Here is a 461,373-nt window from a genome sequence, read left to right on the forward strand (position 1 = left end):
GTGGTCGTTGGCATAACCGGAGATAAACGGCTTCTCGCTGCCGTCAGCGAGGTACACCGCGCGCTTCACCGCACCGATGTTGCCTCCGTACACGTGAATGCTGATGGAGGTGCGGTCGGCGAAGGCGTTGCGCACCTGATGGATATCGCCAATGCGCGGCGACACGGCTTCCACCTGGCCGGGCGCCAAGCGCTGCGCCGGGCCGCTGGGCTGCAAGGCGCCGCTGCTGTCGCGGGTGAAACCTTGCGCCTCTTCAGCGCCGCGCAACAGGCCGATCAGGCCCCACACGCGGTGGTCGTGCACCGGTGTTTCCTGGCCTGGCCCCCAGACAAAGCTGACCACGCTAAAGCGCTGCGCCGAATCCACGTGCAACACGTATTGCTGGTATCGCTCGGGGCTGGGCTGGGCGTACTCCGCTGGCAGCCAGTCGTCGACGCTCACCAGCTCGCCGAGCAACTGCGCGCCGCGTTCGATCAGCGCCGGCTCCTCGAGATGCGCGGCGAACAGCTCGGCAAAGCTGCCGACGAACCGCCGCAAGCGAGCAATATTGCTGTTTTGTGCCATGGTTCCCTCCGTGTCGATAAATCCATTGGGGATGAAGCTATCCCCGTCGAGGCGAAAGGTATTATTCTTATCTGGTATTTTTCCACTACTTTATTATGTGAAAAAAGAATGAAGATAGACGATATTGATGCCTTCGTGGCCGTCATCCGCAGTCAGTCCATCAGCCAGGCCGCCGAAACCCTACAACTTACCCAGCCGGCAATAACCCGGCGCGTGCAGAACTTCGAAGACGACTTGGGCGCCAATTTGCTCGACCGCAACACCAAGCCACTGAAACCGACCTCGTTGGGCATGCGCGTGTATGAGCAGTGCTTGAACGTGCAACGGGAAATGGGCGCCCTGCGCGAGCTGGTACTGAGCGACGCGGCACCCACCGGCACCTTGCGCCTGGGCGTGCCGCAAACCATCGGCGACGTGGTGTTGCTCGATGCGTTAAGCCAACTGAAAACCCTGTACCCCGACCTGCAAGCGCAGGTGTCCACCGGCTGGGGCAGCCATCTGCTGGGCAAGATTGAAAATGGCGAACTCGACGCCGTGGCGGCATTGTTTCCTGCCGGCAAAGTGTTCCCGGAAGGGATGGTCGGCCGATCGCTGGCGCGCATGAACCTGGTGGTGGTCGCCGCCAAAGGCGACGTGCGCAAACGCAGCTACAAACTCGCTGACTGCTACCAGCGCGGCTGGGTGCTTAACCCTGACGGCTGCGGCTTTCGCGCCGGCCTGCAACGGGCGCTGAGCGCGGAGGGGTTGTCACTGAAAGTGAACCTGGAAACCTTCGGCACGGAACTGCAACTGGGCTTGATCGCCAACGGCCTCGGCTACGGCCTGGTGCCGATGCCGCTATTGGAAAACAGCAGCCATCGGCAACGCCTGGAAATTGTGCCCGTGAGCGATTTCAAGCCGGTGATCGACCTGTGGCTGGTGCACCCGCGGTTTCTCGGGAATTTGCAGGGGCCGGTGGGGGAGTTTGGGGAGATGGTGGCTAAGCGGGTGGGGGCGTAGGGCGGGCAAGTCGAGCCTTTAACCTGAGCGGGTAGTTTTAGGTGGCGAAACCTGATGGAGTCATGCCGATGCACCCATAAGCTCTGCGCCACGTTGCATGGGCAGAGCATTACGGTTCGTACTCCAAGCAAGCGTTACAGGGCACTGTCCCAAATAACGGTGACATTTCCGCGGTAACGGCCACCACCGTTATTAATCATTTGTTCCACGCCTTGTTTGTCAACTTCAAAATGCAAAGCAGCACGCTGGTTATCCACATAGCGGCTGGGCTGGAAAACGCTTTCTGTCTTATTGCTCAGCAGGTAGCGATTAACGGGGTTTTTACTGTCGTCTTGTATGCCTGCAGGCAAAGTGGTGAGCGTTTGCACAGCCACTTGCTTGTCACCCGCGTCGTTTTGCAAACCACAGTCGTTGCCCATGGTGTATTGACACTGTAGCTGCATTTTGAATCGTGTTGATGAAGATAGTTGGAAGGGCAGGTTGGCAAATAACTTTTGCGGACGAAAATTGTCACCGTTGATTAACCATTGCTGCCAGCCGCCTTGCGGTGAAAGCGATTGGATTGTTGAGTTGATAGGGAGATCGACGCGCAGTGAGTGTTGCACGGTGAGTGTGAAGTTAAGCGTCACCACGGAGACGCTTGATGATTTATCACTAACCTTTATATCGCCATTCGGGCCGATGCTATAACTAATGCTGCCTTCATACGTGCCCATGCTCATCTTTAAAGGATTTGGAGTTTGCAGTTCGTACATAAAGTCGATGTTTTCAAAATATACCGTCCCCACATCGACTATCGAATTTTTTGCGCACTCGTTCTCGCTGTGGAACATCCAAAAAAAATAATACACGCCGGGCGAATAACCGGGGAGTGGAATCGCCGTACAGCCGGCAGGAGCATTATCCCACTTACCGCCTTCCCAAAGTAATGAATGGTCGCCTTTTGTAAAGTCAATAGCTGCAGTATTTAGAATATAGGTGGCGGCCAAGGCTGTTATTCGAATTTTCACGATTTGTTTTGAACCATCGGTATGCGTCACCTCCAACTCTTTCCAAGCGTACGGGGCACGCAGACCAATTGATTTATTTACAGCCAGTGTTGTGCGCTCGGTTGATATTCTTGGTATGCGAATACTGTAACTGCCGTTGGGACATTTAGCAGGGTAGTTTTTACACAGGCCTGTGTTGGGCGTGGTGTTTACGAACGTGTTGACATTTGGATTGCTGCTATCCGGATCAAACTGCGCAGTGACGTTGACCACTGCTGCTGTTGCAGGCGTTGCTGCGAAGATGAGTAACGATAAGCCAGCGGCTTTGAATGCGCAGCTGCTTAAAGCGTGAAACTGGGTGAGCCAAGAGGGTGAACTCATTTGCCCACCTCGACTCGTTTGGATTTTTCGCCTTCCTCTAATTTAAAGCTATATGAACGGCCTGGATCTTTAACAAAACTAAAGTTTTTGCCCGGGCGAACATGATGCTTTTGCTCTGCAAGGCAATCAGCTGGGGTTTTCGCGGAGCAGTCTTTAAACTCACTGAGCACCACAGTGCTATTGCCCTCGTTATTCACCACATACTCGCTGGCGCCGTTCTGCAGTTTCGTATCGAAACGCGTGCTTTCAGGGCGCACAAAAAATATAGTGCCATAACCGGCCAAAATATTTATCCCTGCGGACATTGATTCCTTATATTCGCTGCGCTCTGCATCCGACACTTCGAAATTATCTTCTCGCTCGGGCATTACCGGAACGAAACGAACGCGGTAATACCGTTCCACATCACGACTGCCGCGGTACAGCAAACGAGTAGCTTGCATGCCCTTGGGAGGCACAATCAAGCGAGCTGGACTGGCGATCAGGCCGGTTCGCGCTCTGCTGTCTTGATCGATAGTGTCAAGCGAGGTTTCTATCGTTTTATCGTCGGCGTCGAAGCTGATTTCAAATAAGTTTATACGAACGAATGCAGTGGATTCGCCCCCGTTGAATACTCGCTTTAGATAAGTGCTTTTTTCACCTTCCAAATAATCGTAAACAGTTCCAACGTTAATCATCGGGCCGCCTTGAGCGGCCGCGGTTATGCACAGTGCGAGTGCGGGAATTAACTTTTTCATTGGTGATAACCTCTTTAGCGCGCCGCGTCGCGACGTGTTGTCTGTGGAGTCGGGAACTAATCGCTTGAATGATTCTTTGAAGGCGCTTCCGTGTGGCCGCCTTGTATGCATGGCAAGTCGCCAGTCATCAGCACATCGCCTTCACGTGAAAGGGTCTGCGGGTCGAGAACCAGATGGCAGAGAACGGTGTCGCCTCGTATAACCTCCATGGTGGGTGTCTTGGCACTTAGCTCCATGGAGAAAAATCCGTCGGCCTCAGTCACACCGCGACTCGCGTGGTTTACAACATGAACCCCTTTGAGAGGGCGTCCTTTTTCATCGACCAAGCGGCCAAACACGGTGAGCGTCTTCATAAGGCGAACCTGTTGGTACGCCACGCCGCCTCTGTTGAGGTGATAGCTGGCGCGCGCCGGCTGGATAGTGGCTGCGGGGGCGTTAACATCCTGAAAGTCGAACTGCACCGTGCCGCGTTGGTAAGCGCTGACGGGTACGATATTTCGACCCGGTCGTAACACTGCGCCATGGCCGCTCAGGTCATCAGCACGGAGTTCGATGTCGTCGATATCGGACTCCAAGTCGACGATCATGCCGGCTTCGCTACTCAGAAAATCGCCGCTCATGGCAACCTTGCGGGCGCCAACCGCAAGGGTGCTGTCCATGTTGAGGTTGCCGGACAGTTTTCCGTTGTAAGAAGAGCGTTGGACCATTACATCGCCACGGGTCAGCGCAGTTTCGAACTGGGCCGAGCCGTTTACGCCTACTCCATAGGAGTCGGTGGTGACGGCAGCATTAACCTGGCGCACGGGTCCTGAATCGATATCTTGCTGATAGCCAACGCTGGCGTTGCGATCGCTTGTGCCATCACGGGAAGTGCTTGAGCCGATGTTTGCGGTGAGCCTTTTGCCAGGACCGCCAATGGCCAGGTTGAGGCTTAATTCAACCCCTCTGTTGCGGTCGTCTTCGTCGCGGCGTGTGCCGGGACGGTCAAATGCGGCGACACGCCAGTTAGCGTTGCTGCCAAATAGTTGGCTGGAACGTGACCAGCCTATGTCGATTCCAGTGCCCTTGGTCTGGCCTTGGCTGTGGGAGATTCGGGCGTTCACACTGTTGTGTTGGCCCAGGCGGTGGTTGATGCCGAGCGAGGTAGTGCTGGCGTTGCCGTTATAGCTTTGACGTTGACGTACGCGGCTGCCGTCCGGCAGGGTTTCCCACGTATTGCGCGTGTCCAGCCAGGTGCGGTTGTGGCTGAGAACAATGTTGCCGTTGTCGTAACTGTGCATGGCCTGGAGGTCGGTTCCGGTGCCATGGTCCTGGGTTTGGTAAACGTTAGCGTACATGCTCGATCGGTCCCCTACGGTAAGATCCAGGGAGGCGCCAAATTGGTTTTGATCGTTGATCTGCCGGGCAGACACACCTGCCACCGCGTTAGGGTGAATCAGGTAGTTGGCAGAGATGCCGGCGGCCAGCGCACCGTGTGAGCGGCTTGGATCACTGCTCAGGGCGCTGCTGTCGCTGCCCACGAACGCGTTGTAGCGCCAGCGCTGATCGGGTTTGGTCCAGTTGCGCGGCTTGTAAACCAACTCCTCGGTGGTCGATGTCACGATGCCGTCTTCAACGATGCGAAGCTCGACGTCGTAAACCCCACCAGGTAACGGGCGGGTGTCCACCGTTTGTAAGCCGGCCTCTACCTGCTGGCTGTTAATCAGCGTGCCATTGCGATAAATCTCGACGGTTGCGTTGCGGTTAGCGGTGACATAAATGGGGTACATCGCCGGCCGCGGTCCGTCTTTTGTGAGGCTGTCCGAACTGCCAAGCATTACGCCCATTGCCGTATCCGGGTGATTGCCAAAGGTACGGATTTGACGGCTTAAGCCGCTGGAGTCTGGAGTGAAATAGCCGAGGCGCAGAAAATGGTCATTCCACTCTTTTTGCGTATGCAGCTCGGTGACCTGAAATTGCGTGTCTTGCTCTGGGTTGTCATTTCTGGACACCTGCCCACTATAGGTTTGGGTCCAGTTGCCTATGCTCGTCAGCCCTTGTAACGCGACGCGCCCGTAGGAGTCTTGCTGCTGTCCCCCAGCGAGGTTTACCTGATTACGTAGCATCAGACCGGTGCTGCCGTCCTCCGGTTGCTGAAGGTAGTCGCTTACCGCGGTATTGCGCTCGGCGCCATTGGTTAGCAGAGACAGCTCGGAGTTTTCCAGACTGTAATGCGCGGCAACCAGTCCGTTTGCGCAGTGCTCTTGGCAAGGGCCAAGGGCGATGCCCTGCTGGAGTACAGCCTGCCACTCGCTGACTTCAGCGCTGCTTATCTCGCTATCACGCGTATCGGTGAACTCCACCAGGGTGATTCGTTCGTCCTGAGACAGGGTGATCATGGCTTCGCCCAGTGTCTGGCGGTTCAGAACGACTTTCACGGCCAATGGCACGTCGAAAAAGTGCGCTTGAAACTCTTCAGGTAAGCCTTCCGCCTGCGTCATCAAACTTAGATGCGTCAATGGCGCCGCCAGAGTCGGGACGGATGTGCCGACGGATACTACGAAGGCGACAGCGGCGGCTAACTGAGTAAACCGAGACATGGGACACCAGATTTTGTGCGAAGCGATGCGTCCTGCTCGCGCATAGCGCCAGCGGGAGAAATTGATTGGTACTGGAGAAGAGAAGCGGCGCGCTTACCGCATTTGATGCGGCAAGCGCGCGGGCTTAATTACAGAACTGCGTCAAAGGCCAACTGAACGTTGCCGGTGTAGTCGCCTGGCGTGAAATCGCCACTGCGCACGGCGGAGATTTCAAGGTTGACGCTGGACGCTGTTGCGGCAGCGGCTTTGGTAACGACAGGAGCGTCGGTGGTGGTCAGTACTACGTTGTTGAACTTGACGGCCAACGGAATGCTGGCGGTGCCGCTGCTCAGCGCGGCTGGCGAAAGCAATTTGGCGTTAATGGCGCCGCCGGTGTGTTTAACGTCGAATTGTTTGGTCAGGCTGCCCAGATCACCGGTGTAAGGGTTGTACGAGAGCACTTGGGTTTGGGTGATCCACGAAGAGTCTTTTGGCAGAACATAGAAATCGCTGGATGGAACGCTAGCTTCGAGGGTAACGGTATGCGAAATGGGAGCGGCAACAGCTTGCAGGGAACCGACAGCTACGGCAGCGAACAGAACAGATTTCAGAAAGGTCATTTGAATTGAGTCCAATAGGGTTAGGTTAAGAAATGTCCTCCTCGGTACGGCGGTTTTGAGTTTCGCCAGTCACGTTGGAGTGGCGCTAATTTAGGCAACTGCCTGGCGGTGGGCTGTAGGGGTTATCCATTTCAGCGCGTGGGGCAGGTCTTAGGTTTGTAGGTCGAAGGAATCGGAATTTTCTTCGGCGATGGGGGCTATAGGTGGCGTTAGGATCGTGGAATCTACAATAACGCTAGACTAATCAGCTGCTTAATGGCTTGCCGACCTAAGCCGATCCACCTCTTGGAATCAGCGAAGACCCGCGTAATGAGCGCGATCCTAGGAGATACGCCACAGAATCATCGGACCTTGTCTGTCCGCTAGCTGGGGATAGAGGATTTAACCGGCTAACTCGCGTAAGTGATTTCTACGCGGAAAAAAGCCCCCGCCATTGCAGCGGGGACGTCGATATCTTCGTTACGCGGCTAGAGGCTGGCGACGCGCCAAACTACGCAAATAATCCGCAAACCCACCCACCATCCGCACTTCCAACCGCGCGCTGGTGGTCACTTGTGGCAGTGCCGACCAGGCGATGCTGGCGCCGGTTTGCTGGAAGCGCTCCACCAACGCCACGTCTTCATTGACTGCCAACGGCTCAAAGCCACCGGCGCGCGTATAGGCCAGCGCCGTAAACCCCATGTTCGCGCCATGGATATGCCGATGCCCGTCGCCGTCGTGGTAACGGTCGCGGTACCGCGCTTGGGCCTCGTCGGGGATGTCGCCCCAGTCGGCGATCCGAACGGTGCCGCACACCACATCCGTGCCCTGATGCAGTTGCGCCACCAGCCAGTCTTCGGCCACTTCGCTGTCGGCGTCGGTGCAGGCCAGCCAGCGGGCGCCTTGGTCGAGCATCAAGCGTATGCCTTGCAGGCGCGCTTCGCCGACGTTGCGGGCATCCACTGCCAGGGTCGCTACGTCGTATTGCAAAGCAATGTGCGCCGAGGCGTCGGTGCAGCTGTCGAGTACCACCAGAACGTGCACCGTTTCGCCGTGCAGGTCCGGGTGCGCGGCGGCGCGTTGCACGGCTTGCAGGCAATTGCCCAGCAGGCGCTCTTCGTTGTGTACCGGGATGATTACTCCAATCATGTCTCTCTCCTGATCAGGCCTTCTTGCTCAGCAACGGAGGCGGGGTTTTCGCTCCACACCTCCATCAAAAAATCCGTTTCCTGGTGCCAGACCAGGCGCGGCATGCGCAGCAGTTTGTGTAATTCGTGATGGACTTCATCGCCCGTGTGCGGGCAGCCGTCGATGGGGTGTCGCCAGTGGCAGGCGAGCAGCGTGCCGCCCGGTGCCAGGGCGTAGCGCATGGTGAAAATCAGTTGGGTGAGGTCGGTGCTGTCGAGGTAGTAACCGAGCTCGCTAAAAACGATCAGATCAAATTTGCCGGGCGGCCATTCTTTGGGCAACCGCCCTTGCCAGAACTGCACGTTGTGGCGCTGGCCAAGGCGAGCCTGGGCAATTTGCAGGGCGGTTGCCGAGGTGTCGCAGCACAGCAGTTGGCCGCTGCGGTTGGCCAGGCGGGCGCTGAGTTCGCCGTTGGCGCAGCCCAGTTCCAACACGCTGCGGTAATGGGGGTGCGGCAAGGCCGACAGGGCGAGGTTGCGTTTTCGCCGTTCGTACCAGCGTGTGCGCATGGCCCACGGGTCGGCGTCGGCACTGAAAAGGCCTTCGAAGTAGCTATCCGCCACGCTCATAACGCGCCCCTCAGACAAAGATCAACTCGAACGGCTGCTGCAAACGCTCAACAGCGCAGGCAGGCAATACGGGTGGCAAGTCAGCCTGCGGGTCGGCGTGAATCTGACTGGCGAAGGCTTGAATGGCGTGGCGTTTGCGCGCTTGCGTCCAGGTGTCGAGGTGCAGCTTGCGGGCGCGTTCCCAGGGAATGCGCGCGTCTTCGGGATGGGCCCAGTGCCAGGCCCAAATCGGAATCTCGTTCACCGGCACGCCAAGGGTTTCGCACGCCGCCAGGCAGGCAGCAGCGGTGGCTTCGTGGTCGCTGTGGCCGTCTTCGCGCCAGGTGGTAAACAGCACGTCGGTGGGCAGCAGGTAGCTGAGTAGAAACTGGGTGAGGTCTTGTTGGAACAGGTTCACTTGCGTGTCTGGCAACCCGGCATGCAGCCATTTGTATTGGCTTTGGTCCAGGCCGAGGCGACGCAGGGCCTGCGCACTTTCCAGCGGACGGGCGATGCTCAGTCGCTGCGGTGTCCAGTAGTGCGAGCCCAGGTTGCTCGCGGTGCCAGCGGTAACGGAAACCAGCAGCACCGGAATATGCCGCGCGGCCAGCAGCTGCAACAGGCCGCCGCAGCCCAGCACTTCGTCGTCCGGGTGGGGCGCCACAATAACGGCGCGCGACCCGGCGGGCATCAGTTCGTCGATGCTGACAGGCGCGACATCCGCAAGGCGCCGGGACTGGTTCCAGGCGTGTAAGGGCGTACCGATAAGCTGGCTATTGATCAGGTTGGGCTTCATATCATCCAGCTTCCTTCTGGTTCATCTGCAACCCGCTCACCCTGAGCGGCGAGGTCGCGTTCTGCATGGCTTTGTCTTAGATAGACAGGCAGGTCTGCCAGCAGTTGGGCAAATTTTTCATCCAAACAATAAGGCGCCGCGCCGAGTGCCCGGCCGACGTGTTCAAGCGCCTGGTTGGCGGCGAATTCGCACAGGCTGCGCAAGCGCCGCGCCAGGTGTTCGGCGCTGGCATACGGGTTAGCGTCAACCCACTTCGCGCCGGCCCGCAGGCTGTCGGCGGCGGCGCTCAGGGCGGTGTCCAAGGCGCCCAAGTGAGCCAGCGCATGGGGTTCGGGGTGAGCGCGGCAATGGGCGCGTAAGGCTTCACCCACAGCCTGCGCCGCGCCAAACCAGCAGGCGGCAATGCCCGCGCCGCCTTGCCAGAAACCCGGGCGCTGCAAATAAGCGCCCGGTGGGCCGATGCAGTGCCCGCGCGCTTGCTCCAAGTTCACCGCCACGCTGGCGGTGGCCGCCATGCCGACGGCGTGCCAACCCTCGTCCAGCACCGTGACGCCTGGCTGTTGCAGGGAAACGGCGACTAGCTGCTGTTGGCCTTCTTCGTCCCAGCACGTGAGCAACGCGTGGCTAATTTGCCTGGCGCCAGAGCACCAGGCTTTGCGCCCGTCCAGGCGAACATCCTGGGCTGAGGTGCGCGAGTTGATATGCACTTTGGCGTGCGGTGGTTCAGCGGCCCACATGCCCCACGTGCTGTCGGCGGGCATGGCGTACCGGGCGGCTTCGTCCACGCAGTCGACCTCGGCCAGAATAGCCAAGGCGTCGGTGTGTCCTTCGTAGAGTTTGCACAGGCTAAGATCAGTCGCCGCGACGCTGGCCAAACCGCGCCAGCGGTGCAACGTGGCACCGCTGGCGGGATAGGGAAGACGGTCGAGGCCTTCGTTCACCAGCTGTTTGAGGACCTTGCCCGGTTGGCGAACCGGGCAGGTGAGGGCGGCGAGAAACGCCTGCAGGTCGGCGTCGCTGTAATGACGTTCCATGCGGCGGGTCTCCCTCGAGCGCCAGCGTTACGCGTTGGCGTCGCGCTGCAGTTCGAACAACAACAGTGAACGGCTGGTGACGGTGAACTCGTCGCCAAACTCGAACATTTCATTGCTATGGTCTTCGGGGCGGTTGCTGTCCAGCAGGCATTTCCAGCTCGCGCCCTGGGCCACTTCGGGCAGGGTGAAGTTGACCACGTCATGGTGCGAGTTAAGCACCAACAGCAAGGTGGCGTCGGCGCCTTTACGGCGAATGCCGGTGGGTTGCGCGCGTCCATCCATCAACATGCCCAGGCAGCGGGCATGCGGATCTTGCCACTGCTCCTCGGTCATCTCGTTGCCGCACGGCGACAGCCAGGTGACGTCCTTGACCCCGAGTTCCTCGTTGTACTGGCCAACCAGGAAGCGGCCACGACGCAGGATTGGGAAGGCTTTGCGCAGGCTGATGACCCGACGTGTGAACTCCATCAGGCTGCGGCCTTCGTCGTCCAGCTCCCAATCCACCCAGCCGATTTCGTTGTCTTGGCAATACACGTTGTTGTTGCCGCCCTGGGTGCGGCTGAACTCATCGCCGGCCACCAGCATCGGTGTGCCTTGGGACAGCAGCAACGTCGCCAACATGTTGCGCATCTGGCGCAGGCGCAGGGTACGGATTTGCGGGTCGTCGGTCGGGCCTTCGGCGCCGTGGTTCCAGGAGATGTTGTTGTCGCTGCCGTCGCGGTTGTCTTCACCGTTGGCGTCGTTGTGTTTGTGGTCGTAAGACACCACGTCGCGCAGGGTAAAGCCGTCGTGGGCGGTGATGAAATTCACCGAGGCGAACGGGCGGCGGCCGCGTTGGTTGAACAAGTCGCCGGACGCTGTCAGGCGGCTTGCCAGTTCGGCGACTTGGCCCTCGTCGCCGCGCCAGAACGCGCGCACGTTGTCACGGAAGCGGTCGTTCCACTCGGCCCAGCCCGGCGGGAAGCCGCCGACCTGATAGCCACCGGGGCCGCAGTCCCACGGCTCGGCGATGAGTTTGGTTTTGCTCAGCACCGGGTCTTGGCGACAGGCAACCAGGAAGCTGTGGCGCTCGTCGAAGCCATCGGCGTAGCGGCCGAGAATGGTCGCCAGGTCGAAGCGGAAGCCGTCTACGCGCATTTCCGTGGCCCAGTAGCGCAGCGAGTCGGTGACCATTTGCAGCACGCACGGATGGCTCAGGTCCAGCGTGTTGCCGGTGCCGGAGTCGTTGATGTAGTGGCGTTTATCGCTGGGCAGCAGGCGGTAGTAACTGGCGTTGTCGATGCCGCGCATGCTCAGGGTCGGGCCCATCTCGTTGCCCTCGGCGGTGTGGTTGTAAACCACGTCGAGCAGCACTTCCAAACCCGCGTCGTGCAGGTGGGCAACCATCTCTTTGAATTCGTTGATATGCCCGCTCGCCGAGTAGCCGGCATGGGGCGCAAAGAAGGCGATGGTGTTGTAGCCCCAGTAGTTATTCATGCCTTTTTCGAGCAGGTGTTTGTCGTCGACAAAGCCATGCACGGGCAGCAGCTCAATGGTGGAAACGCCGAGCTTTTTAATGTGCTGCAGCAGGTCCGGGTTCATCAGCCCGGCGTAAGTGCCACGCAGGTTTTCGGCCACGGCGGGGTGACGCATGCTGGTGCCACGCACGTGGGCTTCGTAAATGATGGTGCTGTCCCACGGCACGCGCACATGGGGACGCTCGCCCCAGGTGAACGCCGGGTCGATGACTTTGCTTTTCGGCACGAATTTGGCGCTGTCGCGCTTATCGAAACTGAGGTCGGCGTCTTTGTGGCCGATGGTGTAGCCGAACAGCGCTTCAGACCATTTCAGCTTGCCGACCAACTGTTTGGCGTAGGGGTCAATCAACAGCTTGTTGGGGTTGAAACGGTGCCCGGCCGAAGGCTCGTACGGGCCGTATACGCGGTACCCGTAAATTTGCCCGGGGTGCGCGTCGGGCAGGTAGCCGTGCCAGATTTCGTCGGTGTATTCAGGCAGCACGATGCGTTCGAGTTCGGTTTCACCGGTGCTGTCGAACAGGCACAGCTCCACCTTTGTGGCATGGGCGGAGAACAGCGCAAAGTTGACGCCGAGGCCATCCCAGGTTGCGCCCAGGGGGAACGGATGGCCTTCAGAAATGCGCGATTGCCGCACGACTTGCGGCGCCCCAGTGGGCGATTTATGCGGCTTGGTCATTGGTGACGATTCCTTCGATTCAACATTGAATTCCGATAACGATCACTTCACGCCGACAAGCCTGTGATTCAGGCCTTAGGCGGTTTGGCGGCCGGTTTTTTTGCAGCGGCTGGTTTGCTGGCAGCCGGCTTAGCAGGCTTGCTGTCAGTAGATTTGGCTGGCGCAGCGGCTTTCGGTTCAGGTGTTTTTTCTGCGCTTTTTTTGGCGGCAGGTTTTGCCGGCTTGGCTTCCAGCAACGCTGGTTTTTCAGCCTTGGCGGCCGGCTTTTTCGCCGCCGGAATAGCCGGGTTCGGCGCTGGCAGGGTTTTGCCTTTTACGCTTTTGTTGGCGGCCGGCACGCCCGCTTCCGAGGCCGCCAGCTTCAGCGCCATTTGCCAATGGCGCTCGGCTTGGCCTTCGGGTTTGCCTTCCGATTCCCAGATTTGGAATGCGAATTCACTAACGCGTTTTTCGTCGATGCTCATGGCCGAGGCTCCTGAAAGGGGTGAAGCAAAGTGACCGGGAAATCCCGCAGGAGGTGGGCGACGTCGAGGCGACCGTCCACCGGGGTGTGGCTGCTGGCAGTAAAAGCGCTGATCAGCGTGTGGTGGCTGAGTTCGGGTGGAAGCACCAGGTGCGTGTCGCCCCAGGCACTGTCAGAAATCAACGGCGTGGCGCCGTCGCCGAGCAGGTGCGCGGCCAGGCGCGGCACCAGCACGATCACGAACTGTTCGTCGTCGACATACCGGGCAAACGCCAATACACGCTCGGCCTGGCTGCCGCTGACTGTCAGCGGCCGGTAGCTGCCGGCAGCAAAAACGTGTGGATGGGCAGCGCGCAGGTTCAACGTGTGGCGAATCAGGCTCTGTTTTAGCGCCCCCGTCGCCCAGTTTGAAAGTTGCTCGCTGACCGCTTTCGGTTGACGAAGCGCCGCCTCGCGCGCGGCGAAGTCCACCGGGCGGCGGTTGTCCGGGTCTACCAGGCTGAAGTCCCAGAATTCGGCGCCTTGGTAAAGGTCGGGCACGCCGGGCGTGGTCATGCGCAGCAGCGTTTGTACCAGGCCATTCAGGGCGCCAGCGGGTGCCAGGGAGGCGGCTGCGTTGGCGATCTCTTTGCGCAGCTCCAGGGCTTCGGGGCTTTGCAGCAGTTGCTGCAAGAAGCTGCGGCACGCGCCTTCATAGGCTTCGTTGTTGGCGCTCCAACTGCTGCGCAACTTGGCTTCGCGCAGGGCTTTTTCCTGCCAGCCAACCAGGCGCTGGAAGTAGGCGTCCAGGCCGGTTTGGTCGTCACCGGCCAGGCCCAGAGGCCAACTGCCGAGCAGGGTTTGGTAGAGCATCATTTCGTCGCCGGCACTCGGCGCCATGCCGTCGGTGAGTTCTTGGCGCAGCGGCGCCGCCATCGGCCACCAGCGGTCGATGTGCTCCACCAGCCAGGTTGAGCGCTCACTGATGGCCGCCAAGCGCGCGCGGGTGTCTTCGCCACGTTTGTGGTCGTGGGTGGCGGTGGTCAGCAGGTTGTTGGGCAGGTGCTCGGCGCGGCGTTGCCAGCTGGCTTCGATCTCGGCCACCGGCGCGCTGAAGTGCTGCGGGTCGAAGCCCACATCGTTGCGCGACAGCAACACGGCGCTGCGGTAGCAGGCGGTGTCTTCCACGGCTTTGGCGGCAGCGGGCGAGGTGAGTTGTTGAAAGCGCGTGAGCATTTTCTGCCGCTGCCGGCGCGCCGGGCCTGGGGGCAACTGGCGCAGTGCTTCGCCACCCAGCCAGCGGTCGAGGTAGTCGAGAATCGGCCAGTCGGCTTCGCTGAGGTTGTTGCGCGCGGCTTCCAGGGCTTGGGCGAAGAACAACTGATCCTGCTCGGAACGGCCATGCCCTCCGGCATAGGTGCGGTACACCGGGAAGTGCACGATCAACTCCAGCAGCGCGCGGCGGATAGAGCCGAGCGTTAGGTCGCGGGTATAAACGTCATCGCGCGCGACCAACAACAGGCCTTGCGCCAGCGCTTCAAGGTCGCCAGCCAGGGTGCCGTGGAGCACCAGGTTTCGCGCCTCGCGCACCTCGTCCATAAAGTTCGCGGTGCGGCCGCTGCGGGTTTCCCACAGGTCAGCCAATTGCAGTTGGCCGATGGGGTCGTGCTGCAGCAGCGACACCTCGTTCATAAATTCGTAGCCGGTGGTGCCATCCACCGCCCAGTTGGTGGGCAACTGCTCGCCGGCGCCGATGATTTTCTCCACGTAGATCGGGAACGGCAGCGCCTTGCCCTGGGCGTCGCGCAGCTCGCTCGGGCGTTTGCTCAGCAAGCCGTTCACCCGCCGGCGCAGCTTGCGGCAGTAGCTACCGGGGTTGGCCAGGCCATCGACGTGGTCAATGCGCAGCCCGTCCACCAAGCCGCGCTGAATCAGCTCGAAAATCTTCGCGTGGGTGGCTTCGAACACGCGGTTGCGTTCAACCCGCAGGCCGCCCAGTTCGTTGATGTCGAAGAAGCGCCGCCAATTGATGTCGTCGGCCGCTGTTCGCCAGCTAGCCAGGCGATAGTGCTGGCGCTCTAGCAGGCGGTGCAGGTTGTCGAAGGCGTATTGGTCGATGCTGTGGCTGTCGTCGATTTTGCCGCTCACCACCTCGAAGTGGCTGACGGCCTCGGCTAGCGCCAAGCCCACATCCGGCACCTGCACCGCCTCGGCAAGATCCGCGCGAATTTGTCGGGCGCTGTGCCAGGCCATGGGGTCGACGTCGAGGCTTTCGAAGCGGGCGGCGAGGGCTTGCAGGGTCGCGTCTTCGCTGGTCTTCAGCACGTCGGCGTAGGTGGGAGGGCAGAGCGGGAAGCGGTGTTCGTAGTGCTGGGCATACAAGCTGCCGGTTTCGGCTTCGAACTTCAGTTCGATTTCCCCGGCGCCGAGCACTTCGCCGTAATCGGTGCGCAGGAAGGGCACCAGCAATTGGCCGACCATCAGCGGGTCATGGGAGCGCCACTGAATGTCGAAGAAATTCGCGTAGGGGCTGGTCGGGCCCCATTCGAGTACGTCGAGCCACCACGGGTTGGCGTCGCCGCCCACGGCCATGTGGTTGGACACGATGTCCAGCAGCAGGCCCATGCCATGGGCACGCAGCTGCGCCACCAGGCGCAGCAGCGCTTCTTCTCCGCCTAATTCCGGATTGATACGGGTCGGGTCGACCACGTCGTAGCCGTGGGTGGAGCCGGGCCGCGCGGTGAGAATGGGCGAGGCGTAGAGGTGGCTGATGCCCAGGTCGGCGAAATAGCGAACCAGCGGCACGGCGTCGTCGAGGGTGAAGTCTTTATGAAATTGCAGACGGACTGTGGCCGTCAGTGGACGTAGTGGCTTAGTCATTGCGGTGTCTCGATGGCGCTAGGTGGTCACGGGCGCGGCGCGCTTGGTCGAGGCGTTCCAGACGTTGGCTCGGTTCGAGGCGGTCGAGCATGTCGGCGGCGTTCATGCTCCAGCGGCGCCGCCAATTGGGGTGCGTATCGCCGGGGCCGGGCAGGTTGGGTTGCTCGAATTCGCCCATGGCGTCTTCCAGCGGCAGCAGCACCAACGGCGCCGGCGTGCTGCCCAGAAACGAGACGCTGGCGTCCAGTTGCTCGGTAATGCTGTTGTCGCGAATCGGCAGCAGTGCGCAGTCCTGAAACGCTTTGTGCAGGTTGTGCTTTTCCCAGTGGCGATGGCTGCGGTCGTCGACGCTCTGTTCAGGCGTCGATTGACCAGCCATCTCCCGCCATTCGATATCACGGCCTTGCATCCAGCCGTGCAGGGTGGGCAGGTCGTGGGTGGTGGTGGTCGCCAAAGCATCGTCCGGCCACTGCGGTGCGGGAATAAAAGCACCGTCCTTTTGCTCGAACAGCAGCACGCGCATGCCGAGCAGGCGGCTTCGCCCGAGTTCTTCACGCAGACCGTCGGGCACGGTGCCGAGGTCTTCGCCGATCACCAGCGCGCGATTGCGCCACGACTCCAGCGCCACCAGGCGCAGCAAATCTTTGAGCGGATAGTTCAGGTACGCGCCGGCTTGCGGCGGCGCGCCCTGCGGGATCACCCACAGGCGTTGCAAACCCATCACATGGTCGATGCGCACGCCGCCGACGTGGGCGAGGTTGGCCTGCAGCATTTCAATAAAGGCGCGGTAACCGTTGCGGCGCAGGCCGTCCGGCGAAAACGCAGAAATGCCCCAGCTCTGGCCCTGGCGGTTGAGGATGTCGGGCGGGGCGCCGACGGTGAGGCTTTGCAGCAGTTCGTCCTGACGCGACCAGGCCTGGCTGCCGGCGCCATCGGCACCCACGGCGAGGTCGGCAATGAGGCCGATCTTCATGCCAGCATTCAACGCAGCGGCCTGAGCGCGGCCCATGCTGCGCGCCATCAGCCATTGGCAGAAGGCGTGGAAGCCCACTTCCTGGGCGTGGTCGGCGGCGAACAGGTCGACGTTGGCGTGGTGCGGGTCGCGGTAGTGTTCCGGCCACGTGCGCCAGTCGCCGGACATGTCGTGGCGCACCATAAAACCTTGCAAGGCTTCGAAGCGGCAGTGCTGCAACAGCGCATCGCCCCCGCAGAGCAGGAACTTGTCGAAGTCCGGCGTCAGGGCGTTGTGCTGGTCGCGGAAGGTTTGATAGAGCTGGCGCAACAGGCGCTGGCGGCTATCGGTCACGCCGGGCCAGTCGACGAGGTCGAGGCTTTCGAGCTGTTTGCGATTGTCATGCAGGCCACAGATTTGCAGCGCGTCGTTCACCGCCGCGTCACCGAGAATCATGTCCGGCGCGGCATGCAAAGCATTGAACAGCAAGCGGCTGGAGGGCGAGTACGGGCTGTACTGGCCCGGCCAGGCGCTGAACATTGCGTGCACAGGGCTGATGGCCAGCGCGTCGGCGCCATGGTGGGCAGCGCTGCGGGCCAGGTCGGCAAGCGCCTGCATATCGCCGAGCCCGCCGTCGTTGTTGCGCCGCAGCGAATACACCTGTGCGGTCAGGCCCCAAATGTGCCGGCGCTGGCCGTCGGTCAACTCCTCCACGCTCAGGCAGGCGGGCGGGGCAACGGCGACGGTGATCAGCCGCTCGCCGATTTGCAGGCGGTGATAACCGTAGTCGGCGATGGCCGGCAGGCAGCCGTGGCCATCGAGACGCCCGTCCACCCGGCGGCCGTTTTCCAAATGCAGGCTGAAGGGCGTGTTGGCGCCGAACTCGCTGGCCAGTGACAGCGGCTTGTGCATCTCGTGGGTCAGCAGCGGGTCGAGTTCGCGCCGTTGCTGTTGCTGTTCAAGGTGCGCAAGGCTGGCCGCGATTTGTTGCGGGCTTTGGGCCGCGTAACCCAGGGCTTCGACCAAGGCCCGCTGGGCGTCTGGGTCTACGCGTTGCGGCCGGCCGTTGGCGTCTACCCAGTCGACGCTCAGTCCTGCTGCGGTAGACAGGCTGGCCAGTTGCTCGTCGCTCATGCGCTTTCCTCTAATGATGCCAATGCGCTAAATGGGCCGCGCAAGCCTTGTTGCGCGGCGTGCAAGTCGATGCGGTTGCCGAAGATGACGCGTGCCGCCGGCCCCAGCGGCGGGGCGCTGACGGGCTGGCTGCTGAGGTTGAGGTCAATGCGCAGCTTGCTGCCGTCGCCCAGCGTCCAGTTGGCGCTCACGGCTTTGTCGCCGAGCACCTGCACATGGCCGGCGCGGCTGCCGGGAAGCAGCGGCACGATCAGCTGCTGACGCAGCTCCAACAACTTGCGGTAGTAAATGCGCCAGGCTTGGTGGCTGGGCTCGATGTCCGGCGCGTAGTCGGGCAGCGAGGCGTTAAAAGTGCCGAGTTTGTTCGGGTCGGGAATGCTGTCGCGAATGGCAGCGTCCTGGAAAACGGCGAAGTCTTTAAACTCGTTGCGGCGGCCATCGCGCACGGCGATGGCCAACTCGTCATGGTGGTCGGTAAAAAACAGAAACGACTGCCGCGAGCCCCATTCTTCGCCCATGAACAGCAGCGGAATCATCGGCGATAGCAGCAACAGGACCGTGGCGGCCTTCAAGGCGTCCGGGTCGCAGAGGGTGCTTAGCCGGTCGCCAAAGGCGCGGTTGCCCACTTGGTCGTGGTTCTGCAAAAACAGCACGAAGGCGGTGGGCGGCAGGTGGCCGCTGGGCTCGCCACGGGTGTGCCCGTGACGATTTTCCTGGCCCTGATAGACGAAGCCTTCTTGCAGGCAGCGGGCGAGTTTCTCGGTCGGCTGCTGGCAATAATCTTGGTAGTAGCCCTCGTGCTCGTCGGTGAGCAGCACGTGCAAGGTGTTATGGCCGTCGTCGTTCCATTGCGCATCAAAGCCGGCTTGCAGCAGCTCGGCGCTGTTGTGCTCGTTTTCCAGCACCAGGTGCAGGTGACGATCCAGCGGCACCGAGGCGCGCAGGCGCTGGGCCATTTCGATCAGAAAGTCTTTCTCGCTGATGGCATGCACGGCGTCGAAGCGCAGGCCGTCGACGCGGTAGTCGTGCACCCACATCAGCGCGTTTTCGATAAAAAAGTCACGGACCTGGGCGCGGCGGAAGTCGATAGACGGGCCCCAAGGCGTGGTGATGTCTTCGCGAAAGAAATCCTTGGCGTACAGGCCGAGGTAATTGCCGTCTGGCCCGAAGTGGTTGTAGACCACGTCGACAAACACCATTAGGCCCAGGCCATGGGCGGTGTCGATCAGATGGCGCAGCTCATCGGGGCTGCCATAGTTGTGCTGCGGCGCAAACGGCAGCACGCCGTCGTAACCCCAGTTACGTTCGCCGGGGAACTGGTTTATCGGCATCAGTTCGATGGCGGTGACGCCCAGTTCGCGTAAATCGGCAAGCCGCTGTTCAACACCGGCAAAACCGCCCAGCAACCCCACATGCACTTCGTACAACACCGTTTCGTGCCATGGCCGACCGCGCCAGTCGGCTTGTTGCCAGGCGTAAGCGCTGGGGTCGGTTACCAGGCTGAAGCCGTGCACGGTGTCTTGCTGGGCGCGAGAGGCGGGGTCGGGTACTTGTTGACCGCCGTCGATGCGGTAGGCGTACGCGCCTCCAATCGGGCAAGGCAGCTCGGCGCGAAACCAGCCCTCAGTCTCTTTCTGCAAGGGCTGTGCGCTGCCATCGGCAAACACCACGTCAACCGTGTTGGCTTGCGGTGCCCAGAGCGCGAAGCGGGTGAGTCCCTCCGCTACGGGGAGGGCGCCGTGTGCCGGCCGGGTGGTCGGCGCTGACATCACCATTGCCCTCGCGCTCGGGCGGCTTTTTGTTGCAGCAGGTCTTTGTACAGACGGTCGTAGGGTTCAACCGACTGCTTCCAGAACAGCGGCGAGGCCATGGCGCGGCAGCGCATGGCGTTCAGCAGCTCGGGGTATTGGAAAACCGTGAGGGCGCGCTGCACCGCGTCTTTGTAGCTCTCGGCGGTGGCGTCGCGGAACAGGAAACCGGTGACGCCATCTTCAATGGTATCGGCCAGGCCGCCGGTTTTGCGCGCGATCGGTAGTGAACCGAAGCGCTGGGCGTACATCTGGCTCAGGCCGCACGGCTCGAAGCGCGACGGCATGAGCAGGAAGTCACTGCCGGCAAACATGCGGCGGGCGTCGGTTTCGTTAAAGCCGACTTTCACACCAACGCGGCCGGGGTAGCGCTTGGCCATTTCGGTGAGAGCCTGTTCCAGCTCCGGCTCGCCGCGACCAATGACCGCCAGGCGACCGCCGCCTTGCACGATGGTGTCCACCACTTCCAGTGTTAGGTCGATGCCTTTTTGCTGCACCAAACGCGAGACCACGGCGAACAGCGGGCCGTTATCGGCATCTAGGCCAAACAGCTGCTCGACGTATTCGGCGTTTTGTTTCTTCCCACCGAGGTTGTGCATGCTGAAGTTGGCAACCAGGTGGGTGTCGGTGCGCGGGTCCCAGCTTTCGTCGATGCCATTGGTGATGCCGCTAAGGCTGCCTTCGTTGGTCTTCAGCTGGAGCATGCCTTGCATACCGCAGCCGAACGCCTCGGTGGTAATTTCCTGCGCATAGGTATGGCTGACGGTGGTGATGTGGTCGGCGTAGGTGATGCCGGCTTTAAGCAGCGACAGCTTGCCGTAAAACTCCATGCCTTCCGGGCCGCAGGCTTCCGGCGGCAAGGCGAGTTCTGGGCTGCAGTGCATGTCGATCATGCCTTGGTAGGCCAGGTTGTGAATGGTGAACACGCAAGGCGTGTCTTGCTCTTGCCACTTCATGTAGGCGGGCGTGAGGGCGGTCGGCCAGTCGTTCGCGTGCACCAGGTCCGGGCACCAGCTGATGCAGGCGGTGCCGGCGGCGATGTCGGCAGCGGCCATGCCCAGGCGGGCGAAGCGAATATGGTTGTCTGGCCAGTCGCGGCTGTTGACGTCGCCGTACGGCGTGCCTTCGCGCTCGTAGAGTTCGGGGCTGATCAGCACATAAACGATCAGGCCGTCGGGTAGGTCCATGCGGCCGATCTTGCATGAAGGCAGCGCGGCATGGCCTTTAACTTCGCCGATCATGCGCAGCGGGTGGCCGCTTTCCAGCACTTGCGGGTAGCCGGGAATCAGCACGCGGATGTCGTGTTGGCCGGAGAGGGCGCGGGGCAGGGCGGCAGACACATCGCCCAAACCGCCGACCTTGATCAGGTCAGCCAGCTCGGAGGTCACGAAGAGGATTTTTTTCTTATTGGGATACAGCGTTTTTGGCTTGGTGCTTTCAACCGGAGGTTGAGCCTTGGGGGCGACAATCGAAGCGAAATCGTCTAACCGTTCCATCGCTAGTGCAGTTCCCATGTGTTCCTCCCGTGGCGCCGGTCGTTCACGAGCCGGCGCTCATTTCGCTAAGTCGACCGCGCAAAAAAAGATTGTCAGTCGCGTAAAAAAACGCCCCGCATTGGCTACGCCAATACGAATTCGAATAAGTGTGTTGGAGTGGTTTGGCCCTGTCGGAACAGGTCTTGCCCCTACGTAAGTGCTGACTGGCCGGTCCGCGAAAAAGTTTCTACTTTTTTTCCCAGTCAACCGCTCGTCGGGCGCAGCGGCGGCAAGGCGCGCTGGCCGATTACACGGGGGGTTGGCGTTCCGGTTCGGCAATCGGCTCGTGCACGTGTGGATCCACCACGTGGTGGGTCGGACTGCTTTGAAACGCAGCGCGCAATTGCGGCAGGCAATTAGGGTGTTTGTGGCTGATGAAATTGATCAGGTTCTCGCGGATATAGCAGCGCAAATCCCAGCCGCTGGACGAGTCGCGCGAGCTCACCAAAACGCGCAGTTGTATGGCGCGGTCGGACGTGTCGACCACCTGCAGCACGCTGACACGGCCGTCCCACAACTGCGGAACTTGCTTAAGCAGGCGTTCGAGTTCTTTACGCAGCGGTTCCAATGGAATGGCGTAATCGACCCAGAACATAACGGCGCCTGTTAGCGAGGACGAGGAGCGGGTCCAGTTCTGGAACGGGTTCTCTATAAACCATTGCAGCGGCACGATGAGGCGGCGGTCATCCCAGATTCGCACCACCACGTAGGTGCCGGTGATCTCTTCGATGCGGCCCCACTCGTTTTCGACAATCACCACGTCGTCCAGGCGAATGGGTTGGGTCATGGCAATTTGCAGGCCCGCGATCAGGTTGCCCAGCACCGGCTTGGCCGCAAAGCCCACCGCCAGCCCGGCCACGCCGGCCGAAGCGAGCAGGCTGCCGCCAAATTGGCGGGCGCTGGGGAAGGTCATCAGCATGGCGGCCAGGCCGAACAGCAGAACGAAGAAACTCAGGGTGCGTACCAGCACGCGGGTTTGCGTTTGAATGCGACGGGCACGCAGGTTGTCGGCGATGTCCACCGGGTTGTGGATCAGGATCATTTCCTGCACCGCTGCCACCGCTCGCAGGCCCAGCCAAGTGAAGGCGCCAATGATGGCCAAGGTGGTGACGTGGCGCAGCGGGCCGATCAGGCGAAAGCTGTCGTCGGCTGCGGTCCACACGGTTTGCAGCCCGAGCAGGGGCAACAGCACGCAGACCGGGTCGCGTAGTTGCCTCACCAGTTCACGAGGGAACGCGAAGGGTTTGGCCAGGCGGGCAAGCACCCGGGTTACCAGCCGGGCGGCGAGCATTAGCGCCAAGACGGTGATGGCAGCGGCGAGCACTGTTTTCAATTCGGCGATGGGAAACTGGAGTTGCAAATCCTCAAGCATTAGAAGGGCCCTGTTGGCTAAGCGTGTTTTAGTGACCGGGGCAGGGCGAGGGGGTTCAGGCGGCTTGAGGATGCAATTTGCATGATGGCCAACCGGGTGCTTCGTGCAGATTGCCTGCGCAAGCGGTGGGCGCTGTTTTATAAGTCATTGAAATGCAAGCGTAAAAATAGTTTTTCGAGGTTGGCGTTCATCTTGCAATTTCACTCCTGAGAACACATTTTCTTCAGGAGCACGTCATGCAACCTCTTACCGATCTTTATGTATCTGCCTTCCCAAGCCATGACGTGTCGTTGCAACCACGCCCGGACGGCAGCTTTGTGCTGGCCTTAAAAAGCGCCAACAACGAAGCGCTGATCAAAGTGATCGCCGGTAAAACTGTCTACAGCCAGGCCGCAGCGAACGATGAAATTCTCAGCATCAAACGCGAAGTGCTGATCCGCGATAACGCGTTGAGCGGCACCAGCGCCCACTGCACCGCACATAAATTACCCACCTACAGCGGCCAGGAACTGAGCCTTCGCGCCATGCAGACCCTGTTCAACCGCCGTCGTATTTCTTTCTAAGCACTTTTTAACCCCGTGGTTTAACAAGCAGGAGGCGACCATGAACGCATCGACAAAAGTATTGGAAAGTTTCTTTAGCGACCGTCTGGCTGGCGAAGAGTTTGTGGTGCGCCTGCCCGAGCTGTACGCCCAAGTGCCAGACGAAACCCCGCCGGAAGTACCGGACGACGTGCCGCCAGAGCTGCCGCGTGGCGAGCCGGGCGAAAACCCCGAGCTGCCGCAACCGCAAGATGCGCGCTACGCCTGACAGTAAGAAAGCCGCAAAGAATGAACGCTTGTCATCGGAACCGGTCGGTTGTTTAGGTCGTGACGAACTGTCGTTACGGGCACCGAACGAAAACAAGGAGAAGGTTATGGTCGCTTTTGAAGCGTTGGCCCGCGAACTTGAGGCCCACCCGCAAAATGTTCATGGCTGGGAACGCGCAATGTGCATCACCAGCGGTGCCGCCATGGTTGGCACCGGCCTGCGCCGCGGTGGCGTGATAGGCAGTGTGCGCGCTGCCTTGGGCAGCATAATGTTGCTGCGCGGTCTGACCGGTCGTTGCCCGGCGAAGCGAGTGATCGTTGAGCGTCAGGATGAACTGCTGGCAATCAAGGCCAGGTTGCAGTCCGCCTCGGACCAACTGACTGCACTTCACGCAGCCAGCGCGAAAAAAACAAAATAATACCGAGCTGTCTAACCACTGCGCCGACGCCACCACTTATGGGGCGTCGGCGTTCTGCGTTATACCGCCGACAAACGCGCACATTGCCAGGCTCCCGCCCTGGCTTAAGGAATCTCTGCCATGTACTCCAAGTGTGTGGTTTCGCTGCTTCTGCTTATTGCTGTACTGCCCGCAAACGCTGATTGGCTGGAAATACCCGACGGCCGAAGGGTCAACGGCCAAGACACCATTGAAGTAATCAACCTGCTCGACGGCACCCTCAAATTCGCCCTCACCGCAGCCGGGCGCGACGACCTCACCTGCCGCATGCGCGGCGTCGCCAAAAAACAGAGCCCTGGGGTTTACAGCTACCAAGAGTCGACCAGCCAATGCGTGCTGCGAGTCTCTGCCCAAGCCGACCGTTTGGTTGCTGAAGACCTCGGCGACAACTGCCGCGCCGTCTACTGCCCACAGAAAGCCAGCATTGGTGTACGCAGCTTCAAACTGGGCGAGCAGATGCCATTGACGGAGCAGATTAGTGGGGCGTGGTAGGGCGCAACAAAGCCCAATTAAGCAGTTTGCCACCATGCGCCGTCATCGCGGCGAAAGCGGGCAGGTGGTCCTTGCGTAGAGAGCCGCGCTCGACCGTGATCGGTCGGGCGCTTTCATAAAAACGCGAAATGCTTCGCGCTGGCCTAGGCGCGAGCCGCCATTACTCCTTCTTTAGCAAGACCCTTCCCAAACCCAACTCCAATGAGCCCTGCAGGCAAGCCGCGCAGCGCTTGGCATGCTGGTTCGGCTGATAAATGGATTATCAGCTTTATCGTTAGGTAACACATAGGTTACTATTCGCATGCCAAGAGTCGTTGAGTATTTACGCAAGGATGAGTCCAGCCCCTATAAGCGATGGTTCGATTCGCTGTCTATTCAGGCAGCTACGAAGGTGTCTATTGCGCTGGTCCGGATGGAGTTGGGCAATACGTCAGCCATCAAGTGGTTCAGTGGTATTGGCGAGTATCGAATCGATTGGGGGCCGGGTTATCGCATTTACCTGGCAAAGGAACGCGACACGTTGATCGTCTTGTTCGGCGGCGGCACCAAAGCCACTCAGCCCGCCGACATCCACAAGGCACAAGCGTTGTTCGCAGAATACAAAGCACGTAAAGCCGAGCTGATTGCCAGCGGAGCCGGCATAGAGGAGACGCCATCATGGCGCTAACCCGCGATTTCAAACAAACCATCGTCGACCGCGTTGAACGCGAACCGGCGTTCGCCCAATCACTGCTTCATGAAGCCGCCACACTTTTCCTTAATGGCGAACCCGACGTAGCGCGTCTGGTGCTGCGCGATCTGGTGAACGCCACCATCGGCTTCGAACAGCTCGCGGTTGAAACGCAGAAGCCGAGCAAAAGCCTGCACCGCATGTTGTCGCCCACCGGCAATCCCAACATGGATAACCTGGCCGCCATCTTCAATGCGCTGAGAACCGCCTTGCGCTTGCAAATTGAAGTGCACACCGTGCCGGTGAGCTGAAGCGTTCAGTTCCACGGCAGCCATAGCCGCGCCGACAGCCCGCCTTCGGCGCGGTTGGCCACGTGCAGTTCGCCGCCATGTTCGCGCACGATGGCCCGCGCCGCCGACAGGCCCAGGCCGACTCCAGCCGAGTTCGGGTTGCGCGCGCTGTCCAGGCGGAAAAACGGCTCGAACACCTGCTGCAAGGCGTGCTCCGGAATGCCGGGGCCTTTGTCGTTCACTTCAATTTCAATACCGGCATCCGTTGTGCGCAGCGATAGCGCAGGCGAGTGCGCGTATTTGAGGGCGTTGTCCACCAGGTTGGTCATCACGCGCTTCAGCCCCACCGGACGCCCGGTGTACACCAGCTTCGACGGTCCGCTAAAAGGCAGCTCGATGGCCTGGTCGCGGTAGTCGTCGCGCAAGGTTTGCAGCAATTCGGCCAGGTCGAACGGCGTGGCCACTTCCAGCCGGGCATCGTCGCGGAAGAAGTCGAGCGCGGCGTTGATCATGCTTTGCATCTCGTCCACGTCGCGGAACAGTTTGCGCTGCTGCTCGTTGTCCTCAATGAACTCGCCGCGCAGGCGCATGCGGGTGAGCGGGGCGCGAAGGTCGTGGGAAATAGCCGCCAGCATCTGCGAGCGATCTGCCACGAAGTGTTGGATCTGCGCCTGCATGGCGTTAAACGCGAGAATCGCCTGGCGAATTTCCTGCGGCCCGATTGGCTCGATGGGCGGAGCCCGAAAATCACTGCCAAAGCGTCGCGCCGCGTTGGCAAATTGTTGCAGCGGCAAGGCCAGTTGGCGGGTAGCGAACCAGGCGACGGCAATGATGGCGATCAAGCCAAGGCTGACAATAATCGCCAGGCGCACGGCCGGGTCCAGACCCCAGCTGCGATCTGGCGCGGTAAAGGTCAACCAGCTGTGGTCGCGCAATTGCATCACCAGCACGTAAGGCCGGTCGCGATTGGGCGCTGGCCAGTCGTCTGGACTGTAACCTTCAACGCTGATGGCTGCAGGGCCAAGCAGCTCGTGCAACAGCGCGTCACCGTCTTCGTAGTCGTCCACCGTGGCCGGCAGGTCGATCTGTTTGCGCTCGCTAAACCAGTTGACGACAAAGTTCGCTTCACCGCTGGCCCGAGCCAATTCCAGGCGCATGTCAGCAGGCGCGGCTTCGATGATGCGTGCGCTGAGCGCGATCTTCTCCAACAGTCCGCTCTGGGGCAGCGCCGGCTTGGCCCAAACGCCAGCCAATTGGGTAAACACCAGATTCAGCACCAGCGCTGCGGCCATTGCCAAGGCGATGGTCAGGGCGATCCAGCGGGCGATGGTGTCGGTGGGGCGGCGCGGCCAGTTCATCGACGGCTGACGTTAGGGCTGAATTGATAGCCGCCGTTGCGCACGGTGCGAATGATGTCCGGCCGTTTGCTGTCGGGCTCGATCTTGCGGCGCAGGCGGCTTACTTGCACATCAATGCTGCGGTCGAACGCGTCATGGGCGTGACCGTGGCACAGGTCGAGCAACTGTTCGCGGCTCAAAATGCGCCCCGGGTGCTCGACGAATACCAGCAGCAACTCGAATTCGCCGGCCGACAGCGGAATCATCACGCCGTCGGGCGAGCGCAATTCGCGGCGGGTAACGTCCAGTTGCCAATCGGCAAATATCACCACTGGCCGTTCATTGTCGGTGAGGGGTTTGGGCGCCTCGCCCGCGCGGCGTTGCACCGCACGTACCCGGGCCAGTAGCTCGCGGGCATCGAAGGGCTTGCTCAGGTAATCATCGGCGCCCAACTCCAGGCCGATAATGCGGTCGCTCAGTTCGGCCATCGCCGTGAGCATGATCACCGGAATCCGCCACTCACTGTGCAGTCGCTGGCACAGGCTCAGGCCGCTCTGACCGGGCAGCATGACGTCGAGCACAATCACATCCGGACGCTGCCGGGCGATGGCGGCCCACATGGCGTCGCCATCGGTGGCGACCGCCACCTCGTATGAGTGCTGAACGAAAAACTTCTTCAGCAAGGCCAGGATTTCGACGTCGTCGTCCACGATCAGCAGTCGGTTCACAGGTGGTCGGTTCCGGTGGTGGGGCAGGCCGCCATCTAAAACCATTTGCCCCGACCGGTCATATATTTCAATCGTGCAACATTGCTGCCGCGCCGCCATCAAGCAGACATCTTCGCGCAAAAACCACCCGCCAAGCTCGCCGGCATTCAGTCAAAGGAGAGCGTTATGTCGGCAGTAAAAGCGGTTCAGCTTCTGGGCGTATGTGCGGTGCTGGCGCCACTGGTGGGCTGCAGTCATACGGAGCGTCAGGTTGATTGCGCGGCGATTGGTTATGAACTGCGCGACCCGCTAGAGCCGGTCAACCGCAGCGTGTTCGGCTTCAACCGCGTAGCCGATGAATACGTGCTGCAGCCGGTGGCCCGTGGCTACGCCAAATTGCCGCAGCCGGTGCAAGACGGCGTGCATAACTTCGCCGCGAACTTTGCCGAGCCCAAGGTATTTGTGAACGACGTACTGCAAGGCAACGGCCAGCGGGCCATGAACACCGTGGGGCGGTTCACCATAAACACGCTGTTGGGCGTGGCAGGTCTGTTCGACACAGCCGGGCGCATGGGGTTGGTGCATCACAAGGCTGATTTCGGCCAGACTTTTGGCGTGTGGGGCATTGGCGACGGTCCGGTGCTGGAATGGCCACTGCTGGGTTCGGCCAACAGTCGCGACAGCGTCGGGCGGGTGGCCAACTTCCTGTTTTCCCCGTTCGGCGATAACAGCGACACCGTGGCCACCATCGGCACCGCCAACACAGTTGGCTCGACCGTAGATGGCCGCGCCGAAGCGCTGCCGCTCACCGACCAACTGGAAACCGGGCCCGACTACTACAGCGCCTTGCGCGATTACACCGCCGCTGCCCGGGCGCGGTTGGTAGCGGAAGGAAAATTAGGCGCTGTGAACGCGGCCGAGCGTTATCGCGGCTGCGAACTGGAGTAAGCCATGGTTAGTGCCCCGCAACCGGTGCTCGTGGTGCGCCAAGACATCGAACGCCATGACGGCGAATTGCACTACCGCGAGGAGGGCTTGAGCGTTTCCGAGGATGGGCGCGCCCTGGTGCTCAACTGCTATTTCGAAAACTACCGACCAGGGGAGAGTGCGTTGGTGGTGTGCAGTTATCAGGTGTCGCTGGCAGCGTTTACCCACTGGATGATCAATAGCGGCGAACTGAGGATGCGGAGCGGTAAGCGTTGAAGCCGCCCCCACACAACCCCCCACCTGTAGGAGCGGCTTCAGCCGCGATGATTGCCCACATGACCCCGTTCTGACTGTTAATCGCCAGGCGCCTCAACCACGGGCAAACCGAAAAACGCGCGCGCGCAGTCCGTGGTATGCGCCGCCAAATACGCTGGCGTTTCCTGCCGATGCGTCGCCACTTCCTTGAGCACCTCAGGCAAATACGCCGGCTCGTTGCGGCCGTTCTTCGGTTTGGGACGCAATGTGCGCGGCAACAGGTAGGGCGCGTCGCTTTCCAGCATCAGGCGGCCGACCGGAATTTCCTTCACCAGTGGATGCAGATGGGTGCCCCGGCGTTCGTCGCAAATCCAGCCGGTGATGCCGATGTGCAAGTCCAAATCCAAGTAACTAAACAGCGCCCGCTTTTCCCCCGTGAAGCAATGCACCACGGCTGCCGGCAACTGGTCGCGGTAATCGCGCAGTATCTCCAGCAGCCGCTGGTTGGCGTCGCGCTCGTGCAGGAACACCGGCAACTTCAACTCCACGGCCAGCGCCAGCTGCTCTTCCAGCGCTTTTTCCTGCAACGGACGAGGCGAAAAGTCGCGGTTAAAATCCAGCCCGCATTCGCCAACGGCGCGTACGCGGTCTTCTTTTAATAGGGCGCGAAGTTGCCCGGCCGTTGCGCCGGTCCAACTGCTGGCGTCATGAGGGTGGACGCCCGCTGTGCTGAACAACCGCGCGCCGGTTTCGTCGGCGCGGCGGCACAGGTCCAGGGCTTTTTCGCTGCCCTCCAGGCTGGTGCCGGTGAGCAGCAATTGACACACGCCGGCCTCAAAGGCGCGGGCGAGCACTGCTTCATAGTTCTGGGCAAAGCTGTCGTGGGTCAGATTGACGCCAATGTCGATGAGTTGCATCGTGCTACCTCACTGCGGAGCGGTGCAGCTTACCATCTCCCCACGAACATCTATAAAGCTATAAAATACAGCCGTTTATGAGCGCTTGTTAAAGTTGATACACGCTTAGGCTGGCGTCCTGCCGAGCGCTGTGCGACCCTCCGCGCCCCTTGCCGGGGAACCCGCCCCGGTGCCGTCACTGTTAGGCGGCCGATATTGATGGTGCCGCGTCCGCTGGTAGGCGTGACATCTGGAGACTGAATGACCCGAGCGTTGCTGCTTTTACTGTGCCTGGCGCTGCTGCCGTTGCCGGCGGCTGCGCGTTTGGCCGGGCCGCAGGAAGGCTGGCAGCATCCGAGTCAGGTGCGCGACCTCAGTAAAATTCGCAGCAGCGGCGTATTGCGAGTGCTGGTCAACCAAAGCCGTAACAGCTCCGGCGAAGTAAAAGGCCAAGCCATCGGCCTTGAATACCACCGCCTGCGTGCCTTCGAGCAGTACCTCAACCGCAACGCCCGCGACGGCCGCCCGCTTACGCTGAAGATCATCCCCAAAGCCAAAGACCAATTGCTCGGCGCCTTGCAGCGCGGCGAGGGCGATTTGGTGGTGCCCGGCGAGTTGCTTAACGCCCGTAGCGGCCAGGATGTCAGCCCGAGCGTGGCGATTCGCGCCCAAGTGCCGCTGGTGCTCGTTGCTCGCCAAGGCAGCAAACGCTACCAGCGCCTGGATCAACTGGCCGGCCGCAGCCTGGCATTGCCGGCGGGTAGCGCGGCGGCGGAGGCGTTGGAAACCGTCAACCAGCAATTGGCGCTGCGCAAATTGGCGCCCATCGGCATTGAATGGGTCGACCCGAGCCTGGCCGTCGAGGACGTGCTGGAAATGGTCGAGGCCGGGATTTTCCCGTACACCGCCGTCGAGTTGCCGATAGCCGAGCGCTGGCTGAAAGTGATGCCCAAGCTGCGCATCGATCGGCAATTGGTGCTCAGCGAGCAGGGCGACATCAACTGGTTCGTGCGGCCCGACGCGCCCATGTTGCGGGCCGCCATTGACCGCTTTCTCAGCGGCTATAGCACGCCAACCGACCAGGACGTCGCTTTCCAGCGCATTTACCGCCGCATTTATAAAGTGCATGACCCGCTAGCGCGCAGCGACCGGCAGCGCCTGGAGAAAGTGCGCCCGGTGCTGCAACGCTTTGGCGACGAGCAGGACATCGACTGGCTGGCTTTGGCCGCCTTGGCGTTCAAGGAATCAACACTCAACCCGGCGGCCCGCGGTAGCGGCGGCGCCACGGGTTTGATGCAAATAACCCCGGCGGCCGCGCGCAGCGTGGGCATCAGCGACGTCAAAGGGTTGGAGGGCAATGTGCAGGCCAGCGCCAAATACCTGGCGCGCATTCGCCGCAACTTCTTCAACAGCGCGCAAATCAACGAGCGCGAGCGCATGGCCTTCGTGCTCGCCGCCTACAATCTTGGCCCACAGCGCGTGCAAGGTTTTCGCGCGGAAGCCAAGCGGCGTGGCTTGAACCCCAACCAGTGGTTCTTCCAAGTAGAACGGATCGCCATGGAGCAGGTGGGCATGGGCGTGGTCAGCTACGTCAACGCGGTGAACAAGTACTACCTGACGTATGACCGCGAGCGCGAGCGGCTAATCCCCAAAGCGAAAGTGGCGACTACAAAGAAATAACGGGTTCCCACGGCTCCCACGTAGCTGCCAGCTTGCTGGCGAACCCTGAAGCCCTCGCTGCAAGAATCTACATATCTACAAATTAGATATATTTAACGCAAAAATGCCGCTAGTCGTATCGGATAGATTGTTTAGAATGCGGCCACCAACACCTACTTAGCCTCAACAAGGAACGCACCATGAACAAACTGATCAACACCGTACTCGCCACTCGTGCAGGTTTGGGCATCACGATTCTTCGCGTCGTCACCGGTCTGACGTTCGCTTCCCACGGTTCGCAAAAACTCTTCGGTCTTTTCGGCGGCTACGGCCTGGACGGCACCGGGCAGTGGATGGAAAGCATCGGCATCACCCCGGGCTACCTGATGGCCCTGATGGCCGGCAGCGCCGAATTCTTCGGTGGCTTGGCCCTGGTAATCGGTTTGTTGGTTCGCCCAGCGGCCCTGTCGCTGGTAATTGCCATGCTGGTCGCCATTTTCGCCGTGCACATCGGCAACGGCTTCTTTATGGCCACTAACGGCTTCGAATACGCGCTGATTCTGGCCGTTATCAGCGCCACGCTGCTGGTGGAAGGCGCCGGTAAATTCTCGCTGGATCGCAAAATTGCTGGCTGATTAATCGCCACAACGAAAAGCCCGCCTAGTGCGGGCTTTTTTGCGTTTGCGCAGGTCGGCGGTTGGTCTCACCCCAGCGCCTTGGCATGAGCATCAACGGCAAGCGGCGAGCCTGGACGCGCTCTAAAACGGCCGGTCACCCAATATCGTCGCGCGCTGCATCACCCGCCGCTGCGGGCGGTAATCATCCACCGCGTAGTGCTGCGTCACGCGGTTGTCCCAGAAGGCAATGTCGTTTTCCTGCCAGCGCCAGCGCACGAAAAATTCCGGCTTGGTGGCATGGGCGAATAGAAAGTTGAGCAGCGCCTGGCTTTCCGCCGGTTCCAGCTCGTTGATCTTGCTGGTAAAGCCCTCACTGACAAACAGCGCCTTGCGCCCGCTCACCGGATGGGTGCGCACCACGGGGTGCGATTGCGGTGGGTGCTTGCGCCGGGTTTCGTCCCAGCGTTCGTAGTCTTCGGGCGTGCTGCCGTAGCGTTCCAGGGGAAACGAGCGGGTGAAGTCGTGGGTGGCGGTCAGGCCGTTGAGCAGGGTTTGCAGCGGCGCCGACAGCGCGTCATACGCGGCAATACCGCTGGCCCACAGGGTGTCACCGCCTTTGGCCGGCAGCAGCTTGGCGCTCAGTACCGCGCCCATCGCCGGTTCCGGCAAGAAGGTGACGTCGGTGTGCCAGATGGCGTTGTCGCGCACATCGGTCACGGCCGTGTCGAGAATCAGCACTTCGGGCTGTTCCGGCACGTTGGGGTAAATCGGGTGAATGTGCAGGTCGCCGAACTGCGCGGCAAAACGGGCTTGTTGTTGCGGCGTGATGGGCTGGTTGCGGAAGAACAGCACCTGATGATCCAGCAGCGCCTGCTCGATGGCACGGCGGTTGGCGTCGCTCAGCGGCTCGCTGAGGGTAACGCCTTCAACCTGGGCGCCCAGGGCGGAACTCAAGGGGGTGATGTGCAGGCTCATGGTCTTTCTCTTACGTGGCAGTGGTGGTGCAAAAAGGGTGTGCGCACAAGGGCGGGTGCGCGTCGGTCATAGCCGACGCGTCAGTGGCTTTGGCCGTGCCAGGGCACAAGGCGGCGTTGCAGGGCGCGCAGGCTCATTTCCAGGGCAAAGGCGATGATGGCGATTACCAAAATGCCGAGAATCACCACGTCGGTGACCAGAAACTGCGCGGCGGACTGCACCATAAAACCCAGGCCGCTGGTGGCGGCGATCAGCTCGGCAGCCACCAGCGTCGACCAACCGACACCCAGGCCAATGCGCACGCCGGTGAGGATGTCGGGCAGGGCGCTGGGCAAAATCACATGCCGAATCAGTTGCCCGCGCGTGGCACCCAGCGATTGCGCGGCGCGCAGTTTGGCCGGGTCGACGGTGCGCACGCCGGTGGCGGTGGCAATGGCGATGGGGGCAAATATCGCCAGGTAAATCAGCAGCACTTTCGACAACTCGCCAATGCCGCACCAGATCACAATCAGCGGCAGATAGGCCAACGGCGGAATAGGCCGATAAAACTCGATCAGCGGATCGAGAATGCCCTGGGCAATGCGGTTGCGGCCGATGGCGATACCCACGGGAATGGCGGTCAGCACCGCAAGCAACAGGCCCAGGCCAATGCGCCCGAGGCTCGCGCCCAGGTGCTGCCACAGCGTCGATTCCATGTAACCGGTGGTCGCCAGCAGCCAGCCCTTCTGCAGCACGGCCGAAGGCGGCGGCAAAAACAGCGGTTCGATCAGGCCGAAGGCGGTGACGGCCCACCAGAGGGCCAGCAATGCGACCAGGGTCAGCACGCTGATGAGGCGGGTGCTGAGCGCCGGGCGCTGCGGTTTCGACTGGGGCAACACATCCAGCGCGGGGCTGGTTTTGCTGGTGCTCAGGCTGGCTTCGTAGCTGCTCATGGGCGGGCCTGCGCTTGAATGGCCAAACGTTGTGAAAACACCTGCGCCAGCACGTGCTCGCGGGTTTCGATAAAACGCGGGTCCGACTTGATCGCCCGTGCCGGTTCGCCAGCGGCATAGCGCTGGCCGAAATCCAGCTGCAGCCGCTCGACGATCTGCCCAGGATTGGGCGCCAGCAGCACCAGATCGGTGGCCAGGAACACGGCTTCTTCGATGTCGTGGGTAATCAGGAATACCGGCTTGGCGCTGCGTTGCCACACTTGCAGCAGCAGCTCTTGCATCTGTTCGCGGGTAAAGGCGTCGAGCGCGCCGAACGGCTCGTCCATCAGCAACACCCGTGGATCGGCGGCCAGGGCGCGAGCCAGGCCCACGCGCTGTTTCTGTCCGCCCGACAACTGCCAGACCTGGCGCTGCTCGAAGCCGGCGAGATCAACCAAGGCCAGCATCTCCCGCGCTTTGGCTTCCCGCGCCGGCCGCGCCACGCCCGCCAGTTGCAGGCCGAAGGCGACGTTGTCCAACACGTTTTGCCAGGGCAGCAGGGCGTCGTCCTGAAACACCACACCGCGCTCGGCGCTCGGGCCTTGCACCGGCACGCCATCAAGGGTGATGCGGCCACCGCTCGGCGCGACGAAACCGGCAATCAAATTAAGCAGCGAAGTTTTGCCGCTGCCCGAAGGGCCGAGCGCCACCAGCAATTGCTGTGGGCCTAGGGTCAGGGAAATGTCGGCCAGCACCGGTGCGGAACTGCCCGGGTACTGTGCGCAGATGCGCTCCAGTTGGAGTAAGGCCATTTCGGTGTTCTCTCTGTGTTGATAGGGCCGCTGTGGGGGAGGCCTGCCTGGATTGTCGTTTTCAGGAATCGAGGCTGGAGCCTCTCCTACAGGTTCGTGGTAGTTGCTGAACTCACTGCACGAACTGGCTGCTTACATACGGCGAGTAATCGGCCAGCACGCCGTCGGCCTTGCCTTGTTCCTTGAGGAAAACGGCGGTGGCGGCGATGTCTTTGGCGGTTTGGCCGTTGAGCAGGGTTTTCTGCTCGGCGCTTTCCGGGAAGGTGGAACCGGCCAGCAGCTCGGGCACGTCGGCGGCGTTGGCGCCGGTCAGGCGGGCGATTTCCTTTACCTGCTCGGAATCGGCCGTCCATGCCGCCTTGTTGGCGTTGTAGACGGTGTAGGCGTCGATGCTGACCTTGGCGAACTTGGCCAACACCTCAGGATGCTTCTCGGCGAAGTCCTTACGCGCTACCCAGACCTCGAAGGTTGGCGCGCCCCAGGTGCCGACTTCGGCAGCGTCGGTGAGCACCTTGCCGTCTTTCTTGATTTCGCCCAGCGCTGGCGACCAAACGAACGCGCCGTCGATGTCGCCGCGCTTCCACGCGGCGGTGATTTGCGCCGGGTTGAGGTTGACGACCTTGACCTTGGTGGGGTCGATGTTCCAGTGCTTGAGCGCGCCCAACAGGCTGTAGTGCGACGTGGAGACAAACGGCGTGGCGATGGTTTTGCCCACCAGGTCGGCCGGCTTCTGAATATTGCTGGCGTTGCGCACCACCAAGGCTTCGGCCGAATTGATTTGCGCGGCGACCACGAAGGTCACGATTGGCAGACCCCGTGTCGCTGCGGCGGCCAGCGGGCTGGAGCCGAGGTTGCCGATCTGCACATCGCCAGAGGCAATGGCGGTAACCACTTCGGCGCCACTGTTAAAGCGGCGCCAGTCGAGTTTTTCGCCGATGGCTTTTTCATAACCGCCATTGGCTTGCGGCACTTTGCTGGGGTCGATGCCGGTTTGGTAGCCGATGATGATGTCTTGCGCCTGAGCGGAAACGCTCAGGCCGGCGATCACCAGGGTAGCCAGCAGCCGGCGGGAAAAGGACAAGCTCATGGTCGTGCTCCGCAAACAGCCTTGGTCGGCACTGCCGCCAGGGCTGGAATAAAGGTGGGGTCAGTTCTGAATGAACTTGGCGCTGACGTAGGGCGAGTAGTCCGGCAGCACGGCGTCAACCTTGCCTTGCTCCTTGAGGAAGCCTGCGGTGTCGGTGATCGCTTGGGTGGTCGGTGAACCCAAGGCGGTAACCTGATCAGCCGCCAGCGGGAACACGTTGCCTTGCAGCAGCAGGGGAATGTCGTCGGCTTTGGCACCGGAGAGCTTCACCACTTTGGCGATATTGTCTTGGTCGGCGAGCCAGGCTTTGGGGTCTTTGCGGTAATCGGCGTAAGCGTCGAGGGTGACCTTGGCGAACGCCGAAACGATTTCAGGGTGCTGGGCGGCGAAGTCTTTGCGCACGATCCAGGCATCAAACGTCGGCGCGCCGAGCTTGCTCAGTTCGCCCGAAGTTATCAGCACCTTGCCGCTTTCTTTAGCCTTGCCCAGCGCGGGGTCCCAGACGTAGGTGGCGTCGATGTCGCCACGCTGCCAGGCAGCGATGATCGCTGGCGGAGCCAGGTTGACGATTTCCACTTTCTTGGGATCGATGTTCCAGTGCTTGAGTGCCGCCAGCAGGCTGTAGTGGCCGGTGGAAACAAACGGCACGGCGACTTTTTTGCCGACCAGGTCTTGCGGCGAATTAATGCCCGACCCATTACGCGCCACCAGCGCCTCGGCGGCGCCGATCTGGGTGGCGATCAGAAACGTCTGCACCGGCAACTGACGGGTGGCAGCGGCAGCCAGTGGGCTGGAACCGACGTAACCAATCTGCACGTCGCCGGAGGCCACAGCGGTGATCACTTCGGCACCGCTGTCGAACTTGCGCCAGTCAATCTTGCTGTGGCTGGCCTTTTCATAGGCGCCGTCTGCCTGGGCGACTTTGGCTGGGTCGACGGTGGTTTGGTAGGCAACGGTGAAATCGGCAGCGTGGCTGCTTAGCGTAAAACTGGAAATGGCCAGGGCGGCCAGCAGGCGGAGCGGGGTGAGCGCTTTCATTTTTATACTCCTCAACGGGCTCCGCAGCGCTGAGTAGAGCGGGCGGACCACTGGACAATGACTAATAAGGAAGAGAGGTCCGGTGGTCCGGTGACGCAGAGAATAAAGGTTCTAAGAAATAACAAATAAATACTATTTGGTTATTAGCTTAGGTGTGGCGATTTGGTTGCTTATGGGCGCGCGAAAGCTGTCTGCGCAGTCGGATTCGGCCAATCTGAATTATTTGTTGAACCGAAGGAATTTCGCCGATATCTCAGTTGAGCAAGCTAGAGGCCACGGCTGGCGTAGGGCCAGTTGTAAAAATTTGTTTGGCTAGGGTTCGCGGCAGTGGTGTTCTTCTACTACGTTGTCCTAGTCGATAATTTGTATTGGTTTAACTGCGCACAATCTGAATGGGGACTTTACGGATGAAATTGAAAAACACCTTAGGCGTTGTAATCGGTTCGCTGATCGCCGCCAGCTCTTTCCAAGCGTTGGCTCAAGGCCAAGGTGCGGTTGAGATTGAAGGCTTCGCCAAGAAACAGTACTTCGACAGCACCCGTGATTTTGACAATGACGGCAACCTGTTCGGCGGCTCGATTGGCTACTTCCTCACCGACGACGTAGAGCTGCGACTGGGCTACGACGAAGTTCATAACGCCCGTACAGACAGCGGCACCAACGTGAAAGGCGCCAACACCGCGCTGGACGCCCTGTACCACTTCAATGCCCCTGGCGACATGGTGCGTCCTTACCTGTCGGCTGGCTTCTCTGACCAGAGCATCGACCAGAACGCGAGCAACAGCCGCGACCGTTCCACCTTCGCCAACCTGGGCGGCGGTGCGAAGCTGTATTTCACCGAGAACTTCTACGCCCGTGCTGGTGTTGAAGCTCAATACAACATCGACCAAGGCAACACCGAGTGGGCGCCGAGCGTCGGTATCGGTGTGAACTTCGGCGGTGGCAAGAAAGCCGCTGAGCCGGTACCGGCTGCTGCAGCGCCTGCTACCTGCACCGACAGCGACAACGATGGCGTGTGCGACAACGTCGACAAGTGCCCAGACACCGCTGCCAACGTGACCGTCGACGCTGACGGCTGCCCAGCAGTGGCTGAAGTGGTTCGTGTTGAGCTGGACGTGAAATTCGACTTCGACAAATCGAAAGTCAAAGAAGAAAGCTACGGTGACATCAAAAACCTGGCTGACTTCATGCAGCAATACCCAGATACCTCGACCACTGTTGAAGGTCACACTGACTCCGTGGGTACTGATGCCTACAACCAAAAACTGTCCGAGCGTCGTGCCAACGCCGTTCGTGACGTGCTGGTTAATCAGTACGGTGTAGGTGGTGATCGCGTGAATGCTGTGGGTTATGGCGAATCCAAGCCGGTTGCGGATAACGCTACCGATGCAGGTCGCGCTGTGAACCGTCGCGTTGAGGCGGAAGTTGAGGCTCAGGCTAAGTAATTAGTCTGGCTTGATGAAAAAACCCGGCTTCGGCCGGGTTTTTTTATGGGCTGTGGTCCTGATGGGCCATACGCGCGAGTCACCTCGCTTTTTAACGACACTCATCCAAACAACACCGTCATCCTCGCGCACGCGGGGATCCAGAATCTCAAGCCGTATACCGATGTGAAGTGCGTCGGCATTCATTACCGCGTGCGCTGGACGTTTTTGTTTCGCGCCTTACGCGCATTTCAACCAACCCCCCCGTCATCCTCACGCACGCGGGGATCCAGAATCCCAAGCCGTACACCGATGTGATGTGCGTCGGCATTCATTACCGCGTGTGCTGGACGTTTTGTTTCGCGCCTTACGCGCGAGTTTCTTTTTCCAGTCGACGAAAAAGAAACCAAAAAGTCTTGCCCCTACCTTGGCCTTCCGCTGCGCTCCAGGTCCCCTCATTCCATCGCCACTCCGGGGGCACGGACTAGGCGTCCCCGCGAGACGAGCCATCCATGGCCCGACACGCCTTTCGCGGCTCCCGGCCGCTCAACCCCCTACGCGTCGACTCCATTCGGCCTGCGATGAATGGGGCGGATAGATCACAAGCCAGATCACAAGCGCTAAATCAACAGCGCTAAATCAACAGCATCGCGGCTAAAGCCGCTCCCACAGGTTTGCGTGGGTCCTGTGGGAGCGGCTTTAGCCGCGATTCCCTGGAAACGGCGAACCCCAACTCCACCCTAAATCCCCCTCACCATTTTTCGTCCATTGGGTATTGCGGAATCCCCGCTCGCCTTTTCGATTGGACGACTGATGAGCACGATTGAATCTTCCCTGGCCCGCCGTTTCCTTGAGTTACCCGCCCAGAAGCGCCGTTTGTTTTTGGCGGCGCTGCGCGATGAGCGAATCGATTTCAGCAGCTATCCCATCGTCTCGATGCCGGGCCACGCCGAGCGGGATTTTCTGTCGTATGCGCAACAGCGCATGTGGTTCCTTTGGCAGTTGGAGCCGCACAGCGCGGCCTACAACTTGCCCAGTGCGGTGCGGTTGCTGGGCACGTTGAACGTCGAAGCCTTGCAGCGCAGTTTTCAGGCGCTGGTGCAGCGTCATGAAAGCCTGCGCAGCACCTTCGTTCAGCGTGGCGACGTGGCGTTTCAGCAGGTGGCGGAACGAGCCGAGCTAACCGTGCAGTTCACGGATTTAAGCGCGCTGGATGCCGCCGACAAACAGCAGCAAACCCAGCACTGGGTGGCGCAGCAGGCGGGCCAGCCGTTTGATTTGAGCGCCGGCCCGTTGCTGCGGGTGCAGCTGTTGCGCTTGGCGGAGGAGGAGCATGTGTTGCTGCTGACCATGCACCACATCATCGCCGACGGTTGGTCGATGAACATTTTGATTCAGGAGTTCATGGCCAGTTACGACGCCTTCGCCAGCCACCAGCCGTTGCAGTTGCCGGCGCTTGCGGTGCAGTACCGCGACTACGCGTTGTGGCAGCGCAGCTGGTTGGAGGCCGGGGAGCGGGAGCGGCAGTTGGATTATTGGCGCGACCACCTGGGCGATGAGCATCCGCTGCTCGAGTTGCCCACCGATTTCCCGCGCCCGGCCGTGCCCAGCCATGCCGGTGCGCGCTTGGAGCTGCGTGTGGATGCCGATCTGCAACAGGCGCTCAAGGCCCTGGCCAAGCGCAGTGGCGTTAGTGTGTTTGTGGTGCTGCTCGCCAGTTTCAACGTGCTGCTGCATCGCTACAGCGGGCAAGCAGATATCCGCGTTGGCGGCCTGATTGCCAACCGCACGCGCCGTGAAAGCGAAGGGTTGATCGGCTTTTTCGTTAACACCCAGGTGCTGCGCTGCCAGCTCAGCGGTGCGTTGCGGTTCAGTGAGGTGTTGGAGCAGGTGAAACAGGCGAGCACCGCTGCGCAAGCCCATCAGGAACTGCCGTTCGATGCCGTGCTGGAGGCGCTGCAACCGTCGCGCAGCCAGAGCTACAACCCGCTGTTTCAGGTGATGTTCAATCATCAGCCGCTGGTTAGCGACGTCACTGCCATGCAGTTGAGTGGCGGCCTTCAGGTGGCGCTGTTGCAGGCGGAGCAGGGCGCGGCGGGCGGGCGTCAACATGCGGCTGCCAGTGACCTGATGCTCGAAACACGGGAAGAGGGTGATCAGCTACTGGCGGCGTTTACCTACGCCACCGATTTGTTCGAGGCCCGGAGCATTGAGTGGCTGGCTGCGCACTGGTGCCAGGTGCTGCGCGCTGTAACCCAAACCCCCGACGCCGCCATCGGCAACGTGCCGCTGCTGACCGACGACGAGGTGCGCCGCCAGCACGAGCACAACGCTTTCTTGCAGTTGCCGGCCGCCGACACGCCGGTGCACCAGCTGTTCGAGCGGCAAGCCGAGCGCACGCCCGAGGCAATGGCCGTGCAGTTGGCCGGCAGCGAATTAACCCTGACCTACCGCGAGCTCAACAGGCGCGCCAACCGCCTGGCTCATCATCTTCGCGAACTGGGCGTTGGCCCCGGCAGTTTGGTAGCGGTGATGCCGGGCCGCGACCTGAGCCTGCCGGTATCGCTGCTGGCGGTACTGAAAACCGGCGCCGCCTATGTGCCGCTGGATTCCAGCACCCACGCCGAGCGCGTGGCGCAAGTCTGTGCGGCCAGCGGCGCGCAGTGGCTGCTCAGCGATGAGCCGCAGGCCCCTGAACTGCCCGACGTCACCCGCGTGGCTGTGCAGCAACGCGGCAGCGATGACAACCTGAACCTGGCGATTCATCCCCAGCAACTCGCGTATGTCATCTACACCTCCGGCTCCACCGGCCATCCGAAGGGCGTGGCCGTCAGCCACGGCTCGCTCGTCGGGTTTAGCCATCTGGCGGCCGATTACAGCGAACTCCATGCTGCCGACCGCGTGCTGCAATTCGCCACGGTCAGTTTCGATGGCTTCGTCGAGCAGTTTTACCCGCCGTTGCTGCGTGGCGCGGCCGTGGTGCTTCGCGATTCACGCACGTGGGACAGCGAAACCTGGTTGCACACCGTGCAGCAACACGGCGTCACCGTGGCGGATTTGCCCGCCGCGTATTGGCACATGCTGGTCAAGGACTTCGCCCAAGGCCCAGCCCGTTCATTCGGCAATCTGCGCCAGATTCACGTGGGCGGCGAAGCCATGGCGGTGGACGGTTTGCGTTTGTCGCAGCAGGCCGGGCTGGGTGCGGTGCGGCTGCTCAATACCTATGGGCCGACCGAGGCCACAGTGGTGTCGAGCATTCACGACTGCACCGGGCTGGCTGCTAAGCAGGTGAGTTGGCGCGGCATTCCGATTGGTCGACCAGTGCCTGGCACGCGCCTGTTTGTGCTCGACGCCGACCTCAACCTGTGTCCGCAGGGCGCCATCGGCGAGCTGTATATCGGCGGCCCTGGTTTGGCCCAGGGCTACCACGGCCAGCCAACCCTGACGGCGCAGCGTTTCATTGCCGACCCGTTTACGCCCGGCCAGCGCCTGTACCGCAGCGGCGACCGCGTACGCTGCCGTGCCGATGGCGCGCTGGAGTACATCGGCCGCGTCGATCATCAAGTGAAAATCCGTGGCTTCCGCCTTGAGTTGGGTGAAGTCCAAGCGCGTGTGCAGCAGTGCCAAGGCGTGCGCGAGGCGCTGGTGGTGGCGCCTGACCTGGGCAGCGGTGCCACGCTGGTGGCCTATGTGGTGCCTGATCATATCGACCTCAACGATGCCGCCGCGCAGCAAACCTTCCGCCAGCAACTTCGCGCTCAGCTGCAAGCCGTGCTGCCCGATTACATGGTGCCGAGCCACTGGCTGCTGCTGGAAAACATGCCGCTCACCGCCAGCGGCAAGCTCGACCGCAACGCCTTGCCAACCCCCGACCCCAGCCAGTTGCAGCGCCATTACCGCGCGCCGCAAAGCGAGCTGCAAACCCGCCTGGCCGCGATTTGGAGCGAGGTGTTGCAGGTGCCGCGTATCGGTCTGGACGACAGCTTTTTCGACCTCGGCGGCCATTCGTTATTGGCCGCACAAGTGGTCGCGCGCATCAAGCGCGAACTCGGCGTGAGCTTGCCGCTACGCAGCCTGTTCGAGCGGCCGCTGTTGGCTGACTTGGCGCAGGAGTTGGCCGTGCAGCAACCGCACAACGCCCAGGACTGGGACGAGATGGAAGCGTTTATGAATTCCCTGGAAGAGGTTTGAGCATGACCCCGAACACCACCGCCCGCATCGCCGAAAAGTTCATCGGGTTGTCGCTCGAACAACGTCGCCAGTTCCTCGCTAAATTGCAGCACGACGGCAAGGATTTCAGCCTGCTGCCCATCGTCGCCAGCCGTCATCAGCAGCCGCATTTGCCGCTGTCGTACGCGCAACAGCGTTTGCTGTTTCTCTGGCAAATGGAGCCCCACAGCGCCGCCTACAACATGGCCGCCGCCTTGCGTTTGCACGGCGCGCTTGACGAACAACGGCTGCAAACGGCGTTCGACGGTTTGCTGCAACGCCACGAAACCCTGCGCACGGTGTTTCATCTCGAGGGCGAGCAGGCCGAGCAGAAAGTACTGCCGGCGCAGCCCCTCGTGGTGCAGCGCAGCGACGTGAGCCAGGTGCCCGCCGAGCAGCGCGAAGCGCAGGTGCAAGCGCAGGTACAAGCCGACGTCGCGCAGCCGTTCGACTTGCTCAATGGCCCGCTGCTGCGCGCCAGCCTGATCACCCTCGCCAGCGACGAACACGTGCTGCTGGTGTGCATGCACCACATCGTCTCCGACGGTTGGTCGATGGATGTGATGGTCCGAGAGTTTGTGCAGCTCTATCAGCACGGCGCCAGCAGCCTGGCCGAGCTGCCGGTGCAATACGCCGACTACGCGCTGTGGCAGCGGCGCTGGCTGGAGGCGGGCGAGGGCGAGCGGCAGTTGGCGTATTGGCGCGCGCAGTTGGGCGATGAGCAGACCCTGCTAGACGTAGCGCCTGATTTCCCTCGGCCGGCCACACAAAGCTTTGCCGGCGCCACGGTGCGCTTCGACTTTGGCCACGCCCTGTCGCAGCGCATGCATGCGCTGGCCCGTACGCAGGGCAGCACGCTGTTTATGCTGGCCCTGGCCGGTTACGGTTTATTCCTCGCGCGCCACAGCGGCCAGCACGACATCCGCATCGGCGTGCCGAATGCCAATCGCGGCCGGGAAGAAGTGGAAGGCCTGATCGGCTTTTTTATCAACACCCAGGTGCTGCGCTGCCAGATCTACTGGCGCCAAAGCTTCTCCAGTTTGCTGGCACAGGTTCGCGAAACCAGCCTGGCGGCGCAGGCCTATGAGCAGTTGCCGTTCGAGCAAATGGTCGAGGCGTTGCAGCCGCAGCGCAGCCTCGGGCACAACCCGTTGTTTCAGGCCAAGTTCAACCAGAACGTCGGCCTGCAAACGCGCGAAGCCTTGCAGCTGCCGGGGCTGAGCATTAGCGAATACCCGCTGAACAAAGTCGGCACGCACTTTGATCTGGCCCTGGATATCACCGACACCGGCGCCACCGTGCTGGGCGAAATGACCTATGCCAGCGACCTGTACCAGCCCGCCAGCATCGACGGGTTTATTGCCAGCCTGCGCGAGTTGTTCGAACAGGTACTTGCCCAGCCGGACGCGCCGCTGTGCAGTCTGATTAACACGCCGGTGCCGAGCGCACCGGTTAGCCGCGCTGCGCTGCCGTCCGTGCTGGAGCGCTGGAATAACCAGGTGGCCGAGCAGCCGCAGGCGTTGGCGGCGGTGTGCGGCGAGCTTCGCCTGAACTACGCCGAACTGGATGCCCAAGCCAACGCGTTGGCCACCCAGCTGCAACAACGCGGCGTGCGCCCCGGCATGCCGGTGGCGGTGCTGCTCGAACGCTCCGTGCCCTGGCTGGTGACGTTGCTGGCGACCTTGAAAGCCGGCGGCGTGTATATGCCGCTGGATGTGAAAGCGCCGACCGAGCGGTTGGCGGCCATGCTGCAGCGGGCCAACGCTGCGCTGGTGGTGCTGGCCGCTGATGATGCGCGCCGCGAGCACGTGGGCCGCGAGGCACTGACGTACGCCCCCGAGCAATGGCCCGCAAACGCCACGCCGTTTCCGGTGCTGCTGCATACCAACAGCCCGGCTTACGTGATTCACACCTCCGGCTCCACCGGCCAGCCCAAGGGCGTGGTGGTCAACCACGGGGCGCTCGCCAATTATGTTGACGGCGTGCTGGATCGCCTGGCCTTGCCGGCCGGCGCAAGCATGGCGTTGGTGTCCACCATTGCGGCCGACCTCGGTCACACGATGGTGTTTGGCGCGCTGTGTTCCGGGCGACCGCTGCATGTGGTGGAGCCGGAACTGGGCTTCGACCCGGATCGCTTCGCCGCCTACATGGCCGCCGAGCACATCGCCGTGCTGAAAATTGTGCCCAGCCACCTCAATGGCTTGCTGCAAGCGGCGAACGCCAGCGATGTGCTGCCCAGCCACGCCTTGTTGGTCGGCGGCGAGGCGTGCTCCCAGGCGTTGTATCAGCGGGTGCGCCAGCTAAAACCCACGTGCCGGGTTATCAACCACTACGGCCCGAGCGAAACCACGGTTGGCGTGCTCACCCATGAGCAAACCGGCGAACTGCTGGAAGGCAACGTGCCGCTCGGTAGCGCCTTGCCCGGCGTTCAGGTGCAGGTGCTGGATGCTTTTCTGAACCCGCTGCCAGATCGCGTGGCCGGCGAGCTGTATATCGGCGGCGCCAGTGTGGCCGACGGCTACCTGGGCGAGCCGGCGCTGACCGCCGAACGCTTTGTGCCTGACCCCTTTGGCGCGCCCGGTTCACGCGCTTACCGCAGTGGCGACCGGGTGCGCCGCAGCGCCGATGGCGTGCTGCATTTCCTCGGCCGCAGCGACGATCAGGTAAAGATTCGCGGCTACCGCGTCGAGCCCGGTGAAGTGGCAAAAGTGCTGCGCCAACTGCCCGGCATCAGCGACGCCGCCGTACTGGCTCAGCCGGTGCAAGAGCAGCTGCAACTGGTCGCCTATTGCGTGGGCGATGTGTCGGCAGCGGCCGTCAAGGACCAGCTGCAAACCCTGTTGCCGGACTACCTGATTCCCGCCCACATCCTCACCCTGGAGCGCCTGCCGCTCACCGCCAACGGCAAGCTCGACCGCCGTGCGTTACCCAGCCCGCAGGTGCAGCAACTCACCTATGCGGCGCCGCGAAATGAGGTGGAAAGCACCTTGGCAGCGATCTGGCAGGGCGTGCTCAAAGTCGCGCAGGTGGGCGTGCACGACAACTTCTTCGAACTGGGCGGCGACTCGATTCTGAGCCTGCAAATTATCGCCCGCGCCAAACGCCAGGGCCTCAAGCTCACGCCGCGCCAGCTGTTTGAAAAACAGACCGTGGCGCAACTGGCGCAGGTCGCTAAACCGGTGGTGGCCAAAGCGGCCGCAGCCGTCGCCAGCAGCACTGACATTCACCTGCTGCCCGTGCAGCAGCGCTTTTTCGAAATGGCACTCGAGCAACCACAGCATTACAACCAGGCGGTGCTGCTGACCCTGCGTCAGCCACTGGGCGCCGACACACTCGGGCGCGCCTTGAACGGCTTGCTGCAACAGCACGAGGCGCTGCGTTTCAACTTCCATCAGCACCAAGGCCGCTGGCTGGCGCGCACCCGATCGGTGGCCGACAGCGACGTGCTGTGGCAACGCAATGTCGCCATTGCCAGCGAACTCACCGCCATTGCCGAGCAGGCACAACGCAGCCTCGACCTAAGCCAGGGTCCGCTGCTGCGCGCGGTGTTGTTTAGCCTTGCCGATGGCACTCAGCGCCTGTTGCTGGTCATCCATCACCTGGCCGTGGACGGCGTGTCGTGGCGGGTGCTGTTGGAAGATTTACACGCACTGTGCGCCGGGCAAACGCTTGACCCGGCGCCGAGCCAACAGCGCTGGGCCGAGCGCCTGGCGCAATGGACACAGCAACAAGGCGCGGCCTCGGTCACTCACTGGCAACACGCGTTGCAGGGCGTCAGCGCCGCGTTGCCGGCCGCCCGTGCCGACGCCAGCCTGAGCCTGGAACACAGCTGCAGCCTGTATTGCCGCCTGAGCACCGCGCACACGCAGCAACTGCTGCAACAAGCGCCCGCCGCCTACCGCACGCAGGTGAACGATCTGCTGCTGACGGCACTGGCGCGCACCTTGTGCCACTGGACCGGGCAGCCCAGCGCCTTGATTCAGCTCGAAGGCCACGGCCGTGAAGCGCTGTTTGATGACGTCGACCTGTCGCGCAGTGTCGGCTGGTTTACCAGCCTGTTCCCGCTAGCCCTGACCCCGGCCGCCGAGCTGGCGGAGTCGATTCAGACCATCAAAGAACAGCTGCGCGCCGTGCCAGACAACGGCATCGGCTTTGGCGCGCTGCGCTACCTCGGCACGCCTGAGCAGCAAGCGGTGCTGGCGGCATTGCCGCAGCCGCGGGTGACGTTTAATTACCTCGGTCAGTTCGACCAGAGCCTGGCCGTCGACGGCCTGTTTGCGCCGGCTGACGATGCCATCGGTGCTTTGCAAAATCCGGACAACCGCCTCGGCAACTGGCTGAGCATCAACGGCCAGGTGCTCAACGGTGAGCTGGAACTGGGATTCACCTTCAGCCGCGCGATGTTCGCCGAAGCCGACATCGCCGCGCTCGCCGAGCGGTATAGCCAAGAACTGCGCGCGATAATCAGCCATTGCCTAAGTGATGAGGCTGGCGGCGCCACGCCCAGCGATTTCCCCCTGGCCGGGTTTACGCAGCAGCAGTTGCAGCAATTGCCGTTCGACCTGCGCCAGGTCGAGGCCATTTATCCGCTGTCGCCCATGCAGGAAGGCTTGCTGATGCACACCTTGCTCGAGCCCGGTTCCGGCATTTACATGATGCAGTACTGCTACACCGTCGACAGTGCCATCGACCCCGAACGTTTCCGCCGTGCCTGGCAAGCCGTGGCCCAGCGCCACGACGCGCTGCGTACACGGTTTTCCTGGAACGTGGGCGAGCGCATGGTGCAAGTGGTGCAGCGCATCGCCACGCCCGATGTGCAGATTCACGATTGGCGAGCCGTGCCGGCCAACGAACATGAAGGCAAGTTGGTTGCCCTGCTGGCGGACGAACGCCGCGACGGCTTCGACCTGCAAAACGCCGTGCCTTTTCGCCTGCGCCTGATTCAGTTGAGCGCCCAGCGCTTCGGCTTTGTGTTGAGCAATCACCACATTCTGATCGACGCCTGGTGCCGTTCGCTGCTGATGGACGAGTTTTTCGCCGAGTACGCCGCGCTGGCGGAAAACCGCAGCGCCGCCTTGCCGCCGGCTTCGCGCTACGGCGACTTTATCGCGTGGCTGCAGCAGCAAGATCGCCCGGCCTCGGAACGCTTCTGGCGCGAACAACTGGCCGGCTTCGAGCAACCCACGGGCCTGCCGTTCGACCGTCAGCCGCTGCGCGATGCCGGCCATTCGCTGATCGGTGATGTACAAACCCAGCTGAGCCGCGAACAGACCCAGCAGTTGCAAGCCACCGCGCAACGTCTGCAACTCACCGTCAACACCTTGGTGCAGGCGGCGTGGGCGCTGACGCTGCACCGTTACAGCGGCGAGCGCGACGTGCTGTTTGGTGTGACGGTTGCCGGTCGCCCGGTCGATATGCCCGACATGCAGCGCACCGTTGGCCTGTTTATCAACAGCATCGCCCTGCGTGTGCACCTGCCTGAGGCCGGCAGTGCGACAAGCGTGGGCGAATGGCTGCAAGCGCTGTTCGCCCTCAACCTGCGCCTGCGCGAGCATGAACATTTGCCCTTGGTAGACATTCAAGCCTGCAGCGAAATCGGCAAGGGGCAGCCGCTGTTCGACAGCCTGTTTGTATTCGAAAACGCGCCCGTTGAAGACGGCGTAATGGAGCAGGCGCAGAGCCTTAACGTCAGCTCGGACTCCGGCCGCACCCACACCAACTACCCGATGACGGTGGTGATCTACCCCGGCCAGGCGCTCGGTCTGCATTTGTCGTATGACCAGCGCTGGTTCGAGCGCAGCACCGTCGAGCAGCTGTTGACCGACTTCAATTACCTGCTGCTGCAACTGGCCGAGCAGCCGCAACAGCGTTTCGACGCCTTGCCGTTGTTGGCCCAGGACGAACGCCGCCGGTTGCTCGTCGACTTCAACCAGACCGCCCGCGACTACCCGTTGCAGCACGGCTACGCGACCCTGTTCGAGCAGCAAGCGCACCAACACGCGAACCGAGTGGCTGCCCGCTGCGAGGGCGAACAGTGGCAGTACCGCGAGTTGGATAGCGCCGCCAACCGCATGGCCCAGGCGCTGCTGCGCGCGGGCATACAGCCGGACCAACCGGTGGCGCTGCTGGCCGAGCGCGGCTTGCCGCTGCTGGGCATGATCGTCGGCACCCTGAAAGCGGCGGCCGGCTACCTGCCGCTGGATCCGCACCTGCCGGCCGAACGCCTGCGCCAACTCCTTACGCTCAGCCGCGCGCCGGTGCTGGTGTGCACGGCCGAATGCGTGCCGGCGTTGCAGCCGCTACTGGCCGCCGTCGAGGCCAGCCAGCGGCCGCAGCTATTGGTCTGGGAACAGCTGCAACAGACCCGCCACGCCAGCGCGCCAAACCTGCCCATCGGCCCGCGTCACCTGGCCTATGTCATCTACACCTCGGGCTCCACCGGCGAGCCCAAGGGCGTGATGGTCGAGCAGGCCGGCATGCTCAATAACCAGCTGAGCAAGCTGCCGTATTTGCGCCTGAGCCATGACGATGTGATCGCGCAAACCGCCTCGCAGAGTTTCGATATTTCCGTGTGGCAGTTCTTGACCGCTGCGCTGTGCGGCGCGCGGGTGGAAATAGTGGCGGATGCCATCGCCCACGATCCGCAGGCGCTGCTGGCGCACGTGAATGCCGCCGGCATCAGCGTGCTGGAAAGCGTGCCGTCGCTGATTCAAGGCATGTTGGACGGCGAGGCGATTGAATTGCCCAACCTGCGCTGGCTGCTGACCACCGGCGAGGCGATGCCCCCGGAACTGGCGCGGCGCTGGTTGCAGCGCTACCCAAACATTCCGCTGATTAACGCCTACGGCCCGGCCGAGTGCTCGGACGATGTCTCGCTCACGCCTATTACCGAAGCGCACACGGCGAGCAGTTACCTGCCGATTGGTTTACCCACTGACAACAACACGCTGCACGTGCTCGATGCCCAGTTGCAGCTGGTCGGCGTACGCGCCGTCGGCGAGTTGTGCGTGAGCGGCACGGGGGTGGGGCGCGGGTATGTCGGCGACCCGGTTCGTACCGCGCTGGCCTTTGTGCCAGACCCTTACGCCAGCACGCCGGGCCAACGCCTGTACCGCACCGGCGATCTGGCGCGGCGCCGCATTGATGGCGTGTTGGAGTACGTCGGCCGGCGCGATCATCAAGTGAAAATTCGCGGCTTGCGCATCGAGCTCGGCGAAATCGAAGCACGCCTGAACGAGCAGCCCGAGGTGCGCGAGTGCGCCGTGCTCGCCCAGGATCAAGCCAGCGGCCGACATCTGGTGGCGTACGTCACCGCCAACGAGCCCTGCGCCGACGAGGCGCTTCAACGCGCGTTGCGTGATCGCCTCAAGGCGGCGCTCAAGCGCCAGCTGCCGGACTACATGGTGCCGCAGCAATGGGTGGTGCTCGAGACCATGCCGCTGAACGCCAACGGCAAGCTGGACCGCAAGGTGCTGGCGGCGATTGAAAGCCAGGCCGTGTATGGCGATTTCGTCGCCCCCGAGGGCGAGCTGGAAACTCAACTGGCGGCGGTCTGGCAAGAACTGCTGGACGTCGAGCGCGTCGGCCGGCACGACAATTTCTTCGAGCTCGGCGGCCATTCGCTGCTGCTGGTTCGGGTGATTTCGCGGCTGAAAAACCAGCTCGGCGTCGAGCTGCCCATGCAGGACTTCTACCGCGCCAGCAGCGTGGCCGAACTGGCCGCCTTAATTGAACAGAGCAGGGAACAGGGCAGCGTCGAAGACGACTACGACGCCATCTTCGCCACCCTCGACGAACTGGAGGAGGCGTAATGCTCAAGCAGCCCTCGGCACACACCCAAGCACTGGTCGACCGCATCAAAGGGCTGGGCTTTGCCAAGCGCCGTGAACTGTTCCAGAAACTGACGCAGAAGGGCGTCAATGTTGGCCGCCTGCCCATCGTGCCGGCCAGCGAGCGCGACGCCTTGCCGCTGAGTTACGCCCAGCAGCGCCAGTGGTTCCTCTGGCAACTGCAGCCGGACAACAGCGCGTACCACATGCCCACCGCCATTCGCCTGCAAGGCGCGCTGGACCTCGCCGCCCTGCAACATGCCTTCGATGCGCTGGTGGCACGTCACCACAGCTTGCGCACAACGTTTGAGCTGCACGACGGCCAGCCACAACAACGCATCCAACCGGCCGCGGCGGTGGCGATTGAACGTGTACCCATGCCCGGCGCGGCGCTGCCGGCCATCACCGACTCGATCAGCCGCGAGGCGCAGCGGCCGTTTGATTTGGAGCACGGGCCGCTGCTACGCGTGCAACTGCTGGAAATCGCCGACGACGACGCGGTGTTGCTGATCGTGCAGCACCACATCGTGTCCGATGCCTGGTCCATGCAGCTGATGGTGCAAGAGCTGATAGGTCTGTACCAGAACCGTCGCCTGGGCATTGAAGACGCGCTGCCACCGCTGCCGATTCAGTACGCAGACTACGCCGCCTGGCAGCGGCAGTGGATGGAAGCCGGCGAAGGCGCGCGGCAACTGGCGTACTGGCGCGAACAATTGGCCGGCGGCGAAACCCTGCTGGAATTGCCCGGCGACTGGCCGCGCCCCGCCCAACGTTCCGGGCACGGCGGGCGCCTGAGTGTGGAGCTGCCGTTTGCCCTGGCAGCCGCCCTCAAACAACTGGCGCAGCGCGAAGGCTGCACGCCGTTTATGGCGCTGCTGGCCTCGTTCCAGTTGCTGTTGCAGCGCTACAGCGGGCAAACGCACATTCGCGTCGGCGTGCCCTCGGCCAACCGCAACCGGGGCGAAACCGAGCGGCTGCTGGGCTTTTTCGTTAACACCCAGGTGTTGAGCGCAACCGTCGACAACCAGGCCTCCTTTCGCGACCTGCTCAAGCTCGTGCGGCAAACGGCCGTAGACGCCCAAGCCCATCAGGACCTGCCCTTCGAACAACTGGTCGACGCCCTGCAACCCGAGCGCAGCCTCCGCCACAGCCCGTTGTTCCAGGTGCTGTTCAACCATCAGGTAAGCACCGCCGCGGGCGAGGGCATGCACCTGCCGGGCTTGCAAGTCAGCCAAGTGCAATGGGCGATGCCGACCGCGCAGTTCGACCTGAGCCTGGATTGCACCGAGCACCCCGGCGGCATCAGCGCCGACTTTATCTACGCCACCGACCTGTTCGCCGCACCGCGTATTCAACGGATGGCGCAGCACTGGCAGAACCTGCTGCACGCCATCGTCGCCGCGCCGGATGCGCGCTTGGGCGAACTACCGATGCTCAGCGCGCAGGAACGCGAGCAGGCGCTGATCGGCTGGAACCAGACGCAGCGGCGCTATCCGGATGCACCGTTTGTGCACCGTCTGTTTGAAGCACAGGTGACGTTGCAACCGCACGCGCCGGCGCTGGTGTTCGGCGAAACGGTACTGAGCTATGGCGTACTCAACAGCCAGGCCAATCGCTTGGCCCAGCACCTGCAAACGCTGGGCGTTGGCGCCGATGTGCTGGTGGGCATTGCCGCCGAGCGCAGTGCGGAAATGGTGGTGGGGTTGCTAGCCATTCTTAAAGCGGGCGGGGCTTATGTGCCGCTCGATCCGGAGTACCCGCAAGACCGTTTGGCCTACATGTTTGAAGACAGCGGCATCGGCCTGCTGCTGACGCAATCGCACCTGCTCGACGCGCTGCCGATTCCCGTCGGGCTGACGTGTTTGGCGCTGGATACGCCGGACGCCTGGGCGCATCAGTCAAGCGAAAACCCGAACGTTGAGCTACACCCGGAAAACCTCGCCTATGTGATTTACACCTCCGGCTCTACGGGAAAACCCAAAGGCGCTGGCAACCGTCATGTCGCGCTGCACAACCGTTTAGCCTGGATGCAAGAGGCCTACGCGCTGGATGCCAGCGACAGCGTGTTGCAGAAAACACCGTTCAGTTTTGACGTGTCGGTCTGGGAGTTTTTCTGGCCGCTGATGGTTGGCTCGCGTCTCGTGGTTGCCGGCGTTGGCGATCACCGCGACCCGGCAAAATTGGTCGAGCTCATCACCCGCGAGCACATCACCACGCTGCACTTTGTGCCCTCGATGTTGCAGGCCTTTATCACTGATGAGTTGGCCGTTCAGTGCCAGAACCTCACTCGGATTATCTGTAGCGGCGAAGCGCTGCCCGTCGAACTGCAACGGCAAACCATGGCGTTGCTGCCGGGCGCCGGCCTTTACAACTTGTATGGCCCCACCGAAGCCGCCATCGACGTCACCCACTGGACCTGCCGCGAAGAAGGCCGTGATGCCGTGCCCATCGGCCAACCCATCGCCAACCTGCACACCTATGTGCTCGATGCCGAACTCAACCCTGTCAGCCCCGGCGTGATCGGCGAGCTGTACCTGGGCGGCATCGGCTTGGCGCGCGGTTATCACCGTCGCCCGGCGTTAACCGCTGAGCGTTTTGTGGTCGACCCGTTCCGCGCCGGCCAACGCCTGTACCGCACCGGTGACCTGGCGCGCCAGCGTGAAGACGGCGTGATCGAATACGCCGGGCGTATCGACCATCAAGTGAAAATCCGTGGCCTGCGCATTGAACTGGGCGAAATCGAAGCGCGATTGCACGAGCTGCTGGCCGTGCGCGAAGCCGTGGTGGTCGCGGTAGACGGCAAACAACTGCTCGCTTACGTGGTACCGGAGCCGGACACCCTGGCCCGTGCCGAGGCCGAGATACAAGGCGGCTACCTGCACGCGCTCAAGGCCAGTCTGCTCAGCACATTGCCCGACTACATGGTGCCCACGCTCTGGCAGTTGCTGGAACGGATGCCGCTGTCGCCGAACGGCAAGCTCGACCGCAAAGCGCTGCCCAAGCACGAAGCGGCGCCCACACAAACCGCTTACCAGGCGCCACGCAATGAGCTGGAGCATCAGTTGGCCGCCCTCTGGCAAGAGGTGCTGCGCCTGGAACAAGTGGGCGTTGATGACAACTTTTTCGAGCTGGGTGGCGACTCGATTATTTCCATTCAGATCGTCAGCCGCGCCCGCCAGGCCGGCATCCGCTTCGCCCCGCGCGACCTGTTTCAGCACCAGACCGTGCGCCGCCTGGCCGCTGTGGCGCAGCGCAGTGAAGCGTTGCAGGTGGAGCAGGGCCCGGTGACGGGCGAAGCGCCGCTGCTGCCGATTCAACAGGCGTTTTTCGCCACGGCCATTCCCCAGCGTCAGCACTGGAACCAATCGCTGTTACTGGCGCCGGCTGAAGCCTTGGATACCGGTTTGCTGGAGCAGGCGCTAAGCCAGGTGGTGATCCATCACGACGCCTTGCGCCTTCGCTACCGCCAGACGGGCGAGGGTTGGGTGCAGGAACATGCCGCCCTTGATTCCAGCGAGCCGTTGCTGTGGCACACGCACATTGAGGACGTGGCGGAACTGCCGGCGTACTGCAACGACGTACAACGCAGCCTCAACCTGAACGATGGCCCGCTGCTGCGCGCGGCGCTGCTGCACCTGGCCGATGGCACGCAACGGCTGCTGCTGGTGATTCATCACTTGGTGGTGGACGGCGTGTCGTGGCGCATCCTGCTGGAAGACCTGCAAAGCGCCTACCGCCAGGGTCGCCTGCCGGCAAAAACCAGCGCCTACCAAGCCTGGGGCCGGCGCTTGCAGCAGCACGCCGTTAGCGAGGCCATGAGCGGCCAGGTCGCCTATTGGCAGCAGGCACTGGCGCATTCGCCGCATGACCTGCCGGCCGACAACCCTGCCGGTTCGCTGCAGCAACGCCATGCCCGCAGCGTGGCCACTCGGCTGAGCGTCGAGCACACCCGGCAGTTGTTGCAACACGCACCGGCGGCGTATCGCACTCAAGTCAACGACCTGCTGCTGACGGCGCTGGCGCAAGCGGTGTGCACATGGAGCGGGCAACCGTCGGCACTGATTCAACTGGAAGGCCATGGCCGCGAAGAACTGTTTGCCGAGGTTGACCTGTCGCGCACCGTCGGCTGGTTTACCACGCTGTTTCCGCTGTGCCTGCAACCGCTGGCGGACCTGGCGGCGTCCATCAAGCACAGCAAACAAAAGCTACAGAACATTCCCGACAAAGGCCTGGGCTTCGGTCTGCTGCGCTACTGTGCCAGCGCTGAGATTCAGCAGGCGTTAAGTGCCTTGCCGCAGCCGCGCATCACCTTCAACTACCTCGGCCAGTTCGACGCCGACTTCGCCAGAGATGCCCTCTGGACGCCCGCCAACGAAGGCCGTGGCGTCGGGCAGGATGAGGCCGCACCGCTGGGCAACTGGCTAAGCGTGGACGGGCAGGTTTACGGCGGCGAGCTGAGCCTGAACTGGACCTTCAGCAGCGAGATGTTCAGCGAGGCGCGCATTCAGCAACTGGCCGACGCCTATCAGCAGGCGCTGGTGGCGGTAATCGAACATTGCCTGGTCGAGCACAACGCCGGCCTTACGCCGGGCGATGTGCCGATGGCTGAACTGAACCAGGCGCAACTCGATGCTCTGCCGGTGCCCGCGCGGCAGATCGCGACCGTGTACCCGCTGTCGCCCATGCAGCAGGGCATGCTGTTTCACAGCCTGTACAAGCCCAACGGGCCGACCTATATCAACCAGATGCGCGTGGATATTCACGGCCTCGATGTGCCGCGCTTTACCGCCGCCTGGCAACAAGCCGTGGACCGCCATGAACTGTTGCGCGCCGGCTTCGTGTGGGACAACGGCCTGGAAACGCCCCGGCAAATCATCCATCGCCACGCGCCGTTGGAGGTGTCGGTGGTGGCGCAGGGTAGCGATGCCGACGCCGTAGCAGAGACGGAGCTGCAACGCGGCTTCGACCTGGCGCGCCCGCCATTGCTGCGCTTGGCCCTGGTGCCCACGGGCGATCAGCGCTATCACCTGATCTACACCAGTCACCATATTTTGCTGGACGGCTGGAGCAATTCACGTCTGCTCGGCGAAGTGCTGCAAGCCTACGCCGGGCAAGCGGTGGCGGCGCCCGCGCACGATTACGCCGACTACCTCGGCTGGCTACAGCACCAAGACCGCGCCGCCAGCCTGGCCTTTTGGCAAGCGCAACTGGCGCCGCTGGAAGAACCGACGCGCCTGGCGCTGGCCTGCGGTCATCACCCGGACGCCAAGCCAGGGCAAGACGCGCACCTGGTAAACCTCGGCGCGGCGTTCACGCATGCGCTGCAAGCCTTCGCCCGTCAGCAACAAGTGACACTGAACAGCCTGCTGCAAGCGGCCTGGGCGCTGTTGCTGCAACGCTACAGCGGCCAGCGCTGTGTCGCGTTTGGCGCCACCGTGTCTGGCCGGCCGGTGGAGTTGGCTGGCATCGAAGAACAGCTGGGGCTGTTTATCAACACCTTGCCGGTGGTGACGTGCCCGCAGCCGTCGCTTAACGCCGTGCAGTGGGCCCGTGCCGTGCAGGCGCAAAACCTGGCCTTGCGTGAGCACGAACAGATGCCGCTGGCCGAGCTGCAACGCTTGGCCGGGCATAACGGCGAAGCCTTGTTCGACACCTTGCTGGTGTTCGAAAACTACCCGGTGTCCGACGCCTTGGCCGCCGCGCCGGGCGGGCTGAAGTTTGCCAACCTGGCGTACAGCGAACAGAGCGGGTATGCGCTGACGCTGATCGCTCAGGTGGGCGCCGAGCTTGAGCTGGGTTTCCACTTCCTCACCGAGCACTTCAGCGCCCATAGCATCCAGCGCATCGCCGGCCAACTGGTGCACCTGCTCGGGCAGTTTATGCACCAGCCCGAACGCGCCCTCGGCGACGTGCCGTTGCTGGTGGAAGCCGATCACGCCCGTGTGGTGAACAACTGGAACGACACGGCGAAACACTACCCGGACGTGCCGTTTGTGCATCAGCTGTTTGAAGCGCAAACCGCGCGGCAGCCGCACGCGCCGGCATTGGTCTTTGGCGCCACGGCATTGAGCTATGGCGAACTCAACAGCCAGGCCAATCGCCTGGCGCAGCACCTGCAAACGCTGGGCGTTGGCGCCGATGTGCTGGTGGGCATTGCGGCCGAGCGCAGTGTGGAAATGGTGGTGGGTTTGCTCGCCATTCTTAAAGCGGGCGGCGCGTATGTGCCGCTGGACCCGGAGTATCCGCAGGACCGTTGGGCGTACATGTTTGAAGACAGCGGCATCGGCTTGCTGCTGACGCAATCGCACGTGCTCGACGCATTGCCCATTCCTATTGGCCTGACATGTTTAACGCTGGATGCGCCGGACGCCTGGGCGGATCAATCAGGCGAAAACCCGAACGTTGAGCTGCACCCGGAAAACCTCGCTTACGTCATCTACACCTCCGGCTCCACCGGTAAACCCAAAGGCGCTGGCAACCGTCATGTCGCGCTGCACAACCGTTTGGCCTGGATGCAAGAGGCCTACGCGCTGGATGCCAGCGACAGCGTGTTGCAGAAAACACCGTTCAGTTTCGATGTGTCGGTGTGGGAGTTTTTCTGGCCGCTGATGGTTGGCTCGCGTCTCGTGGTTGCCGGCGTTGGCGATCACCGCGACCCGGCGAAACTGGTCGAGCTGATCACCCGCGAGCGCATCACCACGCTGCACTTTGTGCCCTCGATGTTGCAGGCATTTATCAGTGATGAGTTGGCCGTTCAGTGCCAGAACCTCACACGGATTATCTGTAGCGGCGAAGCGCTGCCCGTCGAACTGCAACGGCAAACCATAGCGTTGCTGCCCAACGCCGGGCTCTACAACCTCTATGGCCCAACGGAAGCCGCCATCGACGTCACCCATTGGACCTGCGTCGAAGAAGGCCGCGACGCCGTGCCCATCGGCCAGCCCATCGCCAACCTGCACACCTATGTGCTGGACGGCGAACTAAACCCGGTCAGCCCCGGCGTAACCGGCGAGCTGTACCTGGGCGGCGTCGGCCTGGCGCGCGGTTATCACCGTCGCCCGGCTCTGACCGCCGAGCGTTTTGTGGTCGACCCGTTCCTCGCCGGCCAACGCCTGTACCGCACCGGCGACCTGGCCCGCCAGCGTGAAGACGGCGTGATCGAATACGCCGGGCGTATCGACCATCAAGTGAAAATCCGTGGCCTGCGCATTGAGCTGGGCGAAATCGAAGCGCGGCTGCACGAACAACCCAACGTTCGCGACGCCGTGGTGGTGGCGCACAACGGCAGCCACGGCAACTACCTGGTCGCCTATGTGGTGGCCGAGCAGGGCGCCGAGATTGCCGACTTGAAAACCACGCTGCTAAAGCACCTGCCCGACTACATGGTGCCCACTCAATGGATGCTGCTGGACGCGCTGCCGTTGTCGCCCAACGGCAAGCTCGACCGCAAGGCGCTGCCAGTGCCGGAGCAACACGTGGCGGCACACGCCTATGTGGCGCCGCGCAGCACGGTGGAATGGCAGTTGGCGGCGATTTGGCAAGACGTGCTGCGCATCGAGCAGGTCGGCATCGAAGACAACTTTTTCGAGCTGGGCGGCGACTCGATTATTTCCATCCAAATTGTCAGCCGCGCCCGCCAGGCCGGCATTGCCCTCGGCCCGCGTGATCTGTTCGAACAGCAAACCATCGCCAACCTGGCGGGCATTGCCGGCACAGGTTCAGCCGCGCAACCAGCCGTGCAGCGCATTCAAATCGACCCGATGCAACGCGCCTCGCTGCCGGTGGCTGAAGACGCTATCGAAGACGTGTACCCGCTGTCGCCGATGCAAAAAGGCATGCTCTTTCACACCCTGGAAGACAGCGGCGAGGCGCTGTATATCAACCAGGTGAGCCTGCCGGTGACCGGACTGGACGTGGCGCGCTTTGAAGCGGCGTGGGCGTTTGTCACCGCGCGCCATGGCGTGCTGCGCACCAGTTTCCACTGGCAAGCCGACCTCAGTGAGCCGCTGCAAGTGGTGCACAAACAGGCGCGCATGCCCTTGGAAATTCGCGATTGGCGCCAGCGTGCCGTGAACGACGAGGCACTTGCCGAGCTGGCACAGCAGGAAGCGTTACGCGGTTTTGCGCTTGACCAGGCGCCGCTGCAACGCATGGTGCTGGTGCGGCTGGGCGAGCAGCAATTCCACATGATCTGGACCAGCCACCACATGCTGATGGACGGCTGGAGCAGCTCCAATTTGTTCGCCGAAGTGCTGCAGCACTACGCCGGCCGTCCGCTGCACGACACGCCCGGGCGCTACGGCGACTTTATCGCCTGGCTGCACAGCCAGGACAAAAGCGCGCTGGAACGGTTCTGGCGCGAGCAGTTGGCGAACGTTGAGCCGACGTCCCTGAGCCAGGCCGTGTACCCGCGCCAGGTCACCGACGAAAACGGCCACGCCGCGCTGTATTCCCACTGGAACGAGGCGTGGACTACGCGTCTGCAACAGCATTGCCGGCAGCTGCGCATTACGCCGAACACCTTTATTCAGGGCGCCTGGTTGCTTGTGCTGCAACGCTACACCGGCCAACGCACCGTGAGTTTTGGCGCGACGGTGGCGGGGCGTCCGGAAAGTTTGCCCGGCGCCGACAGCATGCTCGGTCTGTTCATTAACACCTTGCCGGTGATTCAAACCCTGCACGCCGAGCAACCGCTGGACGGATGGCTGCAAGGGTTGCAGGCCTACAACCTGGACATTCGCGCGTACTCCCACGCGCCCCTGGCCGACGTGCAGCGCTGGTCCGGGCTGGGCGGCCAGGCGTTGTTTGACAGCATTATCGTGTTCGAGAACTACCCCATCGACCAACGCCTGCGCGAGGCCGAGCCGGCTGGGCTGAGCTTCGGTGCATCGAAGGATCTGGGCGTGACCAACTTTGCCATGGACCTGGCCGTGCACCTGGGCGACAGCCTGATGATCGAGTACATGTACCTGCGCGCCAGCTTCAGCGAGCAGGGCGTGGCGCAGATTCGTGCGCTCATGGAAGCGACGCTGGAGGCCATGCTGGATGCGCCGCAGGAGCGCCTGGGTAATCTGCAACGGCTGCCCGCCGCGACGCGCAGCGAATTGCAGCAGTGGAGCGCCGCCCCGGCGCCGAGCCATCGTGCGCAGCTGCTGCCGCACCTGATCGTCGAACAGGCCGCGCGAAATCCGCAGGCCCTGGCCGTTGCGTGCGGTGAAGTGCAACTGAGCTACGGCGAACTGGACGCCGCCGCGAACCGTTTCGCGCGGGTGCTGCAAGCCCGAGGCGCGGCACCCGAAGTGGTGGTGGGCGTGGCGTTGCCGCGCTCGGTAGAGATGATCGTGGCGCTGCTGGCGGTGATGAAAACCGGCGCCGCCTATGTGCCGCTAGACCTCGACTACCCGGCCGAACGCCTGGCCTACATGATCGACGACTCGGCCATGGCGCTGCTGATTACCCGCAGCGAGGTGGGCGCCTCGCTGCCCATTGCGGCCGATGTCGGCGTGGTCGCGCTGGACCAGTTGCCCAGCGAGGGCGATAGCCGCGCGCTGCCATCGCCACTGCTGGCCGACAACCTGGCCTATCTCATCTACACCTCTGGTTCCACCGGCCGCCCCAAAGGCGTGGCCGTCACCCATGGGCCGCTGAGCATGCACTGCCAGGCGATTGCCCAGCTGTATGAAATGGACACGCGCACCCGCGAGCTGCTGTTTATGTCGTTCGCCTTTGACGGCGCTCACGAACGCTGGCTAAGCACCTTGGCCAGCGGCGGGGCGCTGGTGATTCGCGATGGCAACCTGTGGACCCCGGAACAGACCTGCGCCGTGCTGCATGAACAGCGCATCAGCATCGCCTGTTTCCCGCCGGCGTATCTCAAGCAACTGGCCGACTACATCCACGCCAGCGCCGTGCCGGCACCGGCGGTACACACCTACTGCTTTGGCGGCGACGCGGTGCCGGAGCAGAGCTTCGAGCAAGTGAAAGCAGCGCTGCGGCCGGCGTACTTCACCAACGGCTACGGCCCGACCGAAACCGTGGTCACGCCCATGCTCTGGCGCGTGCCGCTGAGCGGGCGCTGCGAGGCGGCGTATGCGCCCATCGGCAAAGCGGTGGGGCAGCGTTCGTTGCATGTGCTGGATGCCGACCTCAACCCGTTGCCGGCCGGGTTTGCCGGCGAGCTGTATATCGGCGGCTATGGCTTGGCGCGCGGCTACCACCGGCGGCCTGACATCACCGCCGAACGCTTCGTGCCCGACCCGTTTGGCGAACCGGGCGCGCGCCTGTACCGCACCGGAGACCTGGTGCGCCTGCGTGCCGACGGCGTGCTCGATTACGTGGGGCGCATCGACCATCAAGTGAAAGTGCGCGGCTACCGGATTGAACTGGGCGAAGTGGAAGCCAGCTTGCGCCGCCAGCCGGGCGTGGAAGACGCCCTGGTGATCGCCCGCGATGGCGCCTCGGGCAAACAGCTGATCGGCTATGTAGTCAGCAGCGAACGTGCAAACGGCGAAGCGCTGCGAGCGGCACTGCGTGAGCAACTGCCCGACTATATGGTGCCCGCGCAAGTGCTGGTGATGACCGCATTCCCCGTCACCCCCAACGGCAAACTCGACCGCAAAGCGCTGCCGGAACCGAGCTTCACCAGCAGCGCTTATGTGGCGCCGCGCACTGAACAGGAACGCCTGCTGGCCGAGATCTGGGCCGAGGTGTTGCAGGTGGAGCAGGTTGGGATTACCGACAGCTTCTTTGAACTGGGCGGCGACTCGATTCTCAGCCTGCAAGTGATCTCCCGCGTGCGTAATCACCCAGCCCTGCAACTGCAACTGAAACTGCGCGACCTGATGCGTCAACCGACCATTGTCGGGTTGCTGGGGCAGCCGCAGCCGGCAGTGAGTGAAGCGCCTGTTTTCGCGCCCGTGGACGACCGTAATTTCGCCTTGCTGCCGGTGCAAGCTGCGTTCTTTGCCCGGCATACCCACGAGCCGCAGCACTTCAACCAAAGCCTGCTGCTGCGCGCCACACAGCCGCTGAACCGCGAGGCGCTGCGCAGCGCATTGGCGACGGTAGTGGCGCATCACGACAGCCTGCGCCTGCGCTTTAGCGAAGAGAGCGGGCAGTGGCGTCAGGCATACGGGCCGCTCAATCACGACACGCTGTTGTGGGAGGAAACCGTGGCGAACGAGGCGGCCTTGCTGGCGCTATTCAACCGCGCCCAGCGCAGCCTCGACCTGCAAACGGGCCCGCTGTTACGCGCCGTTCACGCCACCTTGGGGGACGGCAGCGAGCGGCTGTTGTTGGTGGTGCATCACCTGGCCATGGACCTGATCTCCTGGCGTGTACTGAGCGAAGACCTGCTGCAGGCCTACGCCGGCACCCCGCCCGAAAAAACCGCCAGCTACCGCGCCTGGATCGAACATTGGCAGGCGCAAGTGCCGCGTCTGGCTGAAGAACAGCGCGACTTCTGGCGGGAACAGTTAGCGGGCGAGGGCGGTGCCTGGTCCTGCGACAACCCGCGCGGCAGCAACAGCGTGCAGCATCAAGCCACGGTTAGCCGAACGCTTAGCAGCGAAGGCCTGCAAACCCATAAAGCAGCGGTAAACGAACTGCTGCTCACCGCGCTTGCCAGCGCCCTGTGCGAATGGACCGGCCGTGACAGCGTGGCCATCGAACTGGAAACCCATGGCCGCGTAAACGACGACCGTGCGCCGGACGTTAGCCGTACCCTCGGCTGGTTCACCAGCCAGTTTCCCCTGCGCCTGAGCCCGAATCTCGCGGCCGTGCAGCAAGCGCTGAGCGGTGTGCCCGATAACGGCGTTGGCTACGGTTTCTTACGCCATGAGTTCGCTAATACACCGCACGTCAGCTTCAGCTACCTGGGCCACGGCAACGCCAACTTCGGCCCCGCGAGCACTGCGTTTACCGTCGCCAACGAACCGGTTGGCGACGAACACGGTCCGCACGCGCCGCTTGCCAACGAACTGGAAGTGGTGGCGCAGATCAGCGACGGGCATCTGCACTTGCGCTGCAACTACAGCAACCGCCGCTACCGCGCCCAGCGCATCGAACGGCTGATGGACGGCTGCAAGGCCCACCTCATTCACCTGCTGCAACCGGAGGCGTAACGCCATGCCCTTGAACGCCGACATCGACGCCTTTCTCGACCTCGCCGACCGCGCCACCACACGACCGCTGCACCAACTGCCAGTCACCGAAGCCCGTGCGGTATTCGCCGCGACCACCGAACAACTGCGCTGGCCCGCGCCTGCTGGCGTGCAGGCCGAAGCGCTGAGCTGCATCGCCCGTGACGGCTATGAGGTTGGGCTGAGGCTTTACCGGCCGGCGCACAGTGATTCGCCGTTACCCGTATTGGTGTTCCTGCACGGCGGCGGTTTTGTGCTGGGCGACCTGAACTCCCACGACGGCATCTGCCGCGAATTCGCTCAGCGCGCGAGCTGCGCCGTGCTGGCCGTCGACTACCGCCTGGCCCCCGAACACAAATTCCCCATCGCCTTGCACGACGCCGCCGACGCAATCGCCTGGCTGGCCGAACATGCCGCTGCCCATGGGTTGGATAAACAGCGGGTGGTGTTCGGTGGCGACAGCGTCGGCGCCACCTTGGCCACGGTGCTGGCCACGCAAGCCGAGCATGAGCCGGCGGCGGTGGCGCTTAAACCTGTCGGGCAATTGCTGTGTTATCCGGTGACGGATGCGTCGCGTACCAGCGAATCGATGACCCTGTTTGCCGAAGGCTACTTGCTCGAAAGCCAGACGCTGGAGTGGTTTTACCAGCACTACCAGCGTACGGCTGAAGACCGGTTCGACAGTCGCTTTTCTCCGTTGCTGGCGGGCAGTCTGGCGGGGGTTGCGCCGGTTTGTTTGGGCATTGCCGGGTTTGATCCGTTGGTGGATGAGGGGCGGGCGTATGCGCGGCGGTTGGTTGAGGAGGGGGTGGCGGTTGAGGTGGTTGGGTGTGAGGGGCTGACCCATGATCTTTTGCGTATGGGGGCGGTGACGCCGGAGGTTGATGGGGTTTATCGGCGGATGGGGGATTGGCTGGTTTTGCGGTTTTGCGGGTGAACGTGGGTTGCAGGGATCGCGGCTGAAGCCGCTCCCACAGTGGGGCTGCGTTTGCTAGGGGTCGGTCCGACGAGCCGAAATCCACAAACGTGCATGTCGGGCTTTGGGAGGTATTCATTAGCGCGTGTATACCGCGCTCATTATCAAAACCCCCGTCATCCTCGCGAACGCGGGGATCCAGTATTTCAAGCCGTACTCGGTAGATCGGCGAAGGCTTCGTTATCGCGTGCGGGAACGTTTTGGTTCCGCCTTACGCGATTCTAGAACGTCGTTACTGGCCGGAATCCAGAGCTTTGCATCGGGCGCTGTTTTCGTGGCGCTATCAAACCCATCGCGGCTAAAGCCGCTCCTACAGATCGCACACTCTGTAGGAGCGGCTTTAGCCGCGATGCTTTTTGCGAAATATAAGTCCATCAGGTTATGCATTTCTTGCAGCTTGCACGCCGCATAAGATTAAACAATTTAATATTTGCATATGCCTAAAATGTATTTCTCACATTTTGTAACCGTCAGTAGCATGGCCCCCATAGACGAATTTAGCAGCCTAGGCGCATCGGTCTATAACCATGCGCGATATAGGTTGCCAGGCCGGATCGGCCTGTCAAGACGATGGGGAAACAGGGATGCCACTGACCAGACGAGCGCTAATTGCACGGGTTGCCGCCATCGGCGGGTACCGGGCGGCGTATGGCGCGATGGGGGCGCTGGGGTTGTTGAGCCCGGCATTCGCTCAGCCAACCAGCGGCCCGGAAAATTATGCGAGCTTGCCCTCGGCCCAGGTTGGCAAGGGCGCCAGCGTGGTGGTGATCGGCGCCGGCATCGGCGGTTTGGTCAGTGCGTTTGAGCTGCGCAAGGCCGGCTTTAACGTCACGGTGCTCGAGGCGCGGGACCGCGTTGGCGGGCGCAATTGGACGCTGCGCAAGGGCGACCGCGTCGAATACACCGACGGCACGGTGCAGGTGGCCAATTTCGCCGATGGCTTTTATTTCAATGCCGGCCCGGCCCGTTTGCCCAGCCACCATCAGTTGATGCTCGGTTATTGCCGCGAGCTGGGGGTGGAGTTGGAGGTGCTGGTCAATACCAGCCGCAATGCCTTGGTGCGGCCGAATCTCGCCGAGCCGCCGATGCAGATTCGTCAGGCGGTGAATGACAGCCGTGGCCATGTGGCGGAGCTGCTGGCCAAGGCGGTCAATCGTCAGGCGCTAAATGATGAGCTGAATGCCGAGGACCAACGCGCGCTGTTGCAGTTTTTGCGCACGTTTGGCGATTTGTCGGAGAAGCTTGAGTACATCGGTTCTGCCCGTTCGGGTTACAAAGTCTGGCCCGGTGCCGGCGAGCAGGTGGCGCAGAAGAATGAGCCGTTGCCGCTGCGCACGCTGCTCAATCCGGCGCTGGCCAATGCGTTGATGATCGATGAGTACCCGGAATTCTCGCCGACGATGTTTCAGCCGGTCGGCGGCATGGACCGCATTCCCAAAGCCTTCGAAAAACACCTGGGCGGTGCCTTGCGCCTGGGCAGTGAAGTGCGCGCGATTCATAACCAGGACAACGGCGTGCAGGTCGCTTACGTGGAGCGCAAAACCGGGCGCGAGCACACGCTGACGGCGGACTACGCCGTGGTGGCCTTGCCGCTGCCGTTGCTGGCCAAGCTGGACACCAATTTCACCGCGCCGGTGCAGCAGGCGATTGGCGCGGTGCAGTTTGGCTATGCCAACAAGGTGGCGTGGCAGTCGCGGCGGTTTTGGGAGCGTGATTACCAGATTTACGGCGGCCTCTCGTTTGTGAATCAGGAGGCGTCGGGCCTCTGGTATCCAAGCGGTGGGTTCAATCAGGAACAGGGCATTCTGATCGCCGCGTACAACAACGGCGAAACCGCGCGGGTGTTTGGAGAGAAGACCATCGCCGAGCAAATCGCCGCGTCAAAACAGGCGGTGGAGTTGCTGCATCCGGGCCATTCGGCCGAGTTGCGCAATCCACTGGCCGTGGCCTGGAGCCGCATTCCGTACAACCTGGGGCCGTGGATTAACCATGAGGTGGCCGAGCCGGCGTACAGCCTGCTGAACCAGGCCCAGGGCCGCATTCACCTGACCAGCGATGGCCTGGCCCACAGTGGCGTGGGCATTTGGCAGGAAGCCGCTGCCGGCGCCGCACGCCGGGTGGTGCGCAACCTTTTCGAGCGTGTGCAACACACGCCTTACCGGCAAACGGCCTGAACCCGCCGCGCCTTTTTTACCGACCGATAACCATGATGTGCCAGGTAGCGGACCTCCGAGGCTGGCGATAAAAACCTTGGAGTACTGCCATGCCTTTCACACCAAAAGCCCTGCTGGGGTTGGGGATTCTATGCGCGGCCGGTGCCGTTTCCGGCGGCGCTCAGGCCGTCGGTATCGAGCGGGTGCCTTCTACTTATCCGAACTCGCCGATTCTGCAAGCGGTCACGCTGCCGCCGAGCAGCCAGCTCACGTACGTGTCCGGAATTCTGCCGGATCCGGTTGACCCCAAGGCCGGCAAAGACGACCTGCACGCCGCAGGCAGCACCGAGCAACAGACCGTGGCGGTGTTTCGCAAAATCGAAGCGGTGCTCGCGCAACGCGGCCTGACGCTTGGCGATGTGGTGAAGCTGAACGTGTACCTGGTTGCCGACCCGGCCAAGGGCGGACGCCTGGATTTCGACGGCTTGCAGGCCGGCTTCCGGCAGTTCTTCGGCACCGACAAACAACCGCTCAAACCCGCGCGCACCACGGTGCAAGTCGCAGGCTTGGTGCTGCCCGGTGCGTTGATCGAGGTCGAAGCCATCGCCGCCACCGCGCCAGACACCACTCCAACAGCTGCCCCCAAACACTAAATGCCCCAGGCGCTTTAAACAGGAAGTTTTTCAATGCGTAGTGCGTTCAGTAAAACCTTTGCTTTGTCGTCTATCAGTGCTGCCTTGCTGGCGGCGGGCGTGCCGATTACCGCCCTGGCCGATGACCCGACGCTCGATACCGTGCTGGTCACCGGCGTTCGTGGCAGCCAGCCGCGCACCGTCACCGACAGCCCGGCGCCGATTGATGTGATCACGGCGGAGCAGTTGGAAAAAACCGGCCAGAACGGCCTCAAGGACATCCTCACGCGGCTGCTGCCTTCGTTCAACGCGCCAACCATTAACGGCGGCGGCACGGCGTTTCTGGTGCGTGGCATCAGCATGCGCGGGCTGGGTGGCGATCAGGTGCTGATTCTGGTGAACGGCAAGCGCCGGCATAACACGGCAATGATTAACAACAATGCGCGGGTGGGCACGGCGGCGGTGCCGGTGGATCTGGACCTGATTCCGACCGCAGCCATCGAGCGCATCGAGGTATTGCGTGACGGCGCGGCGGCGCAGTATGGGTCGGATGCCATCGCTGGGGTGATCAATATCATCCTCAAGAAAGACAACTCGGGCGTCACCTCCGACAGCTCGTTGGGCCAGTACTACAGCGGCGACGGCACCACCGGGCACGAAGCGGCCAACCTTGGTTTGCCCCTGGGCGATGGCGGCTTTTTCAACCTGTCGTTTGACGCCAAGTCGCAAGAACCCTACGACCGCTCAGGCTCTGTGGTCGGCAACTACGGCACGCTCGCCAATGGCCAACCAGACCCGCGCACCAGCCAGACCCACGGCTGGGGCGAGGAGTACGGACTGGGCCGCGACCGCACGGCCAGCACGGCTTACAACCTTGAGTTGCCGTTGCAAAACGACGTGACGCTGTATTCGTTCTCGACCTTCAGCTACCGCGACGGCAAGAAAGTGCTCGGCCACCGCGCGCCAACCGACATCACCGCGCTCAACGGCGTGGCCGGCGCGCCTTATCCGAAAGGCGGCCAGGCTACTCGCGAGGTAAAGGAAACCGACTACCAATTCGCCGTGGGCGCCAAAGGCCTGTTGGCCGACTGGGATTGGGACCTGTCGACCACCTATGGCCGCGACAAAGCCAAGCTCTACACCGACAACAACCTGAACATTTCCAACGGCCCGGATTTCAGTCAGCAGCGCTTTCACCTGGCCGACGAAATTTTTGATCAATGGACCAACAACCTCGACTTCACCCGCGCGCTGGATATCGGCTGGAGCAGCCCGCTGGAAACCTCGTTCGGCATTGAGTACCGCTGGGAAAAATACGAGCTGGGGGAGGGCGAAGCGAATTCGTATAACTACGGCAACTACGTGATTCCGACCGGGCAGTACGCGGGCCGACGTCCAGACCCAGGCTTGTTCTCAGTGAACGGTACCAACCCGGAAGATGCCGGCGACCAGATTCGCCACAGCGGCGCGGCGTACGTCGATTTTGGTTTGAACGTGACGTCCAACTGGTACGCCGCCTTCGCTTTACGCCAGGAGCAGTACAACCAGGACATCGGCGAAACCACCAGCGGCAAATTCACCACGCGTTATGAATTTCTGCCGGGTTACGCCGTGCGGGCAGCGGTGAGCAATGGCTTCCGTGCGCCGTCGTTGGCGCAGAACGTGTTCTCGTCCACCAGCTCGGTGACCCAGTTCCTCGGCGGTGGCGCCACCACCACAGCGCGGACCAAACAGATGCGGCCCGGTTCGCCGGAAGCCATCGCCTTGGGCGCCGAAACCCTCAAGCCGGAGAAGTCGCGCAATTACAGCCTCGGGTTCACCGCGGAGCCCATCGAGCGCCTGCGTTTTACGGCCGACTTCTACCTGATCGACATCGACGATCGCATTTTGCAAACCGGCATTTTGTCGGGCCCTGCGGTGTCGCAGATTCTGGTCAACGCCGGTCTGGCGCCAAACCTGGCGGGGCAGTATTTCGCCAACGCCGCCGACACGCGCACCAAGGGCATCGACCTGGTGCTCGACTACAGCCAGAACTTCGAGGAGTACGGCCAGGCGAAGTGGAGCGTGGCGTACAACCACAACAAAACCACTATTCGTGACCTGGCCGAAACGCCGGGCGAGCTGTCCAGCCTGGGCAGCGGCTACGTGTTGTTCGACCGTCAGCAGCAAACCGACCTGACCAAGGCCACGCCCAAGGACAAGTGGATTTTCTCGACCAACTACCGGCTCGATGACTGGAACGTGAACCTGGCCGTGAGCCGCTACGGCGAATACACCGAGGGCAATAACAACCCGGCCAACGACCGCACCTACAGCCCGAAATGGATCACCGACATCGACGTGGCGTACGACCTCACGCAGAACGTGACCGTCGCCGTCGGGGCCAACAACCTGTTCGACGAATACCCGGACAGCATCGGCATCGTGCCCTGGGCTGGCACCTATGAGTACGGCATGTTCTCGCCTTATGGCCTGGGCGGCGGTTACTACTACGGCCGCTTGAGCCTGGCGTTCTGATGAAAACCTTGACCGTGCTATTGGCCGCGTTGCTGACCCTGGCCCCGGCTGTTCAGGGTGAGGAGCTGCTGCGGGTTTCAAGCCAGAAAGCCTCGCTGAAAATTCTGCTGGAAGCGGCCGGCGAGCTGAACAACCTGCCGTACCGCATCGAGTTCGCCTCGTTCGGTGCGGCGGCGCCTACTGCCGAAGCGCTGGCCGCTGGCGCGGTGGATATCGGCACGCTGGGCGATGCGCCGTTTGTGTTTGCCGCCGGCGCCGGCGCCCCGCTGAAAACCGTGGGCGTGGTGCGCGTGCAGGTCACGCAAACGGCGGTGGCCATTGTGGTGAATCAGGACTCGCCGCTGCGTGATGCGGCGAGTTTGAAGGGCAAGAAAATCACCACCACACGCGGCTCCATCGGCCATTACCTGGCGCTGGCGGCGCTGCGTGGGGCAGGGCTGACGGGCAAGGATGCCCAGTTCATTTTCCTGCAACCGGCCGAATCCCGAGGCCTGCTGGCCAACGGCGAGGCAGACGCCTGGGCCACGTGGGACCCCTACACCAGCATGAGCCAGATCGAGGGCGGCACGCGGGTGCTGGTCAGTGGCGAAGGCTTGTTTGCCGGCAACATGTTGCTGGTGGCCAACGACACGGCGATTCGCGACAAGCCGGCGCTGTTGGCCGATTTCCTCCAGCGCCTGGCCCGGGCGTACGTGTGGGCCAACGCCAACGAGGCGGAATTCTCCGCCATTCAGGCGCGCCACAGCGGCTTGCCGGTCGAGATTCACAGCCGCTCCAACCGGTACTCGCAACCGCACCGCGTGCCCATCGACGCCGAAGTCATCGCCGACGTGCAACGCACCGCCGACCTGTACCAGGCCGAAGGAATCATCAGCCAGCCGTTCGACGCCAGCGGCTTTTTCGCCCCCCAATTCAACCAGGAGCCGCCCCCATGACCCAAACGCAAACCTGTAGGAGCGGCTTCAGCCGCGATGCTCTTGGCTAAGCACACCGTTTCCAGGCCCGGCCAATCGCGGCTAAAGCCGCTCCTACAGGAAGCCGAGCCGAGTTATCTGCAAGACCTGAGTTGCCCGTGACGCAACCCGCTGTTGGTCGACCATCCATTCCACTCAGGGACGTTCAGGAGTTTGTATGTTCACCACCCTTACTGCCGATCAACTACAGCCGTCGCATATCGCTGACGTGCTGCACAAGCGTTCTTACGGTGTGCGCCTCAAGGGTTTCTGCCCGGCGGACACCGTGCAATTGGCCCGCGAGCGCCTGGCTCGTCATGAGCTGCGCGGCACCTTCACGGAGCAGAAAGAGTTCAATCGCCTGGGCAAGGCTTATATCGAAATTGGCGATGAGCACAGCCGCCAGGAGTATCACGCCCAGGCGCTGACCAATATCCGCAAGATTCGCGACACCTTTCGCCCGCTGGCTTCGCCCATTGATGAGCTGCGTTTGCTGCTCGATGAGGTGTGGCCCAAGGGCGCGCGGCTGCTGGATGTGAACGGCGAAAAATGCTTTGTCGGCATCGCCCGGTTTCAGGGCAGCGGGGTCGACCTTACGCCGCACACCGACAACCTCGAACGCAATGCGCCCAGCGATCACGAGCCGCGTTTGCTCACTCAGCTGTCGACCAACATCTACCTGGAAATTCCGGAGGACGGCGGCGAGTTGGAGATCTGGGGCATCGAGCCCGACGAGGAACAATACGAGCGCCTGCGCGGCACCCGCGCCTATGGCATCGAGCGCGATTTGCTGCCGCCGCCGGATTTTGTGATCAAGCCAGAACCCGGCGACCTGATTCTGCTTAACCCGCGCCTGATTCATGCGGTGCGCCCCTCGGCCACCAGCACGCGCGTCACCCTCGGCGTGTTTATCGGCTATTTCGGCGACGACCAACCTTTGGCCTACTGGAGCTAACGACCATGAGTGATGTGGAAGCGATCAATCTCAAAGCCTATTTCAACAAAGGCGGTGAAGAACTGGATTTCACCGGCAAACGCTGCGTGCTGGCGGTGAGCGTGGGGCAGGAATACCACGAGGAGCAAAAGCTCAGCTCCACCGTGCACCTGATTAACAAGTCCGGTTTCAGCGAAGTGAAAGTGGTGGTGGCCGACACCTTGCAGCGCCATAACAAACACGGCAAATCGCCGGGCCTGGCGCTGTCGGCGTCGATTCGGGATGGCGAGGCGTGGCTTAAGCGCAATCGCAAATACCTCGACGGCCTGGAGGCGAAAGTGACCATCAGCCGCTGGAACGAAGAGTTGGCCTCAGACCGCTACGCCGACCTGCGCTTGCAGGTGAACGAGGTATACGCCCAGCCCGACAGCCGCTTGCGCGCGGCCATCGACACCACCATTGGCGTGTTTATCGAGCGCTTGTTGTTGCGTGATCCGGCGGCGGATACCCACCAGGCCGCCGCGCAGTGCCGCGAATACATTCTGGAAGAAATTCCGATCATTTTGCCGCTGTGGGCCGAGCAGGGTTACGACTTCATCATTTACCCGCAGCAGATGACCCACGCCATGGCCACGGCCCGCGAGCTGTTGATCGAGCCGGTGCACCCGGAGCGCGTGCATTGGCTGCCGCTGAAGTTCAAAAAGCGCGGCATTCCCATTCCGTTCACCCTGCCCGGCGTGGTGCATCCGGCGTGGTCGCACACCGCCATTGCGGTTTAAGCACGGAGCGTTTTCAGGCGGGTGGCCGTGCCGCCCGCGTTATTGACTTTTTGAGGAGTAATCCATGGGCGTTTTTGCGCAACCGCAACGCAAATGGTGGGCCTTGTTTGGCGTGAGCATTGCCAGCTTTCTGGGCTGCGTTGATTTCACCATCGTCAACACCGCCTTGCCGGCGTTGCAGGCCGACCTCGGCACCTCGTTCGAGGCGCTGCAGTGGGTGGTCAACGGCTTCATTCTGGCGTTGTCGAGTTTTATGGTGCTGGTCGGTCGGCTGGCCGATTTGTACGGGCGCAAGCGCGTGCTATTTATCGGCCTGACCGTGTTCGGCGTGGCGTCGTTGGCGGCCGGCGTCGCCACGGGCATCGACCTGCTGATCGCCGCCCGCGTCGCCCAAGGTTTGGCGTGCGCAGTGCTGTACACGGCCTCTGGCGCGATTGTGGCGAATGCCTTCCCGGCCAGTGAACAGGGCCGCGCCTTTGGCGTGCTGTTCAGCGTTAACGGCGTGGGCTTGGCCAGCGGCCCGGTGCTGGGCGGGGTGATTGCCAGTGCGTTGGGCTGGCAATGGATATTTTTGCTTAACGTGCCGTTTGTGCTGCTCAGCCTGGCGATTTGCGCATGGGCGGTGGACGAGTCGCGCGGCGAGGGCCAAGGGCTGGACGGCTGGGGCGCGCTGTTGCTGTTGATCGGCCTGCCCAGCCTGGTGCTGCTGATTGTGCAAGGCGGCGCCTGGGGTTGGACGTCACCAGTGAGCCTTGCCTTGCTGGCCGTGGCGGTGCTGGCACTGGTGGCGTTTATTCAAGTGGAGCGGCGGGTGAGAGCGCCCATTGTCGACCTGACACTGTTCGCCAATCGCCGTTTTGTCGCGGCCGTGGTGGCCAGCTTTGCCCTCGCGGTTTTCTATTGCTTGGCGTTCTTTGTGATGCCGTTGTATCTGGCGCTGATCCGGGGCGACAGCGTGCAAAACAGTGGGCTTTTATTGCTGCCGACGACGCTGGGCGTGGCGGTGCTGTCGCCGGTGGTGGGGCGTTTGGTCGACCGTAAAGGGCCGGCGTTACTCATCCAGGCGGGGCTGGCGCTGTTTGTCGTATCCGCCTTGCTGCAAGCGGGCTTCAACACCCACACCTCGCTGGTTTACCTGCTCGGCGCCTTTGCGCTGATGGGCGTGGGCTGGGCCTGCGTATTGGGACCCTCGACGGTGCTGGGCATGACCTCGGTGCCGGCGAATATCAGCTCGGTAGCCATGGGCTCGCTGATGACCTTGCACAACATTGGCGGCGGGCTGGGTCTGGCGATTGGCGTGGGCGTGTACCGCTACTTCGCGGCCCGCGAATTGGGCGTGGTCAGCGGCAGTCAGGCGGGCTGGGTAAACGCCGCCGTGGCCCAGCCGGAGCAGGGCTTGGCCTTGCTGACGGAGCACCTGAGCCAGGCGCCCGAGGTGCTCAATGGTTGGGTGCAGCAGGCGTTTCTGCATGGTTACCACGCGGTGATGGTGTTTCTTGCCGTGGTGCTGGCGGTGGCGCTGACCGGCGTGTTGCTGTTGCTGCGTCGCCAACCGCAGGCCGTGGAGACGCCGGAGCACGCCCATGGCTAATGCGGACGGACGCTTGCGCCTGGGCGCGTTCTTGTCTGGCAGCGGCGCCCATACCGGCGCCTGGCGCCACCCGCAGGCCGACGCCGATGCCTCGCTGAACATTCAGCGCTACCAGCACTACGCGCAAACCCTGGAGCGCGGGCGCTTCGACGCGCTGTTTCTCAACGACAACGTCAGCGTCGGCGAGCTGGCCCCCGAGGTGCTGGCGCGTGGGCCGTATAGCCTGCGCTGGGACCCGCTGATTCTGCTGCCAGCGCTGGCGATGGTGACCCGTCATATCGGCCTGATCGCCACCGCCAACACCAGCTACAACCAGCCGTACAACCTGGCCCGCAGCTTCGCCTCGCTGGACCAACTGTCCAACGGCCGCGCCGGCTGGAACCTGGTCACAGCGCTGGTCGGCGCCGAGAATTTCAACCATGACCAACCCCTGGCCCATGCCGAACGCTACGAGCGCGCCGAGGAATTTCTCGACGTGGTCACCGGCCTCTGGGACAGCTGGGCCGACGATGCCTTTGTACTGGATAAAGCCAGCGGCACTTGGCTCGACGTGACGCGAATGCAAAGGCTCAACCACCGTGGCCGGCACTTCCAAGTGCAAGGCCCGCTGAACGCGCCGCGCCCGGTGCAAGGCTGGCCGGTGATTGCCCAGGCTGGCTCGTCGGACGCGGGCCGAGAACTGGCGGCCCGCAGCGCCGAGTTGGTGTTTACCGCGCAGCAAACCTTGGGCGAGGCGCAGGCGTTTTATCAGGACTTGCACGCGCGCGCCGCCGGTTATGGACGAACGCCGGATGCGCTGAAAATCTTCCCCGGCGTGTCGCCCATCGTCGGCCGCACCGCCAGCGAGGCTGAGGAAAAACATCAGCAGTTATTGGAGTTGGTCGACCCACGCAGCGCGCTCAAACAACTGAGCTTTCTGCTCGACCTGGGCATTGATCTGGCCGCGTTGCCGCTGGACGCACCTGTACCGATACCGGATCAGCCGCCCATTACCGAGCGACACAAAAGCCGTCAGCAATTGGTGCTCGACCTCATCCGCCGCGAACGGCCCACGGTCGGCCAGTTGCTGCGCACGTTAGGGGCGGGCGGCCATCGCCTGGTGGTCGGCACAGCGGCGCATATCGTCGATGAACTGGCCGCCTGGTACCACGAAGGGGCGGCGGATGGCTTCAATATCCTGTTCACCCATTTGCCCGGCGGCGTGGATGATTTTGTCGATCAGGTGGTGCCGCGGTTGCAGCGCCAAGGGCTGTTTCGCGAGCAGTACGAAGGCGCTACGTTGCGTGAGAACCTGGGCTTGCAGCGCGTGCCCAATCGGCACTTTGCCGGATAATGCCCGGCATCTGATCCGCTTTTTATGGCGTTATCTGCCGCTGTTTTGTAAGGCGGCAGGCACGGCATAGTCCCTGGCATTATTCGGGGGCAGATGCATGTATCAATACGACGATTACGACCAGGCGCTGGTGTTCGAGCGCGTCGAGCAGTTTCGCGACCAGGTGCAGCGCCGGCTCAGCGGTGAACTGAGCGAAGAAGAGTTTCTGCCACTGCGTCTGCAGAACGGCCTGTATCTGCAAAAGCACGCCTACATGCTGCGCGTGGCCATTCCCTACGGCACCCTGAGCGCCACGCAATTGCGCTGCCTGGCGGCCATCGCCCGCGAGTACGACCGTGGTTACGGCCACTTCACCACCCGGCAGAATATTCAGTTCAACTGGATTGAACTGGAGCACGTGCCAGACATTCTGGCGCGCCTGGCTGAGGTGCAGATGCACGCGATTCAGACCTCCGGTAACTGCGTGCGCAACATCACCACCGAGGCGTTTGCCGGTGTAGCGGCAGACGAATTGCTCGACCCGCGCCCGCTGGCAGAAATTCTGCGGCAGTGGTCCACGGTGAACCCGGAATTCCTGTTCCTGCCGCGCAAATTCAAAATCGCCTTGTGCGCGGCGCACGAAGACCGCGCCGCCGTGCAAATGCATGACATCGGGCTTTATCTATACCGCGACGACGGCGGTGAACTGCGGCTGCGGGTAATGGTCGGCGGCGGTTTGGGCCGCACGCCGATCTTGTCGCAGACCATTCGCGACGGCTTGGCCTGGCAGCACGTGTTGTCGTATGTGGAAGCGATTTTGCGTGTGTACAACCGCCACGGCCGGCGCGACAACAAGTACAAGGCGCGGATAAAAATCCTGGTCAAAGCGCTAGGCATCGAGGCGTTCGCCGCCGAGGTGGAACGCGAATGGCAGCACATCAAAGACGGCCCGGCCGAACTGACCGAAGCCGAATACCAGCGCGTAGCCGCCGCGTTTGTGCCGCCGGCCTATGAGCAGCTGCCAACCATCGACCTGGACTTCGGCACGCAGCTGGCCAACAGCAACGCCTTCGCGCAATGGACCGAACGCAACGTGCACGCCCATAAAGTGCCAGGTTATGCCTCGGTGGTGCTCTCGACCAAACCTGGCGCCGCGCTGCCACCAGGAGACGTCACGGCCGAACAGATGGACGCGGTGGCGAATTGGGCCGAGGCATTGGGCTTTGGCGAAATTCGTATTGCCCACGAACAAAACATCGTGCTGCCCGACGTGCGCAAACGCGACCTCTACACCCTGTGGCAAGCCGCGTGCGAGCACGGGCTGGGCACAGCAAATATCGGCCTGCTCACCGACGTGATCGCCTGCCCGGGCGGCGACTACTGCTCGCTGGCGAACGCCAAATCCATCCCCGTGGCGCAAGCGATTCAGGCGCACTTCGACAACCTCGACTACCTACACGACATCGGCGACCTGAGCCTGAACATCTCCGGCTGCATGAACGCCTGCGGCCATCACCATATCGGCAACATCGGCATTTTGGGCGTCGATAAAAACGGCAGCGAGTGGTACCAGATCACCCTGGGCGGCGCGCAGGGGCAGCACGCCGCGCTGGGCAAAGTCATCGGCCCCTCGTTCGCCGCCGAGCAGGTGCCGCAGGTGATTGAACGCATCGTCAACACCTTCACCGACTACCGGGAAGTGCAGGAACGCTTCGTCGACACCGTGCAGCGCATCGGCCTGGAACCGTTTAAACAACGCGTCTATCGGGCGGAGGTGGTGGCATGAGCACCCTGATTCGCTTGATCAATGGCCAGGCCGTGATCGACCGCGCCGACGCCACGCCGATTGTGCCGCTGGGTGCCTGGCAGCCTGGCGACGGCTTGCTGCTGGGGCCGGACGACGACGTGGAACAGCTCGACCTGCCGTTTAGCGACGTGGCCTTGATCGCCATCGACTTTCCCAGCTTTCGCGATGGCCGGGGCTACAGCCAGGCGTATCTGCTGCGCCAGCGCTTGGGCTGGCGAGGCGAATTGCGCGCCGTAGGCGATGTGCTGCGCGATCAGCTTAGCCACATGCGCCAGTGCGGCTTCGACAGCTTTGCCGTGCGGGCGGACAAGTCCGTGGAGGATGCGCTGAAAGGGCTGGCCGGCATGAGCGTGGTTTATGGGCGTTCGGCCATTGAACCACGGCCATTGTTTCGGCGGCGGGTGGGTAAGGAAGGCGAAACGCGGTCCGCTTCCAGTCCCCTCGCCCCTCGGGGAGAGGGTTAGGGTGAGGGGGCTGCGCGCACAATCGCCCATCCATTAACCGAAAAAATTCCCGCCCATCTCCACCCTCCACTGAACCTTTGCCCCGTTACGGCAATCTTTGACGGGACGGTTTTTCCAACGGAGGTGTGTATGTTTTTGCGCTCATTCAGTCTGGCGTTGATGGTCGCGCTCAGCGGCCCGGCATTCGCCGACGATAACGACAGCCCGCTCGCGGCCGACCGTGGCCAGTCGCGGCCGCTGATCGTGATCGCCAACAGCAGCGCCGATCCGGCACTGGTCAAGCTGCTGGCCGCGCTGAAAGAGCCGGCTAATGAAGCCGCGTTCAAAGAGCGCAACATGGTGCTCTACACCGTGGTGAACACCATCGGCCAACGCAACGGCAAAGACCTCGACCCGCAAAGCACCATGGCCCTGATTCGCGCGCTGAAACTGGGCGCCAGTGCCGACGCGAAAGTCATTTTGGTGGGCAAAGACGGCGAGAAGAAGCTGGAACACTCCGGTGCCATCGATCCGAAGCAACTGTTCAGCGCGGTGGATGAGATGCCGATGCGTGAGCGGGAAGCGAGCAAGCCGGCGGACGCTGCGCAACCGGCACCCGCGCCGCTGGACGACTAGCGCTAGGCGTACAACACCACGGCCGCCAGGGCGAGGTAACGGCCGGCTTTGGCGATAATGACCAGCAGCACGAATCGCCACAGCGGTTCGCGCATTACGCCGGCGATCAAGGTCAGCGGGTCGCCCACCAGGGGCAGCCAACTGAGTAGCAATGTCCAGCAGCCGTAACGCTGGTACCAACCTTGGGCGCGTTGCAGCTGCTGTTCGTTGGCGGGGAACCAGCGTCGTTGGCGATAGCGTTCGATTCCACGGCCAAGTGCCCAATTCACCAGCGAGCCCAGTACATTGCCGAGGGTGGCTACGAGTAGTAGCGCTGCGGTTGAGTAGCGGTCTGTGAGGAGCAAGCCGGCTAGCACGGCTTCCGATTGCAGAGGGAGCAGGGTGGCGGCGATGAAGGCGCTGGCGAATAGGCTGAGGTAGGGGATAAGCATGGGGGCGGACTGTATCTATTGGGTCCGTGGTGGTCTAGGCGAATCAAGCGCATTGCGGCTAAAGCGCAATGCCGCCAGGCCGATCCCACAGGGTTGCGTGAATTCTATGGGAGCGGCTTTAGCCGCGAGATTTTGATCTTGCTTCACCGCTTTTGATCTTGCGTGTGATCTACCTCGCGAGGTTTATCGCAGGCCGAGTGGAGTCGTTGCGTAGGGGGTTGAGCGGCCGGGAGCCGCGAAAGGCGTGTCGGGCCATGGATGGCCCGTCTCGCCGTGCCCCCGGAGTAACGACGGAACGAGGGAACCCGCAGTGCAGCGGAGGGCCAAGGTAGGAGCTAGAGTTTTTGGTTACTTTTGGGGCAATGCCAAAAGTGACTCGCGCGTAAGGCGCGAAATAAAATGCCGCGCAAACGTGGTAACGAAGAATTCTTCTGGTTTAAAAGCAAGGTCGAATCTTGAAGTCGGATGCAGGTATTCATCACCGCGTGCGCTGAACGTTTTTGTTTCGCGCCTTACGCGCGAGTCACTTTTAGCATTGCCCTAAAAGTAACCAAAAGGTCTAGCTCCTACCTTGGGTCTACGCTGCGCTCCGACTTCCCTCCTTCCGTCGCCGCTCCGGGGGCACGGCGAGACGGGCCATCCTTGGCCCGACACGCCTTTCGCGGCTCCCGGCCGCTCAACCCCCTACGCAACGACTCCACTCGGCCTGCGATAAACCTCGCGGGGTAGATCAAAATCAAGAGCGGAAGATCACGAGCCAGATCACGAGCCAGATCACGAGCCAGATCACGAGCTGGATCACGAGCCAGATCACGAGCTGGATCACGAGCCAGATCACGCGCCGGATCACGAGCCAGACCACTGGCCAGACCACTGGCCGGATAACGAGCCGACTCTCGCGCTACTCAATCTCGCGCATAAAACCCAACGCCGCCCAGCCCATCCCACGGGCCTCGTGGGTTCTGTAGGAGCGGCTTTAGCCGCGATCCCCGCAAACACCATGGCCCGGCCAATCAATCCATCAAAACCCTGAACTTTTGCTCTAACGCGGCGCTCGGAACTGTACGCCCCCTGTTTCGCCAGGGATGACGAATCCCAACCAGCCGCCTCCCCATCTCCACCCCGGGCGGCGGCTGTTTGCAAAGAAGGAGCCCGATTCGATGTCGCATGCCAGCCCGTTGGCCCCCCTCAATCAGGTTGCTGAACGTCAGGCTGCCACCTTGCAATTGGATGACGCCTTGCAGCTGCCGCGCATTGCCATTGAGGCAGTGACGCCCGTGGTCGAGGCCGGCCGCTTTGCCGCCAAGGGCATCGCCGGTTCTGCCGTGACGGTGAGCGCGGTGATCTTCACCGATGGCCATGACAAGCTCGAAGCGTCGATCCTCTGGCGCGCCGAGTTGGAAGAAAAATGGCACCGCGTGCCGTTGCAGTCTCTAGGTAATGACCTCTGGCAGGGCGAGTTCACCCCCAGCCAGCCCGGCCGCTATCAATTTGCCGTGCAGGCTTGGTGGGATGTGTACGGCACGTTCGCCTATGAATTGTTGAAGAAGTTTTCCGCGGGTGTGCCTATCACCTTGGAGTTGCAAGAGGGTGAGTTACTGCTGCGCCGCGCGGCCGAAAATGCTGGGCCTGAACACGCTGAGCTGATGGCCGAACGCTTGCGCGCGTTGCAAGACACCCAGTCGGTGGATGAGCGCGTGACGTTTTTTCTGTCCGCCGAAACCATCGAGGCCATGCGCCATACCGAGGCCCATCCGCACCGTGTGAACAGCCCGGCGTATCCGTTGGATGTCGAGCGCAAGCTGGCGGAGTTCGCCAGTTGGTATGAGCTGTTTCCCCGCTCGGTGACCGATGATGAAGACCGCCACGGCACGTTTCGCGATGTGATTGAGCGCCTGCCGTATGTGCGCGATATGGGTTTTGATGTGCTGTATTTCCCGCCGATTCATCCTATCGGCAAGGCGCACCGCAAGGGCCGCAATAATTCCTTGCAAGCCCGCGCCAATGATCCGGGCAGCCCCTATGCCATCGGCAGTAAAGACGGCGGCCACGATGCCATTCACCCGCAGCTCGGCAGTTTTGAAGATTTCCGCGCCCTGGTGCAGGCCGCCAAAGAACACGGGCTGGAGATTGCGTTGGATTTCGCGATCCAGTGCTCGCCCGATCACCCGTGGCTGCAAGAACATCCCGGTTGGTTTAGCTGGCGGCCGGACGGCAGCATTCGTCACGCCGAAAACCCGCCAAAGAAATACGAAGACATCGTTAACGTCGATTTCTATTCCAAAGACGCGATGCCGGATTTGTGGTTGGCGCTGCGCGATGTGGTGAAGGGGTGGGTGGAGCAGGGCGTGACGCTGTTTCGCGTGGACAACCCGCACACCAAACCGCTGCCGTTTTGGGAATGGCTGATCGCCGATATCCGCACCACTCACCCTGAGGTGATGTTCCTCGCCGAGGCGTTTACCCGGCCGGCGATGATGGCGCGCCTGGGCAAGGTGGGCTTTAGCCAGAGCTACACCTATTTCACCTGGCGCAATACCAAGGCCGAGCTGGCGGAGTATTTCACCCAGCTGAATCAGGCGCCGTGGCGCGATTGCTACCGGCCGAATTTCTTCGTGAATACGCCGGACATCAACCCGGCCTTTTTGCACAACAATGGCCGCGCCGGTTTTCTCATTCGCGCCGCGCTGGCGACCATGGGTTCCGGGCTCTGGGGGATGTACTCGGGCTTTGAGATCTGTGAGTCGGCGCCGGTGCCGGGCAAAGAGGAATACCTGGATTCGGAGAAGTACCAGATCCGTCCGCGCAATTATCAGCAGCCGGGCAACATTGTCAGCGAAATCGCCCAGCTCAATCGCATTCGCCGGCAAAACCCGGCGCTGCAAACCCACCTCGGGCTGCAGATTTACACCTGCTACAACGACAACATTTTGTTGTTTGGCAAACGCACGGCCGACCTCAGCAATTTCGTGCTGGTGGCCGTCAGCCTCGACCCGCACAACGCTCAGGAAGCCCATTTCGAACTGCCGCTGTGGGAGTTCGGGCTGCCCGACGACGCCAATTTGCATGGCGAAGATTTGATGACCGGCCACACCTGGACTTGGTATGGCAAAACCCAATGGATGCGCATTGAGCCGTGGCACCAGCCATTCGGTATCTGGCGTGTGCGCGTAACCGGCTAAGGGAATACGCAATGAGCGACGCAGCGAATAACGAAAAAGCTCCAACTGGCAGCAAAGCGCCAGTCGACAGACGCAGTAAAAAACGCCGGCCTGCCGCCTTTATCAATGACCCGCTCTGGTACAAGGACGCGGTGATTTATCAGGTGCACGTGAAGTCGTACTTCGACTCGAACAACGACGGCATCGGCGACTTCCCAGGCTTGATTGCCAAGCTCGATTACATTGCCGATCTGGGCGTGAACACCATCTGGCTGCTGCCGTTTTACCCCTCGCCACGGCGCGACGATGGTTACGATATTTCCGAATACCGCGACGTGCATCCCGACTACGGGACCATGGCCGACGCCAAGCGTTTTATCGCCGAGGCGCACCGGCGCGGCATTCGGGTAATCACCGAGTTGGTCATCAACCACACCTCAGACCAACACCCGTGGTTTCAGAAGGCGCGGCGGGCCAAGCCCGGTTCCAAGGCGCGGGATTTTTACGTGTGGTCGGACAGCGACCAGAAATTCCCAGAAACACGGATCATCTTTCTCGACACCGAGAAGTCGAACTGGACCTGGGACCCGGTCGCCGGCCAGTACTTCTGGCACCGCTTTTATTCGCACCAGCCGGACCTGAATTTTGACAATCCGCAGGTGCTCAAAGAAGTGCTGAGCGTGATGCGCTTTTGGCTCGACTTGGGCGTGGATGGTTTGCGCCTGGACGCCATTCCGTACCTGATTGAGCGTGAAGGCACTAACAACGAAAACCTGGCTGAAACCCACGACGTGCTGAAGAAGATTCGCGCAGAGTTGGACGCCACTTACCCGGATCGCATGTTGCTGGCCGAGGCCAATCAGTGGCCGGAAGACACCCAACTGTATTTCGGTGGGGAGAACGGCGGCCCTGGTGACGAGTGCCATATGGCGTTCCACTTCCCGCTGATGCCACGTATGTACATGGCTATCGCCCAGGAAGACCGCTTTCCGATCACCGACATTCTGCGCCAGACCCCGGAGATTCCGGACAATTGCCAGTGGGCGATTTTCCTGCGTAACCACGATGAATTGACGCTGGAGATGGTCACCGACGACGAGCGCGATTACCTGTGGAATTACTACGCCGCCGACCGGCGCGCGCGGATCAATTTGGGTATTCGTCGCCGCCTCGCGCCATTGGTTGAGCGTGATCGTCGGCGTATCGAGTTGCTCAACAGCATGCTGCTGTCGATGCCGGGCACGCCGACGCTGTATTACGGCGACGAAATTGGCATGGGCGACAATATTTTCCTCGGCGACCGCGACGGCGTGCGCACGCCGATGCAGTGGTCGATCGACCGCAACGGCGGCTTTTCCCGCGCCGACCCAGCCAGCCTGGTGTTGCCGCCGATCATGGACCCGCTTTACGGGTTCCAGAGCATCAACGTCGAAACCCAGCAGCGCGATACCCATTCGTTGCTGAACTGGACGCGGCGCATGCTCGCCATTCGTAAACAACAGAAAGCCTTCGGGCGCGGCACCTTGAAAATGCTCGCACCGGCCAACCGCCGCATTCTGGCGTACCTGCGTGAGTACACCGGCGTCGACGGCAAGCGCGAAATTATTTTGTGCGTGGCCAACGTGTCGCGCGCTGCGCAGGCTGCCGAGCTGGAGCTGTCGGCCTACAACGGCATGGTGCCGGTGGAGATGGTCGGCGGTACGTCGTTCCCACCAATCGGCCAGCTCAACTACCTGCTGACGCTGCCGCCCTATGGCTTTTATTGGTTCTTGCTTGCTGAAGAAGCACAGATGCCCGCGTGGCACGTGCCGCCGGTGGACCGTATGCCCGAACTTCCAACTCTGGTTATCAAACGTGACCTCAATGAACTGATGCAGACGCGCTGCAGCACGACCCTGAGCCGCGAATCGTTGCCGGCGTACCTGCCCAAACGTCGCTGGTTCTCGGCGCTGGATGATGCCGCCAACGCCGAATACAAATTGCTGTACGCCGTGCCGTTTGGCGCGTGCAGCGTACTAAGCGAAGTGCAAGTGCGCAGCGGCGAGCATGTTGAGCACTACCAACTGCCGCTCAGTTATGTGGCGGAAAACACCGCCGGCAGCACCGTGCCGCAGCAGTTGGCACTGGCGCGGTTGCGCCGTGGCCGCGAGGTGGGGCTGTTGACCGACGCCTTTACCCTCGGCGAATTCAGCCAGCAGGTGGTGCGTTATCTGCGCGAAAGCCAGACGCTCACCTCCGGCGGCTGCGAGTTGCAATTTCTGCCGACTCCGCAGCTGTTGGCGCTGCCCGACAACCCGGATGAAGAGATCAATCTGGTATCCGCCGAGCAATCCAACAGCTCGGCGCTTATCGGCGAAAGCATGGTGCTCAAGCTGGTGCGCCGTGTGATGCCGGGCATTCACCCGGAAACCGAAATGGGTGGCTACCTCACCGCCCAGGGCTTCGCCAATATTCCGCAGCTGCTGGGCGAAGTGCGTCGGGTGGATAACGAAGGCGTGCCGCACACCTTGATGGTGCTGCAGCAATTCCTTAGTAACCAGGGCGATGCCTGGCTGTGGACGCAGAACACCTTGGAACGGGCCATTCGCGACCAACTGGCCGCGCCTGCGGTCAACGATGCGGACGAGGGCGTGGCCCCGGCCAGCGTCGAATTGGCAGCGTTCTCGCGCATGCTCGGCCGTCGTTTGGGCGAGATGCACAGCGTGCTTGCGCAACCCTCCGACAACCCGGACTTCGGTGGCGTGACCAGCACCGAGGACGACGTGAAAGAGTGGTCGCGCAGCATCGGCGCGCAATTGGAAGAAGCGCTGGATATGGTCGCCGCGAGCAGTAGCGCCAACGCTGACGCGGTGAAATGGCTGGCGGCCAACCGCAAAACGCTGCTGACCGCCGTCGGCAAACTGGCCAAGCAATGCCTCGGCGGCTTGCGTATTCGCGTTCACGGCGACTTGCATTTGGGCCAGGTGTTGGTGGTGCAGGGCGACGCTTACCTGATCGACTTCGAAGGCGAGCCGACCCGCAGCCTGGAAGAGCGCCGCATGCGCCACAGCCCGATGAAAGACGTGGCTGGCATGATCCGCTCGTTCGACTACGCCGCCGCCATGGCCATCCGCAATACGCAAAGCACCGATGCTTCGCCTGAGGCCGAACAGGTGCGCCGTAACGTCGCGGAAAACTATCGCACCCAAGCGCGCACGGCGTTCCAGGAAGCGTACCGCCTGGCTGCCGCCGACCTGCCGCACGCCTGGCATGAGCGCGACGGCGAAGTGGCGGCCATGACGCTGTTCAGTCTGGAAAAAGCCGCCTACGAAATTCTGTATGAAGCCCGCTACCGTCCCGACTGGCTGAACGTGCCGGTGCAGGGCTTGGTGGAACTGGGGCAAAACCTGTTGGGGAGTGCTGCACGATGATTGATTCCAATGTGCTGGCCCCGCGTGGCAGCAGCTTGCCTGACGAGCAAGTGCAGGCGCTGGTACGCGCTGAGCACGCTGATCCGTTTGCGTTTCTCGGCCCGCATCGCGACGAGCAGGGGCCGATTATTCGCGCTTACCTGCCAGGCGCCTTGGGGGTCGATTTAATCGACGCCAACAGCGGCGAAAACCTCGGCGCCATGACCCTGGGCGAAGTGCCCGGCATGTTCACCATTCGCCCGGCCGAGCTGTGCCGCTACCGCTTGCGCATCCGCTGGGGTGCGGGCGAGCAGGAAATCGAAGACCCGTATTCGTTCGGCCCGCAGTTGGGCGACATGGACATTTACCTGTTCAACGAAGGCAACCACCGCGATCTGGGCAAAGCCTTTGGCGCGCAATTGGCCGAGGTGGACGGCATTCCCGGCGTGCGTTTTGCCGTGTGGGCGCCCAATGCGCGGCGCGTATCCGTGGTGGGGCACTTTAACGGCTGGGATGGCCGCCGCCATGTGATGCGCGCCCGGCATCCGTCTGGTGTGTGGGAAATTTTTATCCCGCGTATCGGTCCGGGCGAGGTGTACAAGTACGAAATTCTCGGCAGCCACGGCGTGCTGCCGCTCAAGGCCGACCCTATCGCCCTGGCAACCGAGCACCCGCCGGCTACCGGTTCGGTGGTGGCCCAGCCGCTGGAATTTGTTTGGAACGACCAGCAGTGGATTGAAAACCGCCCGCAGCACCAGGCGCATAACCAACCGCTGTCGATCTACGAGATGCACGTGGGCTCGTGGCGTCACGACGACGGCCGCGTGCTGCAGTGGCCTGAATTGGCCGACCAGCTGATTCCGTATATGCATGAAATGGGCTTTACCCATGTCGAGCTGCTGCCAATCATGGAGCACCCATTTGGCGGCTCGTGGGGCTATCAGCTGCTGTCGCAATTTGCCCCCAGCGCGCGTTACGGCACGCCGGCGCAATTTGCCGCGTTTGTCGACGCCTGCCATTGCGCAGGCATCGGCGTGATTCTCGACTGGGTGCCCGCGCATTTCCCGACTGACAGCCACGGTCTGGCACGCTTCGACGGCACCGCGCTGTACGAATATGCGCACCCGTTCGAGGGCTTCCACCAGGACTGGGACACCTTTATCTACAACCTCGGCCGCAATGAAGTGCACGGCTATATGCTCGCCTCGGCGCTGCATTGGTTGCGGCTGTACCACATCGACGGCCTGCGCGTAGATGCCGTGGCGTCGATGCTGTACCGCGACTATTCGCGCAAACAGGGCGAATGGATTCCCAACCGTCACGGCGGCCGCGAGAACCTCGAAGCCATCGATTTTCTTCGTCATCTCAACGACGTGGTGCACACCGAAGTGCCCGGCGCGCTGGTGATTGCCGAAGAGTCCACCGCCTGGCCAGGCGTGAGCCATGACACCCAAGGCGGCGGCCTGGGCTTCGCCTACAAATGGAACATGGGCTGGATGCACGACAGCCTCAAGTACATTGCCGAAGACCCGATCAACCGTCAGCACCACCACGACCAGCTGACGTTCGGGTTGCTGTACGCGTTTACCGAGCAATTCATCCTGCCGATTTCCCACGACGAAGTGGTCCACGGCAAGCGCTCGTTGCTCGACAAAATGCCCGGCGACCGCTGGCAGAAATTTGCCAACCTGCGCCTGTACCTGAGCTTTATGTGGACCCATCCCGGCAAGAAATTGCTGTTTATGGGCTGCGAGTTCGGCCAGTGGCGCGAGTGGAGCCACGACCATGAACTGGACTGGTATTTGCTCCGTTACGGCGAACACCAAGGCACGCAAAACCTGGTGAAAACCCTTAACCAGCTGTATCGCCAGCACCCGGCCATGCACCAACGCGACGGCCGCGCTGAAGGCTTCCAATGGCTGATTGGCGACGACGCTGCCAACAGCGTGTACGCCTGGCTGCGTCACGGCGACGACGGCGCGCCGCTTTTGGTGGTGCACAACTTCACCCCGGTTCCGCGGGAAAACTACCGCATCGGCGTGCCGCAGGCGGGGGAATGGCAGGTGCTGCTTAACAGCGACGACGAGCAGTTTGCCGGCTCGAACGCAGGGTCTCGCGGCGGCGTGCATACCGACGACGCGCAAGCCCATGGTCAGCCGCAATCGCTGAGCCTCAGCTTGCCGCCGTTGGGGACGTTGGTGTTGAAGCTCTAGACGCGCGTTGGGCGCCAATAAAAATCTCGCGGCTAAAGCCGCTCCCACGGGATCTTCTTTTTCTGTGGGAGCGGCTTCAGCCGCGATGCTCTTTATGCAAAACGTCCCTTTTCGAGGGTCCTGCCTTCTTCTGCGCCAGAGAGGTGTCCGCCTTTTCGCCGCCGTCTCCGGCAGCGCAGAACCGATTCGCGCCGTAACCTTCGCTTTGCCATCACCATATGGCTGCTCACGTTGAATGAGCAGCCGACCGTCCCTATGCTATGTACAGGTTGAACTATGCAGGAGCCCGGTATGGCTACCAAAACGAAGCCCATCAACGCTCATAAAGCGCCGGTTAAACGCAAGGTCTCCAAGGACAAGCTGACTTATGCGGATGTACCAGCGGCTGCGAAAGGCGGGGATGAAGTGTTTGAATACTTTGCCGAGAATGGGAAACTGCCCGTTCGCTAAGTGAGGCACATTGTCTGCCGTAAAAGTCTGTGAGCTGTTCAAGAAGTCAAAGGGGTGGTACGGCTTCTTCGTCGAATTTCACAACTACAAGCTCTGCGGCGAACAACCGGCCATTTTCGGCCGTGACGCGCCGCTAGATCTGCACAACATGCATCACATCCATCTTGCTGGCACGTCTGCCATTCAGGCGGTGTGGGCCGCGCGGTCCAATCCGTATCACCGAACCGTTCCGTTGAGCGAGCCAGAACATGACTACTGGCTCATTTACGCTCATGACGATGTTCGCGATGAGTACCTTCTGCTAACGATCACGGGACCTCACGCACATAGCCGGGCGAAGTGGGGCACCTATCTGCGCACCTTGGAAAACGAGATCGTGGCTCCGTGGATCAGCGGCCGCGTTGTTTATAGTGACCCTGACGATGAGGCGCTGTAGCGCGCCAATCCGGTGATGACAGCTAAAGCGGAGTGTCGCCCAGCCGCTCATACAGGTAACTTTTTACTCTGTGAGAGCGGCTTTAGCCGCAATGCTTTTGGTTAGTCGTCCTGCGAAGTCCGAATGTGCTTGGCGCGCTTTTCCAGTACCAGATAAACGACGACGGCAACCGCCAGCGGGATCAGGAAGTAGATGACCCGATAACCAATCAGCGCCGCCACAATCGAGCCTTTGTCGACCTGGTGTTGCAGCAGGGCGATGAAGACGGCTTCCAGTACCCCAAGGCCGGCAGGGATGTGGGTAATCACGCCGGCGATACTGCTGATGAGCAGAATGCCGAGGATGTCCCAGTACGAGACTTTGTCGGGCAGCAGGATGAAGATCATCGCCGCCATCAAGCCCCAGTTCAGCGTGCCGAGCACCACTTGGGCGCCGGCCATGCGCAGGCTGGGCAATGTGATTTCCTGTTTGCCGAAGTGCCAGTTGCGACGTTTGCTGAATTTGCAGGCGAACAAGTACACCGCCGATGCTGCGAGCAAAGCGAAGCCAATCAGTTGCAGGGTGGATTCGCCGATTTTCCAGTGCTCGGGCAGGTCCACCAATCGCAGCGAAAACACGCCGCCGGCCAGCAATATGTAGCCGAGCCAGTTGGTCAGCAGGCTGATGCTGATGACCTTGGTAATGGTCGGCACGTCCAGCCCCAGCCGCGAGTACAGCCGATAGCGCATGGCGATGCCGCCGACCCAGGAGCTGAGGTTGAGGTTGAAGGCGTAACACACGAAGGTCACCGGAATGGTCTGCCGGGCGGGCAGCTTGTGCTCGGTGTAGTGACTGCCGATCAGGTCGAAGCAGCTGTACACCGCATAACTCACGGCGCTGGCCAGCAGAGCCAGTAACAGCGTTTTCGCGCTGAAGGCGTGCAGCGCCGTTTTCACTTCTTCCCAGTTGAGGTTTTTAATCAGCAGATACAGCAGCACGGGCACCAAGCAGAAGAAGAAAATGTTGAGCAGGCGTTTGCCCCAGATTTTCCAAGCCGGTTGCGGCTTTTCTTGCTCGGCAGTGGCGGTATTGGCGCTCATCGGCTTTCCTCCGCCTTTAGGTTCATGTCGCTTTCTCCTGGTTGTTGCAGCGCCACCGCGTCCTTGACCACCAGCGGTTTCAGGCGCGGCGAGTGGGCGGGCAGCCAGCCGGCAATCGCCGGGAAATGCCGCAAGAAATGGAAGGTGAGAAAGATGATCGGCGCGCGCCACCAGTAGCCGCGCATAACCCGTTCGAGGCTGATGCGTTTGCAACTGGCATTGGCCAGCTCGGTGAGGTGGTCGTGCAATTGCTGGTTGAAGCGGTGGTCGCGGATGATCAAGTTGGCTTCCAGATTGAGCGATAGGCTCAGCGGGTCGAGGTTACTCGAGCCGACCGTTGCCCATTCGTGGTCCACCAACGCGACCTTGCCGTGCAAGGGCCGCTGGCAATATTCATGTATCACCACGCCGTCACGCAGCAGGTAGTTGTAGAGCAGACGTGTGCACAGACGCACCACGGGCATGTCGGGCATGCCTTGCATAATTAGCGTCACTTTCACCCCGCGCCGGGCCGCGTTGCGCAGTTCTCGCAGCAGTCGATAGCCAGGGAAAAAATAGGCGTTGGCGATCACCAGCCGGTAATTGGCCGAGCGAATGGCGCTCATGTACGCCTGTTCGATGTCGTCCTGGTATTGCTCGTTGTCGCGCAGGCTCAGCTGCATGCGCACCGTGCCGCGAAAATGATTGGCGGGCGAGGGCGGTTGTTGGCTAGGGCGTTCGCCACGGCGCCAGGCGAGCAGTTCCAGCGCGGCACGGTGAATGTCGGTAACGATCGGCCCCCGCACTTGCACGGCGTAGTCTTGCTTGGCCATGGGGCCGAAGTCGGCGAGGTGGTCGGCGCAGAAGTTGATGCCGCCAATAAACGCGGTTTCGGCATCGACGACGACGATTTTGCGGTGCAGGCGGCGGAACAGGTTGGTACGCATGCCGAGCACACGCGGGCGCGGGTCGAACATGTTCAACTTCACCCCGGCTTCGGTGAGCGCCGCCACGTAGGGCTTGCCGATGTCGGCGGTGCCGTAGCCATCCACGGTCACCTCGACGTGTACGCCCCGTTTGGCCGCTGCGATCAACACGTCGCGAAGCTCTTCGCCGACCTTGTCTTCATAGATGATGAAGGTCTCCAGCAGCACTTCCTTGCGCGCGGCCTGAATGCTGGCAAACACGCGTGGGTAGAATTCCTCGCCATTAATCAGCAGCTGTACTTCATTCCCTTCACGCCACTCGTACTTCATAGGCGAACCTCCACGGCTAACGGCGCGTGGTCGGACAAATGCGACCACGGCCTTGTCGACAACACTTGCGGCTCATGGCTTTGGGCGTTGCGGATATAAATTCGGTCCAGGCACAACAGCGGCCAGCGCGCCGGAAAACTGCGCGCGGGGGCGCCGTAGTGCTGCATAAACACTTCCTGCATGCCGGCATTGGCCAGCACGGAATCAGCGCGCAGGCGCCAGTCGTTGAAGTCGCCCGCGACAATTACCGGCGCGTCTTTTGGCAGTGCATCGAGCAGCGTGCAGAGCAGCTCCAGCTGCTTTTGCCGATGGCCTTCGCGCAGGCCCAGGTGCACGCAGATGGCGTGCACCTCGCGGTGCCCTGGCACGTCGAGCACGCTGTGCAACAGGCCACGTTGTTCATGCACACCGACGGACACGTCGAGGTTGTCGTGCCGCAGAATCGGAAATTTCGACAGCAGCGCATTGCCGTGGTCGCCGTCCGGGTACACGGCGTTGCGGCCATAGGCAAATTGCGGCCACATGGCGTCGGCGAGAAATTCGTACTGCGGCGTCGGCGGCCAGTTGCTGTAGCGCTTGGCATGGGTTTGGTGGGTGCCGTGCACTTCCTGCAAAAACACCAGATCGGAATCCATGGTGCGCACCGCGTCGCGCAGCTCGGGCAAGATGAAACGGCGGTTGAAGAAGGTGAAACCCTTGTGCATGTTCACGGTGAGAATGCGCACGCTGTGCACGGCGGGCCGCAGCTGATTAGCGGGCAGGGGCACGGAAGTGGCGGTGGTCATAACTCGATTCCTTGTGGTAATTCACCGGGTTTTGTCGCCAGCGCGGCGGCAAGGTCGAACGACTCCAGCAACTTTCGGGCATCAAAGGGCGCGCGCACTTTGATGTCGTTGTCGAAGTAGCAATACACGTCGCGCGCGCCGCGCTTGGCTTTGCTGTCGGGGCTGATCAGGTGAGCGTCAGCGGGTTGTTTGCCGTGGCTCCAGGCGTCGATGCGGTCGTGCCAGCGTTTCAGCGCCGGCGCGGAATAGCCGCTGGCGTAGAGTTTTTTGTCGCCGTGCAGACGCATGTAAACGAAGTCGCTGGTGATGTCTTCGGCGTACGGCCATTTCTTCGCCGCGTCGGCAACCACCAAGGCGACGTTGTATTTGCGCAGCAGGGCGATGTAGTCGTCGTTCACAAAGCTGTCGTGACGAATTTCCATGGCATGACGCATCGGCTGCTTGCCGGGCCAGTCTTGATAACCTTCAACCTGGCGGCGCTCATCGCACCCGCTGGCGATTTTCTTCGCGGCGCGGCGCGTGGTCGGCAACTGCTGGAAAAATTCTTCGATCAACGCGGCGTCAAATTTGAACGTGGGCGGAAACTGCCAGAGCAGCGGGCCGAGTCGGGTATCGAGCTGGCCGAGACCGGACGCGAAAAAATTCGCCATCGGCTGCTCAATATCGCGCAACCGTTTGATGTGGGTAATCAGGCGCGGCGCCTTGATGCTGAAGACGAAGTCGTCCGGCGTATCCGCTGCCCAGCCGCGATAGCGCTCAGGCGTTTGCAGGGCATAAAACGAGCCGTTGACCTCAATGCTGTTTACTGCCCGCGAAGCAAATTTGAGCTCCTTCTTCTGCACCAGCCCCTCTGGGTAGAACTCGCCGCGCCATGGCCCGTAACGCCAGCCGGATATCCCGATTCGAATGGCGGCCATTATTCAGTCCGGGCTGTGCAGCGCGTGGGAGACGGCTGTGTCGCTGATAGTTTCTTCATCGCCGCTGCGCACGCTGTGCTGCTTTTGCGGGTGCAACTCAACCTTGATCCAGCCGCTGGCGCGGCGATCAAACTGCTTGAAGGCTTCGATGGCATCGTTCATGGGCTTGATCTGAGTGAGGATCGCCGCCGGGTCGATGCGCTTGCTGACCACCAGTTCGATCAGCTTGGGGATGTATTTGCGGTGATGGCAGTTGCCCATGTTGATGGTGAGGTTTTTGTTCATCGCCGTGCCAATTGGGAAGCTGTTCATTTGCGGCGGGTAGACGCCAACAATCGACAACGTGCCGGCTTTGGCCAGCGACTCGACGGCCCACTGCAACACTTGGCTGGGCGCGTCGCCGGGGTGCCAGTTGTCGCCGTCAGGGTGGGTGGTGGGGCTTACCGCGGCCATTTCTTCGCGGAACGCGCCTTCTTGCAACGGTGAGCCGTGGTGGCAGCGCGAATGCTCGGCGTCAACGCCGACGGCGTCGATGGCGCGGTCCACGCCAATATCACCGGTAAGGCGAAGCAGGGTGGCGACCGGGTCTTCCTTGTCAAAATTAATGGTTTCGGCACCTTGCTCGCGAGCCATGCGCAGGCGGTCGTCGAGGTGGTCGATGGCAAACACCCGAGCGGCGCCCAACAGCTTGGCGCTGGCAATGGCGAACTGGCCGACCGGGCCACAGCCGAACACCGCCACGGTGTCGCCGGGCGTGATTTCGGCCATTTCGGCACCGAAGTAGCCGGTGGGAAAAATATCGGAAAGCAGAATGGCCTGGTCGTCGCTGACTTCCATCGGCAATTTGATCAGGCCGATGTTGGCGTGAGGAATGCGCGCCTTCTCAGCCTGCAAACCCTGAAACGGGCCTGTCGCCTGCGGGCCGCCAAAGAATGCCGTGCCGGCGGTTTTGCCGTTGGGGTTGGCGACGTCGCACTGGGCGTAATAACCGGCGCGGCAGTATGAACAGTTACCGCAGGCGATGGTGGAGGGCACCACGACCCGGTCGCCAATCTGCAAATTGCGCACGTCGCTGCCCAGTTCCTCGACGATACCCACCGCTTCGTGGCCAAGAATGGTGCCCTTGACCATGCCGCTGAAGGTGCCGCGCACAAAGTGCAGGTCGGTGCCGCAAATGGCCGAAGCGGTGATGCGAATGATGGCGTCGGTAGGCGCTTGAAGGGTCGGCTCGGGAACGTCTTCGAGGCGAATATCGCCGACGTCGTGAAACACCACGGCTTTCATGCTGTCTCCTCGCTGAATGGGGGTGGACGGAGCGGGGCCAGCGCGACAGCTGCGGTCGGGCGGCGTCCAGTACTAGTTCCGACTGGACGGCAGGAGCGGGGTTCAGGTTTTTTGGGCGAAAAAAAAACCGCTTCAAGCGAAGCGGTTTTTGCTGGGCGGGTACGCGGGGTCAGTATTCCCAGCGCAGCGTGGCGGTAACGCTGCGGGGCTCGCCGTACAAGTCGCTGTACACGCTGGTACTGGCGTAATACTCCTTGTCGAAGACGTTATCGACGTTAAGCGTGCCGGTGAAGTGCTCGTCGAATTTGTAGCGCGCGAGCACGTCGACCAGGGCGTAGCTTTCTTGTTTGGCGGTGACGGGGTTGTCTGGACCGAACACCTCAATATTGTCGTAACTGGTTTTGCTTTCCCAGCGCACGCCGCCGCCGAGGGTCAAGCGGTTCAAGTCGCCCTGGAAGTTATAGGTGGAGAACATCTTCACGGTGTTTTTCGGGAAGCCGACGTTTACATCAACGCCAGCGGGGTAGTAGGGGGTTACGTGGCTGTAACCCGCTTGCATCTGCCAGCCCGGCAGAATTTCGCCGGCAATTTCCAGCTCAACGCCTTTGACCTTCAGGTTCGTTGGGTTGACGTAATCGTTGCCGAACTGGTCGCCCAAGCCCGTGGACGCTGGATAGTTATCGAGCTTGGTTTCAAACAGTGCAGCGGTGAGGTTCAGCTTGCCGCCGAAGTACTCCGCTTTACTGCCGATTTCGTAGCTGTCGCCCTCGGCTGGATCGACAAACTTGCCCTCAAGCGTTTGCGAGGTCTGCGGTTTGAAAATCTTCGTGTAGCTGGCATAGACCGAGTAGTTTTCATCCAGGTCGTAAACGATGCCGGCGTAAGGCGTTAACTCTCCGGTTTCCTTGCGCTTGCCGCCTTCCGGTGCGTACTCGACACCGGGGTCGAAATCGTACTGAACTGATTTATCCAGCTTGAAATAGCTCAACCGGGTGCCGAGGATCACCGAGAGATCATCCGTTGGTTTCAGTCGAACCGCGGTATACGCCGCAGTGTTTCGTTGCTCGTACTTGATGTCCCCCTCGCGCTCCATTGGCGGTCGAGCGATGTCGCCATGCCAGTTGTAGACGTTTGGAATAGCAGGGTTCCAACTGCTGCCGCTGTAGTCATACCAAAGCGGGTAAGCACCGGTGTTCATCCGGTACTTGTTGGCGCTCAGCCCCATCATTAATTCATGTTCACGACCAAACAGCATGAAGGGGCCGGTCGCATAAGCGTCAATTGCGTTCTGCTCCGGCTTGCTAGGCCATTTGGCGAAATAAAGGTTCGTACCGTCACCAGTGCCCTGATTCGGATAGCCATAACTGCTGAACCAGCCGTACTCCACATCGTTCTCGTCGCGCGTATTGGTATAGGCCACTTTCGCCAACCAATCGTTATCGAACCGGTGCTCATACGTGGTGAAAATCGAGGTGCGCTTGCGATCGGCATGGCTCCAGTCGGCGGCGGAGTTGTAGTCGCGGTCGAAGTCGGTGCGGTTGCCGTTGCTAAAGAACGCCGGGAAACCGAAGTAGCCGCAGGCGTTGCAGTTTTTTACCTGGTAGTCGATGCCGAAGCTGACGGTATCGCGCTCGGTCAGGTCCGCTTCGAGAATGCCGTACGCCACTTGCCGCTCGGTGCTCAGCCGGTCGGTGAACGAATCGGCGGTTTGGTACGCCGCTACCATGCGGCCGCGCACGTTGCCGGTTTCAGTCAACGGGCCGGAAACATCTACTTCCGTGCGGTAGTTGTCCCACGAGCCGGCGCTGCCCTGAATGGACGCCTGGAATTCGCGAGTAGGCCGTTTGCGAACCATGTTGATGGTGGCCGAGGGATTGCCGGTGCCACTAAGCAAACCGGTTGAGCCGCGCACGATTTCGACCCGGTCATAAACAGCCAGGTCGTTGTCCTGATTTTTCATTTCCGGCTCGAACACGGTCGGGATGCCATCAACCTGAAAATTCTCGATTTTCAGCCCGCGGGAAAAAATACCTACTTCGTCGTCCGAGGAGTTGCTCTTCTTTTTGAACAGCACGCCCGGCGCTTCGGCAATCACGTTTTCCAGACTGATCATGTTCTGGTCACGCATGCGCTGCTGAGTGATCACACTGACCGACTGCGGCGTCTCGCGAATGGACAGCGGCATCTTCGTCGCCGTGCTGGTCGCCGCCGTGGTGTACGAACCGGTGCCCTCAGTCGTTTCGCCCAGGCCATTGGAAACGATGGCGGTGGCGCCCAGCTCCATCGCGCTCTGGTCGCCCTTGAGCAGCGTCACGCTGTTACCGCGAATCTGGTAGCTGATGCCGGTGCCGCGCAGCAAGGCGTCCAGCGCAGTGGCCGGCGCGTAGTTCCCTTTCAGCGCTGCGCTCTTGCGATTGCCGACCAGATCCGGGCTGTAAAGAATTTGCAGATTGCCTTGGCGACCCAGCTCTTGCAGGGCGCTGGAGAGTGACTGTGCTGGAATATCCAGCGCGACGTCCTGGGCCTGCACCATCGCCGCGTACGGGCTGGCGAGGAACAGACCAACGCTGCTGGCCAACAAAGACGGGCGCAAGGTGCGCTGAAGCATCAGCTTCATCCGTGGTGAAAGGTGCTTCGTGGAGGACATCATGATCTTCCGTGCATGTTGTTGAGTTAGGTTCGCATTTATAGGACGAGGCTGGGGGCGGAAACCGGAAAAATAATCTCGCGGTTTCTGAACTTTTTTACTCATGCAGGATGTGGCGCAGGCTGCAGCTGACCGTTTTGCAGGTGCACCACCTGATCGGCGAGGTCGAAATAGCGGTCGTCGTGGGAGATCACGATGATGGTTTTGCCCAGGCGCTTCAGGTCGGGCAGCAGCTCGGTGTAGAAAATCTTGCGAAAGGCCGGGTCTTGGTCGGCGGCCCATTCATCAAACACCAGCACCGGGCGCCCATCGAGCCAGGCGTTCACCAGTGCCAGGCGCTTGCGCTGGCCGGTGGACAGATCGGTGGTGGTGAACGCCCCGTCGCGCACGCTGACCTTGTGAGCGATTTCCAGACGCTGCAAGTATTTGCCGGCATCGGCGGGCAGGGCATGCTCACCTTGAACCAGGTCGTCGAACAGGTAGTAGTCGGCAAAAATGGTGGTGAACAACTGGCGGTAATCGTCCCGCTGCTCGGCCGTGACCGCCTGGCCGTTAAGCAGCACCTCGCCCTGCTGCGGCGCGTACAACCCGAGCAGCAGCTTGATTAGCGTGGTTTTACCGCTGCCGTTGTCGCCGACGATAAACAGAATTTCGCCAGGCTCGACCGCCAGGTTGACCGGCCCAAGACGAAACGCCGACGCGCCTTCCACGGCGGGAAAGGCGTAGGCCACATTGCGCAATTCGATGCCACGCAGCAGCGTGGGCGGGGCGGTTTGCGGGTTGTCCAGCAGCAAGTGCGGCTCCGGCGAGGAGAACAACCGCGACAGCTCGGCGATATGACTGAACGCCACTTGGGCACGGCTGACAACGGGCAAGGTGGCGAGCAGGGTTTCCAGCGGGCCTTTCATATACAGCAGCACTAAAACGAAGCCGCTGATGACCGCTGCATCGTTGTTGAACCACAGGCTTTGCGTGGCAATGGCCAGGGCGATTACTACGAAAAACAGCATGGAACCGAAGGCTTTGGCGGTGACGAAAATGCTGATGGAGCGAATCTGTAAGCGGCAGATATGTTCAGCCGTTGCCTGCAACTGCTGGGTAAACAGGCGCTGGCGGCGCGGCCGGTTGATGCGCAGTTCTTTGGCGCCTTCGGCCACGGCGCGGTAATGCCTTTGTAGGTCGTCTTCGGCCTCGCGCGCTTGGTGAAAACCCTGCAACCCCAGCGACTGCGCAGAGAACTGCGCGGTGCAGCCGATCACGATGGCCACAGCGGTAATCAGGAACATCGGCCATGACAAATAGGCCAGGTAGCCCAGGCAGCCGAGTGTGACGGTAAAGGCAATGGCCAGCGGGGCGAAGGCGAACGCGAAGTCGCTGACGGTATCGACGTCGTGGGTCAGCACCGGAATCAGGCGATGGCTGCGGAAGCGCTCAATCTGCTCGATGGGCGCCGACAGCACCTTGGCGCCGAGGTCTTTACGCAGGCCGGCGATGATGTGTTGGCCGATGTAATTGGTGCCGATATCCGCCGCAATCGAGCTGGCCAGCGCCACCAGACAAAACCCAGCGAATGCGATGACCACGCCTGTGCTCATCCCGTTTTGCGCGTGCAGGCCATTGTTGATCGTTGCCAGTAACGCCGTGATGCTCAAACCGCCGAGCACGCCGAGCACCACACAGGCAGTGGCCAACGGCCAGAACGGCTTGAGCAGCGTGAGCAGTTCGCGAATGGCGCTGGGGGCAGCTGGGGTGGGGGTGGTCATCGGCTTTTCCTGAAAGGGCGCGGGCGTGATCGCCTGAGGAAAAGACGGCTGGGGGCAGGGGAAATTTAGCGGGGAGGGTCGCAAGATTGGTGCTGTAAAAAGAAAGGGCCCCTCTCCCCAACCCTCTCCCGCAAGCGGGCGAGGGAGCTGATTGAAGTTCGTCGCTCAGGTTGCGGTAGCCGCCCAAACGTCACCCCTCGCCCGCGTGCGGGAGAGGGGCTGGGGGAGAGGGGCAGTTGACGTGCGGGGCATGGTGCATAACGCCGCTCATTGCGTTAAAGCTTGCGCGCCACCCGAAACCCCAACCAATCGCCACGCACATACGGCTCGCGATAATTCCTGTTTCCCGACCGCGAAAAAATCGGTGCCTCGGTCCAGTCGTTGCCGCGAATCATGTGGTATTCGCAGCTGGCTTCCATCCACGCGCTGCCGTCGCTCGGCGCGCCGACGTAGCCGTCGTGCATGCAATCGGCCACCCACTCGTACACGTTGCCGTGCATGTCATACACGCCAAAGGCATTGGCTGGATAACTGCCGACGGGCGAGGTGTAGCTGAAGCCATCCGCCGGCCCGTAGGTGTTGGCGTGTTTGCTAATGCCATAGTCCGCACCTTCATCAAAGGGGAACGGAAAGGGCCCGGCGGAACCGGCCCGTGCGGCGTATTCGCGCTCGGCTTCGCTGAGCATGCGGTAGTGCTTGCCGGTCTGTTTCGACAGCCAGGCGACATAGGCTTTTACGTCGTCGTAGCTCATGCACACCGCTGGCTGGTTGGGTGCTTGCGGGTAGCGCGGTTTGCTGGCGACGCACTCGCGGCCAGGGCGCTCGTCGCCGTCGGCGATGCTCACCTTTGCCTGTTTGACATAGGCGTCCCACTCGCCCGCCGTTATCTGGAAATGGCTGATGGCGAACGGTTTGGCGAACGTGATGGGGTGCAGCGGGCCTTCGTCAGGCTGGCGCCCCACTTCGTTTTCCGGGGTGCCCATGGTGAACGTGCCGGCAGGCAGCACGACCATCTGTGGGCAGTCTTTGCAGTCGCGAAATACGCTGCCCACAGTGTCTTTCTCGGCAGCGTTCGCCGGCAGTGCCATCAACATCAGCGCGGCAATAAGTAAGGTTTTCATAAACGGTTTCTCACAGCTGTTTGGTCAGCAAGTTGATCGCGCGGTCGATGTCCGCTTCGGTGTTGAGCAAGCTCGGCGCCATACGCACCACGGGGCCGACGTCGCGGTTAACGGCATCGACAATTACGCCGTTGCGCGTCAGGTAGGCGGCAATGGCGTCTTCATCCACCAGGGTCGTTTTGAAAAAGGTGAAGCCGGAGGAAAACTGCGGGCTTTCAGGGGTGACCAATTGCACGCCCTTGACCGTTTTCAATTGCTGTTTCAGGTAGGTGTTAAGGCCATGAATGCGCGCTTGCACGTCCGCCTTGCCCAATAAAAGGTGCAGCTCGAAGGCTTTGCCCAAGGCCCAGCGGTGTTCAAAGCTGTGATAGCCGCCGGGCGACATCACCGAACCAAAGGTGTCGTCGGCGCGCGAAAAACTGCCGACCGTGGGCGTCATGTTGGCCATGGTCGGCGTGGCCGAGCAGATGATGCCGGTGCCGCGCGGCCCGAACAGCCACTTATGCGTGCCGGCAATCAGGTAGTCGCAATTGAGGTCGGCGAAGGTGACATTTTCGATGCCCAAGCCGTGAACACCATCGACACACAGCAGCAGCCGATCCGCTTCGTCGCGGCCTTGGTTGTGCGCGCGCACCATCTTGCCAATTTCGCCAATCGGCAGTTTCACTCCGCTGCCCGACTGCACCCAGGTCAGCGCCAGCACGCGCGTGTTCGGGCGCAGTTCGCTTTTTAAGCGCTGCACAATCTGCTCAGTTGAAATGCCCTGCGGCTCCTCGAACAAGCGAATTTCACGCATCTGCGTGTTTTCTCGCTGCTTGCGAAAACGCATGGCGGCGTAGGCTGAGCTGTGTTCGTGTTCGGTGGTGAGCAGCTCCTGATCGGGGCGAATGTGAATGCCCGCATAGATCAGCGCCAGGCCTTCGGTGGTGCTGCCTGTGAGGGCAATTTGCGCAGGCGTGACGTTGAGGTAATTGGCTGCCCAGTTGCGCGCGTTGTCCTCGTGTTTCCAGATGGCTTCGCTTTCGTAATCCACGGCAGCGGCGGGGTTGCGGTCCAGCTCGGCACGAAACTGGGCGATGGCGTCGCGCACCGGTTTAGGGTGCGAGGTGAGCAGAAATGTCGAGAAGTGCGCCAAGCTGTAATCGAGTGTGAACAGGGTGCGCAGTTGCTGCCATTTCTCGGCGGCGTTGCTGCTGAAGCTTGGAATCAATGGCCCCTGGTCGGCCAAGGCATCGACGCCTAACGGCAAGGCGGCGGCCAGAAGGGTGGCCTGTTTGAGGAATGTGCGGCGGTCTGTCATGGGGCTTCCGTTTGGCTGGCTGCGTCGGAGTGGCGCGTGGCGCTGGCTTGGGTCTGTTCCCAGACGCGCAGAAAATTGCCGCCCCAGAGCTTGGCGATGTCGGCATCGGAGTAGCCGCGACTGAGCAGTTCGGCCGTGACGTTGCGGGTGTCGCCGACATCGTGCCAGCCGTCCAGGCCGCCGCCGTCGTTGAAGTCCGAGGCGATGCCGACGTGGTCGATGCCGATCTTCTTTACCGTGTAGTCGATGGCATCGCCGTACTCTTTCAGGCCCGCCAGCGGCTCCTCTTCGAGGATTTTGTACAGCGCGCTGGCGTACTCGCCAAAGCGCGCCTCGGGCCAGGTGGCGATCACCGGATCGCCGGGCATCAACGCATTGGCGGGGCCGTCCAGAGGCTGTAAGTCGAATTGCGCGCGCAAGGTGTTGAGCTTCTCTACGGTCGGTTGGCTGAGGGGGCGCAGGTAGGCGGGGAACCCGACAATTTGCACCACGCCGCCGCTGTTTTTGATCAGCTGCAATTCGTGGTCGCTGAGGTTGCGTGGAATGTCGACGAAGGCGCGGGGCACGGAGTGCGAAGCCACCATGGGCGTGCGGCTTAGGCGGGCAACGTCTTCGAGGGCGAGAGTCGACATTTGCGACACGTCGATGATCACCCCCAAGTCGTTCAGTCGCGCCACTGCCTGTTTACCCAAGGGCGACAGGCCGCCGAGGGCGTCGGCGCGGTCGTTGAAGAACGGCAGCGGCCGCGAAGAGTCTGCCCAGCTGTTATTGCCGACGTAGCTAAAGCCAAACATGCGCATGCCGCGCGCGGCCCAGCTGTCGAGCAGGCTGAGGTCGTCGCCCAGCGGGTAAGCGTTGAGCATGCTGATAAAAATCGCGAACTTGCCCTCGTTGGCCAAGCGGCGGTAGTCGGCGGGCGTGTAAGCGATGCCGACCTGATTGGGAAAGTCGCGAACCATGCCGGTGATGATGGTGTAGCGCAGCTCTTGCTGATGGCGCGCTTCATCGACAAAAGCCGGGGTAGGGCGGTGCGGTGCGTTCGGGCCGTTCCAGATTTCCGGCCAGCCGAACACGGTAAGTGCCGCGCCGGACAATCGCCCGCGCGCCGCCTTGATCAGGTCGAAGCGGCCGTCGCCGTCTTTATCCGCTTCGTTGCCTTCGGTGCCGAAATCCACCGGCACGGTGATGTGGCTATCGAACGAAACAATGTGCTCTTGCAGCGCGTTGGCGCGGCGCATGACCTCGGCTGAATACGGCAGTGTGGGACGCAGAAAAAAGTACCAGGCCGCCGCGCCAACCACCGCGAGCACCAGTAAAAACGAGACAGCCAGCAAGGTAAGACGGGGTTTGTTCATGCTCGAACCAACGGCTAAAGGAGTGCTGTTGGGAGGAACGAGCCGGGCGCCGAGAAATTTAACCGGGGCGGTCTGTCTCTCCGCTAAATTTCTTGGCGCAGCACACGTTCTAGCTGGATCAGGTCTGGATTGATGAGTGTGCGATGAGGTTTTCCCGACGAGGCTTTATGGCCGGGCTGGTGGTCACCGGCGCGGCCATTCCGGCTGTGCTTTACGCGCGCCGCGAGCGTGATTTCGACGACCCCTTGCAACCGGGGCAACGTCTGACGCCGGACGAGGCCACGGTGGAGGCGGCCACCGCGCCGCTGGCACGCTTCGCCGATCAGTTGCGGGGCATTTGGGATATCCGCTTTGCCGGTGCTGAGCGTCAGATGCTCGGTTTGGCAGCGGACGTCGAACTGCTGCTCGACGTCGGCCCGAGCGGGCGCGCGGTGCGAGGTTATTTGGGCTTGCCAAGCACCTTGCGCAGCGACAAGCCGGCCGAATTTCGGGTGCAGGGTGACCTTACCGGGATGCCTGAAGGGCAACTGCGTTGGCGCTTGCTGGGAGCGGACGGCGCGCCGCGCTACGAATTCACCGCGCTGTTGGACGAGGTGTGGGGCGGTTGGAGCGATGCCGGCAGTGCGTCGCTGAACGGGTCGATACGCGACTTGCAACGACCGCTGGCCTTGCCGGAACTGGATTGCCAGTTCGTCGCCATCAAACGCGCGTTCCCCGAGGCCCGCGAGCGCACGCCGTTGGCGCCTGCGTTACTCGCCTGGCTGGTGTCGCCGCAGCACCGGCTGTTTCATCAGCTGTGGCATGCGAGCCGCGACAAATGGCGACGCCTGAACGACGACAAACGCAACGCTTTGTGCGGCCTGGGCTGGCAGCCTGGCCCGCGTGACGCTGAGCGGGGCGCCCGAGGCCGGCGTAAGCACCTGAACGGCTCGGGCGAGGATTTTCTGTTTATGCACCGCCATATGCTCGGCCGCGCCCGGGCATTGCAGCCCGACTTACCGACCTGGCAGGAACTGCCACAGCCACCGGTGTTTATCGAGCGCGATCGTCAAGGTTTTATCCGTTACTACGACAACCACGACGGCAACTCGGTACCGCCAGCCTGGGTAGCCAGTGAAGACGAAGAACTCAGTCAGTGGCTCGCGCAGATCAAGGCCCACGACACCCACTACAGCAATTTCCAGGTGTGGGAATCGCAGTACCAGGACCCGCAATACCTCAGTCGCCTGACGCTCGCGCAGTTTGGCTCGGAGGTGGAACTGAATATTCACGACTGGCTGCATATGCGTTGGGCCACGGTGACGCGAGATCCGTCCAACGGCATGCCCATAACCGGGGATCGCGAGCAATCCGATTACGCCCCGCGTTGGTTTCGTGCCGAGAACGATTTTCTCGGCGACCCGTTTTCTTCCCATATCAACCCGGTGTTCTGGCGCTTTCATGCCTGGCTGGATGCGCGGGTTGAAGACTGGTACCAGGCGCATCAGCGCCACCATCCGGGCGAAGTGCTGCGCCAGGAGGTGAACGGCGTGAACTGGTTTGCCCCAGGGCGCTGGGTGGAAGTGGCCGACCCGTGGCTCGGCCCGCTGACCCACGGCTGTGGACCGGCCGAGCAAGGTAGTGCGGCGTTTGCAGGCCCGGCGGCGGCAGAGATGGAGGTGGAAGTGATGAAGCTGGCGCTGCGCATTGCCTTGAGCGGCGACGACGAGGTGCCTCAGCTGCTCAAACGCAGCCCAAGGCGGCCTTGGTATGCGCGGAATTTGAAGGTGGTTTAAAGCGTTTCAGCTCGACCAGCTCTCCTGTAGGAGCGGCTTTAGCCGCGATGATCTTGATGTTTTCGTTTGCAGGAATCGCGGCTAAAGCCGCTCCTACAATTTTGAGCCCCGCCGCTCTCTGCGCATCACTTGTAGGAGCGGCTTCAGCCGCGATGCTTTTGATATTTCCGTAAGCACGAATCGCGGCTAAAGCCGCTCCTACGGTTTTCGTCCGGCCATATGTCGCAGGTAGGCGATCAGCTGCTGCAATGCTTCATCGCTTAGTACTTGCGGCCCAAACCCCGGCATTTTGCCTTGGGGCCAACGCCGCATGCTTTGCGGGTCGCGAATGTAGCGGGCTAGAAAACCGTCGGCGAAATATTCGGTGGGGTTGTGCGGCACGTTCAGGTCTGGCCCGAACTGGGCGTCGCCGGCGCCGTTGAGGCGGTGGCAGGCCAGGCAGTTTTTCTGGAATTGGGCGAACCCGGCTTGCACTTCTGCGCTGGCATCGCTTGCCGGCAAAAGCGCTGGGAAGCGTTCTGCCAGGGCTGGAAAACGACTGATTTTGGCAATCTGAAACGGCCACTGTTCCGGGCCGATGTGGTCCGTTTCAGGTTGGCTCCACACCAGATAAAACGGCCCGGCACTGGGTTTGCCGCTTGCTAGCGGCGGCCACGGCGCTGCCGGATCTTCAATCGCCAACCAGGCGCGACTGCCGGTTTTCTGCAGCAACGGCGCGGCGGGTATCTCGGCAGCAAAGCCATCGAGCGCCACCAACTGCAGGTGGTCGCTGCTCTGCACGCCGGTTAGCAGGGCAGCGAGCGGGATGGCGCGGTAGCGCATGGCGCGCTTGTAAGCCACGTCAGTTTCAATCTCGATGGTCTGCACTTGCGGGTGTTTCAGCAGCTCGGCGGTGCTCAACGTCTGCTCGCCAGCGGGCAGGGCGAAGGTCAGGTCCGCCGCCAGAGCGGGGAGGCCAAGCATTAACAGAAAGCCAACGAGGATCGCGCGCATACCACCGCTCCATTTCCTAAAGCGGCGATTGTAGAAGCTCAATGCGCAACGTGCAGCGCGAGTTTGCAAGAACCCGAAGCACGCAGGCGAGGGCGCGTTAACTGATCAGCCGCGTGAGATTGGGCAGAATCAGTACGACGGCGGTGGCAAAGAGTATCCATCCGGCTTGGCGGATTTTCGGTTGTTTCAACATGGCGGTCGGCCTTTGTTCTTGTTGGCATCGCGCGGCCTGAAAAAGCACCCGCTTGCCTTGGCTGAGTAGAAAAACCGCTCCGGCAAAACCCGGCAGCGGCGCCCTAGCGCTATGAACAGTAGCTCTGTAGACAATAGGGGCCGGGTCACATAGGCCTTAGAAGAGTTGGTATTTAGAACCTCGACCTTTGCGCCCTGCGGTTATGTACGTTCCTGATATCAGTGACCGATGCCTGTTCCAGACACATCCCTGACTGCCTGGCGCATCGTTTAATCAAACAACCGTTCGTCTGAGCAGTGCGGTCAATGGGCCTGAGCATTTCGGTCATTGAGCCTGCGGCCCGTGGCGTTAAGGTGGGGCGGCATACAACAACAGGCTCGTTGCGCCCTGTGCGCGATGCCGATAGCCAGCCCTTCAGCAGAAGGCCAGAGGATGTCATGACCGAAGCATTCATTTTCGACGCGGTGCGCACGCCGCGTGGCAAGGGTAAAAAGGACGGCGCGCTGCACAGCGTCAAACCCGTGAACCTCATCGCCGGGCTGCTCACTGCGCTGCAAACGCGCAACAACCTCGATACCAGTCAGGTGGATGACATCGTGCTGGGCTGCGTAACGCCTGTGGGCGATCAGGGCGCGGACATCGCCAAAACGGCGCCCATGGTGGCTAAGTGGGACGTCAGCGTTTCCGGCGTGCAGATCAACCGGTTCTGCGCTTCGGGTCTGGAAGCGGTAAACCTCGGCGCCATGAAAGTGCGCTCGGGCTATGAAGACCTGGTGGTGGTCGGCGGCGTTGAATCGATGTCGCGCGTGCCCATGGGCTCGGATGGCGGCGCCTGGGTCATGGACCCGGAAACCAACCTCAGCACCAGCTTCGTACCGCAGGGCATCGGTGCCGATTTGATCGCCACCCTGGAAGGCTTCAGCCGCACGGATGTCGACGCGTTTGCCCTGCGCTCGCAACAAAAAGCCGCCCGCGCCAGCGCCGATGGTTCGTTCAAGAAGTCGCTGATTCCGGTCACTGACCAGAACGGCATCGTGCTGTTGGACCACGACGAGTTCATCCGCGGCGACTCGACGCTGGAAGGCCTGGGCGCGCTGAAGCCGAGCTTTGAAATGATGGGCCAGATGGGCTTTGACGCCACGGCCATCCGCCAGTACAGCCATGTGGAACGCATCAACCACGTGCACACGCCGGGCAACAGTTCGGGCATTGTCGACGGCGCCGCGGCGATGTTGATTGGCTCGCAGGCCAAAGGCAAAGAGCTGGGTTTAAAAGCACGGGCGCGCATCGTGGCCACCGCCGTTACCAGCACCGACCCCACCATCATGCTCACCGGCCCGGCGCCGGCTACACGCAAAGTGCTGGCTAAAGCGGGCCTGAGCGTCGACGACATCGACCTGTTTGAAGTCAACGAGGCGTTCGCCTCGGTGGTCATGAAGTTTATGAAAGACATGGGCGTCAGCGAAGAGAAGGTCAACGTCAACGGCGGCTCCATTGCCATGGGCCATCCGCTGGGCGCAACCGGCTGCGCCATTCTCGGCACGCTGTTGGACGAGCTGGAAAAACGCAACTTGCGTTACGGCCTCGCCACCTTGTGTGTCGGCGGCGGCATGGGCATCGCCACGATCATCGAACGCATCTAAGGAGCTTTCAGACGCTATTGCGCGTTCTCAGCCGGCCTTCGACTTGCCTGCTCAGTTCGCTGCGCCTCTGAACGGCTTCCCCACTATCGGGGTAGGAAAAGAAATGACTGACGCCATCCGTTATGAAAAAGGCCAGGACAATATCGTCGTTCTGACCATCGATATGCCCGGCCAAAGTGCCAACACCATGAACGCCGATTACCGTGAGGCCATGGCCGCCACCGTGGCCCGACTGGAAGCCGAGAAGGCGGATATTGCCGGGGTGATCGTTACCTCCGCGAAGAAAACCTTCTTCGCGGGCGGCGACCTGAATGAGCTGGTGAAAGTTACCAAGGCCGACGCTGCATCGTTCTACCAGATGATCCTCAACATTAAAGGCCAACTGCGGCGCCTGGAGACCCTGGGCAAACCGGTGGTGGCGGCCATCAACGGCGCTGCGCTCGGCGGCGGTTGGGAAATTTGCCTGGCCTGTCATCACCGCATCGCGCTGGACAGTAGCAGCGTGCAGTTGGGCCTGCCGGAAGTGACGCTCGGCCTGTTGCCGGGCGGCGGCGGGGTGGTGCGTATGGTGCGCATCCTCGGGCTGGAGAAAGCGCTGCCGTACCTGGCCGAAGGAAAAAAAGTTCGGCCGGCCGAGGCGCTTAAAGCCGGGCTGATTCATGACATCGCCAGCGACCGCGACGACATGCTCGCCAAGGCGCGCGCCTGGATCACCGCCAACCCCAACGCCGTGCAGCCGTGGGACGTGAAGGGCTACAAGATCCCTGGCGGCACGCCGTCGAGCCCCAACGTGGCGCAAATGCTCGCCATCGCGCCCTCGGTGCTGCGCGACAAAACCAAAGGCTGCTTTCCGGCACCGGAGAAAATCATGTGCGCTGCGGTGGAAGGTGCGCAGGTCGATTTCGATACCGCGCAGCTTATCGAAGCCCGCTATTTCACCGAACTGACCACCGGCCAGGTGGCGAAAAACATGATCGGCACGTTCTGGTTTCAGCTCAATGAAATTAACGCGGGCGGCTCGCGGCCCAAGGGGCAGCCGGCGTACGTCACCAAAAAAGTCGGCGTGCTCGGGGCCGGCATGATGGGGGCGGGCATCGCCTATGTGTCCGCGGTGGCGGGCATTGAAGTGGTGCTGAAAGATGTGTCGCTGGAAGCAGCGCAGAAAGGCAAAAGCTACTCGGCCACCTTGCTTGATAAAAAGGTCGGCCGTGGCCAGATGACTGCCGAGAAACGCGACGGCATTCTGGCTCGCATCACACCGTCTGCTGATGAGGCGGATTTCAGTGGCTGCGATTTGATCATCGAAGCCGTGTTCGAAGACCGTGACCTGAAAGCCAAAGTGACGGCCGCCGCTGAACGTCATGCCCTGGCGGATGCTGTGATTGCTTCCAACACATCCACCTTGCCGATCACAGGCCTGGCGAAAGCGGTGGAGAAACAGGACAAATTTATTGGCCTGCATTTCTTCAGCCCGGTCGACAAAATGCCGTTGGTGGAAATCATCAAGGGCGCGCACACCAGCGATGAAACCCTGGCGCGCGGCTTCGACTACGTTATGCAAATCAACAAAACGCCCATCGTGGTTACCGACAGCCGCGGCTTCTTTACCTCGCGGGTGTTTGGCACGTTCACCAACGAAGGCCTGGCCATGCTGGGTGAAGGCGTGAGCGCAGCGATGATCGAAACCGAAGCGCGTAAAGCGGGTATGCCGGTCGGGCCGTTGGCCATCAGCGATGAAGTGTCGATGAGCCTGATGAACCACATTCGCCAACAAACGGTTAAGGATCTGGCAGCTGAAGGCAAGCAGATGCCGGAGCACCCCGCCTTTGCCGTGGTCGACCTGATGCTCAACGAATACAAACGCCCCGGCAAAGCAGCAGGCAGTGGTTTCTATGAGTACCCGGCAGGCGGCAAGAAGTTTCTTTGGCCGGAACTCAAAGCCCGTTTTGAAAAGGCAGACGCGCAAATTTCCCAAGAGGATGTTCGCGACCGCATTTTGTTTATTCAGGCCATCGAAACCGTTCGCTGTGTAGAAGAGGGCGTGTTGCTGTCGACGGCGGATGCCAACATCGGCTCCATCTTCGGCATTGGTTTTGCGGCCTGGACCGGCGGCGCCTTGCAGTTCATCAACCAATACGGGCTGCAGGATTTCGTCGCGCGGGCTCAGTACTTGGCTGAACAGTACGGCGACCGCTTCCTGCCGCCTGCGCTGCTGTTGGAAAAAGCTGCGAACGGGCAAACCTTCTAAAGGCGTCGTTAAAGAGCCTCTCTCGATAGGGTGTCGGGAGAGGTTCTATGTAGAGACGTGCCTGCGCTTGCTCAAGCGTTCAGGCACTTGGCCATCTCCGAGGTGGCACCCCAACCCAACCCTTCATAAACCGGCTTACCCGCTTCGGTCGCATGCAGCACGGCGAAGCTGATACCGCGCCGCGCGAACTCTGCTTCTGCCAGTTGCATCAAGGCCGTAGCCAACCCTTGGCGCCGATAGGCCTGCTCGACGTAAACGTTCAGCACATAGCCGCGCAGTGCCTCGCTCGGGTGCGAGGGATGGGGCGGCCATTCAATGCTCATCAAACCGATAGTGGCAGCGGTCTGCTGGTTATCCGTCAGCACGAACCCGTAATAGCGCCCGTCGTTCAAGCGCGGTTGCAACCACGGGCGAAAATGTTGGGTCATTTCCTGCAACTCGCCGGCATCGCGGCCCGCTTCCAGAAACATGGCTTCGCGGTGAGCGCAAATCAGCTCCAGATCGCTGGGGCCCACTCGCCGCGTCTGTAAGTGGGGAAGCTGAATGTTGGCGCGGATATCGTTCATGCCTGCTCCTGACTCTGGCTTGGCGTGCCGATTGGCGTGCAATCGCAGATCCTAGCGGCTCTGTTGCGCTATCTAAAAGAGTCAGATCGCGGGCAAATTTCCCATACACGTCACGGTCAGCTCATCTGAATGCCGGGCTGGAACCAGTTTCGGGCGCGCAACCGTTTTTGCTCTTTGGCAACGTTAACGTGCATGGCGAGTTGCGATATTTTGACCAGGTCCTGGGCCAGCGCATAAATGCCGCGCGACTGCATCCACGCAAGAATTTCCGATAAATGCCAGATGGACGCAGTGCCTTCACGAATCGGCGCCGGGAACGACTCGGCATTGTTGAGCATCAACTTGCGCATGTTTTGCCGCGACATCCCCATGAGTTCTGCTGCATCGGTGAGGCCGACCATGTCTGGCGTGGCCTCGAGTGGATTTAGGCTTAAGTCGGAACACGCGTTTACGAGCGTTTCTTGGGGATACGTCTTGCACGCCTTTAGGCATGCGCTTATGACCGGACGGGGCGATCTCAGAATGGGCCAATGGTCGCCCACGGATAGGCAATGCTTGCAAGCCAGAATGCTCCTGAACTACTGTATGAATAATCAGTGTTAGGGCGCGAACCATGCAACTCATTGCCAAGCTCGGCATTCTCGCGGATGCCGCCAAGTACGACGCGTCTTGCGCCAGCAGCGGCGCGCCGAAGCGCAGCTCCAAAGACCGCGACGGGCTAGGCGCCACCAATGGCATGGGCATTTGCCACAGCTTCACGCCGGACGGCCGCTGCGTTTCGTTGCTCAAAGTACTACTCACCAATTTCTGTTTATACGACTGCCAGTACTGCGTTAACCGCCGATCCAGCAACGTGCCCAGGGCGCGCTTCACGCCGGAGGAAGTGGTGCGCCTGACCCTGGATTTCTATCGGCGCAACTGCATCAGCGGCCTGTTTCTAAGTTCCGGCATCATTCGCTCGGCTGACTACACCATGGAGCAGCTGATTCGTGTGGCGCGCTTGCTGCGCGAGGAGCATGAGTTTCGCGGCTACATTCACCTCAAAACCATTCCGGATGCTGACCCGCTGTTGATTGAGGAAGCGGGGCGGCTGGCCGATCGCTTGAGCGTGAATATTGAATTGCCCACTGATGCGAGCCTGGAATTGCTGGCCCCGGAAAAACGCGCCAGCACCATTCGTGCTGCCATGGGCACCATTTACCAGGGCCAACAAGCGGTCGCGGGGGAGGCCAGGGCGCCGCGATTCACGCCGGCAGGGCAGAGTACTCAGATGATTGTCGGCGCCGATGCCACCGATGACCGCACGATTCTGCACAACGCCGAGTCGCTGTATCAGGGCTTCGCCCTCAAGCGCGTTTATTACTCAGCTTTTAGCCCGATTCCCGACAGCCCGACCAGCGTGCCCCACGCTGCGCCGCCGCTTTTACGTGAACATCGCCTGTACCAGGCCGATTTTCTAATGCGCGGCTACGGCTACAACGCCGGAGAACTGCTTAAGGAAGGCGGCAATCTGGCCTTGGATATCGACCCGAAATTGGCCTGGGCACTGGCCAATCGTGAGGTGTTCCCCCTGGACGTAAACCGCGCTGAGCCGGCGCTGTTAGCGCGCATTCCCGGCATTGGCCTGCGCAGCGTACAGCGGCTGGTGGCGCTTCGCCGGGAACGACGGATTCGCTACGACGACCTGGTGCAAATGCGTTGCGTGCTGGACAAAGCCCGGCCCTTCATCGTGACCAGCGATTACCGGCCCGCAGACGCTGGCGTGCGCAGCGGGCTGTTGCGCGAACGGCTACGCGAGCCGCAAGCGCCACTGCAAATGGGGCTTTGGGGATGATTGCACTGGATTGCGACAACCACTTCGACACCTGGCGCGAGCAGGCCCGCATGCTGCTCAGCCATAGCGTGGATCCGGCTGAGGTGGTCTGGGCGCAAGGTCTGATGCACGACCTGCTGGCTCAACCGACGCCGTTGCCAGCCGACCGCGGGCCGTTTCGGCCGCGCATTCCGGCGGCGCTGCTGGCGCAACTGGAACAGGCCGGTCGCTATCGCGGCGACCAACGCTGGAGCTTGCTTTATGAGGTGTTGTGGCGCGTGGCCCATGGTGATCGCACCGCCATGCTGGCCGGTGATCGTTTAGGCAGCGAATTGCAGCGGCGTATTCGTCAGGTCAGCCGCGAAGCTCACCATTTGCACGCATTCCTTCGCTTCATTCCGGTGCCGCCGGCGCTGGTTGAGCATTTGCAGTTGGACTGGGTTGCCTTCCATGAACCGGCCCATGACGTACTCGAAAGCGCGAGCGGGCATTTTGCTGATCGCCTCGGGCGCGAACGCTGGTTGATCGCCACGCCTGAAGACGGCATCCGCTACGACGGCCACACGCTGGACTATCGCAAACAGTGTCCCGAGCAATGGCGCCAGTGGGCGCAACACGCTGAAGACCCTGACGCCGAGTTGTGGCGCACCTACTACCGGCACATTTTTAACCCGGCCCGGATAAACCCAACCGTTATGGCCCAGCACATGCCAGGGCGATTCTGGCGACATTTATCCGAAGGGCCACTGATTCCTCAGTTGATCGGCCAGGCGCGCCAAGGTAAGCAGCGCGATGGGCAAGCAGAGGAAGTCAGTCGCCAAGGCGGCAAGCGGATTGTGGGGAAACCCGCTGATCGTGGGACGGCGATCTAGCGCCGATTTGTCGAAACGCCGCGCCACTTGATGCTGTCACTACCCCAACACCCTCAGCCCTCAACGGAGGTCAACCATGGCGTCATTCTCGGGCGGTTGCCTGTGCGGCAACGTGCGGTTTGTAGCGAACGGGCAGCCGTATCGGGTGGGCTTGTGTCATTGCCTGGATTGTCGCAAGTACCACGGTGCGTTGTTCCATGCCTCGGCGATATATGCCCAAGAGGCGGTGACGATTAAAGGCGAAACCGCGAGCTATGGGGAACGGTTTTTCTGCCCGCGTTGTGGCTCTTCCGTGTTCAACCGCAGCGGCGATGAAGTGGAGGTGAACCTGGGGGCGCTGGACGCGCCGGATCAGTTCACGCCCACCTACGAAAGCTGGACCCTGCGTCGCGAAGCGTGGCTGCCACCGTTTAGGTTGGCGCACCACTATGAGCGCGATCGCGAGGGCCAGGGGCGTTCGGAAACGTAGCGAATCAGTGAGCGGCGCGCCATTCGTTGACCAAGTTTTCCACCAATTCTGCCGCCGGCATCGCCCTGGCCAGTGGCGCACCTTGACCCGCCCACTGCACGGCGAAATCGCCATTTCCCTGGGCTGCTGCAGCCGCGACCAGCGCTTTTGCGGCGTCGTAGGCGATGGGGTAATCCGGCGGGGTGCCTTGATCCAACTCAGTGAATAAACGGTTGACCATGCCCCGCGCCGGTCGCCCGGAAATGGCGGCGCTGATGCGTGTCTGGTGGGCGCGTGGGCCGGCCAGCGCTTGGCGGTAGGCGGCGTTTGCAGCTGATTCCGGGCACAGGATAAAGGCGGTGCCCAGCTGCACGCCCTCGGCGCCAAGTGCGAGGGCGGCGGCGATGCCGTTGCCGTCCATAATCCCCCCTGCGGCGATCACCGGAAGTGAGCTGGCGCGAACGATCAGGCAAACCAGTGCAAAGGTGCCGAGCAGGCGATCTTCGCCCGGTTCGAACACGCCCCGATGACCGCCGGCTTCGACCCCTTGGGCAACCAACGCATCAACGCCAGCGGCTTCAGCCAGTTGCGCCTCCGCGGGGCTGGTGACGCAGGCGAGGGTGACGATGCCCGCGTTCCTCAGCGCCGCGATCCATTCGTTTGACGGCAGGCCGAAGTGAAAACTGACTACCGCTGGCCGCTCGCTCAGCAGCACCTGCAGCACGTCTTCGCTGGCCAGAAAGCTGCGGTAACTTTCCTTCAGTTGTTCGGGCGGGGCGGCGTTCAGTTCGTTGAACAACGGCGTCAGCTGTTTGAGCCAGGCAGCTTCGCAGGCCGCGTCGGGCTTGGCCGGGCGGTGGCAGAAAAGATTGACGTTGAACGGTGCAGCCGTGAGCGCGCGCGTATTTTCGATCAGCACGCGCGCTTGGTCGGCGTTGCTCGCGCCCAGGCCAATAGAGCCCAGCGCTCCGGCGTTCGATACAGCGGCCGCCAACTCGGGCGTTGATACGCCGACCATGGGCGCTTGAATGATGGGGTGCTTGATGCCCAGCAAACGCACGATGCGGTCGCTCATGATTCCGACTCCTGATGGCCTACCGGTGAGGTGCCGGATTGTTTCGCTCTTCGGCGCGGCCAGCAAGAGGCACGTGTTGCTAAACGGCGAGCGTCTGATTGCGCAACAGATCGACCACACCGCTCAGGGCTTGCAGCGTGGAGGCGCCGCGTCTCATCGCACTGTGGTAGTGCTGCGCCTGCTCGATGGCGCTAGTGCCCCGGCTGAGCATGCGCTGCGCGTGCGCAAAGGCGTTGTCATCGCCACCCGCGTGGGCGTAGTCGCCGACCATTTCCCAGGTTTTGCTGAGCCATTGTTCAAGGCTGATGCTGCGCTGAGTGCCCGGTTCAATGTAGTCACCCTGAATGCCGTAGCGTTTGGCGCGCCAGCGGTTTTCCTTGAGCAGCTGGCGTTGTAAAGGTGTGTCGCTCGGGCCAGGGGAGGGGTTGTGATGGGCGTAGGTCACCAATGCTCGAAACAGCGCGGCGATGCACAGCGCGTCTTCCAAGTGCGGGCAGGCATCGGTCACGCGCAACTCGAGTGTGGGGAAACGCAGCGCCGGGCGAATGTTCCACCACACATCGCTGCGACCGCGCACGCTGCCGCTTTCCACCAAGGCGTCGACATAGCGTTCATAGTCAACCTGGCTGTCAAAGTGCTCCGGTGAGCCCATGCGCGGCCATTCATCACAGGCCGCTTGCCGGTAGCTGTGCAAGCCGGACAGCCGCCCGCCGAAAAACGGCGAAGAGGCGCTGAGTGCCAACAACAAGGGCAACCAGGGCAGCACGCGGTTCATCACCACGATACGGTCGCCAGGCACGCCCACATGCACATGCAAGCCACACAAAATGCTGCGCTGCGCCACCATTTGCATGTCAGTGAACAAGTCGTCGTAGTGGGGCAGATCAGTGGGCTGCTGCGCCTGCCATTGCGCCAACGGATGCGTGCCCGCTGCAATAATGCCGAGCCCATGTTCTTCGCCCAGCCATGACTGCGTGGTGCGGGCATGGCTCAGGCATTCACGCGCCTCCTGCTGCGTGCTGAGAATGGGCGTGACCACTTCTATCTGCGAGGTGAACATTTCGGCGGTGACCCTATCGGGCAGCGCCTCGCGGCAAGCGGGAAAGTACCCGCTAGCCGGCTCGCGAATCAGCTCGCGGGTGGTCAGGTCGGAGAGGAAATATTCTTCCTCAATGCCGAAATTCAGGGGCTTGATGGCGGCCATGGGGAAGGGGTCCTTGCGGGCAGAATGAGTCACCGTTGCTACAGCAAAAGACGGTCGCGCCGGGTGCCCGGTTCCACCTTTTGTTTGCGCTGGCATGCCCATGGCCCCGACCGTTCAGCGAATAGGTGGAATCTTTATGCGCGGCCCTGGCTCCCACTTCTATGCCTCAGTTGAGGTGCCTGCCAGGAGTATGCAATGTCCATCTTGAGTCTGGTCGATACGGAACATCTCGACTTCGCGACGCTCACCCCCCATCGCGGGCCGGCCCAGGAGCTCTACGTAAAATTATTGAGTCAGCCAGACGAGTATCTGGATAGCGCGCGGCGTTTTCTCGATGCGCAGCTGCAGCACGCGGCCAGCTTGCCGTGTGACCTGCCGGAAAATCCGCAGCAGTTGTTGCACTGGATGCGCGCCAGCACGGCGCGCACGACCGCCGAGTACAACCACTATCTGCACGGTCGGAAACTGGGTGAGCCCCGGCGCTTTTTCACCGGCCGAGCCCATGCGCTGTACTTCCTTCGCGCCGTGGCGCCGACCAAGTTGGTCGACGGCGCCTGGCTCTACGGGGTGTTGCCGCACTGGCGCGACAGCCGCTTGAATTTTCTGGTGCAAACCTACCTGGAAGAACTCGGCGACGGCGTTCCGGCCATGAACCATGTGCTCATGTACCAGCAATTGCTCAGCACCCACGGCTGCGAAGAGCTGGCGACGCTGGGCGACGAAAACTACGTGCAGGGCGCGGTTCAGCTGTCGCTTGGAATGCTGGCCGAGCATTACTTGCCAGAAGTGATCGGCTACAACTTGGGTTATGAACAGTTGCCGTTGCACCTGTTAATTAGCGCCTATGAATTGGACGAGCTGGGCATCGACCCGTACTACTTCAAACTCCACGTGACAATCGATAACGCCGCCTCCGGCCACGCACATAAAGCGGTGCGCACCGTGCTGGACAACATGCCGCAAGTCGGCGACAGCCAGGACTTCTACCGACGCGTCTGCCATGGCTACCTGCTCAATGAGCTTGGCCTTGGCACGAATGCGGTCGTTCAGGCGTTCGACCTGGAGCACGAGCTGCTCACCCTGTTGGAGAGCAAACGCTCGCTGGCCGGCCAGGTGCATTCGGATTACTGCCGCATTGAAGGCCGTACCGTGAACGAATGGCTGAGCGGGCCGGAGCCGATTCGCGGTTTTCTCGACGCCCTGCAATCTCGCGGTTGGATTTGCCGCAACCAGGCCCCTGATAAAAGCCGTTTCTGGCATTTAGTGCAGGGCGAGGGCGCAGCCATGTTTGGTGTGTTCAGCCCCTACGAATTGCAAGTGCTGCACGACTGGATTGCCGGCGACTGGCTGCAAACCCAGGAAGCACTGCCGACCAAGCGCCGCCCAGCGATCAACGCCGACGCGACTCGCCGCATGCGCGCCTCTCACCGTTACGTTGAACCGCAAGCGCTCGGTAGCCAGGTTGAGAGCAGCGACATCGACCGTGAGCAATACGCCCTTGCCCAAGAGCTGGCCACGTTGAGCACCGAAGAGCGTGAACGTCGGTTGCTCAGCCTCGCCGGGCCTGCCACCCATTGCACCCCGGCCGGTTTGATGGCCACCCGAATTCTGTCCACATTGGTTCGCTAGGAGCGCTGCATGACCCAAGGCATTACCCAGCCAAGTGCCGAATCCCACTCGGCGCTTGTGCAGTTGGGCCAGGCGCTAAAGGAGCTTGGCTATCGTTTCACTACCGTTACCCCGCTGACCCACGAACGCGTCAATGCCCGACCCGGCAACGAATTCGCCACTCACCTTCGCGATGTGTTTGGCTGGAGCCGGCCGTTCAAAGGCGACGTGCTCGATACCCGCTTACTGACTTTGCTGCGTGAGGCCAAGTGTCTGGACGAGCGCGCCGAAGGCTCGGAGAGTCGGGTGCGTTGGTCGTCACTGCATGGTCAGCTGTTCGTACACTCGCGCTTTCCCACGCAAGAACAGGACGCCGTGTTTTTTGGCCCCGATAGCTACCGTTTCGTCCAAGCCTTACTCGCCCATCTCCACGACGACGCGCGGCCGACGCTGCGCATCGCCGACATCGGCTGCGGTGCAGGCGTCGGCGCAATTGTGGCCGCGGTTGAACGACCGGATGCCGAGGTCTTAGCGCTGGACATCAACCCACAGGCGCTGCGTTACACCGCTGTAAACGCCGAACTGGCCGGCGCTGATAACGTGCAGGTTGCTCATAGCAATCTGCTGGACCAGGTGCAGGGGCAATTCGACCTCATCATCGCCAACCCGCCGTACATGGCCGACGCCGAAGGCCGCGCCTACCGCGACGGCGGTGGTGAGCACGGTGCAGGTCTGTCGATCGCCATCGTTGATACGGCGCTCCAGCGTCTGGCCCCTGGCGGTACGTTGTTGTTGTACACGGGCGTGGCCATGGTCGAGGGCGACGATCCGTTTGCCGCAAGCATCCGCCCACTGTTGCACGCAGCCGGGTTCGATTGGCAGTACTGGGAAATGGATCCGGATGTGTTCGGCGAGGAATTGTTGGAGCCGGCGTATGCCAATGCTGAGCGCATCGCTGCCGTGGTGTTGCGGGTTACGCGGCCGCGTTAAGGGGAGGGCGGCCAAGCAGAACCGGTGGTGTCTGCTTGGCCAGGTGGTGACGGTTAAGCGGCGCTACGTTGTTGCTGCAGCTCGCTCTTCAGCGAGGTTTTACGCGCTTCCATCTCGGCACCCAGTTCTTTGAGCTGGGCTGCACTCAGCAGTTTTTTCGCTTCCTTGAACATCGACTCTTCCTCTTCCTCGATGTGGTGCTCAAGCAATTCTTTGAGCACTTTGGCGCGGCCGGAAAACTCGACACTGTCCGGCGCTGTGCCTTTCAAGTGTGGGAGCACCAGAGCATCCACAGCGCGGTGTTCTTCGATGGCTTCGAAGTACATTTTCGCTTGTTCTTTTTCGCCGGCTTTTTTGTAGGCCGGGTAGAAAATTTCTTCTTCGATATGGGTATGGACGAACAGCTCCATCTCGATTTTGTTGATCAGCTCAACGCGTTTTTTCACCGCACGTTCGGTGGTGGCGCTGAGTTGTTCCAGCAGATCGAGCACAACCTTGTGGTCGGCTTTGAGCAGGTCAATCGCGTTCATGGTTCACCTCGTAAGCTAATCGGATTTGGCGTGATCTTCGCCGCGCCTTTAATACCGACTGGCCGTGCTGCGAAGTAGTTCGAGCTGTTTCGTTTGTTTGCCGATGAGGTGTTATTGCGCGAGCTGGCGGCGCGGGAAAAAGCCATGGCATAGGGCGCTACGTCTGCGATCACGCCGCGGCCACAGGGTCGGTGGCGGGCACGCCAGCGTCATTCTTCGCGCTGCTGGCCGCTGTAGACCAGGGTGGCTTTGCAGCTGCGGCAGTAATACCGCCGGCCTTTGCGCACCAAGGTGTGGCGTTGCGCCGAGAAGGGGAAGTCGCGGTCCGGGCACGCGCAGCTGTACACGTAGCGGGTGACGCTGCGACGCTGAATTTCGTACGTGTGGCAGCGGTCGGCCGGCAATTCGTACACGCCCTGCATGATCAGCTGCCATTCCTCGCCGTGGGGCTGAATGTGCCGGCCGAACATTTCGCGGGCGATCATGTGCGCGACTTCATGCGCCACGGTTTGCTTTAAAAAGTGTTCCTGGTTTTCGCGATACAGCTGAGGGTTAAAGCGCAGCAGGTTTTCATCAAGGTGAGCCACCCCGGCTTTCTGGCCACGTAATTTGAGGCTGACTTGGGGGCGGGTAAAGCGGCGTCTGAAAAACGCTTCGGCTTGCTGATAACAAGCCTCGACACGAGCATTAAGCAGTTCGGGCATCGAGTTCCTCCGGATAACAGGCGCGATTATGCCCAAGCGCGCCGCTTGCCACTTGCCTAAAACAACGAAACCGCCAAACGGCGGTTTCGTTGTATCAGTGGCTCCGTTTTTCAGCTGGTGTAGACCGGGCCCACGCCCATTTCCCAGAAGATCACCGACATGGCGATCATCGCTACCAGCACGACGAGCCCCACTGCCAGCACAGAGCTGGAAAACAGGAAGCCTTCGTCCTGATGAATGTTCATAAAGGTGGGTATGCCCACATAGAGGAGGTAAACCGTGTAACAGATCGCCGCCGTGCCAACGGCCATGGCGAGCCAGAGGTTGGGATACAGCGCGGCGAGGCCGCCTATAAACAGTGGCGTGGCGGTGTAGGCTGCAAACACGATACAGCGGCCCATGTCCGGGCTGGCGTCGTAAGTGCGCGCCATCCAATTGATAAACGCGCCCATGACCGCCACACCGCCCAGCATTGCCAGGTAGGTCATGGCCGTCATCCACAGCGCACTCGCTTCGGTGAGCATAACGGGCGTACCGTTACCCACCGTCCAGCCAACCTGCGTGGTTCCGATATAGGCAGACACTGCGGGAATCGCGGCAAGGATGAGCACATGGGTGAGATACATGTGACTGATGCTTTCTTCTTCGCCGCGGATCTCTTGCCACTCTTGATCAGGATGCGCGAATAGCCCCCAAACGTGATGGATCATGCGAGATACCTCCTCTTGTTATAACGGTCGCCCCCCAGCGTAGCGCCCGAGGCGCGTGAGTAGCGCTACCGGGTGCAGGGCCGAACCAATGCGACCGTATGTCGCAGTATAGGCAGGGGCTGGAGGCCGCGTGGGGCGTGGTTTTAGAGCAAATCAGTCTCTAAAGGTCAGCGGTAATAGCGAGCAAGAATTTCCATCGCCAAATTGATTGATTGCAGCCGCGCGGTGCTACCGCCACGGTCGGGATGGTGCTGGCTGACGAGCTGGCGGTAACGCTGTTTGACAGTGGCGAGATTGAGCGCCTCGGTGCTGGTGTCCAGTTCAAACAACTCCAGCGCCGCCCGCTTTTCGTCACCGCCTTGCATGCGTTTCCAGAAGCTGGTGAGAAGTTTCTCCACATCGGCCTCGTTGGTCTCGCGCAAATGGCTGATATCGAGGTAATAAGCGCGAAGTGGATCCGCATCGCGGAGCTGCGCTTCGCCCGGCGTGTAGGGCAGCAGCTGAACGCACAACGGATTGATCAATAAATGATCAGTCTGCGCTTGCCACAACTGATCACGCAGACGGTACAGCGCGTTGAACAACAGGAAGTGCGTGCGAAACAGCACGAGTTTGTCGGCCAGATTGAGGTTGGGAATATGCGTGGAGTGGCGTTTTTTCAGCTGCTGAATCAGGTGGTATTCGCTGCAGCCATCGGGCGCCTCGCGCAATAGCGAAAGCACCTGGTCGGCGAGGTCCAGGCTGTTGTCGAGTTCACAGGGTACGGAGGAGGCGGGGTTTGAAGTCATGGCGGCAGCCTAGCACAGCGAAAGCACGGGTTTGTGTGGCGGAACTCGCACGGTTAAGGCCTGTCCCACGCAGCAGACTACGGCCCGTGAAGCCGTGATGGAGAGTTGCCGTATGCGCCGATTGCGCACCCTGTTTGCTGTCGCTTCCTTGTTATTCGCTGGCACGTTGCTTCCCGGTCTCGCCAGCGCTGCGCCATCTGCCGACCCGTGGGAAATCTGGAACGCCAGCGATGAAAGCCGCGCCGCCCATATCGACCACAGCGCCTGGCAGGAACTGCTGACCCGCTACCTGAAAACCAGCCCAACCGATGGCATCGCGCGCTTCGATTACGCCGGCGTCGACAAGGTGCACCGGCGCCTGCTCGATGTGTACATCGACCAGCTCACTGACCTCGACCCACGCCAATTCACCCGCGCCGAGCAGTTCGCCTATTGGGTCAATCTATACAACGCGCTGGTGACCAAACTGGTGCTGAAGAAATACCCGGTGGATTCCATCACCAGCCTCGGCGCCTGGTATCAGTTCGGCCCGTGGGACAAGAAAGTGGTGGAAATAGACGGCTACAAGCTCAGCCTCAGCGACATTCAGCACCGCATCCTGCGCCCCTTCTGGCGCGACCCACGGCTGTTCTACGTACTCAGCTCCGCCAGCCTGGGTTCGCCGAATATGCCGTCGTTCACCCTCAGCGCGAAAAACACCGAACAGCAACTCAGCGACGGCGCCCGCGCTTACATCAACAGCCCGCGCGGCGCGTCATTCAAAGACAAAGAGCTTCGGCTTTCGCGGATCTATGACTGGTATGCCGACGACTTCGGCGGCGAGCAGGGCGTGCGTGCGCACCTGCTGCAATATGCCGAGCCGGCCCTGGCCCAGAAGCTCAAAGGCTTTGATGGGGCAGTGCATTACCGATTTAATTGGGCGTTAAATGACCGCTATTAGTGTGCATGACCGCTAGTGGCAAAAATTCGTGGGTCGTATGAAAACTTATTGAAAGTCACCCTCCATAATTAAGGTGACATCGCCAACAAACGTCTTACCGAAGGTGGCCGGATTTGCTTTAAGGTAGCTCGGATTGATGCCGAACATATAGACGATATTAGCGACTTTGTGAGAAAAGATACCTAGTTGTTCGGTCAAACGTAGCGGCACACCGGGGCGCACTTCTGCGACAAAGCTCGCTGTGTGAAGCCTGTCGGGGCGTATTCCCACTATCATAGGGATCTTTAAATCGCCATCAGATAACGCGCAGCTTCCGTTGAGCTCATATTGGCAGCGAATGGTGGTGGTAACCTTGGGCATGTTAGATTTCATTTGTGTATCAAAATAAACGTATCGGATCTTTTGCTCATCTGGACCTACAGTCATGCTCTGGGTCGGAGCGGAGACTAAAGAGAAATCCAGAAAGGCTTCCAAATTAATAAAGCCAGACATCCGTACACTGTCAAATAGAACCCCTCCCCCAGTCTTTGTGCCGTTCGCGTCAAAGAAGTTGTACTTCACTATATCTTCTACAGTCGTTGTGAACTTTGCCTCGCCGGACGGGACCAGGTTGTAAATATGGGGGTCATAACGAAAATGTAGGGCATTAAAGCTAACAGCCATTCGAGCATCGTCCGGCAGATTCCGCCCATCAAAAGTGACTACACAGCTCGTCCATCTCGGAATGTGCTGAAACTTGTAAACGCGAACTGCCCCGCTCTCATACGGATATGGTTTAAGCGTTTTACTCGGCGCCGAGCCATCACAGGTACTACTAGTCATCGGCATGTCGGCAAAGGTCTGTAGCCTATAGCTTCGCCCCGAGTCTGGCCCATACGTATAGATCTCCATACGGTAGTCCTTCCCTTCTGATGTAACGGCGGCGACGCCATAACCTGTATCCGAATATAGCGATACCTTCACCTCGCTCGTTCCTGCCGGGACGATAAACTGCTGTAGCGGCGCTACAGGCCAGCATAAATAATTCTTCACTTCGCCACACGCTGACCCCCACCAGGGGTACTTAGGATCTTTGTTATTCACTTCGTCGGCTGGAACACCAACGCCGATGGCTGCGCCGGGACGCATTATGCGAAAACCAGTTTCCGCTGGAGCGTGGTATTCCAGGGCGAAACACGTACTTGAGGCCAGGAGCAATAAGGATATCAAAAGTCGCATTGCAGTCTACCTAGATAAATTTCGTTGGAGTTTTTGTCTTGATTTGCCAATACGTTGTGTATTTGTGAACGGCAGTCTTTACCGTTTCTGAGAAGATTGATGGAAGGATTTGATCGACTGACGGCCAGCGAGAAATATCCATTTTTGTCCGTTACTGCTTTTCCTGCGTGATTTATAACTTCCACGCCGGCTTGTGGATGTCCTTTGAACATGACTCGCCCAGTAACAAGGATCTTATCCGTATCGTGGTAGTAATTAATCGTGTGGACGCGATAAGGCTTGACCGCAATGCTTGCGTAAACAGGATCGAGCGCCACGCTATCGGTTTCAGGATACACCGCAAGCGTATCATTTGAAGAAGTGTCCAAGAAATGTAGGCTCGCATTTCGTATATTCTCCGATTGCCCGTTGATGTTCATTTTCGCAGGCTGAGCTCGTGAGTTGTTATCGGCAGTGTTGTTGAAAACCACCGCGCTGTTTGTAGGTGTGCTATGAGAGTACAGGCCGTGACGGGATGCGAAAATGAAGCTATCGCCGTTAATGTATATATTTCGCTCTGTCGAGTCGGTATTAAAATAGCCAAAGTCTGCATTAAAATGATTATTGCTGTACCTTGCACCAGAACCGTATTGGTTGACCTGCCCATCCTTAAGTCGAACTTCCGGACGCACAGAAAAACGATCTGAGACCTGCATGTCGTTAACAATATAACTATCAGTAACACCCGAGCCGGTCTGCGCGCCGATGGTCGGCCGGAACCAGCGAGACTCCGAAGCTGGCGTGTAGGTCACAGAGGCGCCAAGTTGTTTATCTTCACCCAAGTCGCTGCTGACTGAAAATGTGTAGTCGAAAATACCAACCGATGTGTGTTGCCGAGTACGCAAGCGCGACGTAACCCGCTTGTAGTCCGTGACGATTTTTTTGCTATTACGCGCGTCCCGATAATAGTCGTTCTGACGTTGAGGGTCGTAGACGCTGCGAGATTGGTTATAAAAAAGCTCAACACGACTATTATCGAATACCCGCCGTGAAGCCCCAACACTATATGAGGTGTTGTCTCTTGAGCCGAGCTGTTTAGCAGCGCTTGAATAAAACTCATATTCTTTTAGGGAGACGCGATAGCCGCCTGTGAGGCTATGTTCAGTGTCTTTGTCTTTAAAGGTAGACTCAATGCTCGCGCTTAAACCACTTAGGGAAGGCAAGCGCAAACTGGCCGTATACCATCCAATACCGGGTAGCGCGCTAGCCCCGTAGGAGAATCCGCTTAAAGTTTGAGAGTAACGTACATAAGGCTCACTACCGCCTTGGATAGAGCTAAAGTTGTCCTTACGCATTTCTGCCACGCCAGCATCGAGCCTTGACATGCTTGAGGATCGTCCAAATGTGGCGATCGCTCGGTCGTAACTTCCAACTATTTTTCCATCCACAACCTCTTCAATCCTCACAGTATTTCCAGGAGTGGATTGAGGGATATCTAAACGATTTATGCCCTGTGTAACCTGGGTGGTTCTGATGAGTTTCCCAACTTCATCATAAATATTTACTAAGCCGTCATATTTCGCGTCGATGATAAGCGGTTCTGGTTGGCCATCATTCTCGTACGCTCGATCATTTGTATGCTGAAGGCTCATGCCTCGGGTTGTTCCCGCTCCTAGTTTCGATAGGTCGGAAACTGGGCCTTTCTGGACATACCCAGAAACCTGCATTTCGTCGGAGAGGTCATAATTATAAGAGAGCGCTTGTGCCGACAGTGTACCGGCATCAACATCGTAATAAAGATTGGACGACACGTTTGAGTTATCGGTGACTCCGGCGTTCGCATCGCCGCTCCAGTAGCCATGACGGTAGGTACTGTTATCTCCGTGGCTTTCGCTATAAACAACCGATTGCCGTACCGCGACTGCGGGTTCACTTTCAACTGCAAAGCGCTTATTCGCTAGTTCATAAAGGACGTTGAAATGACCGGAATCATAGTCGTAACTCAAGTTAAAAAATTTGTAGCGTTCGCACATAGGAAGTGGAGATAACTCGCAAGAATAACGCAAGTTTCTCGCTGGCCGCAGTGTTTGCAACGCTGAACTTATATCTTTGATTGTTGTGGTTTCTTTGTTGAATACGATCTTGTAGTTTTTGGTAATGTCGAGCCATGCATTTTCGGAAGGTATTTCATTGATGCTTAGTGCTATAGGAAGAAATCTAGGGTCTCCATCGAAGTTTTCATTGCTTTTGAAGGCTACTTGCACGTACTCGCCGCTGGCGGCATGTATTGCCGCTGAAAATCCAAATAGTGCGTAGAGCAAAATTGATTTGGCGTCTTTCATGAGTGGCTACCGGTACAGATATTGAACCGATTGCCCTTCTTGCGAAGGGCAATTGGGCTTGCTATTAGATGTTCGACTCAAAGATGAGGTCGACACTACCAACGTAGTTACCGGCTGCTGGAGTGGCGTTTGGACCAGCAATCACATCACCGTTGCTATCTTTCATGCCGGTGGTGTTAGCTGCAATACTGAGGTCGTAGGTGGTGAAATCACCGGTGGCGTTTTTGGATTTTTCATAAAGTGCGGCTGGCATCATGCTCAGCGTGTTTACGTCGGTGCCTTTAGCAGCATCGTTGGCGGCGATAGAGATGGTGAGCGGGATTTCTTTTTGAGTATCAACCAATACGGCGTTAGATTTCAGAGCCACTGTTACGTCCTGAGCAGACTTAACTTTGAAACCGATTTTGCCTGGGTTGCGGAACGCTTTGCTCGACGAATCCCACGCTACGGCAGACGGAATAACCGGCCAGGTGCCCGATACCGCTTCAACTTGGAACGTGGCGTTTGGATCGGTGATGGTTGCTTGTACGCTGACACTGCGTTCAATCGTACTGGCCATGGAAGCAGCGGAGAAAAGAGTTACGCCGATAGCGCAAGCGGTCAGTTTATAAAAAGTTTTCATGTTGTTTCCTTAGTTAGTTGGGTAAATTACTGGTTAGTGTCAGAAGTCACCGCGTTGAATAGTAATGCTGTGCTCCTGGTTATCTTGAGCCACGAAAGTCGCGCGCTCAAAATTCTCGTTTCCCGTTAGGGAGTTATTCTTTAACGTTTCACTGCTGAACTCTACGGTGGTACTTTTTTTGCCTCTAAGAGCCAAGTCTCCTAGCGAAAGACTCTTAGCGCCGAAATAAACGCGTAGTTTATCTAGCTCCAAGGAGGTGTCGGAGTTATTCGAGACGTTAAACTCGAGTCCGCCGTTTGTTTTCCTTAGTTTTATTTCTAGATTTTTTGGTGCCGCTTTGGATTTGTCCTGAACAATTAGGACTGATCCGCTACCGATGAACAAACGTACGGATCCGTTTGCTGTGTGAGCGTCCTCTAGCTCTTGTTTTTCCAAGGTAGAGAGTGTTTCTAGAAGCTTCGGGTTGTCCTTAAGCGCCGCGTCGGGGGATTTCGGTATAACTCTGATTCGGTAGTACTCTTCAGCTCCATCTTTCTTCGAGTCCCTATCTCGAATCAACCTAATGATTTTTGTCTGTTTTGCGGGGATGGCAAAGGTTTCGGGGAGCACATCGTAATTGAGAACTTTTTTCTCCAGATCGAACTCCACTCTGTTGGAGTTTTCCTTGACATGGCCTTCATATACTTCCACGTCTGCAAAAATCACTTTGCTGCTAGAGTTTTTTGCTTCCACTTCAATTTCATGATCCTTGAAGTCTTGGAAGTAAAAGTCTTTGTCGAGGCGAACTCCGAAACTGTTTGCCTGGGCCATTGGAAGGCAAGCGAACATAACAATTAAAGTGCGGTAGGCAAGGTGCATGAATATCTCCGGCGCTCGATAAATAGCTCGATTAGCAGATTGGTTTCTCGTGAATCGAGATTTTTGATTGCGTAAACTTTGATTTCTGTTACTTGCAGCGGTGTCCTGTTTGTCAACTCAGGCTAATGCTCAATAAGAGGCCAAGTTGTAATCGCTGTATTCTTTTAGTCATTTTTTGGCTAGGTCAGAAAGTGGAGCAAATATATCGACCGGCTCTCGATTGAGCAGCCGTAGTTCCCCTACAGTGATGTAGGGGTTTTCTACGGCGATATCGGGCATATAAAGGTGGGCTATCAGTCCTCGGCGCTGCGATCCAGGATTCTTCGCATTGCTATAGACGTGGTTACTAGACCTGGGTGATCAGAATCAGACCCCGCTGAAGCCTGTCTTAAGCCTTGCGTTGAAATGTCGGGAGCGTCACTACCTGGAGTAGCGCGGGGCCCAGTCAGCTGGGGTTCGGTTTTCATGATTTGTGCGTAAAATGCCGGCTTTCGAACCGCTACATGCGGCCGGCAAACCTCAAGCACTTCCGGACCTTCGCACCATGGGCACCCTTTCGGTAAATCAAAGCAAGCTGCAGAAACGCCTCCGTCGCCAAGCGGGCGAGGCGGTCACCGACTTCAACATGATCGAAGACGGCGACAAGGTGATGGTCTGTCTGTCGGGCGGTAAAGACAGCTACACCATGCTTGATGTGCTGCTGCACCTGCAGAAGGTCGCGCCCATCAAGTTTGAAATCGTCGCGGTGAACATGGACCAGAAGCAGCCGGGCTTTCCCGAGCACGTGCTGCCGCAGTACTTGGAAAGCATCGGCGTGCCGTACCACATCGTCGAGAAAGACACCTACTCGGTGGTGATGGACAAAGTGCCGGAAGGCAAAACCACCTGCTCGCTGTGTTCGCGCCTGCGTCGCGGCACGCTCTATACCTTCGCCGACGAGATCGGCGCCACCAAGATGGCCCTTGGTCACCACCGCGACGACATTCTGGAAACCTTCTTCCTTAATATGTTCTACGGCGGCACGCTCAAAGCCATGCCGCCAAAATTGCGCGCCGACGACGGCCGCAACGTGGTGATTCGCCCGCTGGCGTATTGCAGCGAGAAAGACATCGAGGCGTACTCCGAGCTGCAAGGCTTCCCGATCATTCCGTGCAACCTGTGCGGCTCGCAGGAAAATCTGCAGCGCAAGGTGGTCAAGGAGATGCTGCTGGAGTGGGAGCGCAAAACGCCGGGCCGCACCGAGATCATGTTCCGCGCCTTGCAGAACGTGATGCCGTCGCAACTGGCGGACCGCAAGCTGTTCGACTTCGAGAACCTGCGTATCGACGAGAGCGCCCCGTCGCGCTTTCTCAATGTGATGAACCTGTAAAAGCGCCGGGCTTCACCAGACTTCGCCTCTATATATAGGAAGCCGGATGCGCGACTACAAATGGCTGAACGAGTACTGCCTGAATCGCTTCGGTTCGCAGGCCAAACTCGAGGCTCAATTGCCGAGCGTCAAAACCCCAGCGCAACTGCGCAAAATCAGCGATGACCGTTATTTGTCCTTGATTGCGCTAAGGGTTTTTCGCGCCGGGCTCAAGCACAGCCTGGTCGACGCCAAATGGCCGGCGTTCGAGCAAGTGTTCTTCGGTTTCGACCCGGAGAAGGTCGTGCTGATGGGCGCCGACCACCTTGAACGGCTGATGCAAGACGCCCGAATCATCCGGCACCTGGGCAAGCTGAAAAGCGTGCCGCGTAACGCGCAGTTCATTCTCGACGTTGCCCAGGAGCGTGGCAGTTTTGGTGCGCTGATTGCCGAGTGGCCGGTGACCGATATCGTTGGGCTGTGGAAATACCTAGCCAAGCACGGCAGCCAAATGGGCGGGCTGTCGGCGCCGCGTTTTCTGCGCATGGCGGGCAAAGACACGTTCATTCCCACCAACGACATGGTCGCCGCGCTGCGCGCGCAGGACATCATCGACAAGGTGCCCACCAGCGTCAAAGACCTCGCCACCGTGCAGGCTGCGTTCAATACCTGGCATGAGCAGAGCGGCCGGTCGATGGCGCAGCTGTCGTGGATGCTGGCGCATACCGTGAATCACTAACCACGCTGTGTAGGAGCGCGCTTGCTGGCTCCTACGCAGAACAGGATCGGGGAGGGGAGCGAGATGGATGCACGGGTGATCGAAGCGTTACAGCGCGCCCAGCGCGTGTTGTTCATCACTGGCGCCGGATTGTCAGCCGATTCGGGCTTGCCCACCTATCGTGGCCTGGGCGGCCTGTACAACGGGGAAACGGCCGAAGGCATCCCCATCGAGGCCGCGTTATCCGGTTCCATGCTGCAACGTGATCCAGCGCTGTGCTGGAAATACCTCGCCGAACTCGGCCGCGCCTGCCTGAATGCCAAACCCAACGCCGGTCACTACGCCATCGCTGAAATGCAGCGGCGTCTTCCGGGGTGTTGGGTGCTGACGCAAAACATCGACGGCTATCATCGACAGGCCGGGTGTGATTTAGAGCGTTTGATCGAGATTCACGGCGAACTGGCGCCACTGTATTGCCAGTCGTGCGGAGCGGTGAGCGAGGAATTGGCGGCGCACTTGGACAGGCCGTTGCCGCCAAGGTGCGAACAATGTGCGGGGGTTCTCCGACCGCCGGTCGTTTTATTCGAGGAGATGCTGCCGGAAAAAGCCATCGAAACGCTCTACCACGAGCTTCGCAAGGGCTTTGACCTGGTTGTGGCGGTGGGCACGACGGCCAGCTTTCCCTACATCGCCGAACCGGTGCTGCTCACGCGCCAGGCAGGGGGCTTTACGGTGGAGATAAACCCGCAGGACGGGGCTTTGAGCCCGTATGTGGACGCTCATATTCGCGGGAAAGCGTTAGATGTGTTGCCGATACTACTGAGTCACACTCTGGCCAATTAAATTTGCATATAACCGTTATGGAAGGCATATTCGCGCCTTCATAAATTTTCAGTCCACGGTCGTGCCCATGCTCAAACGCTCTGCACCCCTCGTGCCCCTCGCACTTTCAGTGTTCCTCGTGGCCTGTGCCGGCATGCAGCCAGCCCCGCAAACCACTGAAATTCCTCAGCAAACCATCAGCCAGCAAACGATTGCTGATGACGATTCCGACGACGGCCTCGACCCGTTGCCCGACTTTGCTCAGGACCAGCCTTATCAACTCCCGTCTTTCGCTGACAGCATCCTGGCCCACGGCCTGTCGCTGGTAGGCACCCGTTATCGCTTCGGCGGCACCTCGGCCAACACCGGTTTCGATTGCAGTGGCTTTATCGGCTACTTGTTCAAAGAAGAAGCCGGCATGAGCCTGCCGCGTTCCACCCGGGAAATGATCAACCTGGACGCACCGCTGGTTGCTCGCGGTGACCTGCAACCGGGCGACCTGCTGTTCTTCAGCACCCACGGTCGCGGTCGCGTCAGCCACGCTGGCATTTACCTGGGCGATGACCAGTTTATTCACTCCAGCAGCAGCAAGAGCGGCGGTGTCCGCGTCGACAGCCTTGACGACAAATACTGGAGCCGCACCTTTATCGAAGCCAAACGCGCATTGGCGATGGCATCGGTGAACACCGCTCAAGTCAGCCGCAACCCGCTGCACCCGTAAGCGCCGGTTGTTGAGCAAAACCCCCGTTAACCGGGGGTTTTGTGTTTTTGGGGTTGGCAGTGGTTTGTAAGGGAGGGCGACGCCTTCCAAACGCATCCAGCCCTTGCGCCACGGCCTTCTCAAAGGCAGAGTACGCCGAACCATCTCTGAGCCGCCCCGCTTATGCCTGCTCCGGCCCGTATCCTGCTCGTTTTACTCGCTGCGCTGCTGTCTGCCTGCGCCAGTTCGCCACCCCCTTCAAAACCGATCGTGTACGCACCACCCAGCGCCACGCAGAGCGATGCGGCGGACGACGTGCTGTTTCGCGCCCTGGGCTTGGTCGGCACGCCGTATCGCTACGGCGGCAACACGCCGGACAGCGGCTTCGACTGCAGCGGCCTGATCGGCTATGTGTACCGCGACGCCGCGGGCATCTCGCTGCCGCGCTCCACCCGCGAAATGGTCAGCATGGGGGCCCCCAGCGTAAGGCGTGAAGCCCTCCAGGCCGGCGATCTGGTGTTCTTCGCCACAGCCGGCGGCGGCAAGGTTAGCCATGCGGGCATCTACGTCGGCGAAGGGCGCTTCGTCCACGCGCCCTCCAGCGGCGGAACCGTGCGCCTGGACAGCCTGTCCACCGCCTACTGGCTGAAAAGCTACGTAGACGCCAAACGCGTCTTGAGCCCGGCGCGGTTAGCACGCACGCCCTGAGCCAGCGGCGCCGCTTTCATATTCAGTGACCCTGCCCAGGACGGACTGCATGACCGCTCGAACGCTTGCCCTCGATGACGCGCTCTACAACTACCTGCTCGATGTGTCCCTGCGTGAAACCCCACTGCTAAAACGCCTGCGCGAAGAAACCCAAGCGCTGCCGATGGCGCGCTGGCAGGTGGCGCCGGAGCAGGGCCAGTTCCTCGCGCTGCTGGTGAAACTCACCGGTGCCAAGCGTTTATTGGAAATCGGCACCTTCACCGGCTACAGCGCCCTGAGCATGGCCAGCGCTTTGCCCGAAGACGGCCACCTGCTGTGCTGCGACCTGCCCGGCGACTACAACCACATCGCCCGTCGCTACTGGTTTCAAGCCGAACTGCAAGACCGCATCGAACTGCGCCTGGCGCCCGCGCTGGAAACCTTGGGCCAATTGGAGCGGGAAGGGCGCGGCGAGAGTTTCGACCTGATCTTTATCGACGCCGACAAAGCCAACTACCCGGTTTATCTGGAACACGCCCTGGCCCTGGTGCGCCCCGGTGGCGTAATTCTGTTCGACAACACCTTGTGGAGCGGCCGCGTGCTCGAAGAGTCGCCCGACAGCCCCGACACCCGCGCCATTCAGACCCTCAACCGTCGATTGAAAACCGACCAGCGCGTGGACCTGTCGCTTCTGCCGATCGGCGACGGCCTGACCCTGTGCCGCAAGCGCTGATCAGCCACCCGCGATGCCCGAACCAATCCGCCTTCCGCCCCAGCCCGACCAATGCGAATTGTGCCAGCGCCCCGTGCCGCTCACCCGGCATCACCTGATTCCCAAAGCGCTGCACAACAAGCCCTACGTGCAAAAGCACTTCGCCAAAAGCGAACGCATCACCGCCACGCTGTGGGTGTGCCGGGCGTGCCATAACCAGATTCATCGATTGTTTAGTGAGAAGGAGTTGGCGCTGAGCTACAACAGTCGAGATGCGCTGCTCAGCGATGAGCGCTTGCAGACGTTTGTGAGTTGGCTGGCGACCAAGCCGCCAGGGTTTATGCCTAGGCATTGAGCCGAATGGCAGCTCGCCGCGAAGTCTGTAGGAGCGGCTTCAGCCGCGATGTTTTTGATCTGCAGTTGAAGCAGATGACGTTCACTCGATTCGCGTTGATCTGCTCTTGATCTGCTCTTGATCCAGCTTGTGATCTTCCGCTCTTGATTTTGATCTACCCCGCGAGGTTTATCGCAGGCCGAGTCGCAAGCGCTGAAAAATCTCGCGGCTAAAGCCGCTCCTACAATGGGAACACTCCTTCAATCATCCGGATCAACAATCCCTTCGCGCACGGCATACAACACCAGCCCCGCGACATCATGGATATGCAACCGCTTCATGATCTGCGCCCGGTGCGCCTCCACGGTCTTCACGCTCAACCCCAACCCTTCGGCAATCAGCCGCGTGCTCACCCCCCGGCTAATCAAACGCAAAATCTCAATCTGCCGCTCCGTCAGGCTCTGCGCAACGGGCAACGGCCGTTGCGAGCGTGCCAGCACGCGTTCCATAACAGGTTGGGCAATGGATGAACTGAGATAACGCTGGCCCCGGCCAACCGCATTCAGCGCTTGGTGGAGCTCGTCGATAGCAGCGTCTTTAAGCAAATAGCCGCGCGCGCCTTTTTCCAGGGCGGACACCACCACCTCGGCATCGGCGTGCATCGACAGCATCAGCACGCGCGAGTCGGGCGCGGCGGTTGCCAGTTCTCTCAGGGCTTCAAGGCCGCTGACGCCGTGCATCGAGACGTCGAGCAAGATGATGTCCGGGTGCAGCGCGCGGGCCATGTCGACGGTTTGTCGACCATCCTGCGCTTCGCCAACGACCTCGTAGCCAGGCAGGGTTTCGATCATGGCTCGTACGCCGACGCGAATTAACGCGTGATCGTCGGCCAGCAACAGACGACAGGTCATAGCGGCACGCTGCAGCAGGAGCTATGACGGCAACAGCGTTGCCAGAAGAAAAGGAAGGTAAAACGGCGATCACGCATTGCTTGGACTCCTGTCTCAAACTGCGCCGAACGGGCGCAAGGCGAGGCTCGACACGGCCGCGCTTATAAGCAATGAGTAAGGAGTGTAGCGAAGGTTCGGCTAATTTGATGGGCAAGTGGCCATCATTGTGCACGGCAAAGTGCCTGCAGGCGCTCTACGTTGGGCGCCAAAGCGTTCGTCGGCTGATTTGTTACGGCGCCGGCCGGGCGGTGCCCAGCGATTCGTAGCCCTCCCGATATCGGTAGAGACCACGACGAAGGGCATGAAACCGTATTACAGCTTACTGAGTCAGCGCTGGGCGCCGATGGCCGGATCCTGGCTGGATACGGCGTCCTGCATACGCTGCATATCGAGTTGCAAGTAATCGATCATCTGCTCTGAGCGATCCTGAAGTTGCATCGAGCTAGCGGCGCGGCCATGCAATTCGTTGGAGCAAGAGTCGAGCCGCGGTTGACTGTCCGCGACAATTGGCCGAGGGCGGCAAAACCAGGCGCCTATCAGGTTAATCAACATCCCGGCCGCAATTAACCAGGGCTGGGACACGACCAATCCGGTGCAATTGATGACGAGTCCAAGGTAAAGCGCGTAATAAGCCAGCACGGGAATGTCTCCACCAACGTTCAAGGTGGGGAAATTCTACGTAGGCCTGGTCGCTAGAGAAGTAAGGCGACTTGCTTCGATTGCGTAGGGACTTACTGCAAGAACAAGGGGGCCGTGTGCCCTAGTTGGTGCGGGCGTACTGGATGATGACCTTAGGCAAATTGCCAAGTGATTCGGTGCTTTGGGCAGCATCCAGGCGCAGGGCTTCTTTGGGCATGCCGAACACCACGCAGCTGGCTTCGTCCTGCGCCACGGTGCGCGCGCCGGCTTCACGCATGGTCAGCAGGCCACGGGCGCCGTCGTCGCCCATGCCGGTCATGATGATGCCCAGGGCGTTATGGCCGGCGTGTTTAGCCACCGAGCGAAACAGCACGTCCACCGACGGCTTGTGCCGGTTCACCGGCGGGCCATCAATCACTTCCACGAAGTACTGCGCACCACTGCGTTTGAGCTGCATGTGTTTGCCACCCGGCGCCACGAGGGCCAGGCCGGGGCGCACGCGGTCCATGTGTTTGGCTTCGCGCACGTCGATAGCGCAGAGGCTGTCGAGGCGCTGGGCAAAGGCGGCGGTGAACTTCTCAGGCATGTGCTGAACGATGACGATGCCGGGGCAGCCGGCCGGCAATTGTCGCAGCACCACTTCCAGGGCCTGGGTGCCGCCTGTGGATGTGCCGAGTGCTACCACGCGATCGGTGGTGGTCAGCGACGGCTTTTCTGCGTGCGGCTCCGGCTGGGCAGCAGCGATCACTGTTTTTGCGACAGACGCCCCTGGAGTTGCCTTTGGCATGGCGCGTGGACTACTACGAGCGGCCATTTCAATCTGACGAATCAAATCGCCGGATATCTGCTGCAAGCTGTCTTTGAGCCCGAGCTTGGCTTTGGTGAATACGCCTACAGCGCCTGCCGCCAGGGCGTCGAGGGTGATGGCGGCGCCGGCTTCGGTGAGTGTTGAGCAGATGATTGATGGCGTCGGCCGCTCGGCCATGATTTTGCGCAGGAACGTGATGCCGTCCATGCGCGGCATTTCCACGTCCAGCACCAGAACGTCGGGCCACTGTTTCTGCATTTTTTCCAGTGCAAACAGCGGGTCGGCGGCCTGGCCGATTACGTCGATGGTCGGGTGGCTGTGCAGGCAGGCGGTAAGCACCTGGCGCACCAATGCCGAGTCATCGACGATAAATACTTTGATCCGCGCGTTATGGGGCATCGGCTGGTTCCGTTTCTTAAAGGCGTTCAAACACCGAAGGGCGCAGGGTTCGCAGCGGCAAGTCGAAACCGTGCAGGCTTTCGGCGTGGCCGATAAACAGCAAGCCGCCAGGGTGCAGGCGCTCGACCAAGCGTTGCGTAATGGCGCGCTTTTCGTCCTGGGCGAAGTAGATCAACACGTTGCGCAGGAAAATCACGTCGAACGGCCCGACCCCAGCGGGAATAGGGCGCATCAGGTTGACCTCGGCAAAGTTCACCCGGTGGCGCAATTCCTGGTTCATGCGAAACAAACCCTCGCTGTCTGCCACGCCGCGCAGGCAATAGCGCTTGAGCCAGCCGGCCGGAAAGTTATCGGCCTGCTCCAGCGGATACGTGCCACGGCGCGCGGTATCGAGTACGCGGCGGCTGAGGTCGCTGGCGAATATCGACCAATCACGGCTGGCCGAATGCTCGGCGGCGACCATGGCCATGGTGAACGCTTCCTGCCCCGATGAGCTGGCCGCGCTCCACATGTGAATAGGGCGGCGCTGCTTGCCCAGCCATTCGCCCAGCACCTCGAAGTGCTGCGGCTCGCGGAAGAAGTAGGTTTCGTTAGTGGTCAGCAGGTCGATCACCAGACGCCGTTCTTCCTGTTCGTTCGGGTCGTTGATCAGCTGCATATAGGCGCCGTAGTTAGGCACCCCGCGTTCGCGCAGCCGGCACATCAGCCGGCCTGCCATCAGCGTGCGCTTTTGCTCGGCCATGCGAATGCCCGAGGCCTGCAGCATCATCTGCTGCAGGCTGCGGAAGTCGCTGTCACTCAGTTTTGGCAGGTTTGAGGTGGGCATCAACTGGCCTGACGGGCGAGGCTCAACTGGCGGATATCGTCGAGCGACAGCACCCGCCGTACGTCCAGCACAATGGTGAAGCCGCGCTCATCACGGGCCATGCCGGCAATAAAGTCAGTGTTGATGCCGGCACCAAACGGTGGCGGCGGTTCAACCGTGGAACCGTCGATATCCAGCACGGCGTCCACGGCATCCACGACCAAACCGATGCGCTGCTCCTGATCGTCCAGGTGCAGTTCGATGATCACGATGCAGGTGCGCTTGTTGGCCACGCTCAGCGGCATGCCGAAGCGCGCCGCCAAGTCGAGCACCGGCACCACGTTGCCGCGCAGGTTGATCACGCCGTGGATAAAGCTCGGCATCATCGGCACCGTGGTGATCTGCCCGTATTCGATAATCTCGCGCACCAGCTCGATCGGCAGCGCATAACGCGCGTCGCGAACCCGGAACGACAGGTGCTGCACGCTATCGGGCGTGGCGGCAGCGCTGGCTTGTAGGTGAGGCATGGCTTGGCGTCCCGGTGCTTAGTTGAAGTTCACAAACTGGCCTTCATCCACCAGCCCTTGCCCTGGCTTGCGCGGCTCCTGGCGACGCAACTCGCGCACATTGCTCGGCCCGCGCGGTTGGCTCGGTTTGTGGCTGGCGGCAGCGGCGAAATTGTCGAGGCGGAAGTAGCCGATCAGTTCCTGCAACTGGCTGGCCTGGGCGTTCATTTCTTCGGCCGTGGCGGCCAACTCTTCCGAGGCCGAGGCGTTTTGCTGGGTGATCTGGTTCATCTGGCCCATGGCGATGTTGATCTGCCCGGCGCCGCTGGATTGCTCTTGCGAAGCGGCGGTGATTTCTTGCACCAGGTCGGAGGTTTTCTGAATGTTTGGCACAATTTCGTCGAGCAGTTTGCCGGCCTGTTCGGCGAGGCTGACGCTGTTGCTCGCCACGCCGCCAATTTCCTGCGCGGCCACCTGGCTGCGTTCAGCCAGTTTGCGCACTTCGGCAGCGACCACGGCGAAGCCTTTGCCATGGTCGCCGGCACGGGCGGCTTCAATGGCGGCGTTCAGGGCGAGCAGATTGGTCTGGTAGGCGATGTCATCGATGATGCCGATTTTGGCCGCGATTTGTTTCATCGCCTGCACCATTTCGCGCACGGCCTGGCCGCCTTGAACGGCGTCGCTAGCGGCTTTGCCGGCGATGCCATCGGTGATTTGCGCGCTTTCGGTGTTCTGCGCAATCGAGGCCGACATCTGTTCAACCGACGCAGTGGTTTCTTCGACGCTGGCGGCTTGTTCGGTGGCGGCCTGGCTCAGCGACATGGAGGTGGCGCTGACCTCCTCGGAGGCCGAGGACAACGAATCGGCGGCGCTGCGCACATCGCCCATCACCGAGCGCAGGCGTTCGGTCATGTGTTGCATGGAGGCGAGCAACTTGCCGGTTTCGTCTTTGCTGTCCGAGGTGATGCTCACGCTGAGGTCGCCCTCGGCCAGGCTGTTGGCCACGTCTACCGCACGGTTGAGTGGGCGGGTGATGCTGCGGGTGACCAGAATGCCAATGGCGAAGCCCAGGCCGGCGGCGATCAGAATCAGCACGATCATTTGCGTACGAGAGCCCTCGTAAATCGTGGTGATGGTGTCGTTGGCTTCCCCGGCGCGGTTTTTTTTCTGCTCAACCAACGCGGCAATCGTTTCGTCGGCGGCGTTGCTCTGGGCACGCAGCTCGGGCAGCAAGGCGATCACGTCGTTTGCCTCGGCGAAGCGGCCGCTGGCTTTGTTGATGTCGAGAATACGCAGCGCAGTTTGCTCGTAGGCGTTCAGCTCTTTGGTCAGGGTGGCCAACTGCGCCAACGACTCGGGGCTGCTGAAGCTGGGGCGCGCCTTGTCGAGGTTTTCGTGCATGGCTTTAAGCGCCTCGTGCACCTGGGCAATGGTGCGCTCGCGCTCTTCGGCGTTGGTGCTGAGCAAGCTGCTGCGCAGGTGACGGCCCACGTAGGCGAGGTTGAGGTTGGCCGTTTGCATATAGCTCAGGCCGATCATTTCGCGCTGGTACATCTGGTCGGACAGGTCGTTGACCTTGCCCAAATTAACAATGCCAAGGGCGCCCACCACGGCGGTGAGAATCACCACCAGGGTGAAGCCGGCGATCAGGCGAATGCCGATCTTCAAGTTACGGATAGCGTGCATAAAAGGTCTCCTAGGAGCCGGTGAGGTCCGGTCGCGGTTGGTTAGCGCGCGAGTCGGCCTCGACGCTGTGTTGCAGGGTGTTGAACAGACTGGCGATATCCAGGATCAAGGCGATTTGCCCGGAGCCGAGAATGGTGGAGCCGCTGATGCCTTGCAGGTGTTGGAACAGCAGGCCCAGCGGCTTGATAACGGTTTGCAGCTCGCCGTGCAGGTGGTCGACGATCAACCCGGCCTGCTGGCGGCCAAAATTGACCACCACAATGTTGCGGCGGTTGGTGTGGCTGGCGGGCAAGCCAAAGTGCGCGGCGAGGTCGATGCACGGCAGCGGTTTGCCGCGCAGCTCGATGTAGCCATAGGTGCAGCGCGCCAATTGGGTGGCGTCCAGCTCGATGCATTCGGTGACCAAATCCAGCGGCACCACCAAGTGTTCATCGCCCAGGCTGACCAAAAAGCCATCGATGATTGCCAGGGTCAGCGGCAGGCGAATGCGGAAGGTGGTGCCTTGGCCGAGCACCGAATCGATGTCGATGCTGCCGCGCAGGGCATCGATGGCGCTGCGCACCACGTCCATGCCAACACCACGGCCGGAGAGGTCGGACACCGCGTCGGCGGTGGAGAAACCGGCGGCGAAAATCAGCCGTTGAATATCGTGTTCCGAGAGGTTGGCTTGGGCGTCGATCAAGCCCCGGGCGATGGCTTTTTCGCGGATGCGTGCGGTGTTCAGGCCGTGGCCGTCGTCGCTCACTTCAATCACGATCATGCCCGACTCGTGGTAGGCATTCAGGCGCAGCAAGCCCTGCGCCGATTTGCCGGCCGCCGCGCGTTGTTCGGCGTTTTCGATGCCGTGGTCGATGGCGTTGCGCACCAGGTGGGTGAGCGGGTCGGCCAGTTGGTCGATCACCGATTTATCCAGCTCGGTGTCGGCGCCGCGAATGTCCAGGCGGATGTCTTTGCCCAGTTGCTGGCTGACGTCGCGCACCACGCGGTGGAAGCGGTTGAAGGTGTCGCCAATTTCGATCATGCGCATTTTCAGCGCCGCTTCACGAATTTGCTCGACGTGATGATTCACCGTTTGCGCGCTTTCAATGCATTGGGCGTTGCCGTGCTTTTGCGCGTGCAACTGCGCGCCGGCCGCGCTGATCACCAGTTCGCCGACCAGGTTGATCAGCTCGTCGAGTTTGTGCGCGGCCACGCGAATCGGGCTGTCGTTCACACGTTTATCGCGGGAGGCTTTTTGTTTGGCCAGCGCTGCGTCTACGGCTTTCGGTGCGACCATGCCCTGGCTCACCAGCACTTCGCCAAGCGCGGGTTTTTCATCGGTGGCGCTGGCTTGCAGGTGCAGCCCGGTTTGCAGTTCGTGTTCGGTGAGCAGGCCGGCGGTGACCAGAATCTGGCCAATGCGCGCATCGCTTTCGGGCAACTGCTGAATAAGCTTGAGGTAGTCATCCAGCACGCTGTCGGGCGGCAAGATGTGCAAGGTGCAGAAGTCGCGGATGAACTCGAACACCTCTTCAATTTCGGTTTTGCTGGCCTCGCTTTGCAGGTCAATTTCCAAACCCAGGTAGCAGCTTTCCGGGTCCAGATCGGCAAGGGCTGGCAGCGTGTCGTCGATCAACGCCAGGTGGTTGATATCGCCCAGGCGCGCCAGGTAACGCACAAATGACGCCGGGTCGAAACCGTTGCGCAGCAGGTCGGCGTGAAAGCGCAGGGAAATGTGCCAGGCCGCCGATTTACCCAGCGAGGCCACGACCGGCGCCGCGCTGGCAGGTTCATGGGCAGCCGTTACTGGCATGGCGCCCGGCACGGCCTGCGCATGTTCAGCCAAGGTGGCCAGCAGTTGCGCCTGATGCTCTTCATCCACCGGCAGCTCGCCGCTGTGCGGATCGATCAAGGCGACCATGGAAGCGATTTCATCCAGGCAGCGCAGCAGCACGGAAATCAGCGCCGGGGTCAGGGTGCCGGCGCCGTCGCGCACGGCCATCAGCAGGTTTTCCAGGTGATGGGTAAAGCCCACCAACGGCGTCAGCGAGAACAAACCCGCCGAACCTTTGATGGTGTGCATGGCGCGGAACAGGCCGCTCAGGGCCTCTTCGTCAGTGGGCGACTGGTCCAGTTGCAGCAGGTATTCCTCGGCCTGCTTGGTCAGCTCGCTCGCTTCTTCGATAAAGCCCAGCAGCAGTTGCGTCCACTGTTCGCCGTTCAGCATGGGGTGGCCCTCAGGCCTGGGCTGCCGACAACGGCAGCAAATGAGAGAGGCGCAACAGGGCGAGCAGCTCGAGTACGGCGGCGGCCGGGTTGCAGGTTTCCAACACGATGCCCAGCTGTTGCAGCGACTTGTGCAAGGCCAGCAACAGCTGCACGCCGGCGGTGTCGAGTTCTTCCACCTCGCTCAGGTCCAGGCGCCAGGCCGGCACGTGCGTGTCGCTGTTGAGCACGGCGGCGAGCTCGGTGTGGGCCTGACTCACTTCATAAATGGTCAGGCTGCCGGCAATGGCCAACTGGCCGGGGGCAGGGTGGCTGAGCTGAAACATGTCAGCTGGCCAACTTGTCGACGGCCGACAACAACTGCGCCGGCTGGAACGGTTTGACGATCCAGGCGCGCGCACCCGCTGCCTGGCCTTCGGCCTTTTTGTTTTGCTCGCTTTCGGTGGTCAGCATGACGATGGGGGTGAACTTGTATTCCGGCCGCGCCTTGAGTGCCTTGACCAGGCCGATGCCGTCGAGATTGGGCATGTTCACGTCGCTGATGATCAGGTTGACCTTTTGCCCGGTCAGCTTGGCCAGCGCATCGCGGCCGTCGACGGCCTCAATCACTTGGTGGCCGGCGCCGGTGAGGGTCATTTTCACCAGTTGGCGCATGGACGATGAGTCATCGACGATCAAAATGGTTTTGGCCATGGGGCAGGGCTCCGTCAGGGCAAGGAAAAGGCGTTAGAAAAAGGTGATGTCGTCTTGCGCAGCGCGGCTTTTGCCGGCTGCACGGCGGCCGCCGCGTTCTTCGTCGGTGGTGAATTGGCTGCGCAGTTCACGCAGCCAGCGCTGCGGGTCGCTGATGATCGGGTCCTGGTTTTGCAGCGCGCTTTGCAAGCGCTGCATGTCGCTTTGCAAGTGGTCGAGCATCTGGTCGGAGCGGTCCTGAAACTGCAGGCTGACGACGATTTCCTGAATGTCGCCCTGGGTGACGCGGGTGTCCTGTTGCAGTTCGAGCGAGCTGTGGGTCAGCTCGTCGAGGTTGGCCGACAGGCCCTGCATGATTTCGCCGGCCACCTGATCGAGGTAACGCAGGTTGCTTTCTTCGCTGGTCGACAGCTGATCGGCCGCGCCAACGGTGGACTGGATGGCTTTGTTGATTTCGCCGACTTTCTCGACCATGCGCTGGCCGGTTTCGGCCGACAGGCTGGACAGCTTGCGCACCTCATCGGCCACTACCGAGAAGCCGCGGCCGTACTCGCCGGCACGCGCCGCTTCGATGGCGGCGTTAAGGGCGAGCAGGTTGGTTTGGCTGGCGATGTCCTGCACGTGCTTGGACATGCTCTGCAATTCGCTGGCGTAGCTGTTCAGGTGGCCGACGGTGGCGAGCAGTTGCTTGCGGTTGTCGCTGGCGGCGTGAAAGGCGCTGGTCACTTCGTCGAGGCGCGCGTTGGCGGTGCGCAGGCTGTCGCCGATGCCGTTGTTGCCGAGCACGCTTTCGGAGCGGTTGAGGGTTTGTTGCAGGCGGTCGACCAGGCTGGCGAAGCGGTCGAAGAGGGCGCTGACGTTACTGCCCAGCAGTTGGCGCACCTGGCCAAGGTTGTCGTTCCAGGTGGGCAACAGCGCAGTGAGCAGCGGTTGGTTGTCCAGGGTCGGCGCGGTTTCTTCAACGTAAACCGGCTCGGCCACGGGCGCCTTGCTCGGCCTAACAAACACGCCGGCCAATGCAGTAACGGCAAGACCGGCACCGGCCAACCACGGCATGGACACGCCCAGGCCAACAAGGCTGATGACAACTCCAAGGTACAGCGCGCTATAGGCCAACACGGCAAATTCCCGACCAGGTTCAAGGTGGGCGAACTATAGGCAGCCGCGCATAACCGAAAAATCGGGGCACCCCCTACACGCTTTGTAGGGGTTTCCCCTATACAGAAGTGCGCCGAGTTGGCGCCCCCCGCCGAATTGACGCTCAACCTGCAACCCTCTAACCTGCCACCCTCGCTTCAGGTGCCGCCATTTGGCGGTGAAACAGGGAAGTCGGTCCCGCTTGTTTTGCACGTGTTGCGCGTACAAAAGAAACGGCACAAGCCGACGCTGCCCCCGCAACGGTAATTGAGCTGAACACCGCACTAGCCACTGTGTTGAACACGGGAAGGCGCGCTGTTCTGTTGGCCATCACTGGCCGCGCTCATTAGCCCGGAGACCGGCCTGTCGCAGTACCACGGCATTGCGGAGGGCTTTGTCTGGCGTCGGGTGATTGCCTGCAATCCCTGCGTCTGCCGTTCTCCGCTAGCCTCAACCACGCCAATGAAAAACCACTGCCGCGCGCTGGGTTTCATGGCCTGGACAATTGATGTTGAAGAGCTGAGACCGCAATGAGCGAATCCGCAGAACGCGACGCCCGCCACAAGGCGCGCATGGCCCGCAAAAAAGCCCTTATCGACGAGAAAATCGCCCAGGCGCAGAACGAATACGGCCTGCTGCTGGTGCACACCGGCAATGGCAAAGGCAAAAGCAGTTCGGCCTTTGGCATGGTGGCGCGGGCCTTGGGCCATGGCATGAAAGTGGGCGTGGTGCAGTTCATTAAAGGCGCGGCCAGTACCGGCGAAGAACGTTTCTTCCGCCGCTTCCCCGAAGAAGTCAGCTACCACGTGATGGGCGAGGGCTACACCTGGGACACCCAGGACCGCCAGCGCGACATCGACAAAGCAGTCGCTGCCTGGGCCGTGGCCAAAGACATGCTCAACGACCCGGCCATCGGCCTGGTGGTGCTGGATGAGCTGAATATCGCCCTGAAACACAACTACCTCGACCTCGACACCGTGCTCGCCGATATCGGCGGCCGCCCGGAATTTCAGCACGTGGTCGCCACCGGCCGTGGCGCGCCGCCTGCGCTCATTGAAGCGGCCGACACCGTGACCGAAATGGCAATGGTCAAGCACGCGTTCAAATCCGGCGTCAAAGCCCAGGCCGGGGTGGAGTTCTGATGCAGAGCCACGCATGCCCGGCGCTGTTGATCGCCGCACCGGCGTCCGGCCAGGGCAAAACCACCGTCACCGCCGCCCTGGCGCGCTTGCACACACGCCAAGGCAAACGGGTGCGGGTATTCAAATGCGGGCCGGATTTTCTCGACCCCATGATTCTCGCCCGCGCCAGCGGTGCGCCGGTGTACCAGCTGGATTTGTGGATGGTCGGCGAAGCGGAAAGCCGCCGCCTGCTCTGGGAAGCCGCCGCCGAGGCTGATCTGATTCTGATTGAAGGCGTCATGGGCCTGTTCGACGGCACGCCATCGGCGGCCGACCTGGCCCGTCACTTCGGCGTGCCGGTGCTGGCCCTGATTGACGGTTCCGGCATGGCGCAAACCTTCGGCGCCATGGCTCACGGCATGGCCACGTACCAGGCCGACCTGCCGTTCTCCGGCGTGCTCGCCAACCGCACCGGCAGCGCCCGCCACGGTGAAATTCTGCGCGACTGCCTGCCGCCTGCCATCAAGTGGTACGGCGCCTTGCCGCGCAGCGCCGCGATTGAACTGCCGAGCCGGCACCTGGGCCTGGTGCAAGCCGAAGAGCTGGAAGACTTGGACGCCCGTCTGGACGCCGCCGCCGACGCCCTGGCCGCCAGCGCCGACACCACGCTGCCGGCGCCGGTGCACTTCGCGCCGCCGCCCACGGCGCGGCATATTGCGCCGTTGCTCAACGGCGTGCGCATCGGCGTGGCGCGCGACACCTCGTTCGCCTTCCTCTACCAAGCCAACCTCGACCTGCTGCGCGAGCTGGGTGCCGAGCTGATCGAATTCTCGCCGTTGCGCGACAGCGCGTTGCCCGAGGTCGATAGCCTGTATTTGCCCGGTGGTTATCCGGAATTGCACCTGCAACCGCTGCAAGCCAACCAGGCCATGCGCGCCGCCATTCATGCCCACCACGCTGCCGGCAAACCGCTGCACGCCGAATGCGGCGGCATGTTGTATCTGCTTGACGCGCTGACCGACAAAGACGGCGCCAGCGGCGAACTGTTGGGCCTGTTGCCTGGCAATGCTCAGATGCATAAAAAGCTCAAAGCGCTGGCCTTGCAGGAAATCGAACTGCCCGAAGGCCGCGTGCGCGGCCATACCTATCACTACTCCGAACTGCACTGCGCCCTGGAGCCGCTGGCCCGTGGCGTGTGCCCGACCTACAAACGCACCAGCGAGGCGGTGTACCGCATCGGCCGGCTGACGGCTTCGTACATTCACTTGTATATGCCGTCCAACCCGGCCGCCGCGGCGGCACTGTTTCTGCCCGGCGCGGCGCCTGCTATCGCCCACGTTCAGCAGAGCGACGAGCAACTGGCATGACGGACCACGCCTACAGCGCCGCTGAGCGCGCGGCCGTGTACCGCGCCATTGCCGAGCGCCGCGACATGCGCCACTTCAGCAGCGGCGAAGTGGCGCCCGAGGTGCTGGCGCGCTTGCTCGAAGCGGCGCACCACGCCCCGAGCGTCGGCCTGATGCAGCCGTGGCGGTTTATCCGCATTACCCGTTCCGAGCTGCGCCATGCCATTCATGCGCTGGTGGAAGAAGAGCGGGTGCGCACTGCCGAGGCGCTGGAACAGCGCGCCGATGAATTTATGCGCCTGAAAGTCGAGGGCATTCGCGACTGCGCCGAGCTGCTGGTGGTCGCCCTCGGCGATGGCCGTGAGGCCCATGTATTTGGCCGGCGCACATTGCCAGAAATGGACCTGGCCTCGGTGTCCTGCGCGATCCAGAATTTCTGGCTGGCAGCGCGCGCTGAAGGGCTGGGCGTGGGCTGGGTGTCGATGTTCGAGCCGCAAGCGTTGGCCGAATTACTGCACCTGCCTGCTGGCGCCAAGCCGGTTGCCGTGCTGTGCGTGGGCCCGGTGCCGGAATTCTATGAAGCGCCGATGCTGCAACAGGAAGGTTGGGCGACGCCGCGACCGCTCAGCGAACTGCTATTCACCGACACCTGGCCGGAGGCGCAATGAGCATCGCCTTGCTCAGCGTCGCCGGAGTGGCGCTGGACGTCTGTTTCGGCGAACCCAAGCGCTGGCATCCGCTGGTGGGCTTTGGTCGTCTGGCCAACGCGCTTGAACAGCGCTTCAACCGCGCCTTTAGCGAAAACGCTGACGACGTCGGGCGCGGCTGGCGCAGCCATGGCGTGACCGCCTGGGTGCTTGCCGTGCTGCCGCTGACCGTCGCCGCCTGGCTGCTGAGCCTGCTGCCCTACATCGGCTGGCTGGTGGACATCGCCGCGCTGTACCTGGCCCTGGGCATGCAAAGCCTGACCGAACATGCGCAGCCGATTGTTCAGGCGCTGCGCGACGGTGATTTGGCCAAAGCCCGCGAGCGGGTGGGCTATATCGTCAGCCGCGACACCTCGGCCCTCGATGAGCACGGCGTGGCGTTGGCGGCCACCGAATCGGTATTGGAAAACGGCAGCGATGCGGTGTTCGCGGCCTTGTTCTGGTTCGTGCTGCTGGGCGCGCCCGGCGTGGTGTTGTACCGCCTGAGCAACACGCTGGACGCCATGTGGGGCTACCGCAACCCGCGCTTCGAGCGTTTCGGCTGGGCGGCGGCGCGCATCGACGACGTGCTCAATCTGATTCCCGCGCGGCTGGTGGCGCTTACCTACGCGCTGCTCGGCAACACGCGCCTGGCCTTGCGCTGCTGGTGGCGGCAGGGCTTCACCTGGTACAGCCCGAACGCCGGCCCAGTGATGGCGGCGGGCGCTGGTGCGCTGGGCGTAGCGCTGGGGCGACCGGCCATGTACCACGGCGCCCTGCGTGAACGCCCACCCTTGGGCGAAGGTCCGGCGCCGGATGCCGACACCATTGAGCGCGCCGTGCGGTTGGTGCGGCGCGGGGTTTTGCTGTGGCTGCTGGTGTTGCTGCTCGGAGGGCGCCTGTTTGCCTAAGCCCATCAGCGCCGGCCTGCTCCATGGCGGCCTGCTCCACGGCGGCCGACTGCAACAGGCCGCGCGTGACTACGGCATTGCCGTCGAAGACTGGCTGGACCTGTCCACCGGCATCGCGCCGTGGCCGTTTCCCCTGGCCGAGATTCCCGTCAGCGCCTGGGCGCGGCTGCCCGAAGATGACGACGGCTTAACCGCCGCTGCCTGCGCGTATTACGGCGTGGAGCAACTGCTGCCGGTGGCCGGTTCACAAGCTGCCATTCAACTACTGCCACGTTTGCGTGGGCGCAGTCGAGTGGGCGTGCTGTCGCCGTGCTACGCCGAACATGCCCACGCCTGGCGCGAAGCCGGGCACGATGTTCGCGAATTGACCGAGGCCGACGTCGCCGCGCAGCTCCATGAGCTAGACGTGCTCGTGGTGGTCAACCCCAACAACCCCACCGGCCGCCTGTGCCCGCGCGAACAGCTCGTGAGCTGGCACGCGAACCTGGCGGAGCGGGGCGGGTGGCTGGTGGTGGACGAAGCCTTTATCGACATCACCCCGCAACACAGCCTGGCGGCCGAGTGTCCGCGTGACGGCCTGATCGTGCTGCGCTCATTTGGAAAATTTTTCGGCCTGGCCGGTGCTCGACTGGGCTGCGTGCTGGCCGTGCCAGCGCTGCTACAAGCCCTGGCCGATCGCCTGGGCCCCTGGACCATTAACGGCCCAACCCGCGCGGTGGCCCGCCAGTGTTTCGCCGATCAGGCCAGCCAACAGCGCCAGCGTGAGCGCGCGCTGCACGCCAGTCAGCGGCTTGCCGAACTGATGACGGTTAACGGTCTGCAACCCAGCGGCGGCACTGCACTGTTTCAATGGTGGCAAGGCGAACAAGCCGCCAAGATTCACGATTTTTTTGCCCGGCGCGGCGTGCTGCTGCGGCTGTTTCCGGCTCACAGCAGCCTGCGCATCGGCCTGCCGGCTGAAGAGGCTGACTGGCTAAAACTGACCGAGGTTTTCCACGCGTGGCGCACCTATGAATAACGCAACGGGCACGACCTTGATGATGCAGGGCGCGACCTTAATGGTGCAGGGCACTACGTCCGACGCCGGCAAAAGCACGTTGGTGGCGGCGCTGTGCCGCTGGCTGCATCGCCAAGGCGTGAACGTGGCGCCGTTCAAACCACAGAACATGGCGCTCAACAGCGCGGTAACGGTCGATGGCGGCGAAATCGGCCGCGCCCAGGCGGTGCAGGCGCAAGCCTGTGGTTTGCCGGCACACACCGACATGAACCCGGTGCTGCTCAAACCCAACAGCGACACCGGCGCGCAAGTCATCATTCATGGCCGCGCCGTCACCAGCATGGAAGCGGCCCAGTACCACGACTACAAAAAGGTTGCCATGCAGGCCGTGTTGCAATCGCACCAACGATTGAGTAGCGCCTATTCGGTGGTGATGGTCGAGGGCGCGGGGTCGCCTGCGGAAATCAACTTGCGCGCGGGCGACATCGCCAATATGGGCTTTGCCGAGGCGGTGGATTGCCCGGTGATTCTGATCGCCGACATCGATCGCGGCGGCGTGTTCGCCCATTTGGTCGGCACGTTGGAACTGCTCTCTGAAAGCGAGCAAGCGCGGGTCAAAGGCTTCGTCATCAACCGCTTTCGCGGCGCCCTCAGCCTGCTGCAACCGGGCCTCGACTGGCTGGAACAACGCACCGGCAAACCGGTGCTGGGCGTGCTGCCGTACCTCACCGATTTGCACCTGGAAGCTGAAGACGCCGTCGACACCCGGCAAATCGCCAAAGCCGAGCAGGTGCTCAAAGTGGTAGTGCCGGTGCTGCCGCGCATCAGCAACCACACCGACTTCGACCCGCTGCGCCTGCACCCCCAGGTAGACCTGCAATTTATCGCCCCCGGCCAGCCGATTCCGCCGGCCGACCTAATTATTCTGCCCGGCTCGAAAAGCACCCGTGGCGACCTCGCCGTGCTGCGGGCGAACGGCTGGGAAAGCGCCTTGCACAAACACCTGCGCTACGGCGGCAAGGTGCTTGGCGTTTGCGGCGGCTTCCAGATGCTCGGCCAACAGATCCACGACCCGGCCGGTATCGAAGGTGCCGCCGGATCGAGCGCGGGACTGCGGCTGCTCGACTTCGAAACGGTGTTGGCCGAACACAAACAGCTGCGCAACGTAAACGGCCACTTGTGCCTCGATGGCGCGGCCATCAGCGGCTATGAAATTCACGCCGGCATCAGCACCGGGCCGGCCTTGGAACAGTTCGCCGTGCAGCTCGACGACGGCCGCTGCGACGGCGCCCGCAGCGACGATGGACAGATTCTCGGCACGTACTTGCACGGCCTGTTCGAAAGTCCAGCGGCATGCAGCGCCGTGCTGGGCTGGGCTGGACTGCAAGACGTGCAAACGGTCGACTACCACGCCCTGCGCGAGCGTGATTTAGAGCGCCTGGCGGATTTGGTGGAACAGCATTTGGATACCGAACAATTACGCAGCTTGTGCGGGCTATAAAACACCCTGTTGGAGCGGCTTTAGCCGCGATGCTCCTGCATTCGAAAAGCATCGCGGCTAAAGCCGCTCCTACAGGGCCGCGATTTGCGCTCGAGGCTTGGCAAACACCGGAAACCAAGCACTTTGCGCGGTATTCCACGCACTCTGTGGGAGCGGCTTTAGCCGCGATGCTCTTGCGACCTAAAAGCATCGCGGCTGAAGCCGCTCCTACAGGGGCGTTGACACTTTTGGACACTGACCATGCATGAACTCATCCTCGGCGGCGCCCGCTCCGGCAAAAGCCGCCTCGCCGAGCGCCTGGCCAGCGAAAGCACCTGGCCGGTCACCTATATCGCCACCTCGCAAGCCGGCGACGGCGAAATGAGCGCGCGCATCCGCCAACACCGCGAACGTCGTCCGGCCGCGTGGGGTTTGGTGGAAGAGCCGTTACGCCTGGCGCACGTGCTGCAAACCCATGCCGCGCCGGACCATTGCTTGCTGGTCGATTGCCTGACCCTATGGCTTACCAATTTGCTGATGCTCGACGACCCTCAGCGCCTGGCCGCCGAACGCGACGCCTTGCTCGAATGCCTGCCAGCGCTGCCGGGGCGCATTCTGCTGGTGAGCAACGAAACCGGCCTGGGCGTGGTGCCCATGGGCGAGCTGACACGCCGTTATGTCGATGAGGCGGGCTGGTTGCATCAGGCCCTGGCTGAACGTTGCCAGCGGGTGATTTTTACCGTTGCTGGCCTACCCATGATTCTCAAAGGAGCGCCGTTATGAGCCTGTCGTGGTGGGTTGCACCCTGTCAGCCGTTGGATACCGTGGCCAAAAGCAAAGCCACGGCGCGTCAGCAAATGCTGACCAAACCGGCCGGTTCGCTGGCCGTGCTGGAGCAGGTGGCCATTGACTTGGCCGCCATGCAAGGCTGCGAGCGGCCGGTGATCGACAGCCTGTGGATCGCCATTTTTGCCGGCGACCATGGTGTGGTAGCCGAAGGCGTGTCGGCCTATCCGCAGGCCGTGACCGGGCAAATGCTGCGCAATTTTATCGGCGGCGGCGCGGCCATCAGCGTGCTCGCGCGTTACCTCGATGCTGCGCTGGAAGTGATCGATCTGGGCACCGCCACGCCGCTGGAAGCGATCCCCAACGTGCGTCACCTGAACCTCGGCGCCGGCACGTTCAACTTCGCTCAAGGCCCGGCGATGACGCCAACCCAGCTGTACATCGCCCTCGAAGCCGGGCGCGACAGCGTCCGCCGGGCTAAGGCGGGCGGGGCGCAGCTGTATATCGGCGGCGAAATGGGCATTGGCAACACCACCTCGGCCAGCGCCATGGCCAGCGCGCTGCTCGACTGCCCGGTACGGTTGATCGTCGGCCCCGGCACCGGCCTGAACCCGGCAGGCGTGGCCCATAAAGTGAACGTGATCGAAGCCGCGCTGGCCCTGCACCACGCGCACCTGAGTGACCCGCTGGCCGTGCTGCAACACCTGGGCGGTTTTGAAATCGCCGCGCTGGTGGGCGCTTACATCGCCTGTGCGCAGGAAGGCTTAACGGTGCTGGTGGACGGGTTTATCTGCACCGTCGCGGCATTGATTGCCGTGCGTTTGAACGCCGATTGCCGCCCGTGGCTGCTGTTCGCCCATCAGGGCGCCGAACCTGGTCATCACGCCGTGTTGGCAGCCTTGGAGGCGCAACCCTTGCTGCAACTGGGCTTGCGCCTGGGCGAGGGCAGTGGGGCGGCGCTGGCCGTGCCGCTGCTGCAAATGGCCTGCTGCCTGCACGGCGACATGGCCACGTTTGCCGAAGCCGCTGTCGCAGATCGCCCGGCATGACCGTGCACCTCAGCCTGCTGCGCCACGGCGCGACCGAATTGGCCGGCGGCTTTCGCGGCAGCATCGACGATGCGCTCACCGATGAAGGCTGGACGCAAATGCACGCCGCCGTGGCCGAAGCGGGCCCGTGGGACCTGATCATCAGCTCGCCGCTGCAACGCTGTGCAGCCTTTGCGCAACAGCTCGCCGCTGAGCGTGGCGTGCCGCTGCTGCTGGAAAGCGATGTACGCGAGCTGCACTTTGGCGCCTGGGAAGGGCAAACCGCCCTGGCGCTGATGGACCAGCACGAAGGCGACCTCGGCCAATTCTGGACCGACCCCTACGCCTTCACGCCGCCCGACGGCGAGCCGGTGCTGGCGTTCGCTGCCCGCGTGCTTGGCGCTATTGGACGCATCGCCGCCGAGCATGACGGCCGGCGTGTGCTGCTAGTCAGCCACGGCGGCGTAATGCGCTTGCTGCTCGCCCAGGCCCGCGGCTTGCCTCGCGAGCAATTGCTGCAAGTGGAAGTCGCCCACGGCGGGTTGCACCACCTCACCGTGCAATCGCCCTGCGTGCTGTTGGAGGTTTGATGCTGCCGCTGCTGATCGCCGTGCAATTTCTCACCAGCTTGCCCGTGCGCTTGCCGGGTATGCCAAGCCCTCAGGAAATGGGGCGTTCGCTGCTGTGGTACCCCGTAGTCGGTCTGCTGATTGGCCTGCTGCTTTTAGCCCTGAACGCCATGTTGGCCGACACGCCCACCTTGCTTCGCGCGGCGCTGCTGCTGGCCGCCTGGGTGGCATTGAGCGGCGCCCTGCACCTGGACGGCCTCGCCGACAGCGCCGACGCCTGGCTCGGCGGCTTCGGCGACCGCGAACGCACCCTGACCATCATGAAAGACCCACGCAGCGGGCCGATTGCCGTGGTGACGTTGGTGGTGGTGCTGCTGCTGAAATTCGCGGCGCTGGTGGCCTTGCTAGAACATTTTCATGGGAGCGCGCTGCTGCTGGCCCCTTGGCTGGCGCGTGGTTTGTTGCCGCTGCTGTTCATGACCACGCCGTATGTGCGCGCTGGCGGGTTGGGGCAGGCGTTGGCCGAGCACCTGCCGCGCTCGGCGTTGCCCTGGGTGCTGGGCGCCCATGCGCTGGCCATGCTGATGTTTGGCTGGGCCGGGTTGTTGGCGTTGGTGAGCGGGCTGCTGCTGTTCGCCTGGTTGCGGGGCCGGATGGTGGCGCGGTTGGGCGGCACGACAGGGGATACGGCGGGGGCGATGGTGGAGTTGGTGGAGTGTTTGGTGTTGGTGGTGTCGGCGGTTTAGGGCGCTAACCTGAGTCGCGCATCGTCGAAATGCCGCTTTCCCGGGGATGACGACCATCTATACAAAAACGCCGTCATCCTCGCGCACGCGGCGGTCCGACGATTCGGGATCCAGGCTATTGCGTCGTGCACATAACGTCGACACATCCGAGATTCTGGATCCCGAATCGTCGGACCGCCGCGTTCGCGAGGATGACGGATGATTTTTTCGCGGACACCGTCATTCCCGCGAAGGCGGGAATCCAGAGTCTTTCGTCAGGCACTGACCTCGAATACGTCAACAATTTTGCTCTCCCGGTCCCCGCAACCAATCACGCCCACCCCCAAAATCGCTCTTTCCATTTGACGCCACCCAGACACGGGTATATACACGCATCCATGCTAACCACCCATTGCCTCTGCACCAAACTCCGCCGAGCCGCCCGCAGCGTCAGCCGTCTGTACGACGACGCCCTGCAGCCGCTCGGCTTAAACGTGGCGCAATATTCCTTGCTCAGCCACCTCCAGCGGCTTGAGCAACCGAGCATTTCCGAATTGGCGGAAGCCATGGGCCTGGACCGCAGCACCCTGGGTCGCAATCTCAAGGTGTTGGAGGGCGAAGGCTTGGTGCAGATGGGCGAGGGCAGTGATTTGCGTAGCCGCAAGGTGCAGTTGTCAGCGCAGGGCACCCGCCGTTTCGAGCAGGCGGCGCAGGCTTGGAAAGACGCGCAAGCACAAGTGGCGCTGCGCCTCGGTGCAGAAAAACGTGAGGCGCTCTGGCTGTTGCTGGACGACCTGGAAACCATCGATTAATGCAGTGCAGCGGAGCAGGGCGATGACGGCATGGCGGGCAACTAAGTGGGTCCTTTTGGGAGCGGCGTTGATCCTGGCGCTGTCGATGGGCATTCGCCATGGCTTCGGCCTGTTTCTGGCGCCGATGAGCGCGGAGTTTGGCTGGGGCCGCGAGGTGTTTGCCTTTGCCATCGCCCTGCAAAACCTGCTCTGGGGTTTGTCGCAGCCGTTTGCCGGCGCCTTGGCTGACCGCTACGGTGCCGCAAGAGTGATGGTGGTCGGCGGCGTTCTGTATGCCTTGGGTTTGGTACTGATGGCCTCGGCGGACTCGGTGTGGTCGCTGTCGCTGAGCGCCGGTTTGCTGATTGGGCTGGGCTTGTCGGGCACCACGTTCTCGGTGGTGCTCGGCGTAGTCGGCCGCGCGGTGCCGGCGGAGAAACGCAGCATGGCCATGGGCATCGCGGCAGCGGCCGGCTCGTTCGGTCAGTTCGCCATGTTGCCCGGCACCTTGGGTTTGTTGAGTTGGCTGGGCTGGTCGCTGGCCTTGGTTGCGCTCGGCGCCCTGGCTGCGCTGATCGTGCCGCTGGTGGCGATGCTCAAAGACAAGCCGCTGCCGGTGTCAGGCGCCGACCAAACCCTCGGCGCAGCGCTGCGTGAAGCGGCAGCGCATAAAGGCTTCTGGCTGCTGGCGTTGGGCTTTTTCGTGTGCGGGTTTCAAGTGGTGTTTATCGGCGTGCATTTGCCGGCGTATCTGGTGGACCAACACTTGCCCGCCACGGTCGGCACCACGGTGTTGGCACTGGTGGGGCTGTTCAATATTTTCGGTACGTATGTTGCCGGTTGGCTGGGCGGGCGCATGTCCAAGCCGCGCCTGCTGGTGGGGCTGTACCTAGCGCGTGCGGTGGTGCTGGTGTGGTTTATCAGCGTGCCGGTGTCGATGTTTACTGCGTACACCTTTGGCGTGCTGATGGGCATTTTCTGGCTCTCGACCGTGCCGCTTACCAACGGCACCGTGGCCACGCTGTTTGGCGTGCGCAACCTGTCGATGCTCGGCGGCATCGTGTTTCTGTTTCATCAGTTGGGTGCGTTTCTTGGCGGCTGGATGGGCGGTTATCTGTATGACCGTACGGGCAGCTACGACCTGGTCTGGCAAATTTCCATCGGCCTCAGCTTGGTGGCCGCCGCGCTCAATTGGCCGGTGCGCGAGCAGCCGGTTGAACGCCTGCGCATGGCGGCGGCATGAGCCGCTCGTTCACGGTAGCGGTGAGCGTCGCCGCAGCGGCGGGGCTGCTCGCGCTCGTGTGGTGGGGCTGGCAACGTGGCGGTCTGGCGTTGCTGCAACTGGGCATGGGCAGTTGCCTTTGACGGCCCGGCGCTTGACGGGTAGCGTGGCCCCACTGCCACCGACCCTTGAGCGCCATCACCATGAGCCTGCGTCGTATCGTTCTACCTGCCCTCGTTTTGTCGTTGTTCTCGCTGCCGGTTTTGGCGGCCAGTTGCCCGCCACTGCTGCAAGGCGAACTGCCCAAGCTGCGCGACAAAAACAAAGAACAACTCAACCTCTGCGACCAGTTCGCCGGCAAGCCGCTGCTGGTGGTCAACACCGCCAGTCATTGCGGTTTCGCCCCGCAATTCAAAGGCCTTGAGGCGCTGTACAAAAGCCACAAAGAACAAGGCCTGGAAGTGCTCGGCGTGCCCTCCGACGACTTCAACCAGGAAGACGCCGACCTCGCTGAAACCGCCAAGGTTTGCTACGTCAACTACGGCGTGACCTTTGCCATGGTCGAGCCCCAACACGTGCGTGGCGACCAAGCCATTCCCCTGTTCAAAGAGCTGGCCGCGCAGAGCAGTGCGCCGCGCTGGAACTTCTACAAATATGTGGTCGACCGCCAGGGCAACGTGGTGGCGAGCTTTTCCAGCATGACCAAACCAGACGACCCTGAGCTGCAAGCAGCGCTGGCCAAAGCCATTGCCTCCAAGCCCTGAGCGGCTGGGTTTTCTCAGCCTTAAGGAATTTAAGCTTCAGTTAAGCGGCGGGCGATAAGGTGATCCCGTCGAAACACATTACTAACTGAAGAAAAGGACTGACCCCATGAATAAGTTCACTGCCCTGTTTGCTGTTGCTGCCCTGACTGCCACCGCCGGTATGGCTCAAGCGCGTGACCTGGGCCCCGACGAGGCCATGAAACTGCGTGATGCCGGCACCGTTCAGTCGTTCGAGAAACTTAACGAAGCGGCCCTGGCCAAACACCCCGGCGCCACTGTGAAAGGCACCGAGTTGGAAGAAGAACACGGCCGCTACATCTACCAGGTTGAACTGCGTGACGCTCAGGGCCTGGAATGGGATCTGGAGCTTGACGCTACCAACGGCCAGATCCTGAAAGACCATCAAGACAAGTAATGAGCAAGCCCGTTAGCAAATGGCTGATGCGTTACTGCGGCATCGTTGCCCTGGTCCTGGCCGTGCTCACCCTGAGCGTCGCCGTACACGCTCGTGATCTGGACCAGGACGAGGTGCTGCGCCTGCGGCAGGAAGGCCGTATCCCTCCTTTGGAACAGCTACTAAAACCCGCCCTGGAGCGTCACCCCGGGGCGAAGTTGCTGGAGGCTGAACTGGAGGAAGAGGATGACGTGTTGGTCTACGAAATTGAGTTACTGACCAGCGACGGCGTGGTTCGCGAGTTGGAAATCGACGTGCGCGACGGGCGCATTCTCAAGGACAAGGAAGACGACTGATGCGTTTGTTGTTGGTGGAAGACCATGTGCCGCTGGCGGACGAATTGCTCGCCAGCCTTGGCACCCAAGGCTACGCCGTAGACTGGCTGGCCGACGGGCGCGACGCGGCGCACCAGGGCGCCACCGAACCGTACGACTTGATCATTCTCGACCTCGGCCTGCCAGGCAAACCGGGCCTCGACGTACTTCGCGAATGGCGCGCCGGCGGGCTGGCCACGCCCGTGCTGATTCTGACCGCACGCGGCTCCTGGGCCGAACGCATCGATGGCCTCAAAGCCGGCGCCGATGACTACCTGACCAAACCTTTCCACCCCGAAGAGCTACAACTGCGCATTCAGGCATTGCTGCGCCGCTCCAAGGGCTTGGCCAATCAGCCGCACCTGGAAGCGGCCGGCTTGCAGCTGGACGAAACGCGCCAATGCGTAAACCTCAACGGCGACGATATTCAACTGACCGCCGCTGAATTCCGCCTGCTGCGTTACTTCATGCTGCACCCGCAGCAACTGCTGTCCAAAACCCACCTGGCCGAACACCTGTACGACGGGGAAACCGAGCGCGACTCCAACGTGCTGGAAGTGCACGTCAACCACCTGCGCCGCAAGCTGGGCCGTGAAGTGATTGAAACCCGTCGCGGCCAGGGCTATCGCTTCGCCGGGTTGGGCGCGTGAGGTCGATTCAGCGCCGGCTGAGTCTCGGCCTGGTTAGCGTGTTGCTGGTGGTGGGTCTGGTGCTGGCGCAAACCAGCATCTGGTTGCTCGACCTGGGTTTGCGGCGCTACCTGGAAGACGGCTTGCGCCAACAGGCCGAGAGTTTGCTGATCGCGACCGTTCGCGGGCCGAGCGGTTTGCAACTCAGCGACCAGCGCGTGCAAGCGAGCTACCAGCAACCGTTTTCCGGCCGTTACTTCCGCATCGACTTTAGCGACGGCGCTCCATCGCCCTGGCGCTCTCGTTCGCTGTGGGATTTTGAACTGACGCCCGCGACAAAGCCCGGCTTGCAAGGCGAGCTGGCAGACGGCCCGAATGAACAACTGCTGCTGACCTACCGCGCCGACTACCGCCGCTACGGTCAGCAGATGTCCATCACCGTGGCGCAAGACTACAGCCCCGTACTCACCAGCTTTCGTCATGCGCAATACGTTGGCCTGGCGGTTGGCGCCGGCGCCTTGCTGATTATTCTGCTGCTGCAACGCCTGACCGTGCGCAATGCCTTGCGTCCACTGGAGCGCGTGCGTCAGCAACTGCAACAACTGCAACAAGGCCAACGCACTGCGCTGGACAGCGAAGTGCCGCTGGAACTGGAACCGCTGGTGACGCAAATCAACCACCTACTGGCTCACACCGAAGACCACCTGCTGCGCTCGCGCAACGCCTTGGGCAATCTCGGTCACGCGCTGAAAACGCCGTTGGCCGTGCTGATCAGCCTGGCCGAGCGCGACGAATTAAAAGCCCATCCCGCCATTCAGGCCACCCTGCGCGAGCAGCTGCAACAGATCGAACAACGCCTGAGCCGCGAACTGGGCCGTGCGCGTCTAGCCGGCGAAGCGTTGCCCGGCGCGCAGTTCGTGTGCGACGAGGAACTGCCAGGGCTGTTCAGCACCTTGGGCATGATTCACAACCGAGGTCTCGAACTAACCTGGCACGCCGCCCCCGGCTTGCACCTGCCGCTGGACCGCGAAGACCTGCTCGAAGTGCTCGGCAACCTGCTCGACAACGCCTGCAAATGGGCCGACTCGGCCGTGAGCCTGACCATCGAACAACAGGCGGGCAGGTTCACGCTCTGGGTCGACGACGACGGGCCGGGCATAGAACGCGTGCGCCGCGAAGCAGTGCTGGAACGAGGCACTCGGCTGGACGAACAAGTGCAAGGGCACGGGCTGGGCTTGGGGATCGTGCGAGATATTGTGGAAGCGTGGGGCGGGCGGATTGAAATGCTGGATAGCCCGCTGGGTGGGTTGCGGGTGGGTGTTTTTGTGCCTGGGATTTGAGCGCCTTTTTTCAGAAATCGCGGCTAACCGGAGCAGGTTGTTCGCTCTCTGTGGGAGCGGCTTTAGCCGCGATGGTTTGCGCTGATTCTGCGCAAGATCCCCGCCGTCCCCGCGCGAGGGTGACGCAGGTTTTGCCCAAGACCGTCGTCACCCCGCGCAGGCGGGGATCCAGAATGTTGTGGCGAACACAAATACTCGTCTAATCCAAAACTCTGGATCCCGAGCCGTCGGACCGCCGCGTTCGCCAGGGTGACGCAGGTTTTGTACCCCACACCCGTCATCCTCGCGAACGCGGGGATCCAGAATGTTGTGGCGAGCACAAATATTCGTCTCATCCAAAACTCTGGATCCCGAATCGTCGGACCGCCGCCTGCGCGGGGATGACGGATGTTTGCCGATAGGCAGAAGTAGGGGCCTTGCGTCCTGCGGGAACGGCCGGCCCGACGCTCCGGTTAGCCGCAATGCCCTTCACCCCATCACATCCCGTTAGCAAACCCCGGATTGCTCATATCAATCGCCGCCCGCACCGGCTTCAGCGCCTCGCCGTACTTAGCCAAAATATCCAACGCATAATCAATGCGCGCGCGCAGACGTTGATCATCTTCGCCTGCCGCTTCAGGCCCATTCAGTACGCCGCCGCAGTGGCGCACCAGAATGTGTTCCGGCAGGTAATTCACACGGCAATTCTTGTAGCTCGAAGCGCGCATTTCGCTGATTACGTACGGCCCGCCCACGGCCGCCGAAACGCCCACCAACAGCCCCGGCTTATGCGCCAGTTCGGCCTTGCTGGTGTAGATAAAAAAGTTCTTGATCGCCGGGCACGCCATGCCATTCCACTCCGGCACCACCACGATCACCGCGTCAGCCGCTTTCAACTGCTCGGCATACTGCGCCCAGGGGCCGGCGTCTTCGGCGGGCCAGAGGGGCAGGGCGCCGGTGCCGAGGTCGATAACCGAACTGTTTTCGGCGCTGGTCAGGCTCAGCTCGATCAAACGCTGCTGAAGAAAATGCGCCACCTTGGCGGACTGGCTGTTGTTGCGGCTGGAACCGGCGACGATGGCGTAATTGAGCATGGGCAAATCCTTGGCGAGAGAAGGGAAGCGCGCAGGCTAACGAGGGGCAGCAGCGCCGGCAAGCGTTACACGTTGTTGTAGGGGCGACCTCTGTCGCGAACCCTGGAACAGGTGATTTTTAGATCTAAGTGTCCAGGGTTCGCCAGCGAGCTGGCGCCTACAAAAAGCCCTTACACGCGGAACTGATCCATCAACGCCTGCTGATGGTTCGCCAAGCGATTCAGCGACTGACTCACCTGCGCAGACTCATCCGCCTGCGCCGAAATTGATTCGGTCACATCGCGAATCGAAGCCACGTTGCGGTTGATCTCTTCAGCCACCGAACTCTGCTCCTCGGCCGCGCTGGCGATCTGCAGGTTCATGTCGGTGATCACGCCCACGGCGTGGCTGATACGTTGCAACGCACCCACGGCGCGTTCCACTTGCTGCACGCTGGTCTGCGCCTGGCGATGGCTGCTGCCCATGCTGCTGACCACTTCGCGAGTGCCGTTTTGCAGGCCTTCGATGACTTTGCGAATTTCCTCTACCGAGTCTTGCGTGCGCTTGGCCAGGCTGCGCACTTCATCCGCCACCACCGCAAAACCACGGCCGGACTCACCCGCGCGGGCCGCTTCAATGGCGGCGTTGAGGGCGAGCAGGTTGGTCTGTTCGGCAATCGAGCGAATCACTTCCAACACCGAACCAATCTGCTGGCTGCTGCTGGCCAGGCCTTCGACTTCTTCCATCGCCACGTTCATTTCATTGGCCAGCAACTCAATGGCGCTGGTGGTTTGGTCGATCACGCCGAGGCCTTCGCGGGTGGCGTCGTCGGCGCTGCGGGCGGCCTCGGCGGCTTGGGCGGCGTTGTGGGCGACGTCTTGGGCGGTGGCGCTCATTTCCTGGAACGCAGTCGCCACTTGGTCGACTTCACGGAACTGCTGCTGCATGCCCGAGCTGGTTTGGCGAGCGATGGCCGAAGATTGGTCCGCCGTGCCGCGCGCGTCCTGCACCGAGCTTTTCACGTCGGCAATGATCGGCTGCAGCTTGTCGAGGAAACGGTTGAACCAGCCGGCCAACTCGCCCAATTCGTCGCGCTTGGTGTAGTTGAGACGGCGCGTCAGATCGCCTTCACCGGTGGCGATGTTTTGCAGCATGGCCGCCACATTGAGAATCGGCCGGGTGACACCGCGGGCCGTCAGCCACATCAGCAGCAAGCCGAGAATCACCGCCAGCAAACCAATGCCCAAGGACACGCTGCTGTCGGTTTTGCCGCGCTGATCCAGCTCGGCCTCAAGCTTTTTAGCCGGCACAGTCAGCACCTGCTGGGGCACTTCGATCAGCACGCTCCACGGCTTGGATTCGGGAATCGGTTGCAGCGGTTCGAGCACTTGCAGCATGTCGCCTTCGTGCAGCACCTGCGATTGGGCGCTGGCGGTCAGGCGGGTGAGTTCGTTGCCGTGTTCGCCGAAGGCTGCGTTCAACGGTTTGCCGAGCATGCTCGCGTCGCGGCTGTGGCCGGCGAACAGGCCCAGCGGGCTGATGATGCTGACGTGGCCTTCGCCGTTGTACAGCTCTTTATTGGCCTTGGCGCTGATGTCTTGCAGGCTCGCCAGGCTGATGTCCAGACCGACCACGCCAATCACCTTGCCGTCGACTTCCACCGGAAAGGCGATGCTGGTCATCAGGGTTTTAACCTTGTCGACCTCGTCGATATACGGATCGAGCACGCAGGCCTTCTTGCCTTGCAGCGGGCAGGTCAGCCAGGAGTTGTAGGGCGTCCCGTTGCTCATCACGCTGGTGTCGTTGAGCAGCTCCTCCTTCATGGCCTCGGGCGACAGCTCACCACTTTTAGACTGCGACCAGTACTGCGCGAAGCGGCCGACGTCGTTGCTGCCTTGGGCTTCCTGATCAACAAACTGCGCGTCCTGGCCATCCAGGGCGTTGGGCAGAAACACCACGTAGAGGCCCAACAAATTGCTGTTGCCTTGCAAAGCGGTGTGCATCTGCTCAGACAAATCGGAACGCACGGCGCCGGCGTCAATGCTGTGCGCCTTGGCCTGGGCGAGGAGCATTTTCACCTGACGGCTAAAGCCGTTGCCGTACTGATAGGCGTCCATGAAATACCGCTGAATACGCAGCGACTGAGTTTCACCCCGCGCCGTCATGCGCTTTTGCGCCGCCTCTTCAAGCATGGCCATGCTCGACGCCTTGACCACGTTCGCGGTGTTTTTCGACTGGTACAACGACGTGCCGACCAGAAGGGTGACGATCACCAGCAGGCACAGGCCGGCGAGGGAGGTGATTTTCCACTGGATGGAGAGGCGACTAAGCATGGGTAATTCTCGTGTAAGGCTAGAACAACGGTGGTTACGGACAGCGCACTGATAGCCGTCATGGCCAAGTGGGCGGGAATTATGCACATGGCCGATTGAAATATTGAACGGATATTTTTGACGCGTCCGACGGGTTTTATCGGCACCGCACAAAATGTTTGAGGGGGTTGGCGTAAAAAAGTCGGAGGAATCTCCTGGCATAGTCTGAAATGAATTTACGAAACCACCTACAGCCGTAATCACAATCGCCGATAACTCGGTATTGCCGTTTCCTGACGGTGCGCAGTTGAAGGAGTAATCATGCGTTTAAAGACCAAAGTGATGCTGTTGGCCCTGGTTCCGGTGTTGCTGTTTGCATTGGTGCTCAGCGGTGCGGCCACGCAAGTGCTGCTCAGCCTGGCCGACGGCGAAGTCAAGGAAACCCGTGAACGCCTGATTGCCGAGCGTCAACAAGAACTGCAGAGCTACATGCAAATTGCCCTCGGCTCGGTGCAAAGCCTTTACGACGGCTCTGCCCAGGGCGACATGGACAGCCGGGCGGAGGCGATCAAAATCCTCTCGAAAATCAAATACGGCAAAGACGGCTACTTCTTCGGCCATGACGCCAACATCGTGCGGCTGTTCCGCGGCGACAACCCGCTGGACGTCGGCAAAGTGCTCGCCGACCGCAAAGACCCCAACGGCGTTTACGTAAACCGCGAGCTGTACAACGTCGGCAAGAACGGCACCAACTACCTGCGCTACGCCTCGCCATTGCCCACCAACGACAAAGTGTTGGTGCCCAAGCTGGCCTACAACATCTACCTGCCCAAGTGGGACATGGCCCTCGGTACCGCCATCAACCTGGACGGCGTCGAGGCGGATGTCGCCAAAGTGCAGGCCTCGATTTCCGCGCGCATCAGCACCATCGTCACCAGCATCGTGGTGATTGCCCTAGTGCTGTTGGTGATCTTCGGCATCGCCGGTTTGGCTCTCGGCAACGCGTTTTTACGGCCCTTGCAGCAAATCAAAAACAACCTCGACGACATTGCCGCTGGCGATGGCGACCTGACCAAACGCCTGCCGGCGAACAGCAAAGATGAGCTTGGCGAATTGGCCGGCTCGTTCAACGCCTTTGTTGCCAAGATTCATGGGCTGGTTCGGCAGATCGTGGAAATGACCGGGCAACTGACCACGCTGGTGAGCGAGGTTTCCGCGCAGACCCAACGCGCCGATAAGGCCATGGCCAGCCAGCGTCACGAGACCGACCAGGTGGCGACCGCCATTAATGAGATGTCGGCAGCGGCGCATCAAGTGGCGCAGAGCGCCCAAGGCGCGGCATCAGCGGCGCAGCAAACCGATGAAGAAGGGCAGGCCGCGAAGAAAGTCGTCGACGGCAGCATCAGCCGCATTCATGCGCTGGTCGGCGACATCCGCAGCAGCGGCACCTCGCTCGACAGCCTTCAGCAAGACGTGCAGTCCATCGTCAGCGTGCTCGGCGTGATTCGCTCGATTGCCGAACAGACCAACTTGCTCGCACTCAACGCCGCCATCGAAGCCGCCCGCGCCGGTGAAGCCGGACGCGGCTTCGCCGTGGTGGCCGATGAAGTACGCGCCCTGGCTAGCCGCACCCAGCAGAGCACCCAGGAAATTCAAGGCATGATCGACCGCCTGCAAAAAGGCACCGAGGACGCCGTAACCGCCATGCGCCGCTCCAGCGAAGCGGGCGATGTGACCAGCCAGCAAGCCAACCAGGCAGGGGCCTCGCTGGATGCGATTGCCGAACTGATCGCCACCATCAACGCCATGAACGCCCAAATCGCCAGCGCGGCGGAAGAGCAGACTGCTGTGGCCGAAGAGATCAACCGCAGCGTGCACCAGATTGCCGGGGCGGTGGAACAGGTAGCAGATGAAACCCAGCAAAGTGCGCAGACTGCGCGGAGTCTGGCGGATCTCGGGGATCGGTTGGGGACGTTGGTTAAGCAGTTTAGGATTTGAAGGCGTGGGGGATTTTGTACGCAAGGCGGGCCCGTTTGGGACTTAAATGGGTGTTCGCCTCGAAATTCTGGATTCCGAATCGTCGGACCGCCGCCTTCGCGGGAATGACGGATGTTTTTATCGGGTCACGTGATAACCATCAGATCCCAACCCCACCGCCGTGTTCACGGGATGACGGAGTAAGTACATACACCACCGTCATTCCCGCGAACGCGGGAATCCAGGTGCGGTGATTGAGCGGTTTACTCCGAACCGCTTTCCAGCGGGCCCACCGCATCGCGGCTAAAGCCGCTCCTACAGGAAATCGAGCCATCCACACCAAATCGGTACACCTGTAGGAGCGGCTTCAGCCGCGATTCCTGCAAACACCAATCACCGCGGATACAACGGCGGCAATGGACTCGTTTCCTGCGCGTCAGCCGGGGCTTCGGCGGCGGGGAGGGCGCGGATGGCTTTCCATAGCTGCTCGCCTTGCCAGTATTGGCCACTCTCGCTGTACAACGCGCCGTTCAATCCATCCAGACTTTCACTCAAGGGCACAAACCGCGCGGCCATGTCGGCGAGGGTTTCGGGCTGTTGCCGGGCCCAGGCGTCGAGCGCCTGGCGGGTGGCTTGGGAGTCGTTGGCCAGGCACGCGCGTTTGAGGTCGTCGAGCAAGCTGCGTGGGCTCGGGCCGGTTTGTGCGGTGCGCGACACCGCTGGCTGGCGGCGCGCACGCCACCACAGGCCAAAGCCGAGCAGGGTAGTGAAGCTCAGAATCAACGTTGCCAGTTGCCACGGCCACACTGCCGGGCCTTCTATCAAAGGCAACACGGCGTCGGTGTTCACCGGCGCTTCCACGTCCATGGTCGGGTTGTTGGCGACCATCAGGGCGCGTGCCGGTACGCTGGTGTGTTCCAGGCGATCTTCCTTGGTGTTCCACCACACCAAATCCACCGCTGGCAGCTCAATGCGCCCGCTGCGGTTGGGCACCAAGGCCTCGCGTTCTTCCCTGCTGCCGATCAGGCCGCGTTCGTTGGTGCTGTTGCTCAGTTGCGGCTGGTCCGGGTAACGACGCAAGCCGCTCACCGACGTCGCCGGCAATGGCGGCAACTGGGCGCTGGAAAGGCCGTCGACCTTCAAGGTCAGGCTGCGCGTCAGCGAGTCGCCGACCTGCGCTTTGTCCGGCTCCGGCGTCCAGGCTTCGCTCAGCACCACCGCGCGCGCGGGCAGCCACGGCGCGTCGACCGGGTACTCGGCCGGCTTGGCTTTGACCTGCAACGGAATCACCGGCGACTTCACCCGCATCAATCGCCCCGGCCGCGGCCCGAAAGGCTGGTAGGTGCTGCTGTTCTGGGTGCGATCGGCCACCGTGGCGCTGAAGACGAGCGACGGAATGTCCAGCTCGCCGCTGTGCTGCGGGTAGATGGCGTAACGCAGCTCGATGACGCCGTGGCGCACGCCGTTGATTTCTTTCTCATAGGTGCGCGGATCGCCCAGCGACTCGATGCGCGCGTCGGGAATTTGCAGCGGCGTAAGCGCGCTGTCGTCGTAGAGCGACACCGAGTGGTAAATGCGCAAGGTCAGAATGGTTTGCGCCTGCACGTACACGGTGTCTTGGTCGAGGCTGGCGTCGATAAACACCGGCGCCACGGATTCGGCGTCGCTGTTGGCTTCGGTTTTGATCACTTGCAGGGTGATCGGCTCGCTTTTGTTCTCGCCCAGGCTGAGTGACGGAATCACCACGTTGCCGACAGTCTTCGGTTGCAAGGTGATGATCCAGCGCGTGGTGGCGCGTGCCGAGCCGTCGATGGTGGTCAGGCGGTTGATCTGTCGCGTGCCAAGCACGTCGAAGGCTTCATCGAGCGGCGCCAGGTCGGGCTTGCCGAACAACGTGGCGTCGTCGGATTCCAACGACAGCTCCAGGGTTTCACCTTCGCTCAGGCGAGTGCGATCCACCGAGGCGGTGAAATTCGCGGCGCTGGCCTGCATTGCCAGCAGGCACAGCAAAAAGGCGCAAAACAGACGGGTCATCAACTAATTCCTAGGCTCTTGGCGCTGTTGCTGTTCGTACCAGAATTTGCGTCGCAGCAGCTCGCCGGGGTCGTCGGGAATCTGCCGCAGCCATTGCTCCATGGCTTGGCGCTGCTCGGCGCCGAGGTGTTGCTGTTGGCCATCCTCGGCCTGGGGTTTGCCGCCTGGTTGCTGTTCTGCCTTATCGGCTTTGCCGTTCTTGCCGTCTTTACCGTCTTTGTCGCCACCGGCCTGCTGGCCAGCCTTGCTGGCGTTGGGGTCTTGCTGAGCGCCTTGCTGGCCATCGGGTGGCGGTTTTTGCGTGGCGTCTTTTTCGTCCGTTTTGTTCGGGGTAGACGGCGGCGGCTGGTTCTTGTCGGTGTTGCTGTTGGAATCGGGCCCGCCCTGGTTTTGCTCAGAGGGTTTCTGCTGCTGGTTCTTGCCTTTTTGTTTCTGCTTTTGCTGTTGTTCTTTCTGTTTCTGCTCTTTTTCCTGCTGCTTCTGTTGGCGCAGCAGCTCTTCGACCAAGGCTTTGTTTTTCAGCGCCTGGGGCAATTCGGGTTGCACCTCCAGGGCTTGGTCGTAAGCGTCCAGCGCCGCTTCCAGTTCACCGCTGCGGGCCAGGGCGTTGCCACGATTGTAGTGGTCTGCCGCGCTGCCGCCCGTGGCGAAACGGTTGGCGGCGCCGGCGTAGTCGCCGGCCTGGTACAGCGCCTGGCCCTGCCATTTGGGGTCGGTAAAGGTGTCGGCGGCTTCAGCGGCCTTGTGCTGTTGCAGCAGGCGTTCGCCTTGCTGGTCGGCGCGCAGCCAGAGGTCGGCAAACTCGAAGGCGTAGCTGGGGCGCGGGCCCATCATCAGCAGCAACGGCAAGCAGAACAGCCAACCGCGGCGCCCAGCGCAGGCGGCCAGCAACAGCAGCGGCAACAGCAGCCAATAACCTTGGTCGGCCCAGGTTTCCAATTGCGTGGGTTCGCTGTCGCGCAGGCTTTCGGTGTCGGCGAGCAGGCCGAGGTCGCGCAGGTCGGTTTCGTCGAGACGCGAGCGCAGGTAGTTGCCGCCCAGTTCATTGGCGAAACGGCGCAGGCCGGCGCTGTCCAGACGCGGCAGCAAAATGCTGCCTTGGGCGTCCTTCAAAAAGCCGCCGCCTTCCTGTGCAATCGGTGCGCCCTGGGCCGAGCCGATGCCCAGAATCTGCAAGCGGCTGCCTTGTTTGCCCAGCGCTTGGCGAATGCCTTGGCGTTCCTGATCATCCAGGGCCGAGGTGATTAGCAGCAAACGACCGTTGCCCTGGGCGCCTTGTTCCAGCAGCGTCATGGCTTTGGCCACGGCCAGGTCGGCGCGGCGTCCGGCCTCGGGCATGATTGCCGGTTTCAGCGACTCCAGCAGATTGCGCGTGGTTGCCAGGTCGTCCGAGAGCGGCACCAAGGTGTGCGCGCTGCCGGCGTAGAGCACAATGCCGGTTTGCGCGTCGTGGCGGGCTTCCAGCAGATCGAGCACTTTGTGTTTGGCGTGTTCCAGGCGATTGGGCTGCACATCGCCGGCCAGCATCGACGGCGTCATGTCGAGCAGCACCACCAGTGGGTCGGCGCGCTTTTGCGTGCTTTGTTCCACGTGCTGCCAGCTCGGGCCCAACAACGCCAGCAAGCACAGCAGCCAGGCGACGCCAAGGGCAATCCATGGCAAACGACTGACCCGCCGATTACCGCCACTCAGCAGCACCGCGTGGAAAGCCGGCGGTAGCAGCATTTGCCAGCGCCCGGCACGGCGTTGGCGGTGCCAGAGTTGCCAGAGCAACCACAGCAGCAGCGGCAGCAACAGCAGCCAGAACGGCCGCAGCCAATGAGGCCAAAGCGCGATCATGAGCGTTTCCTCATGCGCGGGCGCCATTTCGGTCGCGCCGGCAATGCGCGCTGCAAGCGGCTTTGCAGTAAGTGCGGCCACAGCGCGTTGACCACCAGCAAAAGGCTCAACAAGAACGCCGCCGCCAGCGGCCAGGCGTACAGCTCAAGGGCAGGGCGGGCGATGGTGGGTTGTTGGGCCACGGGTTCGAGTTTGTCGAGGCTGGCTTCGATCAGGGTCAGTTCGTCGCTATCGCGAGCGCGGAAGTACTGGCCGCCGGTCATGTCGGCAATTTTCTGCAGGGTCGGTTCGTCCAAGTCCAGGCCAGGGTTCAGGCCGAGCATGCCGAACGCGCCGCGCTCAGGGTCGGCGCCGATGCCGATGGTGTACACCTTCACCTGTTCCTCAACCGCCAGCCGCGCCGCCGTGATCGGATCAATCTGCCCGCCGTTGCTGGCGCCGTCGGTGACCAATACCAGCACGCGGCTATTGGCGGGCCGCTGGCGCAGGCGTTTTACCGCCAGGCCGATGGCGTCGCCAATGGCGGTGTTTTTGCCGGCGATGCCGATCAAGGCTTCGTCGAGCCAAATGCGCACGGTGCGGCGATCAAAGGTCAGCGGTGCCTGCAAATAGGCTTGGCTTCCGAACAGAATCAGGCCAACGCGATCACCCTTGCGGCCTTCTATAAAGTCGCCGAGCAGGTTTTTCACCAAGGTCAGGCGGCTGACGTCGCTGCCGTTCCATTGCATGTCGGTGTAATCCATGGAGCCGGACACATCCACCGCCAGCAGCAAATCGCGGCCGCTGGCCGACACCGGCAACGGCTCGCCCACCCACGCCGGTCGGGCCGCCGCACTCAGCAACAGCAACCAAAGCAGGGCGAAGGGCGCCTGTTGTCGCCACGCCGGTAGGTTCGCGCGCGCACGGCGCCCGGCCAGGCCTTCGAGTTCCGGCAGAAAACTGACCTTCAGCGCCGCCTCGCCACTGTCGGCAGCCGGTAATACCAGGCGCAGCAACCACGGCAGTGGCAGCAGCACAAACAGCCAGGGCCAGGTGAACTCAAACATGTTTGCGAATCCAGGTGTCGACGGCTTGGTAGAGACCATCCACCGCTTTGTCGTCGAGTTTGCATTCGGGGCGGTACGCGCCTTCCACCAGAATCATCCAGCGCGTCAAACCGGCTGCCGGGCAGCGGTTGTCGAGGTACGCCAACCAGGCGCGGCCGCTCATGGTGTGGCTTTGGCTGTTGGGGTAATGGCTGCGGCACAGGCGTTTGAGCAGGGCATTGAGCTGCTGCAACCAAGGGCCGGCATTGATGCCGTCATAGGGTTTTTTCAGTTGCCCGAGTTCCTGCAACGCAGCCAGGCGCAGCGGGTCGAGTGGCACGTCGGTGCGGTTTTTCTTGCCGCGTTGCGGCAGGCGTTTGCGCAAGCGCCACAGGCCCCACAGCGCCACCGGAACCAACAACGCCAGCAGCCACCAGCCCGGCGCTGGCGGCCACCAGGAAATTGGCGGCGGGGCGATTAAAGGTTGCAACTGGTCGAGAGGATTCATTGCTTCTTCCTCGGCCGCTGCCCTTGCAAGTGATCGCGCAGCTGTTCAATCGGGTCGTTCAAGGTGGAGAGCGGAAACAGCGGCACGCCGAGTTTTTGCGCCAACAATTGCCAGCGCGCCTGTCGAACTTCACCGAGGGCGTGATAGGTCTCGCGCAGTTCAGCGTTATGGGTGTCGAGCTCCAATAACGCGCCGCGCTCGGTGAATTGCAGCAAACCGGCAGCGGGCAGGGCGTGGTCCAGCGGGTCAGACAACGGCAGCAGCAGCAAATCGGTGTGGCGGGCCAGCAGCGTCAGCTGTTGCTCGGCGCTGTCGTTCAGTGCGCGCTCATCACACAGCACCACCGCCAGGCTTCCCGGGCGCAGCACTTCGCGCGCACGGCGCAGGGCCAGGCCAAAGGTGTCGCGGCCGGCGGGAATTTCACTATTAAGGTTCTGGTTGGCGCGCACCAGGCGGTTGAGCAGTTGTAGCAGGCTCATCTTGCTGCGTCGGGGTTTAATTTCGTGGTGCTCGTTATCGCCAAACACCAAACCGCCGACGCGGTCGTTGTGGCCCAGCGCGGCCCAGCCAATCAGCGCCGCCACTTGCGCGGCCAGTACGGATTTAAACGCCAGCCCTGAGCCGAAAAACAGGCGCTGGCTCTGTTCGACCAAAATAAAAATCGGCCGCTCGCGCTCTTCATGGAACAGCTTGGTGTGCGGCTCCTGTGTACGGGCCGTTACCCGCCAGTCGATGGTGCGCACGTCGTCGCCGGGCTGGTACACGCGCACCTGGTCGAAGTCGACGCCACGGCCACGCAGTTTGGAGTGGTGCAAACCCACCAGCGGGCTGCGCCGCGCTGGCGTGGAGAACAATTGCACCTCGCGGATGCGGTGGCGCATCTCGATCAGCTCGGCGAGGCTGACGCGAATACCGGGTTCGCTGGCGGCAAGCGGTTGCATGGCGATCAGGCCACGGCAACCACATCGAGGATGCGTTGCAGCACCCGGTCCTGATCAATGCCGGCCGCTTCGGCTTCGAACGACAAAATAATGCGGTGACGCAGCACGTCGAACAGCACCGCCTGGATGTCTTCCGGCGACACGAAGTCGCGGCCCGCCAGCCACGCGTGGGCGCGGGCGCAACGGTCGAGGGAAATGGAACCGCGCGGACTGGCGCCGTAGGAAATCCACTCGGCCAGCTCCGGATCGAACTTGGCCGGTGTGCGGGTCGCCATCACTAACTGCACGAGGTATTCCTCCACGGCGTCGGCCATGTACAAACCCAGCACTTCTTTGCGCGCGGCGAAAATCGCCTGCTGGCTGACTTTATGCTCGGGTTTTGTTTCGCCGTTCAGGGCTTCGCCGCGGGCTTGCTGGAGAATCTTGCGTTCGACCGAGGCGTCGGGGAAGCCGATCTTCACATACATCAGGAAGCGGTCGAGCTGCGCTTCAGGCAGGGGATAGGTGCCTTCCTGTTCAATCGGGTTTTGCGTGGCCATTACCAGAAACAGCGGCGACAGATCATAGGTGCTGCGCCCGACACTCACCTGGCGCTCGGCCATGGCTTCGAGCAACGCAGACTGCACCTTGGCCGGCGCGCGGTTGATTTCGTCGGCCAGCACCAAGTTGTGGAAAATCGGCCCTTGCTGGAACACAAAACTGCCGGTTTCCGGGCGATAGATTTCCGTGCCGGTAATGTCGGCAGGCAGCAAGTCGGGGGTGAACTGAATGCGGTGGAACTCCGCTTCGATGCCTTCAGCCAGCTCCTTGATCGCCTTGGTCTTGGCCAGGCCGGGAGCGCCCTCTACCAGCATGTGGCCGTCGGCGAGGAGGGCGATGAGCAGCCGCTCAATGAGTTTTTCCTGACCCAGAATCTGCGTGGAGAGAAATTGACGCAGGGCGACGAGCGCTTCGCGGTGTTCCATCGTGGAAAGTTTCCTGGCGGATTGACGAGATGCAACGGCTCACAGCCAGGCGGCAAGGCGCGCGGGGGTGGCTGCGAATGGCGTGACACTTTAATGCAAAACACGAAGCGGCGGCTATTGGGGGGCTGGGGGATTGAGTGCTGGGTCAAAAAGCATCGCGGCTAAAGCCGCTCCTACAGATTGTGTGATGGTGTGGGAGCGGCTTTAGCCGCGATGCTTTTGCCTGGCGAGCCCCGGCTAGAGCAGTGGAAAGCCTGTCCGAATATGTCGCCCCATCGCAATCCCTCGGTCACAGCCTCTCGTTAAGCTACGCGTGACTTGATGGTCGTCGCGTGCACTGGCGGGTTTCAACAATGGCCTAGACTGTTGTGCAACCCGATTAACAGGGTGCCCTGCCCAGGTAACTTTCGGCACCGGCATACGGCGTAATCGGTCAGGTATGAATTCAGCGAGCTCTCTCACGAACAACAAGCCCAGCGGAGCACACACATGGCGTTCTTTACGGCGGCCAGCAAAGCCGACTTTCAGCATCAACTGCAAGCGGCACTGGCTCAGCACGTTAGTGAACAGGCGTTGTCACAAGTAGCCCTGTTCGCCGAGCAGTATTTCGGTATCACCGCCCTCGAGGAACTGACCCAGCGTCGCCTCTCCGACCTCGTCGGTTGCACCTTGTCCGCGTGGCGTCTGCTAGAACGCTTCGACAGCAGCAAACCGCAGGTGCGTGTTTTCAACCCCGATTACGAAAAGCACGGCTGGCAGTCGACCCACACTGCCGTGGAAGTGCTGCACCCGGACGTTCCCTTCCTCGTCGACTCGGTGCGCATGGAGCTGAACCGTCGCGGTTACAGCATTCATACCCTGCAAAACAGCGTGCTCAGTGTGCGCCGCGACGCCAAAGGCGAGCTGGTGGAAGTGTTGCCCAAAGGCACCACCGGCCCGGACGTGGCGCAAGAGTCGCTGATTTTCCTGGAGATCGACCGCAGCGCTAACGCCACCGACATGCGCACGCTGGAAGCCGCCATTCTCGAAGTGCTGGAAGAAGTGCGCATTACCGTCGCCGACTTCCAACCCATGCGCGCCAAAGTCGGCGAATTGCTGGAGTGGCTGAGCAAAGCCAAGCTCAACGTCGAAGCCGCCGAGCTGGCGGAAATCAAAGTGTTTCTGCAGTGGTTGCTCGACAACCGCTTCACCTTCCTCGGTTACGAAGAATTCACCGTTGCCGATGAAGCCGAGGGCGGTCATATCACCTATGACGAATCGACCCTGCTGGGCCTCTCCAAACGTCTGCGCACCGGTCTGACCAACGAAGACCTGCACATCGAAGCCTACGCCGTGAATTACCTGCGTGAGCCCGTGTTGCTGTCGTTCGCCAAGGCCGCACAGCCAAGCCGCGTGCACCGCCCGGCCTACCCGGACTTCGTTTCCATCCGTGAACTGGACGCCAAAGGCCGCGTGGTCAAGGAATGCCGCTTCATGGGCATTTACACCTCCATCGCTTACAGCGAAAGCGTACGCAGCATTCCGTACATTCGCCGCAAAGTGGCGGAAGTGGAGCAGCGTTCAGGCTTCAATGCCCAGGGGCACCTCGGCAAAGAACTGGTGAAAGTGCTCGAAGTGCTGCCGCGCGACGACCTGTTCCAGACCCCAGTAGACGAGCTGTACAACACTTCGCTGGCCATCGTGCAGATTCAGGAACGCAACAAAGTGCGCCTGTTCCTGCGCGCCGACCCGTACGGTCGTTTTGTTTATGCGTTGGCCTATGTGCCGCGCGACATTTATTCCACCGAAAGCCGCGTGCGCATCCAGCAAGTACTGGTCGATCGCCTGCAAGCCACCGACTGCGAGTTCTGGACCTATTTCTCCGAATCGGTGCTGGCCCGTGTGCAGTTCATTCTGCGCATCGACCCGAAAACCAAACTGAACATCGACCACGCGCAAATCGAGCGCGAAGTCATTCAGGCCTGCCGTTCGTGGAAAGACGACTACGCCGGTCTAGTAGTGGAAAGCCTCGGCGAAGCCAAGGGCACCCGCGTGCTGGCGGACTTCCCGAAAAGCTTTCCGGCCGGCTACCGCGAACGCTTTGCGCCGCACTCGGCTGTGGTCGACATGCAGCATTTGCTCAGCCTCTCGGACGAACGCCCGCTGGTGATGAGTTTCTACCAGCCGCTGAGCGCCGACGGCCAGCAGCTGCACTGCAAGCTGTACCACGCCGACACACCGCTGGCGCTCTCGGACGTGCTGCCAATTCTGGAAAACCTCGGCCTGCGTGTGCTGGGTGAATTCCCGTACCGCCTGCGCCACCAGAACGGCCGCGAATTCTGGATTCACGACTTCGCGTTTACCTACGCCGAAGGCCTGGACCTGGACATTCAGCAACTCAACGACACCTTGCAGGATGCCTTCGTGCAAATCGTCGGTGGAGCCGCCGAGAACGACGCCTTCAACCGCCTGGTGCTAACGGCCGCGATGCCATGGCGCGACGTGGCGTTGCTACGTGCTTATGCCCGTTACCTGAAACAGATTCGCCTGGGCTTCGACCTGAGCTACATCGCCAGCGCCTTGCTGAACCACGTCGACATCGCCAAAGAATTGGTGCGCCTGTTCAAAACCCGCTTCTACCTGGCGCGCAAACTCACTGCCGATGACCTGGCCGACAAGCAGCAACGTCTGGAACAAGCGATTCTCACGGCCCTCGATGACGTGGCCGTGCTCAACGAAGACCGCATCCTGCGTCGCTACCTCGACCTGATTAAAGCCACGCTGCGTACCAACTTCTACCAAGCCGACGCCAACGGCCAGGCCAAGTCGTACTTCAGCTTCAAATTCAACCCACGGGCCATCGCCGACTTGCCCAAGCCGGTACCGATGTTCGAGATTTTCGTCTACTCGCCACGGGTCGAAGGCGTGCACCTGCGCGGCGGTAAAGTAGCCCGCGGCGGTTTGCGCTGGTCTGACCGCGAAGAAGACTACCGCACCGAAGTGCTGGGCCTGGTGAAGGCGCAGCAAGTGAAAAACGCCGTGATCGTGCCGGTCGGCGCCAAGGGCGGCTTCGTGCCACGCCGCATGCCTATTGGCGGCAGCCGCGACGAAGTGCTGGCCGAGGGCATCGCCTGCTACCGCATCTTTATTTCCGGTTTGCTCGACATCACCGACAACCTGAAAGAAGGCGAAGTGGTGCCGCCGCAAAACGTCGTGCGCCATGACGAAGACGACCCGTACCTGGTGGTCGCCGCCGACAAAGGCACCGCCACGTTCTCCGACATCGCCAACGGCATTGCCGGCGAATACGGCTTCTGGTTGGGCGATGCGTTCGCCTCCGGCGGCTCGGCCGGTTACGACCACAAAGGCATGGGCATCACCGCCAAAGGCGGCTGGGTGTCGGTGCAACGTCACTTCCGCGAGCGCGGCATCGACGTGCAGAAAGACCTCTCCACCGTAATCGGCATTGGTGACATGGCCGGCGACGTGTTCGGCAACGGCCTGCTGCTGTCGGACAAGCTGCAACTGGTGGCCGCGTTTAACCACCTGCACATCTTTATCGACCCCAACCCCGACGCGGCGAAAAGTTTCGTGGAGCGCCAACGTCTGTTCGACCTGCCGCGTTCCAGCTGGGCCGACTACGACGCCTCGCTGATTTCCAAAGGCGGCGGCTTGTTCCTGCGCAGCGCCAAAAGCATCGCCATCAGCCCGGAGATGAAAGAGCGCTTCGATATCAAGGCCGACAAACTGCCGCCCACCGAACTGCTCAACGCCTTGCTCAAAGCACCCGTTGACCTGCTCTGGAACGGCGGCATCGGCACCTACGTAAAAGCCAGCAGCGAAAGCCACACCGACGTCGGCGACAAAGCCAACGACGCCTTGCGCGTAGACGGCCGCGAACTGCGGGCGAAAGTGGTGGGCGAGGGCGGCAACCTCGGCATGACCCAGCTCGGCCGCGTGGAATACGGCCTCAATGGCGGCGCCAGCAACACCGACTTTATCGACAACGCCGGTGGCGTGGACTGCTCCGACCACGAAGTGAACATCAAGATTCTGCTCAACGAAATCGTTGCCGCCGGCGACATGACCGGCAAGCAGCGCAACACCTTGCTGGCCGAAATGACCGACGCCGTGGGCAGCCTGGTGTTGGGCAACAACTACAAGCAAACCCAGGCACTGTCGCTGGCTCAGCGCCGTGCCCGTGAGCGCATCGGCGAGTACAAACGTCTGATTTCCGCCCTGGAAAGCAGCGGCAAACTCGACCGCGCCATGGAGTTCCTGCCCAACGACGAGCAACTGGCCGAACGCGCCGCCAATGGTCACGGCCTGACGCGGCCGGAACTGTCGGTGCTGATTTCGTACAGCAAAATCGACCTCAAGGAATCGCTGCTCAAATCCCTGGTGCCGGACGACGACTACCTCGCCCGCGAAATGGAAACCGCCTTCCCGCCGCTGTTGGCCGAGAAGTTCGGCGACGCCATGCGCCGTCACCGTCTGAAACGGGAAATCATCAGCACCCAGATCGCCAACGATCTGGTCAACCACATGGGCATCACCTTCGTTCAGCGCCTGAAGGAATCCACCGGGATGAGCGCGGCCAACGTGGCCGGCGCCTATGTGATCGTGCGTGACGTGTTCCGTCTGCCGTACTGGTGGTCGCAGATCGAGGCACTGGACTACAAAGTGCCGGCCGACCTGCAACTGCAGCTGATGGACGAACTGATGCGCCTGGGCCGCCGCGCCACGCGCTGGTTCCTGCGCAGCCGTCGCAACGAACTGGACGCCGCCCGTGACGTCGGCCACTTCGCGCCACGCCTGGAAGCATTGGCCAAACAACTCGACGGCCTGCTCGAGGGGCCGGCGCGTGAACAATGGCAAGCGCGCGTGCAGGACTACGTGGAACAAGGCGTGCCGGAAGAACTGGCCCGCGCGGTTGCCGGCACAAGTCATCTGTACACCCTGCTGCCGATTATCGAAGCGGCCGACATCACCGGCCAGGACCCGGCACAAGTGGGCGCAGCCTACTTCGCCGTCGGCGGCGCACTGGAACTGTCGTGGTACTTGCAGCAAATCACCAACCTGCCGGTGGAAAACAACTGGCAAGCCCTGGCGCGTGAAGCCTTCCGCGACGACCTCGACTGGCAACAGCGGGCCATCACGGTATCGGTGCTGCAAATGACCGACGCCCCGGCGGACATGGAAGAACGCACCCAAGTGTGGATCGAACAGCACCGGCCAATGGTCGACCGCTGGAAAGCCATGCTCGGCGAACTGCGCGCCGCCACCGGCACCGACTACGCCATGTATGCCGTAGCGAATCGGGAGTTGATGGACTTGTCGCAGCGCGGTTGAAGGCTGTGAAGCAGTAATGGAGAGCCCCGCCTAGTGCGGGGCTTTTTTATGCTAGCGAAACACCACCGTCGTCTGTGGGAGCGGCTGGGCGGCACTCCGCTTGAGCCGCGATGCTTTTGGTTAAAATGCGCACCGCAATAATGTTCAGGGAACAGGACCGGGAAGCCACTATTCGTTCGCTTTTTGGTGAGCACGAGAATTACGAAACGCTCGCACGGGCACTTATCGATCAATGGGAATGGCACTGCGCAATAAATGCAAAAGCCGGTGACCCGATCGTCAAGAAAGCGCGCGGTTTTTTTACTTTTCCCAGCGCAGGAAATTTCGCCTCATACCTCGGCGGCTTATTGGCTGTGATTGCCGCTATTGTTGTCACCATGGCGGAAAAACAGACCTTCTACGCCCATTTGCCTGCGCTCGTGAGCGATGTAACACAAATAGTTTGGTTCATTACTGAAAACCTCGTATTTCCTTTTGCTGTTTTGGTTATTCCGTTGGCAATGATCATAGGCACTGCGCGATCAGCTGCACTGCGCCTGGCGGAAAAACTAAACGACGACTATCTCGGGGAAGGCAGCTTCTACAGCTTCATCAAAGCGCTTCTGGAGCTAGAGGAGCTAAGGGACCGGCGCTTGTTGATGGTCACTACTGGAGTCGCTTATTGGGCGTTCCGCCTCGGGACGGCTCCGATCCAGGAAGTGCCCAAACTGGTCCGGAATATGAGGCGATCAAGGCGACTCGGGAGAATCCGACGGCTGCGCCTGGATCAGCCCGGTACTAGGGCGTAGGTTTCGAAACTGTTGTTTCTGCAAAAACCATCGCGGCTAAAGCCGCTCCTACAATGGACTCGCGCCGCTTAGACAAAGGTGCCAACGCCCCCCCCCTGTAGGAGCGGCTTTAGCCGCCATGTTTTTGATTTTCCGTGCCGAGAAAATCGCAGCCGATCGAAATACCGCCCCGCCGCTCATACGACATCCGCGCTATCTCTCTGGGACATTTCCCGCAGGCGCGTTTCGGCAAAAAAGCCGTTGCCATCCCAACCGAGCCCGCCCTATAGTCCCGCCGTCGCTGCACATCAGCGACTGGGTTTGGCGACCCAAAGTTCGGAATGCGCACAAGCGCCCATCTCTGTGAAGCAGGCGCTTTTTTTGTGCCCGCGACGCAGCTATGGCGGCTGTGCGCGGGATACCTTCGGGTATGCCGGTGTTTGCGCTTTCCGACCGGTTCGCCAACCTGCGTACAGCTGCCACCCTTTTGTGTGGCGACGAATTGTGGCGGCCTTTCTCACTCTCGAAAGGCGATAAGTCATGAAAGAAATATCCACCCTAACCACGTCCCAACCCTTCGACCTCTCGGGCACCGCACCGCTATTTCTAGTCAATGCCGGCGCGCCTGTTGATGAGGCGCTTTCTCGGGCTGAAGCCTTGATGATGTACGTCGAAAGTCTTGCGGCTGCGGACTCGCTCACGAACAAAGACCACGAGCGGGCGATTTTGCAGACGCTGAGTGAAATGGCGAAGGCGCTGACCAAGGCTTGTCAGAGCGTGGCTGCCTGAGGGTCGATTGTCAGGCGTGCAGAGGAGGGGGCTTAGGCTCCCTTTTTTATTGGACGTCAAAATCAACCCTCTCCCGCAGGCGGGAGAGGGGGCTGATCGGAGTGTGCTTTGCGCCTTGCGTCACCCCTCGCCCGCTTGCGGGAGAGGGGCCGGGGGAGAGGGACTCTTGATTAGTGCCGCCGTTACCGCACCACATGCAAGTAATGCATGTGCTTTTCATACTGGTCGAGTATGTCGCCGATGACGTCGTCGCGGTTCCAGCCCATCAGGTCGTAGTCTTGCCCACCTTCTTTGAGGTGCACTTCGGCGCGGAAGTATTTGCGGGTTTCGCTGACGGTGTCTTCGTCGCCGCTCAGTACAAAGCTCGGCAGGGTGAAGGCGCGGGGGCGTACTTCGTAGAGGAAGTCGGGCTGCCCGGTCAGGCTTACGGCAAGCGCCGTGCGGCCGTCGCTGCCGGTGGTGACTTCGGCTACGTAGCCTTGTTTTTTCAGCTCTTCGGCCACCGATTCACACGCCGGGCGCACCACTTCGCTGATAAACCGGTTCACGTGGGCGCGGCGCGGAAACATGGCGATGCCGCGCAGGCGGCGCTGCCAGCCGCCGTGGGTGCGGGCGGTTTGCCGAGGACGGGCCAGGGCGTGGTAGCGCATGCCTTGTTTGGTGGAGTCTTTGTCCAGCGCTTTGAACAGGCCCCACATGGAGGCCAGCAGGATTAAGGCGAAGGGCAGGGCGCTGGCGATGGTCGCGGTTTGCAGGGCTTTGAGGCCGTTGGACAGCAGCAGCGCAATCGCCACCACGCCAATCAGCACCGACCAGAAAATGCGCTGCCACACCGGCGAATGGGTACTGCCGGACGAGGCGAGCATGTCGACGACCAGGGCGCCGGAGTCTGCGGAGGTGACGAAGAACACCACCACCATCAGCACGGCAATGCTCGATACCACCGTGGACCAGGGGAAGTGCTGGAGGAAGGCGAACAAGGCCAATGAGCTGTCTTCACCGACGACCCGTGCCAGTTCGGTGTTGCCTTCGTTGCGGATCATATGAATGGCGGTGTCGCCGAATACGGTCATCCACAGCAAGGTGAAACCGGCCGGCACGAACAGCACGCCGCAGACGAATTGGCGGATGGTGCGGCCACGGGAGATACGCGCGATAAACAGGCCGACAAAGGGCGACCACGACAGCCACCAGCCCCAGTAGAGCAGGGTCCAGCCGCCGATCCAGTCGGTGGGTTCGTAGGCGTAAAGGTTGAAGGTTTTGCTGACGATTTCTGACAGGTAACTGCCGGTGTTCTGCACATAGGTTTGAAGCAGGAACACGGTCGGCCCGAGTACCAACACAAAGAGCATGAGGATAACGGCGAGGCTCAGGTTTAGTTCCGAGAGGATGCGAATGCCACGGTCCAGGCCGGTAGCGACCGATAGTGTGGCCAGCGCGCACGTCACCACGATCAGGCCCAACTGCACGGTGGTGTTGACCGGCAGGCCGAACATCATGTGAAAGCCGCTGTTGATCTGCAGCACGCCATAGCCAAGCGAGGTGGCGACGCCGAATACGGTGCCGAGAATGGCGAAAATATCCACGGCGTGGCCGATGGGGCCGTAAATGCGTTCACCAATCAGCGGGTACAGCGCCGAGCGCAGGGTCAGCGGCAGATCGTGGCGGAAGCTGAAGTAGGCGAGGATCAGCGCCACGATGGCGTAGATCGCCCAGGCGTGCAGGCCCCAGTGGAAGAACGTCAGCTTCATGGCTTCTTTGGCGGCTTGCACGGTGCCGGGGTCGCCAACGGGCGGCGTGGTGAAGTGCATCACCGGTTCGGCCACGCCGAAGAACATCAGGCCAATGCCCATGCCAGCGGAGAACAACATGGCAAACCAGCTGGCGTTGCGGTAGTCGGGTTCGCTGTGGTCCGGGCCGAGTTTGATGTCGCCGTAGCGGCTGACGGCGAGGAACACCACGCCGATAAGAATCAGCGCGACGGTGAGGATGTAAAACCAGCTGACGTTGACGATGATCCAGTGCTGGATGTGGTCGAACAGCGTTTGCGACTGTTCCTGGAACAGCACGGTGTACGACACCAACAGCAGAATCAGCACGGCGGCGGTGTAGAACACCGGCGGGTTGAGGGTATTACGCGGCTTCGCCGGCGTTTCCATGGCGGATATTCCTTCTAGGCGGGTGCGCTGCAGCAATCGTAGTGCATGACCACGGGCTGCGCCGGACAGGGCCGGTTCGCGGAGCCTATGGGAGGGCACTAGTGCCGCTGGGGTTCAATTTTTTATTGAAGTTCTCAGCGCCCCCGAGCCCTTGTGCCGAGCGGGAGCAATGCACACCCTACGAAAAGCGCATGCGGATCAGCTCCCTCGCCCGCTTGCGGGAGAGGGTTGGGGAGAGGGGCTTTTGAACGGTTTTTGCGTCACTACGCCAGACCGGTTTCGCCATACACCAGCCCACCGCCACCTGGCGCCTCGCTCACGTCGTTCGCAAGGTAGTGAATGAAATTGGCCAGCCGCAGGTAGTCGAGCATTTCCATGGGTTGCTGCTCGGCGCCTGCAGGGTGTTTTTTGCCATCGTGTTCAGACTCGTGTTGACAGTTCATCACTTGCTCCAAATACTGTATGCATAACCAGCTTACAGGGATTCGGATATGTCGTTCAACCTCAGCCAGCTTCCAGCCGCCGAACGCACCGCCATTCAGCACCATCGCCAATACTGCTTCGAAAGCTATCAACGCCAACAAGAGCTGGACGCGCAGTTGGCCCTGGAAGCCGCCTGGGAATTTGGCCGTTTGATGAGCGCGCGTGAAGAAAAGAAAGCCGGCTGGCGCGACTGGGTGGGCCAGCAGTTGTTAGCCATGGAAGACCCGCAATTGGTAGCCAAACTGACTCGCCGCTTGAACCTGCACTTGAAGCAACAAGGCTGAGGTCTATGCGCGACACGCTGATCAAACTTTTCCTTGCACCATTGCTGTTGCTGCAAGGCCTGTACGTGCGCCGAGTCACGCCGCGCCTGCCTGAGCCGGAAGGCGAGCGCGTGGGCACGACCGGAAGTGGCCCGCACCTGCGCCTGCTGGTATTGGGGGACTCGGCGGCGGCAGGCGTAGGTGTGAACAGCCAGGCCGAGGCGCTTAGCGGGCAGTTAGTTAGCAATCTGGCCAGCGATTTCAGAGTGTCGTGGAAGCTGATTGCGCAGTCGGGATTGAACACCGCGCAGTTGCAGGCGTTGGTGGAACGCAGCGTGACCGAGCCGTTTGATGCGGTGGTGGTGTCTATCGGCTTGAACGATGTGACCGGCGGTGCATCGGTGGCCGAGTGGACGCCCGCCATGAACCGGCTGCTGGATTTACTGCAATGGAAATACAGCGCCCGGCACGTGTTGATCGCACCGATTCCGCCGATGCACGCCTTTGCGGCACTGCCGCAACCGCTGCGCTGGTACTTAGGGCGGCGCGCCAGGTACTTCAATGCCGGGTTGAAATGGCTGACCAACCGACGCATGGACTGCCACCTGCAAGCGTGCGAGTTCCCCATGCAACGCGATTCGCTGGCCGCCGACGGCTTTCATCCGGGCGCCGCGGCGTACGCGCTGTGGGCCAGCGAAAGCGCGGCGATTTTGCGCGAGTGTTTTGCCGACCCGCAGATGTTGAGCGGGCGAGTGGTAGTACCCGAGCGGGCGGGCTAACAGCCATTCGCTGTAGGAGCGGCTCTAGCCGCGATTCCTGGAAACGCTAATGATGTGTTTGGGCTCGGTTTACCAGTTGTAAGTCAGGCCAATCGCGGCTAAAGCCGCTCCCGCAAGCGGGGGGTGTGCTTTTTGAAAGAGTCGCGGCCATCTCGGCTCAATCCTCCAGAAACATCGCCGCCCGCTCTACGAAATCCTCGTAATTCTGAAAAATCCCGCCATGTCCGGCATCGTCGTAAATCACCAGCTGCGCGTTAGGGATACGCCGCGCCAGGTCGGCCGAGTTCAGCGACGGCACCATGATGTCGTTGTCGCCGTTGGCGATCAGGGTTGGGGCTTTGATTTGGCTGAGGTCGTGTGGCAGCTGTTTGCCCCAGGCTTGAATGGCTTTTAGTTGGCGCATAAATGCAGCCGGGGTTGGCTCTTTGTCGCGGTGGTGTTTGCGTTCTTTCAAGCGCGCCAGGAAAGCTTTGGCTGCCTGTTTGCCTTGCGTGCTGGAGGTGAAGAACAAGTAAAACTTAGGGTCGCGTAAGGTCAGTAAACCTTTGATCATCAGCGGCCATGACATGGACCACACGCGATCGATGCCTAGTCCGCCAGCAGGCCCAGTGCCGGTCAGAATCAGTTTGCGCACCAGTTCAGGCGCTTTAAGTACCACGGCCTGCGCAACAAAGCCGCCGAGCGAAAAGCCGAGCACGTCGACCTGGCTATAACCCAGCGCGCGGATCAGGGCGATGGCATCGTCGGCCATTTCCTCAACGGTCAAACGGGCTTTGCCACCCGAGCCGCCAATGCCGGGGTAATCAGTGGCGATCACCCGGCGTGTTTGGGCCAGGCCATCGACGATGCGCGGGTCGAAGTTGTCGAGCACCGCACCCCAATGGTTGAGCATCAGCAGCGGCAGTGCATGTTCAGCGCCGACGGTGCGGTAGGCGATCTCTGTGCCGGCGACGGTTAAGGTGCGGTTGATGGCGGTGGCGAATTGCGCATCTGCGCCACGCGCCGCAGCAGAAATGTGGATTGTCACAGTGACCGAGCCTCGGTTCGCGAGCGAACACTACAAGCGGGGAAGGGCGCGCCGCCCCTTGGACAAGGGGCGGCGTGCGAGCGGTTACGCTTCGTTGCGATAGCGTGGGGCGACGGTGGATTGCTTCAGGTTGCCAAGAAACGCCTGACGCGCGCCTTGCAAGGTGTCCCAGTAGGCGGCGTCTTGCAGCGGCGGAATGGTCACGTTTTCGCGACGGTCGAAGCCCAGCAGCGCGGCGTCGACCATGTCACCGACTTCCATGATTTCCGGCAGTTGATTGATGTCGATGCCGGCACGGTCCCAGATTTCGGTGCGCGTGGCGGCGGGCAACACGGCCTGCACGTACACGCCTTTTGGCCCCAGTTCCAGGGTCAGGCCTTGCGACAGGAACTGTACGAATGCTTTGGTGGCGCCGTACACGGTCATGTTCAGTTCAGGCGCCAGGCCCACGACAGAACCAATGTTGATGATCGAACCTTCACCGGCTGCCACCAGGCGCGGCGCCACTGCACTGGCCAGACGCACCAGGGCCGTGGTGTTCAGCGCCACGAGGCGGGCGACGCTTTCGGTGCTTTGCTGAATAAACCCGCCAGACTGCGCGGCGCCAGCGTTGTTAACCAGAATGCCGATGTTGGCGTCCTCACGCAGGCGTGTTTCCACGGCTTCGATGTCGCGCAGTTCGGTCAGGTCGGCAGGCAGTACGTCTACGGCAATGCCGTGGGCGGCGCGCAGTTGCGCGGCCAGGATGTCGAGGCGGACTTTGTCACGGGCAACCAGAACCAGATTGTGGCCACGGGCGGCGAAGCGTTCGGCGTACACGGCGCCGATACCGGACGAAGCGCCGGTAATCAGTACAGATTTCAATGCGGTCATGGCGGTAATTCCTTAAGGGAAGAGGGTGGTTTACGCGGTGTACGTTGGGTAATCGGTGTAGCCTTTCGCGCCGCCGCCATAGAGCGTGGCGGGGTCGAGTGCGGCCAGCGGAGCATCGGCTTGCAGGCGCTCGACCAGATCCGGGTTGGCAATGAATGGACGGCCAAACGCCGCCAGGTCGATTTGGTTGTCGGCCAGGCGCGCGTTGGCCAGGTCGAGGTGGTAGCCGTTGTTGCCGATGTACGTGCCCTTGAAGCGGCGGCGCAGGGAGTCGAAATCAAATGGCGCGACGTTGCGCGGGCCGCCAGTGGCGCCTTCTACAACGTGCAGGTAAACGAGGCCGAGCGCGCTGAGTTTCTCCACCAGATAGTCGAACTGCCCTTGCGGGTCGCTGCTGGACACGCCATTGGCCGGAGAGACCGGCGAGATGCGGATGCCGGTGCGCTCGGCGCCAATCTCGCTCACCACTGCCGCAGCGATTTCGAGCACGAGCCGCGCACGGTTTTCGATAGAGCCGCCGTACGCATCGGTGCGCACATTCGCGCCGTCTTGCAGAAATTGGTCGAGCAAGTAGCCGTTAGCGCCGTGAATTTCCACGCCATCAAAACCCGCCGCAATAGCGTTGGCAGCGGCTTTGCGGAAGTCTTCGACAATGCCTGGCAGCTCGCTGAGTTCCAGGGCGCGCGGCTCGGAGACGTCATGGAAACCGTTATTGACGAATACCTTGGTGGCGGCGCGAATGGCCGACGGCGCTACCGGCGCCGCGCCGTTTTCTTGCAGGTCAACGTGAGAAACCCGGCCGACGTGCCACAGCTGCAGGAAAATTTTCCCGCCTTTGGCGTGTACCGCAGCGGTGACCGCTTTCCAACCATCGATCTGGGCCTGGGTGTAGATGCCGGGGGTGTCTTGATAGCCCTGGCCTTGCTGCGAAATCTGCGTGGCCTCGGAAATCAGCAGACCGGCTGATGCGCGCTGGGCGTAGTACTCGGCCGCATAGTCACTGGGCACAAAGCCGAGGCCAGCGCGGTTACGCGTCAGCGGCGCCATGACGACACGGTTAGCGAGCGTCAGTGGGCCTAGGGTGTAGGGTTCGAAGAGCGTGTTGTCGTTCATGTCTGGTCCACGTTTCGGTGAAAGGTGAGGGCGTGCCGACACGCCTTAACGAAGCGGCGGCTTTATGATGTCGAGCATAATCTAACCTGTCAATGGTTTTGATTATGGTCGACATCAGAGTAGTATTCGCCGCGTATGTGAACGAAACAGAGGCGCTTGCTATGAAAGTGACAAAAGCCCAATCGCTGGCCAATCGAGCCCACATCGTCGACACGGCGTCGGTGCTTTTCCGCGAACGCGGCTACGACGGCATTGGCGTCGCCGACCTGATGGCGGCGGCTGGGTTTACCCAAGGTGGGTTCTACAAACATTTCGGTTCCAAGGCCGATCTGATGGCCGAGGCCGCTGCGTGCAGCCTGGCCCAGTCGCGGGCTTCCAGCAAAGAATTGGACTTCGCCGGCTTTATCGACCTGTTCCTGTCGCGCCAACACCGTGACTCGCCCGGTAGCGGTTGCACCATGTCGGCCCTGTGCGGCGACGCCGCGCGCCAACCGGCCGACATCAAAGCCACGTTTGCCGAGGGCATTGAGCAAGCCGTCAGCGGGCTGCAGCACAAGCACATTGCCGACGGCAACGCGGCGGACGATCAAGTGCGCGAAAAAATGATCAGCCTGTTGGCGCAGGTGGTGGGCGCCGTGGTGTTGTCGCGCGCTTGCCCGGATGATTCGTCGTTGGCCGACGAAATATTGCAGGCGTGCCACCGGCAAATCAGCGCGTCGTATCCGCCACCTGCGCATCAACCGGAGTAAACCGTCTGCGCTCAGATGATGTCATTGTGCCGTCATGTGAGCGCTGTACGATTGCCATTCAACGTGGCCGGATGATGGTGCAGTGAACCGTCAGTTTTTCTCGTCTCCCCGATTTTTGCAGGTGCTGTGGCTGACCTTGTGCGTCGCGATGCTGGTGTTGCTGTGGGGTTTGTATTTCCAGCAAAAAGCGGCGTCGCGCCAGGAAGCTTTGGCGGCCAAGGCATCGGAGCACCTCAATCTCGCCAGTATCGTTGCGCAGAACCTGCAGCAACTGGTCGACAGTGCGCAGGCCATTGGCCGAGTGACGCAAAGCACGCCGGAAAGTCGTGAGCAAAGCCATCAGGGGCTGGTGCGCATGTTGGCCGAAGACCCAGTGCTCAAGCGCATGAGCCTTTACGACAGCAGCGGCAAGCTGTTGTCTGCCAGCCACAACGATGAAGCGCAAACGCTGCCGGCCGACTGGCTCGAGCAACTTCAGGCGCATACCGCGCGCTACGGCTTCAAAGCGTTTTTGCCTCGGCTTAGCGAACGCGAGCAGACCTCGTCTTTGCCTAACTGGCGCCTGCCATTTCTGCTGCCGCTCGCCGACGCCACCACACGCAAACTCGATGGCGTGCTGTTGGTGCAGCTCGATATCGGTTACCTGGCGACACTGTTCCAGCACATCAATCTAGGCAACAGCGGGCTAATGAGCCTGCTCGACGGTGAAGGGCAAGAGCGTTTGCGCATCAACAACAGCGGGGTGGTGATTTCCGCCGTGCCGCTGCATTCGACGTTGAACGCCAGCACCGACGAGGTGGGCAAACTCAGCGTTTACCTGAATGGCGAGGCGTACCAGAGCCTGTACCGCCGCGTCGCCGACCGTGGTTTCACTGTGATGGTCAGCGAGCGCACCGATGAAATACTGGCCTCGCCGCAACTGGCGTTTGGCCGTCAACGCTGGCTGAACCTGGGCATGACACTGTTGATCCTCAGCGGCCTGCTTTGGACGCTGCGCGCCCTGAACAACCGGCAGTTAGCGTTCAGCGCCTTGGAACAGGCGCAAGCCGTGAACCAGGAATTGATCGGCCGCCTGGAGGAAGAACACAAACGCAGCAGTCATGCCGCCGCCACCGACCATCTCAGTGGTTTGCACAACCGCCGACGCTTTATCGAAGTGGCCAAGCGCGTGCTGACCGAGCAGCGCAGTAAGCGGCGTTTGCTGGCGATCTGTTTTATCGACATGGACCGCTTCAAATCGATCAACGATTCCCTCGGCCACAAAACCGGCGATTTGCTCTTGCAGGCGGTGGCCGGGCGCATCAGCCGCTTACTCGAACCGGGCGACGAGGCCGCGCGTTTTGGTGGCGACGAGTTTGTGGTGCTGTTGGCCGGCGAGCGCATTGAAGAACAAATCAATGCCTGGGTGCGCGCGCTGGTAGCCAAACTCACGGCGGTGTATTCGCTGGACGAGCACGAGCTCAACACCAGCCCCAGCGTGGGCGTGAGCATTTGCCCGCGCGATGGACAGGATGTCGACAGCCTGATCCGCCACGCCGACGCCGCCATGTATTCGGCCAAGCGCGCGGGCAGAGGGCAGTTCCGGTTTTTTGACCCGTCGTTGAATGTGTCCGATATCGAGGAATTCACCCTTGAGCAGGCGTTCGGCCACGCCTTGAGCGAGCGCCAGTTCGTGTTGCACTACCAGCCGCTGCTGCGCCTGGATTCCATGAGCGTGGTGGCTTACGAAGCACTGGTGCGCTGGGAGCATCCGGAGTTTGGCCTGGTCTATCCGGACCGCTTTATCGCCTTGGCCGAGCGCAGTGGTTTTATCGTCGCGCTGGGCTGGGAAGTGTTGCGCCTGGCCTGTGAGGAACTGGCCGACTGGCAAGGGCAGGGCATCACCACGCGGCTGGCGGTAAACGTGTCGGCCATTCAGTTGCGGCAGGGCGATTTCAGCGAGCGCCTGCTGAACAAGCTGGCCCGACACGGCATCGACAAATCGCGCCTGGAGTTGGAGATTACCGAGACCACCGTGCTCGACCAGGACGGCATCGCCATTGAGCATTTACACCGCCTTCGCGCCAACGGCATTGGCGTCAGTCTGGACGACTTCGGTCAAGGCTACGCCGGCTTTGCCCATCTGCAATCGCTGCCACTGAGCAAGCTGAAAATCGACCGGGCGCTGATCGCGCCGTTATCCAACAGCTACGACGACAGCCCGATTGTTTCGTCCACCATCATTCTGGCCAAACGCCTTGGGTTGGAAGTGGTGGCCGAGGGCGTCGAAACCGTGGACCAGGTGGTCTGCCTCAAGCTCGCAGGCTGCGACATCGCCCAGGGCTATCACTTCAGCCGACCGCTCTCTGCACAAAAGCTGCGCGAATATCCGCCATTCGTTAGCGCCATGGAAAACGCGTGCGCGCCCTAATAGCGCTGGCAGCGCTGCTGCTTTCGGCGTTACTGAGCGCCAGCGCTTACGCGCAGTGCAGCCAACAAAGCCTGCGCGTGGCAGTGATTCCGAAGAAAAGCATGGAAGCGCTGATGGTGGAGTTTCAGCCGCTGCTGCAACGCCTCACCAGCACCTTGCACATGCCGGTGGAAATCGTCGCGGCGTCTTCGTATGAAAGCGTGGTGGACGCCATTGTTTCTGGCGGCGTCGACATCGCCTGGCTCGGCCCGGCCTCGTACATTCTGGCGTACCAGCGCGAGCCGCGAATCGAGCCGTTCGCCAGCCTCACCATCAACCAAGGCTTTTTCACGCCGGCCGGTCACCATTACCAGTCACTGCTGATGGTTCGCCGCGACGGCCCCGCAGACGTCAATGCCGTACGTGGTGAAAAAGTGGCTTTGAGCGATCCGGCCAGCACCTCCGGCGGCATTGTTCCCAATGGCGAGTTCGCCGCAGAAATCGGCCAGCCGCTGTCCCGTTATTTCGCTTCGTTGGTGTACACCGGCGCCCATGACAAATCGCTGGATGCCTTGCTCGACGGGCGCGTCGGCGCCGCGTTTGTGTCCAGCGTGCAGGCCGATGGGTACCTCAACAGCGGCAAAATCAAACAAGACACCCTGCGCGTGCTGTGGCGTTCGGCACCCATTTTTTACGACCCGTACGTGTTCAGCGTCAACGTGTGCGCGCCGTTAAAAGCGCGTATTCGCGCCGTTATGCTCAGCGAGCCGCAGGCGCTCGTCGAGTTTCTCGCCTCGCAGCACGCGTCCGGCATCATGCCGGTCAGCCATGCTGACTATGCGCCGCTGCTGAAGATCATGGAGAAAACTGCGCCGTAGCGGCTCGCACCGTTCGAGGCATTTCGGCGAGGCGGGAGAGGGTGGTCGCGAAGTTCGTAGCGCGGTGGCGAAAGCACAAGTGTCATACGCAATCCTTAGGCTCAAGCCTGCCCGCGACTTTCGCCACTGGAGAGCCCCATGAGCCAGAAACTACGAGTTCTGTTCGTCTGCATCGCTAACGACGCCCGTTCACCAATGGCCGAAGCGCTGTTGCGCCATCTTGAACACGACCATTTTGAAGCCTACAGCGCCGGCATCGAGCCAACCCAGATTGACCCACGCGCCTTGGAAACGCTGGAGCACGCCGGCATTTCAAGTGAAGGTCTGCGCAGCAAAGCCCTCGAAGAATTCCAGGATCATGAGTTCGATTACTTGATCGATCTTTGCGACAAATCGTCTAAAGAAGAACAGGTACTGCCGCGCTCGGCGCAGGTGCTGGTGTGGAACTTCGTGGACCCGACCACCAGCGACCAGCACGACCCGTTTCGCCATACGTTTCAGGAATTGAGCGACCGGGTGCGGATGTTTACCTTGGTTAAAAACCGTGACATCGAGTAGCAACGCAACGCTGCTGGATGCTTTGTTGGCAGTAGGGGGAAGTGCATGTCGTTGGTGAACAACATCGTGGCCCATGTTCTGCAATTGGAAGTGGCACTGTTCAATGCCGTAGCACGCTTGGAAAACAACACCGACAGCGAAGCGCTGCATGACATTCGCACCTCGGTGCGGCGCTTGCGCAGCGTATTGCGCCCGCTGCGCGGAAGCCGAGGCGTTGAGGCGTTGGAGGATGCAGCGAAACGCGTAGGCACATTGACCACACCGATTCGAGACCTTGAAGTGCTCGCCGGTGAGTTGCGCGAGCGAGGGCTTGAGGCGCAGGCGCAGGTTCGCGAGCAGCGTCTGGCCGAGCATTACCGCCAGGTGGTGCGCAGCAGCGAGTTGCGTGATCTGTTTGTCGGTCTGGACCTGTGGCCGCACGCAGTGCGTGCCGCCGAGCGCGCAGGCGAACTGGAAAGTTGGCCGGCGCAATTACAAAAACGCCTGCACAAACAGCAGGTCAAGTTGCTCAATGCCCTGGATAACAGCGATGACGACCCTCATCGTCTGCGTTTGTTGATCAAACGCAACCGTTATGCCGCCGAGGCGTATCCGAAACAGAGTCCACTGTCGGCCGAGTCACGCAAGCTGCTGAAAGCTACGCAGAGCGGTTTGGGCGCCTGGCACGATCGACATCAGTGGAGCTTAAAAGCCGAGCAGGAATCGGATCTGTTGCGCTTGGAAGACGCATGGCGGCGCGAAGGTGCCGCCATGCTCAAAACCACAGAAGCCAAACTGCGTAATTTGCAGGCCAGTCTGAAAAAGGATTGACTGCAAAGACAGCGCCGTTAAGAAGCGAGAGCGCTGAAAATGTCTGTAGTCGCGTTCGCAAATCCGTACAGTCATGTTCGCATAATGTATATTATGTTAAACCAAGTGCTATGTCATAAATGTTCATGGGGGTCATAAGCTCCTGATTTGCTGATCCCCTATTCGGCTCTCTCCTGAATCGGCCGTGCACCGATGGGTTAAGGAAATTGAACCAAAACGACACGGCGGACTAATCGCTTTTAGCTGTGCTAGGTATCGCCTGATGGGATGGTGTCAAACGTAAGCGATGGGTATTCCTTGGTGTCTGAGGGCAAGTTGCACGTCATGGAAATGCCCGAATCAGTCACGGGTACTGATTCGGGCCAGGGTCCTTCACACGGTGATGAGCTACCAGAACTTCCAGGTGTAATCGATATTTATGCGGGTCTCGTTGTCGCTGCGAAACGTTGCGGCCGAACTCAGGTTGTTGCGATAGAAGTTTTGCCGTGCTCGAAGAGCGAGCCCTTTGATAGGGCCTGACTGCACCACATAGGCCAACTCAAAATCCTTGCTGGACTCCGTGAGATTGCTGCCCCCCAGCTGTGGCAAATCGATATTGCTGCCGTGAAGATAACGAACCATACCGGTCAAACCGGGAATCCCCTGGGCAACAAAATCGTAGTCATAGCGAACCGCCCAGGTGCGCTCGTTGGGGTTAACAAAGTCGGCACTCATGGTGCCGTCGCTTAGCACCACAGGCTCACCTCCAGCCAGATAAACCATCGCAGAGTCGCCGGTCTGTTGCATGTAGCCAACGCCAAGGCTGTGACCACCCAACTGGTAAGTAAACATGGCGCCGGCACTCAGGTTATCCACCCTGCCCGCTTGCGCCCGGCCATCTTCCTGGCTATTAAACAGGCGAATGTCGGTCTTCAGCGTGCCTGGCCCGAACGGCAAGCTATGCAACACCCCGGCAAAATCCTGCTTGTAGATGTTGTCCAACTCGACGTGAAAATAACGCAGGGTCAGGGTTGGCGACCATCTGTAATCCCCGCCGAGCAAGTCGAACTTCTCCGACGTGGCCCCAGCGATGAACCGGCCATTGGGCGAGGCAATGTAAATCGGCTGATAGTCGGTGGAGTCCCGAAGGTTGACTCGATCCATACGCCCCATATGCAGCGTCGCATCGGGCACATCCTCTGATATCAGGTAGGCGCCACGAAAGGATTGCGGCAGCAGACGGGCTGGACTTGAGGCCAATACCGGCACGTTGGGAAAATGGGTGCCTATCGACACCCGCGTGTTGGACACCTTTGCTTTAAGAGCTGCCCCCAACTCCGAATACTCATCGCGCGCTTCCCGCGTCTTGGCGTTGTAGGCAAGCAGTTGGGTGCCCGTGCGGTCGGGCGATGAGTCCAGCTTGAGCCCCAGCATGCCGGTCAGATCCAGACCGAAACCCACAGGGCCCTCGGTGTATCCGGAGTTGGCGCGAAGGATGAAACCTTGAGCCCATTCGCGCGCCGCCGCATAGGGCGTTTCGCCTTTGTAATCTCTGTCGAGGTAGAAGTTGCGGGTGGTCAGCGTGACGGTGGAGTCTGATACCAGCGCTGCCTGGGTAAATCCAGACAACAGCATTCCCACAGTGCCCAGGCTGCACAGCCATGGGCTACTCATTGACGCCTTCATAATGAAGTCCTGTTTTTATTATTCGAGGGTTCAGCCAGCAGTTGCCGGGTTCAATGAAGAGACAGCTCGGGCTCTGAGGCCCCAGACCGCCAGCGCGGCAAGCAGGAAGGCACCGGCGAAAAGCACATACAGCTGCGCCGGCGTCCATTGCGCATCAATCAGGCGCCCCGCTACCAGCGGAGAAAGTATTGCCCCCGAGCGCCCGATGCCAATGCCCCAGCCCAAACCGGTAACCCGTTGGGCAGCGCTGTAGAGGGTCGGAGTCAATGCATACAGACCGGCCACGCAGCCGTTTACAAACACGCCGATTGCCAGCGCAAGGCCGAACGCCAGATTCAGATTGAAAGTGAACTGTACAAACAGGGCGAGCAGGACGCTATTGACCACCAGGTAGCCAATCAAGACACGAGATAACTTGAAGCGCGCGGCGAGCAGGCCGATGACCGCGGTGCCAACAATGCCACCGACGTTAAGCAGAACCCCGCCCGTTATGCCTTGCTGGTTGGACAACCCTGCCGAGACCAGAAGTCTGGGCGTCCAGCTCATGACGAAGTAGAAGCCGAACATCACCAGAAAGAACGCCAACCAGATGAGAAGCGTGGAGCGCAGCAAGCCCGGTGAAAACAGCTCGGCAAACGTCCTGCGCAGTGGCTGTCGACCGGACGCTTGAACGTGAGGTAGCTGACTGATGGCGGCCAGGTGCACGCGTCTGAGCAGCCGATTAACCTTTTCCAGGGCACCCTTTGGTTGCCGTGAAACCAGAAAAAGCAGGGACTCGGGTAGCCAGAAAAACAGCAGAGGCAGTGTCATCAAGGTCACGATGCCACCGTAGAAAAATACCGAGCGCCAGCCCATGGCAGGAATAATCTGCGCCGCAATCAACCCGCCAATGGTGGCGCCAAGCGCATAAGCAGTCGATTGCAGGCTGATTGCGAGACCACGCCACTTCTTGCTGGCAAACTCGCCGGCAATTACGTAACTACTGGCTAACACGCCACCGATGCCAAGCCCGGTAAGCAGGCGCAGCCCGGCAAGCATTTCCGGCGAAGACGCGTACGCCGATGACACCATGCCCAGGCCGGCCACTGTGACGCAAACAAGGATTAAAGGACGGCGACCGAAACGGTCAGCCCAGGGCGCGATAAATAGCGAGCCGATGGCCATGCCAACCAGCCCAGCACTGAGCAAGTAACCGAGCCGGGTACCGGTTAAGGCCCATTCACTGGAGACCGAGGCGGCGGTAAACGCCATTACCAGCACGTCAAAGCCATCCAGCATATTGATCAGGAAGCACAGAGCGATTACCGCCCATTGGAACCCGACCATTGGTTTTTCATCCATTTGCTGCCCAATCGACTTATCCATGTCGGCTGCCCCCCAAGTCAATTGGAAGGGTAATGGCCAAACGTTGGGCAGCCGAAGCCGGCCCGGATTCTCGGGAGCGAAGAAATTGCATAGCGGTACCTTTTATTTTTGTAGGTGAGCGAACATGCGAGGCAACTGGGTTAACACCACGGCTGAGGGGCGAGACCAGCAGTGATCTCGCCCGCCATCTGCATCAGGCGGCGCTAAACATCTTGTGCGGGTCGATCACAAACTTCTTCGGCACGCCTGCATCGAACTCGCCGTAGCCACGGGGCGCGTCGTCCAGGCTGATGACCTGCACGCCCACTACCTCAGCAATGTTGATGCGGTCCCACATGATTGCCTGCATCAACTGCCGGTTGTACTTCATGGTCGGCGTCTGCCCGGTATGGAAGCTGTGGGATTTGGCCCAGCCCAGACCAAATCGGATGCTCAGGCTGCCGAGCTTGGCAGCGGCATCCACGGCACCCGGGTCTTCCGTCACGTAAAGGCCGGGAATACCGATTTTCCCGGCTACCCGCACCACGCCCATCAGCGAGTTGAGGACGGTGGCGGGCGCCTCATGTTGCGCACCCGCATGGCCGTGCCCGCGGGCTTCAAAGCCGACGGCATCGACGGCGCAATCCACTTCAGGCTCGCCCAGTAACGCGGCGATTTGCTCGTGAAGAGGTGTGTCGGTGGACAGGTCGGCAATTTCAAAACCCTGGGCTTTGGCGTGAGCCAGACGAATCGGATTGACATCGCCCACGATCACCACCGCAGCACCCAACAAACGCGCAGAAGCCGCCGCGGCCAAACCAACCGGGCCAGCCCCAGCGATATACACCGAGCTCCCCGGCCCTACCCCTGCAGTCACAGCACCGTGATAGCCCGTCGGCAGGATGTCGGACAGGCAGGTCAGATCGCGGATCTTTTCCATGGCCTTGTCGCGGTCCGGCAGCTTCAACAGGTTGAAGTCGGCGTACGGCACTAGCACGTACTCGGCCTGGCCGCCGACCCAGTCGCCCATGTCTACATAACCGTATGCACCGCCGGGACGGGCCGGGTTAACGGACAGGCATACCCCGGTGTGTTGTTCTTTGCACGAGCGGCAACGACCACACGCCACGTTGAACGGCACCGAGACCAAATCGCCGATCTTCAGATGCTCGACGTCGCTGCCCTTTTCGATCACTTCGCCGGTGATCTCGTGCCCGAGCACCAGACCGACCTGGGCGGTGGTACGGCCACGGACCATATGCTGGTCAGAACCACAGATGTTGGTGGAAACAACCTTGAGAATGACGCCATGCTCGATTTTCTTGCCGCGCGGGTCCTGCATTTTCGGGTAGTCGATTTTCTGCACTTCGACTTTACCGGCGCCGAGATAAACCACGCCTCGATTATCAGACATACACAATCTCCTTATGGGTAACGACTGTTGCGGGATAAAAGACAGCGGCCTGAGGCCAGCCCGGACCAGGCCGCTGTGCACTCAACGAGCGGAGTGGCGAAGCTGCTCAATGATCTTGCGAGCACGGTTAGCGCCCACATCCACATGGATATCGATCATCGGAGGCGTGCCGAAGCGGCACATGTTTTGGTACTGAGCCTCGATGACCACTTTGTCTTCATCGAACGTCAACGCGGTTTGCTCGATCACCTTGGCTTTGACGGCTTCGTGGTCGGTTTGCGGGTTGGTGGCCATGGTCCAGAAGTAATGACAGGTGGTCTCTGTCTCCGGCGTCACGCCATGGAAACCACGCATGTGGAAGCCACCTCGCTCAGGGTCGCTCAGGGCATCGGTGTTGGCGTCCACCGCGCCGGTCCAGATACGTAGATGGCTGACGTGAAACTCGATTTCCTGCCAGCGATCCACCAGGTCTTTGAACGGGTAAGCGGCTGTGTAGGTGGGTGGCGGGACAGAGCTCGGCATGTAGCGAGTAACTGTCACGGTACGGTCATCACTCTCGACCTTCATCTCCGCGTTCATATGGATGCTGGCGTTGCCGCCGATGGTGCGCAGATGCACGTAGCCCAGGTGGCTCAAGTCCATCAGGTTGTCGTGGATAAGCTGGTACGGCGCATCGTAGTGGTACACATCGCCATCGAAGATGTACTTGCCGCTGCTGTGCACGTCGTACGCCGGCGGCTCGCAGTTCGGCTCAGGGTGCTCGCTGCTGCCGAACCAGATCCATACGATCTGATCACGCTCTTTTACGTGATAGGCGGGCACCTTGGCCTTGCTGGGGATCTTGTCCTGCCCCGGAATTTCAATGCACTTGCCGTCACCATTGAACAGCAGCCCGTGGTAGCCACAACGGAGGCCACGCTCATCCAGCGTGCCGTTGGAAAGTGGCAGCGCGCGGTGACAGCAGCGGTCTTCCAGGGCGGCGACCTGACCATCCGGGGTGCGGAACAGAACCACTGGTTTGTTCAGCAAGGTACGCCCGACGGGCTTGTCGGTCAGTTGCCAGCCAAGGGCTGCGACGTACCATTGATCCAGCGGAAAGGTCGGTAAAGGAGCCGGTGTGCCTACGTCGTAAGCAAGGGATTCGCTGCCTGAGACATTCATAGTGTTCTCCCGATATTGGGTTGGGGTCAGGGGCTGATTCAGAGGCGCTCAGAGGTCCAGGACCAGACGCGGGGTCTTGGCGCGCGAGCAACACGGGGTGAATTGATCGTTGCGGGCATGCTCGGCGTCGGTCATGAACTGGTCGCGGTGATCTGGCGTGCCGCTCAGCACGCGCGTAATGCACGAGCCACAGATGCCCTGTTCGCAGGAGGCTTCAATCTCGATACCGGCGTCATCCAGCACCTCGAACACAGAGCGGTCCGCAGGAATTTGGAAGACCTTGCCTGAGCGGGCGAGCTCCACTTCGAAAGCCTGGTCTGCGTCGTGATCGATAGGGGCGGCAGCGAAGAACTCTCTGTGTACTTGCTCTTCTGGCCAGCCAGCCGCTGCGGCAGTGGTGAGGATGTAGTCCATAAAGCCGCCAGGCCCACACACATAGATATGGCGACCGGCTTCAGGGCTTTGCAGCAATGCGCTGGCATCGAGGTTCGACGGCACGGCGCTGCTGTCATCGTGCAACGTCACCCGATGGGCAAACGTCGCGCTCTCCAGTGAATCGAGAAACGCCGCGCGATCGCGGGAACGAAAGCAATAGTGCAGCTCGAAGTCTGCACCCTGGCGCTCAAGCTCAAAGGCCATTGCCATCATTGGCGTGATGCCAATGCCACCGGCGATAAGCAGGTGGCTTTCACCTTGAGCAGCGAGGGGGAACAGATTGCGCGGTTCACTGATCTGCAGGATCTGGCCCTGCTCCACCCGCTCATGCATGGCCTGGGAGCCACCGCGGGAGAGCGGATCCTTCAGCACCCCGATCAGATAGCGATGACGCTCTTCAGGCGAGTTGCACAACGAATACTGCCGAACCACGCCCGATGGCAGATGCACATCGACATGGGCGCCCGCCGTAAAGGAAGGCAACAGTTCACCGTTGGAGGCACGGAGTTCAAAACTGCAAATGCCGTCGGCAACGATAGCCTTGCGATTAACTAAAACTTGGAGCATGAAACGACCCTCCACATCGAAGTGGCTGCAAAAAGCGATTAGAAATGGGTGAGCTAGCGAGCTCGCTTTACGGAGGGCTGGTTACGGCTGAGATGCGTCGCGAACGACAGCTGAAGGCGATACGGTTCATTGGAGCTACCTATTACTTATTTTTGTAGGGGCGGCTACTCGCCTATGATGCGAGCAACCCACGCACTGCGCGGCTGCCAGTAGAATCCAATCATTTAGTTGCGGTGTCAACCAGTTTGACTATACCGCTTATCTCACTTTTCAAGGCTCGTCTTCATGTCGGATATCGAAAAGCTGGACCTCAACCGCTACGTACCAGCCTTGCTGACGTTCCTCGCCAACAAATTGGCCACCGGCGCATCGAGTACCTACCGAAAGCATTTCGGCGTTGGTGTCGTGGAGTGGCGGGTGATTGCCCTGCTCGCAGTGGAAGACAACATCACCGCAAATCGAATCTGCCAAGTCATAGGCTTGGACAAAAGCGCGGTCAGCCGCTCACTTCAGGCACTGGAAGCATCAGGGAAAATTTCAGGTCATGTAGACAGCAAAGATGGCCGCCGCTACGCCGTGAGCCTCACGCCTGAAGGCAAGGCGTTGCATGACCGAGTGCTTAAAGTTGCTCTGGAAAGAGAGCGGCGATTGTTGAGCGATTTCTCGCCTCAAGAAGTTGATACGTTGGTGAACCTGCTTACTCGGATGCAGGGCAACGTAGGGTATGTCAACGAGTACGATCCGCCTGCGCTCGTTTGATGGGCTTAGGTCTTGCAACAAGCGCAGCCCCTATTACTCGTTGATCATGTAACCGATAAAAAGATAATTCGCCCGACACTGAAATACTCGTTCAACAGGCTTTACGCTACCGCCATGCATCTTCATACCAGCAGACTTAACGCCCGCTTCGTGCGGCGCATCGGTGAGTACGCCTTTGTAAGGCCTGGACGGAAAATGCTCTTCGCCTTTCTGGGGCGCGCTGGGCTGGTATTTGGGCAGGCAGGCCGATGCACTGAGCAAAGGCGCGACGATTAAGCCGTGCCCGATGCACGAGCGGAAAACAGGCGTTTCTCGCGCCGACAGCGCTACGGCGATTCTATAAAAGCCGGTCGGCAGACGGGGTGCGCCACTTCGTTATCTCGCGCGTGAGGGCGGCAAGACTTGCCGCCCTCACGTACGCCATCTATACCCTGTAGACCCGAATCACCCGAAGGAACCGACGATGCTGGGCATGGTATTCACCGAGTTCCTGGAAATGGTCGAGCAGCGTTATTCGCCCGCCCTGGCTGATCAAATGTTGACTGAGACCCCGCTTGGCAACAACGGCGCCTACACGGCTGTCGGCTATTACCCCCATGAGGAAATGCAGGCGCTAGTCAAAACCCTGGCCCGGCTTACCGGCAGCAGCGAGTCAATGTTGGTTCAGGTGTATGGCGAGTACCTGTTTCAACGCTTTATTCACACCTATCCGCAAATGCTTGCGCACTGCCACGACGCCTTCAGCCTGCTCGCCAGTGTCGACGGCCATGTTCACCAGGAAGTCCACAAGCTCTATCCGCAGGCTCAACTGCCTAGCTTCGAAACCGCGAAGCACACGCCTCAGCATCTGGTGCTGATTTACCGTTCCAGCCGTGGCCTGGCGGACCTCGCCGAGGGCCTGATCCGGGGCTGCATTTATCATTACGGCGAAGCCATTCGTGTGCGCCGTCATGACTTGCCCAGTGCCGCAAATGGCAGCGCCACTCGCTTTGATATGACCCGTCAGTGAGCGACGAACTGTGGCAGCGTCGCCTCGACCGTGAGCGTGAGGCGAGAAAAACTGCCGAACACTTACTCACGGAAAAATCCCGCGAGCTCTATCAGAGCACCGTCGAGCTCAAGCGCGCCCTCGCGGCTTCAGAAGATCAGCGCCGTCTGCAGTTGGCACTGTGGGGAAGCGGCGAACTGATTTGGGAATGGCAGGCTCACGACAACCTGATGCGCCTGCATTATTTCTCCAGCCAGCCCGGCGATCCGCAGGGCGAAACATTGAGCTGGGCCGACTGGGTGCAACGCCTGCACCCGGACGACCAGAGCCCCGCCCTGCTCGCCTGGAATGAACACCTGTGTGGCAGCTGCGACTATTACGACTTGGAGTTTCGTGTGCGCAACACGCCCGGCGAAGCCTGGCATTGGCTGCGCACGCAAGGCCGCGCGGTCGAACGCGGTGCCGACGGCGTGGCACGACGCATCACCGGAACCTGTAAAGACATCAGTCGCCAGCGCGAGGCCGAAGAACATTTGCGCTTACTGGCCGCCGCCTTTGCGAACAATCGCGATGCCAACGCCGTGCTGAGCAGCGACCGCCGCGTGTTACAGGCCAATGCCGCGTTTCTCGATCTGATCGGCATCACCGCCGCGCAATTGCCCAGTTTGCAGCTCGACCAGATTCTGCTGGATGCCACCGACAGCTGCCCCTGGCCGGCGCTGTGCAGCACCGATCACTGGCAAGGCGAACTGACCTGCCTGCGCCACAGCGGCCAACGCACGCCCGTGGAGCTGACCAGCACCTTGGTGCGCAGCCGCGACCAGCACGTCGGGCACCTGGTGTTATCGCTGCGCGACATCAGCGAGCGGCGCCGCGCGGCGGATCATTTGCAGCACTTGGCGCGCCTTGATGTGCTGACGCAACTGCCCAACCGTCTGCAATTCCAGGAGCATTTGCACCGTGCCCTGCAACACCAACGCAGCGACTGCCACCTGGCCCTGCTGTTTGTAGACCTGGATGACTTCAAGCAAGTGAACGACGCGTTTGGCCATGACGTTGGCGACAGCCTGCTTCAGCAGGTCGCCAAGCGCTTGCAGCAGGCGTTGCGCCAGGGTGATTTGGTGGCCCGTTGGGGCGGCGATGAGTTTGTGGTGTTGCTGGAATTACGCAGCCAGACCGAAGTGCTGGTGGTCGCCGACAAGTTGATTCGCGTGCTCAACGAACCCATGGACCTGGCCGGGCATATTCTCACCGCCACCCCCAGCATCGGCATCGCCCTGGCGCCTGATCACGGCAACGATGCCGGCGATCTGCTGCGCCATGCCGACGCCGCCATGTACGTGGCCAAGCGCGAGGGCCGCAACCAGTACGCGCTCTATCGCCCAGAGCTGAACGAGCAACTGGTGCACCGCATCAAACTGGCCAATCTGCTGCGCCGGGCGCAAGCGCAGAACGAATTGAGCTTGGCATTACAGCCAAAAATACGCCTCAGCGACCAACGTATCGTCGGCGCCGAGGCGCTGTTGCGTTGGGACACCAGCGAGTACGGGCGCGTCGCGCCAGACACCTTTATTCCACTGGCCGAAGAGCTCGGTTTGATTGTGCCGATTGGCCATTGGATCGTGCGCGAGGCCTCGGTGTTGCTCAACGACTGGCACGCGCGCGGCTGGTCGTTGTCGTTGGCTATCAACCTGTCGGCGCGCCAGTTGCGCGACGAACAATTACTGCCAGTATTGCTCGACAGCATGGCGCACTGTGCGGCCCCGCCAGACGCGCTGGAATTGGAAGTCACTGAATCCATTCTGCTGGAAGATTCCGCATTCGCCCGGCAACGACTGCAAGCCTTGCGCGACGCCGGCTTTCGCATCGCCCTGGATGATTTCGGCACCGGCTATTCCTCCCTCAGTTACCTGAAAGAATTGCCGCTAGACCGAGTGAAAATCGACCGCAGTTTTATCTCCGACCTGGAACAGTCGCCGCGTGGTCGCGCCTTGTTGTCGTCGATCGCCAGCCTGTGTCGTGGCCTGTCGCTGCAAACCACCGCCGAAGGCGTCGAAACCGCCGAGCAGTTGAACCTGGTACAGGCCGAAGGTATCGACGAGGTGCAGGGTTACTACTATTACCCGCCGCTCAGCATCGAGGCCTTCAACCGGCTGCTGGAAACCCTCAATGGCGCACCGTTACCTCCGGGGTTGCCGCGCTAACTATCTCGATTCGCCGCCGATTGCCGACTTCGCGGTGCAATCGCCTTCCTGATTCTCCCGGCACTTGCGCTCGTATTTGTTGAAAGCAACAGCGTGCGAAACCTCGGGCATTCCATGTGCGAAGGCGCCGGACATTCGGCCACGTGTCTGAGCAGCCGGCTCATGGTTGTCATGCGCTGAATCTGGCTGTCCAGCTCATCGGCTTTTTGATGCAGCGCTGCACCCGTCAGTGTTGGGGTTTGATTGCCGTCGAACATGCTCCGGATTTCATCAAGCGAAAAACCGCCGGACTTTCCTAGAGAAATCAGCGCGAGCTGAGCGATGGTTTCTTCGTTGTATTGCCGACGCAGGCCATTGCGGGCCACAGGCTTGATCAAGCCAATCTCTTCGTAATAACGCAACGTGGACGCGCTGCATCCGCTGACCTTTGCAAGGGCGCCGATATCGATCAGCTTCATGCTTGACCTCAAGTTGACTTGAAGTTGGATAGTAGGCCATCACTCGCTCAACAGGCAGCATGCAGATGAAAAATGATTCTTTCGCCTCGACCCGTACGCTGGCGTTAGTTGCTTTGGCCGGCGCCGTTTCACTGGCTTCGCTGGGTACGAGCATTGCCGCAGTTGCGCTGCCAACCCTTGCACATGATTTCTCTGCAGACGTGCCGCAGGTGCAATGGGTGGTCGTTGCGTATTTGCTGGCGGTAACGGTGGCCATCGTTCCGGCCGGGCGAATGGGTGATCTGTTCGGCAATCGACGTGTGTTGCTCGGCGCGCTCGTGCTGTTCGTCCTGGCCTGCGTGGCTGCTGCAATGGCGCCGACACTGGGGTGGCTAATTGCTGCGCGCACGGCGCAGGGCTTGGCGGCGGCAGTATTAATGTCGCTGCCCATGGCAATTATCAAAACATTGGTTCCATCCGACCGGCTGGGAACGTCCATGGGCCTGCTTGGAACTGTTTCGGCCATTGGCACCGCCATGGGGCCCGCCATCGGCGGCCTGCTGACTGATGCCTTTGGCTGGCGCTCGCTGTTCGTGCTGTTAGTGCTTTGTACCGCTGGCGTTGTAGGGATGGCGCTGCGGACCATCCCTCAGACGGAACGAACAACCCCGTTGAATGAGCGCTTCGACTGGAAGGGCTGCTTCTGGTTTTGCACCGCACTGTTTTGTTTGGCACTCGCGGCTACCGGAGGCAACGACAGGGTAGTTGCCCTGTCAGTCGAGCTGCTTATGCTGTGCGCAACAGCGTTTCTACTCTTCATTCGTACCGCGCGATCAACTACCAACCCGCTGATTCCTATTGAAATTGTACGCACCCGCGACACGGCCTCGTCGCTGTGCATGAACGTGATGGTGGGCAGCATCATGATGGCCACGTTGGTGGTCGGGCCATTGTTTCTCGTTTTTGGCTTGGGACTAAGCGCTGCGCAAACCGGGCTGGTGATGGCGGTAGGACCTTTCATCGCGGCGCTGTCGGGCCTGCCGGCCGGGCGCGCTACCGACCGCTTCGGCGCGGCGCGAACACTGCGTGCAGGCCTGGGGCTGTCAAGCGCCGGCCTCATCGCCCTGGCAGTGCTCCCGGCGCTCATTGGTGTTCCCGGCTACCTGATCGGCATAGCGCTGGCCACGCCAGGTTTTCAATTGTTCCTGGCCGCCAACAACACGTCCGCCATGCTGCAAATTGCGCTGCAGCACCGAGGCGCGCTCTCAGGATTACTCGGGCTGTCTCGCACATTGGGATTGCTTGCCGGCGCTTCACTGGCTCCGGTGCTTTTTGCACGCATACTCGACCATCAACTGCTCGCGCAGAATTCCCCACAGGGCATCACCCACGCGTTCGGCATCACTTTTTTAGCAGCAGCCGGCCTGTGCATGACTGCCCTCTTCTTCCTTGCCACACCGTCTCCCCGCGTGGCGAACGGGTGATCGGCAACAGAGTGAACGCCGTGCTGCAACGACGGCTATACGACCTAGCGTGGCTCGCCCGCTGTTGCCCTACTTGCCATTTCGGTAATACCCCACCGCCACCACGTAATTGCCCGCCTTGCGCAGCAACGCGTGTTTGTCTTCCACCTTGCCGGTTACCGGATTTTTCCAGCGGTAGTCGTAGCCGCCCTCCTCCTGCTTGGCCATTAGCGCCAGTATCGGTGCGCCGACGGGTTTGCCTTGTGGGTCGTGGATGGTGGCGAAGTCCACGCCCAGCAGGCGCAGGTTGTAGCCGTGGGCGACGTAGCGGCGGGTGGTGAGGTCGATGACGAAGACGTAGAGGTCATCTTCGCGAAAGTCGGCGGAGAGTTCGTTGATGGCTTTGAAGCTCGCCGCCGGGTTCTGCTCGATGGCCTGGGCGCTTTTGCTTAGCAGTTGCGCGGCTTGTTCGGGTGTGGCCCGTGGCAGGTAATGGCCGACGGCAATAATGCGTTCGCCCACTCGACGGAAGAACACCCGTTTGCGCTCTACCCGGCCGTCTGCCCAGTTTTTCCACGGGTATTCGGCGTTTTGCACGCCCTCTTCTTCTTTGGTGTTCAGCGCCTTGGCAAACGCTGCGCGCAGTTCGGGCGGTAGCACCTTGTTGACGTTACGGCCGATCAGCACCGCCGACGGCCCGCCGCTAGCAAGCATGGTGCCGTGGGTGTCGACGACAAACACGTAGCGCTCACCGTCAATGAATTCGCCCTGGCGGCTGAACGCGGCAAGCGCGGCGTCGCCCTGGGTGCGGTAGTAGTCCACGGCGCTGTCGAGCAGCTTGCGCGTCGCGGCGGACGGCTCCACGCCGGTTTCGGCACGGCAGGTTTGAGTAATCGAAAGCAAGGCCAGTACGGCGCAACCAATCGTTCGAATAATGCCCAAGGTTCGGCTCCTGGCGGCCAGTGCAGCCGCCTGTTCGGTATCAGGAAAGGCTACGGACGCGGCGGAAAAACCACGCCCACCTGCTTGGCGTATTCCATCCACGCGGCTTTGAGTCGCTGCACGGTTTCCGGCTGGGCGGCAGCCAGGTCGGTGGTCTCGCCACGGTCTTTGCTCAGGTCGAACAATTGCCATTGCGGCGGCTGCGGTGCTTCGCCAAAGCCGGTTTGCGGGCGCATGCCCAGCAGCTTCAGGTTACCTTCGCGGTAATAGGCGTTGCCGAACAGCTCGCCGGCCAGCGCCGGGTTTTCAAGGGCACTGCCCTGCCCGGTTAACAGCGGCACCATTGACTTGCCCGTGATCGGCTGTTTGGTGGCGTCATTGGGAATGGGTAGCCCGGCGACAGCAAGGAACGTCGGCGCCAGGTCATCGACCCGCGCGATGCCGCGCTCTATGCCTTGGCGATGAAGGCTTTTGGGCAGGTTGATGATGGCCGGCACGCTGATGCCGCCTTCTGCGGTGGTGCCTTTGAACAGGTGAAACGGCGCGGCGCTGACTTCTGCCCAGCGCAGGCCATAGTCGATTTGTGAACCGCGCTGGCCGAGGTTGGCGTAGGCGTTGTTGGTGTGTGCGCCGGCCGGGTAGAACTGGGTGTGGTTTTCGCCGGCGGCACCGTTGTCAGACATAAACACGATCAGCGTGTTGTCGTACTGCCCGCTCTCGCGCAGGTAGCTCACCAGCCGGCCAATGTTGTGGTCGAGGTTGTCGACCATGGCCGCGTAGATCTCCATTTTTCGCGCTTCGGTACGCTTTTGTTCAGGCGTGAGCTGGTCCCAGCCGGGTAACTTCGGGTTAACCGGAAGCGGCCTTGCTGCGACGGACTCGGGTGACAAAATGCCGAGTGCCTTCATGCGCTCGATCCGGCTGGCGCGAACGCTGTCGTAGCCTTGATCGAAACGACCTTGGTATTTGTCCAGATACGCTTTTGGCGCCTGCAAGGGCCAGTGCGGCGCCGTGTAGGCGGCGTAGGCGAAAAACGGTTTACCGTCTGCCTTGCCCGCTTTCAGGTAGCTGAGCAGTTTGTCGGTGTAGAAATCAGTGGAGTAGAAATTCTCCGGCAGCTCGACTGGCTGGCCGTTTTCGCGGTAGTGCACCTGCTCGATTTTCGCCGGCTGCTCGGTGGCGGGTTTGAAGTGCGGCGCCCCCCCTTCCAGCAGGCTGAACGACTGCTGGAAACCGCGCTTGTCCGGGCCCTGATCGGCCTCCAGGCCCAAGTGCCATTTGCCCACCATGGCGGTGCGGTAACCACCCGCTGCAAGCAGTTCGGCAATCGAGTAAGCGCGCCCGTTCAGGTAACCCTCATAGCCGGGTTTACCGCGCTGAAATGGCTGCAACGCTTCGGCCATTGTGCCCAGCCCGACCAGGTGATTGTCGGTGCCGGACATCAGCATCGAACGGGTGATCGAGCAGGTCGGCGCGGCGTACATGCTGGTCATCTGCACGCCGTTTTTCGCCAGTTGATCGAGGCTTGGCGTATTGATTTCGCCGCCGTAACTGCCCAGGTCCGAGTAGCCCAGGTCATCGGCGACTATCAACAAAATGTTGGGTGGCGTGGCGGCATACGCCGAGCTGCACAGCAGCAGCGCAGCACCGTGCAATCCGGCAGAAACGGCAGGCGAAAACGGCATACAGCTCTCTCTTGTTTTAGTCGTTGAAAATGGCCACAGCGCGAACGAATCCCGCCGACGCGTGTTTGATTTTGTAGGGGAAGCACGACACCACAAAGCCATGGGCAGGCAGGCTTTCCAGGTTGGCGAGTTTTTCCATCTGGCCATAACCAATATCGCGCCCGGCCTTGTGCCCTTCCCAGATAATCGAGGCGTCGCCGCTCTCGGCAAAGCGCTCGCGGGTGTATTTGAATGGTGCGTCCCAGCTCCAGGCATCGGTGCCCACCACGCGCACACCGCGTTCGAGCAGATACATCGTCGCTTCCCGGCCCATGCCAACGCCGGCTTCCAGGTAACCCGGCTGGCCGAACAAGGCACCGGCGCGGGTGTTTACCAACACGATATCCAGCGGCTGCAAGGCATGGCCGATGCGCGCCAGCTCGGCTTCCACTTCGTTGGCCGTTACCACATGGCCATCGGGCAGATGGCGAAAATCCAGCTTCACGCCGGGTTGCAGGCACCAGTCCAGCGGCAGTTCATCGATGCCAAACGCCGGCTTGCCACCGTCGGTGGTCGAGGCGTAATGCCACGGCGCGTCCATGTGGGTGCCGCTGTGGGTGGTGATCTGCAAGCGCTCGGCAGCCCACGACTCATTGCCGGGCATCTGCTCAAGCTCAAGGCCCGGAAACATGGCAGCCATTTCCGGCCAGCCTTGCTGGTGGTCCATGTAATCGATTTTCGGCAGCAAGGGTGGCGGGTCGGTGTAGGGGTTGTTGTCGAGGGTGACAGACAGGTCGACCAGGCGACGGCTGGGTTTAAACATGGGCAGGCGCTCCACGAAGTGCGGGTGGATTAAGGGAATTGCGGATCAGCGCGGCCACGCTGCCGTCATGGCTGAAACCGGCCGCGCGGGCCAACGGTGTTTTCAGCGGCGGCAGTTGGCCAAACAGGCTTTCGAGTGCCGGAACGGGCGCATAGGTAATCAGCGCGCGGCGCGCTTCGCCGTAGACGGCAGCCAGGGCATCGACCACCTGGGCGATGGACAACTGCAGCACCGGCAGCTGCCATACCCGCTGGTCAACGACCTGCTGTGGCGGCAGTTCGGCGGCGTGAATCAGGTTGGTGACGCAATGGCGTGCAGACATCCACCAGCAGGTGGCCTGCGGCGATACGGGGCAGCAATAGGCGTCGCCCTCGGCGAACGCGCGCATCAAGTCGCTCATAAATGCCGAGCGCAAGCCGTTGGGTTCACGCTGCCTTGCGACGATGCCGGGCAGGCGCACGGCACGGCCATCTACTTCGCCGCGCCGGGCCAGGTCGAGCACCATGGCTTCCAGCATGGCTTTGTGGGTGGCGTACGACAGCTCGGGTTTGAGCGGCGCCTGTTCATTCATGCGCGCCGGCAGATTGCCGCCGTAGACCGCCACGCTGCTGGCGTACACCAGCACCGGCGGCCGCGCTCGGTTACGCAGTTGGTTGAGCAGCTCAAGGCTGGCGAGCAGGTTTACTTGGTAACCCAGCTCGTACTGCTCCTCGGCCAGCCCACCGGCAATGCTCACTAGGTGAAAGACCACGTCCACGCCGTCGGCCAGCACGCGGCGCAGCAGCGCGGCATCGGTAACGCTGCCGTCGTGGCGACGCACGCGCGGGTCGTGGGGTAAACCGTCGAGGTTTGTATCCAGCGCCAACAACGTGGTGATCGGCTTGCCGCACACCGTGCCGCGCGCCAGCAGGCAGCGCAGCAGTTCACGGCCGACGAAGCCATTGGCGCCGGTAATGAGCACACGCATCGGCGACTCCTTAGGCCTGGGCCTGAACGACACGCTGATCGATACCGCCAAACAGCGACTGACCGTCTGCGCCCAGCACCTCCATGTGCACCCGGTCGCCGAAGCGCATAAAGCCGGTCTGCGGTGCACCATGGGCAATCATTTCAATCGCCCGGCGTTCGGCAATGCAGGCTGAGCCGACGCTGCGATCGCTGTTGGAGACCGTGCCCGAACCGATCACCGTGCCGCCACGCAAACGCCGGGTTAGCGCTGCATGGGCGATCAATTGGCCGAAGTGGAAATTCATTTCACTGCCATGGGGATGGCCAAACCACTCGCCGTTCCACTGCACCTGCAACGGCAAGTGCACGCGCCCTGCCCGCCAGGCTTCGCCCAGTTCATCGGGCGTGATCGCCAGCGGCGCAAAACTGGACGACGGCTTGGCCTGAAGAAAGCCAAACCCGGTGGTCATTTCCCGGGGGGCCAGGGCACGCAGGCTGACGTCGTTGATTTGCACGATCAGCTTGATATGCGCCAGGGCGTCTTCGGCGCTGCAGCCCATGGGCACATCGTCGACCAGCACGCCAAACTCGCCTTCGAAGTCGATGCCCTGGCTTTCGCTGGGCAGCGGGACGTCGTCGCGGCCGCCGATAAAATCATCGCCCGCGCCCTGGTACATCAGCGGCGTAAGGTCGGCGCCTTCGATGGGCGCCAGGTTGAAGGCTTTTTGCATCAGCGCGCCGTGGCTCATGAAGGCCGAGCCGTCGCACCATTGGTAGGCGCGCGGCAACGGCGCCATGGCGTGTTCAGGGTCAAAGGCAAAGGCGCCAACGGCTCGCCCTGCGTTCAGTTCATCGGCCAGGAGGCGCAAGCGCGGCTCGGCGCTGGCCCAGTTTTCCAGGGCCTGCTGCAAGGTATGAGCGACGGAGTCGGCTTGCAGCGCCCAGGTGTTGTCGCGGGACACCACTACCAGTTGCCCATCCCGTGCACCGTTTTTCAGGGTGGCCAGTTTCATTGCGCGTTCTCCTTCAATGGCGGCGCAAAGCGCCCGTCCAGCAGCACGAACACCATGCGTGCCATGTGTGCGGTGCGGTTGCTCCAGGCGTGGTTGGTACCGCGTTGCACCACCACATCACCTCGGGTCAGGCGCACTTCTTCGTCGTCCAGAACCAGCCACACCTCGCCTTCGGTGACGATGCCGTAGTCCAGGGTTTCGGTGCGGTGCATCAGCTTGTGTTTGGAGTTGGCCGTGCCGGTGCCGGCATGGGCCTGGCCGATTTCGGCGAACGCAGCAGCGGCGTCTTCTGCGCTGATCGGGTTCTGAACGCTGTCTGGCGGAATATCCACCACGCGAATCACGCTGCCCGACGCTTCGGGGCTCAGTTGCAAGGGCTTGGCAGTCGGGTCGTCGGCGTTGTCCAGCACGGCCGGGCCGCCGGTGCTGTTCCAGATTTCGTAAAACACCGTGCCGGGCACGGCAGCCAACGGGAACACGTTCGGCGTGGCGCCGCTGCTGGCGACAACCGCGCGGCCCTGGGCGTTGTGGCCGGTGACCACGCGTTTGAAGCTGGGAAGTGCTGACATGAAAAGTCCTCGTGCGCTTACAACGGGGTGCCGATTACGGCGGCCCGGTTGGCGTTTTTCGGCAAGCCCAGGCAGGCCAGTGCGATCAGCAATTGCAGGGCGGCGACGATGCCCAGCGCCGTAGGCAGCAGCGTGTTTTCACCGTGGGTAATCGCCAGCACCACCAACGGGCTGACAAATTCGCCGGCAAAGATGGCCGCGGTAAAACCACCGGCGGCGCGGCCGCGTTGGGGGAAGTCGACCTGGCTCATGATCCAGGTGATCAGCGTGGGCAGCATCAGACCGATGCCCAGGCCATTGACCAGCACGGCGATCACCACCAGTGCGTGGTTGCCTGCCACGGCCATCATCAGCCCGCCGACGCCGGCCAGAAAAAACGCCAGAAGCATCTGCTTGTGCGGCGCCAGGCCGCTGAGCATGCGAAAGCCGATGGCGCCGGCCAGCACGCCGAGCTGGTTGGCCCCCATGGTCATGCCGATCTGCTGCGGCGCATCCACATGCAGCAAGCTCAACAGGTAACCGGCCTGCACCGGCACCACAAACAGGCTGACGCCGGCCAGCACCGTAAGCACATACAGCGGCGCCAGGCGGCGCAGCGGAAACGGGCCGGTGTGCTCGGCCGGGCCGGCGTGTTCGGCGTCGCCCTTGGGCTCCCACAACAAGCTGGCCATCAGCGGCAGAAACAGCAGGCCCACCGCATACAAGGCAAACGGCGTGCGCCAGCCGTTCTCGCCCAGCAGGCCGCCAACGGCCATGAACACCGCAGCGGAAAGGGAGGTCGCGACCATCTGCATGGCAAACAAACGCTCGCGGCGGGCGCCGTTGTAGTAGTCGCCCATCAGCGTGGTGCAGCCAGTCATGATTGCCGCTTCAGCCAGACCGATACCGGCACGGCTGGCAACAATGGCGTGCAACGAATCCAGCCATAACGGCAACAGACCGCACACGCTGTACAGCAACATCGCCACCAGCAGCAGCGGCTTGCGCCCGACCTTGTCGGCCAGCAAACCGGCGAATGGCGCCACCAGGGCAATGACCAAGGCCGGCAAGGTCAAGGCGATGGGCACCAGAACGGTGGCGCCGGGTGTGCTGGCAAAGTGTTCCTGCATACGCGGCAGTACGGGTGCCAACAGCACCGCACCGAGTACGGGCAGGCAGCTGCCCAACAGCAGCAACAGCGATTGCGGCAAGCCGGCTTGACGGTTAGTGGACATAGCGGGCTCCTGCGATTGTCGGGGTGCGCAGGAATCGCGGCTGAAGCCGCTCCCACACTGACCGCTGATCACCTGTGGGAGAGGCTTTAGCCTCGATGTTTTCAAGCTCAGGACGCATGGCAATTCACTCTTCTTGTTGTTCTGAGGGCTGTTGAGTCAATGAATGGCGGCGCGCGCAGGACGGTTCGCCACCGGCTTTGGCGGCTCTTGCGCGGAACTTGCCGCTACGGCATCGGCACGGCTGGCGGGTTGTTTTTGCGGCAACAGGAAGTACGCCAAGGCCGGCAGCAGAATCAGCGCGCCAACCATGTTCCAGACAAACATGAAGGCCAGCAGCACGCCCATGTCGGCCTGGAATTTGATGGGCGAAATCATCCAGGTGCCGACGCCGATCGCCAGGGTCACGCCGGTGAGCATCACCACTTTGCCGGTGGATACCAGCGCCCGGTAATACGCCTCGGACAGGCTTGCGCCCTGGCGCAGATGGCCGAGCAGAATGCTCATCACATAGAGCGCGTAGTCCACGCCAATGCCCACGCCCAGGGCGATTACCGGCAAGGTGGCGACCTTCACGCCAATGTTCAGCCCCACCATCAGCGCTTCGCACAGCACCGAGGTGAGCATCAGCGGAATCACCGCGCACACCGTGGCGCGCCAGGAGCGGAAGGTGATCAGGCACAACACGATGACCGCGCCATACACCCAAAACAGCATTTCGCGGTTGGCTTGCCGGACCACGATATTGGTCGCTGCCTCGATACCGGCGTTGCCGGCTGCCAGCAAAAATTGGGCGTCGGCGGTGTTATTGGCGGCGGCGAATTGTTCGACGTGTTCCACCAGCCGCGTGAGGGTTTCGGCCTTGTGGTCGGTGAGGTAGGCATACAGCGTGAGCAGGCTGCAGTCTTCGTTGTACAACCCGCGTGGTGCGCTGGAGGTGATCATGTTGAGCATCGCCTGGTTGTTTTGCAGCTCGTACCATTTCGGGCTGCCCTCGCTCAGGCCCACCAGCATGCGGCGGTTGAGCAGTGCCAAAGAGTTGGTGGAATCCACGCCCGGCAAGGCGCGCAATTGCCAGTCCAGGGCATCGACTTTGGCCAGAATGTCGTAACGCGCGCAGGCGCCCGGCGGGGTTTTCACCATCACCGCAAACAGGTCGCTGCTGGCGCCGTAATGGCGGGTCAGGTAGGCGTCGTCCTGGTTGTAACGCGAGTCGGCGCGCAGCTCCGGCGCGCCGGCATCGAGGTCGCCAATCTGCAAGTGCAGGCTGACCATGAAACCCAGCGCCGCAAGCGCCAGGCTGATGGCGATGCACAGGCTGGCCCAGCGCTTTTGCGTGAACAAATCGAGAAACCGCCAGAAGCCATGACGGCGCTGGCCGGCGCTTTCCGCTTGTTCGCTTTTCAGGCTGAGCTGCGCCGCCCTTGGACTGACGCCGACATAGGAAAGCAGCACCGGCAGCAGGATCAGGTTGGTGAAAATCAGCACCGCCACGCCAATGCTGGCGATGACGGCCAAGTCCTGAATCACCTGGATGTCGATGATCATCAGCACGGCAAAACCCACCGCGTCGCAAAGCAGCGCGGTGAGCCCGGCGAGGAACAGGCGGCGGAAGGTGAAACGCGCCGCCACCACGCGGTGCATGCCGCGGCCGATGTCTTGCATGATGCCGTTCATTTTCTGCGCGCCATGGCTCATGCCAATGGCAAACACCAGAAACGGCACCAGTACCGAATACGGATCCAGCTGATAGCCGAGCAATGGCAGCAGGCCCATTTGCCAGACCACCGCCACCAGCGAACAGGCCACCACCAACAGCGTGCTGCGCACACAGCGGGTGTACCAGAACAGCACCACCGTGGTGATGAAAATGGCCACGGCAAAGAACAGCAGAATCTGCTTGAGGCCGGCGATCAGATCGCCGACTTTTTTGGCGAAACCGGTAATGCGAATTTCGATGCAGTCGCTCTGAAACTGCGTGCGCAGCGCCTCCAGTTGTTCGGAGAGCACGGCATAGTTCAGCGGCTTGCCATCGGCGCCGTTCGCCAGCAATGGCACGTAAATGATGCTCGAGGTTTGCTCGAAACCAACAAGCTGGCCGATCTCGTTCGACAGCTGCACGTTGCGCCGCAGCGCGTTAAGGCTGTCGGCGCTGCCATCGTAGTCATCGGGTATCACCGGGCCGCCGTCCAGGCCGTCTTCGGTCACCGCCACCCAGCGTGTGGCCGGTGTCCACAGCGACTTCATAAAGGCGCGGTCCACGCCCGGCAGCAGGTAGATCTTGTCGCTCAGCGCCTGCAGGGTTTTCAGGTACTCGGCGTTGTAGATGTCGCCCTGCTTATTCACCACGGCAATGCGCAGCGAGTTACCCAGGCCGGTCAGTTCTTTCTGGTGGTCGAGGTAGTTGGCGATGTACGGATGGTGGGTGGGAATCATTTTTTCAAAGCTGGCGTTCAGTTCGACGCGAGTGGATTGCCAGCCCAGAAACACGGTGGTCAGCAGACACACCAGCAACACCCACAGGCGATGGTTGAACAGCGCGCGTTCCAGCACCGAGCCGGAACGCGGATTGAAATCCGCCAGTTCGCCAGACACGCCTGGCAAGGAAGCGTTAGGAGACTTCATAACCTCACTCCGATACAGCGAGGGCCGGTTGCGGTACGCGCAACAAGCCAGTGAAACCAGCCACCACCACGCTGCCATCGGCTGCCTGGATGACGCTGGAAACGGGTTTGCCCAAGGGCTTGGCAAACGGCACCAAGGCCGCGCCATTGCCAACGGTGCGAAACAGCCCGCCGGCCTGATTGGCCAGCAGTACCTGGCCGTCGGCCAGGGCGGTGGCGTCGCTGAAGGACACCGGCATGGGCACGGGCAGTGGCTGGAAGCTGTCGCCGGCATCGGTGCTGATAAAGGCGTTGCCCTTCAGGCCGCCCACCAGCAGCGCACCGTCGGCGCGGGTTTGCAGGGTGAAGAAGGTGCCGGCATAGGGACTTTCCAGCTGCTGAAACGAGGCGCCGTCGTCGTTTGAGCGGGCGAGAAAACCCTGCTCGCCGGCGACAAACCAGCGATTACCCTGACGGCCGATGGCGTACAGGTGCATGCCGGTGGGGTTGTCGATGTGGCCCACGCGTGAACGCCAGGTGGCGCCACCGTCGAGGGTTTCCAGTACCAGGCCGTACGCGCCGACAATCAGGCCGCGTTTGGCATCGACAAAGTGCAGGGCCAGAAACGGTTTGTCCGGGCCATCTGCAACCAGCCGCTCGGCGCTTTGCACGCGCGCTTCGGCATTGCCGGCATCCGCGGCCTGGGCCAACTCGGCCTTGGCCGCGTCCAGCTCCAGTTGCGCTGCGCGCACGCCGTCCAGTTGCTTGGTCCAGTGTTCGCCACCGTCTGCCGTGGCGAGCACCACGCCGGCATGGCCAACGGCCCAACCGTGTTGGCCATCGACAAACTGCACCGCACTGAGGCTGACCGACACCGGCACCGAGGCTTGGCGCCACTGTTGACCGTTGTCATCTGAAAGCAGCACCAGACCGCGCTCGCCCACCGCCACCAGCCGGTCGCCAGCGCGCGCCAGGTCGATGACCACGGCTTTCTGTTCTGCCGCCACGTGCATGGCGGGCGTTGCCAAGGCGCTACCGACTGCTACGCCATCGGCGTGGCTGAACGCAGCGGCCAGCGGCAATAGCGCCGCCATGCACACGCGCCCCACCTGACAGATTCTGTTCATGCCCTGCCCCTTCAATTCGAAAAAAAGCCGGTGGACCGCACGCGATCCACCGCAAAACCACGCGTTGTTACCGCACGCCCGCGCCAGCCATGGCCGCTGGCGAGAACTCGGATGCTTTGTAGCGATCGACGATGCCGTATTGCTCGGCCAGGCCGGTGTAGAGGTTCTGGACAAACCAGGCGCCGGACGTCAGGTCGTAGAAGCCGGACGACAATTGCGCCTGGGCAGGCAGGTCAGGCAGCACGGCCGGTAGCGACCATAAGGTTTTCGCCAGTTGGCCATTGGCATCCCAGCGGTCGCCCAGCATGGCTTGCCAGGTGTCTTCGTCGAGGTAGTAACGGCCCTTCGGCAACTGGTGGCGTTTGCCCGGAGCCAGTTCGGCTTCCACGACCCATACGCGGTGTTTTTCCCAGCGCACGTAGTCGGGGTTCAGGTGATGGGCCAGGAACAGGTCTTCAGGCTTGGCTGCCGTCTGCACCTTGTTGGTGTTGTACGGGATGTACATCTCCTGCTTGCCCACCAGCTTCCAGTTGAAACGGTCCATGCGGCCCTGGAACACGCTGAGTTCGTCAAACGACATCACCCCGGCGGTGGCCGGTGTTGGCGTATCGCAGCAGGCATTGGGCAGCTTGCGCACTCGGCGCTGGCCGCTCAGGTAAACATGGGCTTGGGATTTGTCGCCGTTGATATTGGTACGGCCCATGATCTGCTCGCCGGCACGAATGGGCGGGCCGACGTTGAGCAAGCGGAACAGCCAGTAGTCACCGGCGAACGTTTCCGGCGAGCCGTCCTGGTAGTAGTAGGGCATTTCCTGAATGGCCGTGCCGTCGGTAGTCAGCACCTGGTTGCCGTCAGCGGTCATCAGGTAGTGACGGAAATGCATGGCAATGGAGGTGCCGCGCCAGTTGAGGATGTGGTTCCACATGGCCTCGGCACCGTTTTGCGGAACCGGAAACGGAATGCCGCCAAACGCGCCTTCCGGCACCGGCCCGGCGCTGCTTTCCACCAGCTTGGCGCGGGTGGCGTTCTTCAGCGTGTTGTCGTACACCCACTGCGGCGCGGCAGCCGAGCGACGGGTTGGGTACACGTCGATGCGGTAGGTTTCAGGGAAACGCTTGAACATCTCCTTGGTGCCATCGGTGAGCTGACCGGCGTACTGCGCCAGGTTTTTCGAGGTGATGCTGAACAGCGGTTTGTCTGCTGCAAAAGGATCGGAACGCTTGCCGCCGGGCTTATAGGCCGGGTCCACTTTGGTGTAGCCGCCGTCCCAGGCCGGAATGCTGCCGTCGGCGTTGCCGGCGCGTTCAGCGCCGAACGGCGTCAGGGTGGTGCCGAGCTTGGCCGCGTCTTCGGCGGAGGCGGCGAGCAGCGGCTGGCTGCTCAGGGCCAGGGTGCCGAGCACGGCAAAACACAGGGCTTTGAGCGTGAAGGCTGGTGTTTTTATCAGCGATGTCATGGGCAGGTCCTGTTAGAACGTGGTCTTGACGGAGAAGGCCAGGTAATCCCGGTCTTTCAACGATTGCTTGAAGTTGAACTGGCTCTGGGCGTCGAGGTTGGTGTCGTCGGCGCCGTAGAAATGGGTGTACGTGAGCCCGGCGGTCACGCGGTCCAGGTAGGTGGCGGTGATACCAATGTTCATGTCGCCGCCACGGTTGGGGCCGAACGAGCTGACCACCGCCGACTTGCCCAGCGGGAAGTAGCTCAGGCCGACGGGAATCGAGATATCCACGCCGGAGAACAGTTGGCGGTAAGTGGGCGTGTACACCACCTTGAAACCCAGGCCGTCGTCGGTGGCGTCCGGGTCGAGCGCGGCGCGGTTTTTAGTGACGCTGAGCAGGCGATTCCAAGCGATCTCACCGACAAAGCTCGACTCACGCGCAACGAAGTTCGGGCCGAACGAGGCCAGCACGTTGAGGTTGATATGGGCGGTGCGGCCAACGGCATACTGGGCGTCGTCATCGTTGTCGGCTTCCACGCCCGGCAGAATCGTGACGCCGTTGGACACCAGCGGCATGTTCCAGCGCAGCGAGGCTTCGCCGGCAAGGCTGTACTCGTCCACGGTGGTGGAGAAGCTGGCGCCCAGCGCACGAATGTCTTCCGGATATACCCAGTAGAACTCGCCGATCTTGCCGCTGGCGAAGTCCGGCGCACCGGTGCCGGGCTTGAGATAGAGCTTGGGCGTTTTGTCGTGGTACTGAATCGCGTACAGGCCGTAGTCGACGGTTTCGGCGCTGTATTTCAGCTGCAAGCCGCCCTGCCCCGAATCTTTCGCGTCTTTGTCTTTGCCGTGATAAAACGCCGCCGGGCTGTCCGGGTTGCCGCCGAGAAATGCCGGGAATGGCGCGCCGACCACGAGGCGTTCGTTGCCTTCACCGAGGATGTCGCTGGTGGAGAAATAACTGCCTGAAGCTGGCAGCCGGGTTTCTTCCCATTGCAGTTGGTAGAAGGCGCCTACCGACAGCTCATCGGTGAGTTGGTATGTACCAGAGAGCTGATTGACCGGCCGGGTGATTTCTTTGAATTGGGTGTTAGGCACCGACTGCGCTTTCACCACATCAACCGGCGCCATGCCGCCGGCAATGCCATTGGCGCCGAAGAACAGGCTTTCGCCCCAGATCAGGCCGTGACGCCCCGCCCGCAGCGACAGCGAGCGGTCGGCCAGGTCGCCGTTCCAGTACACAAAGGCATCCAGCAATTCGCCATCGCCACCGTGCAGGTGGCGGGTGTCGTCGGTGAACTCGTCGTACGCCACCGAGCGTTGATTGCTACGAGCTGGGTTGTCGTTGTCGTTGCTGCCCTGGTACTCCGTGTCGTACCACGCCGCGCCGCTCAGGCGAGCGCCGACGTTTTGATACGACATATCCAGTTCGGAAAGGATGTCCAGGCGGTTGGAGATCAAGCCTTTTTCAAAATTGCGATCGCCATCGTCCTGGTTGCGGGCAACCGTGCTCTCGCTGAGCTTCTGGCTCGGGTCTTGAGTTCGCCAGGCGGCACTGTACTTTGCGGTGTTGTCCCAGCGCAGACTGAAATCGCTGCTGCCGGTATCCACTTGAAAGGCATGGGCCGCACCGCTACACAGCACCAGGGCGGCAGCGAGACTTCGGGTAAGCAAACTCGGTGTAAAGGGTGCAGACATGCAGACCGAGCGGCGCGCGAGCACCGCAGTCGAGGACCTAACCATCGCGTTAACCTCTTGTTTTTGTTTTGGTGTGGTAACTGCTGCTGTTGGTACATGCCGCGAACGCCCGTCGGGCATTCGCGGGGTGAAATCAGATGGGTTCGGCCGTCAGGGCGAGCATTTGCTTGACCAGGCCGATGCGGTCGAATTCGCGGTCGTGCTGCATCTCTTTGTCGCCGGCCAGTACCGACTTCTCGCTGATGTATTTGCAGCGCTCGAAGCGGCGCTTCATAAAGCGCTGCAACTGCTCCTCCACGCTGCCGCCGGCGGTGAGTTCTTCACCCAGCACCACGGCATCTTCAATCGCCATGCCGGCGCCCTGGCCCAGGTGCGGTGTGGTGGCGTGGGCGGCGTCGCCAATAATCAGCACGCGGCCGCGGTACCAAGGCTCGTCGACAAACACCACTTCCATGGGCTTGTAAACGACCTGGCTGCTGTCGGTGATTTGCTCACGCAGCTCACCCACCAAGCCGGTGAAACCTTGCATGCGCTCGCGCATTTTTTCGGCAAGGCTGGCGGTGTCCATCCAGGGGTTGTTGGGTTCGTGCGAGGTGAGAAACAGGTACATCAGATCGCCCGCCAGCGGCACCAAGCCGGCATTGCCGTCGGCGCTCTGGAAGTTGGCCAGGTGATCGATTTGCTCAGCACGGGGGAAGTTGTAACGCCACACCGACTGCCCGGTGAAACGCGGCGTGTAGGTGTCACCAAACAGCAGGCTGCGCACTTTCGAATAGAGGCCGTCGGCGCCGACCACCAGGTCGTAGTCGCCGCTGCTGCCATCGGTGAACAGCACGTTAACGCTGTCAGCGTGCTCGGTGAGGGTTTCAACGCTCAGGCCCAAGCGCACGGTAGCGCCCAGTTCCATCGCGGTTTCGCTCAGCACCTTGTGCAACGCCAGGCGCGAGATGCCGACGTTGGCGGGATACTCCGGCCCGGCCAGACGCTGGCCTGGAATGCGTGCGAGCAGTTGCCCGGCTGGGCCGTAAATGGCGACGTCTTCAAAGGCGTACGCAGCGTCGAGGTAGCCGTCGAGTACGCCCAGTTTGGCCATCTCGCGCACCACGTTGCTTTGCTGAATGATGCCGACGCCGTACACGGTCCATTCGGCTTTCAGCTCGATCAGGTCAACCGCAATGCCCTTGCGCCGCAGTGCGATGGCGGCGCACAACCCACCAATACCACCGCCCACCACCAAGACTTTTTTAACCGCGTTGACTGCATTCATGGCATGTCTCACTTCTTATTTTTGTTCGCCGAACGGCGCACGCGCCGCTTCGTTGTGGGCCACTTTCCCGGCAAAGCAGGAAGATGACTAATCGCTTATAGGGATGGGATGTATCGCGTGGGGAGATACATGCTCAACGGCTCTGCTCCCCTCTCCCAGAACAAATTCAACTGCTCTGCTCCCCTCTCCCAAAACAAACTCAACGGCTCTGCACCCCTCTCCCAAAACAAACTCAACTGCTCTGCTCCCCTCTCCCGCTTGCGGGAGAGGGGCCGGGGGAGAGGGCCGCTGCACGCACAATCCGCGCACAATCCGCGCACAAGTCCACACACAATCCGCGTCCTACCCAACACCGCACCCCTCTCCCTAACCCTCTCCCCAAAGGGGCGAGGGGACTGGATTTTTGTATCGCCTTCTAGCAGCGGCGAGGGGACTCGAAATGTGGCGCTTCCAGAACCAACCACCCTTCTTCTTCCCGCCACGCCACCGCCTGCAACCGCTCACCCAAACACGGCCCGTACACGCACTCCCCCGTCGCCGGAAGAAACTGCGCGCCGTGGGCGTAGCACATGATCAGTTGGCCATCGGCCGACATGAATCGGTCCTTGCGGTATTCCAGGCGTACGTCCAAGTGCGGGCAGCTGTTGCGGTAAATGCGAATTTCACCGTTGTGGCGCAGCACAAAGAGGCTGTCTTTGCCGCGCTGCTCAGGGTCGAAACCCCGAGCCTGGCCTTCGGCAATGTCCTCGCTGCGGCACAGGGCAATTTCACCTGCGGCCACCGCTTAGCCCTGCTTGGGTGGCGGACCACCCGGCGCCCATTTCTCTTTCGAGGTGAACAGGAACAGCTGCGAGTTATCGGCGGTCAGCGGCGCAACGCGGGCTTCCCAGGCGTCATCGTGCTTGTCCATGTCGGCGTCGTATTCAATGTGGCAGCCCAGCGGGCTGTTGAAGTACCAGAACCAGTTGGAGCCAAACAGGTGACGACCTGGGCCCCAGAAACTGGTCCAGCCCTTCTGCTCAAAACGCCGGCCGGCCAACAGCACTTCGGTGCCGCTGCCCATGTGGAAGGTGAAGTGCTCGCAGCCTTTCATGTGCGGCGGGGTCTGGATCATGAACAGGCAGTGGTGATCGTCCGAGCCTGCCGGGCGCATGAAGGGGCCGGCGCCAACAAAAGTGTCAGTGGTTTTAAAGCCCAGGCGGTTGGCATAGAACGCCTCGCCTTTGGCCGCGTCCGGCACGAAATACACCACGTGCGACAAGGTGCGCGGCACGGCCGCCATATCGAGGGTGATGCCCGGTTGGTTCAGCGGACGCTGCGGCTCATGGCCGGGAGCGTTGCTGAGATCGGCGGGTGCGGTGAAGGCTTTGCGCACGGTGAGCTGGAAGCCGATGGCGAAACCGAGGTCGTCGACACTGTGCAGCACGCCCTGCTCGTCGCGGGTTACCAGGCGGTCGCGGCCCAGTTCGTCTTCGATGGCATCGAGGTCAGCGGCGCTGGCCACGCCATAAACGGTTTCGCGAATCGACGGCGCCGGGCCGATGGCGGCTGGCAGGGTTGGGTCGTCGGCGCGGCGAATGACCACAGCGGTGCCGTCCAACGCCTCAAAGCGCCCGCCGTTGGCGTCTACGCCTACAGGGTGCAGGCCGTAATCACGCAGGCAATCGGTACAGGCTTGGATGTCATCGACACCAAAGATCAGGGCGTCAAGGCCAATGATGTTCATGGCTACCACTCCATTGAAATTATGATCCGGCGCCAGGAGAACGACGCCGGTGGTGGTGTCGGTCACGGCCGACTGCGGCGAACTGTGCCGTCGGCGTGCGCAGCTGACTAATCGCGAGTTGGGATGTGACCTATCGGCAATCGCGATACCAGCGCGCGCACCCATAGCGCCTGGCGGATAGCCGAAAACGGGGCAGGAGAATTCCGAGGCAGGGTTGACGAAGCGATGGTTTGACTCGAATGTATCGCCAAAATAAATACAAGAACGGGATTGGCCGCCATGCGTTTCAACCACCTGGACCTCAACCTCCTGGTGGCGCTGGATGTGTTGCTTGAAGAGCAGAACATCACCCGCGCCGCTGAACGTCTGCACATGACTCAGTCCGCCACCAGCGGCGTGCTGGGCCGCTTGCGCACCTACTTCGAAGACGACTTGCTGGTGCAAGTCGGCCGCCGAATGCAGCCCACGCCGTATGCGCTGGAGCTGACCAAACCGGTGCGCGAAGTGCTGCTGACCATTCAATCGTCGATCACCGCCAAGCCGGTTTTCGACCCTAGTACCAGCAAGCGCCACTTCCGCCTGGTGACCTCCGACTACCTGATCAGCGTGCTGTTTGCCCAGGTGATCGAACGCATCCACCAAGAAGCGCCGCACATCACGTTCGAAATGATCGGCCCCAGCGACAACTCCGGCGAACTGCTGATTCGCGGCGAAGTCGACCTGATGATCGTGCCCGACCGCTACACCCTCGAAGGTCATCCCTCGCAATTGCTGTTCGAGGAAGAACACGTGTGCGTGGTGTGGAACGGCAACACCCAAGTGGGCGAGCACCTGACGCTGGAAAAATACATGGAGATGGGCCATGTCTCGGTCGGCTTTGGCCGCTCGCGGCACATGAGCATCGAGGAATGGTTTATCACCCAATACGGCTTTAACCGGCGCCTGGAAGTGATCACCAACGACTTCAACACCCTGCCCCAGTTGGTGGTTGGCACGCAGCGCATCGCGACGATGCACCAGCGCTTGGCGCGTTTGTATGCCGCGCATTTGCCGCTACGGATTTTGCCGCCGCCAGTGAAAATTCCGCTGATGCGTGAAGTGATGCTGTGGCACCGCAGTGTCGACGGCGACCCGATGCACCGGTGGCTGCGCGAACGTATCAGTGCGTTTATTCAGAGCGTGGATCAGGCCAAGGCGGCGTGATGAATACCTTTGCCGATCTACCGTGTACGGCTTGAAATTCTGGATCCCCGCCTGCGCGAGGATGACGGAGGTTTTATTCAAGACTCCCGTCATCCTCGCGCACGCGGGGATCCAGAATCTTGGACGTGTCGACGTTATGTGTACGACGCAACAGCCTAAATCCAATGAACACCTTCGCCGACCTTCCGAGTAAGGCTTGAAATACTGGATCCCCGCGTTCGCGAGGATGACGGAGGTTTTATTCAAGACTCCCGTCATCCCCGCGCAGGCGGCGGTCCGACGATTCGGGATCCAGAGTCTCGGATGTGTCGAAGGTTTTGATAACGGGCGCGGTTTATACAGATCGCGCGCAAATCAAAAGCATCGCGGCTAAAGCCGCTCCCACAGAACCAACGTAACTTTGTGGGATCGGCTGGACCGCCACTCCGCTTTAACCGCGATACCTCCGACCCAAATCCAACCCCACCCAGGTATCGCCCCACCCGATACCTCACATCCCCACTCACGATTGGCCAACTACCTCGCCGCTCCTTACCGTGCCCACTAGCACGGGCCTGCCTGGCCCACTTCCGCCTGGCACGAATAAGGACAACAACAACCATGTTCCGCTACTTCCCTACCAACTACGTCTGGAACCTCTCCGTCGACCTGGCCATTGAAATGGGTGCCCGCCTCGGCGAGATCGAGGAAATGTGCGCGCCGTTGCAGGAGGCCGCCAAGCAACCCGACGCCGCTGGCACCAAGGCTTTCCGCGAAACCTGGCAGAAGATGGCCGACAAACTCTGCGGCCTTGCCGAGGAAGACGAACAGCACGGCCGCTTGCTGTCGGCTGGCGAAAAGTACAACCGCGCCGCCACCTACTACCTCACCTGCGAACGCCTGCAAGCCCATGGCGCCGAAGGCCGCACGGCGTTGTATCAAACCTTTCTGCACACCTTCGCCCGTGGCATCGAGCTGTCGCAGGAGAACTGTGAGCGGGTCGAAATTCCATACGAAGGCGCGCACATTTCCGGCTTGCTGGTGCGTGCCGAAGGCGTGACCGGCCCGCAGCCGATTCTGGTGCAGGTCAATGGCCTGGATTCCACCAAGGAAATGAAATATCGCGTCGGCCTGCCCGCCTGGCTGGCTAAACGCGGCATCGCCTCGTTGATCATCGACCAACCGGGCACCGGCGAAGCGCTGCGTTTGCACAACCTCACGGCGCGTTACGACAGCGAGCACTGGGCCAGCCGCGTGGTGGATTGGCTGGAAACCCGCAGCGAGTTCGATGCCAAGCGCATCGGGCTGGAAGGCGTCTCACTCGGCGGCTATTACTGCCCGCGCGCGGTGGCGTTCGAACCTCGCTTCGCCTGTGGCGTGGTATGGGGCGCCAACCACGATTGGCGCGATGTGCAGAAACGTCGCCTGGAAAAAGAAGGCAGCTTTCCGGTACCGCACTACTGGGCGCACGTGCGCTGGGTATGGGGCGCGAAGGATCAGGAGGACTTCATGGCCATTGCCGAAAACGTGCACCTGGACGGCGTGCTCGACCGCATCAAGGTGCCGTTCCTGGTGACCCACGGCGAAAAGGATTCGCAGATTCCGCTGAAATGGGCGCACCGCACCTACGAGCAGTTGGTCAACAGCCCGAAACGCGAGCTGAAAATTTTCACCGGGCGTGAAGGCGGTGTGCAGCATTCGAGTTTTGATAACAGCATTAACGCCGGGCATTACATTGCCGATTGGGTGGCGGAAAACTTGGGTGGACGTACCGCCTGATCGTTAAGTTGCCTACAAAAAAACGCCGGTGTGTCCGGCGTTTTTTTATGGGCGAAACAGGCGGGCTCTCAAGAACCCTGGCGCAACCGTTCGATGATTTTGCGCGCACGGTTGGCGCCCACGTCGACATGAATATCGATCATCGACGGCGTACCGAAGCGGCACATGTTTTGGTACTGGACTTCGATCACCACTTTGTCTTCTTCAAACGTCAGCGCCGTCTGTTCGACCACCTTGGCTTTCACTGCTTCCTGGTCGGTTTGCGGGTTGGTGGCGATGGTCCAGAAGTAGTGGCTGGTGGTCTCCGTTTCTGGCGTTACGCCGTGAAAGCCACGCATGTGGAAACCGCCGCGCTCGGGGTTGTGCAGCGATTCGGTGCCGGCGTCGACGGCGCCGGTCCAGATGCGCAGGTGGCTGACGTGGAATTCAATCTCCTGCCAGCGGTCGACCTTGTCTTTGAATGGATATGCGGCCACATAGGTGGGCGGTGGCACCGAGCCGGGCATATAGCGGGTGACCCGCACGCTGTATGGTGAGCGGCCTGTTATTTATTTTTGTGGGTTCGGCTGTCGCATATGCTGCGAGCAGCACGCGCACGACGCGGCTGCGGAGTAGATTCCAATCATTTAGTTGCGGTGGCAACTAATTTGCCAGTGCCGTTTATCTGACCCAAGGGCCATCCCAACATGTCCGACTCGTCCCCTCTGGACCTCAACCGCTACGTTCCCGCTTTGCTAACGTTTTTGGCGAACAAATTGGCCACGGGCGCCTCGATTAGCTACCGCAAGCACTTCGGCATTGGCGTGGTGGAATGGCGCTTGATTGCGCTGCTTGCAGTGGAAGACAACATCACCGCCAACCAGATGTGCCAGGCCATCGGCTTGGACAAAAGTGCGGTAAGCCGCTCGCTGCAAACACTGGAAGCAGCCGGCACCATTACCGGCCAGACCGACAGCAACGACGCCCGCCGCTACACCGTCAGCCTTACCGAACAGGGCCGCGCCTTGCATGATCGCGTGCTGAAAGTGGCGCTGGAACGTGAGCGCCGCTTGCTGAGTGATTTCACCCCGAAAGAAGTCGACACACTGGTGAATCTGCTCGGCCGTATGCAAGGCAAGGTGGCATACGTGAACGAGTACGACCCGCCCTCCCCTTAAGCGCGCTACAGGCCAAACGGATAGGTGTCGGTTTCGTGGCTGGCCTCGTCGTCAGGCGCGTCGAGCGGCGTGACCGGCGTGGTGGTTTCGAACCACAGGTAGGCGTCGTACTGCTCGCCCAGTACGCTTTCAAAATAGTGACTCTGACGCTCGCTTTGCGGCCGGTAGATCACGCCGATGGCGCGTTGTAGCAAGGTTTCGCTGAGGGCCTCGCGCACGCCCTGTTTGTCGGCGCTGCGCCAGTCGGTCAGCGATTGCGGCACGCCGGCTTGCACGAACTGCTGCTCCCAACTGTCGGGCCGCGAAGGCTGCACGCGCTTGAAGCGCATGGGCGAACCCCAGTCGTCGGCGGCGGCCACTTCGCCACGGTCGGTGCCCATTCCGATCAGCACCGCTTCGTCGCCCCAGGCCACGCGGCTGAGTTGCCCAAGGTTGAATTCCCCTTGCCAGCCCATGGCCGTGGCGGCGGCATCGCCGATGTGTGAGTTGTGCGCCCAGACCACCGCTTTGGCCTTCGGGCCTCGGTGTTTGAGCAACTGCTTGAGGGTGTCGAACATATGGTTGTCGCGCAGGTTCCACGACAGCGCCGAGCCTCGGTACATCAGCCGGTAATACTGCTCGGCCGCACGCACCACGCGGGCGTTCTGCGCAGCGTTGAACATCGCTTCGCTGCCTTCGAGGCTTTCCAGGCGCGCCCAGAGTAGCTCGTGCAACTGGTCGAGCACGGCTTGCTCGCACGAGTCGCGGCCGCCCCACTCCACCCGTTCGCCATAGGCCGCCGGGTTGTCTTGCCAGGGCGTCAGGCATTCGTAGCGCTTGCGCGCTTCGGCCGCGCGGGCGGGGTCGTTGGCGTCGAGGTAGCTGAGCACTGACTCGATAGACGAGCGCAAGCTGTACAAATCCAGCCCACGAAATTCGACGCGCTGCGCGGTGGCCAGCGGTTGGTTATGGCGATGCAGCCAGCGCACAAATTCCAGCACCTCGCGGTTGCGCCACATCCAGGTGGGGAAGCGCCCGAACAGCGGTTCGCTGTGCTCGGTTTGCGGAAGATGACGCACATGGGCGTCGATGCGCGCGGCGTCGGGCCAGTCGCCTTCGATGGCCACAATGGTGAAGCCGTGGTGCTCGATCAGGTGGCGGGTGATTGCCGCGCGCGCTCGATAAAACTCGGCCGTGCCGTGGCTGGCTTCGCCGATCAACACCACCTTGGCGTCCGCGTAACGGCTGAACAGCGCGCCGAACGCCGGATCATCCAAGGCAGGCAATGACTCGGCATTGGCGCGCAGCAACGCGGGCAAATCCCTCAGGTCGCGTTCGCGCTTTCTCACCCCCATCGCGCAGCGCCTTAGCCTTTACTGTGTTCGGCCGAGCTGGGCCCACCGCCCATGCCGCGCGGTCCGGCGATGGCCCAGTAAATCAGGCCCAGCACGGGGAAGATGGCGATGGCCAGGGCCCACAGCGATTTCGTAGAAACGCTCTTGCTGCTACGGAACACGCTGATGATGGCCCAGATATCCAGAACCACCAGAATGGCGCACAGACCTATCCAGATGTAGGCGTTTAACTCGGGCATGACGGTTTCCTCCGGCATTGACTGTCCTAATTTCGGCCACGGCAAGCGGCGTCAGGTTCAGCCATTTTTTCCATGGCGCGCATTGGCTTACGACAGCAGTTGCTTGGCGCTTTGCTTGATAACGCTCCAGGCTTTGGGGTCGTTGCTCAGTAACGCGCCGCCCAGGGCCTTGGCTTTTTCGAAGCTGATATGCGGCGGCAGCGGCGGCACGCTGGGGTCGGTGACCACTTCCAGCAGCACCGGCCGCGTGGCCGTTAGCGCGCGCTTCCAGGCGTCGGCTAATTGCTCCGGCGCGTCCACGCGAATGCCTTCAAAGCCCAACAGTTCGGCATAGCGGGCGTAGGGAAATTCGATCACATGTTGCGCCGGGGTGAACTCGGGGTCGCCGGCTTTGGTGCGCTGCTCCCACGTCACCTGATTGAGGTCGTGGTTGTTGAGCACCAGCACGATAAAGGTCGGCGTCTGCCAGCGTTGCCAGTACTGCTGCACCGTAAGCAGCTCGCTGTTGCCGTTCATTTGCATGGCGCCATCACCCACCATGGCGATGACAGGCCGCTGTGGGTGCGCCAGTTTCGCGGCGATGGCATAGGGCACGCCACTGCCCATGGAGGCCAACTTGCCCGACAACGAGGCGAGCATGCTGGGCTGCAGGTTGACGTCGCGCGCGAACCAGTTGGTGTGCGATCCGCTGTCGCCGCACAGAATGGCATCCGCCGGCAACTGCGCGCTCAGCTCGGTAAACACGCGCTGCGGATTGACCGGCTCGGCGCTTTTCATTGCGCGGCTGTGCAGTTCTTCGCGGCTACGCTGCAACTGTTTTTCAATGCCCTGGCGCCAGGCTTTGCTGCGTTTGGGTTTGAGCAAGGGAAGCAGGCGCTGCAGCGTTTCCTTGGCATCGCCCAGCAGCGGTTGGTCGATGGGATAACGCATGCTGATGTTGCGGGCGAACAGGTCGATTTGTACCGCTTTGGCCTGGCCGGGTTTCGGCAAGAATTCGGCGTAGGGAAACGTAGTCCCGATCATCAGCAGCGTGTCGCAACGGCGCATCAACTCATCGCTGGCGCGGGTGCCGAGCAAACCGATGGAGCCGGTGACATAAGGCAGGTCATCGCTGAGCACCGCCTTGCCCAGCAGCGCCTTGGCTACGCCGGCGCCCAACGCGTTGGCCACCGCTTCCACTTCCAGATGCGCACCGATGGCGCCCGCGCCCACCAGAATCGCCACGCGCCGGCCGGCGTTGAGCAGTTCAGCGGCGGCGGTTAAATCCTCGTCACGGGCGTAAGGGCGCGGTGGAATAAAGCCGAAGCCCGATTGCACCACGCCGTGTTTTTGCGGCGGTGTGGCCACGGCTTTCATCTGTTGAACGTCGTTGGGCACGATCACGGTGGTCACCTGGCGCTCGGCCACGGCGATGCGCAACGCGCGGTCCAGCACATGACGAAGCTGCACGGGGCTGCCGACGGTTTCCACATAGGCGCTGACGTCTTTGAACAGCGTGTGCAGGTCGACTTCTTGCTGATAGTCGCTGCCCAGAGAGGTTTGCGCTTGCTGGCCGACAATGGCGAGCACCGGTTGGTGGTCGAGTTTGGCGTCGTACAGGCCGTTCAACAGGTGAATCGCGCCCGGCCCTGAAGTGGCCATGCACACGCCGATTTCGCCAGTGAACTTGGCATGGGCGCAGGCCATGAATGCGGCCATTTCCTCGTGACGCACGCGGATGTAATCGAACCGTTCAGCGTGGCGCCCCATCGCGCCCATGATGCCGTTGATGCCATCGCCGGGGTAACCAAAGATGCGTTTTACGCCCCACTGGCTGAGGCGTTCGAGTAAGAAATCAGCGGCGGTATCGCTCATGGGCAGGGCTCCGTTGTTTACCAGGACTGGTAAGGACGACTGCCTGCTAAGGCGTGAGGTTCCGCCGAGTCGATGGGTGCCCGATGCGCCCTTAATGGCGTGGTGATTGCGTAACGATGGTTCGGACCTAGGCAGATTACTGGTCCCTGGCATCACCGTAATATCGCTTATATATCAATCATTTATCGTTTAAAAAAATCCTGAACCAAGCGTGATTTGCACCGGCCCTATTTTCTGTAGCGGGCAATTTCGCCGGCCACAAAAATCGTTTTGGAGACAGACCATGACTACTAGCAATAAGAATCCAGGCAACTTCGCTAACGACCGTCAAAAGGCTTCGGAAGCCGGCAAAAAAGGCGGCCAAGCCAGCGGCGGCAACTTCGCCAACGATCGTCAGAAAGCTTCGGAAGCCGGCCGTAAAGGTGGTCAGAACAGCCACGGCGGCGGCCGCGGGTAAGTGAAAACGAGCCCATGCAAACGAGGGTCTGCGCTGTCAGACCCTCACCCTGCTTAGCCTGACGAGCAGCCCTTCCCTCGTCGGATCAGTGCAACTTTCCCGCCCCTATTTGGCTCCACGGCTAAAGACGACCTGCAACTAACGAGGCGAGCCGATGACCGAACACATCGTTCACTTTCACTGCCAAATCGATCAAGGCACCACCGAGCATTTTCGCGATTGCTGCCTGGAAGCCATGGAACAAGGTGCGACGTCCCTGCTGCTGAATCTGTCCACCACGGGTGGCAGTACCAACTTCGGTTTCAGCCTGTACACCTTTTTAAAATCGCTGCCGATTCCGGTCATGGCCATAAACGCCGGCAACATCGAGTCGATGGGCATCATCATGTACCTGGCGGCTCAGCACCGCATTACAGCGCCCCATTCGCGGTTTCTGATTCACCCCATGAATTGGTATTTCAACCAAAGCTCGGTGGATCACCAACGGTTGCGCGAATACCTCTCCAGCCTCGACAACGACCTGGCGCGCTACGTAAAGATTTTCGAAGTGGAAACCGCCACGGCCGCCACCAAGCTGGATATTTTCAAAAGTTTGTCGGCGGAAGAAAAAGTCATCGCTGCCCATGAGTCATTGGCCTACGGCTTGGCGCACGAGATGAAGCAAACCGTGTTTGGCGACGACGTTAAACACTGGAAAGTGCGCGGTGGCCAAGGATGAGTGCCGCGCGTCTGCACTCCGTCGGCCAGGCTGAATTGTGTCGCGCTTGTTCGAGTCAGCCCCTTACACCCCAACGTTAAAACTGGAGGCTGACTTTATGCATACCCGTTCATTGAAACTCGCTACGGTGGTCATCACCGGTGCCTCCAGCGGCATCGGCCGCGCCGCCGCCCAGGCGTTCGCCCGTGAAGGCGCGCGCCTGGTGCTGGCCGCGCGCGACGCTGAGGCGCTGGAGCACGTGGTAGAAGAATGCAAAGCCGTGGGCGCGCAGGCCATCGCGGTGCCCACGGATGTCACCCAGAACGCCGACATGGAAAACCTGGCCAGCAGCGCGGCGGTGTTTGGCGAAGGCCGCATCGATGTGTGGATCAACAACGCCGGCGTCGGCGCCGTCGGCAGCTTTGACGACACGCCGCTGGCGGCCCATGAACAAATCGTGCAGACCGACTTGCTTGGCTACCTGCGCGGCGCCTATGTGGTGTTGCCGTACTTCAAGAAGCAGCATGCCGGCGTGTTGATCAACACCCTGTCGGTCGGCAGCTGGGTGGCACAGCCCTACGCGGCCGCCTATTCGGCGAGCAAATACGGCTTGCGCGGCTTGACCGAAGCCTTGCGCGGCGAGCTGACCCAATGGGCGGACATTCACATTTGCGACGTCTACCCCGCCGTCATCGACACCCCCGGTTTCCGCGATGGCGGCAACTTTTCCGGCAGCGCATTGAAGCCGCCACCGCCCGTTTACGACCCACGCCTGGTGGCCGAAGCGATGGTGAAACTGGCGCTCAACCCAAAGCCCAGGAAAACCGTTGGCGCCACCGCTGTCGCGTTGCGTTTGGGGCATTTCCTGATGCCGGGGTTTGCCCAGCTGTCCGGCTTGCTGACTGGCCTGGCATTAAAGCGCGGCCGGCGCAGCGCCACTTCCTCCGGCAACCTGTTCGGCACACCCAGCGGCGAGCGCCGCATCGACGGCGGCTGGCGCGCGGCCGGTTATGGCAATGAAAAACTCATGTACTCGGCGGCGGCCGTGATTATTGGGTCCGGGCTGTTGTGGTGCCTGGCTAAACGTAGCAATCGATAACTGACCACACGAGGAAATGACCATGAACGCAGGTAACGACAACACGCCAATTGCGGATGAAATCAACGACCCGGGGAATGAAGATCCGGGCTCGGTTTGGCCGGTTCAGCAAGAACAAACACCCAAGCCGCAAATTGATGAGGCTGAGGAGGTTTATGAGCAGGATGATGCGGAGTAGAGGGTTGGGCTTTGCGGGTGGCCCGGCGTGTGCCGCCCTTCCGATTTTTATGTGCTGAAGGATTCTGGATCCCGAATCGTCGGACCGCCGCCTTCGCGGGGACGACGGTGGTGGGTAAGGGATTTGACGGTTATTACAGGACCCGATAAAGACACCCGTCATTCCCGCGAAGGCGGCGGTCCGACGATTCGGAATCCAGAATCTCATGGCAAGCGCAAATGAGGGGCCAACGCAGCCGTGATGACCGGAAACGTCGGGCTTCGTTGCGCTCAACCCAACCTACGACTCCTCTAAAATCTCTATGTTCTGAACGATCCTGGATCCCCGCTTTCGCGAGGATGACGGTGGTGGGGTTTGGGATTTGATGGTGATGACCTGACCTGATAAAAACATCCGTCATTCCCGCGAAAGCGGCGGTTCGACGTCTCGAAATCCAGAGTCTTGCGCCGGGCGCCTATTTCGACAAACCTACGGGTCTTCATGTCAGGCTATTTGCCGAAGTTTTTTATCACCTGAGCGAAACTGGATCCCCGCCTTCGCGGGGATGACGGTGGTGGGGTTGGGGATTTGATGGTTATTACGTGTCCCAATAAAGACACCCGTCATTCCCGCGAAAGCGGGAATCCAGAGTGGTGCGCCGGGCGCGGTCTTGAAAAACCTACTGATCCTCGTGTCGGGCTTCGCTGCGCTCAATTAAGCCTACGATCGCCCCTCACGGCCTTTATCCGCTGAACGATCCTGGATCCCGAATCGTCGGACCGCCGCCTTCGCGGGGATGACGGTAGTTTTTGGATAGCACGGAGTCAAACTTCGAGCCCCAAAAAGAGCCGCAGGTCAATTCACCCTCAAGGCGAAATCGGATCACTCGCCGGAAACGTCTCTTCCAGCGCGTTATCCAAATCCCCTTCATTCACATCGCGGTCGTCTTCCTTGCTGCTGCTTTCACAGCGGCAATCCGCCGACGGGCATTTCTCGCCGTGTTGGTGATGGGTCGCGCACGCTTCGCTGCAGTACAGCTCGCCGTCGTGGTTGTACACGGTGCCTTCGCTGACTTCGCACACGCAGCCTGGACAGCCACATTGGTTGGGTTTCATAGCCACCTCCACATCAGTTATCGAACAGCCCGACGCCGCGGTTTTGCGCGTCGGGTGTGTCTTTTAACTGACCGTGGGACGCCGCTGTTCAACCCATGTCGGCGACCAATGGTTTCACCCTTTCAGCGCGCCCAATTCAAGGGCCGTGCGTTGCAGGGTTTCCAGTGACACCGGCTTGCTTACATGGGCGTTAAAGCCGGCTTGGTAGGCTTGTTCCACATCGGTGACGGCGCCGAATCCGGTCAGGGCAATGGCCGGTGTTTTCTCCCAGCCGCTGAGTTGCCGGATCCGCCGCATCAACTCGTGACCGTCCATGCCAGGCATGCTGATGTCCGAGAGAATCAGGTCGTACTGATTGCCTTCCAACAACGCCAGCGCGCCATTGCCATCGCCGGCCGTATCGACCAGCGCGCCTTCAAGTTCGAGCAGCGCTTGCATCACTTCGCGGATATCGTCCGAATCATCCACCAGCAACACGCGCACGCCGGTGAATTGGCCTTCGGGAGGCTGCTCGGAGAAGTCCAGGTCCGCAAGGCTCTGGTACAACGGCAGCCACACGGTGAAGGTTGAGCCCTGGCCTAGCCCCGGTGATTGCGCTTCGATACGCCCGCCCTGGGCTTCGATCAGCTCGCGCACCAACGCCAGGCCGATGCCCAGGCCGGGTTTACGCGGGGCGCGGTGGGCTTCAGGAGCCTGGCCGAACAGGTCGAAAATCTTCGGCAGTGATTCGGCCGCTATGCCTTGGCCATCGTCGTGCACGGTCACTTTCAGGAAGTCTTGTTCCTGGCTGAGGCCCACACGGATGGCGCCGCCGTCGGGGGTGAATTTCACGGCGTTGTTGAGTAGGTTCCAGAGGATCTGTTCCACGCGCACCGGGTCGGCCTCGGCCACCAGCGGATCGCAACCGGCCGGCGGCACGTCCACTTCGATGCTGATGTCTTTTTCCCAGGTTTCCGCGCTCAGTACGCTGGTGATTTCTTCCAGAATGTTCTGCACGATCACCGGGCCCACGTTGAGCTTGAGCTTGCCGGTGTTGATGCGCGACAGGTCGAGCAAGTCATCGATGATACGTGCCTGACTGGACACGGCATTGAGGATGGTTTCAACCGCACGGGCTGCCACGGCCTGGGATTTCACCACTGACAACCGCGCAACCAATTCAGCGTTGAGCTGGATCAGGTTGAGCGGATGCTTGAGCTCGTGCGACATCATGGCGAAGAACTCGTCGCGCATGCGGATGTTGCGCTGGTTCTGTTCCAGCCGGTTTTCCTGCTCGGCTTCCACGCGTTTTTTGCCGGTGATGTCGCGGCCGATCATGGCGTACCCGTTGGGGCCGCCGTTGGGCAAGGCGGTGACCACGCTGTTGCAGAAAAAACGGCTGCCGTCGCGGCGCGCGTGCCAACAGTCGTCTTCCACTCGGCCGGTTTGGGCGGCGCCTTGCAGCTGCCGATTGATCATCTGCGTGCGTTGTTCTTCGTCGCCGTAAATCAGTTCGGCGTGCTTGCCCATCACGGTCTCTTCGCTGTAGCCATAGGCTTGCTCGGCGCCTTTGTTCCAGCCGGTGATGCAGCCCTGGTGGTCGAGCGTGATGATGATGTAGTCCTGCGTGCTCTCGGCCACCAGGCGCAAGCGCTCCTCGCTTTGCCGTGCCTTTTCCTCGGCTGCGCGCCGTTGGGTGATGTCGATAAAGGTCAGCACCGCGCCGTCGATCAGGTTGTCGGTGGTGCGGTACGGCAGAATCCGCGCGATGTCCCAACGGCCATTAACGCCGGCCACTTCGCGCTCCATGGAGCGCAGCGATTCGAAGGTTTTACTGGCATCGATGGCCATGTCCGGGTAGTCGAGACGGTGAGTGATGTCCAGCAAGGATCGGCCATGGTCGCTGGCGATGATGTTGAAGATTTCGGTGGCGCGCGGGGTGAACGACTTGATGCGCATCTGGTGGTCAACGAACACCGTGGCGATGTCCGTCGAGGCGATCAGGTTTTGCAGGTCGTCGTTGATCTTGCCGGTTTCTTCTACCTTGGTTTTTAACTCCAGGTTAACGGTGATCAGCTCTTCGTTGATCGACTGCAACTCTTCCTTGCTGGTCTCCAGCTCTTCGGTGGTCGAGCGCAATTCTTCGTTAATGGCCTGCAACTCTTCGTTGGAGGCTTTGAGCTCTTCGGTCGAGGTTTCCGATTGTTCGATGGTGCCTTGCAACTGCTCTTTGGTGCGTTGCAGTTCGCTTTCCAATTGGGCCAGCACGTTGTCTTTGGCATCGGCATGGGCGGGCTTGGGGTCTTCGCTCATGGTTTCTTCGACTTCGTCGAAAATTACCAGAGCAAAGTCGGTGTCCAGGTCGCGGAACGGGCGCACCACCATGTTGATAAACGTGCTGACGCCGTCGCGCTCATGCTTGACCCGCCGCGCTTCCACGCTCTTGCGCGACTGGAAAGCCTGAAACAACGCCGTACGCAATTCCAGGCGCAACGAGGGATGAATCAACGACAACAGGCTGTGGGAAGGCTCGCCACCGGCGTGGCGCAGGTAACGCCCGACTTGCTCGGACATGTGCACGATCTGCGAGTCGTGATTGACGATCACACTCGGCGGCGCGTACTGCTCCAAAACCCGCCGATGCACTTCGGCAAATGAGATTCGCGCGCTCTGCGCAATTTTCCTGCTCGGTTCCACCGTGACGCCGGGGTAAACGTTAACGGCCAATTGCGCGCTGGAGCGACTGGCGGTTGTCACCGACTTGGTGCGGAAAATACGGTTCTTCTTATCCACGGCCACGAACAGATCGCCGCAAGCATCCGCCGACTCGGAGCTGCCCAGCATCAGGTAGCCACCGGGCATCAAGGCAAAGTGAAACATGCGCAGAATTTCAGCCTGCACATCGCGGTCGAGGTAGATCAGCAAGTTGCGGCAGGAAATCAGGTGCACTTTGGAAAACGGCGGATCGCGTAGCAAGTTGTGCATGGCGAACAGCACCCGCTCGCGAATTTCCTTTTTCACCCGGTAGCGCGACTGCTCTTTGCTGAAGTACTGCCGCAGGCGCTGCGGCGGGATGTCCGGGATAATCGCCTCGGGGTACAGCCCCCCTCGGCCGATGGCGATTGAGCGCTCGTCGATGTCGGTGGCGAACACCTGGAACTTGCGACCGCTTTCGCTTTGCTCCGCATGGTCGGCCAGCAGCATGGCCATGGAATAGGCTTCCTCACCCGAGGAACAGCCTGCCGACCAGACCCGCACCTGGGCTTCTTCGTCAGTGGGCATCTCAAACAGGCGCGGAATCACATCGCGCTCAAGCGCTTCGAAAGCGTCGCGATCACGGAAGAAGTTGGTCACGCCAATCAGCATGTCGCCCAGCAACTGGGTGGTTTCAGCAGGCGTGCTTTGCAGGTATGCGCGGTAGGCCGGCAGGTCGCGCAACTGGTTGACCTGCATGCGCCGCTCGATGCGGCGTATCACGGTGGCGCGTTTGTAGTGTTTGAAATCATGGCCAGTACGGGTGCGCAGAATGCCGAGAACTTCGCGAAAAGCGGTTTCGGCGGCGCCGGCCTCTTCCTCGTCCATCTCCTGGCGCACCGATGCTTGCAGCTGCACGTCCGAGGTCAGCTGAATGCTGCGCATGGTCTCCCACAATTCGAGGATTTTTTGCGGCAGGTCGGCGACCGGCAGCACGAAATCCACCTGGCCGGTGGCGATGGCGGCGCGCGGCATGCTGTCGTACTCGGCGTCGTCGGGGCTCTGACACAAGGTCACGCCGCCCTGCTCCTTAACGCGGCACATGCCGGCGGCGCCATCGCTGCCGCTGCCGCTGAGAATCAGCGAAATGGCGCGCTCGCTATGGGCGTCGGCCAGGGTGCGCAAGAACACGTCGATGGCAATATGGCGCGGCTGATCGTTGGCCAGCGGCGTAACGCGCAGGTAACCATCGTTCATGGTCAGTTGCTGGGCGGGGGAAATCAGGTAGATGCAGTTCTGCTCGATGGGCACCGGCTGGGTGATCTGGCGAACCTTCATCTTGGTGACTTTCTGCAGAATGCGGTCCGCAGTGCTCTCGTATTTGGGCGAAAGGTGCATCACCACCACGAACGCAAGTCCGGTGTTATTGGGCAGGTTTTCGAACAGTTTCAACAGCGCTTGCAGCCCGCCCGCCGAAGCGCCGATGCCCACCACGGGAAAGCGCAGGTGACTGGGTTGAATCGTCGACGCCTCTTTGGCGCTCTTGCTAGAGCCGGTAGCCTTGCTCATACGTTCTCCGTGGGCCACCCGCTGGAGTGCAGTTCACTCATCGCGCAGCTAAAAAATACAAAGCGTCGCTGACCAACAGACGGTTGCCGAACTGCAAACGCGTAACCGACATTTGCCAAGCGCACAGAATATAAACGTGAAATCGACGGAAAAGGCTTAGCCAACCGCCTTAAAAAAGTGGCCGGTATTGAAGCAGAATCCAGAGGGTGATTCAAAAGCCGTTGAAGGCAGCGCTGGCAGTTAGCCCGCTGAGCGGCGAGGGTCAGCACTTCGCGGGTACGTGCGCTCCTCTTCCAACGTGCCGTCCTCGCGGTGGATCTTCACCGAGGCGGTCGTGGCCTTGTTGTCCAGCAGCTCGGCGGTCTTGTGCAAGATGCTGGCTTTGGTTTCGGCGGTGGTGATGGTGGTTTCGGTTTTTTCTTGCTTGAGCGCCCAGCCATTCAGAATGGGGACGATGTGATAGTTGTTCATCGCTGTATTCCTGTTGTGCCCCAGCGCTATCCGGCTGGGTGAAAGGTTTTACCGTTTGCCCGGCTCGCGGGGCAAGACCAAACGGCGCCTAAAGCGGGTGCGAGGGTGGCTCTGTCGGGCCTGATTCGTAACTCGCTGTGGGCGGAACCTGCTGCTGCATTTGACCGATTGTTTTATTCGGAGGGCGTCATTTTCATATCAGTTCAGCATTTTTTTTGCTCGACCGAAGCGCGTAACCAAGCGAAACGCCTGGAATTTCCTCTCGGTGTCCCCTTCTGTTGCTGAAACAAAATTCCCGCTCCGGTTGCCCTAGCTTGTAACGGCCTGCACACACAACAACGGCCGAGCACGCGCAGGAGAAAATGCCTATGGAACTCGCCCAACAAGTCGTCGACTTTCTTCAATCCCACAACCGCACGCTGGCCACCGCCGAGTCGTGCACAGGCGGACGGGTCGCCGCCTTGCTCACCGAAGCACCCGGCTGTGGCAGCTGTTTGAATTGTGGTTACGTGGTGTATTCGCCCGAGGCCAAGAAACGCCTGCTCGGTGTGCGCCAGATGACCATCGACACCTTTGGCCTGACCAGCGAGGAAATTACCGTGGAAATGGCTCGCGGCGCCCTGCAGGTGAGCAGCGCCGACACGGCGGTGGCCACCACCGGAGTCTCCGGTGAGCAAGCCATGGACGGCGTGTTGCCCGGCACCGTGTGGTTCGCCTGGGCGTACAAAGTGGGCAATGACGTTCATGTGGCGACCCACAAAGAGCGTTTCTTCGGTGACCGCCAAGAGGTTCAGCTCAACAGCGCGCGGTTCGCCCTGGAAGGTGTGATGCGCCATCTGCCGAAATAAACGTGGGCAGCCCTGGGCCGAGGCGCTCAGGGCTGTTTGTAGTGCGCTGGGGTTTCACCTTTTTCATGAGTTCGGGTGATTTTGCTCACCTCGATATCGGTGATATTCATGGGCGACTCGCCCTGATGCTTAGCCTCCAACTCCGTGCGTGCCTGAACCACCGACAGGGTGTCAGCGCTTGAATGCAGCTCTTCATGCATCGGTTGGTTATTCAGCACGTAGCTGACCAGAAAAAGATGCTTACTCATGACTGCCTCCCGTGCAGTGTCAGGGCGTTCTCAGCCCATGTTCCGATTCGCAACGGCATCGTTGCTTTGCGCCTCAGGAATCAGCGCGTCGCGCAGTTCCAATACCAACCGGGATAACGCCCGGCTGCTGTTCAATTCCGCCAGCGGCACGCCAGTGATGGACACCGTGCGGTGTGGCGGATCGGCAGCGGTCAGGTGCAGGTCCAGCGAAGTGCCGTCGCGGCTGGTGCAACGGCAGCGATGCGGCAGCAGACCTTGCTCGATAATTCGACTGACTTCTAAAAAGGATAACGGTTGACCGGCCATGTGGACGCTCCCGTCTGCGATGCGACCGATAAAAAAAGGGCCTGGAAACCAGACCCCTTTTCCGCGTGGCAGCAGCTAATTAGCTGCGTCCACCGCCGTGGCTGTTCTGGCCACCTTTCTTGCCCGCTTCGGACGCCTTCTCACGGTCATTGGCAAAGTTGCCGCCGCTGTTGTGGCCGCCTTTTTTGCCTGCTTCAGACGCCTTTTCTCGGTCGTTGGCGAAGTTACCCGGATTGTTGTTGCCTGAGTTGTTGGTAGTCATTTCTTCCTCCAAACATACGGTCAGTTGTTAGAGGCTGTATTGCCTCCACAGAGTATCTGTCCCGCTGAGCTCGAAGATGGTTCAGAGGATTTTAGATTTTTTAACCCATTGATAAATAAGCGATATTACGCCAATGGCGGGCAGATATCAGAGACAGGGAAAAGTGATTGCACAACGACAGTTGATTGCCAGCGGCGGTCGTTTTTTGCACCGCCACGGGCAAAGTTGAGGTGGATAAATGCAGCTGGCGTTTACTCGAATACGGGGCGAAAGAAACTTCGTTCGTAGCTCAAGACGCACTGAGTGTCCTGGGCGTATTGAAACGCCGCCAAACACTGCGGGTCTTTCATCGAGGCTTCGCGGTACTGCTCATACGTCGCCAGGCTTGGAAAGGTGAACAGTGCCAGAGCGATATTGTTGGCGCCCTCGGACGGCAGGAAGTAGCCGTGATGCTGGCCGCCGAAACGCTCGACCAGGGGAATCCACAACTTGCCGTAGTGTTCGAATTCTTTGAGCTTGTTCGGGTCGAGCACGTAGCGCAGGTAGCAGGTAACCATGTCGGTGGACTCCTTGATTATTTAACGAGGAAATCCTTGCCCCACAGGCGTACGGCTTTCGGGCTATCTACCGGGCCTTCAAAAATGAATTTCTGCCGCACGCCGATTTTCGCCGGAACGGTCACTTCTTCGGGGTTGGCGGAATCGGGCGCCAGGTTGCTGGCGTAGTCTTCGCCGTCGATGGCCAGCAGCGCGCCGTTGTCCCACAGGTTGATCAGGCGCACGGGCTGATCGGTGAGGTTTTTAAAGCCGAACAGGGCTTCAAGATTGCCGTCCACGGCGCTGACTTTCAGCAGCTTGACCTCGACCTTGCCGTCGAGCTGGTCGCTTTGCGAGATGATAAAAGCGCCATCCGCACCTTGCGCTGATTCGCGCCCTTCGGTCACACCTTCAGAGGCGCCGCCGAGCAAATTCTTGCCGGCAGAGATGGCAGACGACACCGCCGCTTTGGCCGATTCCTTGAGCGTGCTGCTGTCTTGCGCGGGCTCTTCGGCGCAGGCGATACCGGCGCTCAATAGCGCGGCCAGTGCCAGGCTGATTCCTGATGATTTGCCCATGGGTGTTGCTCCTTGTGTGATGCGGCTCGGGGCGGCTGTTTTAGCACAGCCGCCCGCGGAAAGCAGCCGACCCACCCTGGGCTTAGGCAATCACCTTGGCGGCGCGCAACGAGGCGATCTGGTCGGCGTCGTAGCCCAACTGCATCAGCACCTCGGCCGTATGAGCGCCCATCGCCGCACCGACATGACGCGGCGCCGGCAAGCCGCCGGAGAATTTGATTGGGCAAGCAATTTGCCGCTGCGCCGGCTTGCCCTCGCGGGGCACCTCCACCACCAGCTCGCGCGCTTGCAATTGCGGATGATCCACCGCCTCGGCCAAGCTCAGCATCGGCTCGACGCAGGCGTCCAGGGCGGCGAAGCGCTCGCACCACTCGGCAAAATCGCGCTGTTCGAACTCATGCTGAATCTGCGCCTTCAACGCACGCTGCTGCTCGGGCTTGGGCGACAGCCCATGTGCCGCCAATTCCGGCCGGCCAATGGCGGCGCACAGCTGCTGCATGAATTGCGGTTCCAGACTGCCGACCGAAAACCAACGCCCGTCGCGGGTGCGGTAATAGTCGTAGAAACTGCCGCCATTGAGCGCCTGACTCTCCATCGTCGGCGCCTCGCCGCAGGCCAGATAACCAGCCCCGGCCATGGCGTGCAGGCTGAAGATGCAGTCGGTCATGCTGATGTCGACGTGCTGCCCTTCTCCGCTGTGCTGGCGTTGAATCACCGCAGCCAGCAAGCCCATCACCCCGTGCAACGAACCGCCAGCAATATCCGCCGCTTGAATGCCCAGCGGCAGCGGCCCGCTGTTCAACCGCCCGGTCTGGTCGGCGATGCCGGACAACGCCAGGTAATTGATGTCATGGCCGGCGCGGTCTTTATACGGGCCGGTCTGGCCGTAGCCGGTGATCGACACGTAAATCAGCTTGGGATTGATCGCCTTCAGCGCCTCGTAGCCCACGCCCAGTTTGTCCATCACGCCGGGACGAAATTGCTCGAGCACAATGTCGTACTCACGCACCAGTTGCTTCACCACCTCTACCGCTGCCGCCTGTTTCAGGTCCAGGGCGATGCCGCGTTTGTTGCGGTTCAGGTAGGCATGGCTGGCGGACACGCCACCGTCATGGGGCGGCAATACGCGCACCAGGTCCATGCGCGTCGGCGATTCCACACGCAGCACATCGGCGCCCATGTCGGCGAGCAACAACGAGGCAAATGGGCCTGGCAGCAAGGTGGAGAAATCCAGCACTTTCAATGACGACAGTGGGCCTTTCATTGGGGCTCCTTTTTTCTAATGTCCGGTGGCGTCAAAGCTTGAACACGCGCCGAGCGTTGCCGTGCAGAAACTTGGCCAATGCATCGTCGCCAAGGCCCAACTCAAGTACCTGGCTCATGCATTTTTCCAACGACAGTTGGGGAAAGTTGCTGCCAAACAGCACCTTGTCTTGGCCGTACGTGCGCATGTACTGCAACAATTGCGGCGGGTAATAACGCGGCAAGTAGGCGGAAGTGTCGATGTAAACGTTGTCGTGTTTCCACGCCAGACCAACCATTTCATCGGTCCAAGGGTGACCTATGTGGCCGGCGACAATGCGCAACTCGGGAAAGTCGAGCGCGACTTCATCAAGGTAAGGCACAGGGCGCCCGGTTTCCGATGGCATCAGGGGCCCGGTGTGGCCAACCTGGGTGCAGAATGGAATATCCAGCTCAATACACTTCACGTAAAGCGGATAGTAGAGCCGGTGGTTCGGCGGTAATTTCCACAACCAGGGCACGATGCGCAGCGCCTTGCAACCCAATTCCGTTACGGCCCGTTCCAGCTCCTGAACGGCAGCCATCGGCTTACTCAAATCGACGGTCGCCACGCCAACGAAGCGCTCGGGATAGGCCCGCGTAAACGCCGCCACTTCGTCGTTTGTACACAGCCAGCGCTCGGGCCGGCACCAGGCGGCGAGCATTAACTTTTCGACCCCACCCTGATCCATCAAGGCCACGGTTTGCTCGGGCGTCAGCGCACGGTCTAGCAAATGCGCCGAGCCCGACTTCTCGAACAGCCGGGCCACCTCCGGCAGTTCCTGATGAGTGCGGCCAGTGGCAACCTGCGCCCAGGCGTCAATTGCGTTCATAGCCAATGCCTCCTTACTCACAACTTCATGCCACGGCTGATGATCTCTTTCATGATTTCCGAGGTGCCGGCGAATATCCGTTGAATGCGGGCGTTCGCGTACATCTTGCAGATCGGGTATTCCCACATGTAGCCCCAACCGCCGTGCAGTTGCACGCCTTCATCGACCACCTTGCCGAGCAATTCGGTGGTGAACAGTTTGGCTTCGGCGGCGACTTCCGGGGTGAGTTTTTTCTGGTTGTGGTCCATCACGCAGCGGTCGACGAACACCTGAGCGACGTCCACCTGGGTGCGCATTTCGGCGAGTTTGAAGCGGGTGTTTTGGAAGTGCGAAATCGGACGGTCGAAGGCTTTGCGTTCTTTGACGTAATCGATGGTCACTTGCAGCGCCGCTTCTGCTCCGCCGACGGCGCCACAGGCGTTGGTCAGGCGTTCCTGGGCGAGCATGTTCATCAGATAGAAGAAGCCGCCTTTGGCATCGCCCAGCAGGTTTTCTTTCGGCACTTTGACGTTGTTGAAAAACAGTTCGGCGGTGTCCTGGCTTTTCATGCCGAGCTTTTTCAAGTTGCGGCCGCGTTCGAAGCCTTCCATGCCGCGCTCGACCAGGAACAGGCCCATGGCGTGTTTGTTGGCCGGATCGGTTTTGGCCGCGACGATCACCACGTCCGCGAGCAGGCCGTTGGAGATAAACACTTTGGAACCGTTGAGTTCAAAGTGATCGCCCTTGTCGACGGCCGTGGTGCGCATACCAGCCAGGTCGGAGCCGGCGCTGGGCTCGGTCATGGCGACGGCGAGAATGCTTTCGCCACGAATAATGGCGGGCAGAAAACGCGCTTTCTGTTCGGCGTTGCCGTAGTCGGCGATGTACGGGCCGCAGAGCGCCGAGTGCAGCGGCAGCATAAAACCGGCCTCGTTAATGTTGGCCAGTTCCTCGCACATGATTTGCTCGTAGCGGAAATCTTTCAGGCCGCTGCCGCCGTATTCCTCATCGGCCCATGGCAGCAGGAAACCCATCTCGCCCGCTTTCAGCCACACCTCGCGGCTGACCACGCCGGCCTCTTCCCAGGCGTCCTGATGGGGCACCACTTCTTTTTGCAAGAACGCGCGGAAAGCGTCGCGGAACAGATTGTGTTCGGTTTCGAAATGGATGCGCTGCATGACGGTTCCCTGTGCAATTGATCGTCACGCAGGGTAGGCGCCGCGTGGCGGCGGCCTCAATGACGCAAGTGCTCAGGGGCGGTTGACGGAATCGGTCAGCGCCCCAAACCGTCAGCGCCGGGTTATCAACCCTTGCCGCGCCACACGGACTAACTCGCGCACACAGCTTTCAAGGTTGGCCGCACTCGGCGCCTGCACCACGGCCAGGTCGAAGCTGTCGCGGGCGAAGCGCTGTAACGACTCGTCGTCGCCGACAAACTGAATCAAGAACGTGCGGGGCGCGCCCCAGCGTTTCGGCCAGCCTTCGAGGTAGCGCAGCAAGGTGGGCTGATGGCTGCCGCCGAGCAGGATTTTCGGGTTGCGCAAGGCAAGGCCGCTGGTGATGGGCGCCAGACGTATCAGGGGACGAAGCGTAAGCGAGGCAGCAACGGGCGACGGCGCAGGGGCCAGGGAATCGGGGGAAGTCAGGACGGTGTGGGCGTTCATGTACGGGTCTCTTGCCTCAGAAGCTCCGCAGGCAGCGGTGAGAGGCAACACCGAACCAGCGCTTTAGCGGTATTTCGAAGCCGGCGTTGAGGCCTGGTCTTCGGGGAGCGCCCCGCAAGTAGCTGTTTAAATCGGCGCTGGCGGCAATCCTAGGGAAGCGGCAGGCGGGCTGTCAACCCTGGAGTGGCGGGCGCTGCCAACCCATCCTTTGGTTAGGTGAGGCGCTTTAGTGCCCCGTCCATTTGGCGCATTCGGACCGCTGGCGGGGGCGCGCGTGGCGTTAAAAGTGGCCAAACACCGCGCCCGCCGTTTCAGGTAGTAACAGGGGAAACAGCGCAAATTGTCGGACAAAACGCGCAAATAAGCGGGGAAACGCTGAAATAGAGCGACTTCACCCGCTTCGCCTGTAGTGGCATGAATCCTGTACTACCGCTCCGGCTGCTGTACGCGCCTTGGATGGGCGTGGGGGCCTGCCCTGGATGGCGACACTTGCCTATTTCATCCCTTGCGAGAGCGCATATGAACAACAATAAAACTCTGCTCGCCCTCTGCCTTGCTTCTGGTTTGCTGATTTCGAACCAGGCCGATGCAGCGTCATCCGGTTACACCCAGACCAAGTACCCGGTGGTGCTGGCCCACGGCATGCTGGGCTTCGACAGCATTCTTGGCGTGGATTATTGGTACGGCATTCCTTCGGCGCTACGCAGCGACGGCGCCAAGGTGTACATCACTGAAGTGAGCCAGCTCGACACCTCGGAAAAACGCGGTGAACAGCTGCTCGACCAGGTGGAAGAAATTGTCGCCATCAGCGGCAAGCCGAAAGTCAACCTGATCGGCCACAGCCACGGCGGCCCGACCATCCGATACGTTGCTGCCGTTCGCCCGGATCTGGTGGCCTCGGCAACCAGCGTCGGCGCCCCGCACAAAGGCTCGGCCACGGCCGATTTCCTGCGTCAGATTCCGCCAGGCTCGGCCGGTGAAGCCGTGGTTGCCGGCATCGTCAACGGCCTCGGCGCGCTGATCAACTTCCTCTCGGCCAGTTCCAGCACCACGCCGCAAAACGCGTTGGGCAGCCTGGAATCGTTGAACTCGGCCGGTGCGGCGCGCTTCAACGCCAAGTACCCACAAGGCATTCCCACCAGCGCCTGTGGTGAAGGCGCCTACAGCGTCAACGGCGTGCGCTACTACTCGTGGGGCGGAACCAGCCCGCTGACCAACGTGCTCGACCCGAGCGACCTGCTGCTCGGCGCCTCGTCGGTGACCTTTGGCACCACCGCCAACGACGGGTTGGTCGGGCGTTGCAGCTCGCACCTGGGTCAGGTGATTCGCGACAACTACCGCATGAACCACCTCGACGAGGTCAACCAGACCTTCGGCCTGACCAGCCTGTTCGAGACCGACCCGGTGACCGTGTATCGCCAGCAAGCCAACCGCTTGAAAAACGTCGGCCTGTAACGGTGTAAACAGCCGGGCCCTCTGAGGGTCCGGCTTATGGCCTTGCGTGGAGCGAACATGATGAAAAAACTGCTGCTGTTATTGCCCATTTCCTTCGCCATTTGTGTGGCGGTCATGCTGTACCTGCACCCGCTGGACACCCCGGCTGAAAGCCCGGCGGCGGCCACCGCGAAAGCGCCGAGCACCACGGCCAAGACCTCTGGCAACGCGCCAACTGCACCGCTAACCACCCAAGTCGCCACCCTGCCCGCCACGCTCGCCCCACTGCCGCCCTCCTTCAAAGGCACGCAAGTGGACGGCAGCTTTCAAGTGGATGGCGTCGGCAACCTGCTGATTACGGCCGACATCCGGCGCATCTTCGATTACTTCCTCAGCGCGTACGGCGAGGAGTCGCTGCAAGACAGCGTCAAGCGCCTGCGCGCCTACATCGCCAGCCAACTGCCGCAGCCTGCCCAGGAACAGGCGCAAGCGCTGCTCAGCCAATACATCGACTACAAACGCGAGCTGGTTTTACTGGAGCGCGACCTACCGCAAATGGCCAACCTCGACGCCCTGCGCAACCGTGAAAGCGCGGTGCAAGCCTTGCGCGCCCGGTTGTTCACGGCCGAAGCCCACCAAGCCTTTTTCGGCAACGAAGAGGCCTACAACCAGTTCACCTTGCAGCGCCTGGCGATTCAACACGACGACAAACTGGACGCCGCCGCCAAAGGCGCAGCCATGGACCAACTGCGCGCCGGCCTGCCCGAAGAGTTGCAAGAAAGCGTGCTGCCGCAGCTGCAAAGCGAGCTGCACGCACAAACCGAACAACTGCGCGCGCAAGGCGCCAGTGCCGAGCAAGTGCGGGCGTTGCGCCAGCAACTGGTTGGCGCCGAAGCGACCACGCGCCTGGAAGCGCTGGATCAGCAACGTGCGGGATGGAAGCAACGCATCGCCGCGTTTGCCGCCAGCAAGGCGCAAATTGAAAGCCAGAATGGCTTGAGTGATGGCGACAAACAGACGGCGATTCAGCGGCTGGCGGATGAGCAATTTAATGAGAATGAGCGGTTACGGTTGGATGCGGCGTTGGAGCTGGCGGCGGATAAGTCTTGATTGGTTAGGGTTGTTTTCCGTTACTTTCTTTGCAGAGGCTCTTGCTGCTGACGATGTCCCCTTCGCGAGCCTGGATCCCGAATCGTCGGACCGCCGCGTGCGCGAGGATGACGGATGTTTGATAGCGATTAGTGCGTTATTGCGAGATCAGCGTTAACTCAGGACGGTAAAAAACCACCGTCATCCTCGCGCACGCGGCGGTCCGACGCTTTCGCGAGGATGACGGATGTTTGATAGCAGTTAGTGCGAAAGTGTGAGATCAGCGTTAACTCAGGACGGTAAAAAACCACCGTCATCCTCGCGCACGCGGGGATCCAGAATGCCCCGTCGAACACCACGTTCCGCCTCGAAACCGCTCTAACAATCTCCAAACATAGACCCCCTCTCAAACCAGAGACTCACCCTCCTCCCCCTAAACCCCGAAGCAAACCTACCCCGCCCGTCTCCCTTCCGAGACAACCCTCCCCGCATACCCCCACCAAAGAAGCATCTTTTCCTTACATATCAACCCCTTAACAACCCTGGCACACATCTCGCTATAACCCCCCGGCGGCAACGACCGCGCCGAAAAACAACAACAAAAACGTCGCACGCTATGTGAGCAGTTTTCCCAGGACGCCCCGGCATCGTCCTTGTTCACGCAGGTGCAGCCAGGAGATTTGCCATGAGCTATCCGCTCAGCCCCGCCTTCGTGCTTGCCACCCTCGGCACTGGTTTAGGTCTTGCAGGTCAGGCACACGCCGACTTCGTCAACGACAGCAAAGCCACCCTCGAACTGCGCAATTTCTATTTCAACCGTGATTTCCGCCAAGACAACGCTGCCCAGTCCAAGCAAGACGAGTGGGCGCAGGGGTTTCTGCTGCGGTATGAGTCCGGCTACACCGACGGCACCGTTGGCGTTGGCGTCGATGCCATCGGCCTGTTGGGGCTCAAGCTCGATTCCAGCCCTGATCGCGCCGGTTCCGGTTTGCTGCCCAGAGGGCGCAGCGCGCCCCGTGAGGCGGCGGACGAGTACAGCGAACTGGGCTTGACCGCCAAAATGAAGGTGTCCAAAAGCGTGCTCAAGGTCGGCACCTTGCTGCCCAAACTGCCGACCACCCTGGCCAACGACTCGCGCCTGCTGCCGCAGACGTTCCAGGGCGCGCACATCAACTCCACTGAATTCGCCGGTTTGACCGTCGATGCTGGGCGTTTCACTCAGGTCAGCCTGCGCGATTCCGCCAACAGCGAAGACATGACCGTCACCACCGGCAGCGCGCGCGGCATTGTTGCCAGTACCACCAGTGACGAGTTCGACTTCGCCGGCCTCAGCTACAAGTGGAACGACCAACTCACCACCGGCTACAACTACGGCAAGCTCGACAACCTCTACGACCAGCACCTGGTCAACCTCACCCACGTACTCGCCATCAGCGCCAACCAGTCGTTTAAAACCGACCTGCGCTACGGCCGTTCGAACGATGACGGGCGCAGCAACGTCGACAACCGCGCCCTCGGCGCCCTGTTCACGTACAGCCTGGGCGGCCATGCGTTTGGCTTGGGTTATCAGAAAATGAGCGGCGACACGGGCTTTGCCTACATCGGCGGCACCGATGCGTTTTTGGTCAACTTCGTGCAAATCGGCGATTTCGCCAACGCCGACGAACGCTCCTGGCAGGCCCGCTACGATTACAACTTTGCCGCGCTCGGCGTGCCCGGCCTGACCTTTATGACCCGCTACCTGAGCGGCGACAACATCACCCTGGCCAGCGGTAACGAAGGCAAGGAATGGGAGCGCAACACCGATATCGGCTACGTGATTCAGGACGGCCCGCTGAAAAACCTCGGGGTGAAATGGCGTAACGCAACCCTGCGCTCGACTAACTTTGGCAACGACCTGGACGAAAACCGGCTGATCCTCAGCTACAGCTTGGCGCTGTGGTGATGGTGATGACAGTAATAAGGGTGGTTGAAAATGCGGCGAATCAATCGCCGCTTCGCTACTCCATACAGCACGGCTTCAATCAATAACAACAATGACCCACGGGCGGCCACCCCGCCCGATTTCAGGAGATCGCTACATGAGTGTGATCATCGCCCTCGCCGCTTTAGCCTTGCTGATGCTCGCGGCTTATCGCGGCTACAGCGTCATTCTGTTTGCGCCCATCGCGGCCTTGGGCGCGGTGTTGCTTACCGACCCGTCGGCCGTGGCGCCCGCCTTTACCGGCGTGTTCATGGAGAAAATGGTCGGCTTCGTCAAACTGTACTTCCCGGTGTTTCTGCTCGGCGCGGTGTTCGGCAAGCTGATCGAGTTGTCGGGCTTCTCGCGTTCCATTGTCGCCGCGGCCATTCGCTTGCTGGGTACGCGCCAGGCCATGTTAGTGATCGTGCTGGTGTGCGCCTTGCTCACTTACGGCGGTGTGTCGCTGTTTGTGGTGGTGTTTGCGGTGTATCCGTTTGCGGCGGAAATGTTCCGCCAAAGCGACATTCCCAAACGCCTGATTCCGGCCACCATCGCCCTTGGCGCGTTCAGTTTCACCATGGACGCCCTGCCCGGCACGCCGCAAATCCAGAACATCATCCCCACCACGTTTTTCGGCACCACCTCGTGGGCGGCGCCGTGGCTGGGCCTGACCGGCACGGTGTTCGTGTTTATCGTCGGCATGCTGTATCTGCGCCGCCAACTGCGCAAAGCCAAGGCCAACGGTGAAGGTTACGGCACCGAGCTGCGCAATGAGCCGGAAACCGCCGAAGACATCGCCTTGCCCAACCCTTGGCTGGCCCTCTCGCCGCTGATTCTTGTGGGCGTCGCCAACTTGCTGTTTACCCGCTGGATTCCCGAGCTGTACGGCAAAACCCATACCTTGCAGTTGGCCGGCATGGCGCAGCCGGTGACCAGCGAGGTGGCCAAGCTCACCGGCATCTGGGCCGTGCAGGCCGCGCTGCTGTTGGGCATTTTGCTGGTGTTGATCTGTGGTTTCCGCGCCATTCGCAGCAAGCTCGCCGAGGGCACCAAAACGGCGGTCGGCGGTGCGTTGCTGGCGTCGATGAACACCGCGTCGGAATACGGCTTTGGCGCAGTAATCGCCTCGCTGCCGGGCTTTCTTGTTTTGGCCGATGCGCTGAAAAGCATTCCCAATCCGCTGGTGAACGAGGCCGTCACCGTGACCTTGCTGGCCGGTATTACCGGGTCGGCGTCGGGCGGCATGAGCATCGCCTTGGCGGCCATGTCGCAGAGCTTTATCGAAGCCGCCAACGCCGCGAACATCCCACTGGAAGTGCTGCACCGCGTCGCTGCCATGGCCAGCGGCGGCATGGACACGCTGCCGCACAACGGCGCCGTGATCACCTTGCTGGCGGTTACCGGGCTGACGCACCGCGAGGCCTACAAAGATATTTTCGGCATCACCATTATCAAAACCCTCGCTGTGTTCGTGGTCATCGGCACCTTCTACGCCACGGGCATCGTTTAACCGTTTGAACCCACCTGGCGGGCCCCGCTCGCCAGACAAGGAGAGATGTATGAATCTGCACGGCAAAACTGCGTTGGTTACCGGTTCCACCAGCGGCATCGGCCTGGGCATCGCCCTGGTGCTGGCCAAGGCGGGGGCCAACCTGGTGCTCAATGGTTTTGGCGACGCCAAGGCGGCCATTGATGAAGTGGCGGCCTTTGGTGGCAAGGTTGGGCATCACCCGGCCGATGTCTCGAAGGTGGCCGACATCGAAGACCTGATTGCCTATGCCGAGCGCGAATTCGGCGGCATCGACATTCTGGTCAACAACGCCGGCATTCAGCATGTGGCGCCGGTTGAAGAATTTCCCGTTGAACGTTGGGACGCGATTATCGCCATCAACCTCACCTCGGCGTTTCACACCACCCGCTTGACCCTGCCCGGCATGCGCGCGCGCAATTGGGGCCGCATCATCAACATCGCCTCGGCCCACGGCCTGGCTGCTTCTGCGGGTAAAAGCGCCTACGTGGCGGCCAAACACGGTTTGGTCGGTCTGACCAAAAGCGTCGCGCTGGAAACGGCCACCACGGGCGTGACCTGTAATGCCATCTGCCCCGGCTGGGTGCTGACGCCACTGGTGCAAAAGCAGATCGATGACCGCGCTCAGGCCACGGGCGATGCGCAACAGACGCGCCACGATTTGCTCGCCGAAAAGCAGCCCTCGCTGGATTTCGTGACCCCCGAGCAATTGGGTGAGTTGGCCTTGTTTCTGTGCAGCGACGCGGCGGTGCAAGTGCGCGGTGCCGCGTGGAACATGGATGGCGGCTGGCTGGCACGTTAAGCGCAAACCAATGGAACCGCAGCGGCGTGGCGGCGTCCACGGTTCTGGTGGAAGACGCTTTGGCATCACGCTTTGGCAACTTCCATCGGCATAATGATTCACCGCTCAGCCAAGGACATCGCCATGACCCAGTCGCTATGGACGCCCTCGCCCGACCGCATCGCCGCGACACGAATGGATGCGTTCCGCCGCTTTATCAATCAGCGCCACGGGCTCTCGCTGACCGACTATCCCCAACTGCACGCCTGGAGCGTGGAAGAGCGCGAAGGCTTTTGGCAGGCCATCGTCGATTTCTTCGAGGTGCAGTTCAATACGGCGCCCACGGCGGTGCTGGAAGAAGGCCCGCATATGCCGGACGCGCGCTGGTTTCCCGGCGCGACCCTGAACTTTGCCGAGCACCTGCTGCGCCGCCGCGACGCGCACCCGGCGCTGGTGGCCGTTAGCGAAAATGGCACGCGCGAGGAACTGAGTTACCGCGAGCTGGCGGCTCAAGTGGCGGGCCTGCAACAAGCGCTGGCCAAGGCTGGCGTGGGCCAGGGTGATCGGGTGGCGGCGATGATGCCCAACACCTGGCAAACGGTGGTCGGCATGTTGGCCACCACCAGCCTGGGCGCGACGTGGTCGTGCTGCTCGCCAGACTTCGGCACCCAAGGCGTGATCGATCGCTTCGGCCAGATTGAGCCCAAAGTGCTGATCGCCGCCGGCGGTTACCAGTACGCCGGCAAAGACAACGACCAGACCGCCAAGCTCAACGAAATTCTCGCGCAGATGCCCACCTTGCAGCAGTTGATCGTGGTGCCATACACGCAAACGCAGGCTCGCCGTGAGGACTACGAGAGCAGCGCCAAGGTGGCGCTCTGGAGCGAGTTCTTCACCCCCGGCGGCGAGCCGCAGTTCACCCCCGTGGCGTTCGATCACCCGCTGTACATTCTCTATTCGAGCGGCACCACCGGCGTGCCCAAATGCATCGTGCATGGCACCGGCGGTGTGCTGCTGCAGCACCTTAAAGAACACGGCTTGCACACCGACCTCAGCCGTGACGACACGCTGTTCTACTACACCACCTGCGGCTGGATGATGTGGAATTGGCTGGTGTCCGGCCTGGCCATTGGCGCAACGGTGGTGCTGTACGACGGCTCGCCTTTCCAGCCGGGGCCGGAGCGCTTGATGGACTTGATCGACGCCGAACACATCAGCGTGTTCGGCGCCAGTGCCAAGTACCTGGCGGCGCTGGAAAAGGCCGGCGTCGAGCCCAATAAAAGTCACCAGCTAAGCGCGCTGAAAAGCCTGCTTTCGACGGGCTCGCCGCTGTCCCATGAAAGCTTCGACTATGTGTACCGGGCCATTAAACCGGACGTGTGCTTGTCTTCGATTTCGGGTGGCACCGACATCGTGTCCTGCTTTGTACTGGGCAACCCGGTGTTGCCGGTGTACCGCGGCGAACTGCAATGCAAAGGCCTCGGTATGGCCGTCGAGGTGTGGAGCGACGACGGCCAGCCGGTGATTGGCGAGAAAGGCGAGCTGGTGTGCAGCCGGCACTTCCCGAGCATGCCTGTGGGTTTCTGGAACGACCCGGACGGCGAGAAATTCAAAGCCGCCTACTTCGACACTTTCCCCGGCGTGTGGGCCCATGGCGACTACGCCGAAGAAACGCCTCACGGCAGCCTGATCATTCACGGCCGCTCCGACGCCGTGCTAAATCCCGGCGGCGTGCGCATCGGCACGGCGGAGATCTACCGTCAGGTGGAAAAGATCGAAGAGGTTCTGGAATCCATCGCCATCGGCCAGCAATGGCAAGGCGACGTGCGCGTGGTGCTGTTTGTGCGGTTACGCGAGGGCGTGGCGCTGGACGAGGCGCTGAAACAGCGGATCTGCCAGGTGATTCGCGACAACACCACCAACCGCCACGTGCCGGCCAAGGTCATCGCCGTGGCGGATATTCCGCGGACCATCAGCGGCAAGATCGTCGAATTGGCCGTGCGCAACGTGGTGCACGGCCAGCCGGTGAAAAACACCGATGCGCTGGCCAATCCCGAGGCGTTAGCGCTGTTCGAAGGGTTGGACGAGTTGCAGGCGTGACAACCCTCGACGGCGGCTGGTCGCGATTAGGCGGCCCGCCGCTCACCGCGCCAGAAAACCCCCAACGCCAGCAACGGCAACACGCTGCCCACGATGACAATCCACAGCCAGCCGCCGTGATCAAACAAGGCGCTGGCCAGGGACGAGCCCAGCGCGCCGCCGATAAAAATTGCCGTCATGTACAAGGCATTCAAACGGCCACGGCTGGCCGCATCCAAGGCGTAAATCGCGCGTTGGCCCAACACCATGTTCATCTGCACGCAAAAATCCAGCACCACGCCGGTCACCGCCAAGGCGATCACGGTATTGCTGGGCGGCACAAAAGCCGGGAGAAAACACAGCATCGCCAACAGCAAGGCCAGGCGCGTGGTGGCCCGCGTGTGGCCGGCATCGGCCAGGCGTCCGGCAATCGGCGCGGCGACGGCGCCAATGGCACCCACCAGCGCGAACAAGGCGATCTGCGTTTGCGACAGGCCATGGTTACGTGCCAGTTCCAGCGGCACGGCGGTCCAGAACAGGCTGAACGCGCCGAACATGCAGCCTTGCATCAAGGCGCGCTGGCGCAGCACCGGTTCGCGCTTGAACAGCGCGCCCAACGACAGCAGCAATTGACCGTAAGTGGCGCGATGTTCGGGCTGACGGGCCGGCATGGTGGTCGCCAGAATCACTACGATGACGGTCATGACCGCAGCAGCGACGAGAAACACCGCGCGCCAGCCAAAGTGGTCGGCGATCAGGCTGGAGATTGGCCGAGCCAGCAAAATGCCCAGCAGCAAACCGCCCATGATGCCGCCCACCACGCGGCCGCGAGATTCCTCTGCCGCCAAATGCGCCGCCAGGGGAATAAGGATTTGCACCGACACCGAGCTCAGGCCAATCAGCAGCGACACCAGCAAAAACGCATGGGGCTGGGTGGTGAACGCGGCCGCTAGCAGGCTGCCCACAGATACCAGCGCGGTGACGATCATCAGCCGGCGGTTTTCCAGCAGATCGCCCAGCGGCACCAGAAACAACATGCCCAGTGCGTAGCCGACCTGAGTCAGCGACACGATCAGGCTGGCGGCGGTGGTGGAAATACCAATGTCCGGCGCGATCAGTTCGATGATCGGCTGGGAGTAGTAGATGTTCGCCACGATCACGCCGCAGCAAAAGGCAAACAGCAGCACCATGCCACGGGTCATGGTCAGGTTCTTGGGGCTCATGGAAGGCTCAATTAGAACAGCGGAAAAGGTGCGTTAGCGTACGGGAAATTGCCCAAGCGGAAAATCTGCTTAGGAAGCTATTTATCCATGGGTTTGACAGCCCCGCTCGACTCACTGAAGCTGCATGCCACTGTGATACGCGCGCGTTAAAACAACGGAAGTTTGCATGCCGAAGTACCCGAACAAACGTCCTCCCCGTACCCTGCCTTCAGGCCCCGATGCCCCTGCCCGTCCGCTCGCGCTGATCATTTTTGCCGTCGTTTTGCTGGTGACATTGCCCATCTGGCTGTATCGCCAACACGCCACCGCCCCCGTCGAGCCGGACACGGTATCGCCCGCCGCGCTGAGCAGCGAAAAGGCACAACCGCCCGCCTCCTTTGTCGATGAAGGGCAATGCCAGAGCTGCCACGGCGAACAAAGCAACGCCTGGAGCGGTTCCCATCATCAGATGGCCATGCTGCCGGCCAGCGCCGAACATGTTCGCGGCAATTTCAACAACGCCACCTTTACCGGGGAAGTGGAAACCAGCCGCTTCACCCAGCGCGACGGCGCATTCTGGATCAACACGCCAGGCCCCGATGGCAAGCCCGCTGACTTCAAAGTGGCTTACACCTTTGGCGTCGAGCCGTTGCAGCAATACCTGCTGGAAATGCCCGGCGGCCGCCTTCAGGCCTCCGGCGTGGCGTGGGATACGCAGAAGCAGCGGTGGTTCGAGTTGTACCCCGGCGAGAAGATGAATTTCCGCGATGATCTGCACTGGAGCAAAGCGGCGCAGAACGCCAACTTCATGTGCGTGGACTGCCACACCACCGGCTTCAAACGCAACTTCAACGCCCATACGGACACCTTCGCCAGCACTTGGAACAACCTCGGCGTCGGCTGCCAGAGCTGCCATGGGCCGGCGTCGCGCCACCTGGAATGGAGCGCGGGGAAAAATCTCAACAAGCAGCAACCCGATAAAGGCTTTGGTGTGGCGCTGGGCAGCCGCGACGCCATCGCCCAGGTGGAAACCTGCGGCCGCTGCCATTCCCGTCGGGCGCCCTTGGGCGATGGCGACACCACCAGCACACGGCTCATGGATGACTACGTGCCGGCCAACCTGACGGCCGAGCTGTATCAGGTCGACGGCAAGATCAAAGACGAAGTGTTCGAGTACGGCTCCTTTACCCAGAGCAAAATGTTCAGCAAAGGTGTGACCTGCACCGATTGCCACAACCCCCACAGCAACCAACTCAAAGCGCCCGGAAACGGTGTGTGCCTGCAATGCCACAACACCGCCGGCAAAGCCTCGCGGGCCGGCATCGACGCGGCCGGTTTGAAAGCGAAGAACTACGAAGCGCCGGAGCACACCAAACACAAAACCGGGCAGCCAGGCTCCAACTGCGTGGATTGCCATATGCCCGGCAAGCTCTACATGGTCAACGACTACCGCCACGACCACAGCCTGAGCATTCCCGGCCCGGCGCAATCGGCCAGGCTCGGCAGTACCGACGCCTGTGCCGCCTGCCACACCACCGCAACCAGCAAGATCGCCGAGCAATTCAAGGTTTGGTATGGCAGCACGCCGGTCAAAGACGGCGGCTATGGCGACGCCATTTTCGCCGCGCGGCATGGCTCGCCGGGAGCGGCGCGCATGCTGATGCAGCAACTGGCACGTACCGACCTCCCTGCCATTCGCCGCGCCACCGTGCTGGCGCAATTGCCCACGTATCCAAGTCAGCGCGCCCTGGACCAGGCAGTTATCGCCCTCAACCACGCGGACCCGCAAGTGCGCGCAGCGGCGGTTGACGCGGTGGCGCGAATGGCCTCGGTCGAACAGCAAGTGCGCCTGCTCAGCCCGCGTTTGAGCGACCCGGTGCGCGCCGTGCGCTTTGCTGCCGCGTCGCAACTGGCCAACGTGCCGGTTGCACAACGCGCCACCATCGATAGCGCCTGGCAGCCGGTCATCAAGGACTATGAAGCGGCTCAGCAGACGCTGCGCGACCGTGCCGAAGCTAATTTCAACCTGGCGCTGCTTTATCAGAACACGGGCCGTGGCGGGCAATCCGAAGCGGCCTTGCGCGAGGCCCTGCGACGTAACCCGGACTTCCTGCCCGCCGTGGTCAGTCTGGCGCAATTGCTCGATGCTCAAGGGCAGCATGCCGCCGCGTTGCAACTGCTTCACGAAGCCATAACCCGGCACCCCGAAGCCGGGTTGCTGCAACACAGCATTGGCCTGGCGCTAATACGCGCCGGCGACCGTGAGAACGCCATGGCGGCCTTGGCCAAAGCCGCCGAGCTGAACCCACAAGACCCGCAATTCAGCTACGTGTACGCCATCGCCCTGCACGACAGCGGCAAACCGGAGCAGGCGCGTAACCAGCTCGAAGCCTTGCTAAAACGCCAGCCCGAGAACCGCAACGCCCGCCTGGCGTTGATCAGTTATTGGCACGAAGCCGGGCAGCCGCAGAAAGTACAAGTGCTGCAAGCGGAGCTTGAACAGCAGAATCCGGATGATCCGGAACTGCAGACGGCGCCCAATCGGTGAGTGTGGGGAGTTCGTAAGGTCTTGGGTTGGGTCGTGGGTTTGCCTGCGGATTAACGCGGGTGTTTGCGCCGGTCCATCAACTGAAAGCGTGGCAGCGCCAAGCCCCAATAAATAGCGGCTACGCGCGTCACCAACACCACCAGCATCGCCACGCCCGTTGCCGCCCAATGTCCGGCGCCCAGGTTCAGCAACGCGATAAACACCAGCGAACCGGCGATGCACGCGGTGGCGTACACCTCTTTTTGGAAGATCAGCGGAATCTGGTTGCACAGCACATCGCGCAGTACGCCGCCGGCCACGCCGGTCATCACGCCCATGATGACCGCCGAACTGGTCGGCACGCCGTGGCGCATGGCCACTTCGGTGCCAATCACGGTGAAGACGGCCAAGCCAAAGGCATCGGCAATCAACAGCGCTTTTTCCGGCAGCGGCTTGATAAAACGCGCCCACAACACCGTGCCGAGGGCGCCCAGCGAGGCGACGAGCAAGTACAGCTCGTTGCCGATCCAGCTTACCGGGTGGTTGTCTAGAATCAGATCGCGCAGCGTGCCGCCCCCTAACGACGTCACCAGCGCAATCACCAGCACGCCGAACAGGTCCATGGCGTTGCGCCCGGCCATCAACGCGCCGGTGACGGCGAACACGGCAACCCCGAACAGGTCACTGAGGTAGAACAGCGTTTCGATACTCACGCCGGCGTACGCATGGTCACGAATTCTTCCGCGGCGGTCGGATGCACGCCCATGGTGTCGTCAAAGTTGCGCTTGGTAACGCCCGCTTTCAACGCCACGGCCAAGCCCTGGATGATTTCGCCGGCGTCCGGGCCAACCATGTGGCAGCCCAACACTTTGTCGCTGTCGGCATCGACCACCAGCTTCATAAACGTGCGTTCCTGGTTGGAGGTCAGCACCAGTTTCATCGGGCGGAAGTCGCTTTGGAAAATCACCACCTTGTGGCCGGCATCGCGCGCCTGTTCCTCGGTCATGCCCACTGTTCCGATATTGGGCAGGCTGAACACCGCCGTGGCGATCTGCTGATAATCCACAGGGCGATACTGCTCCGGCTTGAACAGCCGACGCGCCACGGCCATGCCTTCGGCCAACGCGACCGGTGTGAGCTGCACGCGGCCGATCACATCACCGAGGGCGAGAATCGACGGCTCGGCGGTTTCATATTCGTCGTTAACGCTGATGAACCCGCGCTCGTCGAGCTGCACGTTGGTGTTTTCCAGACCGAGGTTGTCGAGCATCGGTCGCCGGCCAGTGGCGTAAAACACGCAGTCGGTTTCCAGCACGCGACCATCTTTGAGTGTGGCGTGCAGGCTGCCGTCGGCTTGTTTGTCGATGCGATCGATGTCGGCGTTGAACTGCAAATTCACGCCGTGCTTGGTCATTTCCTCTTTAAGGTGCTTGCGCACCGCGCCGTCGAAGCCACGCAGGAACAGGTCACCGCGATACAGCAACGAGGTGTCGGCGCCGAGACCGTGGAAGATCGAAGCGAACTCGACCGCGATATACCCGCCGCCTACCACCAGCACGCGCTTTGGCAGCTCTTTGAGGAAAAACGCTTGGTTGGAGTTGATCGCATGTTCGTGGCCGGGAATCGGCGGAACCACCGGCCAGCCACCGGTGGCGACCAGAATATGTTTGGCGCTGAAGGTTTTGCCGTCGACCTCGACGTGGTGCGGGTCGGTAATTTTCGCGTGGGCTTCCAGCACCGTAACGCCGCTGTTCACCAGCAGGTTGCGGTAGATGCCATTGAGGCGCTGAATTTCAGCGTTCTTGTTGCGGATCAGCGTGGGCCAATCGAAGGTCGGCGTGCCATTGAGCGTCCAGCCGTAACCATCAGCTTGTTCGAACTCATCGGAAAAATGCGCGCCGTATACCAGCAGTTTCTTCGGCACGCAGCCGACGTTGACACAGGTGCCGCCCAGATAACGGCTTTCGGCAACGGCTACCCGCGCGCCAAAGCCTGCAGCGAAGCGCGCCGCACGCACGCCACCAGAACCGGCGCCAATCACGAAGAGGTCGAAATCGTAAGTCATGCAAATCTCCTTAGCTGGCGGGCAGCATAGCGCAAAGCGCCCGCCGAGCGCCTGTAGGAGCGGCTTTAGCCCCGATGCTTTTGGGGTTCACAAGCATCGCGGCTAAAGCCGGTCCTACAAAAACCCGTGCTGGATTTTCGAGTACAAAAAAAGGCCACCTCACGGTGGCCTTTTTTACAACACAGCTTCGGCTTAGTAAGCCTTGCCCGTCTTGTAGAAGTTTTCGAAGCAGAAGTTGGTGGCGTCGATGTAACCCTCGGCGCCGCCGCAGTCGAAACGCTGGCCTTTGAATTTGTAAGCCAGTACGCAACCGTCCTGGGCTTGCTTCATCAGCGCGTCGGTGATCTGGATTTCGCCGCCTTTGCCTGGCTCGGTTTCTTCGATCAATTTGAAGATGTCCGGGGTCAGGATGTAGCGGCCGATGATGGCCAGGTTCGACGGAGCGTCTTCTGGTTTCGGCTTCTCGACCATGCTGTTAACGCGATAGATGTCGTCACGAATCATCTCGCCGGAAATGACGCCGTACTTCGACACTTCGTCCTGCGGCACTTCCTGGATCGCTACGATCGAGCAGCGGAACTGGTTGTACAGCTTGACCATCTGGGTCAGTACGCCGTCACCATCGACGTTTACGCACAGGTCGTCTGCCAGTACCACGGCGAACGGTTCATCACCGATCAGTGGGCGGCCAGACAGAATCGCGTGGCCCAGGCCTTTCATTTCAACCTGACGGGTGTAAGAGAAGCTGCAGTTGTCGATCAGGCGGCGGATGCCGACCAGGTATTTCTCTTTGTCGGTGCCTTTGATCTGGTGTTCCAGCTCGTAGCTGATGTCGAAGTGGTCTTCCAGGGCGCGCTTGCCACGGCCAGTAACGATGGAGATCTCCGAAAGCCCGGCTTCCAGCGCTTCTTCAACGCCGTACTGAATCAGCGGCTTGTTCACCACCGGCAGCATTTCCTTGGGCATGGCCTTTGTTGCTGGTAGGAAACGGGTACCGTAACCAGCAGCCGGGAACAAGCATTTCTTGATCATGTGAGTCCTTGAAAGAAGGGTCATACCGTTAGTGCCGCGCAGTCTAATCAGGCGGCACTCGCCTTACAATGGCCCGCCACAGGGCGGCCAATGCCACGATAGAGAAACCCTAGCCCAGATAGTTCCAACGAATCGTAAATATTGCGGCCATCGAACACGGCCGGCATGCGCATCAAACCGCGAATACGACGGAAATCGGGCTGGCGGAACTGCTTCCATTCCGTCACCAACACCAGCGCGTCCGCGCCTTCCACCGCCGAATAAGGGGACTCGCTGAGCTGCAACTGGCCCTTGGCGAGCGCCTGCGGGTAACGCGCCGCCACCGCTTTGCAGGCCACCGGGTCGCACGCCTGAACACGCGCCCCGGCGGCCAGCAAGGCATCAAGCAGCACCAAGCTGGGAGCCTCGCGTAAATCGTCGGTGCCCGGTTTGAACGCCAAGCCCCACAACGCCACGACCCGGCCTTGCAAATAGCCGTTGAAGTGGTCGTACAACGCTTCGAACAACAAGGTTTTCTGCACGGCGTTACGCGCCTCCACCGCGCGCAAGATTGCCGGTTCGAAACCGTTCTGCTCAGCCGTGTGTATCAGCGCCTTTACGTCTTTAGGGAAACACGAACCGCCGTAGCCGCAGCCGGCGTAGATAAAGTGCGTGCCAATGCGCTTGTCACTGCCGATGCCACGGCGCACCTGTTCAATGTCCACGTCCAACAGGCCGCACAGGCCCGCCATCTCGTTGATAAAAGAAATCTTGGTCGCCAGAAAGGCATTGGCGGCGTACTTGCTGAACTCCGCCGCGCGCACCGGCATGCTCAGCACGCGCTCACTGTTGCGCACGAACGGTGCGTACAGCCGGCGCAGCAGCACCTCGCTGCCCGCGTCGTTGCACCCCAGCAGCACGCGGTCCGGGCGCATGAAATCGTCGATGGCCGAGCCTTCTTTCAAAAACTCCGGGTTGCTCGCCACGCTCACCTGAAAACCCAGCTGGCGCTGCTGCAAGCGCTGGTTAATGGCGTGCTGCACCCGCTCTGCCGTGCCGACCGGCACCGTCGATTTGTTCACCACCAGGCAGGCCTGCCGCAGCGTAGATCCCAGTTGCTCGGCCACGGCGATTACGTGACTGAGGTCAGCCGAGCCATCCTCGCCACTGGGCGTACCCACCGCGATAAACACCACCGCCGCCCGCGCTACGCCTTCAGCCAGGCGCCGGGTAAAACTCAGCTGGCCGCTGGCCAAATGCGCGGAGAGCAACGCCGATAAACCAGGCTCATGAATCGGCACATCACCGGCTTGCAGCTGCGCCAGGCGCGCAGGATCGGTTTCCACACACACCACGTGATTGCCCATTTCGGCAAAACACGCCGCCGTCACCAAGCCCACATACCCCGCGCCAATCACACATAGCTGCATCGCTGCTTCTCCGAATGAGTTAGAGCGATTGCAACCAAAAGCAGTGGCAAGCGTGTGACGGTGAGGCGACAAGCCGGTGACAGCGAAACTCAGCGACGCTCGCGCTGCACCGAGCCGTTACCGGGCTGGCGCTGGAACTCCCCTACTCCCGGATATTCGATGCTTTGCTGCACATTGCCGCGAATGTGCGTCGAACCAGAGCCTCGATAGGTGCTGTTGGAGTTGTAGCGATTATCCGGCACCTGATAACCGCCGTAACCGCTGGAGCCCTCTTGCCGGCTGGACTCGCTGATGCTGCCGCTGGCGCCAGGGCTTACGTAGGTGCGGGTGATGGTGCGCTGCTGACCGACGATTTCGGCGGCGTTAAGGACAGGGCCTAGCGTGAGAGCCAGCAATCCGGCGCAGAGAACGGTAGGTTTCATGAGCACCTCACAACGTGTATGTAATTAAGGCTTGTCATCGTGTTTGACACCCGATTTCCCCACTTGCTCACTCGCACCGTGCTCCGTGGTCAACAGATCCATTTCATATTGATGTCCTTTGTGCGCAGGTATTTTATCTTCGGACAGCACCACGAACCTCTTATCCGACGCATTTTGGCCGTCAAACAAAATATCAAACGTAGAGTTACGGTTATAAAGAATTTCTTCTTCGTTGCCAAAAAAGTCGCTTTTTATGGGCATCCCTGATTGTCCGAAGATAATTTGCACAATGCTCCGCTCATCACGCGCCGCAAAGTTTTTAGCGGTATCAAGACGCTCGCTGGTGGAGATGTAACCTGGATCGGTTAATTTCCCGTTCTGAGCAGAAGTTGTTGGCACGATTCCACCTCGGTAAGTCTTGGTGACCGAAATATCACCTGTCTCTGCTCTCGCCGCCCAATATTTTTTCATGGCAGTGTTAAGCCCATACATAATGACTTCATCTTTGGGATTGAAGGATGCCACGCCTTCTCGAAGGCCGAGATTCGCTTCGTATAATTGACCACGCATATACAGCCCAATGGCGGCCCTTTCGGCATTGCTTAGGTTTTCTGCATTTTCAACGTCGCGGATGGCATGTTGCACCACACTCTCCGGATACTTCGCGTATATCTCTTTTAGTAACTGCGTCTGATAAGGCGTCTCTGGCGACGTTTGTTTCTGCTGCAAATAGTCTTCCACATGATTCAAATCGTTTTTTCGGGCGATTAATTTGTCCGCCAGTTGTTTTTTGTCCGCCTGGCTGCCGGGCCCCCACGTATCACACAACTGGCATATTGTGGCGTCGGAAACGGACTGCACCTTTTTCACCGAGTCAATTATTTGCTGATCCTCAATATCATTGAATACCTTGGCCGATGATTGATTCAGCGAAAAATCTCGTAGTGTATTTATCTCGGTTACGCGCTCGCCAAAGGCGTCCCCTTTTTTCTCACCAAGCGCTCTGTAATCCAGTGCTCCGCCCGTATCGACGCGTAAGGCGCTGTCACCATTTTTCAGCAAGTTATCGTTATGCAGGCCGACGACATCCCAGTTTGCCAACCAAGCATCTACAGCGAACCCCTCATAGGCGCCTTTCAGGTCAGGCAGCTCGTGCGCCTCAACAACTTTCAGGCCATCGATAAATTTCGACGCCACACCGACCTTGTCGCCGATTTTCGCTAATCCTATTTCGGGAACATCAATACCGGCTGCTTGATAGAGCTTGTTTGCAAGAACTTCGTTGTACGCATGGTCGGCGCTAGGCGGCTGTTTCACATACCACGCCTCGCCGTTTGGTGAGAGAAAGGTGCCGCCAGGATTGGTGCCCTGCTTTTCTCCGGTTTTTGTCCAGGTTGCGTCAACTTCGATGGCGGCTGGCTGGTTCCCTGGTTTTTCGCTGACTTGGGATTTGCCCAGCGCCTGCGGTGCACCATCCGCTGCCGCCTGCTTATGCCCTTGGGCATCCACATGAACAGGCTTTTCGTAGCCCTTCACGTTTGTGTGCGCGCCCTGCTGCTCCAGCAAACCACTCACTTCACTCACCAAGCTCGGGCCGTCTTTGGCACATGCCGTGCCGCAGCCCACCAGGGCCACTTTGTCGACAGTGCTGTCACCGTCATGAGTAAGCTTTTGCACCACGTCGGTAATTTGTTTTGCATCCATCCCGCCGAGTTTCAGCCCGTCGCTGTGCCCGACCACTTCCACTTTTTTGCTGCCGCTATCGGCCAGCGCGCCGCTCAGGACTTTGTGGCCGCCGTCGGCGGTTGGCGTGACGATTACGGTGTCGGGGTGTTTGTTCGCCAGGTTTTGCGCGGCCTGGGTGACGACGGGATTGTTGATGTCGGTGTTAACGACAACGCGTTGGTCGAAGGTTTGTTTGACCTTCGGCGCATCGATGTCCGTATAGCTGCGAAGCGTTGCTTTCGGTGCGTCTGCCTGAGCGACCTTGGTTGTAGCGCTGTCGGCTTTGCGCGGCTGCGTTCTTGGCGCGTCGGCGAGGTGCACGCTTCGGCCAGCCTTCGGGGTGAAGAGTTTTTTCACGCCCGCTTTGATTTCCTGCGCATCGCCGATGGAGATTTCGACTTTCACGTCGGTGCCCGCCACGCGTTTGTTTTGCGAGACGGTGAGCTGTTTGCTGGCATCGGTGTTCAACGGACCGCTGATGCCGCCGGCAGCGCTGACTTTGCTTGGGTCGCCAACGTCGATGGTCGCCGCGTTCTCAGCCGTGTAATGCACCTGATCCACTCGGCCAAATTCCAGCGTCACGCTCGGCAAGCCGTTCTTGCTGATACCGCCGCCACCGCCTGCGTAACCGCCATCTTTCTCACGGCTGTCTTGCAGGGTTTGTGCGGTGATTTTGCCGCCCACAGCGACGCTGCCCTGGTCCGGTTTTGAGGTGATATGCGCGCCGGTCAGGTTGAGGTTGCCGGCGACTTTCAGGTCCAGGTTGTCGGCGCTGATGCCCGCTTGCTCGGCGGTCAATTTGCTGTTGTCGAAATCCTTGCCGCCCGAGGCACTGGCGCTGGCGGTGCCCTGGATGATGCCGTCCGTGGTTATCGCCACGCCGACGCTGGCGCTCCAGTTGCCGCGCGTGTGTTCCATCTCCGAGGTGTCTTGCACGCTGGTGATGGTCTGGTTGCCACCGATTTTGGCACTGACGCTGTTGCCCTTGATGTTCGAGCCGATCAGGTTGTGGTCGCCGGCGGTTTCGATGCTGATGTCGGTGCCGCTGATCATGCCATTGGTGTAGCTGGTGGTTTTGGTGTTGGTTTCGTCATAGCTGCCGCTGGCGCCAGCAGACACGCCCATGCCAACCCCCGTGGGCGCCGCACCGATACTGGCGGTGAGACCTGAGGTGTGGGTGGTCACCGATTCGCTGCTGGTGCTGCTGCTTTTCGCGGCCGTCTGGGTCAGGTTGCCGGCTGATTTGATCGCGACTTTGCCGCCTTGCAGGTTCACGCCGTTGAGCGCGATGTTGCCTTTGGTGCTGGTCAGGCTGATGTTGCCGCCAATCTGGTTAATGTTTTCCGCGCGGTGCTCGCTTTCGCGGGTTTCGATGGTGTGTTGCATGCCAGCTGTGACCGAGCCGCCGATGCCTTCGCCAAAGGCTACTTGGGTAGCCAAACCCGCAGCCATCATGGCGGTTAGCGCGGGATCAACTTCCATGCGGCCGTCTTGCGTGGCCAGGGTTTTCGAGGACGCGGGCGGTGCGTTTGGATCGACGACGGCATCGGTGCCGAGGTTTTTATGAGCAAGCTGAGCGGCTTGCGTGGCGACGTCCGCTAGCGAGGAGTGGCCTTCGGCGGTCACGCCAAGAAAAAGCTCCTCGCGGGTGTGGGTGATTTTCTCGGTGTTTTCGTATTTGGTGGTTTTAATGTCGCCGGCAGTCACGTCTAGCGTGGGCATGTTTTTCGTCGCCGCGACACGCTGCTCTGGTGTCATTTTCGCCCGCTCTTCTGGGCTCAGTTGGTAACCGGCATTGATGTCCGCACCACCCATATCAAAGGTGCCGCCGACATCGACGCTGCCGCTGCCCAAATTGAGTTGAGCGTTGCGGAAAGTGGTCGATTCGCTGGTGTCAGTGGTGGTCACCGTTTCGATGCCGACTTTGAAGTTGGCACCGCTGGTGGCGCCCCGGCCTGCGTTGACGCCGGTGCGAGCGCCGGTTCCCTCGCTAGCCAGCGCCTGCGAGGCAGCAGAGCGGCCGGCGCTGGCTTGGCCTCGGACGTTGGGCGTGACGGGGTCGCCTTCAGCCAAACCGTCAAATGGCGAAGGCAGACGCGTGTCGATTGCCGCTGCCGAACCCCACATGCCGTTGGCTTCATAGCCGCCGGCACCGACCCCCGCGCTGATCACCAGCTGCGTGGTTTTCACGGTTTTTTCGTGGAAGGCCAGATCTTTACCGGCGGCCACTTTCATGTCGCCACCGACCTGCACGTTGCTGGTATCGGCATTGATTTCGCCACCGACAATATTCCAGTCACCTTGGGCCTGAACGGTGAGGTTTTTGGCGTTTAAGGTATTGCCCACCGAGTTGGCGGACGCGGCCATTTCGGTGATGTCGACCTGCGATAAAAAGCCGCTGGCGCCCACGGCATCAAACGCGGAACGGGCTTCGTGCAAGTCGTTCATGTTGAGGTTGCCGCTGGTTTGCAGCAGCACGTTGTCCGATTGCGTGATGGCGCCGACCAGGTCGATATCGCCACCAGAAATCACGCTGAGGGACGAACCTTGCTCAACATCGACAGGCCCAGCAGCCAGACGCTCTTCGAAGATGGCGCGTACATCAGGGCGCTCTACGACAACGGGTTTTTTCTCAGGCTTTTTGGCTTCCGGGTCGGCCACATCAGCGTCAGCCACTTCAGGCGTTGGCTCCGGTTCATTTGGTTTTTTCTCGCTCGGTTTTTCTTCAGTCAGCGCTACACCCATCACCCCGTTATCGCGCACGACCATGTAGCCGTTTTCGTCATAGCCGGTGGTGGCTGAACTGGTTACGCCATTGCCGCCGACCACGGTTTGCTGGAACCCGCTCAGCACGCCGCCCTGGTTCAGCACCTTGTTTTCAGCGGTGACTACAAGCTGCCCAGCCGGTTTACCCTCACCGCCCTGCCCGGCAAAAATACCGGCCTGCGCGCCGCCGACCGAGACGTTGTTGACGTCGGTTTTCGAGTACACAAAAGCGTCGGTATTGCCACGAATGGTGCCGTTGATGTTCGCCACCGAATCCGCATCAATCAGAACCCTATCGCCGCCTACCAAGGCCGAACTGTTGGCGTCTTGATTCCGCGCCGCGATCGTTTCCTGGCTTAAGTACAGCTTCGGCGCCAAGACCATCTGGCCATCCACCAGCTGATTTTCGTACCAAACCACATCGGTTTTGAGGCCAGCAATTTGCTCGGCCGTTAAGGGCTGGCCAAGGCTAAAACCTGCTGTGCCCGCAAGCGCTGCACCGTTATCTAGCAACTGAGTAACCAGCTGCGCTCCGCCCAACCGCTGGGTTTGCGCAAAGAAATTACCGACCCGCTCCTCGACGCTGTGCAGGATCAGTTGGTGATCAAAATAAGCATCGCCCAGCACGGTCACGCTTTTGTCGGCGTCGTAGCCAATCTTGGTCAGGAAATAATCCGAGCCCATGTACTGGCTCTGGTCGATGTAGCTCACTCGGGTTTCGTACAGCGGTTTGATCCGCGCAAACGCATCGCCATCGGCAGCCGGATCACGAGGGCGGAACAGCGGGTTTTTCAGCTGATCGCGCAGTGCGTTCTCGGCCCGCTCGCGGTTGTACTGGGCGTCCAGTTCGCCGTCCAGACTTTCCACGGTTTCGCTGCCCACCTGAACGGTGATCGGCCGCTGCCCAACCCACGTGCCCCCGTCGCCGCTCTTAAAGGTGCCGCCTTCTTGCAGGAACACTTTGCCGGCAGAAATTTCTGCCTGGGTGTCGGCGTAGTAGTGTTGCGACTTGTCAGAAGCACTGGTCTTGAACGTCGCCCATCGCCCACGCAGCTGGTCATGGCTGAGGGCTTTCCAATCCGCACCTAACACCGCGCTGAGCACCTGATCGATGCCGGGTTTGTTGACTAACTTAAGCGTCTCCACCCAATTGCCGCTGCCACCTTTGGCGCTCAAAAAGTCATTGAGCAAGCCATACAAACCATCCTGATAAACCCGTTGGCCCGTAGGGGTGCCGATCAGGGAATTACTGAAGTAATACTGCGTGGGCGCCGCCTTCAAAATCTCGACCAGGGTTTTGGAGGTAAACATGCCCTCGTTTTTCAGATTGCCGTCAATCAGCACATCGCCCGTGGCGGCCATCAGCCCGCCGACGTTACGCACGGTCGCGCCGCTGCCGTTGGCCGTATCCTGATTGAGCAGCAAACTGCCGCCCGCCTTGATCACCGCCTGCTCGATGCTCAAATCGGAGGCGTAAACCGGCAGATCGATTTTGATGTTCCAGTAGTCGCGCTCGATCAAGCCGTCTGCTTTAGAGAGCCACACATCTTCGTTGGCCACGCTCGCGGTCACCACGCCACCGGTGCTTTTACTCAGGTTTTCCAGCAGCGGCGTGTCGATCCATACATTGCCCTGCGCTTCGATACGGCCGACGTTGTTTTGTACTTTTTCGCCCGCACTCAGGCTCATGTCGCCCATGGCCAGGAGTTGGCTTTTGACACCGTTAAGCAACTGCGTGCCGGCTTGCAGGCTGAGGTTTTCGCCCGCCCACATAAGCTTGCCCGGAGCGTTTTCGATCAGGCCTTTGGCGCTGATGGCCAAGGTTTTGCCGATGATGATCGCGCCTTGGTTGCGCACGTCGCCGGTGGCCAGAATATGTACCGAACCGGGAGTGCTGAACTCGTGCGTGATGGTGACGTGGTGGGCGGACAGCGTGAAAAGATTGGCTGCTTGCGGGGCGCGGAACGCGGCGTCGATGACTGCATTGCCACCGTTTTTGAAGCTCAGGCTGGCAGTGTCTAGCGAGGTGATGGTGCCGGTGTTTTGGTAGCTGCCAACGTCCAGAACAAGCTGATTGCCGGCCACTATTGATCCGGCATTTAGCAGCTTACCGCCGACATCCAGCGCCACGGTTTTCTGCGCGTAAATGCCACCGCCGTTTTGGTTGAGAAGATCACCGCTAACCTTGAACTCAGCCTTTTCGTCAGCCAAAAACGTCCCGCTGTTTTCCAATGTCCGAGTCGCGACGCCAAGGTTTTTGCCGCGAATCGTGCCGCTGTTCTTCAGGCTATTGGCGACGTCTATCCGTACCCGATCGACGGCGCTTAACGAGGCGTCTTTGTTGTTAATCAGGTCGCTAGCCGCAATGCGTAAATCAACCTCGGCGCTCAGCGTGCCGCTGTTGGTAAACCGCTTCGATGAGCCGACAGCGATGCTGCCGCCGGCGCCAACGTCTTTAAGTCCGACATCGCCATCGGCACTTATCTGAATATCCCGCGCCGCCAAAATCAGCCCGTCGTGCCGAACCCCGGCGCCGCTGTCGCTGCTGATCAGGTTGATATACCGGCCGTGCATGGCGCCTGCTGCCGAGCCGGCAATGGCGACGCCAGAACCTTGCGCACCAGCGGTTGCAGTGAAGGTGTGGGTGCCTGTGCCGTAGGCGCCTTGGCCGGCCACGATGTTCAGGTCCGTCTGCAACGCTTCGGAGCCGATCACGCCGTTTAAGGCCACCGAACGGGCGACGATATCGAAGTAACTCAGGCCCGAAGTGTTGACGCCGTCGGCGCCGATCAAGACCTGACCACTGTGTTTATCGACCAACAACTTCAAGCTGCCATCAGCATCGGACACACGCCCGGCGCTCACGGTCAGGCGCGACGTGTTCAGCGTGGTCACGCCGTTCAGGGTCAGGCCGTTGGGGTTGGCGATCAGCAAGTCCGCCGCATCGCCGAACACTTCCAACGTGCCGCTGATTGAACTGGGCTGGTTGCCGGTGATTTCCGTGAGAATCGCTTTCGCTGTGCGTTTCAAGTTCGGATTTAACAGCACCGCCCCGCCAATCTGGCTCGTGCCGTTGACCATGCTGTTGTTGAAGATAACGCCAGGGTTGGCCACGTCGAACTGGCCAAAACGGTTGTGGGAAAGACCGTTGCTATTGGGGGTCGCGATCTCAATCACCGGCACGCCATTGGCTGCACTCGCCATGCTGGTCCCAGCAACATTTCGATCCAGCAGAATCTCGGCAGCAGCCCAGCTTGGCCAACCTGCCACAAGCAAAGACAACAGAGCAGGTTTAAGTGAAAAGCCTAACGGCTTGATGACTGGAACAACGCTTGAGGCTGGTTGCTGACCAGGCTTTCGTTGGGCAGTAGCAATTTCAGCGACAGGGATTAAGAAGCCCAGGGGTTTGCTGAAGATCAGCCGAAAGCAGCGGGTGTTCATGACAGGCACTCATAAGAAATTGAATGCCCGGCACTCTAAGGTCCGCTGATAAATCAGGTAGCAGGACCGTTCCGACAACCCCGACAGGAATCCTATTCAAAAGCGCTGCGTAATCGACGCATCACTGAAGAAACTTCCGTAACGACTTTTCCTTTCTAAATTATTCAGTCGCCCGGCCCGCCCACCACCTGATCCAGCATGTCGCTCAACCGGTCCATGGTGAACGGTTTGCGCAACACGGTGGCGCTGCTGCCCACAGCCGCCTGCAACTGTGCGGTGTCGGAAAAGCCGCTGATGAAAATGATTGGCAAGTGTGGGTATTTTTCCAACAGCAGTTTCGCCACTTCCGCGCCGTTGAGATGCGGCATTGCGAAGTCCAGCAGCACCAGATCAGGCATCTGCACGTCGATCAGCTTCAGGCCCGCCAGGCCGCTGCTGGCTTCGCGTACCTGATGGCCGAGGGCTTCGAGCATGTCGACCACAACGCGACGCACGTCGTCATCATCGTCTATCAGCATCACCTGCTTACCGCCCTGTTTCAGCGGCTCGTTTGCGGCAGCGGCCGGCACTTCGATCAACGCCCTGTCGCGGGTGTACGGCAAGGTGAGGAACACCTGAGTGCCACAACCCGGCGCCGACACCAGCCGCACCCAGCCGTTGGATTGCTCGACGATGCTCTGCACTTGCGCCAATCCCAGCCCGGTGCCGGCGCCGATGCCTTTGGTGGAAAAGAACGCGTTGAACGCTTTCAGGCGCACGTCTTCGCTCATGCCGACGCCAGTATCGGCCACGCAAATTTGCATCACGCCATACGGCGCGCCCTCAACCGGGTCGGGATGATGCTGGGTGGTGATATTCAGCGAGCCGCCCGTGGGCATGGCATCGCGGGCGTTGAGCGCCAAGTTGAGGATGGCCAGCTCCAACTGCGTGGGGTCGCTGAGTACGTAGTGCTCGCTCGGCTCCAGGTTCAGGCGGATGCGCACCGTGGTGCCGATGGTGCGCACCAGCAGGTCGGTCATGTCGCGAATTACCGAGTTGATGCGCAGCGGTTGCAATTCGAGTTTTTGCGAGCGCGAGAACGCCAGCAACTGCGCGGTGAGCTTGGCACCACGGTCGGCGGCTTTGAGTCCGGCCTCGGTCCAGCGCACTACTTTTTCCGACGTGGGCCGGCGCGCGATCAGGTCCAGGCTGCCTTTGATGCCTTGCAGCAAGTTGTTGAAGTCATGCGCCAGGCCGCCGGTGAGTTGCCCCACCGCTTCCATTTTTTGCGCCTGGCTCAAACGCGCTTCCAGCAAGCGACGTTCGGTGAGGTCGGTGACCACACCGCAAATAATCGGCTCCTCGCTGCTGTCTAGCGCCAGGGCGCGGAATGACAGGTAAGCGGGCGTTACTTGATCGTCGGCGGCCAGCAAATTGAACTCGCTGCGCACCGCTTCTTCGGCACTGTTGGCGATAAAGCGGCGGAAGCGTTCGCGCTCGGCGGGCGCGACGAAATCGGCGAAATCATGGGCCACTACTTTTTCCAGCGGCCGGCGCACCATCTCGCCGAGGCGCTCGTTGCCATACAGCACGAAGCCGTCGCGCGATAACGTCACCGCGCCTTCCTGCATTTGCTCGACCAGGGTGCGATACGGCCGGTCGGCGCTTTCCAGGGTGTACACGCTTACCGCTTCGCCGGTGTCGATAAACAGCGCGTCCACCGCCCCGGTGCGAATGGCTTCGAGTGTTTCTTCGGCTTCGCGCAGCTTGTCGCTCAGCTGTTGGATGTATTGCTCGTCGGTCAGCCCTATGGCGCGTTCGATCATCGGCAATCCCTCACTCAATACCGAGCGCGCTACGCAAGGTAGCGGTGTCGGACAGGTCGCCGATAAGCAAGCGCACCGGCAGCGGCTTGAGTTTCATCAGCGTGGGCACGGCGATGATTTGCGCTTCGCGCGCCGCACTCGGGTTCTGGTAGATATCGACGACCTCCAATGAATAAGCGCCAGGCAAGTGGGTGTCGCACAGCGCTCTCAGGTTGGTGATGGCCCGCGTGGAACGAGCGGTGCTGCCGGACACATACAAGCGCAGCTGCAAACGCTCGCCGTGTTCCTGCGAGTCGTCAGCCGATTGCACACCGGGGGTGGCAACCGGTGGTTGTTCAGGTGGCGGTGTAAAACTCAATTGACTGGCTCTGGGCGGATATCCAGGCCGACAAGCACTTTGTCGGTGTTGGACAGGTCACCAATAATTTTCACCAAGGGCGTCGGCAGGTGCCGCACCAAGGTCGGCAGGGCCAGAATCTGGTCGCCTGCTGCCAGTTGTGGAGTGACGCGCAAGTCGATCACTTCAATGGAATACACGCCCGACAGGTATTCCTCGCAAATGCGCTGCAAGTTGCGCAAGGCGGTCACCGACTTCGGCGTTTGCCCGGCAATGTACAAGCGCAGGGCGTAGTGCCCCGGCTGCCCGACGGCGTTGGGGTCAATCGCCGGGGTGGTGGCGGTGCCGGCAACGGTGTGCGAGTCGGGATCGTGCAAATCAGGGGTGGTCATTCGAGAACTCCTCGTGCCCGGGCCAGCTGCCGACGAATCTCATCGTCGCTTTGCAATTGGCTGATTTCATCGTGGTCCAGCAGCGAGTCCTCTTCCTCCTGAGCGTCCAGGGCGGCGCGCATCTCGGCAATTTTGCGTTCCAACTCATCGCGGCTTTTCTGCTTCCCGCGCAGGCGCTGCTCGTTCAGTTTCTGACGCAGCTCCCCGGCGCGGCGTTCACGGGCTTCGTGACTCATGCGCGCGGAACCGGTCAACACCCCTTTTGGGCCGATATACGGCGTCACCAAGGTAATGCCGCGCTGGTCGATGTGGTATTCGCGCACTTGGTTCGAGTGCCCCATACCACGGGCCTTGAGCACATAGAGCAAGCGGTTGTACTCGCCGTCGGCCTCTACGCTGGACAGCGAAACCCACGCGTCCATCAGCGAGGAAATGGCGCGATCCAAGCCCGCGCGCGTGGTTTTCGCATCGCTCAGGCTGGTGAACACCGTTGTGATGTTGCGCTGCTTGAGCAGATCGACCAGGCGCAACAGCGTCGCGTGCACTTCCGACTGCGGCCCGTGGAACGCGGAAATCGGATCGACCACCACGTTGTGCGGTTTGAACTCGACGATTTCCCGGTACATGCGCGCCAAATGGACTTCCAGGCCGAACAGGCTCGGACGGGTGGATTCCACGCGCAGCAGCCCGCTATCGATGTAGCTCTTCAGTTCCAGGTTCACCGAGCCCAAGTTACGCAGCAGTTGGCTCTCCGCTTCTTCAAAGGAGAACAGCAGGCAGCGCTCGCCGCGCAGGCAACTGGCGTGAATAAAACTGGCAGCAAAGGTGGTTTTGCCCGTGCCGGCCAGGCCAGTCACCAGCACGCTGGAACCACGGTAATAGCCGCCGCGCTCAAGCATCTGGTCCAGGCCTTCGATGCCAGTCGGCACGATGTCTTCCGGCGCGTCGTGATCCAGCCCGGCGGCGGTGATGGGCATCACCGTCAGACCCTGCGCGTCGATAAAGAACGGGTATTCGTTGGTGCCGTGGGACGAACCGCGGTATTTGACGACACGCAGACGGCGCGTGGTGATCTGATCGGCGACGCGGTTATCGAGCAGAATCACGCAGTCCGACACGTACTCCTCGATGCCGTAACGGGTCAGCAACCCATCACCGCGCTCGCCGGTCACCACCGCCGTCACGCCGCGCTCTTTGAGCCAATAAAACAACCGGCGCAGCTCGGCGCGCAGCACGGCGGTGTCTTTGAAACTGCTAAACAGCGCTTCGATGGTGTCGAGCACCACGCGCTTGGCGCCGATGCTGTCGATGGCGTAGCCCAGGCGAACGAACAAACCTTCGAGGTCGTATTCGCCGGTTTCCTCGATCTCGCTGCTGTCGACGTACACGTGGTCGATGGCCAGCAGTTTCTGGTCGATGAGTGCTTGCAGGTCGTAATCCAGCGAGCCGACGTTTTCCATCAGGTCTTGCGTGCGTTCTTCAAAACTCATGAACACACCGGGCTCGCCGAATTGCAGCGCGCCGTTAACCAGAAAGCTCATGGCGAACAGGGTCTTACCGCAGCCGGCAAAACCGCACACCAGGCTCGGCCGGCCCTGCGGCAGACCGCCCAGGGTAATTTCATCGAAACCGGCAATGCCGGTGGCGCATTTCTTCAGTGCTGCAACGTGCGAAGAGGCATGGGGCTTCTCGGCCAATTGAGGTCACCTTTTAAAGTCATGAGTGTGTGCTGGATGCCCGTCACGGCATCAAGCGGCGTAACAACTCAGACTACGGTGTGGCGAAAAAGATCGATATTTCATAGCAGTTTGATGGCAAACAGCGGAACGTCGGCGGCCGGTTAAACGCCTTAAAAGCCTCGCCGCACGGGCGTTCCTGTGCATTCAGGCGAGCGTTTTTCGCCACTGCTGAATTTGCTCAAGTGTGGCCGTCGCCCCGCCACAAACGACCACCAATGGCCGCTGAAAATCAGCCAAAGCGTCGTGCTCGTCCACGTCGTACAACGTGGCCAAGGCGGCACCGCACGCCGGCTCAACCAACACGCGATGATCATGCAGAAACTGCTCGCAGGCGCTCAGTGCTTGCGCGTCGGTGACGGTGGCGCAGCGAATGTCGTGGCGGCCGGTAAGGGCAAACGCGTTTTCACACACCGCTTTGGCGCCCAGCGACGTGGCGATGCTGGTGATGGCCGGCAATTCAATGCGCTGGCCAGCGGCAACTGATTGCGCCAGGGAATCCGCGCCCAGTGTTTCCACCGCCACCACCGGCACGTGATTGAGCCCATTACGCTGCAGGCCCGCGACTACGCCGGAGAGCAAACCACCGCCGCCCACGGCGACGATGACCACGTCGAAATCGACGCCGGCTGCCACCACCTCGTCGATCAGGCTGCCGTGGCCCGCCCACATTTCGGCGTTGTCGAATGGATGGATAAACGCGCTGTGTTCATCCAGCAGCGACTGCGCCAACGCGTTCGCTTCCATCCACGAAGCGCCATGCACGATGACCTCGGCGCCTTCCTGCTCGATCAGCGCCTTGGCGCGTGCGGTGGTGGTTTCAGGGACGACGACGGTGACCGGAATATTCAACTGCCGCCCAGCGTAAGCCGCAGCGATGCCGGCGTTGCCGCCCGAGGAGGACACAAAACGGCGCTTGCCTTGCTTGGCGTAGGTTTCGCACACCGCGCCAATACCACGAATCTTGAACGAGCCCACCGGCTGCGCGGCTTCTAATTTGAGCCACACGGTTTTATCGGTGAGCACGCTCAATGGGCGCGATTGCAACAAAGGCGTTTGGATGTGCAGCGGCATAGCGAACCTCAAGCGGCGTCAAATCAGAGCGCGTCATGCTACTCGACTCGTCGGCCCTCAGTCTTCAGCCCGCAATTGGCACAAACGCCCTACACATAGCGCGTGCGCACTAGTGGCGCTATGCCATATTCTTGCCGCCATCTCATACGGGCAGGCAAGGACGGCGAAGTGAAACGAATCAAGGAATGGCTCAGTCACGCCGTGCGCTTTACTGCTCGACCGCTTCCCGCGTACCGAGACGAAATAGAACGTCAGCACTTTGACCAGGACTGCATCAATACCTTGGGCTACAAGGGCGACGAACTGGTGATGCTCACCGAGCATGACCTGTTCAAAATCTGGCGAGCCGGCGCGCAACGCGCCCAGCTAGAAGCGCAGCAGGCACCCGCCGAGTCGCCAATGCCTGCCCCAATCCGCTGCGCCAGTTAACCCAAGCTTCCCAAGCGCGGTGCCGAAGGCGGGGGTTTCGGGGTGGTGTTTTTGCCCGGCAACTTTTGGCTCTGAAACTCTAAAACCGTTGAACACACCTTTTCGCCTACACTTGCGTCATCCCCTTGCAGGCGGCGGGCCGACGATTCGGGATCCAGGATCTTGAAGGTGACGACGATGCTCCGCCCCCCCGTCATCCTCGCGAACGCGGGGATCCACCCCGCCAAAACTGACAGCCCCGTCATTTGCCCGTCACCCTCCTGACCGCCTCGACCCGGTATAACGGCACGCTACCTTCCCCTTCATTCCAGCTCCGGCGTCATCCGCATGCGCACTCGCAGCAAAATCGTGATCTCCCTCGTGCTGGTGGCGGCCGCTGCCCTCGCCTTAAAAAGCGTTTTACCGAAAGCAAATACGACCAAAACTGCCGGCCCCGTGGGCATTCCGGTGCATGTGGTGGCGGTGAAGCAACAAGACGTGCCGCGTTTTATCAGTGGCATCGGCACGGTGTTGTCGCTGCACAGCGTCGTGGTGCGTACGCAGATTGATGGCGTGCTCACGCAGCTGTTGGTCAAGGAAGGCCAATGGGTGAAGGCCGGCGAGTTGATGGCGCAGATTGATGACCGTGCCATTCGCGCCAGTCTCGATCAGGCCAAGGCGCAGCTCGGGCAGGCGCAGGCGCAGTTGCATGTCGCCGAGGTGGATTTGAAGCGCTACAAGCTGCTCAGCGTTGACGACGGCGTGTCCAAGCAAACCCTCGATCAACAACAGGCGCTGACTGACCAGTTAAAGGCCACGGTGCAGGGTAATCAGGCGGCGATTGCGGCGGCGCAGGTGCAGTTGTCGTTTACCCAGATTCGCTCGCCGGTCGCTGGCCGGGTGGGCATTCGCACGGTCGATCCGGGCAATTTCCTGCGCGTCAGCGATGCCCAAGGCCTGTTCAGCGTCACGCAAATCGACCCCATTGCCGTGGAGTTTTCCTTGCCGCAAAACCTGTTGCCCACCTTGCAGCAGCTGCTCAACGCGCCGACACCGGCGCTCGTCAACGCCTACCTCAGCGACCACGAACAAACCGGCACCCTGCTCGCTCAGGGCCAGTTGCGTTTGATCGACAACCAGGTCAGCGCCAGCACCGGCACGCTGCGGGCCAAGGCTGAGTTTGCCAACGCCAAGCAAACCCTGTGGCCGGGCCAACTGGTCACGGTGAAGGTGCAAACCGCTGTCGACCACGGCGCGCTGGTGGTGCCGCCGCAAGTGGTGCAGCGCGGGCTGGAGAATTATTTCGTGTACCGCGTTAACGGCGACACGGTGGAAAGCGTGCCGGTAAAGATGCTGTATCAAGACAGCGAGCTGAACATTATCCAAGGCGTGCAGCCGGCAGCTATTGAAGCCGGCACCGTGCTGATTCGCGATGGCCAGTCGCGCTTGAAGCCGGGGGCGAAAATCGAGGTGTTGAGCGATGAACCGGCCGCCACCACCGCACAGGTGCAGCCGTGACCGGGCGCGGTGCGGTATCGGCCTGGTGTGTCGATCACCCGGTCGCCACCTTGTTGCTCACCTTCGCCCTGGTGCTGCTGGGCTTGGTGGCCTTTCCGCAGCTGCCGCTGGCGCCGTTGCCGGAGGCTGAATTTCCGACCATTCAGGTGAACGCGCAGTTGCCCGGCGCCAGCCCGGACACCATGGCCTCGTCGGTGGCCACGCCGCTTGAAGTGCAGTTCAGCGCCATTCCCGGCATGACCCAAATGACGTCCACCAGCGCCCTGGGCTCGACCAACCTGATTCTGCAATTCACCCTCGACAAGAGCATCGACAGCGCCGCCCAGGAAGTGCAAGCGGCCATCAACACCGCCGCCGGCAAGCTGCCGCAAGACATGCCCAGCCTGCCCACCTGGCGCAAGGTCAACCCGGCCGACAGCCCGGTGCTGATCCTCGCCGTCAGCTCCACGCAAATGCCCGGCACCGAACTCAGTGACCAGGCCGAAACCATTCTGGCCCGCCAGCTCAGCCAGATTGATGGCGTTGGCCTGATCAACATCAGCGGCCAGCAACGCCCGGCCATTCGTGTGCAAGCCTCGCCGGACAAACTCGCCGCCCTCGGCCTGACCCTCGCCGACCTGCGCACGGCGCTGCAACAAACCAGCCTCAACCTGGCCAAGGGCGCGCTGTATGGCGAGTCGAGCATTTCCACCCTGGCCACCAACGACCAACTGTTTCACCCCGAGGATTACGGCCAGCTGATCGTCTCTTACAAAGATGGCGCGCCGGTGCGGGTGAACGATGTGGCGCGGGTGATCGATGGCTCGGAAAACGCCTATGTGCAGGCGTGGTCGAACGACCAGCCGGGGCTCAACCTGGTGATCTTCCGCCAGCCGGGCGCCAATATCGTCGACACCGTTGACCGTATTCAGGCCGAGCTGCCGCGCTTGCAGGCCATGCTTTCGGCGTCGGTGCAGGTTTCTGTGCTCAACGACCGCACGCAAACCATTCGCGCCTCGTTGCACGAGGTGGAAATCACCCTGCTGATTGCCGTGTTGCTGGTGGTCGCGGTGATGGCGTTGTTTCTGCGCCAGTGGTCGGCCACCTTGATTGTCACCAGCGTGCTGGCGGTGTCGCTGATTGCCAGCTTTGCGCTGATGTATGTGATGGGCTTTAGCCTCAATAACCTGACGCTTGTGGCCATCGTCGTGGCCGTCGGCTTTGTGGTGGACGATGCCATCGTTGTGGTGGAGAACATTCACCGGCATCTGGAAGCTGGCGAAGGCATGCGCGAAGCGGCCATCAAGGGCGCGGGCGAGATTGGTTTTACCGTGGTGTCGATCAGCTTTTCGCTGATTGCCGCGTTTATTCCGCTGCTGTTTATGGGCGGCGTGGTCGGGCGGCTGTTCAAGGAATTCGCCCTGACCGCGACCTCGACCATTCTGATTTCCGTGGTGGTGTCGCTAACCCTGGCGCCGGCCTTGGCCGCCTTGTTTATGCGCGCCCAGGCGCACCACACCGGCGAGCGCAAAGGCTTTGGCGACTGGCTGCTGAGCCGCTATGACAACGGCCTGCGCCGCGCCTTGAATCACCAACGGTTGATGCTTGGCCTCTTCACTGCGAGCCTGCTGTTGGCGGTGGTGGGTTACGTGTTTATTCCCAAGGGCTTCTTCCCGGTGCAAGACACCGGCTTTGTGCTCGGCACCACCGAGGCGGCGGCGGATATCTCTTATCCCGACATGGTCGCCAAGCACCGCGAGCTGGCAAAAATCGTCGCCGCCGACCCGGCCGTGAGCGTGTTTTCCCATATGGTTGGCGTCTCCGGAAACAACCAGACCATCGCCAACGGCCGCTTCTGGATCACCCTTAAAGCACGGGGCGAGCGCGATGTATCGGCCAGCCAATTCATCGACCGCATCCGCCCCAAACTCATGGCCATTCCCGGCATCGTGCTGTACCTGCGCGCCGGGCAAGACATCAACCTCAGCGCCGGCCCCAGCCGCAGCCAGTACCAGTACACGCTGAAAAGCAACGACGGCCCAAGCCTCAACCTGTGGACCCAACGGCTCACCGACAAACTGCGAAGCAACCCGGCATTTCGCGACCTGTCCAACGACCTGCAACTGGGCGGCAGCATCACCCACATCAGCATCGACCGCAGTGCGGCAGCGCGTTTCGGGCTGACCACCAGCGATGTCGACCAAGCGCTGTACGACGCCTTCGGGCAGCGGCAAATCAGTGAGTTCCAGACCGAGACCAACCAGTACAAGGTGATTCTGGAACTCAACGAGCAGCAGCGCGGCAAAGCCGAGAGCCTGAACTTCTTCTACCTGCGCTCGCCGCTAACCGATGAGATGGTGCCGCTGTCGGCCCTGGCCAAGGTCGACGTGCCCACCAGCGGGCCGTTGTCGATTGCCCACGACGGCATGTTCCCGGCCGCCAACCTGTCGTTCAACCTGGCGCCGGGCGTGGCCCTGGGCGATGCGGTGCGCGAGCTCAATCAGGCCAAGCTCGACATCGGCATGCCGGCTGAAATCAGCGGCAACTTCCAGGGCGCGGCACAGGCGTTCCAGAGTTCGCTGGCCAGTCAGCCGTGGCTGATTCTCGCGGCACTGGTGGCGGTATACATCATTCTGGGCGTGCTCTATGAAAGCTTCGTGCACCCGCTGACCATCATCTCCACCCTGCCCTCGGCCGGGTTGGGCGCGCTGGTGATGCTGTGGCTGTGCGGGCAGGATTTTTCCATCATGGCGCTGATCGGGCTGGTGCTGCTGATCGGCATCGTCAAGAAAAACGGCATTCTGATGATCGACTTCGCCCTGGAAGCCCAGCGCGAGCGCGGGTTGTCGCCACAGGATGCGATTTACCAAGCGTGCCTCACGCGCTTTCGGCCGATCATCATGACCACCCTCGCCGCCCTGCTCGGCGCCCTGCCGCTGATGCTCGGCTTTGGCACCGGCGCCGAGTTGCGCCAACCGCTGGGTATTGCCGTGGTCGGCGGTTTGTTGGTCAGCCAGGCGCTGACGCTGTTCACCACGCCGGTCATATACTTGGCGCTTGAGCGGTGGTTCCACCGCCGCCAGGCGGCGCCGCTCGTTGCCACCGAACACTGAGCCCGACCATGCGCATTCTGATTATCGAAGACGAAGAAAAAACCGCCGACTACCTACACCGTGGCCTCACCGAACAGGGCTACACCGTGGACGTGGCCCGCGACGGTATCGACGGCTTGCACCTGGCGCTGGAGAACGATTACGCCGTGATCGTGCTCGACGTCATGCTGCCCGGCCTCGACGGCTTCGGCGTGCTGCGTGCGTTGCGCGCGCGCAAACAAACCCCGGTGATCATGCTCACCGCCCGCGAGCGGGTGGAAGACCGCATTCGCGGCCTGCGTGAAGGCGCCGACGATTACCTGGGCAAGCCGTTCTCCTTTCTCGAACTAGTCGCCCGCCTGCAAGCCCTGACCCGGCGCAGCGGCGCCAACCATGAGCCGGTGCAAATCAGCATCGCTGATCTGGCCGTCGACCTCATCAGCCGCAAAGCCACCCGCGCCGGCCAGCGGCTGGACCTCACCGCCAAAGAGTTCTCGTTGCTCAGCGCGCTGGCCCGCCACCAAGGCGAAATTCTGTCGAAAACCGCGCTAGCCGAAATGGTCTGGGACGTGAATTTCGACAGCGACGCCAACGTGGTGGAAGTGGCAATCAAACGCCTGCGCGCCAAACTCGACGGCCCGTTCGCCGGCAAGTTGCTGCACACCATTCGTGGCATGGGCTATGTGCTGGAGAGCCGTCATGGCGAGTGAAGCCACGCCGCTGAGCCGTTCCATTGCCTTGCGCATGAGCGCGCTGTTTACCCTGGTCGCGCTGCTGGTGTTTTTGCTCATTGGCGGCGCGTTGTACCAGCAGGTCGACAAAGGCATGAGCATGCTTCCCGACGCTGAACTGGACGCGCGCTACAGCGTGCTCGAATCCGCCGTGGACCGTTTCGGCACGCCGGAGCACTGGCTGAAAATTACCAACAAACTCACCCTGCTCAGCGAAGAAGACAAACGCATCCGCTTCTGGGTCGTAAGCGGCAACCCGGCCTTTGAATTCGGCGCGCCGACGAAAGCGATCCGCGAATTTGCCGCGGGCCCGCTGGGCATTCGCGAGCTGGTCACCGACGACCGCGCTTACCCGCAGAAAGTGCTGGTCAGCCAATTCGAAGCCAAAGACGGCCGCCCGCCCCTGCGCTTTTTGATCGCCATTGACACCGAAACCTTCTGGCAAACCCAGCATCACTTGCTGATTGCACTGATCAGCCTCGCCGTGGCCGGCGTGCTGCTCGCGTCGGCGCTGGGTTATTGGGTGGCGCGGGTCGGTTTGCGGCCGCTGATCAAACTCTCAGCGGAAGCGGAAAAACTCACCCCGCCGAGGTTGTCGGGCCGCTTGCAACTGTCATCCCTGCCGCCCGAACTGCAGCAATTCGCCAGCGCGTTCAACACCACCTTGGGCCGTGTCGAACAGGCCTATACCCGCCTGGAATCGTTCAACGCCGACGTCGCCCATGAACTGCGCTCGCCGCTGACCAACCTGATCGGCCAGACCCAAGTCGCCCTCACCCGTGGTCGCTCGGCGGAGCATTATTTTGAAGTGCTGCAATCCAACCTCGAAGAACTCGAACGCCTGCGCTCGATCATCAACGACATGCTGTTCCTTGCCCGCGCCGACCAGGGCGACAAAGCCACGCAACTGACCACCACCTCGCTGGCCGCGGAAGTGGCGACGGCGGTGGATTACCTGGACTTCATACTCGAAGACGCCGGCGTCGACGTGCAGGTGCATGGCGACGCCGAGGTGCTGATCGAACGCGCCCATTTCCTGCGCGCGCTGATCAACCTGCTCAACAATGCCGTGCAGCACACCGCCGCGGGGCAGACGATCAATGTGTTTATTGATCGGCAGGGGCAACGGGTGAGCATCGGCGTGGCCAATCCGGGCGAGGTGATTGTGGGCGAGCATTTGCCGAGGTTGTTTGAGCGGTTTTATCGGGTGGATGCGGCGCGTTCGAACAGTGGTGCGAATCATGGGTTGGGGTTGGCGATCGTTAAGGCGATTGCGTTGATGCATGGGGGGGAGGTGTTTGTGGACAGTCGGGATGGGGTGAATACGTTTGGGATGTATCTGCCAGCGTGAGGCTGGCAGGTTGGTAGCGGTGGCTATCTCCCCGAAACCTCCGTCATCCTCGCGCAGGCGGTGGTCCGACGATTCGGTCCAAAATTTCCGGTCGTAGCACGCCCGTCGCCCAAACCTCCGTCATCCTCGCGTAGGCGGTGGTCCGACAATTCGGGATCCAGAATCTTGAGCCGTATGCACATGGCACGGGCGGCGGTATTCATTACCGCATGCGCCGTACACGGCGAAGCCCAACGCAATAGTTGTCCAAACCTCCGTCATCCTCGCGCAGGCGGTGGTCCGACAATTCGGGATCCAGAGTTTCAAGCCGTACACCGTTGTGAAGTGCGGCGGTGTTCATTACCGCGTGTGCTGAGCGTTTTGTTTCGCGCCTTACGCGCGAGTTTCTTTTGTCAGTCGCCACAAAAGAAACCAAAAAGTCTTGCCCCTACCTTGGCCTTCCGCTGCGCTCCAGGTCCCCTCCCTCCGTCGCCGCTCCGGGGGCACGGCGAGACGGGCCATCCTTGGCCCGACACGCCTCTCGCGGCTCCCTGCCGCTCAACCCCCTACACGTCGACTCCACTCGGCCTGCGATGAATGGGGCGGGTAGATCACAAGCAGATCAAAAGCGGTAGATCACAAGCCAGATCAAAAGCGGTAGGTCAAAAACATCGCGGCTTTAGCCGCGATTGCTGGAAACACTTCTCGCCCGGCATCCACTTCATTGCTCACCCACCCGCTGCACCGCCCCCACCAACCGCAATAAATTCCCGCCATAAATATTGACCAAGTCCCCTTCCCCATACCCGGCCTGCAACAGCCGTTCAGTAACGCGCCCCAACTGACTCACATCTTCCATCCCCACCACCCCACCGCCGCCATCCCAGTCGGCGCCGATGGCTACGTGCTCGGGCCCAACCACGGCCAGTACATGCAGCAGATGACGGGTGAAGTCGTCAAAGCTGGCTTGCTGTTGCGGATACGCGGCATCGGCTTGGCGAATGCGTTCGGCCAGGTCGGCGACGCGTTCGGGACTCAGCGCGGCGGCGTTGCGAAATTCGCGGTAGAGCGGGCTCAGGGCTTTGTCGCGCATGGGGTTGGGGCGGCGGGTGATGAGGTCGTTGGGGAAGCTGTTGATGCCTACCACGCCACCGGCGGCGGCCAGTCGGCGCAGGCGGTTGTCGTCGAGGTTGCGGGGGCTGGCGGCGATCACGCGGCTGCCGGAGTGCGAGGCAATGATCGGCGCGCGGCTCAGGGCCAGTACTTGGTCGAAGGTGGTGTCCGAGGCGTGGGAAACATCGAGCACGATGCCCAAGCGGTTGGCTTCGGCGACCAGCGCTTTACCGTCGGAGCTCAGGCCGTGCCAGTGCGGCAAGGCGGTGGCGGAGTCGGCGAAGGTGTTGTTGGCGGCATGTACCAGGCCGAGCATGCGCAAGCCCAGGCGGTGGTAGGTGACCAGGCGCGTGGGGTCGGCGGCCAGCGGTTCGGCGTTTTCCATGCTGATAAACACCACGCGCTTGCCCTGCCCGGCAATGCGTATGGCGTCGGCGGCGGTCAGGGCCAGTTCGAAGTCGTTCGGGTAGCTGGCGATCATGTCGCGAATGCGCGTGAGCACGGCCAGGCCATGTTCGCTGGCCAGCGTGCGACCCTCGTCGGTGAGCGGGCCCTGCGGGGTGAAGATGGCCCAGAAGCCACCGTCCAGGCCGCCATCACGCATACGCGGCAGGTCGACTTGCGAGAGGTCGTCCGCGTAGCGGTGACGCTGGCTGATGTCCCAGCCGGGCCGCGCCAGTTGCATGGGTGTGTCGAGGTGGCTGTCGAGTATCAGCAAGCGCTGCTGCAACGGTTCCTCAGCCGACGCCGGGGCACTTGCCGCCAGCGCCAGAAGCAACGCCACGGTGGTTCGTCTCATGGCTCAACCCCAACGAAAGCTGCGATCCCACAGCGTCGACACGTCCAGGGCCTTAGGCAGCACGCCGGCCCGGTAGAACACATCGGCCACTTCCTGCTGCGAGCGCACGGCCGCATCGTCGACCGGCTGCAACACGCGCGGGCCGCTTTGGGCTTTGAACTGGGCGAGAAACACGTCTTTGGGAATGCCGAGAATCTTCTCGCTCTTTGCCGCCCACGCATCGGGGTTGTGTTGAATCCATTGCCAGGTGCGGTATTCACGCAGGATGTAGTCGGTGATGGCGGCGTGTTTTTTCGGGTCGGCGATGGTGTTGGCGTTGGCGGCAATCACGTAGTTGCCCGACAAATAGCCCTGCCCCGTGCGCAACACCCGCGCGCCGCTGCGCAGTTCGGCCAGTTGGATGAAGTAGCCGTACGTCACCCACGCATCAAGGTTGCCGTTTTGAAACGCGGCGAAACCGTCTTGCGGGGTCAGCGCCATGGGCGTGATGTCGGCGAAGCTCAGGCCCTGCTCTTTCAGGGCTTTGAGCAGCAGAAAATGCGAAGTGGTGGAGCGGATGTAGCCGATGCGTTTGCCGCGCAGGTCGCTAAGGTTTTCGATGTTCGAACCCTTGGGCACGATGATCGCCTGGTTGTTGACGTCGCCCGTCAGCACCGCAATCAACTTCACCGGCGCCTGGTTTTTGATGCCGAAAATGGGCGGAATTTCGCTCATTGGGGCGATGTCGAGGGTGCCGCTGACCAACGCTTCGAAGGCCAGATTGCCGCCGGTAAATTCGGCGTATTTCACCGGGTACGGTGGCGTCTCGATGCCCGCCTCGGCGAAGAAGGTCGGCGCCGCGCCTTTGTAGGTGGCCACGTGCAGACTGGCGCCTTCCCAGGGCGCCGCGCTGTGGGCCAGGCGCCACGGTAAAGCGGCGGCCAGCCCGGCGACGGCTGAGCGCTGGATAAATTCACGACGGTTCATAACGGTGGTCCTTCACTCGAGGAAATCGGGTTCTTCGCGCACCAGTCGGTCCCAGTGCGATTGCAGGGCAAACCAGCTGCCGAACTCGGTGCCCACTTGGCCTGCGGTGTGGCGCGCGACGGCGGCGGGAATCGGTTTCGGCGTGCCGGCGGCTTCGGCCAGCAGTTGGCTGTGGGCGGCGTTTTCCAGGGCGATAAAACGCCAAACGGCGGCCTCCACGGTTTCGCCGACGGTAAGCAAACCGTGGTTTTGCAGAATCAGCGCGACGTTGTCCGCGCCCAACGTGGCGGCAATGCGCGCGCCTTCGCTTTCTTCCAGCACCACGCCGCTGAAGTTGTCGAACAGCGCGTGCTTTTCGTAAAAGGCGCAGGCGTCCTGGGTCAGCGGGTCGAGCAAACGGCCCAGGCTCGACCAGGCTTTGCCGTACAGCGAATGGGCGTGCGCGGCGGCCACCACGTCGGGGCGCGCCTTGTGCAGGGCGGCGTGTATGGCGAACGCCGCCAGATTCAGCGAGCCGTCGCCTTCGATAATGTCGCCCTCCGGGTTTACCAACAGCAGGTCGCTGACGCGGATATGACCGAAGTAGACGCCCACCGGGTTTACCCAGAAATGCTCAGGAAACTCCGGGTCGCGCACGGTGATATGCCCAGCGCCGCCCATGTCGAAGCCATGCCGCGCAAACAGCCGAAAACCCGCCGCCAACCGCTCGCGGCGCACGCGCCGTTCCGCTGCATAGGTGGCCTGTTGCGGTGGGTGCTGCCAGCGGAAAACGGTGTGGCCTTCACGCTGCAAACCATAGGCAGACGGTCTGGGCAGACCGGGCGGTTGGGCACTCATACGGGAACTCCTTCAGGCGACGGGTGGGTTACGAGCACGGCGTTTTCCAAGGCTTCGCCGGCGCGCCACCGTTGAACGTTGCGCGCCAGCAGCGCGGCGATATTGAGGTAAACCTGCGGCGAGTTCGCCGAGGTGTGCGGCGATAACCGTACCCGCGCGTGGCGGTACAGCCAGTGACCGTCGGGCAGCGGCTCGGGGTCGGTGACGTCGAGGCTGGCCAGGCCAATCTGCCCGGCATCCAGCGCCTCGCGCAGGGCGTGCTGATCGATCAGGCTGCCGCGCGCCACGTTGATCAGGTGCAGGCCGGGCTTGGCTGAGGCGAGTACGGCGCGGTTGACCACTTGGTAGGTGTGTGCCGTGGCAGGCGCGGCGAGCAATAGGTGATCGGCGCGGGCGAACAGGTCGTGAATGTCCCGCGCAGGCTGAATACCCGGCAGGTCGAATGGCGTGGCCGAGCCACGCAAGGCGACCACGTTCATGCCCAGCGCCAGGGCTTTGTGCGCGGTGCTGCGAGCAATGCTGCCAAAGCCGAATAGCCCCAACGTGCTGCCGCTGACCGACGCCAACGGACGTTGCTGCCACTGGCTGGCGTCGTTGATCCACAGCGCCGGCAACTGCTTGGCGGCGGCCAGCACGCTGGCCAAAGCGAATTCGGCGATGGCTTCAGCAGTGGCGCCACGCGCGCTGGCAACCGGCACGCGCTCCAGCAGCCACGGCGGGAAAAAGTCGATGCCCGAGGTCACCAGTTGGATGAATTGCAACCCATAGGGCCAGCCGACCGGTTCTTCGGCGCTGAGCAATTTTGGCTGCGGCGCGGCGAGCATTACCTGCACGTCGGCCGGCAAGCCGGCAAATACTCCGCGCGGCCAATCCAGCACCTCGGCATCCGGCAGTGCGCGCCGCAACTGCGCGTTAAACGCCACGTCCAACTGGCTGGCAATGCGCAGCGTGCTCATGCCAGCGCCTCGGCGGCATGGGCAAACGCCGCGCGGCCGGCGGCGCCGAGAATGGCGTCGTCTTGTGGGGTGTGAATGCGGCTGCACAGCACGTCGCGGTAATGGCGTTCCAAGGGATTGCCGCGCGCCAATGCCGGATTGCCGATGGCCTCGATGCCCAGTTCCACCGCTTTAATCGCTTGGTGCGTGACCAGGTATTTGATTTGCGTGGCCTCACTGGCCGGCACGCGCCCATCGGCGGCGGCATCGAGCAGCACGCGGTTGGACAACAGCAGCGCATCGATACGGCCGACCAATTCCTGAAAGCGCGGCAAGCTGGCCAGCGGTGCGCCGAGGTTGGCCGGCGTGCGCTCGCGCAGCCAGCCCACCAGCCAGTCGCGGGCTGCCTGCGCCACGCCGTCGTAGATGCTCGACAGCAACACCGCCAGCCACAACACGCCCGAAGGGTCGAGTTCCGAGGGGCGCGGCACGTCGGCCGGCTGCACGTCGACGGCATGGTCGAAGGGCACGAGCACATTGTCAAAAATCACGTCGTGGCTGCCGGTGGCGCGCATGCCGAGGTGGTCCCAGGTTTGTTCGATGCGAATGCCCGGGGTGTCGCGGTGCACCAGCCAGGTGCCCACGCGCGGCACGCTGTGATCGCTGCGCGCCCACACCGACAGCCAGGTCAAACCGGGAATGCCGGTGGAATAAATTTTCCGCCCGTTCAGGCGCCAGCCTTCGGGCACCCGCTTGGCCAACGTGGCGGGCAAGCCGCCGCGTGCCGGCGTGCCGAGTTCGGGTTCCACGCGCAGGGCGTTGATCAGCGCGCCCTCTTCGACTGCCTCGCGCGCCACACGCAGGCGCAGGTATTCGGGCCAGGCCAGGTTCTTTTGCAGACGCGTGTGTTGCAGGTATTGCATCACCAGCACCAAGGCGGTGGAGGGTTCGCCCTTGGCCACGGCGCTGATTACGCGCCGCGCCTGGGCCAACGTGGCGCCGCTGCCGCCCAGCTCGCGCGGCACGGTCAGGGCGAGCAACTGGTGCTGGTGCAAGCGCTGCAGATTGGCGTGCGGAAATTCGCTGTGGCGGTCGTAGTGGCCGGCGCTGGCGGCGAACTCGATGGTCAGGGTGTCGAGCAGCCGGGCGAAGGCCGGGCTGTCCAAATCGGGCCGAGTGTCCACGGCGATGGCGGGCTGGGCAGTCAGGGTCATCGGTGCGTTCCGGTCAGGTAGAAAGAATGGCTGGGCGCCACCGCCGGCGCGGACTCGACACCGAGCAAGGTGAGCAGATGGCGGCGAATGTCCTGCAACGAGCGCGTGGCAATTTCCCGTGGGCGCGGCTGGGTGATCGCCAGGTCATCAACAATGCGGCCGTGGTCCAACACCAACACGCGGTCGGCCAGCAGCACGGCTTCGTCGACGTCGTGGGTCACCAGCAGCACCGCCGGTTCGTGTTTGCGCCACAGTTCCAGCACCAACTGCTGCATGCGCAAACGGGTGAGCGCATCGAGGGCGGCGAAGGGTTCGTCGAGCAGCAACAATTTCGGCTCACGCACCAAAGCCCGGGCCAGAGCCACACGCTGCGCCTCGCCGCCCGACAAGGTGCCGGGCCAGGCGTGCAAACGATGCTGCAAACCCACTTCCGCCATCGCCGCCAGCGCCCTTTCACGCGGCTCTGGCCCGCGCAAGCCGAGGCTGACATTGCGCCAGGCGCGCTTCCACGGCATCAGGCGCGGCTCCTGAAACACCGCCGCACGGGCGTCGGGCACTTGCAGTTGGCCGCTGTCGATCTGATCCAAACCGGCCAGGGCGCGCAGCAAGGTGGTTTTGCCCGAGCCACTGCGCCCCAGCAGCGCCACGAACTGGCCGGCACCGATCTCCAGATCCAGGCCATCAAGAATGCGCTGCGGGCCAAATTGGCGAACCGCCTGGCGCACCGACACCGCAGAAAAAGAGCCACCGCGAGGCATGTTCAACTCCCAATGAATGTCGGCCGCCAGGCCAGGGTGAAACGTTCGAGCCCGCGCACCAGGGCATCGATGCCCAGACCCAGCACGCTGTACACCAGCAGGCAGATGACGATGACGTCGGTGCGCATAAAGTCGCGGGCATCGTTGACCAGGTAGCCGATGCCGGCCGTGGCGTTGATTTGCTCGACCACCACCAACCCCAGCCAACTGATGCCGAAGGCATAACGCAGGCCGACAAAAAACGAAGGCAAGGCGCCCGGCAAAATCACATGCCACACGCGCTCGCGACGGTTGAGGCCGAACAGCGTGGCCGCTTCGATCAGCTTCGGATCAAGGCCACGGATGCCGGCAAACAAGGTGAGGTAAATGGGAAAGGTGGTGCCCAGGGCGATGAGCGCGATCTTTGGCGTTTCGCCCACCCCGAACCACAAGATAAACAGCGGCACGATGGCTAGGAACGGCAGGGTGCGCAGCATCTGCATGGGCGAGTCGATGGCCAACTCACCCCCGCGCGAAAGACCCGCCACCAGCGCCAACGTAGTGCCCACGCTCACGCCAATCGCCAGGCCGCTAAGCGCACGCCCCAACGACACCCACAAATGCCCAGCCAATTCACCGCTCGCCAGCAACTGCCACAAGGTGCCGCCGATAACACTGGGCGCGGCGATAACGCGCGTCGGCAACACACCGGTTTGTGACGCCACTTCCCACAGCAACAACAACAGCAACGGACTGACCAACCGCGCCGCCACATTGCGCACCATCGGCCAGCGAGCGAGTGAACGCAGCGACATGACATCTCCCTGAAATCAGCAAATGAAGGCGTTTCGGCCTTCAGGTGGGGCCATGCTAACTACATAAGAAATGAGCGGGAAATTCGATTTGGTTCTAAACTAATATGTAGATGGCGCATTACCTTCGTTTTTGGATATGCGCAGCGAGCATATTGATCGCGTTTAACCATGATGGATTGGGGGCGCAGCCATCGCGGCTAAAGCCGCTCCTACAGGTGCGGCGATTACCTGTGGGAGCGGCTGGGCGGCATTCCGATTAGCCGCGATGCTTTTTGCCTTCAAGCCGGCAACCGCGTGGCCTGAAACGAGCTGATCTGCCACCCCTGCGCCCCAAGCGTCCACACCTGGGTGGCAAACCCTTCGCCGCGAAGCGGCTGATCACCTCCGCGCTTTTGCAGCGTGTTGCATTGCGGTCCGGTCATCACCGCCACGCCTTCGCCGTAGAAGCGAATCTGTAACTCACCGCGTTCGATGGCCAGGTACTGCACCGCTGTCTTCGCGTAGGTCAGGTACTCGGCTTTGCCTTGCACCAGGCCAGTGGTGTGCACGTACACCAAGTCGTCGGCGAACAGCTCAGCCACGCGGGCGTGGTCTTCTTCTACCAGCGCACGGCTGCGCGCCTGTTCTAGTTCCAGCAAGTGTTGATGAATGTTCATGGCGACGCTCCTATGGGTTGAGAGCGCGCACCTTAGGCGCCGCGCCGGGCGCTAAAAAATCGTCGATCACGATGGCTGCCATCGCCACTCTCACTGCCTGCCGCCCGCGCCCGTCGCTTGCCCTGCAACCCAGGCCGGGTAAGGGCTGCGCCGGGTATTGAAGCGGTCAATACCTGGCCATCGACGCAATCTGTTGGTGCCCCGCCGCCGCGCTCGGCAGCCTGCCTGCACACTTCCCATTACAGCGATGTCACCGCTATGAGCACCTTGCACCTGCACTGCCAAACCCTGTTCGACGGCACCAGCCTCGCCACCCGCCAGCAGCAAACGCTGGTGGTGGAGAACGGCGTGCTGAGTTACGTCGGCCCGCGCAGCAGCGCACCGCTTCCCGCGCCTGGCGCTCAGGTAGTGGATGCCGGCGACCACTTTGTGATGCCCGGCCTGGTGGATGTGCACACCCATCTGGCCTTTGGTAATGCACAGAGCGAGGAAGACATTGATATCTGGACCAGCGACGAATTCCGCGCCCTGCGCGGCATGTTTTTCGCGCAGCATGTGTTGGCGGCCGGCGTCACCAGCATGGTCTGCCCCGGCGATAGCGGTCAGTTGAGCATCGCGGTGCGCAACAGCATCGCCGCCGGGCTGTTCGACGGTCCGCGCATTGCCGCCAGCAGCCGGGTGATTACCAACCGGCAGAGCCTTAACGACTGGTTTCCCAGCCGCGTCGGTGCACCCGAATATTTCACCGCGCGCCTGGTGACCAGCCGCAGCGAGGCGGTGGCCGAAGTGCGCAAGCAGGCCAAAGACGGCGTCGACCTGATCAAAATCGCCATGGACGGCACCCATCGCCGCCCCAACGGCGAAATCATCGCCGCCTTTACCGCTGATGAAACCAAAGAGATGGTCGACGAAGCCCACCGCCTCGGCTGCAAAGTGGCGACCCACGCCTATGGTCGCGAAGCGGTGATGTACGCCGCCAAGGCCGGGGTCGACTTGGTGTTTCACGCCTTCTACATGGACGACGCCTGCATCGAAGCGCTGCTCGAAGCGGGCAGCATTTTGGCGCCGACCATGACCTTTCCACAGAACACCGTGGACTTCTGCCAACCCCACGACCCGGCGATCACCACCGGCTACGCCGCCTACTGCGCGCGCACCCTGGAAGTGGGCAGCCAGGTGCTCAAACGCGCCAAAGCCGCCGGCATTCCGTTCGCCTGCGGCAGCGACAGCGGCTTTGCGGTGACGCCCTATGGCGAATGGCATGCACGCGAGCTGGAACTGCTGGTGACCCGCCTCGGTTTCACCCCGGCCGAAGCGCTTTACGCTGCGACGAACGTCGGCGCGCGCTGCATGCCACGGGGCGATACCCTGGGCACGTTGGAGGTGGGCAAACAGGCCGATTTCCTGTTGCTCGACGGCTCGCCGCTGGAAGACATCCGCCTGCTGCAAAACCGCAGTGCCCTGAAGGCCGTGTACAAAGCCGGCCAACCGGTGCGCCTCGACCGCGCGCCGTACAACCCCAAGCAAGTGTCGGACTTCAATTCACTGAAATGGACCGACCTCTATACCCGCGACCGCGTCGCACAACTGGGCAAATGGAGCGCAGGCGCATGACCGCACTGACCTTTACTGTCGCCGCGCAACTGGCCAGCGCCACCGTGCAAGCAGCCCGTGATTTGGGCCTGAAACCCATGGCCGCTGCTGTTCTCGATCAGGCCGGTCACCCGCTGGCCGTGGTGCGCGATGAAGGCGCGAGTTTTCTGCGGCCACAGATTGCCAACGGCAAAGCGCGCGGCTGCTTAGGCATGGGCTTTGGCGGGCGCGAACTGGCTCGTCGGGCGCAAGCGATGCCGGCGTTTTTCGATGCCATCAACAGCCTGACCGGAGGAGAAGTGATTCCGGTGGCGGGCGGCGTGTTGATTCGCTCGGCAGGTGGCGCGGTGTTGGGCGCCATTGGCGTGAGTGGCGACACCTCGGATAACGACGAACGCTGTGCGCTGCTGGCGATTGCGGCGGCGGGATTGCAGGCGGATTGCGGGGACTAGCTCCCCTCACCCTAACCCTCTCCCCGCTGGGGCGAGGGGACTAAACGCAGACTGCGTTCAGACTCCCCGCCTGCTCCACCAACACCGAACGAAACCAACTCAACGCCGGATCCGCATCCTGATACGGATGCCATTGCACCACCTGCGTCGCCACCGGAAACGCCAACGGCGCTGGCACCACGCGCAGCGGATGGCGGCTGGCAAACAACGCGGCCTGGCGCCGGAACAGCGTCGCCACTCGCGCCGTGCCGACGATAAAGTCCGGCATCAGGGCGAAGCTTTCCACCGCTACTGCCACGTGGCGACTGATGCCAAGTTCTTCCAGATGCGCCGCATCCAGCGCCAGGTGACGACCGTCCGCAAACTCACGCACCACATGCTCCGCCTCGCAGTACGCGGCCAAGCTGATGCCGTCGGCATACGCGCTCTGCTGGGCGCTCACCAGGCAGCACAATTCGTCGGTCAGCAGCGGCTGCTGCGGGTACGCCGGGTTAAGTCGGCGCTGGGGCACAATGGCGCAATCGCTGCGGCGATAATCCAGCGCCTCACTGACCACGTCGCCATCGCGCGGCAGCGGTAGATCACGCACGGTCAGGCGCACCCCCGGCGCGACGCGCGCCAATTCGCGACTCACCGCCGGCATCAGCACGGCGGCCACATAGTCGGATGCCACCACGGTAAAACGCCGCTCACATTGCGCCGGTTCGAAGCGCACCGGGGCATCGATAATCTCGCGCGTCAGGGCCAGCGCCGCGCGCACTTTCGGCAGCAGCGCCAAACCCAGCGTGGTGGGCTGCAATGTTCGGCCAACCTGCACCAGCAGCGGGTCGTTGAAGTGCTCACGCAGCCGCCCGAGCGCCGAACTGGTGGCCGATTGCCCCAAACACAAACGCTCGGCCGCACGGGTCACGCTGCATTCGCTGAGCAAGGCATCCAGGGCAATCAACAGATTGAGATCGAGGCGACGAAAACGCATCGGTGCGGCTCACACAAGGGCGGTAGCCGACCCTAATTCAGCTCGCCCGGCCACACCAATCGGCGATCGCGCTGGCAGGTATCGCGGCGGCTTATGCCTGTCCGGGGCGCGGTTTTACACGCCCTTGGTCGATGGCAGCAGCACAGTGAGAATGCCCAGCAGCGGCAAGAACGCGCACATGCGGAACACATATTCGATGCCGTGGATATCGGCCAGGTAGCCCAGCAACGCGCCGCCGATTCCGCCGAAGCCAAACATCAGCCCGAAGAACACGCCGGCAATCATGCCGACATTTCCGGGCACCAGTTCCTGGGCGTACACCACGATGGCCGAGAATGCCGAGGCCAGAATAAAGCCGATGATCATGCTCAGTACGCCGGTCCAGAACAGGTCGACGTAGGGCAGCGCCAAGGTGAACGGCGCGGCGCCGAGGATGGAAAACCAGATCACTTTCTTGCGGCCGATCTTGTCGCCAATCGGTCCGCCGAAAAACGTTCCGGCTGCCACCGCACCGAGAAACAGGAACAGGTAGAGCTGCGAGCTGGTGACCGAAACGTCGAACTTCTCGATCAGAAAAAACGTGAAGTAACTGGTCAGGCTGCTCATGTAGAAGTACTTGGAAAACACCAGCATGGCCAACACCACCAAGGCGGCAATCACCCGCTGTTTCGACAAACCATGGGTCGCCACGCTGCCTTGTTTGAGCTTGAACAGCGTGAGGTGATTGCGGTACCAGCGACTCAGGCCGTAAAGCACGGCAATGGCAAAGGTGGCGAATAAACCGAACCAGGCGACATGGCCTTGCCCGTACGGAATCACGATGGCCGCCGCCAACAACGGACCGAACGCACTGCCCGCGTTGCCGCCCACTTGGAAGGTGGACTGCGCCAGGCCATAGCGCCCGCCCGAGGCCAGCCGGGCGATGCGCGAGGCTTCCGGGTGAAAGGTCGACGAGCCGATGCCCACCAGCCCCGAAGCCAGCAGAATCGCGGGAAAACTGCCGACAAAGGCCAGCAGCAAAATACCCACCAGCGTGCACAGCGAGCCCACCGGTAACAGCCACGGTTTCGGGTGGCGATCAGTGTGGTAACCGACCCAGGGTTGCAGCAGCGAGGCGGTCAGTTGGAACGTCAGGGTGATCAGGCCGACCTGGGCGAAGGTCAGGCCATAGTTGGCCTTGAGCATCGGGTAAATCGAGGGCAGCACAGCCTGGATCAGGTCATTGATCAAATGCGCCAGGGCGCAGGCGCCGATGACGCGCATCACCAGCGGGCTGGCCTGCTGAGTGACGGTACTGGCTAAGGACGGTGAAGCAGTGGCACTGGTGGACATAGGGCAGCTTCCAGACAAGCCAGCGCAGACACATGCGCTGGTAATTTCAGGGGTCGACGCTATGCTACGGGCCCTTAAAAGCGCCTGTCTCGCGTGATGCAGACAACACCTATCGCAAAACGGACAACATGATCAGACCCTTGCCGCAGTTGCTGGAAGAAATCGATGCCGCCGCCTGGCGCGTGAGCACCAGTGCCACCGACTACCCGGCCGACTGGCAAATCGCGCCCCACTGCCACAACAAGCACCAGCTGATTTACGCCATTCAAGGCGTGATGGTGGTGCACGCGGCGATGCACCAATGGACCGTGCCGCCGAGTCGCGGCATCTGGATGCCGTGCGGGCATGAGCACGCCATCCGCTGCATCGGCCCGCTGAAAATGCGCAGCGTGTTCGTGCACCCCGACGACTCGCTAGACCTGCCTACCGAGACCCGCGCCGTGAGCATTTCGCCGCTGCTGAGCGAATTGATCCAGACCGCCATTGGCATTGCCGAGCCGTACGCCAACAATTCGCGCGAAGCGCGGGTGATGAACCTGATACTCGACGAGCTGAAAATTCTGCCCACCCTGCCCCTGCATCTGCCGCAGCCCACCGACCCGCGTCTTGGCGCCATCTGCCAGGCCCTGCAAGAAAACCCCGGCCACACCGCCACCCTGGCCGACTGGAGCGCGCGCCTGCACCTGGACGAAAAAACCATCCAGCGGTTGTTCCAGAAAAGCACCGGCATGACCTTCGGCCAATGGCGCCAACAAGCGCGGCTGATGCAAGCGCTGGAACGCATCGCCGTGGGCGAGAAAATCATCGAAGTGGCGGGTGCGTTGGGTTATGAGAGCCCTAGCGCGTTTGCGACCATGTTTAAAAAGCAGTTTGGGGTTACGCCGAGTCAGTTTTTTAAGTAGGGCGTGGGCGGCGGTTGTGTGTGTGGGCGCTGAGGCGACGGGCCAGGAACCGCGCTTGTGGCCAGTTACGATGGTCGCCGCAGCATTCTGGATCCCCGCGTGCGCGAGGATGACGGAGGTTTTGGCTACGTTCGAAGACATAACCTGGCCCTAGAGCTAAGCGCCTATCCCCGAAGAAAGCACCGTCATCCTCGCGCACGCGGCGGTCCGACGATTCGGGATCCAGAATCTCGGCCAGTAACGAAACTCCTCAACAATTAATCCCGGTCCGCTTACTCCCGCGATACGTGATGTACGTAATCAGCAAAAACAAAACCGCCATCGTGCTAGTCACGTAGTCAATCCGGCCGCGGGCAAAAAAGAAGTAGCCAGACATCGACACCATCGCCCCGCTCAGCAACAGCCACACCAGCACCCCACTCGCCAACTGGTTGGTTTTGTACTGGCCAATGCCGTAAATGCGTTTGCCGCGTTCGTTCATTTCGGTGACTTCCGCCACTTCCACTTCGCACGCTGGCGAGCACGCCAAGCCTTTGGGCAGCACCACGGCGCACGCGCGACACACGCCCTTGCCACAGCCTCGGCAGAGGCCCACGCCCGGGGCGCCCGGGTGTTCAAAACATTCCATGTGAAATCCTCTGAAGTCAGGCGCCTAGCGCGCGACGCTGCCGACGCGCTGGAGCCGTAATGGGAAAAATCGCCAGGGTCGGTACATAGCGCGCCAGCAAGCAGGCCGCCACGTGCCGCTGGCGCTGGTTGCCGCTGTTCAACACGCGCCGGCACGCTGCTTCGCTAAAGGGTTCGCCGAGCACATACGGCGTGCCGTTGTGCAACGCGCCCGCGTTCTGTTCCAGCCAGGCGCTGATCAGCCCGGCGTCGGGCCAGGGCAGATTTTCGTCGGGATCCAGGGCGACGTTCGGGTCGTTGGGGTCGTCGTTCGGGCCGGCGTCGTAGTCGGGCGAATGGCGCAGTTCCAAATCAAGCTCGGCAAGGTCGGCGCCGGTGATCTGGCTGAACGCTTCGCCGGCCGCTCGCGCCATGGGCACGTCGTGCATCTGTTGCACCAGCCACGGCAGTGCGACCGGGTCGCCGAATAGGCCGGTGGCTTTGATGGCAATCCGGCGCTGCGCGGGGTTCTGGGTCATGCGCCGAATCCAGGCCATGCTGGTTTCCCGCGCTTGCCAGGCCAGCAGCACGTGCAAGGCGCGCTCCTGATAGCGGCCTGGCTGCTCGGCAAATTGTTGAAGAATCGGCAGCGCTTCTTCGTCGCCCATTTGCGCGGTGGCCCAGTTGCTCCAGAAGCGCACGGCGTCGTCGGCATGCAAACGGTGCAGGCGAATCGGCTGCATCAGATCGCGACGCCGCAGCTCGCCTGCCGTGCGCGCGGCAGCGGCCAGTACGCTGGGGTCGCTGTTGCCAAGGGCCGAAAGCAACGCCGGGCCGGGGTCTTGACGGTGCAAACCACAGGCGGCCAAGCCCAGACGCCGGAACAGCGGTTCGGGCGAGGTCAACAGGCGCTCCACCCACGGCTGAATCGCCGGCCAGTCCAGCCAGCCGAGCGCGGCGGCAAAGTAACGCTGGCCCTCCTCGCTGGTGCGAATGTGCTCGCCCAACGTCGACAGCGCCGCGCTGTTGTTCATCTGAAACGCCAACACCGTGGCGGCGAACACTTCGCCGTTGGCGTTGGGGTTCAGTTGCTCGAGCAGAACGTTCAGGCCTTTGAGACCGGCGATCTGCAGGCCATCAAGGTGCGCTTCGATGCGGTTGTCGAGCGTGGTCAGGTGCGCGAGGTCGTAGTTCGGCGCGCCCACGGCGTGGTCGCGCAGCATGGCGAGGAAGCTGGCTTCTTCGGCGTGTTGATCCAGTACTTCGTTAACGGGCTTGCTCAATTCGGTGACATCCGGATCGTTAGGTGAACGCGTTTAAACGTGCCGCGCTGTTAGCTGTACGGGAGCTCTTCCCACACCACGCCATCGTTGGACCGCAGAAGCATTTTTTCGCCGGCCGACCAGATGCAATCTTCCACCGCGCTCAAGCGGTAGAAACAGTCAGCACGGGACTTCTTCTGTTTGCCAGTGTTCACCACGCTCACGGTGTCGCCATCGAGGGTGTAAATGCCGTTGGCGCTTGAGAGGTAGAGCTTGCCTTGGAACCAGGCCGCGCCCCAGAAATCCTCAATGGTCACCTCGTGTTCCACCACGTCCCACTGGGTGCCACGTCCGCGCACGATCAGGCCGCGCTGACCGACGGCATACACCACGCCATCGCCGCCGCAGACTACTTTTTGCAACGCCAGATTGGACGGGCTTTCATAGCGGCTCCAGCGTTTGGCGTCGTAGCCCCAGATTTCGCCGTTCCAACCGACGGCGTACATTTCGCCTTCGTCGAAGCCGGCGATGGAGTTGAAGCCGGCGTCTGGCTCGGCGTCGACATCCGCGCGCACGCCCTGGTCGATGCGGCTCCACTGCGCCTTACCATCGCAGCGATACACCATTCGCCCCATACCCACGGCATACGCGCGCTTGCCGATGGTGCTGACCTCACGCAGGTTGCCCCGCGCTTCGGGGCCTTCGGCGCTGGTGTCGATCTGCTCCTCTGAGAAATCCTGGGCATCCCAGCGCACCACCGTGCCTTCGTTACCCACCACGATTACCGATCGCTCCGGGTGCGTGACGATGCACAGACTGACGGCGAAAAAATCGAATGCCTTGCTGCTCCACGACCCCGCCCAGCGGGTCACCAAACTCACCGGTACATTCTTGGCTAACGACTCGTCATGGCCTGCGGCCAGACACACCCGATTGGCGTCGAACACTGCAACGTCGACAAAACTCCAGGCAAAACTTTTTGGCGCAACCATGTTGAATTTCCACCGTATCGATATCAGAAGCCGCCGGATGCCGCTGCACCCATTTGACTGTTCATGCTGGCGATAACCTTACCGCTGCTTTCCTTCTGCCACGGCTGCAAGCCCTGGGTGCCGGTGCGCAAGGTGCTCCGCGCGGTCACGCCTTTAGGCTTGTGATAGGCATCGATCTGCGCGTTCAGGCATTTGTCCGAGCAACCGGAGTCAGGGTAAATCTTCTTGTGCGCGCCGACGCCAGCCGCCTTCGCGTCGGTGTAGTTCCAGGCGTAGTCCTTCTTGGCCGGCGGCGCTTTGGCCACTGCGGCGTTTTCCTTCTGCCCGACCAGTGCGTGGAATGCGCCGTGTTCTTTGGTCCAGCGACTGCCTTGCGCGCATACGCACGGGGCATCGTCGGTTTCATAGCCTTTGAATTTATCCAGCGCCGTGCCGCGCTCGCCTTCGTTGCACAGGCCGTGCGACTCCACCAAGTGGTGCGGCTGCTCGCCTTCGCAGCAACCGGCCGTGGCGCCCTTGCCCTTGCGACTGCCTTGCTTGTAGCTCACCAGCAGGCATTTTTTTGCCTTGCTGCAGGCGGGGTCATCGCACTGCGCCTGCCGGGTTTTCAGGCCGCGCTTTTCGCATTGATTGCTAGCCTTCTCGACGTCCTTTTCGCAGTCCTTGATCACGGCCGTGGCCATTTCGTCGGTGTGAATCCAGGGCGGCGTGTTGCCCGGTTTGGAGGCGTGGTTGTGGGTGGTGAGGTCCATGTGCCGCACCACGTTTTTTGATTCGAACTTGACGTTCATCGACCACGAGGTGAAGTACACCTTGCCCTTGTTGCGGCTGGTGATTACGCCTTTCTTCGGCGCACATCCGGCCTCGTCGCCATAACTGGTTTTGAAGTAGCTCTGGTCCTTGAGCATCACTTCCTTGCCGGTGATTTTTACCGTGCGCGTGCCGTTGGCCGTGTCTTTCGACATACCCGTGTTGGGGTATGGAATCGGCACGCCCATCGGCGTTGGCGGTGCCTGGGGCGGCGTAAAGCAAACATCGGGAAAACAGGCAATGGACTTGCCCGCCGCCGACTTGCATGACACTTCCATGTTGTTGGCGAATACCTGGTTAGCCATCAGGCCGCCCTCACAATTTGGTAGCTGAGCAAGGCCACGGCACGCTCGCCGGCATCGTTGCCCAAGTGGCAGAAAATATTCGGACCGTCGCCGTAGCCCTTGCGACTGGCCGCCAGCGCCACGGCCAGCATGGCCGGGCCAATAGCGGCGCCGGTTTCGCCGATGCAGTCCGCCGGGTGCCAAAGATGGAAGAAGGCTTTGCGCACCCGCAGGTTCCGGCTCAAGGCCAACGAAGCTTCCTTGAAGTAATACTGCTCGCCGGAAATGTCGGTTAGCCGGTAATCCATGGCTTCGAGGCCGCAACCCGCCTCCAGCAGGGCGCTGCGCACGGCCTGGGTGAGGCCATCGGCACGCAGGGGAATGTCCTCGGCGTCGATGGTGGATTTTTCGATGCCAAAGCCAAGGCCCACACAGGTGAGTTGCGGCAAGTCGCCGGCAACCGGGCCGCCAAGCAATACCGCGGCGCCCGCTTCGCCGGGAATAAAGCCGTTGGAGTTTTTACTGCACAGCAATCGTTCACGTTGTTCGTAGGCGGCCAGCACGGGCGCAGACAAGAACGAGTCAACGCCTGCCACGAGCACGTGAGCATGTTCGCTGGCCAGCAATTTGCGCGCGTTGAGAAGTGCCACGCCGCCACTCACGCGGCCCCGGGCGATCACGTTGGAAGCCGCGTGAAAGCGCACGCCCAGTTGCTGTTCGATATCGGCAATCAGGCTGACATCCAGGCCGGCCAGGCGACCGGGGCGCTCCAGTTCGGCAACGCCCAACAGCAACGGCACCTGCTGCGGGTTAATACCCGGTAGTGCGTCAAGCGCTTCGGCAATGGCGCGACTGGCCATGTGCACCAGTTTTTCGCGACCACGCCAAGGCTGTTCCAGCGGCACGCTGGCGCCGAGCAACCACTCGCCGCCGCTGTCCATAAAACGGGTTTCCTGAAAGTTGTCGATGGCGCAACGAATCGCCGCACAACTGCTGGGAGCGTCCAGCCCCACTGCGCTGACCATGCCCGCACCGAGAATGCTGAACACACTCATTGGTCTTGCTCCACCTGGCGGTTGGCGGTGTCAAGCGCCGCCAAGGAGGGGTAGAAATCCTTGCCCATCGCGCGGGCACGCCACCACGCGGCAGACCGTTCGCCCACCAGAACCTGCTCAATCTCAAACATGTTTTTTTTCAGCAGGCGACTGATGCGCCACGTCACCTCCACCACCCCCGCATCGGTATCAATCACCAACGTATCAATCACCGCCTGCACCGTCTCATGCCCGCCCTTCTTCAAGAAAAACGTCACCGGCACTTGCATCGTCGGCACTTTGAAACCGGCGCGTTCCTGGCGGGTGAGGCACAGCAGCAGTACGTCTTCGCCGCCTTTGAGGTATTCGGTTTGCTGGTCGGGCGGCGCGGCCTGGTAGTAGCGGTTGTCGAAGTCCGGCGGCAGAAAGGGAAAGTGATCGGCCAGCCAGGCGTCGTCGTAGGTGCCGGCGTAGCCGATGCGCGGCGGCCAGCTGCGTCCAATGGGACCGAGCGCCATGGGGGTGAAGTCGCCGTGGGGGCTGTCGACCGGTTGGCCGAGCATTTCCGTGGCGGGCATGGGCATACCGACGATGTCCGCCGTGCTGGTGCCTTTGGGGAACCAGCCACGGCCGCAGGTGTTGGCCGGGTAGCTGTCGCGCAGTTCGGGGTTGTCGGCCACCGGCACGCTGCCGCCAAAGGCGTGGGCGTAGTCGATGGTTTGTTCGGTGAAGGGTTGCGCCACGCCGGCACCGGCGCCGATCAGGCCAGGTTGCCATTGGCGCGGGCCGTACACAGTGAAGGCTTTGCTCACGCGGCCGACACGAATGCCGGCGGTCAACTGGCTCACCGGGCGGCCTTCGGGGGCATAGGCTTTGCCGTGAACCAGCACGTCGCAGAAGGGTTTGATCGGGGCAAAGTCCATTTCCCGCAGCGGCGCCGAGAGCCCCGGTTCGCCCACGTATTCATCGGCCATCAGCAGCGGACGCTGCACCGCCGCCAACGTCGCTTCGCGGCCGTCGAGGGGCAAGGTGAAGGTGCCTTTGGCGATCACCACCAGCGACTCACGTCCGTCCGGGGCCAGGCCTTGGGTGTAGGCAGCAACCAGACCGGTCGCGTTAAGCAGTTCCATGAAGGGCTTCTTGCTTCAGTGAATCAGTTGATTTGCACCGAACCGCCTTTGATGCGGTTCACGCCCGTGGAACGGCTGGACAGGTACGTGCCGCGCACGATCACTTTGCCTTCGCGGGTCAAGGTGATGCTGGCTTTGCCGCAGCGCAGCACGATTTCCTTCTCGGCGCAAAACTCCAGGCGCTCGCCGTCCAGATGCGCCACGGCTACCGGTTTTTCTACCGGCGCCAAGCGCTGAATACGGCCGATCACCAGCGGCTGGCTGGGGTCGCCGCCGACAAACATCAGCGCCACCTGGGTGCCGATATCCTCGCGGCTCAGCTGCGTGGTGGTGGTGGCGGCGATGCCGGTTTCCGAAGGGCAACCGGGAAACGCCACCACCGGCGAGGCGGTTTGTGGCACGTCGAGCAATACGCCGATCACCACGCCATCCAGTCGGGTGGCAGCGGCGCTTGCCGGGGTGAAGTGCTGAACACTCATGCTGGTTTCTCTTCCGTTGGGCGGCCGGGGTTAGCGGCCGCTGCTAATCAGTTCTGCAGAATCTTCTGGCCTTTGACGACTACGTTTTTGCTGGCTTTGATATTGATCGCGCCCGAACCGTCAATGGTGATGTTTTTGCCACGAATGACGATGGTGCCGTCTTTTTTCATGCTGATGCTGGCCGCACCCGTGGTCAGGGTGATGGAGTCGCCGGCGGTCAATTCAAAGTTCTTGCCCACGCTCAGCGAGTCGTCTTTGCCGACATCGGTGCTGCGGTTTTTGCCGACGCTGCGGCTTTCGTCGCTGCCGATTTTGGTGGTCTGGTTGCTGCCGATGTCGATGTCTTCGTTACTGCCCACGCTCTCGGTGCGGTTGGCGCCGATGGTGATTTTTTCGTTGCTGCCGACATCTTCGGTGCGGTTGGCGCCGATTTTGATGGTCTCGTTGCTGCCGACTTTTTCACTGCGGTCAGCACCGATGGTGATGTCTTCGTTGGCGCCCACGCTTTCGGTGCGGTTGGCACCAATGGTGATTTTCTCGTTGCTGCCGACATTCTCGGTGCGGTCCACACCGATGGAGATGGTTTCGTTGTTGCCGACCTTTTCCTTGCGGTCCACGCCGATGGTGATGGTCTCGTTGTTGTCGACGGTTTCGGTGCGGTCGTGTTTAACGTGCACGGTTTCATCGTGGTCGATGGTTTTCGTGCGGTCGTGCCCGACCCAGTGGGTTTCGTCGTTCTCGACTTCGATGTCCTGGTTCTTTTCCGCGTGAATAAACAGCTGCTCGGAACCCTTTAAATCTTCCATGCGAATTTCGTTGAAATTGGCCGGCGAGCCGCCCTTGCTGGAGCGGCTTTTTACCCCGCTCTGCGTGGCGTTGGCGGGCAAGTCGTACGGCACGGTCTGTTCAGCGTTGTACACACGACCGGTGATGATCGGGCGGTCGGGGTCGCCTTCAAGGAAGCTGACAATCACTTCCTGGCCGATGCGCGGAATCTGAATGGAACCCCAATTCTTGCCGGCCCAGGATTGCGACACGCGCATCCAGCACGAGCTGTTTTCGTTGGATTGGTCGTGGCGGTCCCAGTAGAAATGCACCTTTACGCGGCCGTATTGGTCGGTCCAGATTTCCTCGCCTTTGGGGCCGACCACCATGGCCGTTTGCGGGCCCTGCACGATGGGCCGCACGGTGATCGGTTGCGGGCGAAACGCCTGGCTCGCGTCCATGCAGTCGAGGTGGCTGATGAACTGCTGTTCCACGTCGTCAAAGCCGGTTTCGTAGTGCTCTTGCACGATCGTGTAACGGGCGCCGACTACCAGGTATTCGCGGTTCTGATCGTCACGCGGGTAGCGGGTCATGCTGAACAGATTGCCCGAGCCAATGCCACGGGCGGTGCCGCGCAACTGCACGCGCTCGAATTGGGTGTGAATTGCTTCAATGCGGGTGCGTGCGTAGTGCTCGCCGTCGCCGCTTTGCACGTACTCGCCGGGGTAGTCATACAACGGGTAATCGCTGGCGGTGTGCGGGCGGCTGATTACCGAGCGCACTTCCAGGCGCGCGCTGGGGCGCTGGAAGTCGTAGTCGTTGAGCGCCAGGGAACCGGACTGCACTTCGTGGCTCAGGTGCCAGTCGTCGATATGGTCCAGCTCGCGCTGTTCGGCGGTTGGCGGGTAGAACGGCACGCTTGCGTAACCGGCGGCGGTGCTGTGGGCGCCGTAGGCATCGGCCAACACCAATACGTGGCGGCCTTTTTCATGGCGGAAGAAGTAGTAAATACCTTCTTGCTCCATCAGCCGGCTAACGAAGTCGAAGCTGGTTTCGCGGTACTGCACGCAGTAGTCCCACTCGCGATACGAGCGGCTGAGGCTGTCTTCGAAGTCGGAGAAACCGAGGTCGCGAAACACCTGCTTGATGATGTCCGGCACCGTGCGGTTCTGGAAAATCTTGCAGTCGGAGGTGCGCGACATCAGCCACAACCACGGCTTGAGCGTGACCCGGTACACCGCGAACTGACCGATGCCGGCGCCTTGGCTGGCGCGGGCGACGATGCCGTGGAAGTAGCGCTTGCTGCCGTCCTGCAATTCCATGGTGATGCTCATGGGTTTGCCGAGCAGGCTGTTGAGCGCCAGCGAGGTGTTTTCCGAGACCAGGTTCAGCTCGTAATCGAACACCCGCCCCAGCTCTTCCACGCCGTCGAGCTGGCGCAGCACCAGAACATCGGTGCCCAGCGGGCTGTCGACCTGAACCAGGCGCGTGCTTGTGCTTAATGCCATATCCGTATCCCGACTGCGACGGCGTTAAACCGCAGCGCTGCTGTCTGTTGAAGCGCCAAAGGAGTAGTGGAAATCGCTGCCCTGACGGCTGATGCGCACCGCTTCCAGCGGCTTGCCTTCGAGCATGCGCGTGAGGAATTCACGGCTCATATCCGGCAGCAAGGTGTTGGTCAGAATGGTGTCGATCATGCGCCCGCCGCTCTCGGTTTCGGTGCAGCGTTCGGCGATCAGCGCGATGACGCCGTCGTCGTATTCGAACGGCACTTTGTGGGTGGCTTCCACGCGCTTCTTCACCCGCTCCAGTTGCAGGCGGGCGATGGACTTGATCATCTCGTCGCTGAGCGGGTAGTACGGAATGGTCACCAGACGGCCGAGCAACGCCGGCGGGAAAATCTTCAGCAGCGGCTCGCGCAGCGCCTTGGCGATGGCGTCCGGCTCGGGCATCAGTTCCGGGTCGTTGCACAAGCTGGAAATCAGCTCGGTGCCGGCGTTGGTGGTGAGCAGAATCAGCGTGTTTTTGAAGTCGATCACCCGGCCCTCGCCGTCTTCCATCACGCCCTTGTCGAACACCTGGAAGAAAATTTCGTGCACGTCGGGGTGGGCTTTTTCCACTTCGTCCAGCAGCACCACGCTGTACGGTTTACGCCGCACTGCTTCGGTCAGCACGCCGCCTTCGCCGTAGCCGATGTAGCCCGGTGGCGCGCCTTTGAGGGTCGACACGGTGTGGGCTTCCTGGAACTCGCTCATGTTGATGGTGATGACGTTCTGCTCACCGCCATACATGGCCTCGGCCAGTGCGAGCGCGGTTTCGGTTTTGCCCACGCCCGAGGTGCCGGCCAGCATGAACACGCCGATGGGTTTGCTCGGGTTGTCGAGGCCGGCGCGCGAGGTCTGGATGCGCTTGGCGATCATCTCCAGGGCGTGATCCTGGCCGATGATGCGTTTTTTCAGGTACTTCGCCAGGTTGAGCACGGTTTCCAGTTCGTTGCGCGCCATGCGCCCGACCGGAATGCCGGTCCAGTCGGCCACCACCGAGGCCACGGCCTGGTAGTCGACAATCGGCAAAATCAGCGGCGACTCACCTTGCAGCGCGGCCAGGCGGGTTTGCACATCCTGCAAGCGGGTGTGCAGTTCGGCGTTAGGTTCGGCCGGCGCCGGCTCGCTGCCGGTGTCGTCCACCGCTTCGGCGGCGGCACGCAGTTGGGCGCGGATATCGAGCAGTTCATCGACCAAGGCTTTTTCGTCGGCCCAGCGCGTTTCCAAACCCGTCAGGCGCTCACGTTCTTCACTCAGCAAGGTTTCAGCACTGCGCAGGCGCTCGCCGATATTGATGCCGATGGCCTTTTCGCGGCCGATGATCGCCAGTTCGGTTTCCAACGCTTCAATGCGCCGACGGCTGTCGTCCACTTCGGCCGGCACAGCATGCAGGCTGATGGCCGTGCGGGCACAGGCGGTGTCGAGCAGGCTGACGGATTTGTCCGGCAACTGACGCGCCGGAATATAGCGGTGAGACAGCTTCACCGCCGCTTCCAGGGCTTCGTCGAGAATCTGCACCTGGTGGTGTTTTTCCATGGTCGAGGCCACGCCGCGCATCATCAGAATGGCTTTGTGCTCGGACGGCTCTTCCACCTGCACCACTTGGAAACGACGGGTCAGGGCTGGGTCTTTTTCGATGTGCTTTTTGTACTCCGCCCAGGTCGTGGCGGCGATGGTGCGCAAGGTGCCACGGGCCAGGGCCGGCTTCAGCAAGTTGGCCGCATCACCAGTACCGGCAGCGCCACCGGCGCCGACCAGGGTGTGGGCTTCGTCGATAAACAAGATGATCGGCTTGGGCGAGCTTTGTACGTCTTCAATCACCGAGCGCAGGCGCTGTTCGAATTCGCCTTTCATGCTGGCACCGGCTTGCAGCAGGCCGACGTCGAGGGCGCGCAGTTCCACGTCTTTCAGCGCAGGCGGCACGTCGCCGGCGACGATGCGCAAGGCAAAGCCTTCGACCACGGCAGTTTTACCCACGCCCGCTTCGCCCGTGAGAATCGGGTTGTTCTGGCGACGGCGCATCAGCACGTCGACCAACTGACGGATTTCTTCGTCGCGGCCCACAATCGGGTCGAGCTTGCCGCTGCGTGCCTGCTCGGTGAGGTCGACGGTGAATTTCTTCAGCGCTTCCTGCTTGCCCAACGCGCCGGGCGCGATGGCACCGCTGGCCTCGCCGGGGGCAGCGCTGCTGAAGCCGTCGCTGGCGGTCAGGGCGTTTTCCGGCGAGTTGCCGACGTACTCGTCAAAGCGCTCGGTCAGCGCTTCAACCTTGACCTTGTCGAACTCCTGGGACAACGCCAGCAAGCCATGGCGCAGGCTCGGGGTTTTCAGAATGCCGACGATCAGGTAGCCGGTGCGCACCTGGTTTTCGCCAAACATCAGGCTGCCGTACACCCAGGCGCGCTCGACGGCTTCTTCGACATTCGAGGACAAATCGGTAATCGAGGTGGAGCCACGCGGCAGGCGGTCCAGGGCTTCGGTGAGATCACGGGCCAGGCGCGCCGGGTCGATGTTGAACTGGCGCACCAGCTGGTGCAGGTCAGAGTCTTGCAGTTGCAAGATCTGGTGCAGCCAGTGGGCCATTTCCACATACGGGTTGCCGCGCAATTTGCAGAACACGGTGGCCGCTTCAATGGCTTTGTAGGCAAGGCTGTTCAGCTTGCCGAACAGTGCAACCCGGCTGATCTCACTCATGACTCATCTCCTTATTCGGGCGTTGCAGCAGCCGGTCCCCGGCGTACTGGCTGGCCAGCAGTAAATCCTTGGCATCCTCGCCGGGGTGTCCCAGCCAGGCGTTGAAACCCAGCCGCACACCGCCGGCCAGGTCCAATGGGGGTATTTCTTCCTGGCTCAACACCAGGTTCACGTCCCAGTCCAGCTCATGGCCGAGGTACTCGCCGACCCACGCCGCCAACTGGCGAAACAGCTCGCCACCGGGCAACAGGCGCTCGTATTTGGCCAAGGGCATGGGGCCCAGACGCAGACGAAATTTATGTTGGCGGTCCCACACGTGGGTGCCCAGGCACACGTCCATGCCCAGGGTGCTGGCCCCGGCGCCAAGCCGACTGCGCTCGGGCAGTTCCAGCCATTGGCCGACGTATTCCTCGATGGCCACCGGCAGCTCGAAGTACTCGGAAAGAATCACCTTCAAGCCGTCCGGGTAGCGACTCGTGGCCGCCAGGTGCCCGGTGTAGTAATAGCGCGCCTGATCGGGAATCGGGCCTTGGCCGAGCAGACTGTCCATGCCGCGACCCGACAACGCAGCGAGGCGTGCCGACCAGTAATCGTCGTCTGGCCGGTCGTGGCTTACCGACGGCCGCGCTTCGGCCCAGGCGCGGTAGAACAGCGTGAGCAAGCGGTGGTGGAACACGTCCATAAACCGCGTAAAACCGGGGTCGCCTTCGTTGCGCTGACGCTCGCGGGCGTATTCGGTCAAGTGCAGCGGCAACGGCCCGTTCGGCCCGGTGAGACCGAAAAAGAACTGTTCTACGCGTGGCGGCGCGGTGTCGCTGGCCGGCTCCACGAGCGACAAGGTTGACGGCGCAAAGCCGCAGTCCGGGGTTTGCCCCAGGCGCAGCGGGTCGTCGGCCAGGCGCACGGAATGGCCGAGCCGGGGTTTGTCCTGGGCTTCGCATTCGATACGGCGCAACGCCTGGAAGAAGTCATGCTCCCAGGGTGCGGCCGCCATCGCGGCGAGCGAATTCAGAGGTTCGGTCGGCATCCGGGTTTCGCCTGCCAACGCATGATTTCGCCGCGCTCGGTGGTGCGCAGCACGGTTTCGGTAAAGCTGTTGACCGACACGTAGCGGGTGAGGAAGCGCTCAAACACCGCGCCGAGCAGAAACACGCCGGTGCCGCGAAACGCGTTTTCATCGAATTCGAGGCTGATCTCCAAGCCACGGCCAAACACAATCGGCCCCGGCATCGGCAAGCGTCGGGTGCAAGGTTTACTGCTGACTTCGCGCAGGCCTTCGATTTGCAATTGCAGCGCCGAATCGGTGGGGTCGCCATACAGGCGCAACAGCTCGCGCAACGCAGCGGCGCCCTGCCCTTGTTCGGACAACGACAAGTAATTCAGCGACAACTGGCTGATCAGCCGCCAGGCGCTGGCGTCATGGGCGCGGCTGGCGCGCGGACGGCTCGGGCCGGCCAGGCAGCGCACGTCGAGCACCGGCGCGCTGTCTTCCAGGCTGAAATCGCTTTTGCTGGTGCCCACCGGAATAAACAAGGCCAGGTCGCGGTTCGTGCACAGCGCGCTGACGCCCAGTTGGCGCAGGTCGTGGCGGTACGGCGCCTGATTGGCGTCTACCAGCGAGACAAAGGTTTCGCTGCCCACGTAAGTGGAGCGCGGGCCGTTGCGCCGCTGGTTGCTCGACAACAGGCGCGGCTCGCGACGCACGATGAAATACGCCTGCTCGCGGCCATAGCGCGACGGGTCGCGCACGGCATAGAACGGCTGGAACGGCTGCTCCGGCCCGGTGCCGTGGCCGGTCACTTGAGTGAGCGAGTGAATCTCGAAATCCATCGGCCGCGTGCGGTCGGCGATCACCTGATGCTCGTTGACCCGCTCGCTCAAATGGATACGGTCGGCGCGGCGTGGAAACAGGTTGATCGCCGGGGTGCAGAACGGCACGAACTGCGCGCCGCTGACGGTGCCTTCGAGGGTGGCGTCGTGTTTGTTGAAGAGAATGATCAGGTCCAGCTCATTGCCGGCGCAGCGCTGCACCGAGCGACGCAGCTCGGCGAATTCAACAAACAGAAATCGGTTGGGCAGCGCGAAGTATTCCTGCAACAGGCGGTAGCCCTGGAACGCGCGCGGCACTACTGGCAGCAGCGCGTCTTCGTCGTCGAAACCACGGGGACGCAGCGAGCCGGGCGGCAGGCGCTCGACCCAATCGCTGCCCGGCGCCTGGGCAAATACGGCACAGGCGTTGCCGAGCAATTGTTCATACAGGCGAAACGGCTGCTCATCGGCGCCGTGCAGGTACAGCGGCAGGTTGTCCAGGCTCAGGCTGTTGAGCGGCAAACCGGCGCCGCTGCGCAGGCGAATGCGCAAGCCGGCCTTGGCCTTCGGCTCGCTGGCAGCCAGGCGCCCAAGTACCGCCGCCGGGTTGCCGAAGTATTCGGCGCTGGCCACTTCCAGCGGCCACAGCGTCACCGAATGGGCAGTGCGGTATTCGCAGGCGGTTTGTTCCTCGCGGCCCAGCACGCCACGCAGCGGCGCATTGCGCTCGATGGTAAAGCCGCTGCTGAGCGAGCCTTCGTTGGGGTCGGCGCGCAGTTGCACAACGGTCATCGACGGCGTGGGCGCCAGATAATGCGGGTAGGCGATTTCCAGCAGATTGTGGGTGAACGTCGGGTACTCGGCGTCCAGCTTCAAATGCACCCGCGCGGTCAGGTAGGCAAAGCCTTCGAGCAGGCGCTCTACGTACGGGTCGGCGCAATCCACACCCGACAACGTCAGGCGGCTGGCAATTTTCGGAAACTCGCGGGCGAACTCGGCAGCGCTCTCGCGAATGTGCGACAGCTCCTGGTTGTAATACTCCAGCATGCGCGGATTCATGCACGCCTCCGCTGCTCGTTGGGCACGATTTTTACGTGGCCGGTTTCCAGGTCCAGATTTGTGGTGAGCATCAGCCGCAGCGGCACGGGCAGTGCCCACAGGTCGCCTTCAATTTCAAACGCCAGGGCGTTGTGGTCCATGCCCTCCTCCAGCAAACGCGCTTTGACGCGCAAGGTGGAACGCAAAATGCGCGGCTCGAACGTGGCGATGGTTTTCGTCAGCAAGGCTTCAATCGCCGGCACGTCGATATTCGACAACGTGCGCCCGGCCAGCGCCGGCAAACCGTAATTGAGCACCGAGGTGCCGGCCGGGGTGGCGGCGGCGGTTTCCACATCCAGCAAGGCGGTGGTGTTGAACAGCCAGGTCAGGTCGCGCAGCACCGAGGCTTTCAGTTGGCTCATGGACAGCACGCGCTTGTCCGGGCTCTCGTTCGGGTTGCTGCGGTCGTTGTCCACCAGGCGGTCGAGCAGCGACGGTTGCAAACGCTCCTGCAAAGGAATGTTGGCCATCAGGCGTCTGCCACAGCGAATTCCACGGTGCGCAGATCGAACAGCGCGGTATCACCGTCATCGGTGGCAAACAGGCGCTGGCCCAGCGGCACGCCGTTATCGAGGAAATCGGTTTTGCGCGACAGGCGCGCGGCGTCATCGCCTTGTGCCACGGTGTCGGGGTAGCGGCTGGGCAGCAGCGCGACGGTGGTGCCGCCATTGATCAGCGTGAGTTCGGCGGGCAGCCACACCAGATCGCGCAAGTCCGTCGGTGCTTCCACCGTGAGGCTGGCAATGTTGCTCATCGGCAGCCAGGCATAGCGACCGTTCACGATCACTTCCAGCACCGGCCCCAGGCGCGGATCGGCGTCGGCCAACCAGGCGAACGGCGTGCCATTGACCTGACCGGGATTGGCCGGCGCTGCTTCGAAGGCTTCGGCACGCATCTGCTCAGCGGCTTGCGGGTGACCGTCGGCGTCCATCTTCAAGGCTTGAATGAGCGGCGCAATCCAAGCGGCGGGTTCGCCAAGAATTACCGGCGTCACGCGCCCGGCGAACACCTCGGCCCGCAGCGCCTCGCACTCCAGCGCGGTGCGATAGGTTTGCACCATCGGCAGCGCGGCGGCGTCGAGTTCACCGACCACCTTCAACTGATTTTGCGCACGGCTCCATTGGCCCATGACGGCCAACAATTGAAAAAGAAAAATCCGCAGCGTGGCGTTGGCCGGAGCGCCGCGAACCTGGTCTTGCAGGGCCTTGAGCGCATCATCGAGGCGACCGGCACGCAACAGTTCATCGGCAGTCATAACAGCACTTCCCTGGGATTGGATGACGAGAAAAAAGTCGCTCCCCCTGTAGGAGCGGCTTTAGCCGCGATGCTCTTGATCGCTGAAAAGCATCGCGGCTAAAGCCGCTCCTACAGATTGTGGGAGCGGGTAAAGCCTTATCAGATCTTGACGTTCTGACGGATGTTCCAGCCGTACTTGATCGGGCCGCCTTCTTTGGAGCCGTCTTCTTTCTGGGCTTGGTAGTCCACTTGCACCTGAGCGAAGTTCAGGCCGATGGTTTCGGTCAGGCGATCTTCGCCGCCGCTGCCGCCGGTGGTCACCGAGGAGATCAGCACTTCTTTCATGGTGATCACCAGGTATTCAACCTGCGCGCTGCCGCCGGCTTTACGCACGGTCAGCTTGGCTTCGGGGTAATGCTTGCCCGAGGAGCACGCCATCATCAGGTTCGGTGTGGCCTTGTCGAGGTACTTGGTCAGGGTCAGATCTTGCACGTTAACCTTGCCAGCGCCGCCGCCAGTGCCCAGGTGCATGTTGCCGTTTTGCGACATGCCCCAGCTCCACGCCAATACGTCGACTTCATCAGCGTGGGCCTTGTCCTTGGACTCGCCCTTGATGTCACCGATCTTGATGAACATATCAACAGCCATGTTTCCTCCTGCGTGGCCGTAGCCACTTCATCTTTGTGAACCCACCACCATGGCAAGTCCGTTTAAATGCACTGTGCAAAATTTTGGAAAACGTCGAGAGCGACGGCCGGGCAAGGCAAAAGCAGGTGAAAAAAGCGGAGTTGGCTGTAGCCAATGAGCATTTTTGAACCTGCTTTTAACGCCGCCCGGGCTAAGCTCCCGGCGTTTTACGCGCCTTTAGCGGACGGAAGTTTCGAAACGAGTCGAAGCGAAACGGTCAGCCCTTCCAACTGGTAATGCGGACGCAGGAAGAACTTCGAGTTGTAGTAACCCGGGTTGCCTTCCACTTCTTCCACCACCACCTCGGCAGCCGACAGCGGGTGCTGGGCTTTAGTGGTTTCGGTGGAGTGCGCCGGGTCGCCGTCGACGTAGTTGAGAATCCAGTCTTGCAACCAGCGCTGCATGTCGTCCTTCTCTTTGAAGGAGCCGATCTTGTCGCGCACGATGCACTTCAGGTAGTGCGCAAAACGGCAGGTGGCGAACAGGTACGGCAGGCGCGCGGCCAGGTTGGCGTTGGCGGTGGCGTCCGGGTCGTCATATTCGGCCGGTTTCTGCAAGGACTGGGCGCCGATAAAGGCGGCGAAGTCGGTGTTCTTTTTGTGCAGCAGCGGCATGAAACCGTTCTTCGCCAACTCAGCCTCGCGGCGGTCAGAAATGGCGATTTCGGTTGGGCACTTCATGTCCACGCCGCCGTCGTCGGTTGGGAAGGTGTGGGCCGGCAGGCCTTCCACTTCACCGCCCGATTCCACACCACGAATGCGCGAGCACCAGCCGTACAGTTTGAACGAACGGTTGATGTTCACGGCCATGGCGTAGGCCGAGTTGGCCCAGGTGTATTTGCTGCTGTCGGCGCCGGTGGTTTCTTCTTCGAAAGCGAACTCTTCCACCGGGTCGGTTTTCGCGCCGTACGGTACGCGCGCCAGGAAGCGCGGCATGGTCAGGCCGATGTAACGCGAGTCGTCAGACTCACGCAGCGAGCGCCAGCCAGCGTATTCCGGGGTGGTGAAAATCTTGGTCAGGTCACGCGGGTTCGACAGCTCCTGCCACGAGCCCATGCCCATCACAGTCGGCGAAGCAGCGGCAATGAACGGTGCGTGCATGGCGGCGGAAATCTTGGCCATTTCGCTGAGCAATTCCACGTCGGGCGGCGACTGGTCGAAGTAGTAGTCGCCCACCAGGCAGCCGTACGGTTCGCCACCGAACTGGCCGTATTCTTCTTCGTACATCTTCTTGAAGATCGGGCTCTGGTCCCACGTGGTGCCCTTGAATTTCTTCAGGGTTTTGTGCAGTTCCGGCTTGGAGATGTTGAGCACGCGAATCTTCAGCTGCTCGTCGGTCTCGGTGTTGTTGACGAGGTAATGCAGGCCACGCCAGGCGCTTTCCAGTTGCTGGAAATCGGGGTGGTGCATGATCAGGTTGATCTGCTCGGTCAGCTTGCCGTCGATGGCGGCGATGATCGATTCAATCGACTTGATAGCGTCGTTGGATATCAGATTGGTCTGTGCCAGGGCGTGTTCGGCCAGGGTGCGCACAGCGGTTTCCACTGCTTCGCGGGCACGCTCGGTTTTGGGTTTGAATTCTTGCAGCAGCAAGCTTGCGAACTCGCTGGTCTGCTCGGTCGTTGCCTGGGGCAGCGCCTGATTGTCGGTGCTCAATTCGGCCATGCTAAATCGTCCTCTTAAGCTTGTGGCTCGTCGGTTGGCTTCGGTGCGCTGGCCAGGGCCTGCAGCAGGGCCGGGTCTTTGATCGCTTTCATGATCATGTCTTCGGCGCCGGTTTTGCCGTCCATGTAGGTCAGCAGGTTGGCCAGCTGGGTACGCGCATCAAGCAGCTTGCTCAACGAATCGACCTTGCGGGCAATGGCCGCCGGGCTGAAGTCGTCCATGCTCTCGAAGGTCACGTCCAGGCTCAGGTTGCCCTCGCCGGTCAGGGCGTTCGGCACGTTGAAGGCCACGCGCGGTTTCATCGCCTTGAGGCGCGAGTCGAAGTTATCGACGTCGATTTCAAGAAACTTGCGGTCGGCCACCGGAGCCAACGGCTCGGCAGGCTTGCCAGCGAGGTCGGCCATCACGCCCATTACGAACGGCAGCTGAACCTTTTTCTCGGCGCCATACAGCTCGACGTCGTATTCGATCTGCACACGGGGCGCGCGATTTCGGGCGATGAATTTCTGGCTACTGGTGACCATGTTGCTCCTCCCTCGCCATCAGGCGACTGAACAGTGACGTCATCGACAAACCACTGATGACCGACTTATTGGATTACGCCGTTGGGGCACGCCCCAACGTTATTCGGAATCAGGCCCGCGCAAGGCTTCGAACTGCGACATGCCATCGGGAATAAGGTTGCGCACGATGGCAGCGAAATCTGCGGTGACCAGGGTTTTAGCGCGGCTGAGCAGCACCGGCACCGGGCTCGATGGCTCGTGCCGGGCGTAGTACTCAAGCAGGCGATCAAGCTGGCGCAACACGTCATCGCGCGTGGCAATTTCACCACTGGCGCGTGGCGTTTGTGTGGCGCTTGCGGGTGCATCGCTGGTGGCCATGCTGTCGCCCTCGCCTGCTGAATCAGTGCTGCCGGTATCGGCTTGCGCATTGGCACCGAGGGTCTGCCCGGCCTGGCGCAGCATCAGTTTCAGCGGTGCCAGGTCCACGCCCTGGTCAGAGCCGACTTGCTCGCTCACTTCACGCTCGATGGCGGTCAGTGCGGTGAGCGCCTGGGCCACGGCATCGCGGGTGGTTTGCAGCGCGTCGGCATCGCTGTCACGCAGCGCGGCGTTGAATTGATCCTGGCCGAGGGTCTCGCTGGCGAAGCGCTGCAGGCCGTGGGCGTTGATCGCCGCGCGGACCGTGACGGTGCCAAAGGTGCGCGAACGCACCAGGGCGCTTTCCCACAGCAGACGCAGGTTGTCTTCGGCATTCAGGCCGGTCAGCGCGTTGATGCGCGAGGTGGGGTCGTTGTCGTCGGGGTCCAGCCGTGGGTGCAAATCGACCCAGTACTGGTTGAGCAATTCGCTGATCAGCAATAGCGCCTGGGCGAAACCCGGCAGGCCATAAAGGGCCAGTGAACTGCGCACCAAAATGTTGGCGACACGCAGGTCTTTGGTGCGGGAAAAGAGGTCGTGAATTTGCTGATTAACACTGGGCCATTCGGGCGGCTCTGCCGGTAAAACGGCGTCACCCATTTGGCGTTCCGGCTGACCTTGCGCACTACGCTCCAGCTCGAGAAAAGCTGCATCGTATTCAAGGTCCTCGCCGCAAGGTGCATCGGCGTTTATCGGAGCCAGTAAAGCGGGTACATCCAACACTCGGGCGATCTCCATATCAGGCTGCTGGAACGCAGCCCTGATCCGATTGGGGTGCCTACGAGAACCGATTCCTTCGGCTCGCGTGGTGGCCAAACCATGGCTCAAAAAAACACCTGTGGCGGGGCGACGGGCATTCTTGGAGCACGTTAAAGCGTTGTCAAGCCGCGCTTGGAGGACGAGTGAGCAACAGCTAGCCTAGAAGATCAATCTGTGAAGCGTGTCTTTTTTATCCTGAATTTTCAGATGAAAGACGGAACTCTGTGCGTTGGCCGCTGTAGTATTCGCGCAGGAAAAATAAGGCGACGGGGTAAGGCTTTTCTTCAAGCCGCCCGCATCAGCCCGGAGGTAACGCCGCAAGGCGTGTGCAAGGAGTCGCAATGCCACTGCGTTTGACCATCACCAGCTACCACAAACTGACACCCGGCCAATTGTCGGAACGTCAGCTGGACCAGGGTAGCCTGACCATCGGCCGTGGCCCCGAAAACGATTGGGTGCTGCCCGACCCCGAACGCCTGGTGTCCAGCCTGCACTGCACCATCACCAGCCGCGACGGCGCTTACTACATCACCGACAACAGCACCAACGGCGTGCTGCTGGTGCAGTCCGGCCAGCGCCTGCGCCGTGGTAACAGTGAGCGTTTGCAAGACGGCGAGCTGGTGCGTTTGGGTGAGTACGACATTCTTGTGCAGCTCGAGGCCATGAGCGGTTTTGCCTCCAGCAGCGCCGCCTCGGGCATCGCCACCGACCCCAACACCAGCTTCGATGCCCTGATGAGCCGCCAGGCCGGCAGCGCTGCGCCGGCCGCCATGCCGACGCCAGTGACGCAACATGCCGCCGCGCATTTCCAGGGCAACTCGCCGCTGGATACCAAGCCTGATCTGTTCGATTTTCTTAATCCGCCATCCGGCGGCGCCGCGCCGATTCCGGATCATGTGCCCGCCGAACGCCACGACTTCCGCCCGCCGACGCCGCAAGCCATGCCGACCTTTGACGTGCCGGCTGCCACACCGGTTGCCAGTGGCGGCGCGTCGATGATTCCGGATGACTGGGATCCGTTTGCCGATCTCTCGGCAGCAAAGCCTGCGATTCCCGATCCCTTCGCGCAGCAGCCTTTGGCGCCACCGCCGCCCGCTGCCGTGCCGCCCGTACCGCCCGTTTACGTCGCGCCGCCTGTGCCGGCTGAACCCGAGCCCATCACGCCGCCGCCAAGCGCCGTGGTGGATGACCCGTGGGCCGGCATTGTCACCACGCCGAGTGTTGCGCCCCCTGCTCCGCCCGCGCCGCAGGAATTCATTCTCGACCCCACACCCGAGCCGGTTCGCGAGCCGCAGCCCATTCGCCTGCAACCGCCCTTGCCACCCGTGGACGCGGCGCCGAGCGGCGACTTGCTCCAGGCGTTTTTACGCGGTGCCGGCGTGTCGCAATTGCGCGTCGACCCGGCAAACGCCGAAGCGCAAATGGAAGCCATTGGCCGCAGCTACCGGCAAATGGTGGAAGGCATGATCGAGGTGCTGCGTGCGCGCAGCAGTTTGAAAGGTGAGTTCCGCATGCAGCAGACCACCATTCAACCGATTCAAAACAACCCGCTGAAATTCGCACCGAACGTGGATGAAGCGCTGCTGTTGTTATTGCGTTCCGGCAACCAGGCATTCCTCGCCCCGGACCAAGCCATTGAAGACGGCTTCGACGATATCAAGGCCCACCAGATGGCCGTGATGGCCGGCGTGCAGGCAGCGATTCATCACCTGTTGCAACGCTTCGAGCCGAATGCGCTGGAAGCCCGCTTCGAAAAACCCAGCGGCTTTTCCGCCCTGCTGCCCGGTGCGCGCCATGCGCAATTGTGGGAGCAGTTCAGCGCCTTGTACGCGAGCATCCAGCGCGAAGCCGAGGACGACTTTCAAGACCTGTTCGGCCGTGAATTCAGCCGCGCTTACGAGGAGCACAGCAGCCGTTTGCGACGTCGCTAAATTTCTTCATACACGGAATCGTCGCCCGGCTCTGGCCAGGGCAACGTCAGTCAGGCGCTCATTTCAAGGACTCAAGAATGCCAAGAATTTTTTCCCTGTTGCACGGCGTGGTGCTGGCCTCGTTGCTGGCCGCCTGTGCATCCGAGCCACCGCCACCGCCACCGCCAACGGTGCTGCAACTGCACTTTCTCGGCTCCAGTGAACTCAACCCCTCCCCGGCTGGCGACCCCGCCCCCGTGCGCGTGCGCTTGTATGAACTGAAGAGCGCCAACAACTTTTCCCGCGCCGACTTTTTCAGCCTGATCGACAAACCGGAAAGCGCCCTGGGTTCCGACCTGGTCGCCCACGACGAATTGCTGCTGCGCCCCAGCGAGCAAAAAGAACTCGAGCGCACGTTGGACGAGCAAACCAAATTCCTCGCCATCGTTGTCGGCTACCGCGACCTCGACCACGCTCTGTGGCGCCAGGTGGTTGCCGTACCCGCGCAGAAAACCAGCCCATACGACGTGATGGTCGGCAGTCATGCCGTGGCCATCACTCCGCGTTCAGCGAACTAGCAGGAGCCAGCATGTCTTGGAATAACCGCGTGGTCTGGTCGGAAGGAATGTTCCTGCGCCCCCAGCATTTCCAGCAACACGACCGCTACCTCGAAGCACTGGTTGATGGCCGTTGCCGCCCATTGCTCGCCGGTGGCTGGGGCTTTTCCGAGTTGCAGATTGACGAGGCGCTGCTGGCCCAGGGCAAGCTCGCCATTCTCAGCGCCAAAGGCATTTTGCCGGACGGCACGCCGTTCAATATTCCCGGCGACGACAGCGCGCCCGTGCCCCTGAGCGTGGACGACAACGCCCGCGATGCCATCGTGCACCTGGCCCTGCCGCTGCGCCGTGCCGGCACCCGCGACACGGTAGACGAAGGCGAAGCCCTGGGCGGCGCCCGTTACCTGAGCCAGGTGCGTGAAGTGCGCGACGACAACGCCGCCTTTGAAAGCCGCGCCCCGGTGTCGATTGGCGGCCAGGCCTTTCGCCTGCTGACCGACAAGGACGGCCTCGGCGAATACGCCAGCGTCGGTGTGGTGCGTGTGCGGGAAAAACGCGCCGACCGCGCCCTGGTGCTCGACCCCGATTACCTGCCGCCACTGCTCGATGTGGCCGCCGCCGCGCCGCTGGCCGGCTTCTGCAAAGAGTTGGTTGGCCTGCTGCATCAACGCGGCGAAGCCCTAGCCGGTCGCGTAGTCGCCTCCAGCGCCGGTGGCGCTTCGGAGATTGCCGACTTCCTGCTGCTGCAACTGATCAACCGCGCTGAAGCCCTGACCAGCCACCTGGCCCGTTTGAGCCCGCTGCACCCGGAGCGCCTGTACACCGAGCTGGTGGCCCTGGCTGGCGAACTCTCGACCTTCACCACCAGCGAGCGGCGCCCGGCGGAATACCCGCAATACGCCCATGACGACCTGGCCGGCAGCTTCGCCCCGGTGTTCCTCGCCCTGCGCATGGCCCTGGCGACGGTAATCGACAGCAAGGCCGTGGCCATTCCGATTGTGGAGAAATCGTACGGCGTGCACGTGGCGATGCTGGCGGACAAAACCCTGATCGACAACGCCGCCTTTATTCTGGTGGTGCGCGCCGATGTGCCGGGCGAAACCCTGCGCGGCAACTTCCCGCAGCAAGCCAAAGTGGGCTCGGTGGAGCACATTCGCGACCTGGTGAACTTGCAGTTGCCGGGCATTGGCTTGCTGCCCATGCCGGTGGCGCCACGCCAATTGCCGTACCACGCCGGCTCGACGTATTTCGAGCTGGATCGCGGCAGCGCGCACTGGAAGCAACTGCCGAACTCCGGTGGTTTTGCCTTCCATATCGCCGGGCAATTCCCGGGGCTGAACCTGGCCTTCTGGGCCATCCGAGGATAATCCGATGCACCCAATCGACGATCCGTTCGGCAGCCCTCCGCCTGGCACCGGCTCCACCAACAACGCAGGCGGCGGTCGCCCCGATGACCGCACCATGATCATGCCGCGCCCCGGTGGACGTGCGCCCGACCCGGCCGCCGCTGGCCGCCCGACGCCACCGCCAGCACAACCTGCCGGCCCCATGGCCAGCGCGCCGTTGCCTACCACGCGTGGTCAGGGGTTGAATCCGCTGGAGCAGGCAGCCGGGCCGCTGCTGGCCTTGCTCACCCGCTTGCGCAACACCATCGCCCACCCGGCGCCGGCCAGCTTGCGCGCGCAAATACTCGGGCACTTGCGTCAATTCGAAGAACAAGTGCGCCAGGCCGGCGTGCCGCAGGATGAAATGATGCTGGCCCGCTACGTGCTGTGCACTGCCCTCGACGAAGCCGTGCTCAGCACGCCGTGGGGCAGCAGCAGCGAATGGGGCAAACAGAGCCTGCTGATCACCCTGCACAACGAAGCCTGGGGCGGCGAAAAAGTCTTCCAACTGTTGGATCACTGCCTGCAAAACGCCCACCAGCGCCTGCATTTATTGGAGCTGTTGTACCTGTGCATGAGCCTCGGTTTCGAGGGCCGTTACCGGGTGATGAACGACGGCCGCAGCCAACTCGAAGCCTTGCGGGAACGCACCGCCGCCACCATTCGTTCGGTACGCGGTGAGCGCGACCGCGAGCTGTCGCCGCACTGGCGCGGCTTGAGCGTGGTGCGTGACCGTCTTTCGCAATACCTGCCGCCGTGGGTCGGCATTGCCATCGGTTTGGCGCTGTTGCTGCTGCTGGTATTCGGCCTGCGCATGAAGCTGGCCGCCGACGCCGAACCGGTGTTCAAAAAGATTCATGCCCTGGGCGAAATTCCGGTGCAGGCCATCGACCGTCCGCCCATGCAGCCGAAAATCATCGAGCGTCCGCGCCTGGCCGGCTTCCTCGCCGAGGACATCAAAGCCCAGCGTGTGGCCGTGGAAGACGCGGTGGACCGCTCGGTGGTGACCATTCGTGGCGACGAGCTGTTCAGCTCTGGCAGCGCCAGTATCGACAGCGACCTGCAACCGCTGCTGATGCGCATCGCCGACGCGGTGCAGAAAGTCAAAGGCAACGTGCTGGTCACCGGCCACAGCGACAACCGCCCCATTGCCACCCTGCGCTTTCCGTCGAACTGGAAACTGTCGCAGGCACGGGCTCAGGAAGTGGCGGGCATTCTCGCGGCGAAAACCGGCGACAGCACGCGCTTCCGGGCCGAGGGCCGCAGTGACACCGAGCCGGTGGCCTCCAATGCCACCAACGAAGGCCGCGCGCGCAACCGCCGGGTCGAAATTACGGTATTTGCGGAGGGCGTCGAGTGAAGTCGTTTTTCAACTTTTTCGCCCGCTGGGTCATGCCGGTGCTGGGCCTGATTGCCCTCAGCCTGATCATCTGGTTTGTCGGCCCGTTGCTGCGCATTGGCGAGCACGAACCGTTGGCTTCGGCCACCAGCCGCTGGGTGCTGATTGCCCTGCTGTTTCTGATCTGGATCGGCTACCGCGTCGCCCGCATTCTGCAAGCCCGGCGCAACGCCGCCAAGGTGATGAGCGGCCTGGCCGCCGTCAGCGCGCCGGACGCCGCCAGCGTGGCGACCGCCGAAGAACTGGCGACCCTCAAGCAGCGCATGGACGAAGCCCTGGCGTTGCTCAAGCGCGCCAAGCTCGGCGGCGATGAGCGCCGCAGCCTGTACGAGCTGCCGTGGTACGTCATCATCGGCCCGCCCGGCTCAGGCAAAACCACGGCACTGATGAACTCGGGGCTGAACTTCCCGCTCGCCGGCGAACTGGGCAGCGGCGCCATTCGTGGCGTGGGCGGCACGCGCAACTGCGACTGGTGGTTTACCGACGAAGCCGTGCTGCTCGACACGGCCGGCCGCTACACCACCCAAGACAGCCACGCAGCGGTCGACAAAGCGGCCTGGTTGGGCTTTCTCGACTTGCTGAAAACCCAGCGTAAACGTCGGCCTATCGATGGCGCGTTTATCGCCATCAGCCTCTCGGATTTGCTGCTGGGCACCGAGGCCGAACGCCTGGCCCACGCCCGCGCCATTCGCGCGCGTATTCAAGAGCTGTATACGCAGCTCGGCGTGCGCTTCCCGATTTACGTGATGCTCACCAAGCTCGACCTGGTGCCGGGCTTTATGGAGTTTTTCGACAACCTGAGCAAAGAGGATCGCGCGCAGGTGTGGGGCATGACCTTTGCCCTGGACGATGGCAAGAACACCGACGGGCCGCTGGCGGTATTTGCCAGCGAATTTGCCGGCCTCGAACAGCGCCTGAACGAAGGCCTGGTGGAGCGCCTGCAAACCGAACGCGACCCGGCGCGCCGTGATTTGATTTACGGCTTCCCGCAGCAAGTGTCGGCGCTGAAAGACAACCTCAGCAGCTTCCTCGAAGGCGTATTCAAGCCCACCACTTTTGAAGAGCGCGTGCTGCTGCGCGGCGTGTACCTCACCAGCGGTACGCAAGAAGGCACGCCGATTGATCGGCTGATCGGCTCCATGGCGCAGTCGATGAACCTCGACCGCCAGCACCTGGCGCGGCAGAACGGCACCGGGCGCAGCTACTTTATCGAGCGTCTGTTCCGCACCGTGGCCTTTGGTGAGCGCGGCTTGGTTGGCGCCGACGCCAAGGTCGAGCGCCGACGCAAATGGCTGGCGCGCGGCGCCCTGGCCGCCACCGTGCTCGTAGTGTTGGTGGTGGCCGGCGTGTGGTTTGCCAGTTACCGGGCTAACCAGGCCTATATCGCCGCCGTGGAACAGCGCGTGCAGCCGTTGCCCGCAGCGCTGGAAAGCCTGAGCCCGGCGCAGCGTGACGTGCTGGCGGTGCTGCCGCTGCTTAACGCGATCAAGAACGTGGCCGGCGATCCGCCCGGTTGGGCTGAGGGTTATGGCCTGTACCAAGGCGACATGCTCGGCGAGGAATCGGCCAGCGTGTACCGCAAGTTGCTGATCGCCGTGTTCGCGCCGCGTCTGGTCACCCGTATGGAAGAACAGCTGCGCTCCGGCGGCAGTTCCGACTTCCTATACGAAGGCCTCAAGGCCTACTTGATGCTCGGCAGCCCGGACCATTACGACGCCGACTTCATCAAAGCCTGGATTGCTCTGGACTGGGACCGCGCCCTGCCCCGCGACCTGGCGCCCGAGCAGCGCCAAGCCTTGCACGAGCACCTGGACGCCCTGCTGGAGCGGCGGCCGCCGAGTGCGCGCCTGGACGAAAACCTGGTGGAAGACCTGCGCCGGCAACTGCAACGCCTGCCGGTGGCGCAGCGCGTATACGACCGGGTGAAACGGCAAAAACTGCCGCAAGGTTTGCCAGACTTCCGCATCAGTGAAGCAGCCGGTCGCGATGCGCCGCTGGTGTTCACGCGCAAAAGTGGCAAGCCATTGAGCGAGCCGTTAAGCGGCTTCTTCACCTACCGGGGCTACCGCGAAGTGTTCCTCACCGCCAGCCTCAGCCAGGCCGGCACCATCGCCGAAGAACAGTGGGTGCTGGGGCGCACGCTGGACGACGTGCAAGGCGTCGCCGGTTTGGCCTCCGACGTGCGCAAGCTGTATTTCGAAGACTACCTGCGCCAATGGGAAGGCTTGCTCGGCGACATCGACGTGGTGCCGATCAGCAACGTGGCCCAGGCCGCCGATGTGCTACGCGTGCTCTCTGGGCCGAACTCACCGTTCAAAAAACTGCTGGTGGCGGTGGCCAAGGAAACCGACCTGCAACAGGCCGACCGTTTGCTCGCCGAACAAGGCAAGAAAGTTGACGGCACGGTGGACAAGCTCAAGCAGCAACTGGGTTCCCTGGTCGGCGAAGAACAAGCCACGCAAAGCGAAGCGCCGGCTGAAACCGACCCCATCAGCGCGCGCTTTGCCGAGCTCAATAGCCTGGTCGCCACCACCGGCAACGAGCCGCCGCCCATCGACACCTTGCTGGCCGATATGAACGCCTTGTACGTACAAGTCAGCGGCATGGTCGGCGCCAGTGGCGAGGCTTTGCTCGGTGAGTCGAAAAACCAGGTGGCCGCTGCCGCCTCGCGTGTGGCGCTGACCGCTGAGCGTCAGCCGCCCGTGGTGCAAGGGCTGGTGAAGTCGGTGGTCAACTCCACCACCAACAGCATGATGGGTGGCGTGCGCAACCAACTGAACGGCGCGTGGGTCAGCGAAGTGGTGAGCGTGTACCGCCAGTCCATCGCCGACCGTTATCCCATCAACCCCAGCAGCAGCCGCGACGTGACCCTGGAAGACTTCGGTCTGTTCTTCGGCACGGGCGGGGTGATGGACAACTACTTCCGCAAGTACTTGCAGCCCTACGTCGACACCTCCGCCGCCACCTGGCGCTGGCAGCCGGGCGCCGCGCAGAAGCTCGGTATCAACCCCAACGTGCTGGGTACTTTCCAGCGCGCGGCGGCGATTCGCGATGCGTTTTTCCGCGCAGGCGGCACGCAACCGGCGGTGCGTTTCGAACTCAAGCCGGTGGCCATGGACGCCAGCATCGAGCAGTTCTTGCTCGACCTCGACGGCCAACAAATGACCTACGACCACGGCCCGAGCCGGCCCGTGGCGATGCAATGGCCAAGCCCCAACAGCACCGGCGGTGTGCGCGTGTCGATTCTGCCGCCACCCACCGGCGGTCGTTCCGGGCTGACGCTGGATGGCCCGTGGGCCTGGTTCCGCCTGCTGGAACAATCGGAACTGGAACGCGGCAACGCGCCAGACCGCTTCACCCTGCGCCTGCACGTGGACGGTGCGAGCATCTCGTGCGAACTGCGCGCCAGCAGCGCCTTCAACCCGTTCAAGAGCCGCGTGCTGTCGGGTTTCAGCTTGCCGGAGCGGCTGTAAATGAGCGCTGGGTTTTACGGCAAGCTGGCCGCCCGTGGCGACTTTCTCAGTCGCGACCTGCCGCCCGCCTTTATCGAAGCCTGGGATGCCTGGCTGGCTGCCGGCATGGCCGCCAGTCAACGTGAGCTGGGCGATGCCTGGCTGGATGCCTATCTGGTCAGCCCGCTGTGGCGGTTCGCCGTGCCGGCCAACCTGCTCGGCAGCCAGCCGGTGGCAGGCGTGATGATGCCGAGCATCGACCGCGTCGGCCGTTATTTCCCGCTGACCATCGCTTGCCTGCTGCCAGTCGATGCCGACATCGCCAGCGTGGTCGGTGGCGACGAGCAATGGTTTGATCGCGCCGAAGCCTTGCTGCTTTCGACCCTGGAACCGGACGCCGACGTTGAGCTTTTCGAGCAGGCCGTCAGCGCCCTGGGTGAGCCTGCGGTGGCGCCTCGCGCCCATGTCGGCGGGCTGGGCAGTTTGTTGCGCAGCGACGTCACCACACCCCACGCGCGCTTGGCGCTGTTGGCTCAACTGAGCTGCGAAGGCTTCAGTTGCTGGTGGGGCCACGGTTCCGATCAGGTCGCGGCCGGGCTGTTGCGCTGCCACGGCTTGCCGGCGCTGGAAGATTTTGCCCGCTTGCTAATGGGCGAGCGGCGCAGCGTGCTGAGGGATTCGCCATGATTACGGCGTATGAAGCGGCGAGTTACAGCCACGTCGGCATGGTGCGCCAGGTGAACGAAGACGCCTGCCTGGAACTGACCGAGCGCGGGTTGTGGGTGGTCGCCGATGGCATGGGCGGCCACGCGGCGGGTGACTACGTGAGCAACTTGATCATCGACACGCTGCGCCAGATTCCCGCGCCTCAGGAATTGGCCGAGTACGTCGCCGCCCTGCGCGCGGCACTGGCGCAGGTAAACGAACAAGTGCTGCAAGAAACCGCGCGCCGCGGCGTGAGCATGATGGGCAGCACCGTGGTGCTGTTGGCCACGCGTGGCGAGCAGGCCGCGTGCCTGTGGGCCGGCGACAGCCGCCTGTACCGCCTGCGCGACGGCCAACTGGAAATGATTTCCCGCGACCACAGCTACGTGCAAGACCTGATCGACAACGCCATGCTCAGCGAAGAAGAAGCCCGCGTGCACCCCCGCGCCAACGTCGTCACCCGCGCCGTGGGCGTGTTTGAACAGTTGGAGCTGGCCGAAGTGAGCTTTACCGTGCAGCCCGGCGACAACTTTCTGCTGTGCAGCGACGGCCTGAACAAAACCGCCGACGACAGTGAATTGCGCGACGTACTGAGCAACGCCGAGCCCTATGCCATGGTGAGAAGTCTGGTGCACCTGGGGCTCACCCGGGGGGCGCCGGATAACATCACGGCGATTACGGTTCGGGCGTTGTGAAAGGACCAGAAGAGCATCGCGGCTAAAGCGGAATGCCGCCCAGCCGATCCCACGGGAACTCCACAACCTGTAGGAGCGGCTTCAGCCGCGATGCTTTTGAACAAACAAATAGCCGCCTCATAAGAGCAGTAAAGGCATGCAAATCGAGATACCTGGATACGACATCGAACGCGGCCTTGGCGAAGGCGCCATGGCCACGGTTTATCTGGCCACGCAGCGCTCGTTGCAACGCAAGGTGGCGCTCAAGGTGATGGCCAGTGCGCTGGCGGCCGACCCGAGTTTTTGCGAACGCTTTCTGCGCGAGGGCCGCATGTTGGCGCGCCTGTCGCAGCCCAACACCGTGACCATTTTCGACATCGGCAACGCCGGGCCCTGGTACTACATGGCCATGGAATACCTGGCCAACGGCACGCTGAAAGAGCGCATCGAAGAAGGCCTGAGCCCGGAACAGGGCTTGTCGATTCTGCGTCAAGTGGCCTCGGCGCTCGGCTACGCGCACTCGCAAGGGCTGGTGCACCGCGATGTAAAACCGGCCAACATTCTGTTCCGCGCCGACGGCACGGCGGTGTTGTCGGACTTCGGCATCGCCAAGTCGATTGAAGAAAGCACGCAGTTCACCCAGGTCGGTTTTGCCATCGGCACGCCCAGCTACATGAGCCCCGAGCAGGCGCGTGGTTTGCCCATTGATGGCCGCACCGACCTCTACGCCCTCGGCGTGGTGCTTTACGAAATTCTGACCGGCAAGCTGCCCTATGTCGGCACCGACTCACTGTCCACCGCCCTCGCCCACCTGACCGAACCGTTGCCGGAACTGCCGATCAACCACGGCCGTTATCAGGACATTTTGCGCAAGCTGCTGGCCAAGAACCCGGACGAGCGCTTCCCCACCGCCGGGGCGTTTATCGCCGCGCTGGATCACCTGGCGCCCAGCGCCATGGAAAGCACACAGATTCGCCCGCTGAACCTGCCGCCGACACCGCGCAGCGAAGAAGCGCCGACCGCCGCCACGCCGGTAATTACCGCCGACACCGGTGGCCTGACGCCGATGTCCATCGACATGCCGCCACTGCAAGCCACCGATGCCGGCGCCACCTTGCCGCCGCCCGCGCCCACCTACACGCCGCCCATCGAGAAGAAACGCTCGGGCAACAAAGTGCCGTTGATTGCCGGCGCCGGGTTGGGCTTGCTGCTGATTCTGGGCGGTAGCGGTTACTTCCTGCTGAGCGGTTCGCCGAAAGCCGACAAGCCGCCAGTTGCTCAGGTGCAGCCCGAGAAGAAACCGGCGCAGCCGCCTGCTTCGACCACGACGGCATCAACCACTACCGCCAGCGTCGCGCCAGCCGCCAATCAGGACGGCGGCGACAAACCGCTGCTGATGGCCGGTAAGAAAACCCTGTTCCAACGCGTGCTGAGCAAACCCGGCGCGCAATTGGCCCAAGAAGCCGGCGGCAAAGCCGGCAGCACGGCGCTGCCGGCGTTTTCGGTGCTGTACGTGTATGCCCGCCAGCAGGTCGGCGGCGAGCCCTGGGTAAAAGTTGGCGCCTCCAGCGATGGCCGCAGCGAAGGCTGGTTGCCCGCCGCGCAGGTGAGCGACTGGAAGCAGAGCCTGGTGCTGAAATTCACCGAGCGCTCGGGCCGTGGTCCGGTAATTTTCCTGCGCAAGGCCGACGACGTGGAACGCCTGTTGGCCGACACCACCGCCGCACGCAACGAAGTGACCAAAGCGCAGCGCGACGACGGTTCCAGCCAGAACGTGCTGGCCATCGAGCCGCAAGACATGGCCATCGCCCAGGACCAGTTCTACCTGCTGCCGATTTTCGAGTCGCGCGAAAGCTTCGACGCCGACGGCCAGCCGGCGCAGTTGCTTAACGTGGCCTCCATCGACCCGGGCAACACGCCGCAGCTCAATGGCGCCGGCGCCAAGCTTGCCAGCAAGCCGGACGCCTTCCGCACCGGCATCGTGCTGGTGGTGGACACCTCGGTGTCGATGCAGCCGTATATCGACCAGGTCAACGACGTGGTCAAAGGCCTGCAAGAACAGATCGGCGCCCGTGGCGAGCTGGATAAAGTCAGCTTTGGCATGGTCGGTTTCCGCAACAACATCGACAAAACCCCGGGCCTGGAATACGTCAGCAAAACCCTGGTGCCGTTGCAGCAAGACAACGACCCGCAGCGCTTTATCGAGCTGGCGCGCAACGTCAAAGCCACCACCGTATCGAGCCATTCGTTCAACGAAGACGCCTTTGCCGGCGTGATGGACGCGGTCGACAACATGGACTGGTCGCCCTATGCCGGTCGCGTGATTTTGCTAGTCACCGACGCCGGCGCCCTGCGCAAAAACGATCCGCTGGGCCGCACACAAATGAACGAAGCCCAGGTGCGCGAAGCGGCGCTGCGCAAGCAGATCAAAATCTATGCCCTGCACTTGCGCACCCCGGCTGGCAAAAACAACCACGGCTACGCCGAGCAGCAGTACCGCAGCCTCACCGCCGACGCCAACCCGAAAATCGGCGACCTGTACATTTCCGTGGCTGGCGGAGATGTCGGCAAGTTCGGCAACACGGTCAATGAAATCGGTTCGGTGTTCGCCGACCTGGTGCACAACGCCGGCCAGCAAAAAGCCCAACCGGCGCCGCAGCTGCAAAGCGGCCTGAGCCTGGCGGCGAAAACCGCCGCCATCGGCTACGCCATGCACATGGACTTCCTCGGCCAGCGCGGCGCCGCCCACGCGCCGCAACTGGTGACCGCCTGGACCGCCGACCGCGACCTGACCAACCCGGCGCTACCGGCATTTCAGGTGTGCGTGCTGCTGAGCAAAATGCAACTCAATGACCTCCAGCAATCGCTGAAACTGATCGTCGACGCGGCGCGCCGCACCCAGAGTTCGTCGAAAGACTTCTTCGAAGAAATCGCCACGGCCAGCGCCTACATGAGCCGCGACCCGTCGAAATTGGTGAAGGGCAGCAACCTGGCCCAAAGCGGCATTCTGGGCGAGTACCTGGAAGGCCTGCCGTACCGCAGCAAATCGCTGAACATGACCCAGGAGTTGTGGCTGTCGCTGAGCGTGGCCGAGCAGGAAGACTTTATCGACGAGCTGGATTCGAAAATTCGCCTGTACGAAACCTTCCACAACGACGTCGCCAACTGGGTGCGCTTCGGCGACGCCGAGCCGGGCGATGCCTTGTACCGCGTTCCACTGTCGACCCTGCCCTGATGCTGCGCCTGCGCGACATTCAGAAAACCCGTGGCGCCGGCCGCCAGCGTTACAGCCTGAACATTCCCCGGCTGGACCTGGCGGCGGGCGAGCAGATTGCCGTGGTCGGTCCCAGCGGTTGTGGCAAAAGCACGCTGCTGGATTTGCTCGCGCTGGTGCTGTCGCCGGATAACAGCGGGCAGTTTCACTTCGAGGTCGACGGCGGCCAGTTCGACATCGCGGCGCTGTGGCGCGCCCACAACCACGACGCCCTGGCACGGTTGCGCAGCAAAGCCTGCGGCTACGTATTGCAAACCGGTGGGCTGCTGGAATTTCTCGACGTGCGCGGCAATATCGAGCTGCCGCGCCGCCTGTTGAACCTGGCCGCCGACGAGCAGGTGCAGCGCCTGGCCGAGCACCTGGAAATTGCCGAGCAACTGGACAAGCGCCCGAGTCGGCTGTCGGTCGGCCAACGGCAACGGGTGAGCATCGCCCGCGCCCTTTCCCACCGGCCAAAACTGGTGCTGGCCGACGAACCCACAGCCTCCCTCGATCCGGCCAACGCGCAGCGCGTGATGCAACTGTTGGTTGAACAAGCCAGGGTTCATCGCACCTGCACCGTCATCGCCACCCACGACGAACCCCTGGCCCGCAGCGCCGGCCTGAGCGTGTTGCCGATTGAATGGCGGCGCGATGCCGACGGCGGCGTAACCGCGACACTTACGCAGGCGGGGCACTGATGCGCGTCGGCCTGCTGCTGTCACTGGCCTGGGCGGATTACCGCACCGAAGCGCGCTTGTCGTTGTGCGCGGTGTTGGCGTTGACGGCGGTAATCACGCCGCTGCTGGTGTTGTTCGGGCTCAAGTTCGGCCTGGTCACCACGCTGACCGAACGCCTGGAAAACGACCCGTCGATTCGTGAAGTCATCACCCTCGGTGGCGGTCGTTACCGCGCGGCCGATGTCGCCGAATTGAAGTTGCGCCCCGATGTAGCCTTCGCCCTGCCGCGCACCCGGCAGATTGCCGCCACCACCGATTTGTCGGTAGACGGCAGCGGCCAGTCGCTGACTGTCGAGATGATCCCCACCGCCCAGGGCGACCCACTGTTGGCTGACGTGCCGCTGCCCACCGGCGAGCAAATTGTGTTGAGCCAAAGCGCCGCCGAGAAGCTTGGTGTCGCAGCCGGCGAGCGCCTGAGCGCGCGTTTCGGGCGGCAGCAGAACGGGCAAGTGGAATCGCGGCAGATCAGCGTGACGGTGCAGGCGGTGCTGCCTTTGGCCACCTTCAACCGCGATGGGTTGTTCGCCCCGCTGAGCCTGCTGGAAGCCGCCGAAGATTACCGCGACGGCCGCGCCGTGCCCGCGTTCGACTGGCCGGGCGGCGAGCCGTCGGTGCCGGGCAGCCGCGTGTATCCGGGGCTGCGCGTGTATGCGGCGGACCTGGATGGCGTGGAAAGCTTGCGTCAGCATTTCGCCAGCCTCGGCCAGGAAGTGGCCACGCAAGCCTCAACCATTGCTCAGGTGCGCTCGCTCAGCCATAACCTCACGCTGGTGTTCTGGCTGATTGCCGCCCTGGCTGTCGGCGGTGCCTTTGCTGCCGTGGCCGCCAACACGCTGGCGGCGGTGGAGCGCAAACGCAAAGCGCTGGCCGTGTTGCGCCTGCTGGGTTTCCCGACGGCCGCGCTGGTGGGTTTTCTGCTGCTCTTGGCGCTGTACAGCGGCGCGTTTAGTCTGCTGCTGGCCGGGTTGCTGTACGCAGCAGCCGGCGCCGGGCTGAACCAGTTATTCGACACGGGCACCGGCGAGTTCGTGTGCCAGTTATTGCCCATTCATTTTGTTTTGGCGGCGCTGGCCACCCTGACCTGCAGCGCCCTGGCCGCTGCACTCGGCGGTTGGCGCGCGGCGCAGATCGAAGCTTCGGAAGGATTACGCGATGTTTAAGCGGTTCACGGCAGTAGCGGCGCTGGCCCTGGCATTGGGTCAGAACGCCTGGGCGGAAGAACCCTCGGTGGACAACCCCAAGCCGCTGCCCGACGACGTCAGCCTGCCGCTGCCATGCGGCGGCAATCTGGTGATGCGCTACGTCTACGTGCTGGCCAACGGCGCCCTGGACGACCGCGAAATCAGCCTGGGCTACCCGTTCGCTGAAGGTGAAAGCGGTTACCAGCAGTCGTTTATCTCCGGCTACCGCCGCGACTTTATCAACGGCCAGTTCACCCTCGCCGACTTGCCCGACGCCTGGCGTGAAATCCTGAAACCAGCGCTGCCGAAAAAAGAAGCCGGCACGCCGCTGTCACCCATGCTGTATTTCATCGGCAAATACGAAGTGACCGCCCGCCAGTACGCCGCGGTCATGGACCAAGCCGCCTCGTTGGCCGGCCAAGGCGAACCGCCGGCCTGCCCGGAACCGGCCACCGGCGCAGCGGCGCGCTTGCCGAAAGTGAAGGTGTCGCACTTCGACGCCGAGCGTTTCGCCGCCGTGTACACCGCCTGGCTGATGAAAAACCACCGCGACCTGCTGCCCGTTAGCGGCCGCACCGCCAAAGCCGAAGACGGCGGCCTGAGCTTTGTGCGCCTGCCCTCCGAAGCCGAATGGGAATTCGCCGCCCGGGGCGCGCAAGCCGTGAGCCGCCAGGAACTGGAAGGCCGCTTGTTCCCACGCAAAGTCGAAGGCAGCGATCAGGAAGGGCCGCTCGGCGACTGGGCCGTCTACAACCAGGTGGCAGGCGGCAGCGGTCAGGCCGCGCGCTTGCTGCCCATCGGCACCAAACTGCCCAACCCCATCGGCCTGTACGACGTAATCGGCAACGCCGCGGAAATGGTTCAGGAGTCGTTCCAATTGGTGCACGCCGGTCGCCGCCAAGGCACCTACGGAGGCTTCGTGGTGAAAGGCGGCAACTACCTGGAAGGCGAAACCACGCTGTTCACCGGCATGCGCCGCGAGTACCCGCTGTTCGCCGCCGACGGCACCGAGCAAGCCAACGAAACCACCGGTTTCCGCGTCGCCCTGGGCGCCCTCTCCGCCCCGCGTTCGCGCTACAAAGAGCTGCTTACGCAATGGCAAAAAGAAGGCCGCCTGGCCTCGCTCACCGACGCCATCGACGACACCGCCGACCCAACCAAAAGCCTCGACAGCCTGATCGCCGCCAGCACCGACCCGGCGCTGCAAGCTCAGCTCGGATTAATTAACGAAGAATTGAAACGCAACGTCTCGCTGATTGCCCAACAGCGAGAAGAAGCAGCCGGCAACCTGATTCAGTCGGCGGCATTGGTGGCTGAAACCATCAACAACTACAACATTCGCCTGACCAACCTGAAAAAAAGTCAGGAACAAGCAAAGGCAAATAAGGACGAAGCCTCAGCTAAGCTGTTTGCCACCGCGATGGCTAACGGGCGAAGCGCACTGGATGGCGCCGTACAGATTTACATCGACAACCTGGCCACCGGCACCCGCTACACCGATGCCGTGATCCAGGCGCAGCTGCAACGCATAAAAGAAGAGCTCAACCGCAAACCAGTGCTCGGCAAGAGCCTGGTCAAACGTGCCACGCTCTTCGTTACGCATGTAGGAAAGTATCGCCAGGAAAAGCGTGCCGATCCGGCGGCGATTCTGGAGCAGTTGCTCGCGAACGGCGAGCGTTAAGGAAGCGTTTGCGGCCGGGCTCACCGGGCCGCGAAACACACAACACCAAGAACGGGAAAAAACCATGAAGCAGGCAAGCATCAACAAAACACTCAACACGTCGGCACGTATGGCGGTGTCCTTTCTGGCCGCCAGCTGCATCTTCATCAGCGGTTGCGCCAGCACCGGCCCCACCTCGAAAGTAGCGGCCACCACCACCGCCCAGTACTACCCAGCATGCTACGAACCGGTATCGCACCTGCGCGGCACCGAAGACGCGGTGAAAAACTCGGCCGTGACCGGCGCCATTGCCGGTGGCCTGATCGGCGGCCTGGCCGGCGGTTTGTCGGGTGACGACCACGCCGCACGCAACGCCCTGATCGGCGCAGCCGGCGGCGCCCTGGTCGGCGGCGCGGCGGGTTACTACGTCGAGAAGCAAAAACAGATCACCGACGACAACCAGCGCATTGGCTCCTACGCCACCGACATCGACCGCAGCACCGGCGAAATCGACCGCAGCGTCGGCTACGCCAAAGCCGCCCAAGCCTGCTACCAGCGCGAATTCGCCAGCCTGCGCGATGCCCGTAAAGCCAAGAAAATCAGCGAAGCCGACGGCCGCGCCCACCTGGCCGAAATCGTCAGCGGCCTGAAAGAAACCAACGCCCTGCTCGCCGCCGCTGACGGCCGCACCGGCGAAGACCTCGACGCCTACACCCAAGCCTACGAAAAAGACCTGCAAGCCGTTGGCGTGCAGCGCGACACCGTAGCCAAAGTGGCCGAGGCCGACGCTGGCAAGAAAGTGACCGTCACCAAAGCCCAACGCGCCAAAGTACCGACCCAGGCCGTCGCCACCGAGAAAGCCGCGCAAAAAGCGCAAACCTCGCGCACCGAAAGCCAGAAAGTCGCCACCCAAGGCAAAACCATGATCAACGACGTGTGCAACAACCCGGATATGGGTGACTGGGCACCGGAGAGCTGCGCCAAGGCGTAACGCGCTGCTGGTCTGAGCGAGCGGCGCCACTGCGGTCCTTTATGGGGCACGGTGGCGCCGCTTTTTTTTGCCCGTTCAAAGCGTGTCTATAGGGAAACCGCCCGTTATCGGCCGCCATACACCTGTCGCATCACCTATGCGACAATGCGCGCCCTGTTTGGCATGAACCCCGCATCAAACGCCCGCCAGCGCCGCCCGATTGGGCACACGCTGCGTTGATTTCATGCCCGCCGGACCCATTTACGCTCCGCCTGGAGCGGACAGGAAACGCTGAATATCGGTCTCCAATCGGTATCAGGCAACTCCTGACACCATTACGTTATTGATAGGTAAGCCCTTTGATTTCCACCGCTAACATCACCATGCAGTTCGGCGCCAAGCCGCTGTTCGAAAACGTTTCCGTGAAATTCGGCAACGGCAACCGGTACGGCCTGATTGGTGCGAACGGCTGTGGCAAGTCGACCTTCATGAAGATACTCGGTGGCGATCTGGAGCCGTCCGGCGGCCAGGTGATGCTGGAGCCGAATGTGCGCTTGGGTAAGCTGCGTCAGGATCAGTTCGCGTACGAGCAGTTCACGGTGATCGACACCGTGATCATGGGCCACGAGGAATTGTGGAAGGTTAAGGCCGAGCGCGATCGCATTTATTCGCTGCCGGAGATGAGCGAAGAAGACGGTATGGCTGTGGCCGAGCTGGAAACCGAGTTCGCGGAAATGGACGGCTACACGGCCGAATCCCGTGCTGGTGAGTTGTTGCTGGGGCTGGGCATTCCGTTGGAGCAGCATTTCGGCCCGATGACTGAAGTGGCGCCAGGCTGGAAGCTGCGGGTGTTGCTGGCGCAGGCGCTGTTTTCCGATCCGGAAGTGTTGCTGCTCGACGAGCCAACCAACCACCTGGATATCAACACCATCCGCTGGCTGGAAAACATTCTCACGGCGCGTAACAGCACCATGATCATCATTTCCCACGACCGTCACTTCCTGAACAGCGTGTGCACGCACATGGCTGACCTGGATTACGGCGAGCTGCGTCTGTTCCCGGGCAACTACGACGAGTACATGACGGCTGCCACGCAGTCGCGCGAGCAGTTGCTGGCCGATAACGCTAAGAAGAAGGCGCAGATTAACGAGCTGCAAAGCTTCGTCAGCCGCTTCTCGGCCAACGCCTCGAAAGCCAAGCAGGCGACGTCGCGTGCCAAGCAGATCGATAAAATTCAGTTGGCCGAGGTCAAGCCGTCCAGCCGTGTGAGCCCGTTTATTCGTTTCGAGCAAACCAAGAAGCTGCACCGCAATGCGGTGATGGTCGAGAACATGGCCAAAGGTTTCGACGGCAAGCCGCTGTTCAAGAACTTCAGCTTCCAGGTTGAAGCCGGCGAGCGCGTAGCGATCATTGGCCCGAACGGTATCGGCAAAACCACCCTGCTGCGCACGTTGGTGGGCGAGCTGACGCCGGATTCCGGCAACGTGAAATGGACCGACAGCGCCGAGCTTGGCTACTACGCCCAGGACCATGCCCACGATTTTGAAGACGACGTGAGCCTGTTCGACTGGATGGGCCAGTGGACCCAGGGCGAGCAGATGATTCGTGGAACCTTGGGCCGCATGCTGTTTTCCAACGACGAGATTTTGAAGTCGGTGAAGGTCATTTCCGGGGGTGAGCAAGGCCGTATGTTGTTCGGCAAGCTGATCTTGCAAAAGCCGAACGTGTTGGTGATGGACGAACCGACCAACCACTTGGACATGGAATCCATCGAAGCGCTGAACCTGGCGCTGGAGAACTATCCGGGTACGCTGATTTTCGTGAGCCACGACCGGGAGTTTGTGTCGTCGTTGGCGACGCGGATTATTGAGTTGTCGGCCAGCGGGGTGGTGGATTTTAGCGGCACTTATGACGATTACCTGCGTAGTCAGGGTGTAGTGATTTAAGACTGCTGTTGTGTGGGAAGAGCCCGTCTTTATGGCGGGCTTTTTTGTGGGGGGTTGTTGCGTTTTCGATGGGTGCGGGGCTTGGGATTCTGGATCCAGAATTGAGAGTCGGTCGACTTTGTTCCGTCACATCCGAAACACTGGATCCCCGCGTGCGCGAGGATGACGGTGCGGGCTGGGCGTTATCCATTTTCCCGCTACGAACTTCCGTCATCCTCGCGCAGGCGGCGGTCCGACGATTCGGAATCCAGAATTTCCAGTCGGCCGATATTTTGCGTCACCTCCAAAACTCTGGATTCCCGCCTGCGCGGGAATGACGGTGCGAGCTGGAGGTTTTCCGTTCTCCAGCCCCAAAAACGGCGTACCCCCCCCGCCTACCACACGACAACTTCAAATTTGCGACCTTTTTCATCATTTCAGCGACCTTATTGTGACTCAAGGGTCAGCTCCCGCCATCAACACTCCTGAAGGCCCCAGTAGCGAAGACTCGCTCCAGCGGCCGCTTACTGTTGGGACCCATCGGAGAAACGACCCCATGACTACCCCGCTCCGTGTTAACGAAGCTTTGTTGATTGCTCACCGCGCTTTTCAGCCTTTTCAATGTGTTGCCTGGGCGCCGCAAGATGGCACCGGTGAGTTGAATTTTTCTGTCATCGACCGCACCAACACCCGCCTGCTCGGCCGTACTCAAGTGGCCAGCAGCGCGTTTACCGATCCAACCCAACTCGAGCGTTTGCTGAAGCAGTCACGCGATGAGTTGAACAAACAAGGTTACGACCTTGAGCCTTGGCAGATGACCGCTTAAGGCTCCATGCAACACCCCCTACGGGCAGCCTTCGAGCTGCCCGTAGTCGTTTTCGGGGGACGTAAACCGTGAGCAAAAAAAGGCCCGCCGAAGCGGGCCCAAGTCAGGAACAACGGGTTAGACGGTGTCGGTTTTCAGGGCGTGGTCGCTGATCATGCCGTTGATGACCGTCGCCGCATCGGTGCTGCCGTAGTAAGCGCCGCTGGAAAGATCCACGCCGCTCAATACCACCGATTGCTGAGCCGGCCCGCCAGCGGTGGTGGAAATACCGATGGTGGTATTGCCGCCGCCGAAGTTGAAGCTCAGGTAATCGTCCAGCGCGTTGCCGGCCTGCGCCACGCCCGAGAGCAGTTGCGACAGGTCGAGCACGTCGGAGCTGTTGCCGCTCAGGTCAACGTGGAAGTCGTTGATGGTGTCGGTGCCACCGAGGCCGCCTTTCTCCCATACGAAGGTGTCGTTGCCGGTTCCGCCCGTCAGCGAGTCGTTGCCCAGCCCGCCGACAAGCACGTCATCGCCTGCTGCGCCATTGATGATGTCGTTGCCGGCACCGCCGTGGATGTAGTTGCTGTTGAGGTTCCCGGTCAGGGTGTCGGCGTAGTCGGAGCCGATCAGGTTTTCGATATTGCTGAAGGTGTCGGCACCCGCCGCGCCGGAGGACGAGCCAGCCGTTGCGGTAAGAATGGCGGTCACGCTGCCGGTGGCGTCGTGGTAGCTGACGGTGTCTACGCCGTTGCCACCATTAAGCGCGTCGTTGCCGAGGCCGCCGACGAGAATGTCGTTGCCCTCGCCGCCGTTCAGGGTGTCATTGCCGCCCAGGCCCAACAGGATGTCGTCACCGTCATTACCGTTGAGGGTGTCTGCCGTTTCGCGGCCCAGCAGCACTTCGTTGCGGAAGGTGCCGTCGAGGGTAGCTTCGCCAGACTGAGCACGATCAACCGTGACCACCGCCGTATCCAGCGCGGCATGGCCATCAATCGAGGCGGTGTAGGTGAAGCTGCCGCCATCGCGCGCAGTGGCGTTTTCTTCGCCGAATACTTGCGCCCCAGCGGTGTGGTTCACGCTGCCGTCCACGGCATTACCGGCCGCGATAATCGATAGCAGGTTGTGGCTTGGGCCGGTGTCGTTGGCCAGCAGTGCCCAGGTGGGGATGCTGATCTGGTCGTCGCCGCTCTGAGCGGCGGCGTTGCTGAGTACCAAGTCGTCGCGTACCACCATCGGTGCCTGGCCGGCATCGATGGCGATGTTCAGCGCGGCGCTGGCGGTGTCGCCGTCCAGGTCGATCAGGGTGAAGACGATGCTCGCGGCAATGGCTGTGCTGATCACGCTCGGCGGCGAGAAGGTGTACGCGCCGCTGTTAACGTTCACGGCCAGGCTGCCGCCCGAGGCCAGGCCCAGCGTGAGAATGCCCGAGCTGTAGCTGAACGGCGCGCCGCCAGTGGCCGTGACGCTGTTGGCGGCTTTGTCGTAGGTGAAGGTTTTGCCGTCAACGGTCAGCGCCCGCACATAGCCACCGTCAGCGCCAAAGCTGCCGCCGCTGGTGAGGTTGCCCGAGAGCGGTGAGGCCTGCGCCGTGCTCACCAGTACCGAGGTGAGGTTGTTGAGGTTGCTCACCACCTGGCCGCCGGTGTTGCTGTGGGTGACGCCGTTGTAGGCGATGGGGTCCAGGCCGCCCACGCTGCTGCCGGTGCCCATGCCCAAGGCATACGAGCGCACGTTGTTGGCGTTGAGGAAGTTGACCCACGCTTGCTCTTCGGACACGCCGCCGTTGGAGTACGGGGTTGGCCAACCGCTGGCGCTGCCTGCGGCGTTGGAGATGCCGGCATCGCCGTTGGGCACGTTGGGTTCGCCGTCGGAGAGGAAGTACGCCACGTTCTGCACATTGCCGGCCGCGATCTTGCCGGGCTGGCCGTAAGCGTTAATGGCGGCAATCAGCGCCGCGTCGAAGTTGGTCGAGTCGGCCGGTTGCAGGGCCAGAATCGCGGCCTTGGCGTCGGCGATGCTCACCCACACTTCTTCGGTGGTGGCGTTGGTGGAGAACGACACCACGCTGACTTTCACATCGCCCAGCGCATCGTATTGTTCGAACAATTCCAGCAGCGAGTTCTTCGCCACGTCCAGACGACTCATGCTGCCGACGCCGGCGGCGTTGTCCATGCTGCCGGAGATGTCGAGCACGATCATCAGGTTGGTATTCAGCGCCGTGCTGGCCTGACCGTTTTGCACGATGTTGGCGGCGGTTGGCGCGTCGTCGAGGAAGCTCAGCGAGTTGCCCAGGTTCAGCGCCGTGCTGGCGCTGTCGCCGTCGTGGTCGGTCACGGTTGCCACCAGTTGCACCAGATTGGCGGCGCTCAAGGTGGTCGATTGGTTCGGTCCGGTGTCTGGCGAATGTTGCAGCGCCAGGGCTTGATCAAGGCTGACCTGGCCGGTGCTGGCGTTTACGGTGAGGGTGAACGACGTCGCCCCGCCCGCGCCGCCGACTTTGCCGACAATCGCGTTGCCTTCTTTATAAAGCAGGATGTCGCTGCCGCTGGCCGCATCTTTCAGCCCGCTGGCCACGCCGGCCGAGCTGACGTTGAGGCTGTAGGTGGTGCTGCCGGCGCCGTCGCCGCCATGGTTGACGGTAAACGCGTTGGCGAAGTTGCCGGTGGCGTTCGCGGCGAGGTTACTGTCGTCCACTTGCAGCGTCGGCGTTTGCGCGCCGCTGAGGGCGACGGTGGGCACGTCGTCTTCAATCTGCACGAGGAAGCCGCCGGCCAGGGTCATCGGGTTGTTGCTGCCATCAACGGCTTTAAGAATGCTGGCGAAGTTCAGGCTCAGCGCTTCGGTGTCGTCGCCATTGGCCAGCGGGTGATCCAGCGGGCCTTTGAGGGTAAAGGTGTAGCTGCCATCGGTTTGTACTTGCAGGGTGAACACCTGCGGGCCAGCGGCGCCTGCGGTGGCGGTCAGGGTGTTGCCGACCACGCTGTACACCAGCGCCACGCCGTGCGAGGTGGCCGAAGCCAGGCCGCTGGTGTTGCTGCTCAGGCTGAACTGCGCGGTGCCAGGACCGAATACCAGATCGCCGACATTGCCGGTGGCCACAGTGCCGAAGGCATCGCCATCGGACACGCCGCCAGGCAGTTCGTCTTCTTCCACGCGGCCCACCACGGGCGCTGCGTCTTCGACGTAGACCGTGAGCGTGGCCGAGGATGGGTCGCCGTCATGGTCAACAATGGTGTATTGGAAGCTTTCCACCTTGTCGCCGGTAACCGTGGTCGGCGCCGTGTAGGTGTAGGCGCCGGTACTGAAGTTGAACGACAGTTTGCCGCCCTCAGCCGTGACGATATTGCTCAGCGAATTGCCAGCGATGTTGGGGCCGCTGCTTGGGTCGATGGTGTTGGCACCGTCCCACGCATAGGTGATGCCGTTGATTTGAATCGACTGAATATGGCCGCCGCCATCGGCGCCATAGCTGTCGTCATCGCCGCCGCCGACCGCGCCGTTGTTGCCCAGCAGCACGTTGCCGTTAACCAGCCCGCCGGTCACTTGCGCCACAAGCGTGTCTACCAGGCCGGCGAAATTGCCGACCAGAACGGGCGAGCCGCTGCCGTCCACGTCCACTTGTTGCAGGTGTACGGTGTCGATGCCGTCGCCTACGCCGATGGTGTTGACGTTGATGTGGTTGCTGGTGACGAAGTTGGTCCACTGCGAGGCCACCGTGGTGGTCAGCGACGCGCCGCCAGGGCCGGTGGATTCGTTGGGGTTGCCGTCACTGATGAAGAACACCTGATTGCTGTAGCCGGCAATCGGGGTGTACGAACTGATGACCTTGGTGACCGCGTCGCTGAAGTCCGTGGAGCCGCTGTAAGGCCGAGCGCCACCGATCTGCGAGTTGAGGCTGTCGATTTTCGCCGCGAAGTCGGCGTAGTTATCGAACGTCGGGTACGCCGTGGCATCGCCGGAGAACGCCACGATCTGCGCTTTCACGTCGCCACTGGTGCCGCTGAACAGCGCCTGGGCAGCGGTTTTCACCGCGGTGAGCATGGTGTTCAGTTCGCTGTTGTCGATGCTGCCGCTGAAGTCGAGCACGAACACTGAATTGAAGTTCTGACCCTGGGCCTCCTGCACATACGCGATGTCGCCTTTGGCCAGCGGCGTGTCGTCATCGACGTTAACGCTCAGCGAGCCGGTGGCTTTGTCGCCGTCTTTGTCGGTGACTTGGTAGCTGAGGTTGAACGGTTGGTTGTTTTCGGCCTCGCCCGGCGTGTGGTTGATAACGGCGTTTTGCACCACGTTGTAGGCACCGGTGGCGCTGTTGAGCGTGACGGTGAGTACGGTGGTGGCGCCCTGTTTAACCAGCAGCGAGGTACCCGAGGTTTCGTAGCTGAAGCCAAACGGCGCGCCGCTGGTCAGCCATTGAATCGAGCCCGCGCCATCGGCGCCAAAGCTGTGCGCGAGGGTGCCGCTGCTGTTTACCGAATCGGCGTCGTCGCCAATGCCGCTGGCGTTGCCGTTGGGCAAGGCGTCGTCGTCCAACAACACCGGGGCGTTGGTGCTGACGGTGGGGCCGTCATCTTTGAAGCTGATGGCATTGCCCAGGTTCAGGGTGGCGCTGCTGCTGTCGCCGTCGTGGTCGATAATGGTCGCCACCAACTGCACCAGGTTGCCGGCGCTGAGGGTGGCGGCCTGATCGGGGCCGCTGTCGGGCGTGTGGGCGATAGCGCGAACCTGGTCAAGGGTGACCACGCCGCTGGCATCCACTTTCACGGTAAACACCGTGGTGCCGCCCGCGCCGCCGTACTTGCCGACTACGTCGTTGCCGATTTTGTACAGCTGGATGTCGTTGCCGGTGGCGCTGTCTTTCAGGCCGCTGTTGACCCCGGCGCTGCTGACGTTCAGGCCATAGGTGGTGCTGCCCGCGCCATCGGCGCCGAACTGGCCGGTGAAGGCGCCGGCGAAGCTTTGGCTGGCGTTCACCGCCAGGTTGGTCTCATCCACTTGCAGCGAACCAGCTGCCGCATTGCCAGCGGCAATGGTGGGAATGTCGTTTTCGATCTGCACCAGGAAATCACCGGCCAACGGCAGCGCATTCACGCCGTTGGTGGCCTGCAACAGGCTGGCGAAGTTGAGCGTTACCAGCGAGTCGTCGCCGCTGCCTGCGGCATGGTCCAGCGGTGCTTTCAGGGTGAAGGTGTAATCGCCGTTGCCGGCCACCTGCAAGGTAAACACTTGTGGCCCGCCGGCACCGGCTGTGGCCGTGAGGGTGTCGCCGGCCACGCTGTATACCAACGCCACACCATGGGAGGTGGCCGAGGCCAGGCCGCTGGTGTTGCTGCTCAGGCTGAACTGCGCACCGCTACCGGCCGCGCTCAGGTCGGCGACGCTGCCGGTGGCGATGGTGGTGGTGGCGTCGTTGTCGGTGATGCCGCCGGCCAGTTCGTCCTCATCGACGCGCGCCACAATCGGCGAGGCATCTTCGACGTACACGGTGAGGCTGGCGCTGGAGGGGTCACCGTCGTGATCAATGATGGTGTAAGTGAAGTTTTCCACCTTGTCGCCAGCAATGGTGTTGGGCGCGGTGTAGCTCCAGGCACCGGTGCTGAAGTTGAACGACAGCGTGCCGCCCTGCCCCGTGGCGATGTTGTTCAGTTGGTTGCCGACGATGTTGGCGCCGCTGCTTGGGTCGATGGTGTTGGCACCGTCCCAGGTGTAGGTCACGCCGTTGACTTCGATGGACTGAATACGCCCGGCGCCGTCTGCGCCGAAGCTGTCGTCATCGCCGCCGCCCACGGCGCCATCGCTGCCGTTGAGCACGTTGCCGTTAACGAAGCCGCCGGTCACTTGGCCAACCAGGGTATCGATCAGCGAGCCGAAGCCGTCGACCAGAATCGGTACACCGTTGCCGTCGACATCCACTTGTTGCAGCGGGCCGGTGGCAATGCCATCACCGATACCGATGGTGGTGACGTTGATGTGGTTGGTGCTCACGAAGTTGTTCCACTGCGCCGCCGCTGCGGGGCTCAGTGCCTCGCCGCCAGGGCCGGTGGACTCGTTCGGGTTGCCGTCGCTGATAAAGAACACCTGGTTGCTGGCGCCGGCAATCGGGGTAAAGGAATTGACCACTTCCTGCACCGCGTCGCTGAAGTCGGTCGAGCCGCTGTAAGGCCGCGCGCCGCCAGGCAGGTTGGAGTTCAGGCTGTCGATTCTCGCCGCGAAGTCGGCGTAGTTGTCCACCGGCAGGTACGAGGTGGCATCGCCAGAGAACGCAACGATCTGCGCGTGCACATCGCCGGTGGTGCCGTTGAACAACGCCTGCGCTGCGGCCTTCACCGCGGTGAGCATGGTGTTCAGTTCGCTGTTGTCGATGCTGCCGCTGAAGTCCAGCACGAACATGGTGTTGAAGCTTTGGCCTTGCGCCACTTGCACCTGGGCCACGTCGTTTTTGGCGATGGGAGTGTCATCGTCGACGTTCAGTTGCAGGGTGCCGTTGGCCTTGTCGCCGTCTTTGTCGGTGACTTGGTAGTTGAAGGTGAAGGCCTGGTTGTTTTCGTTGTCAGCATTGGCGTGGTCGATGGCCGCGTTTTGCACCACGTTGTATTCGCCGGTGCTGCTGTTCAGCGACACGGTCATCACCGTGGTGCCGCCCTGTTTGACCAGCAAGTTGCTGCCCGAGGTTTCGTAGCTGAAGCCGGCCGGTGCGCCGCTGGTGAGCCACTGAATCGAGCCCGCGCCGTCGGCGCCGTAGTTGTGCGCCAAGGTGCCGCTGGTGTTGGAGGAATCGGCGTCATCGTTGACGCCCCCGGCGTTGCCATTGGCCAAGGCGTCATCGTCAAGCAGCACGGTGCCGTTGGTGCCCACGCTTGGGCCGTCGTCGCGGAAGCTGATCACCTGGCCGAGGTCAACGGTGGCGGTGGCGCTGTCGCCATCGCCATCGACAACCGTGGAGCCAAGGCTGATGTGCCCGGCGCCCAGGTACGCCGCTTCGTCAGCGTCACCGGTGGGGTGCACGATGGCGCGAATCTGGTCGAGGGTAACGGTGCCGCCGGCGTTCACGCTGACGGTAAACACCAAGTCGTTTGTGCCGCTGGTGCGCCCTTCGATCACGCCGCTGGCGTTGACGCTGAGCATCACGTTTTCGCCGGTGGCGGTATCCACCAAGCCGGAGTTGGCATTAGTAACGCCCAGGTTGTAGCTCTGGCTGGCGATGCCATCGGCACCGGCCTGCACGTTGAAGGTGCCACTGAAGTTGGCGCTGGCGTTGGTGCCCAGGTCGCTTTCATCCACTTGCAACTGCAATGACGAGCCCCAGGTCACGTTGGTGGCGACGTCGTCGTAGTCGTAGTCGGAGGCGTTGGTGAGGTCTTCCCAGTTCTGGTTGCCGGCGTTGCCGGTGTCTTGCAGGTGCGAGCCGCCAGGGTTCAGCGAGGCGTCGTTGAACAGCACGTTGGCGCCGTCGGAGCCCACCAGCGGCGTGCCGCCGACCGAGGCCACCCACTTGCCGCCCACTTGGCTGAAGGTCACGGCGGTGCCGTCTACCAGGCCGCCATTGGTGTTGAAGCCGTTGGGAATGATGAAGAAGCCGGTGGTGCTTGGGTCCAGACCGCTGATGTCGGCGGTGTCGCCGGGCGCCTGGTCGTGCACGTTGGCCCAAATGATTTTGCCATCCACCGGCGAGCCATCCGGACCCTTGGTGTAGTAGCCGTAGCTGTTGGCGTAGCCGGCGTTGCTGCCGCTGAAGGTCACAAACGAGCTGCCGCCCAGATCGGCGGCCTGAATGGTTGGGCTGTCGTCGTTGATGTTGACCGTGAGGTTGCCGCTGGCTTGGTCACTGTCGCGGTCGGTCACGGTGTAGCCGACGTTCAGTTGCAGGGTGTCTTCGGTGCCGGCTGTTGGGTGCATCAACGGTTGCAGCAGGCTCACGGTGTAAGCGCCGGTGCTCGGGTTGGTGAGCTCAACGCGCACCAGTTCGCCACGGGCCGAACTGATGGTCAGCGTGTTGGTGCTGGCATCCCACACCGAGGTCACAGCCTCAGTGCCCAGGCTGCTAGGGCCGGTCAGCGCAATGCTTTGCAGGCCGTCGGCTCCGGCCGTGAAATTCAGTGTGCCGCTGGTGGTGGTGGCCGCGCCGGCCACGTCGCCGGGGCCGCCGTTGATGCCGCCGAGCAGGCCTTCGTCGTCCAGCGTGGCGGTGGCCGTGGTGGGCGAGACGGTCGGTGCATCGTCTTCGAAGCTGAGGGCGCCGCCGATATTCACGGTGGCCGACGTGGTGTCGCCGTCGCCGTCAGTGATGGTGCCGGTCAGTTGAATCAGGTTGCCCAACAGCGAATCGCTGGCCTGGTCCGGCCCGGTGTTGGGCAGGTGGGCGATGGCCAATTGTTGGTCGAGCGTGACCACGCCGGTGGCCGCATTCACCGAAACGGTGAAGGAGATCGGGCCGCCCGCATCGCCGACGCGGCCAACCAGCAGGTCGCCTTCTTTGAACAGCACAATGGCGTCGCCACTGGCGGTATCAACCAGGCCGGTGTCGGCACCCGGTGCGCTGACGTTCAAGGCATACGCCACATTACCCGCGCCATCAGCACCGAACAGCGGCGTAAAGGCGCCGCTGAAGTCGGCGCTGGCGTCCACGTTCAGGTTTGTTTCATCCACCACCAGCGCAGGCGGCAAGCCGGTGCCCGGGTCGATGATGGGCGCATCGTCGGCAAAGCTCAGGGTGCCGCCGATGTTCAAGTTGGCGGTGGCGCTGTCGCCGTCTTTGTCGATGACGGTGGCGGTCAGTTGCACCAGATTGTCGTTGAGCAAGCCGGTGGTTTGATTCGGGCCGGTGTCCGGGTCGTGCACGATGGCGCGTTGTTGGTCGAGGGTGACCACGCCGGTCGCGGCATTCACGGTGACGGTAAAGGAGATCGGGCCGCCGGCATCGCCGACGCGGCCAACCAGCATGTCGCCTTCTTTAAACAACACGATGGCGTCGCCGCTGGCGGTGTCCACCAGGCCACTGTCGGCGCCGGGAGCGCTAACGTTTAGTTGATAGCTGACGCTGCCGGCGCCATCGGCGCCAAACACCGGGGTAAACGCTCCGCTGAAATCAGCGCTGGCATCCACCGAAAGCACGGTTTCATCCACCACCAGGGCGATGCCGGCCAGGGTGCCGGGGGTGATGCTCGGGCCGTCATCGCGGAAGCTGATGGCGTTGCCCAGATCGAGGCTGCCGGTGGCGGTGTCGCCATCGCCGTCAGTGGCGGTGGCCACCAGGTTGATGTGGCCGCTGCCGAGCACATCGACATCGTCGGGGTTGCTGGCGTCGTCGTGCACCACCGGGCGAATCTGGTCGAGGGTCACGGTGCCGTCAGCGCCTACGCTCACGGTAAACACCAGTTCGTTGCTGCCTTCGGTGCGGCCTTCGACCACGCCGGCATTTACGCTGAGCACTACGTTTTCGCCGCTGGCGGTGTCCACCAGGCCGCTGGCCGGGTCGCTCACGGTCAGCTGGTAATTCACGCTTTGCAGGCCATCACCGCCGGCCTGCACATTGAAGGCATCGCTGAAGTTGGCCGAGGCGTTGACGCCCAGGTCGCTTTCGTCCACTTGCAACTGGGCTTCGGTGCCCACGGTGCCAATGGTCGGCACATCGTCTTCAACGTCGATGGTGAACAGGCCGTTGGCCGTGCCGAAGCCTTGCACCGGGTCGCCGTCGAAATCGGTGGCGGTGAGCAGGCGGGTGAAGTCGATGCCCAGGGCGTCGCCATTGCCGAACAGTTCGCCGTCATCGCCATTGGCGAGCGCGTGGTCCAGCGGGCCTTGCAGGGTGAAACTGAAACTGCCATCGGCGCCGACTTGCAGGGTAAACACGTCGTAGCCAGGGCCGCTGGCGGTGAGTGTGGTGAAGCTGCCGTCGGCCGACACGTCCACCGAATAGGTCAGGGCCACGCCACCGGAGGTCAGGCCTTGGGCATCGAGCACGGCAGTAGCGGCGGCGGTGCCGACCAGGCCAAAGCTGCCAATGCCATCGGCGCCGAAGTTCACCAGGCTGGTGAGCGAACCAGGGCCGGATTCAACGCTGACGTTCACGGTTTGCGCGGGGTTGCTATCGGAACCCTGCGGGTCGCCGTCTTCGTTGTTGCCTTCGTACGGGGCATTCAAGGGCAGCGTGGGCAAGGCCAACAAGGTGGGGCCATCGGTGGCGCCGGGTTGGGTCAGGGCATCTTCATGCACGGTGCCGCCCACGTGGGGGAACAGTTGCAGGCCTGGACCGTCGCCGTTGCCCTCGCCTTCCCCTTCAAAGCTCACCAGTTCCGGGCTGTCGTCGTTGACGTTAACGGCCAGGGTGCCAGTGCTCGGCGTGCCGTTGCCATCGGTGATGGTGTAATCGAGGTTGAGATTCAGCGTGTCTTCGGCGCCGGCCACCGGATGATCCAGCGGCAGCTCGAGGTTGAAATCGAAGGCGCCGGTCAGCGGATTGGTGTTGGTGGCGGTAAACACCACGGGACCATCAACGCTGCCCTGGTGCGCCACCAAGGTCAGGCCATCGGCGCTGATCACGGCTACCAGCGGTTGGCCGTGGGAGCTGAGGTTGGACAAGTCCACCGCGTTCCAGGAAAACGCACCCGGACCGTCCGGCCCGAAGTTGTACCCCAGGTTGCCGCTCAGCAAAGCCGGCACGCCGGGCTGGTCGTCGCCATACGGGCTGCCTTCGAGGCTGCCGGGCAGGTCGCTGTCTTCGTCGAGGGAAATGGCCACGGTGCCGGCGTCGGGGTCGCCGTCCGGGGTTGCAGGTTCAGGCAGGTTACGGGCGGCCGGATCGGGATCGGGAAACTCGGGGCCGCGCACCAGGCCTTCGGTGGGGAAACCAATGTTCGGGGCAACCGCGCCGCCGACTTCAGTCAGCAGCACAAAGGAACGGCCGCCACCGGCACCACCGGGACCGCCTGCGCCAGCACCTGGGCCGGCAGCAGTGGCTTCACCTTGTTGGGTCGGGTCTTGGCCCGCTTCGATGGCCGCTTGCAGTTGCTCAACGTCAGTCAGGTCGTCCTGGCTGGGCGTGGCCGGTGCAGCGGGGTCTTGAACGATCACCTCGTTACCGCTGCCGCCGTTGAGCAGCGCGGTATCCAGGTTCAGGCTGCTGTCGCGGCCCAGGGTCAGTTCACCGCCGTTGGCCAGTGCCACGGCAACGGCGCCTTGAGCGCCGGTGTCCAGTTGCTCGCCCGCGTACACGCGGTCGCCTTCAGTCAGCGCGCGTCGCGATCCGTCGCTCGCTACCGCAAAGACCTCGCCGATTACTTTACTGACGACACCAATCAACGTAGCCATGATTCCTTCCTCACTACTGCTGCCAACGACCCGTCGACACGCATTTTCAAAAGGGCCAACAGCCTTTCAAAACCTGAGGAATACGAAAAACCCGCCGAAAGTTAGGCAACGATGATTTGCATCAAAAAGCCATGACGTCAAAAAACTACCGCCCTAGCGCTGCTCAAACTACCGCAGTGTTTCTCCCCGTTCCAGACGCTCGAAACCGCAATTGACCGTGATTTGCAAGTCTCGCCAGCGTCAAAGACCCCGGTAAACGTGACGTGCAGGCAAAAACAATGTGCTCGTTTTCACATACTGCATAAGAATAAATATTCATAAGGTTTGTTCCAAAAATTTCTTAGGTTCTTCTAAAGTTGTTCTTAGCTGGAATGTTACAAGCCTGAAACGGTCTAGTAGGCGCATAAGCCAATTTATTGGCATACCAACACAACGTTCACACCTATGGAGAAGTACCCATGCCTGCAATAAACCCGCTATGGACTAGCGTGCTGTTGGCTGTGGTCTGCGCACAGGCGCAGGCCATGACCCTGTCCCAAGCCATCCAGAGCACTATCGATACTCACCCCGAGCTGCAAGCCAGCATCAACGACCGCCGCGCGAGCAAGGAGCAAGTCGGTGTCGCGCAAGGGGGTTACTACCCGGTCGTCGATGCCATCGCCGGTTACGGCCGCGAAGAAACCGACAACCCCACCACGCGCGCGCGGGGCAACGGCCTGAATAGCCATAACAAGGAACAGCTCGATTACGGCACCTCGCAGCTGCGTCTGCGGCAAATGCTGTTCGATGGTTTCAACACGCCGAACGAAATCGCTCGCACCGAAGCGGTGGTCAATTCCCGGTCTTATTACATTCAGGGCACCGGTGAAGACCTAGCGCTGCGCACCGTGCAGCTTTACCTCGAAGTGCTGAAACGCCGCGAGATGGTCGACCTGGCCCGCAATAACTTGCAGGCGCACCAACGCATGGGCGACCAGATCAACCTGCGCAGTGAGCGCGGTGTGGGCAGCAACGCCGACTCCGATCAGTCGTCCGCCCGTTTGGCCCTGGCAGCCAACAACCTCTACACCGAGGAAGTAAACCTGCAGGACGCCGAAGCCAATTTCTTCAGTGCCGTTGGCCGTCCGGCCGATGAGCTGGAAATTCCGGCATCGATCAAAGGCCAGATTCCCGAAGACGTGAACGAAGCGCGCCAGCGCGTGGTGGATAACAACCCCATGCTGAAATCGGCCCAAGCCGACGTGATCGCCGCCGAGAAACAATACGAAGTGGCCAAGTCGCCCTTCTACCCCCGTTTCGACGCCGAGTTGGCGGCCAACGCCAACAACAACACCGCCGGCGACGAAGGCCACGACAACAACTGGCGTGCGGGCGTGGTGATGACCTACAACCTGCTCAACGGCGGCCGCGACAAGGCCAACCTGCAATCCACCGCCTACCAGATCAACCAGGCGATGGACATCCGCAACAACGCCCTGCGTCAGATCAACGAGAACGTGACCCTGGCCTGGAACGCCCTGCGCAACGCCCGCCTGCAAACGCCGCTGGCCCGTGACTACGCCGACTACACCAAGCGTGTGCGCATGGCCTACCAAGACCAATTCGGCCTGGGCCAACGCACCCTGCTCGACTTGCTCGACAGCGAGAACGAACTGTTCACCGCCAACCGTCGTTACGTGGAAGTGCGCTACACCGAGGAATTCTCGATGTACCGCCTGCAATCGGCCATGGGCGAGCTGCTGCGCAAACAAGGCACCGTGCTCCCCGCCGAAGCGACCGCGCTCAACGAAGTGAAAAGCACCGCGCAACTGCCGTCGATGAAATAAACGACGGCGGCCAGCCGCCCCACCCCGCCCTTATAGGAGCGGCTTCAGCCGCGATGCCCTTGATCGTCGAATCCAGAGCATCGCGGCTAATCGGAATGCCGCCCAGCTGCTCCTACAACAGTGCCGGGGTGGCGCCGGTTCCGGCTGTATCAGCCCTCGGTTGAACTCGCTGAGTAATTTGTCTGAACCACAGTGGCACAGTGCGATCAGACAGCAGTCAGTCGAGTTCACCAGGTCTGGATGAGGAGTAGTGACGTTGACCACCATGGAACGGACCGGCCCGTCCGGCGACCCGCGTTTAGACCACGATGACCCGCTGCTCGATGGGTTGTTGATCTTGTGCAACCTGCACAACTGTTCGGCCAGCCGTGGCAGTTTGAGTGCCGGGTTGCCGATGCCCGAACAACGCTTGAGCCCAGATTTATTACCTCGCGCTGCAGCCCGTGCCGGCTTGCAAGGCCGTTTGCTGCGCCGTGAGCTGAATGCCATTTCCGCCTTGAACCTGCCCGTGCTGTTAGTGCTCAAGGGCGGCCGCTGCGCCGTGCTGCGTGAGTGGCGTGCCGATGGTCAGGCGCTGATTTTGCCCAGCGAGGCCGAAGGCGGCGAGCAATGGGTAAGCCGCGAACTGCTGCAAGCCGAGTATGCCGGCCAGGCACTGTTTGCCCGGCCGCGCCATGAGCTGGAAGACCTGCGCACACCGCTGGTGCCGCGTGTGGAAGCCTGGTTTCGCGACACCCTGAAACTCTCGCGCTGGCTATATGCCGACGCCATTCTCGCCAGTCTGTTGATCAACCTGCTGGGCATGATGGTGCCGCTGTTTGTGATGCAAACCTACGACCGCGTGGTGCCTAACCAGGCCATCTCGACCTTGTGGGTGCTGTCCATCGGTTTGCTGCTGGGCACAATGTTCGAGTTGCTGCTGCGGGTGCTGCGTTCGCACCTGCTGGATGTCGCCGGCAAGAAAACCGACGTGGTGCTCTCGGCCACGTTGTTCGAGCGCATCACCGGTATGTCGATGATCGCCCGACCGGCCAGCGTCGGCGGTTTCGCCCAGAGCATTCACGACTTCCAGGGCCTGCGCGAATTCCTCACCGCCGTGACCCTGACCAGCATTATCGACCTGCCCTTCGCCCTGCTGATGATTGTGGTGATCGGGTTGCTCGGCGGCTGGATTGTGGTGATTCCCCTGCTGGCCTTTCCCATCACGATTATTTTCGCCCTGATCATTCAATCGCGCCTGCGTGACACCGTGCAGAAAAGCCTGGCCCTGGGCGCCGAGCGTCAGGCCTTGCTGATCGAAACCCTCAGCGGCCTGGAAACCCTGAAAGCGTGCAGCGCCGAAAGCGAGCGTCAGCACAAATGGGAAACCACCCACGGCGCCATGACCCGCCTCGATGCCCATGCGCGCAATCTTTCGGCGCTGGCCACCAACGGCACGCTGTTCCTGCAGCAGTTCTCCGGCATGGCGACGATCATTGCCGGCGTGTACCTGATTATCGACGGCAACCTCAGCGTCGGCGCCCTGGTGGCCTCGTACATGCTCGGCAGCCGGGTAATGGCGCCGCTGGGGCAGATCGCCGGGCTGATTACGCGCTACCAACAAGCGCAAATCACCATGCGTAGCACCGACGCCATGATGTCCATGCCGCAAGAGCGCCAAGCCAAACAGCGGCCGCTGGAGCGCACCCAACTCAAGGGCGCGCTGGACATGCACAAGGTCAGCTTTACCTACCCCAACGCCAGCGGCCCGGCGCTGGTCGGTGCCAGCCTGCACATGCAGCCGGGCGAGCGCATCGGCATCATCGGTCGCAGCGGCTCAGGCAAAAGCACCCTGGCGCGCTTGATCATGGGTTTCTACACACCCGAAGAAGGCCAACTGCTGCTCGACGGTCTCGACCTGCGCCAACTCGATGTCGCCGACCTACGCCACCAGATCGGCTACGTCGCCCACGACCTGCCGCTGCTCTCGGGCAGCCTGCGCGACAACCTCACCCTCGGCGCCCGTTACGTGAGCGATGCACGCATGCTCGAAGTGGCGGAAATGACCGGCGTCAGCGAACTCGCTCGTCAGCATCCGCAAGGCTTCGAGCGCCCGGTGGGTGAACGCGGCCAGTTGCTCTCCGGTGGCCAGCGCCAGGCGGTACTGCTCGCCCGCGCGTTGCTGCTGGACCCGCCGATTCTGGTGCTCGACGAGCCCACCAGCGCCATGGACAACGCCAGCGAAGAAGCCCTCAAAGCCAAGCTGCAACCCTGGATTCAAGGCAAAACCGTGCTGCTGATTACCCACCGCACCTCGATGCTCAGCCTGGTCGACCGCCTGGTGGTGCTCGACAACGGCCAAGTGATGGCCGACGGGCCGAAAGACGCGGTTATCGACGCCCTGCGCAAAGGCCGCATCGGCCAGGCCTCGGTATGACGTCAACTGATGAGTGTTAACGGAAAAAACATGGACCTGAGCCAACCGCCACGCGGGTACTTTTCAAGCCTGCGGCAGAAAAAGCAGGACACCGAGTTCATGCCGGAAGTGGACGGCGTGGTGCGCGAAGATTCGCCCTGGCTGTCGCGCATCACCTTGTGGGTGACCTGCGCCCTGCTGCTCACTGCTCTCGGTTGGGCGCACTTTGCCGTGCTCGATGAAGTGACCACCGGCGAGGGCAAAGCCATTCCCTCAAGCAAAGTGCAGGTGATCCAGAACCTGGAGGGCGGCATCGTCACCGAAATTTTCGTGCGCGAAGGCCAGATGGTGAACAAGGGCGACAAGCTCATGCGCCTGGATGACACGCGGTTTTTATCCAACCGTGGCGAAACCGAAGCCGACCGCATGGCGTTGGTAGCGCGGGTGGAACGCTTGTCTGCCGAAGCCGAAGGCCGGCCCATGCAGCTGTCTGCCGACGTTCTGGAAAAAGCGCCGCAACTGGCCGCCGACGAACTGGCGCTGTACAGCTCGCGGAAAAAACACCTGGAAAGCGAGCAGCGCACCCTCAACGAACAACTGCGGCAAAAAACCCAGGAGCTGGCCGAGTTTCGCTCCAAGGTTGAGCAATACCGCTCCAGCCTCGGCTTGCTGCAACAAGAGCTGAACATGTCGGAGCCGCTAGTGGGCACCGGCGCGATTTCGCCAGTGGAAATTCTGCGCTTGCGCCGCAGCGCCGTGGAAATTCGTGGCTCGTTGAACTCCACCTCGCTGGCCATTCCACGCGCCGAGGCGGCCATCGATGAAATCAAAAGCAAGATGCAGGAATCCGACCTGGCGTTCCGTTCCGACGCCTCGAAAGAGCTCAACGAAAAGCGCACCGAACTGCAAAAAATCACCGCCACCAGCGTCGCCATCGACGACCGCGTGAGTCGCACCACCGTGACCTCGCCGGTGCACGGCATTATCAAGACGCTGAAGATCAACACCATCGGCGGCGTGGTGCAGCCCGGCAGCGACATGCTGGAAATTGTGCCGCTGGAAGACAACCTGCTGATCGAAGCGCGGGTGCGCCCGCAAGACGTCGCCTTCCTGCACCCCGGCCAAAGCGCCATGGTGAAATTCACCGCCTACGACTACACGATTTACGGCGGCCTGAAGGCCAAGCTGGAACTGATCAGCGCCGACACCGTGACCGACGACAAGGGCAACAGCTTCTACCTGATCCAGGTGCGCACCGACAAAAACCACCTGGGCACCGACGAGCATCCGCTGCTGATCATTCCCGGCATGGTGGCCAACGTCGGCATTATCACCGGGCATAAAAGCGTGCTGGATTACCTGCTTAAACCGGTGCTCAAAGCCCGTTCCGAAGCGATGCGCGAGCGCTAAGGCGCCCCGCTCGCCTGGCGGTTACGGCCGCCACACCGCCGCTTCAATATCGAGTTTTTTCGGCAGCAACCGATTGGCCAGAAACAGATCGGCCGTGGCTTGCTGTGCCTGCACAATCTCGGCGCTGACCGCAATCGGTGGCGACGGCGGACGATGGCTGAAGGTGCGTTCGATTACCGCAGGCGCCAGGCCCATAAACGAGGCAAGAAGCGCAATGCTCGCGTCCTTGTCGGTGCGGGTCAGCGCTTCGGCCTTGCCCAGTTCATCCAGCAACGCCGGAATAAACTTCGGGTTCGCCTCGGTATAAGGCCGCGCCGCCAGGAAGAATGGCCCAATGAGGCCCAACCCTTCGCCATTGGCTAGCAGGCGCGCCTTACCTTCCAGTTCGAGCGCTGAATAGTACGGATCCCAAATCACCCAGGCGTCGACGCTGCCCTGCTCGAACGCCGCGCGGGCGTCGGCAGGCGACAGGTACACCGGCTGAATATCGCTAAATGCCAGGCCGGCTTTGTTCAGTGCCCGCAGCAGCAAATTGTGCGAGCTGGAGCCTTTTTGAAAGGCGACCTTTTTGCCCTTTAACTCGGCCACGCTGTGAATCGGGCTGGCATTGCCGACCACAATCACTTCGGCTTGCGGCTTGGCCGGTTCGGCGGCGATATAGAGCAAATCGGCGCCGGCCGCCTGGGCGAACAGCGGCGGAATATCGCCGGTGGAACCGACGTCCAGCGCGCCGATATTCAACGCTTCGAGCATCTGCGGCCCGGCCGGAAATTCAATCCATTTGATCTGCGTGTTGGCAAAGCGCTGCTCCAGCAGCTTGTGCTCTTTGGCCAACACCAGACTCGCCGAGCCCTTCTGATAGCCGATGCGCAGCGTGGCCGGATCGGCCCACGCCAACTGCGTGCACGCGGCGAGCAGCCACAGCGCGGCAAAACGGTTTAAACGGCGCATGTCATTCCCAATCGGTAGAAGGTTTTTCCCAGAGGTTGATTCCGCCTTCAACGGCGTAGCGGTCGATCTCGGCCAGCTCCTCGGCGCTAAAGGCCAGGTTGTTCAGCGCCGCGACGTTTTCCACGATCTGCTCAGGATGACTGGCGCCGATTAGGGCCGAAGTCACGCGTGGGTCGCGCAAGGTCCAGGCCAGGGCCAGTTGCGCCAGGCTTTGGCCACGGCGCTTGGCGATTTCATTGATCGCACGGGCGCGTTCGATGTTGGCTTCGGACAAATGCTCGGGACGCAGCGAGGCGCCGCCCGGCCGGTTAACGCGCGAATCTTGCGGCACGCCATTGAGGTATTTGTCGCTGAGCAACCCTTGGGCCAGCGCGGTGAACACGATGACGCCCGCGCCCACCTCGTCGGTGGCTTCCAGCAGGTCTTTTTCGATCCAGCGGTTAAGCAGGTTGTACGCCGGTTGGTGAATCAGCAGCGGCACCTGGCGCTCGCGCAGCAAGGCAGTAATCTCGCGGGTTTTGCCCGCCGAGTACGACGAGATGCCGATGTACAACGCCTTGCCCTGCTCGACGATGCTCGCCAGCGCGCCGGCGGTTTCTTCCAGCGGCGTGTGCGGATCGAAGCGGTGCGAATAGAAGATGTCGACGTAATCCAGGCCCAAGCGCCGCAGGCTTTGGTCGAGGCTGGAAATCAGGTACTTGCGCGAGCTGCCGCCTTGGCCGTAAGGGCCGGGCCACATGTCCCAGCCGGCCTTGGTGGAAATGATCAGCTCGTCGCGGTGCGCGGCGAAATCTTCCTTGAGCAGGCGACCGAAATTGGTTTCGGCGCTGCCGTAGGGCGGGCCGTAGTTGTTGGCCAGGTCGAAGTGATTGATGCCCAGATCGAACGCCGTGCGCAGCAACGCGCGCTGGGTGGAAATGGGCGTGGCATCGCCGAAGTTATGCCACAGGCCGAGGGACAGCGCCGGCAACACCAGGCCGCTGCGGCCGACGCGGCGGTAGGGCATGGATTGATAGCGGTCAGGGTTGGCGAGGTAGGTCATGGGGTCGTCTCTTGGTTTCAGGAATCGAGGCTAAAGCCTCTCCCACAGAAATGCGTTCACTGTAGGAGAGGCTTCAGCCTCGATCTTTTGATGTCATTGGCTGAAAAACTGATTCACCGGCCGAGTCAGGCCCAGGTGCTCACGCAGCGTGCTGCCCTGATACTGAGTGCGAAACAAGCCTCGGCGTTGCAGCTCGGGCACAACAAAGTGGGCGACGTCTTCCAGCCCGGCCGGCAAGTGCGGCACCAACACGTTGAAGCCATCCGCCGCGCCGCCTTCGAACCAGGCCTGCAACTCATCGGCGATGTCGCTGCCGGTGCCGATCAGGCTGTAATGCCCTCTTCCACCGGCAATACGCCGGCCCAGTTGCGCCAGGCTCAGGTTCTCGGCGCCGGCCAGTTCGGTGAGCAATTTCTGCCGGCTCTGCTGACCGTTTTCGGTGAGCGGCAACTCGGGCAGCGGGCCGTCCAGCGGATAACCCGACAAATCAAAATTGCCCAACATGCGTCCCAGCAAGGCGACGCCCACTTGTGGCTCGACCAACTCCTGAAACTGCTCGAATTTCTCCTGCGCTTCGTCACGGCTCTGGCCGACCACGACAAACACGCCGGGCATGATTTTCAGCGCGTCGGGCTCGCGGCCAAAGGCGGCCATGCGCTCTTTTACATCGGCATAAAACGCCTGGGCCTTGGCCAACGAAGTTTGCGCGGTGAACACCACTTCCGCCGTTTCCGCCGCCAGGGCGCGACCGGTTTCCGAAGAACCGGCCTGCACGATTACCGGCCGACCTTGCGGCGAGCGGGCGACGTTAAGCGGACCGCGCACACTGAAGTGCTCGCCGCTGTGGTTAAGCACGTGCAGCTTGGCCGGGTCGTAGAACTGGCCGGTTTGTTTGTTCTGCACAATGGCATCGTCGGCCCAGCTGTCCCACAAGCCGGTGACCACCTGATGAAATTCGCGGGCGCGGGCGTAGCGCTCGGCGTGGGGAATATGCGCATCGCGGCCGAAATTGAAGGCCTCGGCGGCGGCATCGGAAGTGACCAGGTTCCAGCCTGAGCGGCCGCCCGACAAGTGATCCAGCGAGGCGAATTTACGTGCCACGTGATACGGCTCGTTGTAGCTGGTGGTGACCGTGCTGATCAGCCCGATACGCTCGGTCACCGCACTAAGCGCGGCCAGCAACGTCAGCGGCTCGAAGTACACAGACCGTGAGGTGTGGCTGGCAATGTCGTCGGTGCTGGCGGCCACGCTGTCGGCCACAAACACCGCATCGAAACAGGCTGCTTCGGCGATTTGTGCGGTGCGTTTGTAGCTGGAGAAATCCAGCGGATTGGCCTGCACGTCGGGGTGGCGCCAGGCGGCGATGTGGTGCCCGCCGGCCATCAAGAAAGCGCCAAGGCTGAGTTGGCGGGTGGGGGTGGTCATGGGTGTGGGTTTCCCGCTGGGTGTTTGTTGTGGACGACATTTTCAGTCAAAACATCCGTCATCCTCGCGCAGGCGGCGGTCCGACGATTCGGGATCCAGAATTGTCCGGCGGACGGTGCTCGTCACAAGATTCTGGATCCCCGCGTGCGCGAGGATGACGGTGGGTTTGTTCAACGTAATGGTCAGGCTCGAACCTCAGAAGTCTTTGCGCACCTCAACCCCAAAATACCGCTCATCATCCCTCGGCACGGAGCGGTACACGTAGTTAGCGCCGCTATACGCCAGCCCGTTCGAATAACTCTTGTCCGCCAAATTTTTACCCAGCACCGCCACGCGCCAGCCGTCGTTGTAGTCGGCCAAGGCAACGCTGGCGTTCCAGATGCCGTAGGCGCCCTGGATGGTGTTGGCGTTCTGGTCGAGGCTGTATTGCACGTGGTCTTGCCAGGCGTAGTCGGTGCTCAGTTCGATATCCAGGCCGTTGTCCAGCGCGATGGTGTAGTCGCCGCGTACGTAGGTTTTCCAGTCCGGGCTGTAGGGCAGCGGTTTGCCGTTGATGTCGCACGAGGCGGCGGCGCCGACCGGGCAGCTAAATTCGTCGACGCGCGCTTTGGTGTAGGCCACGGCGCCGGAGAATTTCAGTTGGCTGGTGGCTTGCAAGCTCACATCCAGCTCCACGCCTTCGGTTTTCACGCTGCCGGCGTTGATCAGCCGGGTTACCACGGCGCCGGCCACCACGTCGTAGAAGTTGGCCTGGTAGTTGTCGTACTCGGTGTGGAACGCGGCCAGGTTGGCGTTCAGACGGTTGTTGAAGGCGGTGCTTTTCAGGCCCACTTCCCAGGAGTTGGAGGTTTCCGGTTTCAACGCTTCGGTGTCACGCGGCTGCATGTTGAAGAACACGTTGTAGGCCGGGCCTTTGTAGCCGCGCGAGTAGGTGATGTAGCTGGTCAGATTGTCGTTGATGTCGTACTGGAACCCGGCGCGACCGGTGAAGCCGTCTTCGTCCACCGAGCCGTTGCTGGCGTAGCTCGGCTGAATGCCAGTGGCCGCGGCGGTCGATACGCGCTGGTGTTTGTATTCCAGGTCATCGTGGGTCCAGCGCAGGCCGAGAATGCCGCGAAAGTCGTCGGTGAAGTTGAAGGTGTTTTCACCAAATACCGCGTAGCTGTCGTTGGTGGCTTCGTAGTCGGCGCGGCCGCGTTGGGTGACGAAGCTGACCGGCGTGACGGCGCGCTGGTAGGTCTCTTCACTTTTGCCGTGCATGTAAAAGGCGCCGAGCACGTATTCGTTGAACTCGCCCTTGGGCGAGGCCAGGCGAAGTTCTTGTGAGTATTGGTCGTAGTCGAGCTGACCTTTGTCGTGGGATTGCGGGAAGCCGACCGCGACTTGCGCCAGGCGGTCGCCGTCCTGGTACTGGGTGTTGTTCCAGCCGCGCCAGGCGGTGATGGAGGTGAGCGTGTAATCGCCGAGGCTCCAGTCCACTTGGCCAGACAAACCCTGGTTGCGGTCGTAGACGCGGGTGTTGAAGTCGCTGTTGATGCGGCGGTTGTCATCGCTGGGGCTAACGCTGCTGCCCAGAGCGGTGCCAAACACGGGACTGGCTTGGGTGATGACGCCGTTGGGAATGGTGTCTTTGCCATCGGTGTAGTCGGCGATCAGGGTGACTTTTACGTCGTCGTTCGGCTCGATTTCCAGCTTGCCGCGCGCGCCTTTGCGGTCGTAGCCGTTGACGTCATGGCCGTTGTATTCGTTCTCGACGTTGCCGTCGTACTTGCCCAGCAAGGTGGTGAGCGAGCCTTTCACGGTGTCGGTCAGGCGCCCGCCAATACCAAAGCGCAGGCGGTTTTCGTTGCCGCCGCCGAAGTGCGAGTAGTCGACGTAGCCGTGGGTTTCTTCCGGCGCTGCTTTGCTGACGATGTTCAGCACGCCGGCCGACGCATTTTTGCCAAACAGCGTGCCCTGCGGGCCGCGCAGCACTTCGATGCGTTCCAGGTCGAGCAAGTCCAACGTTGACTGGCCAGGGCGGCCGAGCACCACGCCATCGATCACAGTCGCCACGGTCGGCTCAATGCCCGGCGAGGTGGTGATGGTGCCCACGCCACGGATAAACAACGAGGTGTCTTTGTTCGAGGCGCCGCTGCGGTAGTTGAGCGTGGGCACCTGTTGCACGATGCTCGACACGTTGTTGCGGTTGTCGCGCTCAAGCTGTTCGCCATCGACCACCGACACCGCGACCGGCACCTTTTGCAGCGACTCTTCGCGGCGGGTGGCGGTGACCGTAACGGTGCTCAGGGTGGGCGCTTGCTCGGCGCTTTCGCTTTGCTCAGACGGCTCGGCGGCAACGCTGTACTGGCCCAGCGCGGCGAGCAAAACGGCCACGGCCAACGGGCTGCGGCGTGGAAAAGCGGATGGTGCGGTGTTCATGGTGGACTGCCCCTTTTAAGACCCAGACGTGGCCCACTGCTGCGGTGGGCTCTGTGGAGCGCTGTCGGTGTCTGGTCTCGCTCGTACGAGTGGCAGTGCGTGGCGACAGCGCGGCGCTTGTTAGCGCTAACATCGCCAGTATCAGCGGAAGATTTATAGACCGTCAAATACTAATAAATTACTTTTATATTCCATAAAGTGATTTAGTGCGGATCTTTTGTTAGCGCTACCAAATGCAGTAAGGTGGCCGCCACTCTCCTCGCCCAGGATCGGCTTTTACTGTGAGCAGCGACAAAGAAAAGACCCGCAAACGCCGTGGCGCCGGGCGTGTGACGTTAAGCACCGTGGCCAAGCAGGTGGGTGTTTCGGCCATTACCGTGTCGCGATACTTCAACCAGCCGGAACAGGTATCGCCGGAGCTGCGCGAGCGCATTCAGACCGTGGTGGCCGAGCTGGGTTACGTGCCCAATCTGGTCGCGGGCGGCCTGGCTTCGGCGCGCGGGCGCATCGTCGGCATGGTGGTGCCGAACATCTCCGGGCCGATCTTTGCCAACACCATTCAAGGCTTTAGCGACACCCTGGCGGCGCACGGTTATCAGCTGCTGCTGGCTTCTAGTTATTTTTCGGAAGACCAGGAAGAAAACGCCGTGCGGGCGTTTCTCGGTTGGTCGCCTGCGGCCTTGGTGGTGACCAGCCATTTCCACTCGCCGGGCACTGACAAAATGCTCGCCGAGGCGGATATTCCGGTGGTGGAAATCTGGGATTACCAGCCCGAGCGCAGCCCCATGCAGGTCGGCTTTTTGCACCACGACGTGGGCGTACGCGCCGCGCGCTATTTGCTCGACAAGGGCTACCAACGCATCGCCTTCGTGCAGAACAGCGCGGCCGGCGACTTCAGCGCGCTGGAGCGTCGCGACGGTTACGCGCACACCCTGCGCGAAGCCGGCCGCGAACCCTGGGTGTTCGTGCCCAGCAGCGACGCCACGCCGTTCGAGGGCGGCAAGCAGGCGATGGACGCGCTGATGAACCGCACACCGCGCCCCGACGCCATCATCTTTGCTAACGACAACGTCGCCGCCGGCGGCCTGCTCGCCGGGCAGCGCGCGGGTTTACGCATTCCCCAAGACTGCGCCGTGGTGGGCTTTGGCGATTACGCCTTTGCCGAAATGCTGCTGCCAAGCCTGACCACCATCAAACCGCCCGCCCGACAAATTGGCGAAGTGGCAGCGCGGCGGGTGTTGCAGGCGCTGGGGGTGATCGAGGGGGATGAGCCGTTGCAGCAACTGAATTTGCTGGAATGTGAACTGGTGGAGCGGGAAAGCGCTTAAAATGCGCGGCCTTGTTGATGCTGATTCGGGACCGCCGTTGGTGCGTCTAGCCTGGATCCCGAATCGTCGGACCGCCGCCTCAAGCTAACCGCAGCCCCCCGATTGGAACGCCCCGCTCAATGCACGCCCGCACCCTCATGTCCCTCCCCCTGCTCGCCCTCGCCCTTGGCGGTTTTGTAGTTGGCAGCAGTGAATTCATCATCATGGGCTTGCTGCCCGAACTCGCCGCCGACCTGCGCGTGAGCCTGGCCGACGCCGGCCTGTTGGTCAGCGCCTACGCCTTGGGCGTGGTGGTTGGTGCGCCGTTGCTGGGGCCGATGCTCGACCGCGCGCCACGCCGGCAAGCGGTGATCGCGCTGATGTTTATGTACACCTTGGGCAACCTGGCCTGCGCCCTGGCGCCGGATTATCACTGGCTGCTGGCCGCGCGCCTCGCTACAGCCATAAGTCACGCGGGCTTCTTCGGCTGCGCCACCCTGCTCGCCCGCGATTTGGCGCCGCCCCATCGCCAGGCATCGGCCATGGCCATGGTGATCAGCGGCCTGACCATCGCCAACGTCCTTGGCGTGCCGCTCGGTGCCTGGCTGGGGCAAACCACGAACTGGCGCGTGACGTTTTTTGTGGTGGCAGGTATCGGGGCGCTGACGGTGATAGCGCAATTTATTTGGCTGCCGCCCACCGCCCGGCCGGTGCGCAGCGCGAGCGGCAGCTGGAGCGGCATCTTCCGGGGCCCGGTGTTGCATACCTTGCTGGTGTGCAGCCTGACGTCGGTGTCGCTGTTCACCGTGTTCACCTATATCAGCCCGTTCCTGCGGGAAGTCACCGGCTTTACGCCAGACCAAAGCAACGGCGCGCTGTTGCTGATGGGCGTTGGTTTGACGCTGGGCAACGTGCTTGGCGGGCGCCTGGCCGATCGCGGCGTACAGCGTGCGGTGCCGATGGCGTTGGCCTGTGGGGCGCTGATGGTGTTGGGTTTGTACCTGTTCGGCCAATGGCAACTGCCGACCTTGGCGATTCTGCTGTGCTGGGGCATCGCCACCTTTGCGGTGTCGACGCCGCTGCAACTGTTGCTGGTGGAGCAAGCCGGTGAATCGGCCAGCCTGGCTGCCACGCTGAGTCACGCGGCGTTCAACCTGGGCAACGCGGCGGGCGCCTGGTTTGGTGGTTTGTGGCTAAGCGCGCACCTGGGCTTGCCGCTGCTGCCGGTGTTCGGCGTGTTGCTGCTGGTGCTCAACTTCGCCGTGGCCTGGTGGCTGCCACGGCTCAAAGCGGTGCCGCACGACATACCGCTGCATTAATCGATGACAACGCGGCGGCTGGCGGTGGGAATCAGGTCCAGCAACAAGGCCAGCACCACCGCCGCGCCGCCGATGGCAAACAACAGCGTGTAGTTGCCGTGACTCAGGGCGTACAGGTACGAATAGGCGTACCCGGCCAGCGCCTGAAACAAGGCAAACGCCGTGGTCGCGCGGCTCCAGGCATGGTTCTGCGCGCTTAGGTCGCCCGGCAGCAAATGCTGAATGCGGCCCAGGTTGACCGGCACGATGCCGGGCGGGAACGAGCCGATCACCAACACCGCTGCCACGAGAGCCGGCACGCTGTGGTCCAGCGCCAACAAGGCAATCGCCAGCGCCTGAATACCGAGCACCACGCGGCTAGTGGTAGCAAAGCCGATGCGGTCGGCCAAGGCGCCGTACACCATCGGTCCCAGAATCGCGCCAATGCCATACACCACCCACACCATCGCGCCCCAATGCGCGCCCCATTGCAGGCCGCGCGCCACGTAGTCGACCAGAAACACCATCATCGGCACCAACGCCACGGCCATCAGCGCGTATTGGGCGTAGAGCAGTTTCATGGCGGTCGGTGTTTTGCTTTCGGCGCCGGAGGCAATCACTGGCGTCGGGGTTGCCACGGTCGGCCAGCCGGTCCAGCTCACGGCGGTGAGCACGGCAGACAACACGCCCAGGCCGATCCAGGTTTGCTGCAAGCCGAGGTTCAGCAGCAGCGGCACCAAGGTGCCCGAGGCGGCGATGCCCAGGCCCAGCCCCAGGAAAATCGCGCCGCTGGCCAGGCCCTTGCGCGCACCCGGAATAAACGGCAGCACGCTGGTGGCGGCCAGCACCATGATCGCCCCGCCCGCCAGCCCGGAAACAAAGCGCCAGGCGAAGAACCACAACACCGACACCGGAAACGCGCAGGCCAGAAATGCCAGCGAGGCGAACAGCATCATCACCCGCAGCGTGCATGGCCCACCGAGGCGGCGCGCGATTGGCCGGCCGCTAAGCGCGCCGGCCAGGTAACCGACCAGGTTGGCAGCGCCGAGGTACATCACGTCATTGGCGGCGAACCACTGCGCCTCGATCAGTGAGGGAATAAGCGGTGTGTAGGCGAAACGGGCCAGCCCGATGCCGACCAGGCTGGCGCACAGGCCGGCGATAATCGCGTGCATCACGCTGGGTTGGCGGGGGCCGCTGTCGAGGTGGGTGACGCTGGCTTCACTGGTCATTCGAGGCTCGCTTGGCAAAAAGGCTGATCGGCGGTCCACGCCATCTTTGACATACCTGTCATGCTTGCTAGTGTTGTGAGCAACGAAGCGCCTGTCAAGGCATTATTGACACACCTGTCAAACAAGAGTGAAATTGCCCCCATGGCCGGAATACGACAATTCAACGAAGACCAAACCCTCGAACGCGCGCTGGAAGTTTTCTGGCGTAAAGGCTTCGGCGCGACCTCCATGCCCGAACTTGCCGAAGCCACGGGCGTGCAACGTGGCTCGCTGTACAACGCCTACGGCGACAAGCAAGGCTTGTTTCTCGCCGTGTTCGCTCGCTACAAAGCAGGCTTTCTGGCCGCTGCCGGCGAAACCCTGACCTCCCCCGACACCCGCGAAGCGCTCAAAGCCTTTTTCAGCTTTGCCATTGCCTCGATGAAATCCGGCGAAGCGGCACGCGGCTGTTTGTCGACCAAAACCACGGTGGATGAAAACGCCAGCGCCGAGCCGATTCGTGACGTGCTGCGCGGCATGGTCGACGGTCTGGAAGGCTTGCTGGCCGAGCGCCTGAGCCAGGCCACCGAGCCGCTGGCGTTGCCCATTGAAGACGCCGCGCGGCTGCTGGTGACGCTCACGCGCGGCATCGTCGTCATTGAACGTCTGTACCCGGACACCGCGCGGTTGCAGGCCACGGCGGATTCGCTGGTCGACCTGATCGTGCCCGCTGGCGCCTGACTTCACGCGCAGGCCACAGCCGGGGCTTTGCGCAGGTTGTATTGGGCGATCAAGCGCATCACATAGCCGATCTTCAGCGCCGTTGGGCCGAGAATCACACCGGCATGCGCGGCGACCAGCGTGGGCAGATTCAAACTGCCCTCGTAGCCATAGGCGACGAACACACCGACCAGCAGCACCACCGCGCCGCCCAGGAGCAATTGATTGGAAATCTGCATCACGTGTTTGGGGTTGCTGAGGTAGGCGAACATGGGTGAATCCTCCGAGTGGGCGGCGGAAAAGTTTTCCGTTGCGCACCAAGGACTAGTCAGAATACGTGCCAGGTTTTTTATTGATTCAAATCAATAAATTATCAATCGGTGCAGTCGAAACGACTCACGACCGGACCGAGTCAATCTGACTAAATGCGGTCATATTGACCGCACCGATGACCGCGCCAAACCTCACCTATACTCCTCGCACTGCCCTCCTATGGACGTCGCCATGCTGCCGCGAATTGTCGGTTTGTTGCTGGCCCTGCTCAGCGCCAGTGTGTTGGCGGCTCCGCCTGCTTTTGATTTGTATATTCCCGACGCCATGCCCCTGGCCGCGCCCAACGACCCTTTGGGCCATGGGCTGGTGGGCGATGCCGTGCTGGAAGCGGCAGCGCTGGCCGGCTATCAGGTGAACATCGTTTCCGAGCCGTGGCTGCGGGCGCAAAAGCGCGTGCGTGAGGGGAAAAATTTGCTGATTCTGCCGCTGTCGCGAACGCCGGGGCGGGAAACCCAGTACACCTGGATCGCCTCCGTGCTGCCGCTGCCCCGGGCATTTTTCACTTTTAGCCAGCCGCTGCAGACCTTCGAGCAAGCACGAACGGAGTACAAGCGCATCGGCGTGGGCATTGGTTCAGCACAGGAGGAAATTCTGCTCAGCCAAGGATTCAGCCGCGAGCAGATTTACCCGCTGCAACTGGGCGACAAACCGCTTCGCCTGCTGGAGCTGAAACGCATCGACGCCTGGTTCACCACCGTGCCCGAAGGCCAGTTCGCCTGGAACCGCAACACTCGCGACCCGCTGCTGATGAGCCCGGAAATGGCCACCACGGAAATGTACCTGGCGTGCTCAAAAACCTGCGACGCCACGGTGATCAAACGCATGCGCGCCGCCATCGCCAAGCTGCGCGCCAATGGCAGCGTAGAGCGCATCCGCGAGCGCTATATGAACCCGCCGACGAAATAGTCGGGCTTAAATGCCGTGGCGACCGGGATCTTCCGGCGGTGCCGGCTCTTCCTCGATGTCTTCCAGCTTCAACTCCATGCCCCAATCGCTGGCTTGCTGCACTGGCGCGACGGGCGCCACCGGGGCGGCCACTGGCGCCGTAGCCACGGCGGGCGTCTCGCGGTAGAGCTTGAGTTTCAGGCGCACGTTGTTGGCCGAGTCGGCGTTTTTCACCGCTTCCTCTTCATCAATCGCCCCCTCGTTCACCAGCTCGATCAGCGCCTGGTCGAAGGTTTGCATGCCCAGGTTGCGCGACTTCTCCATGATTTCCTTGATCTCGCTAAGCTCGCTGCGCTTGATCAAATCACGCACCGTGGGCGTGCCGAGCAGCACCTCCACCGCGGCACGGCGCTTGCCGTCGGTGGTCTTGACCAGGCGCTGAGAAACGAAGGCTTTGAGGTTGTTGCCAAGGTCATTGAGCAACTGCGGGCGACGCTCTTCGGGGAAGAAGTTGATGATGCGGTCCAGCGCCTGGTTGGCGTTGTTGGCGTGCAAGGTGGAGATCGCCAAGTGCCCGGTGTCGGCAAAGGCCAGGGCGTGTTCCATGGTTTCGCGGTCGCGAATCTCGCCGATCAGAATCACGTCGGGCGCCTGGCGCAAGGTGTTCTTCAAGGCGGCGTGGAAGCTGCGGGTGTCTACGCCGACTTCGCGCTGGTTGATGATCGACTTCTTGTGCCGGTGCACGTACTCGACCGGGTCTTCGATGGTGATGATATGGCCGCCGCTGTTGCGGTTGCGGTAGTCGATCAGCGCTGCCAGCGAGGTGGATTTACCCGAGCCCGTGCCGCCCACGAACAACACCAGGCCGCGTTTTTCCATTACGGTTTTCAGCAGAATTTCCGGCAGCTTCAGGTCTTCAAACTTGGGGATTTCCATCTTGATATTGCGCGCCACAATCGACACTTCGTTGCGCTGCTTAAAGATGTTGATGCGAAAGCGGCCAATGCCGGCCAGCGATATGGCGAGGTTCATTTCCAGCTCGCGCTCAAACTCGATTTTCTGCGCCGAGTCCATGATCGAATCCGCCACGGCGGCGATTTCACCCGACTTCAGCGGCTCGGCACTCAATGGCTTGAGCACGCCATTGAACTTGGCACAGGGCGGCGCGCCGGTGGACAGGTACAGGTCTGAACCGTCCTGAGTCGCCAGAATTTTCAGCATCGGGTTCAGGTCCATGGGCAAAGCCTCCTTGGGTCGTGGAAGTAATACGGTAGGTCAAAGTGAGCACACTGGCGGTCATGTTATTGGCGCCAGCAAAACGCCGCCGCGAATACTGGCACACTATGCGCCCCGTGGTAGAGGCTTTGGCCTCGATGCGTTGGCAATTAAAGAAGAGACCGAGGAGCCCCCATGGCAAAAGCAATGGCCCGCCATATTCTGGTGAAAACCGAGGCGGAAGCGGCCGCGCTGAAAAAACGCATCGCCGCGGGCGAGGCGTTCGATGTATTGGCGAAAAAATACTCAACCTGCCCGTCCGGCAAAAAAGGTGGCGACCTGGGCGAAGTGCGGCCCGGCCAGATGGTGAAGTCCATCGACTCAGTAATTTTCAAAAAGGAACTGCGCACCGTACACGGCCCGGTGAAAAGCCAGTTCGGCTATCACCTGGTGCAAGTGTTCTACCGCGAGTAACCCAGCAAAACGGCAGACGCAAAAAAGCCCGCCACGGTTAAACCGGGCGGGCTTTTTCATGCGCTAGGGCTTAGTGGCTCTTGAGCATGTCTTTGGGCATGTGCTTGCCGATTTCGAACTTGCCGATCGCTGCACGGTGCACTTCGTCCGGGCCGTCGGCCAGGCGCAGGGTACGTTGCATGGCGTACATGTAGGCCAGCGGCGTGTCGTTCGACACACCCGCGCCGCCGTACATTTGAATGGCACGGTCGATCACTCGCAGGGCGACGTTTGGCGCCACAACCTTGATTTGCGCGATTTCGCTTTTGGCGACTTTGTTGCCCACGGTATCCATCATGTAAGCCGCTTTGAGCGTCAGCAGACGGGCCATGTCAATTTCCATGCGCGAGTCGGCGATGATGTCGACGTTGCCGCCCAGGCGGGCCAACGGCTTGCCGAAAGCGGTACGGCTGACGGCGCGTTGGCACATCAATTCCAGGGCGCGTTCGGCCATGCCGATGGAGCGCATGCAGTGGTGAATACGGCCTGGGCCAAGGCGACCCTGAGCGATTTCGAAACCACGGCCCTCGCCCAGCAACACGCTGTCGTACGGCACGCGAACGTTTTCGAACAGCACTTCGGCGTGGCCGTGCGGGGCGTCGTCGTAGCCGAAGACCGGCAGCGGACGTAGAATTTTCACGCCGGGTGCATCAGTCGGTACCAGGATCATCGAGTGCTGCTGGTGACGCGGGCCGTCGGGGTTGCTCAGGCCCATGAAAATCATGATTTTGCAGCGCGGGTCGCAGGCGCCCGATGTCCACCATTTGCGGCCGTTGATGACCCATTCATCACCCACGCGCTCGGCACGGGCTTCCATGTTGGTGGCATCGGACGACGCCACGCCCGGTTCGGTCATGGCAAATGCCGAGCGGATCTCGCCAGCGAGCAGCGGCTCGAGCCAGCGTTTTTTCTGTTCTTCGTTGGCGTAACGCACCAGCACTTCCATGTTGCCGGTGTCTGGCGCGGAGCAGTTGAAGGGCTCGGAACCCAGCAGCGAGCGGCCCATGATTTCGGCCAGCGGCGCGTATTCCATGTTGGTGAGACCCGCGCCGAGTTTCGACTCCGGCAGAAACAGGTTCCACAGGCCTTCAGCTTTGGCCTTGGCTTTCAACTCTTCCATGATCGCGGTGGGCTGCCAGCGATCACCCTCGTTCACTTGAGCTTCGAACACCGCTTCGGCGGGATAGACATAAGCGTCCATGAATGCGGTAACGCGTTCGCGCAGTTCTTGAACCTTGGGGGAATAAGCGAAATCCATCGGAGGCACCTTCTGACGGGCTGTTGTGAGGTTGGAAAAGATCCTAGAACAGGGATGAAGATTTATCTAACCTATTCTCGGCGTGTATTAACATTCATCACCGATATATGATTAGCTGATTCCGGGACCCCAAACCAATAAGACCAGGAGCGCGTTGGCAATGAATTTGAGCAAGGTCGATCTCAACCTTTTTATCGTCTTCGACGCCATCTATACCGAGGCCAACCTGACCCGTGCCGGGCAGATTGTCGGCATTACCCAACCGGCTGTTTCCAACGCCCTGGCGCGCCTGCGCGAAACCTTCAACGACCCGCTTTTCGTGCGCACGGCCCAAGGCATGGTGCCCACGCCCATGGCGCAAAACATTATTGGGCCGGTGCGCAACGCGCTGTCGCTGCTGCGTGTTTCGGTGCAGGAAAGCCGCACGTTCAACCCGCTGCAAGCCAACAAAACCTACCGCATCAGCATGACCGACCTCACTGAGGAGATCATTCTGCCGCCGCTGTTCCAGCGTCTGCGTCGCCAGGCGCCGGCCGTGCAGATTGAGAGCTTTTTGTCGAAGCGTCGCGAAACCACCAAAGAGCTCGCCGCCGGCCGCCTCGACTTCGCCGTGGACGCGCCGCTGAACACCGACCCGCAGGTGCGCCACGTCAAGCTGCTGTCTGACCGCTATGTGTGCGCCATTCGCAAAGGCCATCCGCTGGCCAAGGAAAAGCTGACGCTCGACGAATACATGTCGCTGACCCACATCCACATCTCCAGCCGCCGCAGCGGGCTGGGTTATGTCGACCTCACCCTCGGCAAAATGGGCATTCAGCGCAAGATCGCCCTGCGCTCCCAGCATTACCTGATGGCCTCCATGGTGATGCAGAAAACCGACATGGCCATGACCGTGCCTGAGCGCTTTGCCCGCAGCCATGACTTGCACTACGTCGGCGTGCCGGTGGAAGTGCCCGCCGTGGAAACGCACCTGTATTGGCACGAGAGCACCGATCAAGACCCGGCAAACCGCTGGATGCGCGAGCAGATGATCGAGTTGGCGCAGCAGATCAGCGTGCAGGACGCCGGGCAGGCATAAGCGCACTGGTATTGGGGCACTTGCGATTTATCCATATGCGGACTAAAGTGACATCACTGTCCACTTGTGGAGAAACACCATGTCCCTCGCCAGCCCCTCCAACAGCGCAGTTCTCGACCTCGACTCGGCTCATGCCGGGCACGTGGCGCTGAAGTTTTTCTTCAACCTGATGGAGAAATGGAACTGCTCGGTCGAGGAGCAAACCGTGCTGCTGGGCTCCATCGGCCGCAGCACGCTCTACAAGTACCGCCAATTGCCCGAAATTCGCTTACCGCGCGACACCCTGGAACGCGTTTCCTATCTGATGGGCATCCACAAAACGCTGCGTATCTTGTTTGGCGATAAACCGTCGACTTACGAATGGATTCGCAAGGCAAACAGCGAAGCACCCTTCAACGGCATGAGCGCTTTGCAGTTGATGCTGGCAGGCGGCGTGATGGATATTGCCGTGGTACGTCGCTACCTGGATGGAGTACGCGGTTGAAACAACCGACTCAAGTGGTGCCTGCATGGATGCGGGCCTATCGCATCGTTTCCAGCGCCTTCCCGCCGATCTCGGTGTTTGAAGATGTGCTGGACCCCGCCGATCTGGAACAAGCCTTTCTGATTGAAAGCCTGACCAACGACCGCCTGCGCGAAGAGGCCGGCCTTCTTAGCCATGTGGCCCCCGAAGACCGCATGTGCGGCCCCGGCGCCTCGCCGTTGATGGCGGCCTTTACTCACGTGGGCGCCAAAAGCCGCTTCACCGACGGCCAATACGGCGTGTACTACTGCGGCGACAGCTTGCAGACCGCCATCGCCGAAACCCGCTTCCACCGCGAACGCTTTATGCGCGCCACCCACGAGCCGAGCATGGAGCTGACCCTGCGCACCTACGTGTGCAAAGTGGTGCAGCCGCTGGATGACGTGCGCGAAGGCTACGACGAACTCTACGACCCCGACCCGAACGCCTACGCCCTGCCCCAACGCTTCGCTGCCGAACGCCGTAAAGCGCGTTCGTGGGGTTTGCTGTACCGCAGCGTGCGCAACGAAAACGGCGAATGCGCCGCGCTGTTCCGCCCGCCCGCCGCCAGCATTCCCGTGCAAGGCGAGCATTTGCGTTACGTGTGGGACGGCCAGCTGCAACAGATCACCCAGGTATTCACCCTCAAAGCCATCGCTTGATTGCCGCGGAATTCCCGATGCTGAAGAAAAGCTTCAACTCCCTGCTGACCACCTGGTTGGCGGGGTTGATCGTTTTATTGCCGCTGACATTGACCCTGGTGTTGCTCACCTGGGTGGTCAGCCTGCTCAACCGCATCGTCGGGCCGTCCACCTATGTCGGCCGGCTGTTTGCCGCCATGGGCCAACCGTTCGCCAGCAATACGTACCTGGCCTACGGCTTGGGCACCGTGCTGCTGGTAATCGCCATTTATGTGCTGGGGTTGGCCGTGCAACACGGCTTGCGCAAGCCGCTGGCCTGGTTGACCGACGTCACCCTGCGGCGCATTCCGCTGTTCGGCAAGTTGTACAACCTGGCCGACCGCTTCGTGGCGCTGCTGGAGAAAAAAGAAGGCGCCGACATCAACGCCATGAGCCCGGTGTGGTGCTTCTTCGGCGGCGACGGCGTGGCGGTGTTGGCGCTGATGCCCAACCCCGAACCCATTGATATCGACGGTCGCCACTACTACGCCGTGCTGGTGCCCACCGCGCCAATTCCCATCGGCGGCGGCCTGCTGTATGTGCCGGTGGAATGGGTGAAGCCGGCCAATATTGGCGTGGATGCGTTCACCAGCATCTACGTATCGATGGGCATCAATCCCCCGCCACAGTCGCCGCGCAAAACCGCCTGACGCCAAAATCACCCACAAAAGCTCGCTTGACGCTGTAAGGAAAGTTGCCTTACGTTAACGTAAAGGTAACTTATCGAGTAAGCATTTTCCTATGCCGACCACCTACAGCATTTCCGACCTGGCCCGCGAGCTGGACGTCACCACCCGCACCATTCGTTTTTACGAAGAGCAAGGCATGCTCAGTCCCGAGCGCCGTGGTCAGGAGCGCATCTATTCGGCGCGCGACAAAGTCACCCTCAAGCTGATTTTGCGCGGCAAGCGCATCGGCTTCTCTTTGGCCGAGTGCCGCGAGCTGATCGAGCTGTACGACCCCACCGGCAACCACAAACAACTCGAAACCTTTATGCGCAAGATCGCCGAGCGCCGCGAACAGCTGCGCCAGCAATTACTGGATATCGAGCAGATGCAAATCGAGCTGGACACCGCCGAAGAGCGCTGCCTGGCCGCCATGGCGCAAATTCCCGCGTAACCCTTAGCGGCCGCCAAACAACAATAATCAGCAGGTGCCCACCATGACCTACCCATCCCTGAATTTTGCCCTTGGCGAAACCATCGACATGCTGCGCGACCAGGTGCAAGCCTTTGTCGCCGCCGAACTGACCCCACGCGCCGCCGCCATCGACAGCGACAACCTGTTCCCCCACGACATGTGGCGCAAGTTCGGCGACATGGGCCTGCTCGGCATTACCGTCAGCGAGGAATACGGCGGCGCCGGCCTGGGTTACCTGGCGCACGTGGTGGCGATTGAAGAAATCAGCCGCGGCTCGGCCTCGGTGGGGTTGTCATACGGCGCGCATTCAAACCTCTGCGTGAACCAGATCAACCGCAACGGCACCGCCGAGCAGAAGGCCAAGTACCTGCCCAAATTGATCAGCGGCGAGCACGTCGGCGCCCTCGCCATGAGCGAGCCCAACGCCGGCTCGGATGTGGTGTCGATGAAGCTGCGCGCCGACAAACGCGGCGACCGCTACGTGCTCAATGGCAGCAAAACCTGGATCACCAACGGGCCAGACGCCAACACCTACGTGATCTACGCCAAAACCGATCTGGAAAAAGGCGCCCACGGCATCACCGCGTTTATCGTCGAGCGCAACTGGAAGGGTTTCTCGCGCAGCAACAAATTCGACAAGCTCGGCATGCGCGGCTCCAACACCTGCGAGCTGTTTTTCGATGACGTGGAAGTGCCAGAAGAAAATATTCTCGGCGCCCTCAATGGCGGCGTGAAAGTGCTTATGAGCGGCCTCGACTACGAGCGCGTGGTGTTGTCCGGCGGCCCGGTCGGCATCATGCAAGCCTGCATGGACGTGGTGGTGCCTTACATCCACGACCGCAAGCAGTTCGGCCAGGCCATCGGCGAATTCCAGCTGATCCAGGGCAAAGTCGCCGACATGTACACCCAGCTCAACGCCAGCCGCGCCTACCTCTACGCCGTGGCAAACGCCTGCGACCGTGGCGAAACCACGCGCAAAGACGCCGCCGGGGTGATCCTCTACAGCGCCGAGCGCGCCACGCAAATGGCCCTGGACGCTATCCAGATTCTGGGCGGCAACGGCTACATCAACGAATTCCCCACCGGCCGATTACTGCGCGACGCCAAGCTGTACGAGATCGGCGCCGGCACCAGCGAGATTCGGCGGATGTTGATTGGGCGGGAATTGTTTAACGAGACCCGTTGACCACCAGCCCTACATCGACTGTAGGAGCAGCTTCAGCCGCGATGTTTCTGATCTAAAAGCATCGCGGCTAAAGCCGCTCCCACAGGTACCAAACGCATCCCCGGAGCGCCCCATGGCCATCCTCACCACCCACATCAACACCCGCAGCCCCGAATTCGCCACCAACACCGACGCCATGCTCGCTCAGGTCAATCACCTGCGTGCCCTCCTCGCCCAGGTGCAGCAAGGCGGCGGCGCCAAGGCGCAGGAACGCCACACCTCGCGGGGCAAATTGCTGCCGCGCGAACGCATCAACCGTCTGCTCGACCCCGGTTCCGCCTTTCTTGAAGTCGGCCAGCTGGCGGCCCACGAGGTGTATGGCGAAGACGTGCCGGCCGCTGGCGTGATTGCCGGCATCGGCCGCGTCGAGGGCGTGGAGTGCATGATTCTGGCCAACGACGCCACGGTCAAAGGCGGCAGCTATTACCCGCTGACGGTGAAAAAACACCTGCGCGCACAAACCATCGCCAAGGAAAACCGCCTGCCCTGCATCTATCTGGTGGACTCGGGCGGCGCCAACCTGCCGCGCCAGGATGAAGTGTTCCCCGACCGCGAACATTTTGGCCGCATCTTTTTCAACCAGGCCAACATGAGCGCCATGGGCATCCCGCAAATCGCCGTGGTCATGGGCTCGTGCACCGCAGGCGGCGCCTATGTGCCGGCCATGTCGGACGAAACCATCATGGTCCGCAACCAGGCCACCATCTTTCTAGCCGGGCCGCCGCTGGTGCGCGCCGCCACCGGCGAAGTGGTCAGCGCCGAAGACCTCGGTGGCGCCGACGTGCATTGCAAAACATCCGGTGTCGCCGACCACTACGCCGAAGACGACGAACACGCGCTGGCCCTGGCGCGGCGCTGCATCAGCCACCTCAACTGGCGCAAGCAAAGCCAGTTGAACAGCCGCGAACCGCAACCGCCGCTGTATGCCAGCGACGAGATTTACGGGGTGATTCCGGCTGACGCCAAGCAACCGTTCGATGTGCGCGAGGTGATTGCCCGCCTGGTCGACGGCTCGGTGTTCGATGAATTCAAGGCCCTGTTCGGCAGCACGCTGGTGTGCGGCTTCGCCCACCTCAACGGCTACCCGCTGGCGATCATTGCCAACAACGGCATTTTGTTCGCCGAGTCGGCGCAAAAAGGCGCGCACTTTATCGAGCTGGCCTGCCAGCGCGGCATTCCGTTGCTGTTCTTGCAGAACATCACCGGCTTTATGGTCGGGCAGAAATACGAGGCCGGCGGCATCGCCAAGCACGGCGCCAAACTGGTGACTGCGGTGGCGTGCGCCAAGGTGCCGAAGTTCACGGTGATCATTGGCGGCAGTTTCGGCGCTGGGAATTACGGCATGTGCGGCCGCGCCTACGACCCGCGCTTCCTGTGGATGTGGCCCAACGCGCGCATCGGCGTCATGGGCGGCGAGCAGGCGGCGGGCGTGCTGGCGCAGGTGAAACGCGAGCAAGCCGAACGCAGCGGCCAGCAACTGAGCGCCGAGGAAGAAGCGGCGATCAAGCAGCCGATCCTGGCGCAATACGAACAGCAGGGTCACCCCTATTACTCCAGCGCGCGGCTGTGGGATGACGGCGTGATTGACCCTGCGCAAACCCGCGAGGTGTTGGGCCTGGCACTTTCCGCAAGTCTGAACGCGCCGATTGAGCCCACCCAGTTCGGTGTGTTCCGGATGTAGTTCAGCTGAACGGCGTTTCCTGTAGGAGGTTTGAGCCTCGATGCTTTTGATTTCTTCAGCATCCCATCAAGGCTGAAGCCTCTCCCACAACAGCCAGCCCAGCTCCACACAGAGATTTGTGCAATGACTGACTTCACCACCATCGAACTAGATATCAGCACCGACAGCATCGCCACCCTGTGGCTGAACCGCCCGGACAAGAACAACGCCTTCAATGCCCAGATGATTCGCGAACTGGTGCTGGCGTTGGACATCATCAAGGCCGACCGCAGTATTCGCTTCATGCTGCTGCGCGGGCGCGGCAAACACTTTTGCGCGGGCGCCGACCTGGCCTGGATGCAGCAATCGTCCAACCTCGACTACAGCGCCAACCTCAACGACGCCCGCGAGCTGGCCGACCTGATGTACAGCCTGCATCAGTTAAAAATCCCCACCGTGGCCGTGGTGCAAGGCGCGGCGTTTGGCGGCGCCATCGGTTTGATCAGTTGCTGCGACATGGCCATCGGCGCGCGCGATGCGCAGTTCAGCCTGTCGGAAGTGCGCGTCGGCCTGGCGCCTGCGGTCATCAGCCCGTTCGTGGTGCAAGCCATTGGCGAGCGGGCCGCGCGCCGCTATGCGCTGACCGCCGAGCGCTTCGATGGCCAACGCGCGCAGCAGTTGGGCTTGTTGGCCGAATGCTACGAACCTGACGAGCTAGAGGCCGAAGTCGAAAGCTGGGTCGCCAACCTGCTGCTCAACAGCCCGTTGGCCATGCAGGCCAGCAAACAGTTGCTGCATGAAGTAGGCACCGGCGCGTTAACCCCCGCGCTACGCCGCTATACCGAAAATGCCATCGCCCGAATCCGCGTCAGCGCCGAAGGTCGGGAAGGCCTGCAAGCCTTTCTGACCAAGCGCAAACCCGCCTGGCAGGAGCCGCAGTCATGATCAACCGTTTACTTGTCGCCAACCGAGGCGAGATCGCCTGCCGCGTGATGCGCACGGCCAAGGCCATGGGCCTGAGCACCGTGGCCGTGCACAGCGACATCGACCGCCACGCCCGCCATGTGCGCGAGGCCGACAGCGCCGTCGACCTGGGCGGCGCCAAGCCAGCTGAAAGTTACCTGCGCATCGACAAACTGATCGCCGCGGCGCAGGCCAGTGGCGCCCAGGCAATCCACCCCGGTTACGGTTTTCTCTCCGAAAACGCCGAGTTCGCTCGCGCCATCGAAGCGGCCGGGCTGATTTTTCTCGGCCCGCCCGCCTCTGCCATCGACGCCATGGGCAGCAAGTCGGCCGCCAAAGCGCTGATGGAAAAAGCCGGCGTGCCGCTGGTGCCCGGCTACCACGGCGAGGCGCAAGACCTCGCCACCTTCCGCGACGCCGCCCAGCGCATCGGCTATCCGGTGCTGCTTAAAGCCACGGCCGGCGGTGGCGGCAAAGGTATGAAAGTGGTCGAGCACGAGGGCGAGTTGGCCGAAGCCTTGGCGTCTGCGCAGCGTGAGGCGTTGTCCTCGTTTGGCAACAGCCAGATGCTGGTTGAAAAATACGTGCTCAAACCCCGGCACGTGGAAATCCAGGTGTTCGCCGACACGCACGGCCACTGCTTGTACCTCAACGAACGCGATTGCTCGATTCAGCGCCGCCACCAGAAAGTCGTCGAAGAGGCCCCCGCCCCCGGCCTCAGCCCCGAGCAGCGCCGAGCCATGGGCGAAGCGGCGGTTAAAGCGGCGCAGGCCATCGGCTACGTGGGCGCCGGCACGGTGGAGTTTTTGCTGGATGCGCGCGGCGACTTTTTCTTTATGGAAATGAACACGCGCCTGCAAGTGGAGCACCCGGTCACCGAAGCCATCACCGGCCTCGACCTGGTGGCCTGGCAAATACGTGTGGCGCGCGGCGAAGCGCTGCCGCTAACGCAAGATCAGGTGCCGCTCAATGGCCATGCCATCGAAGTGCGCCTGTACGCCGAAGACCCCGACAACGACTTTCTGCCCGCTACGGGCACCCTGCAGCTGTACTGCGAATCGGCACCTGGCGCGGCTCGGCGCGTGGACAGCGGTGTGGCTGAAGGCGATGCGGTGTCGCCGTTCTACGACCCGATGCTGGGCAAGTTGATCGCCTGGGGGGAAAACCGCGAGGAAGCGCGCCTGCGTTTGTTGGCCATGCTCGGCGAATTTGCTGTAGGCGGCCTGAAGACCAACCTGGCGTTCTTGCAGCGCATTCTCGCGCACCCCGCCTTCGCCGCCGCCGAGCTGGATACTGGCTTTATTCCGCGTTATCAGCCCGAGCTGCTGCCGCCTGCCGGCGAACGGCCCGAGGCGTTCTGGCAACTGGCCGCGCGCGCTTGGCAGCTGACCGCAACGCCCGTATCGCGTGACGATGATCCGCACAGCCCGTGGACCGCCCACAGCGGTTGGCGCGCCGGGGTGGCCAGCGAAATCGACCTGCACCTGACCTGCGCTGGCGAGCAACGCGTGGTGCGCCTTCGCGGCACCGACGCGGGCATCACGCGCCACGGCGATCAGCTACGGGTAAACGCCAACGGCGTCACCACCCAGCACCTGGCCATCCGCCAAGGCGCGACCTTGTTCCTGCGCTGGAATAACGAGCTGCACGCCGTGCAACAGTTCGACCCCATTGCCGCTGCCCAGGCCAGCCATCAGCAACACGGCGGGCTGACGGCGCCCATGAACGGCAGTATCGTGCGCGTGCTGGTAGAAGCCGGCCAGACCGTTCAAGCCGGCACGCCGCTGGTGGTATTGGAAGCGATGAAAATGGAACACAGCATCCGCGCCCCGCAGGATGGCACTGTCACGGCGCTGTACTGCGCAGAGGGCGAAATGGTGGCCGAAGGCGCGGTGTTGGTGGAGCTGGAATAAACGCAACTGCTGGTGCTCTTGTAGGAGCGAGCTTGCTCGCGAACCCTGCAAACACCATTCGCGAGCAAGCTCGCTCCTACAGTAGAACAATGTTTTTTTGGGAGAGTGAAATGGTCTTGCCCACCCACGTCCGCCTGGTCGAAGTCGGCCCGCGCGACGGTTTGCAGAATGAACAACAGGCCATCAGCGTCGAGGCCAAGGTGCGCTTGGTCGATCAGCTGTCGGCCGCTGGCGTGCGTTATATCGAGGTGGGCAGTTTCGTGTCGCCCAAGTGGGTGCCGCAAATGGCCGGCTCCGCCGAGGTGTTTGCCCAGCTCCAGCGCCAGCCCGGCGTCACGTACGGTGCGCTAACGCCCAATCTCAAGGGCCTGGAAGCAGCTATCGAAGCCGGTGTCACCGAAGTGGCGGTATTCGCGGCGGCCTCGGAGGCGTTCTCGCAGAAGAACATCAACTGTTCGATCAGCGACAGCCTGGCGCGCTTTGCGCCGGTGATGGAGTTGGCGCAGCAGCACAACATCAGCGTGCGTGGTTATGTGTCGTGCGTGCTGGGCTGCCCGTATGAAGGCGAGATTGCGCCGGAGCAAGTGGCCAGGGTTGCGCGCGAGCTGTTCGCTATGGGCTGCTACGAAGTCTCGCTCGGCGACACCATTGGCACCGGCACGCCAGCCAGCACCCGGCTGCTGTTCGAGGTGGTCGGTCGCGATATCGCCCGCGACAAACTCGCCGGCCATTTCCACGACACCTACGGCCAGGCGCTGGTGAACATCTACGCCAGCCTGCAAGAAGGCATCGCCGTGTTCGACAGCTCCGTTGCCGGCCTCGGCGGCTGCCCGTATGCCAAGGGCGCCACCGGCAACGTCGCCACCGAAGACGTGCTTTATATGCTCAACGGCATGGGCATTAGCACCGGCATCGACATGGCAAAACTTATCGCGGCCGGCCAAGGCATTTGCGACGTGCTGGGCAAGGCCAACGGTTCGCGGGCTGCCAAAGCCTTTCTCGCCAAGCAGTAACCCTGCTACTGCGCAGCCACCGCAGGCTGCGTAGTAGCCACGTCTTTGGCCAACCACTCGGCGGTGCTGAAGGGTTTACGAATCAGCCGCTGCTCACCGGCCAGTTTGATCGACGCATCCAACTTGCCGAGAAACTCGGGGTCCAGCCGGGTCTGGAACAAGTGACCCAGTTGCTCATCGCCCAGGTCGGTTTGCAGGATCACCGCCGGGTAACCCGCCAGGCGCGACACCAGTTGGATGTACGCCTCTTTGTTCGCCTCGTCACTCACCCACTGCACAGCGGTTTCCTGCGCTTTGAGCAGGCGTTTGACGATGTCCGGGTGCGCATCGACAAAGGCCCCCGAGCCCACCAACACGCTCTGCACACTGCCGGCGCCGTTGAGGTCTTTGGTGGTCAGCGGAATATCGACCAGGCCACGCGCGCGCAGCGCCGTCAGGTTGGAAGCGCCCCAGGTGGCGTCGATTTGCTTGGCCACCAGGGCCGAGGTGGACGCGGTGAAGTCCAGGTTAATGACCTTGAAATCTTTCTCCGTCAGGCCCTGGCTCACGAGCGCGGCGTCGAACGACAGCTGCACAGCGGTGCCGCGAAAAATGCCCACGCGCTTGCCTTTCAAATCTGCCAGCGACTGAACGCCGGAGCCCGGTAGCACGCCGAGATACAGCTTCACGTCGCGCGCTGTGGCGCTCAGCAGCCGCGTGTCCAGGCCGTTGGATTTGCCGACGATGGCCGCCAGGTCGCCCAGGTACGCCAGATCGACCTGGCCGTTGGCGAACGCTTCGTTAATAGCGGGGCCGGCGCCCTTGAAGAAATTCCACTGAACCTTGATGCCGTCGGCCGCCAGCGCTTTTTCGAAAAGCTGCTGCTCGCGCACCACGTCGACGATGCCGCCGCCACTGTGGGTGGCCACAGCGCTGAGGTCAGGCACGGCGATGCGAATTTCCGTCAACGGTTCTGGCGCGCCGTGAGCTACCAGCGGAGACACGCCGAGTAATCCTGCCAGCAGCGGCGAGGCGAACAGGCTCAAGGCCGAGTTGAAGAAGGTGTTCATCGTTGTGGGCTCCCGCCAAACGCCGGCACCGCGCCAGCTACAGCCGCGAATAAGGCACAGCAGGGACAAAACTTTAAATACTAATAAATTATTTTTTAGTAACTGTTCGACCTAAGCGCTGTCTAGCGCGGGCTTCGCTGCACATGCGGCAAAAGCATAAAAAGTATTCAGCAAAGGCATTTGCTCGCGAATTGGGGCAGCCCTTAAATGCGGTTCTTAGCTTATAAAAGCGCAGACAGCTGAATTTGATATTCCCATGAAGAATATATCTAAGCCTTTCTCCAGCGCCCCAGTATGGCGGGGTGAGTGATATGGCAAGCGCCCGCCCCCTTGTTTTGAACGCGCCCACTCGGCGCGTCCCGTTCCGCTCAGCCGCCACGCGCCGGGCCCTGGTGCCCTGGGTGGTGCCGGCCTTGTTGTTGCTGGTCTGGGCGCTCGCAGCGCGCTACGGCTGGATGTCTGCGCAAACGCTGCCCTCGCCCGCCTTGGTTTGGCAGGCCGCACTGGAGCTGGGGCGCGACGATTTGCTCGGTCATTTGTGGATCAGCCTGCAGCGCTTGTTCTGGGGGTTGTCGGTTGGCGTGGCAGTTGGCGCAGCGTTGGGCGCTACGCTGGGCTTCAGCCCACGGGCGGAACGGCTGATATTCCCGACCTTCAGCGCCCTGGCGCAAATTCCGACCCTGGCCTGGATTCCGCTGTTCATGCTGCTGTTCGGCATTGGTGAAACGTTGAAGCTGGTGGTGTTGGTCAAGGCCGTGGTCGTGCCGGTGACCATTCACACCTTGGTCGGCGTGCGCGACGCCCAACCGAAATTGCGCGAAGCCGCCGCTGTGTTGCGCTTGCCGGCCTACCTGCTGATCTGGCGCCTGGTGCTGCCAGCCGCTTTGCCATCGTTTATGGCGGGGCTGCGCTTGGCGCTGGCCACCGGCTGGTCGTCGTTGCTGGCGGTGGAGTTGCTGGCCTCCAGCGAAGGCATCGGCTACCTGATGGTCTGGGGCCGCCAGCTGTTTATGCTCGACGTGGTGTTCGTCTGCATCCTGATTATTGGCGTGGTCGGCGTGCTAATGGAGCGCGGCATCACCCTGCTCGACCGCGCGCTGCTGTTCTGGCCTCACCCGCCCACCGCCGAATTCCGCCGCCACCCCGCAGGCGACCGCTGGCAACGCTGGCAGCCGTGGTTGCTGCCGCTGGGCCTGGTGGCGGTTTGGCAGGTGGTGAGTCAATTGCAGTGGGTAGACGCCAACATTCTGGTTAGCCCGTGGCAGTGCTGCTCAGCACATACGAAGGCTTGGACGACGGCACCTTGCTGACCGCCATGGGCCACAGCCTGCTGCGCGCGCTGGCCGGTTTGCTGGTCGGTGGCGGCCTCGGGTTTGTGTTGGGCGTGGTGCTGGGCTTGTCGTCGCGCACCGACCGGCTATTGGGCCCGAGTTTGTCTGCCCTGCGCCAGATCGCCATTTTCGCCTGGGTGCCGCTGCTCACCGCCTGGTTCGGTTTGGGGGAATTGGCGAAGTTGGTGTTCGTCGGCCTGGCGGCGTTTTTCCCGCTGCTGGTGGCTACCCAACGGGGCATTCGCAACCTGTCGCCGCAGTTGGGCGAAGCCGCTACGGCGCTGCGCCTGAATCTGTTCCAACGCTTGCGCCTGCTGATCCTTCCGGGCGCCACGCCGGCGATTTTCGCGGGCCTGCGCCTGGGCCTGATCTACGCCTGGCTTGGCACCATTGGCGCGGAATATTTCATGGCCTCGGGCTACGGCATCGGCACCTTGATGATCGGTGCGCAGCAGCTGTTTCGCATGGATCAGGTAATGGCCGCCATGCTCCTCATCGGCCTTACCGGCGCCGCCCTCAACGCCCTCGGCCAATTTATCGAAGCGCGGACAACGCGCTGGAGAACCGCATGAGCACACTCGCCTTTCCCTCGGCCAAAGCCAACGCCCCGCCGTTGGTGCGCTTTAACCACGTGGGCAAACACTTCGCTGTCGATGGCGGCGAGCTTGAAGCCATTCGTGAATTCAACTTGGATATCGCGCCCGGCGAGTTCGTCGCCATCGTCGGCTCCAGCGGCTGCGGCAAATCTACGCTGCTGCGCCTGCTGGTGGGCCTGGATAGCGATTTCCGCGGCCAGATTGAAGTGGCCGGCAAAGCGGTGCACGGCATCGGCGGCGATCGCGGCATTGTGTTCCAGGAACACCGTCTGTTTCCCTGGCTGACGGTGGAACAGAACATCGGCCTGGGCTTGGTTAACGAACACCTGAACCAGGCCGAACGCTTTCGCCGGGTCAGCGAGTTTATTCATCTGGTGGGTTTGCAAGGCTTTGAACGCGCCTACCCGCATCAGCTCTCCGGCGGCATGGCGCAACGGGTCGCGATTGCCCGCGGCCTGGTGGCCAGCCCACAAATACTGCTGCTCGACGAACCCTTCGGCGCGCTCGACGCCCTCACCCGTCAGCACATGCAAGACGAACTGCTGGCCATTCGCCGCCGCGCAACGATCACCACGCTGCTGGTGACCCACGACGTCGAAGAAGCGATTTTTCTCGCCGACCGCGTGGTTGTCATGGAGCCGCGCCCTGGCCGAATCAAGCGCGTGGTCGCCATCGACCTGCCGCACCCGCGCGCACGCAGCAGCTTCGAATTCCACCAATTGCGCGAAGAACTGCTGCACGAATTGACCAGCGACGGCGAATACGTGGCCCCGCCCGTGGTGCGCGTGGAAGACCTGCCGCTGGCCTACATCGCCTACTGATTCCGACCGTTTTACAAAAGGATGCTGTGCCATGAGTAAACGCCCGAACTTCCTGGTGATCGTCGCCGACGACCTGGGCTTCTCCGACCTCGGCGCCTTTGGCGGCGAAATCGCCACGCCGAACCTCGACGCCCTGGCCACCGCTGGCGTGCGCCTAACCGACTTTCACACCGCGCCCACGTGCTCGCCAACCCGTTCCATGCTGCTCACCGGCACCGACCACCACATCGCCGGCATCGGCGCCATGGCCGAAGCCATCGGCCCGGAGCAACTCGGCCAACCGGGCTACGAAGGCTATTTGAACGAGCGCGTGGTGGCTCTGCCGGAGCTGCTGCATGAGGCGGGCTACCAGACGCTGATGGCCGGCAAATGGCACCTCGGCCTGACCGCTGACCAGGCGCCGCACGCCCGAGGCTTTGAACGGTCTTTCTCGCTGCTGCCTGGCGCCGCCAACCACTACGGTTATGAGCCACCGGAAGACGAAAACACCCCCGGCATCATCAAAGCCACGCCGGTGCTGTACATCGAAGACGACCAATTCATCGACAAGCTGCCGGACGATTTCTACTCATCCGACGCCTTTGGCGACAAGCTGCTGCAGTACCTGAAAGAGCGCGACCAGGCGCGACCGTTCTTCGCCTACCTGCCCTTCTCCGCCCCGCACTGGCCGCTGCAAGCGCCCGCCGACGTGGTGGCCCACTACAAGGGCCGCTACGACGCCGGCCCCGAAGTGCTGCGTCAGGAACGCTTGGCCAAGCTGAAGGAATTGGGGCTTGTCGCCCAGGATGTGGAAGCCCACCCCGTGCTGGCGCAAAACCAGGAATGGCAGGCCCTCAACGACGAGCAACGGGCCATTTCTGCCCGCACCATGGAAACCTATGCGGCGATGGTCGAGCGCATGGACTGGAACATCGGTCGCGTGGTGGATTACCTGCGCCAGCAAGGCGAACTGGACAACACCTTTGTGCTGTTTATGTCCGACAACGGCGCCGAAGGCCTGCTGCTCGAAGCCTTCCCGCTGTTCGGCGAAACGCTGCTTACCTACCTCGACACCCACTACGACAACAGCCTGGACAACATCGGCCGCGCCAATTCCTACGTCTGGTACGGGCCGCGCTGGGCCCAGGCGGCGACCGCGCCGTCGCGTCTGTACAAAGCCTTCACCACCGAAGGCGGCATTCGCGTGCCAGCGCTGGTGCGCTACCCCGCTTTCCACCGGCAGGGGCAGATCGTTAAGGAATTCAGCACGGTGATGGACATCACCCCCACCATTCTTGACCTCGCAGGCGTTCGCCATCCGGGCAAGCAGTGGCGTGGCCGCGAGGTGGCCGAACCGCGCGGCAAATCGTGGCTGGGCTATTTGAGCGGCGAAACCGAGCAGATTCATGACCAGCACACCGTCACCGGCTGGGAATTGTTCGGCATGCGCGCCATTCGCCAGGGCGACCTGAAAGCCGTATATATCCCCGGTCCGGTTGGGCCTTCGACTTGGCAGTTGTATGACTTGAGCAGCGACCCGGGTGAGATTCATGACCTGGCCCAACGCGAGCCCGAGAAGCTGGCCGTGTTGCTGGAACATTGGCATCAGTACGTGGCGGAGACGGGGGTGATATTGAGCAAGTCGCCGTTTCAGGGATAAGCGCTTAGATCAAGAGAATCGCGGCTGAAGCCGCACCTACAGGGGGTGGACTGCGCTTGTGACGCCTGCCGGCTGTTTTTCTGTGGGAGCGGCTTTAGCCGCGATGCGGTGGGTGTGCGAAGAGCGGTTCGGAGTAAACCAGTCAATCACCGCGCCTGGTCCCCCGCCTTCGCGGGGGTGACGGAGTACATGCATGGGACTGCGTAATTCCGGGCAGGCCAGGTGCAAGGCCGGCTGGGCGGCCGTGCCATTAGGCGCGAAGCGCACTGCGCAGCCGTTGGCTCTCGGCTTTCGCACAATTCACCTCCACCTGCGACAACCCCAACCATTGCGCCATGGCTATTAAATTTCGCGCCAGAGCCTGCACGCCCTCCTCATCCAGGCCCACCGTTTCCTCGTGCAGCGCATGCACCAGCAGGCGCCCGCTACTGCGCTCGGCGCGCAGGTCGACCCGGGCGGCCAGCCGCTCTTTGTGCAGGAATGGCAGCACGTAATAGCCGTACACGCGTTTGGCTTGCGGGGTGTAAATCTCCAGGCGGTAGCGGAAGTCGAACAGCCGCTCGGTGCGCGCGCGTTCCCAGATAAGGGAGTCGAACGGCGACAGCAACGTCGAGGCTTTTACGCTGCGGGGAATGCTGAGGGCTGGAAGGCTATAGGCGGTTTTGTCCCAACTCTGCACGGTGACCGGTTGCAACGCCCCGGCTTCGACCAGTTCGGCCAGCCGCGCCTGGCTGTCTTTAGGGTCGAGGCGAAAGTAGTCGCGTAGGTCTTTTTCGGTGGCCACGCCCAACGCCGCAGCGGCATGCAGCAGGAGCTGGCGTTGCGCCTCGGCTTCCGGCACGTCGGGGTGGTTGAGCCAGGCGTGGGGCACTACGCGCTCGGGCAAGTCGTATAGCCGCTCGAAGCCGCGTCGCCCCGCTACCGTCACTTCGCCGGCGGCGAACAACCATTCCAGCGCCATTTTCTCTGCGCTCCAGTCCCACCAGGGGCCGGCGCGTTCAACCCGGGTGGTCAGCGCGCCGGCTCCGGTTGCGCCGCTGTCGCGCACCGTGGCGAGCACGCGTTGCACCACGTGCTGCTGCTCTTTTCCAAACGTGGCGAGGTGCTGGTAGATGCCCTGACCATGGGCGGCGCGCTGCATGCGCCAGCGCATCAATGGATATAACGCGAACGGCATCAGCGAGGCTTCGTGGCCCCAATACTCAAACAGGGTTCGGCGTTTGCCCCGGCCCCATGCAGCCTGCTCGAGCAGGCTGGGCGAATAGTCGCCGAGGCGGGAAAACAACGGCAGGTAATGGGAGCGGACTACGGCGTTCACCGAGTCGATCTGCACCACGCCCAAGCGCTCGATCAAGGCGTTGAACCGCGCCGGTTTGACGTCGCTGGCGCGGCTGCGGTCGGCAAAACCTTGGGCGCTCAAGGCCAGGCGGCGGGCCTGGTTAAGGGATAGCGATAGCGGTGTGGACATCGGCTGCACCTGGTTCGGCTTCGGGTGCAGGATACGGCCTGGCGAAGGTGAATACAGTCGCTGACGGTCCCTTTTCTGCAAGCAAGGCGAGCCGCGCTTTGGCCTCGGCGGGCGTTGGCAACTGGCCGACGGGCAGCCACCACAAGGCCAACGACGGCGTGTCGAGTTTCTCCATCCAGCTTTTTTTCGACTTTAGCACGCTCAGGTGGTCGCCGCTGTACACGTAGGCCTTCAGCGCATCGAGCGAGGTCCAGACCGACAAATTGACGATGAGGCGCGGGTCGTCGAACAGCACAATCGAGGTGGCGTCGCCCTCTTCCGTTTGCAGCCGCCAGACAAAACCGGGGCTGCGATCGGCCAGTTGATTGATGGGGTCCAGTTGTTCAACGAAGCCCCGCATCAATGGGTCATCGAGCGGGGCTTTGGTGCGAGCAATGTTGACTTGCGCCATGTGGTAGTGCGGGTTCATGGGGTCTTCCTTGGCTGCGGTTGGAGATGGACTCAACGTTTCATTGGGTCGTCCCAGAATGGCCGTTCCACTTCCTGCTCGATGTCGGAACGCGACAGGCCCAAGTCTTTGAGCGTAGCGTCCGGCATGCTCGCCAGCAGGCGGCGTTGCGCGGCCAGCTGATGCCAGCGTTTCACTTGCAGCCACAGCCGGGCGAACAGGCCTTGGGAACCCTGCCGCGAACGTGGCAAGGCGGCGGCGATGGCGTAACCTTTTTGCGCTTTCATAATCAGCTCTCCTTGTTCAATGCTCCCCCGTGAGGTGTGCGACGAACTGCTGCGCGAAGGGGATGGCGAGAGTGTCTGCCTGCCGCTATGATCAATCCAACGAATGTTTCTTATGCGACCCATCTCGAGAGTTGATGAATGAGCAGCTACGTCGGCATCGACAGCGAACTGTTACGCACCTTTGTTGCCATCGCCGATCTGGGCGGTTTTACCCGCGCGGCGGAAGCGGTAAACCGCACGCAGTCGGCGGTGAGCATGCAGATGAAGCGCCTCGAAGAAGACGTGGTGCAACGCGCCTTGTTCGAGCGCGATGGGCGCCAGGTGCGGCTGACGGCCGAGGGCCAAGTGCTGCTCGGTTATGCGCGGCGCATTTTGAAACTGCATGGCGAGGTGATGAATACCTTGCGCGAGCCGCACATGGTCGGCTCGGTGCGCATCGGCACGCCGGATGACTACGTGATGCGCTTTCTGCCCGGCATTCTGTCGCGCTTCGCTCAGGCCTACCCGATGGTGCAGGTTGAAGTGCATTGCGAGTCGTCGTCGCAACTGTTGCAGCGCCAGGACCTGGACCTTTCCATCGTCACGCGTATGCCCGGTGATGAGATCGGCCAGTTGCTGCGCCAGGAACGTTTCGTCTGGGCCGAAGCCTTGGGCTTCAGCCCGCACGAGCAAACACCCCTGCCCCTGGCCATGTTCAACAGCGATTGCTTTTGCCGACTGTGGGCGTGCAATGCGCTGGACACCATGGAGCGGCAATACCGCGTGGCGTACACCAGCCCGAGCCTGTCAGCGATTATGGCGGTGGTCAGTGCCGGGCTGGCGGTCACGGCCCAGCTGCAAAGCCTGATTACGCCTGACCTGCGCATTCTTGGGAAAGCCGAAAACCTGCCGGAACTGCCGCTGTGCAGCATCGTGCTGCTGCGCAACACGCGCACGCAGTCGCCGGTGACCGAGAGCCTGGCGGAGCACATTGTCGAAGGCTTCCGGGTTTAACGCGGCGGTGCCGCCTGGCAGGCACGCTCGCTAAAACGTGGCGCATTAAAGACAAGCGCGCTAACGTTATGCATCCCTTATGTATGTACCGGAGGCACCATGGCCACGCCCGACCAGCTCAAACTCGATAACCAGCTGTGCTTCGCGCTGTACTCCACCTCGCTGGCGATGACCAAGGTGTACAAGCCGCTGCTTCAGGCGCTCAACCTCACCTACCCGCAATATCTGGCCATGCTGGTGTTGTGGGAAGGCGATGGCATTACCGTCGGTGAGTTGAGCCAGCATTTGCTCACCGATCCTGGCTCTGTCACACCACTGCTCAAGCGCCTGGAAGCGGAAGGCTTGCTGACTCGCACCCGCAGCAGTCAAGACGAACGCGTGGTGCAACTGCACCTGACCGATAAGGGTCGCGCCTTGCAGGAGCAGGCGATGGGCGTTCCAGCGTGCATTTTGAAAGCGACAGCGCAGCAGCCGGCCGAGCTGATGGAGCTAAAAAACGAGTTGGTTACCCTTCGCGATGCCCTGCAAGGCTCGGTCTAGACGCTTATTCCATAAACGCGAAACCTTTAGAACAAATAAGTCCATCTATTTAACTTGCGCGCAAACTAAATAGACACTAACTTTCACTCCACGCACTGCTTAGTGCACAAAACTTTAGCAAACAAACTAGACGACTGGAGAACGACCATGCAAACCATCAAAGCTCTGTACACCGCTACTGCAACCGCCACCGGTGGCCGCGACGGCCGCGCTGTTTCTTCGGACGGCGTGCTCGACGTGAAACTCTCCACCCCGCGTGAACTCGGCGGCCAAGGTGGTGAAGCCACCAACCCCGAACAACTGTTCGCCGCTGGCTACTCGGCTTGCTTCATCGGCGCGCTGAAATTCGTTGCCGGCCAGCAGAAGAAACAACTGCCCGCTGACAGCTCGATCACCGGCAAAGTCGGCATCGGCCAGATCCCCGGCGGCTTTGGTCTGGAAGTGGAACTGAACATCAGCCTGCCAGGCTTCGATCAAGCTGAAGCCCAGGCCCTGGTTGATGCAGCCCACCAGGTTTGCCCGTACTCGAACGCTACTCGCGGCAACATCCAGGTAACCCTGAACGTCGCTGTGTAAAACCAGCAGGCACAAAAAAGCCCGACCTAGGTCGGGCTTTTTCATGTCGGCAATAAAGTCGGAATTAAACCGGAGCTTTAGCGCGCGATTTGTACTCGCCGGTACGGGTGTCGATTTCGATCCAGTCGTCGATTTCGCAGAAGTCAGCCACTTTGACTTCAGTGCCGTTGCTCAGCTTGGCAGGCTTCATCACTTTGCCCGAGGTATCGCCACGAGCCGAACCTTCGGTGTAAGCGATTTGGCGAACGATGGTGGTCGGCAGGTCAACCGAAACCACTTTGCCTTCGAAAAACACGGCTTCGCAGACGTCGGTCATGCCATCAACGATGAACGGCAGAACGCTTTCCAAGTCTTCGGAGTTCAGCTCGTACTGGTTGAACTCTTCGTCCATGAACACGTAGTTCGGTTCGCTGAAGTAGGAGTAAGTCACGGCAACGCGGTCCAGGATAACTGGTTCCATTTTGTCGTCGGCTTTGTAAACGGTTTCAGTGGAAGAACCGGAGAGCAGGTTCTTCAACTTCATTTTAACGATGGCGCTGTTACGACCGGATTTAGTGAATTCGGCCTTTTGGATAAGCCATGGCTGGCCGTCGATCAGGGCCACACTGTTTGGCTTCATTTCTTGTGCGGTTTTCATACGAGTATCCGAATTTGGATGGAGGTACAGAATTCTAGGCCGCGTATCATAGCCAATTTCGGTAAAACAGTACCAGCGCCGATGCAAGATCGGCCTGAGAGGCCCATTTTAGAGCCTTCTGCTCAGCATGCAGCGCCAGCTCGTCGCGGCGCTCAAGCAGCTTGTTCCACCCCTCGGCCAACGCGCCCTCGGTATTCCACGCCAACCAGAAATCGCCCAACGCCGCTCGTGCGGCTGGCGACAAGCCTTCTTGATAGCGCGTTAAAAACGCCTCGAGTTTTTCCAGATGCGCGTCGTCTTGCTGCTTATAGATGTGCCACACCAACGGCCGTCCCGCCCACAGCGCGCGCACAAACGAGTCCTCGCCGCGCACGGCATTGAAGTCGCAGCACCAGAGCAATCGGTCATAGGTTTGCTGCGACATGAACGGCAAAATCTGCACGCGCACGTTGCCCCGCTCCACCACATCGCCCACCGACAGGGCCTCTGCGCCGAGCCAGCGCTGTACGTCGCCGAGCACTCGCCCTTCCGGCACCAGTAAATGGCTTCGCTCATTCGACTGGGCCAAAGCGCTGAGCCAATCCGCCAGCCTTGGGAGTTCATAAGCGAACAGGGATATCAGCTGCGAATCGGACTGCTGAACCACGCCTAACGAGGCAAGAAACAGTTGCCGCGCCGCCGCATCAAGTTGCAGCGCATCTCGCTGGGCAAGCAGCTCGCATTCGCGCAGCAAGCCGCCGGTTTTCTCGGTAAATCCAGGAAAGAAGAAGAACTTCTGTAAGCCGTTGGATTGCATCGACGGCAAGCCATGACAGCCCTCGACCCAGTCTTCGGCGCTCAGGTATTCCAGGTTCAGCCACAGCGACGACCGCTCGCGTTCGGTCATCGCCTGTATATAAGCCGCCGGCAGCGCGCAGGCGAAGGCTTCGATCACCAAGTCTGCAGCCGATACATGCTGCCAATTGGAAGGCCAATGCCGCACCTCGACGCCGTCCTGCCACTGTTGCGCCAGGGTCGCGTCGGCCTGCGGGCAGATACGCGCGTACGCAGACAAATCGTCGACCCAAAGCCGCACCGCGCAACCGTGCTCGGCGACCAGTTGCCGCGCAAGGCGCCAAGTCACGCCGATGTCGCCGAAGTTATCCACCACGCTGCAGAAAATGTCCCACTTCACGCCGATGCTTCCGAAAAAAGATTCGGCAGTTTATCGCGAGAAAAGAAAAGCCCGTCACATGGACGGGCTAAAGGCGTGGAGCAACGCAGAAATAAAAGAGGCAACCGGGGAGTTGCCAAGGGACGCCGGGGAGCAGCGTGAAAATTAGGCAGCGAGCGCGTGGGTCGGCTTGCTGCGTAAAAGCGATTCGAAGGTCCAGAGGGTTTTGCTCGCAACCGCCACTTCGAAGGAGGTGAACGGGCCGGAGCGCTGCACGCCATCGACCATCACATACCAGCAGGCGAGAGCGCCGTTGGCGCGCAAGGTGGCCGGAACGGCACTGCCAACCACTGACATGATGTTGATGTTCGTCATAAACACCTCCGCAATTCGGTATGGCGCTACGTTACGGCGCCGCGGCTTCTCGCGGAAATCAGTCGGGTCGATAGTGGCTATGTCCGAATAGGATGGGATGCGGTTGCAAAAGCGCGTAGGCAACCGTCCCGGCGGCCCCGCTTAGTGCAATTTTGTTGCGCTTAACCAGCATTATTATTCAGTTGTGCAGCTATTAGTCGCTCGCCACACTCGCCGCCGTCCTGTCTGCCGAGCCTTTCACCTGATGTTCGCCGCCTGGTTAAAAACCTTCCTGCCTTCCGCCACTCCCACCCGCCCCACCGAATGGCTGCGCGCCGCTTATGGCGCTGCCCTGGGCGTTTTAGCCTGTGCGTCGGCGGGCAGTCATTTGTTCGGTACGGAGGTGGCAGCGCATTTGCTTGGCCCGCTGGGCGCCTCGGCGGTGCTGCTGTTTGCCGTGTCGTCCGGCGCGTTGGCGCAACCGTGGTCCATCGTCGGCAGCTACGCGGTGGCCACGGTGGTCGCTGTCGGCACGCTGCAGGTTTGCCAGCCTGGCATTGCAGCCGCCGCGCTAGCCGTGGGCGGTACGTTGGTTTGCATGTTTCTGCTGCGCTGCGTGCACCCGCCGGGCGCGGCGCTAACCATTTGTGTGGTGTTTGGCGGCCCAAGCCTGACTGATATGGGCTGGTACGTGCTCTACCCCACGCTGTTCAACGCCCTGGCATTGCTCGCCTGCGCCCTGCTGTACAACAACTTCACCGGCGTGCGCTATCCCAAACTGCCTGCGCCTGCGCCCAACCCCCACGCCACCCAAGACCCGCCGCCGCAGGAGCGTATGGGCATCACCAGTGCCGACCTGGACGAAGCGCTGAACGAGCTGGGCGGTTTTGTTGATATCCAGCGCGAAGACCTCAAGCAAATCATTCGCGCCACCGAGAAGAACGCGCTGCGCCGCAGCATGGGCGACATCCGTGCCGAACAGATCATGTCGCGCGATGTGCAAACCGCCACGCCGCAGACCACCCTCAAGCAGGCGTTGGGCCTGCTCAAGCATCACCATTTGAAGACCTTGCCGGTGCTGGACGAACAACGTCATCTAGTCGGTATCGTCAGCCTGATCGACTTGATCAGCCACACGCGCCATTCGGGGCGTCGCAACCTGCTCGGGCGTCTTGGCCTCAAGCGCGACGTGCTGCTGGAAGAGGTCATGAGCCACCCGGTGATCGCCGTGCAGCGCAGCACCCATGTGGTTGAGATGATTCCATTGCTATCGGACCAGGGCCTGCATTGCCTGCCAGTACTTGACCAAGGCGAATTGCTCGGCATCGTCACGCAAACCGACCTGATCGCGGCCTTGCACCGTGACTTGCTGATGCACCTGGGTTAACAGCAGCGCCCCTAGGCAGGGTCCCAACGCTGCGACCAATCCGCGCCGCTGCGTATCACGTCTCGCAACAAGCTAAAGGCCTGCTGCAATGCCTCACTGTCACGCTCGCGAACGTAAACCAGGTAAGTCGGATAGCTGAATTCCGGCGCTTTCTCCACCCGCTCCAGCGCGCCGCTGTCGAGGTAGCTCTGCACCACGCGTGTACGAAAGTAACCGCTGCCACCGGAAGCCAAGATGTACTGCAGCGCCAGCGGACCATGATTGAAACCCAGCGCGGCCTTGGCGCGCTCAGGTAAGGCGGCGTCATGTTGGCGGCGAAAATCGTCTCCCCAGTCGATATACACGTACGGCTCCGGCGTCTGCGGTTGGCGCACCAGAATCAGCTTTTCTTCCAACACTTGCTCAACCTGCAAGCCAAGCCAATAGGATGGCTGGTACACCAGCGCGGCATCCAGTACACCCAGTTCCAATTGCTTGAGCAGCGTCTGGCCGTCGCCGATTTGCGCGCGTACCGCCAGCGCCGGCATGTGCTCGCGCACTTGCTGCACCCAGCTAAGCATCAACGGGTTACACAGGCTCACCTCCCCGCCCAAGCGCAGCACCGTGCGATAGCCCGGCATTAACGGTAAATCACGCTGCGCCGCCTCCCAGGTTTGTACCAACTGGTTGGCAAACACCACAAAGGCTTCGCCATCGACCGTCAGCTTCGCGCCCGCTCGATTGCGCACGAACAGCTTGCAGCCCAGCTGGTTCTCCAGATTCTGCACCCGCGCGGTGATCGCCGTTTGCGTCACATGCAACTGCTCGGCAGCGGCAACCAGGCTGCCGCTGCGGACAATCTGCAAAAAGGTGCGGGCGAGTTCGATATCCATGGCGCGGCTCGGCGAAAACGTGAAGCGGCATTGTAGGGAGAGTCGTACCGCAGCGGGTATGTCTGGCTAATCGCAAGTCAGGGGGTGCTGTAACAACCTGCGAAATTTTCGACGCGCCACGGTAAGCCCTTCAGCTACCGTTACCGCATCGCGCTGTCGCCATCACGCCGCAGCATTGTTCCGCCACTACTGGGAAAACATGCATGACCGCTCCTGCGTATGACCTCGTCGTATTCGGTGCCACCAGCTTTGTCGGCCAACTCCTCGTCCGTTATCTGGCCGAACATCTGCCTAGCGAAGCGCCTACGTTGCGCTGGGCAATCGCTGGGCGTTCCGCGAGCAAGCTCGACACCCTTAAACGCTCCCTGGGCCAGCTCGGCGCGAACCTGCCCACGCTAATGGCCGACGCAGGCGATGAGGCGCAGCTGCGCACGTTATGCGAACAGACCCGCGTTGTGGTCTCCACCGTTGGACCCTATGCCTTGTATGGCGAGCCGTTGGTAAAAGTCTGCGCGCAACAGGGCACCGACTACTGCGACCTCACCGGCGAGGTGCAATGGATTAAACGCATGCACGACAAATACGAAAGCACCGCCAAACAATCTGGCGCGCGCATCGTCCATTGCTGCGGCTTTGACTCGGTGCCTTCCGACATGGGCGTTTACGTGCTGCAACAACAGGCCATGGCGCAATTCGGTGTGCCGGCCACACAGGTGAAAATGCGCGTGAAAACACTGAAAGGTGGGGCTTCGGGCGGCACCATCGCTAGCATCATCAACGTAGCGCAAGAAGCAGCCGCCGACCCAGCCTTGCGCAAAGAACTGATGAACCCCTACTCCATTTGCCCGCCGGGCCACGGATTCACCACCCGCCAACATGCGGTTCGAGGCGTCGAACACGACAGCGATTTCGGCATGTGGATAGGACCCTTTTTGATGGCCGCCATTAACGAGCGGGTCGTCCACCGCTCCAACGCGTTGAGCGGCAACGCCTACGGTTCAACCTTCGCCTACAACGAAGCAACGCTGACAGGCCCTGGCTTGAAAGGTCGCCTCGTGGCGTTCGCATTGGTATTTGGGCTGGGCTTTTTCATGCTAGGCGTGATGATTTCCCCTATTCGCCGACTGTTGGAGCGCTTTCTCTTGCCCAAACCTGGCGAAGGCCCAAGCCCGGAAGCCCAAGAGGCCGGGCGTTACGACCTGCGCTTTCTCGGCCGCACCGCCACCGGCCAGGTGCTGAACGTGAAAGTGACCGGCGACCGCGACCCGGGCTACGGCTCCACCAGCAAAATGCTCGGCCAAGCAGCGATCAGCCTGGCTGTGGACCTCCCTAAGCAAGCAGGCCAGGGCGGCGGCTTCTGGACACCCGCCACCGCCTTCGACCAGCGCTATGTCGAGCGCCTCAAACGCTACGCCGGCCTCACCTTCGAGGTGCTGTAATCAGCGCATAAAAACTGACCGACCCTTTCCGCATCTGCTACGGTCCAAATTTCGTCACAATAGAGAAAAGCCGGACATCGTTCCGGACGTTATCCCTGGCCAATTTGGGTTTTTTCGCCATGACTACTCAACCAAACAAGCCTGGCTGCGACGCTTGTCGCGACGGTGCAGCGCTTGAGTTCGACTTCACAATGGCTTTCCAGCCAATCGTTAACCTGCGCGAACGCGACGTGTATGCCTACGAGGCACTCGTTCGCGGGACCGACGGCAGCGGCGCCGCCTCGGTGCTCGGGCGCGTCAACGACCAGAACCGCTACGCCTTCGATCAGGCGTGTAGGGTGAAGGCTGTAGAGCTGGCAAGTCGCCTGCAAATGCCCTGTTTGCTGAGCATCAACTTTCTGCCCAATGCCGTGTACAAAGCTGCCACGTGCATTCGGGCCACGCTTGAGGCTGCGCGGCGTTTCAACTTTCCCACCGAGCGCATTATTTTCGAGCTCACCGAGGGCGAAGAGCTGGTCAACAAAGACCACCTGAAAGAAATCGTCACCGAGTACCACAAACACGGATTTCGCACCGCCATCGACGACTTCGGCGCCGGCTACGCTGGACTTAACCTACTCGCCGAATTCCAACCCGACATCATCAAACTCGACATGGCTTTGGTGCGCGACATCGACAGCCATCGTGTCCGCCAGGCAATTGTTGAAGGAATAGTTGGCGTTTGCCGGGCGCTGGATATTGAAGTGATTGGCGAAGGTATTGAGTCGGTTGGTGAATTGCGCCATTTGCAATCGCTGGGCATCAACCTGTTCCAGGGCTACCTGTTCGCCCGACCGGGTTTTGAGGCGTTGCCAACGGTGCAATGGCCGGAGATTTGAAGGCCAAATGTTGAAACGGGTGGTTTGAAGCATTTGGACTGTGCGACTTTTCCGGCGATCCACCTGCGCCGTTTAGGAAAGTCGCTCTTTTATAGAAAAGGCTTTCGCGCCAACTGCATGTTGGATCTATGCAGTAAGGAATTTCCCACAAGTCTCTCAGGATTTTCCCGCCGAGTTCTAAAGCTATCGTACATAGCGCACCGAGTGATCACCTCTACACTCTGCTCATCCGAACGGGTCCTTCGATTTATTTAACTACCCGCGCGACTAACTCCGCGACCGGAAACGCAGTGGCATTGAGATAAACAAACTGACCACTGCATTAATTTCCTATGTAACAGGTGAGCGCTATCATGACTGGCTATAACGAAGTACTGGCAAGAAACCCGCAAAACGCTGCCAAGCCTATCGGCCCATACTCACAAACCGTCGCCTTTTCCCATTACAACAATGTGTCCGCCCAGCTACCAATTGATCCGAACACCGGAAACTTGGTATCCGATGACATTCGCGCACAAGCCGAACAGTGCTTTAACAATCTTAAAGATATCGTCACTGGCATTAATCACAGCCTGGACGATGTAGTCAGAATTACCTTGTTTCTTCAAGATATGTCTGATTTAGATATTGTTAACTCGGTGTACGCTGACTTCTTTCCCTATTACGTTCCCGTCGTAACAGTCGTTGGCGTCGCCGCGCTGCCAATGGGCGCGGCCGTGCAGGTGGAAGCCCTTTTGTCGAACGGCGAAGGCACCATTCCCCAAGCGCCTCAAGCCGGTGACCTGATTAAATCGGCGACCGATGTCGAGAACGCTCCCGTAGATTCGTTGTCAGCGCAAACGGTCGCCTTCTCGCACTACAACAACCTCTCCGCTCAACTGCCTATCGACCCGGCAACGGGCAAGTTGGTCTCTGGTGGAATCAAGGAACAAGCGGCGCAATGTTTGAACAATGTTAAAGCCATTCTACAAGGCATTGACGTTCCGTTCGATGACATCGTCAAAGTTAACATTTTTGTTAAAAACCTCAGCGACATCCAAGCAGTAAACGAGGTTTACACCACGTTCTTCCCAGACTCGGCCATTGCACGCACCGTTGCTTATGTGCCGGCCCGCACTGTAGTTCCGGTTGCTGGCTTGCAGTTCGAAGCACTGGTTCAAGTCGAAGTTGTTGTATCGCACGGTGACGGTACGCCGCCACAACTCGTAGAAGATCGCCACGGCATTGTTATTAAAGCCAACAACACTTCACGCGCACCGACCTGCCCATTCTCGACGCAAACTGTAGCGTTTTCCCACTACAACCACCTTTCGGCACAACTACCGATTGATGCGGCAAATGGCAACTTGGTGCCCGGCGGTATCATGGCGCAAGCAGCTCAGTGCTTGAACAATATCAAGGTCATTATTGAAAGCATCGGCCATGTCATGAATGACGTCGTCAAAGTTAATATCTTCCTCAGCAATATTGATGACATGGCTGCGGTGGATGAGGTGTACGGCAAGTACTTCCCAGGCGGCATCCCTGCCCGCCGCACAGTAGGTGTGTCCGAGCTACCACTGGGCGCGCTTATCCAGATTGACGTTGTAGTCGCCAACGCCGAAGGCACCCCGCCTAACGCGTAATTGGCTGTTCCGCTGTTTGCTGAAGGCGGATTAATCGGTCCTGATTAATCCGCCGCACTTGTCCCGCCACGTCCCCGCAAAAAATAACGATCAGCCAAAACTTCAAACGTCGCGACAATCACGCATTTAATCCCCTGCTCAATGCTAGAGTCTCGCCCCTGGATCATTTAGGGAGTTCGGTGCGCATGCGCATGGTGATAACGGCAACAGCGCTGGCAATGCTGGCGGGTTGTTCGACTGTTTCGGAAACGTTCGGCGACAGCCACCACTGCGGTATTCATCCCTATTGCGGCTCTGCCGTTGACCTGATGGTCATCAAAGGCGCAACGGAAGAAAACGCTGGCGTCATGGTCGTTCTCGCACCCATCGCTGTAATCGACCTTCCCTTCAGCCTCGTGGCTGACACGCTGGTACTGCCCTACACCCTCCTGCATACCGAAACCGACGAGCCATAAGGTCAAGCCCCATACCTCCCGGCCGCGCGCCATCGGAACCCGGGACTATTCCTGATAGACTCCCCGCCCCGAAACTGTCCCCCAGACACCGACGATGACCGCGCCATTCGTACCCGCTCAAGCCGAACCATCCCGCCGCTTCTCCGTGGCACCGATGATGGATTGGACTGACCACCACTGCCGCTACTTCCTGCGCCTGCTGTCGAAACACGCCCTGCTCTACACCGAAATGGTCACCACCGGCGCGTTGCTGCGTGGCGATAATCCGCAGCGTTTTCTTCAGCACGACGTGGCCGAGTACCCGTTGGCGTTGCAGCTGGGTGGCAGCGTGCCGGCCGAGCTGGCGGCGTGCGCACGCATGGCGCAGGAGGCGGGTTATCAGGAGGTGAATCTGAATGTGGGCTGCCCGAGCGATCGGGTGCAGAACAATATGATTGGCGCCTGCTTGATGGGCCATCCGGCGTTAGTGGCCGATTGTGTGAAGGCGATGCGTGATGCGGTGTCGATCCCGGTGACGGTGAAACACCGCATCGGTATCGATGGTCGCGACAGTTATGCCGAGCTGGTGGATTTTGTCGGTCAGGTGAAAGAGGCCGGTTGCCGCAGTTTCACGGTGCATGCGCGCATTGCGATTCTGGCGGGCTTGTCGCCTAAGGAAAACCGTGAGATTCCACCGCTACGCTACGACGTGGCGGCGCAGTTGAAGGCGGATTTCCCGGAGCTGGAGATTGTACTCAACGGCGGCATCAAGACGCTGGAGCAGTGCCAGGAGCATTTGCAAACGTTCGATGGCGTGATGCTGGGGCGCGAGGCCTATCACAATCCGTATTTGCTGGCGCAGGTGGATCAGCAGCTGTTTGGCAGCGACGCGCCGGTGATCAGCCGACTTGAAGCGCTACAGGCGCTGCGTCCTTATATAGCGGCGCACATAGCCAGCGGCGGTGCGATGCACCACGTGACGCGGCATGTGTTGGGGTTGGGACAGGGGTTTGCAGGAGCGCGGAAGTTTCGCCAGCTGTTGTCGGTCGACATTCATAAAGCGACCGACCCGCTCGCCTTGCTCGACCAGGCGGCCGAGCTGCTCAAGGGTAGATAAGCCCTACCCTGGCAAGCCAGCCATGCTGGCCTGCCGCTTCCTTCGTTACTCGTTTACTTCGATAACCACACGGCCCTGTTTTGGGCATTTTTCCATGTAGTGATGCGCTTCGACGAAGTCGTTGAAGGCGAACACCTTCTCGACTCGCGGTTGCAGCACCCGGTCGCGGGCCAGTTGGTTCAACGCTGTCAGCGCGTTGGCCACTGCTTCCTGATCCGGCGGAATATCCAACTCCGGCTTGCCAGTAAAGTTACCGATGCAATGCACGAAGAACTGAATGTTCTTTTGGAACGCGGCGCAGGCCGGGAATGGCGTCTGGTTGCCGCCTTGCAGGCCGTACAGCACCAGGCGGCCACGCGGCGCAATGACATCGCCGAGCAGGCACATTTGCGGACCACCCAAGCCGTCGAGCACCACATCCACACCGCGGTTATCGGTGTATTTGTTGATGGCGGCGACCAGGTCTTGCTCTTCGGTGACGATCACTTTGTCAGCACCCAGCGCCATCAGCGACTCGCGGTCTTCAGGGTCTTTAGTGGCGGCGACAATACGCAGCCCCAGCGCTTTACCCAATTGCACAAAGGCAGGACCCGAGCAGTGCGACGCATCGGTGATCAGCACGGTTTGCCCGGCTTTGGCTTTCGCCAGTTCCACGTAGGCAAAGTAGGCAATCAGCAGCGGCGTATAAAAGCCGCTCGCCTCGACCGCGCTGAGCACGTCATCGGGGTAACGGGTCAGCGACTGGCGAGGCAGCACCACTTCATCGCCGTAGCCGGGATATTGGTTGGCGCTATGGCCGGGAAAGCTGGCGACCTTATCGCCCACTTTTAAATCGTCTACGCCCGCGCCGACGGCAATCACCACACCGGCCACTTCCTGGCCGATGCCGGCGGGAAGATGCGCAGGAGATGGGGCCAGGTTCTGGCGCCAGAGCACGTCGTGCCAGCTCACGCTGATGGCTTCAACCCGCAGCAATACCTCTCCGGCCGCCGGTTGTGCGGTAGGTTGTTCTTCCAGCTTCAGGACCTCAGCTGGGCCGAACTGATGGAAACGGATTACACGGGACATCGCTCACCTCGCATGTGGACTCCCAATGGCCACGGACTTTATCGGGGCTTTACTATCAAAACCACCCGCGTCTATCGATAGTCGACATAAATACCAATGATGGCCGGCCTTGACGCCAGCCTCGCCGCCCTTCAGCCTTTCGCTCCAGGAACCGCACTAGAGCACTCAGGTACAGGGTAGCGCTGAATGAATCGTAACGACCTACGCCGCGTTGATCTCAACTTACTGATCGTGTTCGAAACGCTGATGCATGAACGCAGCGTGACGCGGGCGGCGGAAAAGCTCTTTCTGGGCCAGCCCGCCATCAGTGCGGCGCTTTCAAGGCTGCGCAGTCTATTCGACGACCCACTCTTTGTGCGAACCGGTCGTAGCATGGAGCCCACGGCGCGCGCTTCAGAAATCTTCGGCCTGCTCTCGCCTGCGCTCGACTCCATCTCCACCGCCGTCAGCCGCGCTTCGGAATTCGATCCGGCCACCAGCACCGCTGTCTTCCGTATAGGCCTCTCGGACGACGTTGAGTTCGGATTGCTTCCTGCCCTGCTACGCCGCGTGCGCGCCGAAGCGCCTGGCGTGGTGATTGTGGTGCGGCGCGCCAACTATCTATTGATGCCCAACTTGCTGGCTTCCGGCGAAATTTCGGTGGGCGTGAGTTACACCGATGAACTGCCGGCCAACGCCAAACGCAAAACCCTGCGCAAAAGCAAACCGCAGTTGCTGCGAGCAGACTCGGCGCCGGGCAAGTTGACCCTGGACGAATATTGCGCGCGGCCCCACGCGCTAGTGTCGTTTGCGGGCGACCTCAACGGCTTCATCGATGAAGAGCTGGAAAAGGTCGGGCGCAAACGCAAAGTGGTACTCGCGGTGCCGCAGTTCAATGGCTTGGGCACGTTGTTGTCGGGCACTGACCTGGTAACCATCGTGCCCGACTACACCGCCGCCGCACTCACCGCCACCGGCGGCGTGCGGGCCGAAGATGTGCCCGATGGCATACCCGCGCGCTCCTTTGAACTGTCGATGGCCTGGCGCGGCGCGCAAGACAACGACCCGGCCGAGCGCTGGTTGCGCTCGCGCATTCAGATGTTCGTGGCCGACCCGGATAGTTTGGTGTAACCCGGTTTTCTGTAGGAGCGGCTTTAGCCGCGATTGCCGCAGCGGCATTTAAAAGCATCGCGGCTGAAGCCGCTCCTACAGTTCGAAAAATTGTCTGAACTATTACCGTCAGATGAACTAAACATCATTCATATTGATATCCAACTTCGGCTTGTTCGATTCGTCTGACGTCTCAATAGGCCATCACACTCCGCCCATTCTGAAAAACCTATGGCGGAGTCTCACCGATGCAACAGTCCCTTTTAGCCTTGCGTTTCCCCCTAGCCGCCCTCGCCCTGGTGATTATCAGCGCGTGTGGCAAGGCGCCCGAAGCCACTGCGCAGATGCCCGTGTCCAAGGTCAGCGTTGCCGAGGTGCTGCAACAACCGATCAATGAGTGGGACGAGTTCACCGGCCGCCTGGAAGCACCAGAAGCCGTCGACATTCGCCCTCGCGTTTCCGGCTACATTGACAAGGTCGCGTTCACCGAAGGTTCGCTGGTGAAGAAAGGCGACTTGTTGTTCCAGATCGACCCCCGCCCGTTTGAAGCCGAGGTGCGCAGCCTGGAAGCCCAGCTGCAACAAGTTCGCGCCAACCTGAGCCGCACCGAGAACGAAGCGCGTCGTGGCGAACGTCTGCGTGCCAGCAACGCCATTTCTGCGGAATTGGCTGACGCTCGCACCAGTGCCGCCCAGGAAGCCCGCGCTGGCGTGGCGAATATCCAGGCGCAACTGGAAAACGCCCGCCTTAACCTGAGCTTTACCCGCATTACGTCGCCAATCGATGGCCGCGTCAGCCGTGCCGACATTACCGCCGGCAACCTGGTCAACGCCGGGCAAACCCTGCTCACCAGCGTGGTGTCGACCGACCGCGTCTACGCCTACTTCGATGTCGATGAGCGCGTATTCCTCAAATACAACGAGCTCGCCCGCCAAGGGCAACGCGGTCAGAACAGCCCGGTGTACTTGGGCCTGACTGGCGAAAACGGCCATCCGCACCTGGGCCAGATGAACTTCGTCGACAACCAGGTCAACCCCAAAACCGGCACCATCCGTGGCCGCGCTGTGTTTGATAACGCTGACGGTCGCTTCACCCCTGGCCTGTATGCCCGCCTGAAACTGGTTGGCAGCGGCACCTACAACGCCACCCTTATTAACGACGAAGCGGTTGGCACCGACCTCGGTAAAAAGTTTGTGCTGGTGATCGACGCCGAGCACAAAGCCGCCTACCGCGCCGTTGAGCTTGGGCCGAAGCTGGAAGGCTTGCGCATCGTGCGCAGCGGCCTGGCCAAGGGTGACCAGATTGTGGTGAAAGGCCTACAGCGCGTGCGCCCTGGTTCGCCGGTCGAGCCTCAGGTAATTCCGATGGCCAGCGATGAAACCATCAACGCCCTGGCGCAACAGCGCCAAGCCTTGGAAAACAACAATGCGGCTCAAGCCAAGAACGACAAAGTCGTGCAGAAGCTTGCCAGCACCGCTCCGGCACGCGGCTAAGCCCGTTAGTTAACAGCTCTTGGGCTTAAAGGATTATTAACGATGAATTTTTCCCAGTTCTTCATTCAACGGCCGATCTTCGCAGCAGTGTTATCGCTGCTGATCTTGATCGCGGGCGCCATCTCGCTGTTCCAGCTGCCGATCAGCGAATACCCGGAAGTGGTACCGCCTACCGTCGTGGTTCGCGCCAACTTCCCCGGCGCCAACCCGAAAGTAATCGGTGAAACCGTTGCCGCACCGCTGGAACAGGCGATTACCGGCGTTGAGAACATGCTGTACATGTCCTCGCAGTCGACCGCCGACGGCAAAATCACCCTGACCATCACCTTCGCCCTGGGCACCGACCTGGACAACGCGCAGGTGCAAGTGCAGAACCGCGTGACGCGTACGCAGCCCAAGCTGCCGGAAGAAGTGACGCGCATCGGTATCACGGTCGACAAGGCATCGCCTGACTTGACCATGGTGGTGCACTTGACCTCGCCGGATAAGCGCTACGACATGCTGTATCTGTCCAACTACGCCTTGCTCAATATCAAGGACGAGTTGGCCCGTCTCGGCGGCGTGGGTGATGTGCAGCTGTTCGGTATGGGCGATTACTCGCTGCGCGTGTGGCTCGACCCGAACAAAACCGCCTCGCGCAACCTGACCGCCACCGACGTGGTTAACGCCATTCGCGAACAAAACCGGCAGGTGGCCGCCGGCCAACTCGGCGCACCGCCCTCGCCTAGCAGCACCAGCTTCCAGCTTTCGGTGAACACCCAGGGCCGTCTGGTGAGTGAGGAAGAGTTCGAAAACATCATTATTCGCTCCGGCGAAAACGGTGAGATCACTCGCCTGAAAGACATCGCGCGCATCGAACTGGGTTCCAGCCAGTACGCCCTGCGCTCGCTGCTGAACAATGACCCGGCCGTGGCCATTCCGATCTTCCAGCGTCCCGGCTCCAACGCCATCGAGATTTCCAACGAAGTGCGTGCGGCCATGGAAGAGCTGAAGAAAGGCTTCCCGGAGGGCATGGACTACAGCATCGTTTATGACCCGACCATTTTCGTACGCGGCTCCATCGAGGCAGTGGTACACACGCTGTTCGAAGCGCTGATTCTGGTGGTGTTGGTTGTAATCTTGTTCCTGCAAACCTGGCGCGCCTCGATCATTCCGTTGGTGGCGGTGCCCGTCTCGCTGATCGGTACGTTTGCCGTCATGCACTTGTTCGGCTTCTCGCTGAACGCGCTGTCGCTGTTTGGCTTGGTACTGGCCATCGGTATCGTGGTGGACGACGCCATCGTGGTGGTGGAGAACGTCGAGCGGAACATTGGCTTGGGCTTGACCCCGATCGAAGCCACCAAGCGCGCCATGCGTGAAGTAACCGGTCCGATCATCGCCACGGCGTTGGTGCTCTGTGCGGTATTTATTCCGGCGGCATTTATCTCCGGCCTTACCGGTCAGTTCTATAAACAGTTCGCCCTGACCATCGCCATCTCCACCGTGATTTCGGCATTCAACTCGCTGACCTTGTCGCCAGCGTTGGCCGCTGTGCTGCTGAAAGATCACAACGCGCCGAAGGACCGTTTCTCTAAGGTGCTGGATAAGTTGCTCGGCGGTTGGTTGTTCCGTCCGTTCAACCGCTTCTTCGACAAAGCCAGTCATGGCTACGTCGGCACCGTGGCGCGGGTTATTCGCAGCAGCGGCATCGCCCTGGTGATTTACGCCGGTTTGATGGTGCTGACCTACGCAGGCTTCTCGTCGACGCCAACCGGTTTCGTCCCGGCGCAAGACAAGCAGTACCTGGTGGCCTTCGCCCAATTGCCGGACGCCGCGAGCCTCGACCGTACCGAAGCGGTGATCAAACAGATGTCGGAAATGGCCATGCAGCAACCCGGTGTTGCCAACGCCATCGCCTTCCCCGGCCTGTCGATCAACGGCTTCACCAACAGCCCGAACAGCGGCATCGTGTTCGTGGCCTTGAAAGACTTCGACGAGCGTAAAGACCCGAGCCAGTCGGCGAGCGCCATTGCGGGTGCCCTGAACGGCAAGTACGCCGGCATTCAGGAAGCCTACATGGCGATCTTCCCGCCTCCGCCGGTTCAAGGCCTGGGCACCATCGGCGGCTTCCGCTTGCAGATCGAAGACCGTGGCGGCCTGGGTTACGAAGAGCTGTACAAGGAAACGATGAACATCGTTGCCAAGAGCCAGAACGTGCCTGAGCTGGCCGGGTTGTTTACCAGCTACCAAGTGAACGTGCCGCAAGTTGACGCTGCCATCGACCGTGAAAAAGCCAAGACCCATGGCGTGGCCATCAGCGACATCTTCGACACCCTGCAGGTGTACCTGGGCTCGCTGTATGCCAACGACTTCAACCGCTTTGGCCGCACTTATCAGGTCAACGTGCAGGCAGAGCAGCAATTCCGCCTGGAAGCCGAGCAAATTGGTCAGCTGAAAGTGCGTAACAACCTGGGCGAAATGATTCCGCTGGCGACCTTCCTGAAGGTCAGCGACACCTCGGGCCCGGACCGCGTGATGCACTACAACGGCTTTATCACCGCAGAGATCAACGGCGCCGCCGCACCGGGTTACAGCTCGGGCCAAGCGGAAAAAGCCATCGAGAAACTGCTGAAAGATGAGCTGCCAAACGGCATGACGTTCGAATGGACCGACCTGACGTATCAGCAAATTCTCTCGGGCAATACCGCGCTGTTCGTGTTCCCGCTCTGCGTATTGCTGGCCTTCCTGGTATTGGCCGCCCAATACGAAAGCTGGAGCCTGCCATTGGCGGTGATTCTGATCGTACCGATGACCCTGCTGTCGGCCATTACCGGGGTGATTATTTCCGGAGGCGACAACAACATCTTCACCCAGATCGGCTTGATCGTACTGGTGGGCTTGGCGTGTAAGAACGCGATTCTGATCGTCGAGTTTGCCAAGGATAAACAGCTGGAAGGCATGACCCCGCTGGCCGCCGTATTGGAAGCATGCCGCCTGCGTCTGCGCCCGATTCTGATGACCTCGTTCGCCTTCGTGATGGGCGTGGTGCCCCTGGTGTTTTCCAGCGGTGCCGGTGCCGAGATGCGTCATGCCATGGGCGTGGCGGTGTTCTCCGGCATGCTCGGGGTGACCTTCTTCGGTCTGCTGCTGACGCCGGTGTTCTATGTATTGATCCGTAACTTCGTGGAACGCCGCGAAGCGCGCAAAGTTCGCCTGCTGGAGGCACACGCATCATGAGTTTGAAAGCCTTCACCCCTGCCCTGTTGGCACTCGCGCTAAGCGCCTGTGCCGTGGGCCCGGACTACAAAGCGCCGGAAACCGAAGCGGCGAAACTCACCGCCGCTCAAGGTGACGCCAATCAGGGCAAGTACGACCGCAGCAACTTTGAAGTGACTTGGTGGCAGCAGTTCGACGACCCGACCCTGAACCAATTGGTCAGCCAGTCGTTGCAGGAAAACCGCGAATTGCGCGTGGCGTTTGCCCGCCTGAAAGCGGCCCGCGCCATTCGTGATGACGTCGCCAATGACCGCTTCCCGGTGGTCACCAGTCGCGCCAGCAGCGAGAACGGCAAGGCCCAGCAGCCGGGCGTCACCGACAGCCGCGTGCGCAATGAACGCTACGACTTGGGCCTGGACATGGCCTGGGAAGTGGATTTGTTCGGGCGCATTCAACGTCAACTGGAAGCCAGCGACGCTGAGCAGGATGTTGCCGAGGCCGAGCTGTATCAGCTGCAGGTCAGCCTGATTGCCGAGCTGGTCGATGCCTATGGCGAACTGCGCGGTGCGCAACTTCGCGAGGGTATCGCCCGCAGCAACCTGAAAAACCAGCAAGAGTCGCGCGACCTCACCGACACCATGCGCGAAGCCGGCGTTGGCAGCGAATTGGATGTGCTGCGCGCCGATGCGCGCCTGGCGGCCACCGAGGCCACCTTGCCGCAACTGCAAGCTCAGGAAGCCCGCTCTCGCAACCGCATCGCCACGCTGCTGGGGCAACGGCCTGAGCAATTGACCGTGGATTTAAGCCCGCGGGCGATTCCAGCGATTGCCAAAGCGTTGCCCATTGGCGACCCGGCCGAATTGCTGCGCCGCCGCCCTGACGTGCGAGTTGCCGAACGGCAACTGGCTGCGGCCACCGCCAACGTCGGCGTCGCCACCGCAGACCTGTTCCCGCGGGTAAACGTGGCCGGCTTCCTAGGCTTTACCTCGGCACGCGGTTCGCAGCTGGGCTCCTCGGCCGCGCGGGCCTGGGGCGTAGCGCCGACCATCAGTTGGGCGGCGTTCGATCTGGGCAGCGTAAGGGCCCGCTTGCGCGGTGCTGAAGCGGATGCCGACGGCGCCCTGGCGAACTACGAGCAGCAAGTGCTGGTGGCGTTGGAAGAATCGGAAAACGCCTTTACCGACTACAGCAAACGCCAGGAACGTCTGATTTCGCTGCTGCGTCAGAGCGAAGCCAGCCGCGCCGCTGCCGAGCAGGCATCGATTCGCTACCGCGAAGGCACCTCCGACTTCCTCGTGCTGCTGGACGCCGAACGCGAGCGCCTGGCGGCTGAGGATGCTCAGGCGCAGGCGGAAGTGGACGTCTACCACGGCATCGTGTCGATCTATAAAGCCCTGGGCGGCGGCTGGCAGGCCCCGGCAACCGTGGCCTCCCGCTCATAACAGTGCTCGCCCCGTAGGAGCCAGCTTGCTGGCGAACCCTGGAAACTCCGAATACGGCGTTTGCGCGGTTCGCCAGCAAGCTGGCTCCTACGAGCGCATCGAGCGCAGCTGTATTCGTCGGGAAACTGGCGCCTTTCACGCACAACGTCAAAAACACCGCTGAATGTCACGCGCCAGCCGTTGAGCGCGACTGGCGGCTCGGGTAAGGTCTAGCCATCCGTTACCACAAGGCCGCGCCATGACCTCCAAGCTCGAACAACTCAAACAGTTCACCACCGTGGTTGCCGATACCGGCGACGTCGATGCGATTGCCCGCCTCAAGCCGGTGGATGCCACCACCAACCCTTCCCTGCTGCTTAAAGCTGCCGCTATGCCGGGTTACGCCGAGCTGCTGAATCAGGCCGTGGCCGATTGCAACGGCGACCTGGGCCTGGCCAGTGACCGGTTTGGTGTGGCCGTCGGTCAGGGCATCTTGAAAGTGATTCCGGGGCGTATTTCTACAGAAGTGGACGCACGCCTGTCGTTCGATACCGAAGCCACCTTGCTGCGCGCCCAGCGCCTGGTCGATTTGTACGACCGCGCCGGCATTGGCCGCGAGCGCATCCTGATCAAAATCGCCGCCACCTGGGAAGGCATTCGCGCCGCTGAGCAACTGGAGCGCGCGGGCATTCAAACCAACCTCACCCTGCTGTTCTCCTTCGCTCAGGCGGCCGCCTGTGCTGATGCCGGCATTTTCCTGATTTCGCCGTTTGTAGGCCGCATCTACGACTGGTTCAAAAAGGCCGAAGGCCGCGACTTCGTTGGCGCTGAAGACCCGGGCGTGAAGTCGGTGACGCGCATTTACAACTACTACAAGGCCAACGGCTACGACACCGTGGTGATGGGCGCCAGCTTCCGCAACCTCGGCCAGATTGAGCAACTGGCCGGCTGCGACCGCCTGACCATCAGCCCCGAGCTGCTGCAGCAACTGGCCGATGACACGGGCTCGCTGGAGCGCGTACTGCGCGACGGGAATCCGGGTGAACCGAAGCAGGTGCCGACCGAGAGCAGTTTCCGCTGGGCGCTGAATGAGGAAGCGATGTCCACCGAGAAGCTGGCCGAAGGCATTCGCCAGTTCGCCCGCGACCAGGAAAAGCTCGAAGCCCTGCTCGCCGCCAAACGCTGAAATGCAAAACGCGCGAGGGCTTAGGCCGCTCGCGCGTTTGTTTGGTGCCGCTTGAACCGGCGTTAGCCGCGCTCGAGGGCGTTAACCAGATCGTGGAACTCTTCACGATTCGACTCGTTCAGGCCCATCAGAATACGGTGCGCTTCCAGCACCTTGGCCTTCACCACTTCTTCGGATTGATCTTGCGAGGGCAAGTCCGCCAGGCTGCCTGGGCAGGCCAACGGCTGGTCGACGATATTGAACACCTGATCAAAACCCATCGATTGCAGCAGCCGGGTGATGTCGGCGTGGGTGGTGACCACGGTGGGCAGCAGGCCGACTTTCTGGCGCGACAGAATAGACAGCTTGGCCAGCAGGCCGAGTGTCGTGCTGTCGATGCTGCGGGTTTCGGTGAGGTCGATGACGATGGCGGAGAAATTCAACGCAGTGAAAATCTTCTCGATCGTGGCATCTAGTGCGGAACAGAGCGTCAGGCGCACTTCGCCCACGAACTTCAGAACGAACGTGCCGTTCTGCTCGGCAAACTGAATTCGACCGGTACTCATGCCACTGTACCTTTATCGTTTATGCGGCTCATAACACTCATGGGGCGCGCGGTCATACAGATCATGCAAGGTTCCTGCTTAACACCAGCAAGGCAATATCATCTGGCATCTCTGAGAGATTGGCCAGCCCAAGCACCTGGCGCAAGCCATCCAGGCTGCCACCCGCCGTGCATACCAACTGAGGGAGCAACGCTTCCTTTTCTTTGAGTGTATCGCTCGGCAAAAGGTCCAAAATGCCGTCTGAAAGCAGGGTCAGGCTGAATGATTGGGGCAAATCGATCACGTGATCGCTGTAGGTTGCCTCATCAAACAGCCCCACCGGCAGGCCGCGGCCTTCCAGGTAGTGCGCCGTGCCTTCGCTGTACATGATCGGCAGCGGCAAATGCCCACCGATGCTGTACGTGAGCTTGCCACTCTGCTCATCAATCACGCCGCCCAACATGGTGACGTGTTTGCCGAGCTTGCAATTGATCAACCCGCGATTGATGTGGCCTAGCACATCAGAGGGTTTGAATTCGGGTAACTGCCCGCCACGGCGCGATTCGTACAGCAGCCGCGTGGTCATGAATTTCAGCAGAACCGTGATAAACGCCGACGACGCGCCGTGGCCCGAAACGTCGGCCAGGTAAAAAGCAATGCGGTGGTCATCGAGGCGGAAGTAATCAACGAAGTCGCCCGACAGATACAGCGAAGGGATGATCTGGTGCGAGAACTCCAACCCATCAACGCTCCACGGCGTGACCGGCAGCATGTTCATCTGCACCTGGCGACCGGCGTTCTGGTCTTCTTGCAGCAAATTCAGGCTGGCTTGCAGCTCGCGGTTGGCGACTTCGAGTTTTTCCCGGTAACGCTGGTTTTCGATACGCAGATTGGCGCGATCCAACGCACGGCGTACCGAGTGCTCCAGCACGGCCAGATCTTCGAGGGGTTTGATCAGGTAATCGGCGGCGCCCAAACGCAATGCTTCAACGGCATCGCTCATCACGCCAGCGCCGGAAACGACGATAACGGGCGTCTGCACTTCAAGTGCATTTATGCGGCGAATGAGCTCAAGGCCATCGACTTGCGGCATGCGCAAATCGCAAATCACCAAGTCAGGTTTCTCCTGCTCGAAGATCTGCAAACCCTGCAAGCCGTTGCTAGCTTGCAAAACGCTGAAGCCACTGTCTTCCAAGTAAGCGGCCAAACTGGCGCGCACTACTTCGTCGTCATCAATAATCAGCAGCGAGGCACTGGAATTGTGCATGGGGTACCAGGCAAACGGCGCCAGGGGTGGTTGGCGTGTACGTCAGGCCGATCAGCCGGGACGCGTGGACGGTCAAGGCGCAGACGGTACTCCCATCCGTGCGGCGATTCAAGCGTACGCCGATCATCGTCTGACGCCTTTACAGGCGAAAGAGGGCAAGGTTATAAGAGCCGTCGGAGAGTCCAATAAAAACCACAGGAGCGGGTCGATGAGCCAAAGTGATCATGCCTACACCGAGAAACGCGACTACATCCGTATGCGCTTGGAAGCACCCGTCACCTTGAAACACGGCGGCCGCGACATTCCCGCCCTCTGCCTCGACTTGTCCAGCACTGGCATGCAGTTAGAAGCCGAAAGCGACGCCAAAGTGGGCGACAAGGTTCGCGTCCACATCGCATCGGAACACAACGAATTACGCGGCCTCGACGCCGAAGCCGAAGTCATCCGCGCCAGCGCATTGGATGGCGGCAAACAATCGCTGGGGTTGGCCATTCTTTCCATGAAGTAACCCCCGCATCCATCAACGAAAAAGGCGACCCTCAGGTCGCCTTTTTCGTTTTGCCCTTTCAATAGCCGCATCACGCCGACCCAGATCGAGCGAGCTAGAGCGGAGCAAGGCGCAAATGGCCTTTCAAGCGCAGTGGGCTGTAGCCCATGAGCATTGAAAGTGTGTTTTTAACGCCGCCCCGCCGACGCGCAGCCGATCGTTTAGCTAACTCAAAAGTCGTCTTCGACTTCGCCATCTTTAACTTTGAACTCACGCATCTGCAGATACGCATTGCGGATAAAGCTGTACTTGTCGCCGCTGATAAATTTCTCGGCCGACAGCAAGCTCGCACGGGTATCGACCACATCCACCGCACGGGTCACGTTGCGGGTCGGCACGTGGTCCATGTAGCGATAGGGTTCCAGGAAGCTGTCCGGAATTTTGCCCGACGCATCGCGCACGGTGCTTGGCCCAAGCAGCGGCAGCACCAGATAAGGCCCGCTGTTCAGGCCCCACGCGCCAAGGGTCTGGCCGAAATCTTCATCGCTGCGCTGCAAGCCCATCTTGGTGCCGACGTCGAAGAAACCGAGCAGGCCGAAGGTGGTGTTGAAGATCAAACGGCTGGTATCGACGCCCGCTGCCGCCACTTTGCCTTGCAGCAGGTTGTTGGCCAGGTTGCCGACATCGCCCAGGTTGCTGAACACATTGTGAATGCCGTCTTCGAGAAACTGCGGCGTGACCGCTTGGTAACCCTGCGCAACTGGTTTCAGCGCGTAGGTGTCGACCGTGTCGTTGAAGGTGAACACCGGGCGGTTGAAGCCTTCCCACGGGTCGTTTTCCGCTGCCCAAGCGCCCTGCGCCACCAGCGCAAGACCGGCACACAGGCAGAGTTGGCCAAAACGCGTGGCCCAATTGCTGGCAAACACTTCCATTGCAAGGCTCCAAAGGCAGAACGGGGAACGCGCGGCGCGCGCTTTGCCAGCATAGGTGCTGGCGCAAAAGGCGCTCAGTATAAGGGCTGGCAACCGGCTTTGGCAGCGCGGCTTGCGCGCGTATTTATTGTCGCTGTGGCTGCTTTCGCGGTAATTGTCACAAAGTATTCATCGCACCGTCATCGCGGGTAACTACTTTGCTAACAAGCCCCCTTCGGATGCGCGTCATGCCTGCACTCGCCTCATCATCTGCCGACTTCACCGCCGTGCTGTTTGGCCTCTCTGGCTGCCTGGTGGACTTCGGCGCCCGCGCCTTGCCCGTGACCTTGCAGCGGCTGTTTCCCGACGCCGCCAATCAGCCCTGCCATCTCTTGTCACCGCATGCCGCGCTGAGCGCCGCGCTGGGCCGTGAGCCGCACAGCGCCGACCTCAGCGCCCTGCAAAGCGCGTTACAGGCAAGCGCCAATGATTACGCGCACGTCACGCCCGGCGCCTTGCATGTGCTGGAAACCCTGCAACAGCAAGGCGTGCCCTGCGCCTGGCTGGACGAGCTACCCGCCGATGCCAGCCAACAACTGGCCAGCGGCCTGCCCGCCTGGCTGGTCGGCACCGACACCAGCGCCGCCCGGCCGTGGCCTGCGCCCGACGCCTGCTGGCAGTCGCTGTCGGCGTTAAAGGTGAACAACCTCGACGGCTGCGTGTTGATCAGCGGCGAACCGCGTTTACTGCAGGCGGGCTTGAATGCCGGCTTATGGACGGTGGGCCTCGCTGCTTGCGGCCCTCTGTGCGGCCAGGCGCCGGATGATTGGCAAGCCCTGCCCGCCCCCGAGCGCGACCATTTGCGCGCGCAGGCAACCCTTAGCCTTTATCGCCTCGGCGTGCATTCGGTGATCGATCAACTGGCCGACCTCGGCCCCAGCCTCACGGACCTGGCCCAGCGCCGGCAAAAAGGTGAAAAGCCGTAAGGTGTTACACCTTGCCGCGCCTGCGCTCGGGCAAAGCGGCAGAGCATGGATTACCCTCAACACTCGAACCTTTGGCGCACGCTCAGGGTCAATGCTGTTGCCTATCACAGAGGGAGAAACACCATGCCTGCCCGCGAATTGCAGCATCAACTGGACTTACTGCGCGAGCAACTGAACAGCCAGACGCCCGTCTCCGACGAACAACGCGAAGAACTCAACGCCCTGGCGCAACAGATCGAACTGCAACTGCAACGCGAAGCCAGCGCACCGGACACCAATCTGGTGGACGGCGTAAACCTCGCCGTTGAACGCTTTGAAGTGGAACACCCGACCATTGCCGGTACCTTGCGCAATATCGTGCAAAGCCTGGTGGGCATGGGCATCTAACCCGCGTGAAACCCCCATAAAAAAACCCGGCGTCATGCCGGGTTTTTTTATGGGTTCGGGGCTAAGCCACCACTTGGTTACGCCCGAAGGCCTTGGCCTCGTACAGGGCCCGATCCGCGCGTTCATACAACTGACCGACATCGCGCTCCTCGGCTGGCAGCAGGCAGGAAACGCCCACCGACATCGTTACCATCGCCGCCGTATCAGAGCGCTCATGGCGAATGCCGAGCTTCTCCAGCGCCAAACGCAGCGCCTCTGCCCGCTCGCGCGCCTGCGCATCGGTGATGTCGTAGAGCAACACCGCAAATTCCTCACCGCCCAGGCGCACCGACATATCCAACGGCCGGCGCGCCGCATCCGCGAGCACCGCGCCGACGCGCTGCAACACGTTGTCGCCGGCCTGGTGCCCGTAGCAGTCGTTGTAGGCTTTGAAGTGATCAATATCGCAAAGCAACAGCGCCAGCCGCTGGTTCTCGCGCTGCGCCTGGCGCCACAAGCGTTCCAGCTGGCGATTGAAACTGCGGCGGTTATGCAGGCCGGTCAGGCTGTCGTGATCCGCCAGCACGCGCATCAGGCGGCTGACCAAAAAGTGTTCGCGCGATTTGAACTCCAACAGGTAACAGCCGATGGCGCCCATCAAATTGCCGAACAGCAGAAACAACACGTTGTTGATCAGACGGGGAATCGGCAGCCCCACCAGCAGTTCCAGCAACACGTACGCCAGCAGCACCATCAGCGACGTGGCCAGCGCCTCGGATAAGCGCAAGCCGACCAGAAAATACGCCGCCATGCACACCAGCAGCAGGCCTTCGTAGGGGTAGGTCATGTCGACGGTATGGGCGATGGCCACCACCGAGGCCGCGCCCAGTCCGAGCCCGCCAATGCAGGTGATGCTCAAGGGCACCAGTAGATGGAAGTGTTTGCGTTGCAGAATAAGGAGGGCGCACACCAGCAGCATCGCCAGCACGCTGAGCCGCACGCCCAGCATCCACCAGACCTGAGGCCCGTCGATCAGAGAAAAATCCAGCACCGCGAACGCCATCCACAGCACCATGCCCACGCTCAGGGCAATGCGCTTGAGGTCGAAGCTGTCCTCGCGCATGTACTGACGGTATTCAATTTCCAGCGGACGTACGAAACGCAGCAGGCGAAAGCCTAAAGACAGTTGGTCGGCATAAGGATTGGGGCGGACATCGTCCAGCCAGGCTTGATGGAGCGGCACCCGTTACCTCTTCTCTTGGTGGGGAGGCTTTTTGACACCATAGCCGTAGAAAGTGCGCTCAACAACCCAGGCACTTTTTTTGGCGCCATAAAAACAGCAACAAAAAAACCAGCCCTGAGTGCGCCTCTACACCTCGAACTCAGCCTGCAATGCCGCGCGAACGCAGTACAGCACGCCTTCCGGCACGCGCCCGGCAAACTGCTCGGCAATGGCGGCTACCGCTGGCAACTCACCATCGGCATCGAGAAACGCATCCTGAATTTCGCCCAGCAGCTCAGCCGGCAAATCCATGGCTTGTTCCAGCGACAACTGCTGTCGGCCAATGGCTTCGGCCAACAGGCTGTAAACGTTCTTTTCGGTGCATTTGAGTTGCCCGGCAATTTGCTGCGGCGTCATGCCGGCGCGGGCCAGGCTGACCAACTCGTGACGGATATCCACCACCGGTGGCGCCACTTCCGCAGCGCCGCTTAGTACTTCCAAGAATGCCGCACCATAGCGTTCCAGTTTGCGCGCGCCAACGCCGCTGACCTCGGCCATTTCCGCCATCGAGCCGGGCTGGCTGCGCAGCATTTCCAGCAGCGTCGAGTCGGGGAAAATAACGTACGGCGGCACCGCGTGTTCTTCTGCCAGCTTGCGCCGCAGTGCGCGCAGGGCTTCCCACTGCTCGCGCTCGTCCGGGCGTACCAGTTGGCTGGCCGAGCTGCCGCCACCGGAAGAGGTTTTCGCCGCCAGCTGCGGTTTCAGGTCGCGACGAAGTTCCAGCGTCACCTCGCCGCGCAGCAGCGGCCGACAGGTTTCGCTCAGGCGCAGGCCGCCATAGCCTTCCAGATCCACATCGGCCAAACCGCGCGCCACTAGCTGGCGGAACAACGAACGCCACTCGCCTTCGCTCAGCGCTTTGCCCATGCCAAACACGGATAAATGCTGATGGCCGCTGCTGCGGACCTTGTCGTTGTCGCGGCCCAACAAAACATCGACCAAATGGCCGACGCCATAGCGCTGACCGCTGCGAAAGATCGCTGACAGCGCCTGGCGCGCCGGCTCGGTGGCGTCCCAGGTTTGCACGTTGTCGACGCAGTTATCGCAGTGCCCGCAGGGGTTGGGCATTTCTTCGTCGAAGTACGCCAGCAACGCCTGGCGGCGACAGCGAATCTGCTCGCACAGCGCCAACATGGCGTCGAGCTTGTGTTGCTCCAAGCGCTTGTGGCGCTCATCGCCTTCGGAGCTTTGCAGCATCTGTTTAAGCAGCAGCACGTCTTGCAGGCCGTAAGCCATCCAGGCGTCTGCCGGCAAGCCATCGCGGCCGGCGCGGCCGGTTTCCTGGTAATAGGCTTCCAGCGACTTGGGCAAATCCAGGTGGGCCACGAAGCGTACGTTGGGCTTGTCGATGCCCATGCCGAAGGCGATGGTCGCGACCATGATCAAGCCTTCCTCATTGAGGAAACGCTTCTGGTGAGTGGCGCGCAGTTCGTGGGGCAGGCCGGCGTGATACGGCAGCGCGGCGAAACCTTCCTTGCTCAGGAAGGCCGCCACTTCCTCGACCTTTTTACGCGACATGCAATAGACGATGCCGGCGTCGCCCTTGCGCTCTTTAAGGAACGCCAACAACTGCTTGCGCGGCTGCTCTTTGGGCACGATGCGGTAGAAAATATTCGGTCGGTCGAAGCTCGACAGAAACCGCTCGGCGTCTTGGAGGTGCAAGCGGGTGACGATTTCTTCGCGGGTGCGCATGTCCGCCGTGGCGGTCAAGGCGATGCGTGGAACGTGGGGAAACAGCTCGGCCAGTTGGCCCAGTTGCAAATATTCGGGACGGAAATCGTGACCCCATTGCGACACGCAATGCGCTTCGTCGATGGCGAACAGCGCGATGTCGAGGTCCTGCAGAAACTCGAGCATCCGCGGCTGCACCAGGCGCTCGGGCGCTACGTACAGCAGCTTGATTTCATTGCGGCGAATGCGGTCGGCGATCTGCCGTTGCTCGGCGGCGCTGAGCGTGGAGTTCAGCGCCACGGCTGCCACGCCCAGCTCGTCCAGGGTGGCCACCTGGTCTTCCATCAACGCAATCAGCGGCGAAACCACTACCGCCAAACCGGGCCGCAACAGCGCCGGCACTTGGAAACACAGGGATTTACCGCCGCCGGTTGGCATCAACACCAAGGCGTCGCCGCCGTTGGCCACGCGCTCGATGATTGCACCCTGACGCCCACGAAAACTGTCGTAGCCAAAAACGTCTTTAAGGATGCGCAGAGCCGGTTCGAGCATAAAAACCCCAAGCGTTGCAAAAGGTGCAGGCGGAAAAGCGCCGCAGTATACGTCAGCACCCCTAGGCAATGGACGACGCCTATCGGTGATTGCCCGTCGAAAAATCCTGCCAGCTCGCGGCAGCGGCGAAAAAAATCTGCCAAGAGCGCCGCGCCAGCGGGCTATACAGGCTAAAATCTTGCGCATTCAGTCCCATTAGGTAGTGCCGTAATGTCCTTCGCCGCGCAATTGACCCGCCTGCAAGCCTTCCTCGACGCCGATGAGTTGCATGAAGAAGCCCTGGACTATGTAGCCGCTCACGGCTTCCTCACCGCACTGTCCATCTGTACCGAGCAAGTGTCGGAGCGCGAGTGGATCGACGCCCTGTTCTCCGAGCCGCCGCACTACCGTGACGACGCCGAGCGCGACGAAATCGAAGCCACCCTCATCCAACTCAAAGCCCACATCGGCCGCATGCTCGCCGCCGACGATGACCTCGAACTACCGTGTGACCTGGATCTGGGCGAAGAGCCGGACGATTCCGATATTCGCGGCTGGTGCATCGGCTTTATGGAAGGCGTGTTTATGCGCGAAGCCGCCTGGTTTGAAACCGCTGAAGAAGAAGTCAGCGAACTGCTGCTGCCGATCATGGTGGGTTCCGGTTTGTTCGATGAAGAAGCCGAGTTCGCCGACATCGCCAAAGACGCCGACCTGATGGACGACATGGTCGAGCAGATTCCCGAAGCGCTTACCGCGCTGTTCCTGATCTGTCAGGCCCCTGACGAAAAACCTGCGCTGCTCAAGCCTCGTCACCACTAATTCGTCACCGCACGATAAGGACCGTGGATGACGCGCCAAGTCCACGAAAACCGAAACCCCGCCATTCGCTACGCCCTGCTGACCCTCGGTTGGCTGAGCGTGGTGCTCGGGGTTATCGGGGTTTTTCTTCCCGTACTTCCCACCACACCGTTTCTGCTGCTGGCGGCCGCCTGCTTCGCCCGCAGCTCCGAGCGCTTCTACCACTGGCTGGTAGACCACCCCAAGCTCGGTCCGTGGATTCGCGACTACCTCGACGGCAATGGCATACCGCTCAAAGGCAAGGTGTACGCCATTGGCTTGATGTGGCTGAGCATCGGTTTCTCGTGCTACCTGGTGCCGATGTTCTGGGCGCGTACGTTTATGTTGACCAGCGCGGTGTGCGTGACGATTTATATCCTCAGGCAGAAAACCCTCAAGCGCCCGTAGCAGTAAAGGTACGGGCGTGTGGGTTTCGCAGAAATTTCCCGCAGCTCATCAAGCAAATCCCCCTGCAACTGCCTAGAATCACCCCACCATCGGCGGAGACGCGACATGCAGCTTCGGCAGCGCTTTCAAGGACGACACAGACGCCTGTTTTCGGCACGCGTCTGTGTGTCTTTGCTGCTGGCATTGCTGGTGGGCGTTGCCAGTGTATTTGCCGATTGGGATTTCGCCGTCATTGTCAAAAACGCCGAAAACCGCTACGGCAATCTCGGCGAAGCGAAGCCCCGCATTCTCGCCTGGGGCGATCTGGTCAGCTCAAGTGGGGGCTTGCCCGAAAGCGAAAAACTCGTTGTGGTGAACAAGTTCTTCAACCGCGAGCTGCGCTTTGTGGATGACATGCGCAACTGGCGCCAGGAAGACTACTGGGCCACGCCGCTCGAAGCGCTGGTCAAGGGCGCTGGCGACTGCGAGGACTATTCCATCGCCAAATACTTCACCCTGCGGCGCCTGGGCATTCCCAGCGAAAAGCTGCGCATCACGTACGTTAAAGCCTTGAATTACAACCAGGCGCACATGGTGCTCACCTATTACTCCAGCCCCACGGCCCAGCCGCTGGTACTGGACAACCTGATCGGCGATATTCGCCCCGCTTCGCAACGTAAAGATCTACTCCCGGTGTATTCCTTCAATGCCGAAGGTTTGTACCTGCCGGGTTCCTCCGGCAAACGCGGTGACACCAAAAAGCTTTCGCGCTGGCAGGACATCTTGAAAAAAATGAATGCCGAAGGCTTTGCCGTTGGTGAGGGTTAGGAGAACCTTATGTCGTTACTCAAGCAGCTGTTTCTCGCCATCTGCCTGTTCCTGGTAGTGGCCTTCACCGGCAGTTTCATCACCAGTGTGGAAAGCTCGCGCGAGCAATTGCTCAGCCAGTTGCGCTCCCACGCCCAGGACGCCGCCACTGCCCTGGCGCTGTCCATGACCCCGCATGTCGACGACCCGGCCATGATCGAGCTGATGGTCAGCTCGGTGTTCGACAGCGGCTACTACGCCACTATCCGCGTGGTGCGCGTCGACAACGGCGAAACCATGGTTGAACGCCGGACCACCACGACCTCGGAAAACGTGCCGGCCTGGTTCGTCAAACTGATCGACCTGGAACCCGAAGGCGGCGACGCCATGATCATGCGCGGCTGGGACCAGGCCGCCCGCGTCGAAGTGCTCAGCCATCCGCAATTCGCCTTGTCGCGCCTGTGGGACAGCGCCCTAGGCAGCGCCGCCTGGCTGCTGCTGTGCGGTTTGGTCAGTTCCATTCTCGGCGGCTGGTTGCTGCGCACCCAACTCAAGCCGCTCGACAACATGGTGCAGCAAGCGCACGCCATCAGCCGCCGCGAGTTCTTCACCCTGCCCCGCGTCCCGCGCACGCCCGAGCTCAAACGCGTGGTGTTGGCCATGAACCAGATGGTCGAAAAGCTAAAAAACCTGTTCGCCGAAGAAGCCGCGCGCAGTGAAAAACTCCGTGAAGAAGCCTACCAGGACACCCTCACCGGCCTGGCCAACCGCCGCCTGTTCGACATCAACCTGGCCAACCAACTCAGCGCCCACGAACAGAACGCCGAGGGCTACCTGATCATGCTGCGGGTCAACGACCTCGGCGGCCTCAACCAGCGCCTCGGCGGCCAACGCACCGACGCCCTGATCGCGGCCATTGGCGAGCTGCTCAAACGTTCGCTCGAACACCCCGACCGCAGCGACTGGCTGGCCTCGCGCAGCCGCGGCGGCGAGTTCACCTTATTGGCCCCAGGGTTGGCCGGCGACGACGCCGACCGCCTCGCTCTGCAACTGATCGACAGCCTGGAAAGCCTGCGCCAAACCGGCGCCAGTGACTGCACGCCCGTGGCCCATCTGGGCATTGCCGCGTTCCGCCCCGGCGAAGACGTAACGGCGGTGATCAGCCGTGGCGATCAAGCGCTGGCCCAGGCGCAGAGCAATGCCGCCAAGTTCTGGGAGCGCCTGGACGACTTCAACGCTGCACCGAGCCAGAGCCTCAACGACTGGCGCGGCTGGATTGACGAAGCGCTGAGCAAAGGCAAATTGGAGCTGTACTTCCAACCGGTGGTGGACTGCGCCGACACCCAACGCGTGCTGCACCACAAAGTGCTGGCGCGCCTGATCGACGCGCAAGGCGAAGCCATCGCTGCCGGCCGCTTCCTACCGTGGATCGAGCGCCTGGGTTGGACCGCACGCTTCGACCTGGCGATGCTCAAACACGCCCTCGCCCACCTCGCGGCGCATCAGCAACCCATCGCCCTAAGCTTGTCGGCCGCCACGCTGCGCGAGCCGGAAGCGCAGGCGCAACTCATCCTGCTGCTGCGGGAAAACCCGCAGCACGCCGCGTTGATGACACTGGAAGTAGACGAACGCCACTTGCCGCCACCGGCCGAGCTCGAACGTCTCAGCCAGGCCGTGCACTTGGCCGGCTTCAACCTGGGCCTGCAGCATTTCGGCGGCCGCTTCAGCCTGATCGGCAACCTCACCCACCTGGGCTTGGCTTACCTGAAAGTGGACGGCACCTACATCCGCGCCATCGACGAGGAAAGCGACAAACGCATGTTTATCGAAGCCATGTTCCGCGCCACCAACAGCATTGATCTGCCGTTGATTGCCGAAATAGTGGAAACCCAAGGTGAACTGACCGCGTTGAAAGAGCTGGGCATCAAAGGCGCCATGGGCCGGTTGATCGGCGCACCGGCACCGTGGGGGCGGTGATCTGGGCGTGCCAAGCCGCTCCTACAATGACAGCGAGCATAAAAATCGAGTGAAGCCCCACCAATGTCGGGCTTAAAGCCTTTCCCGCAAGCTCCAGATCACTTGTAGGAGCGGCTTTAGCCGCGATGTTTTTCAAAGCAAGAGCATCGCGGCTAAAGCCGCTCCTACAAAAACAAAGGCGCAAAAAAATCGAGGCTGAAGCCTCTCCCACAAGCGATGTACCACTTGTAGGAGAGGCTTCAGCCTCGATTGGGTCTTACAGGTCCAGCCGAAAAATTACTGCGCTTTCTGGCTATAGCTCTGCATCAGGTTGGCATACGCCGGCAGGTGGCCGCCGAGGATGGCGCCGAAGCCTTCGATGTCGTTGCGCCAGTCGCGTTGCAGCTCGCAACCTACGGCGAACCAGTTCATCAGTTGCGCGCCCGCTTCGACCATACGGTTCAACGCCGACTCACGTACCAGCGGATTGAAGGTGCCGGAAGCGTCGGTCACGACGAACACGTCGAAGCCTTCTTCGATGGCCGACAAGGTCGGGAACGCCACGCACACGTCAGTCACAACGCCCGCGATGATGATTTGCTTGCGGCCGGTAGCTTTAACGGCGGCCACGAAGTCCGGGTTATCCCAGGCATTGATCTGGCCAGGACGGGCAATGTACGGGGCGTCCGGGAACTTGGCTTTCAGCTCGGGAACCATCGGGCCGTTCGGGCCGTTTTCGAAGCTGGTGGTGAGGATGGTCGGCAGCTTGAAGAACGCGGCGATGTCGGCCAGGGCCAGGACGTTGTTTTTGAACTCGTCCGGGGTGAAGTCGCGCACCAGGGAGATCAGACCGGCCTGGTGATCAACCAGCAAAACCACGGCGTTGTCTTTGTCCAAGCGGTTGTATTTCTTGCTCATGATATTTCCTCGAAATAATCAGGCCCGCACCGGGCCTGACGGGTTGGATAACGACATTAAAAGGCGAAGCAGGAACAGCCGAACGCGCCCCAGAAGCCCTGGTGATCGCTCACCGGTGCCGAGGAAAGGCGGGCTTTTTCATGGCTATGGGAATGCACGCCGCACGGGCCGGAGCACTGGTGCACGGCCGCGGCCAGTGCAGTTTGCTGACGCCAGTGGCCGGGCACTTTCACCACCGGCGACCAGTCCGGGGTCACCGGCAGTGCCGGCGGTGCGAGCTTGTCGAACTCATCGGTGCCGTAAACGATTTTGCCGTCCACTACCGTGAGCACCGACTCGATCCATTTAATGGCTTCTTCATCAACGCTGAAGAAGTCCGCCGACAACGCGACCAAATCTGCCAACTGGCCCACTTTGATCTGGCCTTTCTTGCCCTGCTCGGTGGAGAACCAGGCGCTGCCGTGGGTGAACAGTTGCAGTGCGGTTTCGCGCGGCAAGCCTTCAGGGTACAGCTCCATGCCGCCGACAGTTTTGCCGCTGACCATCCAGTACAGCGAGGTCCACGGGTTGTAACTCGACACGCGTGTGGCATCGGTACCGCCGCCAACCGGCACGCCTTCGGAGAGCATGCGTTTGATCGGTGGCGTGGCTTCGGCGGCTTTTTTGCCGTAGCGGTCGACGAAGTATTCGCCCTGGAATGCCATGCGGTCCTGCACGGCAATACCGCCGCCCAGCGCCCGTACACGCTCAATGTTTTTCGGCGTGATGGTTTCGCAGTGGTCGAAGAACCAGTGCAGGCCGTTGAACGGAATATCGCGGTTCACTTTCTCGAACACATCGAGCATGCGCGAGATCGATTCGTCGTAGGTGGCGTGCAGGCGGAACGGCCAGCGCTGCTCAACCAGGTGACGCACCACCGGCTCCAGTTCCTCTTCCATGGTTTGCGGCAGGTCCGGGCGCGGTTCCAGGAAGTCTTCGAAGTCGGCAGCCGAGAACACCAGCATTTCGCCGGCGCCGTTGTGGCGGAAGAAGTCATTGCCATCGCCGGGCTTGACGATTTGCGTCCAGTTTTTGAAGTCCACCAGTTCTTCTTTGGGCTTCTGGGTAAAAAGGTTGTAGGCGATGCGCACGGTGAGTTGGTCGTTGGCGGCCAGCTCGCGGATAACCTGGTAGTCGTCCGGGTAGTTCTGGTAACCACCGCCGGCATCGATGGCGCTGGTAACGCCCAGGCGGTTCAGCTCGCGCATAAATTGGCGGGTGGAGTTCACCTGGTATTCCAGCGGCAGCTTCGGCCCTTTGGCCAGTGTCGAGTACAAAATCATCGCGTTCGGGCGCGCCACCAACATGCCGGTGGGCTCGCCATTGGCGTCTTTCACAATCTCGCCGCCCGGTGGGTTCGGCGTGTCGCGGGTGTAGCCCACCACCTTGAGCGCGGCGCGGTTGAGCAAGGCGCGGTCGTACAGGTGCAGCACAAACACCGGGGTGTCGGGCGCGGCTTTGTTCAGCTCTTCAATCGTTGGCAAGCGCTTTTCGGCAAACTGGAACTCGTTCCAGCCGCCGACCACGCGCACCCATTGCGGGGCGGGCGTACGGTCGGCCTGGTCTTTGAGCAGGCGCAAGGCATCGACCAACGACGGCACGCCTTCCCAGCGCAGTTCCAGGTTGTAGTTCAGGCCACCGCGAATCAAGTGCAGGTGCGAGTCGTTGAGCCCCGGAATGACCGTGCGCTTTTGCAGGTCGACCACGCGGGTCGAGCCGCCGCGAAAAGCCATGGCTTCGGCGTCGTTGCCCACGGCAATGAACTTGCCGTCTTTGATGGCGACGGCCGTGGCGGTCGGTTTTTCTCGGTCAACCGTGTGCAACCGGCCATTGAAGAGAATTAGATCGGCGTTCATCGCAGCTCCTGATGAGGTGGCGTAAGCGGAAAAAGGCAAGGCAGACCACAGCGCGCCAGCAGCGCCAAGCACTGAACTGGCTGCCAGAAATTGGCGACGCCCGGGGGCCTTTGGAGGGGTTTCATCAGCCATGAGGATTGCTCTCCTTTCACAAAGCAGCGCTAAGCGTTAAGCCAGCGCGCAAATAGGCGTGTCACTCGCGGCATAAACACGTACACCACAAGCAGGACGATGCTCAGCGTGATCACCACACTGCTGGCCAGGTAGCCAGACAAAAACGGCAACTTGGCGAACACCGGTTTCCACAACAGCGGCACGCCCATGCTCAGCGGCAGAATCACCAGAAAGGTGACGCACGCCTGTTTCCAGCGCGCGGGCGGTTTGGCGGTGCCGATTTCAGCGGGGGTAAACCAGAATTCGCGGTCGGCATTCACTTCGGTTTTATCGCCGTCGGCCAGTAGCGGTTCCACTTCGGCCACCAAGCGGCGGCGGTCGTCGGAGTCGAGCCAGGTTTGCAGCAGCTCGGTGCTGGTGAAGCGCAGCACGCAGGTGAACTGGGTCAGGCCCTGGCTGTGGCCGCGCATCACGTCGATGCCCAAGTGCCCGGCGTACTCGCGCGCGGTACTGATGATGCGGCGCAGCCATGCTTCATAGGCGGCATCTTGACCAGCCTTGACGCGGTGACGGACCAGCAAGGTCGCCACCTCTTCGAACACTTCCACACTACTCATGGGCTGACGCCTCCTGTTTGAACGTAAGAAACCGAGCCGTCACTGAAGATAGACCAGCGCCCGCGCCTTGCCGGGCAGGCGTTGTGACAAGGCGATGCGCCCTGGGCCAGCGATAAACACCGTGCTGAAGATAATCAGCAGCAACCAGGCGAACTGGCCGTCGGCCACGCTCCATTCCGGGTGCACGGCCACCAGCGCCACCAGCAGCACGGCGAGAATGGGCAAGCAAGAAAGACGGGTGAGCACGCCAAGCAGAATCGGCAGCGGGCACAGCACTTCGGCGAAAATCGCCAGGCTCAGGGTGAACGTCGCGCCCAGGTGCCAGGGGTCTTCGATAAGGCTCAGTTGTTCTTGAAAGTGCAGGAGTTTTGGCAAGCCGTGCACATGCAGCAGCAAGGCCGAGCCGGTAACGCGAAGCCACAGCAAGCCCCAATCACTGGCGGTGAAAGCGCTGCGGGAAACGGGATTGGCCATGGGGCGCTCACTGTCAGATTCGTATGAGCTGATAGTGAGAGATGCAGGTGAGAAGGGATTGTATTGCTGTGCTGGATTGCAGAAGTGGCGTGTTGGGCTTCGCCGATGGCTCAGCCCAACCTACCTGACGACCGTGTTCTGCTGAAACGCGATCAACGCCCCGCGCGGGATTCGCTGATGTAGAAGCGCGCTTTCTTGGCGTTCTTAGTGCAGCTTTCGTAGCCTTCGAATTGTTGCGAAGTCTTGGCGCCAGTCAGCAGCGACAAGGCTTTGGAGTAGCTGACGGTGCCGGCAAAGCCTTCGGCCTTGGCCAGGTCGAGCTCGCGCCAGGCAGCGTCCGACTGAGCGGCGCAGCTGTCGCGGTAGGCAGTTTTGGCGGCGCAACCGGACAACGCCAGCACCATCAGGGGTAAGCAGATCCAGGCTTTCATAACATTGCTCCAAATAAGAGAAACAGCAGGTTAAACGTCATTAAGCACGTGTGTTGATCAGACGCCAGCGCCGCGAAAAAGTGCGATCAAGCGAAACGGCGATCGCCTGCGCCTTGGCGGCGCAAGCCGGCGCGCGTATGGTCGCAAAATGCCGTGCCAACCGGCCGGCGATAGTAATCAGGAGCGGGTGATGAGTAAACGCGTGGCGCTGGTGTTGGGTGCGGGGGGCGCACGGGGGTATGCGCACATTGGCGCCATCGAGGAACTGGAGCGGCGCGGTTATGACATCGCCTGCATCGCCGGCTGCTCGATGGGCGCGGTGGTCGGCGGCATCTACGCCGCCGGCAGGCTGCCCGAATACCGCGAGTGGATTGAAAGCCTCGACTACATCGACGTGCTGCGTCTGCTCGACGTCAGCTTCCGACTCGGCGCCATTCGTGGTGAGAAAGTGTTCGGGCGCATTCGCGAAATGGTCGGCGAAATCAATATTGAAGACCTGCGCATCCCCTACACCGCCGTCGCCACCGACCTCACCTTTCAACAAGAGATTTGGTTCCAACAAGGCAACCTGCACCAAGCCATGCGCGCCTCGGCGGCGATTCCCAGCCTGTTTACCCCGGTGATCCAGGGCAAGCGCATGTTGGTAGACGGCAGCCTGCTCAACCCGCTGCCCATCGTGCCGGTGGTAGCCAGTCATTGCGATTTGATTGTGGCCGTGAACCTCAACGCCAACGGCCAGCGCCATTACCAACTGCCGGTGATCGAGCGTCCTGCTGCGTTCAAAGGCAAGCTCGACGGCTTGATGGACAGCATTGGTTCACGCATTCCGTTTCGCCGCAAACTGGCCGGCCCCGCCGAAGAAGCTGCGTTACTGGAAGCCGCCGCCAGCGCCGAGCCCAACCCCTGGCTCGACCCACCGGCCGCCGCACCGTCGCCGCGCCCGGACGAAAGCCCGACGCCAAACTCGGCCACCGGCTCTCGGGTTGCCGAAACTGGGAGCCCAGCGTCGTTGTTGGAGTTGGTCAACCAAAGCTTCGAGGTGATGCAAACCTCGCTCGCGCAATACAAGATCGCCGGCTACCCGCCCGACATTCTGGTCAACGTGCCGCGCCGTGCCTGTCGCTTCTTCGAGTTCTACAAAGCGCCCGAGTTGATCGAACTGGGCCGCATCATCACCAGCGACACGCTGGACCGCTACGAAGAGGAAAACGGCTGAGGCCTAAAAACCTTCAGCCACCAACGCGCGCTGTACCGCCGGCCGCGCGTTGAAGTGCTCACGAAAGCGCGCCAACGCCTTCAACTCATCCAAGCGCCCGCCCACGCGCCCCGCCCAGCCGGCGAACACGCCCAGGTAGGCATCGGCAATGCTGTACTGCTCGCCGCCCAAGAAAGGCTGGGCTTGCAGGTGTTGGTCGATGTGCGCAAACGCCTTGTACAACTGCTCCACCGCCTGCGCACGAATGCCGGGATGGGCGCTTTCATCGGCGCTGTAGCGCTCCGGCCGGTTTAGCGGGCGAAACGAGGCGGCGTGCACCTCGGCGGCCAGGTAACCAATCCAACTCTGAATCTGCGCGCGCTCCACGCTGCCCGCCGGCGCGAACAGCGAAGTGCCCGGTTTGAGGTCAGCGAGGTACGGCAAAATCGCGCTGTTCTCGGTAATGCGGCGGCCATCGTCCAACTGCAACACCGGCACGCGGCCCAAGGGGTTGATCTGGTGAATCGGCGAGTCCGCCGTGCGCAACGCAACGCGCTCCACCTGAATCGGCAACTCCAGCTCATGCACGACCACGTGAGCGGCGAACGAGCAAGCGCCCGGCGAGATATAGAGCGTGGAAGTCATCAGGTTTCCCCTGCCAAAAAACTTTTTATGGTCCGGGCGCGGTGAAACGTAGCGAGCGCAGCAGTTTCACCGTGCCCGGGAATGAATAAAAGCGGCCGCCCTGCCCCTGCCTGAAGAAGGGCGACCAAAATCGGAAGGCCGTTAACGCGCAGTAATCACCGAGAGCTTGGTAATCCCTGCCCGTTCAATCGAAGCCATGGCCTTGGCCACCTGGCCGTAGTCGACTTTCTCATCGGCCTGCAACTGCACGCGCAATTCGGCGTCTTTGGCCTTGGCGGTTTCCAGGCTGGTTTGCAGCAGGTCAGCCTGAATTTCGTCTTTGTTCAAGAACACCTTGCCGGCGCCGTCGATGCTGACCACCAGCGGGTCTTTCTGCTCGACCGGCGCCACGGCTTCGGTCTTCGGCAAGTTGATCGGGATGGCATTGGTGAGCAGCGGCGCCGTGACGATAAACACCACCAGCAGCACCAACATCACATCCACCAGCGGCGTTACGTTGATTTCGCTGAGCACTTCATCGCTGTCTTGAGTGGAGAACGCCATTACGAAGCCTCCTTCACTTTCTGCGGTGCGGCTTTACCGCCAGGCAGTTGGATGAGTTTGAAGGCTGATTTCTGCGCCAGGCTGTAGAAGTCGTGGGCGAAGTCGTCCAGATCAGCCGAATTGAGTTTCAGGCGACGCAGAAAGTAGTTGTAAACCAGCACCGCCGGCACGGCGACAGCGATGCCCACACCGGTGGCCACCAGCGCAGCACCAATCGGGCCGGCCACGGTTTCCAGACTGGCAGAGCCGGCCAGGCTGATGCCTTTGAGCGCTTCCATGATCCCCCACACGGTGCCGAACAGACCGATAAAGGGCGAGGTGCTGCCGATGGAAGCAACCACCGCCAAGCCCGACTCCAGCGAACGGCGCTCACGTTGAATTTGCTGACGAAGGGCGCGCTCGAGGCGGTCTTGGTGATTGATCGCCTGGCTCAGGTCCTGGGCGTGCTCTTGCACCTGAATCGCGCCGAAGCCGGCTTGGGCAACACGTGAGACGGCGCCGGGCTGGGAGTTCACCAGCTCCGCCGCTCCATCAAGGCTGGAGGCGCCCCAGAACAGCTTCTGAACTTTGCGGTCCTGGCGTTTAAGACGCCCGAATTGCAGGGCCTTCAGCAGGGCCAGGCCCCACGTCACAACAGAGAAACCGACCAGCAGCCAGATGACCGCGCTTTCAATCGACTCGAGGGGGGATGTGGCCAATATGCTCATGATTCAACTCTCTCTATAAATTCGCTAATGCGTGGTCGCTGTCAGTGCAACTTGAAGCCGATCGGCACGCTGACCCAACCGTCTCGCGCCACATCGCCTTGCTTGGACGGCACAAACGACCAGCGCTTGACCGCCTGTACGGCTGCGTTATCCAGCAGCTCGCGGCCGCTGGAGGTTTGAATCTGAATCTCTGCCGGGCTGCCGCTGGCCAGTACATGCACCCGCAACACCACCGTGCCTTCCCAACCGCGACGCTGGGCCAGCGACGGGTATTCCGGCGCCGGGTTTTTCAAATACGCCGCGTTGGCGGACGGCGGTGTAACAGGAGCCGGAGCCGGTGGCGCGGGTGGCGCCGGTGCAGCAACGGGCGGTGGCGTCGGTGCCGGGGGCGGCGGTTCCACAGCCTTGGGTGCCGGCTTCGGTACGGGCTTGGGCGGCGGTGTCGGCTTGGGTTTCGGAATCGGTTTGGGCGCCGGCTTGGCGGCCAACTCATCCACCACAGGCGGTGGCGGTGGTGGCGGCTCAACCACGGGCGGCGGCGGTGGCGGCGGTGGCGGTTCCACCACCGGCGGCGCCGGGCGGGTGAATTCGATTTCCATGGGCGGGATTTCTGGCGGCACTACCGGCAGCGGCGGTGTGGTCTGCTGGTTGAGCCAGTAAATCAGCCCACCGTGGGCGACCACCGCGAGCACCGCCAGCAACAGCTTTTCCCGCCGACTCAATGCGCCGACTGGCGCCACGTGATGGCGCCGGCTCTGGGCCAGCGGCTCGCGATGGCGGTGACCGAGGTCGACCAGATCGGCGCTGGCCGGCGCCTGCCATTGCCGCTGCGCTGATGCGGCTGGTTGAACATTGCCCATTTAAAACTCCTCGCAATTGCGTATGTCGCCGGTCAACAGCGCGGTGACCCAGCGCCCGCGCTGTCTGGCAAGTGGCCGTTGCAGAGCGGTTCGACGTGTTGGGCGCAATGATTGAGGAGAGTGCTTATCTCAAAAAGTAACTTTTAACTATTTTGTAATAACCTAAAAGAATTTAAATTATTAACCCATTGAATTTCTTCGCTTTTTATTTTCCACAGCTCGAAAGGCATAAAAAACATGCTTTTTAGGCATTCAGCGTCGACGCCGCGCGGTCCCCGCCCTGGCGCACAAATACACCGAACCTATAACCGCCCGTCAGCGTCTACTTTGTTACCCGCAGTCAGGTAGGAAACCGCCCATGTCCACTCGTAACCAAGGCCTCAGGCCATGACCGCTTTCGATTGGCAGCGGATGCTGATCGACAAGCTGCCCGTACCGTTTTTGCTTGAAGTCACGGTCCGCACGCTGTTCGCTTATCTGGTGGTGTTCACCTTTCTGAAAATTTCCGGGCGCCGTGGCGTCAGGCAGCTGTCGCTGTTTGAACTGGTGGTGATCCTCACCCTCGGCTCGGCCGCAGGCGACGTCACTTTCTACGACGACGTGCCGTTGCTGCCCATCGTCGTGGTGTTCGCCACGTTGCTGCTGCTCTACCGCGTCACCACCTTCGCCATGGAGCGCTTGCCGCGGTTCGGCGACTGGCTGGAGGGCCGCCCGGCGTTGATCATCGAAAACGGTGTGTGCGACGTACCGGCGCTGGCCCGCAAGAACATCTCCACCGACGAGTTCTTTATGGAGCTGCGCCAGAAAGGCGTCGAGCACCTGGGCCAAGTGCGCATCGGCATCATGGAAGTGAACGGCGACGTCAGCCTCTATTTCCTGCCCGACGACCAGGTGCGCTATGGCCTGTCGGTATTGCCCAGCCCGCTTCGCCAGCAATATCGGGAAGTGCCGAGCAGCGCGTTGTACGCCTGCATCTGGTGCGGCAACACCACGCAGCTGCAGGCCGGCGAGCACGCCACGTGTCAGCGCTGCGAGCATGATGAATGGAGCGAAGCCATCAACACTCCGAGGCAAGGCTAACCATGACCAGCGCAATCAAGCCCGACGTATTGCCGTTGGCCAAAGGCGAACGGCCGCTACCCGATGACGAAGGCGGCGACACCGGCACCCTGCTCTGCCCCGCATTGCCGCCCGACTTGCACTACGTCGACGACAGCCAACCGGGTTTTCGCCGACGTAAATTGCGCGGCAAGTTCGTCTACTTCGACCTCAAGGGCGAGCGCATCCACGACGCCGACGAGATTCAGCGCATCAACAAGCTGGCCATTCCGCCAGCCTACGAAGACGTATGGATTTGCCCCGACCCGCAAGGCCATCTGCAAGCCACCGGCCGCGACGCCCGTGGGCGCAAGCAATACCGCTATCACCCGCGCTGGCGCGAAATTCGCGACGCCGACAAATACGAACGCCTGCTGGAATTCGGTCGCGCCCTGCCGAAACTGCGCACGCGCACCGAAGAACACCTGCAATTGCCGGGGCTGGGCCATGACAAAGTGGTCGCCACGGTGGTGGCCCTGCTCGACTCAACGCTGATTCGCGTCGGCAACACGCAATACGCCCGTGACAACAAATCCTTCGGCCTGACCACCCTGCGTAACCGCCACGTGGACGTGAAAGGCGCCGGCATCCGCTTTCACTTTCGCGGCAAGAGCGGCGTCGAGCATGAAGTGAGCCTGCAGCACCCGCGCCTGGCGAAAATCATTCGCCGCTGCCTCGAGCTGCCCGGCCAGCATCTGTTCCAATACCTGGACGACGACGGTCAGCGCCGGGTTGTGACCTCCTCCGACATCAACCAATACTTACAAGAACAAAGCGGCAGCGACTTCACCGCCAAGGACTACCGCACCTGGGCCGGAACCGCCCTGGCCCTCGACCGCCTGCGCCAATTGCCCCACGAGGAACGCTCGGCGACCGAGCAGAAACGCCTCGTCAACGAAGTGATCAAAGATGTCGCCAGCCAACTCGGCAACACCCCCGCCATTTGCCGCAAGTGCTACGTGCACCCGGCCGTGCTGGAACACTTCATTGCCGGTGAATTGGCCTCGTTGAACAAGTCGCGCAGCCGCAAGGGTTTGCGTGATGAAGAAACGACATTGATGCGGTTTTTGGAGCGGTTGAATCCGGAATGAGGAATTTATCCAGTTCAAAAGCTCGCGGCTGAAGCCGCTCCTACAGGGTTAACCTCAATTGTGGGAGCGGCTTCAGCCGCGATTTGCCCAAAACCGCGCAGTCAAAAATGGCAAGATATGTGGGCTTATTGTCATTGTTGCCAACCCCTTCGCGCGACAGAATGGCACCATCGTCAAGAAGGTGCCTCCCATGGCCAAGCCCTATTCCTCCGACAAGCTGCGCACCGTCGCCTGCCTGATTTTCCCGCAGGTGATGAGCCTGGATGTCACCGGCCCGATGCAAGTGTTCGCCTCGGCTAACGTCGAGCGCGGGCGCCAGGGCCTGCCAGCGTTTTATGAATTGCTGTTGGTGGGCGCAGACCTGACGCCCGTGCCCACCTCTGCCGGCATGCGTCTATGCGTGGACCGCACCTGGCAAACGCTGAATGTCGCGCGGCTAGACACCCTGCTCGTGCCCGGCGGCCTCGGCGTCAACGAGCAAATGCTCGACGCCCCGTTGCTTGAGTGGTTGCGCCAGGCCGAGCCGCAGGTGCGGCGGTTGGGTTCGATCTGTTCCGGTGCACTGATTCTCGCCGCCGCTGGCGTGCTCGACGGCCGCCAGGCGACTACCCATTGGGCCGATGTCGATGAACTGCGTTGCCGTTTCCCCTCAGTGATGATTGAAAGCGACCGCCTGCACACCTTCGACCCGCGCAATCTGGACGGCGACAGCCATGTATTCACCTCAGCGGGCGTTACGGCCGGCATCGACCTGGCGCTGGCCTTGGTCGAGGCCGACTTGGGCCGCGCGATGGCCTTGAGCGTAGCAAGGCGCTTGGTGATGTTTTTGCGTCGCCCTGGCGGACAAACCCAATTCAGCGCCCTGCTCACCCCGGAACCGACCCGCGTGCCGCGCCTGGCCGCATTACTCGATTGGCTGCCCGCCAACCTCGGGGCGGACTTATCGCTGGAGGCCCTGGCCAACCAGGCAAAAATGACGCCGCGGACGTTGTCGCGCGTGTTCACTCAGGAGCTGGGCATGGGCCCCGGCAGGTATGTGGAGCGAGTGCGGCTGGAGGCCGCGCGCTTGCTGCTGCAAGACGCCCAAGCCTCGATCGCCACCGTGGCGCGGCTGACCGGCTTTGGTCATCCGGAAAATCTGCGGCGCACGTTTCACAAACACCTGGCGGTCAGCCCGCAAGAATATTCGCAGCGCTTTGGCGACGCCCCACTGCGCGAGCCGGCGCTATAAGCGCCCGCCATCCTCATTCAAACCCACCCACGTAAGGACTACGCCATGCTCGAACTTCGCCCAAGCTGTGAATGCTGCGACCGCGACCTGCCACCGGACTCGGTAGACGCGCGTATCTGCACATTCGAATGCACCTTTTGCCAGCACTGCGCCGAAACCCACCTTAAGGGCGAATGCCCGAACTGCGGCGGCGAATTGCTGCAACGCCCTCGCCGCCCGGCCGCCAAGTTGCTCAACAACCCCGCCTCCACCGAACGCGTGCATAAACCAGCCGGCTGCGCCAACGCCAGCTGACGTCGCCATCCGCCAAGGAAAAACCACCATGTTGCTGTTGCGTAATGCCTCCGTTCGGCTGCTGTTTGCGGGTCAGGCCCTGTACTGGTCCTGCTCGCTCATCGGCATCACCCTGACCTCGTTGGTCGGCTTGCAACTGGCGCCGAGCAACGTGCTGGCCACCCTTCCCTTGGCGCTGCTGGTGCTCGGCAATTTGCTGGCGGTGCAGCCGCTGTCACTGTTTATGCAACGTCACGGCCGGCGACCGGGCTTGATGCTCGGTGCGGCGTGTGGCGTGGCGGGCGGCTTACTCAGCGCGTTGGGCGTTTGGGTGGGCGACTTCACCGTGTTCTGCCTCGGCGCTTTGCCCATCGGCGCCTATCAAGCGTCGGCCATGTACTACCGCTTCGCCGCGCTGGAAGCGGTGGATGAACGGCAGAAAGGCCGCGCCACGGCTTATGTGGTCGGCGGCGGAGTGCTTGCGGCACTGCTGGCACCCAGCTTGGCGCTGTGGTCGCGCACCGTGCTGAGCACGCCGTATTTGGGGGCATATCTGGCCATTGCGGCGCTCGCCGCCGTTGGCTTGTTGCTGCTGAGCCAACTGCGCGAAGGTGCCGCACCGGCGCCGGGCAAAGCTGGTTTCGCTGCCATGCGTGAGTTGCTGGCAAGGCCGGTGGTGCGGGCAGCAGTTGCCACTACTGCTATCGGCCACGGCTTGATGGTGCTGGTAATGAACGCTACGCCGCTGGCCATGAGTTTTTGTGGCTTTGATGTGGCAGTGGGCGCAGGCGTTATTCAGTGGCACATGCTCGGCATGTTTCTTCCAGCATTTGTCGCCGGCCCGTTGGTAGACCGCCTCGGCAGCCGCCGCGTCGCCGTGCTGGGCGGCAGCATCTTGCTCGCCAGCGCCGCCGTAGCACTTACTGGCTTGAGCCATGAGCATTTTTTACTGAGCTCATTCCTGCTGGGCTTGGGCTGGAACCTGGCCCTTATCGCTGGCACCACGTTGCTTGCCGAAGGCCATTTCGCCAGCGAGCGCGGCCAGGCGCAAGGCGTCATGGAACTGGTCAACGGTTCCGTCGCCGCCTGTGCCTCATTTGCCTCCGGCGCGTTGATTACCGGGCTGGGTTGGACCGCCATAAACATCGGCGTATTGCCGTTGGTGGCTGTGGCGCTGCTGATGCTATGGCCGGCAAGAAAGCGTGGCGCAATCGCCACGCTTTAAATTGCGCATTGTCTAGCGGGTTACAACGGAGGTTTGAACAGTACAGGCTTGGCTAATGTGCTCGGCGGACGAAACTCGAACTCGCCGTCAGCGGTTTCATGGTATTCCTTGAGATTCATATAGGTCGGCGCACGGTTCGTTTTGATAGCTGCCAAGCTTAACCAGCGGTACTTATCCGGAAGCTGCGGTTCTTCGGGCGCAAAAAGAAACACCTTAGTCAGCTTTTCCCGGCCGTAATTGGTTGAAGCACCCTCCACATAATCTAACGCCCCGCCTTGCTGGGCATTAAATACAATAGTGGTGGAGGGATACTTTGTTTTAAGCCGCTCTATGGCCGGTTGTGCACGTTCCCCGGCGGCGTTCAGCACCACATGATTTTGGTACTTCGTCTGCTTAATCGCCTCGCCTGAACCAGTGCCCAGCTTCTTGTAAGGCCGACCAATAGTCATTGGCGCCTGGGCCGAGCGCGCATCGCTGAGTCCCCCCCAGCGATAAAACACTTGGTTTGTGGAGAAATCAGTAAATAAAGGCGAGAGATCGTAGGTTCGATACTCGGGCAGATTTACCATTTCCTGTATCGCGGGTCCTGCGGTGCCAAGATGAGTGGGAAATTTTCGCAGATGTTCCACACCAAAAATCCCGATCACGCCAGGCAGTTGAAACTTAGGGTCGCTGTTTATCTTATTGGCCATCGCAAGATTTCGGGCATTGACTTCTTCAGGATCGTCCGGCGCATAGCCGGGCCCCATCCTGCCACAGTCAATACAATCAAATCGAAGGCCGCTGTTTATAATCGCCGCCCTGAGGTTCCCGGGATCTTCGTGCTCAACTATCAATGCCTCTTTCGATAGCTCTTTTTGCGTAGTCCTGAAAAAATCCGTACCTTTTTCCAGCGCATCAAAGTTACTGAAATAATCATCCACCGACGCAAACCCCTTGTACGTTAACGCCTGCACAATAGAGGAATCTTTTGTAGCCCTGTAACGCCCACTAAGCGGTACTTCTTCCAACAAAACGCGCTTCAGCCGGGTTTCGGCATTTAACTGGCCGAACAATAATGTTGCAAACGGTGATCTATGTTGCTCGCCGAAAAATACAGGGCCTAACTGAAGCTGGTAGATGGCTTTATTTTTAATATGCTCAAGATACTCTGCAGCCTCGTAACTTATCTTGCCTTTGCGTTGCGCATCCCAGATAAGATTCGGCTTTTCTTGATTATCGCGAGTGTTGTCAGCGCTTTGCGAATCATGCTTGCCAAGCGCGCCGGCGGTATCAGCCCAAACAGGCAGTTTGTGGCCATTGCCATCGATGATGATCGGTGTGGGGTAGCCTTTGACGCGCGTGTAGATATCTTCCTTTGTTTCAAGCAGGTGTCGCACCTCATCAACAAGGCTGCCTTTAGCGCAAAGCGACTCGCAACCGACCAATGTCAGTTTTTCAACTGAAGCGCCAGTGGCTGCGGATAACCGCGCTACAGTCGAGGCAATTTGCTCGGCGCCCAGCGTCCCGATTTTCCCGTCGGCTCCATGCCCAACCACTTCGAACTTCGCGTTAACGCCCCCTGCCTCTAGCGATCCTGATACCACCTGAGCGTTGCCATCAGCTGTCGGGATGACAACAGTAGTTGTCGAGGGATGTTTAGCGGCCAACTGGGCAACCGCATAATCGGCAGCCGGATCACCGTGATTAGCGTTAATTAGAATATGGCGGTCAATTTTATTGGGGACGATTTCTTTGAAAAACCCATCCACCAAAGCCAGCTCTTTCACGCGTGTGTCGGCACCCAACGTACCTAACTTCTTGGAAATTGACTTTAGAACTTGTTGCGCGTCAATCAAGCGGGGACCTTCGCCGTTAAATATATGAACTTTTGTTTCCCCGAGAGAGCCAAATACTGCCGCGCCCGAACTGTACTTCGGCACGCCATCATCAGACGAATTAAACACAATCGATGTGGAAGGATGCTTCTTCTTAATCTGTTCTATTGCCGCGCTCGCAGAATCTCCTGCGCCGTTCACTACAACGTGACGCCAATATTTCTCGGCCACTACCGAAGCGCTTGTGCCACTACTTGGGGAGGCGTCAGAGGATTGCACTAGCTTGTACGGAAAATACCGCGACATTGGTGTCGTTAAATCTACTTGCCCTGTTGCTATGCCCGAAGGGTAATACACGTTCCCCGTTTGACCATCCGAAAAGGCAGGCGAAACGTCAAACACCCTCGATGGCGACACTCCGGAAAGTTCCTGCAATGCCGGATAAACGACGCCATTTACGGCCCGAGTGCGTAAATGTTCGACTCCAAACACTCCGATTACGCCTGGTTGTTTAAACCGATTATCACTGCGTATTTTTTCCGACATATAGTTATTTCGCAGTGCGTGTTCGGCCGACACGTCAGTCTTGGGTTTTCGCCCCCCATCGATGAAATCAAAGTTCACGCCTGCATCCATCACATGCTTCACCAGCTTCGCTTTAGCAGTAGCCGTTATTGTTCCATCGATGATCGTCGAAACTCGGCGCGTAGCGTCACGATGATAAACATCGTTGGGGTCAGCGCTACTCACATTACTGAAATATTCGGCAATTTGAGAAGTCCGCTCGGGAGTTAGCTGAATCGGGTTCCCCCAAAAGTTACTCACTAACGATTCTAATGGCGGCAGCTCGAACAGTACGCGCTTAATGGCCCGCTCTTTAATTAGCTGCTCGACAATTAATGAAGTAGCGGGAAGCCCATGGTACTCGCCCAGCAAGACGGGCCCTGTCTTTAACTGTTCGCGGGCATTATCGGTAACGTTCTTGAGGTAAGCGCCCGCTTCACTATCAATTAATCCCAGCCGTAAACCTTCGGAGATCGAATCTTCCGTTCCAACGTTTTTTGCTAGCGAGTTTGCTCCTGCCTGCGTTGTTTGAAATTCGTCATCGTTGCCTAATGCATGTGGATCGTTTGCCTGGGTGGGGGTTTTATCGCCCTGCTCGCTAATTCGTATCGCCGTGTCATAACCCCTGACGTCCGTGACAGCTCCTTGCTGCTGCAGTAACCCGCTTACTTCGCTCACCAAGCTCGGGCCGTCTTTGGCACATGCCGTGCCGCAGCCCACCAGGGCCACTTTGTCGACGGTGCTGTCACCGTCATGAGTAAGCTTTTGCACCACGTCGGTAATTTGTTTTGCATTCATCCCGCCGAGTTTCAGCCCGTCGCTGTGCCCGACCACTTCCACTTTTTTGCGGCCGCTATCGGCCAGCGCGCCGCTCAGGACTTTGTGGCCGCCGTCGGGGGTGGGCGTGACGATTACGCTGTCAGGGTGTTCATTGGCCAGGTTTTGCGCGGCCTGGGTGACGACAGGATTGGTGGTGTCGGTGTTGACCACTACGCGTTGGTCGAAGGTTTGTTTGACCTTCGGCGCATCGATGTCCGTATAGCTGCGAAGCGTTGCTTTCGGTGCGTCTGCCTGAGCGACCTTGGTTGTAGCGCTGTCGGCTTTGCGCGGCTGCGTTCTTGGCGCGTCGGCGAGATGCACGCTGCGGCCCGCTTTCGGGGTGAAGAGCTTTTTCACGCCCGCTTTGATTTCCTGCGCATCGCCGATGGAGATTTCGACTTTTACATCCGTGCCGGCCACGCGTTTGTTTTGCGAGACGGTGAGCTGTTTGCTGGCATCGGTGTTCAGCGGACCACTGATGCCACCGGCAGCACTGACCTTGCTTGGATCACCAATGTCGATGGTCGCCGCGTTCTCGGCCGTGTAATGCACCTGATCCACGCGACCAAATTCCAGGGTCACGCTCGGCAAGCCGTTCTTGCTGATACCGCCGCCACCGCCAGCGTAACCACCGTCTTTCTCACGGCTGTCTTGCAGGGTTTGTGCGGTGATTTTGCCGCTCACATCGACGCGGCCCTGGCCTGGTTTTGAGGTGATATGCGCGCCGGTCAGGTTGAGATTTCCCGCCACCTTCAGGTCCAGGCTGTCAGCACTGATGCCCGCTTGCTCGGCGGTCAATTTGCTGTTGTCGAAATCCTTGCCGCCCGAGGCACTGGCGCTGGCGGTGCCCTGGATGATGCCGTCCGTGGTTATCGCCACGCCGACGCTGGCGCTCCAGTTGCCGCGCGTGTGTTCCATCTCCGATGTGTCTTGCACGCTGGTGATGGTCTGGTTGCCACCGATTTTGGCGCTGACAGTGTTGCCCTTGATGTTCGAGCCGATCAGGTTGTGGTCGCCGGCGGTTTCGATGCTGATGTCGGTGCCGCTGATCATGCCGTTGGTGTAGCTGGTGGTTTTGGTGTTGGTTTCGTCATAGCTGCCGCTGGCGCCCGCGGACAAGCCCATGCCGACGCCCGTTGGCGCCGCACCGTTACTGGCTGTAAGACCTGCGGTGTGGGTGGTCACCGACTCGCTGCTGGTGCTGCTGCTTTTCGCGGCCGTTTGGGTCAGGTTGCCGGCTGATTTGATGGCGACTTTGCCGCCTTGCAGGTTCACGCCGTTGAGCGCGATGTTGCCTTTGGTGCTGGTCAGGCTGATGTTGCCGCCAATCTGATTAATGTTTTCCGCGCGGTGTTCGCTCTCGCGGGTTTCGATGGTGTGCTGCATGCCGGCTGTAACCGAACCCCCTACGGCTTCGCCAAACGCCACTTGGGTAGCCAAACCGGCAGCCATCATGGCGGTTAACGCCGGGTCAACTTCCATGCGGCCGTCTTGCGTGGCCAGGGTTTTCGAGGACGCGGGCGGTGCGTTTGGATCGACGACGGCATCGGTGCCGAGGTTTTTATGAGCAAGCTGAGCGGCTTGCGTGGCGACGTCCGCTAACGAGGAGTGGCCTTCGGCGGTCACGCCAAGGAACAACTCCTCGCGGGTGTGGGTGATTTTCTCGGTGTTTTCGTACTTGGTGGTTTTAATGTCGCCGGCCATCACGTCTAGCGTGGGCATGTTTTTCGTCGCCGCGACACGCTGCTCCGGTGTCATTTTCGCCCGCTCTTCTGGGCTCAGTTGGTAACCGGCATTGATGTCCGCACCACCCATATCAAAGGTGCCGCCGACATCGACGCTGCCGCTGCCAAGGTTGAGCTGGGCGTTGCGGAACGTCGTCGACTCGCTGGTATCGGTGGTGGTCACCGTTTCGATGCCGACTTTAAGGTTGGCCCCACTGGTGGCGCCCCGGCCTGCGTTGGCGCCGGTGCGAGCGCCGGTTCCCTCGCTAGCCAGCGCTTGTGTGGCAGCTGAACGACCCGCGCTGGCTTCGCCGCGCAAGCCAGGTTTGACCTGGGTATCTTCGCCAAATCCATCAAACGGTGAAGCCAGATGTGTGTCGATCATCGCCGCCGAGCCCCACATCCCATTGGCTTCGTAGCCGCCGGCACCGACCCCCGCGCTGATCACCAGCTGCGTGGTTTTCACGGTCTTCTCGTGGAAGGCCAGGTCTTTACCAGCGGCCACCGTCATGTCACCGCCGACCTGCACGTTGCTGGTATCGGCATCGATTTCGCCACCGACAATATTCCAGTCACCCTGGGCCTGAACGGTTAGGTTTTTGGCGTTCAGGGTGTTGCCCACCGAGTTGGCCGATGAGGCCATTTCGATGATGTCGACCTGGGAGAAGAAACCGCTTGAGCCGACCGAATCAAAGGCAGAACGCGCCTCGTGCAAGTCCGTTATGTTCAAGTTGCCGCTGGTTTGCATCAGCACGTTGTCGGACTGGGTGATGGCGCCGACCAGGTCGATATCGCCGCCCGAAATCACGCTCAGCGACGAGCCTTGTTCGGTGTCGACCGGGCCGGCAGCCAGGCGTTCTTCGAAGATGGCGCGCACGTCGGGGCGCGCTACGACGACAGGTTTTTTCTCTGGTTTTGTCTCGTCCGCGTCAGCCTCTGCAACTTCTGGCACCTCAGGTGTTGGCTCAGCGTCCAGCGCTTTTTCTTCAGGCTTGTCTTCCGTCAGCGCGACGCCCATTAACCCGTTGTCGCGGACGATCAAGTAGCCGTTTTTGTCGTAGCCGGTGGTGGCTGAACTCGTCACCCCGTCACCGCCCACCACGGTTTGCTGAAAGCCGCTCATGACGCCGCCCTGGTTCAGCACCTTGTCTTCAGCGGTGACCACCAGTTGCCCGGCCGGTTTGTCCTCACCGCCCTGCCCGGCAAAAATGCCGGCCTGCGCGCCACCCACCGATACGTTGTTGACGTCGGTTTTCGAGTACACAAAAGCGTCGGTATTGCCGCGAATGGTGCCGTTGATGTTATCGACCGACGCCGCATCAATTAGGATCATGTCGCCGCCCACCAGAGCCGAACTGTTGGCGTCTTTGTCCCGCGCGGCGATGGTTTCCTGGCTTAAGTAGAGCCTCGGCGCCAAGACTAACTGGCCATCCACGAATTGGTTTTCATACCAAACCACATCGGTTTTCAGGCCAGCGATTTGTTCGGCGGTCAGCGGCTCGCCCAAGCTGAAGCCAGCCTCAGTCGTTAGCTCAGCGCCGTTATCTAAAAGCTGTTGAACCAGATCCTTGCCGCCCAAACGCTGGGTTTGCGCAAAGAAATTACCCAGCCGCTCCTCGACGCTCTGCAGGATCAGTTGGTGATCAAAATAAGCATCGCCCAGCACGGTCACGCTTTTGTCGGCGTCGTAGCCAATCTTGGTCAGGAAATAGTCCGAGCCCATGTACTGGCTTTGGTCGATGTAGCTCACGCGGGTTTCGTACAGCGGTTTGATCCGCGCAAACGCATCGCCGTCGGCAGCCGGATCGCGGGGGCGGAACAGCGGGTTTTTCAGCTGATCGCGCAGTGCGTTCTCGGCCCGCTCGCGGTTGTACTGGACGTCCATTTCGCCGTCCAGACTTTCCACGGTTTCGCTGCCCACCTGAACGGTGATCGGCCGCTGCCCAACCCACGTGCCCCCGTCTCCGCTCTCAAAGGTGCCGCCTTCTTGCAGGAAGACTTTGCCGGCAGAAATTTCTGCCTGGGTGTCGGCGTAGTAGTGTTGCGACTTGTCAGAAGCACTGGTCTTGAACGTCGCCCATCGCCCGCGCAATTGTTCATCGCTGAGGGCTTTCCAATCGGCACCTAACACGGCGCTGAGCACCTGATTGATGCCAGGTTTGTTGACTAACTTGAGCGTCTCGACCCAACTGCTGCTGGCGCCATTGCCGTTGAAAAAACCATTTAACAAGCCATACAAACCGTCCTGATAAACCCATTGGCCCGTAGGGCTGCCGGCCAGCGAATTGCTGAAGTAATACTGCGTTGGCGCCGCCTTCAAAATCTCGACCAGGGTTTTGGAGGTAAACATGCCCTCGTTTTTCAGATTGCCGTCAATCAGCACATCGCCCGTGGCGGCCATCAGCCCGCCGACGTTACGCACGGTCGCGCCGCTGCCGTTGGCCGTATCCTGATTGAGCAGCAAACTGCCGCCCGCCTTGATCACCGCCTGCTCGACGCTCAAATCGGAGGCGTAAACCGGCAGATCGATTTTGATGTTCCAGTAGTCGCGCTCGATCAAGCCGTCTGCTTTAGAGAGCCACACATCTTCGTTGGCCACGCTCGCGGTCACCACGCCACCGGTGCTTTTACTCAGGTTTTCCAGCAGCGGCGTGTCGATCCACAGATTGCCTTGGGCTTCGATACGCCCGACGTTGTTCTGTACTTTTTCGCCCGCGCTCAGGCTCATGTCGCCCATGGCCAGGAGTTGGCTTTTGACACCGTTAAGCAACTGCGTGCCGGCTTGCAGGCTGAGGTTTTCGCCCGCCCACATAAGCTTGCCCGGAGCGTTTTCGATCAGGCCTTTGGCGCTGATGGCCAAGGTTTTGCCGATGATGACAGCGCCTTGGTTACGCACATCGCCGGTGGCCAGAATATGTACCGAACCGGGAGTGCTGAACTCGTGCGTGATGGTGACGTGGTGGGCGGACAGCGTGAAAAGATTGGCTGCTTGCGGGGCGCGGAACGCGGCGTCGATGACCGCATTGCCACCGTTTTTGAAGCTCAGGCTGGCAGTGTCTAACGAGGTGATGGTGCCGGTGTTTTGGTAGCTGCCGACGTCCAGAACAAGCTGATTGCCGGCCACTATTGATCCGGCATTTAGCAGCTTGCCGCCGACATCCAGCGCCACGGTTTTCTGTGCGTAAATCCCGCCGCCGTTTTGGTTGAGAAGATCACCGCTAACCTTGAACTCAGCCTTTTCGTCAGCCAAAAACGTCCCGCTGTTTTCCAATGTCCGAGTCGCGACGCCAAGGTTTTTGCCGCGAATCGTGCCGCTGTTCTTCAGGCTATTGGCGACGTCTATCCGTACCCGATCGACGGCGCTTAACGAGGCGTCTTTGTTGTTAATCAGGTCGCTAGCTGCAATGCGTAAATCAACCTCGGCGCTCAGCGTGCCGCTGTTGGTAAACCGCTTCGATGAGCCGACAGCGATGCTGCCGCCGGCGCCAATGTCTTTAAGTCCGACATTGCCATCGGCGCTTATCTGAATATCCCGCGCCGCCAGAATCAGCCCGTCGTGCCGAACCCCGGCGCCGCTGTCGCTGCTAATCAGGTTGATATAACGACCATGCATCGCGCCTGCGGCTGAGCCGGCAATCGCTATGCCGGAACCTTGCGCGCCGGCGGTTGCGGTAAAGGTCCGCGAATCTGTGGCGTAGACGCCTTGGCCGGCCACCACGTTTAAATCCGTCTGCAACGCATCGGAACCCACCACGCCTTGCAATGCCACCGAACGAGCGACGATATCGAAGTAACTTAAGCCCGCCGTGTTCACGCCATCGGCACCGATCAACACCTGGCCGCTGTGCTCGTCGACCAGCAACTTCAGGCTGCTGTCTGCGTCAGCAACATGCCCTGTACTCAAGGTCAGGCGTGAACTATTCAGCGTGGTGACACCGTTCAAGGTCAGGCCGTTGGGGTTGGCGATCAACAGATCCGCCGCATCCCCAAACACTTCCAACGTTCCAGAAATCGAGCTGGGCTTGTTGCCGGTAATTTCCGTAAGAATCGCTTTCGCCGTGCGTTTCAATTTCGGATTTGACAGCACCGCGCCGCCAATCTGGCTCGTGCCGTTGACCATGCTGTTATTGAAAATAACGCCGGGGTTGGCCACGTCGAAGTGGTCGAAACGGTTGTAGGAAAGCCCTTTGCCATTGGGGTTGGCAATCTCGATCACCGGCACGCCGTTGATCGCACTGGACACACTGGCCGCGCCGCTGCGGTCCAGCAGAATTTGCGCAGCCGCCCAACTCGGCACACCGGCCACCAGCAGAGAAAGCGCGAGATGCTTAAGAGAAAACGCCGGCGGTTTGGCCTCAACCGAACTAGCAGCAGGCCCCTGCCGCTGCCCAGGTTTGCGCTGGGCAGTAGTGATTTCCGCGACAGGAATTAAGAAGCCCAGGGGCTTACTGAAGACGAGGCGAAAGCAGTGTTTGTTCATGACGGTTCTTCCCCTAGGGCTTATGTGCATAACCCTATGAAAAGCACGTCCTAGAGCCTGTACGAAGGCTCCGGACAGCTTCGCAGAACGAAGCTAAAACACTGCGGATTCCCCAGTGAAGCGGGCAGAAACGAACCCTCAATAACGAAAAAGCGGCCCGAGGGCCGCCTTTTGTCAACGAACGCTACTTAGTAGTACGCGTTTTCTTTGTTGGTGTGATCGGTCACGTCGCGAACGCCTTTGAGCTCGGGAATACGTTCGAGCAAGGTTTTCTCGATGCCTTCCTTGAGGGTCAGGTCAACCTGGCCGCAACCTTGGCAGCCGCCGCCGAATTTCAGTACGGCAATGCCGTCTTCTACTACGTCAATCAAGCTGACTTCGCCGCCGTGGCTGGCCAGCCCTGGGTTGATTTCGGTCTGCAGGTAGTAGCTGATGCGCTCGTTGATGGGGCTATCTTCGTTAACCATTGGCACTTTGGCGTTTGGTGCCTTGATGGTCAGCTGACCGCCCATGCGGTCGGTGGCGTAGTCGACTACCGCGTCTTCAAGGAAGGGCTCGCTGAAGGCGTCGATGTAAGCGGTAAAGCTTTTCAGCGCTACGGCGTGGTCGTCTGGCTTCTCTTCGCCTGGCTTGCAATAGGCGATGCAGGTTTCAGCATATTGGGTACCCGGTTGGGTGATGAAGACGCGGATGCCGATGCCGGTGGTGCTCTGCTTGCTCAGCAGGTCGGCTAGGTAATCGTGGGCGGCTTCAGTAATGGTGATGGCAGTCATGGCAACTCCTCGCAAACATGGGCGCAGTTTACGCCCATGGGGCGGGCGAATAAAGCCCTAGTAAATCAGTCAGGAATAGCCGATCTGTTCGTAAGGGGCTTCTGATAGTCCAGCCAGGCCTTGGCTTGCTGGAAAAAGCGCTTCTCGATCAGCTCGTAGCTCCCCCAAGAGGCGAGCACGATAGCCGGAATGCAGGCGCCGATCACCCAATAAATGTTGAGGTCGAAGCGCTGCGTCAGGTACCAGCCCAGCGACAGAACCAGCACGTGCACGAGGTAAACCGAGTACGAGCAATCGCCCAGCGATTTGAGCACGCGACTGCCACGGAAATAGCCCTCCAGCGAAATGCAGCTCGCCACAATCAAGGCGCTCGGCACACCCCAATGCAGCATGCGCACGGCGGTGTCCAGGTGATAGATGGTCAATAACGAGCCGACGATGACCATCACCGGTAGCCACCGGCCCGGCTGAATCCAGCCACGCTGATACACCATGCCCAGCACGATGCCGAACAGAAATTCGTAAACGATGCTGTTGCGGTAGAAATCGCTCACCCAGCTTTCCCGCGTCGCCACCGTGCCGACCAGAAACAGCGCCCCGGCGATTAGCCACAGCCTATAGCGTTCTGGCACGCTGAAGCCCAGCGCGAAGAGCAGGTAGAAGAACATTTCGTAATTGAGGGTCCAGCCCACGCTGAGGGTGGGGTAAAGACCGAAGCCGCCAGGGTTGTCCGCCGGTATAAACAGCAGCGACAGGAAGAAGTGCTGCAGTTCGAAGCTTTGTCCCGGCATCACGGGTTGGGCGTAGACGATCAGCAGGGCCGCCATTAACGAAAACAGCCAGTACGCCGGCACGATTCGCAGCACGCGATTGAGCAGAAAGCGCCCGGCGGCAATATCTTTGCCCTGGGTGGAGAGGTAGATGACAAAGCCACTGATCACAAAAAAGATGTCGACGCCCACGGCGCCCTTGTCGATAAAAAATTGGCCAAACGCACTCTCGGCTTTGAAATCGAAAAACACTTGCATGATGTGGTGGCCAACCACCAACCACGCCGCCAGCGCCCTTAGCGCTTGCACTGAAATCAGCATAAATCCCTGCTCCCAATCACGACGCCTTCAGGCGCCAGAACCCGGCGCGCACATGGCAAACCGACACCACGGCGCGCCACCTCGCGTTACAGGGTTGACCGTAACGGCGGGGGAAAAGGTCCATAAATCAGGGGGAAGCGCTAACGATGCAGCAGAAACAAATTCCCGTAGGAGCGGCTTTAGCCGCGATGCTGTTGGATCTCGAATATCCAAAGAATCGCGGCTAATCGAAATGCCGCCCAACCGCTTGCACAAAAGGAAGGCAGGGTTCGCAGCCTACAAATTCTCGTACCTATTCATGTCGAGAATCCCCGCCTCCACGGGCTCGGTGCGCTGGATGTAGCGGTCCAGGTCGTGGAAGTAGCGCCAGAATTGCGGGTGCGTGCGGCGGATGCCCCAGCGCTGCACCACCTGTTCAAACGCCACGTCGTCGCGCACGCGCTCCAAGGTCGCGACGAACTCCGGCACCTGTTTCACCGGCACGTTGAACATGAAGTTCGGGTAGCTGCTCATTACGCCGGGGTAAACGGTGAGCGTGTCCAGGCCGGGTTGATAGCGCAGGCTCTCGCCCATCATAAAGGCCACGTTGCTGTGGGCTCGGTTGCGCAGCAGGCTGTAAACATCGTAGCTGCCGTCCGCTTCTTCAATGCGCAACAAGGTCGCTTCGGGAAGGTCTTGAATGACCTTCAGCCCGGCTGCTGGTTTGTTGGTCAGGCGGCTGAGCGCCTGCTCGGCGTCTTGCTGCGGCTTGGGGAAGTTGCGGCGGTAGCAGTGGCCGTCGGTGCAGCGGTTGATCGCGTCGGGCCGCATGTTGAAGCCGGCGTAACGCTCGATCAGTTGCTTGGCGAAGATGTTTTTCGCATTCGCTTCCGGCAGGAACAAACCCGTGGGGCTGTCGTCGTCGATGTCTTGGTAGTCCATCCACATCTTCAGTTTGCCGCCGTCCTGGTACCAGTCGCTGAGGATCTCGTCGCGCGCGTCGGCCGGCATCAGGCGCAGAAAATTCTGCTCGGCGCCGTTACGGATCAAGTCGAAATAAAGCCGCGTCTGCGCCTGGTGCGAGACGTTGCCGAATACGTCATAGTTGACCACCAACTGGTAATAGGTGCGCTCCAGCAGCGGGTAGTCCATCCACCACAGCGTTTGCGGCACCTCGCCAATCAAGCCTTTCTTCACCGTGGCGCTGTCGAAGTTGCGGAAGATCGACAGCACAGCGTTGTCGTTGCCCGCCCAGATATGCGACCAGCTCGGTGCCGGCGCCTCGGCGTAGGCGTCTTTTCGGGCGTTTTCGTAGTCATTGCGTTTGTCCCGGTACGCCCGCCACAAAGTCAGCGTGGCGCCCAGGTCGTCCAGTTGGCCGGGCAAGGCAAGCTTCTCGGTGATTTGGCCGCGGTAGTTGGGGTCGGTGATGAACAGGTCGTGGTCGGGATCCTGGAACAGCACCCAGAAGTTATCGCGGATCACATCCGTGGCGATCTGGCCTCGGCATACCGGGCCGCGAATGAAGGTCTGCACAAAGTATTCGGCGTTTTCCAGCATGAACTGATACCGCGCCCGCGCCGGAATGGCGGCAAAGGTATCGAACGGATTGGCGCGGCGCTGCGGGCCATACCCCGGCGAGGCTTGGACCTGCCAGTCATCGCCGTAGAACAACTCCTTCACCCGTGCCAGCTTTTGCGGGCTGAGCGGATACGTGATGTGAGTTTTATGCACGATCACGCCTTGAACCGGAACCAGGCGGTAATAGAAGACGGTGCCGGGGTCATCGTTCGGTCGGCGGCTGGCGATCAGATCGACCGGCGTACCGCTTGGCGTCCGCGAGCGCACCACTTGAAAGAAATGGCGGTTATCGCCGTTCTGGAAGTACAGGTGCGCCAGGAACAAATGCTCGTACAGCCAACGTGCCGCCAAACCCTCGCGCGCGCCAGGGGCGTTGAACAGGTCTTCCCACTGCTTGATTTGCGCCAGCTCTATACCGTTGGCCACCAGCGCTTGCTGGTCTAGCGGCGCGCCGGCGGCCAGCCACTGTTGCAGCGTCTGCAACTCACCCGCCGTCAGGCCGGTCACGCCCAAGGGCATGCCCTCCAGCGGATGCGTCTTGGCGTAACTATCGAATTCGCCCGGCGTGGGGCAAGTGTTCGGCCGCTCTACCCCGAGCTGAATGCTCTCGGGCAGTCTGGCGTTGGGCTCCACGGGGTGCTGCTGTCCCAGCTCCAACATGCGCGCCATCAGCGCCGCCTGGCCGCCCTGGGCGTCGAGCACGGACGAAAAGCCCTTGCGCTGCCACGCGATCGGGCTGTGGGCATCGAGATACAGACGCGTGGTGTCGACCGCTACCGTCCGGCCGCCGTCGTACACCGGAATTTTGCTCGCCCCGCGCGACACGCCTTCAGCACTGCCCATGTTCAGCTGGCACGGCGCGTCGTAGCAGGCGTGGCAGGCGACGCACTTCTCCGTGAGGATCGGTTGAACGTCGCGGGTATAAGAGATGGATTCGGCGTCGGCACCAATGGCAAAGAACCACAAGATTGCTGCGACGTAAGAGCGGTATGGCATGGGCACTTCCTTCAGGCGCAAGGGCGCGAGTTTAGCGAGATGCGCCGCTGCAGGCACCGTCGGCATGGAGATGAGCGGTGTTTTTTTGTAATCGCGGTTCACGCGGGGTAACGGTTTTGTGGGGATCGCCCAGGCGCCAACATGAGCCAAATTCATGTAAACCGCCCATGCGCTCCAGCCCGTTGCAGCTTTGCTATTATCGCGCCCACTTAATTCCGCGCTTTTTCAGGTAATGCCCACATGTCCGATCGCCAAGCCCGACTCCAGTCTCTTCAGCACGCCCTGAGCGAGCGCATTCTGATTCTCGACGGCGGCATGGGCACGATGATTCAGAGCTATCGCCTGGAGGAAGAAGACTACCGAGGCAAGCGCTTCGCCGACTGGCCGAGCGATGTGAAGGGCAACAACGACCTGCTGCTGCTTAGCCGTCCCGATGTGATTCAGGCCATCGAAAAGGCCTACCTCGATGCCGGCGCCGACATTCTAGAAACCAACACCTTCAACGCCACGCAAGTGTCCCAGGCCGACTACGGCATGGAAGCGTTGGTGTATGAGCTGAACGTGGAAGGCGCCCGTCTGGCGCGCCAGGTGGCGGACGCGAAAACCCTGGAAACGCCCGACCGTCCGCGCTTCGTTGCCGGGGTGCTTGGCCCGACCTCGCGCACCTGTTCGCTGTCGCCCGACGTTAACAACCCCGGCTACCGCAACGTCACCTTTGACGAGCTGGTGGAGAACTATTCCGAAGCCACACGCGGCCTGATCGAAGGCGGCGCGGACATGATTCTGATCGAAACCATCTTCGACACCTTGAACGCCAAGGCGGCGATTTTCGCCGTGCAGGGCGTGTATGAAGAAGTCGGCTTCGAGCTGCCGATCATGATTTCCGGCACCATCACCGACGCCTCCGGCCGCACCCTTTCCGGCCAGACCACCGAAGCGTTCTGGAACTCGGTGAGCCATGCCAAGCCGATTTCCGTTGGTTTGAATTGCGCCCTCGGCGCCAAGGAACTGCGTCCGTACCTGGAAGAACTGGCCGGCAAAGCCGACACCCATGTGTCCGCCCACCCCAACGCCGGCTTGCCGAACGCTTTTGGTGAATACGACGAGAGCCCGGCGGAAATGGCCGTGGTGGTTGAAGAATTTGCGGCCTCGGGTTTTCTCAATATCGTCGGCGGCTGCTGCGGCACCACGCCCGCGCACATCAAGGCCATCGCCGAGGCCGTGAGCAAGTACAAGCCGCGCGCGATTCCGGATATTCCCAAAGCCTGCCGGCTGTCCGGGCTGGAGCCGTTCACCATCGACCGTCAGTCGTTGTTTGTGAACGTCGGCGAGCGCACCAACATCACCGGCAGCGCCAAGTTCGCCCGACTGATCCGCGAAGATAATTACACCGAAGCCTTGGAAGTGGCGCTGCAGCAGGTGGAAGCCGGCGCTCAGGTGATCGACATCAACATGGACGAGGGCATGCTTGATTCGAAGAAGGCGATGGTCACCTTCCTCAATCTGATCGCCTCCGAACCGGACATTTCCCGCGTGCCGATCATGATCGACTCCTCCAAGTGGGAAGTGATCGAGGCGGGCCTCAAGTGCATTCAGGGCAAGGGCATCGTTAACTCGATTTCCATGAAAGAAGGCGTCGAGCAGTTCATTCACCACGCCAAGCTGTGCAAGCGCTACGGCGCCGCCGTGGTGGTGATGGCGTTTGACGAACTCGGCCAGGCCGACACCGAACAACGCAAGATCGAAATCTGCAAACGCTCCTACGACATTCTCGTGGACGAAGTCGGCTTCCCGCCGCAAGACATCATCTTCGACCCGAACATCTTTGCCGTGGCCACCGGCATCGAGGAACACAACAACTACGCCGTCGACTTTATCAACGCGTGCGCCTATATCCGCGACCACCTGCCCTACGCCTTGAGCTCGGGCGGTGTGTCCAACGTGTCGTTCTCGTTCCGGGGCAACAACCCGGTGCGCGAGGCAATTCACTCGGTGTTCCTGTACTACGCGATCAAAAACGGCCTGACCATGGGCATCGTCAACGCCGGCCAGCTGGAGATTTACGACCAGATTCCCGCCGAGCTGCGCGACCGCGTGGAAGACGTGGTGCTCAACCGCACGCCCAACGGCACCGACGCCCTGCTAGCCATCGCCGACAACTACAAGGGCGACGGCAGCGTTAAAGAAGCGGAAACCGAAGAGTGGCGTTCCTGGACCGTCGGCAAGCGCCTGGAGCACGCGCTGGTCAAGGGCATTACCACGCACATCGTCGAAGACACCGAAGAAGCGCGGCAGCAATGCAAGCGGCCCATCGAGGTGATCGAAGGCCCGCTGATGGCCGGCATGAACGTGGTCGGCGACCTGTTCGGCGCCGGCAAAATGTTCCTGCCGCAGGTGGTGAAATCCGCCCGCGTGATGAAGCAGGCCGTGGCCCACCTGATTCCCTTTATCGAGCTGGAAAAAGGCGACAAGCCTGAAGCCAAGGGCAAGATTTTGATGGCGACGGTGAAAGGCGACGTACACGACATCGGCAAGAATATTGTCGGCGTGGTGCTGGGCTGTAACGGCTACGACATCGTCGACCTGGGCGTGATGGTGCCGGCGGAGAAGATTCTGCAAACGGCGATTGCCGAGAAGTGCGACATCATCGGCCTGTCGGGCCTGATCACGCCGTCGCTGGACGAAATGGTGCACGTCGCCCGCGAAATGCAGCGCCAGGGCTTCACCCTGCCGCTGATGATCGGCGGCGCCACCACCTCCAAAGCGCACACGGCGGTGAAGATCGAGCCCAAGTACCAGAACGATGCCGTGGTGTACGTCACCGACGCCTCGCGCGCCGTGGGCGTGGCCACGCAGTTGCTGTCCAAGGAACTGAAAGCCGGTTTCGTCGAAAGCACCCGCAAAGACTATGTAGAAGTGCGCGAGCGCACCGCCAACCGCAGCGCCCGCACCGAGCGCCTGAGCTACCCCGCCGCCGTGGCGAAAAAGCCGCAGTTCGACTGGGCCAGCTACCAGCCCAGCGTACCGACCTTTACCGGTGCGAAGGTGTTGGAAGACATCGACCTCAACGTGCTGGCCGAGTACATCGACTGGACGCCGTTCTTTATCTCGTGGGACCTGGCCGGCAAATTCCCGCGCATTCTCACCGACGAAGTGGTCGGCGAAGCGGCCACCGCGCTGTACAAAGACGCCCGCGAGATGCTCACCAAACTCATCGACGGCAAGCTGATCAAAGCCCGCGCGGTGTTTGGCTTCTGGCCTGCCAACCAGGTGCAGGACGACGACATCGAACTGTACGGCGACGACGGCAAACCGTTGGCCAAGCTGCATCACCTGCGCCAGCAAATCATCAAAACCGATGGTAAGCCGAACTTCTCGCTGGCCGATTTCGTGGCGCCGAAAAGCAGCGGCGTCACGGACTACGTGGGCGGGTTTATCACCACCGCTGGCATCGGCGCCGAGGAAGTGGCCAAGGCTTATCAAGACGCCGGCGACGACTACAACTCGATCATGGTCAAAGCCCTGGCCGACCGTCTGGCCGAAGCCTGCGCCGAGTGGCTGCACCAACAAGTGCGCAAAACCCACTGGGGCTACGACCCGGAAGAAACGCTGAGCAACGACGAGCTGATCAAGGAAGCCTACAAGGGCATCCGCCCTGCCCCCGGTTACCCGGCCTGCCCGGACCACACCGAGAAAGGCACGCTGTTCACCCTGCTCGACCCGGCCGCCGAGGAAAACAAAGCGGGCGTGAGCGGCGTGTTCCTCACCGAGCACTACGCCATGTTCCCGGCGGCTGCGGTGAGTGGCTGGTACTTCGCCCATCCGCAGGCGCAGTACTTCGCGGTGGGTAAGGTGGATAAAGACCAGATCGAGAGTTACACCGCGCGCAAAGGCCAGGACTTGGCCGTGACCGAGCGCTGGTTGGCGCCGAATTTGGGGTATGACAACTAAGCTCCGCCTCTGCGCTGTTTTTACCCTCTCCCCTAGCCCCTCTCCCGAAACGGGAGAGGGGAATTCTATCCGCGTGTAATTTCCTCTATGCATACGCTTGAACAACTGCGCAGTGGCGAGCTGGCTGGCATCAAGCGGCTGGATTTGTCCTGCGGGCTGACTGAGTTTCCCAACGACATCTTCGCGCTGGCCGACAGCCTGGAAGTGCTCAACTTATCCGGCAACCAGCTCACCGCCCTGCCCTCGGATTTGCCGCGCCTGCATAAGCTCAAGGTGCTGTTCTGTTCCGACAACCCGTTCACCCACGTGCCCGAAGTGCTCGGTGATTGCGCGCAGTTGGAGATGGTCGGTTTCAAGGCCAACCGCATCGCCCATGTGCCGGCGGCTGCGTTGCCGACTCGGTTGCGCTGGCTGATTCTGAGCGACAACCAGGTAAGGGACTTGCCAGCTGAACTGGGCGACCGGCCGCGTTTGCAAAAGCTGATGCTGGCCGGCAATCGCCTGAGCGCCCTGCCCGACAGCCTGAGCGCTCTTTCCAACCTGCAACTGCTGCGCATTGCCGCCAACCGCTTCGAGCATCTTCCTGGCTGGTTGCTGGAGTTGCCGCAGCTGGCGTGGCTGGCGTATGCCGGCAATCCAGTCAGCGATGTGGCAGAGCGTTCGGTGTTGGCCAGTCACCCCGTGGCGGCCATTCCTCGGGCGCAGTTGCAGCTAGGCGACGTGTTGGGCGAAGGCGCCTCGGGGGTGATTCACGCGGCTCAGTGGCAAGCGCCGGACCAGGCACCGCGTGCCATGGCCGCCAAGTTGTTTCGCGGCGAGGTCACCAGCGACGGCCTGCCCCACAGCGAAATGGCCGCGTGCCTGGCGGCGGGCAATCATCCGAATCTGATCGGCGTGGCCGGGCCTTTGCAAGCCGAAGCCGGCTCGCCGCCTGGCCTGCTGCTGGAACGCATCAGCGCCAACTACCGCGTGCTGGCCGGGCCGCCGTCGCTCGCCAGTTGCACCCGCGACTGCTATGCCCAAGCGCGCCGCTTTACGCTGGAGCAAGCCGTGGCCATCGCCCGCGCCGTGGCATCGGCGGCCGCGCATGTGCATGGCAACGGCATTCTGCATGGCGACCTCTACGCCCATAACCTGCTGGTAAACGACGCCGGCCACTGCCTGCTCGGCGACTTTGGCGCCGCCTCCTTCTTCGACCCAGCGAGCGCGCAGGGCCACGCGCTGCAACGCATCGAAGCGCGAGCGTTTGGCTGTTTGCTGGAGGAATTGCTGGAACGCTGCGGCGAGGCGCCGGAGCGGTTGTGGCAGTTGCAGCGCGCCTGTGTGGCACCGAACGTGGCAGAGCGGCCAGATTTCCTGGCCATCCTTCAGGCGCTTTGACCGCTTGAGCGCCGGGGCAACCGCTACATCTGCGCCCGGTATTCCCCTGGCGTACTGTCGAACCAGCGCCTGAACGCCCGGAAGAAATTACTCGGATCGGCAAATCCCAGCAGGTACGCAATCTCCAGCAACGTCAGCTCCGGCTGCGCCAGGTACTGCACCGCTAGCTCGCGGCGGGTGTCGTCGAGCAACTGCTGAAAACTAGTGCCCTCCTCCTGCAACCGACGCTGCAAGGTGCGTTGCGACAGGTGCAACGCCTGCGCCACGGTGTCGCGTTTGGGCTCGCCTTGCGGCAGCAACCGGCACAGCAACTGGCGCGCCTGGTGGGTCATGCGGCTTTCCGAAAAGCGCGCCAGGTATTCGCCGGCAAAGCGGTCGTGCAATTGCGCCAGTGCCGGGTTGGCGCTCGGGATCGGCGCGTCGAGGTCTGCGCGCTCGAACACCAGGGCGTAGTGCTCGGCGTTGAACTGCAGCGGCGCCTGGAACACTTGCTGATACGGCGCCAGATCGGCCGGCGGTTCGCCCTGAAAGCAGGCTTTCAGCGGGCGCAGTTCTTTGCCGGTGATCCAACGGCAAAACGACAGGGTGTAAGCCAACGAGGCCTCGGCACTCTGCCGCGCCGGAATCAGGCGATCACCGTGAATCGCCAGGGTCAGGGCGTAGCCCTCGGGCAGCGGGCGGAAGTTGAGGTCGGCGCCTTCGGCGATGATTCGCTGAAACCGCACCAAGCGGGTGAAGGCTTCTTTCAGCGTGCGGCTGGACATGCACGCATAACCCACCACATGAAACGACGCCGGGCGCACCACCTTGGCCAGGTTCAGGCCAATCGCCGGGTTCCCGGAGAGCTGCACCGCGCGGCCCCAGACGCGGGTCATGCCGTCCTGGGAAAAGCGCGCATCGGGGTCATTCAAGGCTTGGTAATCCAGCCCCAGCTCGGCAAACAGCTGACGGCAATCGACGCCACCCATTTCCAGCCCATTGACGATGGCCAGTACCCAACTCGAAGAAGTCGTACGTTCGCTCATGCAAGAGTTCTTGTTCTAGTCACGGGAGCCGCGCAACGGCGGAACGAGCGCAAGGATACTAAAGTGGCGCTGATTGTCACTGGCCCACGAAGACACTCGACCTACACTTCAATCCACCGTGTCCTACAGACGGCCCTACGTAAGAGAACAACAGGAGGTGTGCCATGCGCACGCAAACCGCCGAACGTTTCACCAGCTTTGCGCAGTTCTATCCCTACTACCTGCAAGAGCACAGCAACCCGGTGTGCCGCCGTCTGCACTACGTTGGCAGCCTGTTGGTGCTGAGCATTCTTGGCTATGCCCTCTTCACTCAGCAGTGGTTGTGGCTGCTGGCCATGCCGCTCGCCGGTTATGGGTTTGCGTGGGTGGGGCATTTTATTTTTGAGAAAAATCGGCCGGCCACTTTTGACTATCCGCTGTGGAGTCTCGCAGGAGACTGGGTGATGCTCAAAGATGCCTTCACCGGTCGAATTCGCTTTTAACGGGCCTGATCTTCGGCCATGCGGCGTTGAAAGCGGGATTCGAAAATGCTCATTGGCTACAGCCAACTCCGCTTTTCTCACCCACTTTCGCCTTGCCTGGCCTTCGCTCAGACCCGTTAAGACATGGCGTCTCTTCGACCATGCGGCGTTGAAAGCGGGATTCGAAAATGCTCATTGGCTACAGCCAACTCCGCTTTTCTCACCCACTTTCGCCTTGCCTGGCCTTCGCTCAGACCCGTTAAGACATGGCATCTCTTCGACCAGGCGGCGATGAAAGCGGGATTCGAAAATGCTCATTGGTTACAGCCAAGTCCGCTTTTCTCACCCACTTTCGCCTTGCCTGGCCTTCGCTGAGACCCGTTACGCAACTTTCATCTAAACAAACAAAAACAATCGCGGAGAACCTGATGAACGCTCACGCCCGCTTCACCCATATGCAAGACGGAACCGCCGAGGACTGGGCGATCATCGCTCAAGATTTCATGGCGTTTGCCAAGCTGTTGCCCGACCGGGTGATGACGCACCTGAAGCTGCTCGACGGCGATTTCGGTGGTTTTCCCGTCGACCGTCTGACCCATTCGCTGCAAACCGCCACCCGTGCCCACCGCGATGGGCGGGACGAGGAATACGTGGTGTGCGCGCTGCTGCATGACATCGGCGACACCCTCGGCACCTTTAACCACCCGGACATCGCCGCAGCCATGCTCAAGCCGTTTGTGAGCGAGGAAAACCTGTGGATGGTGGAGAAACACGGGATTTTCCAGGGTTACTACTTCTTTCATCACCTGGGCATGGACCGGCTGCTGCGTGAGCAATTCAAGGACCATCCGCAATACCTGCGCACCATCGAGTTTTGCGCCAAATACGATGCCGCCGCCTTCGACCCTGCCTACGAGCACCTGCCGCTGGGGTTCTTCGAACCGATGCTGCGGCGCCTGTTTGCCCAGCCAAAAAACTCGGTTTATAAGGCTGTCACCGAGCCACCAATCTGAAACCATAGTGCTATCACCGACCGCTGGAGCCCTTGTCTCCAGCCTTTCGGCGGGCGGTATTGGCGGTCCATCTTTTGCTGGTTATGATCCCGCACCAACCAAAAGCATGGCCTCTGTTTTGCAGAGAGCGAAGACGTCCTACAGAGACGTCAGAAAACCAGCAGGGATCGTGTCAACGCTATGAAGTCAGCCAGTATCGATCGTCCGATTGACTTACCTTCTTTACCTCTGCGCGAGTATTACTCGCGGGTGCTGGCTTATATCGCCATGGCGGCCAGCATCGCGGCTGGCACCTTTGTGCAGTATTTCGGCTACAACATCCTCTGGATGGTGCCGTACGCCCTCCTTTATCCCCATCTTGCCCACCACCTGAGTCAGCGTTTCAAACGCGAGCACGCGCGCGAAACCGATTTGGTGTTGCTGTTTATCGACTCGCTGCATTGCGGCGCCGCCATTGCCCTGCTGGGTTTTTCGGTGGTGCCGAGTTTGATGATCGTGCTGACGCTGGTGTTTAGCGCCTTGATCATTGGCGGCCTGCGTTACCTGGGCCTGGCCCTGCTGATTACCGTTAGCGGCGTGGTGCTCACCAGCGTCATCGTGCAGCCGGAAGTCAAAGCCACCACGCCCACCTTGGTGTCGCTGATCAGTGTGGTGTTCAGCACGTTGTACATCTGCATCACCGCCTATTTCGTGCACCAACAAGGGCTGCGTCTGGACGTAGCGCGCAACGAAATCAAGCGCGAGCAGGAAAAAGCCGCACGCCTGGCGCGAAACCTCGCCAAGTACTTGTCACCGCAAGTGTGGGAATCGATTTTCAGCGGCAAGAAAAGCGTGCGCCTGGAAACCCAGCGCAAGAAGCTCACGGTGTTCTTCTCTGACATCAAGGGCTTTACCGAGCTCTCTGAAGAGCTGGAAGCCGAAGCGCTGACCGACCTGCTCAACACCTACCTCAATGAAATGTCGAAGATCACCCTGAAATACGGCGGCACCATCGACAAATTCATTGGTGACTGCGTGATGGTGTTTTTCGGCGACCCGTCCAGCCAGGGCGCCAAGAAAGATGCGGTTAATGCGGTGTCCATGGCCATTGCCATGCGCAAGCACATGAAAGTGCTGCGCCAACAATGGCGCGCGCAAGGCATCACCAAACCACTGGAAATTCGCATGGGGTTGAACACCGGTTATTGCACGGTGGGCAACTTCGGCGCCGACACGCGCATGGACTACACCATCATCGGCCGCGACGTGAACCTGGCCAGCCGCCTGGAAAGTGCCGCCGAGTCCGGGGAGATTCTGATTTCCCACGAGACCTACTCGTTGATCAAAGACGTGATCATGTGCCGCGATAAAGGCCAGATCACCGTCAAAGGCTTCACCCGCCCGGTGCAGATTTACCAAGTGGTCGACTTCCGTCGCGACCTGGGCGCTGCGTCCAGCTATGTGGAGCACGAATTGCCAGGTTTCTCTATGTATCTGGATACCAACGGTATTCAGAACTACGACAAAGAGCGCGTGATTCAGGCGCTGAACCTGGCGGCGGAGAAGTTGCGCGATAAGGTGATCGTGTAATTAGTAATCGGCGTTTACCGCCGCCCTCTCCCCCGGCCCCTCTCCCGCCAGCGGGCGAGGGGAGACAATCCAAACGGCGATCAGCCCCCTCTCCCGCTTGCGGGAGAGGGTTGGGAAGAGGGGAATTTACGCGACGACCTTAATCCCAAGGTCGACCACTTCCCCATCCAGCAACGGCTGCTGCGCCAGAAACTCCAACGCCGATGCCCGCCACGATTGTTTCTGCGCCGCCTGTGCACAGCGCTGCCGATCCAGACTCAGCGCCGCCAGGCACGCACGCCGCAAGTCGTCGTCCATCACGCCGCTAATGCCCTCTTCCAGCACATCCAACGGACCTGGCACCGGAAACGCCGCCACCGGCGTGCCGCAGGCCAGCGCTTCAAGCATCACCAGCCCGTAGGTATCGGTACGCGAGGGAAACACCAGCACGCTGGCTTCGGCATACGCCCGGGCCAACGTAGCGCCGTGCTGATAACCGTGAAAACGCACCTGCGGGTAGCGGCTTTGCAGCTCGGCACGCTGCGGGCCGTCGCCGATCACGTGTTTCTCGCCGGGAAGGTCCAGGCGCAAAAACGCGTCCAGATTCTTCTCCGGCGCCACCCGCCCCACATAGAGAAACGCCAGCTTGCCTGGCGTCTTCAACGTCGGTGTGAAGCGCGTCAGGTCAACGCCTTTGCGCCATAGCCCAAGGCGTTGCAGGCCCCAGCCGGCGAACTCGCTGCGCAGCCGCTCGGTGGTCACCAGCACGGCCTGACTCGGTTGATGAAACCGGCGCAGGTAGGCGTAGCCCCAGGCCAACGGAATGCGCGGCCAGCGGGTGTGCACGTATTCTGGAAAGCGCGTGTGAATGGCGCTGGAGAATGCCAGCCCGCGTTTGCTCAACCAGCGCCGAGCCGTCCAGCCCAGCGGGCCTTCGGTGGCGAGGTGTACGCAGTCGGGGCGAAAGTCGCGAATCGCCGGGCCGACGCGCCATAGGTCCCACACCAGCGGAATTTCCGGGTAAGTGGGGCACGGCACGTGGCGAAAGTCAGTTGGCGACAGCAACTTGACCAGATGGCCCAGCCCACGCAGTTCGGCGATGAGCGCTTGCAGGCTGGTGACCACGCCGTTTACCTGCGGCGTCCAGGCGTCGGTGACGATCAGAATCCTCATGCAGTGGTTTCGCGGACGGCTACGTCGGCAGCCACGGCCGGCGGCGCCGCCATCACGGTGCCAAGGGCGGCGGCGGCCACCTCGCCTGCGGCCTGTTCCTCAGCGGCTTGCTGCGCTTGGCGGGCGTGGTCGTCGGCCAGGCGGTAGAGCTCGATGCTGCCGTCCAGGTGTTCGATCAGCGCGGTGCAGCTTTCCACCCAGTCGCCACAGTTCATGTATTCCACATCGCCCATTTGGCGAATTTCGGCGTGGTGAATATGGCCGCACACCACGCCATTGAAGCCGCGCTTGTTGCATTCGTGGGCGATGGCTTCTTCGAAGTCGCTGATGAAGTTCACCGCTGATTTGACCTTGTGCTTTAGGTACGCCGACAGCGACCAATAGCCATAGCCGTATTTGCGCCGCCAGTGGTTGAGCCAGCGGTTCAGGGTGAGGGTGAATTCGTAGGCGGAGTCGCCGAGAAAGGCCAGCCAGCGGTGGTAGCGGGTAATTACGTCGAACTGGTCGCCGTGGATCACCAGCAGGCGACGGCCATCGGCGGTGATGTGCTCGGCTTCGTCGACCAACTGAATATTTCCCAGAATCAGCTTGGAATAACGACGCAGGAATTCGTCGTGGTTGCCGGTGACGTACACCACTTCGGTGCCGCGCTTGCTCATGGTCAGCAGCCGGCGAATCACGTTGGTGTGGGCCTGGGGCCAGAAGATGCCGCTGCGCAGGCGCCAGCCGTCGATGATGTCGCCCACCAGGAACACCTTGTCGGCCTGGTAGCGCTTGAGGAACTGCGACAGGTGTTCGGCCTGGCAATCGCGCGTGCCCAAGTGCACGTCGGAAATCCACAGGGTACGTACACGTTGCTTACGGCTGGGTTTTACGAGCTGAGCGCTGCTCATGGGCGCGGCCTCCGGCAGGGTTTAATGGAGGTTGAAGGCTGCGGGTGACCTGCGTGTGACATGCCCAAGACAAACTGATGACAACGCTTCCCCCAAAGGTGCACATGGGTAAACTGCGCCTCTGTGCTGAGGAGCCCGCCATGCACTCGATTTTGTCCCTGCGCCATTACAGCGATGAGTTGATCGCCCATAGCCACAGCCACGCGCAAATTGTCTTCGGCCTGAACGGACGCCTGGAATTTGAAGTGGAAGGCCACGGCAGCCTGCTGCGCGGCCAACAGCTATTGGTGATTCCCAGCGGCTCGCACCACGCCTGCGAAAGCCGTGAAGGCAGCGATTGCATGGTGTTCGATGTGCCCGACAGCCACTGGCTGCGCAGTCGCCTCGGCGCCCACGCCGACAATGGCCAACGCCTGCTCGACCGCCCGCAAACGCTGACCCTCGGCGGCGCGCAGCAGCAGTTGGTGAATTGGCTGATCGCCAGCCCGATTGCCGACCCGGTTATCGCCCAGCAAGGCGCGGCGCTGCTACTGGCCAGCCTGGCCAGTGCGCCCGCCGCTTCGCCCGTGGCTGGGGAACTGCCGCTGGCGAGCCTTGATCGCTACATTGACCAGCACGCCGCGCACCCTTTGCAGGTCGCCGACCTGGCGCGCCTTAGCGGTTTGTCGGCAGCGCGCTTTCACGCCCGGTTTCTCCAACAAACCGGGCAAACGCCGATGGACTACGTTCGCCAGCGTCGACTGCAACAGGGCATTGACCTGCTTCGCGACACCGCGCTGCCGGTCGGCGAGGTGGCGCAGCGGGTCGGCTACAGTTCGCAAAGCGCGTTCACTGCCGCCCTCGCCCGGCATGTCGGCACCACGCCCCGACAACTGCGGCGCGCGCGGTAACCGCGAGAGCCTGGCGACAATGGCCGCGAGTCTGGCGACAGACAGGCTCCGGGACGCTGCCTACACTGCGCCGATCAGTGTCCCCGGAGCCGCTATGAACACCATCGAATGGCAAGACTTTGAGCGCGTGGAACTGCGCGTCGGCACCATCTGCCACGCCGAACCCAATGCCAAGGCACGCAAGCCGGCTTATGTGCTGCAGATCGACCTCGGCCCGCTCGGGCTGAAGACCTCCAGCGCACAAATTACCGACCACTACAGCGCCGAAAGCCTGATCGGAAAACAGGTGCTATGCGTGTGCAATTTCGCGCCGAAGTCCATCGCTGGCGTGCGCTCAGAGGTGCTGGTGACCGGCGCGTATGACGGGGAAAATCGGGTAGTCTTGGCCAGCTTTGAGCAGGCGCTGCCTAACGGTTCGCGGTTGGCGTAGGCGTAGGCGTAGGCGTTCAAAATCCTGCAGGAGCGGTTGGGCGGCATTCCGATTCGCCGCGATACTTTTGAATCAAATTTAAGGACCCCCATGAACCACCGCTCCGCCCTCACCGCTCTGCACTGCGGCGCCCTGATGTTTGGCTTTACCGGCGTGCTGGGCAAGCTCGCGACCACCACACCAAGCATGATCGTGTTCGGCCGCGCGCTGTTTGCGGTGCTGGCCTTGGCGGTGTTTGCGGCGCTGATCGCGCGCATTCCCTGGCAGCGTTTACGCGCCAACGATTGGGCACGGTTGGCCTTGGGCGGTGTGTTGCTGGCCGGGCATTGGGTGAGCTTTTTTATCTCGGTGAAGGTGGCCGGCGTGGCCATCGCCACACTCGGTTTCACCAGCTTTCCGGCGCTGACGGTAATTCTCGAAGGGCTGATTTTCCGCGAGCGCATTCGCCGCAATGAGATTGTGCTGGTGTGCCTGGTGAGCATCGGTTTGGTGCTGGTTACACCTGATTTCAACCTGGCCAGCGGCGCCACCACCGGACTGCTGTGGGGCGTGCTGTCGGGCCTGCTGTTCGCGCTGTTGTCGCTGGTCAACCGTGCCGGCTCCGGCAAGGTCGGGCCGGTGCAGTCGGCGTTGTGTCAGAACCTGGTGGTTGCCCTGTGTCTGCTGCCCTTTGCGGCACCGGAGCTGCCGAGCGTGTCGGCCATGAATTGGTTGTGGATTGCGCTGCTCGGCGTGTTCTGCACCGGCGTCGCCCATAGCTTGTTCGTGGCCAGTCTGGACGTGCTCAAAGCTCGCACCGCCGCCGTGGTGTTTGCCCTGGAGCCGGTGTACGGCATCACCTTCGCCTGGCTGATTTTTTCCGAAACGCCGACGCTGCGCATGATGGGCGGCGGTGCGTTGATCATCTTCGCGATTTTCCTCTCCGCCCGCATGGGCGACGGCAAGCCGGTCGAGCCGGTGGACGCCCAACCCGCGCGGCCATGAGCGGCCATGAGCGGCTAATCCGCCGCTGGCGTGGCTCGGTCGTTATGGCCGAGGTCGCGCTCAGGGTCGATCACGTCGCGCACCCGCTGTTTCAGCACCTTGGCCTCGGGAAAGCCGCCATCGGCCTTGCGTTCCCAAATCTGCACGTCGCCACAGGTGATGCGGAACACGCCGCCGGTGCCGGGTTCCAGGCTGACCTTGGCCAAATCCTGGCCAAAGGTGGACAACAACTCCTGCGCCAACCAGGCGGCGCGCAGCAGCCATTGGCATTGCGTGCAGTAGGTGATGGTGACGTCCGCTTTAAGGTCCATGGTGCACTCCTGAAAACATAAAAAAAGCCCGCGGCCTTAGAACACGCGGGCTTTTTGCTAGGGCCTGGCTCAGGCGATTTTAGCCAGCAGCCTTGAGGCTTCGCGCTTCTGCTCTTCGTCGCCTTCGTTGACGAGTTCATTGAGGATGTCGCACGCGCTTTCCAAGTGGCCTTGCTCGATATAGGCGAGGGCCTGATTGAACTTGGCCAGGTTATCGCGGCGCGAATCCAGATGGTCAAGGTCCGCCAGCGGCTCATCCTCTTCAACCAGCGGTTGGCTGAGGTATTCGCCGTCGTCCACGCCCTTGCCGAACCAGCCCTCGTCATGGGTTTCTTCGACCACCATGGACGACTCGGCGAACGGGCTGTTCAAGTCCAATTTCTCCATCTCCGGCGCCGGATCATTGCTGGCTTTCTGCGCCGCTTCGGCTTTGTTGCGGGCGTTGGCAGAGAACGGGCTGATCAGGTCCCAGTCCGGATCGAGGGAGAAGTCGTCGAGGTTGAACTGATCGTCTTCGGCCACCGGCTGGCTCACCAGCGGCTGCGGCTCGTCGAACGCCAACACGGCGTCGTCGAATACGTCGGCAGCCGGTTCTTCGGCCAGCGGACGCTCAAACATTTCTGGGTGACGCGCTTTGAGCTGAGCGATGGGCGCGTCGGGATAACCGGCGTCGAGCAGAATCTCTTCCTCGCGCTGGAATCCACGGGCATCGCCCAGCTGTGCCAACACCTCCAGCAGGCGGAAGCGGATATCGCTGCGCTGCGGCTCTGCATCCAGGGCGCGACGCAGGCTGGCGGCCGCTTCGCTGAAACGGCCATAGGCGATGTAGATGTTGGCCCCTTCCAGGGTGTCGGTCGGGCTGGCGGCACGCGCTTCGGTTGGGGCGACGGCGGCGCGTGGCTTGGCCACTACCGGCGCGGGGGCAACGGGTTCGCTGTCGTAGTCGTCCAGGTCGAAGTCGTCGTCTTCATCCTGCGCCTGGCCAGCTGGGGCGACCATAACCACCGGCTGTGGCTCGGGTTCCTGACGCTTGCGGCGCCAGAACAGCACGCCAAGCAGCGCCAGTAGCAGCGCGCCCACCAAGGCCCAGAGCGCGCCATACCAAGTGTTATCGGCAGGCTGTTGCGCAACCACGGGGGCTGATGGGTCGGCAGCGTTGCTGTCCTGCACCGGCGCCGGTGATTGCTGGGCGCTGAGCTGGGCTTTGAGGTCGGCCAGCTGTTTGTCCTTGGCGGCGGATTGCTCCATCAACTGCTGCACTTGCAACGTCAGCTCCGCCAGGCTTTGTTGCAGCTTGGTGTTCTCGTCGGCGCGCTGGGCCAGTTCGTTGTCCAGACGCCGCTGCATCTGCACGATCATTTCCGCTTGCGGATTGAGCGGCGCGGTCGGCACGGGCAGCGGCTCATCGTCTGGCGATACCACGCTGAGAGTCGCCGGCGCCTCGGCATCGCTGGCAGCGCCGACGTTGGAAGCCGGGCCAGACGCGTTAGCCGGGGTCGATGCCGCGGCCGTTGCGGGAGCAGTGTCCGGCAGCAGCAAGCTATCGCCCACTTGCAGGCGACTGGTGTCGTCGCCGGTAAAGACCTGCGGGTTCAGCGCGTGGATTTCATCCATCAACTGCTGTTGCGACGCCTTGCTGCCTTGGGCGCGCAGCCGGGCGGTGATGGTCCATAGATTGTCGCCGCGGGCCACCACATAGCGCTTGCCGAGCGCGGCCGGCGGCGGCGCGGTTTTCGGCTTCGCCGCAGCGGGCGCGGCAGCCGTGGAACGCGTGGCAGGTTTGGCTGAGGTCGCCGCTGGCGTGGCAGCCACTGCGTTATAGGCGGAGGAATTGGGCGGATCGAGCAACAACGTGTATTCGCGGAACAACTGACCGTTGGGCCGCGCCAGTTCGACAATAAAATTGAGGTACGGCTCGCGTACCGGCTTGCTCGACACCACGCGAATCACACTTTTGCCGCCACGCAGTAACGGCGTGAAGCGCAGGTCGTTGAGGAAATAGATGCGGTCGACACCGGAGCGGGCGAAAACGGCATCGGGCGCCAGGTGCACCTTCATGTCAGCGGCGCTGAGGTCGCCCACTTCAAGCAGTTCGATATCGGCTTCCAGGGGTTGGTTGAGCGCCGAATGCAACGTGATGTCGCCCAAGCCCAAGGCGGACGCCAACCCCGAATACAAAACCGAGCCGGAGGCCAAGCCAAGTAATAAATGTCGAACCTGCACCATCGACGCCTCCCGGAAAGTACTGCTCCATGTTCACACCACAGCGCACCTATCGGCGCAGTTCCAACGTTGTAGTGCTAACAAAAGGTTTAGCAAAAGACTGAAGAAGGGAGAGACATCCATGTAAGCCCCTGCCTAAGAGTATGGTCACGATTCCTATATTTGTGACGCAGTTATCCCGGCATTTGGCCATGATACGCAAAACAAGGGAAAAACAGTCAAATAAATGGCAAAGAAAAGATGCACTTAGCGACCTAAGACGCCCGTGTCAAAAGCCACACAAAAGGAGGTTTTTGATTCAGGGGGAAAGCCATTGCAGCCCTCCCCGTTTGCGCAGGCCTTAACGCTTTTCGAGGTTGCTGAGGATGCGCGCGTGAACTAACTGACAGCGGCGAAGTTCGTCTTCGTCGATACCGTCAAACAACTCCTTACGCAGTTGCGTAGATATCGCCTCAATCTGCTCAATCAATGGCCGGGCCGAATCGTCGAGGCTGATCTTTTTCGCGCGGCGGTCTTCAACCACTGCCTGACGACGCACCAGGCCTTGGGTTTCCAGGCTGTCGAGCAAACGCGCCAAAGTCGGGCCTTCTACCCCAACGCTTTGCGCCAACTCACGCTGAGTGGGCAATTCATCGCGGAAACGGGCCAGGTGCAGCAACACCAACCAGCGCGCCTGAGACAAACCCAATCCTGCCAGACGGCGGTCCAACTCACCGCGCCACGAGCGCGACAGTTGGGCCAATTGCATACCAAAACGGTGTTGATCTGTGTGGGGCATAAGAAAACGCTCGTGGTCATAGCTAAAACTAATAATTAGCTAGCTAACCATAACCCTCGGTAAAGTGGAAGACGTTGAGTTGTAAGACATAGTCGCTTCGTGCAGGCGAAATTGTCGCAGTTACCACTTCACGTATTGGTCTTCAACAAAGCCCCATAGGTCATTGATTGCCAGCATTGGCCGACCTTTGGGCCGCAGCTCGCCACGGAATTGTCCGAAAATTTGCTTGAAGTTACTGGCGATAATTCCCAAGTTCAGCCGCTCTTTATGCAGGCCGCGCGCTTCGAAATGCAGGTCGACCTGGCCGTCGAAGGACTTAATTCGCCAAGGCTTCATTGGGTCTTGCCGATCGAAGTCAAAACGCACGGTGTCGACCTTGATAAGTTCGCCGTCCAGCCAGAAACAGTTCTCGGTGAAGCTGGTTTCGTTCACTCCGCACGACAGATTCAACCCCACACGCTGCGCACCGGCCTGCCCCGACAGGCACGCCCAATTCCAGCACGTTTCCGGGCGCATATAGCCGGCCGACCAATCGTGATGGGCAAAGGCGTCGATGGCGCCGAGGTCGAAATTGCCCAGCGCGCTATTTACATTGCCCGCGCAGCGCACGCCCGCGACTTTTTGCGCATACACCCAGCCGTTGCTGGCCGTTGGGGTGTTCAGGCACATCGGCTGAAAGGGCGGCTCGTGTTCGTTGAAGCGCGCGTCTATGCGCGTGCCGTCGTCCAGCTCAACCCACAGGCGTTTCTCGCTGCCATGGTTTTCCAGGCGCAGCAGATTCTTGCCGCTGTGCAGCTCGCAAACGCCTTGATTGGGGTGTTGGGAAAACTGGCTGCCGATGCCCAGCGGCAACTTGAATTGGCGCTCAATCATGCGCCCGCTCGCTGGGTGGTACAGGTACACGAAACCGATGCCGGCCAGGCTCAAGTTGGCGAGCGCGCAGCCGCCAATCAGCTGGTCGCTGATCACGCCGAAATATTGGAATTGGTGGAAGCGTCGCCACTTGGCCAACGCGCCGAGACGGCGGCCCATGGGCGAGCGGAAGTCGAAGTCGCGGTAGTTAACCTCATCCACCGCGTGGGGAAAAATGCCGTAATGCGCTTGGCCATTGGCCTGAATCAGACGCTCCATCGAATGCACCGCTCCCCGGAAAAGTCCGAGGATGCTAGCACCGGCCAGAGCGCCCTGGAGTCACGAAAAGCGCCACGCCGGGGGACATAATCGGCCAGCCCGGCGCTTTCGCAGCCAGGCTCAAAAGCGCAACGCCCGTTAGCGTCTGCGGCGCTGCGCAGCCATCCGGCGTTGCTGTTCCTCGGTTGGAATCGGGATGGGTTGCAGGCGGGCGGTGCCCAACAGAACGGACAGTTTCCAGGCCAAAGTACGCAGCCACATTTTCATCGTTTGTTCCTCTCTAAACAGCGAGTGGGCGGTCGCCTGTTAAGTGCGGCCGTCTCCTCGGAACTCAAGCCTAAACAGTCACGTTGGCTTATCAGGAAGTTTTTCAGAATCTGCTTACGTTTATAGCAGCCTATTCCGATGGATATCCGGTCCGATTGATTGATGGCAACGTCACGTTACTCTTTTGTAGTTCGCCAGATTGGCCGGGTTACACGCTGAGAGTGGCACTAACACTGGCACCGCGCCACTTGCCGAACGCTATCGAAGCGCAAAAACCGGCGCTTTGCCGATATACGGTATGTCCTACGCAGGCGGTAGACTTCCCTGACAGCAATCCTTCTCAGGTCGCCCATGAGCAGCTCGCAAACCAGCGCCCCCGCCCTTAAAGAAATTTTTAACCGAGACCGAATGCGCCACATCGCCGACGAAACCGCCGCGGTGTACCCGGCCTTCGCTCGCAAACGTTTTCTGGCCTTGGCCACTGACGGTCTCGACGAGTTGTCGGTGATGCAGCGCATGGCGCGGGTCAGTGAAAGTTTGCACGCCACCTTGCCTGCCGACTTCGCCACGGCGCTGGACGTTCTCAAAGAGCTGGCGCCGCGTTTGAACAGCGGCTTCGTGAGCATGTGCTTGCCGCATTACGTGGCCGCGTATGGGCGCGAGCAGTTCGAGCTGTCGATGCAGGCGCTCAAGTATTTCACCTGTTTCGGCTCCTCCGAATTCGCCATCCGCCACTTCTTGCTGCAAGACCTGGAGCGCAGCCTGGCGCTGATGAGCGACTGGGCGTTCGACAGCAACGAGCATGTGCGCCGCCTCGCCAGCGAAGGCAGCCGGCCGCGTCTGCCCTGGTCGTTTCGGCTGCCGCAGATGCAGGCCGAACCGTGGCGCGCCTGGCCAATTCTGCAGGTGCTCAACGACGACCCCAGCCTGTATGTGCGCAAATCCGTGGCCAACCATTTGAACGACATCAGCAAAGACCACCCGGACACCCTCCTCGACCAGCTGGAACGTTGGCCGCTGCACCAGCCGCGCACCGCCTGGATAGCCCGCCACGCCCTGCGCACGCTGATCAAGGCCGGCGACCGCCGCGCCCTGGCGGTGCTCGGTGCTGGCGAACCGGCTCAGGTGAAGCTGACCGCGCTGAGCGTCAGCCCCGACACCGTGCCGCTGGGGCGCAGCATGACGTTGGCGTTCACGCTCACCTCCACCAGCGCCCAGTCCCAGCGCCTGGTGGTGGATTACGCCATCGACTACGTCAAAGCCTCGGGCAAAACCGCGAGCAAGGTGTTCAAGCTGAAAACCTTCGACTTGCCCGCCGGCGCCAGCGTGGTGTTGGCACGCGCGCAACAAATGCGCGAGCTGACCACGCGCAAACACTACTTCGGCCATCACGCCGTGCACGTGCTGGTGAACGGTGAGCGCCTGGGCAGCACGGGGTTCGATCTGGTGCCGGCTTAAGCCGGCTCGCGCAAGCGTCTGAGCACGTGTAGGTACTCGCGTTCGGCAACGTAGTGAACAACCGGTTTGAAGCGCACGCTGTCGCCGGGTTGCGCCTGGGCCAGACGCGCCAGCGCCAGCGGTGTGAGCGCGCCCACGCGGGGATAACCGCCGATGGTTTGCCGGTCGTTGAGCAGCACTATCGGCTGCCCATCTGGCGGCACCTGAATGGCGCCCAGCGGGATGCCTTCGGAGATCAACGCGGCGCCTTGATAGGCCAGCGCCGGACCCAGCAAGCGAATGCCCATGCGGTCGGCGCGGGTGTCGAGGCGCCAGGTGGCATTGAACAGGTTGAACAGCGCCTGGCCGCTGAACTCGCCCACTTGCGCGCCGAGTATCAGGGCTAGCGGCTGCTCCAGACTCAACACGGGAATGTGCTGTTCAGGCAACTGCCGAGGCGTAGGCGTCGGCCCGCTCCACGTCAAGGTATCGCCACGGACCAGCGCCGTGCCGTCGCCATGCAACCCGCCAAATCCCTCGCGGCTCACCGTGCTGGCACTGCCCAGTGTCGGCGCGCAATCGAAGCCGCCCGGCGCCGCCAGATAAGCGCGGATGCCCTGAGCCGGTGTATTGAAGTGCAGCCGTTGCCCGGCGCGCACGCTGAAGCTGCGCCAAGGCGGCAACGGTTCGCCATCCAGCGTGGCGCCCAGGTCGGCGCCGGCCAGGGCCAGGCAACCGTCGTGCTCGATCAGCACGGCAAAGCCGCCCAAGGTGACTTCCACAACCGCCGCGTTTAAGTCATTGCCCAGCAGCCAATTGGCCCAACGCATCGACAGCCAATCCGCCGCCCCGCCCTGGGTTACGCCCAAATGACGAACGCCGAAGCGGCCGCCGTCTTGCAGCTGCACCAGCGGCGTGCTCTGTTCCACCTGCAAGCGGCTCATGGCAACGCCTCAAGCGTCGTATCGTCGCCGCCCAAACGTACAAATTCGGCGCGCTCAACCGGCACAAAACGCACACGGTCACCGGGTTGCAGCAGGCTATAGCCGTCCAGGCCGCGATCAAACAACGCCACCGGCGTGCGCCCCAGCACATTCCAGCCGCCGGGCGACGCCTGCGGATACGTCGCCGTTTGCCGCTCGGCCACGGCCACGCTGCCTGTGGGTACGCGTGGCCGTGGCGTATCGAGACGCGGCGCCGCCAACTGCGGATCGACCAGGCCCATATAGGCGAAACCGGGGGCAAAACCGAGGGCGAATACGCGGTAGGCGTGGCGACTGTGCAGCGCAATAACCTGGCTGACCGACAAGCCGCTGCGCCGCGCCAACCGATGCAATTCAGGCCCGACCAGCGGGTCGTACCACACCGGCAACTCATGGCTACGCCCGCTGTTTTCGTCAGCTGGTTGCAAGTCGCGCAGGGCATCGTTGATCAACGTGCGGGCCTGGGCGCCGTCAATGCGCAGCACGTCGTAATGCAGCATTAACGTGGTGTACGAGGGCACCAGGTCGATCAGCGCATCGGCAAACACCGCGCGCAAACGCTGGGCGGCGGCGATCAGCCAGGGC

365 protein-coding genes, 6 pseudogenes and 1 riboswitch (2 of these 372 cut by a window edge) are annotated in these 461,373 nt (G+C 61.4%); of the genes and pseudogenes, 176 read left to right on the forward strand and 195 right to left on the reverse strand.

The window, feature by feature from the left end; translation table 11 throughout:
• On the reverse strand, nt 1–564 hold the 5' portion of the coding sequence (locus tag ACZZ0Q_RS10885; protein WP_463538999.1) for a cysteine dioxygenase family protein. 45 nt of this gene lie to the left of the window's left edge; only the first 564 of its 609 coding nucleotides appear in the window; it begins with the start codon at nt 562–564; the stop codon falls past the left edge of the window.
• Between the two features lie 108 nt (nt 565–672).
• On the opposite strand from ACZZ0Q_RS10885, the gene ACZZ0Q_RS10890 reads away from it, so the two are divergent.
• The gene (locus ACZZ0Q_RS10890; RefSeq protein ID WP_463538998.1) at nt 673–1,563 is read left to right on the forward strand and encodes a LysR family transcriptional regulator; all 891 of its coding nucleotides are present in this window, start codon (nt 673–675) and stop codon (nt 1,561–1,563) included.
• A 134-nt stretch (nt 1,564–1,697) separates the two neighbouring features.
• Here ACZZ0Q_RS10890 and ACZZ0Q_RS10895 read toward each other — a convergent pair whose 3' ends face one another.
• The 15 genes from ACZZ0Q_RS10895 to ACZZ0Q_RS10965 all read right to left on the reverse strand — a co-directional run bounded on the left by ACZZ0Q_RS10895 (nt 1,698) and on the right by ACZZ0Q_RS10965 (nt 22,709).
• Nucleotides 1,698–2,933: a hypothetical protein gene (locus ACZZ0Q_RS10895; RefSeq protein ID WP_463560564.1), complete on the reverse strand. Its 1,236-nt coding sequence runs from the start codon at nt 2,931–2,933 to the stop codon at nt 1,698–1,700.
• On the reverse strand, nt 2,930–3,670 hold the full coding sequence (locus ACZZ0Q_RS10900) for a fimbrial biogenesis chaperone (RefSeq protein ID WP_463538995.1): 741 nt from the start codon (nt 3,668–3,670) through the stop codon (nt 2,930–2,932). The genes ACZZ0Q_RS10895 and ACZZ0Q_RS10900 overlap by 4 nt, the downstream gene beginning before the upstream one ends.
• Nucleotides 3,671–3,726: 56 nt before the next feature.
• Nucleotides 3,727–6,249, reverse strand: a complete 2,523-nt coding sequence (locus ACZZ0Q_RS10905; protein WP_463538994.1) for a TcfC E-set like domain-containing protein — start codon at nt 6,247–6,249, stop codon at nt 3,727–3,729.
• A 128-nt stretch (nt 6,250–6,377) separates the two neighbouring features.
• Complete coding sequence (locus ACZZ0Q_RS10910) at nt 6,378–6,848, reverse strand: CS1 type fimbrial major subunit (RefSeq protein ID WP_463538993.1); 471 nt, start codon at nt 6,846–6,848, stop codon at nt 6,378–6,380.
• 459 nt (nt 6,849–7,307) lie between these two features.
• On the reverse strand, nt 7,308–7,976 hold the full coding sequence (locus tag ACZZ0Q_RS10915; RefSeq protein ID WP_463538992.1) for a glycosyltransferase family 2 protein: 669 nt from the start codon (nt 7,974–7,976) through the stop codon (nt 7,308–7,310).
• On the reverse strand, nt 7,973–8,584 hold the full coding sequence (locus tag ACZZ0Q_RS10920) for a class I SAM-dependent DNA methyltransferase (protein ID WP_463538991.1): 612 nt from the start codon (nt 8,582–8,584) through the stop codon (nt 7,973–7,975). Before ACZZ0Q_RS10920 ends, ACZZ0Q_RS10915 begins: the two co-directional genes overlap by 4 nt.
• A gap of 10 nt (nt 8,585–8,594) precedes the next feature.
• Complete coding sequence (locus ACZZ0Q_RS10925; RefSeq protein WP_463538990.1) at nt 8,595–9,359, reverse strand: PIG-L deacetylase family protein; 765 nt, start codon at nt 9,357–9,359, stop codon at nt 8,595–8,597.
• Nucleotides 9,356–10,393, reverse strand: coding sequence for an acyl-CoA dehydrogenase family protein (locus ACZZ0Q_RS10930; RefSeq protein WP_463538989.1), 1,038 nt, complete (start codon nt 10,391–10,393; stop codon nt 9,356–9,358). The genes ACZZ0Q_RS10925 and ACZZ0Q_RS10930 overlap by 4 nt, the downstream gene beginning before the upstream one ends.
• Nucleotides 10,394–10,420: 27 nt before the next feature.
• Nucleotides 10,421–12,586, reverse strand: a complete 2,166-nt coding sequence (gene glgX, locus ACZZ0Q_RS10935; RefSeq protein ID WP_463538988.1) for a glycogen debranching protein GlgX — start codon at nt 12,584–12,586, stop codon at nt 10,421–10,423.
• Between the two features lie 68 nt (nt 12,587–12,654).
• Nucleotides 12,655–13,050 carry a DUF2934 domain-containing protein gene (locus ACZZ0Q_RS10940; RefSeq protein WP_463560566.1) on the reverse strand — a complete coding sequence of 132 codons (396 nt, stop codon included), beginning with the start codon at nt 13,048–13,050 and terminating at the stop codon, nt 12,655–12,657.
• A complete protein-coding gene (locus ACZZ0Q_RS10945) occupies nt 13,047–15,908 on the reverse strand; it encodes a malto-oligosyltrehalose synthase (RefSeq protein ID WP_463538987.1) in 2,862 nt (953 codons plus the stop codon). Before ACZZ0Q_RS10945 ends, ACZZ0Q_RS10940 begins: the two co-directional genes overlap by 4 nt.
• The gene (gene malQ, locus ACZZ0Q_RS10950) at nt 15,901–17,994 is read right to left on the reverse strand and encodes a 4-alpha-glucanotransferase (RefSeq protein WP_463538986.1); all 2,094 of its coding nucleotides are present in this window, start codon (nt 17,992–17,994) and stop codon (nt 15,901–15,903) included. Before malQ ends, ACZZ0Q_RS10945 begins: the two co-directional genes overlap by 8 nt.
• Nucleotides 17,991–19,763 carry a malto-oligosyltrehalose trehalohydrolase gene (gene treZ / locus ACZZ0Q_RS10955; protein ID WP_463538985.1) on the reverse strand — a complete coding sequence of 591 codons (1,773 nt, stop codon included), beginning with the start codon at nt 19,761–19,763 and terminating at the stop codon, nt 17,991–17,993. Before treZ ends, malQ begins: the two co-directional genes overlap by 4 nt.
• Nucleotides 19,763–21,298, reverse strand: a complete 1,536-nt coding sequence (glgA, locus tag ACZZ0Q_RS10960) for a glycogen synthase GlgA (protein ID WP_463542189.1) — start codon at nt 21,296–21,298, stop codon at nt 19,763–19,765. The genes treZ and glgA overlap by 1 nt, the downstream gene beginning before the upstream one ends.
• Nucleotides 21,299–21,584: 286 nt before the next feature.
• Complete coding sequence (locus ACZZ0Q_RS10965) at nt 21,585–22,709, reverse strand: mechanosensitive ion channel family protein (protein ID WP_463560567.1); 1,125 nt, start codon at nt 22,707–22,709, stop codon at nt 21,585–21,587.
• A 236-nt stretch (nt 22,710–22,945) separates the two neighbouring features.
• On the opposite strand from ACZZ0Q_RS10965, the gene ACZZ0Q_RS10970 reads away from it, so the two are divergent.
• From ACZZ0Q_RS10970 to ACZZ0Q_RS10995, 6 genes are all read left to right on the forward strand, one after another.
• A complete protein-coding gene (locus ACZZ0Q_RS10970; RefSeq protein WP_463538983.1) occupies nt 22,946–23,272 on the forward strand; it encodes a hypothetical protein in 327 nt (108 codons plus the stop codon).
• 40 nt (nt 23,273–23,312) lie between these two features.
• Nucleotides 23,313–23,519 (forward strand): hypothetical protein, encoded by a 207-nt coding sequence (locus ACZZ0Q_RS10975; RefSeq protein WP_122495838.1) that lies wholly within the window; start codon nt 23,313–23,315, stop codon nt 23,517–23,519.
• Nucleotides 23,503–23,937, forward strand: a complete 435-nt coding sequence (locus ACZZ0Q_RS10980) for a YgaP family membrane protein (RefSeq protein ID WP_463560569.1) — start codon at nt 23,503–23,505, stop codon at nt 23,935–23,937. Before ACZZ0Q_RS10975 ends, ACZZ0Q_RS10980 begins: the two co-directional genes overlap by 17 nt.
• 120 nt (nt 23,938–24,057) lie before the next feature.
• Complete coding sequence (locus ACZZ0Q_RS10985; protein ID WP_463538981.1) at nt 24,058–24,468, forward strand: hypothetical protein; 411 nt, start codon at nt 24,058–24,060, stop codon at nt 24,466–24,468.
• A gap of 301 nt (nt 24,469–24,769) precedes the next feature.
• Nucleotides 24,770–25,135: a type II toxin-antitoxin system RelE/ParE family toxin gene (locus ACZZ0Q_RS10990; protein WP_463538980.1), complete on the forward strand. Its 366-nt coding sequence runs from the start codon at nt 24,770–24,772 to the stop codon at nt 25,133–25,135.
• Nucleotides 25,126–25,449, forward strand: coding sequence for a helix-turn-helix domain-containing transcriptional regulator (locus tag ACZZ0Q_RS10995; RefSeq protein ID WP_463538979.1), 324 nt, complete (start codon nt 25,126–25,128; stop codon nt 25,447–25,449). The genes ACZZ0Q_RS10990 and ACZZ0Q_RS10995 overlap by 10 nt, the downstream gene beginning before the upstream one ends.
• A gap of 5 nt (nt 25,450–25,454) precedes the next feature.
• Here ACZZ0Q_RS10995 and ACZZ0Q_RS11000 read toward each other — a convergent pair whose 3' ends face one another.
• On the reverse strand, nt 25,455–26,786 hold the full coding sequence (locus ACZZ0Q_RS11000; protein ID WP_463538978.1) for an ATP-binding protein: 1,332 nt from the start codon (nt 26,784–26,786) through the stop codon (nt 25,455–25,457).
• Nucleotides 26,783–27,493 carry a response regulator gene (locus tag ACZZ0Q_RS11005; RefSeq protein WP_122495849.1) on the reverse strand — a complete coding sequence of 237 codons (711 nt, stop codon included), beginning with the start codon at nt 27,491–27,493 and terminating at the stop codon, nt 26,783–26,785. The genes ACZZ0Q_RS11000 and ACZZ0Q_RS11005 overlap by 4 nt, the downstream gene beginning before the upstream one ends.
• Nucleotides 27,494–27,658: 165 nt before the next feature.
• On the opposite strand from ACZZ0Q_RS11005, the gene ACZZ0Q_RS11010 reads away from it, so the two are divergent.
• A complete protein-coding gene (locus ACZZ0Q_RS11010) occupies nt 27,659–28,420 on the forward strand; it encodes an MlaA family lipoprotein (protein WP_463538977.1) in 762 nt (253 codons plus the stop codon).
• Nucleotides 28,421–28,423: 3 nt separating this feature from the next.
• A complete protein-coding gene (locus ACZZ0Q_RS11015; RefSeq protein ID WP_463538976.1) occupies nt 28,424–28,675 on the forward strand; it encodes a hypothetical protein in 252 nt (83 codons plus the stop codon).
• A 77-nt stretch (nt 28,676–28,752) separates the two neighbouring features.
• Here ACZZ0Q_RS11015 and ACZZ0Q_RS11020 read toward each other — a convergent pair whose 3' ends face one another.
• Entirely contained in the window at nt 28,753–29,571 is an 819-nt protein-coding gene (locus ACZZ0Q_RS11020; protein ID WP_463538975.1) for a TatD family hydrolase, read from the reverse strand.
• 240 nt (nt 29,572–29,811) lie between these two features.
• Here ACZZ0Q_RS11020 and ACZZ0Q_RS11025 point away from each other — a divergent pair, with 240 nt between their 5' ends.
• Together ACZZ0Q_RS11025 and ACZZ0Q_RS11030 are read left to right on the forward strand one after the other, a co-directional pair.
• Nucleotides 29,812–31,230, forward strand: coding sequence for an MltF family protein (locus ACZZ0Q_RS11025; RefSeq protein WP_463538974.1), 1,419 nt, complete (start codon nt 29,812–29,814; stop codon nt 31,228–31,230).
• A gap of 179 nt (nt 31,231–31,409) precedes the next feature.
• Nucleotides 31,410–31,844, forward strand: coding sequence for a DoxX family protein (locus ACZZ0Q_RS11030; RefSeq protein ID WP_463538973.1), 435 nt, complete (start codon nt 31,410–31,412; stop codon nt 31,842–31,844).
• A 123-nt stretch (nt 31,845–31,967) separates the two neighbouring features.
• Here the strand turns inward: ACZZ0Q_RS11030 and tauD are convergent, their stop codons facing one another.
• The 5 genes from tauD to tauA (ACZZ0Q_RS11055) form a co-directional block, all read right to left on the reverse strand.
• Nucleotides 31,968–32,801: a taurine dioxygenase gene (gene tauD, locus ACZZ0Q_RS11035; protein ID WP_463538972.1), complete on the reverse strand. Its 834-nt coding sequence runs from the start codon at nt 32,799–32,801 to the stop codon at nt 31,968–31,970.
• Between the two features lie 80 nt (nt 32,802–32,881).
• A complete protein-coding gene (gene tauC / locus ACZZ0Q_RS11040) occupies nt 32,882–33,733 on the reverse strand; it encodes a taurine ABC transporter permease TauC (RefSeq protein WP_463538971.1) in 852 nt (283 codons plus the stop codon).
• The gene (gene tauB, locus ACZZ0Q_RS11045; protein ID WP_463538970.1) at nt 33,730–34,524 is read right to left on the reverse strand and encodes a taurine ABC transporter ATP-binding subunit; all 795 of its coding nucleotides are present in this window, start codon (nt 34,522–34,524) and stop codon (nt 33,730–33,732) included. The genes tauC and tauB overlap by 4 nt, the downstream gene beginning before the upstream one ends.
• A gap of 112 nt (nt 34,525–34,636) precedes the next feature.
• The gene (gene tauA / locus ACZZ0Q_RS11050; RefSeq protein ID WP_463538969.1) at nt 34,637–35,611 is read right to left on the reverse strand and encodes a taurine ABC transporter substrate-binding protein; all 975 of its coding nucleotides are present in this window, start codon (nt 35,609–35,611) and stop codon (nt 34,637–34,639) included.
• Nucleotides 35,612–35,671: 60 nt separating this feature from the next.
• Nucleotides 35,672–36,649 carry a taurine ABC transporter substrate-binding protein gene (gene tauA, locus ACZZ0Q_RS11055; RefSeq protein WP_463538968.1) on the reverse strand — a complete coding sequence of 326 codons (978 nt, stop codon included), beginning with the start codon at nt 36,647–36,649 and terminating at the stop codon, nt 35,672–35,674.
• Between the two features lie 407 nt (nt 36,650–37,056).
• On the opposite strand from tauA (ACZZ0Q_RS11055), the gene ACZZ0Q_RS11060 reads away from it, so the two are divergent.
• The 16 genes from ACZZ0Q_RS11060 (at nt 37,057) to ACZZ0Q_RS11135 (ending at nt 76,984) form a co-directional block, all read left to right on the forward strand.
• Nucleotides 37,057–38,094 carry an OmpA family protein gene (locus ACZZ0Q_RS11060; RefSeq protein ID WP_463538967.1) on the forward strand — a complete coding sequence of 346 codons (1,038 nt, stop codon included), beginning with the start codon at nt 37,057–37,059 and terminating at the stop codon, nt 38,092–38,094.
• A 792-nt stretch (nt 38,095–38,886) separates the two neighbouring features.
• Nucleotides 38,887–42,264 carry an amino acid adenylation domain-containing protein gene (locus tag ACZZ0Q_RS11065; RefSeq protein ID WP_463538966.1) on the forward strand — a complete coding sequence of 1,126 codons (3,378 nt, stop codon included), beginning with the start codon at nt 38,887–38,889 and terminating at the stop codon, nt 42,262–42,264.
• Nucleotides 42,265–42,266: 2 nt separating this feature from the next.
• Complete coding sequence (locus tag ACZZ0Q_RS11070; protein WP_463538965.1) at nt 42,267–50,093, forward strand: amino acid adenylation domain-containing protein; 7,827 nt, start codon at nt 42,267–42,269, stop codon at nt 50,091–50,093.
• Nucleotides 50,093–62,233, forward strand: a complete 12,141-nt coding sequence (locus ACZZ0Q_RS11075) for a non-ribosomal peptide synthase/polyketide synthase (RefSeq protein ID WP_463560571.1) — start codon at nt 50,093–50,095, stop codon at nt 62,231–62,233. The genes ACZZ0Q_RS11070 and ACZZ0Q_RS11075 overlap by 1 nt, the downstream gene beginning before the upstream one ends.
• Nucleotides 62,234–62,237: 4 nt before the next feature.
• Nucleotides 62,238–63,188, forward strand: coding sequence for an alpha/beta hydrolase (locus tag ACZZ0Q_RS11080; RefSeq protein WP_463538963.1), 951 nt, complete (start codon nt 62,238–62,240; stop codon nt 63,186–63,188).
• 623 nt (nt 63,189–63,811) lie between these two features.
• Nucleotides 63,812–65,401 carry a flavin monoamine oxidase family protein gene (locus ACZZ0Q_RS11085; RefSeq protein ID WP_463538962.1) on the forward strand — a complete coding sequence of 530 codons (1,590 nt, stop codon included), beginning with the start codon at nt 63,812–63,814 and terminating at the stop codon, nt 65,399–65,401.
• An 89-nt stretch (nt 65,402–65,490) separates the two neighbouring features.
• Nucleotides 65,491–66,033 (forward strand): RidA family protein, encoded by a 543-nt coding sequence (locus ACZZ0Q_RS11090; protein WP_463538961.1) that lies wholly within the window; start codon nt 65,491–65,493, stop codon nt 66,031–66,033.
• A gap of 33 nt (nt 66,034–66,066) precedes the next feature.
• A complete protein-coding gene (locus tag ACZZ0Q_RS11095; RefSeq protein WP_463538960.1) occupies nt 66,067–68,529 on the forward strand; it encodes a TonB-dependent receptor plug domain-containing protein in 2,463 nt (820 codons plus the stop codon).
• Nucleotides 68,529–69,464 carry an ABC transporter substrate-binding protein gene (locus ACZZ0Q_RS11100; protein ID WP_463538959.1) on the forward strand — a complete coding sequence of 312 codons (936 nt, stop codon included), beginning with the start codon at nt 68,529–68,531 and terminating at the stop codon, nt 69,462–69,464. Before ACZZ0Q_RS11095 ends, ACZZ0Q_RS11100 begins: the two co-directional genes overlap by 1 nt.
• Before the next feature lie 196 nt (nt 69,465–69,660).
• The gene (locus ACZZ0Q_RS11105) at nt 69,661–70,437 is read left to right on the forward strand and encodes a 2OG-Fe(II) oxygenase family protein (protein ID WP_463538958.1); all 777 of its coding nucleotides are present in this window, start codon (nt 69,661–69,663) and stop codon (nt 70,435–70,437) included.
• Nucleotides 70,438–70,442: 5 nt separating this feature from the next.
• A complete protein-coding gene (locus ACZZ0Q_RS11110; RefSeq protein ID WP_463538957.1) occupies nt 70,443–71,195 on the forward strand; it encodes a tRNA-dependent cyclodipeptide synthase in 753 nt (250 codons plus the stop codon).
• A gap of 64 nt (nt 71,196–71,259) precedes the next feature.
• Entirely contained in the window at nt 71,260–72,786 is a 1,527-nt protein-coding gene (locus tag ACZZ0Q_RS11115; RefSeq protein WP_463538956.1) for an MFS transporter, read from the forward strand.
• The gene (locus ACZZ0Q_RS11120) at nt 72,779–74,119 is read left to right on the forward strand and encodes an LLM class flavin-dependent oxidoreductase (protein WP_463538955.1); all 1,341 of its coding nucleotides are present in this window, start codon (nt 72,779–72,781) and stop codon (nt 74,117–74,119) included. Before ACZZ0Q_RS11115 ends, ACZZ0Q_RS11120 begins: the two co-directional genes overlap by 8 nt.
• Before the next feature lie 97 nt (nt 74,120–74,216).
• Nucleotides 74,217–75,884, forward strand: coding sequence for a nitrite/sulfite reductase (locus tag ACZZ0Q_RS11125; RefSeq protein ID WP_463538954.1), 1,668 nt, complete (start codon nt 74,217–74,219; stop codon nt 75,882–75,884).
• A complete protein-coding gene (locus ACZZ0Q_RS11130; RefSeq protein WP_463538953.1) occupies nt 75,881–76,369 on the forward strand; it encodes a DUF934 domain-containing protein in 489 nt (162 codons plus the stop codon). Before ACZZ0Q_RS11125 ends, ACZZ0Q_RS11130 begins: the two co-directional genes overlap by 4 nt.
• Nucleotides 76,370–76,498: 129 nt before the next feature.
• Nucleotides 76,499–76,984: a DUF4174 domain-containing protein gene (locus ACZZ0Q_RS11135; RefSeq protein WP_463538952.1), complete on the forward strand. Its 486-nt coding sequence runs from the start codon at nt 76,499–76,501 to the stop codon at nt 76,982–76,984.
• 2 nt (nt 76,985–76,986) lie between these two features.
• Here the strand turns inward: ACZZ0Q_RS11135 and ACZZ0Q_RS11140 are convergent, their stop codons facing one another.
• Nucleotides 76,987–77,415 carry a YqaA family protein gene (locus ACZZ0Q_RS11140; RefSeq protein ID WP_463538951.1) on the reverse strand — a complete coding sequence of 143 codons (429 nt, stop codon included), beginning with the start codon at nt 77,413–77,415 and terminating at the stop codon, nt 76,987–76,989.
• Nucleotides 77,416–78,151: 736 nt separating this feature from the next.
• Nucleotides 78,152–78,277 carry a hypothetical protein gene (locus tag ACZZ0Q_RS11145; RefSeq protein ID WP_463538950.1) on the reverse strand — a complete coding sequence of 42 codons (126 nt, stop codon included), beginning with the start codon at nt 78,275–78,277 and terminating at the stop codon, nt 78,152–78,154.
• Nucleotides 78,278–78,575: 298 nt separating this feature from the next.
• On the opposite strand from ACZZ0Q_RS11145, the gene ACZZ0Q_RS11150 reads away from it, so the two are divergent.
• The 5 genes from ACZZ0Q_RS11150 to ACZZ0Q_RS11170 all read left to right on the forward strand — a co-directional run bounded on the left by ACZZ0Q_RS11150 (nt 78,576) and on the right by ACZZ0Q_RS11170 (nt 87,064).
• The gene (locus ACZZ0Q_RS11150; protein ID WP_463560573.1) at nt 78,576–80,597 is read left to right on the forward strand and encodes an alpha-1,4-glucan--maltose-1-phosphate maltosyltransferase; all 2,022 of its coding nucleotides are present in this window, start codon (nt 78,576–78,578) and stop codon (nt 80,595–80,597) included.
• 11 nt (nt 80,598–80,608) lie between these two features.
• On the forward strand, nt 80,609–83,986 hold the full coding sequence (treS, locus tag ACZZ0Q_RS11155; protein ID WP_463538948.1) for a maltose alpha-D-glucosyltransferase: 3,378 nt from the start codon (nt 80,609–80,611) through the stop codon (nt 83,984–83,986).
• The gene (glgB, locus tag ACZZ0Q_RS11160; RefSeq protein ID WP_463538947.1) at nt 83,983–86,178 is read left to right on the forward strand and encodes a 1,4-alpha-glucan branching protein GlgB; all 2,196 of its coding nucleotides are present in this window, start codon (nt 83,983–83,985) and stop codon (nt 86,176–86,178) included. Before treS ends, glgB begins: the two co-directional genes overlap by 4 nt.
• A gap of 291 nt (nt 86,179–86,469) precedes the next feature.
• The gene (locus ACZZ0Q_RS11165) at nt 86,470–86,628 is read left to right on the forward strand and encodes a hypothetical protein (RefSeq protein WP_463538946.1); all 159 of its coding nucleotides are present in this window, start codon (nt 86,470–86,472) and stop codon (nt 86,626–86,628) included.
• 10 nt (nt 86,629–86,638) lie between these two features.
• On the forward strand, nt 86,639–87,064 hold the full coding sequence (locus tag ACZZ0Q_RS11170) for a type II toxin-antitoxin system YafO family toxin (RefSeq protein WP_463538945.1): 426 nt from the start codon (nt 86,639–86,641) through the stop codon (nt 87,062–87,064).
• 101 nt (nt 87,065–87,165) lie between these two features.
• Here the strand turns inward: ACZZ0Q_RS11170 and ACZZ0Q_RS11175 are convergent, their stop codons facing one another.
• The 10 genes from ACZZ0Q_RS11175 to pvdM form a co-directional block, all read right to left on the reverse strand.
• Nucleotides 87,166–88,143, reverse strand: a complete 978-nt coding sequence (locus ACZZ0Q_RS11175) for a lysylphosphatidylglycerol synthase domain-containing protein (protein WP_463538944.1) — start codon at nt 88,141–88,143, stop codon at nt 87,166–87,168.
• Entirely contained in the window at nt 88,140–89,378 is a 1,239-nt protein-coding gene (gene clsB / locus ACZZ0Q_RS11180; protein ID WP_463538943.1) for a cardiolipin synthase ClsB, read from the reverse strand. Before clsB ends, ACZZ0Q_RS11175 begins: the two co-directional genes overlap by 4 nt.
• A complete protein-coding gene (locus ACZZ0Q_RS11185) occupies nt 89,375–90,163 on the reverse strand; it encodes an endonuclease/exonuclease/phosphatase family protein (RefSeq protein WP_463538942.1) in 789 nt (262 codons plus the stop codon). The genes clsB and ACZZ0Q_RS11185 overlap by 4 nt, the downstream gene beginning before the upstream one ends.
• Entirely contained in the window at nt 90,160–91,080 is a 921-nt protein-coding gene (locus ACZZ0Q_RS11190) for a DUF72 domain-containing protein (protein WP_463538941.1), read from the reverse strand. The genes ACZZ0Q_RS11185 and ACZZ0Q_RS11190 overlap by 4 nt, the downstream gene beginning before the upstream one ends.
• 3 nt (nt 91,081–91,083) lie before the next feature.
• Nucleotides 91,084–92,364 (reverse strand): zinc-dependent alcohol dehydrogenase, encoded by a 1,281-nt coding sequence (locus tag ACZZ0Q_RS11195; RefSeq protein ID WP_463538940.1) that lies wholly within the window; start codon nt 92,362–92,364, stop codon nt 91,084–91,086.
• A 169-nt stretch (nt 92,365–92,533) separates the two neighbouring features.
• Complete coding sequence (locus ACZZ0Q_RS11200) at nt 92,534–94,972, reverse strand: TonB-dependent siderophore receptor (protein WP_463538939.1); 2,439 nt, start codon at nt 94,970–94,972, stop codon at nt 92,534–92,536.
• 140 nt (nt 94,973–95,112) lie between these two features.
• Nucleotides 95,113–96,774, reverse strand: coding sequence for a cyclic peptide export ABC transporter (locus tag ACZZ0Q_RS11205; RefSeq protein ID WP_463538938.1), 1,662 nt, complete (start codon nt 96,772–96,774; stop codon nt 95,113–95,115).
• A gap of 275 nt (nt 96,775–97,049) precedes the next feature.
• Entirely contained in the window at nt 97,050–97,895 is an 846-nt protein-coding gene (pvdO, locus tag ACZZ0Q_RS11210) for a dihydropyoverdine dehydrogenase (protein WP_463538937.1), read from the reverse strand.
• Between the two features lie 10 nt (nt 97,896–97,905).
• Nucleotides 97,906–99,195, reverse strand: a complete 1,290-nt coding sequence (gene pvdN, locus ACZZ0Q_RS11215) for a pyoverdine-tailoring periplasmic protein PvdN (protein WP_463538936.1) — start codon at nt 99,193–99,195, stop codon at nt 97,906–97,908.
• On the reverse strand, nt 99,192–100,550 hold the full coding sequence (pvdM, locus tag ACZZ0Q_RS11220; RefSeq protein WP_463560575.1) for a pyoverdine-tailoring dipeptidase-like protein PvdM: 1,359 nt from the start codon (nt 100,548–100,550) through the stop codon (nt 99,192–99,194). Before pvdM ends, pvdN begins: the two co-directional genes overlap by 4 nt.
• Nucleotides 100,551–100,693: 143 nt before the next feature.
• Between pvdM and pvdP the strand changes: the two genes are divergently transcribed.
• Nucleotides 100,694–102,325: a pyoverdine maturation tyrosinase PvdP gene (gene pvdP, locus ACZZ0Q_RS11225; protein WP_463538935.1), complete on the forward strand. Its 1,632-nt coding sequence runs from the start codon at nt 100,694–100,696 to the stop codon at nt 102,323–102,325.
• A gap of 198 nt (nt 102,326–102,523) precedes the next feature.
• On the opposite strand, the gene ACZZ0Q_RS11230 is transcribed toward pvdP, so the two are convergent.
• Nucleotides 102,524–103,318: a c-type cytochrome gene (locus ACZZ0Q_RS11230; protein ID WP_463538934.1), complete on the reverse strand. Its 795-nt coding sequence runs from the start codon at nt 103,316–103,318 to the stop codon at nt 102,524–102,526.
• Between the two features lie 630 nt (nt 103,319–103,948).
• Between ACZZ0Q_RS11230 and ACZZ0Q_RS11235 the strand changes: the two genes are divergently transcribed.
• Complete coding sequence (locus tag ACZZ0Q_RS11235) at nt 103,949–105,154, forward strand: acetyl-CoA C-acetyltransferase (protein ID WP_463538933.1); 1,206 nt, start codon at nt 103,949–103,951, stop codon at nt 105,152–105,154.
• A 103-nt stretch (nt 105,155–105,257) separates the two neighbouring features.
• Nucleotides 105,258–107,402, forward strand: a complete 2,145-nt coding sequence (locus ACZZ0Q_RS11240) for a 3-hydroxyacyl-CoA dehydrogenase NAD-binding domain-containing protein (RefSeq protein ID WP_463560577.1) — start codon at nt 105,258–105,260, stop codon at nt 107,400–107,402.
• Nucleotides 107,403–107,473: 71 nt separating this feature from the next.
• Here the strand turns inward: ACZZ0Q_RS11240 and ACZZ0Q_RS11245 are convergent, their stop codons facing one another.
• A complete protein-coding gene (locus tag ACZZ0Q_RS11245) occupies nt 107,474–107,968 on the reverse strand; it encodes a GNAT family N-acetyltransferase (protein ID WP_463538932.1) in 495 nt (164 codons plus the stop codon).
• Nucleotides 107,969–108,084: 116 nt separating this feature from the next.
• The gene (locus ACZZ0Q_RS11250; RefSeq protein ID WP_463538931.1) at nt 108,085–108,369 is read right to left on the reverse strand and encodes a helix-turn-helix transcriptional regulator; all 285 of its coding nucleotides are present in this window, start codon (nt 108,367–108,369) and stop codon (nt 108,085–108,087) included.
• Between the two features lie 212 nt (nt 108,370–108,581).
• Between ACZZ0Q_RS11250 and ACZZ0Q_RS11255 the strand changes: the two genes are divergently transcribed.
• From ACZZ0Q_RS11255 to ACZZ0Q_RS11265, 3 genes are all read left to right on the forward strand, one after another.
• The gene (locus ACZZ0Q_RS11255) at nt 108,582–109,802 is read left to right on the forward strand and encodes a putative DNA modification/repair radical SAM protein (RefSeq protein ID WP_463538930.1); all 1,221 of its coding nucleotides are present in this window, start codon (nt 108,582–108,584) and stop codon (nt 109,800–109,802) included.
• On the forward strand, nt 109,799–110,653 hold the full coding sequence (locus ACZZ0Q_RS11260; protein ID WP_463538929.1) for a TIGR03915 family putative DNA repair protein: 855 nt from the start codon (nt 109,799–109,801) through the stop codon (nt 110,651–110,653). The genes ACZZ0Q_RS11255 and ACZZ0Q_RS11260 overlap by 4 nt, the downstream gene beginning before the upstream one ends.
• 76 nt (nt 110,654–110,729) lie before the next feature.
• Nucleotides 110,730–111,122, forward strand: coding sequence for a GFA family protein (locus tag ACZZ0Q_RS11265; protein WP_463538928.1), 393 nt, complete (start codon nt 110,730–110,732; stop codon nt 111,120–111,122).
• A gap of 4 nt (nt 111,123–111,126) precedes the next feature.
• Here ACZZ0Q_RS11265 and ACZZ0Q_RS11270 read toward each other — a convergent pair whose 3' ends face one another.
• Entirely contained in the window at nt 111,127–112,176 is a 1,050-nt protein-coding gene (locus tag ACZZ0Q_RS11270) for an NAD(P)H-dependent flavin oxidoreductase (protein WP_463538927.1), read from the reverse strand.
• Nucleotides 112,177–112,255: 79 nt separating this feature from the next.
• Nucleotides 112,256–113,380: a carboxylate-amine ligase gene (locus ACZZ0Q_RS11275; protein ID WP_463538926.1), complete on the reverse strand. Its 1,125-nt coding sequence runs from the start codon at nt 113,378–113,380 to the stop codon at nt 112,256–112,258.
• Nucleotides 113,381–113,575: 195 nt separating this feature from the next.
• On the opposite strand from ACZZ0Q_RS11275, the gene ACZZ0Q_RS11280 reads away from it, so the two are divergent.
• Together ACZZ0Q_RS11280 and ACZZ0Q_RS11285 are read left to right on the forward strand one after the other, a co-directional pair.
• A complete protein-coding gene (locus tag ACZZ0Q_RS11280) occupies nt 113,576–115,009 on the forward strand; it encodes an iron-containing redox enzyme family protein (protein WP_463538925.1) in 1,434 nt (477 codons plus the stop codon).
• 21 nt (nt 115,010–115,030) lie between these two features.
• On the forward strand, nt 115,031–115,978 hold the full coding sequence (locus tag ACZZ0Q_RS11285) for a methyltransferase (protein ID WP_463542187.1): 948 nt from the start codon (nt 115,031–115,033) through the stop codon (nt 115,976–115,978).
• A gap of 53 nt (nt 115,979–116,031) precedes the next feature.
• Here ACZZ0Q_RS11285 and ACZZ0Q_RS11290 read toward each other — a convergent pair whose 3' ends face one another.
• The 4 genes from ACZZ0Q_RS11290 to ACZZ0Q_RS11305 form a co-directional block, all read right to left on the reverse strand.
• Nucleotides 116,032–116,508 carry a hemerythrin domain-containing protein gene (locus ACZZ0Q_RS11290; protein WP_122495958.1) on the reverse strand — a complete coding sequence of 159 codons (477 nt, stop codon included), beginning with the start codon at nt 116,506–116,508 and terminating at the stop codon, nt 116,032–116,034.
• Nucleotides 116,509–116,717: 209 nt separating this feature from the next.
• Nucleotides 116,718–117,212: a SprT family zinc-dependent metalloprotease gene (locus ACZZ0Q_RS11295; RefSeq protein ID WP_122450888.1), complete on the reverse strand. Its 495-nt coding sequence runs from the start codon at nt 117,210–117,212 to the stop codon at nt 116,718–116,720.
• A gap of 110 nt (nt 117,213–117,322) precedes the next feature.
• Complete coding sequence (locus ACZZ0Q_RS11300) at nt 117,323–117,922, reverse strand: Yip1 family protein (protein WP_122495962.1); 600 nt, start codon at nt 117,920–117,922, stop codon at nt 117,323–117,325.
• A gap of 167 nt (nt 117,923–118,089) precedes the next feature.
• Nucleotides 118,090–118,710 (reverse strand): DNA-J related domain-containing protein, encoded by a 621-nt coding sequence (locus ACZZ0Q_RS11305; protein ID WP_463538924.1) that lies wholly within the window; start codon nt 118,708–118,710, stop codon nt 118,090–118,092.
• Between the two features lie 112 nt (nt 118,711–118,822).
• Between ACZZ0Q_RS11305 and ACZZ0Q_RS11310 the strand changes: the two genes are divergently transcribed.
• Nucleotides 118,823–119,650: a DUF547 domain-containing protein gene (locus ACZZ0Q_RS11310; RefSeq protein WP_463538923.1), complete on the forward strand. Its 828-nt coding sequence runs from the start codon at nt 118,823–118,825 to the stop codon at nt 119,648–119,650.
• A gap of 45 nt (nt 119,651–119,695) precedes the next feature.
• On the opposite strand, the gene ACZZ0Q_RS11315 is transcribed toward ACZZ0Q_RS11310, so the two are convergent.
• The 4 genes from ACZZ0Q_RS11315 to ACZZ0Q_RS11330 form a co-directional block, all read right to left on the reverse strand.
• Nucleotides 119,696–120,778: a hypothetical protein gene (locus tag ACZZ0Q_RS11315; RefSeq protein WP_463560578.1), complete on the reverse strand. Its 1,083-nt coding sequence runs from the start codon at nt 120,776–120,778 to the stop codon at nt 119,696–119,698.
• A 77-nt stretch (nt 120,779–120,855) separates the two neighbouring features.
• Nucleotides 120,856–123,189, reverse strand: coding sequence for a CS1-pili formation C-terminal domain-containing protein (locus ACZZ0Q_RS11320; protein WP_463538921.1), 2,334 nt, complete (start codon nt 123,187–123,189; stop codon nt 120,856–120,858).
• Between the two features lie 64 nt (nt 123,190–123,253).
• Nucleotides 123,254–123,811, reverse strand: a complete 558-nt coding sequence (locus ACZZ0Q_RS11325; protein WP_463538920.1) for a hypothetical protein — start codon at nt 123,809–123,811, stop codon at nt 123,254–123,256.
• A 39-nt stretch (nt 123,812–123,850) separates the two neighbouring features.
• Nucleotides 123,851–124,669, reverse strand: a complete 819-nt coding sequence (locus tag ACZZ0Q_RS11330) for a fimbrial biogenesis chaperone (RefSeq protein ID WP_463560580.1) — start codon at nt 124,667–124,669, stop codon at nt 123,851–123,853.
• Between the two features lie 544 nt (nt 124,670–125,213).
• On the opposite strand from ACZZ0Q_RS11330, the gene ttcA reads away from it, so the two are divergent.
• The 7 genes from ttcA to ACZZ0Q_RS11365 all read left to right on the forward strand — a co-directional run bounded on the left by ttcA (nt 125,214) and on the right by ACZZ0Q_RS11365 (nt 130,011).
• Nucleotides 125,214–126,038: a tRNA 2-thiocytidine(32) synthetase TtcA gene (ttcA, locus tag ACZZ0Q_RS11335; protein ID WP_110617827.1), complete on the forward strand. Its 825-nt coding sequence runs from the start codon at nt 125,214–125,216 to the stop codon at nt 126,036–126,038.
• A 46-nt stretch (nt 126,039–126,084) separates the two neighbouring features.
• A complete protein-coding gene (locus ACZZ0Q_RS11340; RefSeq protein ID WP_463538918.1) occupies nt 126,085–126,756 on the forward strand; it encodes a DNA-3-methyladenine glycosylase I in 672 nt (223 codons plus the stop codon).
• 63 nt (nt 126,757–126,819) lie between these two features.
• The gene (locus ACZZ0Q_RS11345; RefSeq protein ID WP_463538917.1) at nt 126,820–127,578 is read left to right on the forward strand and encodes an NAD-dependent deacylase; all 759 of its coding nucleotides are present in this window, start codon (nt 126,820–126,822) and stop codon (nt 127,576–127,578) included.
• Nucleotides 127,579–127,645: 67 nt separating this feature from the next.
• Nucleotides 127,646–128,278 (forward strand): C40 family peptidase, encoded by a 633-nt coding sequence (locus ACZZ0Q_RS11350; RefSeq protein WP_463538916.1) that lies wholly within the window; start codon nt 127,646–127,648, stop codon nt 128,276–128,278.
• Nucleotides 128,279–128,440: 162 nt separating this feature from the next.
• Nucleotides 128,441–128,965 carry a C40 family peptidase gene (locus tag ACZZ0Q_RS11355; protein WP_463538915.1) on the forward strand — a complete coding sequence of 175 codons (525 nt, stop codon included), beginning with the start codon at nt 128,441–128,443 and terminating at the stop codon, nt 128,963–128,965.
• A gap of 49 nt (nt 128,966–129,014) precedes the next feature.
• Nucleotides 129,015–129,677, forward strand: a complete 663-nt coding sequence (locus ACZZ0Q_RS11360) for an O-methyltransferase (RefSeq protein WP_463538914.1) — start codon at nt 129,015–129,017, stop codon at nt 129,675–129,677.
• A 13-nt stretch (nt 129,678–129,690) separates the two neighbouring features.
• Nucleotides 129,691–130,011, forward strand: coding sequence for a hypothetical protein (locus ACZZ0Q_RS11365; protein WP_463538913.1), 321 nt, complete (start codon nt 129,691–129,693; stop codon nt 130,009–130,011).
• 239 nt (nt 130,012–130,250) lie between these two features.
• Here ACZZ0Q_RS11365 and ACZZ0Q_RS11370 read toward each other — a convergent pair whose 3' ends face one another.
• The 10 genes from ACZZ0Q_RS11370 to ACZZ0Q_RS11415 form a co-directional block, all read right to left on the reverse strand.
• Nucleotides 130,251–130,901: a response regulator gene (locus ACZZ0Q_RS11370; RefSeq protein WP_463560582.1), complete on the reverse strand. Its 651-nt coding sequence runs from the start codon at nt 130,899–130,901 to the stop codon at nt 130,251–130,253.
• 366 nt (nt 130,902–131,267) lie between these two features.
• Nucleotides 131,268–131,579, reverse strand: coding sequence for a hypothetical protein (locus ACZZ0Q_RS11375; RefSeq protein WP_463538912.1), 312 nt, complete (start codon nt 131,577–131,579; stop codon nt 131,268–131,270).
• A gap of 121 nt (nt 131,580–131,700) precedes the next feature.
• Nucleotides 131,701–132,786, reverse strand: a complete 1,086-nt coding sequence (locus tag ACZZ0Q_RS11380) for a protein-glutamate methylesterase/protein-glutamine glutaminase (RefSeq protein ID WP_463538911.1) — start codon at nt 132,784–132,786, stop codon at nt 131,701–131,703.
• Nucleotides 132,787–132,802: 16 nt separating this feature from the next.
• Nucleotides 132,803–133,612, reverse strand: coding sequence for a CheR family methyltransferase (locus ACZZ0Q_RS11385; RefSeq protein WP_463538910.1), 810 nt, complete (start codon nt 133,610–133,612; stop codon nt 132,803–132,805).
• Nucleotides 133,612–134,118, reverse strand: a complete 507-nt coding sequence (locus tag ACZZ0Q_RS11390; protein WP_463538909.1) for a chemotaxis protein CheW — start codon at nt 134,116–134,118, stop codon at nt 133,612–133,614. The genes ACZZ0Q_RS11385 and ACZZ0Q_RS11390 overlap by 1 nt, the downstream gene beginning before the upstream one ends.
• 18 nt (nt 134,119–134,136) lie before the next feature.
• A complete protein-coding gene (locus ACZZ0Q_RS11395; RefSeq protein ID WP_463560583.1) occupies nt 134,137–135,783 on the reverse strand; it encodes a methyl-accepting chemotaxis protein in 1,647 nt (548 codons plus the stop codon).
• A gap of 10 nt (nt 135,784–135,793) precedes the next feature.
• A complete protein-coding gene (locus ACZZ0Q_RS11400; protein WP_463538907.1) occupies nt 135,794–137,989 on the reverse strand; it encodes a chemotaxis protein CheA in 2,196 nt (731 codons plus the stop codon).
• 10 nt (nt 137,990–137,999) lie between these two features.
• The gene (locus tag ACZZ0Q_RS11405; protein WP_463560585.1) at nt 138,000–138,314 is read right to left on the reverse strand and encodes an STAS domain-containing protein; all 315 of its coding nucleotides are present in this window, start codon (nt 138,312–138,314) and stop codon (nt 138,000–138,002) included.
• Nucleotide 138,315: 1 nt separating this feature from the next.
• The gene (locus ACZZ0Q_RS11410) at nt 138,316–138,681 is read right to left on the reverse strand and encodes a response regulator (RefSeq protein ID WP_122495991.1); all 366 of its coding nucleotides are present in this window, start codon (nt 138,679–138,681) and stop codon (nt 138,316–138,318) included.
• 33 nt (nt 138,682–138,714) lie between these two features.
• Nucleotides 138,715–139,737, reverse strand: a complete 1,023-nt coding sequence (locus ACZZ0Q_RS11415) for a methyl-accepting chemotaxis protein (RefSeq protein ID WP_463542186.1) — start codon at nt 139,735–139,737, stop codon at nt 138,715–138,717.
• A 224-nt stretch (nt 139,738–139,961) separates the two neighbouring features.
• A riboswitch (cobalamin riboswitch) is annotated at nt 139,962–140,199 on the forward strand.
• Nucleotides 140,200–140,348: 149 nt separating this feature from the next.
• Here ACZZ0Q_RS11415 and cobO point away from each other — a divergent pair.
• From cobO to ACZZ0Q_RS11505, 18 genes are all read left to right on the forward strand, one after another.
• Nucleotides 140,349–140,960, forward strand: a complete 612-nt coding sequence (cobO, locus tag ACZZ0Q_RS11420; RefSeq protein ID WP_122450863.1) for a cob(I)yrinic acid a,c-diamide adenosyltransferase — start codon at nt 140,349–140,351, stop codon at nt 140,958–140,960.
• Nucleotides 140,960–142,306, forward strand: coding sequence for a cobyrinate a,c-diamide synthase (locus ACZZ0Q_RS11425; RefSeq protein WP_463538906.1), 1,347 nt, complete (start codon nt 140,960–140,962; stop codon nt 142,304–142,306). Before cobO ends, ACZZ0Q_RS11425 begins: the two co-directional genes overlap by 1 nt.
• The gene (bluB, locus tag ACZZ0Q_RS11430) at nt 142,303–142,953 is read left to right on the forward strand and encodes a 5,6-dimethylbenzimidazole synthase (protein ID WP_463538905.1); all 651 of its coding nucleotides are present in this window, start codon (nt 142,303–142,305) and stop codon (nt 142,951–142,953) included. The genes ACZZ0Q_RS11425 and bluB overlap by 4 nt, the downstream gene beginning before the upstream one ends.
• The gene (gene cbiB / locus ACZZ0Q_RS11435) at nt 142,950–143,882 is read left to right on the forward strand and encodes an adenosylcobinamide-phosphate synthase CbiB (RefSeq protein WP_463538904.1); all 933 of its coding nucleotides are present in this window, start codon (nt 142,950–142,952) and stop codon (nt 143,880–143,882) included. Before bluB ends, cbiB begins: the two co-directional genes overlap by 4 nt.
• Nucleotides 143,875–144,900 carry a threonine-phosphate decarboxylase CobD gene (cobD, locus tag ACZZ0Q_RS11440; RefSeq protein WP_463538903.1) on the forward strand — a complete coding sequence of 342 codons (1,026 nt, stop codon included), beginning with the start codon at nt 143,875–143,877 and terminating at the stop codon, nt 144,898–144,900. The genes cbiB and cobD overlap by 8 nt, the downstream gene beginning before the upstream one ends.
• A gap of 19 nt (nt 144,901–144,919) precedes the next feature.
• Nucleotides 144,920–146,380, forward strand: a complete 1,461-nt coding sequence (locus tag ACZZ0Q_RS11445; RefSeq protein WP_463542185.1) for a cobyric acid synthase — start codon at nt 144,920–144,922, stop codon at nt 146,378–146,380.
• A 240-nt stretch (nt 146,381–146,620) separates the two neighbouring features.
• Nucleotides 146,621–147,142, forward strand: coding sequence for a bifunctional adenosylcobinamide kinase/adenosylcobinamide-phosphate guanylyltransferase (cobU, locus tag ACZZ0Q_RS11450; RefSeq protein ID WP_463538902.1), 522 nt, complete (start codon nt 146,621–146,623; stop codon nt 147,140–147,142).
• Complete coding sequence (gene cobT, locus ACZZ0Q_RS11455; RefSeq protein WP_463538901.1) at nt 147,139–148,194, forward strand: nicotinate-nucleotide--dimethylbenzimidazole phosphoribosyltransferase; 1,056 nt, start codon at nt 147,139–147,141, stop codon at nt 148,192–148,194. The genes cobU and cobT overlap by 4 nt, the downstream gene beginning before the upstream one ends.
• Entirely contained in the window at nt 148,191–148,763 is a 573-nt protein-coding gene (gene cobC / locus ACZZ0Q_RS11460) for an alpha-ribazole phosphatase family protein (RefSeq protein WP_463538900.1), read from the forward strand. Before cobT ends, cobC begins: the two co-directional genes overlap by 4 nt.
• Nucleotides 148,763–149,488 carry an adenosylcobinamide-GDP ribazoletransferase gene (locus ACZZ0Q_RS11465; protein WP_463538899.1) on the forward strand — a complete coding sequence of 242 codons (726 nt, stop codon included), beginning with the start codon at nt 148,763–148,765 and terminating at the stop codon, nt 149,486–149,488. The genes cobC and ACZZ0Q_RS11465 overlap by 1 nt, the downstream gene beginning before the upstream one ends.
• Nucleotides 149,489–149,865: 377 nt before the next feature.
• Entirely contained in the window at nt 149,866–150,279 is a 414-nt protein-coding gene (locus ACZZ0Q_RS11470; RefSeq protein WP_463538898.1) for a MarR family winged helix-turn-helix transcriptional regulator, read from the forward strand.
• Between the two features lie 22 nt (nt 150,280–150,301).
• Nucleotides 150,302–151,501, forward strand: a complete 1,200-nt coding sequence (locus tag ACZZ0Q_RS11475) for an MFS transporter (protein ID WP_463538897.1) — start codon at nt 150,302–150,304, stop codon at nt 151,499–151,501.
• Nucleotides 151,498–151,623 (forward strand): hypothetical protein, encoded by a 126-nt coding sequence (locus ACZZ0Q_RS11480; protein WP_463538896.1) that lies wholly within the window; start codon nt 151,498–151,500, stop codon nt 151,621–151,623. Before ACZZ0Q_RS11475 ends, ACZZ0Q_RS11480 begins: the two co-directional genes overlap by 4 nt.
• A gap of 60 nt (nt 151,624–151,683) precedes the next feature.
• Nucleotides 151,684–152,244, forward strand: coding sequence for a glutathione peroxidase (locus tag ACZZ0Q_RS11485; protein WP_463382749.1), 561 nt, complete (start codon nt 151,684–151,686; stop codon nt 152,242–152,244).
• A 106-nt stretch (nt 152,245–152,350) separates the two neighbouring features.
• A complete protein-coding gene (locus ACZZ0Q_RS11490) occupies nt 152,351–152,659 on the forward strand; it encodes a PepSY domain-containing protein (RefSeq protein WP_122496016.1) in 309 nt (102 codons plus the stop codon).
• Nucleotides 152,659–152,994: a PepSY domain-containing protein gene (locus ACZZ0Q_RS11495; RefSeq protein ID WP_463538895.1), complete on the forward strand. Its 336-nt coding sequence runs from the start codon at nt 152,659–152,661 to the stop codon at nt 152,992–152,994. Before ACZZ0Q_RS11490 ends, ACZZ0Q_RS11495 begins: the two co-directional genes overlap by 1 nt.
• The gene (locus ACZZ0Q_RS11500) at nt 152,994–153,662 is read left to right on the forward strand and encodes a response regulator transcription factor (RefSeq protein WP_463538894.1); all 669 of its coding nucleotides are present in this window, start codon (nt 152,994–152,996) and stop codon (nt 153,660–153,662) included. The genes ACZZ0Q_RS11495 and ACZZ0Q_RS11500 overlap by 1 nt, the downstream gene beginning before the upstream one ends.
• Nucleotides 153,659–154,981 carry an ATP-binding protein gene (locus ACZZ0Q_RS11505; RefSeq protein ID WP_463538893.1) on the forward strand — a complete coding sequence of 441 codons (1,323 nt, stop codon included), beginning with the start codon at nt 153,659–153,661 and terminating at the stop codon, nt 154,979–154,981. The genes ACZZ0Q_RS11500 and ACZZ0Q_RS11505 overlap by 4 nt, the downstream gene beginning before the upstream one ends.
• Before the next feature lie 476 nt (nt 154,982–155,457).
• Here ACZZ0Q_RS11505 and ACZZ0Q_RS11510 read toward each other — a convergent pair whose 3' ends face one another.
• From ACZZ0Q_RS11510 to ACZZ0Q_RS11520, 3 genes and pseudogenes are all read right to left on the reverse strand, one after another.
• Entirely contained in the window at nt 155,458–156,054 is a 597-nt protein-coding gene (locus ACZZ0Q_RS11510; protein WP_463560586.1) for an NADPH-dependent FMN reductase, read from the reverse strand.
• A gap of 170 nt (nt 156,055–156,224) precedes the next feature.
• The gene (locus ACZZ0Q_RS11515; protein ID WP_463542184.1) at nt 156,225–156,980 is read right to left on the reverse strand and encodes a methyl-accepting chemotaxis protein; all 756 of its coding nucleotides are present in this window, start codon (nt 156,978–156,980) and stop codon (nt 156,225–156,227) included.
• A 102-nt stretch (nt 156,981–157,082) separates the two neighbouring features.
• Nucleotides 157,083–158,567 (reverse strand): annotated as a pseudogene (locus ACZZ0Q_RS11520) (PDC sensor domain-containing protein); the annotation flags it as partial.
• Between the two features lie 120 nt (nt 158,568–158,687).
• Here ACZZ0Q_RS11520 and ACZZ0Q_RS11525 point away from each other — a divergent pair.
• Both ACZZ0Q_RS11525 and ACZZ0Q_RS11530 read left to right on the forward strand, forming a co-directional pair.
• A pseudogene (locus tag ACZZ0Q_RS11525) lies at nt 158,688–159,485 on the forward strand (cache domain-containing protein); the annotation flags it as partial.
• Nucleotides 159,486–159,587: 102 nt separating this feature from the next.
• Nucleotides 159,588–160,343 (forward strand): methyl-accepting chemotaxis protein, encoded by a 756-nt coding sequence (locus ACZZ0Q_RS11530; protein WP_463561017.1) that lies wholly within the window; start codon nt 159,588–159,590, stop codon nt 160,341–160,343.
• A 372-nt stretch (nt 160,344–160,715) separates the two neighbouring features.
• Here the strand turns inward: ACZZ0Q_RS11530 and ACZZ0Q_RS11535 are convergent, their stop codons facing one another.
• Genes ACZZ0Q_RS11535 through ACZZ0Q_RS11560 form a run of 6 tightly spaced genes read right to left on the reverse strand, consistent with a single transcriptional unit; the run spans nt 160,716 to nt 167,634 of the window.
• Nucleotides 160,716–162,356 carry a BatD family protein gene (locus tag ACZZ0Q_RS11535; protein ID WP_463538892.1) on the reverse strand — a complete coding sequence of 547 codons (1,641 nt, stop codon included), beginning with the start codon at nt 162,354–162,356 and terminating at the stop codon, nt 160,716–160,718.
• A 3-nt stretch (nt 162,357–162,359) separates the two neighbouring features.
• Nucleotides 162,360–164,195, reverse strand: coding sequence for a VWA domain-containing protein (locus ACZZ0Q_RS11540; protein WP_463538891.1), 1,836 nt, complete (start codon nt 164,193–164,195; stop codon nt 162,360–162,362).
• Nucleotides 164,192–165,241, reverse strand: coding sequence for a vWA domain-containing protein (locus ACZZ0Q_RS11545; RefSeq protein ID WP_463538890.1), 1,050 nt, complete (start codon nt 165,239–165,241; stop codon nt 164,192–164,194). The genes ACZZ0Q_RS11540 and ACZZ0Q_RS11545 overlap by 4 nt, the downstream gene beginning before the upstream one ends.
• Nucleotides 165,234–165,728: a DUF4381 domain-containing protein gene (locus tag ACZZ0Q_RS11550; protein WP_463538889.1), complete on the reverse strand. Its 495-nt coding sequence runs from the start codon at nt 165,726–165,728 to the stop codon at nt 165,234–165,236. Before ACZZ0Q_RS11550 ends, ACZZ0Q_RS11545 begins: the two co-directional genes overlap by 8 nt.
• Nucleotides 165,725–166,669: a DUF58 domain-containing protein gene (locus ACZZ0Q_RS11555; RefSeq protein WP_463538888.1), complete on the reverse strand. Its 945-nt coding sequence runs from the start codon at nt 166,667–166,669 to the stop codon at nt 165,725–165,727. The genes ACZZ0Q_RS11550 and ACZZ0Q_RS11555 overlap by 4 nt, the downstream gene beginning before the upstream one ends.
• A 5-nt stretch (nt 166,670–166,674) precedes the next feature.
• Nucleotides 166,675–167,634 (reverse strand): AAA family ATPase, encoded by a 960-nt coding sequence (locus tag ACZZ0Q_RS11560; protein WP_108097801.1) that lies wholly within the window; start codon nt 167,632–167,634, stop codon nt 166,675–166,677.
• 489 nt (nt 167,635–168,123) lie between these two features.
• Here ACZZ0Q_RS11560 and ACZZ0Q_RS11565 point away from each other — a divergent pair, with 489 nt between their 5' ends.
• The 3 genes from ACZZ0Q_RS11565 to ACZZ0Q_RS11575 all read left to right on the forward strand — a co-directional run bounded on the left by ACZZ0Q_RS11565 (nt 168,124) and on the right by ACZZ0Q_RS11575 (nt 174,521).
• Nucleotides 168,124–172,965, forward strand: coding sequence for an NAD-glutamate dehydrogenase (locus ACZZ0Q_RS11565; protein WP_463538887.1), 4,842 nt, complete (start codon nt 168,124–168,126; stop codon nt 172,963–172,965).
• 110 nt (nt 172,966–173,075) lie between these two features.
• Nucleotides 173,076–173,753 carry a hypothetical protein gene (locus ACZZ0Q_RS11570; protein WP_463560588.1) on the forward strand — a complete coding sequence of 226 codons (678 nt, stop codon included), beginning with the start codon at nt 173,076–173,078 and terminating at the stop codon, nt 173,751–173,753.
• A 519-nt stretch (nt 173,754–174,272) separates the two neighbouring features.
• Nucleotides 174,273–174,521, forward strand: a complete 249-nt coding sequence (locus tag ACZZ0Q_RS11575) for a DUF3077 domain-containing protein (RefSeq protein WP_463538884.1) — start codon at nt 174,273–174,275, stop codon at nt 174,519–174,521.
• A gap of 182 nt (nt 174,522–174,703) precedes the next feature.
• Here ACZZ0Q_RS11575 and ACZZ0Q_RS11580 read toward each other — a convergent pair whose 3' ends face one another.
• Complete coding sequence (locus tag ACZZ0Q_RS11580) at nt 174,704–176,680, reverse strand: BCCT family transporter (protein WP_463538883.1); 1,977 nt, start codon at nt 176,678–176,680, stop codon at nt 174,704–174,706.
• A 263-nt stretch (nt 176,681–176,943) separates the two neighbouring features.
• Complete coding sequence (locus ACZZ0Q_RS11585) at nt 176,944–177,123, reverse strand: hypothetical protein (RefSeq protein WP_463560590.1); 180 nt, start codon at nt 177,121–177,123, stop codon at nt 176,944–176,946.
• Nucleotides 177,124–177,171: 48 nt separating this feature from the next.
• Here ACZZ0Q_RS11585 and ACZZ0Q_RS11590 point away from each other — a divergent pair, with 48 nt between their 5' ends.
• On the forward strand, nt 177,172–177,447 hold the full coding sequence (locus ACZZ0Q_RS11590; RefSeq protein WP_463538882.1) for a hypothetical protein: 276 nt from the start codon (nt 177,172–177,174) through the stop codon (nt 177,445–177,447).
• A 5-nt stretch (nt 177,448–177,452) separates the two neighbouring features.
• A complete protein-coding gene (locus ACZZ0Q_RS11595; RefSeq protein ID WP_463538881.1) occupies nt 177,453–178,205 on the forward strand; it encodes an SGNH/GDSL hydrolase family protein in 753 nt (250 codons plus the stop codon).
• A gap of 157 nt (nt 178,206–178,362) precedes the next feature.
• Here ACZZ0Q_RS11595 and ACZZ0Q_RS11600 read toward each other — a convergent pair whose 3' ends face one another.
• The 3 genes from ACZZ0Q_RS11600 to ACZZ0Q_RS11610 all read right to left on the reverse strand — a co-directional run bounded on the left by ACZZ0Q_RS11600 (nt 178,363) and on the right by ACZZ0Q_RS11610 (nt 181,218).
• On the reverse strand, nt 178,363–179,232 hold the full coding sequence (locus tag ACZZ0Q_RS11600) for an alpha/beta fold hydrolase (RefSeq protein WP_463538880.1): 870 nt from the start codon (nt 179,230–179,232) through the stop codon (nt 178,363–178,365).
• Nucleotides 179,233–179,316: 84 nt separating this feature from the next.
• The gene (locus ACZZ0Q_RS11605) at nt 179,317–180,105 is read right to left on the reverse strand and encodes an SDR family NAD(P)-dependent oxidoreductase (RefSeq protein ID WP_463538879.1); all 789 of its coding nucleotides are present in this window, start codon (nt 180,103–180,105) and stop codon (nt 179,317–179,319) included.
• Between the two features lie 30 nt (nt 180,106–180,135).
• Nucleotides 180,136–181,218 carry an alkene reductase gene (locus tag ACZZ0Q_RS11610; protein WP_463538878.1) on the reverse strand — a complete coding sequence of 361 codons (1,083 nt, stop codon included), beginning with the start codon at nt 181,216–181,218 and terminating at the stop codon, nt 180,136–180,138.
• Nucleotides 181,219–181,379: 161 nt separating this feature from the next.
• Here ACZZ0Q_RS11610 and ACZZ0Q_RS11615 point away from each other — a divergent pair, with 161 nt between their 5' ends.
• The 5 genes from ACZZ0Q_RS11615 to ACZZ0Q_RS11635 all read left to right on the forward strand — a co-directional run bounded on the left by ACZZ0Q_RS11615 (nt 181,380) and on the right by ACZZ0Q_RS11635 (nt 186,602).
• Nucleotides 181,380–181,967 (forward strand): TetR/AcrR family transcriptional regulator, encoded by a 588-nt coding sequence (locus ACZZ0Q_RS11615; protein ID WP_463538877.1) that lies wholly within the window; start codon nt 181,380–181,382, stop codon nt 181,965–181,967.
• Nucleotides 181,968–182,115: 148 nt separating this feature from the next.
• Complete coding sequence (locus ACZZ0Q_RS11620) at nt 182,116–184,377, forward strand: putative bifunctional diguanylate cyclase/phosphodiesterase (RefSeq protein ID WP_463542182.1); 2,262 nt, start codon at nt 182,116–182,118, stop codon at nt 184,375–184,377.
• Nucleotides 184,365–185,234: a phosphate/phosphite/phosphonate ABC transporter substrate-binding protein gene (locus ACZZ0Q_RS11625; RefSeq protein WP_463538876.1), complete on the forward strand. Its 870-nt coding sequence runs from the start codon at nt 184,365–184,367 to the stop codon at nt 185,232–185,234. Before ACZZ0Q_RS11620 ends, ACZZ0Q_RS11625 begins: the two co-directional genes overlap by 13 nt.
• 138 nt (nt 185,235–185,372) lie before the next feature.
• Nucleotides 185,373–185,792, forward strand: a complete 420-nt coding sequence (locus tag ACZZ0Q_RS11630; RefSeq protein ID WP_463538875.1) for an arsenate reductase ArsC — start codon at nt 185,373–185,375, stop codon at nt 185,790–185,792.
• A gap of 45 nt (nt 185,793–185,837) precedes the next feature.
• Nucleotides 185,838–186,602, forward strand: a complete 765-nt coding sequence (locus ACZZ0Q_RS11635) for a CHAD domain-containing protein (protein WP_463538874.1) — start codon at nt 185,838–185,840, stop codon at nt 186,600–186,602.
• Between the two features lie 387 nt (nt 186,603–186,989).
• Here the strand turns inward: ACZZ0Q_RS11635 and ACZZ0Q_RS11640 are convergent, their stop codons facing one another.
• From ACZZ0Q_RS11640 to ACZZ0Q_RS11660, 5 genes are all read right to left on the reverse strand, one after another.
• Nucleotides 186,990–188,267, reverse strand: a complete 1,278-nt coding sequence (locus ACZZ0Q_RS11640) for an OprD family porin (protein ID WP_463538873.1) — start codon at nt 188,265–188,267, stop codon at nt 186,990–186,992.
• A gap of 30 nt (nt 188,268–188,297) precedes the next feature.
• Complete coding sequence (locus tag ACZZ0Q_RS11645) at nt 188,298–189,632, reverse strand: MFS transporter (protein ID WP_463538872.1); 1,335 nt, start codon at nt 189,630–189,632, stop codon at nt 188,298–188,300.
• Between the two features lie 193 nt (nt 189,633–189,825).
• Complete coding sequence (gene fdhA / locus ACZZ0Q_RS11650; protein WP_463538871.1) at nt 189,826–191,025, reverse strand: formaldehyde dehydrogenase, glutathione-independent; 1,200 nt, start codon at nt 191,023–191,025, stop codon at nt 189,826–189,828.
• An 81-nt stretch (nt 191,026–191,106) separates the two neighbouring features.
• A complete protein-coding gene (locus ACZZ0Q_RS11655) occupies nt 191,107–192,186 on the reverse strand; it encodes a Rieske 2Fe-2S domain-containing protein (RefSeq protein ID WP_463538870.1) in 1,080 nt (359 codons plus the stop codon).
• Nucleotides 192,187–192,234: 48 nt separating this feature from the next.
• Complete coding sequence (locus ACZZ0Q_RS11660) at nt 192,235–193,188, reverse strand: PDR/VanB family oxidoreductase (RefSeq protein WP_463538869.1); 954 nt, start codon at nt 193,186–193,188, stop codon at nt 192,235–192,237.
• 285 nt (nt 193,189–193,473) lie between these two features.
• Here ACZZ0Q_RS11660 and ACZZ0Q_RS11665 point away from each other — a divergent pair, with 285 nt between their 5' ends.
• The 3 genes from ACZZ0Q_RS11665 to ACZZ0Q_RS11675 all read left to right on the forward strand — a co-directional run bounded on the left by ACZZ0Q_RS11665 (nt 193,474) and on the right by ACZZ0Q_RS11675 (nt 197,139).
• On the forward strand, nt 193,474–193,947 hold the full coding sequence (locus ACZZ0Q_RS11665; protein ID WP_463538868.1) for a MarR family winged helix-turn-helix transcriptional regulator: 474 nt from the start codon (nt 193,474–193,476) through the stop codon (nt 193,945–193,947).
• A gap of 463 nt (nt 193,948–194,410) precedes the next feature.
• Nucleotides 194,411–194,956: a heme NO-binding domain-containing protein gene (locus tag ACZZ0Q_RS11670; protein ID WP_463538867.1), complete on the forward strand. Its 546-nt coding sequence runs from the start codon at nt 194,411–194,413 to the stop codon at nt 194,954–194,956.
• The gene (locus ACZZ0Q_RS11675; RefSeq protein WP_463538866.1) at nt 194,953–197,139 is read left to right on the forward strand and encodes a putative bifunctional diguanylate cyclase/phosphodiesterase; all 2,187 of its coding nucleotides are present in this window, start codon (nt 194,953–194,955) and stop codon (nt 197,137–197,139) included. Before ACZZ0Q_RS11670 ends, ACZZ0Q_RS11675 begins: the two co-directional genes overlap by 4 nt.
• On the opposite strand, the gene ACZZ0Q_RS11680 is transcribed toward ACZZ0Q_RS11675, so the two are convergent.
• Nucleotides 197,136–197,597 (reverse strand): helix-turn-helix domain-containing protein, encoded by a 462-nt coding sequence (locus ACZZ0Q_RS11680; protein ID WP_463538865.1) that lies wholly within the window; start codon nt 197,595–197,597, stop codon nt 197,136–197,138. The two genes, ACZZ0Q_RS11675 and ACZZ0Q_RS11680, sit on opposite strands and share 4 nt — an antisense overlap.
• Nucleotides 197,598–197,656: 59 nt before the next feature.
• Between ACZZ0Q_RS11680 and ACZZ0Q_RS11685 the strand changes: the two genes are divergently transcribed.
• Nucleotides 197,657–199,060: an MFS transporter gene (locus ACZZ0Q_RS11685; RefSeq protein WP_463560592.1), complete on the forward strand. Its 1,404-nt coding sequence runs from the start codon at nt 197,657–197,659 to the stop codon at nt 199,058–199,060.
• A 69-nt stretch (nt 199,061–199,129) separates the two neighbouring features.
• Here the strand turns inward: ACZZ0Q_RS11685 and ACZZ0Q_RS11690 are convergent, their stop codons facing one another.
• The 14 genes from ACZZ0Q_RS11690 to ACZZ0Q_RS11755 all read right to left on the reverse strand — a co-directional run bounded on the left by ACZZ0Q_RS11690 (nt 199,130) and on the right by ACZZ0Q_RS11755 (nt 216,068).
• Nucleotides 199,130–199,975, reverse strand: coding sequence for a cache domain-containing protein (locus tag ACZZ0Q_RS11690; protein ID WP_463542181.1), 846 nt, complete (start codon nt 199,973–199,975; stop codon nt 199,130–199,132).
• A gap of 56 nt (nt 199,976–200,031) precedes the next feature.
• The gene (locus tag ACZZ0Q_RS11695; RefSeq protein WP_463560593.1) at nt 200,032–201,666 is read right to left on the reverse strand and encodes an arylsulfatase; all 1,635 of its coding nucleotides are present in this window, start codon (nt 201,664–201,666) and stop codon (nt 200,032–200,034) included.
• A 16-nt stretch (nt 201,667–201,682) separates the two neighbouring features.
• Nucleotides 201,683–202,468, reverse strand: a complete 786-nt coding sequence (locus ACZZ0Q_RS11700) for a cyclase family protein (protein ID WP_463538861.1) — start codon at nt 202,466–202,468, stop codon at nt 201,683–201,685.
• Nucleotides 202,461–203,435 (reverse strand): NAD-dependent epimerase/dehydratase family protein, encoded by a 975-nt coding sequence (locus ACZZ0Q_RS11705; protein ID WP_463538860.1) that lies wholly within the window; start codon nt 203,433–203,435, stop codon nt 202,461–202,463. The genes ACZZ0Q_RS11700 and ACZZ0Q_RS11705 overlap by 8 nt, the downstream gene beginning before the upstream one ends.
• A 10-nt stretch (nt 203,436–203,445) precedes the next feature.
• Nucleotides 203,446–204,429: a fumarylacetoacetate hydrolase family protein gene (locus ACZZ0Q_RS11710; protein ID WP_463560594.1), complete on the reverse strand. Its 984-nt coding sequence runs from the start codon at nt 204,427–204,429 to the stop codon at nt 203,446–203,448.
• On the reverse strand, nt 204,426–204,998 hold the full coding sequence (locus ACZZ0Q_RS11715; protein WP_463538859.1) for a cupin domain-containing protein: 573 nt from the start codon (nt 204,996–204,998) through the stop codon (nt 204,426–204,428). Before ACZZ0Q_RS11715 ends, ACZZ0Q_RS11710 begins: the two co-directional genes overlap by 4 nt.
• Nucleotides 204,999–205,015: 17 nt before the next feature.
• On the reverse strand, nt 205,016–206,212 hold the full coding sequence (locus ACZZ0Q_RS11720) for an MFS transporter (protein ID WP_463560595.1): 1,197 nt from the start codon (nt 206,210–206,212) through the stop codon (nt 205,016–205,018).
• Between the two features lie 156 nt (nt 206,213–206,368).
• Nucleotides 206,369–208,834 carry an efflux RND transporter permease subunit gene (locus ACZZ0Q_RS11725; RefSeq protein WP_463538858.1) on the reverse strand — a complete coding sequence of 822 codons (2,466 nt, stop codon included), beginning with the start codon at nt 208,832–208,834 and terminating at the stop codon, nt 206,369–206,371.
• Between the two features lie 4 nt (nt 208,835–208,838).
• On the reverse strand, nt 208,839–209,939 hold the full coding sequence (locus ACZZ0Q_RS11730) for a WD40/YVTN/BNR-like repeat-containing protein (protein ID WP_463538857.1): 1,101 nt from the start codon (nt 209,937–209,939) through the stop codon (nt 208,839–208,841).
• A gap of 67 nt (nt 209,940–210,006) precedes the next feature.
• Entirely contained in the window at nt 210,007–211,395 is a 1,389-nt protein-coding gene (locus tag ACZZ0Q_RS11735; RefSeq protein WP_463538856.1) for a DUF1329 domain-containing protein, read from the reverse strand.
• A gap of 12 nt (nt 211,396–211,407) precedes the next feature.
• Nucleotides 211,408–213,075, reverse strand: coding sequence for a DUF1302 domain-containing protein (locus ACZZ0Q_RS11740; RefSeq protein WP_463538855.1), 1,668 nt, complete (start codon nt 213,073–213,075; stop codon nt 211,408–211,410).
• A gap of 133 nt (nt 213,076–213,208) precedes the next feature.
• Nucleotides 213,209–214,342: an FAD-dependent oxidoreductase gene (locus ACZZ0Q_RS11745; protein WP_463560597.1), complete on the reverse strand. Its 1,134-nt coding sequence runs from the start codon at nt 214,340–214,342 to the stop codon at nt 213,209–213,211.
• Between the two features lie 415 nt (nt 214,343–214,757).
• Complete coding sequence (locus ACZZ0Q_RS11750; protein ID WP_463538854.1) at nt 214,758–215,123, reverse strand: Rieske (2Fe-2S) protein; 366 nt, start codon at nt 215,121–215,123, stop codon at nt 214,758–214,760.
• Nucleotides 215,124–215,126: 3 nt separating this feature from the next.
• Complete coding sequence (locus ACZZ0Q_RS11755) at nt 215,127–216,068, reverse strand: VOC family protein (protein ID WP_463538853.1); 942 nt, start codon at nt 216,066–216,068, stop codon at nt 215,127–215,129.
• Between the two features lie 279 nt (nt 216,069–216,347).
• Here ACZZ0Q_RS11755 and ACZZ0Q_RS11760 point away from each other — a divergent pair, with 279 nt between their 5' ends.
• A complete protein-coding gene (locus tag ACZZ0Q_RS11760) occupies nt 216,348–217,271 on the forward strand; it encodes a LysR family transcriptional regulator (RefSeq protein WP_463382708.1) in 924 nt (307 codons plus the stop codon).
• Nucleotides 217,272–217,871: 600 nt separating this feature from the next.
• Nucleotides 217,872–219,029 (forward strand): alpha/beta hydrolase family protein, encoded by a 1,158-nt coding sequence (locus ACZZ0Q_RS11765; RefSeq protein ID WP_463538852.1) that lies wholly within the window; start codon nt 217,872–217,874, stop codon nt 219,027–219,029.
• 68 nt (nt 219,030–219,097) lie between these two features.
• On the opposite strand, the pseudogene ACZZ0Q_RS11770 reads toward ACZZ0Q_RS11765, so the two are convergent.
• Nucleotides 219,098–219,553 (reverse strand): annotated as a pseudogene (locus ACZZ0Q_RS11770) (aromatic ring-hydroxylating dioxygenase subunit alpha); the annotation flags it as partial.
• A 162-nt stretch (nt 219,554–219,715) separates the two neighbouring features.
• Between ACZZ0Q_RS11770 and ACZZ0Q_RS11775 the strand changes: the two are divergent.
• The gene (locus ACZZ0Q_RS11775; protein ID WP_463538851.1) at nt 219,716–220,186 is read left to right on the forward strand and encodes a MarR family winged helix-turn-helix transcriptional regulator; all 471 of its coding nucleotides are present in this window, start codon (nt 219,716–219,718) and stop codon (nt 220,184–220,186) included.
• 5 nt (nt 220,187–220,191) lie between these two features.
• On the opposite strand, the gene ACZZ0Q_RS11780 is transcribed toward ACZZ0Q_RS11775, so the two are convergent.
• The 3 genes from ACZZ0Q_RS11780 to ACZZ0Q_RS11790 all read right to left on the reverse strand — a co-directional run bounded on the left by ACZZ0Q_RS11780 (nt 220,192) and on the right by ACZZ0Q_RS11790 (nt 223,613).
• Nucleotides 220,192–221,520, reverse strand: coding sequence for an erythromycin esterase family protein (locus tag ACZZ0Q_RS11780; protein WP_463560598.1), 1,329 nt, complete (start codon nt 221,518–221,520; stop codon nt 220,192–220,194).
• 11 nt (nt 221,521–221,531) lie between these two features.
• Nucleotides 221,532–221,759 carry a PLD nuclease N-terminal domain-containing protein gene (locus tag ACZZ0Q_RS11785; protein WP_122496309.1) on the reverse strand — a complete coding sequence of 76 codons (228 nt, stop codon included), beginning with the start codon at nt 221,757–221,759 and terminating at the stop codon, nt 221,532–221,534.
• 87 nt (nt 221,760–221,846) lie between these two features.
• On the reverse strand, nt 221,847–223,613 hold the full coding sequence (locus tag ACZZ0Q_RS11790) for a thiamine pyrophosphate-requiring protein (RefSeq protein ID WP_463538849.1): 1,767 nt from the start codon (nt 223,611–223,613) through the stop codon (nt 221,847–221,849).
• Between the two features lie 283 nt (nt 223,614–223,896).
• Between ACZZ0Q_RS11790 and ACZZ0Q_RS11795 the strand changes: the two genes are divergently transcribed.
• The 4 genes from ACZZ0Q_RS11795 to ACZZ0Q_RS11810 all read left to right on the forward strand — a co-directional run bounded on the left by ACZZ0Q_RS11795 (nt 223,897) and on the right by ACZZ0Q_RS11810 (nt 226,044).
• Nucleotides 223,897–224,070, forward strand: coding sequence for a con-10 family general stress protein (locus ACZZ0Q_RS11795; protein ID WP_122496313.1), 174 nt, complete (start codon nt 223,897–223,899; stop codon nt 224,068–224,070).
• 154 nt (nt 224,071–224,224) lie between these two features.
• Nucleotides 224,225–224,788 carry an ATP-dependent Clp protease proteolytic subunit gene (locus ACZZ0Q_RS11800; protein ID WP_122496315.1) on the forward strand — a complete coding sequence of 188 codons (564 nt, stop codon included), beginning with the start codon at nt 224,225–224,227 and terminating at the stop codon, nt 224,786–224,788.
• A 97-nt stretch (nt 224,789–224,885) separates the two neighbouring features.
• Nucleotides 224,886–225,866 (forward strand): SDR family oxidoreductase, encoded by a 981-nt coding sequence (locus ACZZ0Q_RS11805; protein WP_463538848.1) that lies wholly within the window; start codon nt 224,886–224,888, stop codon nt 225,864–225,866.
• A 22-nt stretch (nt 225,867–225,888) separates the two neighbouring features.
• The gene (locus tag ACZZ0Q_RS11810) at nt 225,889–226,044 is read left to right on the forward strand and encodes a hypothetical protein (RefSeq protein ID WP_463538847.1); all 156 of its coding nucleotides are present in this window, start codon (nt 225,889–225,891) and stop codon (nt 226,042–226,044) included.
• Nucleotides 226,045–226,889: 845 nt separating this feature from the next.
• Here ACZZ0Q_RS11810 and ACZZ0Q_RS11815 read toward each other — a convergent pair.
• The 3 genes from ACZZ0Q_RS11815 to ACZZ0Q_RS11825 all read right to left on the reverse strand — a co-directional run bounded on the left by ACZZ0Q_RS11815 (nt 226,890) and on the right by ACZZ0Q_RS11825 (nt 231,851).
• Nucleotides 226,890–227,138 carry a metallothionein gene (locus ACZZ0Q_RS11815; protein ID WP_463538846.1) on the reverse strand — a complete coding sequence of 83 codons (249 nt, stop codon included), beginning with the start codon at nt 227,136–227,138 and terminating at the stop codon, nt 226,890–226,892.
• 114 nt (nt 227,139–227,252) lie between these two features.
• The gene (locus ACZZ0Q_RS11820; protein ID WP_463560599.1) at nt 227,253–231,380 is read right to left on the reverse strand and encodes a CheR family methyltransferase; all 4,128 of its coding nucleotides are present in this window, start codon (nt 231,378–231,380) and stop codon (nt 227,253–227,255) included.
• A gap of 240 nt (nt 231,381–231,620) precedes the next feature.
• Nucleotides 231,621–231,851 (reverse strand): DUF2188 domain-containing protein, encoded by a 231-nt coding sequence (locus tag ACZZ0Q_RS11825; RefSeq protein ID WP_463538845.1) that lies wholly within the window; start codon nt 231,849–231,851, stop codon nt 231,621–231,623.
• Between the two features lie 368 nt (nt 231,852–232,219).
• Here ACZZ0Q_RS11825 and ACZZ0Q_RS11830 point away from each other — a divergent pair, with 368 nt between their 5' ends.
• Nucleotides 232,220–232,699: a CinA family protein gene (locus ACZZ0Q_RS11830; RefSeq protein WP_122496325.1), complete on the forward strand. Its 480-nt coding sequence runs from the start codon at nt 232,220–232,222 to the stop codon at nt 232,697–232,699.
• A gap of 26 nt (nt 232,700–232,725) precedes the next feature.
• On the opposite strand, the gene ACZZ0Q_RS11835 is transcribed toward ACZZ0Q_RS11830, so the two are convergent.
• The 9 genes from ACZZ0Q_RS11835 to ACZZ0Q_RS11875 all read right to left on the reverse strand — a co-directional run bounded on the left by ACZZ0Q_RS11835 (nt 232,726) and on the right by ACZZ0Q_RS11875 (nt 238,386).
• Complete coding sequence (locus ACZZ0Q_RS11835; RefSeq protein WP_463538844.1) at nt 232,726–232,947, reverse strand: hypothetical protein; 222 nt, start codon at nt 232,945–232,947, stop codon at nt 232,726–232,728.
• Between the two features lie 30 nt (nt 232,948–232,977).
• On the reverse strand, nt 232,978–233,253 hold the full coding sequence (locus ACZZ0Q_RS11840) for a DUF1652 domain-containing protein (RefSeq protein ID WP_463538843.1): 276 nt from the start codon (nt 233,251–233,253) through the stop codon (nt 232,978–232,980).
• A 79-nt stretch (nt 233,254–233,332) separates the two neighbouring features.
• Nucleotides 233,333–233,515: a con-10 family general stress protein gene (locus ACZZ0Q_RS11845; protein ID WP_122496331.1), complete on the reverse strand. Its 183-nt coding sequence runs from the start codon at nt 233,513–233,515 to the stop codon at nt 233,333–233,335.
• A gap of 251 nt (nt 233,516–233,766) precedes the next feature.
• Nucleotides 233,767–234,072 carry an NIPSNAP family protein gene (locus ACZZ0Q_RS11850; protein ID WP_463538842.1) on the reverse strand — a complete coding sequence of 102 codons (306 nt, stop codon included), beginning with the start codon at nt 234,070–234,072 and terminating at the stop codon, nt 233,767–233,769.
• A gap of 17 nt (nt 234,073–234,089) precedes the next feature.
• The gene (locus tag ACZZ0Q_RS11855; protein ID WP_463538841.1) at nt 234,090–234,629 is read right to left on the reverse strand and encodes a hypothetical protein; all 540 of its coding nucleotides are present in this window, start codon (nt 234,627–234,629) and stop codon (nt 234,090–234,092) included.
• 82 nt (nt 234,630–234,711) lie between these two features.
• Nucleotides 234,712–235,893, reverse strand: a complete 1,182-nt coding sequence (locus ACZZ0Q_RS11860; RefSeq protein WP_463538840.1) for a CaiB/BaiF CoA transferase family protein — start codon at nt 235,891–235,893, stop codon at nt 234,712–234,714.
• A gap of 31 nt (nt 235,894–235,924) precedes the next feature.
• Nucleotides 235,925–236,743, reverse strand: a complete 819-nt coding sequence (locus ACZZ0Q_RS11865; RefSeq protein ID WP_463538839.1) for an amidohydrolase family protein — start codon at nt 236,741–236,743, stop codon at nt 235,925–235,927.
• Nucleotides 236,744–236,760: 17 nt separating this feature from the next.
• Entirely contained in the window at nt 236,761–237,900 is a 1,140-nt protein-coding gene (locus ACZZ0Q_RS11870) for an acyl-CoA dehydrogenase family protein (protein WP_122496339.1), read from the reverse strand.
• A gap of 111 nt (nt 237,901–238,011) precedes the next feature.
• Nucleotides 238,012–238,386, reverse strand: coding sequence for a class I SAM-dependent methyltransferase (locus tag ACZZ0Q_RS11875; RefSeq protein WP_463382694.1), 375 nt, complete (start codon nt 238,384–238,386; stop codon nt 238,012–238,014).
• A 519-nt stretch (nt 238,387–238,905) separates the two neighbouring features.
• On the opposite strand from ACZZ0Q_RS11875, the gene lipA reads away from it, so the two are divergent.
• The 6 genes from lipA (at nt 238,906) to ACZZ0Q_RS11905 (ending at nt 247,281) form a co-directional block, all read left to right on the forward strand.
• Complete coding sequence (gene lipA / locus ACZZ0Q_RS11880; RefSeq protein ID WP_122496341.1) at nt 238,906–239,841, forward strand: triacylglycerol lipase; 936 nt, start codon at nt 238,906–238,908, stop codon at nt 239,839–239,841.
• A gap of 60 nt (nt 239,842–239,901) precedes the next feature.
• Nucleotides 239,902–240,930 carry a lipase secretion chaperone gene (locus ACZZ0Q_RS11885; protein WP_463542180.1) on the forward strand — a complete coding sequence of 343 codons (1,029 nt, stop codon included), beginning with the start codon at nt 239,902–239,904 and terminating at the stop codon, nt 240,928–240,930.
• A 664-nt stretch (nt 240,931–241,594) separates the two neighbouring features.
• Nucleotides 241,595–242,854 (forward strand): OprD family porin, encoded by a 1,260-nt coding sequence (locus tag ACZZ0Q_RS11890; RefSeq protein WP_463538838.1) that lies wholly within the window; start codon nt 241,595–241,597, stop codon nt 242,852–242,854.
• A gap of 136 nt (nt 242,855–242,990) precedes the next feature.
• Nucleotides 242,991–244,382, forward strand: coding sequence for a GntP family permease (locus ACZZ0Q_RS11895; protein ID WP_463538837.1), 1,392 nt, complete (start codon nt 242,991–242,993; stop codon nt 244,380–244,382).
• Between the two features lie 49 nt (nt 244,383–244,431).
• The gene (locus tag ACZZ0Q_RS11900) at nt 244,432–245,202 is read left to right on the forward strand and encodes a 3-hydroxybutyrate dehydrogenase (protein ID WP_463538836.1); all 771 of its coding nucleotides are present in this window, start codon (nt 244,432–244,434) and stop codon (nt 245,200–245,202) included.
• Nucleotides 245,203–245,325: 123 nt separating this feature from the next.
• On the forward strand, nt 245,326–247,281 hold the full coding sequence (locus ACZZ0Q_RS11905; RefSeq protein ID WP_463538835.1) for an acetoacetate--CoA ligase: 1,956 nt from the start codon (nt 245,326–245,328) through the stop codon (nt 247,279–247,281).
• A gap of 26 nt (nt 247,282–247,307) precedes the next feature.
• Here the strand turns inward: ACZZ0Q_RS11905 and ACZZ0Q_RS11910 are convergent, their stop codons facing one another.
• Complete coding sequence (locus ACZZ0Q_RS11910; RefSeq protein ID WP_463538834.1) at nt 247,308–248,483, reverse strand: MFS transporter; 1,176 nt, start codon at nt 248,481–248,483, stop codon at nt 247,308–247,310.
• Between the two features lie 166 nt (nt 248,484–248,649).
• Between ACZZ0Q_RS11910 and ACZZ0Q_RS11915 the strand changes: the two genes are divergently transcribed.
• Nucleotides 248,650–251,010, forward strand: a complete 2,361-nt coding sequence (locus ACZZ0Q_RS11915; protein WP_463538833.1) for a tetratricopeptide repeat protein — start codon at nt 248,650–248,652, stop codon at nt 251,008–251,010.
• Nucleotides 251,011–251,060: 50 nt separating this feature from the next.
• On the opposite strand, the gene ACZZ0Q_RS11920 is transcribed toward ACZZ0Q_RS11915, so the two are convergent.
• The 12 genes and pseudogenes from ACZZ0Q_RS11920 to ACZZ0Q_RS11975 all read right to left on the reverse strand — a co-directional run bounded on the left by ACZZ0Q_RS11920 (nt 251,061) and on the right by ACZZ0Q_RS11975 (nt 269,193).
• Nucleotides 251,061–251,696, reverse strand: coding sequence for a trimeric intracellular cation channel family protein (locus ACZZ0Q_RS11920; protein ID WP_122496574.1), 636 nt, complete (start codon nt 251,694–251,696; stop codon nt 251,061–251,063).
• A 2-nt stretch (nt 251,697–251,698) separates the two neighbouring features.
• Nucleotides 251,699–253,054, reverse strand: coding sequence for a glutathione-disulfide reductase (gene gorA / locus ACZZ0Q_RS11925; RefSeq protein ID WP_463538832.1), 1,356 nt, complete (start codon nt 253,052–253,054; stop codon nt 251,699–251,701).
• Between the two features lie 192 nt (nt 253,055–253,246).
• Nucleotides 253,247–254,086: a UTP--glucose-1-phosphate uridylyltransferase GalU gene (gene galU, locus ACZZ0Q_RS11930; RefSeq protein WP_122496359.1), complete on the reverse strand. Its 840-nt coding sequence runs from the start codon at nt 254,084–254,086 to the stop codon at nt 253,247–253,249.
• A 47-nt stretch (nt 254,087–254,133) separates the two neighbouring features.
• Entirely contained in the window at nt 254,134–255,495 is a 1,362-nt protein-coding gene (locus ACZZ0Q_RS11935) for a UDP-glucose dehydrogenase family protein (protein WP_463538831.1), read from the reverse strand.
• Nucleotides 255,496–255,584: 89 nt separating this feature from the next.
• Nucleotides 255,585–255,917 carry a hypothetical protein gene (locus ACZZ0Q_RS11940; RefSeq protein WP_463538830.1) on the reverse strand — a complete coding sequence of 111 codons (333 nt, stop codon included), beginning with the start codon at nt 255,915–255,917 and terminating at the stop codon, nt 255,585–255,587.
• Between the two features lie 24 nt (nt 255,918–255,941).
• Entirely contained in the window at nt 255,942–263,612 is a 7,671-nt protein-coding gene (locus ACZZ0Q_RS11945; protein WP_463561019.1) for a two-partner secretion domain-containing protein, read from the reverse strand.
• A 114-nt stretch (nt 263,613–263,726) separates the two neighbouring features.
• Nucleotides 263,727–263,849, reverse strand: a pseudogene (locus tag ACZZ0Q_RS11950) (ESPR-type extended signal peptide-containing protein); the annotation flags it as partial.
• 164 nt (nt 263,850–264,013) lie between these two features.
• Complete coding sequence (locus tag ACZZ0Q_RS11955) at nt 264,014–265,654, reverse strand: response regulator (RefSeq protein WP_463542178.1); 1,641 nt, start codon at nt 265,652–265,654, stop codon at nt 264,014–264,016.
• 10 nt (nt 265,655–265,664) lie between these two features.
• Nucleotides 265,665–266,012, reverse strand: coding sequence for a circadian clock KaiB family protein (locus ACZZ0Q_RS11960; protein WP_463542177.1), 348 nt, complete (start codon nt 266,010–266,012; stop codon nt 265,665–265,667).
• Nucleotides 266,009–266,383 (reverse strand): circadian clock KaiB family protein, encoded by a 375-nt coding sequence (locus ACZZ0Q_RS11965; protein WP_122496367.1) that lies wholly within the window; start codon nt 266,381–266,383, stop codon nt 266,009–266,011. The genes ACZZ0Q_RS11960 and ACZZ0Q_RS11965 overlap by 4 nt, the downstream gene beginning before the upstream one ends.
• Nucleotides 266,380–268,080 (reverse strand): circadian clock protein KaiC, encoded by a 1,701-nt coding sequence (gene kaiC / locus ACZZ0Q_RS11970; protein WP_463542176.1) that lies wholly within the window; start codon nt 268,078–268,080, stop codon nt 266,380–266,382. The genes ACZZ0Q_RS11965 and kaiC overlap by 4 nt, the downstream gene beginning before the upstream one ends.
• Before the next feature lie 186 nt (nt 268,081–268,266).
• On the reverse strand, nt 268,267–269,193 hold the full coding sequence (locus ACZZ0Q_RS11975; RefSeq protein WP_463542175.1) for a pyridoxal-phosphate dependent enzyme: 927 nt from the start codon (nt 269,191–269,193) through the stop codon (nt 268,267–268,269).
• A gap of 168 nt (nt 269,194–269,361) precedes the next feature.
• Here ACZZ0Q_RS11975 and ACZZ0Q_RS11980 point away from each other — a divergent pair, with 168 nt between their 5' ends.
• From ACZZ0Q_RS11980 to ACZZ0Q_RS12000, 5 genes are all read left to right on the forward strand, one after another.
• Nucleotides 269,362–269,622, forward strand: a complete 261-nt coding sequence (locus ACZZ0Q_RS11980; protein WP_463542174.1) for a hypothetical protein — start codon at nt 269,362–269,364, stop codon at nt 269,620–269,622.
• A gap of 327 nt (nt 269,623–269,949) precedes the next feature.
• On the forward strand, nt 269,950–271,119 hold the full coding sequence (locus ACZZ0Q_RS11985; RefSeq protein WP_463542173.1) for an efflux RND transporter periplasmic adaptor subunit: 1,170 nt from the start codon (nt 269,950–269,952) through the stop codon (nt 271,117–271,119).
• Nucleotides 271,116–274,211, forward strand: a complete 3,096-nt coding sequence (locus ACZZ0Q_RS11990) for a multidrug efflux RND transporter permease subunit (RefSeq protein WP_463542172.1) — start codon at nt 271,116–271,118, stop codon at nt 274,209–274,211. The genes ACZZ0Q_RS11985 and ACZZ0Q_RS11990 overlap by 4 nt, the downstream gene beginning before the upstream one ends.
• An 8-nt stretch (nt 274,212–274,219) precedes the next feature.
• On the forward strand, nt 274,220–274,900 hold the full coding sequence (locus ACZZ0Q_RS11995) for a heavy metal response regulator transcription factor (protein ID WP_122496378.1): 681 nt from the start codon (nt 274,220–274,222) through the stop codon (nt 274,898–274,900).
• Complete coding sequence (locus tag ACZZ0Q_RS12000) at nt 274,890–276,272, forward strand: heavy metal sensor histidine kinase (protein ID WP_463560601.1); 1,383 nt, start codon at nt 274,890–274,892, stop codon at nt 276,270–276,272. Before ACZZ0Q_RS11995 ends, ACZZ0Q_RS12000 begins: the two co-directional genes overlap by 11 nt.
• A 700-nt stretch (nt 276,273–276,972) precedes the next feature.
• Here the strand turns inward: ACZZ0Q_RS12000 and ACZZ0Q_RS12005 are convergent.
• The 8 genes from ACZZ0Q_RS12005 to ACZZ0Q_RS12040 form a co-directional block, all read right to left on the reverse strand.
• A complete protein-coding gene (locus ACZZ0Q_RS12005; RefSeq protein WP_463542171.1) occupies nt 276,973–278,163 on the reverse strand; it encodes a dipeptidase in 1,191 nt (396 codons plus the stop codon).
• A 3-nt stretch (nt 278,164–278,166) separates the two neighbouring features.
• Nucleotides 278,167–279,129, reverse strand: a complete 963-nt coding sequence (locus ACZZ0Q_RS12010; RefSeq protein WP_463542170.1) for an ABC transporter substrate-binding protein — start codon at nt 279,127–279,129, stop codon at nt 278,167–278,169.
• Nucleotides 279,130–279,141: 12 nt separating this feature from the next.
• Nucleotides 279,142–279,966, reverse strand: a complete 825-nt coding sequence (locus ACZZ0Q_RS12015) for a class II aldolase/adducin family protein (RefSeq protein ID WP_463542169.1) — start codon at nt 279,964–279,966, stop codon at nt 279,142–279,144.
• Nucleotides 279,963–280,922 carry a D-isomer specific 2-hydroxyacid dehydrogenase family protein gene (locus tag ACZZ0Q_RS12020; protein ID WP_463542168.1) on the reverse strand — a complete coding sequence of 320 codons (960 nt, stop codon included), beginning with the start codon at nt 280,920–280,922 and terminating at the stop codon, nt 279,963–279,965. Before ACZZ0Q_RS12020 ends, ACZZ0Q_RS12015 begins: the two co-directional genes overlap by 4 nt.
• A complete protein-coding gene (locus ACZZ0Q_RS12025; protein ID WP_463542167.1) occupies nt 280,919–282,115 on the reverse strand; it encodes an acyl-CoA dehydrogenase family protein in 1,197 nt (398 codons plus the stop codon). Before ACZZ0Q_RS12025 ends, ACZZ0Q_RS12020 begins: the two co-directional genes overlap by 4 nt.
• Nucleotides 282,112–282,873 carry an ABC transporter ATP-binding protein gene (locus tag ACZZ0Q_RS12030; RefSeq protein WP_463542166.1) on the reverse strand — a complete coding sequence of 254 codons (762 nt, stop codon included), beginning with the start codon at nt 282,871–282,873 and terminating at the stop codon, nt 282,112–282,114. Before ACZZ0Q_RS12030 ends, ACZZ0Q_RS12025 begins: the two co-directional genes overlap by 4 nt.
• Before the next feature lie 2 nt (nt 282,874–282,875).
• Nucleotides 282,876–283,667 (reverse strand): ABC transporter permease, encoded by a 792-nt coding sequence (locus tag ACZZ0Q_RS12035; protein WP_463542165.1) that lies wholly within the window; start codon nt 283,665–283,667, stop codon nt 282,876–282,878.
• Between the two features lie 278 nt (nt 283,668–283,945).
• On the reverse strand, nt 283,946–284,323 hold the full coding sequence (locus tag ACZZ0Q_RS12040) for a nuclear transport factor 2 family protein (RefSeq protein ID WP_463542164.1): 378 nt from the start codon (nt 284,321–284,323) through the stop codon (nt 283,946–283,948).
• Between the two features lie 258 nt (nt 284,324–284,581).
• On the opposite strand from ACZZ0Q_RS12040, the gene ACZZ0Q_RS12045 reads away from it, so the two are divergent.
• The gene (locus tag ACZZ0Q_RS12045) at nt 284,582–285,937 is read left to right on the forward strand and encodes a metal-dependent hydrolase family protein (protein WP_463542163.1); all 1,356 of its coding nucleotides are present in this window, start codon (nt 284,582–284,584) and stop codon (nt 285,935–285,937) included.
• A complete protein-coding gene (locus ACZZ0Q_RS12050; protein ID WP_463542162.1) occupies nt 285,934–286,368 on the forward strand; it encodes a GlcG/HbpS family heme-binding protein in 435 nt (144 codons plus the stop codon). The genes ACZZ0Q_RS12045 and ACZZ0Q_RS12050 overlap by 4 nt, the downstream gene beginning before the upstream one ends.
• 40 nt (nt 286,369–286,408) lie before the next feature.
• On the opposite strand, the gene ACZZ0Q_RS12055 is transcribed toward ACZZ0Q_RS12050, so the two are convergent.
• Entirely contained in the window at nt 286,409–287,344 is a 936-nt protein-coding gene (locus tag ACZZ0Q_RS12055; RefSeq protein ID WP_463560603.1) for a LysR family transcriptional regulator, read from the reverse strand.
• 114 nt (nt 287,345–287,458) lie between these two features.
• Entirely contained in the window at nt 287,459–288,676 is a 1,218-nt protein-coding gene (locus ACZZ0Q_RS12060; RefSeq protein ID WP_463542159.1) for an MFS transporter, read from the reverse strand.
• Nucleotides 288,677–288,804: 128 nt separating this feature from the next.
• Between ACZZ0Q_RS12060 and ACZZ0Q_RS12065 the strand changes: the two genes are divergently transcribed.
• Entirely contained in the window at nt 288,805–289,578 is a 774-nt protein-coding gene (locus ACZZ0Q_RS12065; RefSeq protein WP_463542158.1) for an AraC family transcriptional regulator, read from the forward strand.
• 250 nt (nt 289,579–289,828) lie between these two features.
• Here the strand turns inward: ACZZ0Q_RS12065 and ACZZ0Q_RS12070 are convergent, their stop codons facing one another.
• From ACZZ0Q_RS12070 to tssA, 17 genes are all read right to left on the reverse strand, one after another.
• The gene (locus tag ACZZ0Q_RS12070) at nt 289,829–290,206 is read right to left on the reverse strand and encodes a hypothetical protein (RefSeq protein WP_463382646.1); all 378 of its coding nucleotides are present in this window, start codon (nt 290,204–290,206) and stop codon (nt 289,829–289,831) included.
• 16 nt (nt 290,207–290,222) lie between these two features.
• On the reverse strand, nt 290,223–291,467 hold the full coding sequence (locus ACZZ0Q_RS12075; RefSeq protein ID WP_463542157.1) for a TIGR02270 family protein: 1,245 nt from the start codon (nt 291,465–291,467) through the stop codon (nt 290,223–290,225).
• A 50-nt stretch (nt 291,468–291,517) separates the two neighbouring features.
• Nucleotides 291,518–292,438: a hypothetical protein gene (locus tag ACZZ0Q_RS12080; RefSeq protein ID WP_463542156.1), complete on the reverse strand. Its 921-nt coding sequence runs from the start codon at nt 292,436–292,438 to the stop codon at nt 291,518–291,520.
• 23 nt (nt 292,439–292,461) lie between these two features.
• Nucleotides 292,462–293,553: a PAAR-like domain-containing protein gene (locus ACZZ0Q_RS12085; RefSeq protein WP_463560606.1), complete on the reverse strand. Its 1,092-nt coding sequence runs from the start codon at nt 293,551–293,553 to the stop codon at nt 292,462–292,464.
• The gene (locus tag ACZZ0Q_RS12090) at nt 293,553–294,587 is read right to left on the reverse strand and encodes a hypothetical protein (RefSeq protein WP_463542154.1); all 1,035 of its coding nucleotides are present in this window, start codon (nt 294,585–294,587) and stop codon (nt 293,553–293,555) included. The genes ACZZ0Q_RS12085 and ACZZ0Q_RS12090 overlap by 1 nt, the downstream gene beginning before the upstream one ends.
• Nucleotides 294,584–295,696 carry a DUF2169 family type VI secretion system accessory protein gene (locus ACZZ0Q_RS12095; protein ID WP_463560608.1) on the reverse strand — a complete coding sequence of 371 codons (1,113 nt, stop codon included), beginning with the start codon at nt 295,694–295,696 and terminating at the stop codon, nt 294,584–294,586. The genes ACZZ0Q_RS12090 and ACZZ0Q_RS12095 overlap by 4 nt, the downstream gene beginning before the upstream one ends.
• A 23-nt stretch (nt 295,697–295,719) precedes the next feature.
• The gene (locus ACZZ0Q_RS12100; RefSeq protein ID WP_463542153.1) at nt 295,720–296,175 is read right to left on the reverse strand and encodes a DUF6484 domain-containing protein; all 456 of its coding nucleotides are present in this window, start codon (nt 296,173–296,175) and stop codon (nt 295,720–295,722) included.
• Nucleotides 296,176–296,222: 47 nt separating this feature from the next.
• Nucleotides 296,223–298,448 (reverse strand): type VI secretion system Vgr family protein, encoded by a 2,226-nt coding sequence (locus tag ACZZ0Q_RS12105; protein WP_463542152.1) that lies wholly within the window; start codon nt 298,446–298,448, stop codon nt 296,223–296,225.
• A 24-nt stretch (nt 298,449–298,472) separates the two neighbouring features.
• The gene (gene tssH, locus ACZZ0Q_RS12110; protein ID WP_463542151.1) at nt 298,473–301,178 is read right to left on the reverse strand and encodes a type VI secretion system ATPase TssH; all 2,706 of its coding nucleotides are present in this window, start codon (nt 301,176–301,178) and stop codon (nt 298,473–298,475) included.
• Nucleotides 301,171–302,223 (reverse strand): type VI secretion system baseplate subunit TssG, encoded by a 1,053-nt coding sequence (tssG, locus tag ACZZ0Q_RS12115; protein ID WP_463542150.1) that lies wholly within the window; start codon nt 302,221–302,223, stop codon nt 301,171–301,173. The genes tssH and tssG overlap by 8 nt, the downstream gene beginning before the upstream one ends.
• Nucleotides 302,187–304,046: a type VI secretion system baseplate subunit TssF gene (gene tssF, locus ACZZ0Q_RS12120; protein WP_463542149.1), complete on the reverse strand. Its 1,860-nt coding sequence runs from the start codon at nt 304,044–304,046 to the stop codon at nt 302,187–302,189. The genes tssG and tssF overlap by 37 nt, the downstream gene beginning before the upstream one ends.
• Nucleotides 304,043–304,555 carry a type VI secretion system baseplate subunit TssE gene (tssE, locus tag ACZZ0Q_RS12125; RefSeq protein WP_122496430.1) on the reverse strand — a complete coding sequence of 171 codons (513 nt, stop codon included), beginning with the start codon at nt 304,553–304,555 and terminating at the stop codon, nt 304,043–304,045. Before tssE ends, tssF begins: the two co-directional genes overlap by 4 nt.
• Nucleotides 304,555–305,340 (reverse strand): type VI secretion system accessory protein TagJ, encoded by a 786-nt coding sequence (locus ACZZ0Q_RS12130; protein ID WP_463542148.1) that lies wholly within the window; start codon nt 305,338–305,340, stop codon nt 304,555–304,557. Before ACZZ0Q_RS12130 ends, tssE begins: the two co-directional genes overlap by 1 nt.
• Nucleotides 305,341–305,480: 140 nt before the next feature.
• Nucleotides 305,481–305,969, reverse strand: a complete 489-nt coding sequence (locus ACZZ0Q_RS12135) for an Hcp family type VI secretion system effector (RefSeq protein WP_122453684.1) — start codon at nt 305,967–305,969, stop codon at nt 305,481–305,483.
• A gap of 206 nt (nt 305,970–306,175) precedes the next feature.
• Nucleotides 306,176–307,672: a type VI secretion system contractile sheath large subunit gene (gene tssC / locus ACZZ0Q_RS12140; protein ID WP_122453683.1), complete on the reverse strand. Its 1,497-nt coding sequence runs from the start codon at nt 307,670–307,672 to the stop codon at nt 306,176–306,178.
• A gap of 14 nt (nt 307,673–307,686) precedes the next feature.
• Entirely contained in the window at nt 307,687–308,196 is a 510-nt protein-coding gene (gene tssB / locus ACZZ0Q_RS12145) for a type VI secretion system contractile sheath small subunit (protein ID WP_122496435.1), read from the reverse strand.
• A gap of 99 nt (nt 308,197–308,295) precedes the next feature.
• Entirely contained in the window at nt 308,296–309,312 is a 1,017-nt protein-coding gene (gene tssA / locus ACZZ0Q_RS12150) for a type VI secretion system protein TssA (protein WP_463542345.1), read from the reverse strand.
• A 380-nt stretch (nt 309,313–309,692) separates the two neighbouring features.
• Here tssA and tagH point away from each other — a divergent pair, with 380 nt between their 5' ends.
• The 14 genes from tagH to ACZZ0Q_RS12220 all read left to right on the forward strand — a co-directional run bounded on the left by tagH (nt 309,693) and on the right by ACZZ0Q_RS12220 (nt 329,988).
• Nucleotides 309,693–311,282, forward strand: a complete 1,590-nt coding sequence (gene tagH / locus ACZZ0Q_RS12155) for a type VI secretion system-associated FHA domain protein TagH (RefSeq protein WP_463542147.1) — start codon at nt 309,693–309,695, stop codon at nt 311,280–311,282.
• A 77-nt stretch (nt 311,283–311,359) separates the two neighbouring features.
• A complete protein-coding gene (gene tssJ, locus ACZZ0Q_RS12160; protein WP_463549769.1) occupies nt 311,360–311,839 on the forward strand; it encodes a type VI secretion system lipoprotein TssJ in 480 nt (159 codons plus the stop codon).
• 11 nt (nt 311,840–311,850) lie between these two features.
• A complete protein-coding gene (gene tssK, locus ACZZ0Q_RS12165; RefSeq protein ID WP_122453679.1) occupies nt 311,851–313,185 on the forward strand; it encodes a type VI secretion system baseplate subunit TssK in 1,335 nt (444 codons plus the stop codon).
• Nucleotides 313,186–313,189: 4 nt separating this feature from the next.
• The gene (locus ACZZ0Q_RS12170; protein WP_463542146.1) at nt 313,190–314,563 is read left to right on the forward strand and encodes a DotU family type VI secretion system protein; all 1,374 of its coding nucleotides are present in this window, start codon (nt 313,190–313,192) and stop codon (nt 314,561–314,563) included.
• Nucleotides 314,560–318,075: a type VI secretion system membrane subunit TssM gene (tssM, locus tag ACZZ0Q_RS12175; protein ID WP_463560610.1), complete on the forward strand. Its 3,516-nt coding sequence runs from the start codon at nt 314,560–314,562 to the stop codon at nt 318,073–318,075. Before ACZZ0Q_RS12170 ends, tssM begins: the two co-directional genes overlap by 4 nt.
• Nucleotides 318,076–318,741 (forward strand): type VI secretion system-associated protein TagF, encoded by a 666-nt coding sequence (gene tagF, locus ACZZ0Q_RS12180; protein ID WP_463542145.1) that lies wholly within the window; start codon nt 318,076–318,078, stop codon nt 318,739–318,741. It abuts the gene before it with no gap.
• Complete coding sequence (locus ACZZ0Q_RS12185) at nt 318,738–319,454, forward strand: PP2C family protein-serine/threonine phosphatase (RefSeq protein WP_463560612.1); 717 nt, start codon at nt 318,738–318,740, stop codon at nt 319,452–319,454. The genes tagF and ACZZ0Q_RS12185 overlap by 4 nt, the downstream gene beginning before the upstream one ends.
• A gap of 136 nt (nt 319,455–319,590) precedes the next feature.
• On the forward strand, nt 319,591–322,668 hold the full coding sequence (locus tag ACZZ0Q_RS12190; RefSeq protein WP_463542144.1) for a serine/threonine-protein kinase: 3,078 nt from the start codon (nt 319,591–319,593) through the stop codon (nt 322,666–322,668).
• Entirely contained in the window at nt 322,668–323,387 is a 720-nt protein-coding gene (locus tag ACZZ0Q_RS12195) for an ABC transporter ATP-binding protein (protein WP_463382631.1), read from the forward strand. The genes ACZZ0Q_RS12190 and ACZZ0Q_RS12195 overlap by 1 nt, the downstream gene beginning before the upstream one ends.
• Nucleotides 323,387–324,586 carry an FtsX-like permease family protein gene (locus ACZZ0Q_RS12200; protein ID WP_463542143.1) on the forward strand — a complete coding sequence of 400 codons (1,200 nt, stop codon included), beginning with the start codon at nt 323,387–323,389 and terminating at the stop codon, nt 324,584–324,586. The genes ACZZ0Q_RS12195 and ACZZ0Q_RS12200 overlap by 1 nt, the downstream gene beginning before the upstream one ends.
• Nucleotides 324,579–326,288 (forward strand): formylglycine-generating enzyme family protein, encoded by a 1,710-nt coding sequence (locus ACZZ0Q_RS12205; protein WP_463560614.1) that lies wholly within the window; start codon nt 324,579–324,581, stop codon nt 326,286–326,288. Before ACZZ0Q_RS12200 ends, ACZZ0Q_RS12205 begins: the two co-directional genes overlap by 8 nt.
• Nucleotides 326,289–326,352: 64 nt before the next feature.
• Nucleotides 326,353–327,258: a type VI secretion system-associated lipoprotein TagQ gene (gene tagQ / locus ACZZ0Q_RS12210; RefSeq protein WP_463542142.1), complete on the forward strand. Its 906-nt coding sequence runs from the start codon at nt 326,353–326,355 to the stop codon at nt 327,256–327,258.
• A 338-nt stretch (nt 327,259–327,596) separates the two neighbouring features.
• A complete protein-coding gene (locus ACZZ0Q_RS12215) occupies nt 327,597–329,183 on the forward strand; it encodes an ABC-F family ATPase (protein WP_463542141.1) in 1,587 nt (528 codons plus the stop codon).
• 535 nt (nt 329,184–329,718) lie between these two features.
• Nucleotides 329,719–329,988 carry a hypothetical protein gene (locus ACZZ0Q_RS12220; RefSeq protein ID WP_463542140.1) on the forward strand — a complete coding sequence of 90 codons (270 nt, stop codon included), beginning with the start codon at nt 329,719–329,721 and terminating at the stop codon, nt 329,986–329,988.
• A gap of 117 nt (nt 329,989–330,105) precedes the next feature.
• On the opposite strand, the gene ACZZ0Q_RS12225 is transcribed toward ACZZ0Q_RS12220, so the two are convergent.
• Nucleotides 330,106–341,277, reverse strand: a complete 11,172-nt coding sequence (locus ACZZ0Q_RS12225; RefSeq protein WP_463542139.1) for a retention module-containing protein — start codon at nt 341,275–341,277, stop codon at nt 330,106–330,108.
• Nucleotides 341,278–341,735: 458 nt separating this feature from the next.
• Between ACZZ0Q_RS12225 and ACZZ0Q_RS12230 the strand changes: the two genes are divergently transcribed.
• From ACZZ0Q_RS12230 to ACZZ0Q_RS12240, 3 genes are all read left to right on the forward strand, one after another.
• Nucleotides 341,736–343,103 carry a TolC family outer membrane protein gene (locus ACZZ0Q_RS12230; protein ID WP_463542138.1) on the forward strand — a complete coding sequence of 456 codons (1,368 nt, stop codon included), beginning with the start codon at nt 341,736–341,738 and terminating at the stop codon, nt 343,101–343,103.
• A 265-nt stretch (nt 343,104–343,368) separates the two neighbouring features.
• Nucleotides 343,369–345,519, forward strand: a complete 2,151-nt coding sequence (locus tag ACZZ0Q_RS12235; RefSeq protein ID WP_206000625.1) for a type I secretion system permease/ATPase — start codon at nt 343,369–343,371, stop codon at nt 345,517–345,519.
• Nucleotides 345,520–345,549: 30 nt separating this feature from the next.
• Nucleotides 345,550–346,908 (forward strand): HlyD family type I secretion periplasmic adaptor subunit, encoded by a 1,359-nt coding sequence (locus ACZZ0Q_RS12240; RefSeq protein WP_463560616.1) that lies wholly within the window; start codon nt 345,550–345,552, stop codon nt 346,906–346,908.
• A gap of 21 nt (nt 346,909–346,929) precedes the next feature.
• Here ACZZ0Q_RS12240 and ACZZ0Q_RS12245 read toward each other — a convergent pair whose 3' ends face one another.
• The 4 genes from ACZZ0Q_RS12245 to ACZZ0Q_RS12260 all read right to left on the reverse strand — a co-directional run bounded on the left by ACZZ0Q_RS12245 (nt 346,930) and on the right by ACZZ0Q_RS12260 (nt 352,747).
• Nucleotides 346,930–347,859, reverse strand: coding sequence for an aliphatic sulfonate ABC transporter substrate-binding protein (locus tag ACZZ0Q_RS12245; protein ID WP_463542137.1), 930 nt, complete (start codon nt 347,857–347,859; stop codon nt 346,930–346,932).
• Between the two features lies 1 nt (nt 347,860).
• A complete protein-coding gene (gene mgrA, locus ACZZ0Q_RS12250; RefSeq protein WP_463542136.1) occupies nt 347,861–348,901 on the reverse strand; it encodes an L-glyceraldehyde 3-phosphate reductase in 1,041 nt (346 codons plus the stop codon).
• A 93-nt stretch (nt 348,902–348,994) separates the two neighbouring features.
• Entirely contained in the window at nt 348,995–350,326 is a 1,332-nt protein-coding gene (locus tag ACZZ0Q_RS12255) for an LLM class flavin-dependent oxidoreductase (RefSeq protein WP_463542135.1), read from the reverse strand.
• Between the two features lie 195 nt (nt 350,327–350,521).
• Nucleotides 350,522–352,747, reverse strand: a complete 2,226-nt coding sequence (locus tag ACZZ0Q_RS12260; protein WP_463542134.1) for a TonB-dependent receptor — start codon at nt 352,745–352,747, stop codon at nt 350,522–350,524.
• A 281-nt stretch (nt 352,748–353,028) separates the two neighbouring features.
• Between ACZZ0Q_RS12260 and ACZZ0Q_RS12265 the strand changes: the two genes are divergently transcribed.
• Nucleotides 353,029–354,075 carry a LacI family DNA-binding transcriptional regulator gene (locus ACZZ0Q_RS12265; protein ID WP_463542133.1) on the forward strand — a complete coding sequence of 349 codons (1,047 nt, stop codon included), beginning with the start codon at nt 353,029–353,031 and terminating at the stop codon, nt 354,073–354,075.
• A gap of 137 nt (nt 354,076–354,212) precedes the next feature.
• Nucleotides 354,213–355,373 (forward strand): MFS transporter, encoded by a 1,161-nt coding sequence (locus ACZZ0Q_RS12270; protein ID WP_463542132.1) that lies wholly within the window; start codon nt 354,213–354,215, stop codon nt 355,371–355,373.
• Here ACZZ0Q_RS12270 and ACZZ0Q_RS12275 read toward each other — a convergent pair.
• Complete coding sequence (locus tag ACZZ0Q_RS12275; RefSeq protein WP_463542131.1) at nt 355,370–356,584, reverse strand: YbfB/YjiJ family MFS transporter; 1,215 nt, start codon at nt 356,582–356,584, stop codon at nt 355,370–355,372. The genes ACZZ0Q_RS12270 and ACZZ0Q_RS12275 overlap by 4 nt on opposite strands.
• 141 nt (nt 356,585–356,725) lie before the next feature.
• Between ACZZ0Q_RS12275 and ACZZ0Q_RS12280 the strand changes: the two genes are divergently transcribed.
• On the forward strand, nt 356,726–357,304 hold the full coding sequence (locus ACZZ0Q_RS12280) for a TetR/AcrR family transcriptional regulator (protein ID WP_463542130.1): 579 nt from the start codon (nt 356,726–356,728) through the stop codon (nt 357,302–357,304).
• A gap of 2 nt (nt 357,305–357,306) precedes the next feature.
• Here ACZZ0Q_RS12280 and ACZZ0Q_RS12285 read toward each other — a convergent pair whose 3' ends face one another.
• A complete protein-coding gene (locus ACZZ0Q_RS12285) occupies nt 357,307–357,555 on the reverse strand; it encodes a transmembrane sensor/regulator PpyR (protein ID WP_463542129.1) in 249 nt (82 codons plus the stop codon).
• A gap of 232 nt (nt 357,556–357,787) precedes the next feature.
• Between ACZZ0Q_RS12285 and ACZZ0Q_RS12290 the strand changes: the two genes are divergently transcribed.
• The gene (locus ACZZ0Q_RS12290; protein ID WP_463542128.1) at nt 357,788–358,522 is read left to right on the forward strand and encodes a substrate-binding periplasmic protein; all 735 of its coding nucleotides are present in this window, start codon (nt 357,788–357,790) and stop codon (nt 358,520–358,522) included.
• A 6-nt stretch (nt 358,523–358,528) separates the two neighbouring features.
• Here the strand turns inward: ACZZ0Q_RS12290 and ACZZ0Q_RS12295 are convergent, their stop codons facing one another.
• Entirely contained in the window at nt 358,529–359,737 is a 1,209-nt protein-coding gene (locus ACZZ0Q_RS12295; protein ID WP_463542127.1) for a PilT/PilU family type 4a pilus ATPase, read from the reverse strand.
• A 174-nt stretch (nt 359,738–359,911) separates the two neighbouring features.
• On the opposite strand from ACZZ0Q_RS12295, the gene ACZZ0Q_RS12300 reads away from it, so the two are divergent.
• Nucleotides 359,912–360,190, forward strand: a complete 279-nt coding sequence (locus ACZZ0Q_RS12300; RefSeq protein WP_463542126.1) for a peptidylprolyl isomerase — start codon at nt 359,912–359,914, stop codon at nt 360,188–360,190.
• Between the two features lie 70 nt (nt 360,191–360,260).
• Here ACZZ0Q_RS12300 and ACZZ0Q_RS12305 read toward each other — a convergent pair whose 3' ends face one another.
• Complete coding sequence (locus tag ACZZ0Q_RS12305) at nt 360,261–361,487, reverse strand: acyl-CoA dehydrogenase (RefSeq protein WP_463542125.1); 1,227 nt, start codon at nt 361,485–361,487, stop codon at nt 360,261–360,263.
• A gap of 160 nt (nt 361,488–361,647) precedes the next feature.
• Here ACZZ0Q_RS12305 and ACZZ0Q_RS12310 point away from each other — a divergent pair, with 160 nt between their 5' ends.
• From ACZZ0Q_RS12310 to ACZZ0Q_RS12355, 10 genes are all read left to right on the forward strand, one after another.
• Complete coding sequence (locus ACZZ0Q_RS12310) at nt 361,648–362,565, forward strand: LysR family transcriptional regulator (protein ID WP_122451037.1); 918 nt, start codon at nt 361,648–361,650, stop codon at nt 362,563–362,565.
• A gap of 79 nt (nt 362,566–362,644) precedes the next feature.
• Entirely contained in the window at nt 362,645–363,049 is a 405-nt protein-coding gene (locus tag ACZZ0Q_RS12315) for an MbcA/ParS/Xre antitoxin family protein (RefSeq protein WP_463542124.1), read from the forward strand.
• Between the two features lie 29 nt (nt 363,050–363,078).
• Complete coding sequence (locus ACZZ0Q_RS12320) at nt 363,079–363,729, forward strand: RES family NAD+ phosphorylase (RefSeq protein WP_463542343.1); 651 nt, start codon at nt 363,079–363,081, stop codon at nt 363,727–363,729.
• 17 nt (nt 363,730–363,746) lie between these two features.
• Nucleotides 363,747–364,397, forward strand: a complete 651-nt coding sequence (locus ACZZ0Q_RS12325; protein WP_463542123.1) for a DUF502 domain-containing protein — start codon at nt 363,747–363,749, stop codon at nt 364,395–364,397.
• A gap of 91 nt (nt 364,398–364,488) precedes the next feature.
• Nucleotides 364,489–364,866 (forward strand): MerR family transcriptional regulator, encoded by a 378-nt coding sequence (locus ACZZ0Q_RS12330; RefSeq protein ID WP_463542122.1) that lies wholly within the window; start codon nt 364,489–364,491, stop codon nt 364,864–364,866.
• A gap of 43 nt (nt 364,867–364,909) precedes the next feature.
• Entirely contained in the window at nt 364,910–366,073 is a 1,164-nt protein-coding gene (locus ACZZ0Q_RS12335) for an isovaleryl-CoA dehydrogenase (RefSeq protein WP_463542121.1), read from the forward strand.
• A gap of 112 nt (nt 366,074–366,185) precedes the next feature.
• Nucleotides 366,186–367,793 carry a carboxyl transferase domain-containing protein gene (locus ACZZ0Q_RS12340; protein WP_463542120.1) on the forward strand — a complete coding sequence of 536 codons (1,608 nt, stop codon included), beginning with the start codon at nt 366,186–366,188 and terminating at the stop codon, nt 367,791–367,793.
• 123 nt (nt 367,794–367,916) lie between these two features.
• Nucleotides 367,917–368,717 (forward strand): gamma-carboxygeranoyl-CoA hydratase, encoded by an 801-nt coding sequence (locus ACZZ0Q_RS12345; protein WP_463542119.1) that lies wholly within the window; start codon nt 367,917–367,919, stop codon nt 368,715–368,717.
• On the forward strand, nt 368,714–370,648 hold the full coding sequence (locus ACZZ0Q_RS12350) for an acetyl/propionyl/methylcrotonyl-CoA carboxylase subunit alpha (RefSeq protein ID WP_463560619.1): 1,935 nt from the start codon (nt 368,714–368,716) through the stop codon (nt 370,646–370,648). Before ACZZ0Q_RS12345 ends, ACZZ0Q_RS12350 begins: the two co-directional genes overlap by 4 nt.
• A gap of 110 nt (nt 370,649–370,758) precedes the next feature.
• Nucleotides 370,759–371,661: a hydroxymethylglutaryl-CoA lyase gene (locus ACZZ0Q_RS12355; RefSeq protein WP_463542118.1), complete on the forward strand. Its 903-nt coding sequence runs from the start codon at nt 370,759–370,761 to the stop codon at nt 371,659–371,661.
• 5 nt (nt 371,662–371,666) lie between these two features.
• Here the strand turns inward: ACZZ0Q_RS12355 and ACZZ0Q_RS12360 are convergent, their stop codons facing one another.
• On the reverse strand, nt 371,667–372,710 hold the full coding sequence (locus ACZZ0Q_RS12360) for an ABC transporter substrate-binding protein (protein WP_463542117.1): 1,044 nt from the start codon (nt 372,708–372,710) through the stop codon (nt 371,667–371,669).
• 311 nt (nt 372,711–373,021) lie between these two features.
• Here ACZZ0Q_RS12360 and ACZZ0Q_RS12365 point away from each other — a divergent pair.
• From ACZZ0Q_RS12365 to ACZZ0Q_RS12375, 3 genes and pseudogenes are all read left to right on the forward strand, one after another.
• Nucleotides 373,022–374,613: pseudogene (locus tag ACZZ0Q_RS12365) on the forward strand (ABC transporter permease).
• On the forward strand, nt 374,610–375,458 hold the full coding sequence (locus ACZZ0Q_RS12370) for an ABC transporter ATP-binding protein (RefSeq protein WP_463542116.1): 849 nt from the start codon (nt 374,610–374,612) through the stop codon (nt 375,456–375,458). The pseudogene ACZZ0Q_RS12365 and the gene ACZZ0Q_RS12370 overlap by 4 nt, the downstream one beginning before the upstream one ends.
• Nucleotides 375,459–375,489: 31 nt before the next feature.
• Nucleotides 375,490–377,097, forward strand: a complete 1,608-nt coding sequence (locus tag ACZZ0Q_RS12375) for an arylsulfatase (protein WP_463542115.1) — start codon at nt 375,490–375,492, stop codon at nt 377,095–377,097.
• Nucleotides 377,098–377,347: 250 nt separating this feature from the next.
• Here the strand turns inward: ACZZ0Q_RS12375 and ACZZ0Q_RS12380 are convergent, their stop codons facing one another.
• Genes ACZZ0Q_RS12380 through ACZZ0Q_RS12390 form a run of 3 tightly spaced genes read right to left on the reverse strand, consistent with a single transcriptional unit; the run spans nt 377,348 to nt 379,300 of the window.
• Nucleotides 377,348–378,565 carry a winged helix-turn-helix domain-containing protein gene (locus tag ACZZ0Q_RS12380; protein WP_463542342.1) on the reverse strand — a complete coding sequence of 406 codons (1,218 nt, stop codon included), beginning with the start codon at nt 378,563–378,565 and terminating at the stop codon, nt 377,348–377,350.
• Nucleotides 378,537–379,034 carry a DUF3291 domain-containing protein gene (locus ACZZ0Q_RS12385; protein WP_463560621.1) on the reverse strand — a complete coding sequence of 166 codons (498 nt, stop codon included), beginning with the start codon at nt 379,032–379,034 and terminating at the stop codon, nt 378,537–378,539. The genes ACZZ0Q_RS12380 and ACZZ0Q_RS12385 overlap by 29 nt, the downstream gene beginning before the upstream one ends.
• A gap of 32 nt (nt 379,035–379,066) precedes the next feature.
• On the reverse strand, nt 379,067–379,300 hold the full coding sequence (locus ACZZ0Q_RS12390; RefSeq protein WP_122498455.1) for a YjiS-like domain-containing protein: 234 nt from the start codon (nt 379,298–379,300) through the stop codon (nt 379,067–379,069).
• A gap of 138 nt (nt 379,301–379,438) precedes the next feature.
• Here ACZZ0Q_RS12390 and ACZZ0Q_RS12395 point away from each other — a divergent pair, with 138 nt between their 5' ends.
• The 3 genes from ACZZ0Q_RS12395 to ACZZ0Q_RS12405 all read left to right on the forward strand — a co-directional run bounded on the left by ACZZ0Q_RS12395 (nt 379,439) and on the right by ACZZ0Q_RS12405 (nt 381,409).
• Nucleotides 379,439–380,293, forward strand: a complete 855-nt coding sequence (locus ACZZ0Q_RS12395) for a LysR family transcriptional regulator (RefSeq protein WP_463542114.1) — start codon at nt 379,439–379,441, stop codon at nt 380,291–380,293.
• A gap of 99 nt (nt 380,294–380,392) precedes the next feature.
• Nucleotides 380,393–380,833 carry a MarR family winged helix-turn-helix transcriptional regulator gene (locus ACZZ0Q_RS12400; RefSeq protein WP_463542113.1) on the forward strand — a complete coding sequence of 147 codons (441 nt, stop codon included), beginning with the start codon at nt 380,393–380,395 and terminating at the stop codon, nt 380,831–380,833.
• A gap of 147 nt (nt 380,834–380,980) precedes the next feature.
• On the forward strand, nt 380,981–381,409 hold the full coding sequence (locus ACZZ0Q_RS12405; RefSeq protein WP_122498449.1) for an organic hydroperoxide resistance protein: 429 nt from the start codon (nt 380,981–380,983) through the stop codon (nt 381,407–381,409).
• 64 nt (nt 381,410–381,473) lie between these two features.
• Here ACZZ0Q_RS12405 and efp read toward each other — a convergent pair whose 3' ends face one another.
• From efp to ACZZ0Q_RS12420, 3 genes are all read right to left on the reverse strand, one after another.
• Nucleotides 381,474–382,046, reverse strand: a complete 573-nt coding sequence (efp, locus tag ACZZ0Q_RS12410; protein WP_122498446.1) for an elongation factor P — start codon at nt 382,044–382,046, stop codon at nt 381,474–381,476.
• 46 nt (nt 382,047–382,092) lie between these two features.
• Nucleotides 382,093–383,226 carry an elongation factor P maturation arginine rhamnosyltransferase EarP gene (gene earP, locus ACZZ0Q_RS12415; protein WP_463542341.1) on the reverse strand — a complete coding sequence of 378 codons (1,134 nt, stop codon included), beginning with the start codon at nt 383,224–383,226 and terminating at the stop codon, nt 382,093–382,095.
• 138 nt (nt 383,227–383,364) lie between these two features.
• Complete coding sequence (locus ACZZ0Q_RS12420; protein WP_463542112.1) at nt 383,365–383,574, reverse strand: hypothetical protein; 210 nt, start codon at nt 383,572–383,574, stop codon at nt 383,365–383,367.
• Between the two features lie 244 nt (nt 383,575–383,818).
• Here ACZZ0Q_RS12420 and ACZZ0Q_RS12425 point away from each other — a divergent pair, with 244 nt between their 5' ends.
• Entirely contained in the window at nt 383,819–384,940 is a 1,122-nt protein-coding gene (locus tag ACZZ0Q_RS12425) for an HPP family protein (RefSeq protein ID WP_463542111.1), read from the forward strand.
• An 11-nt stretch (nt 384,941–384,951) separates the two neighbouring features.
• On the opposite strand, the gene ACZZ0Q_RS12430 is transcribed toward ACZZ0Q_RS12425, so the two are convergent.
• The gene (locus ACZZ0Q_RS12430; protein ID WP_463542110.1) at nt 384,952–385,812 is read right to left on the reverse strand and encodes a LysR family transcriptional regulator; all 861 of its coding nucleotides are present in this window, start codon (nt 385,810–385,812) and stop codon (nt 384,952–384,954) included.
• Between the two features lie 203 nt (nt 385,813–386,015).
• On the opposite strand from ACZZ0Q_RS12430, the gene ACZZ0Q_RS12435 reads away from it, so the two are divergent.
• The 5 genes from ACZZ0Q_RS12435 to dusA all read left to right on the forward strand — a co-directional run bounded on the left by ACZZ0Q_RS12435 (nt 386,016) and on the right by dusA (nt 391,305).
• A complete protein-coding gene (locus tag ACZZ0Q_RS12435) occupies nt 386,016–387,251 on the forward strand; it encodes a saccharopine dehydrogenase family protein (protein WP_463542109.1) in 1,236 nt (411 codons plus the stop codon).
• Nucleotides 387,252–387,370: 119 nt separating this feature from the next.
• Nucleotides 387,371–388,129 (forward strand): EAL domain-containing protein, encoded by a 759-nt coding sequence (locus ACZZ0Q_RS12440; RefSeq protein WP_463542108.1) that lies wholly within the window; start codon nt 387,371–387,373, stop codon nt 388,127–388,129.
• 353 nt (nt 388,130–388,482) lie between these two features.
• Nucleotides 388,483–389,754: a RidA family protein gene (locus ACZZ0Q_RS12445; RefSeq protein WP_463542107.1), complete on the forward strand. Its 1,272-nt coding sequence runs from the start codon at nt 388,483–388,485 to the stop codon at nt 389,752–389,754.
• Between the two features lie 185 nt (nt 389,755–389,939).
• On the forward strand, nt 389,940–390,209 hold the full coding sequence (locus ACZZ0Q_RS12450) for a YceK/YidQ family lipoprotein (RefSeq protein ID WP_463542106.1): 270 nt from the start codon (nt 389,940–389,942) through the stop codon (nt 390,207–390,209).
• Nucleotides 390,210–390,303: 94 nt separating this feature from the next.
• Nucleotides 390,304–391,305, forward strand: coding sequence for a tRNA dihydrouridine(20/20a) synthase DusA (gene dusA / locus ACZZ0Q_RS12455; protein WP_463542105.1), 1,002 nt, complete (start codon nt 390,304–390,306; stop codon nt 391,303–391,305).
• 45 nt (nt 391,306–391,350) lie between these two features.
• Here dusA and ACZZ0Q_RS12460 read toward each other — a convergent pair whose 3' ends face one another.
• Nucleotides 391,351–392,373, reverse strand: coding sequence for a zinc-dependent alcohol dehydrogenase family protein (locus ACZZ0Q_RS12460; RefSeq protein ID WP_463542104.1), 1,023 nt, complete (start codon nt 392,371–392,373; stop codon nt 391,351–391,353).
• 186 nt (nt 392,374–392,559) lie between these two features.
• Here ACZZ0Q_RS12460 and ACZZ0Q_RS12465 point away from each other — a divergent pair, with 186 nt between their 5' ends.
• The 5 genes from ACZZ0Q_RS12465 to tal all read left to right on the forward strand — a co-directional run bounded on the left by ACZZ0Q_RS12465 (nt 392,560) and on the right by tal (nt 400,757).
• Nucleotides 392,560–393,483, forward strand: coding sequence for a LysR family transcriptional regulator (locus ACZZ0Q_RS12465; RefSeq protein WP_463382580.1), 924 nt, complete (start codon nt 392,560–392,562; stop codon nt 393,481–393,483).
• A gap of 227 nt (nt 393,484–393,710) precedes the next feature.
• On the forward strand, nt 393,711–394,955 hold the full coding sequence (gene mexE / locus ACZZ0Q_RS12470; RefSeq protein WP_122498427.1) for a multidrug efflux RND transporter periplasmic adaptor subunit MexE: 1,245 nt from the start codon (nt 393,711–393,713) through the stop codon (nt 394,953–394,955).
• A gap of 42 nt (nt 394,956–394,997) precedes the next feature.
• On the forward strand, nt 394,998–398,171 hold the full coding sequence (locus tag ACZZ0Q_RS12475) for an efflux RND transporter permease subunit (protein WP_463542103.1): 3,174 nt from the start codon (nt 394,998–395,000) through the stop codon (nt 398,169–398,171).
• Nucleotides 398,168–399,592 (forward strand): efflux transporter outer membrane subunit, encoded by a 1,425-nt coding sequence (locus tag ACZZ0Q_RS12480; RefSeq protein WP_463542102.1) that lies wholly within the window; start codon nt 398,168–398,170, stop codon nt 399,590–399,592. The genes ACZZ0Q_RS12475 and ACZZ0Q_RS12480 overlap by 4 nt, the downstream gene beginning before the upstream one ends.
• Nucleotides 399,593–399,830: 238 nt before the next feature.
• Nucleotides 399,831–400,757 carry a transaldolase gene (tal, locus tag ACZZ0Q_RS12485; protein ID WP_463542101.1) on the forward strand — a complete coding sequence of 309 codons (927 nt, stop codon included), beginning with the start codon at nt 399,831–399,833 and terminating at the stop codon, nt 400,755–400,757.
• Between the two features lie 62 nt (nt 400,758–400,819).
• Here tal and rssC read toward each other — a convergent pair whose 3' ends face one another.
• The gene (gene rssC, locus ACZZ0Q_RS12490) at nt 400,820–401,302 is read right to left on the reverse strand and encodes an anti-sigma factor antagonist RssC (RefSeq protein ID WP_122498421.1); all 483 of its coding nucleotides are present in this window, start codon (nt 401,300–401,302) and stop codon (nt 400,820–400,822) included.
• A 61-nt stretch (nt 401,303–401,363) separates the two neighbouring features.
• A complete protein-coding gene (gene rssB, locus ACZZ0Q_RS12495) occupies nt 401,364–402,548 on the reverse strand; it encodes a two-component system response regulator RssB (RefSeq protein WP_463542100.1) in 1,185 nt (394 codons plus the stop codon).
• A gap of 208 nt (nt 402,549–402,756) precedes the next feature.
• Between rssB and ACZZ0Q_RS12500 the strand changes: the two genes are divergently transcribed.
• On the forward strand, nt 402,757–403,056 hold the full coding sequence (locus tag ACZZ0Q_RS12500; protein ID WP_122498417.1) for a PilZ domain-containing protein: 300 nt from the start codon (nt 402,757–402,759) through the stop codon (nt 403,054–403,056).
• A 209-nt stretch (nt 403,057–403,265) separates the two neighbouring features.
• On the opposite strand, the gene ACZZ0Q_RS12505 is transcribed toward ACZZ0Q_RS12500, so the two are convergent.
• Nucleotides 403,266–403,967, reverse strand: coding sequence for an MlaA family lipoprotein (locus ACZZ0Q_RS12505; RefSeq protein ID WP_463382577.1), 702 nt, complete (start codon nt 403,965–403,967; stop codon nt 403,266–403,268).
• A gap of 227 nt (nt 403,968–404,194) precedes the next feature.
• Between ACZZ0Q_RS12505 and ACZZ0Q_RS12510 the strand changes: the two genes are divergently transcribed.
• Nucleotides 404,195–404,932, forward strand: coding sequence for an HAD family phosphatase (locus ACZZ0Q_RS12510; RefSeq protein WP_463542098.1), 738 nt, complete (start codon nt 404,195–404,197; stop codon nt 404,930–404,932).
• Between the two features lie 123 nt (nt 404,933–405,055).
• Nucleotides 405,056–405,319 carry a DUF4404 family protein gene (locus tag ACZZ0Q_RS12515; RefSeq protein ID WP_122498411.1) on the forward strand — a complete coding sequence of 88 codons (264 nt, stop codon included), beginning with the start codon at nt 405,056–405,058 and terminating at the stop codon, nt 405,317–405,319.
• Between the two features lie 61 nt (nt 405,320–405,380).
• Here the strand turns inward: ACZZ0Q_RS12515 and ACZZ0Q_RS12520 are convergent, their stop codons facing one another.
• Nucleotides 405,381–406,541: a GGDEF domain-containing protein gene (locus ACZZ0Q_RS12520; protein WP_463542097.1), complete on the reverse strand. Its 1,161-nt coding sequence runs from the start codon at nt 406,539–406,541 to the stop codon at nt 405,381–405,383.
• 126 nt (nt 406,542–406,667) lie between these two features.
• Nucleotides 406,668–408,803: a DNA helicase RecQ gene (gene recQ / locus ACZZ0Q_RS12525; protein ID WP_463542096.1), complete on the reverse strand. Its 2,136-nt coding sequence runs from the start codon at nt 408,801–408,803 to the stop codon at nt 406,668–406,670.
• Between the two features lie 210 nt (nt 408,804–409,013).
• Between recQ and ACZZ0Q_RS12530 the strand changes: the two genes are divergently transcribed.
• From ACZZ0Q_RS12530 to lapD, 4 genes are all read left to right on the forward strand, one after another.
• A complete protein-coding gene (locus ACZZ0Q_RS12530; protein WP_463382574.1) occupies nt 409,014–409,601 on the forward strand; it encodes a UPF0149 family protein in 588 nt (195 codons plus the stop codon).
• 27 nt (nt 409,602–409,628) lie between these two features.
• Entirely contained in the window at nt 409,629–410,027 is a 399-nt protein-coding gene (locus ACZZ0Q_RS12535; protein WP_463560623.1) for a YbaN family protein, read from the forward strand.
• Between the two features lie 105 nt (nt 410,028–410,132).
• A complete protein-coding gene (lapG, locus tag ACZZ0Q_RS12540; RefSeq protein WP_463560625.1) occupies nt 410,133–410,834 on the forward strand; it encodes a cysteine protease LapG in 702 nt (233 codons plus the stop codon).
• A 9-nt stretch (nt 410,835–410,843) separates the two neighbouring features.
• Complete coding sequence (gene lapD, locus ACZZ0Q_RS12545) at nt 410,844–412,790, forward strand: cyclic di-GMP receptor LapD (RefSeq protein WP_463542095.1); 1,947 nt, start codon at nt 410,844–410,846, stop codon at nt 412,788–412,790.
• Between the two features lie 276 nt (nt 412,791–413,066).
• On the opposite strand, the gene ycaC is transcribed toward lapD, so the two are convergent.
• The 5 genes from ycaC to ACZZ0Q_RS12570 all read right to left on the reverse strand — a co-directional run bounded on the left by ycaC (nt 413,067) and on the right by ACZZ0Q_RS12570 (nt 417,218).
• Nucleotides 413,067–413,687, reverse strand: coding sequence for an isochorismate family cysteine hydrolase YcaC (gene ycaC, locus ACZZ0Q_RS12550; protein ID WP_122451006.1), 621 nt, complete (start codon nt 413,685–413,687; stop codon nt 413,067–413,069).
• Nucleotides 413,688–413,743: 56 nt separating this feature from the next.
• Nucleotides 413,744–415,582, reverse strand: a complete 1,839-nt coding sequence (locus tag ACZZ0Q_RS12555; protein ID WP_463542094.1) for an amidohydrolase — start codon at nt 415,580–415,582, stop codon at nt 413,744–413,746.
• A gap of 161 nt (nt 415,583–415,743) precedes the next feature.
• Nucleotides 415,744–416,313, reverse strand: a complete 570-nt coding sequence (locus tag ACZZ0Q_RS12560) for an antibiotic biosynthesis monooxygenase (RefSeq protein ID WP_463382570.1) — start codon at nt 416,311–416,313, stop codon at nt 415,744–415,746.
• 39 nt (nt 416,314–416,352) lie between these two features.
• On the reverse strand, nt 416,353–416,787 hold the full coding sequence (locus ACZZ0Q_RS12565; protein ID WP_463382569.1) for a DoxX family protein: 435 nt from the start codon (nt 416,785–416,787) through the stop codon (nt 416,353–416,355).
• Between the two features lie 152 nt (nt 416,788–416,939).
• Nucleotides 416,940–417,218: a hypothetical protein gene (locus ACZZ0Q_RS12570; RefSeq protein WP_122451010.1), complete on the reverse strand. Its 279-nt coding sequence runs from the start codon at nt 417,216–417,218 to the stop codon at nt 416,940–416,942.
• A gap of 190 nt (nt 417,219–417,408) precedes the next feature.
• On the opposite strand from ACZZ0Q_RS12570, the gene ACZZ0Q_RS12575 reads away from it, so the two are divergent.
• Nucleotides 417,409–418,434, forward strand: a complete 1,026-nt coding sequence (locus ACZZ0Q_RS12575; protein WP_122498391.1) for a patatin-like phospholipase family protein — start codon at nt 417,409–417,411, stop codon at nt 418,432–418,434.
• A gap of 3 nt (nt 418,435–418,437) precedes the next feature.
• Here the strand turns inward: ACZZ0Q_RS12575 and ACZZ0Q_RS12580 are convergent, their stop codons facing one another.
• The 4 genes from ACZZ0Q_RS12580 to ACZZ0Q_RS12595 form a co-directional block, all read right to left on the reverse strand.
• A complete protein-coding gene (locus ACZZ0Q_RS12580; RefSeq protein ID WP_463542093.1) occupies nt 418,438–419,058 on the reverse strand; it encodes a glutathione S-transferase C-terminal domain-containing protein in 621 nt (206 codons plus the stop codon).
• A gap of 141 nt (nt 419,059–419,199) precedes the next feature.
• The gene (locus ACZZ0Q_RS12585; protein ID WP_122451012.1) at nt 419,200–419,601 is read right to left on the reverse strand and encodes an ExbD/TolR family protein; all 402 of its coding nucleotides are present in this window, start codon (nt 419,599–419,601) and stop codon (nt 419,200–419,202) included.
• Nucleotides 419,601–420,308 carry a MotA/TolQ/ExbB proton channel family protein gene (locus ACZZ0Q_RS12590; protein WP_463560627.1) on the reverse strand — a complete coding sequence of 236 codons (708 nt, stop codon included), beginning with the start codon at nt 420,306–420,308 and terminating at the stop codon, nt 419,601–419,603. Before ACZZ0Q_RS12590 ends, ACZZ0Q_RS12585 begins: the two co-directional genes overlap by 1 nt.
• A gap of 41 nt (nt 420,309–420,349) precedes the next feature.
• Nucleotides 420,350–421,168 carry an energy transducer TonB gene (locus tag ACZZ0Q_RS12595; RefSeq protein ID WP_463542092.1) on the reverse strand — a complete coding sequence of 273 codons (819 nt, stop codon included), beginning with the start codon at nt 421,166–421,168 and terminating at the stop codon, nt 420,350–420,352.
• A 387-nt stretch (nt 421,169–421,555) separates the two neighbouring features.
• On the opposite strand from ACZZ0Q_RS12595, the gene ACZZ0Q_RS12600 reads away from it, so the two are divergent.
• From ACZZ0Q_RS12600 to ACZZ0Q_RS12620, 5 genes are all read left to right on the forward strand, one after another.
• Nucleotides 421,556–422,248 carry a DUF421 domain-containing protein gene (locus ACZZ0Q_RS12600; RefSeq protein ID WP_463382566.1) on the forward strand — a complete coding sequence of 231 codons (693 nt, stop codon included), beginning with the start codon at nt 421,556–421,558 and terminating at the stop codon, nt 422,246–422,248.
• Nucleotides 422,249–422,250: 2 nt separating this feature from the next.
• Complete coding sequence (locus ACZZ0Q_RS12605; RefSeq protein WP_463542091.1) at nt 422,251–423,357, forward strand: DNA topoisomerase IB; 1,107 nt, start codon at nt 422,251–422,253, stop codon at nt 423,355–423,357.
• Nucleotides 423,358–423,547: 190 nt separating this feature from the next.
• Nucleotides 423,548–424,588 carry a GlxA family transcriptional regulator gene (locus ACZZ0Q_RS12610; protein WP_463542090.1) on the forward strand — a complete coding sequence of 347 codons (1,041 nt, stop codon included), beginning with the start codon at nt 423,548–423,550 and terminating at the stop codon, nt 424,586–424,588.
• A 45-nt stretch (nt 424,589–424,633) separates the two neighbouring features.
• Nucleotides 424,634–424,882, forward strand: coding sequence for a DUF1272 domain-containing protein (locus tag ACZZ0Q_RS12615; RefSeq protein ID WP_463542089.1), 249 nt, complete (start codon nt 424,634–424,636; stop codon nt 424,880–424,882).
• Nucleotides 424,883–424,913: 31 nt separating this feature from the next.
• A complete protein-coding gene (locus tag ACZZ0Q_RS12620; protein WP_463542339.1) occupies nt 424,914–426,086 on the forward strand; it encodes an MFS transporter in 1,173 nt (390 codons plus the stop codon).
• A gap of 20 nt (nt 426,087–426,106) precedes the next feature.
• Here the strand turns inward: ACZZ0Q_RS12620 and ACZZ0Q_RS12625 are convergent, their stop codons facing one another.
• From ACZZ0Q_RS12625 to ACZZ0Q_RS12640, 4 genes are all read right to left on the reverse strand, one after another.
• Nucleotides 426,107–435,490, reverse strand: coding sequence for a two-partner secretion domain-containing protein (locus tag ACZZ0Q_RS12625; RefSeq protein ID WP_463560629.1), 9,384 nt, complete (start codon nt 435,488–435,490; stop codon nt 426,107–426,109).
• Between the two features lie 188 nt (nt 435,491–435,678).
• A complete protein-coding gene (gene nfuA, locus ACZZ0Q_RS12630) occupies nt 435,679–436,263 on the reverse strand; it encodes a Fe-S biogenesis protein NfuA (protein ID WP_463542085.1) in 585 nt (194 codons plus the stop codon).
• Between the two features lie 65 nt (nt 436,264–436,328).
• Nucleotides 436,329–437,354, reverse strand: a complete 1,026-nt coding sequence (locus tag ACZZ0Q_RS12635) for an acyltransferase family protein (RefSeq protein WP_463542084.1) — start codon at nt 437,352–437,354, stop codon at nt 436,329–436,331.
• A 276-nt stretch (nt 437,355–437,630) separates the two neighbouring features.
• Nucleotides 437,631–439,910 (reverse strand): fatty acid cis/trans isomerase, encoded by a 2,280-nt coding sequence (locus ACZZ0Q_RS12640; protein ID WP_463542083.1) that lies wholly within the window; start codon nt 439,908–439,910, stop codon nt 437,631–437,633.
• 240 nt (nt 439,911–440,150) lie between these two features.
• Here ACZZ0Q_RS12640 and metH point away from each other — a divergent pair, with 240 nt between their 5' ends.
• Together metH and ACZZ0Q_RS12650 are read left to right on the forward strand one after the other, a co-directional pair.
• Nucleotides 440,151–443,861, forward strand: coding sequence for a methionine synthase (metH, locus tag ACZZ0Q_RS12645; RefSeq protein ID WP_463542082.1), 3,711 nt, complete (start codon nt 440,151–440,153; stop codon nt 443,859–443,861).
• Nucleotides 443,862–443,948: 87 nt separating this feature from the next.
• Nucleotides 443,949–445,241 carry a leucine-rich repeat domain-containing protein gene (locus ACZZ0Q_RS12650; protein ID WP_463542081.1) on the forward strand — a complete coding sequence of 431 codons (1,293 nt, stop codon included), beginning with the start codon at nt 443,949–443,951 and terminating at the stop codon, nt 445,239–445,241.
• A 23-nt stretch (nt 445,242–445,264) separates the two neighbouring features.
• Here the strand turns inward: ACZZ0Q_RS12650 and ACZZ0Q_RS12655 are convergent, their stop codons facing one another.
• Nucleotides 445,265–446,266 carry an AraC family transcriptional regulator gene (locus ACZZ0Q_RS12655; RefSeq protein WP_463382558.1) on the reverse strand — a complete coding sequence of 334 codons (1,002 nt, stop codon included), beginning with the start codon at nt 446,264–446,266 and terminating at the stop codon, nt 445,265–445,267.
• 164 nt (nt 446,267–446,430) lie between these two features.
• Between ACZZ0Q_RS12655 and ACZZ0Q_RS12660 the strand changes: the two genes are divergently transcribed.
• From ACZZ0Q_RS12660 to ACZZ0Q_RS12670, 3 genes are all read left to right on the forward strand, one after another.
• A complete protein-coding gene (locus tag ACZZ0Q_RS12660; protein ID WP_463542080.1) occupies nt 446,431–446,748 on the forward strand; it encodes an Mpo1-like protein in 318 nt (105 codons plus the stop codon).
• A 407-nt stretch (nt 446,749–447,155) separates the two neighbouring features.
• Nucleotides 447,156–447,740 carry an HD domain-containing protein gene (locus tag ACZZ0Q_RS12665; RefSeq protein ID WP_463542079.1) on the forward strand — a complete coding sequence of 195 codons (585 nt, stop codon included), beginning with the start codon at nt 447,156–447,158 and terminating at the stop codon, nt 447,738–447,740.
• 180 nt (nt 447,741–447,920) lie between these two features.
• The gene (locus ACZZ0Q_RS12670; RefSeq protein WP_122453149.1) at nt 447,921–449,309 is read left to right on the forward strand and encodes an adenylate/guanylate cyclase domain-containing protein; all 1,389 of its coding nucleotides are present in this window, start codon (nt 447,921–447,923) and stop codon (nt 449,307–449,309) included.
• Between the two features lie 126 nt (nt 449,310–449,435).
• Here ACZZ0Q_RS12670 and ACZZ0Q_RS12675 read toward each other — a convergent pair whose 3' ends face one another.
• A complete protein-coding gene (locus ACZZ0Q_RS12675) occupies nt 449,436–450,461 on the reverse strand; it encodes a glycosyltransferase family 4 protein (protein ID WP_463542078.1) in 1,026 nt (341 codons plus the stop codon).
• A gap of 86 nt (nt 450,462–450,547) precedes the next feature.
• A pseudogene (locus ACZZ0Q_RS12680) lies at nt 450,548–451,354 on the reverse strand (UDP-2,3-diacylglucosamine diphosphatase); the annotation flags it as partial.
• 140 nt (nt 451,355–451,494) lie between these two features.
• Here ACZZ0Q_RS12680 and ACZZ0Q_RS12685 point away from each other — a divergent pair.
• From ACZZ0Q_RS12685 to ACZZ0Q_RS12695, 3 genes are all read left to right on the forward strand, one after another.
• Nucleotides 451,495–452,244 carry a helix-turn-helix transcriptional regulator gene (locus ACZZ0Q_RS12685; protein ID WP_463542077.1) on the forward strand — a complete coding sequence of 250 codons (750 nt, stop codon included), beginning with the start codon at nt 451,495–451,497 and terminating at the stop codon, nt 452,242–452,244.
• Between the two features lie 94 nt (nt 452,245–452,338).
• Nucleotides 452,339–452,674, forward strand: coding sequence for a tRNA-binding protein (locus tag ACZZ0Q_RS12690; protein ID WP_463542076.1), 336 nt, complete (start codon nt 452,339–452,341; stop codon nt 452,672–452,674).
• Nucleotides 452,675–452,764: 90 nt separating this feature from the next.
• Complete coding sequence (locus ACZZ0Q_RS12695) at nt 452,765–453,658, forward strand: DMT family transporter (RefSeq protein WP_463382554.1); 894 nt, start codon at nt 452,765–452,767, stop codon at nt 453,656–453,658.
• Between the two features lie 14 nt (nt 453,659–453,672).
• Here ACZZ0Q_RS12695 and ACZZ0Q_RS12700 read toward each other — a convergent pair whose 3' ends face one another.
• The 5 genes from ACZZ0Q_RS12700 to ACZZ0Q_RS12720 all read right to left on the reverse strand — a co-directional run bounded on the left by ACZZ0Q_RS12700 (nt 453,673) and on the right by ACZZ0Q_RS12720 (nt 458,368).
• Nucleotides 453,673–453,969 (reverse strand): Rdx family protein, encoded by a 297-nt coding sequence (locus ACZZ0Q_RS12700; RefSeq protein WP_463542075.1) that lies wholly within the window; start codon nt 453,967–453,969, stop codon nt 453,673–453,675.
• Between the two features lie 69 nt (nt 453,970–454,038).
• On the reverse strand, nt 454,039–456,195 hold the full coding sequence (locus tag ACZZ0Q_RS12705) for a FimV/HubP family polar landmark protein (protein ID WP_463542074.1): 2,157 nt from the start codon (nt 456,193–456,195) through the stop codon (nt 454,039–454,041).
• Nucleotides 456,196–456,532: 337 nt separating this feature from the next.
• Nucleotides 456,533–456,970, reverse strand: a complete 438-nt coding sequence (locus tag ACZZ0Q_RS12710; protein WP_122498346.1) for a MarR family transcriptional regulator — start codon at nt 456,968–456,970, stop codon at nt 456,533–456,535.
• 120 nt (nt 456,971–457,090) lie between these two features.
• Complete coding sequence (locus ACZZ0Q_RS12715; protein WP_463542073.1) at nt 457,091–458,101, reverse strand: DUF2804 domain-containing protein; 1,011 nt, start codon at nt 458,099–458,101, stop codon at nt 457,091–457,093.
• A 138-nt stretch (nt 458,102–458,239) separates the two neighbouring features.
• Complete coding sequence (locus tag ACZZ0Q_RS12720) at nt 458,240–458,368, reverse strand: PA1414 family protein (RefSeq protein ID WP_277423748.1); 129 nt, start codon at nt 458,366–458,368, stop codon at nt 458,240–458,242.
• Between the two features lie 351 nt (nt 458,369–458,719).
• Between ACZZ0Q_RS12720 and ACZZ0Q_RS12725 the strand changes: the two genes are divergently transcribed.
• Nucleotides 458,720–459,826 (forward strand): DNA alkylation repair protein, encoded by a 1,107-nt coding sequence (locus tag ACZZ0Q_RS12725; protein WP_463542072.1) that lies wholly within the window; start codon nt 458,720–458,722, stop codon nt 459,824–459,826.
• Here ACZZ0Q_RS12725 and ACZZ0Q_RS12730 read toward each other — a convergent pair.
• Nucleotides 459,823–460,749, reverse strand: a complete 927-nt coding sequence (locus ACZZ0Q_RS12730; protein WP_463542071.1) for a 5-oxoprolinase subunit C family protein — start codon at nt 460,747–460,749, stop codon at nt 459,823–459,825. The genes ACZZ0Q_RS12725 and ACZZ0Q_RS12730 overlap by 4 nt on opposite strands.
• Nucleotides 460,746–461,373, reverse strand: the 3' portion of a protein-coding gene (gene pxpB / locus ACZZ0Q_RS12735) for a 5-oxoprolinase subunit PxpB (protein ID WP_463542070.1). 77 nt of this gene lie beyond the right edge of the window; the window shows 628 of its 705 coding nt (coding positions 78–705); its start codon lies beyond the right edge, outside the window — the gene reads right to left on this strand; it ends in the stop codon at nt 460,746–460,748. The genes ACZZ0Q_RS12730 and pxpB overlap by 4 nt, the downstream gene beginning before the upstream one ends.

Source organism: Pseudomonas sp. AC070 (assembly GCF_979258635.1).

What these genes read in the sequence shown, in the direction of transcription:
- ACZZ0Q_RS12275 (WP_463542131.1), bottom strand. Translation starts at nt 356,584, where the DNA reads ATGACCAGTGAAGCCAGCGTCACCCACCTCGACAGCGGCCCCCGCCAA.
- ACZZ0Q_RS11645 (WP_463538872.1), bottom strand. Translation starts at nt 189,632, where the DNA reads ATGGATAAGTCGATTGGGCAGCAAATGGATGAAAAACCAATGGTCGGG.
- ACZZ0Q_RS12370 (WP_463542116.1), top strand. Translation starts at nt 374,610, where the DNA reads ATGAGCACACTCGCCTTTCCCTCGGCCAAAGCCAACGCCCCGCCGTTG.
- ACZZ0Q_RS12405 (WP_122498449.1), top strand. Translation starts at nt 380,981, where the DNA reads ATGCAAACCATCAAAGCTCTGTACACCGCTACTGCAACCGCCACCGGT.
- ACZZ0Q_RS10990 (WP_463538980.1), top strand. Translation starts at nt 24,770, where the DNA reads ATGCCAAGAGTCGTTGAGTATTTACGCAAGGATGAGTCCAGCCCCTAT.
- ACZZ0Q_RS12555 (WP_463542094.1), bottom strand. Translation starts at nt 415,582, where the DNA reads ATGAACGCCGATCTAATTCTCTTCAATGGCCGGTTGCACACGGTTGAC.
- ACZZ0Q_RS11015 (WP_463538976.1), top strand. Translation starts at nt 28,424, where the DNA reads ATGGTTAGTGCCCCGCAACCGGTGCTCGTGGTGCGCCAAGACATCGAA.
- ACZZ0Q_RS10915 (WP_463538992.1), bottom strand. Translation starts at nt 7,976, where the DNA reads ATGATTGGAGTAATCATCCCGGTACACAACGAAGAGCGCCTGCTGGGC.
- mexE (WP_122498427.1), top strand. Translation starts at nt 393,711, where the DNA reads ATGCAACAGTCCCTTTTAGCCTTGCGTTTCCCCCTAGCCGCCCTCGCC.
- ACZZ0Q_RS11860 (WP_463538840.1), bottom strand. Translation starts at nt 235,893, where the DNA reads ATGAAAGGCCCACTGTCGTCATTGAAAGTGCTGGATTTCTCCACCTTG.
- ACZZ0Q_RS11070 (WP_463538965.1), top strand. Translation starts at nt 42,267, where the DNA reads ATGACCCCGAACACCACCGCCCGCATCGCCGAAAAGTTCATCGGGTTG.
- ACZZ0Q_RS12230 (WP_463542138.1), top strand. Translation starts at nt 341,736, where the DNA reads ATGCCTGCAATAAACCCGCTATGGACTAGCGTGCTGTTGGCTGTGGTC.
- ACZZ0Q_RS12170 (WP_463542146.1), top strand. Translation starts at nt 313,190, where the DNA reads ATGCACCCAATCGACGATCCGTTCGGCAGCCCTCCGCCTGGCACCGGC.
- ACZZ0Q_RS11365 (WP_463538913.1), top strand. Translation starts at nt 129,691, where the DNA reads ATGCCCGAACCAATCCGCCTTCCGCCCCAGCCCGACCAATGCGAATTG.
- tal (WP_463542101.1), top strand. Translation starts at nt 399,831, where the DNA reads ATGACCTCCAAGCTCGAACAACTCAAACAGTTCACCACCGTGGTTGCC.
- tauA (WP_463538968.1), bottom strand. Translation starts at nt 36,649, where the DNA reads ATGAAAGCGCTCACCCCGCTCCGCCTGCTGGCCGCCCTGGCCATTTCC.
- ACZZ0Q_RS12080 (WP_463542156.1), bottom strand. Translation starts at nt 292,438, where the DNA reads ATGGTTGCGCCAAAAAGTTTTGCCTGGAGTTTTGTCGACGTTGCAGTG.
- ACZZ0Q_RS11515 (WP_463542184.1), bottom strand. Translation starts at nt 156,980, where the DNA reads ATGCAGCAGCAGTTCCGTGAAGTCGACCAAGTGGCGACTGCGTTCCAG.
- ACZZ0Q_RS11240 (WP_463560577.1), top strand. Translation starts at nt 105,258, where the DNA reads ATGACTGACGCCATCCGTTATGAAAAAGGCCAGGACAATATCGTCGTT.
- ACZZ0Q_RS11995 (WP_122496378.1), top strand. Translation starts at nt 274,220, where the DNA reads ATGCGCATTCTGATTATCGAAGACGAAGAAAAAACCGCCGACTACCTA.
- ACZZ0Q_RS12045 (WP_463542163.1), top strand. Translation starts at nt 284,582, where the DNA reads ATGAGCACCTTGCACCTGCACTGCCAAACCCTGTTCGACGGCACCAGC.
- ACZZ0Q_RS12730 (WP_463542071.1), bottom strand. Translation starts at nt 460,749, where the DNA reads ATGAGCCGCTTGCAGGTGGAACAGAGCACGCCGCTGGTGCAGCTGCAA.
- ACZZ0Q_RS11555 (WP_463538888.1), bottom strand. Translation starts at nt 166,669, where the DNA reads ATGCAACCGCTTGCCGCCAGCGAACCCGGTATTCGCGTCAGCCTCGCC.
- malQ (WP_463538986.1), bottom strand. Translation starts at nt 17,994, where the DNA reads ATGAGCGACGAGCAACTGGCCAGCCTGTCTACCGCAGCAGGACTGAGC.
- tssF (WP_463542149.1), bottom strand. Translation starts at nt 304,046, where the DNA reads ATGAATCCGCGCATGCTGGAGTATTACAACCAGGAGCTGTCGCACATT.
- recQ (WP_463542096.1), bottom strand. Translation starts at nt 408,803, where the DNA reads ATGCTCGAACCGGCTCTGCGCATCCTTAAAGACGTTTTTGGCTACGAC.
- ACZZ0Q_RS12095 (WP_463560608.1), bottom strand. Translation starts at nt 295,696, where the DNA reads ATGGAACTGCTTAACGCGACCGGTCTGGTTGCTGCCTACACCCAAGGC.
- ACZZ0Q_RS11175 (WP_463538944.1), bottom strand. Translation starts at nt 88,143, where the DNA reads ATGAGCGCCAATACCGCCACTGCCGAGCAAGAAAAGCCGCAACCGGCT.
- ACZZ0Q_RS10900 (WP_463538995.1), bottom strand. Translation starts at nt 3,670, where the DNA reads ATGAAAAAGTTAATTCCCGCACTCGCACTGTGCATAACCGCGGCCGCT.
- treS (WP_463538948.1), top strand. Translation starts at nt 80,609, where the DNA reads ATGAGCGACGCAGCGAATAACGAAAAAGCTCCAACTGGCAGCAAAGCG.
- ACZZ0Q_RS11445 (WP_463542185.1), top strand. Translation starts at nt 144,920, where the DNA reads ATGATGCAGGGCGCGACCTTAATGGTGCAGGGCACTACGTCCGACGCC.
- ACZZ0Q_RS11945 (WP_463561019.1), bottom strand. Translation starts at nt 263,612, where the DNA reads ATGGCGAGTGCAGCCAATGGCGTGCCGGTGATTGAGATCGCGACCCCC.
- ACZZ0Q_RS12340 (WP_463542120.1), top strand. Translation starts at nt 366,186, where the DNA reads ATGGCCATCCTCACCACCCACATCAACACCCGCAGCCCCGAATTCGCC.
- ACZZ0Q_RS12440 (WP_463542108.1), top strand. Translation starts at nt 387,371, where the DNA reads ATGACTACTCAACCAAACAAGCCTGGCTGCGACGCTTGTCGCGACGGT.
- ACZZ0Q_RS12650 (WP_463542081.1), top strand. Translation starts at nt 443,949, where the DNA reads ATGCATACGCTTGAACAACTGCGCAGTGGCGAGCTGGCTGGCATCAAG.
- ACZZ0Q_RS12130 (WP_463542148.1), bottom strand. Translation starts at nt 305,340, where the DNA reads ATGACTGCCGATGAACTGTTGCGTGCCGGTCGCCTCGATGATGCGCTC.
- ACZZ0Q_RS11165 (WP_463538946.1), top strand. Translation starts at nt 86,470, where the DNA reads ATGGCTACCAAAACGAAGCCCATCAACGCTCATAAAGCGCCGGTTAAA.
- ACZZ0Q_RS11885 (WP_463542180.1), top strand. Translation starts at nt 239,902, where the DNA reads ATGAAAAAACTGCTGCTGTTATTGCCCATTTCCTTCGCCATTTGTGTG.
- ACZZ0Q_RS11245 (WP_463538932.1), bottom strand. Translation starts at nt 107,968, where the DNA reads ATGAACGATATCCGCGCCAACATTCAGCTTCCCCACTTACAGACGCGG.
- ACZZ0Q_RS11965 (WP_122496367.1), bottom strand. Translation starts at nt 266,383, where the DNA reads ATGACCACCCCTGATTTGCACGATCCCGACTCGCACACCGTTGCCGGC.
- ACZZ0Q_RS12570 (WP_122451010.1), bottom strand. Translation starts at nt 417,218, where the DNA reads ATGAAAGCCTGGATCTGCTTACCCCTGATGGTGCTGGCGTTGTCCGGT.
- lipA (WP_122496341.1), top strand. Translation starts at nt 238,906, where the DNA reads ATGAACAACAATAAAACTCTGCTCGCCCTCTGCCTTGCTTCTGGTTTG.
- ACZZ0Q_RS11630 (WP_463538875.1), top strand. Translation starts at nt 185,373, where the DNA reads ATGAGCCAGAAACTACGAGTTCTGTTCGTCTGCATCGCTAACGACGCC.
- ACZZ0Q_RS10940 (WP_463560566.1), bottom strand. Translation starts at nt 13,050, where the DNA reads ATGAGCATCGACGAAAAACGCGTTAGTGAATTCGCATTCCAAATCTGG.
- ACZZ0Q_RS12350 (WP_463560619.1), top strand. Translation starts at nt 368,714, where the DNA reads ATGATCAACCGTTTACTTGTCGCCAACCGAGGCGAGATCGCCTGCCGC.
- ACZZ0Q_RS11060 (WP_463538967.1), top strand. Translation starts at nt 37,057, where the DNA reads ATGAAATTGAAAAACACCTTAGGCGTTGTAATCGGTTCGCTGATCGCC.
- ACZZ0Q_RS12190 (WP_463542144.1), top strand. Translation starts at nt 319,591, where the DNA reads ATGCAAATCGAGATACCTGGATACGACATCGAACGCGGCCTTGGCGAA.
- ACZZ0Q_RS12205 (WP_463560614.1), top strand. Translation starts at nt 324,579, where the DNA reads ATGTTTAAGCGGTTCACGGCAGTAGCGGCGCTGGCCCTGGCATTGGGT.
- ACZZ0Q_RS11185 (WP_463538942.1), bottom strand. Translation starts at nt 90,163, where the DNA reads ATGACCACCGCCACTTCCGTGCCCCTGCCCGCTAATCAGCTGCGGCCC.
- ACZZ0Q_RS11760 (WP_463382708.1), top strand. Translation starts at nt 216,348, where the DNA reads ATGCGTTTCAACCACCTGGACCTCAACCTCCTGGTGGCGCTGGATGTG.
- ACZZ0Q_RS11640 (WP_463538873.1), bottom strand. Translation starts at nt 188,267, where the DNA reads ATGAAGGCGTCAATGAGTAGCCCATGGCTGTGCAGCCTGGGCACTGTG.
- ACZZ0Q_RS12695 (WP_463382554.1), top strand. Translation starts at nt 452,765, where the DNA reads ATGAACCACCGCTCCGCCCTCACCGCTCTGCACTGCGGCGCCCTGATG.
- ACZZ0Q_RS11955 (WP_463542178.1), bottom strand. Translation starts at nt 265,654, where the DNA reads ATGATCGAACGCGCCATAGGGCTGACCGACGAGCAATACATCCAACAG.
- ACZZ0Q_RS11915 (WP_463538833.1), top strand. Translation starts at nt 248,650, where the DNA reads ATGCCGAAGTACCCGAACAAACGTCCTCCCCGTACCCTGCCTTCAGGC.
- ACZZ0Q_RS11570 (WP_463560588.1), top strand. Translation starts at nt 173,076, where the DNA reads ATGCTTTTGGTTAAAATGCGCACCGCAATAATGTTCAGGGAACAGGAC.
- ACZZ0Q_RS11835 (WP_463538844.1), bottom strand. Translation starts at nt 232,947, where the DNA reads ATGAGTAAGCATCTTTTTCTGGTCAGCTACGTGCTGAATAACCAACCG.
- ACZZ0Q_RS11095 (WP_463538960.1), top strand. Translation starts at nt 66,067, where the DNA reads ATGCGTAGTGCGTTCAGTAAAACCTTTGCTTTGTCGTCTATCAGTGCT.
- ACZZ0Q_RS11030 (WP_463538973.1), top strand. Translation starts at nt 31,410, where the DNA reads ATGAACAAACTGATCAACACCGTACTCGCCACTCGTGCAGGTTTGGGC.
- ACZZ0Q_RS11975 (WP_463542175.1), bottom strand. Translation starts at nt 269,193, where the DNA reads ATGCCGCTGCACATCCAAACGCCTTTGTTGCAATCGCGCCCATTGAGC.
- ACZZ0Q_RS11120 (WP_463538955.1), top strand. Translation starts at nt 72,779, where the DNA reads ATGGCTAATGCGGACGGACGCTTGCGCCTGGGCGCGTTCTTGTCTGGC.
- ACZZ0Q_RS11705 (WP_463538860.1), bottom strand. Translation starts at nt 203,435, where the DNA reads ATGCGTGTGCTCATTACCGGCGCCAATGGCTTCGTCGGCCGTGAACTG.
- ACZZ0Q_RS12300 (WP_463542126.1), top strand. Translation starts at nt 359,912, where the DNA reads ATGGCAAAAGCAATGGCCCGCCATATTCTGGTGAAAACCGAGGCGGAA.
- ACZZ0Q_RS11265 (WP_463538928.1), top strand. Translation starts at nt 110,730, where the DNA reads ATGGCGTCATTCTCGGGCGGTTGCCTGTGCGGCAACGTGCGGTTTGTA.
- ACZZ0Q_RS10945 (WP_463538987.1), bottom strand. Translation starts at nt 15,908, where the DNA reads ATGACTAAGCCACTACGTCCACTGACGGCCACAGTCCGTCTGCAATTT.
- ACZZ0Q_RS12015 (WP_463542169.1), bottom strand. Translation starts at nt 279,966, where the DNA reads ATGAGTGCCCAACCGCCCGGTCTGCCCAGACCGTCTGCCTATGGTTTG.
- ACZZ0Q_RS12035 (WP_463542165.1), bottom strand. Translation starts at nt 283,667, where the DNA reads ATGTCGCTGCGTTCACTCGCTCGCTGGCCGATGGTGCGCAATGTGGCG.
- tagF (WP_463542145.1), top strand. Translation starts at nt 318,076, where the DNA reads ATGAGCGCTGGGTTTTACGGCAAGCTGGCCGCCCGTGGCGACTTTCTC.
- ACZZ0Q_RS11530 (WP_463561017.1), top strand. Translation starts at nt 159,588, where the DNA reads ATGGCCAGCCAGCGTCACGAGACCGACCAGGTGGCGACCGCCATTAAT.
- ACZZ0Q_RS11895 (WP_463538837.1), top strand. Translation starts at nt 242,991, where the DNA reads ATGAGTGTGATCATCGCCCTCGCCGCTTTAGCCTTGCTGATGCTCGCG.
- ACZZ0Q_RS11360 (WP_463538914.1), top strand. Translation starts at nt 129,015, where the DNA reads ATGACCGCTCGAACGCTTGCCCTCGATGACGCGCTCTACAACTACCTG.
- ACZZ0Q_RS11540 (WP_463538891.1), bottom strand. Translation starts at nt 164,195, where the DNA reads ATGATCGCGCTTTGGCCTCATTGGCTGCGGCCGTTCTGGCTGCTGTTG.
- ACZZ0Q_RS12315 (WP_463542124.1), top strand. Translation starts at nt 362,645, where the DNA reads ATGTCCCTCGCCAGCCCCTCCAACAGCGCAGTTCTCGACCTCGACTCG.
- ACZZ0Q_RS11840 (WP_463538843.1), bottom strand. Translation starts at nt 233,253, where the DNA reads ATGGCCGGTCAACCGTTATCCTTTTTAGAAGTCAGTCGAATTATCGAG.
- ACZZ0Q_RS12515 (WP_122498411.1), top strand. Translation starts at nt 405,056, where the DNA reads ATGCCTGCCCGCGAATTGCAGCATCAACTGGACTTACTGCGCGAGCAA.
- ACZZ0Q_RS12430 (WP_463542110.1), bottom strand. Translation starts at nt 385,812, where the DNA reads ATGGATATCGAACTCGCCCGCACCTTTTTGCAGATTGTCCGCAGCGGC.
- ACZZ0Q_RS11075 (WP_463560571.1), top strand. Translation starts at nt 50,093, where the DNA reads ATGCTCAAGCAGCCCTCGGCACACACCCAAGCACTGGTCGACCGCATC.
- ACZZ0Q_RS12335 (WP_463542121.1), top strand. Translation starts at nt 364,910, where the DNA reads ATGACCTACCCATCCCTGAATTTTGCCCTTGGCGAAACCATCGACATG.
- ACZZ0Q_RS12195 (WP_463382631.1), top strand. Translation starts at nt 322,668, where the DNA reads ATGCTGCGCCTGCGCGACATTCAGAAAACCCGTGGCGCCGGCCGCCAG.
- ACZZ0Q_RS11820 (WP_463560599.1), bottom strand. Translation starts at nt 231,380, where the DNA reads ATGAGCAAGGCTACCGGCTCTAGCAAGAGCGCCAAAGAGGCGTCGACG.
- ACZZ0Q_RS11275 (WP_463538926.1), bottom strand. Translation starts at nt 113,380, where the DNA reads ATGGCCGCCATCAAGCCCCTGAATTTCGGCATTGAGGAAGAATATTTC.
- tagQ (WP_463542142.1), top strand. Translation starts at nt 326,353, where the DNA reads ATGAAGCAGGCAAGCATCAACAAAACACTCAACACGTCGGCACGTATG.
- ACZZ0Q_RS11670 (WP_463538867.1), top strand. Translation starts at nt 194,411, where the DNA reads ATGCTGGGCATGGTATTCACCGAGTTCCTGGAAATGGTCGAGCAGCGT.
- ACZZ0Q_RS12060 (WP_463542159.1), bottom strand. Translation starts at nt 288,676, where the DNA reads ATGTCCACCAGTGCCACTGCTTCACCGTCCTTAGCCAGTACCGTCACT.
- ACZZ0Q_RS11620 (WP_463542182.1), top strand. Translation starts at nt 182,116, where the DNA reads ATGCTGGTGTTGCTGTGGGGTTTGTATTTCCAGCAAAAAGCGGCGTCG.
- ACZZ0Q_RS12020 (WP_463542168.1), bottom strand. Translation starts at nt 280,922, where the DNA reads ATGAGCACGCTGCGCATTGCCAGCCAGTTGGACGTGGCGTTTAACGCG.
- ACZZ0Q_RS11395 (WP_463560583.1), bottom strand. Translation starts at nt 135,783, where the DNA reads ATGCACGCTATCCGTAACTTGAAGATCGGCATTCGCCTGATCGCCGGC.
- ACZZ0Q_RS10970 (WP_463538983.1), top strand. Translation starts at nt 22,946, where the DNA reads ATGCAACCTCTTACCGATCTTTATGTATCTGCCTTCCCAAGCCATGAC.
- ACZZ0Q_RS11605 (WP_463538879.1), bottom strand. Translation starts at nt 180,105, where the DNA reads ATGACCGCATTGAAATCTGTACTGATTACCGGCGCTTCGTCCGGTATC.
- ACZZ0Q_RS12465 (WP_463382580.1), top strand. Translation starts at nt 392,560, where the DNA reads ATGAATCGTAACGACCTACGCCGCGTTGATCTCAACTTACTGATCGTG.
- ACZZ0Q_RS11130 (WP_463538953.1), top strand. Translation starts at nt 75,881, where the DNA reads ATGAGCACCCTGATTCGCTTGATCAATGGCCAGGCCGTGATCGACCGC.
- ACZZ0Q_RS12655 (WP_463382558.1), bottom strand. Translation starts at nt 446,266, where the DNA reads ATGAGCGAACGTACGACTTCTTCGAGTTGGGTACTGGCCATCGTCAAT.
- ACZZ0Q_RS11140 (WP_463538951.1), bottom strand. Translation starts at nt 77,415, where the DNA reads ATGCTTATCCCCTACCTCAGCCTATTCGCCAGCGCCTTCATCGCCGCC.
- ACZZ0Q_RS12510 (WP_463542098.1), top strand. Translation starts at nt 404,195, where the DNA reads ATGCCTGCACTCGCCTCATCATCTGCCGACTTCACCGCCGTGCTGTTT.
- ACZZ0Q_RS12565 (WP_463382569.1), bottom strand. Translation starts at nt 416,787, where the DNA reads ATGGCCAATCCCGTTTCCCGCAGCGCTTTCACCGCCAGTGATTGGGGC.
- ACZZ0Q_RS12710 (WP_122498346.1), bottom strand. Translation starts at nt 456,970, where the DNA reads ATGCCCCACACAGATCAACACCGTTTTGGTATGCAATTGGCCCAACTG.
- pvdP (WP_463538935.1), top strand. Translation starts at nt 100,694, where the DNA reads ATGAGGTTTTCCCGACGAGGCTTTATGGCCGGGCTGGTGGTCACCGGC.
- ACZZ0Q_RS10985 (WP_463538981.1), top strand. Translation starts at nt 24,058, where the DNA reads ATGTACTCCAAGTGTGTGGTTTCGCTGCTTCTGCTTATTGCTGTACTG.
- ACZZ0Q_RS12610 (WP_463542090.1), top strand. Translation starts at nt 423,548, where the DNA reads ATGGCCAAGCCCTATTCCTCCGACAAGCTGCGCACCGTCGCCTGCCTG.
- ACZZ0Q_RS12395 (WP_463542114.1), top strand. Translation starts at nt 379,439, where the DNA reads ATGAGCAGCTACGTCGGCATCGACAGCGAACTGTTACGCACCTTTGTT.
- ACZZ0Q_RS11855 (WP_463538841.1), bottom strand. Translation starts at nt 234,629, where the DNA reads ATGGGCAAATCATCAGGAATCAGCCTGGCACTGGCCGCGCTATTGAGC.
- ACZZ0Q_RS11410 (WP_122495991.1), bottom strand. Translation starts at nt 138,681, where the DNA reads ATGGCCAAAACCATTTTGATCGTCGATGACTCATCGTCCATGCGCCAA.
- ACZZ0Q_RS11590 (WP_463538882.1), top strand. Translation starts at nt 177,172, where the DNA reads ATGTCGTTCAACCTCAGCCAGCTTCCAGCCGCCGAACGCACCGCCATT.
- ACZZ0Q_RS12235 (WP_206000625.1), top strand. Translation starts at nt 343,369, where the DNA reads ATGGAACGGACCGGCCCGTCCGGCGACCCGCGTTTAGACCACGATGAC.
- galU (WP_122496359.1), bottom strand. Translation starts at nt 254,086, where the DNA reads ATGATCAAGAAATGCTTGTTCCCGGCTGCTGGTTACGGTACCCGTTTC.
- ACZZ0Q_RS12420 (WP_463542112.1), bottom strand. Translation starts at nt 383,574, where the DNA reads ATGACGAACATCAACATCATGTCAGTGGTTGGCAGTGCCGTTCCGGCC.
- lapD (WP_463542095.1), top strand. Translation starts at nt 410,844, where the DNA reads ATGTCGTTACTCAAGCAGCTGTTTCTCGCCATCTGCCTGTTCCTGGTA.
- ACZZ0Q_RS12425 (WP_463542111.1), top strand. Translation starts at nt 383,819, where the DNA reads ATGTTCGCCGCCTGGTTAAAAACCTTCCTGCCTTCCGCCACTCCCACC.
- ACZZ0Q_RS12635 (WP_463542084.1), bottom strand. Translation starts at nt 437,354, where the DNA reads ATGCTGATTTCAGTGCAAGCGCTAAGGGCGCTGGCGGCGTGGTTGGTG.
- cbiB (WP_463538904.1), top strand. Translation starts at nt 142,950, where the DNA reads ATGAGCATCGCCTTGCTCAGCGTCGCCGGAGTGGCGCTGGACGTCTGT.
- ACZZ0Q_RS11825 (WP_463538845.1), bottom strand. Translation starts at nt 231,851, where the DNA reads ATGAACAACTATCACATCGTCCCCATTCTGAATGGCTGGGCGCTCAAG.
- fdhA (WP_463538871.1), bottom strand. Translation starts at nt 191,025, where the DNA reads ATGTCTGATAATCGAGGCGTGGTTTATCTCGGCGCCGGTAAAGTCGAA.
- ACZZ0Q_RS12535 (WP_463560623.1), top strand. Translation starts at nt 409,629, where the DNA reads ATGACGCGCCAAGTCCACGAAAACCGAAACCCCGCCATTCGCTACGCC.
- ACZZ0Q_RS12270 (WP_463542132.1), top strand. Translation starts at nt 354,213, where the DNA reads ATGTCCCTCCCCCTGCTCGCCCTCGCCCTTGGCGGTTTTGTAGTTGGC.
- ACZZ0Q_RS11260 (WP_463538929.1), top strand. Translation starts at nt 109,799, where the DNA reads ATGATTGCACTGGATTGCGACAACCACTTCGACACCTGGCGCGAGCAG.
- ACZZ0Q_RS11195 (WP_463538940.1), bottom strand. Translation starts at nt 92,364, where the DNA reads ATGAAAGCCGTGGTGTTTCACGACGTCGGCGATATTCGCCTCGAAGAC.
- rssB (WP_463542100.1), bottom strand. Translation starts at nt 402,548, where the DNA reads ATGCACAATTCCAGTGCCTCGCTGCTGATTATTGATGACGACGAAGTA.
- ACZZ0Q_RS10965 (WP_463560567.1), bottom strand. Translation starts at nt 22,709, where the DNA reads ATGCTTGAGGATTTGCAACTCCAGTTTCCCATCGCCGAATTGAAAACA.
- ACZZ0Q_RS10890 (WP_463538998.1), top strand. Translation starts at nt 673, where the DNA reads ATGAAGATAGACGATATTGATGCCTTCGTGGCCGTCATCCGCAGTCAG.
- ACZZ0Q_RS10930 (WP_463538989.1), bottom strand. Translation starts at nt 10,393, where the DNA reads ATGGAACGTCATTACAGCGACGCCGACCTGCAGGCGTTTCTCGCCGCC.
- ACZZ0Q_RS11190 (WP_463538941.1), bottom strand. Translation starts at nt 91,080, where the DNA reads ATGGCCGCCATTCGAATCGGGATATCCGGCTGGCGTTACGGGCCATGG.
- ACZZ0Q_RS12070 (WP_463382646.1), bottom strand. Translation starts at nt 290,206, where the DNA reads ATGGAATGTTTTGAACACCCGGGCGCCCCGGGCGTGGGCCTCTGCCGA.
- ACZZ0Q_RS11250 (WP_463538931.1), bottom strand. Translation starts at nt 108,369, where the DNA reads ATGGTCGGCCTCACCGATGCAGCAGAACTCATGGGGATGTCGCGGCAA.
- tauA (WP_463538969.1), bottom strand. Translation starts at nt 35,611, where the DNA reads ATGAGCTTGTCCTTTTCCCGCCGGCTGCTGGCTACCCTGGTGATCGCC.
- ACZZ0Q_RS11550 (WP_463538889.1), bottom strand. Translation starts at nt 165,728, where the DNA reads ATGAATCCTCTCGACCAGTTGCAACCTTTAATCGCCCCGCCGCCAATT.
- ACZZ0Q_RS10975 (WP_122495838.1), top strand. Translation starts at nt 23,313, where the DNA reads ATGAACGCATCGACAAAAGTATTGGAAAGTTTCTTTAGCGACCGTCTG.
- ACZZ0Q_RS11730 (WP_463538857.1), bottom strand. Translation starts at nt 209,939, where the DNA reads ATGAACAGAATCTGTCAGGTGGGGCGCGTGTGCATGGCGGCGCTATTG.
- ACZZ0Q_RS12050 (WP_463542162.1), top strand. Translation starts at nt 285,934, where the DNA reads ATGACCGCACTGACCTTTACTGTCGCCGCGCAACTGGCCAGCGCCACC.
- ACZZ0Q_RS11280 (WP_463538925.1), top strand. Translation starts at nt 113,576, where the DNA reads ATGTCCATCTTGAGTCTGGTCGATACGGAACATCTCGACTTCGCGACG.
- ACZZ0Q_RS12670 (WP_122453149.1), top strand. Translation starts at nt 447,921, where the DNA reads ATGAAGTCAGCCAGTATCGATCGTCCGATTGACTTACCTTCTTTACCT.
- mgrA (WP_463542136.1), bottom strand. Translation starts at nt 348,901, where the DNA reads ATGACCTACCTCGCCAACCCTGACCGCTATCAATCCATGCCCTACCGC.
- ACZZ0Q_RS12390 (WP_122498455.1), bottom strand. Translation starts at nt 379,300, where the DNA reads ATGAAAGCGCAAAAAGGTTACGCCATCGCCGCCGCCTTGCCACGTTCG.
- ACZZ0Q_RS11940 (WP_463538830.1), bottom strand. Translation starts at nt 255,917, where the DNA reads ATGAAACCTACCGTTCTCTGCGCCGGATTGCTGGCTCTCACGCTAGGC.
- ACZZ0Q_RS11610 (WP_463538878.1), bottom strand. Translation starts at nt 181,218, where the DNA reads ATGAACGACAACACGCTCTTCGAACCCTACACCCTAGGCCCACTGACG.
- ACZZ0Q_RS12375 (WP_463542115.1), top strand. Translation starts at nt 375,490, where the DNA reads ATGAGTAAACGCCCGAACTTCCTGGTGATCGTCGCCGACGACCTGGGC.
- gorA (WP_463538832.1), bottom strand. Translation starts at nt 253,054, where the DNA reads ATGACTTACGATTTCGACCTCTTCGTGATTGGCGCCGGTTCTGGTGGC.
- ACZZ0Q_RS12400 (WP_463542113.1), top strand. Translation starts at nt 380,393, where the DNA reads ATGGCCACGCCCGACCAGCTCAAACTCGATAACCAGCTGTGCTTCGCG.
- ACZZ0Q_RS11815 (WP_463538846.1), bottom strand. Translation starts at nt 227,138, where the DNA reads ATGAAACCCAACCAATGTGGCTGTCCAGGCTGCGTGTGCGAAGTCAGC.
- ACZZ0Q_RS11790 (WP_463538849.1), bottom strand. Translation starts at nt 223,613, where the DNA reads ATGAGCGATACCGCCGCTGATTTCTTACTCGAACGCCTCAGCCAGTGG.
- tssB (WP_122496435.1), bottom strand. Translation starts at nt 308,196, where the DNA reads ATGGTCACCAGTAGCCAGAAATTCATCGCCCGAAATCGCGCGCCCCGT.
- ACZZ0Q_RS11910 (WP_463538834.1), bottom strand. Translation starts at nt 248,483, where the DNA reads ATGAGCCCCAAGAACCTGACCATGACCCGTGGCATGGTGCTGCTGTTT.
- ACZZ0Q_RS11805 (WP_463538848.1), top strand. Translation starts at nt 224,886, where the DNA reads ATGCATACCCGTTCATTGAAACTCGCTACGGTGGTCATCACCGGTGCC.
- ACZZ0Q_RS12325 (WP_463542123.1), top strand. Translation starts at nt 363,747, where the DNA reads ATGCTGAAGAAAAGCTTCAACTCCCTGCTGACCACCTGGTTGGCGGGG.
- ACZZ0Q_RS11480 (WP_463538896.1), top strand. Translation starts at nt 151,498, where the DNA reads ATGAGCCGCTCGTTCACGGTAGCGGTGAGCGTCGCCGCAGCGGCGGGG.
- ACZZ0Q_RS11685 (WP_463560592.1), top strand. Translation starts at nt 197,657, where the DNA reads ATGCAGATGAAAAATGATTCTTTCGCCTCGACCCGTACGCTGGCGTTA.
- ACZZ0Q_RS11475 (WP_463538897.1), top strand. Translation starts at nt 150,302, where the DNA reads ATGACGGCATGGCGGGCAACTAAGTGGGTCCTTTTGGGAGCGGCGTTG.
- ACZZ0Q_RS11580 (WP_463538883.1), bottom strand. Translation starts at nt 176,680, where the DNA reads ATGGAAACGCCGGCGAAGCCGCGTAATACCCTCAACCCGCCGGTGTTC.
- ACZZ0Q_RS12700 (WP_463542075.1), bottom strand. Translation starts at nt 453,969, where the DNA reads ATGGACCTTAAAGCGGACGTCACCATCACCTACTGCACGCAATGCCAA.
- ACZZ0Q_RS11870 (WP_122496339.1), bottom strand. Translation starts at nt 237,900, where the DNA reads ATGCAGCGCATCCATTTCGAAACCGAACACAATCTGTTCCGCGACGCT.
- ACZZ0Q_RS10920 (WP_463538991.1), bottom strand. Translation starts at nt 8,584, where the DNA reads ATGAGCGTGGCGGATAGCTACTTCGAAGGCCTTTTCAGTGCCGACGCC.
- ACZZ0Q_RS11680 (WP_463538865.1), bottom strand. Translation starts at nt 197,597, where the DNA reads ATGAAGCTGATCGATATCGGCGCCCTTGCAAAGGTCAGCGGATGCAGC.
- ACZZ0Q_RS11110 (WP_463538957.1), top strand. Translation starts at nt 70,443, where the DNA reads ATGAGTGATGTGGAAGCGATCAATCTCAAAGCCTATTTCAACAAAGGC.
- ACZZ0Q_RS11830 (WP_122496325.1), top strand. Translation starts at nt 232,220, where the DNA reads ATGGAACTCGCCCAACAAGTCGTCGACTTTCTTCAATCCCACAACCGC.
- ACZZ0Q_RS11850 (WP_463538842.1), bottom strand. Translation starts at nt 234,072, where the DNA reads ATGGTTACCTGCTACCTGCGCTACGTGCTCGACCCGAACAAGCTCAAA.
- metH (WP_463542082.1), top strand. Translation starts at nt 440,151, where the DNA reads ATGTCCGATCGCCAAGCCCGACTCCAGTCTCTTCAGCACGCCCTGAGC.
- ACZZ0Q_RS10895 (WP_463560564.1), bottom strand. Translation starts at nt 2,933, where the DNA reads ATGAGTTCACCCTCTTGGCTCACCCAGTTTCACGCTTTAAGCAGCTGC.
- ACZZ0Q_RS11300 (WP_122495962.1), bottom strand. Translation starts at nt 117,922, where the DNA reads ATGATCCATCACGTTTGGGGGCTATTCGCGCATCCTGATCAAGAGTGG.
- ACZZ0Q_RS11795 (WP_122496313.1), top strand. Translation starts at nt 223,897, where the DNA reads ATGACTACTAGCAATAAGAATCCAGGCAACTTCGCTAACGACCGTCAA.
- ACZZ0Q_RS11025 (WP_463538974.1), top strand. Translation starts at nt 29,812, where the DNA reads ATGACCCGAGCGTTGCTGCTTTTACTGTGCCTGGCGCTGCTGCCGTTG.
- ACZZ0Q_RS11780 (WP_463560598.1), bottom strand. Translation starts at nt 221,520, where the DNA reads ATGGGGGTGAGAAAGCGCGAACGCGACCTGAGGGATTTGCCCGCGTTG.
- ACZZ0Q_RS12345 (WP_463542119.1), top strand. Translation starts at nt 367,917, where the DNA reads ATGACTGACTTCACCACCATCGAACTAGATATCAGCACCGACAGCATC.
- ACZZ0Q_RS12240 (WP_463560616.1), top strand. Translation starts at nt 345,550, where the DNA reads ATGGACCTGAGCCAACCGCCACGCGGGTACTTTTCAAGCCTGCGGCAG.
- ACZZ0Q_RS11710 (WP_463560594.1), bottom strand. Translation starts at nt 204,429, where the DNA reads ATGAAACTGGCCACCCTGAAAAACGGTGCACGGGATGGGCAACTGGTA.
- ACZZ0Q_RS12460 (WP_463542104.1), bottom strand. Translation starts at nt 392,373, where the DNA reads ATGTCCCGTGTAATCCGTTTCCATCAGTTCGGCCCAGCTGAGGTCCTG.
- tssH (WP_463542151.1), bottom strand. Translation starts at nt 301,178, where the DNA reads ATGAGTGAGATCAGCCGGGTTGCACTGTTCGGCAAGCTGAACAGCCTT.
- ACZZ0Q_RS11295 (WP_122450888.1), bottom strand. Translation starts at nt 117,212, where the DNA reads ATGCCCGAACTGCTTAATGCTCGTGTCGAGGCTTGTTATCAGCAAGCC.
- glgX (WP_463538988.1), bottom strand. Translation starts at nt 12,586, where the DNA reads ATGACCAAGCCGCATAAATCGCCCACTGGGGCGCCGCAAGTCGTGCGG.
- ACZZ0Q_RS11565 (WP_463538887.1), top strand. Translation starts at nt 168,124, where the DNA reads ATGGCGTTCTTTACGGCGGCCAGCAAAGCCGACTTTCAGCATCAACTG.
- ACZZ0Q_RS11085 (WP_463538962.1), top strand. Translation starts at nt 63,812, where the DNA reads ATGCCACTGACCAGACGAGCGCTAATTGCACGGGTTGCCGCCATCGGC.
- ACZZ0Q_RS12480 (WP_463542102.1), top strand. Translation starts at nt 398,168, where the DNA reads ATGAGTTTGAAAGCCTTCACCCCTGCCCTGTTGGCACTCGCGCTAAGC.
- ACZZ0Q_RS11655 (WP_463538870.1), bottom strand. Translation starts at nt 192,186, where the DNA reads ATGAATGTCTCAGGCAGCGAATCCCTTGCTTACGACGTAGGCACACCG.
- ACZZ0Q_RS12675 (WP_463542078.1), bottom strand. Translation starts at nt 450,461, where the DNA reads ATGAGGATTCTGATCGTCACCGACGCCTGGACGCCGCAGGTAAACGGC.
- ACZZ0Q_RS12625 (WP_463560629.1), bottom strand. Translation starts at nt 435,490, where the DNA reads ATGAACAAACACTGCTTTCGCCTCGTCTTCAGTAAGCCCCTGGGCTTC.
- ACZZ0Q_RS12360 (WP_463542117.1), bottom strand. Translation starts at nt 372,710, where the DNA reads ATGAACACCTTCTTCAACTCGGCCTTGAGCCTGTTCGCCTCGCCGCTG.
- ACZZ0Q_RS11535 (WP_463538892.1), bottom strand. Translation starts at nt 162,356, where the DNA reads ATGACCCGTCTGTTTTGCGCCTTTTTGCTGTGCCTGCTGGCAATGCAG.
- ACZZ0Q_RS11340 (WP_463538918.1), top strand. Translation starts at nt 126,085, where the DNA reads ATGCGCGACTACAAATGGCTGAACGAGTACTGCCTGAATCGCTTCGGT.
- ACZZ0Q_RS11150 (WP_463560573.1), top strand. Translation starts at nt 78,576, where the DNA reads ATGTCGCATGCCAGCCCGTTGGCCCCCCTCAATCAGGTTGCTGAACGT.
- ACZZ0Q_RS11100 (WP_463538959.1), top strand. Translation starts at nt 68,529, where the DNA reads ATGAAAACCTTGACCGTGCTATTGGCCGCGTTGCTGACCCTGGCCCCG.
- ACZZ0Q_RS11415 (WP_463542186.1), bottom strand. Translation starts at nt 139,737, where the DNA reads ATGCCGTGGTTGGCCGGTGCCGGTCTTGCCGTTACTGCATTGGCCGGC.
- ACZZ0Q_RS11775 (WP_463538851.1), top strand. Translation starts at nt 219,716, where the DNA reads ATGTCCGACTCGTCCCCTCTGGACCTCAACCGCTACGTTCCCGCTTTG.
- ACZZ0Q_RS12685 (WP_463542077.1), top strand. Translation starts at nt 451,495, where the DNA reads ATGCACTCGATTTTGTCCCTGCGCCATTACAGCGATGAGTTGATCGCC.
- ACZZ0Q_RS12590 (WP_463560627.1), bottom strand. Translation starts at nt 420,308, where the DNA reads ATGAGCATATTGGCCACATCCCCCCTCGAGTCGATTGAAAGCGCGGTC.
- pvdM (WP_463560575.1), bottom strand. Translation starts at nt 100,550, where the DNA reads ATGAACAAACCCCGTCTTACCTTGCTGGCTGTCTCGTTTTTACTGGTG.
- ACZZ0Q_RS12295 (WP_463542127.1), bottom strand. Translation starts at nt 359,737, where the DNA reads ATGGACCTGAACCCGATGCTGAAAATTCTGGCGACTCAGGACGGTTCA.
- ACZZ0Q_RS12380 (WP_463542342.1), bottom strand. Translation starts at nt 378,565, where the DNA reads ATGTCCACACCGCTATCGCTATCCCTTAACCAGGCCCGCCGCCTGGCC.
- ACZZ0Q_RS12705 (WP_463542074.1), bottom strand. Translation starts at nt 456,195, where the DNA reads ATGGTGCAGGTTCGACATTTATTACTTGGCTTGGCCTCCGGCTCGGTT.
- ACZZ0Q_RS12640 (WP_463542083.1), bottom strand. Translation starts at nt 439,910, where the DNA reads ATGCCATACCGCTCTTACGTCGCAGCAATCTTGTGGTTCTTTGCCATT.
- ACZZ0Q_RS11500 (WP_463538894.1), top strand. Translation starts at nt 152,994, where the DNA reads ATGCGTTTGTTGTTGGTGGAAGACCATGTGCCGCTGGCGGACGAATTG.
- ACZZ0Q_RS10905 (WP_463538994.1), bottom strand. Translation starts at nt 6,249, where the DNA reads ATGTCTCGGTTTACTCAGTTAGCCGCCGCTGTCGCCTTCGTAGTATCC.
- cobO (WP_122450863.1), top strand. Translation starts at nt 140,349, where the DNA reads ATGAGCGAATCCGCAGAACGCGACGCCCGCCACAAGGCGCGCATGGCC.
- tssC (WP_122453683.1), bottom strand. Translation starts at nt 307,672, where the DNA reads ATGGCCGAATTGAGCACCGACAATCAGGCGCTGCCCCAGGCAACGACC.
- ACZZ0Q_RS10910 (WP_463538993.1), bottom strand. Translation starts at nt 6,848, where the DNA reads ATGACCTTTCTGAAATCTGTTCTGTTCGCTGCCGTAGCTGTCGGTTCC.
- ACZZ0Q_RS10995 (WP_463538979.1), top strand. Translation starts at nt 25,126, where the DNA reads ATGGCGCTAACCCGCGATTTCAAACAAACCATCGTCGACCGCGTTGAA.
- ACZZ0Q_RS12280 (WP_463542130.1), top strand. Translation starts at nt 356,726, where the DNA reads ATGGCCGGAATACGACAATTCAACGAAGACCAAACCCTCGAACGCGCG.
- ACZZ0Q_RS12200 (WP_463542143.1), top strand. Translation starts at nt 323,387, where the DNA reads ATGCGCGTCGGCCTGCTGCTGTCACTGGCCTGGGCGGATTACCGCACC.
- ACZZ0Q_RS11740 (WP_463538855.1), bottom strand. Translation starts at nt 213,075, where the DNA reads ATGTCTGCACCCTTTACACCGAGTTTGCTTACCCGAAGTCTCGCTGCC.
- ACZZ0Q_RS11355 (WP_463538915.1), top strand. Translation starts at nt 128,441, where the DNA reads ATGCCTGCTCCGGCCCGTATCCTGCTCGTTTTACTCGCTGCGCTGCTG.
- ACZZ0Q_RS12000 (WP_463560601.1), top strand. Translation starts at nt 274,890, where the DNA reads ATGGCGAGTGAAGCCACGCCGCTGAGCCGTTCCATTGCCTTGCGCATG.
- ACZZ0Q_RS12660 (WP_463542080.1), top strand. Translation starts at nt 446,431, where the DNA reads ATGCGCACGCAAACCGCCGAACGTTTCACCAGCTTTGCGCAGTTCTAT.
- lapG (WP_463560625.1), top strand. Translation starts at nt 410,133, where the DNA reads ATGCAGCTTCGGCAGCGCTTTCAAGGACGACACAGACGCCTGTTTTCG.
- glgA (WP_463542189.1), bottom strand. Translation starts at nt 21,298, where the DNA reads ATGGAACGGTTAGACGATTTCGCTTCGATTGTCGCCCCCAAGGCTCAA.
- ACZZ0Q_RS12310 (WP_122451037.1), top strand. Translation starts at nt 361,648, where the DNA reads ATGAATTTGAGCAAGGTCGATCTCAACCTTTTTATCGTCTTCGACGCC.
- ACZZ0Q_RS12220 (WP_463542140.1), top strand. Translation starts at nt 329,719, where the DNA reads ATGACTACCCCGCTCCGTGTTAACGAAGCTTTGTTGATTGCTCACCGC.
- dusA (WP_463542105.1), top strand. Translation starts at nt 390,304, where the DNA reads ATGACCGCGCCATTCGTACCCGCTCAAGCCGAACCATCCCGCCGCTTC.
- ACZZ0Q_RS11270 (WP_463538927.1), bottom strand. Translation starts at nt 112,176, where the DNA reads ATGAGCGACCGCATCGTGCGTTTGCTGGGCATCAAGCACCCCATCATT.
- ACZZ0Q_RS11735 (WP_463538856.1), bottom strand. Translation starts at nt 211,395, where the DNA reads ATGACATCGCTGATAAAAACACCAGCCTTCACGCTCAAAGCCCTGTGT.
- ACZZ0Q_RS11325 (WP_463538920.1), bottom strand. Translation starts at nt 123,811, where the DNA reads ATGAAAACTTTTTATAAACTGACCGCTTGCGCTATCGGCGTAACTCTT.
- ACZZ0Q_RS12290 (WP_463542128.1), top strand. Translation starts at nt 357,788, where the DNA reads ATGCTGCCGCGAATTGTCGGTTTGTTGCTGGCCCTGCTCAGCGCCAGT.
- ACZZ0Q_RS12580 (WP_463542093.1), bottom strand. Translation starts at nt 419,058, where the DNA reads ATGACTTCCACGCTCTATATCTCGCCGGGCGCTTGCTCGTTCGCCGCT.
- ACZZ0Q_RS11695 (WP_463560593.1), bottom strand. Translation starts at nt 201,666, where the DNA reads ATGCCGTTTTCGCCTGCCGTTTCTGCCGGATTGCACGGTGCTGCGCTG.
- ACZZ0Q_RS11350 (WP_463538916.1), top strand. Translation starts at nt 127,646, where the DNA reads ATGCTCAAACGCTCTGCACCCCTCGTGCCCCTCGCACTTTCAGTGTTC.
- ACZZ0Q_RS12720 (WP_277423748.1), bottom strand. Translation starts at nt 458,368, where the DNA reads ATGAAAATGTGGCTGCGTACTTTGGCCTGGAAACTGTCCGTTCTGTTG.
- ACZZ0Q_RS11635 (WP_463538874.1), top strand. Translation starts at nt 185,838, where the DNA reads ATGTCGTTGGTGAACAACATCGTGGCCCATGTTCTGCAATTGGAAGTG.
- pvdO (WP_463538937.1), bottom strand. Translation starts at nt 97,895, where the DNA reads ATGAAAACCTTACTTATTGCCGCGCTGATGTTGATGGCACTGCCGGCG.
- ACZZ0Q_RS12005 (WP_463542171.1), bottom strand. Translation starts at nt 278,163, where the DNA reads ATGAGACGAACCACCGTGGCGTTGCTTCTGGCGCTGGCGGCAAGTGCC.
- ACZZ0Q_RS11660 (WP_463538869.1), bottom strand. Translation starts at nt 193,188, where the DNA reads ATGCTCCAAGTTTTAGTTAATCGCAAGGCTATCGTTGCCGACGGCATT.
- ACZZ0Q_RS12615 (WP_463542089.1), top strand. Translation starts at nt 424,634, where the DNA reads ATGCTCGAACTTCGCCCAAGCTGTGAATGCTGCGACCGCGACCTGCCA.
- glgB (WP_463538947.1), top strand. Translation starts at nt 83,983, where the DNA reads ATGATTGATTCCAATGTGCTGGCCCCGCGTGGCAGCAGCTTGCCTGAC.
- ACZZ0Q_RS11235 (WP_463538933.1), top strand. Translation starts at nt 103,949, where the DNA reads ATGACCGAAGCATTCATTTTCGACGCGGTGCGCACGCCGCGTGGCAAG.
- efp (WP_122498446.1), bottom strand. Translation starts at nt 382,046, where the DNA reads ATGAAAACCGCACAAGAAATGAAGCCAAACAGTGTGGCCCTGATCGAC.
- ACZZ0Q_RS11105 (WP_463538958.1), top strand. Translation starts at nt 69,661, where the DNA reads ATGTTCACCACCCTTACTGCCGATCAACTACAGCCGTCGCATATCGCT.
- ACZZ0Q_RS12010 (WP_463542170.1), bottom strand. Translation starts at nt 279,129, where the DNA reads ATGAACCGTCGTGAATTTATCCAGCGCTCAGCCGTCGCCGGGCTGGCC.
- ACZZ0Q_RS12245 (WP_463542137.1), bottom strand. Translation starts at nt 347,859, where the DNA reads ATGCGCCGTTTAAACCGTTTTGCCGCGCTGTGGCTGCTCGCCGCGTGC.
- ACZZ0Q_RS11510 (WP_463560586.1), bottom strand. Translation starts at nt 156,054, where the DNA reads ATGCTCAATTACGCCATCGTCGCCGGTTCCAGCCGCAACAACAGCCAG.
- ACZZ0Q_RS11810 (WP_463538847.1), top strand. Translation starts at nt 225,889, where the DNA reads ATGAACGCAGGTAACGACAACACGCCAATTGCGGATGAAATCAACGAC.
- ACZZ0Q_RS11595 (WP_463538881.1), top strand. Translation starts at nt 177,453, where the DNA reads ATGCGCGACACGCTGATCAAACTTTTCCTTGCACCATTGCTGTTGCTG.
- ACZZ0Q_RS12505 (WP_463382577.1), bottom strand. Translation starts at nt 403,967, where the DNA reads ATGGAAGTGTTTGCCAGCAATTGGGCCACGCGTTTTGGCCAACTCTGC.
- ACZZ0Q_RS12725 (WP_463542072.1), top strand. Translation starts at nt 458,720, where the DNA reads ATGAGCAGCTCGCAAACCAGCGCCCCCGCCCTTAAAGAAATTTTTAAC.
- ACZZ0Q_RS11330 (WP_463560580.1), bottom strand. Translation starts at nt 124,669, where the DNA reads ATGCACCTTGCCTACCGCACTTTAATTGTTATGTTCGCTTGCCTTCCA.
- ACZZ0Q_RS10980 (WP_463560569.1), top strand. Translation starts at nt 23,503, where the DNA reads ATGCGCGCTACGCCTGACAGTAAGAAAGCCGCAAAGAATGAACGCTTG.
- ACZZ0Q_RS12445 (WP_463542107.1), top strand. Translation starts at nt 388,483, where the DNA reads ATGACTGGCTATAACGAAGTACTGGCAAGAAACCCGCAAAACGCTGCC.
- ACZZ0Q_RS12025 (WP_463542167.1), bottom strand. Translation starts at nt 282,115, where the DNA reads ATGACCCTGACTGCCCAGCCCGCCATCGCCGTGGACACTCGGCCCGAT.
- ACZZ0Q_RS11390 (WP_463538909.1), bottom strand. Translation starts at nt 134,118, where the DNA reads ATGCCTCACCTACAAGCCAGCGCTGCCGCCACGCCCGATAGCGTGCAG.
- ACZZ0Q_RS11905 (WP_463538835.1), top strand. Translation starts at nt 245,326, where the DNA reads ATGACCCAGTCGCTATGGACGCCCTCGCCCGACCGCATCGCCGCGACA.
- ACZZ0Q_RS12330 (WP_463542122.1), top strand. Translation starts at nt 364,489, where the DNA reads ATGCCGACCACCTACAGCATTTCCGACCTGGCCCGCGAGCTGGACGTC.
- ACZZ0Q_RS12100 (WP_463542153.1), bottom strand. Translation starts at nt 296,175, where the DNA reads ATGAGTGTTCAGCACTTCACCCCGGCAAGCGCCGCTGCCACCCGACTG.
- ACZZ0Q_RS11490 (WP_122496016.1), top strand. Translation starts at nt 152,351, where the DNA reads ATGAATAAGTTCACTGCCCTGTTTGCTGTTGCTGCCCTGACTGCCACC.
- ACZZ0Q_RS11000 (WP_463538978.1), bottom strand. Translation starts at nt 26,786, where the DNA reads ATGAACTGGCCGCGCCGCCCCACCGACACCATCGCCCGCTGGATCGCC.
- ACZZ0Q_RS11400 (WP_463538907.1), bottom strand. Translation starts at nt 137,989, where the DNA reads ATGCTGAACGGCGAACAGTGGACGCAACTGCTGCTGGGCTTTATCGAA.
- ACZZ0Q_RS11010 (WP_463538977.1), top strand. Translation starts at nt 27,659, where the DNA reads ATGTCGGCAGTAAAAGCGGTTCAGCTTCTGGGCGTATGTGCGGTGCTG.
- ACZZ0Q_RS11765 (WP_463538852.1), top strand. Translation starts at nt 217,872, where the DNA reads ATGTTCCGCTACTTCCCTACCAACTACGTCTGGAACCTCTCCGTCGAC.
- ACZZ0Q_RS12090 (WP_463542154.1), bottom strand. Translation starts at nt 294,587, where the DNA reads ATGAGTGTGTTCAGCATTCTCGGTGCGGGCATGGTCAGCGCAGTGGGG.
- ACZZ0Q_RS11315 (WP_463560578.1), bottom strand. Translation starts at nt 120,778, where the DNA reads ATGCGTCCCGGCGCAGCCATCGGCGTTGGTGTTCCAGCCGACGAAGTG.
- ACZZ0Q_RS12385 (WP_463560621.1), bottom strand. Translation starts at nt 379,034, where the DNA reads ATGAACCCGCACTACCACATGGCGCAAGTCAACATTGCTCGCACCAAA.
- ACZZ0Q_RS11290 (WP_122495958.1), bottom strand. Translation starts at nt 116,508, where the DNA reads ATGAACGCGATTGACCTGCTCAAAGCCGACCACAAGGTTGTGCTCGAT.
- ACZZ0Q_RS10925 (WP_463538990.1), bottom strand. Translation starts at nt 9,359, where the DNA reads ATGAAGCCCAACCTGATCAATAGCCAGCTTATCGGTACGCCCTTACAC.
- ACZZ0Q_RS11115 (WP_463538956.1), top strand. Translation starts at nt 71,260, where the DNA reads ATGGGCGTTTTTGCGCAACCGCAACGCAAATGGTGGGCCTTGTTTGGC.
- ACZZ0Q_RS12320 (WP_463542343.1), top strand. Translation starts at nt 363,079, where the DNA reads ATGCGGGCCTATCGCATCGTTTCCAGCGCCTTCCCGCCGATCTCGGTG.
- ACZZ0Q_RS11470 (WP_463538898.1), top strand. Translation starts at nt 149,866, where the DNA reads ATGCTAACCACCCATTGCCTCTGCACCAAACTCCGCCGAGCCGCCCGC.
- ACZZ0Q_RS11720 (WP_463560595.1), bottom strand. Translation starts at nt 206,212, where the DNA reads ATGTCCACTAACCGTCAAGCCGGCTTGCCGCAATCGCTGTTGCTGCTG.
- ACZZ0Q_RS11560 (WP_108097801.1), bottom strand. Translation starts at nt 167,634, where the DNA reads ATGGAACACCGCGAAGCGCTCGTCGCCCTGCGTCAATTTCTCTCCACG.
- ACZZ0Q_RS11255 (WP_463538930.1), top strand. Translation starts at nt 108,582, where the DNA reads ATGCAACTCATTGCCAAGCTCGGCATTCTCGCGGATGCCGCCAAGTAC.
- ACZZ0Q_RS11065 (WP_463538966.1), top strand. Translation starts at nt 38,887, where the DNA reads ATGAGCACGATTGAATCTTCCCTGGCCCGCCGTTTCCTTGAGTTACCC.
- ACZZ0Q_RS12715 (WP_463542073.1), bottom strand. Translation starts at nt 458,101, where the DNA reads ATGGAGCGTCTGATTCAGGCCAATGGCCAAGCGCATTACGGCATTTTT.
- tagH (WP_463542147.1), top strand. Translation starts at nt 309,693, where the DNA reads ATGCCACTGCGTTTGACCATCACCAGCTACCACAAACTGACACCCGGC.
- ACZZ0Q_RS11845 (WP_122496331.1), bottom strand. Translation starts at nt 233,515, where the DNA reads ATGACTACCAACAACTCAGGCAACAACAATCCGGGTAACTTCGCCAAC.
- ACZZ0Q_RS12435 (WP_463542109.1), top strand. Translation starts at nt 386,016, where the DNA reads ATGACCGCTCCTGCGTATGACCTCGTCGTATTCGGTGCCACCAGCTTT.
- tauD (WP_463538972.1), bottom strand. Translation starts at nt 32,801, where the DNA reads ATGAGCCTGCACATCACCCCCTTGAGTTCCGCCCTGGGCGCCCAGGTT.
- ACZZ0Q_RS11665 (WP_463538868.1), top strand. Translation starts at nt 193,474, where the DNA reads ATGTCGGATATCGAAAAGCTGGACCTCAACCGCTACGTACCAGCCTTG.
- ACZZ0Q_RS12260 (WP_463542134.1), bottom strand. Translation starts at nt 352,747, where the DNA reads ATGAACACCGCACCATCCGCTTTTCCACGCCGCAGCCCGTTGGCCGTG.
- ACZZ0Q_RS12255 (WP_463542135.1), bottom strand. Translation starts at nt 350,326, where the DNA reads ATGACCACCCCCACCCGCCAACTCAGCCTTGGCGCTTTCTTGATGGCC.
- ACZZ0Q_RS12305 (WP_463542125.1), bottom strand. Translation starts at nt 361,487, where the DNA reads ATGGATTTCGCTTATTCCCCCAAGGTTCAAGAACTGCGCGAACGCGTT.
- bluB (WP_463538905.1), top strand. Translation starts at nt 142,303, where the DNA reads ATGACGGACCACGCCTACAGCGCCGCTGAGCGCGCGGCCGTGTACCGC.
- ACZZ0Q_RS11585 (WP_463560590.1), bottom strand. Translation starts at nt 177,123, where the DNA reads ATGAACTGTCAACACGAGTCTGAACACGATGGCAAAAAACACCCTGCA.
- ACZZ0Q_RS11745 (WP_463560597.1), bottom strand. Translation starts at nt 214,342, where the DNA reads ATGAATGCAGTCAACGCGGTTAAAAAAGTCTTGGTGGTGGGCGGTGGT.
- ACZZ0Q_RS12450 (WP_463542106.1), top strand. Translation starts at nt 389,940, where the DNA reads ATGCGCATGGTGATAACGGCAACAGCGCTGGCAATGCTGGCGGGTTGT.
- ACZZ0Q_RS11305 (WP_463538924.1), bottom strand. Translation starts at nt 118,710, where the DNA reads ATGACTTCAAACCCCGCCTCCTCCGTACCCTGTGAACTCGACAACAGC.
- ACZZ0Q_RS12600 (WP_463382566.1), top strand. Translation starts at nt 421,556, where the DNA reads ATGACCGCTTTCGATTGGCAGCGGATGCTGATCGACAAGCTGCCCGTA.
- tssE (WP_122496430.1), bottom strand. Translation starts at nt 304,555, where the DNA reads ATGGCCAACATTCCTTTGCAGGAGCGTTTGCAACCGTCGCTGCTCGAC.
- ACZZ0Q_RS12065 (WP_463542158.1), top strand. Translation starts at nt 288,805, where the DNA reads ATGATCAGACCCTTGCCGCAGTTGCTGGAAGAAATCGATGCCGCCGCC.
- ACZZ0Q_RS11615 (WP_463538877.1), top strand. Translation starts at nt 181,380, where the DNA reads ATGAAAGTGACAAAAGCCCAATCGCTGGCCAATCGAGCCCACATCGTC.
- tauC (WP_463538971.1), bottom strand. Translation starts at nt 33,733, where the DNA reads ATGAGCAGCTACGAAGCCAGCCTGAGCACCAGCAAAACCAGCCCCGCG.
- ycaC (WP_122451006.1), bottom strand. Translation starts at nt 413,687, where the DNA reads ATGAGCAAGAAATACAACCGCTTGGACAAAGACAACGCCGTGGTTTTG.
- ACZZ0Q_RS12030 (WP_463542166.1), bottom strand. Translation starts at nt 282,873, where the DNA reads ATGCCTCGCGGTGGCTCTTTTTCTGCGGTGTCGGTGCGCCAGGCGGTT.
- tssK (WP_122453679.1), top strand. Translation starts at nt 311,851, where the DNA reads ATGTCTTGGAATAACCGCGTGGTCTGGTCGGAAGGAATGTTCCTGCGC.
- ACZZ0Q_RS11080 (WP_463538963.1), top strand. Translation starts at nt 62,238, where the DNA reads ATGCCCTTGAACGCCGACATCGACGCCTTTCTCGACCTCGCCGACCGC.
- ACZZ0Q_RS11875 (WP_463382694.1), bottom strand. Translation starts at nt 238,386, where the DNA reads ATGAACGCCCACACCGTCCTGACTTCCCCCGATTCCCTGGCCCCTGCG.
- cobT (WP_463538901.1), top strand. Translation starts at nt 147,139, where the DNA reads ATGAGCCTGTCGTGGTGGGTTGCACCCTGTCAGCCGTTGGATACCGTG.
- tssJ (WP_463549769.1), top strand. Translation starts at nt 311,360, where the DNA reads ATGCCAAGAATTTTTTCCCTGTTGCACGGCGTGGTGCTGGCCTCGTTG.
- ACZZ0Q_RS12055 (WP_463560603.1), bottom strand. Translation starts at nt 287,344, where the DNA reads ATGCGTTTTCGTCGCCTCGATCTCAATCTGTTGATTGCCCTGGATGCC.
- ACZZ0Q_RS12085 (WP_463560606.1), bottom strand. Translation starts at nt 293,553, where the DNA reads ATGGCTAACCAGGTATTCGCCAACAACATGGAAGTGTCATGCAAGTCG.
- ACZZ0Q_RS11125 (WP_463538954.1), top strand. Translation starts at nt 74,217, where the DNA reads ATGTATCAATACGACGATTACGACCAGGCGCTGGTGTTCGAGCGCGTC.
- ACZZ0Q_RS11230 (WP_463538934.1), bottom strand. Translation starts at nt 103,318, where the DNA reads ATGCGCGCGATCCTCGTTGGCTTTCTGTTAATGCTTGGCCTCCCCGCT.
- ACZZ0Q_RS11090 (WP_463538961.1), top strand. Translation starts at nt 65,491, where the DNA reads ATGCCTTTCACACCAAAAGCCCTGCTGGGGTTGGGGATTCTATGCGCG.
- ACZZ0Q_RS12575 (WP_122498391.1), top strand. Translation starts at nt 417,409, where the DNA reads ATGAGTAAACGCGTGGCGCTGGTGTTGGGTGCGGGGGGCGCACGGGGG.
- tauB (WP_463538970.1), bottom strand. Translation starts at nt 34,524, where the DNA reads ATGGCCTTACTCCAACTGGAGCGCATCTGCGCACAGTACCCGGGCAGT.
- ACZZ0Q_RS11370 (WP_463560582.1), bottom strand. Translation starts at nt 130,901, where the DNA reads ATGACCTGTCGTCTGTTGCTGGCCGACGATCACGCGTTAATTCGCGTC.
- ACZZ0Q_RS12285 (WP_463542129.1), bottom strand. Translation starts at nt 357,555, where the DNA reads ATGTTCGCCTACCTCAGCAACCCCAAACACGTGATGCAGATTTCCAAT.
- pvdN (WP_463538936.1), bottom strand. Translation starts at nt 99,195, where the DNA reads ATGACAGACCGCCGCACATTCCTCAAACAGGCCACCCTTCTGGCCGCC.
- ACZZ0Q_RS11320 (WP_463538921.1), bottom strand. Translation starts at nt 123,189, where the DNA reads ATGAAAGACGCCAAATCAATTTTGCTCTACGCACTATTTGGATTTTCA.
- ACZZ0Q_RS11200 (WP_463538939.1), bottom strand. Translation starts at nt 94,972, where the DNA reads ATGCTTCAGCGCACCTTGCGCCCGTCTTTGTTGGCCAGCAGCGTTGGT.
- ACZZ0Q_RS11465 (WP_463538899.1), top strand. Translation starts at nt 148,763, where the DNA reads ATGCTGCCGCTGCTGATCGCCGTGCAATTTCTCACCAGCTTGCCCGTG.
- cobU (WP_463538902.1), top strand. Translation starts at nt 146,621, where the DNA reads ATGCATGAACTCATCCTCGGCGGCGCCCGCTCCGGCAAAAGCCGCCTC.
- treZ (WP_463538985.1), bottom strand. Translation starts at nt 19,763, where the DNA reads ATGTCAGCGCCGACCACCCGGCCGGCACACGGCGCCCTCCCCGTAGCG.
- ACZZ0Q_RS12605 (WP_463542091.1), top strand. Translation starts at nt 422,251, where the DNA reads ATGACCAGCGCAATCAAGCCCGACGTATTGCCGTTGGCCAAAGGCGAA.
- ACZZ0Q_RS11715 (WP_463538859.1), bottom strand. Translation starts at nt 204,998, where the DNA reads ATGTCAGCACTTCCCAGCTTCAAACGCGTGGTCACCGGCCACAACGCC.
- ACZZ0Q_RS11310 (WP_463538923.1), top strand. Translation starts at nt 118,823, where the DNA reads ATGCGCCGATTGCGCACCCTGTTTGCTGTCGCTTCCTTGTTATTCGCT.
- ACZZ0Q_RS12560 (WP_463382570.1), bottom strand. Translation starts at nt 416,313, where the DNA reads ATGAGTAGTGTGGAAGTGTTCGAAGAGGTGGCGACCTTGCTGGTCCGT.
- ACZZ0Q_RS12355 (WP_463542118.1), top strand. Translation starts at nt 370,759, where the DNA reads ATGGTCTTGCCCACCCACGTCCGCCTGGTCGAAGTCGGCCCGCGCGAC.
- ACZZ0Q_RS12105 (WP_463542152.1), bottom strand. Translation starts at nt 298,448, where the DNA reads ATGGCATTAAGCACAAGCACGCGCCTGGTTCAGGTCGACAGCCCGCTG.
- clsB (WP_463538943.1), bottom strand. Translation starts at nt 89,378, where the DNA reads ATGAAGTACGAGTGGCGTGAAGGGAATGAAGTACAGCTGCTGATTAAT.
- cobC (WP_463538900.1), top strand. Translation starts at nt 148,191, where the DNA reads ATGACCGTGCACCTCAGCCTGCTGCGCCACGGCGCGACCGAATTGGCC.
- ACZZ0Q_RS11425 (WP_463538906.1), top strand. Translation starts at nt 140,960, where the DNA reads ATGCAGAGCCACGCATGCCCGGCGCTGTTGATCGCCGCACCGGCGTCC.
- ACZZ0Q_RS11020 (WP_463538975.1), bottom strand. Translation starts at nt 29,571, where the DNA reads ATGCAACTCATCGACATTGGCGTCAATCTGACCCACGACAGCTTTGCC.
- ttcA (WP_110617827.1), top strand. Translation starts at nt 125,214, where the DNA reads ATGGGCACCCTTTCGGTAAATCAAAGCAAGCTGCAGAAACGCCTCCGT.
- ACZZ0Q_RS12500 (WP_122498417.1), top strand. Translation starts at nt 402,757, where the DNA reads ATGAGCCAAAGTGATCATGCCTACACCGAGAAACGCGACTACATCCGT.
- ACZZ0Q_RS12665 (WP_463542079.1), top strand. Translation starts at nt 447,156, where the DNA reads ATGAACGCTCACGCCCGCTTCACCCATATGCAAGACGGAACCGCCGAG.
- ACZZ0Q_RS11575 (WP_463538884.1), top strand. Translation starts at nt 174,273, where the DNA reads ATGAAAGAAATATCCACCCTAACCACGTCCCAACCCTTCGACCTCTCG.
- ACZZ0Q_RS12475 (WP_463542103.1), top strand. Translation starts at nt 394,998, where the DNA reads ATGAATTTTTCCCAGTTCTTCATTCAACGGCCGATCTTCGCAGCAGTG.
- ACZZ0Q_RS12690 (WP_463542076.1), top strand. Translation starts at nt 452,339, where the DNA reads ATGAACACCATCGAATGGCAAGACTTTGAGCGCGTGGAACTGCGCGTC.
- ACZZ0Q_RS12135 (WP_122453684.1), bottom strand. Translation starts at nt 305,969, where the DNA reads ATGGCTGTTGATATGTTCATCAAGATCGGTGACATCAAGGGCGAGTCC.
- ACZZ0Q_RS11800 (WP_122496315.1), top strand. Translation starts at nt 224,225, where the DNA reads ATGACCGAACACATCGTTCACTTTCACTGCCAAATCGATCAAGGCACC.
- ACZZ0Q_RS11985 (WP_463542173.1), top strand. Translation starts at nt 269,950, where the DNA reads ATGCGCACTCGCAGCAAAATCGTGATCTCCCTCGTGCTGGTGGCGGCC.
- ACZZ0Q_RS11485 (WP_463382749.1), top strand. Translation starts at nt 151,684, where the DNA reads ATGAGCCTGCGTCGTATCGTTCTACCTGCCCTCGTTTTGTCGTTGTTC.
- rssC (WP_122498421.1), bottom strand. Translation starts at nt 401,302, where the DNA reads ATGAGTACCGGTCGAATTCAGTTTGCCGAGCAGAACGGCACGTTCGTT.
- ACZZ0Q_RS11495 (WP_463538895.1), top strand. Translation starts at nt 152,659, where the DNA reads ATGAGCAAGCCCGTTAGCAAATGGCTGATGCGTTACTGCGGCATCGTT.
- ACZZ0Q_RS12225 (WP_463542139.1), bottom strand. Translation starts at nt 341,277, where the DNA reads ATGGCTACGTTGATTGGTGTCGTCAGTAAAGTAATCGGCGAGGTCTTT.
- ACZZ0Q_RS11785 (WP_122496309.1), bottom strand. Translation starts at nt 221,759, where the DNA reads ATGCCCGAGTTAAACGCCTACATCTGGATAGGTCTGTGCGCCATTCTG.
- ACZZ0Q_RS11545 (WP_463538890.1), bottom strand. Translation starts at nt 165,241, where the DNA reads ATGTTTGAGTTCACCTGGCCCTGGCTGTTTGTGCTGCTGCCACTGCCG.
- ACZZ0Q_RS11700 (WP_463538861.1), bottom strand. Translation starts at nt 202,468, where the DNA reads ATGTTTAAACCCAGCCGTCGCCTGGTCGACCTGTCTGTCACCCTCGAC.
- ACZZ0Q_RS11205 (WP_463538938.1), bottom strand. Translation starts at nt 96,774, where the DNA reads ATGACCACCCCCACCCCAGCTGCCCCCAGCGCCATTCGCGAACTGCTC.
- ACZZ0Q_RS11725 (WP_463538858.1), bottom strand. Translation starts at nt 208,834, where the DNA reads ATGAAGTCTCCTAACGCTTCCTTGCCAGGCGTGTCTGGCGAACTGGCG.
- ACZZ0Q_RS11135 (WP_463538952.1), top strand. Translation starts at nt 76,499, where the DNA reads ATGTTTTTGCGCTCATTCAGTCTGGCGTTGATGGTCGCGCTCAGCGGC.
- ACZZ0Q_RS12040 (WP_463542164.1), bottom strand. Translation starts at nt 284,323, where the DNA reads ATGAACATTCATCAACACTTGCTGGAACTAGAACAGGCGCGCAGCCGT.
- ACZZ0Q_RS12595 (WP_463542092.1), bottom strand. Translation starts at nt 421,168, where the DNA reads ATGGGCAATGTTCAACCAGCCGCATCAGCGCAGCGGCAATGGCAGGCG.
- nfuA (WP_463542085.1), bottom strand. Translation starts at nt 436,263, where the DNA reads ATGACTGCCATCACCATTACTGAAGCCGCCCACGATTACCTAGCCGAC.
- ACZZ0Q_RS11385 (WP_463538910.1), bottom strand. Translation starts at nt 133,612, where the DNA reads ATGCCCACCTCAAACCTGCCAAAACTGAGTGACAGCGACTTCCGCAGC.
- ACZZ0Q_RS11865 (WP_463538839.1), bottom strand. Translation starts at nt 236,743, where the DNA reads ATGAACGCAATTGACGCCTGGGCGCAGGTTGCCACTGGCCGCACTCAT.
- ACZZ0Q_RS12530 (WP_463382574.1), top strand. Translation starts at nt 409,014, where the DNA reads ATGTCCTTCGCCGCGCAATTGACCCGCCTGCAAGCCTTCCTCGACGCC.
- ACZZ0Q_RS12185 (WP_463560612.1), top strand. Translation starts at nt 318,738, where the DNA reads ATGATTACGGCGTATGAAGCGGCGAGTTACAGCCACGTCGGCATGGTG.
- ACZZ0Q_RS11405 (WP_463560585.1), bottom strand. Translation starts at nt 138,314, where the DNA reads ATGTTTCAGCTCAGCCACCCTGCCCCCGGCCAGTTGGCCATTGCCGGC.
- ACZZ0Q_RS11890 (WP_463538838.1), top strand. Translation starts at nt 241,595, where the DNA reads ATGAGCTATCCGCTCAGCCCCGCCTTCGTGCTTGCCACCCTCGGCACT.
- ACZZ0Q_RS11935 (WP_463538831.1), bottom strand. Translation starts at nt 255,495, where the DNA reads ATGCAGCTATGTGTGATTGGCGCGGGGTATGTGGGCTTGGTGACGGCG.
- ACZZ0Q_RS11900 (WP_463538836.1), top strand. Translation starts at nt 244,432, where the DNA reads ATGAATCTGCACGGCAAAACTGCGTTGGTTACCGGTTCCACCAGCGGC.
- ACZZ0Q_RS11755 (WP_463538853.1), bottom strand. Translation starts at nt 216,068, where the DNA reads ATGAACATCATTGGCCTTGACGCCCTGATCTTTGGTGTCGATGACATC.
- ACZZ0Q_RS11345 (WP_463538917.1), top strand. Translation starts at nt 126,820, where the DNA reads ATGGATGCACGGGTGATCGAAGCGTTACAGCGCGCCCAGCGCGTGTTG.
- ACZZ0Q_RS11380 (WP_463538911.1), bottom strand. Translation starts at nt 132,786, where the DNA reads ATGCCCCATAACGCGCGGATCAAAGTATTTATCGTCGATGACTCGGCA.
- ACZZ0Q_RS12585 (WP_122451012.1), bottom strand. Translation starts at nt 419,601, where the DNA reads ATGGCGTTCTCCACTCAAGACAGCGATGAAGTGCTCAGCGAAATCAAC.